Source organism: Paraburkholderia sp. GAS334, assembly GCF_050436625.1.
Classification (GTDB): Bacteria; Pseudomonadota; Gammaproteobacteria; order Burkholderiales; family Burkholderiaceae; genus Paraburkholderia.
Window position 1 is genome coordinate 286,845 of sequence record NZ_JBNDMO010000002.1, and the last position, 458,291, is coordinate 745,135.

Genomic DNA, 458,291 nt, shown 5'->3' on the forward strand with positions numbered 1-458,291 from the left:
GCTGACGCCCTACTATCGCGAAGCGATCGCGCGTGGCCGTGCGAGCGGCGAACTGTACGAAGGGTTGTGGGAGAACGTCGGCACGCCGGCGCAGTTGCGGGCGCTCGATGAGCGGATTGCTGCGAGCCGCTAGTTGCTAACGCCCCGCGCGACAGGGCCGCGGCAAGCCGGAACCCGCCTTTGCCACGTCGCCGGACCGATGTCAGTCAATCCACAGCAATCGCGAGCCCGGGCCGATCGCTGCGCCCTTCATTTGCCGATGTGACCCGCTTCGACCACCGGCTCGACCGCTTCCTCAGCGTGCTCCGCACGCTGCTGCTGCAGCGCCCACATCTGCGCGAAAAGACCCTCCGCGCGCACCAGGTCCTCATGCGTGCCGCGTTCGACGATCCGTCCGCGATCCATCACGATGATCTGCTGCGCGTGCACCACCGTCGACAACCGGTGCGCGATGATGAGCGTCGTCCGCTCGCGGGCGATCTGGTCGAGTTCGTGCTGGATCGCGCGTTCGGAACGCGAATCGAGCGCTGACGTCGCCTCGTCGAAGATCAGAATCGGCGGATTTTTCAGGATCGTGCGCGCAATCGCGACGCGCTGCTTCTCGCCGCCCGACAACTTCAGTCCACGCTCACCCACCGGGGTCTCGTAACCCTTCGGCAGTCCTTCGATGAAGTCGTGAATATGCGCCGCACGCGCCGCCGCGATGACTTCGTCGCGGGTCGCCGTCGGGCGGCCGTAGGCGATGTTGTAGTAGATCGTGTCGTTGAAGAGCACGGTGTCCTGCGGCACGATCCCAATCGACGCGCGCAGCGAATCCTGCGTCACGTCGCGGATATCCTGACCATCGATCGTGATCGCGCCGCCTGTCGCGCGGTCGAGATCGTAGAAGCGGAACAGCAGGCGCGCGAGCGTCGATTTACCCGAGCCGCTGTGTCCGACAACGGCCGTCGTCGTGCCCGCCGGAATCGTGAAACTCACGTCATGCAGGATCTGCCGCGCGGGTTCGTACGAAAAATTCACGTGATCGAGCCGCACTTCCGCACCGCGTACGGCGAGCGCCGACGCATTCTCTACGTCAGGCACTTCCTGCGCCGCCCCAAGCAGCGTGAACATGCGGTCCATATCGGTGAGGCTCTGCTTCAGCTCGCGATACACCACGCCGAGAAAATTCAGCGGAATGTACAGCTGCAGCATGAACGTGTTGATCAGCACGAGATCGCCGAGCGTCAGCTTTCCGGCCATGACGCCCTGCGTCGCGCGCCACAGGATGAACACGAGCCCCGTGCCGATAATCGCCTGCTGCCCGAAATTCAGCGCCGACAGCGAGTTTTGCGACTTGATCGCCGCCGTGCGATAGCGCTTCAGGTTTTCGTCGTAACGCTTCGCTTCCCACTCTTCGTTGCCGAAATACTTGACGGTCTCGTAGTTGAGCAGCGAATCGATCGCCCGCGAATTGGCGCGTGAATCGAGATCGTTCATCGTGCGGCGAAAGTGCGTGCGCCACTCGGTCACCTTCACCGTGAACGTGATGTACGCAGCGAGCGCGATAAACGTGACGATCGCGTAATACGCCTCGTACTTCACGACAAAAAAGCCGAGCACGAGGCCGACTTCGACGAGCGTCGGCAGGATGCTGTAGAGCGAATAGGAAATCAGCTGCGTGATGCCGCGCGTGCCGCGTTCGATATCGCGCGACATGCCGCCCGTCTGCCGGTCCAGGTGAAAGCGCAGCGATAGCGCGTGCAGATGCCGGAACACCTTCAGCGCGAGTTGCCGCACCGCGCTTTCGGTCACCTTCGAAAACAGGATCTCGCGCAGTTCGGTGAACAGCGACGTCGAGAGTCGAACGACGGCATACGCGACCACCAGCAGCCCGACGCCGCCGAGCAGCACGATGCCCGGCGCGTTATCCGCACGACCGAGCGCCGTCAGTTGCTGCACTGAAGCCAGACTGTCGACGATCCGCTTCATCACGACCGGCACGCCGAGGTTCGCGACCTTCGCGCCGATCAGGCAGCTGAGCGCGAAAATCACGCGCCATTTGTAGGTCGCGAGATACGGCAGCAGCGAAAGGATCGTCTGCCAGTCGTTGCGAGGCTGGGTCGAGATCGGTGAAGGCTCGGACGAGGCGGAATAACGGCGCATGAAGGTCGGCTGTGGGGATGGGGAGTGTCGGATGTATCGGAGCGCGCCTGCCTGCAAGCTTCCGGTTTGCGCGCTTTCCCGTACAATTCCTGATCTTTCCTATTGTCGCAGAAGCCGGCTGGCGCCGCTTTCGCCGCTCTCGTCGTGCTGGCCCGACCGCGGTCATGTCGATGGCGTAGAAACCGCGTCCGTACGCGAAGCCAACCCGACGCGAAGCCAACCCGTTTCCATGGATGTCACGATGACCGAAAACCTCCCGCTCCCGCAAAAAGCACCGGCACTGCGCGTGATGCCGCAGCCTTCGGATGCGAACATCCACGGCGACGTATTCGGGGGCTGGATCATGGCGCAGGTCGACATCGCCGGTTCGATTCCCGCAAGCCGCCGCGCGAATGGCCGTGTCGCGACGATCGCCGTGAATTCGTTCCTCTTCAAGCAGCCGGTGTTCGTCGGCGATCTGCTGAGTTTTTACGCGGATATCGTGAAGACCGGCAATACGTCGGTGACGGTGTCGGTCGAGGTGTACGCGCAGCGCATGAGCCTCACCGAAAAGGTCGTGAAGGTCACCGAAGCGACGCTCACCTACGTCGCAACCGACAGCGACCGCCGTCCGCGCGCGCTGCCTGCGCTGGATTGAAAGTTTTCAGCTGGTCAGACGTACGGGCACATCAGCCCGCATCATGGAGAGGAAGGCCGCTGCAACGCGGCCTTTACGCCCTTTTCACTTTTCACGCCTCGACCGGCAAGACCGCCGCGCCGTGCCTCAACAACGCCGGAATCGACTCGTGCGGCATCGGCTTCGCAAAATAGAACCCCTGCATTTCGTCGCACGCGCGCTCCCGCAGGAAGTCGAGCTGCGCCGAGGTCTCCACGCCTTCCGCCAGCACCTGCAAATCCAGCGAATGCGCGAGCGCGATGATCGCTGACGTGATCGTTTCATCGTCGCTCGATGCGCCGATATCCGACACGAACGAGCGATCGATCTTCAGACGATCGACCGGGAAGCGCTTCAGATAGCTCAGGCTCGAATAGCCCGTGCCGAAGTCGTCGATGGCGAGACCAATACCGAGCGCGTGCAGTTCGTTGAGCATCGTCACGGCTTGTTCGGCATTGCGCATGATCGTGCTTTCGGTGAGTTCGAGTTCCAGATACTGCGGCTCGAGGCCGGTCTGCGCGAGCACCTGTTTGACGAGCACGGCGATGTCGCGCTGCTCGAACTGCCGCGCCGACAGGTTCACGGACACGCGCGCAGGCGGCAATCCCTCGTCCTGCCACGCCTTGTTCTGCCGGCACGCTTCGTACAGCACCCATTCCGACAGCGGCCCGATCAGTCCGCTTTCTTCGGCCACCGGAATGAACGACGTCGGCGACACCAGCCCGACTTCCGGATCGCGCCAGCGTACAAGCGCTTCCATGCCGACGATCCGCCCGCTGACGATATCCACCTGCGGCTGGTAGTGCAGCAGGAACTCCCTGTCGCGCAGTGCGCGGCGCAGGCGCCGTTCGAGATTCATCCGCGCGCTCGCGCTCGCGTTCATCTCCGGCTGGAAAAACTGGAACGTGTTGCGGCCCATGTCCTTCGCGCGATACATCGCGAGGTCGGCCTTTTTCATCAGCGTTTCGGCGTCGTGTCCGTCCTGCGGGAAGAGGCTCGCGCCCATGCTGCAGCCTACGTACAGTTCGGTACCGTCGAGCCAGACCGGCTCGGAGATCGACGCGCGCACGCGCTCCATCCACGCGATCAGCGACTGTTCGTCGACGGTATCGGTCATCACGATCACGAACTCGTCGCCGCCGTGACGCGCGACCGTATCGCTCGCCCGCGCGCAGCGCGCGAGCCGTTCCGCGACCACGCCAAGCAGCCGGTCGCCGACACTGTGCCCAAGGCTGTCGTTGACGTTCTTGAAGCCGTCGAGGTCGATGAACACCACGGCCACGCCGTGCTCGCGACGCTGCGCGGCAATCAGCGCGTGCTGCAGACGGTCGCGCAGCAGGTTACGGTTCGGCAGGCGCGTGAGGCTATCGTAATTCGCCTGATATTCGAGCTGTTCCTGATAGCGGATCAAATCGGTCACGTCGTTGATGATGCCGATGTGATGGGTCGTCAGCCCGTCGGCGTTCGGCACCGGCGCGATGAAGAGCTGGTTCCAGAACAGCGCGCCGTCCTTCCGGTAGTTGCGCAGCACCGCGCTGACCTCGCGATTCGCCGCGAGCCCCTGACGGATCGCAGCGATGCCTTCCTGATCGCGGTCGTCGCGTTGCAGCAGACGGCAATCCTGACCCAGCACCTCCGACGGATCGTAGCCGGTAATACGCTTGAACGCGGGATTCACATATTCGATCAGATTGCCGGTTTCCGCCGGACCGGTGATCAGGATCGCGTTGACGCTCGCGTCGAGCGCGCGGCTTTGCAGACGCAACGCGAGGTCGGAACGTTTGCGCTCCGTGATATCCGTGTAGGAACCGAGCACGCCGATCACGCTGCCATCGCTGTCGGTGAACGGCAACTTGCTCGTGACCGTCGTGCGGTGCACGCCGTCGAGCAGCATGTCGAACTCGAAGTTCATCTTCGGCACGCCCGATTCGATCGCCTCCTGGTCGTCCTTGCGCATGCGCGGAGCGAATTCGCGCCACGGCATATCAAAGTCCGTCTTGCCGACCACCTGCTCGGGATACGCGAGCCCGGCGTCGCGCGCGAAGGCCATATTGCAACCGAGGTAGCGCGATTCGCGGTCCTTCCAGAAGATGCGCTGCGGAATGTTGTCGATGACGGTTTCCAGCATCTGGTTCGAACGCTGCGCCTCGGCCTCGGCGTTGATCTGTTCGGTGACGTCGTCGGCGAGCACGAAGAGTGCCGGGCGGCCGGAGAAATTGAGCGCGTGATACGAAATGTCCGCGCTGATCAACGAACCGTCCTTGCGACGGTGATGCCAGACGCCCGCCATCGTCCGGCCGCCACGCGGCACGACATCGCTGCGCTGCAGATGCGATTCCAGTCGTGCGACCTCCGTGACCGGACGGATCGCGCGGATCGTCATCGCCAGAAACTCGGCTTCGGAATAGCCATACTGCTGCATGGCCGCGCCGTTGACGGCAAGAAAACGCAACGTCTCGCGATCGAAGATGTACATCGGCACGGGGTGCGCGTCGAACAGCCCACGAAAGCGTTCGTCATTGCTGCGCAGCGCGCGCACGACGCGGATCTTTTCGCGCGCAGCCGTTTCGCGCACGCCGAACGTGTAGATCAGGAGACCGCCGCCGGCGAGCGTCGTGACCAGCAGGAACAGCATCGCGACCTGGTTGGCCTTCGTCGATTCGTTGAGCGCGGCTTCGAGGGCCCGGTCCTCCTCCTGACGCATGCCTGTCAGGCCCGATTCGAAGACATTGAGCTGGACGTCGAGACGCGTGTACTCCGACGCGGCCCACGCCCGCGACGTATCCAGCCCCCGTTGTGCGGAGCGCGCGAGCGCCGTGTCCACACCGCGCTGCAACGCACGCGCCGTCGGAATCAGCCGGTCGAGGCCGGCCGTCATGAGCGGCTCACCGCTGAACTGGGCGCGTAACGACGTCTCCAGCCTGCTGAGTTCGGTGGCCCGCCGCGTGGCTGCATCGAGCGGCTCGATGACGCCGGACGCCTCGAAGCGGCCGAGCGCACCCATCCCGCCTTCAAGCGTTTCCCGCCAGGCGTCGAGGTCCTGCTTGACGCTCATCGAGCGTAACGTCCGCGCGTCCGCGGCACGCTGACCACAGATCTGCGTATACGCGACGAAAGCGTTCGCGCCGACGGCCGCGGCGGCGACTGCCAGATTAATCAGCAGCCGCTTCGAAAAAAAAGAGGTCATGGGTTCCGAACGTCGGGTCGTTCTGCGGGCGGGACGCCCGGGCTAGCCGGCTTTTCGTCGTTCTGTGCGGCAACACGAATGCGGGTCTTTTACGCGCTAACCTCTGGATAACGGCCGATTTCGGAGGAGATTGAGGGCGGAGAGGGAAAATTTCTGTGCGGGCGGGTGATGAGCGGAGGCGAAGCGATGCTGCCAGGGTAGCGACGGGCGAAGCAGCCGTGACAGCCGGGCCGTCACAGCAGGGAAAAACGACCGCAGCGAAAATTCAGCTGAATTCGTGCCCGGAGGCCGCGATGCCGAATTCGGTCATCGCCGGCACGAAATCGTGGTTGCCTTCCGGCTTGCGCGACAGCTTGGCGAGCACGTAGCGCTGGAACGGGTCAAGCTTCGCCCACTGCTCTCGGGTCGGCGCGCGCAGCCGGGCGACGAGGGACTGATGCACCACGCCATCCGGCACGGCCTCGGTGTTGCGCCAGGCGGGCGCTTCGTCGGGCGTGAACCATTCCGGCTCGACATTTGCATGCGTACGCAGCATTTCGAAGAGCGCGTGATCGAAATTCGGTTCGATGGCAGCGTCTTCGTCAACCGGAAAGCGCGCCAGCAGCGCGCGGTCTTCGTGCGGCAGCATCTGCCACTGGGCGAGCGAGATGCGCAGGCCGAAGCGGTCGAGATTGAAGCGCACAGCCATCGGCATGAACGTGAGATTCTCCGATGAAGCGACTTCGAAGTTAAAGAGGAGCGGCGCTTCGTTGAGTCCCATGACAGTGTCCTCGTTGGTGGCGGGCAACGCGCGATGCCAGCTTGAGGTATTTTAGAACCTTATTCGCGGGTCGCGAGGCGTATCGGCAGCGCGCCGACGGCGCCATGCCCGCGCGGCAATTGAAGGAGTGGACGCTTGAACGAACTGGAAACCGCCGGCCAGCCCGGCGCCGTCGAGCAGACGGTGCGCCGGCATCGCGGCGAATCGGTCGAAACGCTCGCCGATCATGTCGGCCAGGAATGGCCGGTCGCGCTCGTCTTCAATGGCATTTCGCATGCGGTCATGATGTGCACGCCACGCGATCTGGAGGCATTTGCCGTCGGCTTCGCGATTTCCGAGGGCATTGTCGAGCGCAGCAGCGATATTCAGGACATCGAGGTGGCGTTCTTCGACGGCGAGATGCCGTACGCCGAAGCGCAGTTGACGGTCGTGCAGCAGGCGTTTGTCGCGCTGAAGGAGAAGCGCCGCGCGCTGGCTGGTCGCACAGGCTGCGGCGTCTGCGGGATCGAAAGTATCGATCTGCTCGACCTGCAGCCGGAATTGGTGCCGGATACCGGCTTTCTCTTGCGGCTCGCGCCTGACGCGATTGCCCACGCCGCACGCGAATTGCCCGCGCATCAGGCGCTAACGCGTCTGACGGGCGGGCTGCACGCCGCCGCATGGTGCGATGCGCAAGGCGCGATCCGCTATGCGTTCGAAGACGTCGGCCGTCACAACGCGCTCGACAAGCTGATCGGCCGGCTGGTGCTCGACCGGGTCGATACGAAAGAGGGCTTCGTGTTCCTGTCGAGCCGTGCGAGCTATGAACTGGTGCGCAAGGCGGCACGCGTCGGCATCCCGATGCTCGCGACGATTTCCGCGCCCTCTTCGCTGGCCATTGCGATTGCGAAAAAAGCGCAGCTTCGGCTGGTGAGCTTTTGCCGCGAATCGGGTTACGTCGATTACGGCACGCGATGACTGTGCGATGACAGGCGCTTCTGCAATCTTTGAATCTTGCAGTGCAGAAACCCCCTGTCTCCGCCGTTCACGCGGATCGGCGGCAATTGACGCCGATCCGCGCTGATCAGTCGAACTGCCGGAAATCCGGCTTGCGCTTTTCGAAGAACGCCTTGAACGCCTCGCGTGCTTCCGGCGCAAGCAGCATCTTGCCGAAGTGCACGGCTTCTTCGACGATCTGCGTCTGGATCTCGTGCTGTGCGGCGCGCTTCATCAGCGCTTTTGTCACCCGCAGCGACGAAGCCGGCAGCACAGCCAGTTTCTTCGCCTGAGCCCACGCAAACGCATCGACTTCCGCAGCCGGCAGCAGACGGTTCACGAAGCCCATGCGGTGTGCTTCTTTCGCGTCGAACGCTTCGCCGAGCAGCAGTTTTTCCGCCGCGCCCTGATAGCCCGCCACGCGTTGCAGCAGCAGTGACGAAGCCGCTTCCGGACACAGCCCAAGCTGCGTGAACGGCAGCGAGAACGAGGCGGAATCCGCTGCGTACACCAGATCGCAGTGCAGCAGCAGCGTCGTGCCGATCCCGACCGCCGGCCCCGCGACCGATGCAACCACAGGCTTTTCCGCCGAACTGATTGCGCGCAGGAACTGGAACACCGGCGAGTTTTCACCGCCTGATGGCGACTTCATAAAGTCTTCCAGATCGTTGCCCGCGCTGAAAATGCCCACGCTGCCGCGGATCAGGATTGCGCGCACTGAAGCGTCGCCATGCGCTTCGACGAGCGCATCGGCCATCGTCTGGTACATCGCGGCCGTAATTGCGTTTTTCCTGTCCGGCCGGTTGAAGGCAATCGTCAGCACGCCGTCTGCGCGCTCGACCAGAATATCCATCGCCATCTCCTCGTTTTCTCTTCGACTTCCTGAATGGAAAAAACGGTTCGCAAGCCTTGAGACCTGCGAACCGTTCGTCTTACATGTGCTGTGTGCGGCTCAAGCTTACAGACGCTCGATGATGCCAGCCGCGCCCATACCCGTGCCGACGCACATCGTCACCATGCCATACCTGAAGTTCCGGCGACGCAGCCCGTGCACCACCGTCGATGCGCGGATCGCACCCGTCGCGCCGAGCGGGTGACCCAGCGCGATCGCGCCGCCAAGCGGATTGATCTTCGACGGATCGAGACCGAGGTCCTGGATCACCGCCAGCGATTGTGCAGCGAACGCTTCGTTCAGCTCGATCCAGTCCATGTCTTCGATCTTCAGACCGGCGGCCTTCAGCGCAGCAGGAATCGCCTCCTTCGGACCGATGCCCATGATTTCCGGCGGCACGCCGCGCACAGCGAAGCTGACGAAACGGGCGAGCGGCGTCAGGTTGAATTCCTTCAGCATCTTTTCCGACACGACGATCAGCGCGCCCGCGCCGTCCGACGTCTGCGAACTGTTGCCGGCCGTGACCGAGCCCTTGTTCGCGAACACCGCGCGCAGCTTCGCGAGACCTTCCATCGACGTGTCCGCACGTGGACCTTCGTCGAGCGCGATCTCGCGCGTCTTCACCTTCACCTCACCGGTGGCGAGATCGGGGAAGCGCTCGGTGATCGTGTAGGCGGCGATCTCGTCGTTGAACTCACCGGCCTGTTGCGCGGCGATCGCGCGGCGGTGCGATTCGACCGAGAACTGGTCTTGCGCTTCGCGGCTGATCTTCCAGCGCTCGGCGACCTTCTCGGCCGTCAGACCCATACCGTAGGCGATGCCAAAGTCTTCGCTGCGATCGAAGATGTGCGGCGACATCGACGGCTTGTTGCCCATCATGGGCACCATGCTCATCGACTCGCAGCCGCCTGCGATCATCGCGTCCGATTCGCCGACGCGAATGCGGTCGGCCGCCATCGCCAACGCCGTCAGGCCCGACGCGCAGAAGCGGTTCACCGTCACGCCGCCCACCGAATTCGGCAGGCCGGCGAGCAGCGCGCCCATCCGCGCGACGTTGAGACCCTGCTCCGCTTCCGGAATCGCGCAGCCGACGATCGCGTCTTCGATCACCTTCGTGTCGAGGCCCGGCACCTGTGCCACGGCCGATCGGATCGCGTGCACCAGTAGTTCGTCCGGGCGCGTGTTCCTGAACATGCCGCGCGGCGCCTTGCCGATCGGCGTGCGGCTCGCGGCGACGATGTATGCGTCCTGCAATTGCTTTGCCATTTGAAACTCCTTTGTCGTCGCGCGTTAGTTACGCACCGGCTTGCCGGTCTGCAACATGCCCATGATCCGTTCCTGCGTCTTCTGCGTGCCGAGCAGATCGACGAACGCCCGACGCTCGAGTTGCAGCAGCCATTCTTCATCGACAAGGCTGCCGGCTTCGACGTCGCCACCGCATACCGCTTCCGCGATGCGGCTCGCGATCACGTAGTCGTGCTCGCTGATGAAACGGCCATCGCGCATGTTGACGAGCGATGCCTTGATCGTCGCAATCGCCGAACGTCCCGCGACGGGCACCTGGGTCACACGCAGCGGCGGACGGTAGCCCGCAGCGGCCAGTGCGCGTGCTTCCTTCTTCGCGGTGTCGAGCAGTTCGAAGACGTTGAAGACGATCGTGTCGGACGGCTTCAGATAGCCCATCGCGCGGGCGTCGAGCGCGGAGGCCGAGACCTTCGCCATCGCGGCGTTTTCGAACGCCTTCTGCACGAACTTCAACAGATCGCTGGTCGCGCCCACTTGCGTCGCGGCTTCGGCGGCACGCAGCGCGGCTTCCTTCAGACCGCCGCCGGCCGGCACGAGGCCGACGCCCACTTCGACGAGACCGATATAGCTTTCGATGTGCGCAACGCGCTTCGCGCTATGCAGCACCAGCTCGCACCCGCCGCCGAGCGCGATGCCCGACACAGCCGCGACGACCGGCACGCTCGCGTACTTCACGCGCAGCATGCCCTGCTGGAACTTCTTCACGAACGGCTCGATGCCCTTCGCGCCGCCCATCATGAAAGCGGGCATCGCTTCTTCGAGATTCGCGCCTGCGGAGAACGCGCCGCCCGGCGTGCCGAGTTTCAGCGATGTCGGCTGCCACACGACCACGCCCTTGTATTCCTTCTCGGCGAGGTCGATCGCCTGCACGAGGCCGTCGATCACCGACGGTCCAATCGTGTTCATCTTGCTCTTGAACGACACGATCAGGACGTCGTTCTCGCCGGCGCGATCGTCGACCCACGCACGTACTGCGTCGGTTTCGAACAGTGTCTTGCCGTACGTCTTCGGGTCGGTTGCCGTCTCGCCGGCCAGCGGCGCACGGAACACCTGCTTCTCGTAGACGGAAAGCGACGAGCGCGGCACGAACGACTTCGACGCCGGCGACCACGAACCGTCATTCGTATGCACGCCGCCTTTCTCTGCGACCGGCCCTTCGAGCACCCACGAAGGCAGCGGTGCGTTCGACAGCGCCTTGCCTGCCGCGATGTCTTCCTGCACCCACTCGGCGACCTGCTTCCAGCCGGCCGTCTGCCAGCCTTCGAACGGCCCCTCGTTCCAGCCGAAGCCCCAGCGGATCGCGAGGTCGACATCGCGCGCGTTGTCCGCGATCGATTCGAGATGGACGCCGATGTAATGGAACACGTCGCGGAAGATCGACCACAGGAACTGCGCCTGTGGGTGTTCCGATTCGCGCAGCAGCTTCAGACGTTCCGCCGGCGGACGCTTCAGGATGCGGCCGACCAGTTCGTCGGCTTTCGCGCCGCTGTCGACGTACCCGCCCGTCTTCGGGTCGAGCACCTTGATCGCCTTGCCTTCTTTCCTGTAGAAACCGCCGCCGGTCTTCTGACCGAGCGCGCCCTGCTTCACCAGTTCGGCGAGCACAGCAGGCGTCTCGTAGACCGGGAAGAACGGATCGTCGGCGAGCGTGTCCTGCATCGTCTTGATGACGTGCGCCATCGTGTCGAGACCGACCACGTCCGCGGTACGGAACGTCGCCGACTTCGCGCGACCGAGACGGCTGCCCGTCAGATCGTCGACTTCATCGAAACGCAGACCGAACTTCTGCGCTTCCGTCATCACCGCGAGAATCGAGAAAATGCCGACACGGTTCGCGATGAAGTTCGGCGTATCTTTCGCCCGCACGACGCCCTTGCCGACGACACTCGTCAGGAACGATTCGAGCTGGTCGAGGATTTCCGGACGCGTCGTCGCGGTCGGAATCAGTTCGACGAGGTGCATGTAGCGTGGCGGATTGAAGAAGTGCACGCCGCAGAAGCGCGACTTCAGTTCATCCGAAAAGCCCTTCGACAGTTCGGTGATCGACAGACCCGAGGTGTTCGTCGCGAAGATCGCATTCGGCGCGATGTGCGGCGAGACTTTCCTGTACAGGTCGTGCTTCCAGTCCATCCGTTCAGCGATCGCTTCGATCACGAGATCGCATTCTTCGAGCTTTGCAATGTCGTCATCGTAGTTGGCGGGCTGGATGTACTGCGCGTCGTCCTTCACGCCGAACGGCGCCGGCGACAGCTTTTTCAGGTTTTCGATCGCTTTCAGTGCGATGGCATTCTTCGGACCTTCCTTTGCGGGCAGGTCGAACAGCAGCACAGGCACCTTGGCGTTGATCAGGTGCGCAGCGATCTGCGCGCCCATCACGCCGGCGCCGAGCACGGCTACCTTGCGAATGATCAGATTGCTCACGTCGTTCCTCCGGGGAGTTATGCGGTGTCGCTAGTGGTGCGAATGCGGGACGGGGCGAATGCGCCGCGCGTTCAGTGCCAAACGCGCGGCGCATGCCTGAGATGCTTTAGAACAGCGCTTCGTCGACTTCCATCAGCGACTTCGATCCAGCGCGTGCCTGACGGATGGTCATCGCCGTTTCCGGCAGCAGCTTCGCGAAGTAGAAGCGTGCGGTGGCGAGCTTCGCCTTGTAGAACGGATCGCCCGATGCCTCGTTATCCAGCGCGATACGTGCCATGCGCGCCCAGAAATACGAGAACACGAGGTGGCCGACGGTGCGCAGATACGGCACGGCAGCCGCGCCGACTTCATCCGGGTTCTGCATCGCCTTCATGCCGATTTCCATCGTCAGCTTCTGCACCTTTTCACCAATGTCGGCGAGCGGGTTGATGAACTCCTGCATCTCCGGCTTGATGCCTTCGGCTTCGACGAGGTCGGCGACCAGCTTGCCGAACTTCTTCATCTTCGCGCCCATGTCGCCGAGCACCTTGCGGCCCAGAAGGTCGAGCGATTGAACCGCGTTCGTGCCTTCGTAGATCATGTTGATGCGAGCGTCGCGCACGTACTGCTCCATGCCCCACTCAGCGATGAAGCCGTGGCCGCCGTAGATCTGCATCGCGTGGTTCGTGCCTTCGAACGCGTTGTCCGACAGGAACGCCTTCAGGATCGGCGTGAGCAGCGCGATGAGATCGGCAGCGTCCCTGCGCGCGGATTCATCCGCGTGCGACAGTTCCTTGTCGATCTGCAGCGCGCACCAGTACGTGAATGCCCGCGCGCCTTCTGCATACGCTTTCTGCGTGAGCAGCATGCGACGCACGTCCGGATGCACGATGATCGGATCGGCGGCTTTTTCCGGCGCCTTCGGGCCGGTCAGCGAACGCATCTGCAGACGCTCCTTCGCGTACACCAGCGAGTTCTGATACGCGACTTCGGTCAGGCCGAGGCTCTGCATGCCGACGCCCAGACGGGCAGCGTTCATCATCACGAACATCGCGTTCAAGCCCTTGTTCGGCTCACCGACGAGCCAGCCCTTCGCGTTGTCGAGATTGATCACGCACGTCGCGTTGCCGTGAATGCCCATCTTGTGTTCGATCGAGCCGCACTTCACGCCGTTGCGCTCACCCGGCTCGCCCGCTTCGTTCGGAACGAACTTCGGCACGATGAAGAGCGAGATACCCTTGGTGCCCTTCGGGGCATCCGGCAGACGTGCCAGCACGAGGTGGACGATGTTCGCGGCCATGTCGTGTTCGCCGCTCGAGATGAAGATCTTCGTGCCGCTGATGGCGTACGAGCCGTCGCTGTTCGGCTCCGCCTTCGTGCGCAGGATGCCGAGGTCAGTGCCGCAATGCGGTTCGGTCAGGCACATCGTGCCGGTCCACGTGCCGGACACCAGCTTCGGCAGGTAAAGTTGCTGCAGTTCCGGCGTGCCGTGCGCGTGCAGACATTCGTACGCGCCGTGCGACAGACCGGGATACATCGTCCACGCCTGATTCGCCGAGTTGAGCATTTCGTACAGCGCGTTGTTGACGAACGCGGGCAGGCCCTGGCCGCCGTACCCGGGATCGCAGCCGAGCGCCGGCCAGCCAGCCTCGACGTACTGTTGATAGGCTTCCTTGAAGCCTTTCGGCGTGGTCACGACGCCGTCACCGACGTACGTGCAACCTTCCTCGTCGCCGCTCTGGTTCAGCGGAAACAGCACCTCGGAGCAGAACTTGCCGGCTTCTTCGAGCACCTGGTTGATCGTATCGGCGTCGAGATCCGCGTGCCTCGGCATCTGCCTGATCTCGGCTTCGACGTTAAGCAGCTCGTGCAACACGAATTGCATGTCGCGCAGCGGCGCGGCGTACTGTCCCATGACTCTTCTCCACTCCAAAGGTGTTGGCTTAAAGCCCGGCCACCAGCCAGGGTCCGTAATGTGGACCTTTTCCGCCAACGAACCCGATGGATCCGGAGGCGCGGCTAGCGGCTTTCGCTTTGATACGAAACGATCAATTTATCCAGCGAGGCCCACGTCAGGCGCACTGCATCCGGCAGGTGCAGGAAGCGCGCATCGTGATGCAGACCCAGCGTGAGGCTGTACAGTTCGAAGAGCATCAGTTGCGGATCAGCGTCCTTCCTCAGATGCCCCTCTTCCATCGCCTGCGAAATGGCTCGCGTGAGCGCGGCGCGCCAGATGCTCACGCTCGACACCAGTTGCTCGCGCACCGGGTTGTCCGCGCGGTCGTCGTACTCGACCGCTCCGCTGATATAGATGCACCCAGTTGTGACTTCCTGAATGCGCTTCTCTATCCAGCGCGAGATCATCGCCCGCAGACGTGGCAGACCGCGCGGTTCATGCAGACTCGGAAAAAACACCTCCTCTTCAAAACGGCGGTGATATTCCCTGACCACTTCAACCTGCAGATCTTCGCGCGACCCAAAATGCGCAAACACGCCGCTTTTACTCATCTGCATGCGCTCGGCCAGGAGACCAATCGTCAGACCTTCGAGTCCGTCGCGGCTGGCCAGGTCGAGTGCTGCGTCGAGAATTGCGGCTCGCGTCTGTTCGCCTTTTCGCATAGCTTTTATACCGTTCTGATTTGACCGAAAGAAAATCGAACGGCCGTACTATTGTTGAGTACGACCGCCCGCGAAACAAGGACTTTATTAGAAACCGGTTTCTAACCGGCCTCCAATTTTGCGGCATCCGTCAATCGGACGACGCGTAATTTTAGGGATTGTTCGTCCGTCACGCCTAATGGGGTTTTACCGGCTCACCGCGCTTGTGTATCCAGGTGAATTACCCGGATTGCGCTGGGACGCCGGAGAGGATGGGCTGTGGTTGTTGTATTGCCTTGTTGTATTGCCTGTTCAGCGGATGGTTCGACGGCTGGTCTGCAAGCGCTGCCCCGGACGCGGGTTCCGTGCCCGGAGACGGAAAGCTAGTCGTAGCCACCGACCGTCAGCACCTTCATCACCGCCCGGTATGTGTTGTACGCGAGCCAGTTAAGAATGCGCTCGCCGCGCGGACGGGCCTCGTAGCGCGCCAGATCGATCCGGCGCGACTCGTCGAACGCGGTCAGGATCGCGGCGCGCAGGTCGTGGATCGCGCGATCCGCCACCAGCACGACGTTCGCCTCGTTGTTGACCAGCAGGCTGAGCGCATCAAGATTCGACGAGCCCACTGTCCCCCAGCTCGAATCGACCACCGCGACCTTGCCGTGCAGCAGCGTCTTCTCGTATTCGGCGATCTTGACGCCCGCTCGCAGCAGCGCGCGATACAGGAACGGCACCGCGTAATCGAGCGCGGCAAACTCCTTGCGCCCGATGATCAGCCGCACCTCGACGCCACGCCGCGCAGCGTGCGTGAGCGCACGACGGAGCTTGCGGCCTGGCATGAAATACGGATTGGCGAGCAGCACTTCGGTGCGCGCCTGGCCGATCGCGGTCAGATACGCCTTTTCGATCGCGCGACGGTTGACGAGGTTGTCTCGCGCGACAAACGCGACGCACGGCAGGCCGGAATCACGCAGATCGCCGCGCGCGCGCCGGCGCAACCGCAGGCGCGCAGCGCGGCCGGGATCGGGCGGCGCATCGCCGACTTCCGCGGTTGGCGATTCGATGGGCTTGTATCCGATGCGAATGCGGCGCCATTGCACTTCGAACGCGTCGCGGATGTCGGTGACGACCGGCCCATGCAGCTCGACCGCGAAATCCCACCGCGGGTGCGGCAGACGCGCGCCGTTGTTGTCGAAATCGTCGACGACGTTGATGCCGCCGCAATACGCGTACTCGTGATCGACCACCGCGAGCTTGCGGTGTGTGCGCGAAAAGCCGAAGCGGCCAAAGATATGCGGGTTATAGACGCGATGTTCGACGCCGTTCGGCAGCCAGTCATCAAACAGAGCGAGATTCCCGGTGCCGACGCCGTCGGTGATCACGCGTATCCGCACGCCACGCGCGGCGGCTCGCAGCAACGCAGCGGACAATTTCCGTCCCGCGTCGTCGTCGCAGAAGATGTACGTTTCGAGCGCGACATCGCGCGTCGCGGCGTCGACGCGTTCAATGAGCGCGTCGAAATATTCATCGCCGGAACGGAAGAGCCGGACATCGTTGCCGGTGGTGAAGCGGTATCGCTGCCAGTAACGCCGGCCGCGAAGGCTCTGACGGAGCCGCGCAAAGCGTCGCGTGGTGAGGCTCGTCATCGCGGGCGCGCCGTGAGGCGCGTCGGCAGTTGCAGGATGGCCTCGCGGTTCGACCACGAAAAGCAGCGCGCCGCCGCTTCCTCATAGGGTAACCACGCAAACGCCGTGTGCTCGCGCGGCGACAGCGTCACTTCAACGCGATGCGGCACCTGCAGGCTGAACCAGTGCTCGACATTGCGCGTGACACCGTCAGCGTACCGATGACGCCACACCGGATAAATCTCATATTCGATCTGATGCTGCCACTCATGCAGCGCATCGAGCGGCACCGCCGGCGTGCCGACGACAATGCCTGTTTCCTCGCCCACTTCGCGGATGGCTGTTTCGATGACGGGCTCGTCGATGTGGTCCTTCGATCCCGTCACGGATTGCCAGAAGCCCGGCCGGTCAGCCCGTTCGATAATCAGCACGTCGAGTTGCGGCGTATGGATGACGACAAGGACAGACTCCGGAATCTTCGGCGGTTTCGGCATGGTGATCGATGATCAGGCGAGGCACAGCGCACGCGCAGGTTACGCGCGCCGCATGTCAGTCAGTTGATAGATTTCGCTTCGACTGTAACGCAAAAAACGAAAAAGGCGCGTGACGCGCCTTTTTCTTCCGATGCTATTGAAGCTGCCGAAGTTGCTTCGGACGTTCGGGCAACGATTACTGAACCTTCGGCTCCGGCTGACGCAGACGGATGTGGAGTTCGCGCAACTGGCGCTCGTCCACTTCGCTCGGCGCCTGTGTGAGCAGGTCTTGCGCGCGTTGCGTCTTCGGGAACGCGATCACGTCGCGGATCGAATCGGCGCGCGCCATCATCGTCACGATACGGTCGAGGCCGAACGCGATACCGCCGTGCGGCGGCGCGCCATACTGCAGCGCGTCGAGCAGGAAGCCGAACTTCGCACGTGCTTCTTCCGCACCGATCTTGAGGGCGCGGAACACCTTGCTCTGCACGTCTTCCTGATAGATACGAACCGAGCCGCCGCCGATTTCCCAGCCGTTCAGCACCATGTCGTACGCCTTCGCGAGGCAGCGGCCCGGGTCCGTTTCCAGATATTCCAGGTGCTCGTCCTTCGGGCTCGTGAACGGATGGTGAGCGGCCACGTGACGTGCCTCTTCCTCGTCGTATTCGAACATTGGGAAGTCGATCACCCACAGCGGCTTCCAGCCGTCTTCGACGAGGCTGTTCGCCTTGCCGAATTCCGAATGGCCGATCTTCAGACGCAGCGCGCCGAGGCTGTCGTTCACCACCTTCGCGCGATCTGCCGCGAAGAAAATGATGTCACCGTCCTGCGCGCCGGTGCGCTCGAGGATCGCCGCGATCGACGCGTCGTGCAGGTTCTTGACGATCGGGCTTTGCAGACCGTCACGACCCTTCGCGACTTCGTTGACCTTGACCCACGCGAGACCCTTCGCCCCGTAGATGCGCACGAATTCCGTGTAGCTGTCGATGTCGCCACGCGACAACTCGCCACCCTTCGGCACGCGCAGCGCTGCAACGCGGCCGTCCTTCGTGTTGGCCGGCGTGCTGAACACCTTGAAATCGACGTCTTTCATCGCGTCGGTCAGGTCGGTGAATTCGAGTTTCACGCGCAGGTCGGGTTTGTCCGAACCGAAGCGGCGCATGGCTTCCGAATACAGCATGACCGGGAACTTCTCGTCGAGCTGAACGCCAATCGTTTCCTTGAACACGTGACGGATCATCGCCTCGAACAGATCGCGGATTTCCTGTTCGGTAAGGAACGAGGTTTCGCAGTCGATCTGCGTGAATTCGGGCTGACGGTCGGCGCGCAGGTCTTCATCGCGGAAGCACTTGACGATCTGGTAGTAACGATCGAAGTTCGCCACCATCAGCAGCTGCTTGAACAGCTGCGGCGACTGTGGCAGCGCGAAGAACTGACCCGGGTTGGTACGCGAAGGCACCAGGTAATCGCGCGCGCCTTCCGGTGTGCTCTTCGTGAGCATCGGCGTTTCGATGTCGATGAAGCCTTGCGCGTCGAGATACTTGCGCACTTCCATCGCGACGCGATAACGCAGGCGCAGGTTGTGCTGCATCTGCGGACGGCGCAGGTCGAGCACGCGATGCGTGAGGCGCGTGGTTTCCGACAGGTTGTCGTCGTCGAGCGGGAACGGCGGGGTGACCGATGCGTTCAGCACCGTCAGGTCGTGACACAGCACTTCGATCTTGCCGCTCTTCAGGCTGGCGTTCGCCGTGCCTTCCGGACGGTTGCGGACCACACCCTGAACGCGCACGCAGAACTCGTTGCGCACGCCTTCGGCGATCTTGAACATCTCCGCGCGATCCGGATCGCAGACGACCTGAACGAGGCCTTCGCGGTCGCGCAGGTCGATGAAGATGACGCCGCCGTGGTCGCGACGACGGCTCACCCAGCCGCACAGCGACACGGTTTGGCCCAGCAGGTGTTCGGTCACCAGACCGCAGTATTCAGATCTCATCGACATGATGTTTGTCTTTCGTTTTGCATTGATCGAACGGTGCGCGCCGACAGGGGACGCGCTCCGGCATTACAGCGGAGGCTCGATGGTGGTCGCGCGACGCACCGGCGCCGCGTTCACGGGCGCGGACGGCGCCACGACACCCATCGAGACGATGTACTTGAGCGCGGCGTCGACCGACATATCGAGTTCGACGACTTCACTCTTCGGCACCATCAGGAAGAAGCCGGACGTCGGATTCGGCGTCGTCGGCACGTACACGCTCACGTGATCTCCCTTCAGGTGGTTGACCACGTCGCCGCCGGGAATGCCCGTCAGAAACGCGATCGTGTAGGAACCCCTGCGCGGATACTCGATCAGCAACGCCTTGCGGAACGCGTTGCCGCTGCTCGACAGCAGCGTGTCCGACACCTGCTTGACGCTGGTATAGATCGGACCGACCACCGGAATATGACGCACGACGACTTCCCACCACTTGACGAGCGTCTGCCCGATGAAGTTCTGCGTCAATAGTCCGACGATAAAAATAAACGCGATGGTCAATACGGCGCCCAGACCCGGCAGACGGAAGCCAAGCGCGCGCTCCGGCTGCCACGATTCCGGCAGCAGCAGAAGCGTCTGGTCCATCGTACCGATGATCAGGCCAAGCACCCACAAGGTAATGGCGAGCGGTACCAGCACCAGCAGGCCAGTCAGGAACACCGATTTGAGCGTCGTCTTTTTCGTCGTCATGTGTACCGCCAGTGAACCGCGCCGGCGCATGCCGCCGCGGTGTGCTTGTCGCCCTTGCGGGCTGCGATGCTGCTACGCGCCGTCTGCGCCCGAATTCGATGCGGGCGCTGCGGCAGCAGGAGCGGCCGGTGCGGCTTTCGCGCTATCGGCGCCAGCGGACGACGAACCGGCATCGGTTTTGCCGCTATCGGTCTGGCCACTATCGGCTACAGCGCCTTCACCAGCCGCGGGCTTCGCGGCCGCAGCCGCACCGCCCGCCCCACCACGGAAGTCGGTGACGTACCAGCCCGAGCCCTTCAGCTGGAAGCCGGCGGCCGTAACCTGTTTGCGGAACGCGTCTTTGCCGCATTCCGGGCATTGCGTCAGCGGGGCGTCGCTCATCTTCTGAAGCACGTCCTTCCCGAAGCCGCATGATTCACAACGATAAGCGTAGATCGGCATGATCTTTATTCCCTGCGAAAATCCTGTAAACGCCTGCAAAGCCTTGAATTATAGCCGCAAACGGTTTGCCGCCCCGGAATTCGGGGCGTGCGGCGGGATAGACCCGCCGCGTTGTCAAATGGGGGCGTTGCGGCCTGGATCAAGCTACCGCGGCACCGCGACGACGCCATGTCATCCAGCGCTCACGCCCGGCGAACACCGGTACCGAATCTGCGACGGCCTCATCTTCGATCAGTTCGAAATGCGGCAGCAGCAACGCCTCCAGCTCCGGACGCTCGATGCCGAACGGCGGCCCTTTCGGCGTAGCGCCGAGAAAGTAGAAGCCGGCCAGCAGCGCACCTGCCGGCAACAAGGTAGCCATCCGCTGCGCATAGTCGCCCCAGCGTGCTTTCGGCAGGGCGCAGAGAAACGCGCGCTCGTAAATCCACGCTGGCGTAAACGGCGGCTCGTACGAGAAGAAATCCGCCTGTTCGACGACCGCACCGTGTGCCCCCAGTTGCTCGCGCGCGGTCGCGACCGCGTTCGGTGAGAAGTCGATCGCGCGAACCTGACGCCCTTCCTGCGCGAGCACCAGCGCTTCCCAGGCGCTTCCGCAGCCGGGAATCAAAACGGATTCGCCCGCGTGCCGCGCGGCAAACGCCGTGAACGCCGATGGCACGCCCGCTTGATCCCACGGCATGAAGCCGGATTTGAAACGCTCGTCCCAGAAGGCCGGCGAGTTCGGATCTCGCGTCGCGAATTCCGGAACGGTCTGACCAGCGCCGACACCTGACTGTGGTGGAGGACGGTTTGAATCAACGCTCATGGATCTCTCCCTGCCAGCCCAATGAGTCAGCCGCCATACAGCATGGCCAGCCAGACGCGCGCAAGCACCGCGCCGACGCCCGCTGCAATGCCGAACATCAAAAGGCCTTGCAGCAGTCTGTTAGTCCGCTTTTGCTCGAGCAGGATGAGTCGCATGGCGTCGTCGTGCGGCTCGCCGTGCTGCGCATCGTGGCGCGACGCCAGCACGTGATGGATCAGACGCGGCAGTTGCGGCAGCGTCTTGCTCCATTGCGGCGCCTCGATCTTGAGCCGTTCGTACCAGCCGGACAGCCCGATCTGCTCGTTCATCCAGCGTTCGAGATACGGCTTGGCGGTCTTCCACAGATCGAGTTCGGGATCGAGCGAGCGGCCAAGGCCTTCGACGTTCAGCATCGTCTTCTGCAGCAGCACCAGTTGCGGCTGGATCTCGACATTGAAGCGGCGCGATGTCGAGAAGAGACGCAGCAACACCTGACCGAGCGAGATATCCTTCAGCGCACGATCGAAGTACGGCTCGCACACGGCGCGAATCGCGCTTTCGAGCTCCTCGACGCGGGTTGTCTTCGGCACCCAGCCCGACTCCAGATGCAGCGTGGCGACGCGGTGATAGTCGCGCTTGAAGAACGCCAGGAAGTTCTGCGCGAGATAGTTTTTGTCGAAGTCCGACAACGCGCCGATGATGCCAAAATCGAGCGCAATATAGCGCCCGAAATGCCGTGGGTCGAGGCTCACCTGGATGTTGCCCGGGTGCATGTCGGCGTGGAAAAAGCCGTCGCGGAACACCTGCGTGAAGAAGATCTCGACGCCTTCGCGCGCCAGCTTCGGAATGTCGACGCCCGCCGCGCGCAGCGTCTCGACCTGGCTGATCGGCACACCGATCATGCGCTCCATCACGAGCACCGTGGGCGTGCAGAATTCCCAATACATCTCCGGCACGAGCAGCAGATCAAGGCCGGCGAAGTTGCGGCGCAGCTGGCTGCCATTGGCCGCCTCGCGCATCAGATCGAGCTCGTCGTGCAGATACTTGTCGAATTCGCCGACCACTTCGCGCGGCTTCAGGCGCTTGCCGTCCGCCCACAGGCGCTCGGCCCACACAGCGAGATCGCGCATCAGCGCGAGATCGGAGTCGATCACAGGCAGCATGTTCGGCCGTAGCACCTTCACCGCGACCGCCTTGCCGGCGTGCTGCCCGGCCTTCACCTTCGCGAAGTGCACCTGCGCAATCGACGCGCTCGCCACCGGCACCCGCTCAAAATCATCGAACAGCACGCCGACCGGCGCACCCAGCGATTTCTCTACGATCGCGATCGCGACGTCGGAATCGAACGGGGGCACCTGGTCCTGAAGCTTCGCGAGTTCGTTCGCGATATCGACGGGCAGCAGGTCGCGCCGCGTCGACAGCACCTGGCCGAACTTCACGAAGATCGGCCCGAGGCTTTCGAGCGCGAGGCGCAGACGCACGCCTGGCGGCTGGTCGAAGCGACGCCCGATCGTGGTGACACGAAGCAGCAACCTTACGCGCCGGTCATTGACGCGGCTCAACATCATCTCGTCGAGACCGAAGCGGATGACGGTAAAGAATATTTTTAGAAAACGCAGAAAACGCATCGTAGAGCCCGGTGACTAGCGCGTGCCGCGCGGCGTGGCGGCTCCGCCCGACGCGTCGGCGTCACGGGCTTCAACCTTGTGTTCAAGACGTTCGACGCGCTTTTCGACGCGCGCCAGCGCATCGCGCGCACGGGCGAGTTCAGCGTTGAAATCTTCCAGCGCCGTGCGCCGCACCAGTTGCGGCTTTTCATCGAGCAGATATTCCGCGACCGAACCCAGCAGATTGCGACCCGTGCGAAGCGTCTGCGCATGCATCGAGCGCGCCAGCGAAGCAACGCGCAAAGCGGGGGCATCGCCGATCAACCTGGCGAGATCTTCTTCGGGTTCCCAGCGCAGATGCTCGGCGAGCTTCGCGATCACCGTAGCGAACTCCGCGTCGCCTTCGATTTTCACGTGCTTCATTGCGGCGGCCTGACCGCCCTGCACGAAGGCCGGCAACGCATCCGGCGGCACGGACACCACGACGTCGAACTGCTGCGCTTCGGTTTCGTCGACCGCGGACAGATAGCCATCCGGCCCGACGAGCAGTATCAGCGTGACAGGTGAACAGGTGAGCCGGGCAGTCTTGCCGGCGTAGGGAGCGAGGCGCTCGCGTGCCCACGATTCGCGGGCGAGCAGATGGTTGACGGCAGCAGCGAAGGGCTTGGCGGCGAGGGTCATCGGAAGTGGAAAGAAAAAACCCGCGCCGGCGATCTGCCAGCGCGGGTTCCTATTGTAACGTCCGTTGGCTTGCGGACTGTCTATGCCGAACGGCCAGTCAGGTGGCCCGATGCGCGGTTAACCTGACGTTCACACGCGCCCCGGCCTGCAGGCCAGTCAATGCTGCGCAACCTGCTGGATGCCCGCGAGCAGCCAGCCTTCGCCGGTGCGTGTCGACTTCGACAGGTTCCAGATTTCCACGAACGGCTCGGCCGCCGCACCTGCGGTCTCGCGGATCAGCCCCGAGAAACGCACGCTCGCGAAATATTCCGTGCCGCGATCTTCGACGCCCAGCAGCTCTGCGTTCAGCTGGACCACGTCCGTCTGGTTCGTGCCCGTGCCGCGTGAAGAAAGGTCGACCTTCACCTCGGCGTACATTTCCGGCGTGGTGAATTCGCGGATGTCGTCCATATTGCCGACGTCCCACGCGGCCTGCAGACGAATGAAGTAAACCTTCGCGTTGCGCAGGAACGCTTCCGTGTCGAAGTTCGCCGGCACCGACGGCGCGGTCCCGACTTCAGGCGTGTTCAGCGGATTGCCATGCGGCGCGAGATACGAACCGGACGGCGGCGCCGTATAGCTCGGCTCCTGCGGCGAATAGCCCGTGGCACCTGCGTTCAGCGTCGGCGAACCGGCGCCGCTTGCGTAAGCCGGCGTGCCGGCGTCACGTTTGCGGCCCATGAACTTGCGGATCAGCCAGATGGCCACCATCGCGATCAGCGCGATGATGATGAAGTTAGCCATTGCACCGGCGAACGCTTCGCCCAGACCAAAGTGCGAGAGCAGCGCGGCGATACCCAGACCTGCGGCCAGACCCGCGATCGGCCCGAGCCAGCGTGAGCGGTTCGGCGCGGGTGTGGCGGCCGGCGCCGGCTGCGCGCGTTGCGCCTGGGCGGCCTGCGCCGATTGCTGAGTGGGTTGAGCGGGTTGGGCCGGCGGCGGCGTGGTGGAACGCTGCATCGTATTCGACTGGCGGCCGATGCTGCCACCACCGCCGAGGCGCCGCGCTTCGGCGTCAAGCGAAACGAGCGATCCGGCCGTGATCAGACCGACCATGGCCACCACTCCGATTCGCCTCGCCCACGAACCCGATTTCTTACGGGAAGATAACAAACGCGAATCAGACATTTTTCACATTCCTTAAAAAACAATGATTTAGGACGTTAGTACTTCGTCCCCACGTGTAAAGCTACCACACCAGCTGACAAATTGTAATATTTGACGGCGTCGAGGCCTGCTTGTTCCATCATTGTTTTTAAAGTTTCCTGATCCGGATGCATGCGGATCGATTCGGCGAGATACCGATAGCTTTCGGCGTCCTTCGCGAAACGATCGCCAAGCCAGGGCAGAACCTTGAACGAGTAAACATCGTAGACCTTCTTCAGCGGATCCCATACCTTCGAGAACTCCAGCACGAGCAGACGTCCGGCGGGTTTCAGCACACGACGCATTTCTGCCAGCGCCACGTCCTTATGCGTCATATTGCGCAACCCGAAAGCGACGGTGACCACGTCGAAGTAATTGTCCGGAAAGGGAATTTTTTCCGCGTCGCACAACAGCGCCGGTGCGATGACGCCCTTGTCGAGCAGACGGTCGCGGCCCACCCGCAACATCGATTCGTTGATGTCCGTGTGCCAGACTTCGCCGCTCGGTCCGGCCTGCTTCGCGAACGCTTTCGACAGATCGCCCGTTCCGCCTGCGATGTCGAGCACCTTGAAGCCCGGCCGCACCTTCGCCTGAGCGATCGTGAACATCTTCCACGCGCGGTGCAACCCGCCCGACATCAGGTCGTTCATCAGGTCGTAGTTGGTGGCGACCGAGTGAAACACCCCCGCCACCTTCTTCGCTTTTTCCTGTTCGTCGACTGTCTGAAAGCCGAAGTGGGTCTTGTTCATCGCGCTTGTCCTTTCGCGTATTCTGGAATGTTGCGCCGCAATACCTGGCGCGCAGGCCGCATCGTACCAGCGGATGACACAATTAGTGGCAATGTCCGTGCCCGTGGCCGTGCGCAGCACCGGCAGCGGCCATCGGTGCGTCGCGGTCGACGCCCGCCGCTGCGAGTTTGCCGAAGTACTCGCGCCACAGTTCGTCCTGACGGATCGCGATGTCGTACAGCAGGTCCCACGAATAGAGCCCGGTCGAGTGCCCGTCCGAGAACGTGGGCTGCAACGCGTAATTACCGACGCCTTCGATCGATACGATCGACACGTCGCGCTTGCCGGTCTGCAGCGTCTCCTGGCCCGGGCCGTGGCCACGCACTTCCGCCGACGGCGAAAACACTCGCAGGAGTTCGAACGGTACGCGGTAGCTCTTGCCGTCGCCGTACTGGAGTTCGAGCACGCGCGATTTCGCGTGAACGACGACGCCGGTCGGAACCGGTGTATCGGGAGTCAGTCCGCTCATGATGACCTCAGGCGAGAGCTTGTTCGATTTCGTTGCGCACCGCTTCGCGCAGCAGCGTGGCCTGTGCGCGGCGCGACGACAGCAGCGCCTCCGACACCGTACGCTGGCGCGGCGCCCAGATCGGCAGCGGAAAATGCGCGTCGTTTGAAAAACGCGGAATCACATGCCAGTGCACGTGCGGCACCTGGTTGCCGAGACTCGCGAGATTCACCTTCACGGGTTGCATCACACGTCTCATCGCGCGCTCGACAGCGTAAACAGCCCGCATCACGCGATCGCGCTCATCGTCAGACAGATCGGAAAACTCGGCGATATGCGCGTTCCAGATCACCCGGCAAAAGCCCGGGTAATCGTGTTCGTCGGCGAGAACGACACGCAGCGTATCGTTCTGCCACAGCACATCGCCGCCTTCCTCACGGCAAAATACACACTCCATCATCTTCCCCGAACGGATATGTCAGCCGTGTCATTAGACCAGCACGCGCTCGATTCCGCCATTGTTCGCACGTTGCACGTAATCAGCCATCCAGTTTTCGCCCAGCACGTGACGCGCCATTTCGACGACGATGTAATCCGCTTCAGTGCCCGAGTCTTCGTTGTAGCGCGACAGGCCCTGCAGGCATGACGGGCAGCTCGTCAGGATCTTGATGTCGGGCACGTTGCCCGGCTGCGGGCCGTTGCCTGCCTTCAGCACTGAACCTTCAGCCGCACCCGCGGCGCCCGCCGACGCATTCGCCGGATTGATCGCGTTCGCGCCCGCTTCACCAACCAGCGGAATGCCGCGCAGCTTCGCCGCGCCCTTGCGCATTTCCTCTTCCTTGCGGAAGCGGACCTGCGTCGAGATATCCGGACGCGTCACCGCGAGCGTGCCCGATTCACCGCAGCAACGATCGTTCTTCTCGATCGTGTAGCCGTCGTGTTCAGAACCCATCAACTCGTTCACGAGCTTCACCGGGTCCATCGTCTTGATCGGCGTGTGACACGGGTCGTGATACATGTAGCGCGTGCCGGTCACGCCTTCCAGCTTGATGCCCTTTTCGAGCAGGAATTCGTGAATGTCGATGATCCGGCAGCCCGGGAAAATCTTCTCGAATTCATAGCCGGCCAGCTGGTCGTAACACGTGCCGCACGACACCACGACCGTCTTGATGTCGAGGTAGTTCAGCGTGTTCGCGACGCGGTGGAACAGCACGCGGTTATCCGTGACGATCTTCTCGGCCTTGTCGTACTGACCCGAGCCGCGCTGCGGATAGCCGCAACACAGATAACCCGGCGGCAGCACCGTCTGCACGCCCGCTTCCCACAGCATCGCCTGCGTGGCCAGGCCGACCTGCGAGAACAGCCGCTCCGAGCCACAGCCCGGGAAGTAGAACACCGCTTCCGAATCGGCCGTAGTCGTCTTCGGATTACGGATGATCGGCACGATCTTGTTGTCTTCGATGTCGAGCAGCGCGCGCGCCGTTTTCTTCGGCAGATTGCCCGGCATCTTCTTGTTCATGAAGTGGATCACCTGCTGCGTGACCGGCGGCTTGCCGACCGTCGCCGGCGGATGCGCCGTCTGCTTCTTCGCGAACTTCTTCAGCACGTCGTTGCCGAGGCGCTGCGCCTTGTAACCGATGCCCATCATCGCGGTACGCGCGAGGTTGATGGTCTGCGGATTCGTCGCGTTGAGGAAGAACATGCCGGCTGCGTTGCCCGGATTGAACTTCTTCTTGCCCATCTTGCGCAGCAGGTTGCGCATGTTCATCGTCACGTCGCCGAAGTCGATCTTCACCGGACACGGCGTCACGCACTTGTGACACACCGTGCAGTGATCGGCGACGTCGTTGAACTCGTCCCAGTGCTTGATCGACACGCCGCGGCGGGTCTGCTCTTCGTACAGGAACGCCTCGACCAGCAAGGAAGTGGCGAGAATCTTGTTGCGCGGGCTGTACAGCAGATTCGCGCGCGGCACGTGCGTCGCGCACACCGGCTTGCACTTGCCGCAGCGCAGGCAGTCCTTGATCGAATCGGCGATCGCGCCAATATCGGACTGCTGCATGATCAGCGATTCGTAGCCCATCAGGCCAAAGCTCGGCGTGTATGCGTTGCGCAGATCGGCGCCCGGCAGCAGCTTGCCCGCGTTGAAGCGGCCATGCGGGTCGACGCGCTGCTTATACGCGCGGAATTCACCGATTTCGTCTTCGGTCAGGAATTCGAGCTTCGTAATGCCAATGCCGTGCTCGCCGGAAATCACGCCATCAAGCGAACGCGCGAGCTTCATGATGCGCGCGACCGCCGTGTGGGCGTCCTGCAGCATCTCGTAGTTATCCGAGTTGACCGGGATGTTCGTGTGAACATTGCCGTCGCCCGCGTGCATGTGGAGCGCGACGAACACGCGGCCGCGCAGCACCTGCTTGTGGATTGCCTGCGCTTCGTCGAGGATCGGCTTGAACTCACCGCCCGCGAAGATCTGGCGCAGTTCAGCGCGAATCTCCGCCTTCCACGACACGCGTACCGTGCGGTCCTGCGTTACGTGGAAAACGGTGGCTTCCGGTTGCGCGTCGACGCGGTCCGCGAATTTCTCCGCGAGACCTTCGTAGCCGAGCTGCACCAGATAGTGCTGCGCCTCACGCAGCGACAGATCCAGCTTGTCGCGCAGGAATTCCCAGCGCGTGCGCACGTGCTTCAGCAGATCCAGCGCCTGTTGCACGCGGTCTTCGAGCAGTTCGGCGCTCGGGATTTCGTTCGCGTCATCGCTCTTGCCGAGCGGCAGCTTGCCGGCCTTGAAGAACGCTTCGAGCGCATCGACCAGTTGCAGCTTGTTCTTGATCGACAGCTCGATGTTGATGCGCTCGATGCCGTCCGTGTACTCGCCCATGCGATTGAGCGGAATCACGACGTCTTCGTTGATCTTGAACGCGTTCGTGTGTCTCGCGATCGCAGCGGTGCGGCTGCGGTCGAGCCAGAAGCGCTTGCGCGCCTCGGCGCTGACCGCGACGAAGCCTTCACCGCTCTTGCCGTTCGCCATCCGCACGACTTCCGACGTGGCGTGCGCGACGGCATCCGCATCGTCACCGACGATGTCGCCGATCAGCACCATCTTCGGAAACGCATTGCGCTTCGACTTGGTCGCATAACCGACGGCGCGCAGATAGCGCTCGTCGAGATGTTCCAGGCCCGCGAGAATCGCGCCGCCCTTCTTCGACGTTTCGAACAGGTAATCCTTGATCTCGACGATGCTCGGAATCGCCTCGCGCGCCTGGCCGAAGAATTCAAGGCAGACGGTGCGCGTATTCGCGGGCATCTTGTGCAGCACCCAGCGCGCCGACGTGATCAGACCGTCACAGCCTTCCTTCTGGATGCCGGGCAGGCCCGCGAGGAATTTATCGGTGACGTCCTTGCCGAGGCCTTCCTTGCGGAAGCGCTTGCCTTCAATGTTGAGCGATTCCGTGCGCAGCAGCTTTTCGCCCGGCGCGTACTCACCGTCGAACCACTTCAGTTCGAAGCGCGCTACCGCGATGTCATGGATCTTGCCCATGTTGTGGTCGAGGCGCGTGACTTCGAGCCAGTTCCCTTCCGGGTCGACCATGCGCCACCAGGCGAGGTTATCGAGCGCGGTGCCCCACAGCACGGCCTTCTTGCCGCCCGCGTTCATCGCGACGTTGCCGCCGATGCACGATGCGTCGAGCGACGTCGGATCGACCGCGAACACAAAGCCGGCCTGCTCGGCCGCTTCGGTTACACGACGCGTAACGACGCCCGCGCCCGAGAAGATAGTCGCGACCCGGCGATCGAGACCCGGCAGTTCGGTCATCTCGACCGCGCCGAGTTCTTCGAGCTTTTCAGTGTTAATGACGGCCGAGAACGGTGTGAGCGGCACCGCGCCGCCCGTGTAGCCCGTGCCGCCTCCGCGCGGGATCACGGTCAGTCCGAGTTCGAAGCACGCCTTGATCAGGCCGGCGATTTCGGCTTCGGTATCCGGCGTCAGGACGACGAAGGGGTATTCGACGCGCCAGTCGGTTGCGTCAGTGACGTGCGAGACGCGTGACAGGCCGTCGAAGCGGATGTTGTCCTTCTGCGTCTGACGACCGAGGACTTTGGTCGCGCGTTTGCGCAGGTCGGCGGTTTTCTCGAACTCGCTCGCGAAATCGGCGACGGCACGGCGCGCGGCGCCGACCAGCGTTTCGACGCGCGCGGCGCGGTCGACGCCTGCTTCGTCGCTGTGCTCGATCAGGTCGGCTCTACGACGCTTCTCGATCTCGGTAAGACGGTGGTTCAGCGCCTCGATCAGCAGCGCGCGGCGCTTCGGGTTGTCGAGCAGGTCGTCCTGCAGATACGGATTGCGGCGCACGACCCAGATATCGCCGAGCACTTCGTACAGCATCCGCGCCGAGCGGCCGGTACGGCGTTCGGCGCGCAGTTCGGCGAGCGCGGCCCACGCATCGTCGCCGAGCAGCCGGATGACGATTTCGCGATCAGAAAACGACGTGTAGTTATAGGGAATTTCGCGCAGGCGCGGTTCGAGGTCGACGGCTACCGCGGCAGCGGCGCCGTGCGGATCGAAAACTTGAGGTGCGTTCATATTCGGACGACTCGGTGGGTCAGCAACGCCCGCTCCAGATGAAGGGGCAAGCTGACAGTGCGCGTGGGGCGCAATTCTGGAAATCTTTTCTGTGGAGCGAAGCCCGCCGATGGCGACTCACATCGGCGTCTTCATGCGCCTAGCAGCTACACGATCGTGCATGCCGGACGTGCCGCTGCGCCGCGGGACGGGACTCACGCGGTGCGGGCATCAAATGGTCGATCCGGGGCTGCCAGTGCATCTTCCGATCCTTGTTCCAAAATGGGATTCTAACGCATGATCGGGGTGCGCGCCGGAGGTGGGAGAAGGCTGCGAAGGGGCAGCCGAATGGCTGATGCTGGGGTGCGTGTGGCCAGCCGGAGGGCGGTTGGCGCTATTATTGACCCTTTCCCGTCCCGTAAAGCGCATCGCGCGCCACCCGCATGGCTTCCCACGACTATCTGAAGAAAACCCTGACCGCGCGCGTCTACGACGTCGCCCGCGAGACCGAGCTCGAACGTGCGCCGAATCTGTCGGCACGGCTGCGCAACCCGATTTATCTGAAGCGTGAGGATAACCAGCCGGTTTTCTCGTTCAAGCTGCGCGGCGCGTACAACAAGATGGTGAACCTGCCGGCGGACGCGCTGGAACGTGGCGTGATTACCGCGTCGGCGGGTAATCATGCGCAGGGCGTGGCGCTGTCGGCGGCGCGGCTTGGCGTGAAGGCGATCATCGTGGTGCCCGTTACGACGCCGCAGGTCAAGGTCGATGCGGTGCGCGCCCACGGCGGCCCGACAGTCGAAGTCGTGCAGTTCGGTGAATCGTTTAGCGACGCCTACGGGCACGCCACCAGACTGCAGGAAGAGCGCGGCCTGACGTTCGTTCATCCGTTCGACGATCCTTACGTGATCGCCGGCCAGGGTACGGTCGCGATGGAAATTCTGCGTCAGCATCAGGGCCCGATTCACGCGATCTTCGTGCCGATCGGCGGGGGCGGATTTGCGGCGGGCGTCGCGGCGTACGTCAAGGCCGTGAGGCCGGAGATCAAGGTCATCGGCGTGCAGACCGAAGATTCGTGCGCGATGGCGCAGTCGCTGAAGGCGGGCGAGCGTGTCACGCTGAACGAGGTCGGTCTGTTTTCGGACGGCACGGCCGTCAAGCTGGTCGGCGAGGAAACCTTCCGCCTGTGCAAGGAATATCTCGACGACGTCCTCGTCGTGAACACCGACGCGCTGTGCGCGGCGATCAAGGACGTCTTCCAGGATACGCGCAGCGTGCTCGAACCAGCGGGCGCGCTCGCCGTGGCGGGCGCGAAGCAGTACACGGAACGCGAAGGCATCGAGAACCAGACGCTGATCGCAGTCACGTCCGGCGCGAACATGAACTTCGACCGGATGCGTTTTGTGGCGGAACGCGCCGAAGTGGGTGAAGCGCGTGAAGCGGTGTTCGCCGTGACGATTCCGGAAGAGCGTGGCAGCTTCAAACGCTTCTGCGAACTGGTGGGCACGCGTAGCGTCACCGAGTTCAACTACCGGATCGCCGACGCAAAATCGGCGCACATCTTCGTCGGCGTGCAGATCAAAAACCGCGGCGAATCGGCCGAGATCGCGAAGGCGTTCGAGGGACACAATTTCGCCACTGTCGACCTGACCAACGACGAATTGTCGAAGCAGCACATCCGCTATATGGTGGGCGGCCGCTCGCCGCTCGCGCACGACGAACGCCTGTTCCGCTTCGAGTTTCCGGAGCGGCCGGGCGCGTTGATGAAGTTTTTATCATCGATGGCACCGAACTGGAATATCAGCCTGTTCCATTACCGGAATCAGGGCGCCGATTACAGCTCGATTCTCGTCGGCATCCAGGTGCCGGGCGCGGAAGACGGCGAATTCGCGCGCTTCCTCGCGTCGCTGGGCTATCCGTACTGGGAAGAAAGCGCGAATCCGGTTTACAAGCTGTTCCTTTCCTGACGGCGGCGGACGTCGACGCATATGGCTTTTTCGCTCGAAGACAAGCTGGTCGTGGCGATTTCATCGCGGGCGCTGTTCGACTTCGAGGAAGAGAACCGTGTCTACGAGGCGGGCGACCTGCAGGCGTATGAAGCATTGCAGCGCGAACGCCTGAACGTGCCGGCGCGGCCCGGCGTCGCGTTTCCGCTGATTCGCAAGCTGCTGGCGCTGAACGCGGGCGCGCATCGTGTCGAAGTAGTGATCCTGTCGCGCAGCGATCCGATCAGCGGGCTACGTGCGTTCAGCTCATGCCGCGAGCATGGCCTGGCGATCGAGCGCGGCGTATTCACACGCGGGCGGGCGCCGTTCAGCTATCTGAAGCCGCTGAATGCATCGCTGTTTCTGTCGGCCAATCAGGACGACGTGCGCGACGCGCTGGCTGCCGGATTCCCGGCTGCACGCGTATTGCCAGAATCGGCGAAAATGGCGAGCAGGCATCCGGACGAGATTCGCATTGCTTTTGACGGCGACGCCGTGCTGTTTTCCGACGAAGCAGAGCGCGTGTTCCAGAAGGATGGGCTGGGCGCATTTGTCGGTCACGAGACCGACAAGAAAGATCTGCCGCTGGCGGACGGTCCGCTGAAGCCGCTGCTGGGCGCGCTGCACCGGTTGCAGAAACTGGCGGACGAAGCCGCGCCGACGCAGACCGCGCCGATGCGCATCCGCACGGCGCTGGTGACGGCGCGATCGGCGCCGGCGCATGAGCGCGCGATCCGGACGCTCATGCAGTGGAACATCGAAATCGACGAAGCGATGTTCCTCGGTGGGCTCGACAAAGGTGAATTCCTGCGCGAGTTCGAACCGGACTTTTTCTTCGACGACCAAATTCGCCACTGCGAATCGGCCCGTGTCGTTACGGCAACGGGGCACGTCGTGAGTGGCATCGTGAACGCATCATGACACCTGAACAATCGCCGCTTGGCAAACCTTCTTCCTATACGGAACAGTACGACGCGTCGCTGCTCTTTCCGATCGCACGCAGTGCTGCGCGCGAGGCGATCGGCATTGGCGCACGGTTGCCGTTCTTTGGCACGGACATCTGGAATGCGTACGAGCTTTCGTGGCTGAACGCGCGTGGCAAGCCGCAGATCGCGGTGGCGACGTTCTTTATTCCGGCGGATTCGCCGAATATTGTCGAGTCGAAGTCGTTCAAGCTGTATCTGGGGTCGTTTGCGCATACGACGTTTGAGTCGATCGATGTCGTGCGGGAGACGATCAAGCGGGATGTTTCAGCTGCAACTGGCGCTTCGGTTTCGTTGCACCTCGCGCCGCCCGCTGAGTTTGGCAAGCTCGCGCTTGAGGAGTTTGAGGGGTTGTCGCTGGATCGGCTCGATCTTGATACGTCTGTGTACCACCCTGAGCCTTCGTTTTTGACTGCTGCTTTAGACGAGGCTCCGGTAGAGGAGACCTTGTTCTCCAATCTGCTGAAGTCGAATTGCCCTGTGACCGGGCAGCCGGATTGGGGCAGCATCCAGATTCATTATGTTGGTCCGCAGATCGATCATGCAGGGTTGTTGCGATACATCATTTCGTATCGCAATCACACCGGGTTTCATGAGCAATGCGTTGAGCGGATCTTTATCGATGTACTTAGGGCCTGCCGGCCTGTGAAGCTCGCTGTTTATGCGCGGTATACCCGCCGCGGTGGGCTCGATATCAATCCGTTCCGGACTAACTTTAATCTGCCTATGCCGGATAATTTGCGCACCGCGCGGCAGTGAGGTTTTTTGGTTTTTTTGTTGTTCTGGATTTGTTGTTGTTCTGGTTTTCTTGTTGTTCTGGTTTTGTTGGCCTTTCCTTGTAGCCATGTCGGTCTATTGGCGTCGCCCCTGTGCGGGGCGGCACCTACTTGCCCACAGGCGCTTCTTGCGGCGCGTTTTGGGGTCTTTGTTGGCCTTCCCTTGTATTCAAGTCGGTCTATTGGCGTCGCCCCCTGTGCGGGGCGGCACCTACTTTTCTTTGTCCTTGCCAAAGAAAAGTAGGCAAAAGAAAGGCGCCGAAAACTCTTCGCTTCCTGGTGCGTCATCACCGGGGAATGGCACCCCATGAAGTGTCGCCCCGACATTTTACCCGGCATCGGCCCGCGCACGATCGGATCCCCCGCACAGCACACTTCGTGACAAAGGGCTCATCCACCCGGCTCCGCGTTGCGTCGCCGAATGGCATAACCGTCACATCACATCACCGACGGCATAGCTTCCGCGTGGGCGCTTGCGTACGTGCCGTCCTGACCGATTCCGCCGCCGACGGCTTGCGCCGTCATTGCTGCGCCGTGCTGCGCGCGTGCGGCGCAGTGAGCTAACGCAACCATGCCGCCGTCTGGCGAATCCGTCCGCGACGCACGCAGTGCGGAGTGGGGTGGATGAATGCCTTGTCACGGGCGGTGCTGTGCGGGAGACGTTCTCGTGCGCGGACCTATAGCGTTTCTGTGCGGGGGGTGACACTTCATGGGGTGCCATTCCCCGGCAGCGACACAACCCGGAACGGACGAGTTTTCGGCGCCTTTCTTTTGCCTACTTTTCTTTGGCAAGGACAAAGAAAAGTAGGTGCCGCCCCGCACAGGGGCGACGCCAATAGACCGACATGGCTACAAGGAAAGGCCAACAAAAACCCAAACGCATCGAAAGAAGCGCCCAAGGGAAAGCCCAACAAAAAACCGGCCCAACAAAAAACCCTAGCCGCCAGGCGCCTTATAAGCGACACAATCCACTTCAACCCGACAATCAATCACCATACTGGAAACGACACACGCCCGAGCCGGAGGATTCTCCCCAAAATACTCCCGAAACACCTTGTTGAACGAAGCAAAATCGCGCGGATCATCAAGCCATACACCGCAGCGAACAACGTGCTCGGCCCCATACCCAGCTTCTTTAAGAATGGCAAAAACGTTCTGAATCGCCTTGTGCGATTGCTCGACGATCCCGCCATTGATCACTTCGCCATTCTCCATCGGCGTCTGGCCGGACACGAACAGCCAGCCGTCCGCTTCGACCGCGCGAGCAAAAGGCATATGCTGCCCGCCGGTACCCTTTCCACCTTCCACGCCATAACGCTTCATCACACCACTCCTCAATCAAAAACCGGCGACGCCAGATAGAACAGGCACACCGCAAAAGTTAATAAACAACGCAAAAATCCAGATAATCAGAACGCGCCCTGCGCATCCCCTTTCGACGCTGCGCCGCGCGCAACAAAATGCCCTGCCCGCTCACCGGTCGGCTGCCCATCGCGATACGACAACACGCCGTTCACCCACACCGCATCGATGCCATCAGCAGCCTGTTGCGGCTTCTCAAATGTCGCCGCATCACGCACCCGCGCCGGGTCGAACAGCACGAGGTCAGCGTGATACCCCACATGCACCTCGCCACGCTGCGTCAAACCAAAGCGGCCCGCAGACAGGCTCGTCATCTTCCGCACCGCCTCTTCCAGCGGAATCAGACCGGTATCGCGCGCGTAATGTCCGAGCACACGCGGAAACGCGCCCCACAACCGCGGATGCGGCAGCGGATCGTTCGGCAAACCATCCGAGCCCACCATCGTCGCCGGATGCGACAGGATCCGCCGCACGTCGTCCTCCGACATGTTGTGATACACCGCGCCCGCCGGCCGCAGCCGTTTGCCCGCTTCCTGCTGCGTCACGCCCCACTCGGCCGCGATGTCCTTCACGAGCTTGCCCGCCATCTCCGGATGCGGCTCCGACCACGTGATCGTGATGTCGATATCGCCCGTCACCTGCTTCAGATCCAGCGTCGACGAGCTGCGGTTGTATGGATAGCAATCGCAGCCGATCGGCTGCAACCGGCGCGCGCCCTCCAGCGACTTCAGCACCTCCGTGCTGCGCCCCCAGTTCGACGGCCCCGCACACTTCAGATGCGAAATGATCACCGGCACCCGCGCATGGCGACCGACCTTATATGCCTCGTCCATCGCATCGAGGATCGCGTCGAACTCGGTGCGCATGTGCGTCGTGTACAACGCGCCCGCCGCGGCGAGTGGCTCGGCCAGCGCCATCACTTCTTCGGTCGGCGCGGAAAACGCCGAGCCATACGCAAGGCCGCTGCTCAACCCAAGCGCGCCGTGCGCCAGCGCCTCTTCCAGCTGCGCGACCATGCCTTCGATTTCCTGCGCCGTCGCCGCGCGATCCAGCCGGTCCATCTGGTTGTTACGCAACGCCGTATGGCCGATCAGCGCGCCCACGTTCACGGCCGGCCGCGCCGCGTTCACCGCCTCGACATACGCGGCGAACGTCGGGTATTTGAACGCTTCGCGCTCGCCGAGCAGATTCATCGGATCCGGCGGATCGCCCTTCAGCGCGACCGGCGAAGCACTGATCCCGCAATTGCCGACGATCACCGTCGTCACGCCCTGCGTGATCTTCGGCAGCATCTGCGGTGAGCGGATCACGTGCGTGTCGTCATGCGTGTGGACGTCGATGAAGCCCGGCGCGAGCGCGCGGCCGTTCGCCTCGATCAGTTCTTCGGCGAGCCAGTTCGACAGGTTGCCAATCGCGACAATCTTGCCGTCGCGCACCGCGACGTCGCGCTCGACCGGCGGCGCGCCCGTGCCGTCGTAAAGCTGCGCGCCGACAATCAGCGTATCGGCGGCTTCAGGATGCGAATGCATGGATTAATCTCCTAGCGGTTGTCGTTCGCCGCCGCCGCGATGGGCGTCGAGCGCGTGTTTCATGCGACGCAGCAACTCGCGACTCTCGTCGCCGAGGCTGACGGCCAGCTCGGTCACAAGCACGTCCAGCGCCATCATCATCGCGTAACGCGACGACGACGGCTTGTAGATGAAATCAGTTTCAAACGCGACGATCGGAATCACCCAGTCAGCCAGCTTCGCCAGCGGCGACGCAGGGGCGGTCAGCGCGATCAGCGTCGCGCCGTAATCGCGCGCGATCCGGCAGTTTTCGACCATCTCCGGCACGCGGCCCGTCGTCGACAGCGCGATCACCACGCAATCGCGCGAAACGGTGCTCGCCACCATGCGCTGCAGCAAACCGTCCTGATACGTCGCCACCGGACGACCCAGTCGCACGAGCCGGAAACGCATTTCGTCGGCGAGCGCTGTCGAGCCGCCGCCCATGCCGAACACGTAGATCATCCGCGCGCCGCGCAGCACGGCCGCGGCGTCCGCGAGCGGCGCCTGACGCAGCAACTGGTGGTTATGGGCAAGCGCGGTCTGTAATTCGTCGAAGACACGCGTAGCAAGCGGCTCGGGCGCATCAGCAGCCGAGTTCGCCTGCAGGAAGCGCTGTCCGACGGCGGCGGCCTGCGCGAGCCGCAGCTTCAGTTCGCGCACGTCGCGGCAACCGACGGCCTTTGCAAAACGCGTGACTGTCGCGATACTGACGCCCGCCTGCTGCGCGAGCGCGCCAATGCTCGCGCGCGCCGCGCCGGTCAGATCGTCGAGAATCAGCGCGGCGACCTTGCGCTCGGCCGGGCGCAACTCGGGCGCGCTCTCGGCGATGCGAGCGACAATGTCGAAAGTAAGCGGCTCAGCAGTCGAATTCATGGAAAACGGTGGGAACGCAGCACGGCAAGGGGTATCGTGCGACATAACATATTTGTCGCTCGCGAAACCGGCATGGTACTAAATAACATTTCTGGATCCATGCTACTTTCGTTAAGATATGGCTGTCAACTTTGGTTCAATTTAACCGGACGATGGAGCAGGAGTACATGAAAGTTACAAACTATCAGGGCGCGACGATTGATCCTTATAGCAAGGGCTTGGGCATGGTTCCGGGCACCAGTATCCAGCTGACGGACACCGCACGCCTTGAGTGGAATCTGCTGGACGAAGACGTCAGCCTGCCGGCTGCCGTGCTGTACGCGGATCGTATCGAGCACAACCTGAAGTGGATGCAGGCTTTTGTCGCGGAATATGGCGTCAAGCTCGCGCCGCACGGCAAGACGACGATGGCGCCGCAACTCTTCCGTCGCCAGCTGGAAACCGGCGCGTGGGGCATTACGCTCGCCACCGCGCATCAGGTGCGCGCCGCGTATCACGGCGGCGTACAGCGCGTGCTGATGGCGAACCAGCTGGTCGGCCGTCGCAACATGATGATGATCGCGGAACTGCTGAGCGATCCGGAATTCGAATTTTTCTGCATCGTCGATTCGGCGGACGGCGTCGACCAGCTCGGCAAGTTCTTCGGATCGGTGCGCAAGCAGTTGCAGGTGCTGCTCGAACTCGGCGTGCCGGGCGGACGCACTGGGGTGCGTAGCGTCGGGCAGCGCAATGCGGTCCTCGAAGCGATCGCACGCTATCCGGATTCGCTGAAGCTCGCCGGCGTCGAGCTGTATGAAGGCGTGTTGCAGGAAGAAGGTCAGGTCCGCGAGTTTCTGCGCAACGCGGTCGACATCACGCGCACGCTCTCGAGCGAAGGCCGTTTTGCACGCTCGCCGGCGATCCTGTCGGGCGCGGGTTCGGCCTGGTATGACGTGGTCGCGGAAGAATTCGCGAAAGCATCGGCCGAAGGGCAGATCGAAATCGTGCTGCGTCCAGGCTGCTATCTGACGCACGACGTCGGCATCTACAAGAAGGCGCAGAACGACATCTTCGCGCGCAATCCGGTCGCGAAGAAGATGGGCGAAGGCCTGCTGCCGGCGCTGCAACTGTGGGCGTACGTGCAGTCGATTCCCGAGCCGGATCGCGCGATCATCGGTCTCGGCAAGCGTGATTCCGCGTTCGACGCGGGCATGCCGGAGCCAGCAAAGCACTATCGTCCGGGCACCAAAGCGCCGCGCAATATCGCGAAAGATGAAAAGTGGGAAATCTTCGGTCTGATGGACCAGCACGCGTATCTGCGGATCCCCATGAACGCCGACATCAAGGTCGGCGACATGATCGCGTTCGACATCTCGCATCCGTGCCTGACGTTCGACAAGTGGCGTCAGTTGCTGGTCGTCGATCCGTCGTATCGCGTGACTGAAGTGATCGAGACGTTTTTCTGAGTCCCGCCTTTCGCTTGCTGCACAAGTAAAAACGCCGACATCACAGTCGGCGTTTTTACTTGCAGAGGACGGAAATCAGCAGCGCGTCAGACAGGCTCGACAGGCAACGTCGCGGCCACTTCACCGATGCGCGCTTCCAGCATCGTGAGCGCGCCCGACAGCGCCGCGAGCGCGTCATCCGGCAGCGCCGCCATCGTTTCGTGAAGAAACGTATTGCGGCGCGGCATGCTGGCTTCGATCGCCGCGCGCCCCACTTCGGTCAGCTTCACATTGGTCACGCGGTTATCGCGCGCGTCCATGCTGCGTGCGATCCAGCCCATGCCTTCGAGCGTCTTCAGCTGTCGCGTCAATGCGCCCGGATCGACCTGCAAACGCTCGACCAGCCGCTTCTGCGACGACTCGCCCGCCTGACTGTGCAACGCCAGCAGAATGCGCCAGCGCGGCATCGGATGGCCGACGTGCGCCTCGAACGCGGACATGAACGAACGGTACGTGCGTCCGAACTGCTGAACGATGGCGATGCGATCCTGTTCTTCCATGATTTATCGATAGAGCGGCTGACGGGAAGTCAGTCGGCGTGGATAACCGGCTCGACGTGACGTTGAAGCTTGATCGGCGGCACGCGACGACTCTGCCAGACCGAGGCGACAGCGATCACCGCAGCGACCGCGAGGCCGATGTGAATCGCGGAAACAAGCGCTTCACGCGCGGCTTCGAGCAGCAGCGCGCCATTGTGTCCGGTGTGGGCCAGCTGGCCCAGCAGCGTCGACTGCGCGTCGTGATTGATCAGGATCTGTGGATCGCTGAGATCGACGAACCACTGCGTCGCGTGATCGCTTTCCAGCGCATTGCGCACGCCGTTCGCATACATATGGGAGACGAGCGTGCCAGTCAGCGCCGTGCCAATCATCCCGCCGATCATCCGCAAAGACTGCAGCAGCGCGGTCGCGATACCGAGATGCTCACGGCCGGCTGTCTGCTGCGCGAAAATCGTCAGGTTCGGCATCACAAAGCCGAGACCCACGCCGCCGAAAATCATGAATGTCATCAGGATCGAGTGCGGCATCCCGCGCGTCGCGACGACCACGCCAAGACACGAAATCGCGAGCAGCGAAAAGCCGATGTACAGCATCAGGTTCGGATTGCGCATGCGCGACACGAGCCGGCCGTTCGCAATGCTGCCGATCGTGATGAACACGACGAGCGGTGTGATGACGAGCCCCGCTTCCTTCGGCGACAGCCCAAAGCCGCCCTGAAACAACAGCGGCGCATAGAACAGCAGCGAAAACATCGTGAAGCCGCCCATCACCGCGAGCGTGAACAGCGCGGCGAGGCTGCGGTTGCGGAACATGTCGACAGGAAGAATCGGCTGCGGGAAGCGCTTTTCCCACTGCCACAGCGCCCACGCGGACACGACACTGATCGCCAGCAACAGGGGCGCCGCACCGCCAATGCCGTGCTTCGGCAGCATTTCGACGAACAGTTGCAGGCAGCCGAGCGCGACAGCAATCAGCAATGCGCCAGGCCAGTCGAGTTGCATCCTGGTCTCGTGCTTGACGTGCCGCAGATGCGGCAGGAAGCGCCACACAAAAAACAGCGATAGCAGCCCCACCGGCAGATTGACGTAAAACACCGAACGCCAGCCGTAGTACTGCGTGAGAAAACCGCCCAGCGACGGCCCGACCGCGTTTGCGATGCCGAACGCCGAACTCATCAGCACCTGCCAGCGCAGCCGCACGACGGAGTCGGGAAAGAGATCGGGAATGCACGCGAACGCCGTGCCGACCAGCATGCCGCCGCCGATGCCCTGCAATCCGCGCGCGATGACGAGGAACAGCATGTTGTTAGCCATGCCGCAGAGCACCGAAGCCGCTGTGAATACGACGATCGACGCGATCACGAACGGCTTGCGCCCGTAATAGTCGCCGAGACGCCCGAAGATCGGCACCGTAATCACCGACGTCAGCAGATACGACGTCGCGACCCACGCGTACAGTTCGAAGCCTTTGAGTTCGGCGACGATGGTCGGCAGCGCGGTGCCGACTACGGTCTGATCGAGCGCGACCAGCATCGTGACAAAGGAGACACCGAGCATCGCCATCAGCGATTCCCGGAACGGCAGGACTTGCCCACTCGAATGGTGAGCAGCGGTGTGAACAGCCATTTTTTGATCGTGCAACGGTTGACGGGTCAACGAATATTGAATCATAGCACGTCCGCTGGCTCTAAACTGGCTGAACCGGCGCTTCTGTCGTCCAGAAACGCGCCGCTGGACTGATCGTCAGCACACTCAGGGAGAGTCATGGAATCCATTCCCCGCGCCGCACAGGAACTGTCGACCGAGGATCTGAACGCGCTGCGCCGCGCGAAACACGAGCTTGAAAGCCCGGCGCTCGCGATGAAGCTGGCGAGCATCGTAGGCGCGCCGCTGGAGAAGCTGATTGCGCGCATGCCGGGCATCGCCAGCGAGAAAGTGACGGAAGCCACCCAGGCCGCGCTGCGCAAGTGTCTGCAGATCGCCTTGCGCACGCTCGGACGCAATGGCGGCACCGGCCCATTCGCCGCGCCGGACAAACCCAGCAATCTGCTTCACAAGTTCGCTGTCGCCACGACAGGCGCCGCCGGCGGCGCCTTTGGCCTGTTTGCGCTACCGGTCGAACTGCCCGTGACGACGACGTTGATGTTCCGTTCGATCTGCGACGTCGCGCGCAGTGAAGGTGAGGACCTGTCGGACATCGACACGCAGTTGCAATGCCTGACCGTGCTCGGCATGGGCGGCACGTCAAAAGCCGACGACGACGCCGATCTCGGCTATTTCATCGTGCGCGGCGCGCTGGCGCAGTCGGTATCGAAGGCGACCTCGGAGATCGCCACGAAAGGCATGACGTCGCATGGCTCGGCGGCCTTGCTGCGGCTGCTCAACACGATCGCTTCCCGCTTTTCGGTGCAGGTCAGCGAACAGATCGCGGCAAAGTCGATCCCGGCGATCGGCGCAGTGCTGGGCGCGATGATCAACACCGTCTTCATCGATCATTTCCAGCAGGTCGCGCATGGCCATTTCACCGTGCGGCGGCTGGAACGTCAGTACGGACAGCCGCTCGTCGAGGCGACGTATCAGACGATCGACGTTTCGCTCGACGGCTGATTCGCACGCGTCGACGTTGCCTCGTTGACGAAGGCGGCCGCGTTGTCGAGCGCCTTGCACGCCTCCGGAATAAACGGCGCGAAGATCTGCCACGCGTGCGGCATCTCCGGCCAGATTTCGCATTCGACGCGAACGCCCGCCGCGCGCGCCTTTTCGGCGACGCGTCGTGTGTCGTCCAGCAACACTTCGGTGTCGCCAGCCTGCAGGAGGAGCGGCGGCAGACCGTGCAGGTCGGCGTACAACGGCGACGCGTACGGATGCATCGAGGACGTATCGCCCAGATAGAACTGCGCCGCGCGCGCGACGGCGGGGCCGCTGAACATCGGGTCGCGGCCATTATTGGTGCGGATCGTATCGCCGGTTGCTGCGAGATCGGTCCATGGTGAAAACAGGATGCCGCCGGCGGGCAGCGGATCGCCGGCGTCGCGCAGCGCCACGAGCGTCGCAAGCGCGAGGCCACCGCCCGCGGAATCTCCGGCAATCACAATCGATCCGGCTGACACGCCATCCACAAGCAGCCGACGGTAGGCCGCGAGGGCATCATCAAGCGCGGCGGGAAAGCGATGCTCGGGTGCCAGGCGGTACTCAAGCGAGAACGTCCGCGCATTGGCGCGCCTGGCAAGTTCGAATACGAGCGAGCGATGCGATCGCGGCGAGCAGAAGTAATAGCCACCACCGTGCAGATAGAGAATGGTGCGTTGCGCCGCCGCTTGAGAAGAAGCAGGCGGTTCGAGCCATTCGCCACGAAGCGGCGTGTCGTCCGGACGGTACTGCTCGCGCAGTGTCCAGCCGCGCGGCACGCGTGGCGACCAGACACGTTTCGCGGTTAGCGCCCGGGCATGTTCGACGCTGATCGTCGGTTGCAGGGTCTGCGGATGGAACCGCCTGCGCAGAAACCAGCACGCGAGCGCACTTTGCCAGCTCATCGGCGCAGCCTCCTCGAAAGGTAAGCGGTGATGGTACGTACGATCGCTCGAACCGCGCTGGACGACGGGTTCTGGATTCCAGGACAGCGCAAGGCCGCCTTTGGCGGCCCGGCTGTTCCTCGTCCGTCAGTTCGCCGGCAACACCTGACCGCGGATTTCACCACTCGGATTCTGCGCGGTATGAACGTTGAAGTACCACTGGCCGCCCATCAGATCCGTCACCTGCTGTTCGGTCAACGTGGCCGACCCCTTGATCGGATTCGCGAGTGCGCCCTTGTCGATCGGCACCTGCACCTTCGCGTTCTGGCCGACGGGCGCTGGGCCGTGAAAATGCGCCATCGTCACGGGACCTGACAGGTCGCCGTACGTGATTGTCCATTGCAGGGTTTTCGTCGACGTATCGAACGACGCACTCAGATCGCCGTGTCCGTGACTCACGCGCGGCGGTACTTCGCTGGAGGGTTGCAGATCGGCCTTCAGCTGGACCGTATCCGCGAATGCCACGCCCGATGCCAATGCCCACAATACGACAGCCAGATTCAGTCTGCGAATCGCGATCATCTAGTTCTCCTGGTCTTGTGTAGCGCCGGGTGCAAAGGATCGATCGCACGGGGCGCACCACATACTAGTGCAAATCGGCTGACGTCGTTCGTCGCGCTCAAGTCGGGAGACGAAAAAAAAGCACCGCGAACGGTGCTTTTTTAAGCTACGAGAGCGGCATCAAAGCGCGCTTTAGAAGCGGTGACGCAGACCCGTCGATACAACGGCCTGGTTACGTGACGAGGACGGCGCATTCGTACCGAAGACCTGTGTCGGAATCAACGCACCATTGCCACCGGCAGAGTAGACGCCTTCTGCATAGCTTCCCAGGGCCGGCAATCGTCCCCGGTGTTCCGGAAGAAACGCTGCTGCGCTATAACACAGGTGGCAGCGCCCTGATGACCGGAACATCACTGGTGCCCGCATGCGACGTCACCGGACGCCGCGTGGCGAGCCCGGTACATAGCATGGTCCGGGAATCGTCGGTGACATTGGCGAGCAGCGCGAGCTGCATCCCGTTTGAGAGATCGAGTCGATTCAGACGCTTCCCCCTGGTGCTGCCCTGAACCAACCAGCCAGGAGCAGGCCATGGCCATGCGCAAGCGGGAAGACGATGAGGTGTATCCGAACGCCGCCGGGATCGATGTGGGCGCGTCCAGCCACTGGGTGGCAGTCCCCCGGACAGCCGACGACCAGCCGGTGCGCGAGTTCGGCACGATGACCGGTGACCTGCACGCGATGGCCGACTGGCTGCTCGCGTGCGGCGTCGATACCGTGGCGCTGGAATCCACCGGAGTCTACTGGATACCGGTTTACGAGGTGCTCGAGCAGCGCGGGCTGACAGTCTGGCTCGTCGATGCGCGGCAGATGAAGTACGTGCCAGGGCGCAAGAGCGACGTGCAAGACTGTCAATGGCTGCAGAAGCTCATGAGTCTCGGACTGCTGCGCGCGGCCTGGCGCCCCGATGGCGAGGTCTGCGTGGTGCGCGCGGTGGTGCGGCAGCGCGAGCTGCTGCTCACCGAACAGGGTAGCTGGGTGCAGCGCATGCAGAAGGCGCTCCTGCAGATGAACCTCCAGCTCACCGAGGTACTCACTGACGTGATGGGTACGACCGGACAGGCGATCATCCGCGCGATCGTGGCCGGCGAACGCGACCCGAAGGTGCTCGCGCGTTTCCGCCACACGCTCGTCAAGGCCAGTACCGAAGACGTCATCAGGGCGCTGACCGGCAACTGGCGCGACGAGCACCTGTTCGTGCTCGCGCAGGCGCTCGCCATGTTCGACAGCCTCGCCGAGCGCATCCTCGAGTGCGATGCGAAGACCGAGGCGCTGCTGGTCCCCCTGGGGCGTCACGACGTCCAGCTGGCCGGGCCGGACAAGAAGCGCCAGAAGAACACCCCCCGGTTCGACGCGCGTACCGCGCTCGCGCGCTGGGCGGGCGTGGACCTGACGCGCATCAACGGCCTGTCCGTGGCAACCGTGATGACGATCCTCTCCGAGATCGGCCCGGACCTGAGCCGCTTTGCCAGCGTCAAGCACTTCTGTTCGTGGCTGCGCCTGTGCCCAGCCACGAAGATCAGTGGCGGCAAGACACTGTCTTCCGGCACCCGACCCTCCGCCAACCGCGCCCGGCAGGCACTGAAAATCGCAGCCATGAGCCTGTCGCGCAGCGACTCGGCGCTCGGCGCGTTCTACCGCCGGCTGTGCGCCCGCATGGACAAGCCGCGCGCCAATACCGCGGTGGCCCACAAGCTTGCCCGCATGGTGTACTTCATGCTCACGCGCGGCGAAGCCTTCGTCGACCAGGGGCAGCAGCGCTATGAGGAACAGCAGCGCCAGCGCAGCATCGCAGCCCTCCGGCGACGTGCTTCCGCCCTCGGATTCCAGCTCCAGCCAAACGCGCCGATTCCCTGAGAACCGATCTTTTCTGCCGGGTTTCTTGAGAGATATCAGTCCGCTTCGACAGCGCGTAGTCAGCCTGCAGGCCGAACTGGTTCCAGTGGCTCGACGTATTCGCGGCGTTAATCGTCGTTTCGACCGCCTGCGTGTACGTGTACGCTGCACCCAGCGCGAGCGCCGGTGTCAGGTTGTAGCGCGCATTGACTTCGTAGTTGTTGAAGCGGATTGAACCGTCGCCAAAGGCGAACTGGTAACGGCTTTGCGTGTACACCGCGCCGACCGACGCCGGACCGAATTCGTAGCTGCCGCCCACGCCCCACGTGCGCTGGGTCTGGCTGACGACTGCATTTCCGGCGAACGGACCGTCTTGCACTGCGCCGCTGCTATTCAGGTTCGAACCTTGAATCTGCAGGTATGCCGCGCCGAGTTTCAGGCCGCCAGCCTGGTAACCCGCGCCCACGCTGTACGCGCGGTTATCGGCGAAACCGCCCGCCTGATTCGAGAATGCGTACAGACCGCTAAACGACAGGCCCGCGTAGTTCGCGCTCTGGTACTTGACCGAGTTGTTCATGCGCACCGAGTTGTTCGCATTGTCGTTGTCGCCCGGGTGTGCAAAGTACGTGCCGCCCCAGCTGCCGGTCGCCGTCAGCGGACCGAGATAGTCGACCACGGAATCGTACTGGCGACCCATCGTCAGCGTGCCGTAGTCGCTCGACAGACCGACGAACGCCTGACGGTTGAACAGCTTGTTGTTCACGTCATTGTGGCCATTCATTACGTTGAAACCACTTTCCAGCGTAAAGATCACCTTCATGCCGCCGCCGAGATCTTCCGCACCGCGCATGCCCCAGCGGCTACCCTGGAGATTGCCGCTCGTCATACGGTAAGCGGGGCCGTGCGCATCCGGATCGCTCACGCTCGTGCGTTCGTTCTGGACGTACGTAAAGCCGGCGTCGATCACACCGTACAGCGTCACGCTGCTTTGCGCGCTCGCGGCAGTGGCGAAGGTTGCGGACACAGCCGCGAGAACCAGAGTTTTTTTCATGTAAAGCCCCTTGATACTGAGTCGTCTGACTCGATTGATTGCGTGGCGCAACTGCAGGCCTGGGCCGTATCGATTCGCACCGTCGGCCTGGACCGTTACCGGTTCTATCTGCATGTCAAAGTGTGGGGGCTGGGTTTTGCAGAGGCCACTCGCAAGCGCACAAAACAATTTTTGAATTATTCAAAAACCGCGCAACAGCACGCTTATTTGCCTTGACTCGCAAGGCATTTTTCTTGTCTCGATTTATATTTCGCCATGCTTATCTATTTAAAGCGTTGCCGTTCTGCCACACGCTTTCTTCAGCATTAAATCGAGACACGCAATTCATTGCGAATGATTCGGAAAAATCCCGTGTCAACGGTGATCACGCGCGCCTAATATTTGGCACTTTCGTGCGCGTCGCATGCTCCTTTCCATACAACGAACCGTCGATGAATCTGCTTCAGGCCATGCGCGTCTTTCTCCAGGTCGCGGAGAACAATTCGTTCGGGCGCGCCGCCGCGAGTCTCGGTCTGTCGAATGCCGTGGTAACACGCTATGTCGCGCTGCTCGAAACACACCTGGACACGCGCCTCGTTAACCGGACTACGCGCAGCCTGTCGCTGACCGAGGCCGGTCACACCTATGCTGAAGGTTGCCGTCAGGTGCTCGACCAGATCGAGACGGTGGAGTCGCACGTCGCGCGCAGCGGCAGTGAGCCGTCAGGCACGCTCAAGCTCGTTGCCGTCGCGTCGTTCTCGCTTTTTGGTCTGACGCCGCTGCTGCAGCACTATCACGCGCTGCATCCGAAGGTGAAGCTGTCGGTCACGCTGTTGCACCGGCCGGTGGATCTGATCGAAGAAGGTTTCGATGTCGGCATCGTCGTGCCCGGTCAGGTCAGCAGCGAAACGATGGTCCGACGGCCTCTATTCAAGGTGTGTCCGGTCGCCACGGCGTCCGCGCGTTATCTGGAAACGCACCCAGCGCCACAACAACCTGCGGACCTGGTCGCGCACACGTTCCTCGCGCCCTCGGCCGATATTCACAGCACGACATGGCATTTCGCGGCAGCGGACGGAAGCGCGCAGACGGTCAGTCTTGATCCCGCGTACATGGTCAACAACTCGGTGATGCTTCGGCAGGCGGTGCTGGCCGATATGGGCGTCACCATTCTTCCTGAGAATCACGTGGCGGCGGATCTGGCCGACGGCACGCTCGTGCAGGTTCTGCCCGGCTGGCGAATCCTCGATGCTGACAAGGAGCTTTCGCTCGTCTACCCGGGACGACGTCACGTGTCAGCCAAGACACGTTCTTTCGTCGATTTCACGGTGAATTACTTCCGCGCGGGCGTACTGCCCGCGCACACTTTCGCATACTCCAATAGTTAATTGCGCAATTGGGCCTCAATCTTTCGGCGCAAAGAGCGTACGCTTACATCTGCGAGAAGCGACTCCTTCATCGAAGGATGTCTCCAAACTTTAACGCGGCTTCGGCCGCGTTTTTTTTCGTCTGTACGAGAAGGTTGCCTCGCGCTTCGCGTCGCTATGCAAGCAATGCAACCTGTTCTTCAATGCCGTCCAGTATGGTCTGGCATTGCGTCACCAGCGAAAAACCCTCCGCGCGCAGCTGTGCGGACGGCCAATGCTGCATCCCGCGCCGATATTGCTCCAGCACGTCGAGCAGTGGCGGATACTGCAGCACGCCCGCGGCGCCCATCACGCGGTGATGCCACTCCCGCAATGGTTCGATGTCGCGCGCATCGATGGCCTGCGTCGCGTCGATGTTTTCCAGCAGCGTCGGCAATGCACGCAGATCGTCGCGAACCGCCGCGACAAACGCATCGAGCAGCGACTTGACGGTCGATTCGCTTCCCCACAACTGGGTCATATGAGCGAGGTCGACCGGGATGAATGCGCGCGTCATCCCGGGCGCGGGCGCGTGGGTTGCGGGTTTGTCATGCGGGCTCGCCGTTTTCGCATCGGTGGCCGGCACACGCGTGACTTCCGTGCCGAACCAGCGCGCGAGGTAGTCGCGCAAGGTCGCAAGACGCGTCGGCTTGACGAGGCAGTCGTCCATGCCGGCTTCGCGACATGCCCGCAGATCCTCGGGCGCCGTGTTGGCGGTGATGCCGAGAATCGGCAACCGCGTCGCGTCGTTGCGCGCTCGCTCGCGCGAGCGCACCTCACGCGCCAGTTCGTAGCCCGACAGGTTCGGCATATGACAGTCGGTGATCAGGAAGCCGTAGCGCGTCTGCTCGAGCGCGACGAGTGCTTCGGCGCCGTCGTCGACCACGTCGCAGGCAAAACCGAGCAACGCGAGTTGATGACGGATCAGCTCCTGATTCACCGGATGATCCTCCGCGACGAGCACGAGCCGCCCGCTTGCGATGGCGCGCTCGCGATCCGGCGCAGCGATGCCGGTCTCGATCGCGCCGACGTGCCGCGCCGGCACGGTCGCGAGGCCGCTCAATGCCGCCGCGCACGCCGCGCCGAGTCCGCGCCATGAAATCGGGTTGATGCTCAGCCGGACGTTATCGTCGACCACGCGATAACCTGTCGGCTTCGGCTTTTCCGTCAGGCAGATCACACGGGCGCGCGATGCGCCGTCCTTCGGTATATCCCGCCCTTCGGCAACGAAAATCAGATCGGCGGCGGTGAACGTAGCGGGCCTCATGCTTGCCGCGGAATCGGGCGAGACCACATCGAGTGCAATGCCGAGCGCCTCGCCGAAATGCACCATCGCCTGCGCAACGCGCGTGTCGGCCGTCACGATCACGCCACGTTTTCCGCGCAAACGGCCGGCGGTATGCGTTCGCGTTTCGATCGGCATCGCGAGCCGCAGCGTCATGCGCGTGCCTGTTCCGGGCGTGCTCTGCAGTTGCAGCGTGCCGCCCATCAGTTCGACCAGCTTGCGGCAGATCGTCAAGCCAAACCCGGTGCCGCCGAAACGACGCGTCGTCGACGATTCGGCCTGCACAAACGGCTCGAAGAGTTGCGCCTGGACGTCCGGCGCGATGCCGATGCCCGTGTCTTCGACGGTGATATCGATGGTCTGCACGGTGTCGGTCTGCGCGCTCAGCACCACGCACACGTCCACTTCGCCGGCGGGCGTGAATTTGATCGCGTTGCCGAGCAGATTGAAGAGAATCTGCCGCAGCCGCACGCTGTCGCCACGCAGGCTGGCCGCGACGCCCGGCTCGACGTCCACGCGTACTTTCAGGCCTTTCTCATGCGCACGTCCCGCAAGCAGCCCCACCGCGTTATCGACCAGTTCGCGCAAGTCGATCGGCTCCGATTCGATCGTGAGCCGCCCGGCTTCGATCTTCGAATAGTCCAGCAGATCGTCGAGAATCTGCAGCAGCGCGCCCGCCGACTCGTGAATCATGCCGAGCATCTCCCCCTGGTCGGCGTTGAGCGGCGTGCGTTCCAGCACTTCGACAAGGCCGAGGACGCCGTTCATCGGCGTGCGGATTTCATGGCTCATCATCGCGAGGAAGTCGTCTTTCGCACGCGACGCCGCCTCCGCGAAATCGCGCGCGCGGGCGAGTTCATCCGCGCGGGCGTGATCGATGCTCGCGTCCACGCCGTAGCCGCTCCACACGACGCTACCTGTCGCCTCGCGGCGCGGCACCAGCTCGGCGCGTACCCAGCGAAAACCCGACGCACCGTCGCCGAAGCGAAACTCGACGTGGATCGGCTGCACCGAGCGCGCCGAGCGCTCAAGTTCGACCATCAACGCGCGACGATCCTCCGCGCAGACACGCGCAAAATCGATGCTGCCCGGTTCGGCCAACGCCCGGCCGTCGTTACCGAGAAGGCCCTGCGTGTCGCCGCCGACATAGAGAAACGAGTACGCGCCCGCCGGATCACGGCGCAGCTGGAACACGACCGCCGGCAGCGAGCGCGTTACATCGAAGAGACGCCGCTCCGTCTCGTGCGCGAGCACTTCCGCGCGGCGGATATCGGTGATATCGACCACTGTCCCGAGCACGCATGACGGCATGCCATCGATGCCCGTACACATGCACGTCCAGAAAATCCCGTGACGGGCATCGCCCGCACGGCCGGCGAATTCCAGTTCGATCTGCTGCCATTCGCCGCTTTCGAGCGTGCGCCGCGTGATGCGATCGAGACTCAGGCTGTTCGACGCGCCCCACGCCTGCACATCGCGGCTCGTCCGGCCGATGACCGTCTCGCGCGCGAGGCCTGTCGATTCCTCGTACGCGCGATTGACAGCGATATAGCGCCCATCCAGATCTTTCGCGACGAGCGGATACGGCACCATCTCCATCATCGTCTGCTGGAAATTGAGCTGGGTGGCGAGTTCACGCTCGGTGCGCTTGCGCAGCCGCATCTCACGTTGCAGCAGCACATAGGCGCGCAATGTCACAACGAGAATCGCACCGATAGCGATCAGAAACGGCAGCAGGCGCACCGCGCTGACGGCTTCGATTCCGCGCTGCGGCGTCGGTGCGGTGATCCACCGGTTGCGAATACGCTGCCTGTCGTCCGGCGGCATCGCCGATAGCGCGCGATCGAGATCGTCGCGCAACGCAAGCTGCCGATGTGGCACGGCAAACCGGATTTCGCCGGTGCGCCCCGTATCGTCGAACGCGACGCCAAGGCCATGGAACGCGCCATCGGACAGCCGCGATCGCACCGAAGGCGCGAGGCCCAGATAGGCATCGGCCTCGCGACGCTCGACCGCGGCCAGCGCGGCGGCCGTGTCGGAGTACGTCAGAATTTGCGCGTGTGGGTAGCGCCCGGCGAGAAAGCCTTCGAGCGCGAAGCCCTTTTCGAGGGCGATGCGGGCACCCTGCAACTGGCCGCGCGTGAACGAAGCGCTGCGCTCGCGGCGCGTCACCACCGACATGGGCGCGCGAAAGTAAGGTGCGGTGAACGACAGACACCGGTCCCGCTCGGGCGTGCGCGCAACACTCATCAACACATCGACTTCCCCCGCGCACGCAGCCGCTAGCAGGTGGGGCATATCGGCGTACGCGCGGGTTTCGAACGTCACGCCTGGCCCGACGAGCGCGCGCAGATAGTCGACGCTCAAGCCGCCCAGATTGGCTCCGTCGACGATTTCGAACGGTTCCCAGCCGCCTGCGAGAATGCCGATTGTCAGTCTGGCGGGATACGCCGACACCAGTTCACCGGACGCGGATTCGAGCGGCACAGCCGCGAGCGCGGCGTGAGCGACGACCATCGCAGCCCACGCCACGCAAACGAGGAAGCAGTACATCGGACGCAGCAGCACGCCGCATCGTGCACGCGCAGGCTGGATGGTCATGATGAACATCGGAAAGCAGCGGAACGGATTCACGAGACCTCGGCCGGCTCACGTGCCGGTCCGGCAGGACCTTTATGCCGCGCGCCGCCTGGCCGCGGATAGAGCAGACCGGCAAGCACGCCGCCCCCGATCGGCGCGGCCCAGAAGAGCCAGAGTTGATCCAGCGCCCAGCCGCCCACAAAGAGTGCCGGCCCAGTGGAACGCGCGGGATTCACCGAGCCGTTCGTGATGGGAATAGCGATCAGATAGATCGCGGAAAGACAGGCGCCGGTCACGACCGGCGCAACCGCGCGCGACGCCCGTCGCGACATCTGCAGGTTGATCCATACGAAAGCGAATGACATCGCCAGTTCGAGTGCGAGCGCCGATTGCAGCTGGAAGTCGGCAGGCGAGTGGTCGCCATAGCCGTTTGCACCGAAGTCGCTGATCGCAAGATCGAACCCCGGACGGCCCATGGCGATGAAATCGAGCACGGCCGCGCCTGTCACCGCCCCGAAAATTTGCGCAGCAACATACGGCAGCAGATCACGCACACGAAAACGTTGTGCAACCACGAAGCCGATCGTCACAGCAGGATTGAAATGTGCGCCGGAGAAGCGGCCGGCAGCGTAGCTGGCCGTCGTGATCGCCAGCCCGAATGCAATGGGAGCCTCCAGGCCGGCACATCCCATCTGGGATAGCGCACCTTTCACGACGAGACTGCCGCACCCGATGAACACGATCCAGGCCGTGCCCGCTGCCTCTGCCATCAAGCGCCTGCTCAGACTGGACATGTTGCCTCCTTTCATTGCTCTATTCCGGGTTAGCGTTCACAACGCAAATGCCACTCGCGTTCTTCAAACTCCATCTGCATAACGAACGATCCAGGAACCTCGTCTGTCCGCGACGCGCGAGTATGGGGCGCGACCGGCAGACAACTAATCGGACTACTCCTAATTCGACCTCGCCTGCGGCCGGCTGGGACGTCAGATCAGGCCAATCTGTCGGGCGTAGTTCGCCAGATCGGCTTCGGACGCCAGCCCGAGCTTGCGCATCGCGCTGCGCTTCTGTGTGCTGATCGTTTTGGCGCTTCGATCAAGCTTCTGCGCGATCCGATGGATCGACATGCCGCGTGCATACATCTGGAAGACTTCCCACTCGCGTGCACTCAGCACGCCCACACGCGGTTGCGATGGCGCGTCGGCGGCAGCCAGCACGCGCCGGGCATGACCGGAAAGCCAGAAGGTACCCGCGAGAGCGGCATCGATCGCGGTAGTCAGCGAACTCGCGACGTCGCGTTTGTCAACAATAGCGTTGACGCCGATATGCACGAGACCCATCAGCGCGTGCGGGTGATGGATCATCGTGAGCACGACCACCGGCGGATGGGGAACCTCGCGCAGAACCCTGCGCAGCAGCGACACGGCATTACTCTCGCCACTGATTCCCGGCATGCCGACGTCGGAGACAATCACGTCGCAGCGGCAGTGATCGAGCAGTTCCGCCAGCGCCTGGGAATCGACCGCCTCGCCGACTACCGACAGATGCGGCGTAGCTGACAGCAGCGAGCGGACGCCGCTGCGCACGCAACTGTGATCGTCCGCCACGATGACGCGGATCGTCTCTTTCAACGCACGCTCTGCCTGGCGCCTTCAGCGACGACGCCGTGATCGACGGCGAATCTGAACAGCTCGACATCGGTATGCAGCGCGAGTTTTTTCATCGCTGTGCACTTCTGCGCGCTGATCGTCTTGACGCTGCGCCCAAGGCGCGTCGCGATCTCCGTGACGCCGAGACCGGCCGCATAGTGCGTGAACACTTCCATCTCGCGGCGCGACAGCAGCTGGCGCACGTGATCCAGCTGGCGTAACCGCGATGCATCGGACAGTTGCGCGCGCACGGCCGGTCCGAGATAACACTCGCGCGCGAGTGCGGTGACGATCGCCACGTTGATCAGGTCGATGCGATCGCGCTTGCTCACGACCGCATTCGCGCCGAGTGAGAGCGCCTGCTGCAAGGCGTCGGCTTCGGATTCCATCGTCAGCAGAACCAGCGCCACGTGCGGGTAGCATGCCCTGAGACGCGCGACGGTATCGAGGCCGTCGCTGTGGCCGACGACCGGCATGTGCAGATCCATCACCACCAGATCGCAGGGCGTCTGCTCCGCCTGCGCAAAGACTTCGCTGGAGTTCGACGCGCGGCCCACGATCTTCATGTTTGGAAAGCCCGACAACAGGTTCTCCATGGCAAGCAGAACAAGGGGATGATCGTCGGCGATGATGGTACGGATAGATGCAGTGCCGCTGGTGTCGCTGCTGTGAGGGTCGGTCATGAAGTTCGTCTCCGGCGCTGGTCTGCACGCTGATGCCCGCATCATGCGAGCGCTCGATCTGCCAGAGCGAGAATCAAATATTTGCTATTCGACCGACATAAGAAAGCTCTGAAATACCCCCGTCGGCCTGGGGGCGCTCTTCATTTGATTAGTTTTCGATCTATTTCATGCCATACCGTGTGCGCGAATAAAGGCAAAGAGACCCGGATCGTTGCTCACACCCAGCTTGACCATCGCGTCGCGCTTCTGACGACTGACAGTGCGCACGTTGCGATCGAGCCGACGCGCGATTTCGCTGATCGACAGCCCGCTCACGAACAGGCCGAGCACCTCGGTTTCGCGCGGCGACAAACGGGGCATCGCGGTCATTTCGCTCGCTTCGGAACCGGCCTCGGCGAGCGTGACCAGGATCGACTTGCTGACATACGGGCGCCCGTAACCGACTGTTCGCACCGCGGCGGCCAGCTCATCCATCGACCCGGTCTTGTTGAGCACGCCAGCGACGCCGTCGGTCATGATCGAGCGCAGGATCGCGGCGTTCGTGACGCCCGTCAGCACGATGATGCGGATCGCCGGCCATGTCTGGCGGATGCGGCGCATGAGACGCAGCCCGTCTTCCGCCGGCGTGCCGGCTTCCGGCATCGTCAGATCGGTGACAAGCACGTCGCAGGGCGTGGCTTCGAGCAGCCGGATGAGGGACTGTGGACCGTTCGCGTCGCCAACGACTTCGATGCCCTCATGCAACGCAAGCGATGCGCGCACGCCGATCACTACAAAAGGATGGTCATCGGCCACGATGACCCGGATTTTTGCCATGCTTTCTCTCCATATTGGTATAGGTGTTTGATGGTTATCAGGAGCGCGCCGGGGAAGCGCCGCTTGCGCCACCTGACGTTCGCCTGGAAGCGCCTAATCACATCACCACATGGAGGGAACAAAAATCAGAGTGATCCTAATCGTATGACAAATAGTCGAATGTCCAAACGGATGCTCGAACAGCGCGGGGCCCCGATCAGGCCCGTGCCGGCGCGACGCTACGGGGAACGGCGGCCCGCGGAAAGACCGGCAACGCGATCAACGCACAGAGACTTCCCATCGCCCAGACGGCCGGCCACGATCCGATCGACAACACCAGCGGAATGGCGAGCGGCGTCACGAACATCATCATGAACACGCAGGTGTTGCCGATCGCGAGCGCCGTACCCGCGCGGCTCGTGCCCGCAAGCGTCGCGAGTTCGGTGAACGCGACGCCGTGCCATGCCGAAGCCGACACGCCGCCCAGCACGATCATCGCGGCGAACACGATCGCCATGGCAGTGTGCAATGCGCCCACGCCGGCGGTCAGTAGCGCGAGCGGTGCGAACAGTAGCGCCGTAACCAGACTGCACGCACGCATATAGGCGCGACGGTTGCCACGACGATCGGTCCAGTGACCGCTCCAGACGCGCATGACCGCAGCACCTGTCTGCACAGCGGCCATCGTGACGCTGATCGTCAGCAGACCGGCGCGACTGAAGTCGTGCAGAAACACGGTCGCGAACGTCACCACCGTCAGTTGCGGGACGCACAGCACGCCCATGCCGAGCGCCGTGCGCCAGATCCGGACATCGCGCAGCGGCGAAACCGGACGCCGCGAAGGCTGCGACGCGACGGAAGGCGCGGCTTGCATGCCGCGCGCCGCACCTTCCGCGGCGGGCGGCTCATGCAGCCAGCGCCACGCGAATCCGGCGGTCACCGCGCACAGGACCGCCAGCACGCCGTAGACGCACGCAAATCCATGCCACGCAGCAAGCGCGGGAAGGACCAGTGCGCCGAGGCCGCCTCCTGCCGGCACGGCCGTCTGCCGGATGCTCATGGCGAGACCGCGCTCGCCTTCGCGAAACCACGCCATTACCGCGCGACCGCTCGAACCGTTGACGCTGCCGCCCAGCAGTCCGACCAGCAGCAGGCCCGCAGCGAGCATCCCTACGCCCGGGACCCAGGCGCCTTGTGGCGAAACAAACGCAGCCATCCCCGCCAGTGCCGCCGCCGTCAGGCCGAGCCCAAGCAGCAACACGCGCCGGTCGCCCCAGCGATCCGTCAACAATCCCCACGGCAGCTCGCTAACTGCGATGCCAAGGCCGAGCATCCCGAACAAAAGACCGAGCGCGTGATTGTCGACGTGATAGCCCGAGCGGATAAAGACCGCGGTCGTCGGAATGCCGGAAAACGCTGCCGAAAAGCTCGCGTTCGCCGCGAAGCCGACACCCAGCACTTTCCATCGATGACTGCGTCCGCACGGGCCGGATACGCCCTGTGAAAGATGCCTGCCCATGTGACCTCCCGAGGATTCGACGAAGTCATCCTACGGATAGACTATCCATCGGAAAAGCGGGAATATAAGATCATTCCCATCGGAGTTTCCGAATCATGAGCCAACGTGCGTTCGATCTCGCGCAGCTTCGAACCTTTGTTGCCGTGGTCGAGGCCGGCACGGTTTCGGGGGCGGCGGAGCGGGTGTTCCTGTCGCAGTCGTCGGTGAGCGAGCAGGTGAAGAAGCTCGAGGAGCGCGCCGGCCAGCCGCTTTTCGTGCGTAGCAAGCAGGGTGTCACCGCGACGCCGGCCGGCACGAAACTGCTCGACCATGCGCGCCGCATCCTCGCGATGAGCGAGGCGGCGTTCGAGGATATGCAGGGGCGCGCGCTCGACGGCGAGCTGCGGATCGCCATCACCGACTACTACCGGCCGCACGAGATCGCGGGCGTGCTGAAGGCCTTCTCGGAGCAGCATCCGCGTTTGCGTCTGCACGTGACGGTACTGCCGAGCGCGGTCATCGACAGCGCCGGGGACGATGCCACCTTCGATATTGGTCTGTCGCTGCGTCTCGTGACGCCCGAAAGTGGACGCGTGGCCGTCGGGAACGGCCACCGCAAGGGTGCGGTGATCCGGCGCGAGCGGCTCGTATGGGTGAGCTCGGCGGATGCCAACCCGCGGATCGCCACGCCCTATCCGCTCGTGCTCCTGCCATCCAGTTGCCAGCTACAGCGCTTCATCGTGAAGCTGCTCGATGAGCGTAACGTGCCGTATGTGATTTCGCATTCGGCGTCTGGCGTGGCCGGGCTGCAGCTGGCATTGAAGGCGGGTCTGGGGATCTCGTGTCTGAACGAGTCGTCGATTGGCGCCGGGCTGGCCGCGTGTCCGGCGTCGGTGCGGCTTCCTGCCCTGCCGGCGGTGGAGTTTCATCTGCTGCCGGGCCGCCTCGGCGAGGACGATCTCGTCACCAACGCGCGCGCCGCCTTGAAGCGGCTTTTTAGCTGACTGGCTGGGAAAAAGGCGACGCGCCGCGCGATCGCGGGCGTCGCTTATGTTCAGAAGCAGGGAGCGTCACGCAAATCCGAACCCGGAATCAGGACGTCACCGGCGCCGGCAACGCGGCCGCCGACACACCGGCCGGACGCTTCGTCAGGCGGGCGTTCAACGTGGCCGAACTTCCCGTGCCCGTATGGAACACCGCGACGGCGGCCGTCAGACGTCGCGCCTGGTCTTCGAGCGAACTCGCTGCTGCGGCAGCCTGCTCGACCAGCGCAGCATTCTGCTGCGTCACTTCGTCCATCTGCGCGACGGCGAGGTTCACCTGATCGATGCCCGTGCTCTGCTCCGACGCTGCTGCGGCGATCTCGCTCATGATGGCGCTCACGCGCGTGATGGCCTCGACGATTTCGGTCATCGTCGTGCCCGAGCGCTCGACCAGATCCGCGCCCGCTTCGACCCGCGCCGTCGATTCGCCGATCAAGCCCTTGATCTCCTTCGCCGCGCCGGCGCTACGTTGCGCCAGCGAGCGCACTTCGCTCGCGACGACTGCAAAGCCGCGACCCTGTTCGCCCGCGCGCGCCGCCTCGACGGCCGCGTTGAGCGCGAGAATGTTCGTCTGGAACGCGATGCCTTCGATCACGCCGATGATGTCGCCGATCTTGCGTGAATCGCTAACGATGTGGTTCATCGTCCCCACCACCTGCTGCGTCAGTTCGCCGCCCTGTGCTGCAAGGCCCGACGCGCCCTGCGCCAGCGAACTGGCCTGCTTCGCGTTCTCGGCGGTCTGCTTGACCGTCGACGTGAGCTGTTCGATGCTCGCCGCGGTTTCTTCGAGCGAAGCGGCCTGTTCCTCGGTGCGCTGCGACAGATCGGTGTTGCCCGACGCGATTTCGCTGACGCCCGTATCGATCGATTCCGTCCCGCTGCGCACCGTGTTGACAGTCGCGATCAGCGACTCCTGCATCTTCCGTAACGCGGCGGCCAGTTGCCCCATCTCGTTGTCGCCGGTTATCGCGACGCGGCCGGTCAGGTCGCCGTCCGCGATCCGCTGGAACTGCGCGATCGTCGCCCGCACCGGATGCACGATCGCGCGCACCATCGCCACACGGCCAAGCCACGCCAATAGCAGCGACACTACCATGCCGACCGCAACCGCCACGCTCACCACATTGAAGCGGTCCTGCGCGTCGCCGTAGCGCTGTTCGCCGTGATCGAGTTGCAGCTTCTCGAGCACAAGCATCGACTTCTCAAAATTGCTGTAGAGCGACGGCAGCTTGTGCGCCTGGAGTTGCTGGAACGCGGTTTTGTCGCCGGCCTTCAGCGCAGCCATGGCGGGCTCGACGCCGTCGTGCAGGAAGGCGTCGCGCTTGTCCTGCATGTCCTTGATGAGACGTTGCTCGTCCGCGTCCGTGCCCGCGTTGCCCACATAATGGGCGAGACGGTCATTCGACGATTTCAGGTACTGGTCGAAGCGCTTGAGCACCGCGTCCGCGCCTTCCTGGTCATTCAGGTCAACGAGGGATGCGTAGGTAGCGAGTGCGAGACGCAGGCGCAGCAGCTGCCCGGCACTGCCTTCGAGATCCGCGACTGCGGGCGTATCGACCGTGTACATCTGCTGCAGCGATTCGTTGCTGGCTCGCAGCGACAGCAGACCCGCCGCCGCGCCGACAAGCAGGACGATCCCAAAGAAGGCAACCATCAGGCTCAGGTACGCGCGAATCGATAAATTCTTCAACATACTTTCGTCTCCGTGATGCAGCCCCGGCGAGTCCGGCGCCTCGTGTGCGGCCGGACTTCTGCGTGTTCGCCCTATCCCGGCCGCCCCGCTCCATCCACCTTTCGTTAAGCGGACGCAACATATCTGGTTGTCGGCCTGATTCTCGAAAACTTGATGGCGCGCAGGACCTTCAGGTGCTTCGCGTTTGACGCAACGCAAGACTATGGGTGCTTTGCGGGCGATGAGGTAGCCGGCGCGGCGCCGCCGTCGCTTGCACCTTCCATCGTCGATGTGGCTGTTTCTGGCTCGATCTGGAGACGGCTGCGGCGAACGGGCCGGGATGTCGAGCATTGCCTGCAAGGATGCGTTAGCGGAAAGTAGCGAGGCACATTTGCGGGGAGCGTCGCGACATGACTGAAGTGGAGTCCGGACTGGTTGTGTTCATCGTGCTCCTCCTGTCAACGGGCTTTGGCGTGCTCGTGAGGCCTTTGCTGCCCGAAGAGCACAAGGCGCACGAGACGGTGCAGCTGATCCAGCTGGTCATCGGCATGCTGGTCACGTTCGCTGCGCTCGTGCTGGGTCTGATGACGGCGTCGGCCAAGAGCAGCTTCGACACGGTTGCCAACGATTTCCGCGCGTACGCCGCCGATCTGATCCAGCTCGACGTCAAACTTCGCGACTACGGGCCGGATACATCGGACGCACGCGCGCTGCTACGCGCCTATACCGCCGAGGCGATCGCGACGACATGGCCGCACGAACCGCCGCCGCCCGGCGACTATTACCAGAAGAACGTCCCACACAATCCCGAGCAGCTGGAAAGCCCCCGCCTCGGCCACCTGCTCGACCAGGCCGAAAGCGGGATCCGTCAACTCAACCCACCTGACGCGTTTCATCAGTCGCTCGTCGGCGACATCCTTGCCCAGTTCACCGTGGTGAGCAAAGCGCGCTGGAAACTGATCGAGGAAGCACACAGCTCGATTTCGGACCCGTTCTTCAAGACGCTCACGTTCTGGCTATCGGTGATCTTTCTGAGCTTCGGCCTGATCGCGCCGCGCAACGCGCTGGCGCTGGTGACGATCACGCTCGGCGCGCTGTCGATTGCGTCGGCGATTTATGGAATCGTGGATCTGGATACGCCGTTCACCGGGCCGATCGTCATTCCGAGCCAGCCGATGCGCGACGCGCTCGCGCATCTGGGCGGCTAGCAATGCGCCGCGTGGCTCACATTTCATCGGTATCCGGTGAGCGTCGAAAAATCGATATCCGTGAATTTCGGTCGACTGGAACAGAACATGCTTTTATCGAAGAACCCAAGTCCATCGACTCGAGAACAACATGCAGCCGTGCGGTTCAACGCCAAAAACCCGCAGTCAATCGCGAACGCATTGCGCTCGCAAGCGTACAGACTGCGATGCGCACCAGCGGCACATTGGAGGTGCGCAGTGCCGACACAGGTCGCGTGCGTTTTGAGTCAGTTGTTGCTATTTAGCCAAACATTAGCAGCAGCGGCCTTTTCGGTCCTATAGTTAAAGTGCTTTCTTAAGTTTGGTGTGCAGTGCGGGGAGGTGTGTGATGAAACGCAGAACAGCGCGTCAACTGGTTCGACTGCTTTCCGATTTCCGGCATTCGGCTGATTGCAGAATGCTCCGGGCAGCCGCGGCCAGCGAAGAACTGGAGCGCATCCTGAACGAAGAGGAGTCCGCGCCAGCCCGGCATGACGAAGATGTGGTGGATTCGCGGCAGGAAGTGTTTGCTGGAGCCCGACATGAAAAATTCCAGTGAACAGTCGCTGCGCGGCCAGATCGAGAAATGGCTGGCCCCTTCACCGTCGATTCCGCTGCACGTAACGCGCTTCAGCCGCGCGCAACGGAACGGCAAACGCTACGTGTGCGTTGAGACATCGTTACCAGCCGGCACCCGCGCATTGTTTTTCTTCAGACATCCCGATGGTTGCTGGTGCGTGTTCCCGCCGGTCGCCGATACGCCCAGGCTGCACTTCATCCCGGTCGTTCCGCCCACATCCGCCGAAACATCAGCAGGTCCAGCTCTGGCGCTTCACGGGTAAGGCCGGTAAGCATCGTGTGGACCTGCGCGCGGTATCGAGTGAAAAAGCACACCACGATTAGCGCGCGGTAATCACGCCCGCTCAACTGGCAAAACCCTCAAACCAGCCGAAGGTAAATCAGTTCGCGCTTGATATAGGCGTAAAAAATCGGCGCCGCGATCACACCCGGAATGCCGAACGCAGCCTCCATGACGAGCATCGCCACGAGCAGCTCCCACGCACGGGCCTCGATCTGCCCGCCGACGATCCGGGCATTGAGAAAATATTCGAGCTTGTGAATCAGGACGAGGAACACCAGCGACATCACCGCCGCCGAAAAGCTGACCGACAGCGCGATCGCAACAATCAACGTGTTGGAAATCAGATTGCCGATCACCGGCAACAGGCCGACGATAAATGTCACCATCACGAGCGTCTTCGACAGCGGCAGGCGGTCGTGGAACAGCGGCAGGATCACCAGAAGGAAAACGCCGGTGAATGTCGCGTTGATCGCGGAAATCTTGATCTGCGCGAATACGATGCGCCGGAAGGCATCGGCAAACCGCGCGACGCGCGTCACGAACGCCGTCGACAGCGGCAGGCGCTGCATATGCCGCTGCGCGCCCACGGCAATGATCGCGCCGATGATCATCCCGATCACAACATGCCCGAAGACCCGCGCCACACTCTTGCCGCCCTGCTGCAACGCATTGGAATGCTCATGCATCAGCAACATCGCCTTCAGCTTCATCTGCTCGGCATCGACCGGCAGATATTCGGCGATTGAAGGGGGAATGCGCGCGCGCGCCTGATCGACGAGCGGCATCATCTGTTCGAGCAGCTTCTGCACGCTTGGCACGTCCTGCTCGAAATGCTCGATGATGCCGATCGTAACGCCCGTTAGCGCGCCGACGATCGCCGCCGACAGCAACACCACCGATATCCATCGCGCCCACGGACCCGATACGCGCTTTTCGATCAGCGGCGCCATCGTGTGCACAAGCTGATAGACGAGCATGCCCGCGAGGAGTGCACCCAGCAGCTGCAGATGCAATACAGCCCACATTCCGATGAGCGCCACGATGTAGCTGCCGATCTCCACGGCGGACAGCTTCGGCAGACTCATATCGCTCGTCAGCCTCACCGGGCGAGGGCGCAGATCCTGCACGTGCGTGTCGTCAGGTGCCTGGTTTCGCTTCGTCATGACTCTCCCGTCCCCAACCTGGTGACGCAGTGTTATTTTTGGGTCGCCGGCTGGCGCTTCAACAACGGCGCCAGATACTTGCCGGTAAAACTTGCCTTCGACTTCGCCACCTGCTCCGGCGTGCCCTGGGCAATGATCTGCCCGCCGCCCGCGCCGCCTTCCGGCCCGAGATCGATCAGCCAGTCGGCTGTTTTGATCACGTCGAGATTATGCTCGATGATTACGACAGTATTACCTTGATCGCGTAACCGGTGAATCACTTCGAGTAGCAGCGCGATATCGTGGAAATGCAGACCGGTCGTGGGTTCGTCGAGGATATATAGCGTGCGCCCCGTGTCGCGCTTGCTCAGTTCCAGCGAAAGTTTCACGCGCTGCGCTTCGCCGCCCGATAACGTGGTGGCCGACTGGCCCAGACGGATGTAGCCGAGACCCACGTCGAGCAGCGTCTTCAGCTTGCGCGCGACCACCGGCACCGGCTTGAAGAATTCGTACGCGTTCTCGACGGTCATCTCCAGCACTTCGCTGATGTTCTTGCCCTTGTACTGAACGTCGAGCGTTTCGCGGTTGTAGCGCTTGCCGTGACACACGTCGCAGGGCACGTAGACGTCCGGCAGGAAGTGCATCTCGACCTTCAGCACACCGTCGCCCTGACACGATTCGCAGCGGCCGCCCTTCACGTTGAACGAGAAGCGGCCCGGATCGTAGCCACGCTCTTTCGCCGCTGGCACGCCAGAGAACAGTTCGCGGATCGGTGTGAAGACGCCGGTGTACGTCGCCGGATTCGAGCGCGGCGTGCGGCCGATCGGCGACTGGTCGACATTGATGACCTTGTCGAAATGCTCCAGGCCTTCGATCGCTTCGTACGGCGCGGGTTCGGTGGCCGAGCCGTACAGGTGATGCGCGACCGCGTGGTACAGCGTGTCGTTGATCAGCGTCGACTTGCCCGAACCCGATACGCCCGTCACGCAGGTCAGGAGGCCGACCGGCAGATCGAGCGTCACGTGCTTCAGGTTGTTGCCGTACGCCTCGACGATACGCAGATGCCGCTCGTCGGGCTGTTTACGATCGTCCGGATATTCGATGCGACGCGCGCCCGACATGTACTGGCCGGTTATCGAAGCCGGGTCGGTCTGCACCTGCTTCGGCGTGCCTTCGGCGATCACCATGCCGCCGTGCTCGCCGGCGCCCGGCCCCATGTCGACGACATAGTCGGCCATGCGGATCATGTCTTCATCATGCTCGACGACGATCACCGAGTTGCCGAGGTCGCGCAGATGCTTGAGCGTCGAGATCAGACGGTCGTTGTCGCGCTGATGCAGGCCGATCGACGGCTCGTCGAGCACGTACATCACGCCGGTCAGGCCCGAGCCGATCTGCGACGCGAGACGGATACGCTGCGCTTCACCACCTGAAAGCGTTTCCGCGCTGCGTTCCAGCGACAGATAATCGAGCCCGACGTTATTCAGGAACATCAGACGCGCGACGATTTCCTTCACCACCTTGTCGGCGATCTCGCCCTTTGCGCCTTCGAGACGCAGCGTCTGGAAATAGCCGAGTGTGTCGCGCAGCGGCATGCCGCTCACTTCGAAGATGCCGCGTGCGTCGCCGTCGCTGCCGATCCGCACGAACCGCGCTTCGCGGCGCAGACGCGTGCCTTCACAGGCCGGGCATGCCTGATTGTTCTGATACTTCGCGAGTTCTTCGCGCACCGCGACCGAATCGGTCTCGCGGTAGCGCCGCTCCAGATTCGGGATGATCCCTTCAAACACGTGCTCGCGGATCGACGTGCGGCCACGCTCGTTCATATACGAGAACGGAATGGTCTGCTTGCCCGAGCCGTACAGCAGGATCTTGCGGATCTTCTCCGGCAGGTCTTCGAACGCGGTATCGATATCGAATTCGTAAAACGCCGCGAGACTCTGCAGCATCTGGAAGTAGAACTGGTTGCGCCGGTCCCAGCCCTTCACCGCACCCGCCGCCAGCGACAGCGACGGATGCGCGACCACCCGCTTCGGATCGAAGAACGTGATCTGGCCGAGGCCGTCACATTCCGGACACGCGCCCATCGGATTGTTGAACGAGAAAAGCCGCGGCTCCAGTTCCTGCAGCGAGTACGAGCAGATCGGACACGCAAACTTCGAACTGAACAGATGCTCCTTTTCGGTCTCCATCTCGAGCGCGATCGCTCGACCATCAGCAAGACGCAGCGCCGTCTCGAACGATTCGGCGAGACGCTGCTTCATGTCGGCGCGCACCTTCAGACGGTCGACGACCACGTCGATCGTGTGCTTGTCGTTCTTCTTCAGCTTCGGCAGCGAGTCCACTTCGTAGATCTTCGCGACGCCTTCGTTCGCCGTGCCGCCGCCCGAGCTCACGCGGAAACGGATAAAACCCTGCGCCTGCATCTCCTCGAACAGCTCGACGTGCTCGCCCTTGCGGTTCGCCACGACCGGCGCAAGGATCATCAGCTTCGTGTCTTCCGGCAACGCGAGCGCGGCGTCCACCATCTGCGAAACGCTTTGCGACTCCAGCGGAATTTCGTGGTCCGGGCAATAAGGCGTGCCGACGCGCGCGTACAGGAGACGCAGGTAGTCGTGGATTTCGGTGACCGTGCCCACGGTGGAGCGCGGATTGTGCGAGGTCGCCTTCTGCTCGATCGAAATCGCCGGCGACAGCCCCTCGATCAGATCGACGTCCGGCTTTTCCATCAACTGAAGGAATTGCCGCGCATACGCGGACAGACTTTCCACGTAGCGACGCTGACCTTCCGCGTAGAGCGTATCGAAGGCGAGCGATGATTTGCCCGAGCCGGACAGGCCGGTAATCACGATCAGCTTGTGACGCGGCAAGTCAAGATTGACGTTCTTCAGGTTGTGGGTGCGGGCCCCACGGATACGGATTTGTTCCACGCGTTATTCCATGACCTGGCGGAAAGAGGAGGAGGCTAAACCTGCTACTATAACGACTTTTCCAGACCGTCGTTACGGCTTCCTGACAACGCCCGCAAGGCGCGAAGCAGGTTTGTCATGCCACGGTCAGGCGCCGCGGCGAACGGGTTTCAGGCCCTTCAGATGGGGACGTTGTCCGCGACCGCAAGCCAGCAGCGAGCCACCGGCCGAATCACCGTGCCGCATGCTACCCGTTGCGCCCGGTACACCCGCGGTACACCACCAGGCAGCAAGCCGCCCCGCGGATGGCCTCCCGAATCACTCGAATATCGCTTCCGATGTCCAATCCATCCGCAACATCTTCACGCATGAGCGCGCCTGAACTGCGCGCGACCGTGTCGCTCGCTGCGATCTTCGCGCTGCGCATGCTCGGCCTCTTCATGATCATGCCGGTGTTTTCGATCTACGCGAAAACGATTCCGGGCGGCGACAACGTGCTGCTCGTCGGTATTGCGCTTGGCGCGTACGGCGTCACGCAGTCCCTGCTCTACATCTTCTATGGCTGGATTTCCGACAAGATCGGCCGCAAGCCGGTGATCGCCACCGGTCTTCTGATCTTCGCGCTCGGCAGTTTTGTCGCGGCTTTCGCGCACGACATGACGTGGATCATCGTCGGACGGGTGATTCAGGGGATGGGTGCGGTGTCGTCGGCGGTGATCGCGTTTATCGCGGACCTGACTGCCGAAGAGCATCGCACGAAGGCAATGGCGATGGTCGGCGGCAGCATTGGCGTGTCGTTCGCGGTGGCGATCGTCGGCGCGCCGATCGTGTTCCAGTGGGTTGGCATGAGCGGCCTCTTCGCGCTGGTCGGCGTGTTCTCGATTCTCGCGATCGGCGTCGTGCTGTGGGTCGTGCCCGATGCACCGAAACCGGTCCACGTGCGTGCGCCGTTCGCTGAAGTACTGCATAACGTCGAACTGCTACGCCTGAACTTCGGCGTGCTCGTGCTGCACGCGACGCAGACCGCATTGTTCCTCGTGGTGCCGCGTATTCTGGAAGCAGGCGGCCTGCCGGTCGCGTCGCACTGGAAGGTGTATCTGCCGGTGATGGGTCTGGCGTTCGTCATGATGGTGCCGGCGATCATCGCCGCTGAAAAGCGCGGCAGGATGAAAGCAGTGCTGCTCGGTGCGATTGCGCTTATCCTGATTGGCCAGTTGTTGCTTGGCCTCGCACCTCATACCATTCTGACTGTGGCGGCGATTCTTTTCGTCTACTTCCTCGGCTTTAACGTGCTCGAGGCGTCGCAGCCTTCGCTGGTGTCGAAACTTGCACCAGGAACGCGCAAGGGCGCGGCCGCCGGCGTGTACAACACCACGCAATCGATCGGGTTGGCGATGGGCGGTGTGATCGGCGGATGGCTGCTGGAAGTGGACGGTCAAAGCGCCGTGTTTTTTACCTGCTCGGGGCTCGTGTTTTGCTGGCTTATAATCGCCGCAAACATGAAGCAGCCGCCGCGCAGGGCGTAACAGAATTTATCGGCGGACGGCTGCGGCGCGGCTTCGATCTCTGGCCCCAAGGGTCGCAAGACGAAACCGCGCATTGCCGACCGCCCGCAACGGAATCAACAGGAGAAACGCATGGCATCCGTGAACAAGGTCATTCTCGTCGGCAATCTCGGAGCCGATCCCGAGGTCCGTTATCTGCCGAGCGGCGACGCCGTGGCGAACATCCGCCTCGCAACGACCGATCGCTACAAGGACAAAACGTCGGGCGAAATGAAGGAAGCGACCGAATGGCACCGCGTGTCGTTCTTCGGCCGCCTCGCTGAAATCGTCAATGAATACCTGAAGAAAGGCTCGTCGGTGTATATCGAAGGCCGTATTCGCACGCGCAAGTGGCAGGCGCAGGACGGCACCGATCGTTACTCGACCGAAATCGTCGCTGAACAGATGCAGATGCTGGGTGGCCGTGGCGGCTCGATGGGCGGCGGCGGTGGCGATGACGGCGGCTATAGCCGTGAACCGTCGGAACGTAGCGGCGGTGGTGGCGGTCGCGCTCCGGCAAGCGCACCGCGTGGTGGCGCAGCAGGTGGCGGCGGTGCCAGCCGTCCGGGCGCACCGGCCGGCGGTGGGTTCGATGAGATGGATGACGATATTCCGTTCTGATTGCCCATAGCAGACATCTGAACGTTGAAACAGAAAGGCCCGCGGCAGTGATGCCGCGGGCCTTCAGTTTTCTGCCCTGTTCTGCCCTGCTCCGCGCTACCCTGCCCGCGGAAATAAACCACTCCGCCTTTAACGGAAAACCACCGTCTTACTCCCGTTCAGCACAACCCGATGCTCGACGTGCCACTTCACTGCACGCGCAAGCGTCACGCACTCGACATCGCGGCCGATGCCCGTCAGCTGCTCGGGCGTCATGCTGTGATCCACGCGTTCGACTTCCTGCTCGATGATCGGGCCTTCGTCCAGATCGGTCGTCACATAGTGCGCCGTCGCGCCAATCAGCTTCACGCCGCGATCGAAGGCCTGATAATAAGGCTTGGCGCCCTTGAAGCTCGGCAAAAACGAATGGTGAATATTGATCGCCCGTCCAGCCAGCCGGTCGCACAGTTGCGGCGACAGAATCTGCATATACCGCGCGAGCACAACCAGATCCACCTGATGCTCATCGATCACTTCCAGCACGCGCGCTTCCTGCGCGGCCTTCGCGTCGGCGGTCGAGCCCGTCAGCGGAAAGTGATGGAACGGAATGTCATAGCTCGCGGCGAGCTGATAAAACTCCTTGTGATTCGAAATGATCGCGGGAATCTCGATGCCAAGCTGACCGGTGCGATAGCGGAACAGCAGGTCGTTCAGGCAATGCCCGATCTTCGACACCATGATCACGACACGCGGCCTCACCGACGCATCATGCAGTTCCCACTTCATGCCGAACTGCTCAGCCAGCGGCGCGAACGACCCGCGCAGGACGTCCAGCCCCGGATCGCCGCCGACCTGCTGAAAATGCACGCGCATGAAGAACTCGCCGGTGTGGCTGTCCCCAAACTGGGCCGAGTCGAGAATGTTGCTGCCGCGCTCGAACAGAAAGCCGGACACCGCATGCACGATGCCGGGCCGGTCGGCGCACGACAGTTTGAGAATAAAGCTGTGTTCGGTCGACATGACCTGGGTGACTCCCTTCTTCAATCCGTATTTCGTTCAGTATGACAACGCGCGACGGGGTTCAGATAACCGCCGGCACGAACACCGCGGCAATGCCCGCGCACGCATCTTCGTCGATCCAGCGGCGCCGTAGCAGGCAGTCGAGCGTCGCGAGACTCGCATCGACCGTCATGGTGCCTTCCTCGATCCAGCGCGCGACTTCGTCGATGCGCGCGAGGCGATGTTCGCCCACTTCGCCGTCCTGATTGCGTGGCGCAAAATCCGCCGGCAATGCCAGGTCGTAGATAAAAACCTGCTCGGCCTGCGTGCCTTCCGGCAGCGACTGCAGCACATGCGCCGTCCGTCCCGCGACCGCGCGCACGGCAATCTCTTCCGGAATGCCCGCTTCTTCCCAGCACTCCTTGACGATCGTCGCTTCGATTCCGAATCCCCAACCGATGCCGCCCGCGACGACGTTATCCAGCATCCCAGGATCGGTCGCCTTCGTATCGCTACGCCGCGCGATCCACAATTGCGGCGCGCGATCGCCATATTCTACGACGCCGTTCAGATGCACCGCGTACGTCATCGTTCCGAAGAAGCGCGACGCCGCGCGCTCGATGTACGCGAGCGGTGACGCATCGAACGCATTGCGGATGGCGTATGTCTCATCGCGCCAGCCCGGAATGCGGCCCTCCGCGGCGAGCGCGCCGATCACTGCACCCAGCGCGGCGCTACGCAGTTCCAGCGTGTCGAAACGCGAAGATAGCGTGACGCGTGCATCATCGAAATCGAACACGTCCGGCCAGCGCGTGAGCGACGGCACGTCGCTTTTGCGAATCCAGCCGACCTGTTCTTCCCCGATCCAGAACGGCGTGTGAGCACGCGCGTCGAAACGGCGTGCGGCGATGATGCAGGGCAAAGTCATAGGCGGCGTTCCCCAAACTCAGTCGCGCAACGCGACACGAATGCCGATCGCGATGAACGTAGCGCCCGCGAGCCGGTCGAGCCACACGCCCACGCTCGGCCGGCGACGCAGCCAGCCACCAATCATGCCCGCGCACACGCCGAACAGCGAAAACACGACTACCGTCTGCAGCATGAACAACGCGCCCAGTTCGAGCATCTGCAGCGTCACGTTCTGCGCGCCATGCGGATCGACGAACTGCGGCAGAAACACGATGAAGAACAGCGTGACCTTCGGGTTCATGATGTTGCCGAGCACGCTTTGCCGGAACACCGACAAGAGCGGCTGCGGCGGCCGTTCATGCGCCGTCGCGAGCCCCTGGCTGCGCAGCGCCTTGATGCCGATCCAGATCAGATACGCCGCGCCGGCCAGCTTGATCGCCTGAAACGCAACCGGCGACGACCGCAGCACAGCCGCGACGCCGAGTGCCGCGAGCGTCGTATGAAACGTGATGCCGGCCGCAAAACCGAGCGCGGCGACAAGGCCGGCGGCGCGCCCCTGTGAAATGCCGCGCGCCAGTACCTGCAGATTGTCAGGGCCGGGCGCCATGGTAATGGCGATCGACGTCGCGAGAAACAGGAGGAAATTGGGCATCTTTAAATATCCCTGTGCGGTGTGCAAATGCGCGAGGTGCGATTAGTGGCCGCCGAATCCGGTCACCGTGTAGAGCGGCAGGCCTGCTTCGCGCAGAAGCTTTGAGCCACCCAGATCCGGCAGATCGATGATCGCCGCGCCCTCCACCACCTGCGCGCCAAGCCGTTCGAGCAGCTTCTTGCCGGCCATCATCGTGCCGCCGGTCGCAATCAGATCGTCGATGATCACGACGCGGTCGCCGGGGCCACACGCATCTTCGTGAATCTCGACCGTCGCTGTGCCGTATTCGAGGTGATACGACTCCGAAACCGTTTTGTACGGCAGCTTGCCGACCTTGCGGATCGGGATGAAGCCGAGGTTCAACTCGTACGCAACAATCGGCCCGATGATGAATCCGCGCGCGTCGAGGCCTGCAATGTAGTCGAGCTTCGCATCGATGTAACGCAGCACGAACAGGTCGATCAGCACGCGCAGCGCTTTCGGGTGCTGCAACAACGGCGTGATGTCGCGAAACTGCACGCCAGGTTGCGGCCAGTCGGGCACCGTGCGGATCTGGCTCTTCACGAACTCAGCCGCGTTCAGTGGCGCGTCGGCAGGCGCCGGCAAAGGTGCGTTGGACATGATGTCTCCAATATCCCGATAGATTGCTTCAGTGTGGGCCGCATAAGGTGCCGCGTAGCGGGTCGCGCAAGGCGCCGCTCAATACGGCCACCCGGCGCGGGACACACGGCCCGTAGAACAGGTTCAGATCATTTCAGGCCACGGCGGCGCCCGCGCGTCGATGTTTCGACAGACGCTCTTCCGCTTCCGCCAGCGCTTCAGGCAAACCGCGCAGCACGACGATATCGAGCGCGCGCAGACGCGTTTCCGGGCCCGGCTCGACGCCACGAATGCCGTGCCGCCGGATCGCCGTCACTTCGACGCCAAGCTCGTGCAGTCCAAGCTCCGCCAGCGTGCGACCCACCGCGTCGGCCTTTTCGTCGACCGGGACCGATTGTAGCCGCACCTGTTCGTGGCCGTCCTCGTCGTTCTGGTCGTCGGCGCCGTGGAAATAGCCGCGCAAGAGGCTGTAACGCTCGTCGCGCATTTCCTCGACGCGCCGCACGACCCGCCGCATCGGTACGCCCATCAGCACGAGCGTATGCGACGCCAGCATCAGGCTACCTTCGACGATCTCCGGAATCACTTCCGTCGCGCCCGCTGCGAGCAGCTTTTCCAGATCGGCATCGTCGACGGTCCGCACGATCACGGGCAACGTCGGTTCGAGTTCGTGGATGTTGTGCAGCACGCGCAGCGCGGAGGGCGTGTTCGCATACGTGATCGCAACCGTCGCACAACGATGGATACCCGCCGCGAGCAGCGACTCGCGTCGCCCCGCATCGCCGAACACAACCGATTCGCCCGCCGCTGCAGCAGCGGCCACGCGATCGGGGTCAAGGTCGAGCGCGACGTACGACAGCCCTTCGTGTTCGAGCATGCGCGCCAGATTCTGCCCCGCACGGCCGTAACCGCAGATGATCACGTGTCCACTCTGCTTCAGGCTCTGCGTCGCGATGCGCGTCATCTGCAGCGATTGCATCATCCATTCCGTCGACGACAGCCGCAGTACGATCCGGTCTGCGTTCTGGATCAGGAATGGCGCGGCCAGCATCGACAGCAGCATGGCGGCAAGAATCACCTGCAGCAACGTGGCATCGACGAGATGCTTGTCGAGAATCAGGTTCAGCAGCACGAAGCCGAATTCGCCCGCCTGCGCGAGACCGATACCCGTGCGCATCGCCACGCCCGGCGAGGCGCCAAAGAGCCGCGACAGCCCTGTGACCATCACCGCTTTCAACAGGATCGGCCCGACGAGAAAGGCGAGCACGATGAACGGATGCTCCCAGATCACGCGCGGATTCAGCAGCATGCCGGTCGTCACGAAGAAGAGCCCGAGCAGCACGTCGCGAAACGGCTTGATGTCTTCTTCAACCTGATGCCGGTAAGGCGTCTCTGCGATCAGCATGCCCGCGATGAACGCGCCGAGTGCAAGCGACAACCCAAATTTATCGGTAATGAACGCAGCGCCAAGCGTGACCAGCAGCAGGTTCAGGATGAACAGTTCCTGCGAGCGACGCCGCGCGACCACGTTGAACCAGCGCGTCATGAAACGCTGTCCGACGATCAGCAGCACCGACAGTGCGATCACGATCTTCACCGCCGCGAGACCGAGCGCCTCGACCAAATGCGTCGAATCGCTGCCGAACGCGGCAATGATAATGAGGAGCGGCACTACGGCCAGATCCTGGAACAGCAGCACGCCGAAAATGTTGCGGCCGTGCTCCGTTTCGATTTCGAGCCGTTCGGCGAGCATCTTGCTGACGATCGCCGTGGACGACATGGCAAGCGCGCCGCCCAGCGCCACGCTCGCTTCCCACGTAATGTGCACCCACCGCTGCAGTACGAAGCCGAGCGCAAGCGCGACCCCGATCGTCCCGAGCACCTGCAGCAGCCCGAGCCCGAACACGAGCCGTCGCATCGAACGCAACTTCGCGAGCGAAAACTCCAGCCCGATCGAGAACATCAGGAACACGACGCCGAACGCGGCGAGATTCTGCGCGCCGACCGAATCCGGCACGATCCCGAGCGCATGCGGACCCACGACGATGCCCACCGTCAGATAGCCGAGCATCGGCGGCAGGTTCAGATAGCGGAACACGACGACGCCCGCCACTGAAGCCAGCAGCAGGAACAGCGTCATTTCGAGCGGGGAGATCATGGGAAAACGCGCATCGGGAAAAGCGTCCTCGTTCGTCAGGAACCGTCGCACGCAAACGGCCGTGCGACAAGGTTATGGGGCCCGTGAAGGCAGCGGCCGGGCACGTCCCGCCCGGCGCGGCGAACAAACGCCTTTGCTATACTCCGCGAATGATAGCGAAAATCAATGGCGATCGGGCACTTGCGCTCGCTCGCGACGTGCTCGACATCGAAGCGGACGCCGTGCGCGCGCTTCGCGATCAACTCGACGACGGTTTTGTCGAGGCGATCGACTTTATCCTCAGTTGCCGCGGACGCGTCGTCGTTTCCGGCATCGGCAAATCCGGTCATGTGGCCCGCAAGCTGGCGGCGACGCTTGCAAGCACCGGCTCGCCCGCGTTCTTCGTGCATCCCGCCGAAGCGAGCCACGGCGATCTCGGCATGGTCACCGCCGAAGACGTCTTCATCGCGATGTCCAATTCCGGCGAATCCGAAGAACTCGTCTCGATCCTGCCGCTCATCAAGCGTCTCGGCGCGAAGCTGATTGCCATAACCGGCAAGCCGGCTTCGACGCTCGCGAAGCTCGCGGACGTGCATCTGAACGCCGGCGTATCGAAAGAAGCCTGCCCGATGAATCTCGCGCCGACGGCCAGCACCACGGCCGCGCTCGCGCTCGGCGATGCGCTGGCGGTGGCCGTGCTCGACGCACGCGGCTTCGGTGCCGACGACTTCGCGCGCTCGCATCCCGGCGGCGCACTCGGCCGGCGTCTGCTCACCTACGTGCGCGACGTCATGCGCACCGGCGACGAAATCCCGAAGGTCGGCCACGAAGCCACGCTGCGCGACGCGCTGATGCAACTCACCGCGAAACGCATGGGCATGACGGCGATCGTCGATACGAACGATCACGTCGAAGGCATTTTCACCGATGGCGACCTGCGCCGTGTACTCGAACGTGCCGGTGACTTCCGTGAACTGCCGATCGCCGACGTGATGACAAAAAGCCCGCGTACGATCGGTCCGGACCACCTGGCCGTCGAAGCTGTGGAGCTGATGGAACGGTATCGCATCAACCAGATGCTGGTTGTCGATGAAACAGGCAAGCTCATCGGCGCACTCAACATGCACGACCTGTTCTCGAAGAAGGTGATCTGATGGCCGTCGCCCCGCTTACCGCCACTGAACGCGCGAGCCGCGTGAAGCTGATGATTTTCGACGTCGACGGCGTGCTGACCGACGGTGGTCTGATGTTTACCGCCGAAGGCGACACGATGAAGGCATTCCATTCGATGGACGGCCACGGCGCGAAGCTGCTTCGCCAGGCCGGCATCGATACGGCGATCATCACGGGCCGCAAATCGGGCATCGTCGCCGTGCGCGCGAAGGAACTGAATATCACACATCTGTATCAGGGCATCGAGAACAAGCCCGAGGCCTTCGCCGAGCTGCTGAAAGAGACCGGCCTGAAAGCCGAAGAATGCGGCTACATGGGCGACGACTGGGTCGACCTCGCCGTCATGCTGAAGGTCGGCTTCGCGGCCGCGCCGGCGAATTCGCATCCAGAAGTGATCGCGCGTGCGCACTGGGTGTCCGAGGCACGCGGCGGCCACGGCGCCGTGCGCGAAGTGTGCGACACGCTGCTGCGCGCCCAGCACAAATACGATGCACTGCTTGCCGCAGCATGTGGTGGCGGCGACCAGCAGGGTCTCGTCGGATGAACCGGTTCCGCCTGACTTCGCTGATTCCGCTCGTCGCGATGGCGGCGCTTGCCGGCATTACATGGTGGCTGCTGCAGGCCACGCTGCCGCCACCGAACGAAGGTGCGCCCCACAAGAAGGCGCACACGCCCGACTACTTCGCCGACAACTTTTCCGTGTCCGAACTCGACCAGTCCGGCTCGACGCAATATCGTCTGACCGCCGCGCGCATGGTGCACTACGAAGACGACGAAGATAGCGATCTGACCCAGCCCGCGATCCGCGCGTTCCAGCCGGGTAAGCCGATCATCACGGCAACCGGTGATCGTGGCAAGGTGAACGGCGATGCATCGATCGTCAACCTGTACGACAATGCGCGAATCCTGCGTGCCGCGGGCATGGGCGATCCGGCCATGCAGGCCGATTCCGAGCATTTCCGCGTGCTGGTCAACGACGATGTGATCGAGACCGAAAAGCCGGTTAAACTTCAACGCGGCCAGTCTGTCATGACGGCCAGCGGCATGAACTACAACAACGTCACCCGGGTTATGCAGCTGTTCGGCAACGTGCGTGGCGCCATCGCCGCGTCCGATAGCGCCGGCGGCTCCCTCAAGCAACCCGGGTAATCCACTCCAGGCGTGACTGCATGAACGAATCGTTCCCTCGTCCAGATACCGGCCGCGCGCATGCGTGGTCCGCGTACCGCGCCGCGCTGGCCGCGCTGCTGGCCGCGTTGCCGCTTGCCGGCTTCGCGCCGCCTGCACACGCCGAGCGCGCCGACAAGGACAAGCCGCTGAATATCGAAGCGGACAACATGACTTACGACGACCTGAAGCAGGTCAACATCTTCACTGGCCACGTCGTGGCCACCAAAGGCACGATCGTCATCAAGGCCGATCGCGTCGAAGTGCATCAGGATCCGCAGGGCTACCAGTATGCGACGGGCACGTCGACCGGCAAGAACCTCGCGTACTTTCGCCAGAAGCGCGAAGGCGTCGACGAATATGTCGAAGGCGATGCGGAGCGCATCGACTACGACGGCAAGCAGGACCTGACCACGCTCACGACACGCGCGACGGTGCGCCGTCTGCAGGGCCTGTCGACGCTGATGGACGAAGTGCATGGCAGCGTAATCACGTACGACGGCCAGAACGATTTCTATACGGCGAAGTCCGGCAAGGACGTCGCGGGCCCGGGCAATCCGACCGGCCGCGTGCGCGCGATGCTCGCGCCGCGTAATGGCGGCCCCGCGCCGCTCAATGGCGCATCGGCCACGCTGACACCGTCCACTCAATTCCCGACGCAAGGCCAGGGAGTGACGAAGCCGTGAACGCACCTGCCCTGCCCAATCGCAAGCCGGCCGGCACCAGCAGTTCGCTTGCCGTTCGCAATCTGAAGAAGCGCTACGGTTCGCGCACGGTCGTGAAGGATGTGTCGCTCGATGTGAAGAGCGGCGAAGTCGTGGGTCTGCTCGGTCCGAACGGCGCCGGCAAGACGACGTCGTTCTACATGATCGTGGGTCTCGTGCCGCTCGACGCAGGCGAAATTGATCTCGACGGCAAGTCGATCAGCCTGCTGCCGATTCATAAACGCGCTTCGCTGGGGCTATCGTATCTGCCGCAGGAAGCGTCTGTGTTCCGCAAACTCACCGTCGAGGAAAACATTCGCGCGGTGCTGGAACTGCAGCACGAAGACGACGGCAAACGGCTCACGAAAGACGCGATTACCGCGCGCACCGAAGCATTGCTCGACGAGCTGCAGATTGCTCACCTGCGCGAAAATCCGGCGCTGTCCCTTTCGGGTGGCGAACGTCGGCGCGTTGAAATTGCGCGCGCGCTGGCGACCAATCCGAGCTTCATTCTGCTCGATGAACCGTTCGCCGGCGTGGACCCGATCGCCGTGCTGGAAATCCAGAAGATCGTGAAGTTCCTCAAGCAGCGCAACATCGGCGTGCTGATCACCGATCACAATGTGCGAGAAACGCTCGGCATCTGTGACCATGCATACATTATCAGCGACGGCAGCGTGCTAGCGGCCGGCGCACCCAGTGAAATCATTGAAAACGAGAACGTGCGGCGCGTCTATCTAGGCGAGCATTTCCGCATGTAACCGGACACGCGTGTAACAGGCAGCGAAAACGGCGGTTCCGGCATCCTGCTGGCCGCCGGCCCTGTGTTTCCTCGCTCCCGGACATCCCGGACACTCCGGCGGGCCGCTTCATACGCGCCCGCCAACACCGAAACCGCACAACAGACGTTTTTGCGACTGTTGCAAGGTATCGCGCTCGTGGCAAACTCTCTACAATGAATCTCAACCTGCCATGAAAGCCAGCCTCCAACTTCGCCTGTCGCAGCATCTCGCGCTGACCCCGCAACTACAGCAGTCCATCCGACTGCTGCAGTTGTCTACGCTTGAGTTGCAGCAGGAGGTCTCGATGGCGATCGCCCAGAATCCGCTCCTCGAAAACGAGGACGAGTGGATCGCGAGCCCGCTGCGCGTCGCCGCGGATGGCTCGCTGATCGCGCAATCGCCGGGCAGCGCGCCCGTGCAGGAGCAGATGGGCAGCACGAGTTCGTCTTCGCCCACAACCAGCGAGCGCGCCGAGAATGGCGAGCCGCAGGGCGTCGACGAATACAACGGCCTTGCCTCCGACAGCAATGGCGAGGCGAGCCAGTGGAATCTCGACGATTACGGCCGTTCGGGCACCGCCTCCGATGACGACGATCTGCCGCCCTTGCAGATCCACGAATCGAGCACGAGCCTGCGCGACCATCTGACGGCGCAACTGCGCGTCACGCAGGCGGGTCAACGTGACCGCGCGCTCATCATCTTCCTGATCGAATCGCTCGACGACGACGGCTATCTCACCGCCACGCTCGAAGAAGTGCTGGCCGACCTGCCGGAAGAACTCGAAGTCGATCTCGACGAACTGAACGCGGCGCTCGCGCTGCTGCACAGCTTCGATCCTGCGGGCGTGGGCGCACGCTCTGCATCCGAATGTCTGAAGCTGCAACTTCTACGTCTTGAATCGTCGCCGACGCGCACGCTCGCGCTCGACATCGTGGCCCACCATCTGGAACTGCTTGCGGCTCGCGATTTCACGCGGCTGCGCAAGCACCTGAAGGCAAACGACGACGAACTGCGCGACGCGCACGCGCTGATCCGCTCGCTCGAACCGTTCCCGGGCGCTGCGTACGGCAAGGCAGAAGCGGACTACGTCGTGCCGGACATCATGGTGAAGCGCACGGCACAAGGTTGGACTGCTGAACTGAATCCGGAAGTGGTCCCTAAACTGCGCATTAATCACCTTTATGCGAACATCCTTCGCAATAGCAGAGGCGATCCGGGCAGCGGTTCGTTGCGCCAGCAACTCCAGGAAGCGCGCTGGCTGATCAAGAATATCCAGCAAAGGTTCGAGACGATCCTGCGGGTTGCGCAGGCCATTGTCGAGCGTCAAAAGAGCTTTTTTGTGCACGGCGAAATTGCCATGCGCCCCTTGGTTTTGCGGGAAATTGCTGATACGCTGGGTTTACACGAGTCAACTGTCTCGCGTGTGACAACGGGCAAGTACATGCTCACGCCCTTCGGGACGCTTGAATTTAAGTACTTCTTTGGATCACACGTTTCGACGGATACGGGTGGCGCAGCCTCTTCAACGGCTATTCGCGCACTGATCAAGCAACTGATAGGAGCAGAAGAGCCGAAATCTCCTCTTTCAGACAGCCGCATAGCCGAACTGCTGGCGGAACAGGGCTTTGTCGTGGCGCGACGAACCGTCGCGAAGTACCGTGAAGCGCTGAAAATCCCGGCAGTCAACCTGCGCAAGTCTCTGTAGCCGGTCGCATAGTGTGGCCGGCATTTACCGGCCGCGGCGCGATTGGCGACAAGGCTGGCCGATGCGACCCGTCAATAGCCAGTCATCGGGGACGACTGGGAGACGAGCCGACCGTTCGACCGGCGCTTGCTGGGCCATGCACGCCAAGGCGGCCACTCGCATGGAGAAGCACTATGAATCTGAAGATCAGTGGACACCATCTCGAAGTAACGCCTGCGTTGCGCGAATACGTGATCACCAAACTAGACAAGGTGCTAAGACATTTCGATCAGGTAATCGATGGCAGTGTGGTCCTCTCGGTCGACAACCACAAGGAAAAGGAAAAGCGTCAAAAGGTTGAAATCAACCTGCATATGAAGGGCAAGGACTTATTTGTCGAGAGCGCGGATGGCGACCTGTACGCCGCAATCGACCTGATGATCGACAAGCTGGACAGGCAAGTCATTCGTCACAAGGATCGCCTCCAGGGCCATCAGCACGAAGCGATCAAGTACCAGCCGCTGGCACCGCAAATCGAAGTGCCGCCGCAATAAGGGACCATTCGAAGGATTCCTTCTGGCCTTTCCCGCCAGACCGCCCAAACCGCCCGCTTACGGGCGGTTTTTCGTTGGGCGTAGAGGCCGCCGCCGCAGCGTGTCGCGCGCCGCCAGATCCCTCGCAGCAAACCCCGCAGGAAACCTCTCCTTTCATCGATGGCGCGCCGCACCATCCGTGTTCACCCTGTTCTATAATGTTCCGGTTACTATCGGGGTCAATCAGCGGTAGTCCTGCGCTTTCGGTCTCCACCGTCTATCGCCATATCGCCGTGAGCACCTGTTGAACATGGAACGCCACTCAAACGCTACGGCGAGGAGAATCCAGGCCACGTTTCCGCCTGCCAACATGAATCGTCTAGCCAAATATCTTCCCCTCGAGAATGTCGTCGTCGGTCTTGCCGTTACCAGCAAAAAGCGTGTCTTTGAACAGGCCGGCCTGATCTTCGAGAACCAGAACGGCATCGCCCGCAGTACGGTCACTGACAATCTGTTTGCGCGCGAGCGCCTCGGGTCGACGGGGCTCGGCGAAGGCGTCGCGATTCCTCACGGCCGGATCAAGGGCCTGAAGCATCCGCTCGCAGCCTTTGTGCGTCTCTCCGATCCGATTCCTTTCGAATCGCCCGACGGCCAGCCGGTGTCGCTGCTGATCTTCCTGCTCGTGCCGGAACAGGCCACCCAGCAGCACCTGGAAATCCTGTCGGAAATCGCGCAACTGCTGTCCGATCGTGAAGCGCGCGAGCGGCTGCACACGGAAGCAGACCGCGAGGCGTTGCATCGCCTGCTCACTCAGTGGCAACCTTGATGTATTGACGGCGGCGCTCGCCACATACAAGCCCAGCGGCAGCACCAGAACCCTTACCGGCTCGCGCCGGCCGGACCCGCCGCCAACACGGGCCCCAACAGGCTCAGACAGGCCAGGCGCGCGGGCCAGCGGCCCACAACGGAGTCACGGACTCATGGATACGTCCAGCATCAACGCCCAGAGCATTTTCGACGACAACGCCGCCGCGCTGAAACTCAGCTGGCTGACCGGGCATGAAGGCTGGGAGCGCGGGTTTTCGGCGGAAACGGTTGCGTATGCGACCTCGAGTGCGGACCTCGTCGGTCACCTGAACCTGATCCACCCGAACCGGATCCAGGTGCTCGGCGATGCCGAAGTCGAGTATTACCAGCGCCAGGCCGAAGAAAGCCGCTCGCGGCACATGGCCGAGCTGATTGCGCTCGAACCGCCGTTTCTCGTCGTTGCGGGCGGTGTCGCCGCACCGCCTGAGCTGGTGTTGCGCTGTACGCGTTCGTCCACGCCGCTGTTCACGACGCCGATGTCGGCGGCGGCCGTCATCGACAGCCTGCGGCTTTACATGTCGCGCATCCTCGCGCCGCGCGCCACGCTGCACGGCGTGTTCCTCGACATCCTCGGGATGGGCGTGCTGCTCACCGGCGATTCCGGCCTAGGCAAGAGCGAACTCGGGCTGGAACTGATCAGCCGCGGCCACGGCCTCGTGGCTGACGATGCGGTGGATTTCGTGCGCCTCGGCCCGGATTTCGTCGAGGGACGCTGCCCGCCTCTGCTGCAGAACCTGCTCGAAGTGCGCGGCCTGGGTCTGCTCGACATCAAGACGATTTTCGGTGAAACGGCCGTGCGCCGGAAAATGAAGCTGAAGCTGATCGTTCAGCTGGTGCGCCGGCCGGATGGCGAATTCCAGCGCCTGCCGCTCGAAAGCCAGACCGTCGACGTGTTAGGCCTGCCGATCAGCAAGGTCACCATTCAGGTGGCGGCCGGCCGCAACCTCGCGGTGCTGGTCGAAGCCGCCGTCCGGAACACGATCCTGCAACTGCGCGGCATCGACACGCTGCGCGATTTCATGGACCGCCAGCGTCTCGCGATGCAGGACCCGGACAGCCAGTTCCCCGGCAAGCTGATCTGAGCCGGGCCGTGCCGACGTGATTCCCGCGCGTCTCGCGACATAACGGCATCGCGCCACAGGCACGCAGGGTGGATGCTATGATGAAACGAACGGATTTCACGACCTCATGCGCATTATCCTGATCACCGGCATTTCCGGCTCCGGCAAGTCTGTCGCACTGAACGCGGTCGAAGACGCGGGCTACTACTGCGTCGACAATCTGCCCCCGCGCTTCCTGCCGCCGCTCGCCGCCTATCTCAACGAGCACGGACACGAACGCCTCGCCGTCGCCATCGACGCGCGCTCCAGCGCCTCGCTCGACGAAATGCCCGAGATGATCCGCGACCTCGCGCGCGAACATGATGTGCGCGTGCTGTTTCTGAACGCGAGCACGCAATCCCTGATCCAGCGCTTTTCCGAAACACGCCGGCGTCATCCGCTGTCGGGTTCGCCGTCGCACGATGCCGATGTCGGCGTGCTGCGCTCGCTCGAAGAAGCCATCGAGAACGAACGCGAACTCGTTGCCAATCTCGCCGAATTCGGCCATCAGATCGACACCAGCAATCTCCGCGCGAACGTGCTGCGCGCATGGGTCAAGCGTTTCATCGAGCAGGAGCGTGCGGGCCTCACGCTGATGTTCGAATCGTTCGGTTTCAAACGCGGCGTGCCGCTCGACGCCGATTTTGTCTTCGACGTGCGCACGCTGCCGAATCCATACTACGACCGCGAACTGCGTCCGCTCACGGGTCTCGATAAACCCGTGATCGACTTTCTCAGCGCGCTGCCGGTCGTGACGCAGATGATCGACGACATCCACGCGTTTATCGCGAAGTGGCTGCCGCATTTTCGCGACGACAACCGCAGTTATCTGACCGTCGCGATCGGCTGCACGGGTGGTCAGCACCGCTCAGTGTTTATCGCCGAGACGCTTGCCGCGCGTCTCTCGGGCGAATCGGATGTAATCGTGCGGCACCGCGATGCGCCGCTCGACGTCGGCGAATCTTCGAAGCTGGTGGCTTAACCGGCCGCGTCGCGCGGCCGTAACCTTCAAGCGTTGCGCCATGTCCACTACTCCTGCCGTGATTGCCGATCTGCCGCTCTTCCCGCTGCATACGGTGCTGTTTCCGGACGGCCTGCTGCCGCTGAAAATATTCGAGGCGCGCTATCTGGACATGGCAAGCGAGTGCCTTCGCGAGAAGACGCCGTTCGGCGTGTGCCTGCTGAAAAGCGGCGGCGAAGTCGCGAAGCCCGATGAGCCTTCGGTGCCTGAAACCATCGGCTGCATGGCGGAAATCGAGGAATGTGATGTGGAAGCGTTCGGCATGCTGCTGATCCGCGCGCGCGGCACGCAGCGCTTCCGGTTGCTGTCGCACCGCGCGCAGCCGGATGGACTGCTGGTCGGCATGGCCGAGCCGATTGGTGACGACATACCGCTCGAAGGCACCGTACATGTCGAGCGATTCGGCGCGTGTGCGGAAGTGCTGGAGCGGATCATCGCGACCATCCGCGAGCGCGACCCCGATAGCCTGCCGTTCGCGGAGCCCTTCAAGCTCGACGATCCTTCGTGGGTATCGAACCGTCTGTCAGAAGTGCTGCCGATCGCATTGCGCGCACGACAGAAGCTGATGGAGCTTCAGGACGCCGGCGCGCGTATCGACGTCGTGCATCACTACATGCAGCAGCATCAACTGCTGTAATGCCGGCGTTCTAAAGCAACGATCCCTGTAATGCATCGAGCAGCTTGCGCACCGGCGCAGGCACGCCGTACGCATCGAGCTCGTGCAGCGCGACCCATACCGTTTCATCGTCACCGACACCTGCGAGCGTCCTGTCGAGTTCGACCACGCGCGGCTCGATATCCAGCCTGAAATGCGTGAACGTGTGCGTCAGCGTAGCGAGCGGCATCACGCTGCCCGAGGCGCCGTATGCCTGCGCACGGTCGGCCAGCACAGCTTCACCGGATGCTTCCGGCAGACTCCACAAGCCGCCCCAGATGCCCGACGGCGGGCGTTTTTCCAGCATCACCGCATCGCCGTCACGCAGAACCAGCATCCACGTGCGACGCGTCGGAATCGTCTTTTTCGGACGCGCAACCGGTAGTTCGCGCTGACGTCCCGTCGCGTTCGCGACGCAATCGGCGGCAAAGGGACACCGCGCGCAATCCGGCTTGCCGCGCACGCATAACGTTGCACCGAGATCCATCAGACCTTGCGTGTAGGCGCTCACGTCATCGTCGCCTGCGTGCGACACTTTCGAAGGCAATAGCGATTCAGCCAGCGTCCACATCGCGTTCTCGACACGCTTTTCGCCCGGAAATCCTTCGACACCGAACACGCGCGCCAGCACACGCTTCACGTTGCCATCGAGAATCGTCGCGCGCGCGCCGAATGCGAACGACGCGATCGCGGCCGCCGTCGAGCGTCCGATGCCGGGCAGTTCGGCGAGTGCTTCGACCGACGAAGGAAACGCGCCGCCATGTGTTCCGACAACCGCCTGCGCGCAGCGATGCAGATTGCGCGCACGCGAGTAGTAACCGAGGCCTGCCCATAGCGCCATCACGTCATCGAGCGGCGCGGCGGCGAGCGCGGCGACATCCGGGAAGCGCCCGAGAAAACGCTCGTAGTACGGAATGACCGTCGACACCTGCGTCTGCTGCAACATGATCTCGGACAGCCAGATGCGATAGGGATCGCGCGTGTTCTGCCACGGCAGGTCGTGGCGACCGTGCTCGCGCTGCCACGCGATCAGCCGCGCGGAAAAGCCGGACAGGGACGAGGGTACGGTAAGGGATAGAGTGGACATCAGCGCTGGCAGGTCGGGCAGAAGTAAGTGGAACGCTGTCCTTGCACGATCTGTCTGATCGGCGTGCCGCAGACGCGGCATGGCAGCCCGGCGCGATCATAGACGAAATAGTCGAGCTGGAAATATCCGCTGTTGCCATCGCTGCCCACGAAATCGCGCAGCGTGCTGCCGCCCTTCTCGATCGCGGCGGCGAGCGTCAGACGAACAGCATCCGCGAGCAGATCATAGCGAACCAGCGAGACACGTCCAGCCGCGGTCGTTGGACGGATGCCCGCGCGAAAGAGGCTCTCGGAAGCGTAGATATTCCCTACGCCAACCACTATCTCGCCCGCGAGCAACGCCTGCTTCACCGACACCTTCCGGCCGCGTGTTTTCCGGTGCATCAACGCACCGGAGAAGGCCGCCGTAAAAGGCTCAGCGCCGAGACCGGCGAGCAGCGGATGATCGAGCACATCGCCCGCTTCGCGCGGATGCCACAGCACGGCGCCGAAGCGCCGCGGATCGCGATAGCGCAGGATGAATTCGTCGAAGATCCAGTCGATGTGATCGTGCTTCGCCGCGGCCGGCGGATGAGACACATTGCGCAGCACGCGCAGCGTGCCGGTCATGCCAAGATGCACAATGAACCACCCTTCGTCGATTTCGAAGAGCAGGTATTTGCCGCGCCGCTCGACCTTGCGGATCACGCGACCGTGCAATGTTTTTGCAAGGTCGGCCGGGATCGGCCAGCGCAGCGCGGGCGTGCGGACATCGACACGTTCGACGCGTCGTCCTGCTACATACGGCTCGATTCCCCGTCGCGTAACCTCAACTTCTGGCAACTCTGGCATGTCTAACTGGTCTGCAACTTGCGTGGGTGGTTGTGCGCTTATTGTAGCGAGCGCGTTACAATCGTCCGAAACATTGATCGGATTTCCATGAACTTGTCCTTCGTGAAACTGTTTTACCGGTTCCCCGCCTCTGTGTCTCGCGTGCCGCGTGCTGTCTCCGTCCAGCGGATGCTCGGAGCGGCGGTCGTCGCCGCGTGGGCGCTTGTCGCGCTGCCCGCGCACGCGCAGGATCCATCGCCGGATTCCGACGATAGTTCGCTCTCCGTGCAGGATGCGCTCGGCCAGCCGAGTCCCGACGAGCAGAAAAATCTGCCGGCTATTTCGCTTTCCAGCCAGATCGTCTTTCAGGTGCTCGCCGCTGAAGTCGCGTTGCAGCGAAACCAGCCGGCGCCCGCGTACCAGACGTACCTCGCCCTTGCGCGCGACACGCACGACCCGCGCATGGCGCAGCGTGCGACTGAAATCGCGCTCGGCGCGCAAAGCCCGGCCGACGCGCTGGCCGCCGCGCAACTGTGGCAGCAGTATGCGCCGGGTTCGGAACGCGCGGCGCAACTCGACGCGTCGCTGCTCGTGCTGTCCGGCAAGCCTGACGAAGCCGCGCCGCTCCTCGCGAAGGAACTGGCGAAAGTGCCCGCCGACAATCGCGGCAACGCGGTCCTCGCGCTGCAACTGCTGCTTTCGCACGGCCCGAATCGCATTGGCGGCCTGCACGTGCTGCAGGATCTGCTGAAGGGAGACCTGAACCGTCCGGAAGCACAGCTTGCGATTGCCCGACAGCAGCTCGTCTGCGACGACGCGCCGGGCGCGAAAAAATCGCTCGAACAGGCGCTGGCGATCAAGCCCGACTATCTGCCGGCCGCGCTGACGCTGTCGCAGATGGGTCCGGAAGAGCGCAAGGAAGGCATCGCGTCGCTCGAAAAATATCTGCAGCAGAATCCAAAGTCGCATGACGCACGGCTCGCGCTCGCGCAGATGTATCTCGCCAGCGACCGTCTGGACGACGCGCAGAAGCAGTTCGAGATCATGCGTCACGACAACTCGAACGACCTGACGCCGTTGATGGCGCTCGCGTTGATCAAGATCCAGCAGAAGAATTTCACAGAAGCCCAGACGTACCTCACGCAATACGCAAAGCAGGCAGAGAAGACGCCGGGTGCCGACGCGGGACAGGCGTACATCTACCTCGCGCAGCTGTCGCTCGAGCAGAAAAACGAAGCCGCCGCGAGCGACTGGCTGAACCACATCCGGCCCTCGAGCCAGCAGTACATTCCTGCGCAGATCACGCGTGCGCAACTGCTCGAAAAGCAGGGCAAACCTGACGACGCGCGCAAACTGCTGGCGAGTCTCCAAGCGCCGGATCCGCGCGACCAGTCGCTGATCGTGCGCACCGACGCAGCGATCCTGTTCGATGCGAAACGTTATCCGGAAGCAGAAGCGCGCCTCGCGCAGGCGAGCGCCAATTCCCCGGACGATCCCGATCTCGCCTACGACTACGCGATGGCCGCCGAAAAGACCGGCCACTACGACGTGATGGAAGCGCAGTTGCGCAGGCTGATCCAGTCGCAGCCGGACAATCCGCAGGCGTACAACGCGCTCGGCTACTCGCTCGCGGACCGCAACCAGCGCCTCCAGGAAGCCGACAAGCTGATCCAGAAAGCTTCGTCGCTTGCACCGGATGACGCGTTCATCATGGACAGCGTCGGCTGGGTGAAGTATCGCCTCGGCAATAACTCGGACGCGATCAAGGTGCTGCGCAAAGCCTACGACCTGCAACCGAACGCCGAAATCGGCGCACACCTCGGCGAAGTGCTGTGGAAAACCGGCGACCAGGCTCAGGCGCGCGATGCGTGGCGGCAGGCTCGCAAGCTCGAACCCGACAACGAGACGCTGGTCAAAACGCTTCAACGGTTTCAGGTGAACGATCTCTGATGCGTATTTCCCGCTTTATCCGTCCGGTGACGGCGCCGCGTGGTGCCGTGCTGGGTCTCGCGGCCGCCGCCTGCGTGGCGCTGGCCGGTTGTGCTTCCGTTACGCCGCAAGGGCCGTCCACGTCGAACGCCGCGACGGCCGTCACCGCACAGACCACGCGTGCGTATCACGGCCGCTTCGCAGTGCAATACGTCGACCAGAACGGTCAGCAGCGCAATGCGTACGGCAACTTCCAGTGGCAGGAAACCGGCGACATCGTGAGCCTCCAGCTGCGTAATCCCCTCGGCCAGACGCTCGCGATCATTACGTCGTCGCCGGCTGCGGCCACGCTCGAACTGCCGAACCGCCAGCCGCTCACCGCCGACAACGTCTCGACGCTCATGCAGAATGCGCTCGGTTTTGCGTTGCCGGTCGAAGGGCTTCGCTACTGGCTGCAGCCGTCGGCAGCGCCTACATCGCGCGCGAAGACGGTACCCGATCCACAGCAGGAAACGCGTCTGAAGCAGATCCAGCAGGACGGCTGGACAATCGACTACCTTGCCTACGCTGATGCGCCCGCCACCGGCGTGAAGCGCGTCAATCTGAGCCGCGAGGCTCCGCCTCTCGACATCAAGCTCGTGCTGGACCAGTAAGCCCGTATTCCACCACTCATGATCGAAACAAACAACGCGCTGCGCGAGTGCCTCGCACCCGCGAAGCTCAACCTCTTCCTGCACATCAACGGACGTCGTCCGGATGGCTATCACGCACTGCAGACGGTATTCCAGCTGCTCGACTGGGGCGACACGCTGCACTTCACCCTGCGCCATGACGGCCGCATCACGCGCAAGACGGACATCGCAGACGTGCCGGCAGAACACGACCTGACCGTGCGCGCCGCGACGCTCCTGAAGGCTCACACAGGCACGGGAGCCGGTGTCGACATCGAGATCGACAAGCGTCTGCCAATGGGCGCAGGACTCGGCGGCGGCAGCTCCGATGCCGCGACCACGCTGCTCGCGCTCAACCGTCTCTGGAAGCTCGAACTGCCGCGCATCGAACTGCAGGCGCTCGCATTGAAACTCGGCGCCGACGTGCCATTTTTTGTCTTCGGAAAAAATGCGTTCGCAGAGGGTGTCGGAGAAGCGCTTCAGGTTGTACAATTGCCGCCGCGTTATTTCCTCGTTGTGACGCCAAAGGTTCACGTCCCAACTGCAGCGATTTTTTCAGATAAATCGTTGACAAGAGATACAGAACCCCGCACAATTACGGACTTTCTTGCACAGCAAAGTTGCAGCGCAGAATGGCCTGACAGCTTCGGCCGGAATGACATGCAGCCAGTTGTCGTGGGAAAATACGCGGAAGTTGCGCGGGTGCTGAGATGGTTTGATAACATCGCACCGGCGCGGATGACCGGATCGGGCGCGAGTGTTTTTGCGGCGTTTCGTAGTCTCGGTGAAGCAGAAGCGGCGCAAGCCAGACTGCCAGCCGAATGGAACAGCGCAGTAACTGCAAGCCTCGATACGCATCCACTCTTTGCTTTCGCGGCATAAGGTTTTGCATCGCTGAATGGTCCTACACATCCAGCGGAGCTCAAAGTTAGTGTAGGGGAGTCGCCAAGTTGGTTAAGGCACCGGATTTTGATTCCGGCATTCGAGGGTTCGAGTCCTTCCTCCCCTGCCAAAAATTCTCGCATTCTCTCGCCCCCCAGCCTGAAGCAGGTGCACGATGAGCAGCCATGACGGCCTGATGGTTTTTACTGGCAACGCGAATCCCGCGCTTGCACAGGAAGTCGTCAAAATCCTCGGTATTCCCCTCGGCAAGGCTATGGCCAGCCGGTTCTCGGACGGTGAAATCCAGGTCGAGATTCAGGAAAACGTGCGCGGCAAGGATGTCTTCGTCCTGCAGTCCACGTGCGCACCGACGAACGACAACCTGATGGAACTGATGATCATGGTCGATGCGCTCAAGCGTGCATCCGCTGGTCGGATCACCGCAGCCATCCCCTACTTCGGCTATGCCCGTCAGGATCGACGCCCGCGTTCGGCGCGCGTCGCCATCTCGGCGAAGGTCGTGGCGAACATGCTGGAAATCGCCGGCGTCGATCGCATCATCACGATGGATCTGCACGCCGACCAGATTCAAGGCTTCTTCGACATTCCCGTCGACAACATCTACGCGACGCCTGTGCTGCTCGGCGATCTGCGCAAGCAGAACTACGAGAATCTGCTGATCGTGTCGCCGGACGTTGGCGGTGTGGTGCGCGCACGTGCACTCGCGAAGCAGCTGAACTGCGATCTCGCGATCATCGACAAGCGTCGTCCGAAGGCAAATGTTGCCGAAGTGATGAACATCATCGGTGAAGTCGAAGGCCGCACCTGCGTGATCATGGACGACATGGTCGATACCGCCGGCACGCTCTGCAAGGCAGCGCAGGTGCTGAAGGAACGCGGCGCGAAGCAGGTTTTTGCCTACGCGACGCACCCGGTGCTATCGGGTGGCGCGGGCGAGCGTATCGCCAACTCGGCGCTCGACGAGCTCGTCGTGACCGATACGATTCCGCTGGGCGAAGAAGCGCGTTCATGCCCGAAGATCCGTTCGCTGACGAGCGCTGGTCTGCTCGCCGAAACGTTCTCGCGTATCCGTCGCGGCGACTCGGTGATGTCGCTGTTTGCGGAAAGTTAAGAATTTGCGAAGGCGCAGCGCATGCTGCGCTTTTGCACAATCGGCATGAACGGACGAAGGTTCGTGCCGTCGCTTCTGGGGCCTGCGCTCGTTGCGTGAAGGCCCCGTTTTTACTGCCTGGTCGCGGGCAGTGCATTGGAGAATCAAGATGAAAGTAGTCGCTTTCGAGCGTAGTCTGCAAGGTACGGGTGCGAGCCGCCGCCTGCGTATTACCGGCAAGACGCCGGGAATCGTATATGGCGCTGATGCTCAACCGCAACTGATCGAACTCGATCACAACGCGCTGTGGCACGCGCTGAAGAAAGAAGTTTTCCACTCGTCGATCCTCGATCTGGAAGTGGCAGGCAAGTCGCAACAGGTTCTGCTGCGCGACGTGCAATACCACCCGTTCCGTCAGCTCGTGCTGCACGTGGACTTCCAGCGCGTCGACGCGAAGAAGAAGCTGCACACCAGGGTGCCGCTGCACTTCATGAACCAGGAAACCAACCCGGCAGTGAAGCTGTCGAGCGCGGTGATCTCGCACGTTCTGAACGAAATCGAAATCGAGTGCCTGCCGTCGGCACTGCCTGAATTCCTCGAAGTCGATCTGGCGAAGATCGAAGCGGGTCAGACGATGCACGCGAAGGACATCGTGCTGCCGAAGGGCGTCGCTCTGGTTGCACACGTTGAAGCAGAAAACCCGGTCATCGCTTCGGCGACGATCCCGGCTGGCGCCGTCGCTGACGAAGCCGCTACGGGTGCTGCCGAAGGTGAAGGCGACAAGCCGGCTGCCTGATCGCACGGGAAGCGAACAAATCCTCTCGATCCGTTTCATTGAAACGGTCGACGTGACCCGCCGCGGTTCGCCCCGGCGGGTTTTTTTTCGGCTTTTTTTCGTCCGCCCGTAACGGGACAATCATCGAATCATGATCAAGCTGATCGTTGGGCTCGGCAATCCGGGCGCCGAATACACCGCGACGCGCCACAACGCCGGCTCCTGGCTGGTCGATCAACTCGCGCGCGAGGCAGGCACTACGATGCGCGACGAGCGGCGCTTCCACGGCTTCTATGGCAAGGCGCGTCTCCATGGCGAGGAAGTGCATCTGCTCGAACCGCAGACGTATATGAACCGCTCGGGGCAGTCGGTCGTCGCGGTGGCGCAGTTCTTCAAGATTCTGCCCGACGAAATTCTCGTCGCGCACGACGAACTCGATCTGCCGCCCGGCGCTGTGAAGCTGAAGCTTGGCGGCGGCAGCGGCGGTCATAACGGGCTGAAGGACATCACCGCGCATCTGTCGTCGCAGCAGTACTGGCGGATGCGGATCGGCATCGGTCATCCGCGCGATCTGATTCCCGAAGGCGCGCGCGCCGGCGCGAAGCCCGACGTCGCGAACTTCGTGCTGAAGCCGCCGCGTCGCGAGGAACAGGACGTCATCGACGCGTCGATTGAACGCGCGCTGGCGGTGATGCCGGTGATCGTCAAAGGTGAACTCGAACGCGCGATGATGCAGCTGCATCGGAACTCGCAACCTTAGTCCGACACGCCCACGCCCTCACCCATGCGAAGAACACTCGAAGGAGCCGCGTTTTGAGCCGTTACTGGAGCGACATCGTTCACCGGTTGAAGCCGTATGTGCCGGGCGAGCAGCCCGCGCTCGCGAATCCGGTGAAACTGAACACCAACGAGAATCCGTATCCGCCATCGCCGCGCGTGCTCGAGGCGATCCGTCACGAGCTCGGTGAAACCGCCGATACGCTGCGTCGCTACCCGGACCCGACGGCCCTTCGGCTGCGCGAAACGGTTGCAAGGCATCATGGCCTTCGCAGAGAGCAGGTGTTCGTCGGCAATGGTTCGGACGAAGTGCTCGCTCACGTGTTTCAGGCGCTGCTAAAGCACGAGCATCCGATACTTTTTCCGGACATCACGTACAGCTTTTATCCGACGTACGCGCGTCTTTATGAAGTCGGGTACCGCACTGTCGCGCTCGATGATCAGTTCGCGATCCGTCCCGACGACTACACCGCGCCCAACGGCGGCGTGCTGTTCCCGAATCCCAATGCGCCGACCGGCCGCGCACTGCCGCTTGCCGATATCGAACGGCTGCTCGAGCGGAATACGGAATCTGTCGTGGTTGTCGACGAAGCCTATGTGGACTTCGGCGCTGAATCGGCGATCGGCCTGATCAACCGGTATCCGAATCTGCTGGTCGTGCACACGGTGTCGAAGGCGCGTTCGCTGGCCGGTATGCGCGTGGGCTTCGCATTCGGCGACGCGGCGTTGATCGATGCGCTAAATCGCGTGAAAGACAGCTTCAACTCGTATCCGCTCGACCGGCTCGCGCAAGCCGCGGCCATCGCCGCCTATGAGGACGATGCCTGGTTCCGCGACAGTTGCAGCAAGGTCATCGCGAGCCGCGAGCGACTTTCGGCTGGACTGACCGCGCTGGGCTTCGAGGTGCTGCCATCGGCGGCGAACTTCGTGTTCGCGCGGCATGAAGGCTATGAGGCTGCGGCGCTGGCCGCGCGCCTGCGCGGGAAAGAGATTTTCGTGCGTCACTTCAACGCCCCGCGCATCGACCAGCACCTGCGCATTTCCATCGGCACCGATGCCGAGTGCGACGCGTTGCTCAACGCGTTACGCGACATCATTGGTGGTTACATCGGTTAACGCACGCATCGTGGCATGGCGCGTCGCAGAAACAAAAAACCGGGCTCGACCGCCCGGTTTTTTTACCTCATCGCACAACAATGCCGCGAAATAGATGTCATTCGGCCTTCGCGGCCATCAGTGCGTGATACTTGGCCATTAATCCATCCGGTGTTTCGGCATGCTGCGGATCGCGCGGGATGCACTCCACCGGACACACCTGCACACACTGTGGCTCGTCGAAATGACCGACGCATTCGGTGCATTTCTTCGGATCGATCACATAGATTTCCGGGCCCATCGAAATCGCGTCGTTCGGGCATTCGGGCTCGCATACGTCGCAATTGATGCACTCGTCGGTAATCATCAAGGCCATGCTGCCACCAACTTTCCTAGAAAAAACAATACATTATAGCTTTTCAGCCTTCCGCACGGTCGTGCAAAATTCCCCGAAATTCATGTTTGCGTGTTGCGGCTGAGTTGCACAGGTGTTGCAAATTGTGCAGCGCGCAAAGTCCAGATAGCATGCCAAGCCATGAGTCGCAAGACGTTTTAACACAGTTGCGACGTATGCGAGCCAGAGTGCCCGAACGACTCGATTTCGATGGGCCCGGAAATCAACGTGATCGATCCGACCTCCGTTGACCTGAGATTGAAATCCAGCCTCAGGCAACGAGCAGCGAACGTCGTTTCAGCGCAGTTTGTCGGTTGACCGACATATCTGGGTCTCGAAAATTCAAAGTGGGGAGGCTCTCCCCATTCGAATAGCCGAAACCGACCCCAAGCGGCCGATAGGACTCACGACAGCGCAACGTCCGCTTTCAAAATGCTAGCGTCATTCGCTCTACAAGCGCGGCCTATTGGTCCCGCCGTCGCAACTGGCCGATGACAAGAAGGCGCGCCCGCTGGCAACCGAGAGACTGCGGTCGCGGCGAGCGTCCTCTTCACATGCGCTCGCCGGCGACGGTGAAAAACTTCGCCATCGAACCACTCAGTCCCCCATGTTCGCGCCGGCCGCCTTGATCGCCGACGTATCGATACCCTGCGACGTCGCATAGGTCACGAGCTGGCTCGTCGTGCTGCCGAACGCCGACATGAGCGTCGGCGCTTGCTTGGCAACGTACAGCAGGCTGCTGAGCTTGAAGAGGATGGTCGGGTCCATTGTGTGCGCGAGCGACTGGCCCGCGTCCGCGGCCTTCTTGCCGGCGTTCACCAGTCCTGCGGTTCCCAGGCCGTACGGCACGAGCGACTTCGCGAACGTCGCCTTGCTCGCGTCGCTCAGGGTGCCGGCCTTGGCGATATCCTGCTTCGCGTAGTCATTGAGTTCGAGGCTGCTTTCGAGAGCCTTCTTCATGCCGTCCTTGCCGGTCAGCGTGCCGCCGCCGAGTGAGTCGACCGTGAGTTGCGCGGCCTTGGCGCGTTCATCGTCGCCGAGCGCCGTGAACATCATCGCCTGCGCCTTCGACAGATTGAGCAGCGACAGAGCCATCGATTTCAGCAGGTCGGTTTGCTGCGTCGTGAGCGCATCGACGTTGACGCTCGCCGCGGAGTTGCCGCCGCCGATGCCGGGAATCGACGGCAAACCGAACGCCATCGAAGGCGATGCATAAACAGCGGAAACAACCAGTGCGATAGCGGGAAGGGTACGGAGTTTCATGGCTTCTTATTCCTTTTGTTGTCGGATGGACTGCTAGTGGATTTGTTTGGCGTTCAACTGATCGACCAACGTTTTGGCGGCGTTGCGGCTCGCCAGATTCAATGCATTGCGCGTCGCTACACTTTCATCGGGTCCGAGTCCCGCGAACTGCACCGGACCGACCGACGCGACCTTTCTTGGCAAGGCTTGCCGGATGTCCCACACCTGACCGCGCACCGAGACGAAGACGCGCTTGTTGCCAGTCACGGGATCGGTGTCCTGCACGCCCACGTCGATGGTTCCGGTCGCGAACAGCGACGCGCCGCACTGACGCGATGCGCCGATCATCGAGCGGCGTGTCTGCATGGTCATGTCATCGCTCGCGCCGAATTCCTTCATGACGATGGTCCGGTCGACACCGCCGCAGTTCGCCACGACATCGTCGTAACCCGCGATCTCGAAGCCCGACGTACTGAGCACGTCGCTCATGGCGGCGGTGACATCCTCGGGACTCGTCACGTCGTAGACGGTCTGCGCGCGCTTGCGCTCGACCGAACCGCCGTAAGTCACTTCCTTCATGCCGGAGCTGCGGCTGCCGGTGGCTTCGACGTCATCCGAATCGACGGCTTTTTCCATCGACGTGCTGGATGAGTCGGTCTTCTCGACTTTCGACACCCGCGCATCGAAGGACTTTGACTTGATCACTTCGCGGGCGAGGAACACGAACACCAGCGTGCTGCCGTTTCCCGTGCCCTGATGCGATGCCACCGAGGTCGCATCGAGAATCGAATCGACGGCGGTCTCATTGATGTTGGCCCGCACGGCGACGCGCAAGGTGTGCGACGTGGCATCGGTCTGCTGATCGACGATCGTCAGATCCTTGACATATTCATCGATGTTACCCGTGAAGCGGTCCTTGTTCGCGAGATAGGTTTTCATCTTCGCGTCGTTGAAGCGCGACGTGTAAAGGTCCCATGCCGCTAGCTTCGCCGCGCCGAACGCGGCCTTGTTGGATGCCGCATCCGGCGCGCTGGAAAAGAGTCCCGTCGAGTACGGCACGGTCACGGTGCCGCGCACCTGCACCACATCCGCCGATGCGAACAACGGCGTCATCAGCGTCAACGCGATCAACGCGCGTCGTGCGTTCCTGATCACATGCATTTGTCGACCACTCCCTTGAATGCAGTCATTTGCTTGTCGATGTCCGGCGCCTTGGTCATCTCGGCGAGCGTTTTCGAATCGCGCTTCGTGATCTGTTGCGTGAGCACGGTGAAGAGGCGGCGCAGGCTGGTCTGATACGCATCCCAATCGTTCGGCGTGAAGCCTTCCGAACGGTCGAGCACGACGTAATTGAGGTTTTTGAAGTCGGCGCTGACGTATTTCGTCTGCAGCTGCGGCTGCTCGACATCCAGCGTGATGAACGAGCCGAACACGTACTGTTCGGTCGCGTTGGTCTGCATTTGCGCACGTCGGAAAGCCCGCACGCGGATATCGATGACGAAGTCCGGCTCCGGCAAATTGAGCGTGTAGCTGTCGCCGTTGGCGAAGCGCGCGACCATGCTCTGACCGATCGCCTGACCCTTCGTGTAAGGCACGAGGCCCACGTTCTGCGCAGACGCCAAGCTGTATTCGAAGGCTTGTGCCACTTCGGTCTGATAGGCGTCGTTCTTCTTCAGGATATCCGGAATCACGGCTTCTGCCTCCGGCGCGATGGTCACGTTCCGCACGCCGATGTATGACGTATAGGTTTTGCCGACCGGCGCGTCCTTGAGGCGTCGCACCCATTCCGCGAAGATGTTGGCGCCGAACGACTTGTCGAGATACATGTTCCGGAAGACCCTCCTGTGTTCGTCCGACGTGCGGCCCGGCGCGCCGACATCCTGATACTGCGCCATGGCGGGAATGTCGAGCAGCAGGGTTTTCGTCTGCATGTCGAAGACGAGCACGTCCCCGATCACGCGATACACGTACACGTCCTTGTCGCCGCGCTTCACGTCCTCGACGCTTTCCTGCTGCAATGCGAACGCGAGTGCGTTGGCATTGCCGGAGTGGGTATCGCCCAGGCCGTACTTCAGTGTGATGTCGCTTCGATCGAGCGTGGCGAGCTGATCTTTGAGGGCAGCATCGAGCACGTTCATGCCATTCGTCGCTTTTTCTTCCTTGAGCGCTTCGGCGTATTGATAGCGCTGCGAGTTCTGCGAGAAATCGCCCGCGAAGGAAAAGCCAGCGAAATAGAGGTCCTTCGCGCTCGCCGCATTCATCGCGATGCAAGACGTAACGCAAAGAATCAGTTTGAGTAGCAGGTGTCGCATGTCAGTGAAGGAGTTCTGCAGCCTGTTAATCGTCATGCCTGATCAGTCGATCACGCCGTTCTGTTTGAGAAAGGCTCTGACCGGCGGCATCAATGCATCCGGATCGAACTGTCCTGTGGTCCAGCTCAAACCGGTCCACGGAACCTTGAAATCGAAGACTTCGTTGCCGCGACACGACGCGGCCACGCTCTGCATATCGCGGATATCGAGCGCCGCGTGTGCATCGGGCCGGGGCTCCACGCGATCGAGCTCGACGAACAGCGCGTTTCTCGCGGCCTGCGCCGCCACTTGCGGCAGCGCGCGGCCGGGGCCGTATCGTTCGAGCAGCCATTCGCGCGTCGTGCGGAATTCGATCCAGTCTTCGCCCGTTTCGCTCCACTTGCGGATCTTCCCGTCGCGGACTGGGCGAAAACCGTCGTCATCGCAGACATCACGTGCCCACGATGCCGACGCATGCGCCACCATCTGCACGAGCAAACACGCGAGCGCGAGCCGCTTAGAATTCATCGGCGTGCGGCACCGTCTGCTTGAAGCTCGACAACTGTCCCGGCGGCGTGCGGTATTCCTCCGCACGCGGCGCGACAGACTGACCATTTGCGCCCGTATTCGGCGCATAGGCGGAACGCGTCGAGCCCGCCTGCGATTGCGCGGCCGCCGCCTGGCTCTTGCAGCTCACGCCGACCTTGACCGTCACCGTCTGCTGTTTCATATCGACTTCGCGCGACACCACTTGCACGCCCGACAGAATCGATTCCGCGCTCGTGCTGCTGACCGACGCGATCAGGCGCTTGGCCGACGATGCCGTTGCCTTGCCGCCATCCGAGGTGCTGCGCTGCGCGTCTTCGCGAATGGTCGAAAGGGATTGCTCGGCCTTCTGCTTGCTGCTGTAGAATTTCGCCAGTTCGTTGCGCGCTTCGATCGATCCCTCCTGCGTCGCCGCCTGCAGATCCGTGCCGGTGCTGCCGTACAACGTGCCGACGCCGGTGCACAGAATGCGCGCATCGCATGAATCCTTGGGCGGCGCGACGAAACAGCCAGGGAATCCGCCGAGCGGGATATCGCCGCCGTCTCCGGATGCCGGGCCTTGCTGCGCGAAGACGTGCGACACGACAACGAAACCGAAGAGACAGGTGACTGCTTTTTTGATGTTCATGATGTGATGTCTAGGTTGTTGGAGGCGTTTAGATTGATTAGTAATCCGATTCGATTGGGTGACTCTCCGCGTGCGCATGTCCTGTGTCAGGATGCCCGCTCATGTCGGCCGACATCGAATTGAAGATGTCGCTCGCCGATGACGCGACTCGCCACGCCTGATACTTCCGCGCCGCGACCTTGCCCGCGTCGAGCGGTTGCGGGTTATCGAGCGTCGCCTGCGAAACGCGCGCATCGCTATAGGTGATGGTCGCGGTGCCGACTTCGCTGCTCTTGTAGCCGAGGAATTCCTTCGTGTAAGGGTCCTTCAGCGTGCTTTCGATGAGACGCACGGAGCACTTGTCGCCCACCTTGAAATAGCTCGAACCTTCGGCAATGGTCAGCGTGCCGTTGTCATTGCCGACGACCAACGGCGGATAAATGGACTGAAGCAGATCGCGCGACAGCGTGTGCGCCACGCCGAGCAGGCGCTTGTTGGTCGGGAACCGGTCGCCGGCCTTGACGTTGATCGACTTCTGTTCGGCGAACTTGATCTGCCGGCTCGAATAATCGATGACCTGGATCTGCGCGCGAATCTGCGTCGCGCCATCGCCCGATCCCGCGCTTGTCCCCGTCGTGACGATGGTGAGAAAATCCGGCGCGACGCCCGAGGACAGCCGCGCGAAATCCTCGATCTGCGTGCCCGCGCGAATCTGAGACATCTGCGCTTCGATCGCTTCCTTCTGCTGCCGGTCGAGAATGGCGAACTTGCGGCTTTCGACGAGATCAGTCGTGATGCCATCGACGATTGCTGCGGTGTTGGCGTCGGCCTGACCGTGCGACGGAACAACCGCGATCTTGATGCGCTTCATCTGCTCCGACTGCCTGAGCACGACCACACCGACCTGCACCGTCGCCTGGTAGCCGCCATTGGAAGGCTGCGTTGACAATGCGCGCCACGACTTGACGACGCCGTTGGTGGTGCGGCGGATGTCGTCATCGATGGTCCGTGAACTTTGCGCCTCCACGCCCGTGGATGAGGTCGAAGACTTTCTGACGCGCTCCGTCGATTCGATCCGCTCGCCGTTCACCGAGGCGACACCATTGCGCACGGCATCAACCGTGGCGGATGCGGCGCTTGAACCGAAGCCCGTCGCGGTCACGGAAACAATGTCGAGCTGTCCCGCACGAAGCTCGGGTGCGCCCGCCAAAAGACAGGCGCCGAAGGCGGCAAGCAGGGCCGCATGGATCAATTCTCTTGCCGGCTTCGTAAAGTGCATGGGTGAATTAACTTTCAACTTCGTTATAGTTGTTATATCAATCAGGACGTAGGTCCCACCTAAAACTGGATATCGGCGCGGCGTGGGAAGACTTTAGGGGACCAACGAAAAATCTATGTCACGCGATCCGTTGCCCGCAAAGCGTTGGCATCCAGCTTTGTCTTCGTTTTCTGCAGTTGGCACGATAGAGGTTGGATGACGCTCGCGGACACCGATGATCCGCGACGCAAACAGATCGAGCTATCGCAGGCCGCCCCTCGCGCATTTTTACAAACTATCGGAGTGTTTTCTTAAGGCAGCCGAAAGGGGCCGATAGGCGCGACATCACCGCGAAGCCCTGATTCAAGCCAGGCTTGGCATCCCGGCGAACTTAAGAAAAGTTTCCAGCGAGCAGCAGGCTCACTATCTCAAGCTCCATCTGGACAGGTTCGCATCGCATAAGGTCCGTTGACTGGGCGGAGCCGACTTTCGAATGTCCAACCGCGAGTGTGGGCCAACGACCGCAGGTGGCCGCCAGCTGACCCACAGCTTTTTGGCATGAGTGCCTTACGCTGACGTATCGGCGCAATTGCCGTACTGGCAACGCATAGCCTTTGTTGTGCCAGTTTGCGGCGTAGTGCGGCATAATGTGGCTCTCTCAGGTTCTGGCACGACCCTCGGAATGGCCAGAATCCTTAGCCGACCTTAACCCGGTCGGCTTTTTTTCGACCGGACGTAACGCATCGACAATTACGAGCGTTCGCCTGCCAGTAGCGCTGCTGCACAGATCCCTCGAAATACTCAAGCCCGCTACGTCAGCCCACAAACGGGCGAGATGAACATCAGCTTGATCCGTCGCGGCCCAAGTTCAGGTAGCGCAGTGCGACCGCGACAACACCACAAGTCGATTAAATCGACAACTGCCTGTCACGTAAAATGCGTGCAGGCTTGCCAGAAGAGCCGCCAAGCGCCTGGCTGCTTAGTTTCATAGCCGAGCACGTTCAAGCCAGCAAACGCGCCAAAACGCCATTCCCACAAGCTGCGCTTCGAGCGACCGAACGCAAGTGCAGACGTGCGCCAGTCGCAGCAAGACCAAGCCGTGCGTTGCTGATTGCCCGCAACTGTCGGTGTGACCGACAATATGTCCTCACGCTTGCCAGCAGAGCCGCCATGCGTTTGGCTGCGCTGAATCACAGCGGAGCAAGTGCAAGCCTGCCAATGCGCCAAAACGCCATTTGCCAAGGTCGGGGACATGTCACGAAACATAGCTGGAAGGAAGGGTAGGCAAAGAAATTTTCGTTACATGAGGGCTATTCCAGCATGGACTGCCGCCCGCCCGTTTGTCGTAGCATTGACAGCTTGTTCCGCAACGCTGTAAAAAGAGAAAAATGTCCGAATGCTACGACGAATCGATCGAATCGATGTACCGAGATGTTCTCGACCGGTCATCCGCCATCTATTACCTGCATCTCCGCAAAGGAGAGGACGACTTTAGAGACCAGCTCATAAATCCGATGCTGGCTGATACGACGCTCGACCCACGTTCAGTACAAGCGGCGTTCGTTTCTTCGCCAGTAACGAAGACTGCTCCCATCGAGTCGATGCGCGTGTCTTGTGCCTATGCAACCACCGCCCTTCGAGCTTACAAAGCAGGCAACGAACTCATGGCATGGGTATGCATGAGCCACGCTCAATATTGGTTGGGCATCTCAACGGGAGTTGCTGTGATGCCTGACGCCGTGGACCAATTTGTCTCTGGGCGAGCACAAGCAGGCGCAACCAAGCGCGATGCGAAATTCGCGCCGTTACGAACCCTTGCGAGAGAGCTAGCCGCAAACAAGAATTACCCGAGCAAGCGCAACGCTGCCTTGTCCATCAAACCGGAGATTCTGGCGGCGGCGAAAGCGCAGAACATCAATCTTTCCGAGATGCAGGCTGAACGCACAATCACAGGTTGGCTGGACGGTATGCCGTTTGGTAGCAAACAGTGAACGACTTGCCTGCAAACGGTATCCACTTGCAGGCAACAAGCTGACGTCATGTAGCAGGCGGTCTATTTCGTATTACTGCTCCTATTTAAAGTTCGTTTTGTCGATTAACTGATCGGCATTAACCAACTTTAACAGGAGCCGAATATGAGCAATACAGCGCAAGTATCCACCACCAACAAGCAATGCCAATCGGCACGTAATCCGTTTAGCTTTGATTTCGAGCCAAAATATTCGTTCCCCGCGACGAGGACTGGCCCAGAGATCATCAACTTCCAAGACGCTGCTCGACAGGCACGCGCTCTGAATGGTGAATTGTCGGTTGCCCCGACATCTGCTCACGAGGCGCCGCAAAACGAGCCTGTGACACAGCAATCGGCGCCATCAGCACAATCCCGCGCTGAACCGCAAAGGCAGGAAAGCACTAACCGCAAGCGCTTCGACAAAGACGAAGTCCTGAAAAGCTTCGACAACGAACTCACAGAAATCTTCACTCTTGGATTTCGCCTCCGGCAAGAAGAAAATACGCATCAAGGTAAGGTCCAGACTAACGCCATTGCTGCCTTGGCAAAGATTCTGGGGGTCCGCCGCAGGTACTTCGATGCAGCGACACCAGAGGCGGTTGTGGCACTGATGAATGAGCTGCATGAAAAATGCAAGACGTCTTGTGGGCTGAAACAGCGTAATTCTAATACCACGGAATTCCACCTTCTTTCTCGCATTTTCCGTGGATCGGACCGCAAGCAAGCATCCGCAGACGCGAAAATCCTGATCCGCGCTCACGACGAAGGGCAGACGGAGCAGACGTTCGCTGCATGGGTAGCCGAAAATAAGAACCTTACGAACATCTTGAAAGGAATCACCGATCAAGAGAATGCGGAAAAGGCCAAAAAGCGCGAGGAAAGCAAAAACGATAAGGCTAAGTGTGCCGAACGCGCCGCAGCGGCAATGCGTGACGCTATGAACGCTGGAGCATTGCCGTATCTTACAGGGTATGCCATTGAAGATCTGCCTGAGTTTGCCGAAAAACTTCCAATGGACGGAGCAAGTAGACTGGTTGTAGTCCATAGGAATAGTCAGGGTTTGCATTTCTACATCGTCGATAGCTCAGATAACGCAGGAACAAGTAATCAAACGACTGAGATGCCGGATGCAGGCGACGAAGAAAAGTCCGATCACTCGAGAGATCACAACGCCGCCGTCGAGCATGCGAACGATGAGAAGGACTCTTGCGAGGATGCGGAAGCCGCTCAGCCGGAAGTCGCCTCATAACTCCGTGTTGGATTGTCGGTCGACCGACAAACTGCGCGAGAAAATGGGCCAGAACAATGCGGCAGATCCTATCTTTCAGGACGAAACCTCGACGCAACAGTCCGCCTGGTTGCTTCAGTCGCCCCTACTGAATGTCGGCGCGACCGACATTCTTTCCACGCCCCACAGCACACTGCCTGTCCGAGCAGATCCGGTATCCGGACAGGCGTGTCCTCAACGTCAGTCTTTTCTTGATGGTCCAGCAACCGCTCGCTACCCTCCTTATATAAACAGCCGTAGCTCGGGGTTAAATGTTCGCGATCACACGCTTTCACAATTTCATGTCGCTTTATCACGGCCGGTACGCAACCGCCCTCGCGAAAACGCTTAATACATCGGTGTTCGCAGCGAAGGCGCTCGACATCGGGCTGTCAACCGGAGAAATCTCGCTCGACAAACTTCACCTGCTGCTCGGTTGCAGTCGCGGTCAGGCAATCGGAGCTGCGTTCGATTTGCAAGACCACGGCCTTGTCGAGGACATCGAGTCCACGAAGAACCAGCGCGGCGAATATTTCCTCGTTCCCATCGACAAACGATGCGAAGCAGCCCGCCTGTATCGCGCGAAACTGGAACAACTGAGCCGAGATATGGGCTTGTACCATGCCCTGGAAAGAACGCTGCCATCATTGCAGGCGATTTTCATGGAAGCGCTATCTGCAATGGAAGCAAAGCAGATCAAGCGTTGACGGATGCGCCCCTTGCTCGGGCGCATGTTTTGCTCTGCTCGACCGGTACCGAGAAACCGCCGCGACCATAACTCCCCCTAACATCCAAGCGCTTCAACGCAGACGCAGCAGCACCCCTCGCTCGTAACGGCGGCTGCGCACCACGCCGACGTGGACAAAAAATTTTTGCGGCTGCCCTAAAGTTCGTCCTAACGTGGCCGAAAACCAGGTGTTGACGTTACGATGCGCGCCGAGCATTGCGTGCTCTCACCCAAACCGATATAGTTTTTATAACGATGAACCTGAGAGAAAACATAAAAACGGAACGAGTCTCACGGACCGACCGGTTGACCGAAGCGCGTCGCCCGGTCGGTCGCGTTCCCAGCGCATGGCTCGCTTGCTATCCGATCTTTCAAGATGCGCTGCGCAGCGGCGAAACAACATTTCGGGCGCTGCCAGACTACGCCAAAGCAGTGGCGCTCCGGCGCAGCGGCATCGACATGGCGGAACACGCGGTTGCATCTACAACTTTTGACGAGGTCCCTGTATCTTTCATCGAGCTCTGTACGCAATTCTTAAGCGAGGCTGTCGAGGATTACCTCGGGAGTGCCGGCAACGGGGCAAAGGGGTCAGTCGTTGGTTCCGCCATGTCGCCGCAAAGCCGCTCCGAACCGATTGCGCCCGTCAGTTATCCCCTGATTGCGAGACCTCCGTGCTTGCTTCGCCCGGGGCGTCATATCTTTATAGATAGCTGGATGCGATTTTTCGCATACCAGTCGCGCGGCGATCTCACGATTCCGTTGCTCGCGATCGACTGGCTGGACTTCCATGGCCGTCTGGAAGGTCTACTGTTCGTACCAGGATCTTGCAGGCACTAAGCGGCATAACTTGCGCGGCTCCACGCGCCCATTTGAGTATAGTTTTTATAACGATTTGAGCCTGTCTCGCGTCGACAGGTATTGGAGGATTTAATGGTTGCCTTGATTGGTTTCTTCGGTCTCTTTGCTGTAATGGCCATATGCCGCCAGCCGAACGTAAAGTTCTTCAGCGTCATTACGCTATGGAATCGCAAGCAAAAGCTCACGCCGTTGGGCTCGAAGCTCCATCTGCTCTTCTCCGTCGTTCTGCTTGCGGGTATCGCGCTGAATTTCGCGTACCGCACAATGGGTAACGCGTCCAGCGCCACACAACGATCCGCCATGACGCAGCAAGCGGTCGACGCAAGTGAGAACGATGCAACCGACGACTCCTCCAGCGACACCGCGAAGTCCGACAATACGCCTGCCCCACCGCTCCAATACTCGGAAGTCATGGCAAACGTCCTCTCCTATGATTATCAGCAAAACGAAGTGGCTGCCGACATGAAATACAAGGGGAAGCCTCTTCACGTGATCGGCCAGATTCAGAGCGTCAACAAGGACGCGTTTGACGATGTGTGGGTCGGCATCGCAACCGATAACGAATTTATGCCAATTCATGCGACGTTGGCCAAGAACTCAGAAAACCAGGCGGCGACCCTGCAAAAAGGGCTTCCTGTCGCGGTTGACTGCATCGGCGCTGGGATGGAGGTTGGCTCGCCCATGCTTGACCGCTGTGCAATCGCGGATCAATAGCTTCACTTTTTCAAAAAGCTCGAAGGAGACTCATTGAGATTACTAATCGTTCACAACCACGTCGTTCGCTGGGACAAATCAGCTACGACGTCAATGCTCTCTTTAATGAAATTAACAACCGTGTCGGGGAATAGCAAATGAACAAAGCAGGCGGAATTATCGGAATCATCGCAGGGATCTTTGGCGTGTTCGCGGCACTCACCACGCTGTTTGTCGGCGGCGTCGGCGCCGCGTTTCAGGCCGATGGTGCCTCCACCGTGGTTGGACTGGGCTGGGGAGGCGTTTTCTTCTCGTTTATCACCATCGTGTGCGGCGCGATGGCTTTCTCCAAACCCAAAGGTGCGGGCATCGCGCTTGTCGTGGCCTCGATTCTCGGATCGGTTCTCGGAGGTACGATGGTCGCGATTTGCATGGTCCTTTCGTTGATCGGCGGAATTCTCGCGATCATCGGCGCGAAAAGCAGCACTCGAGCACAAGCGCCCGTCGCCCAATAGCGCAAATCCATCATCCGGCCGGCTAGGTCCGTTCGGGGCGAGACGGCTGGCCGTCCGGCAGCAGCGTCGGAATGCCCTTCATCACCTACAGCGTGATCGGCGCACCTGCGAAATCGCCCGCGCACATCATGAAGAAGCTTTCGACAAGGTTGTGCGTGCTAGCGCATTCCAGATGATCAGACCTTGAAGCACTGCTCAGTTCTATAAAGCAGTTACAAGTGGCGTAAGGCGCGTCAGGAACTCCGCCTGAAATTGAACTCGAAATTTTTTGTATCGGCCGCACTTTCGCAGGATAAAAATAATGGACGTGAAGAAGAGCATGCTTCGAAAACTGGTTATCGCTATGACCTTGGGGGCAGTTGCCGTATTGGGGGCATGCGGGAAGAAAGGCGATGAATATGTCGGATCGTGGCACGAGCCAGGCGACCGCAGAACCTACACTATCGCCCGTATTAGCGGTGACACGTTTGAAGTCACTGACAGCGGAGTCAAGAATGGAAACCTCCCTGGGCACTACCAGAACGGCGTGCTCAACGTAGCGACCGCCCTGGGCAACATGGAGCTCAGCTACGACAAGCAGAACGACTCACTCAAAGTCAATATTCTGGGGCAGTCCCTAGGTGCGATGACGCGAATGGGGAGCGAGGATTCCAGCCGGAACAATGGCCAAAGCAGTGCAACTGCGTACACCCCGGAACAAGCCAGCGCAGGTAGTAACGACGCCCGCGTGTCAACTGCAGCGGCGGACGCACAAGCTGCGGCAGATAGCGCCGCGGAACTAGCTGCTCAAGCAGCTGGCTCCGCCGCACAGACGGAAACCAGCTCAGCCATTGTCGCCACGCAGGTCAGTAATTCAGTTGCCAGACCTGTCACCGCAGTAATTCCGCCAGCTCCGACCGCCGCCGCAGCAATTGCGCCGCCCCCCGCTGCCTCCGCAGTACTCCCGCCAGCTCCCAATGCCTCCACCGAGTCGGCTGGCCTTACGGGAAACTGCACAACCGCAGTCGATTGCGCCAAATCCATGCTCGTGTTTGCAAAATCAGAGAATCTCGCAGGCGCAATGCAGGCAGCAAGCATTATCGACTCTCTATCCAAACCTCATCGCGGTGATAGGGTAACCGCACGAAAGCTCAATTCAGACGGCCTGAATGCGCTAAACGCTTCAAAACCTGACGACGCAGTCAAATTGTTTGCCGAGGCAAATCAGTCCGATCCCGGTGACGTGGAGATCATAAGCAACCTGTCCTATGCCTATGCAGCAGACAGTCAGCTCACGAAATCCGAGGATACCGCCGTATTGGCACTCGCCATAAACCCGCGTCGGACGAGCGTTTGGGCGCCTTTGGCCGAGACCATTGCGAAGGAGGACCGGCCAGATCAAGCCGTAGAAGCCATGTGGCTGGCGTATCAGTTCTCGGGTGACAAGCAGAAAACCCTCGATTTCATTTCATCGAGAATGTCGAACGAGAGGGATCCAAAGGTGCTGAACATGTACGCGGCAAGCAAGGCGTGGTTCGTCGAAAATAAGCGACCCGATTTCCACTAAGACTTGGCCGGAAAATCGTCATGGCCCAGCTCATCCTGATCGTGTTGATCTCGATGTTCTGTCGGCGACTCATCTGGTTACTGGTCGCTTTTGCCGTCCTTGCAATTATTGGCATCGCGGCTGATGCGCACGCTGAAAGGAGAAGCGCAGTCAAATCTGCGTATCCGACGGACCTCACATCGCGCGTCGGGCTGCATCCTCCCAATACGCGTCTTTGAAATGCACGTTCCTCCTTGGGGACCGTGCATTTATCCAAGAAACCACCAATTTGCCCGGGCGCTTAAACGAAGCGCTTTTTTTGCAAGCACTGCGCGACAACACTTGCCAACCCGCCGTCTTATCGTTATAGTTTTCATAACAATGGACCTTAGAGAAATGGAGCACCTGATCCGCGCCGTCGCGGTCGACTCACTTGTCAAAGTGTCTCGCCCCGTCGGTCGCGTTTCAGCCTCGTGGCTAGCGTGCTATCCGACGTTTCATGATGCTTTGCAACATGGCGAGACAAACTTTCGAGCGCTGCCTCATTACGCCAAACTTCCGGTACTAAAGCGGGCAGCCACGAGTACAGAGGCACGAGCTGTTACATCGGCGATTCTCAACGAAGTGCGCGCTTCGTACGTTGAACTCAGCGCGACTTGTGTGATGGAAGCGGTAGAGGGTTACCTTTCAGCCGGAGCTCACATCGACAGGTCGCACGGCCTTCGTTCGACCAGCGTGCTTGACGCCATCGCCGCACAATTTCCACCAACGAGCGTGCCTCTCATTGCGAGGCAACCGTGCTTGCTGAGCCCTGGGAAAAGCATCTTCCTCGACGGCTGGGTACGATTCTTCGCATATTGGTCGCGCAACGACAAGACGATACCGCTGCTCGCAGTCGATTGGTCCACCCTGTATGAGCGTCTGTCGCAAAGCAGCGCGTTTCCGGACCGCAATCAAGTAACACCGAAACGCGAAAAGGCAGGAGCAACTGGAGCAGCGAGTGGTGAAGCCGCGTAATAAAGATGTAGCGAGCCCGAGTCCGTACACGCTCAAAAACGTCGACGCCGCAATCACTCATCTTGAGCGGGTCCTAAGCTCGGAAGGTGCGGATTCGTTATTCGCTCAAACCTACTGGCGCGGTCGAGTTCTGCAGGTAGTTGTGACGCCAGGCCTAATGCGAACGCAACAGGAACGACTGCAACGATTGCTTGATCGCATTGCCGTCTCTTAGCTGAACCGTATCCGCTCCAAGGCATCCCCGCACTATCGCAGTTGATTGTTGTAGGCGCTGTCTAGCGCCACCCGAACCCTGAACATGCCATCCATGCGAGCACGGCCCGGTTGTGCCGGCAGGAAAGCCAGAATGCCCTTCATTGTGTACAACATGATTAGCGCGCCGGTCAGGTCGCCTACGAACATGCTGAATAAGCTTTCGAACCATTTCTCCGTCGTACCGGTCAGCGCGAACCAGATGTGGTGCAGCAGCGGATTCGCCACCGAGTACGCAACGGCCAGTACGAGCAGTCGCTTCGGCGTGAGATTTGTCAGCGACGCCTTCAGGTCGTAGCGCTCCAGTGCAAGCCTGTAAACCAAATAGGGCGCCAGCGAACCCAGAATGGCTCCCGCGATTGCGCGAACCGGGTCGTGCGGAAACCAATAGAAAAAGTCCATCAGCAGACCGCCAACCAGCAGGCCAACGAACCCGTCGAACCCAACCAGCAACGTACTGAGAAGCCGAACACCGGACGGCAGGAAAATCCAGTTTATGCCTCGAACGAAAGACGTGTGAGTGAACACCTCCTGGTTGATCCACAGCGAGACCAAAAACGCGATCAGAGTCACAGTGATCGACCAGAAATGCAAACGTAAGCTAGACATTGCGGTAAACTGCCCTTCCATGTTTATTATCGAGCGAATCATAACGCGCCTGCATGTCGTCCCGCGAGCGCCTATCTTCAACAGCCCATCCTCAACAGTGCGTAAGCAATGACACGTCCTGCTGATATCTACCTGCGATTCCTGCAACTGACAGAGGCATTGCGCGGTCTGCCTACGCTTGCCGCGCTCGATCCGCTCGAAGAGCGGATACTTGAGTTTATTGCTCGCGCAACACAGACCAAGAACAGGCTGTCGGTACGGGACATGATGGCGCAAAGCGAGCTGGGGTCGCCTGCCACATTACACGCCCGAATCACATCGATGCGAGAAAAGGGCTGGATCATGCTCAGTGACACGGAGGATGCGCGGCGCAAACAAATCGAGCTGACGCAAGCCGCGCTGCGTCATTTCGACAAGCTCGGCGAAGCCTTTACGAAGGCCGCGAAGGGAACCTGACATTTCCATCTGTCGGTTTAACCGACACTATCAGGTCAGAAGAAACTCCGCATCCCTATCGCAACCCCCGTCTGATTACTCCGCCCCGGCAATTCCACGCCTGCGGCACCTGTTACCTTGTTGAAATCCACCGTGCCATAAATCTCGGTGCGCTTCGACAGCTCATACTCAGCCAGTTCAACCACGGTATATCGGCTTCCGCTGCCCAACATTCCACTAGCCGTCGCCGCGTTCCGCATGTGATCGTAGTAGAACGCGGTGGACAACAGCAACGGTGCAGCGATCCGCCACGCAAACCCGGCAAATGGCCCGTCATCGATCCGGTTCGTGTTTTTCAACTGACTGATATCTGGGATCGGCTGTTCGGCAAGCAAGGTATCAACAAGGCCCGTGTTGTCTTGTGAATGCAGCCAGCCGGCATAAAGCTTTACCCGGCGCAGTTCGTACATGAAATCGACGTTGAAGACCGTTTGCCGGTTATCCGAGTTGTCGCGTACCTGCTGAACGCCTGCCGCGACATTGAGCGGCCCATCTGAATACGACACCAGCAGGTTCGCAAGACTCCCCGCCGCGAAGCGGCCGGGGACCTGGCCCGAGAATCCATCCGCACCGCCTATCTCGTAGTTACTTCCGAAGGAATACATCGCACCGACATACAGGCTGCCGAACTGGCCCGTGTATCTGATCGAATTGTCGGCTGCGAGTCCCGCTTCGAGCGCCCACGGCAACCATGAGTTTTCCGGGTAGTTCGCATAGGTCAGCGGGTCGTATGTCGTGACCAGCTTGTCAAATAGCGGCGTGTCCTGACGGCCTAGCGTCACTGTTCCGCACCCGCCTGATAGGCCGACGTTCGCCGTGCTTCCGAGAAACCGTCCACCGTCGCTCAGCGCGCCATCCTGTGGATCGAAATTGCTCTCGATCTGGAATACAGTCTTCAGGCCGTTGCCCAGATCCTCCTCGCCACGCAACCCGACATGACTGTTGATGATCGCTCCATTCGTCATGAACAAACGACTGTCGTTCTGAGCGTTATCGTTGGTCAAATAACGCATCGTGATTTCAGTCATGCCGTACAGCGTGACCGAACTCTGGGCCGATGCGTGCTGGCAAGCCAACGCCGACGCAATGCCGCCCACCACAGCGGCAATCCGCGTATTTCTCAAGTGGTATCCCCGCGATTTCTAGTCAAGCCGCAGGCTGATGCTGCGACTATTGTGCAGCGTCCAAAACAGGCCACGCGGCGCGCGAGATAATAACCGAAGCAGGCCATCGAGAAGCAACAGGACGGATTCATCCGTGTCGCGGTGAACGCTTTAGCTCGCAGAAGCACGCAATCATGGGTCGAAAAAGCGCTTGCAGTCCGACGCTGGCGTCGCAACATGTCGATTAAATCGACATGTCTTCGTATGCGCGGCTCCAACTACCGGTTACACAAGGTCAACTGCCGCCCGTTGCATCTCGTCATTGACGTCGATGTAAACCTGCGTGGTCGAAATGTTGCGGTGTCCGGCAAGCGACATGAGCACGCGAACGCCTACGCCCTTGTTCGCCAGATTCGTGATGAACGTGCGCCGACCGGAATGACTGCTCGCCCCGTCTATGCCGACCTGCTTGTACAGCCAGTGGAAGTACTGACACAACGTGTTCCCTGTGAATCCTTCCCGCTTCTGCGTATAGAACAGCGGTTTGTCGGTCAACCGACACTTGATCGTCGCGATGTACGACGCCAGTTCCTTGCGAAGTCGCTGGCCAATAAACACAGTTCGCGCATGGCGTCCCTTCGTCTGTTCGGCAAGTAGACGGATTTCCGATTTAATCGAACCGTCCGCATTTAGCACGTCACCAATGCGCAGCGCTGCGACCTCGCCCACACGCATACCTGCCCAATGCGTCATGAGCAGCATGGCCCTGTTGCGTGCTGCATGCCGGTGCAGCGACACGTAGGTCAGCACCTGCTTGAGTTCTTTTTCGGTCAAGGTCTTTGCCTGCGCCACGTCCTGATCTCCGAATGCAATGAATTTCCTGCACCGGAGGATGTGTTCTTTGGTTATGGAAATCAACAACCGCGTGACTTGCGTGCGGGGTCAGAAGAAACAAGCACTTACGCGAAAAGCAAAGCTTTTTGCTATTTGCTTTGGTTTCACACCATTGAAGTTCGACAACACTCCGTCGAAGCTACAGACCGCCAAAACTCAACTTGCATGTCGCCTCAGGCGGTGATTTTGACTTCGCCGAACTGTACCAGCGGCGCGCTGTCATCGAACGCAGCGTAGGTTTCGTCTGCATCACCTCACCGTTTGCCTCTATGCGTCCTCTTGAGTTTTGCAAAGCAATCGCGTGTGCTTCGATCTCAGATTCCTTCGAATTCTTCCTGGAATGACCACGCGTCCTTCGTGTCCTCGAACAGCAATCTGGCTTTCTGCGACTGGGACCAAAGAAGTACTTCGACGCGAATATCCTTCTTACGCAGCCATTGCGATATAGCCGTCCGGTACGCCATAAATGCTTCCGCAGTCGTTGTGAGATACATCTTCGGCATGTTGCTTCCCAACACAACTCCGACTGCTCTCGTCACGTCGTTTTCGACGTTGATATCTATTTGTTCTATCGTGTCTATCATCACGTTTTCCTTTATCAGCGAGATCACCGGTTTAGATATTTATATCGACACGTGCCGCGATACCACCCGAGAAACTCATATTGGCATCCAACGTGCCTATTGAGGGGTTTCACCGCCTAACTCCAAAAATCCCTTCGCGGATCTCGAAATCCAACGTAACTCAATGGTATACAATAGGGTGTAGATGTGGCGATGGTAATCTTTAATCATCAAACCAGCCACATCCTCACGAAACAATCAACGAGTTGTTCCCTAAGAATTTCAGAAGTATCCCAGACATACTCCGGTGAAGTATTCCTCGGACAGAGCTCGAGCGGCGTCTACGAAAACCACTATAATGATATCTGGTGGATACCAGCCTAATCGCTTCCCAAGATGTTGGATTGCCCTAATTCGCGCAGCACCTTAGATAAATAAGATAGCGGTACGCGCAACGCGTATTCGCTCAATTGTTGCTGTTCTGTTTTGCGTAGGTTCTTTGGGGAAACTGTGGTGGTTTCCCCGTTTCCCTGGAACACCTCGGAATCGCGCTATTCAATGTGATCTGGGCGAGTTTTATAAATAACCAGAAGAACGCGACCTAACCAGCCGCACACAATAACAAGAACAACAATGACAACAGCATCCTTTTCAGGTACATACGTACCCAATCTTGATAATCCCAAGTACAAAGAGCGCACACTGAAGCGCATCAAGCAGGCAGTCGGCTGGGCTATGGCCGTACTCGGTGACGAGCCACGCGAGCTAGCTAAAAACTGGATCGACGAAAACCTAGGACAACAGCAAAAGCCCTTGTCCCAATGGCTTCGCGCCAAGCTGCTGCTGTGCGCAGACAGTCACTATGCTTTTGGCTCAGACAGCGCGTCGTGCAAAAAATATACACTTAATATCGCGGGTGTTAAAGAAGTACGATCAGTCTTGCAGGGAGCAGAACCGATACCGGCTGAATCGCTTCTCGCAAAACCAACAGCAGATACAGACGAAGCCTATGATTTGAAGCTCGTTCAGTACTGGGTCATGCATGCGTATGGTGCAGAGATGCAAACGCTAGAATTTAACTACCAAGAGAAAGAGAGCGCGAGACTTTGGCATCCGCTGCAAAATCTTCGTAAAGCGGCCAAGGAGCAAGTTTGGAACGCGGTCGGTCTCAAATACAACTACGATATCAAGGCGTGTGCCCCGACCCTGATTCTGCAACACGCACAAGAACTTGGTATGGACGAGTGGCTTCGAGGCATTGACGACTATCTGAAGAACACTGCGGATTTCCGCAAGCACATCGCAGACATCACAGATATACCGTTGAAAGACGCGAAGGCACTAGTAAATGCGCTGTTTTGCGGCGCTAAACTCGGCGCAAGCGAAAAATTCGCTTTGTTCGAACTTGTCGGTTTTGATCGCGAGAAGATCACGACCCTTCAAAACGACGCACGCCTGACCAATCTACGCGAAGATATTAGAGTTTGCTGGAAAGCAATTGAGCCAACTATGCCAATAGCACGCACCGATACAGGACGCAAACTTCCCCTTACCTCACGTCGAAAATGGAACCGTTACTTCGAGCTAGAACGCCGAGTGCTGAATGTCATCCGTGCAGAATTGAAGAATGCGGGAGTTAAGTGCTTTCTGGAACACGACGGCTGGCGTTCTGATACAGCTATTGACTTAAATCACATGGAAGACTTAGTGATTCGGGAAACTGGTTATCGAATTACACTAGTTGCGGAGACCGAGACTCCATGATTGTGCGCGAACGGGTTTGATTCTTTTCTTGATCTCTTCGCAACCGGAACGCATCCTCTCCTGCATATACACAACACAGGAGAGTTATATGAGCCTCAACAATCTGAAGCTGGTAGCAACGAAACGTCCCGGTGCTTTGCCGCAAATCGTGCAGCGCCGTAACCGCCTGATCGCGAAAATCTGGGAGCAAACGGAACTTGCGAAAGCGCAACAGGAAGGAAAGCCTTTCCAGCCAACACGCTTCCGCTCAGTAAAAGATGCAGAAACCGGCGAACGTCGCAATGTCGAAGGCCTCAAGCGTGTTCGTGCATGGTGGTTCACTGCCGAAAACGGCAAGCTCTGTATGTCTGTCCGCTATGGTGCCAAGACGCTCGAACTGGCGAAGGGCAAATCGGCCATCGAGGTTGGCACAATCAATGAGTTGATCCCGACACTTGATGCGCTGAAGGCTGCCGTTGCAGCCGGCGAACTGGATACGCAGCTCGAAGCCGTTAGTGCAACGATGCGCTCCGGCTTCGCAGCAAAATGACCGGCAACGCTACTTCCTCGCGTTCATAAATATCGGCGAGGAGGTAGCAATCATGCGATACATCGAAATCATCGGAGAAGTCGATCTGCAGAAACAGCAGGTCGACGCACAAAAGAAAGCGGCCAAGCGTGCAACGCGAGCCGCAAAGACTGCAGACCTGCGTCTGAAACTGCAGAAGACGCAACAGCAACTCGCAAAGCTCAACTCTAAGCCAATTTGAGACGTTGAACGGCCCACATCGCTCTTTGATTTGCCGACGACGCATTCAAAGGGCGAGTCTCAAAGACAACAACTTTTCCCCGCGTTTCCGTGTTTACGCTGTACACGACTTTGTAGAGCGAACAGCAGACAGATCCTTTTCGTTCTCAGCCGAGCTTTTGAGCTAGCTCGCTTGCAGACACATGGTAATACCGCTTCAGCATTTGCACGTTGGAATGTCCTGTTACCGATGCGAGTTCGATCACGTTCGGCAATTTCTTCGCAAGCTTCGTCGTTGCCATGTGTCGCAGATCGTGAAAGTGAAAATCTTCGATACCAGCACGTTTGCATGCCCGCGGCCATGCACACAACACGACGTTCTGGCTGATCGGGATAACACGCTCGTCAACACGCTCCAGACTTTCCAGAATCGCGATGGCTGCGCTACTGAGCGGCACATATCGGTCTTTCCCGTTTTTTGTCGTCGGTAGATAGGCAGTGCGCTCTTCGAAATCAACGCGTTTCCATTCGAGCGAGAGCAACTCGCCCTGCCGCATCGCCGTTTCAAGCGCAAGCTTCGCGAGCGGCACAAGCCACTTGCTCCGCAACTCGTGGCGCTCTGCATTCAGTTCATGCAACAGCCGTTCAAGCTCCACAGGTTTCAGTATGCGGCTTCTACCAGGAGGCAATCGCGGCTTCTTCACAAGCTTTGCCGGATTGTTGATGCTAAGACCCCATTCACGCTGCGCGTGCGTGATAACGGCGCTGATCGTCGCCAGTTCGCGGCAGACACACGCGTTAGACGCGTCTTTGAGACGGTGATCGCGGTAATCGGCCAGCACGCTCGTCGTGAGATTCCGGATGCTGTACGCAGCAATCTTGTGGCGCATCATTTTGCCGATCCGGTATTCCTCACTCCGCCTGCTTCGCTTTGTCTGGGTGACCGACATTTTGTAACGCTCCAGCAGATTACGAAATGTAATGTCGGTTGTGCCTGCTGGATCGACCCACGTTCCATCGTCCATCGCAGCTTCGATTGCACGGGCCCAAACCTGCCCTTCGCCTTTTGTCGAAAACGACTTATATTGCGCCGGAAATCCTTTTCGGCAAATTTTTACTTGCCAACGGCCGTTGCATTTGAGTTGCAAGAGGGTAATTTCTGGCAATTGGAAAAGCTAGAAGCCTTAATGGACGGTTGGCACAAAAATTGCTTAGGACAACCAATTGATGCACTCGTCGGTAATCATCAAGGCCATGCTTCTTCTCACTTCGCGCCGGCAACGGGCCGACTGTCATTCCGCAAGCCGCTAGTTTACGCCGCTTACGGTTGGGCTGCCTGGTCCGGCTCGAGTCCGAGCGCCGCGACCTTTTCCTGCAGCCATTTTTCGACCGACGGGAACACGAACTTGCTCACATCACCGCCCAGCTGCGCAATCTCGCGGACGATCGTGCCCGAAATGAACTGGTACTGGTCGGACGGCGTCATGAACATCGTTTCGACGTCCGGCAGCAGATAGCGGTTCATGCCGGCCATCTGAAACTCATACTCGAAGTCCGACACGGCGCGCAGGCCGCGCACGATCACGCGCGCGTTGTTCGTCCGGACAAAGTCCTTCAGCAGCCCCTTGAAACTCATCACCTGCACGTTCGGATAGTGGCCTAGCACTTCGTGCGCGATATCGAGGCGTTCTTCGAGCGTGAAGAAGGGTTTCTTGTTACGGCTGTCGGCGACACCGACCACCAGCGTATCGAAAATGCTCGACGCGCGCCGAACGAGGTCTTCGTGACCGCGCGTCAGCGGGTCGAATGTGCCCGGGTACACGGCGACTACCATGAGACTTCTCCTCTCTGTTCACTGGGACGGGCAGTTCAGCGCCCGTGAGATGCTTCTGCCAGGGGTCGCGCGCGTGACGGCAGCCGTCCGGCGCTTGTTATGGAAGGCGCATTATTCCTCATTTTCGCGCTGCAGCAAATGATAGTGAACCGCGCCCGCCTTGCCCTGGCGGACGATGGTCCAGCCTGCCAGCGCCTCTGTCTGTGCGATGTCGAGCGCTTCGCCCGCTTCGACGTACAGGAAGCCTTCGGCGCTCACGAGCGGCACGGCGAGCGTCAACGCGCGCTCGAGCAGGTCGGCATCGAACGGCGGATCGAGGAACACGACGTCGAACGAGCCGGGCGCCAGGCTCGCCGCGAGGCGCAGCGCGTCGGCTTCGGCGATTTCGATGGCGCGCGCAGCCAGTTTGGCCTGATTCGCGCGCAACTGGCCGGCGGCGCGCCCACTGCGCTCGACCATCAGCACACGCGCCGCGCCGCGGGACGCCGCTTCGAAACCGAGCGCGCCGCTGCCGGCAAAGAGATCAAGGCAGCGCAGGCCGTCGAGGCGCTGGCCGAGCCAGTTGAAGAGCGTTTCGCGCACGCGGTCGGGCGTCGGACGCAGGCCGTCGAGATCGAGCACCGGCAGCGGCGTGCGCTTCCAGTCGCCGCCGATGATGCGGATTGCGTGCGGCGCCTTGCTGCGGCCTGAGGATGCGCCATGCGCGCGGGAAGGAGAGGATCGGGGCATGCGGAAATCGTCTTGCGTGGAGAGCGCCCGCGTCTGCGACGGCGGGCCGGAGCGCCAACGTTACCACAGGCCCGCGCTGCCCCGCCGCTGCCACGGTCGCGGCTTTGGCACGACGTCCGGCGACGGGCCCGGGCGCGCCTGATAAAATGTCCGGCTTCCAGCGCCTTGCATCCCGCATTGCCACGCTGCCTGCCGCTGTCGCCTGGTCCCGCGTCGCGGGAATCGGCGCGCGCTCTCACCACGCCAGATCATGTTCAGCTTTTTCAAACGATTCAAGGGCTCGAAAACGTCCGACACCGTGCCGCAGGAAGCGCCTGCGGAGCAGGAGCAGGAACAGGTTGCGGCTGAAGTGGCGCCGGCTCCGGTTCCAGCGCCTGCCCCTGTCGTCGCGCCGGCAGCGCCTGCTGCCGCGCCGGTAACCCCTACCGCATCGACACCTGTGGCGCCTGCTGCGCCGTCTTCCGCGCCCGTTACGCCTGCGGCTCCCGTCGACCGCGCTGTGTCGCAAGCGCAGACAGCGCCGGCCCCGGCACCCGCTGCCGAACAGTCCAGGCCCGCTACGGCATTTACCGCGCCCACCGCCCAACAGTCACCGCAACCCGTAGCACGGTCCGCGCCGTCCGTATCCGCAACGCTGGCCGCAGAACCTGAAGCCGACGAAGAAACCGTCGAAATCGTCCCGCCGCCCGCGCCGGAGCCGGCCGCAAAGAGATCCTGGCTGACGCGCCTCAAAACCGGCCTGTCGAAGACGAGTTCGAGCCTGACAGGCATCTTCGTCGGCGCGAAGATCGATGAGGACCTGTACGAGGAACTCGAAACCGCGCTGCTGATGTCCGACGCGGGCGTCGACGCCACCGAATTCCTGCTTGAGTCGTTGCGCGAAAAGGTCCGCGCCGAGCGCCTGACCGATCCGCAACAGGTGAAGACCGCGCTCCGCTCGCTTTTGATCGACCTGCTGAAGCCGCTCGAAAAGTCGCTGATGCTAGGCCGCGCGCAGCCACTCGTGATGATGATCGCGGGCGTCAATGGCGCCGGCAAGACCACCAGCATCGGCAAGCTGGCGAAGCATCTGCAGCGCTTCGATCAGTCAGTGCTGCTCGCCGCCGGCGACACGTTCCGCGCCGCCGCGCGCGAGCAGCTGGCGATCTGGGGCGAGCGCAACAACGTGACCGTCGTCGCGCAGGAAAGCGGCGATCCGGCCGCAGTGATCTTCGATGCCGTCGGCGCCGCGCGTGCGCGCAAGATCGACGTGTTGATGGCCGACACTGCAGGCCGTCTGCCGACGCAATTGCATCTGATGGAAGAACTGCGCAAGGTGAAACGCGTGGTCGGCAAGGCGCTGGATGGCGCGCCGCACGAAGTCCTGCTCGTCATCGACGCGAACACCGGACAGAACGCACTCGCCCAGGTCAAGGCCTTCGACGACGCGCTCGGCCTGACCGGCCTCATCGTCACCAAGCTCGACGGCACCGCGAAGGGCGGCATTCTGGCGGCGATCGCACGGCAGCGTCCCGTACCGGTGTACTTCATCGGCATTGGCGAGAAGGTCGAGGATCTGCAGCCGTTCAGCGCCGAAGAATTCTCCGACGCGTTGCTCGATTTCTGACACCGTCCGTTCGATCCGCAAAAAAAGGGCGTCCAGTGCACGAGCCGCACTGGACGCCCTTTCTACATCACCCGCGCATTGAAACGCACACCGCGCACCCACGCGGAAGTCACTCCGCGTCCGGCTGCTCGCCCGGCGCCGCACGCTGAAACGCGTCGATCTGCATCGCGTGTTCGTAGATCCGGTGAATCGTCGGAAACGGCGCGGTATCAATCTTGAAGCGGTGCGCGTTGAATACCTGCGGCACGAGGCACGCATCCGCGAGCGTCGGCGCGTCGCCGAAACACAGCTTGCCGGTACGCGCGTCGCTGGCGAGATGCGTCTCCAGCGTCGCGAAGCCCGATTCGACCCAGTGCCGATACCACGCGTCTTTCGCCTCATCGTTCACGCCCAGCGTGTGCTTCAGGTACCTGAGCACGCGCAGGTTGTCGAGCGGATGAATCTCGCACGCGATCTGCAGCGCGACCGAACGGACATACGCGCGGTCACGCGGCGTCGCGGGCAGCAGCGGCGGCTCGGGATACGTCTCGTCGAGCCACTCCATGATCGCGAGCGACTGCGTGTACACATCGTCGCCATCGACGAGCGTCGGCAGGATCGCGTCCGCATTCAGCCGGCGATATTCAGGCTTCAACTGCTCGCCACCGTTACGCAACAGATGAACCGGCACGTAGTCGCACGGCAGGTTCTTCAGGTTCAGCGCGATCCGAACGCGATACGACGCCGAGCTACGAAAATAGCTGTAGAGCTTCATGCGCTGTGTCTCCTCCCGTGACTCCGGCGCCATCAGACGACGCGCACGCTGAAGTCGCCAAGCCCGTCGACGCCGCCCTTCATCACTTCGCCCTTGACCACCGGGCCGACACCTTCCGGTGTGCCCGTGAAAATCAGGTCGCCCGGTTGCAGCTCGAAGAGCGTCGACAGATACGCGACGGTTTCCGGAATCGACCAGATCAGGTCCGACACGTCCGAACGCTGTTTTTCCTCACCATTGACGGTGAGCCAGATCGCGCCGTTGTCGATGTGACCGACTTTCGAGGCCGGATGAATCGGGCCGAGCGGCGCTGAATGATCGAAACCCTTCGCGGTATCCCACGGGCGGCCGAGTTTTTTCGCCTCGGCCTGCAGGTCGCGGCGTGTCATGTCGAGCCCGAGCGCATAGCCATAGACATGCTCGAGCGCGCGCCCAGCGGGAATATCCTTGCCCGCCTTGCCGATTGCAGCGACGAGTTCCATCTCGAAGTGCACGTTCTTCGACTGCGACGGATACGGGAAGCTGCCGGTTTCGCCCGGCGCGACGTACACGACGGCGTCGGCCGGCTTGCAGAAGAAGAACGGCGGCTCGCGGTCGGGATCGTGCCCCATCTCGCGCGCATGCGCCGCGTAGTTGCGACCCACGCAATAAATCCGGCGCACCGCAAACTGCTCGCTGACTCCGACAACAGGCACCGCGACAACCGGCGCCGGCGCAAACACGTAACTCATCCTGTTCTCCGTTTTTTGTGGGATGCCGCGCAGGCGGCGACTAAACGATAAGTGTAACGCGCATGCACAATCTTGCTGGATCGCGACAGATGCGATACTGGAGGCCTTTACCGTCCCGTCGGCCCACCGCGAGCGCGCGTTTGTCCGTTTGTGTGTCCGCCCGCGCCGCCGAAACTTCCGCACCACGCCCTATCCGATGATCGAATCTCCCGACACCACGACCGCCGTCCTCCCGTGCGCCCGTTTCATCAAGGAAATCGGCCGCGGGCCGAACGGCGCCCGCGCGCTCTCCGCCGAAGATACGCACACGCTGTATAGCGCGATGCTCGACGGCCGCGTCTCCGACCTCGAGCTTGGCGCAGTGCTGCTCGCGTACCGCGTGAAAGGCGAAAGCGCTGACGAACTGGCGGCGATGCTGTCGGCGGCGCACACGTCGTTCGAGCCGGTTCGCGTGACGCACGATGCGTATCAGGCAGTGTCGATCCCGAGCTACAACGGCGCGCGCAAACAGGCAAACCTGGTGCCGTTGCTGGCGCTGCTGCTGGCCCGCGAAGGCGTGCCGGTGCTGGTGCATGGTGTGACTGAAGACCCCGGCCGTGTGACGAGCGCCGAGATTTTCGCGCATCTGGGCGTCGATCACGCGCCGACCCACGCGGCCATCGAAGATGCGCTGGCCGCCCGCCGCCTTGCGTTTTCGCCGATCGCGACACTCGCGCCCAAGCTCGCGCGGCTGCTGGCGCTGCGCCGGCGGATGGGTGTGCGTAATTCGACGCACACGCTCGTCAAGATCCTGCAGCCGTTCGAGCCGTACGGGCTGCGTCTCGTGAACTACACGCATCCGCCGTATCGCGAGAGCCTTACGCAACTGTTCGCTGCGCATCCCGACGCGGCCGTCGGCGGCGCGCTGCTCGCGCGCGGCACGGAAGGCGAGGCCGTCGCGGACACGCGGCGTCAGGTGCAGATCGACTGGTTGCACGACGGCGCGTGCGAAACAGTCGTCGCCGCTGAGCGCTCATCGCCGGATGCGCCCGAAGTGCCGCTGCCGGAAGCCCGCGACGCGGCGACCACAGCGGCATGGATCGAAGCTGTGATGCGTGGCGAAGTGCCCGTTCCGCTGGCAATTTCCCGTCAGGTCGAGCTGATCACCGAAATCGCGAAACGAGCCGCCTGACAGGGGCTGGCGCGGGTTTGAGAGACGCTTCCTGTACTCCTGAACCTGCGAATCCGAACATCGCCGGTTGACAGGGTCCCGCACCCTGACATACAGTCACCGGATGCGTTCCCTTCCGAACACCCTCCGAATTACCCTCAGCCGCCTACCGCGGCTTCTATCGCTACGTCTAGCGTAAGTCAGGCGTAGCACCGCGCATCCAGTTTCACAGCGCGGTCCTCCAGCAGTTCCGCAGTTTCAGCTTCACCCCAGATCCGCCGTACCTCTTACAACCTGTCGTCAGTGTTCGTCCGTTTATCCTTCGGATGAATCGCGAGGTCAAAATGCACGTTGCATGGGCACAAGCCATCGCCGTCAACAGCGTCATCATTGCGATGACCTTCTTCGTTCGCGCCCGTTCGTTGCTACCGCCAGCCACCGGCTGGCGGACCGTGCCCCTAAGGGAAGCGCGCCGCTAGTGCAGCTCGCCGCCGCTACATCCCTTTACACGCAGACACACACGAACACGACACAACGAACGAGGTTCACCATGTTGCGCAACCCTGCTGAGAAGTACCGCCCTTTTCCCGCCGTCCGCCTGACCGGCCGTAAATGGCCGAGCCGCACGATCGAGCGTGCGCCGGTCTGGATGAGCACCGATCTGCGCGATGGCAACCAGTCGCTGATCGAGCCGATGAGCATCGCGCAGAAGCTCGAATTCTTCGAGACGCTGGTGGCCATTGGCTTCAAGGAAATCGAAGTCGGCTTTCCGTCGGCTTCGCAGACCGACTTCGATTTCGTTCGCAAGCTCATCGACGAAAACCGCATTCCCGACGATGTGACCATCGAAGTGCTCGTGCAGTCGCGCGAAGAACTGATCGCGCGCACGTTCGAGGCGCTCGAAGGCACGCCGCGCGCGATCGTGCATCTTTACAACGCGATCGCGCCGTCGTTCCGCAAGATCGTGTTCAACCAGTCGAAGGACGAGGTGAAGGCGCTGGCAGTGGAAGGCACGCGGATCATCCGCCAGTACGCCGACGCGCGCCCGCAGACCCACTGGATCTACCAGTATTCGCCGGAAACGTTCAGCATGACCGAGCTTACCTTCGCGCGCGAAGTGTGCGACGCGGTCGCGCAGACGTGGCGTCCGACGCGCGATCACAAGATGATCGTCAACCTCCCCGCGACGGTCGAAGCGGCCACGCCGAACGTGTTCGCCGACCAGATCGAATGGATGGACCGCAACCTCGGCTATCGCGACAGCATCGTGCTCTCGGTGCATCCGCATAACGACCGCGGCACGGCTGTCGCCGCCGCAGAACTTGCGTTGATGGCGGGTGCCGATCGCGTCGAAGGCTGTCTTTTCGGCAACGGCGAGCGCACCGGCAACGTCGATATCGTCACGCTCGCGATGAACCTGTACACGCAGGGCGTCGATCCGGGCCTCGATTTCTCCGATATCGACGCGGTGCGTCGCGTCGTTGAACGCTGCAACCAGATTCCGGTACATCCGCGCCATCCGTACGCGGGCGATCTCGTGTTCACGGCGTTCTCCGGCTCGCATCAGGACGCGATCCGCAAGGGTTTCGCCCAGCAGGCGCCCGACGCCGTCTGGGAAGTGCCGTATCTGCCGATCGATCCGGCCGATCTCGGCCGCAGCTACGACGCGGTCATCCGCGTAAACAGCCAGTCCGGCAAGGGCGGCTCGACGTATCTGCTGGAGCGCGGTATGGGCTTCACGCCGCCGCGTCGCGTGCAGATCGAGTTCAGCCACGCCGTGCAGACGGTCGCGGATCAATCCGGCGTCGAAGTCACCGGCGACGCGATCTGTGCGCTCTTCGCACGGGAATACTTCGATACGGACGGCCCGGCGGCGCGCGTCACCGCGTCGACCGTACGCTGGGAGAACCGCGACGTGAACGTCGTCGGATCGGCTGATGCACGCGCCGAAAGCGGCGGCGAATCGCACGCGCAGTCTGTGGCACGGGCGATGACGACGGCCGCGGGTCAGTCGATCGAAATCACGTCGTATGAAAGCCTGCGGACGACGGACGGCCGCGTCGCGGCGTTTGTCGGCTGCCGCGTCGACGAGCAGCCGGTACGGTACGGCGTTGGCGTGAGCGAGGACGATGCGACTGCGGTCGTCGATGCGGTCGTCAGCGGTGTCAACCGCGCGGTATGGGCGCCGGTCGACCGGCGGGTCGCAGCGTAGGCGTAGAGGTTAGCGTCAGAAAAAACGGCTGACACGCGACACACCCAGTGCCGAAGCGTCGAAACATGACGCAACGTCACGCGTAACGCGCCCAGGCGGCTCACAAGGCGGCCTGGCGATGGAACCTACCGGGTTCACTCGATCGCGCAGCGCGTCGCCTGCCAGGCGATCAGACGCCAGCGGCCCGCTTCCTGCGTCTGGATCGCCGTGTACGCGATCGGAAAGAGCAGCGCGCCATTGTTCGCTTCCATCTCGATCAGCGCGCGGCCCGTGACAACGCAGGTCTCATTGCCCACCGCGATCACGTCCTGCGACTGGATCTCGATCTGACGGTAACGACGGCGGCCGGCCGTGATGGCGTCGATGAACTGCTGCTTCGACTCGCGCTTGCCGTTCGTATGGACGTAGATCACGTTGTCCGACAGCAGCGTGTCGAGCAGTTCACCGTTGCCGTCGACCATCGCGCGAAAGCGGTCCCGCTCCAGCCCGCGAATCGCCTCGATCACTTTTGCCGCCATCGCTCAGCCCCCTTGCATCGAAGGGCGCCGCGCGCGGCAACGCCGATCGTCAGAAGTTGTATTGCAGATATAGCTGGGTGAAATTTATACCAGGATTCGGCTCTTTGATACCGGCGTTCGACATATGCTGGAAACGAAATCCCGCCGCGTACTGCTGACGGTCGCCAAACTGGGCGCCGACGCCCGCCATATCCGCGAACTGAAACGCCGTCGATAGCGTGTACGAGCGGGAAATCGTCGGACTGGTCAGCACACGCACGCCGACGCCCGCCTCGATAAACGGCCGGAACCAGCCTGAACCCTTGATGAAGCGGATCACCGGCGTGACGCCGAGTTCGCCGGTGTTTTTGTGGACGTCGCCCTCACTGCTGTGCCACCACGCGACGTGCGCCTCGCCGATCAGCGAAAAATGCCACCCGCCGATCTCCCACCACGTCAGATCCGGATCCCAGACAACGCCGAGATCAAGCTTGTTGACGTGATGATCGGCCATCCCGCCCGCAACCTGAACCCCGAACTGATCCGCGGCGGCCAGCCCCGAAAAGGTCAGGAGCCCCAGAACGAACGCGCATCGAAGCGCCGGGCCGAGACTTGAGTTTTTCTTTTTCATTGAACACCCTCTGCCCAATCTTCAGGGTCGCCGCGAGGCGGTTGCCAACGTTTTCGAGATAAGCCGGTTAAAAAAGAACCTTATCCAAGAGAAGGGATTGACGCAAATAGTTCCTTTAGATATGACGAAAACCGGTCGTTCTATCGCGTTCTCTGCCGCGACGGGTAAATTGTACGGGCCAAGCAAAGTTTTTGCAGTTGGCGTATCATGCTATTGAACATGAAGTTTCGATAGGATTTACGGAACTCTCAAGTCCCTACGGCCTCTAAGTATTAGCACTCCTGTTACCAGAGTGCTAACATCCACGGGAGTCGTTTTCTGACTGAGCTTTTGGTTGATTCCATAGGAGTTTCTTACGTGAGCAATGCACTGACCCTTCCGAGTACTCTGAGCCCGTCGTCGGCTAAGGCCGCTCCGGCAGGTGCACTGGCGCTCGCGCATTCTTCATTGCTGCCCGGCCAGCTGGGCAATATCGACGCCTACATCCAGGCCGTTAACCGGATTCCGATGCTGACGCCGGCGGAAGAACGCCAGTTCGCCACCGAATTTCGCGAGCAGAACGATCTTGGTTCCGCCCGCCGTCTGGTACTGTCGCACCTGCGCCTTGTCGTGTCGATCGCGCGTAACTACCTGGGCTATGGCCTGCCGCATGCAGACCTGATCCAGGAAGGCAACATCGGCCTGATGAAGGCCGTGAAGCGCTTCGATCCGTCGCAGAACGTGCGTCTGGTTTCGTACGCGATGCACTGGATCAAGGCCGAGATCCACGAATACATCCTGCGCAACTGGCGCATGGTGAAGGTTGCCACCACCAAGGCGCAGCGCAAGCTGTTCTTCAACCTGCGCAGCCACAAGCAGGGTTTCCAGGCGTTCACGCCGGAGGAAATCGAAGGCCTCGCGACTGAACTGAACGTGAAGCGCGAAGAAGTGGCCGAGATGGAAACGCGTCTGTCCGGTGGCGATATCGCGCTGGAAGGTCAGGTCGAGGACGGTGAAGAAGCGTATTCGCCGATCGCGTGGCTCGCCGATTCGCACAACGAGCCGACGGCCGTACTCGCCGCACGTCAGCGCGACAAGCTGCACAGCGACGGCATCGCCAGTGCGCTCGAAGCGCTCGACGCCCGCAGCCGCCGCATCATCGAGGCACGCTGGCTGAAGGTCGAAGACGACGGTTCGGGTGGGTCGACGCTGCACGAACTCGCTGATGAGTTCGGCGTGTCGGCGGAACGTATCCGTCAGATCGAGGCGAGCGCGATGAAGAAAATGCGCGGCGCTTTGAGCGAATACGCGTAACGCGCCAGCCGGTTTGTTCGGCACATGTAGTACACCAGGCCCTGCCTTCGAAAGATGGCGGGGCTTTTTCTTGTCTGCCTCTCAATTCCCGAGCCATTTCCGGGACAGTCGCGCCCTTTTAGTTGACGCAACGCAAAGAGCGCGGTGATACTGGTTTCGCGGGTTCGCCTTCGCGACCGTATGCCGCAGCGTGGAACGCCCGCGTCGACTGGCCCGCTCCTAGAATTCCGTTATGCATTGCCTGGCCGCGCCATGCGGCCCGACCGGCATTCCTCTCATGGAGCCGTCATCGACCGATCATGACCATAACGCTGAATCACAGGACCCCCGCTGCTCACCGAAGCCTGCGCGCGCGTTGCACCGCATGGGCGCGCGGCCCGACCTTCGCACGCGACATCGTCATCGTGCTCGCGATCAAGTTCGCGCTGCTGATGATCCTCAAATACGCATTCTTCAATCATCCGCAGGCGGAGCACATGTCGCTGCCGCCCGCGGTCGTCGCGCAGGCGCTACTCGCCATTCCCGCATCGCATCCGTCTCAAGGTGATACTCATGCCCGCTAGCGAAGTCGTCGATCTTTCGCGCTTACAGTTCGCCGTTACGGCGCTCTACCATTTCCTGTTCGTACCGCTGACGCTCGGCCTTTCGTGGCTGCTCGTCATCATGGAGTCGGTCTACGTGATGACCGGCAAGCAGATCTACAAGGACATGACCCAGTTCTGGGGCAAGCTCTTTGGGATCAACTTCGCGATGGGTGTCACGACCGGGCTCACGCTCGAGTTCCAGTTCGGCACGAACTGGTCGTACTACTCGCATTACGTCGGCGATATTTTCGGCGTGCCGCTGGCCGTCGAAGGGCTGATGGCGTTCTTTCTGGAGTCGACCTTTGTCGGCCTGTTTTTCTTCGGCTGGAACCGGTTGTCCAGAGTGCAGCATCTGACCGTCACGTTCCTCGTCGCGCTCGGGTCGAACCTGTCGGCGCTGTGGATTCTGGTCGCGAACGGCTGGATGAACAATCCGGTCGGCGCCCACTTCAACTACGAAACGATGCGGATGGAACTGTCGAGCATCTTCGACGTGCTGTTCAATCCGGTCGCGCAGGTGAAGTTCGTCCACACGGTGTCGGCGGGTTATGTGACAGCGTCGATGTTCGTGCTCGGTGTGTCGTCGTGGTATCTGCTGAAGCGTCGCGATACAGAATTTGCACTGCGTTCGTTTGCGATCGCGGCAGGCTTTGGTCTCGCGTCGACGATATGCGTGATCGTGCTCGGCGACGAATCCGGCTATCGTACGGGTGAAGTTCAGCAGGTCAAACTTGCTGCCATTGAATCAGAATGGGAAACGGCGCCCGCGCCTGCACCGTTCACGATCTTCGGTATTCCGAACCAGCAGGAAGAGCGAACCGACTATGCGATCCGGGTACCGTACGCACTCGGCATCATCGCGACCCGTTCGCTCGATGAACCGGTGCTTGGCCTGAAAGACCTGATGGCGCATAGCGAAACGCGCATCAGGAATGGCATGCTCGCGTACGGCGCGTTGCAGCAGCTAAAAAGCGGCGACGACACCGACGAAGCCCGCGCGACGTTCGACGCGCACAAGGCCGACCTCGGCTACGGCCTGATGCTCAAGCAGTTCACGACCAACGTCACTGACGCCACGCCTGATCAGATCAGGCAGGCCGCTAAGAAGACGATCCCGCCCGTCGCGCCGGTGTTCTTCTCGTTCCGCCTGATGGTCGGCCTCGGCATCCTGTTCCTCGCGACGTTCGTGCTCGCGTTCTGGTTCTGCGCGCAACGCTCGCTGCTGCTCGACAAACGCCGCTGGTTCCTGCGCTGGGCCGTGTGGGCGATCCCATTGCCGTGGCTTGCGGCCGAGTTCGGCTGGATCGTCGCTGAAGTGGGCCGTCAACCGTGGACCATCGCGGGCATTCTACCGACGTCGCTGTCCGCTTCGAGCCTGCAGCCCAGCGATCTGTATCTGAGCCTCGCCGGTTTCGTGGTGTTCTACACGGCGCTCTTCATCATCGAGATCATGCTGATGTTCAAGTACGCGCGTCTGGGTCCGTCGTCGCTGCACACGGGCCGCTATCACCACGAGCAGGACACGCTGGCGCCGGCACTGGCTGGCAAGCCCACTGCGTAATTCACCACCAATCTGTTCAACGGGAAAATTCATCATGGATTACGCAACCCTCAAACTGGTCTGGTGGGTGCTGATCGGCGTGCTACTGATCGGCTTCGCGCTCACTGACGGCTTCGACATGGGCGCGGCGATCCTGCTGCCCTTCATCGGCAAGACCGACGGCGAGCGACGCATCGTTGTGAACACGGTCGGCGCCACGTGGGAAGGCAATCAGGTCTGGCTCATCACGGCAGGCGGCGCGATGTTCGCGGCCTGGCCGCTGGTGTACGCGGCATCGTTCTCCGGTTTCTATTTCGCGATGCTGCTTGTCCTGTTCGCGCTGTTCTTCCGGCCGGTCGGCTTCGACTATCGCAACAAGCGCGAGGATCCGCGCTGGCGCACGGCGTGGGACTGGGCTCTGTTCGTCGGTGGCTTCGTGCCGGCACTCGTGTTCGGCGTCGCGTTCGGCAACCTGCTGCAAGGCGTGCCCTTCGAGTTCGATACCGATCTGCGCGTGACGTATCACGGCGGCTTCTTCGCGCTGCTCAATCCGTTCGCGCTGGTGTGCGGGCTTGTCAGCGTGTCGATGCTCGCGGCGCACGGCGCGGCGTTCGTCAAGATGAAATCGGATGGCATCGTGGCGCGACGCGCGTCGGTGGCGCTGCGCATTACGTCGCTGGCAGCCGTTGCGCTGTTCCTGATCGCCGGCCTGCTGATCGCGACCTTGATCGGCGGCTATCAGATCGTCGATGCCGCACCGCTCGATACCGTCGCCAATCCGCTCCTGAAGAGCGTGATCGGCGCACCTGGACTGTGGCTGACCAACTACTCGACGTATCCATGGATGATCGCGGCGCCGGTCGTCGGCATTGTCGGCGGCGTGCTCGCGCTGGCGCTGGCCAGTTCGCGCTTCGAGAAGACCGCGTTTGTCTCGACCGGGTTGATGATCATTGGTGTGATCCTGACGGCGGGTTTCTCGATGTTTCCCTTCATCATGCCTTCGTCGCTCGACAATCGCAGCAGCCTCACCGTCTGGGATTCGACGTCGAGCCAGATGACGCTTCAGATCATGCTGATTGCCGTCATTATTTTCCTGCCGCTGATCCTGATCTACACGAGCTGGGTGTATCGCGTGATGCGCGGCAAGGTGACAGCGAAAGCGATCGAAGAAAACACCCATTCGTTGTATTGAACATCAACGCGGCGCTCGCGTCGAAACGGGCGTCGTCCGGAACGGATTCGAAGGAGCTTGTGATGTGGTATTTCAGCTGGATTCTCGGCATCGGTGTGGCACTCGCGTTCGGCATCATTAACGTGATGTGGTTTGAAGCGCGGCGTCCTGTGACGGCAGCAGTGGCGGCTGCAACGAAGCACGGTCAGGACTCGCATACGTCTTCGCGAGCGGATTGAACGCGAGTTTGTTGTCCGCGTCCGCATCGCAGGCCCGGATGCGGAAACCGGAACTCGACAACGCGGAAAAACCGAACCGTAAACGAAAGAGCGGCGCCCACAAAAAAGGCGCCGCTCTTTTCATTTCATCAGCTTAAAGCTTAACGCTTAAACCTTAGGCAGGCTCTACCGCTGCTCCGCCCGTTGCCGGCAGACGCGTCGCCAGTTGCTGCGCGTAGCGCGCTGCAGCCTGGCCGACGACGATGTGGAACGTATCGTCCGTCACCCATGCAACGTCCAGCGCGTTCAGACGCTGACCATCCACCGCCAATGCATCGCGCACCACGACACGCAGACGTGTCGCTGCGACGGCGTCGATCGAGACGACATTGCCCGCGCCACCAAACACAGCCAGCCAGCGCGCCGGATCCGGATCCAGCGGACCGCCTTCCGCCGCAACGCCGCCCGAAGCGGCTACAACCGGTGCAGCCACGGCAGCCGGCTTCACTTCCAGAGCACCACCCTGATCGATCGTCGTGCGGATTTCGTCGGCGATCATGTCCGCTTCCGGTCCGATGATGACCTGCACGTTGGTCGCGCCGCGCTTCAGCACGCCGCGCGCGCCGACAGTCTTCAAATCCGCTTCCGATACCTGGTTCGAATCCACCACCGACAGACGCAGACGCGTCGTGCATGCATCGACGAGCGTCAGGTTCGACGCGCCACCCAGAGCGGCGATGTAACGTTGCGCGCGCGTCGCGGCAACACCCGCTGCGGGAGCCGCAAGACCGCCCGACGACGTTTCCACTTCACCGTCCGCATCGGCCGTAACGGGTTCGCGACCCGGTGTCGCCATGTTGAACTTGCGGATGAAGAAGCGGAACAGGCCGTAGTACACCACCGAGTACACGATGCCGATCGGAATCGCCATCCAGCCCTTCGTCGACAGACCGTAGTTCAGCACGTAGTCGATCGCGCCCGCCGAGAACGTGAAGCCGAGGTGAATGCCGAGCGCCGAGCAGATCGCGAGCGCGAGGCCCGTCAGCAGCGCGTGGATCACATACAGCACCGGCGCGAGGAACATGAAGCTGAATTCGATCGGCTCCGTCACGCCCGTCAGGAACGAGGTGAGCGCCATCGAGAACAGCAGGCCGCCCACCAGCGCGCGGCGTTCCTTCGGTGCTTCATGGAACATCGCGAGACACGCAGCCGGCAGACCGAACATCATGACCGGGAAGAAGCCCGTCATGAACGTTCCGGCCGTCGGATCGCCTGCGAAGAAGCGATGCAGGTCGCCCGTCACCGCCGCGCCGCCCGGCGGCGTGAACGAGCCGAATACGAACCACGTCAGCGAATTCAGGATGTGGTGCAGACCGGTGACCAGCAGCAGACGGTTCAGCACGCCGAATACGAACGCGCCGATTGCGCCTGCGGTTGTCAGCCAGTGGCCGGCCAGGTCGATGACGGCCTGAACCGGCGCCCACGCATAGCCGAACACGATGCCTATCGCCAGACAGACAACCCCGGTGACAATCGGCACGAAGCGTTTCCCTCCGAAGAACGCGAGGTAGTCGGGCAGCTTGATGTCCTTGTACCGGTTGTACAGCAGCCCCGCGACGATACCCGCCACGATCCCCGACAGCACGCCCATGTTGAGCTTGTCGTTGATGTCCTTCATCACGGCGATCTCGATGAGATAGCCGATTGCACCTGCCAGCGCCGCGACGCCGTTGTTGTCCTTCGCGAAACCGACTGCCACGCCGATTGCAAACAGCAGCGGCAGGTTGTCGAAAATCGCGCCGCCAGCGTCGGCAATCATCTTGATGTTGAACACATCGGGCTGGCCGAGGCGCAGCAGCAGGCCGGCAACCGGCAGCACTGCAATCGGCAGCATCAGCGCGCGACCGAGGCGCTGAATCTTCAGAAACGGATTCCCATCCATTGATATCTCCAATTCCCTTCGTTGAGTCGAGGTCGTAGTTATTGCCTACGTCATTGCATTACGTCTTTTGCGTCTTCGTGTTGCGAAGGCTGTCGCGGACTGTATGGGGTTCAGTCCTGTGGCCAGACTTCGCGGCTCACTGCCCTTACCGCCTGCGCCGAATCGAGCGCCAGGGCATCCTGGGCGCGCTGACGGCACAGCTGATAATCGAGGTTGCGCACCCGCGCCTTGATGCCCGGCACCGACACCGGATCCACGGAAAGCTCAGTCACGCCAAGGCCGACGAGGAGCGGCACTGCCAGCGGATCGCCCGCCAGGGCACCGCACACGCCGACCCACTTGCCGTGCTTTTCCGCGCCCTTCACGGTGGCGTCGATCAGACGCAGCACCGCCGGATGCAGACCGTCCGCCTGCGCGGCGAGGTCCGGCTGGCAGCGGTCCATCGCGAGCGTGTATTGGGTGAGGTCGTTGGTGCCGATCGACAGGAAGTCCGCGTGCTGCGAAAGCTGGTCCGCGAGCAGCGCCGCCGACGGCACTTCGATCATCACGCCGACTTCGATCGCATCCGTGCGACCGGCTTCGCGCGCCAGTTCGTCGATGCGTTTGCGCAGGCGAACAAGTTCGCCCGAATCGGTGACCATCGGCAGCAGGATGCGCACGGCGCCGAGCGGCTGCACGGCAAGCAGGCCGCGCAGCTGGTCGTCAAGCAGATCCGGGCGCACCTGGGCGAGACGGATACCGCGCAGGCCCAGCGCCGGGTTCGTTTCCGGCGGCAGGGTCAGGTAGTCGACTTCCTTGTCCGCGCCGACGTCGAGCGTGCGGATGATCGCCGTGCGGCCGTTCAGCGCGTCGACGATCGTCTGATAGCTCTGTCGATGTTCATCGACATTCGGCGCAGCCTGGCGATGGATGAAGAGCAGTTCGGTGCGCAGCAGGCCGACGGCGTCGGCGCCGTTGTCGACCGCGGTCTTCGCGTCGTCGAGCGTCGCGATGTTTGCAGCGACTTCGATCGCGCGGCCGTCGCTGGTGACCGCCGCCTGTTGCGACGTGCGACGGTTCGCTTCACGCACGCCAGCCAGACGCTGTCGCTCGGTGCGCGCACGTTCGACGTCGAGCGCCGTCGGTGCATGTTCGAGACGGCCAGCGCTCGCATCGACCACGACCTGCGTGCCTTCGGGTACGGCAAAGAGCGCGTCGCCGACAGCGACGAGCGCCGGAATGCCAATCTGGCGCGCGATGATCGCCGCGTGCGACGTCGCGCCGCCACGTGCCATCACGAGCGCCGTGACGCGGGTCCGATCCAGCGACGACAGATCCGACGGCGTGAACTCTTCCGCAGCGAGCACGGCTTCGTCGGGCAGCACACGCGCTGCGCTATTCGAATACCCGAGCGCGCGCAACACGCGCTTTTCGATGTCGCGCAGATCGGCGGCACGTTCGGCGAGGAGTGCGTCGTCGATATTCGCGAGCACGGCGATCTGCGCACGGATCGCCGAGCGCCACGCGAAGCCGGCGCTCTTGCCGAGGCTGATCAGATCGCGCGCGGCGTCGAGCAGCGTCGGGTCTTCGAGCAGCACGCGATGCACCGCGAAAATGCCCGCTTCGCCGACAGCGCCGCGTTGCGATGCTTCGCGCACGGTCGTGTTCAGTTCTGCATCGATTGCGGCGAGCGCCTTGTCGAGCAGACGGCTTTCCGCCGCCGACGTACCGCTTGCGACTTCAGGCGGATCGAGATCGGCGTCGTCCCAACGCACGATCTTGCCAACCGCAATACCGGGCGCTGCACACACGCCTGCGAGCGTGTTCGGCGCGAGCGTTTCGCCCGCCGCACGCGCGACCTGAACCGGCGCAGGCGAGCTTTGACGTGCCGGTTTTTCTTCGACTTCGCCATGCGCTTCGCGCAACAACTCATGCGCGACCGCTTCGACTGCGGCCGCAGCTTGCGGACCTACGCCGAGGATCTCGATCGTCGCGCCTTCACCGGCGCCGAGGCCGAGCAAACCCACGACACTCTCAATCGCCGACTTGCGTCCTTCGAAGCGGATCTCGACACGCGCATCGAGACCACGCGCTGCTTCGCGAGCGCGCGCCGCAGGCCGCGCATGCAGGCCGCCAGCGTGCGCGAGCGTGATCTGCTGACGCGATTCCTCGGTCACGTTCGTCGCCTGACGCGATGCTTCGGCAGCTGCTCCGCCACGCGCGCGCAGCGTGAAGAGCGGACTTTCACCGGCCTTCAGCATGCCCGCAACCGGACGCTCGACGATTTCGAACGCATCCGAATTCGCGATCGCGATCACCGAAACGAGACTTGGCGCCGTCGATGCAACATAGTCCAGGTCGAATTCGATCAGTACATCTCCGGTACGCACCGTCGCGCCTTGCGGCACCTTCGCCGTGAAGCCCTTTCCGGCCAGCTCGACCGTGTCGATGCCGATATGCAGCAGGATTTCAGCGCCTTCAGCCGTTGCCAGCGTGAGTGCGTGGCCGGTGCGCGCGAGATGCGTGACGACGCCGTCGCACGGCGCAACCAGCCGGCCGACGAGCGGATCGACACCAATGCCGTCGCCAAACATGCCGCCCGAAAACACCGGGTCGGGTACATCTGCCAGCGGTACGACCGGGCCGGTCAGCGGCGCGAGCAAAACAATAGGGCCTTTGGAATGGCTCATCAAACGGGACTCCTCGACACGTCGCATCTGCTATCTCGATCAGTGAGTTTCGGTGACTTTATTCAGATGGCGCGGCGCATCGGGATTGCGTCCACGTGCGGCGGCAAGGCCGTCAGCCATCACATAAAAGGAAAGAATCGCAGCGATCGGATCGAGCGCCGGATGATCGGTGGAGACAAGCGGCAACGTCGCTTCCGGCACGTCGGCCGGCGCGGCGAGCAGCACGCGTGCGCCGCGTGCCTGCATGTCGCGCGCGAGCTGGATCAGGCCCGCCTGTTCGGGTCCGCGCGGTGCGAACACCAGCAGCGGATAGTCCTGGTCGATCAGTTCCATCGGACCATGACGCACTTCCGCGCTCGAAAACGCTTCCGCCTGAATGCCCGACGTTTCCTTCAGCTTCAGCGCCGCTTCCTGTGCGATCGCGAGACCGAGACCACGGCCGATCACGATCATGCGTTCGATGCCGCGCAGTTCTTCGACGGCCTTCGTCCAGTCGAGCGCGCCGGCTTTGCGCAACGCATCGGGCAACGTGTTCAGTGCTTTCAGCAAGGCTTCGTCGCGTTGCCAGTGTGCGACCAGCAGCGCGGACATTGACAGCATCGCGATATAGCTTTTCGTTGCGGCGACGCTCAGTTCGGGACCGGCCAGCAGCGGCAGATGAAATTCGCACGCATCAGCCAGCGGCGACGACGGCGCATTCACCGCGGCAATCGTCAGCGCACCAGCGTCGCGCAATGCGACCATCGTACCGACCAGATCCGGGCTTTTGCCCGACTGCGAGAACGCGAGCGCGAGCTGGTCGCGCACCTGAAGCGGCGCCTGCTGCAACGTCGCAACCGACATCGGCAGCGATGCGACCGGCACGCCGAGGCGGCTCATCGTCAGACTTGCGAAGTAACTTGCTGCGTGATCTGAACTGCCGCGCGCGACCGTCAGCGCGACGTGACGCGGCAATTCAGCGAGTTTGCGCGCGAGGGCTTCGACACGCGACGTATCCGCGAGCTGCGCGGCGACCACGTCGGCGGATGCCAACGCTTCATCAAGCATATTCGACAATCGATTCTCCTTCGACGTAAGTCGCGGTCAACGCCAGTTCACGATCGAACACGACGACATCGGCCCAGGCGCCGCGCGCGATACGGCCGCGGTCTTCGATGCCAAGGTAGTCGGCGGCGTAGCGCGACAGACGGTTTGAAACATCGGCCATCGGCAGGCCGAGCGAAACGAGGTTGCGCAGCGCCTGATCCATCGTCAGGGTGCTGCCGGCGAGCGTGCCGTCGGCGAGACGCACGCCGCCGAGGCACTTCGTGACGTGCTGGCTGCCAAGGCGATATTCGCCGTCCGGCATGCCGGTCGCAGACGTGCTGTCGGTGACCACATACAGACGCGGAATCGCGCGCATCGCGGCGCGGATCGCGCCCGGATGCACATGCAGCAGGTCAGGAATGATTTCGGCGAATTCGGCATGCGCGAGCGCGGCGCCGACAATGCCAGGATTGCGGTGATGCAGCGGCGACATCGCGTTGAACAGGTGCGTGAAGCCGCACGCGCCGTGTTTCAGCGCGGCGACGGCGTCGTCGTACGTGCCGAGCGAATGGCCGAGCTGCACGCGTACGCCGCGCGCCGCCATCTCGCTGATGATGTCCATATGACCGGAGATTTCCGGCGCCAGCGTGACGACACGGATCGGCGCGATCGACAGATACTTCAGCACTTCGTCGAGCACGGCGGAGACTGCAGCGTCAGGCTGTGCGCCGAGTTTGCCGGGGTTGATGTACGGCCCTTCCAGATGCACGCCGAGCACGCGCGCGCCGCCTGGCGTGCGCATACGCGTCACATCGCCGAGGTTCGCGACGACGTTCATCAGTTCGGCGCGCGGCGCGGTCATCGTGGTGGCGAGCAGGCTCGTCGTGCCGAAGCGCGCGTGCGTGCGGGTGATCGTTTCGATCGCGTTGCCGGCTTCCATGACGTCGGAGCCGCCGCCGCCGTGCACGTGCAGATCGATGAAGCCCGGCAGGATGTACGGATCGTCGTTCGTAGCAGGATCGGTGCGGTCGCCTTTCAGCGACGTGATGCGGCCGTTTTCGAATTCGACCGTGCCGTTGATCCAGCCGTCAGTGGTGAGTATGTTTCCGGTCAGCATGTGTCTCTCTGATGATGCGTCGTGCATTTCCATGACTGAGTCTGCTTGATTCCAGGTCCCGCGCTACTGCCGCAATTCAGCGACGAAGTCGTAGTAGTCGTCGCGGCAATAGGTGTCGGTGAGTTCGATCGCGCGCTGGTCGGCGCTGTAGCCGATGCGCGTGATCACGAGCAGCGCGGTACGCGGCTCGATGTCCATCAGGCCGGCGATCTCGCTTGTCGCGTTGACTGCGCGGAAGTGTTGCAACGCGCGGACCACGGCCATGCCGCGCTGCTCCAGATAGCTGTAGAGCGAAAGGCCGATGGCCTGCGGATCCGGCACGATCGAAGCCGGAAGCGCCGAGTGCTCGACCGCCATCACGATGCCGTCGGCACGGCGCAGTCGCCGCAGGCTCGCGACAGGCGCACCGGGCGAGAGGCCAAGATGCACGACTTCCTCGCGGTTTGCTGCGCGGATTTCGCGCTCCAGCCACACTGAATCGGGCCGGAAGCCGCGCTGCTCCATCTTCTTCGTGAAGCCCGTCAGACGGGAGAGCGGATCTTCGACGCGCGGCGTGATGAAACTGCCCGCGCCGCGCGCCCGACGGATCAAACCCTGCTCGACGAGCAGTTCGATCGCCTTGCGCGCGGTGATGCGCGATACGCCGATTGCATCGGACAACGTGCGCTCCGACGGCAAAGCCTCGCCGGCCGACCAGACGCCGCAATGGATCGCTGTCGCGAGGTTGCGTGCGAGCTGCAGGTAGAGCGGCGTGACGTTGCGAACGTCAGGCATCAGGGCGGACCAGCGAGTTTCCATGGGGCTCCGGCGGTCGGGAAACGAGAGCGCGGCTTCTTGAAAGTGGAGCCCATTATATAACCAACATAATACCAGTCAAACCATGCCGGATTGCGGCAGCCTGATCCCGCCAAATCGTTGATACAAAAGGGTTTTAGACTGATTTAGTGGCCCATTCCGGCGGGTGCGCAGGATCGGGATTTACCCGTATGGACGCATTTTTGAGGTACAAAACCGCCAACTGGTCTGCATCGAAAGAGCCCACTCGCAGCCAGGCAGATACCTTTTTAGTACCAGCGCGAGCATTGTAGTTGTGACGCGGGTTTTTATAAGGGACGGGATCACATATAGTGATGCCTGACCAACAAAAAGATCTTCAGGGGAGCCCACGTTGACCGATCCCGCGGTGCTGCAGCGCGCTCAGGCCGTGCGCCGTTTCAATCGCTTCTATACGCAACACATCGGCGCGTTGCACGAGCGTCTGCAAAAGAGCCCGTTTTCGCTGACCGAAGTGCGCGTGCTGCACGAGCTGTCACGCGGTCAAGCCGATACGGCCGCCGCGCTCGCCCGCAATCTCGGCCTCGATAGCGGCTACCTGAGCCGCCTGCTCACCAGCTTCGAGCGCCGTAACCTGATTTCCCGACGCCCATCCGACGCCGACGCCCGCCAGTCGCTTCTCGCGCTCACCGACGCAGGCCGCGCCGCGTACGAACCGCTCGATGTCGCCGCGATCGAAGAAGTGTCCGCACAGTTGATGCGACTCGAGCCGGCGGCGCAGGAGCAACTCGTCGCGGCAATGCAGTTGATCGAACAGCTGCTTGGCCGCGACATCCATCGCGGCGAAATTTGATCGACGAGCACGTGCAAGCCGCGGACTTTCGCCTCTCCGCCCATACGCGCAAGCAATAAAAAAGCGCCATGGTTTCCCATGGCGCCTGTGCTTCGACGCTGAGGCTTTCCGCGAACGGAAGAATCAGAACGACGGCACCACCGAGCCCTTGAACTCCGACTTGATGAACTGTCGCACATCGTCCGACTGATACGCCGCCACGAGCTTCTTCACCCACGGCTTGTCCTTGTCCTGCGTGCGAACCGCGATCAGGTTCGCGTACGGGCTATGGACGTCTTCTAGCGCGATCGCATCCTTCGTCGGTTGCAGGCCGGCGGCCAGCGCGAAGTTCGTGTTGATCGCCGCGGCGTCGACATCCGCGAGCGAGCGCGGCAGTTGCGCCGCATCCAGTTCGACCAGCTTCACCTTCTTCGGATTGTCAGCGACGTCGAGTGGCGTTGCGTTGTTGCCGTTCGTACCTGCGCCGGCCTTCAGCTTGATCACGCCCTGCGATTGCAGCAACAGCAGTGCGCGGTTCTCATTCGACGGATCGTTCGGCACCGCGACCTTCGCTCCTTGCGGCAGATCCTTCACCGATTTCAGCTTCTTCGAATAGATGCCGAGCGGCGAGATGTACGTGAGGCCAGCAGTCACGATCTTGTAGCCACGCTGTTTGACCTGGCTGTCGAGATACGGCTGGTGTTGAAAGCTGTTGGCATCGAGATCGCCTGCGTCGAGCGCGGCGTTCGGCTGCACGTAGTCGTTGAATTCGATGACCTTCACGTTCAGCCCTTCGCGCTTCGCGACTTTCTGGACGACTGCCCAGATCTGCGCGTCGGGGCCGCTGATGGTGCCGACCTTGATGACCTTGTCGTCGGCGTGCGCGGCGAAGCTCGTCGCGAAAGCGGCGGTGGCGAGGACCGCGGAGAGGGCTTTGAGGATAGTTCTACGCTGCATGGATTTCCGATTGTGTTGCGTTGATTCAGGTTCAATAGTTCGCGAGAGGCACGCCGGGACTGTCTTTTGCCTTCGCAGTCCGCTGGACCGCGAATGGTCTCATACGCCTCGCGCAAAGGGAAATATCGCGATCGCATATGAATATGCGGGCGGTTTGCACTGGGTGAAGAGGAAGTGCGGGGAAACGCGGGGAATCGGGCAACGACCAGCGAGGAGAGATCGCGCGGCAAAAGCCTGCGGCGAGATGCGCGATCCAGTCGCGTTGCGGGCCGCCAGCCCGAATGCCGGCGGCCTGCTTCAACTATGCGTGAATCAGAACGTGGTCCACTCGTCGCTGGACGCTGCAGCTTTGGTGACAATCGCGTTCGCCGAAGGTGTCTCAGCTTTCGCCGTCGCACGGGCCGATGGGGACGTGTCAGTGTCAGCGTCGCCTTGCGTCGATGCCTCGCTGACAACCGCGCGAACCGCAGGCTTCGGCATTGCCTTCGCGCGTCCCGACGCACGGGTCGTCGTCGAAAGCAGCGTCCTTGCGGCGGTCCGCGCGGATGGCTCGACACGGCTCGCCTGTTCGTCGACACGGAACGCGGCCACCGTCTCGCGCAGACGCGCCGCCTGGTCCTGCAGCGAAGCCGCACCAGCGGCCGCCTGTTCCACGAGCGCAGCGTTCTGCTGCGTGACTTCGTCCATCTGCGTAACGGCGCGACCGACCTGCGAAATGCCGCTGCTCTGTTCTTCGGACGCCGCGGCGATTTCACCCATGATGTCCGTCACGCGACGCACGGCCTGCAGGATTTCGCCCATCGTCGTACCGGCCTGACCGACGAGCGCCGAGCCGTTGTCCACGCGTTCCACAGAATCGCCAATCAGCTGCTTGATCTCCTTCGCCGCCGTCGCCGAACGTTGCGCGAGGCTTCGCACTTCACCCGCCACGACTGCGAAGCCGCGACCCTGCTCGCCCGCACGCGCCGCTTCTACCGCTGCGTTCAGCGCGAGAATGTTGGTCTGGAATGCGATGCCTTCGATCACGCCGATGATGTCGGATATCTTGTGCGAGCTTTCGTTGATCTCGGTCATCGTGCCGATCACACGGCTGACGACGTCGTTGCCGCGCGTCGCGATATCCGACGCGTTGTGCGCGAGCCCACTGGCCTGACGCGCGTTGTCGGCGTTCTGCTTCACCGTTGCCGTCAGCTCTTCCATGCTCGCGGCCGTTTCCTGCAGCGACGCGGCCTGCTGCTCGGTGCGTTGCGACAGGTCGCTGTTGCCGGCGGCGATCTGCTGCGTCGCCGATGCAATCGATTCAGCCGAATGGCGAATCTCGCCGATCGTGCGTTGCAGACGCGCCTGCATATGGTTCATCGCGGCCATCATGCTGGTCGAGTCGTTCGAACGCAGCACGACCGTCTGCGTCAGATCGCCCTGCGCGATACTCGCCGCGAGACGCGCCGCCTGTTCAGGCTCGCCGCCAAGACTGCCGCGCACGTTGCGGATGATCAGCACCATCGCCAGCGAAATCACCGCGCCGACCACGAGCACCACGATCAGGTGGCCGAGCAGCGTTTCGTAGTAAGTCGTATCGATGTCGCGGATAAAAACACCGCTCGTGATGTTCCAGTCCCACGGTGCAAAACGCACGACGTAGCTGATCTTCGGCACCGCGGTTTCGCTGTGCGGCAGCCGTCCGCGATATTCCGCGAAACCGCGGCCGCTCGCCTTCGCTGCATCGACGAGCGCTACGTACAGCAGTTTGCCGTCCGGATCCTTGAAATCGCCGACGGGTTTGCCGTTCATTTGCGGCAGCGTCGGGTGCATCAGCACGACCGGCTTCGAATCCATCACGAAGAGGTAACCGGATTCGCCGTAGCGCATCGTCGCGAGACGGGCGAGCGCTTCGCGCTGCGCGTCGGCTTCGCTGAGCTTGCCGCTCTGCGCCAGCGTGTAATAGCCGTTGACGACGCCCTGCGCTGCCTCGACGAGATTCACCATGCCGGCCTTGCGCTCGGCGAGCATGGTGCCGCGGGTTTCGACCGCGCTCCACAGCCCAACGCCCAGCAACCCCAGCCATACGAGCGCAAGCGACAGCCACAGCTTGCGATTCAGACTCATCCTGCTCATCGTGTCGGTCTCTTTCGTGTGGGTTCTTCCAGTTCGCGCGCGTGCGCCTGATCGGCGCAAACGATTGCTCGCTGTATAACGGCTAAAAGGTTGCCCAACTTGAGACAAAAAGGGGACATAGCTGGGCAGGCCGCCCCAAAGAGCGGCGACCGGCTGGCTAGTGGCTCGCCCGGCGGCGCTGGATCACGCCGGTTCTGGCGCTGAACGCAGCAACTGGCGACTTACCCGGTCGAGGAATTCAAGGTCACGCGACCGGCGCCGGGGCTCAATCTACCGGTGTTGTCCTGACGCTGGGGCGATAAAAAAGCGGCCGGTGGCCGCTTCGCGTTTCGTTTTCTTCGTCGCTCAGTCGAGCATGAGTTTGATGTCGTGGACCCATGGCGCCGCGCCCTGCCCGTCGCGGGCGAAGAGTCTCAGCTTGCCGTCCGGATCGAACACGTAGCTCGCAGCGGTGTGGTCCATCGTGTAGCTGTCGGGCGTCTTGCCGGGCACCTTCGCGTAGTACACGCGGAAGTCCTTCGTCACCTTGACGAGTTGTGCCTCGTCCGCCGGCCGCAATCCGATAAACGTCGGGTTGAACGCCGGCACATACTGCGCCATCAATGCGGGCGTATCGCGCTCCGGATCGACGGTCACAAACAGCACCTGCACGCGTTTTGCATCCTTCGGCCCGAGTTGCTCCAGCGCCTGCGAAAGTTCGGCCATCGTCGTCGGGCAGACGTCCGGGCAGTGCGTATAGCCGAAGAACAACACGACCACCTTGCCCTTGAAGTCAGCGAGCGTGCGCGTCTTACCGCTCGCATCCGGCAGCGAGAAATCGGAGCCGAACTGCGTGTTGCCGGTGATATCGAGGTTCTGGAATGCGGGCGCCTTGTTGCAGCCGGTCATGAAGAGCGCGCCGCCAAGCGCGCAGGCGACCGCTGCGACGCGCGCCGCGCGCGCAAGCCTGAGTGTGAGCATGGTGTTACGCGCCGATCAGGACGCGTGCGTAATGGTCGACCAGCAACGCCGCGAACAGCAGCGACAGATAAACGATCGAGTAACGAAAGGTTTTACGCGCGAGCGCGTCGGAATATTCCCGGTATATTTTCCATGCATACGCGAGGAAAACCGCGCCGAGCAGCACCGCCGAAGCGAGATACACGACACCGCTCATGCCGGAAACGAACGGCATCAACGCCACGGCGAACAGGATCACCGTGTACAGCAGGATATGCAGCCGCGTGTACTGCTCGCCGTGCGTGTTGGGCAACATCGGCAGACCGGCGTTTTCGTAATCCTTGCGGCGGTAGAGCGCGAGCGCCCAGAAATGCGGCGGCGTCCAGACGAAGATGATCAGCACGAGAATCCATGCATCGCCCGGCACATGACCGGTGACAGCGGCCCAGCCGAGCGCCGGCGGCATCGCGCCCGAAGCGCCGCCGATCACGATGTTCTGCGGCGTCGCAGGTTTCAGCAGCAGCGTGTAGATAACCGCATAGCCGACGAACGTAGCGACGGTGAGCCACATCGTCAGCGCATTGGCGAAGACGTAGAGCGTCCACATGCCGAGGCCGCCGAGCACAGCGGAGAACAGCAGGATCTGCGTCGTGGTGATTTCGCCGCGCGCGGACGGACGCCATGCCGTGCGACGCATCCTGGCGTCGATCTTCTGTTCGACGAGGCAGTTGATCGCGAATGCGCCTGCCGCCAGCAACCAGATGCCGACTGTGCCGCCGAGCAGCGGTTTCCACGGCACCATGCCGGGCGTCGACAGGAACATGCCGATCACCGCGCAGAACACCGCGAGCTGCGTCACACGCGGCTTCGTCAGCGAAATGTACTGGGCGATCCGGCTACCGGGATGCTGGGAGAGAGTTGTGCTGTCCATGTGGGTCACGCTGGCGCGGCATCACGCGCGGGCAACACGGCGCGGCCGGGACGGCTATAAGCGATTCGAAAGTTTAGCATAACGAGCAGGAGCAGCAGGATCGCGGCGCCTCCGTTATGGGCGACTGCAATGGGCAACGGCCATTGCAGGACAATGTTCGACAGACCAGTCATGAACTGGATCACGACGACGAGCAGCACGCCGTTCGCCGGCCGCCGCAACGACTCGAAGCGACGCATTTTCAGCGCGAACCACGCAAGATACGCGACAACGACGAGCGCGAACGTCCGATGCGTCCAGTGAATTGCGACGAGCGCGTCCTGCGTGATGACATCGCCGTCGCCGGTCATGCCGAGCGCGCGCCACAGGTGAAAGCCGTGCTCGAAGTTCATCGCCGGTATCCACTGGCCGTTGCAGGTCGGGAAATCAGCGCAGGCGAGCACCGCGTAATTCGTGCTGACCCAGCCGCCCAGCGCGATCTGCACAATCAGCAGGATCAGGCCGGCCACTGCGGCTGTGCGCCAGCGGGCGGCTTCGGGTTCGTACGCGGGCAGCGGCGTCTGGCGCGCGGCCAGCCAGCCCAGGGTGCCGAGCAATGCGAGGCCGAGCAACAGGTGAATCGTCACGATCACGGGTTGCAGCTTCATCGTCACGGTCCACGCGCCGAACGCGCCCTGCACCAGAATCAGCAGCAGCAGCGAGGTCGGCCACCACGGCGACACATGCAACGGCCGGCGACGCAGCCGCGCCACCCACGCGATCACCGTCTGGGCGACGATCAGCACGCCGATCGCCATCGCGAAGTAGCGGTGAATCATCTCGATCCACGCCTTCGACATGCTCACCGGTCCGGTCGGCATCGCCTGATAAGCGGCGCTGATCGCGGCATGCGCGATAAACGGCGACGAAGTGCCGTAGCAGCCCGGCCAGTCCGGGCAACCGAGACCCGAATCGGTCAGACGCGTAAAGCCGCCGAACATCACGAGGTCAAGCGTCAGGAACGTCGTAACCCAGACGAGCTTGCGAAACTTGTTGTCGTCGGCCTTGACCCACACGTACGACAGCGGCAACAGCGCGATGCACAGACCAATCAGGCCGAGTTGCAAAACGAACATCTCTCTACCCTTCTCGCGAAAACCGGTATCCGCCCTCAGCAGGGCGCCGCATCATCAGCCGATGCTCGACCACTTGAGCAGCTTCGTCACGTCGCTCTTGATCTTGCTCGGGTTCGGATCCTTCGGGAATCGCATCATCAGATTGCCGTTCGGATCGACCATGTAGATGTGATCGGTCACCTTCGTGCCGTTGTCCACCGGCAGCCATGCGGCCACCGCGGACGGATCGGCGATCAGCATGTCGGTGTCGTCGTAGGCGTGTTTGACGACGTCGGGTACATCCGATGGATCGGTGCGCAGCCACACGTTGACGACGCGCTCGCGCTCGCCACCCTGCGTCGCGCGGACCTGGCGCATGAAATACAGCTTTGTGACGCAGGCCTTGTCGCACGCGCTGCCGTCGACGGAAATCATCAGCCAGCGGCCGCGCAGCGACGCGAGCTTCATCGGCTTGCCATCCTCGCCGGTGACGACGAGCGAGTCGGGAATCGGACGCTGCGGTTCAACGAGCGTGCCGTAACTCGTCGAGCCGCCCTTCGGCTTGACGATGTAGTACGTGACGTACGAAGCAACCACCGGCGCCGCACAGATGATCGCGATCAGCAACATCATCCAGCGGCCGCGCTGCCACGAGCCTTGCCTGCCGGACGGCGCGCCGTTCGACGCGCCTTTCGAGGCCGGCTGGCCACGCTGCGCCGTCGGGCGCGCGGTCTTGCCGGATTGCGGAGAACGGGGAGATTGCGTCGACACTACAGGACCTCTTTCGATGATTGCGCGATGACGGTCGACATCGACCGGTCATCGCGCGCGATGCATTTACACGCTGGGAGCGTGCTCTTTCTTCGCGGCGCGACGGGCCGCGTACAGCCCGAACCCGATGGCCGCGGCCGCCATGCCCCACCACTGGAACATGTAGCCATAATTCGTTTCGACGCCGGTCGCCGGCACGGGCCAGTCGCGCACCAGCGTGTCGCCGTCGTTGCTCAACTGCTGGATCACGAACGGTTGCAGCGGCAATCCCGTTTCGGTTGCGTAGGCATTGACGTCGAGATTCTGGCGGATCTGCTGGTGTGCCGCCGACCCGCCTTGCCCCAGTTCGTACGCCTTGCTCGCATCAGCGCGCGCGATGCCTTCGATTTCGATCTCGCCCTTCGGCGTCTCATACGGCCTCATCGCCGTGCGATCGTTCATGTTGCGCGGCAACCAGCCACGATTGACGAGCACATAACCGCCGTCATGCAGTTTAAAGGGCATCACGACGTAAAAGCCCGGCTGGTCGTTATACGGCCGATTGTCCAGGTAGACGACCTTCTCCGGCACAAAACTGCCGGTCGCGCGCACGCGATGAAACTCGATGTCCTTCAGCGCGACGGGCGTGGCCGTGACGTTTTGCGCCGGCGCATTTTCGAACTGCGTGATGTGCGCCTGCAGCGCCTCCTTCTGATGCGCACGATCACGCTGCCAGAAGCCAAGCCTCACCGTCACGGCGACGACGATCAGGATCAGCACCACGGGGACGAGTCGAAACTTCATTTCACACCGCCCGCAGGCACACGCCTTGCAATACACGGTGAGATAATGAACGTCTTACGTTCGCGTTCCTGACAGTCAACCGGTTCCATGCATATCCTCGTTCCCATCGCCTTCGTCCTCATCATCGCCAGCATGGCTTCGGCGCTGTATTTCATGATGCACGACCGGGGCCAGTCGAAGCGGATGGTCTGGTCGCTCGCGACACGCGTCGGCCTCTCGATCTCGCTTTTTCTGTTCATCCTGTTCGCACACTGGATGGGCTGGATCCAGTCCACCGGCATTCCGGTCGGCCGCTGATGTTTCGCCAGCGGCTGCTGACTGGCGATAACGTCGGTTGACGTGCGCCGGACCTGAAGCTGGCCAATGGACAGGCCCATGCGCAGGTCACGACAAGCCATTCAGAACTTCGCCCGATCCATCAAGCAAAACGCCGCCCTGACAGGGTCGAGGGCGGCGCTGCGTGGTTTCTGCATACTGCTTGTGCATCCCTTCTTCCGCGCTTCGTTCGGCTGCTTTCGAACCACCTGAAGCGCAACAGCCCGCATTCGCCGGATAACCGCCGATGCGGGCCAGACCGCCTTACAGCCAGTACACGACGACGTACAGCCCGAGCCACACGACGTCCACAAAGTGCCAGTACCAGGCGGCGCCTTCGAACGCGAAGTGGTGATCGGCCGTGAAGTGGCCGCGGATCATCCGCGCCAGCACCACTGCCAGCATCGTGCCGCCAAGGAACACGTGGAAACCGTGGAAGCCGGTCAGCAGGAAGAACGTCGAACCATACACACCCGACGCCAGCGTCAGGTTCAGTTCGTTGTACGCGTGGAAATATTCGAAGCCCTGCAGGAACAGGAAGCAGACGCCGAGCACGAGCGTCGCGGCCAGCCAGGCGATCGCCTTGCGACGATGGTTCTCACGCAGCGCATGGTGCGACACGGTCAACGTCGCGCCCGACGACAGCAGCAGCGCCGTGTTGATCGTCGGCACCGGCCACGGCTGCATCGACTTGAAGTGCGAGACCAGCGCGGCGGGACCGTTGTTCGGCCACACGGCCGAGAAGTCCGGCCAGATCAGCTTGTAGTCGAGGCTGCCGAGCTGATGCATTGCGATCTGGCGTGCATAGAACAGTGCCCCGAAGAACGCGCCGAAGAACATCACTTCGGAGAAGATGAACCAGCTCATGCTCCAGCGATACGACGCATCGACGCGCTTGCCGTACATGCCGCCTTCCGATTCGGAGATCGCGTCGCCGAACCAGTGCCACAACGTGAAGAGCAGCCACAACAGGCCGGCCAGCACGCCGAGGGGCGCCCAGCTTTCGCCGTTGATCCACTGCGCAAGCGATCCGAGCATGACCAGCAGCCCGACGGCCGCGCTGATCGGATGCCGCGACGGATGCGGTACGAAATAGTACGGGCTCTCGTTTTGACCGCTCATTCTTGATTCTCCACTTCAGTCCAGTTGTTCCGCTTGGTCCGGTTGGTTCCGGCTTTATCTTCGACGGCGCGTCGATACCGCACCGCTTCACTCTATTCCTGGGCCTTCATCGACCCGCGCTGCCCGTTTCATCCGGTGCAGCTTTTATCCGACCACGAGGCGCACCACGAAGATCAGCACGCCAATCAGGATCGCCGCGCAGATGAGGGCTGCGGCGACCACATGCAGCGGATTGAGCTGGGTCGCGTCCGCCTCGAGATCGCGCCGCTTGCGCACTCCCAGAAATGACCACAACACAGCCTTCATCGACTGCCCGAAACTGCTTTTGCGCCCGCCGTTGTCGCTCATTCGCGTCGTCTTCCTTTGCCTGCGGCACGCGCCGTCAGGCAGGGTTCGCCGCTTTGCCAGATGCGCTCACCGCCGGTTTACCGGTGGTGTCGGCCGCCTGATTCGCGGTGCCCTTCGTCGTCGGCGCCGGCGTGTTCAGTTCGAAGAACGTGTACGACAGCGTGATCGTCTTCACATCTTTCGGCAATTTCGGATCGACCACAAATACCACCGGCAGCCGTTTCGTCTCGCTTGCCGCCAACGTCTGCTGCGTAAAACAGAAACACTCGATCTTCTTGAAGTACTCGGTCGCCTCGCGCGGCGCGTAGCTCGGAATCGCCTGCGCCTGAATCGTGCGCGCCTGTTCGTTGCTGACCTGGTACATCACCGTTGTTACTTCGCCCGGATGCACGTCCATGCTGTGCTGCTCCGGCTTGAAACCGAGCGGGCCGCGCGCGTTCGCATCGAATTCGATCGAAATCGTGCGGCTCATGTCGACCTGCGTATTCTTCGCCTCGCGCACCGTTGCATCGCGCTGAACGAGATTGTTGATGCCCGTAATCTGACAGATTGCGCGATACATCGGCACCAGCGCGAACCCGAAGCCGAACATCATCAACGCGACGACGAACAGCTTGATCAGCATCGAACGGTTAAAAGAGCGGTCGGCCTCGGCCGGCGGGTGCTTCGACATCGTACTTCCTCAATCAGGCTGCCAGGGCAGGTTCAACCAGCACTGTCAGCTAAACCAGACCTGCTTGATCACGGCACCCGTAAAGAAAACGATCACCACGACGAGCAGGATCAAACCCAGCCGCTTGTTGCCCGCGCGAACCTGCTCGGGAGTACGTCTTTGCTGTGAATTCCGGGTCATGCTCAATGTCTGGATACTCTTCTGACCGGGCGGCTGGACTGCCGCCGCCCGTCTGGCTTCCCGGTTCAACCTTCTGCCGCCTGAACCGGGACGCGTTGACCGAAACGTCTTATTCGACGATCGGCGGGTTTTCGAACGTGTGGAACGGAGCCGGGCTCGGCACGGTCCATTCGAGGCCCGTTGCGCCGTCCCACGGCTTGTCCGACGCCTTTTCCAGCTCGCCGCCACCACGATACGCCGGCAGTGCGACTGCGAACAGGAAGTACACCTGCGCGAGACCGAAGCCGAATGCGCCGATCGTCACGACCTGGTTCCAGTCGGTGAACTGCGCCGGGTAGTCGGCGTAACGACGCGGCATGCCTGCGAGGCCCACGAAGTGCATCGGCAGGAACGCGAGGTTGAAGAAAATCATCGACGCCCAGAAGTGGATCTTGCCGCGTGTCTCGTTGTACATCCAGCCGGTCCACTTCGGCGACCAGTAATACCAGCCGGAGAAGAGCCCGAAGAGCGACCCTGCCACCAGCACGTAGTGGAAGTGGGCGACCACGAAATAGGTACCGTGATACTGGATGTCGAGCGGCGCCATCGCGAGCATCAGGCCCGTCAGACCACCGAACGTAAACACAAACAGGAAGCCGACGGCGAACAGCATCGGCGTTTCGAACGACAGTGAACCGCGCCACATCGTCGCGACCCAGTTGAACACCTTCACGCCCGTCGGCACGGCGATCAGCATCGTCGCATACATGAAGAACAGCTGGCCCGTCACCGGCATGCCGGTTGCAAACATGTGGTGCGCCCAGACCATGAACGACAGGATCGCGATCGATGCCGTTGCGTACACCATCGAGCTATAGCCGAACAGCGGTTTGCGCGAGAACGCCGGGATCACCTGCGACACGATCCCGAACGCCGGCAAGATCATGATGTAGACCTCGGGGTGACCGAAGAACCAGAAGATGTGCTGATACATCACCGGGTCGCCGCCGCCAGCCGCGCTGAAGAACGACGTGCCGAAGTGGCGGTCGAAAAGCACCATCGTGATCGCGCCAGCCAGAACCGGCATCACGGCGATCAGCAGGTAGGCGGTGATGAGCCACGTCCATGCGAACATCGGCATCTTCATCAGCGTCATGCCCGGCGCGCGCATGTTCAGGATCGTCACGACGATGTTGATACCGCCCATGATCGACGAAGCACCCATCAAGTGGACCGCGAAAATCGCGAAGTCCATGCCCGGGCCCATCTGCGTCGACAGCGGTGCATACAGCGTCCAGCCCGCGGCGGTCGCGCCGCCCGGTGCGAAGAACGAGCTGATCAGCAGCACGGCAGCCACCGGCAGCAGCCAGAAGCTGAAGTTGTTCATCCGCGCGAAGGCCATATCCGATGCGCCGACCTGCAGCGGCACCATCCAGTTCGCGAAACCGACGAACGCCGGCATGATCGCGCCGAACACCATGATCAGGCCGTGCATGGTGGTCAACTGGTTGAAGAACTCGGGACGCATGATCTGCAGACCCGGCTCGAACAGCTCGGCGCGGATCGCCAGCGCCATCACGCCCCCGGACAGGAACATGACGAACGAGAAGATCAGGTACAGCGTACCGATATCCTTGTGGTTGGTCGCGTACAGCCAGCGGCGCCAGCCATGCGGCGTCTCGTGGGCATGGTCGCCGTGCACGTGCTCGTGACCAGCGGCTACATCGTGTCCGATGCTAGACATGAAAATCTCCTAAAACGAATTCTGCTCTGCTGACCGTGACACGTCAGGCCGCTGCGCTGATCTCGACACGCCGGGCTTCTTTCGCGTCAGCCCCGCCCGTGATCGTTTCCGGCTTCTTCAAAATGATGTGGTCTTCGGCGATGCCCGCTGCCTTCAGCGCGTCGCGCACTGCTTCAGCGCGACGCTTCGCGAGTTTTGCATTGGCGTCGGCCGAACCCGTCTTGTCGGTGAAACCTGACAGCGTGAACTTCGCGTCAGGATGCGCCTTTGCGTAGGCGGCGGCTGCGTCGACCGCTGCTTTCGCGTCGGCCGGGAGTGCGCTCTTGCCGGTCTCGAAGTAGACGCTTGCCGGCAGGCCCGCTTGCGGTGCCGAAGTTGCGCTGTCCGAGCCCGCTACACCAGCCGATGCCGGCGCCGCGCCCGAAGCGGCTTCCGCGCCGCTTGCCGCTGCCGCATCGCTTGCTCCCGCTGCTGCGCCTGCGTCGGCCAGATGGTTGCCGCCTTCCGGCAGCTTGCCGTTACGTGCATCGGCGACCTGCTTCGGCTGGAGGATGTCGCCCGTGTGGTTGCCCCACGCATTACGTTCGTACGTGACGACCGAAGCGATTTCGACGTCGTTCAGCGTCGGCGCCCACGGAGGCATCGCGTTCTTGCCTTTCAGCACGAGGCTCACGTGTTCGGCGATCGGGCCGTTGGCGATCTTGCTGCCGTCGAGCGCCGGGAATGCGCCTGCGCCCTTGCCGGTCGGCTGGTGGCACACCGCGCAGTTCGCTGCGTAGACCTTGCCGCCACGTTCTGTCAGCTCGGCCAGCGTGTACGTCTTGTTGGGATCGTCGGCGCCGGCGGCCATTTTCTTCTTCTCGCCGTCGACCCAGGCTGCGTAGTCTTCAGCAGACAGCACCCGCACGACGACCGGCATGAACGCGTGTTCCTTGCCGCAGAGCTCGGTACAGAAGCCGCGGAACGTGCCCGTCTTGTCGGCCTTGAACCACGTGTCGCGCACGAAGCCCGGAATCGCATCCTGCTTCACGCCGAAAGCCGGCACGTACCAGGAGTGAACGACGTCGTTCGCGGTGGTGATGATGCGGATCTTCTTGTCGACGGGAACGACGAGCGGGTTGTCGACTTCCTGCAGATAGGTATCGGAGATCGGCTGACGGCCGTCCGTTTCGGCACGCGGCGTAGCCAGCGTGGAAAGGAAGCTGATGCCCTCGCCCGGACCCTTCACGTAGTCGTAGCCCCACTTCCACTGGTAGCCCGTGACCTTGACGGTGACGTCGGCGTTGGTCGTGTCCTTCATCGCAACGACGGTCTTGGTGGCGGGCAGCGCCATCAGCACGACGATGATGAACGGGACGATCGTCCAGATGATTTCGACGGTGGTGCTTTCGTGGAAATTGGCGGCCTTGTGGCCCTTCGACTTGCGGTGAGCAAAGATCGAATAGAACATCACGCCGAACACGCCGATGAAAATCACCGTGCAGAGAATCAGCATGAACGTGTGGAGGCTGTAGAGCTCCTCAGCGATTTTTGTCGCAGGCGGCTGGAGATTGATCTCGTTGACGGCTGGGCCGCCCGGACTATCGCCGACTGCCATGGCCGCACCGGCGAAGAACAGCCCGCTAAACGCCAGCACGCCCATGAGGGCTCGCTTGATTGTTTTCATAGCTTCCTTACCCAAAATTTCCATTCAAACCCTCGACCCCGCTGGAAGGCTTTCCGCGCTTTTTTCACGCTTTCCGGAACGGCGTTCGGCTCAGCGCTTCTAATCGCAACGCCTGAGCCATGCTCGCAATTCGCCCGCAAACTGCGCACGCTGGTACTGCGCGAGATGCTGCCCGATCATCACCGCCTGACCACGCGACACGAGCGCGATCCGGTCGCACGGCGTTGCTCCGGTTTCTACCCGCACCCAGCGCGGATTGAATTCAATCTGCGTGATCTGCTCTGCGCTCACCTGCTCGATCACCAGCCGGTTCGGATAGAGCCGGATGCGTTCGTAATCCACAGCGTGGCGCGCATAGATGACAAACGCGACACCTACCGCCAGCAGCTCGATACCCGTGAACGGCAACACCAGCCACGCGCCGTACAGCAAAAGCACGAAGGCGATCGCCAACGAGACCAGCGCAAGCGACACATAGAAGCCAACGAACTGTCGTGGCGAAGCCGAACAGTTTCGTTTCATGGTCCAGTCTTTCAGGACCGGTTCTGAATCCGCCAGCAGATCAGTCGCTTCCATCGCTGCCTCCCTGCATCCGGCACCGCGCCTGACACCGTCACCTTCGGCGCTTTCGGCCAGTTTTCCGTCTTGGCCCGCCCCGGCCTGTCGCCCCAAATGTGGGAACCCCGAGCGACAAACTGACGCATTATAGGCGCGTTCAATGGCATCCACAAGCAACGCTCTATCGGCTTGCAAGCCAGTCGCGACAAGCCTCTGCGCCGTTTTGACGCACCTCGTTGACGCCTTTCGAAGCGGTAATTTCAGACATAACAGATGTCCTCTTTACCGCATCAACGATTCTTCGACGAACCTCTGCCGATGTCTTCAATACGCACGATGCCGTGACCTTCGGCCGTGGTCCGCGGCACGGCTTTCCAGGCGTGCCCGTAGATGACTTCGAACGTGAGCGGAATCGTGCCGTCCGCGCGCCGGCGCGCCTCGAGGGCCGTCAGCAGCGCCTTGTGCAGACGCCTTGCCGTGCCCGGCGAGGCCGCTTCGCGCTCGAACGGGTAAGCGCCCCAGCGACGCACATCCGCAAGCAGCGACTCGGGCGACCTGTAGGTGATGGTGAGCGTTTCCTGGTCCATGACTGGAATCTCGAATCCGCTTTCGACGAGCATATCGCCGAGATCATGCATGTCGACAAAGTCAATCACGTGAGCGCGCGAGCTTACGCCGTGGGTCGCCTCGACCTCGGCCCACGCGCCGCGCAGCTCCTTGAGCGTATCGGGGCCGAGCGTGCTGAACATCAGCAGGCCGTTCACCTTCAGCACACGCTGCCATTCCGGAAAGACGAGATCGGGCCGCGAGTGCCAGTGCAGCGCCAGGTTGGACCAGACGAATTCGAACGCGCCGTGGGCGAACGGCAGTGCGGAGAAATCGGCCTGCGCGAAACGCGGACCGCGTGCGCCGAGCGCCTTGCCGATCGAAGCCGGCAGAAAGCGTCGCCAGCTCGTGTCGCCAGCATCGTGATGCAGCGCGCGGCGAAGCATTGCGTGCGACAGGTCGGTGCCAAAAACCGGCGCTTCGGGGAAGCGCTCGCGCAGGACGGGAAGATCGTCGCCCGCGCCGCAACCTGCATCGAGCACGCTGGCCGGACTCATCTTGATGAAGTCGAGGCGCTCGCGCATGCGTTGCGCGATTTCGCGCGGCAGAAAGGCGACGTCATCGAAAGTCGCGGCGCGGCGGTCGAAAATCCGTCGCAAACGCCGCGAATCGTAGGCCGGACGGCTGGTTTTTGCGGGAGTTGGGGGCATGGCGGTCGTACGGACGAAGAGTGCGAAGTATACTCGCTCGCTCCCTTTGCTTCAGTGCAGGAGGCCTTCGCGGGCACATTCAGCCATGCCGGTCACGTCCGTTTCTCCATCCTCTCGCAACCGGTTTGCGATCGTCTCGCGTCTCGTTTGTTCGCGCGTTTGTCTGATATGGCAGCAGGTTGCTGCGTTCGCGTTGCCCAATCTCTGCGGACTGTGCGGCAATTTGTCGCAGCAAACACTGTGCGAGGGCTGCGATGCGGCCTGCTGGAATGAAACGCGCCTGCGCTGCGCGGTTTGCGCGATTCCATTGGCGGCATCTTTGCGGCAGTCCGGTCGGGATCGCGGTCGCGGTCGATACCAATGTGGAGATTGCGTCTCGGCTCCGCCGTCGTTCGACGCGACCTTCACGCTCGCCGATTACCGCGCGCCGCTCGATACACTGGCGCTGGGGCTGAAGTTCCGCGCGCGGCTCATGCTGGCGCGCGAATTCGGCGAACGTCTCGCCCGCCTCGCGGATGACGCGCTGGAAACCGCCGCATGCCCGGACGTGATTGCGCCGGTGCCACTGGCGCGCCGCCGGCTGATCGAGCGCGGCTACAACCAGGCGTGGGAAATCGCGAAGCCGCTCGCCGACGCGCTGCACATACGACGTGACGCGACGCTGATCCGGCGCATCATCGATACCGCACCGCAGTCGCGGCTCGATCTCGACGCGCGGCGCGACAACGTCGGCCGCGCGTTTGCTGTGGCAAAGCCGGTGAAGGGTCTGCACGTCGCGATCGTCGACGATGTGATGACCTCGGGCGCCACACTCGAAGCTGTCGCGCGTACGCTCAAGCTGGCCGGCGCGCGACGCGTGACCTGCTTCACAGCGCTGCGCACACCGAAAAACTAGTCTTCAACCCGTTCAAATCATGTTCAACGTCGTTCTCGTCGAGCCCGAAATTCCGCCGAATACCGGCAACGTGATCCGCCTGTGCGCCAATACCGGCGCGCGGCTGCATCTGATCGAACCGCTCGGCTTTCCCCTCGACGACGCCAGGATGCGTCGCGCCGGTCTCGACTATCACGAGTACGCGCAGATGCATGTGCATGCCAGTTGGGACGCGTTTGTCGCCGCCGAATCGCCGGACGCAGCGCGCATGTTTGCGTTCACCACGCGCGGCTCGGGACGTTTTCACGATCACGCGTTTCAGCCCGGCGACTGGTTCGTATTCGGTGCCGAAACGCGCGGGCTGCCCGATACCGTACTGTCGACCTTTACCCACGAACAGCGCGTCCGGCTACCGATGCGACCGGGTAACCGCAGCCTGAATCTGTCGAATACGGTTGCGGTGGTGGTGTTTGAAGCGTGGCGTCAGGCGGGTTTCGACGGCGGCGCCTGACGATCGGCCAGTTCGCTTTCATACAGCCGGAACATTGCATCGTCGAAGCACGCAAAGATCACGTGATTTATTGAAGCGGCTTGCGGCAAGGTCTCGATGACCGTGCCAACGGCAATTTGCACCGCCTGCTGCGCGGGAAAGCGGTAAACACCGCAGCTAATCGCCGGAAACGCGATGCTCGAGCAATGCTCGTCTTGCGCGAGCTCGAGCGAACGTCGATAGCAGGACGCAAGCAGTTCCGACTCGCCGCGCTGGCCGCCGCCCCATACCGGGCCCACGGCGTGGATCACGTGCTTCGCAGGAAGTTTGTAGCCTGCGGTGATTTTCGCGTCGCCGGTGGCGCACCCGCCGAGCGTCTCGCATTCGTGCAGCAGATCGCATCCCGCCGCCCGGTGGATCGCGCCATCGACGCCGCCTCCGCCCAGCAACGACGTATTCGCCGCGTTGACGATTGCATCGACGGCGAGCGTCGTGATGTCGACGACACGCGCTTCGAGCCTGCATTGACCGATAGTGAGCATGGGAACCTCCGCGTCCGGACGCCTTTATCAGGTGGACAGCGGAGTGACGCCGCGGTTCAGAATCAACCGCGACGCAAGAGAGAAAGTAAACAGCGGTCCGACGCCGAACGGACGCCGCCGGACGCCGACGTTATTCCGCCTTTGAATCGCGACGCAGAAGTGCGCTGACCGCATCGCGCGGCGCGACACCGTCGAACAGCACAGCACACACTGCCTGCGTGATCGGCACCTCGATTGCATGCGCACGCGCGATGGCCAGCACCGCCTGCGCACAACGCACGCCTTCGGCCACATGGCCAAGGCCACCGAGAATATCGTCGAGCGTGCGGCCCGACGCGAGTTGCACACCAACCGTTCGATTACGCGACAGATCGCCCGTCGCGGTGAGAATCAGGTCGCCGAGGCCGGTCAAACCCGTGAACGTTTCAGCCCGACCGCCAAGCGTCACGCCAAGCCGTGACATTTCCGCGAGCCCACGCGTGATCAGCGCAGCACGTGCATTCAGGCCAAGACCAAGGCCATCCGAAATGCCCGTCGCAATCGCCAGCACGTTCTTGACCGCGCCGCCCACTTCGACGCCGACGAGGTCGTCGCCGGTGTAGATGCGCATCGCGCCGTGATGGAATGCCGCAACGGTGCGCTCGCGGCACGCCGCTGCGCCGCTTGCGACCGTCAGCGCCACCGGCAGACCTTGCCCGACCTCGCGGGCGAAACTCGGCCCGGATAGCACGCCGTTGCTCGCGTGTCCCGCCAGTTCCGCGGCGACAACCTGATGCGGCAACAACTGCGTATCCGATTCGAAGCCCTTGCACAGCCACACGACATGCGTCGGCACACTGCCCGCATCGCGCATGGCACGAAACAGACCACGCAGGCCAGCGACAGGTGTCGCGACGACGCACAATGCGTCAGCGGCGGCGCAATGCGCGAGCGCCGCCGCCAGATCCGTTTCGTAACGAAGCGCAGGCGGCAGCGAAACGCCCGCCAGATAGCGGGCGTTTTCGTGCGTCGTGGAGAGGTCGGAAACGAGCGCGCTGTCGCGCGCCCAGAGCACCGCATCGTGCCGCGCGGCCAAATGGCCCGCGAGAGCGGTGCCCCATGCACCAGCGCCGAGAACGGCGACCTTCATACGCGGCACCGGGCGCAACCCTTAGTGGGTCGCGTTGCCGTTCGGCACGCCGTCCGCGCCACCGAGCTGCGCGAGGCGTTGCTCGTACAGCGCCTGGAAGTTGATTTCGGCGAGGTGGATCGGCGGGAAGCCTGCGCGCGTGATCGCGTCGGCGATGTTCGAGCGCAGATACGGGAACAGGATCGTCGGGCATGCAATGCCGACGAGCGGATCGATCTGTTCAGCCGGGATGTTGCGAATGTCGAAAATGCCAGCCTGCTTGGCTTCGATCAGGAACGCGACCTTGTCGTTGACCTTGGCGGTGACCGTGCCGGTCACGAGGATTTCGAACACGGTGTCGGCGAGGCGCTCAGCCTTCACGTCGACTTCGACTTCGACCGACGGCATGTCCTGTTCCAGGAAGATGGCCGGCGAGTTCGGCTGCTCGAGCGACATGTCCTTCAGGTAAATGCGCTGGATGTTGAAGAACGGCTGGTTATTCTCGTCAGACATGATTGAATGGGTCCCTGGATAAATTCATAACGGCGGGCCATCGCCGATGGTCCGCCGGATCTTTGTGACTCGTCGCGCCGGCACTGGCGCGACTCGTCTGGCGAAGCGATGCGAACCTGTCAGTTACGCGGCCGCTTCGAGCAGCGACATCAGACCGCCCGCGCGATCGAGCGCGGAGAGATCGTCATAACCGCCAACGTGCCTCTCGCCGATGTACACCTGCGGCACTGTCCGGCGGCCTGTCCGCGTCATCATTTCTTCGCGACGGGCCGGGTCTTTGTCGATGAGCACTTTTTCAACGTGCTCGACGCCGCGCGACTTTAAAAGACGTTCGGCCATCTGGCAATACGGACACACCTGCGTGCTGTACATGATCACTTTGTTCACTTCGCAGCTCCTTGTTTCACGACCGGCATACCGGCCTGCTGCCAGGCGTTGAGACCGCCTTGCAGCACGTGGACCTCGGCATAGCCCGCATCCTGTACGACGCGCGCGGCCTTGTGCGACTGCTGGCCGGTCTGGCACACCAGCAGCACCGGATTGCTCTTGTTCTTCACAAGCTGACCGACTTTCGCCTGCAACTCTGCGAACTCGATGTGGCGTGCCGACGGAAGATGACCTTTGGCGAAATCCTCGGTGGGACGAAGGTCGATGACCACGGCATTGCGCCGGTTGATCAGCTGGGTGGCTTCGGCAGCGGAAAGGCCGCCGCGGCCACGCCGGATGATCGCCGGCCACAGGAGCAACGCCCCGGAGATGAGGGCAATCGCGATGAGTACAAGGTTTGTGTAATCAGTGAAAAACTTCACGGAAAATCCGCCGAAAAAGAGAGAAATCGGAAAGGGCAATCTTCCCATTATAAAATAACCGTCTGACGCGATGGCGGCGGCCCATCAGGCCCCATGCGGAACACCCGCCAGCGTGCTTTACCGCTTCCTTACTACCGACCGGCACAATGTACAAACTCGTTCTCATCCGCCACGGCGAATCGACGTGGAACAAGGAAAACCGATTCACCGGCTGGGTTGATGTCGACCTCACCGAACAGGGTAACCGCGAAGCGCAGCAGGCGGGCCTACTCCTGAAGGAATCCGGCTACACGTTCGACATCGCCTACACGTCGGTGTTAAAGCGCGCGATCCGCACGCTGTGGCACGTGCAGGACCAGATGGACCTGATGTATCTGCCGGTCGTCCATTCGTGGCGCCTGAACGAGCGCCATTACGGTGCGCTGTCGGGCCTCAACAAGGCCGAAACCGCTGCGAAGTACGGCGACGAGCAGGTGCTGGTCTGGCGCCGCAGCTACGACACGCCGCCGCCCGCACTCGATCCGTCCGACGACCGCACCGCCTATAACGACCCGCGTTACGCGAAGGTGCCGCGCGAACAGCTGCCGCTGACCGAGTGCCTGAAAGACACGGTCGCGCGCGTGCTGCCGATATGGAACGAATCGATCGCGCCCGCGATCAAGTCGGGCCGCAAGGTGCTGATCGCCGCTCACGGCAACTCGATCCGCGCACTTGTGAAGTACCTGGACGGCATCTCGGATTCGGACATTGTCGGCCTGAACATTCCGAACGGCGTGCCGCTCGTGTATGAACTCGACGAGAACCTGAAGCCGCTCAGGCACTACTACCTCGGTGATGCCGATGCGATTGCAGCAGCCCAGGCCGCCGTTGCAAAGCAGGGCAAGGCGGGCTGAAAACGGCCTGCCGACTGACAGCGAAGGCAGGACAAAGACGGCGCGCGCACCGGAAAGAACTACCGGTGCGCGCGCCGTCCCGCCATCCAGGCTCGCCATCCGACTGTTACCGCACATTACTTGTGCGTCGGGGCGCCGCCAGCCCGAACCTGCCGCGCCAGCGGCTGTCGAAACCCGATTACCCGCCCAATACACTCGCAGCACTTGCTGCACGGGTGTGCAGTTATACTTGTCCGTCCAATCTCTTTGACGCTGCCACGCGCATCCGACCGCACCAGACTCTATGCGAAAGAACCTGAAAAATATCGGCCTGATCGCCGCGGGCCTTGCTACTGGCGTTTTTGCCACCCTGCAGCTTTCCGCTTCGGCCCAGCAAACCGCGACCACGCCTCTACCACTTGACCAGCTTCGGCTCTTCGCCGAGGTCTTCGGGCAGATCAAGCATGAGTACGTCGAACCGGTCGACGACAAGAAACTGCTCACTGCCGCCATCAAGGGCATGGTGTCGAGCCTCGACCCGCACTCGTCGTATCTCGACAAGACCGACTACGAAGAACTCCAGGAACAGACCAAGGGTCGTTTCGCAGGTCTGGGTATCGAAATTTCGTCGGAAGATGGTCTGATCAAGGTGATCTCGCCGATCGAAGACACGCCCGCGTTCCGCGCCGGCATTCGTCCGGGCGACCTGATCACGCGCATCAACGACAAGCCGGTGCGCGGCATGACGCTCGATAACGCCGTCAAGCAGATGCGCGGCGAGCCGGGCACGAAGGTCACGCTCACGATCTTCCGCAAGACCGACGACCGCACCTTCCCGCTCACGGTGACGCGCGCCGTGATCCGCGTCCAGAGCGTGAAGATGAAGATCCTCGCGCCGGGCTACGCGTACATCCGCATCACGAGCTTCCAGGAACGCACCACGCCCGACCTCGCAGCCAAGCTGCAGGATATCGCGCGTCAGCAGCCGAACCTGAAGGGCCTCGTCGTCGATCTGCGTAACAACGGCGGTGGTCTGCTGCAGAGCGCGGTCGGTGTGGCGGGCGCGTTCCTGCCGCCGGATTCGGTGGTGGTATCCACCAACGGTCAGATTCCGGATTCGAAACAGGTCTATCGCGATACCTACGATAACTACCGCCTGCCTTCGTTCGATGGCGATCCGCTGAAGGGCCTGCCGCCGATCTTCAAGACCGTGCCGATGATCGTGCTGACGAACGCCTATTCGGCGTCGGCGTCGGAAATTGTCGCGGGTGCGCTGCAGGACCAGCGTCGCGCGCTGATCGTCGGCAAGACGACGTTCGGCAAGGGCTCGGTGCAGACGGTGCGTCCGATGACCTCTGATACCGCGCTGCGTCTGACGACGGCGTACTACTACACCCCGAGCGGCCGTTCGATCCAGAACAAGGGCATTCGCCCGGACGTCGCGGTGGATCAATACGCGGAAGGCGATCCGGACGACGCGCTCGTGACGCGTGAAGTCGATTACTCGAATCACCTCGCGAACACGCAGGATCCGAACGAGAAAAAGGAACAGGAACAGCGCGAAAACGAGCGCATGGACCAGCTGCGTCTGCTCGAAGAGCAGAACGACAAGAAGACGCCGGAACAGCGTCAGAAGGATCGTGATCGCAAGCCGGTCGAGTTCGGTTCCGCCGACGACTTCATGCTTCAACAGGGCCTGAACAAGCTCGAAAGCAAGCCGGTCCAGGAGTCGAAGTCGATCACCGAGCGTCGCCTCGCGCAGAACAAGCCGCCGCAATCGGCTTCGGCGCCCGTCGTCGTGAAACCGGCTCAAGCTGTCACGCCGGGCGCGTCCGGCCCGGCGCCGGCTTCCGCACCAGCGCCCGCTTCGCAGAGCAACTAACGTTTCACGCTTCACCCGCCTTCGCAGCTTCGGCTGCGAAGGCGTCCAGCCTCTTCAAAGCGCCCGCGCGATTAAAATAACGATAACTACGACGCGCACCGCCATGAACGACGACCAGCTCCTCCGCTATTCCCGCCACATTCTTGTCGACGAACTCGGCATCGAAGCGCAGCAGTGCTTTCTCGATGCGCATGCGATCGTCGTCGGCGCGGGCGGCCTCGGCTCGCCAGCTGCGATGTATCTGGCGGCCGCCGGCGTCGGTACGCTGACGCTCGTCGACGCCGATACGGTCGATCTCACGAACCTGCAACGGCAGATCCTGCACGTCACGGCATCGGTGGGACGCAAGAAGGTCGAGTCGGGACGCGACGCCATCGCGCAACTGAACCCCGACGTGAAGGTGAACGCCATCGCTGAACGCGTCGACGACGCATGGCTCGACGCAAATGTGCCGCACGCGGCGGTCGTGCTCGACTGCACCGATAACTTCGCGACCCGTCACGCGATCAACCGCGCGTGCGTCAAGCATCGCGTGCCGCTGGTGTCGGGCGCGGCGTTGCGCTTCGACGGTCAGATCAGCACGTTCGATTTCGGCGACGAAGCGTCGCCCTGCTACGCGTGCGTGTTCCCGGAAGACCAGCCGTTCGAGGAAGTCGCGTGTTCGACGATGGGCGTTTTTTCGCCGACGGTCGGCATCATCGGCGCGATGCAGGCAGCCGAAGCGCTACGTGTGATCGCGGGCATTGGAACGCCGCTCGTCGGGCGTCTGATGATGCTGGATTCACTGCGGATGGAATGGAACACGATGCGCATCGCGCGTCAGCCGGATTGTCCGGTCTGCGGCGACACGCATCGTCAATAGAATCGCGCACGCGGCCCGATCAGGCCGCGGCGACGCGCTTGAGCGCAGCCTGCACTTCCTCCGGCTCAAACGAAGCCAGCACATCAGCCACCGGTTTTTCAAGCGTCTTCAGACTCGAACGCAGGATCTCCTGCTTCACGACGAGCAACTGACTCGGATGCATCGAGAACTCGGTGAGCCCCATGCCGAGCAAGAGACGCGTCAACGTCGGGTCGCCCGCCATTTCACCGCACACCGAAACCGGCACACCGGCGCGCTTCGCCTCGCGCAGCGTGAGCGCGATCAGATACAACACGGCCGGATGCAGCGGGTCGTACAGATGCGCCACTGAGTTATCCGCGCGATCGATGGCGAGCGTGTACTGGATCAGATCGTTCGTCCCGATCGACAGAAAATCGAGGCGCTTCAGAAACAGCGGCAACGCGATCGCGGCGGCCGGGATCTCGATCATCGCACCGACGCGCACGTTCGGATCGTAGATGAGACCGGCATCGTCGAGCTGACGTTTGGCCTCGCTGATCAGATCCAGCGTCTGGTCGATTTCCTGCGCGTGCGCGAGCATCGGAATCAGGATCTTCACCTGACCGAATGCCGACGCGCGGAGGATCGCGCGCAACTGTGTGAGGAACATCTGCGGCTCGGACAGGCTCCAGCGGATCGCACGCAGCCCCAGGGCGGGGTTCGCGGCAGTTTCGTAGCTGTCGCCACCGCCCATTGAATCGAGCGGCTTGTCGGCGCCGACGTCGATTGTGCGGATCGTCACCGGCAGGCCGTTCATCCCCTCTACCGCGCGACGGTAAGCATCGAACTGCTCTTCTTCCTGCGGCAGTTCGTCCTTGTGGTTCATGAACAGGAACTCGGTGCGGAACAGACCCACACCCGTCGCGCCCGCTTCGAGCGCGGCGCGTGCGTCGTCGGGCAGTTCGATGTTCGCGCAGAGTTCGATTTTCGTGCCGCACAGCGTTTGCGTCGGCGAGAACTTCAGGCGTTGCAGCTTGCGCTGTTCAAGCGCCTTTTCGCTCTGACGATATGAATATTCTTCGAGCACGATCGGCGCCGGATCGACGATCACGATGCCATGATCGCCATCGACGATGATCAGATCGTCCTGACGGATCAGTGCACTCGCCTGCTGCACGCCGACGGTCGCCGGAATGCCAAGACTGCGCGCAACGATCGCCGTATGCGACGTGCGGCCGCCGAGGTCCGTGACAAAACCCTGGAAGGTCTGCGTCTTGAACTGCAGCATGTCGGCGGGCGCGATGTCGTGCGCGACGACGATCATTTCGCTGCACGCGCCGTGCACCGCTTCGACGAGACCCACGGTCGACGCACCCGCGAGCGCCTTCAGCACGCGCTCGACCACCTGCTCGATGTCGGCCTTACGCTCGCGCAGGTATTCGTCTTCGATATCGTCGAAATGGCGCGACAGACGCTCGAGTTGCTCGGTAAGTGCCCACTCCACGTTGTAGCGGCGCGTGCGGATCAGGTCGATCGTTTCCTGCACGAGCATCGCGTCGTTCAGGATCATCGAGTGGACGTTGATAAAGGCGCCCATTTCGCTGGGCGCATCGGCGGCAAGGTCGGCGCGCAATACGTCGAGCTCGATGTGCACGCGTTGCTGGGCCGTGCGAAAGCGCTCGATCTCGCCCTCGATCTGGGCGTGTTCGATCAGATAGTGGTCGACGTCGAGTGCAGCCGGGGCGATCAGATAGGCCCGCCCGATGGCAATACCGCGTGACACGGGAATTCCATGCAGCGTGAACGACACGCGCACCTCCTCTAGTTGTGTGATGCCGCGGCAAACCGCTGCAATGCTCTCAGACCCCGACAACCATTATAAATTCCGCGCCCTCGTGTGACTGCGTGCAGTGCAACATACTGAATCTTCGTAAACGATCCGATGTGCGTGATTCTCAAAGCCCCCGAGGCAGGCCGATCGAGCCACGCCTCCCCGAATCCGTAATGTCACGAAGCAATCATTCATTGTGGCGCAATAAAAAAAATGCCGCGTCGAACGCGGCATTTTCTGGCTGTCTCTGGCCGTGCGTGAACCACGCAGCGCTCACTGACCTTCGCCGAATTTATCCGCGATCAGTTTCAGCAGCGCATCCATCGCTTCGGTTTCGTCCGAACCCTCGGTTTCGATCGTCACCGTACTGCCGATGCCTGCTGCCAGCATCATCACGCCCATGATGCTCTTCGCGTTGATCCGGCGGCCGTTACGGCTCATCCAGATTTCCGCCTGAAAATTACCCGCGAGTTGCGTCAGTTTGGCCGACGCGCGCGCGTGCAGCCCAAGCTTGTTCACGATTGTCGTTTCTTTTTGCAGCATCTGGTCTTCCGAAGCGCGGGTTGAATGGTGAAGTGAAACAGTTAAACGGCGCTCGCCCCGGGCGGCTGCGCGGGCAGACACGCCGTAGGATCGACGGCCGCCCCAGCCGGCACGGGCGCACCCGGGACGATTGTATGGATGCCTTTCGTCGCGCCGGCGAGCGCCTTGTCGACGAGCGTGTCGAGCGGCGTCGCGCGATAGCAGACGGCGCGCACCAGCATCGGCAGGTTGACGCCCGACAGCACCCGCACGTCCGGCAGCGTCGCGAGGCGCGCGGCGATGTTCGCCGGCGTTGCGCCGAAGACATCGGTCAGCACGAGCGCGCCGTTCTCTTCCCTCAGCCGCTCGATTTCGGAGAACGCGAATGCGATGACTTCGGGAGGATCACAGTCCGGCATGACGTCGATGACGCCAATGCGGGCGGGGAAGCCGCCGTAAATGTGAGCGATACACTCCCGCAGCGCGGTGGCGAGCGGGGCGTGCGCAATAATCAGAATGCCTGCCATGTCAGTGTTACAGCAAAAAACGGCTGGAAAGCGGTGGACCGGGCATTGTAACAGCACCATTTTCCCGCTTTCGGCGTGTCCGTGCAGACGTCGCACAGGCCCTGGTGCTGGCCTCACGCGCGGACTTCGCTGACCCGTCCCGCGCGCCGTTCAGCCGGCGGCGCGCTCCAGCGCATCGATGAACATGCCTGCGACATCGAAGCCTGTCTGTTCCATGATCTCCCGGAAGCACGTCGGGCTCGTGACGTTCACTTCAGTGAGCCAGTCGCCGATCGCATCGAGCCCGACCAGCAGCAACCCGCGCGCAGCGAGCACCGGCCCAAGCGTGTCGGCGATTTCGCGGTCGCGCGCCGTCAGCGGCTGCGCGACGCCCAGTCCGCCCGCCGCGAGATTGCCGCGCACTTCATTGCCCTGTGGAATCCGAGCGAGCGAATACGGCACCGGCTGACCGCCGATCAGCAGAATGCGCTTGTCGCCGGTCTTGATTTCAGGGATGAACTTCTGCGCCATCACCGAGCGCGCGCCGTCGTGGCTCAGCATTTCGACGATCGAGCCGAGGTTCATGCCATCCGCCTTCACGCGGAACACGCCCATGCCGCCCATGCCGTCGAGCGGCTTCAGGATGACGTCGCCGTGCGCTTCGTGAAACGCGCGCAGGCGCGCCGGATCACGCGTGACGAGCGTCGGCGCGACGAATTGCGGGAACTCGCCGATCGCGAGCTTTTCCGAATGGTCACGAATCGCCCGTGGCTTGTTGAAGATGCGCGCGCCGCCGCGTTCGGCCAGTTCCAGGAGCCACGTCGACGTCACGTATTCCATGTCGAACGGCGGATCCTTGCGCATGATCACCGCGTCGAAGCGCTTCAGCGAACGGGTAGCGGCCGGGTCGGCCGCGTACCACGTTTTACGCTTCAGGTCCGTCCCTTCGCCTGTAATCGCAAAGCGCCGCGCATTCGCCTCGACATCGCCACCCGTCCACGCCAGATGCTGTGGCTCGCACGCGTACAGCGTGTGCCCGCGCCGCGCGGCTTCGGCCATCATCGCGTAGGTCGAATCCTTGTAGATCTTGAAGCGGTCGAGCGGATCGGCGATAAAGAGAATGTCCATGAAGGTCCTGGTGCGCCCGTGCGGGCCTTGCGTTGATCAGGTCGATCAAGTTGATCGTTGAAACGGCGCGCGGACGGCTTTCGCCTGCCCGCGCGCCGGTGTGTATGAAGCCTAGACCTGGATTGCTTCCGGATCCGTCTTTTCCAGTTCGACCGATGCCGCCAGCAGCCCGAGCCGCGCGACCACGCCGTACATATAAAAGCGGTTCGGCGGCGCCGCACCCGGCTTCGCGTGCGCATCGGGCAGCGCCGTGTGTTCGAAACCGAGCGGCACGAAGTGCATACCCGGTGCGTTCAGGTTCTGGTCACGTTCACGGCTGCCGTGGACGCGGTAGAAACCGCCGACCACGTACCGGTCGATCATGTACACGACAGGTTCCGCGACTTCGTCACCGATGCGCTCGAACGTATACACGCCTTCCTGAACGATGACGTCATGCACTTCGAGGCCATCCTTCGTGACGGCCATCTTCGTGCGTTCGCGCCTGGTGAGTGCGGCGACTTCCGAAGCGTCGTGCACCGTCATCACACCCATGCCGTACGTGCCGGCATCCGACTTGATCACGACATACGGCCGCTCGGTGATTCCGTACTCGCGGTACTTCTTTGCGATCTTCTTGAGCACGCCGTCGATCGCGTCGGCCAGTGCTTCCTCACCCGTGCGCTCCTGGAAATCGACCCCTTCGACGTGCGCAAAGTACGGGTTGATCATCCACGGATCGATCTCGACCAGCTTCGCGAATTTCTTCGCAACGTCGTCATAACACGAGAAATGCGTCGATTTGCGACGTACGGCCCACGCGGCGTGCAGCGGCGGCAGCAGGTATTGCTCGTGGAGGTTTTCCAGCACAGGCGGAATGCCACCCGATAGATCGTTGTTCAGCAGAATCGAACACGGATCGAAATTCTTCAGGCCAAGGCGACGTTGCGAGCGTTCGAGCGGCTCGAGAACGAGCTTCTGCCCGTCGGACAAGGCGATTGTCACGGGCCCGGCGACGTTCTCATCGAGCGTACCGAAGCGGACGTTCAGCCCGGCCTGACGCATGATCGTCGCCAGACGCGCCACATTCTCCAGATAAAACGCATTACGCGTATGACGCTCGGGAATCACGAGCAGGTTTTTCGCGTCCGGGCAGATCTTTTCGATCGATGCCATCGCGGCCTGCACGGCGAGCGGCAGCGTTTCCTGCGGCAGGTTGTTGAACGCGCCGGGAAACAGATTGGTATCGACTGGCGCGAGCTTGAAACCCGCGTTACGCAGATCGACCGAGCAATAGAACGGCGGCGTGTGTTCCTGCCATTCAAGCCGGAACCAGCGTTCGATGGAGGGCGTCGCGTCGAGGATCTTCCGCTCGAGGTCGAGCAGCGGGCCGTTTAACGCCGTAACTAGGTGCGGAACCATTGATCACTCGCAGACTGGAGAAAAAAGATTGTAGAGCAAATGCCCAGCCCATTTGGGGGTGGTTTCTCCAATCGCAAGTTTCACTGCAGATGCATTCCTGCTATCGGCCCGATAGCCGGCAATCCGTGCTGTTTTCAGGATAGTGCAGGGAAGGCCGCACAAAGAAAAAGGCCCGCCGTGAGGCGGGCCAAAGTCGCTGTCGCTCTTACCTTACAAAACCAGGTGTTGCGGAATACCGCTCGCGTTATTCCACGTGCTCGCCGTGCAGCACCACGTCGAGGCCTTCGCGTTCTTCTTCTTCCGTCACACGCAGACCCATCACCATATCGATGATCTTCAGCAGGATGTAGCTCACCACGCCGCTGTAGACCAGCGTCGTCAGAACGCCCTTGGCCTGCAGGATGATGCTGCCATCCGCGCCGCCGATGTCCTTGACTGCGAACACACCGGTCAGCAGCGCGCCTACGATACCGCCGACGCAGTGCACGCCGAAGCAGTCGAGCGAATCGTCGTAGCCCATCTTGCCCTTGAGCCACGTCGCCGACCAGAAGCAGATCACACCGGCAACCAGGCCGATCACGAGCGCACCGCCCACACCGACGAAGCCCGATGCCGGCGTAATCGCCACCAGACCGGCCACTGCACCCGACGCGATGCCCAGCGCCGACGGCTTACCCTTCGCAATCCATTCGGCGAACATCCAGCCGAGCGCCGCCATCGCGGTCGCGATCTGGGTCGTCAGCATGGCGAAACCGGCACGGCCGTCAGCGGCCACAGCGGAACCCGCATTGAAACCGAACCAGCCCACCCACAGCATTGCAGCACCCATCAACGTGAGCGTCAGGTTGTGCGGCGCCATCGCTTCCTTGCCGTAGCCGACACGCTTGCCGAGCACGAGACAGCACACCAGACCCGCGACACCGGCGTTGATGTGAACCACCGTGCCGCCTGCGAAGTCGAGGATGCCCGCGCTAGCCAGCCAGCCGCTCGGTTCCCAGACCATGTGAGCGATCGGCGAGTAGACGATGATCGACCACAGCGTCATGAACACGAGCATCGACGAGAACTTCATACGGTCGGCGAATGCACCCGTGATCAGGGCCGGCGTGATGATCGCGAACGTCATCTGGTAGACGAAGTAAACCGTTTCCGGGATCGTCGGTGCGAGGTGGCTGACGGTCAGCGTCGTGGCCTTGTCACCCTTGATGTAGTTCATGCCCGCGAGGAACACCCGCGAGAAGCCACCGAGGAACGAGCCGCCCGGCGTGAACGCGAGGCTGTAGCCGACGACCGTCCAGATGATCGTCACGACGCAGGTGATCGCGAAGCTTTGCATCAGCGTCGCGAGCACGTTCTTCTTGCGGACCATGCCGCCGTAGAACAGCGCCAGACCCGGGATCGTCATGAACAGCACGAGCGCGGTGGAAGTCAGCATCCAGGCGGTGTCGCCCGAGTTGATCTTCGACGAGTCGACCGAGAACGGCGCGGTCGGGGCTGCCGGTGCAGCCTCAGAAGCGGCTGCCGGTGCCGATGCGTCGGCGGCCGGTGCGGAGGCTGTTGCTGCAGCCGGTGCGGAGGCTGCTGCTGCAGCCGGTGCGGCCGAGGCGTCTGCAGCCGGTGCAGCCGAAGCTTCCGGTGCCGGAGCGCTTGCAGCGGCGGCCGAAGCTGCCGCAGGCGCGGACGCGTCGTCCGCAAGGGCGGCGCCGATGCCACCCGCCATCAGCGAGCCGGCCATCAACAAGGACATCAATAAATTGCGCATCTCTATTTCCTCTTGTCGCTGTTTTTCTGTTACAGGGCGTCCGCGCCGGTCTCCCCGGTGCGAATCCGGATCACTTGTTCGATCGGCGTGACAAAAATCTTGCCGTCACCAATCTTGCCGGTGCGCGCGGCACGTTCGAGGGCCTCGATCGCCTGGTCCACGATGTCGTCCGAGACGGCTGCCTCGATCTTCACCTTCGGCAGGAAATCGACGACATACTCAGCGCCGCGGTACAGCTCGGTATGACCTTTCTGACGCCCAAAGCCTTTCACTTCTGTCACCGTGATGCCTGAGACGCCGATGGCCGACAAGGCTTCGCGCGCCTCATCGAGCTTGAACGGCTTGATGATTGCGGTAATGAGTTTCATGAAATCCTCGCTGTGGTTGCTAAACCTTGTGTGCGTGTGCCTCTGCGTCGACTAGCGGGTACTCCCGAAACCGCGTCGATGCGCCACCGGCAAAATCTGCCCGGCAGAGCGCGCGGGGCAGTAAGAGCAACTCGCATGCCATGTCGCGATACGAGGGGTAGCGCGGCAGCACGCAAAACGTTTGCGCGCCCGGGCCCTGGCCAGACAGCTAACGTTGGGGGACCACGGTGGCGCGTCGCGTGGATCGTTGCTAGAGTGTCCGCAGGCTCTACGGACCGGATCGCACCAAAGGTGCTCATCGGGTCAGGAGGCGGGACTGCGCATGCACCACATTCGATCATCAGTCATCGCGGAGCACAGACGTAACGACTCATGCACATTTTTTGTGCATCCAAGGGGAACACATATGAAACAACCGAACGACGTCTTCAATGATTTTCAGGCGCGAATGAGCGACCTGTTGAAGAACTCGCCGGCAAAAGATGTCGAGCGCAACGTGAAGGCGATGCTGTCGCAAGGCTTTTCGAAGCTGGATCTCGTCACGCGCGAGGAATTCGATACGCAAACCCAGGTGCTGGTGCGCACACGCGCACGTCTGGAAGAACTGGAGCGCCGCGTCGCCGAGCTCGAACAGAAGCTGCCGGTCACCCAAACACCTTGAACATATGAATTGAACTGAACTGGATTGAGCATCACCGGCAGGCGAGCCGCGTCGTCTCACCAGCATTAACGTTTTAGCGTTTCAGAAGGCGTGTGCGCGCAAGGCGCGCCGCCTGACGGGGAGAAAACATGTCGCTTGCCGTGGTGCGCAGTCGCGCGCCGGCCTCTGGCCGCGCGCCCGAAGTAACGGTCGAGGTTCACCTCGCCAACGGATTGCCCTCTTTCTCGATCGTCGGCCTGCCGGATCTCGAAGTCCGCGAAAGTCGCGAACGCGTGCGCGCCGCGCTGCAGAACTGCAGCTTCGACTTTCCGGTCAGGAGCATCATAGACAATCTCGCTCCAGCCGACCTCCCCAAGGAGTCCGGCCGCTTCGACCTTCCGATTGCGCTCGGCATTCTCGCGGCGAGCGGACAGATTCCTGCCGAATCCCTTAACCAGCGAGAATTTGCGGGCGAACTTTCGCTGACCGGCGCGTTACGGCCGATGCGCGGCGCGTTCGCCATGGCGTGCGGCACGGCGCGCGCCGGCGTGCACTCCGGACGCACGCCCGAGCTCTATCTGCCGGCGGGCAGCGCGAAGGAAGCGGCGCTCGTGCCGGGCGTCGATGTCTTCGGCGCGGACGATCTGCCGTCGCTCTGCGCACATCTTGCCTGCGAGCCGGATCACCGGTTGTCGCCGGTAGGTCCACCCGAGGTGAAGCTCGACGAGGCCGTCGCGCGGCCGGATATGGCCGAGGTGATCGGCCAGCGCGGCGCCCGCAGGGCACTCGAAGTCGCGGCCGCGGGCGGGCATCATGTGTTGATGGTCGGACCGCCGGGCGCGGGTAAATCGATGCTGGCCGCGCGTTTGCCCGGTCTGTTGCCCCCCATGACCGATGACGAAGCGCTGACCTCCGCCGCGTTGCTGTCGGCAAGCGCTTCCGGATTTTCGCCATCGCAATGGCGCCAGCGTCCATATCGCGCACCGCATCATTCGTCGAGCGCGGCCGCACTTGTCGGCGGACGTAATCCGCCGCAGCCCGGCGAAATCACGCTGTCGCATCTCGGCGTGCTGTTCCTCGATGAAACTCACGAGTTCGATCGACACGTTCTGGAAACGCTGCGCGAACCGCTCGAGGCCGGGCGCATCACCATTTCACGCGCCGCATTGCAGGCGGATTTCCCGGCAGCCTGCCAGCTGGTCGCCGCGATGAACCCCTGCCCGTGCGGCTGGCGGGGCGATCCAAACGGCCGTTGCCGCTGCACGCCCGAGATCGCCGCGCGCTACCTGCGCAAACTGTCGGGGCCGCTGCTCGACCGGATCGATATTCAGATCGAGATACCCGCGCTGACACCCGCCGAGTTGTCCGGCCGTGCCGCGGAGCCCGGCGAGCCGAGCGCGGCGATCGCTGAACGGGTGAGCGCGGCGCGCGACCGGCAACTGCGTCGGCAGGGCAAGACCAATCGCGAACTGAGCGGTCGTGAAGCCGATCAGGTCTGTCGCCCCGGCGCTGCGGGCGAAGCCCTGCTGCGCGAGGCCGGCGAGCGGTTTGGCTGGTCGGCGCGCGCTTATTACCGCGTTCTGAAGGTCGCCCGTACGATCGCCGACCTTGCGGGCACGGAAACACCGGATGCGGGCCAGATCGCTGAAGCCATCCAGTACCGGCGCGTCTTCTCACTCGTATGAAGTAAAAAAACGGCTGTCAAGACTTGACTTATGCACACACTCCCATCTCAGACACCTTTTGATACATCTGAAAGGTGCATGAGAGCGACAACTGGAAACGCCTTGATTTAACTGGATTTTTTCATTTGCCAAGATCGCGGGCAAACTAACAGCAGGCCCACAGGGCGGGCCTGTGCGCGACACCGCACAGAGTTTTCAACAATGTTATCCACAGGTCCTGTGGGTAACAAAAAAAGCTCCATGAAATCCAGTGATTAGCGTCATCTTCTGCGAAGGAACTTTCACTGCAATCTGCGCTCAACGAGGTCCGTGAGAGGCAATTCCTTCCGGTTCAATAAAGTTTGAAGGATTGAAAAAACTGGTCGAGCTGCTCTGCCGGCAATTCGCGATCGGCGATGACAGCGGCCTGATACACATGCCGCCCCCGCGCAACGAGGCGAGCGTGCATCGTCCGCATTTCCTGTTTCGGACCGGCTTTGCCGCTAAAGGCCATTTCGATGCCGAGCACCTGGCCGCCGGCCGCGAGCGGAATCTGCGTCGCGTGAGAATCCGGCGTTGCGCCGAGATTACGGGCGAGCCCGGTGCGCAGGAATTCGAGCGCTGCGCGCTGTACCTGCGGGTCGTCGCTCGGCAGCATGACCGTGCCGACCGCAAACACCGCGTCGTCGGCCTCAGCCGTCTGCATGCTCATTTTCATCGGCGTGCCGCCAATATCGATCGGGCGCTCGTCAGCGGTGGGCTTCGCCGGCAGGTCGACGGTGTAGCCGTTGTCGTTGTTCATGATCGTGCGCCAATCGTACGTCGGCGAGCACGCCGCCAGGACTGCGCCTGCAACGAGCGCGCAGGCGCAGACGCGGAGCGTGTCCGGCAGGAACGACGCGGCGCGCGCAAGGAGAGAGGAGGCGGAACGGCAGGAAAGCTGCGGCAGGCTGAATACTGATCGGTGCATGAGTACGGAAGATGGTCGAGCTGCTGAAAGGAAAGCGTCATTATCCGCTGTCGGGCAGCGTCCTGCCGCCGGTCAGGATTGACGCTACAATACAGAGGCTGTTGATCACCTGAAGTTCGCGCCTGTTTGCGTTTTTTGCGCCCCTTGCGCCCTTTAAGCGCTCCCCGAGGTCCATTTATGAGCCCCACCCCCGTGAGCCCCGCCCCCGTTTCCCGTCGCGCGAGCCCGATCCGCTATATCGCGATCGCGGTTGTTGCTGGTGCGATTGCGATCGCCGGTTACTTTGCGTTCGGCAGCCAGCAACATGTGCCGGATGCCACGTTCACGCTGCTGTCCGGCCAGAAAGTGTCGACCGCCGATCTGAAAGGCAAAGTCTATCTGGTCAACTTCTGGGCGACGAGCTGCGACACCTGCATGAAAGAAATGCCGCAGATGATCAACACGTATAACCGCTACAAGGGCAAAGGCCTCGAGTTCGTCGCGGTGGCAATGAATTACGACGCGCCGATGTACGTGACCAACTACACGCAAACGCGCCAGTTGCCGTTCAAGGTGGCGATGGACGACGGCTCGGCCGCGAAGCAGTTCGGCAATGTCCAGCTGACGCCCACCACGTTTCTCGTCGATCGTAATGGCAAGATCCTGAAGCGCTATGTCGGCGAGCCGGAGTTCGGTGAGCTCGACCAGTTGCTGGACAAGGCGCTGGCGACCTGATCTGGCGATCGGCCGCCTTGTGTTTGAGTCCCTCTGCACACGCGGCGACAAAGAAGCCCCACGTCGCCGCGCTTCAATCGCTTCAATCCCTTCGCTTCACCCCTACTCCGCCGCTGGTTTGACAGCGCGTCTCACGCGCCTTTCACCGTTCGTTTTCGCCACGCGCGGTCAGGCCGTATCGTTTGATCTTCTCGTAGAGCGTCGCCTTTCCCAATTGCAGCCGGTCGGCAGCCACCGACACCGCGCCGCCCGCCTGCTCCAGCGCCTCCGCGATCACGGCCCGCTCGAACTGCTCCACGCGCTCCTTGAGCGACTGCGTCGCGGCATCGCCCGATGACGACGCAACTGTATCGTCGGCGACGCCGAGCACGAAGCGGTCGGCGGCATTGCGCAGTTCGCGAACATTACCCGGCCACTCGCGCTGCATCAGGCTCGTGCGCTGACGGTCGGTGAGAATGGGTGCGGGCCGCTGATAGCGCACCGCAGCGCCGAGCAGGAAATGTTCGAAGAGCGGCAGGATATCTTCACGACGCTCGGACAGCGGCGGCAGCGCGATCGTCACCACGTTCAGCCGGTACAGCAGGTCGCGCCGGAAGGTACCCGCCGCGACGTGCTCGGTCATCTCGCCCTTCGCCGCCGCCACCACGCGGCAATTCACGCGCACCGGCTGGTTCGAGCCGAGCCGTTCCAGCACGCCGTCCTGCAGCACGCGCAGGAGCTTCACCTGTAATGCGAGCGGCATGCTTTCGACTTCATCGAGAAAGAGCGTGCCGCCCGACGCATGTTCAAGCTTGCCGATCCTGCGTTTTGCCGCGCCGGTGAATGCGCCGGGCTCGTAGCCGAACATCTCCGATTCGAACATCGGCTCGGGCAACGCGCCGCAATTGACCGCGATAAACGGCTTGTCACGCCGCGGCGACAGATCGTGCAGACTGCGCGCGATGAGTTCCTTGCCGGCCCCCGTGTCGCCGTTGATCAACACCGATGCATCCGTCGGCGCGACGTTCGCGATCAGGCGCCGGATCTGCTCGATCGCGGGACTGCGTCCGATAATGCCCGGCGCCACGGTGTCCTGGCCGGCGAGTTCGCGCCGCAGCGCCAGATTCTCCAGAACCAGCTTGCGCCGCTCGAGCGCCCGCCGCACAGTTTCGATCAGACGCTCCGAGGCGAACGGCTTTTCGATGAAGTCATACGCGCCGTCGCGCATCGCCTGCACCGCCATCGAGATGTCGCCGTGGCCGGTGACAAGAATCACCGGCACGTCGGGTGCGCGCTCCTGGCATTGCGCCAGCAGATCGAGTCCACTTGCGCCCGGCAGGCGAATGTCGCTGACGATCACGCCCGGGAAATCCGCACGGATCGCGCGCGCCGCGGATTCGACCGACGCGTGCCCGGCGACGTCAAAGCCGGCCAGTTGCAGACTCTGCACGCTCGCCCGTCGCACAAGCTCGTCGTCTTCGATGTAGACCACCTGCAAACCACTGTTGCTCATAGCATTGCCACCTGAATTCAGGAACCTGACGCGACGGCGGACGTCGCGTGCACCTGCGCGCGACGCAGCGTCAGCACGAACATCGCGCCGCCTTCCGGCGCGTTACGCGCGACGAGCGAGCCCCCGCAGTCGCGCGCGATCGACGATGAAATCGCCAGACCCAGACCGAGCCCCTGGCCCATTTCCTTCGTCGTGAAAAACGGTTCGAAGAGATGCGGCAACACATCGTCGGGGATGCCAGGGCCATTGTCATGCACGGTGATCAGAAGCACCGCTTCGGAAACCTCAATATCGATCGCGATTTGCGGCGACGGCAAGCCGGCGACGACATCGAGCGCGTTCGCCAGCAGATTGATCAGCACCTGTTCGAGCCGCAGATCATCGCAGTTCGCAACCAGCGCCGGATATTCGCCCGCGACATCGAAGCGCCCAGTCCGGCCCGAATCGGTGTCGGTCAGCGACAGTTGCACAGTCACGTCCTGCAGGCGTTTCTGCAGCAACGTGAGCACGTTACGTAATGCGCGCGCGATCGGCGCGCGCGCGCTGCGCGGTCGCGCCCGGCCAACGAACAGCTTCAGCTGGTTGGTGATCTTGCCCATGCGCTCGGTCAGGGACGCGATCGCTTCGAGATTTTCGCGCGCCGACACCTGATCGCCGCGCTCGAGCAGCACGCGTGTGTTGTCCGAAAAGCTGCGCAGCGCAGCGAGCGGCTGGTTGAGCTCGTGCGTGATGCCCGCAGCCATCTGGCCAAGCGCGGCAAGCTTGCTCGTCTGGATCAGTTCTTCGTGCGCCGCGCGCAGTTCCTGCTCGGCGCGCGTCCGTTCAGCGACTTCTTTCTGAAGCTGCTCGTTGGCCTGCGACAGGTCCGCCGTGCGCTCCGCAACACGCTGGTTCAGCTCCGCGTACGCCTTTTGCAGCAGCGCGCGGCTGCGCATCACTTCGCGCACGCGGGCGCGGCGCATGCGCCAGTAGAAGCCGAACAGGCACAGCGACACGTAACAGAGGCCGGTCACGATCGAGGCGTTGCGCGCGTCGGCGTTGACAGGGTCGATGGGCGCCATCGTGATCAGATGCCAGTCCGGCTCACCGATTGCACGGCGCGTTGCCAGAAAGCGCTGCGCACCGCGCCCGCCGCCGACACGCACAATCTGCGCGCCGCCTTCCAGCGTGCGCTCGATCGTGACGGGCAGCGGTGCGATCGGCTGCTGTGCATACTGGCGCGTCTGCCAGATCGCATCCGCGACCGCGCCCGACAGCGGTCGCACCGTGTGGTATTTCCAGGCAGGAACGGACGACAGAAAGATCACGCCATGATCGTCGGTGACAACAAGCGGCTCGGAGGCGTCCGCGCCCTGCAGCCATTCGAGACTCAGCTTGACGACCGCCACGCCGACGATGCGTCCGTCGCGCAGCACCGGTTGGGAGATGTAATAGCCCGGATCGTGCGACGTCGTGCCGATGCCGAAAAAGCGCCCGACGCCGCCCTTCATTGCATCGACGAAATACGGCCGGAACAGATATTCGGCGCCGACAAAGCTGTCCGCGCCGCCGCGCCAGTTGCTCGCCGCGATGCAGATACCGTCCGCGCGGACGATGTACGTCGCGGTTGCCCGCGCACGTTGATTGAGGTCTTCGAGATAACGGTTCGCGCGCTCGACGAGGGCCGGGACTGGGGCCGGCGTGTCGAGCACTTCCTGCACGAACGGATGGCCCGCCAGCAGATACGGCAGCGATTCGTAACGATCGAGCGTACTTTTCAGCGTGCCGGTCGTCCGATCGACGCGTACCGCAGCGCTGCGCCGCAGGGTGTCGATGCCGTGCTGCCAGGTGATCGTCCACGTCAGTCCGCACGCCGCGATCAGCCCGGCGGCGAGCGCAACGAGGATCAGCAGGCGGCGCGTCACGGTAGCGATGTCCAGTCCGGTGTGCGGAGAATTGGAATCGACTATTGTGGCATACCGTGACGCTTCGCTCGCCTGCCGGGCGGACGGCAGCGCAGCGCGCGCCGCCGTCTTCATGACATCAGGCTCCGGCCGCTTCGCGCTCGGTGACGGGCGTCTCGCCGCGGATCACCGAATTCAGCCTCGCGCGGTCCAGCTCCCTTTCCCAGGCAGCCACGACGACCGTCGCCACACCATTGCCGACAATGTTCGTCAGCGCGCGGCACTCGCTCATGAAGCGGTCGATGCCGAGGATCAGCACCATGCCCGACAGCGGAATCGTAGGCACCACAGCCAGCGTTGCGGCCAGCGTGATGAAGCCCGCGCCCGTCACACCGCTCGCGCCCTTCGACGTCAGCATCGTGACGGCGAGCAGCGTGAGTTGCTGCCCCCAGCTCAGGTCGGTGTTCGTCGCCTGCGCGATGAACAGCACGGCCATCGTCATATAGATGTTGGTGCCATCCAGATTGAACGAATAGCCGGTCGGCACGACGAGGCCGACCACCGAACGCGAGCAGCCGAGCTTTTCAAGCTTCAGCATCAGTTGCGGGAGCGCCGCTTCCGACGAGCTCGTGCCCAGCACGATCAGCAGTTCTTCCTTGATGTACGCGACGAAGCGGAAGATGTTGAAGCCCACCAGGCGCGCGATGAGGCCGAGCACGACGATCACGAACACGACCGACGTCAGATAGAACGTGCCGATCAGCTTCAGCATCGGAATCAGCGAACCGATGCCGTATTTGCCGATCGTGAACGCCATCGCGCCGAATGCGCCGATCGGCGCCAGCTTCGTGATGATGCGTACGATGCCAAACAGCACATGCGAGAAGCCGTCGATCAGGTTGGTGACGACCTTGCCCTTTTCGCCCGCCGTTGCCAGCACGGCGCCGAACAGCAGCGCGACCAGCAGGATCTGCAGGATTTCACCCTGCGCGAACGCCGACGAGATCGTGTCCGGGATGATGTGCATCAGGAAATCGACCGTCGTCTGGCCGTGTGCCTTGGCGGCATACGATGCGACCGACGAGCCGTCGAGCGTCTTCGGATCGATGTTGAAGCCGGCGCCCGGCTTCAACACGTGCGTCGCGACGAGGCCCAGCACGAGCGCGAATGAAGACACGACCTCGAAGTAGAGCAGCGCCTTGCCGCCGACGCGGCCGACCTTCTTCATGTCCTCCATGCCCGCGATGCCGGTCACGACGGTACAGAAGATGATGGGGCCAATCACCATCTTGATCAGTTTGATGAAGCCATCGCCGAGCGGTTTCATATCGACGGCGAGCGTCGGCCAGTAGTGGCCGAGCACGATACCGATGAGAATCGCGACGATCACCTGGACGTACAGCACTTTGTAGATGGGTTTCTTCACGACAGTGTCTCCTTGCTCTAGTTTGCCGGGCCGTTGCGGCCGCAGCTTCTATTTTGCAAGGTCAGTGCCAGTCTGAGACTGCTTATTTACCCTTGATTTATATGGGATTTTTTAAGCAGCACGCTGATGCGAGTCCGGGTTTCCGGAAATCCGGAATCGGCGCGTCGGAGAATCCGGACGGAAGACTGGCGAAAGCCAGATAAAAGCGACGAGTCAGAGGGTGAAAGCGCCCAGGGGTTCGCAGACGCCTGGCCGTCCGGCCTGTTGCTGCTCTCAGGCGCGAGGCGCGATCATGAGGGATTGATTTATTTTGCTTCGCCGCGACCGACGCGGCAAAGGCTCTCCAGAAACCTCCAGAGTGATGACAGATTTTTTCAGTTTCCTCGGCTGGCTGTTTGTGAACGTGGGTGTGCCCGTGCTTGCACCGGTTACGCTGCTTCCGCTGCTCAGATTCAACAGGATCTACGGGAGTTTTCGCCACAACTACGTATCGCTGGCAGTGCAGGACGGTCAGCTATTCTGGACGGTGATCGCCATGTGCGCAGGGGCCTGCTATGAACTCGGCGGCGAGTTGAACGAGCCGGTGTCTGTAGCCAGGCGCGGGTATGCGTGGTTCTGGCTCATCTGGCATGTCTTTCTTATTGCGATCTCAGCAGTGCTCGTGCTGAACGGGACGATCGATTCGTTGCACCGGTCAACTGACGACCCGGACGATGAATCGCCCAATCGCGGCCTTGTCCGCGCATCAGTCTTGACCACGATCATCACGTCCGTGAGCTTTAGCCTGGTACATTACTGGTTGACCTGAGTAACACACATCAGGTCCTGCATCTTTGGCTTTTCAGGGAGGTTCGACATGCCAAATCTAATCGACGCATACATCGAAAACGTCGCGCTACGGCGGAAATTCGTCACCGGAGTCGAGCGCTTCGTCGTCGTGGGCGGCATCGTGGCTATCGCTGTGACGATCATCGGAATGAAGTACTTCCAGTAGCGTCACCGAGGTTCTGTCGCCTCAACCCGCACCATAAAAAAGCCCCGCATCTGCGGGGCTTTTTAACAGCTGGAAGCGCATACCGCTCAGACCACACCGGCCCCGTGCGCCTGCAGGTCCGCGTGATAGCTCGACCGCACCATCGCGCCAACCGCCGCGTGCGTGAAGCCCATCTTGTACGCTTCTTCTTCGTACATCCTGAACGTATCGGGATGCACGTACGAGCGCACCGGCAGGTGATGTTCAGACGGCTGCAGATACTGGCCGATCGTCAGCATGTCGACGTCGTGCGCGCGCAGGTCGCGCATCACCTGAAGAATTTCCTCTTCCGTCTCACCCAGACCCACCATCAAGCCGGACTTCGTCGCGACGTTGGGATGCAGCGCCTTGAAGTCCTTCAGCAGCTTCAGCGAGTGCGCGTAGTCCGAACCCGGACGCGCTTCCTTGTACAAACGCGGCACCGTTTCGAGGTTGTGATTCATCACGTCGGGCGGCGCGGCGTTGAGGATACCGATTGCGCGATCCAGACGGCCACGGAAATCCGGCGTCAGGATTTCAATGCGCGTCTCCGGCGACAACTCGCGCGTCTGACGGATACATTCGACGAAATGCGCCGCGCCGCCGTCGCGCAGATCGTCACGGTCGACGCTGGTGATCACCACGTACTTCAGCTTCAGCGCGGCAATCGTGCGCGCCAGGTTGCCAGGTTCTTCTGTGTCGAGCGGATCAGGACGGCCGTGGCCGACGTCGCAGAACGGGCAGCGGCGGGTGCACTTGTCACCCATGATCATGAACGTCGCGGTGCCCTTGCCAAAGCATTCGCCGATATTCGGGCAGCTCGCCTCTTCGCACACGGTGTGCAGGTTGTGCTCGCGCAGAATCTGCTTGATCTCGTAGAAGCGCGAATTGCCGGTGGCCGCTTTCACGCGAATCCAGTCCGGCTTCTTCAGCTTTTCGATCGGAACGATCTTGATCGGAATGCGCGCGGTCTTGGCCTGCGCCTTCTGCTTCGCGGTTGCATCGTAGGCTGCGGGCGCCGGGACGGCGTCAGTGGCGGGAGTGCCGGCGAGGTTCGCGGTAACGTCAGTCATTCGTTCGATCCAGTCAGGCGGTAAGCACACCGGCCTGCGGTTGGGCGACGGCCGCGGGTGTGCCGTCGATGTTTGCGGTGAGGCGTGCTGCGAGCGTCCGGGCCACGTCGTCCCAGCCGGCGGCGATGCCAAGCGTCGCCATGTCGACTGTTTCGAGTCCTGCGTAGCCGCATGGATTGATCGCCAGAAACGGCTGCAGATCCATATTCACGTTCAGACTGACGCCGTGATAGCTGCAGCCGTTGCGGATTTTCAGGCCGAGCGCGGCAATCTTGGCGCCGGCATGCAGACCTGCATCCGGACCAGGCGCCACGTAAATACCAGGCGCGCCCGCCTTGCGTTCTCCGGCGAGATTATACGCCGCGAGCGTTTCGATCACGGCCTGCTCGATCCGAGTGACCAGTTCGCGCACCATCAACTTGCGTCGACGCAAATCGAACAGCAGATACGCGACCACCTGCCCGGGCCCGTGATACGTGATCTGCCCCCCGCGATCGACCTTGACGAGCGGAATACCGCTGTCGGCGGCCAGCAGATGGGCGGGATCGCCGGCTTGACCTAGCGTGAAGACCGGGGGATGTTCGACCAGCCAGACTTCGTCGACCGTGTCGGCGGTGCGCGCGTCAGTGAAGGCGCGCATTGCGTCGAAGCTGGTTTCGTACGACTCGACGCCGCGCCAGCGCAACGTTACAGGCCGCGCGGCGGGCGCGGCGCTGACGCCACTGTCAGCCGGAGCAGCCAGATCGGACGGAGTTGAACCGGGGAACAACGTAGACGGGAAAACCGGCGTGGCGCACATGATTTCGTCAGTTTACCGAAATCCTGCGCGTCCCGCCGGACAGCGCCCGGTTTCACTACCGGCCCCAGGCGCGAATAGACACGCGCTCAAACGGTGCGCCAGCCTTGCCGCACCCAGCAGCCCAGCCTGTCGGTCACACGCGCGAACCAGTTCATCGCCCGTTCGTTGGCGCGCGTCGGCACTGCAAACGCAAGGCGCGCGGATTGGCTGCCTTCGACGCTCAGCCACAGCCGCTCGCCACGACGTAGCCGCAGCGTGTGGCCGGGCTCCAGCCAGTAATCCTCGACGTCGTCGCTGCGCGTGACCCACACTGAGCCGCCGCTCACCTTCAAACGCGTGCTGCGCATCACCATCATCGGAACCGTTTCACCGGCCCGAATTTCAAAGGTTATGCTAGAGGAAATTTCTCGCATGTTCCACTCCGCCAAAGTCATTCTGATGACTACAATCCTAGGCGTAGCAAGGGATTGAGCAAAACGATCAATTTTCACGTCTATGTGAGAAAAATTGCGATGGACCTTCGACAACTCCCCGCCCTGAACGCCATCAAATCGTTCGAAGCCGCCGCCCGGCACGAGAGCTTTTCGCGGGCCGCCGACGAACTCTTCGTCACGCATGGCGCCGTCAGCCACCAGATCCGCGCGCTCGAGGCCGAACTAGGCGTCGCGCTTTTCGCCCGCGACGGCAAGCGCGTGCGGCTCACCGAAGTCGGCGGCCGCTATGCGACGCAGGTGCGCGCCGCGCTCATGGCGCTCGCCGACGCCACGCGCCAGATCCGCGCCGGCGATCGTGAGCGGCGGCTGGTCGTGTCGATGTTGTCGTCGTTTGCGGCGCGCTGGGTGACGCCGCGCATCGGCAGCTTTATCGAGGCCAATCCGCAGTGGGACCTCGAACTGCTGTCCACCAACGTACTTGCCGACTTCGCGCGCGACGACATCGACGCCGCGATCCGTTTCGGCTTCGGCAGCTATCCGGGATTGCACTCGGAATTGCTGCTCGATGAGATTTTCTTCCCGGCCTGCTCGCCGAACTTCAACGGTGGCGACCTCCCGAAAACGCCGGCCGATCTGGCGAACGTGCCGCTGCTGCGCTCCGATGACGAGCTGTGGCGTCCGTGGTTCGACGCCGCCGGGCTCACCGACCGGCCGGAGCCAAAACGCGGCGTGCTGTATCAGGATTCGTCGAATCTGCTGCAGGCGGCCATCGACGGCCAGGGCGTCGCGCTCACGCGGCGTTCACTCGCGATGCACGAGATCGCAGCGGGGCGCCTCGTGCGCCTGTTCGACATTGACGGCCCGAGCCCGTGGCAGTACTACTTCATCTGCCCGCCGCAAATGCTTCAGGCGCCGCGAGTCAAAGCCTTCAGGGACTGGGTATTCGCGGAGGTGGCGCGTTTCAGACAGCTTTTCGATCGCGCCTGCGCCGAAGGATCTTGCGCGAGAAAAACACCGGACGCATTGCACGTCCAGTCTTGAACACAACCGCGAAGCCCACGCGCGAGGCTCCGCGGACGAAAAACCATCAAAGCACGACTTTCACCATCGGATGCCCGGTGAGCGCGCGATAGATATCGTCGAGATGCTCGCGGCTGACGGCGCGCACCGTCACCGTCAGGCCTGTGTAGTTACCGCCGCTCGACGGACGGATTTCAACACGCGTGGCGTCGAATTCATTGTCGAACTGCCGGATCACCGTCACGATCGTGTCGTGGAAGTCCGGATGCGATTTACCCATCACCTTGATCGGAAAATCGCAGGGAAACTCAATCAGTGATTCTTTCGCCGGTTCCATCATTCACTCCTTCCAGCGCCACGTCCTTCAGCCCTCGCGCGCGCCGTCATATCTGCTTTCGATGCGGCGCGCGTGCTGCGGCAAACACCACCGCCACGCGCCGCATCGACCTTCGCAACCTTACTTCTTCTTGTTGAACATCAGCATCATCGAATCCCACACGCGACCGACGATGCCTGCCTGCGGCACCGTCTGCAGCGCAACGACCGGGAACTCCGCCAGTGTCTTGCCATCGGCGACGATCTTCGCCGTGCCGACCTGCTGGCCGTCCGCGATCGGGGCGATCAACGGATCCGTGCGCTCGACCTGCGGCTTCGCCTTGTCGCCCACGCCCTTCGGCACTGTGATGAACTGGTCGTTCTTCACGCCGATCTTCACGGAATCAGCCGCACCCTTGTAGATGTGCGGCGTCTCGATCACCTGACCCGCCTTGTACAGACGCACCGTGTCATACGCGGTGTAGCCGTAGCTCAGCATCTTCAGGCTGTCCTGCACGCGGTCATGTTCCTTCGGTTCGCCCATCATCACCGTGACAAGACGGCGCGTCGCGTCGGGCGTTCCCGCCAGCGGACGCTTCGCCGTCGCGATCAGGCAGTAGCCGGCGGCCTGCGTGTGACCGGTCTTCAGGCCGTCGACGGTCGAATCGAGCCACAGCAGACGGTTGCGGTTCGGCTGCTTGATCTTGTTGTACGTGAAGTCGCGGACCGAGAAAATGTTGTAGTAGTCCGGGAAATCGCGGATCAGGCGCGTCGAGAGAATCGCGAGGTCGCCAGCCGTAGTGTAGTGCTGCGGATCGGGCATGCCGTTCACGTCGGCGTAGTGCGTGTTCTTCATGCCGAGGCGCTGCGCTTCGGCGTTCATCAGCGGCACGAACTGCGACTCGCTGCCGCCGACCAGTTCGGCCAGCGCAATCGCCGCGTCGTTACCGGACTGCACGATCATGCCGTACACGAGATCGTGCACCGTGACGGGCTTGTTTGCCTCGATGAACATGCGCGATTCGTCGGTGCGCACGCGGCGCACGGCTTCGCTCGGCATGATCGTCTGATCCATCGTGATCTTCTTCTTTTGCAGCGCGTCGAAGACGAGATACGCGGTCATCAGCTTCGTGAGCGACGCCGGTTCGACGCGCTCGTCAGGATTGCCCGATGCGAGCACCTGATTGCTGGTGGCGTCGACGAGCACCCACGAGCGCGCATTCACGCCCGGGGGCGCGACCTGCGCGAACGCAGTGCTCGCGACGAGCGCTGCGGGCAGCAACACGCCGAGCGCAACAGTGCGACGGATCGAAGAAGGAGCGAGGGACGCGAGAGACGTCAGGGACGAAAAGCCGGAGGAGGAAAAGCGCATAGGATCGGTTCGGGCAGAAATATGCTTCGCGCGCGGGGGCACGCAGATGGGAAGAGCCGGTCGGCGGGCGCTCGCCGCCTGCATATGCAGTTCGGCGGTGCGGCGCCCGTTGGACTCCCGGCCACGCGATCGGTTCGCGCAGCGCTATCTGCCATCCAGCGATGCGAGCGGGCATCCAGCCGGACAGATGGACGGCGCTGCGCCCAAAAAAGAGCGCTCATTATACGCGCCGCAATCCGACAATCCGCCGACGGGACCGCCGATTCATTCACATTTTGTGCATACCTGTACCCCGGAATCGCGCGCGGCGTGGTTGCCGGGCGGCCCGCGGGTGACGTTAACGCCAGGCGTCGACGATGATCCGTTTCAGGATATGCAACTTGCGGTGCAGGAAATGCTCGGCGCCCGGAATCACCACAATGGGTAGTTCCTGCGGCGCTGCCCAGTCGTAGACCGACTGGATGGGCACCGTTTCGTCAATTTCGCCGTGAATCAGGAGCGTGTTTTCCGGCACCGGCGCCACATCCCAGTTGCTCGCCGCCGTGCCGACAAACACGATGCGCTCGATGGCGCGGCCTTCTTCCTTCAGCCGCGCGGCGACATGCGACAGCACGAACGTGCCGAACGAAAAGCCCGCCAGCACGAGCGGCAGATCGGCCTGCCCCTCCTGTGCGCGCATGAAATCGATCACGGCGCGCAGATCGTCGCGCTCACCGACGCCCTTGTCGTGCTCGCCCTGCGTTTCGCCGACACCGCGGAAATTCGAGCGATACGTCACGTAGTTCAGCTGCACGAGCGTGCGCGCGAGCGTCTGCGCGACCTTGTTGTCCATCGTGCCGCCGAAGAGCGGATGCGGATGCGCAACGAGCGCAATGCCGCGCGGAGAAGCGCCGCCGTCGCGCGCTTCGTCGGGCATATCGACGGCGACTTCAATCTTGCCGACCGGGCCGTCGATCAGGAATTTTTTCGTATGAACGTTCATGGGCGGATCAGATTTTCAGGCGTTCGACGACCTTGCCATTCACGAGATGCGAATCGACGATTTCGTCGATATCGGTTTCGTCGATGTAGGTGTACCAGGTCCCTTCGGGATAGACGACGATCGTCGGGCCCTCCTCGCAGCGTTCGAGGCAGCCCGCCTTGTTGATGCGGACCTGGCCCGGCCCGGCGAGACCCAGCTGCTTCACGCGTTTCTTGGCGTATTCCTGCATCGCCTGCGCGTTGCAGTTCGCGCAGCTGGGCCGATCCGCGCCGGGCTCGCGCTGGTTAAGACAGAAAAACACGTGGTACTTGTAGAAGGAGTCCATGGTGTCCGGCGAGAAAGGGCTGAAAAGTGGTGGGTCGCGTGACGCGGATCGCACGTACGGGATCCGCTATATGAAGTCTGCAGGTCCGGTCGATTATAGCGAGCGGGACCGTCAGCCGCTGACGCGGCCCCGCGAGACCCATGCCCGCTCGGCCGAGAACGCAAGCCAGACGAGCGCCGCGTACGGCCACATCCACGCGAGCCAGTGCGCGAGCCCGTTGAAATGCAGGTAGCGGCCCTGACGCCAGTCGGCGAGCACGACATCGAAATACGGATTCACCGGCAGCACATTACCGAACACGAGCATCAGGACGAGCGCGAGCGCCGCAAGCGCCGCGCGCCACGCCGACGGCAGCGCCAGTGCGAGCAGCGCCGCAACCATGCCGCAGAGCAGACCCACGAGCGCGCCGGGCGTCGCCCAGTTGAAGGCGAGGCCCGTCTGCGATTGAAGAAACGTCGCGCCGACTTTCACGAAAAGCGTCATCGCGACAAAGGTCAGCAGCAGCCGGATCCGCGGTGCCCGCTCACGCACCGGCAGCGACGCCAGCGCGCACGCGGCGAACAGGCTGAACGCCGTGATCACGGCTTCCCACGCATCGTCGGGCAGCCATGCGGCAACGTACGCGGGCCACGACGGCACGTGCCATTGTTCCGGCGTCCACGCGAGCAGCGCATCCTGCATCGTCGAATCGAAACGCAGCCACAGTTCACGCGGCCAGTCGCCAATGCCGAAGAGGCGCGGCGCCGGGTACATGGTCGCGAACGGCCAGAGAAGCGCGAGCCCCAGCAATGCCGCCGCGTCGCGATGGAACCACAGGAAACGCACCCGCCGCAGCGCGCCACGATCGAGCAGCGGCCCCGTCGCCGGCGACATCAACGCCGCGCCGAGGAGCGCGCCCAGCGCATTGGCGGCGAGATCGAGATTCGACGCGACGCGCGTCGGCAGGTACGTCTGGATGGCTTCCATCGAGCCCGACAGCAGCGCGCCCAGCACGAACGCGACGCCAACAGCCAGCGCGCCGCGGCAGCGCGGATACGCCGCCAGCACAACCAGCGCGCCGAACGGCATATAGCCGAGCACATTGGTGACGACATCGAAAGCGGTGAGGTACTGCGGAAGCGGCTCGAACAGATAATCGAACGGCCCGAGGCCGAGCGAGCGCCAGCCGGTGAACGGATACAGCGAGCCGTAGACGATCAGTGCCGCGTACACCGCCAGCGCCTGTCTTGCGAACGCCGACGGGCGGCGCTGCCAGGATTTCACAGTCATGCAGCGCTCCGGAGCGTGCGCCGCGAATCCGTCATTGCGCGGCGAAGAGCGGCTGTACGCCGACCCATGCACTGATCTGCGACACGATCTCGTCGCTGGCGGCGGCGAGCGCGCGCGCGCCGCCCGCCGCATCGGGCGAAGTCGACGGCGCACGCGAGACGAAGCTGCGCTGGCCGACCACCTTGCCATCCTGGAACAGCGTCGCACGCGCCGTGACGGCGCCATGGCTTTCGGTCTGGCCGTCGAACACCTGTTCGAACTCCTGCAACTCGACCTTCAGCACCGGCGCGCGCACGCCGTCGGCGCCGGTCAGCACCGCGCCGCGCGAACTGAGCGCCGTGCGCAGACGTTGCGTCAGGAGTTGCGCGGGCGGCATCGTCCAGTGGCTGTTCGCGTACGCGGCGAGTTGCTGCGCGTCGCTGTAGCTCAACCGGTAGGTCAGTTTGTCGGAGCCGAGCGTTTCGGGCGCGTCGACTTCCAGCACCTTGATTGCCGGCATCGGACCCACCGAGGCGCTCGGCACAGGCGGCCCGAAGTCGTAGCGGATATCGGAGATCGCCGCCGGATTGCCGGCGCATCCCGACAGCACGCCGAGAGCGAGCAGGACGGCCAGCGCGGCACCGGGCGAGAAGAAGCGATGAAGGCGGTTAAGCGGGCGTGGCATTGCGATGTTCCTTTTTACTCATTTCGTGGCACGGGCCACGGGCCAGGCGAAGCCTGGCTCGCCGGGACCCGGCGCGGCCGGCGCAGCGCCGAACAGCACGCTGCGCGGGTTGTTGCTGAACGTGTCGGCGGCACGGTCGACCGAGCGCGCGGCACTGCGCACGTCGTCGGCGAGGGTATTCACGTGCGGCAGCGTGTCGTAGCCGACGCGGGCCGACATTTCCTGCACTGTCTCATTGATCGACGTCAGCGCGACGCCGGCCTGCTGCGCCGCCGTACCGACCTTGTTCAGGTTGGCTTCGAATGGGCCATCCGGCCGGTTCAGGCTGGTGATCAGCTGGTTCGTCGAGACCAGCGTCCGATCCAGCTGGCTCAACGTCGACGGCAGTTTACTGACTGCGGGCGCCATCTGCTGCGTGAGCGTCGAAACGCCGTCCGCTGCGTGCTGCAAACTCGCGGTGGTCGCCAGCAACTGCGCGCGCATCTCCGGCGACAGCAGTTCGTCGACGTCACCGGCTACTTTTTCCAGCTTGCGCAGCAGGATGTCGCCGCGCTGCTGCAACTGGTCGAGCAGACCCGGATGCATCGGAATCTGCGCAATCTGCTTCGGCGTCGACGCTAACGGCGACGGGTCCTTGCCCGTGTCGTCGAGCTGGATGAACGCGATGCCGGTCACGCCCTGGAAGCCGAGGCTGCCGTAAGTGGAATGCGTGATCGGCGCGTTCCTGTCGACCATGATGCGGATCACGATCTGCCCCGGATGAGTGCGATCGAACTTGATCGACTGCACCTTGCCGACATCGAGCCCGCGATAGCGCACGGCCGCATCGGTAAAGAGCCCCGTCACGTTCGTGCGCGCGATCAGGTCATACGGCTGGCGCACCGACCGGTCGACGTTGAACAGGAACGCCGCGATCCCGATCGCGACGACCATCACGACGGTGAAGAGCCCGGCCCAGAAGGCGTGTGATTTGTTTTCCATGGTCAGGTTCCCGGATTCACAACTGGACTTCGGCCGACGCCGGTTCGAGCGCCGCCGGCGGCAGCTTCGCGCGACGTTCCGGCGGCAGCGCCTGCAACGCGCGGCGGCCGCGCAGGCCGAGGAAAAACTCGCGAATAAACGGATGATCGACGCCCGCGGCTTCCTCGACGGGCGCGGCGACCAGCACCTTGCGGTCAGCCAGCACGGCGACTCGTGTGGAGAGCGCGACCATCGTGTCGAGGTCGTGCGTCACCATCACCACCGTGAGCCCGAGCGCGCGGTGCAGCGTGCTGATCAGCTCGACGAACTCTTCCGACGCCTGCGGATCGAGACCGGCGGTCGGTTCATCCAGGAACAGCAGTTCCGGCTCGAGCGCGATGGCCCGCGCGATGCCGACGCGCTTGATCATGCCGCCCGACAGTGCCGCCGGCATTTTCGACGCATGCTTGCACGGCAACCCGACCATTTCGAGCTTCAGCATCACGATGTCGCGCAGCAGGTCTTCGGGGATTTCGCCGAGTTCACGCAGCGGCTGTGCGATGTTGTCGAACACCGATAGCGACGAAAACAGCGCGCCCTGCTGGAACAGCATGCCGTAGCGGCTGCGCATGAGCCGCGCTTCCTCCGGGTCGATCTTCGACGTGTCTTCGCCGAACACCTTGATCGTGCCCGACGACGGCCGTTCGAGGCCGAGAATTTGCCGCACGAGCGTCGTCTTGCCCGAACCCGAGCCGCCGACAATCGACACGATCTCGCCGCGCCGCACCTCGAAGTCGAGATGCTGGTGGACGATGTTGCGTCCGTAGCGTTTGCTCAGATTGCGGACCTCGATGACCGGTTCGGCAATCTCCGGCAACGGCTGGTCACGGACGGCAGTGGCGAGCGGTGCGGTCATCCGAGCCCCACGTTCTGGAAGAGAATCGCGAACACGGCGTCCGCGAGAATCACGATCGTGATCGACGTTACCACTGACGTGGTCGTGCCTTCACCGAGACTCTGCGAATTCGCCTTGATGCGAAACCCGAAGTGACAGCCGACGATCGCGATCAGCATGCCGAACGCCACGCCCTTGCCTAGTCCGATCCACAGGTTCGCGACCGGGACGACGCCTGGCAGCGCCCGCGCAAAGTAGCTCATGTCGATGCCGAGCACGATCTTCGCCGCGAGCGCGCCGCCTGTCAGCGCGATGATGTCGGTCCACATCACGAGCAGCGGCATCGCGATGCCGAGCGCCAGCACGCGCGGCAGGATCAGCCGCAGGCCGTGCGGAATGCCCATCACGCGCATCGCGTCGAGTTCTTCGGTCACGCGCATCACGCCGATCTGCGCGGTAATCGCCGACCCGGAGCGCCCCGCGACCAGAATCGCCGACAGCACCGGCCCGAGTTCGCGGATCACCGAAAGCCCGAGAATATTGACGATGAACTGGTTCGCGCCGAAGAGCCGCAACTGCTGCGCCGACAGGTAACTCAGCACGATGCCGATCAGGAACGCGACGAGCGCGGTAATCGCCAGCGCCTTCGTGCCGGCGTTGAAGACGTTGGCTGAAATCTCGGTCCACGGGATCAGCTTCGGATTGCGCACGATCGCAAGCAGATCGAGCACGACGCGCCCGAACATCGCGATGCCGCCGTACAGATGCTCGAAGAACGAGAAAATCCCAAGCCCAAGCCGCGTGAACGGATCGAAGCGCTGAACCGCCTCGGGATTTTCGCGGGCCGCGTCGAGCAGCGCGATACGGTGGAAGATCTCGCGCTGCGTGTCGCTCAGCTCGACCAGATCGGCCGGCATCCGGTGGCCCCACACGCGCCACAGCGCCTGGCCGCCAACGTGATCCATCCGGTCGACATGCGACAGGTCCCACTGGCCGATCTTCTCAGTCGCGAGCGCGCGCAGCTTCAGCACGGCGCCGCTGCGATGGCGGTCACGCGCGAGCGCGAGCGCCGTCCACTGGCCGGATAGCCGGACGATCTTTCCCTGGCTGCCGGCCGCGACTTCAAGGCCGGGCGGAGTATCGTAGTTCAAGGATCGCGGATTCGCTTGATGGATTCAGCGGCCATTGTAACGAAGGCGCTGCGTTTGGGCGGTCTGGAAGCGCTCACTCCTGTCCGCTTGTGGCGGCGGACAACTACAATACGCTTCATGAATCCTCCGACCACCTCCCCCGACGCCACGCCAGCCGGCGACTGGCGTATCGACCGGGCGCGCGCCGTCACGCTGTTCGGACCCTCGGCGCACGACTGGCCGATCGACATCGTCGAAGAAACCGGCTCGACCAACGCCGACCTGATGGCGCATCTGAAGTCGCTGCCGCGCGAACGCGGTGCGCTGACGCGACCGATGGTCCGCGTGGCCTATCTGCAGACCGCCGGTCGCGGTCGGCGCGGACGCCCCTGGTACGCCGAGCCCGGCAACGCGCTGCTGTTCTCGGTGGCCTGCGTGCTGCCGCGCCCGCTGGAAGGGCTGGCCGGGTTAAGCCTTGCGGTCGGTGTGGCACTGGTCGACGGATTGCGGTCGCTGCCGCTCGCGGCGCCGGGCCAGATCTCGCTGAAGTGGCCGAACGACGTGCTTTTTGAAGGCGACAAGCTCGCCGGCATCCTGATCGAGACGGCCTGGAGCACGGCGGATGCAAGCGCTGTCGTGATCGGTATCGGCACGAACGTGAAGGGCGCCGAGGAACTGGCGGCGAAGGTTGACGCGCTAAACAAGGGTGCGTCCGCGCAGGCACGCGGCGCGACGCCGACGGCGCTCTCGCGCGCGCTGCCCAACGCGAATCTCACCGATACGCTCGCCGCTGAGCTGAACGCGCTCGAGCCCGCGTTGCAGCGCTTCGCGGCCGAGGGCTTTGCGCCGTTCCGCCAGCGCTGGAACGCCTGCCATGGTTATGCAGGGCGCGAAGTCGTGCTCGTCGAACAGGGCGTCGAGGTGGCGCGCGGGGTAGCGGCTGGCGTCGATGATAGCGGCCAGTTGCTGCTCGACACCGCGTCCGGCCGCGAAGCCATCTCGACCGGCGACGTATCGCTGCGCCTCGCCGACGGGGTCGCATGAGCGGCAAGCCCTTTTTGCTGATCGACGCGGGCAACAGCCGGATCAAGTGGGCGCTGGTGCAACGCGACGGCATGCCAGCGCGGACCGGCGCGTTTACGCACGGTTCGGCGTCCACGGAGGTGGCCGTTCCCGCAGAGACTTCTTGCGCTGACGATCCTGACTGGTCGACGTTGCCCGTGCCAGTCAGCGTGTGGATTTCGAACGTCGCGGGCGAAACGGTCGCGCGGCGTATCGGACGGCTGCTCGATGCTTGCTGGCCCACAGTGCCACGTACGACGATCCGTGCGGTCGCGCAGCAATGCGGCGTCACGAACGGCTACACGACGCCGTCATCGCTGGGCAGCGACCGGTGGGCCGGGCTGATCGGCGCGCATGCGGCGTTTCCCGGCGAGCCGTTGCTCATCGCCACGTTCGGCACCGCGACCACGCTCGAAGCATTACGGGCCGACGGCACGTTTGTCGGTGGCCTGATCGCGCCTGGCTGGTCGTTGATGATGCGCTCGCTTGGCGAACACACCGCACAACTGCCGACGCTCGACACCGCCTCGGCCCGCGGTCTGCTGGCTGACGGCACGCGCCGCGGGCCGTCGTTTGCGACCGATACGCCGCGCTCGCTGTCGGCCGGATGTGCACTCGCGCAGGCGGGATTGATCGAGCGCATGTGGAACGATCTGGGCGACGCGTGGCAGGTGCCGGTGCGCCTTGTCACCAGCGGCGGTGCAGCAGATGAGGTGACAGCGGCGCTGAAGGTGCCGCATACTCGCCACGATTCGCTGGTGCTGTCCGGCCTTGCATTGATTGCCGCCGAAGGTAGCGGCGTTGAACAGGGCTGATGTGCGGTCCGCGCGGCGCGGTGCCGCCGTGGCGCAGACCTGCGTGTGCGCCGGGCGACGCAGTATCGAACTGCTCGCCTGGCCCTAACCCAATGACACTGGCCAAACTATCTATTTGACGGAGAACCCGACGATGCTGCGCTGGCTGATCGCCATCCTGTTTCTCGCCAACATGCTCGCGTTTGTCGCGGTACGCGGCGTCTTCGGTCCGCTGCCGGCCGCCGGGCTACGCGAGCCGAACCACGTGAGTCGCCAGATTCACGCCGATTCGCTGCAGGTGCGGCCAATGACAGCCGCCGAAGCCGCCGATCAGGCCGTTGTTGGCGAACCGGCGCCCGCTGCGCCCATTGCTGCGTCTTCGTTGACGCAGTAATGGCTGGCCGCTTCAGGCGCTGCGTCGGCATCACCCCTGCGTGCGCACCTTCTTGAGCAGCGCCGTCGTCGAGCGATCGTGCTCGAACGGGATCGCGAGTGCGCGGCCACCCCAGCTGCGCACCCGCGCGGACTCGGGCAGCACGTCCATGTCGTAGTCGCCGCCCTTCACCAGGATATCCGGACGCAGCGCTTCGATCAGCGCGACCGGCGTCTGTTCTTCGAAGCGCACCACCCAGTCGACGCTCTCCAGCGCGGCAAGCAACGCCATGCGGTCGGACTCATTGTTGATCGGACGATCGTCGCCCTTGCCGAGCATGCGTACCGACGCGTCGCTGTTCACCCCGACAATCAGGGAGGCGCCGAGCGCCTTTGCGTCCGCAAGATACGTGACGTGTCCGCGGTGCAGGATATCGAACACGCCGTTCGTGAACACCACCGGGCCCACCAGCGAAGGACGAAGCTGCGCGAGTGCCTCGCGGGTCATGATCTTGCGTTCGAAAATGGCGGACATGGCGAGAAAAGTAGAAAGATGAACCGGGCACGATTGCGATCGCGGTTTGCGTTTCGCTTGTGCAGCGGGTTCGGTGAAAAGAGTGAATACCGCGCACGCTGAAAGCGAAGCCGCAACTCAAGCCGCGGTTAAAGCAACGGCCCGGGAAGCTTGCGCCTGCCGGGCCGTTTCGATTCCATGCCGCACCTGCTGCGTTCGTAACGAAAAGAACGCGTCGAGCCGGCGCGGCGCGCGTCAGGCCGGTTGCTGCTGCGGCGCGGCGCCCTGCTCTGCCTGCAGACGCGTGACCACTTCCTTGCGATAGCGGTTCAGTTCCTGCGCCGTGGTGAACGTGCGCTCGAACAGGATCGACAGGTTGTGCAGAATGCGCTCGACGACCTTCTTTTCCCAGCCGTCATCGAAGCGGATCTGTTCGTCGAGCCAGCGTTCGAGCCATTCCGGATCAGGCAGACGCGATTGAATCGTGTCGCGCGGGAAAAGCGCCTGGTTCACGTGCAGATTCGTCGGATGCAGCGGCTTTTCCGTGCGACGCGCCGACGCCATCAGCACGCCGATCTTGGCGAATGCCGCGCGTGCAATATCGCCCGTTTGCGCCATCGCCTTTTTCATGTAGCGCAGATACGCGCCGCCATGACGCGCTTCGTCGCGCGAAATGGTTTCGTAGATGTGCTTGATCACCGGCTCGGTATGCCATTCAGCCGCGCGGCGATACCAGTGGTTCAGGCGGATTTCGCCGCAGAAGTGCAGCATCAGCGTTTCGAGCGGCGGCGCCGGATCGAATTCGAAGCGCACGGCGTGCAGTTCTTCTTCGGTCGGGCACATTTCCGGCTTGAAGCGACGCAGGTATTCCATCAGCACGAGCGAGTGCTTCTGTTCCTCGAAGAACCAGACACTCATGAATGCCGAAAAATCGCTGTCGTGATGGTTGTCGCGCAGGAACATTTCCGTGGCGGGCAACGCGGACCACTCGGTGATCGCGTTCATCTTGATCGTTTCGGCCTGCTCATCGGTGAGCAGCGATGCGTCGAAGTTGGCCCAGGGAATGTCTTTTTCCATGTCCCATCGAACGGATTCGAGCGATTTGTAAAGTTCCGGGTAAAGCATGGTGTTCATAGTCCCACCCCTGTTCTGCGCATTGCGACGTCTGTTTGTATCTGTTTGCTGCGAGCGAGCCAGAGCCCGCCTTCGCGGCCTGAAAATCATTCAATTTTACGCGGTAATCGGGCGTCCAGATGCACCGCCTGGCAAAGAAGCCTGCGGCAAAATGTGCACTTGCGAAAACCGGAGTTCTTGAATCGGCCGACCGTGGGTGAAGAAAAACCGTGCCTGGGTCGAACCGGCCCGCGCCGGCTGCACCGTCGAACCTCCTGCTGGCCCAGCCAGCGGCGGTTCGAGCTGCTCGAGTCATTGTTTTCAGTGCGCGCAAACGGGCCCAAAAGCTTACGGGATGATAGCACGGCGATGTGACAGTTCCGGGTGTCCGGCTGGCAGGATAGGGCGGCGCCCCGCTTCGCACGAGCGCCGTTCCGGTCGTCAGCGCCCGATCAGGCCCCTGAAGGCGGTGGTTTCTTCGCGCCGCGGCTGCTTGCAGCGCTTTTCGTCGACGACGGCCGCTTCGCAGCCGGACGCTTCACCGCCGCAGATTCCTTCGACGCGGCGTCGCGGGTTGCTTCAGCGGTACCCACCGTGTCCGGCGCGTTCGGCGCACCCGAAGCTTCGGCAGCTTCGGCCATGTCCTCCGCGGTCGCGGTCGCGCCAGGTGCGGCAGCGGGCTGCGCCATCGCGAATTGCGCCAGCTGGTTGAACTGCGATTGCAGCAGGCTCCACCACGCCGACGGGTCGAATGGCGGCGACTGCTCCGCGTCGCCGGCTTCGTCGGACTCGCTCGACTTCGATTCGGCAGCTACCGGCTTTTCCGGCTCCGACGTCGCCGGATGCGACATCCACGACGGCATGGAAGTCGAAGACGAAGGCGACGACGTCGACGCAGAAGCCGCCGGCTTCATCGACGACTGCGCGAACGCGCCGAACGCACGCAAGGTGGCGAGCGTCGCGCGCTGCACTTCGAGCGCCTGGATCGCCGACTGCAGCATGTTCAGGTTCAGCTTCAGCCATTGCTCGACGGCGCGCATGTCGGTAATGCGTTTGTCGAGTTCCTCGACGTTGGTGAGCGGCGCCATCATGTCGGACATCATCGACAGCGACGGCCCCAGCCCCTGCGTCGCGCCGGCTTGCGGGCCAGGAAACGCGGAGCCGAACGGCGTCATCCGCATCATGTCCCACATCCGGTCGAGCATTTCAGCCGGCGGAAAACCTGGGAAGCCAGGAAAGGGCGGCGTGGCGCCGGTTGTATCGGTCATGGTTTTCTCCTCGCACCTGGAAATGGCGGGACGTTGCGTCCAAAGCGCTGCGTCCGATTCATCCGATCATACCGCGCGCCTGATGGCATCAGGCAACTCATGTGGCGTGCGCGTTCCTGCCGCAGATGACGCGCAACCGGCCGCGCCTCGTCACCGCGCTCAGAACGAACTGCCGCCCTTGAAATCGGGCGCGCGACGCTCGCGAAATGAGCTTACGCCTTCGCGCACGTCGGGACCGGCAAAGCCCATGAATTCGAGCGCAAGCGACGCATCGAAGGTCGGCCCCGCCGAGCGCAGCCAGTTGTTCAACGCGTACTTGGTCCAGCGGATCGCCGTCTGGGAGCCGCTCGCGAGTTTCTGCGCGACTTCGAAGGCCTTCGGCAGCAGGTCGTTTTCGTCGACCGCCAGCGAAACGAGCCCGATGCGCTCCGCCTCTTCGCCGCTCACCGGCTCGCACAGCATCAGGTAGTACTTCGCCTTCGCCATGCCGCACAGGAGCGGCCACACGATCGCCGCGTGGTCGCCTGCGGCGACGCCGAGGCGCGTATGACCGTCGATGATGCGCGCGCTCTTCGCCGCGATCGAAATATCGGCGAGCAGGCCGGCGACGAGCCCCGCGCCGACCGCCGGCCCGTGCATCGCCGAGACGACCGGCTTGCTGCAGTTGATCACGTTGTAGACGAGATCGCGTGCTTCGCGCCATACACGCGTGCGCACGTCGAAATCGGTGGCCATCTGTTCGACGAGACCCAGATCGCCACCGGCCGAGAAGCCTTTTCCTTCGCCGCGGATCACTGCGACGCGCGTATGCGGATCGTGGTCGACATCGCGCCAGATATCCGCGAGTTCGCGATGCATGTGCGCGTCGGCGGTCGCAAGGCCGCTTTTGTTCGCACCTTCGCCGCTCATCACGATTTCGAGGATGCCGTGCGGGTGACGCCGCAGTCGCAACGCATGATAGCCAGCGTAGACGTCAGGATTGGGAGTGCTTTGGCCAGGCGATTCGTGAGACATGGCGATCAATCCAGTAGAACGGTTCGTTTCGAAAATCCGCGACGCGATGCGATGCGGACCGGCTCGCGAACGTCAGCGCGCCTGATACACCCATTTGCCGTCGAGAATCTCCACCATGACACGCGCGCGCTGATCGAGCCCGAGGTGGTCGGTCGTGCTCATGTTGACAATACCATTCGAGTCCGCGAAACCGCGGGTGGACTCAAGCGCATCGCGCAGCGCCTGACGGAACTCGGGGGTACCCGGCGCGGCCGTCTTCAGCGCGACCGGCACGGCGTCGCCCAGCAGCAGGCCCGCGTCCCACGCGTACGAGCCGAATGCCGACACGCTACCCGCGCCGTGCTGCGCCTCGAAGCGCGCGATGTAATCGAGCGCGAGCCGCCTGGCAGGATGATCGACCGGCAGTTGCGCAGCGACGAGCACCGGGCTCGCTGGCAGGAACGTGCCGTTGCAATCCGCGCCGCACACGCGCAGGAAGTCGTTACTGCCCACGCCGTGGTTGTGATAGATCACGCCTTTGTAACCGCGCGACCTCAGCGTCTTCGGTGGCAGCGCGGCCGGCGTGCCCGCCGCGCCGACAACAACCGCATCGGGATTCGCCGCCATGATCTTGAGAATCTGCCCGGTCACACCCGGATCGGTGCGATTGAAGCGCTCGTTAGCGACGATGTTGATCTTGCGCAGTTGCGCGAACTTCGCGACTTCGGCGTAAAAGCTTTCGCCGAGCGCGTCGGCCTGGCCGATGTACGCAATCGTCTTCACGCCGTGTTCGCTGGCGTGTTCCGCGATCGCCGACGCCATCATCGCGTCGGTCTGGGGCGTTTTGAACATCCAGTGACGCTTTACATCGACCGGCTCGATGATCTTCGCCGATGAAGCCAGCGAGATCGTTGGCGTCTGCCCTTCTGCGATTACATCGATCATCGCGAGCGTATTCGGCGTGGTCGACGAACCGATGATCGCATCGACGTGTTCCTCGGAGATCAGCTTCTTCGTGTTCTGGACGGCCTGGGTGGTGTCGGACGCGTCATCGAACACCAGGTACTCGACCTTCTGGCCGGCCAGTTCTTTCGGAAACAGCGCGACCGTATCGCGCGCCGGAATGCCCAGCGACGCCGCCGGCCCCGTCAGTGACAGCACCAGTCCGATCTTCACCTGAGCCTGCGTAACGCCTGGCAGCGCCGCGCTGAACGCGATGGCCAGCCATAGTGCGAGCCGGCGCGGGATGAGTTTCAGGGCGGCCAGCGGCCAGAATGGCGAGCGCGTCCGGGGACGCCCGAATCGGGGAATGAACGACCGGCTTCGCATGCAAGTCTCCTCACCGTGGCAACGTGTTTTTGTCCTGCCATCCCCTTTTTCGGCGGGGATTTTTGCGCCTCGTACGCAACCTGCACAGGGGGTGCGGGTTGCGCGTGAGTCAGTGTAGCGATGCCTGCATGCGGCGTAATCGGGCGAAACCCTCCTGAAAGGTCGCCCCGAACGTGAATCACGTACAAACCGGGGATTTCCTCGCGGATCAATGCGCGCCGTCTATGGGCGCGACCGCCTGATCGATCGAGCCAAAAATCGACTTGCCGGCTTCGTCGAACATCTCGATCCTGACCGTGTCGCCGTACTTCATGAATTCCGTCTGCGGCGCGCCGTGCTCGATCGTTTCGAGGCAACGCTTTTCGGCGATGCAGCAGTAGCCGCGCTTCGCGTCCTTGTTCGAGACCGTCCCTGAACCGACGATGGCGCCTGCGCCCAGGTTGCGCGTCTTCGCCGCGTGCGCAATCAGCTGACCGAAGTGAAACACCATATCGGTGCCGGCGTCCGGCTGACCGACCTTCCTGCCGTTCCAGTGAACGATCATCGGACGATGCACGCGGCCTTCGCGCCAGTGCTCACCGAGTTCGTCCGGCGTGACGGCGACGGGTGCGAACGATGTCGCCGGCTTGCTCTGGAAAAAGCCAAAACCCTTCGCCAGTTCGGCGGGAATCAGGTTGCGCAGCGAGACGTCGTTCACAAGCGTCACGAGGCGCACACTTTTGAGCGCCTGCTCGGGCGTTGCGCCCATGCGCACGTCGCCCGTGATGACCGCCACTTCGGCTTCGAAGTCGATGCCGGATTCTTCCGATGCGCAGACGATGTCCTCTTTCGGGCCGATGAAGTCGTCGCTGCCGCCCTGATACATCAGCGGGTCGGTCCAGAATTCCGGCGGCATTTCAGCGCCGCGCGCGCGGCGCACCAGTTCGACATGATTCACATACGACGACCCGTCCGCCCACTGGAACGCGCGCGGCAGCGGCGCCATGCATGCCTTGGCATCGAACGAAAACGTATTGCGGGCGCGGCCCTGGTTGAGCGAGTCGTACAGATCAATGAGTTGCGGCGCGTAGAAGGTCCAGTCGTCGAGGACGCGCTGGAGCGTCGGCGCGATCGCGTCCGCGATCGCCGCGGTGTGCAGGTCGCGGGACACGACGATCAGTTGACCGTCGCGCGTGCCGTCCTTCAGCGTGGCAAGTTTCATAGGCGATTTAAGCAGTGTGGATGACGATAGAGGGAATCTATTCTACGATGGTGAATCGTCGCAGCCCAAACGCGTGTTTTTCGGTCGGTGTTTTCGTATGCGCGATTTATGCACGCTTCGTGCACGCCTCACACCCGATCACGCATCGGGCTGCAGTCTCGCGCATCCGGCAGGTGGTTGCTCACGCCGGTTGCTATTGTTCACGCTTCACCATTCGCGCGCCACGCGCATTGTCCATGCCTTCACTTGCCCGTCCAGGCACTAACCGCCCCGACATCACCGCTGATGCGCCCGAACCCGCCGACCTCGATCCCGGCGACGACGACGCGGCCGAAGCGCACGAAGGCGGCGAAGAAAAGCTGCGTTCGGGCATCCAGTCGATCGAGGTCGGGTTTCGCCTGCTGGAAGTGCTGACCAGCGAGCCGCGCGCGATGATGCTGCGCGATCTCGCGCAACGCGCGAGCATGAGCCCGGCGAAGGCGCATCGCTATCTGGTGAGCTTTCTGCGTCTCGGCGTCGTCGCGCAGGATCCGCTCTCCGGACGCTATGAACTCGGCGGCTTTGCGCTGCAGCTTGGCCTCGCGCGGCTGGCGCGCGTCGACGGCGTGAAGCTCGCGCGCATCGCGCTTGCTGAACTGCGTGACCAGCTCGATCTCACCGTCGGCATCGCGGTGTGGGGCAATCAGGGGCCGACGGTCGTGCACTGGATGGAATCGAGCCACCCGGCGAAAGCGTCGCTGAAGCTCGGCGATGTGATGCCGCTGCTCGGTTCAGCGACCGGGTTGCTGTTCGCCGCGTATCTGCCGCGCAGCAAGACGGGCGCGATGATCGAACGTGAGCTTGCCGACTCGCGACGTTCATCGTATGCGCACACACTGCGCACGCTCGATGACGTTGAAGCCGCACTTGCAACTGTGCGCGAACATGAAGCGGCACGTGTCGAAGGTATGTTGCTGCCGACCATCCACGCGTTCTGCATGCCGGTGTTCGATTCGACGGGCGATCTCGCGCTGGGTCTGATCGCGCTGGGACACGAAGGCGCGTTCGATATCCGCTGGAACGGTACGGTCGATACGGCGATGCGCGAGTGCGCGCGCAAGCTCTCATACGAACTCGGGTACAGCGCGGCAGCGCGCTGATCAGCCGACCGAAGAACCACCGGACCAACGCGTATCGATGTTGTCTCACTCTGCCGCTTCCCGCCCCGATCGCTCGCCGCGTAATGCAGCGTCTGCACCGCCTGCACCGCCTGCACGCCGGCGCGTACGCGCGATGCGCTGGGGTTGCGTCCTCATTGTCGTCGTCGTACTGCACTGGATCGCGGCGCAGTGGCTCGAGCGTCATCGCGATGCATCCCAACCCGTCGACGCTGCGCACGCGCCGGTGCAGGTCGCCCTCCTCAAGCCTGAGCGCGTCGAACAGGCGCCTGCAAGCGTGGCGCCGACGCGTGCCGCAACACCCGCTCGCCCCAGCCATGCGCAGAAGCAGAGCGAGCGCGTGCTGACCATCGCGCGTCCCGAAGCCACGCATACGACGCCAGCAGATGGCGCATCGGCAGCATCCGCTTCATCTGAAACGACATCGGCTGAATCAGGTTCCGGTGCCAGCGCAGCGGCTGGCAGTGCGACGTCGAATACCGGCGCCGCACAGTCATCGCCCGGCGTGAAGTTCGCCGTGCCGCCTTCGAGCGATCTTAAGTACGACACGTTCTACAACGGCGTGCGCAACCAGCCGGGCACGATCCACTGGACCACCGACGGACGCACATACGAAATGGTCGTCTCCGTGCCGTTACCGTTCGTCGGCACGTTCAGCTATTCGAGTCACGGTCATGTAGACGCATTCGGCATCGCGCCCGACCAGTACATCGAAAAGCGCGGCCGTCGTCCCGAAGACATGACGATCTTCAACCGCGAAGCGAAACAGATCGCGTTCACGCGCACACCCACGACGCTCGCGCTGCCCGACGGCGCGCAGGATCGTTTCAGCATGGTCATGCAACTGGCGAGCCTCGTGCGCGGCGATCCCGCGGCGTACACACCCGGCGTCACGCGCGAGTTCTACGTTGCCGACAGCGACAGCGGCGAAATCTGGCCCATCGAGACAATCGGTGACGAAGGCGTGCGCATACCGGGCGGCTTCGTCGAAGCACGCCACTTCATGCGCCTGCCACGACGCGAAGGCGATCGCCGGCGCATCGACGTATGGCTTGCGCCATCGCTCGGATGGTTACCGGCGCGACTCGTGCAGACCGAACCGAACGGCACGCAGATCGAACTCGTCTGGCGCGGCAAGCTCGCAGCGCCTGATTCAAACAGCGACACTTCGCCCGCCAGCAGCAACGACGGCACGAGCTATTCGCCCGAGCCTTCTGCCGACCCCGGCGGCGCCATCGAAAAGCCCTGACGCCGGCGAAGTGTTCGATGCGCCGCATACGCATCGCGTCGGCATGTCGAACAGATCAACGAAGTGTTGTTGCGCACACACACTGAGGGATACGCGCTCGCGTGCGAAGCCTTGCGCAATTTCGATGTGCGCGCCGCCGGTAAAACGCATCGACAAACCGGCGCTGACCGTTGCTGGGCGCTACGCTACGGGCACACCACCGGCTGCGACGCAGGCCACCCGCAAATGCTATTCCCGGTTGCCGTTTTGAGCTGCAGGAGGCCGCCCATCTTGCGCCGGTCGAACAATCGCACCGATTTGCGGCGTTACTTGAAACGTTTCTGGCAACCCGGGTCTAAACTGTAGATCCGGACCTTTCACGCGCGTTACTCCGGGTCCACCCCTTGAATTCCACACCATATGCTCCATTTACAGCGCAGGAACGGCCTGGAGCCAACGGAAATATAAGGAGTGTCGCCATGCAGATGATCTACAACAGCCCCAACTATTGTGTTGTCGAGTTCCCGCCGGAAGACGGCCATCTCGCCATGCGTTCAGGTGGCTACGAGATTGTTGACAAGACGATGCAGCGCGAAATCTACATTGATGGTGCAATGGCGGCACGCTTTCGTGAACACGTACAGAAACTGATCGAAGAAGAACCGTCGCTCGACGAAGTGGACGAATTCCTCGGCCAGTTCGACAGCCTGATGCATCAGCCGGTGATCCTGCACTGAAACGTCGCTCGGGCGACATCCTCTTAAAACCCCGTCCGGCATGCCGGACGGGGTTTTTCTTTTCCCGGCGCGAAATCACCCGTCAAGCCACGCGGCCCAAGTCCCTCACGGGCGAAGCCGTGCCGCTCCGGCTACAATGATTCGTTTACCGCAAATTCAGGCGCAAGCCTCGCCCGTCATGAACCAGCCTGCTCAAACCGTCGCTCCAGAACGCACCGCCGTTGCCTATACGCGCGGCACCGCGCTGCCCGATCTCCTGAAGTCCCGCATCCTGATCCTGGACGGCGCGATGGGCACGATGATCCAGCGCTACAAACTCGATGAAGCGGGTTATCGCGGTGAGCGCTTCAAGGACTACGGTCGCGACATCAAGGGCAACAACGAGTTGCTGTCGATCACGCAGCCGCAGGTCATCAGCGAGATTCACGAGCAGTACCTCGCGGCGGGCGCGGACATTCTGGAAACCAACACATTCGGCGCGACCGGTGTTGCGCAGGCCGACTACGGCATGGAGAGCCTTGCCGTCGAGATGAATCTCGAATCGGCGAAGCTCGCGCGCGCAGCCTGCGATAAATATTCGACACCCGACAAGCCGCGCTTCGTCGCCGGCGCTATTGGACCGACGCCGAAGACCGCCAGTATTTCTCCAGACGTAAACGACCCAGGTGCGCGCAACGTCACGTTCGACGAGTTGCGCACCGCGTATTACGATCAGGCGAAAGCGCTGCTGGACGGTGGCGTCGACCTGTTCCTCGTCGAGACGATCTTTGATACGCTGAATGCAAAGGCGGCGCTCTTCGCACTCGACGAACTGTTCGAGAACACCGGCGAACGCCTGCCGATCATGATTTCCGGCACGGTGACCGATGCCTCGGGCCGGATTCTGTCGGGTCAGACGGTCGAGGCGTTCTGGAATTCGCTGCGTCACGCGAAGCCGCTCACGTTTGGCCTGAACTGCGCACTCGGCGCGGCGCTGATGCGTCCGTACATCGCGGAGCTGTCGAGGCTCTGCGATACGTATGTGTCGTGCTATCCGAACGCCGGTTTGCCGAATCCGATGAGCGACACCGGCTTCGACGAACTGCCCGCCGATACGTCGGGCCTGCTGAAGGAATTTGCCCAGGCCGGGCTCGTGAACATCGCGGGTGGCTGCTGCGGCACGACGCCGGATCACATCGCCGCGATCGCGAAGGCGCTGGCCGACATCAAGCCGCGCAAGTGGCCAACGCAATACCGCGACGCGGCCTGAACGGCCGCGCCCGCCGTTCCTCTTCAATACAGCATCAGCGGCACGCATCTGATGCAGGCAACCGCAGCACGCAACCGAATCAGGCACAAGACATGACCGATCACACCATGCGCCTCTCCGGCCTCGAGCCGTTCAACGTCACTTCTGGCTCGCTCTTCATCAACGTCGGCGAACGGGCCAACGTGACGGGCTCGAAGGCGTTTGCCCGCATGATTCTCAACGGCCAGTTCGACGAAGCGCTCGCCGTTGCGCGGCACCAGGTCGAGAACGGCGCGCAGGTCATCGACGTCAACATGGACGAAGCGATGCTCGATTCGAAAGCGGCGATGGTCCGCTTCATGAATCTGATCGCATCCGAGCCGGACATCGCGCGCGTGCCGATCATGATCGACTCGTCGAAGTGGGAAGTGATCGAAGCCGGCCTGAAGTGCGTGCAGGGCAAGGCGATCGTCAACTCGATCTCGCTGAAGGAAGGCGAAGAAGCGTTCCGCCATCACGCGAACCTGATTCGCCGTTATGGCGCGGCGGCTGTCGTGATGGCGTTCGACGAGCAGGGTCAGGCCGATACGTTCGAGCGCAAGACACAGATCTGCAAGCGCTCGTACGACTTCCTCGTGAACGAAGTCGGCTTCCCGCCGGAAGACATCATCTTCGATCCGAACATCTTCGCGATCGCGACCGGCATCGAAGAGCACAACAACTACGCGGTCGACTTCATCAACGCGACGCGCTGGATCAAGGAAAACCTGCCGTTTGCGAAGGTGAGCGGCGGCGTGTCGAACGTGTCGTTCTCGTTCCGCGGCAACGATCCGGTGCGCGAGGCGATTCACACCGTGTTCCTGTATTACGCGATTCAGGCGGGCATGGACATGGGCATCGTCAACGCCGGCCAGCTCGGCGTGTACGCCGACCTCGATCCGGAACTGCGTGAGCGCGTCGAAGACGTCGTGCTGAATCGTCGCGAAGATGGCACCGACCGTCTGCTCGAAATCGCCGACCGGTTCAAAACCGGCGCCGCGAAGAAGGAAGAGAACCTCGAATGGCGTAACCAGCCGGTCGAGAAACGTCTGGCTCACGCGCTCGTGCTTGGCATCACGAACTTCATCGTCGACGACACCGAAGAAGCGCGCGCGAAGATCGCCGCCGAAGGTGGCCGTCCGATCAACGTGATCGAAGGCCCGTTGATGGACGGTATGAACATCGTCGGCGACCTGTTCGGTCAGGGCAAGATGTTCCTGCCGCAGGTCGTGAAATCGGCGCGCGTGATGAAGCAGGCCGTTGCGCATCTGATCCCGTTCATCGAAGAAGAAAAGAAGCTGCTCGCCGAAGCCGGCGCCGACGTGCGCGCGAAGGGCAAGATCGTCATCGCGACCGTGAAGGGCGACGTGCACGATATCGGCAAGAACATCGTGTCGGTGGTGCTTCAGTGCAATAACTTCGAAGTGGTCAACATGGGCGTGATGGTGTCGTGCAACGACATCCTCGCAAAAGCGAAGGTCGAGGGCGCGGACATCATCGGTTTGTCGGGCCTCATTACGCCGAGCCTCGAAGAGATGGCCTACGTCGCGTCTGAAATGCAGCGCGACGACTACTTCCGCGTGAAGAAGATTCCGCTCCTGATTGGCGGCGCGACGACTTCGCGCGTACACACGGCCGTGAAGATCGCACCGCATTACGAAGGGCCGGTCGTTTATGTGCCCGATGCTTCGCGTTCGGTATCGGTGGCGTCGAGCCTGCTGTCGGATCAGGGCGCGGCCAGATACCTCGAAGAGCTCAAGACCGACTACGACCGCATCCGCGACCAGCACGCCAACAGGAAGGCGCTGCCGATGGTCACGCTCGCCGAAGCGCGCGCGAACAAGACGAAGATCGACTGGAGCGGCTATCAGCCCGTGAAGCCGAAGTTCATTGGCCGGCGCGTCTTCAAGAACTTCGATCTGAACGATCTGGCGAACTACATCGACTGGGGCCCGTTCTTCCAGACATGGGATCTCGCCGGTCCGTATCCCGCGATCCTGAATGACGAGATCGTCGGTGAATCGGCGCGCAAGGTGTTCTCGGACGGCAAGTCGATGCTCGCGCGCCTGATCCAGGGCCGCTGGTTGCAGGCCAACGGCGTCATCGCGTTGCTGCCGGCCAACACGGTAAACGACGACGACATCGAGATCTACACCGATGATTCGCGCTCGGAAGTCGCGTTGACCTGGCGCAATCTGCGCCAGCAGAGCGTGCGTCCGGTCGTCGACGGCGTGATGCGGCCGAACCGGTCGCTGGCCGACTTCATCGCGCCGAAGGATTCGGGCGTCGCCGACTACATCGGCATGTTCGCGGTCACGGCCGGTATTGGCGTCGACGTGAAGGAAAAGCAGTTCGAGAAGGATCTCGACGACTACAGCGCGATCATGCTGAAGGCGCTGGCCGACCGCTTCGCGGAAGCGTTCGCCGAAGCGATGCACGCCCGCGTGCGTCGCGACCTGTGGGGCTACGCGGCGAGTGAAACCCTGTCGAACGAAGACCTGATCGGTGAAAAGTACAAGGGCATCCGTCCGGCGCCAGGCTATCCGGCCTGCCCGGATCACCTGGTGAAGCGCGACATGTTCAACTACCTGCAAGCCGGCGACGTGGGCATGAGCGTGACCGAATCGCTCGCGATGCTGCCGGCGGCGAGCGTGTCGGGCTTCTATCTGGCGCACCCGGACAGCACGTATTTCTCGGTCGGCAAGATTGGCGAAGACCAGCTGGAGGACTACGCCCGGCGCGCCAGCCTGTCGAAGGCGGACGCCCAGCGGGCGCTGGCGCCGCAACTGTGAGGACGTTGACGTGACGGCGGACTATATCGATGCGCATATAAACTGAATATTTCAGGCACCTTATTTTTCGTCTTTGTAGACTGCGGTAGCTTGACCTCTACCAGACGCGGCCAAAAAACGCGTCGGTTCAATGACTTGCAACCGTCACGGAGAAAAATCGTATGAAGAAGTTGACGCTGATGTTGACTGGACTTTCACTTGCCTGCGGCGCCTCGGTGGCGCTGGCGCAACAGCCGGCGGCCCCGGCGCAGTCGAGCGCGGTCAGTTCGTACTCGCCGCCGACGGAAAAGCACGTGAAGAAGCCGAAGAAGGCCAAGGTGAAGAAGGGTGCTTCGGCGCCCGCGGCCGCACCGGCAGACGCCGCCAGCCAGTAAGCGTGCCGGCCATCCGGCAGCAGGAAGAGAAAGAGCCCGTAGCGGGCTCTTTTTTTATCTGCGGACGGGGGTTGATCTGCGCGAGCTGGCGAGCCGCCGCACGCAGGCTGAAATACGCCCGTCTGGCGCTTACGCTGACGCAGCCGCGCCCCGACACTCAGGTCAGAGGCCCCAGAGGACGTCCGTGTTTTCCTTCTGCGCTGCGCGCAGCATGTCGAGGAACGGGAACGCGCGTTGCGCGAGGCCGATCGGAATCTCGTGGTGCTCGTGGCCTTCTTCCCCTTCGTGGAAGTGGCCGTCGTGCTCGGCACGCTCTTTCTTGTCGACGTGAATGGCGGCTTCGAGTTTCGTGATCGCGGTGGCGAGTTCATCGTGCGTAATGACACCGCGTTCACCCAACCGCTTGCCGACGATACCGACGAGATACTGGGCGAGATTCTCCAGCATCACCACGTCCGGGCAGGCGTGGCATTTGAACGTAATCAACATGACAGTTCCCTTTTCGTTATGTTGGATCCGCGCGCGCGGCGCCGGTCAGGACGCTTCCGCGCTGGTCCCACCGGCGCTTTCGCGCGTGCCGGCGGCCCCGGCTCAAGCCGGGTAACTCATTGGACATATTAGCACCTGCTAAAATCCGTCTGAACGGAAAAGCGCCGGCGGGTGCGCCGGACAGGCCATTGCCAGAACGACGGGTGTCGCCCGACGAAGCGCTGCGGCCGGCATCACAACGCAATGCGATGTCCGGTGACGCCGATGCGGCCGTCCCTGCGCAGACGCGGCGCCCGCTTTCCACCTCATTCGACGGACCGGCCGCACGCGTCACGCAAGGCCGGCGCCGCGCCCGAACACACGGACTGTCTCACTGGACTCGCAACAAGCATGCTGCCTGCACATAAACAAACTCTCGAAACCCTGTTCGCCGATGCCGTGAAGCAGGTCACCCAGACGACCCAGGGCGCGCCCGAAGCCGCCTTCGTCGAGCCGGTGATCACGCTCGAACGACCCAAGGTCGCGGCGCACGGCGACGTCGCGTGCAATGTCGCCATGCAGCTTGCCAAGCCGCTGCGCGCGAATCCGCGCCAGCTCGCGCAGCAGATCGTCGATGTCGTGCTCGCGCATCCGCAAGCGCAAGGGCTCGTCGAAGGTGCGGAAGTGGCTGGCCCGGGATTCATCAACCTGCGTCTCGCCGCGACGTCGAAGCAGGCTGCGGTTGCTGCCGTGTTCGCCGAAAAAGACGCGTTCGGCCGCTCGACACGCGAAGCGGGCAAGCGCGTGCTGGTCGAATTCGTGTCGGCGAATCCGACGGGTCCGCTGCACGTCGGCCACGGCCGTCAGGCGGCGCTCGGCGATGCGTTGTCGAACGTGCTGGCCTCGCAGGGCTATGCGGTCCATCGCGAGTTCTACTACAACGACGCCGGCGTGCAGATCCAGACGCTCGCGCTGTCGACCCAGGCGCGCGCCCGCGGCGTCAAGCCCGGCGACGCCGGCTGGCCGGAATCCGCGTACAACGGCGAGTACATCGCCGATATCGCGCGCGATTATCTGGCGGGCGAAACCGTCGCCGCCAAAGATGGCGAGCCGGTCAAGGGCGAAGGCGACGTCGAGAATCTCGACGCGATCCGCCGCTTCGCGGTGGCGTATCTGCGCCACGAGCAGGACATGGACCTGCAGGCGTTCGGTGTGAAGTTCGACCAGTACTATCTGGAATCGTCGCTGTACAAGGAAGGCCGCGTCGAGAAGACCGTGGCAGCGCTCGTCGCTGCCGGCAAGACGTACGATCAGGAAGGCGCGCTGTGGCTGCGCACGACCGACGACGGCGACGACAAGGACCGCGTGATGCGCAAGACCGACGGCACGTACACGTACTTCGTGCCGGACGTTGCCTATCACGTCGCGAAGTGGGAACGCGGCTTCACGAAGGTCATCAACGTTCAGGGCTCGGACCACCACGGCACGATCGCGCGGGTGCGCGCCGGCCTGCAGGGGCTCGGCATCGGCATTCCGAAGGGCTATCCCGACTACATCCTGCACAAGATGGTCACCGTGATGCGTGACGGCGCCGAGGTGAAGATCTCGAAGCGCGCGGGCAGCTATGTGACGGTGCGCGACCTGATCGAATGGTCGGGCGGCGCGACGCCGGGCACGGAAGTGTCGCCGGAACTGCTCGATGAAGAGACGATCCGCCGCGGCCGCGACGCCGTGCGCTTCTTCCTGATCTCGCGCAAGGCCGACACGGAATTCGTGTTCGACGTCGACCTCGCGCTGAAGCAGAGCGACGAAAACCCCGTGTACTACGTACAGTACGCGCATGCGCGGATCTGCTCGGTGCTGAACGAATGGAAGTCGCGCTACAACGCCGACGAAGCCGTCCTGCCAACGGCCGATCTCTCGCCGCTCGTCACGGAGCGCTCGCTCGCGCTGCTGCAAAAGATCGCCGAGTACCCGGACATGCTCGAACACGCCGCCAATGAACTCGCGCCGCACGCGGTCGCGTTCTATCTGCGCGACCTCGCCGGGGAATTTCACTCGTTCTACAATGACCGCGCTGAGCGTGTGCTGGTCGATGATCAAGCGGCCCGCAATGCGCGCGCGGCGCTCCTCGCGGCGACCCGTCAGGTGCTGGCGAACGGTCTCGCGACGATCGGCGTTTCGGCTCCCGAAAAGATGTAATTCCCGCGGTGCGACTTGCGTGCGGCCGTCGTTATAATCGACGGTCGTTCCAGACTCTTATTAACTGGCAGGTGATTCAGACGATGGCAAAACCACGCCGCACAACGAAGCAGTCAAAACAGTCCGGGGGCACTTTTCTCGGTATCGTGCTGGGCCTCATCGTAGGTCTCGCGATCGCGGTGGTGGTGGCGCTCTATATCACGCGTGCGCCTACGCCATTTGTCTCGAAAGTCGCGCCGCCCGCCGCGTCGGATGCCGGCGCAAGCCAGCCGCAATACGATCCAAACCGTCCGTTGCAAGGCAAGACGCCGGGTCAGCCCGTGCCGCAGGCTGCGCAACCCGCGCCGCCGAACACTGCGCCGGGTCAGACGACCAGTCAGACGCAATCGTCGGGCATGCTCGAAGAGCCGCAGATCGTCGAAGTGCCGCCGTCGAACGCGAACGGTGTCGCCGTGCCGCCGAAGGCCGCTACCGATAACGGCAGCAGCGCCACGCCCGAGAAGAAGCCGCAGCCTTCCAGCGCAACCGCGAGCAATGCGACGTCGGCGCCGAAACCGGCACTTGAAGCGAACGCGAGGCCGGGCTCCGTGCCTGCGCCCGCCGCGCCTCCCGCCGCGGATGCCAACACGGGCTACTTCCTGCAGGTCGGCGCCTACAAGACCGCCGCCGATGCCGAACAGCAACGGGCGCGTCTGGGCTTCCAGGGCTTCGAATCGAAGGTCACGCAGCGCGACGCGGGCGGTGTCACGTACTATCGCGTGCGCATCGGGCCTTTCTCGAAATTCGAGGATATGAACACAACGCGCCAGCGGCTGTCTGATGCAGGAGTGGACACCGCCGTGATCCGCTTCACCAAACAGTAACCACAGGCCAACGTTTTTCCGCCTAAACAGGTCAACAGAACATGAAAAAGCTGCTAAGCATTCTTTTCCTCTCGCTCGGTCTCGTCGCAGGCGCGGCGCAGGCAACGCCCACCGCACCGGTCTCGGGTAAGGACTACACCGTCCTCGCGTCGGCGCAGCCGGTTGAAGTGCCGGCCGGCAAGATCGAAGTCACTGAATTCTTCTGGTATGGCTGCCCGCACTGCAATGAATTCGACCCGTTCCTCGAAGCATGGGTCAAGAAGCAGGGCCCGGACGTCGTCTTCAAGCGCGTGCCGGTCGCCTTCCGCGACGACTTCATCCCGCATTCGAAGCTGTATCACGCCGTTGATGCACTCGGCCTCGCGCAGCAACTCACGCCGAAGATCTTCAACGAAATTCACGTCAACAAGAACTACCTGCTGACGCCGGAAGATCAGGCCAAATTCCTCGCGAAGAACGGCGTCGATCCGAAGAAGTTCATGGACGCGTACAACTCGTTCTCGACGCAAAGCGAACTGCAACGTGACAAGAAGCTGCTCGACGCGTACAAGATCGAAGGCGTGCCGACGCTCGCCGTGCAGGGCAAGTATGAAACCGGCCCCGCCGCGACCGACAGCCTGCCGGGCACGATCCAGGTGCTGGATTACCTCGTCGCACAGGTCCGCGCGAAGAAGATGTAACGCCTGGGCGCCGGTATGAATTCACCGTTGAAGGTTTTCATTACCGGCGCATCGAGCGGTATTGGTCAGGCACTCGCCGCCGAATACGCGCGGCGCGGTGCGATTCTCGGGCTCGTCGCCCGGCGTGGCGAAGCACTCGCCGCGTTCGCGCAAGCCCATCCGCAGCACCCCATCTCCATTTATCCCGTCGACGTTCGCGATGCCGACGCGCTTGCGTCCGCCGCCGAAGCGTTCATCGCGCAGTATGGCTGTCCCGATGTCGTGATCGCGAATGCGGGCATCAGCCGCGGCGCGGTGACCGGGCACGGCGATCTGCGCGCCTTTCGCGACGTGATGGACGTGAACTACTTCGGCATGGTCGCGACGTTCGAGCCGTTCGCGCGCGCGATGATCGCTGCCCGCACAGGCACGCTGGTCGGCGTGGCGAGCGTCGCTGGCGTGCGCGGGCTGCCGGGTTCCGGCGCGTATAGCGCGTCGAAGTCGGCGGCGCAGAAGTATCTCGAAGCGCTGCGCGTCGAGATGCGGCCGCTGGGCGTCTCCGTCGTGACGATTGCGCCCGGCTATATCCGCACGCCAATGACCGAGCGCAATCCGTATCCGATGCCGTTCCTGATGGATGCGGACCGCTTCGCTGTGAAGGTTGCGAATGCGATTGCGCGAAAGACAGCATTCGCTACTTTTCCATGGCAGATGCGTGTCGCGGGCGCCATGCTGCACGTGCTGCCACGCTGGCTGTACGACTTCGCCTTCGAGAAGGCGCCGCGCAAACCCCGCTCGTCCGAGTAGCCGATGAACACGCGTGCGGTCGATGCAGCAGGTGTCGTGCACGAACGGGCCTCGCCCGATGCCCGGATTGTCTCGCTCGTGCCGAGCATCACCGAAACGCTGTTTGCCCTGGGGCTTGACCGGCAGATCGTCGGGCGTACCGGCTTTTGCGTGCATCCGCGCGAACGCGTGCGCAATGTGCCGAAAGTCGGCGGCACAAAGGCCGTCAATATCGATGCGATACGCGCGCTGCAACCCACCCATCTGATCGTCAATATCGACGAAAACGAAGCCGGTACGGTTGATCTGCTGCGCACGTTCGTGCCGCATGTCGTCGTGACGCATCCTTTGACACCGCGCGATAACCTCACGCTTTACGCGCTGCTCGGCGCGGTGTTCGATCGCGAAGAGGAAGCGCAGCGACTGTCACAGGCGTTCGAAACGCAGCTACGGGATATCGAACAGCGCACGTGGCCGGCGCAGCGCGTGCTCTATGTGATCTGGCGTGGTCCGTGGATGACGGTCGCGCGCGACACTTACATTTCGGCGATGCTCGATACGGTCAACTGGCAGACACTGCCAGCCATGAAAGGCGGAAACGCTGGCGCAGACCGGTACCCGACGTTTGACCTGACAGCGCCGTGGATCGCCGATGTCGACCGCGTGCTGCTTTCCAGCGAACCTTATCGTTTCACCGAAGCGCATCGGCGTGCACTTGAAAGTGACCCGGCTCTGGCGGGTAAACGCATCGAGCTGATCGATGGTGAGCTCGTGTCGTGGTACGGCGCTCGTGCGATTGACGGCATCGTGTATCTGGCGACGCTCGCATCTGCGCCGCCGGGGCGTTAGACATCGAGCATCGGGCGTCAAGCGCGGGGCGGCCTCATATCGGTATGCCGATTAAGTTGTTGTCGGCACAACCACCCAACGTTTAAGCTTTCTCCCAGGCGGGCACGCCTCGTCGCACCCAGTCGCACCACGCGCCCGCAGCGAAAAAGATTCACAATAAAGCGACCTGCATCAGCTGCCATCTACTTCATCGCAGCGCCATTGCAACGAATCAGACGCACTGCCTGACCACGTTTGTTATCGGAGATCCTATGCGCTTCAAACTGCTCGCCGCCGCCCTGCTCGCTACAGCGCCCGCGCTCGTCCTCGCGAAGCCGCTGACCGTCTGCACGGAATCGAGCCCGGACGGCTTCGACGTCGTCCAGTTCAACTCGCTCGTGACGACCAACGCGTCGGCCGATGTGATCTTCAACACGCTCGTGTCGTACGACGAAGCCGCGAAGAAAATCGTGCCCGCGCTCGCCGACAGGTGGGATGTGAGCGCCGACGGCCTCACCTATACGTTCCATCTGCGCCCGAACGTCCAGTTCCAGACCACCGACTACTTCAAGCCGTCGCACGCACTGAACGCCGACGACGTCGTCTTCACGTTCGGGCGCATGCTCGACGACAACAATCCGTGGCACAAGGTGACGGGCGCGAGCGGCTTCCCGCACGCGCAGTCGATGGGCCTCGTGAAGCTGGTGAAAGCCGTCACGAAGGTCGATGACAACACAGTCAAGTTCGAGCTCAGCGAACCGAACGCGACGTTCGTGCCGATTCTCTCGATGGGTTTCGCGTCGATCTATTCCGCCGAATACGCCGACCAGCTGCTGAAGTCCGACAAGCAGGTCGAACTGAACGCGAAGCCGATCGGCACGGGCCCGTTCGTGCTGAAGAGCTACACGAAAGACGCCGTGATCCGCTATGACGTGAACCCGTCGTACTGGGGCGCGAAACCGAAAGTCGATCGCCTGATCTACGCGATCACGCCGGACGCCTCCGTGCGTGCACAGAAGATCAAGGCGGGCGAATGCCAGATCGCGCTGTCGCCGAAGCCGCAGGACGTCGCCGATGCGAAGACCGACAAGTCGTTGAAGGTCGTGCAGACGCCCGCCTTCATGACGGCGTTCGTCGCGCTGAACACGCAGAAGAAGCCGCTCGACAATCCGAAGGTGCGTCAGGCGCTGAACATGGCGTTCGATCGCGCGACGTATCTGAAGACTGTGTTCGACAACACGGCATTGCCCGCCGTGAATCCGTATCCGCCGAACACGTGGAGCTACGACAGGGCGATCCAGCCCTATCCGTACGACGTCGCGAAAGCGAAGAAGCTGCTCGCCGATGCAGGTGTCGCGAACGGCTTCGAGACAACAATCTGGGTGCGCCCGAACGGCAGCGTGCTGAACCCGAATCCGAAGGCGGGGGCGGAACTGTTGCAGGCCGACTTCGCGAAGATCGGCGTGAAGGCGGACGTGAAGGTGATCGAATGGGGCGAGCTGATCAAGCAGGCGAAGCAGGGCCAGCACGATACGCTCTTCATGGGCTGGGCCGGCGACAACGGCGACCCGGACAATTACCTGTCGCCGCTCTTCAGCTGCAACGCGGTGAAATCGGGGATCAACTTCGCGCGCTATTGCGATCCGCAACTCGACAAGCTGATCGAGGAAGGCAAAGCGACGCCAGATCAGGTGAAGCGCGCGAAGGCGTATGAAGCCGCGCAGAAGATCATCCACGATCAGGCGCTGTGGATTCCGCTCGGGTATCCAACCGCAGCTGCACTGACGCGCACGAACGTGAGCGGTTATAGCGTGAGTCCGTTTGGCCGGCAGAACTTTGCGACGGTCGTCGTGCAGTAATCCTGCAAGAACGCTTTAGCAAGGCGCAAAAAAACCAGGCCCGTCGTTGGGCCTGGTTTTTTATGTGCAGCTACTTGTCATGACGTCATGGCGTCATGGCGTTAAGCTGAAAAGCGGATCACACCATCCTGATCGTGCTGTCGCTTCAGTTCACCCGCAAGCCACAGCAAATGCAGATGCGCGAGCGCCTCGCCCATCGCGAACGTGAGCTGATGGATGTCGAGTTGACGCCTGAACATCAACGGCACGATATCCGCCGCGCTGTGCGGCTTTTCTGCGCAGGCGGCGCGCACTTCGGCAAGCCGCGCGTCGTGATGGTCACGCAGCTGTCCAATCCGCGTGTGCACGCCGCGAAACGGCTTGCCGTGCGACGGCAGCACGAGCGTATCGGGCGCCATCGTCTCATAGCGGCCGAGCGATTCCAGATACAGCGCAAGCGGATTGCCTTCCGGCTCGATGTCGAACACCGACACGTTCGTCGAAATACGCGGCAATACCATGTCGCCGGAAATCAGCGCGCCGGTTTCCTCGCAATGCAGCGCGCAATGTTCCGGCGAATGACCAAAACCCGTCACGATGCGCCACGTCCGGCCACCGATCGCCAGCGCATCGCCTTCGCGCATCCGCCGATATTGCGCCGGCATGGAAGGCACCAGATTCGAGTAATAACTCGTGCGATTGCGCAACTGGTCGATCGACGCTTCGTCCGTCAGACCGTGGCGCGCGAAATGCGCAGCCGCGCGCTCGCCACCGGCGTTCGAGCCGTCGCCGGCCGCCATCACACGGCCGAGCATGTATTCGCCGAGCGAGATCCACAGCCGCACGTCCCAGCGTTTCTGGTCGCCGCCTGTGCAGATCCAGTCGGCAAGCCCAAGGTGATCCGGATGGCAATGCGTGACGATCACGCGGAGCACGGGCAGGCCTTCCAGCGCTGTGTCGAACACCTTTTCCCAGTTCGCCTTGATCGTCTCGCTGGCGACGCCGCAATCGACGACCGTCCAGCCCTCACGACCGTCGATTTCATCGCGCAGCAGCCACAGATTGATGTGGTCGAGCGCGAACGGCAGTGGCATGCGCAACCAGCGCACGCCAGGCGCGACGTCAAGGGCGTGGCCAGGTTCGGGAAGCGTGTCGCGGAAGGGATAGTCGAGCTGGTGTTCGAGAGCGTTCATCGTGGGTATCTGTCCTGGGGCTTTCCTGGGTGTCGTACGTGATGGCGCGCTCGCCGTTCGCGGCGGTGTTGCGCTTTGTCGAGGTTGACGATAACGTAAACGTCTAGCTTACGTCCAATCCGCTTTTCGCTTTAGGCCGGTCACTCACGGAACAGCCACGATGAACACGCAATACACCATCACTGAACTGGCGCGCGAATTCGACGTCACACCGCGCGCGATCCGCTTCTACGAAGACCAGGGTTTACTCTCGCCGAGCCGTGAAGGTTCGGGCGGCCTGCGCCGTGTCTATTCCGGACGCGACCGCACGCGTCTGAAGCTCACGTTGCGCGGCAAGCGGCTCGGCTTCACGCTGTCGGAAATCCGCGCCCTGCTCGATCTGTACGAATCGCCGACCGATACCGTGCCGCAACTGAACGCGTTTCTCGCGACGGTGACAAGCCATCGCGAAGTGCTCGAACGCCAGCTGGAAGACCTGAACGCGACGCTCGAAGATCTCGCGCAGTACGAAGCGCAGGCGCGCGCGCTGCTGGAAGGCGGCGCACGTCCGGTTGCCCGGGAAGCGGACACCGCCGGGTATCCGGCGGCCCGGCAATCCGGCGAGAAAGCGGCGCACTAGCTTCGGCGACGCTGCCCGAACGATACAATCACGGGTGTCTCCACGACATTAAAACGCACGCACAGTCGGTATGAATCAATTTCCCAAACTGCTTTCGTCGCAGATCGGCTTCGATGTCGCGCAGACCATGCTCGAGGGATTTGATCGTCATTACCGGATCTTTCGCGAGGCGGCCATCCACGCAAAAACGCTGTTCGAGGCCGGCGACTGGCTCGGGCTGCAAAAGCTCGCCCGCGAGCGCATCACGTCGTATGACGAACGCGTCGAGGAATGCGTCGTCCTGCTCGAAGACGAATACGACGCCGAAAACATCGACGATGAAGTCTGGCAGCAGATCAAACTGCATTTCATCGGCCTGTTGACGCGGCATCGTCAACCCGAGTGCGCGGAGACGTTCTTCAATTCCGTGTGCTGCAAGATCCTGCATCGCTCGTATTTCAACAACGATTTCATCTTCGTGCGGCCGGCCATCTCGACCGAATATCTCGAGAACGACGAACCCGCCGCAAAGCCGACGTATCGCGCGTATTACCCGGGCAAGGATGGCCTCCACGCGACGCTCGAACGCATCGTCACGAACTTCCAGCTGGAGCCGCCGTTCGAGGATCTGACACGCGACGTCGGCTGCGTGATGCAGGCCATTCGCGACGCGTTCGGCAACTTCGAAGAAGCGGCCAACTTCCAGATTCATGTGCTGTCGTCGCTGTTTTTCCGTAACAAGGCGGCGTATATCGTGGGGCGCATCATCAACGGCGAGGCGGTGCTACCGTTCGCGTTGCCGATACGTCATACACAGCCAGGCGTGCTGGCGCTCGACACAGTCCTGCTCAAGCGCGACCAGCTGCTGATCATCTTCAGCTTTTCGCACTCGTACTTTCTCGTCGATATGGAAGTGCCGTCGGCGTACGTGGCCTTTCTGCGCACGATCATGCAAGGCAAGCCGAAAGCCGAAATCTATACGTCGGTCGGATTGCAGAAGCAGGGCAAGAACCTGTTCTATCGCGATCTGCTGCATCACCTGAAGCATTCGAGCGACCGGTTCATCATCGCGCCCGGTATCAAGGGGCTCGTGATGCTGGTGTTCACGCTGCAGTCGTTTCCCTACGTGTTCAAGCTGATCAAGGACAATTTTCCGCCGCCCAAGGAAACCACGCGCGAGAAGATCCAGCAGAAGTATCAGCTCGTCAAACGACACGACCGGGTGGGTCGCATGGCCGACACGCTCGAATATTCGAGCGTCGCACTGCCGCTGTCGCGTCTCGACGACGCGCTGATCCGTGAGCTCGAGAAGGAAGTGCCGTCGATGCTCGAATACGAAGACGACAATCTCGTCATCAAGCATCTGTATATCGAGCGCCGGATGGTGCCGCTAAACCTTTACCTGCAGAACGGCACGGATGCCGACGTCGATCACGGCATCAAGGAATACGGCAACGCGGTGAAGGAACTGATGCAGGCGAACATCTTCCCTGGCGATATGCTGTACAAGAACTTCGGCGTGACGCGCCACGGGCGCGTCGTGTTTTACGACTACGATGAAATCGAATATCTGACGGACTGCAACGTGCGCGCCGTGCCGGCGCCGCGCAACGAGGAAGACGAACTGTCGGCCGAGCCGTGGTACTCCGTCGGCCCGCACGACATTTTCCCGGAGACGTACGGCACGTTCCTGCTCGGCGATCTGCGCGTGCGCGAGAGCTTCATGAAGCACCACGCCGATTTCTTCGACCCTGCGCTATGGCAAACCCACAAGGAGCATCTGCTCGCGGGCGAACTGCCCGACTTCTTCCCTTATGACCCGAGCATGCGATTCTGCAACCGCTATCCGGACCGCTTCTGCGTCCCGGACACAAAGCTGCAGAACGCTGACGGCGAGCGAGTCGCGCGTGTCGCATGAACCTCACGCGCAATCCGCTTCGCCCGTCCATGCTGTTATGACACCGGGCGCCTGAGCTGCCCTGAACCTGACCCGACGCATATGAATACGACCGTACAACCTCCTGCCAACCCGCTCTCGCATCTGTTCGACAACAACGAGGTGTGGGTTGCACGCAAGCTCTCCGAGGATCCGGAATATTTCTCGCGACTCGCGCATCAGCAGACGCCTGAATACCTGTGGATCGGCTGCTCCGATTCGCGCGTGCCGGCGAACCAGATCATCGGCCTGCCGCCGGGCGAAGTGTTCGTGCATCGGAATATTGCGAACGTCGTCGTGCATACGGACCTGAACTGTCTGTCGGTGATCCAGTTTGCCGTCGATCTGCTGAAGGTCAAGCACATCATGGTCGTCGGTCACTACGGATGCTCGGGCGTCGGCGCGGCACTGCACGGACGACGCATCGGCCTCGCCGACAACTGGCTGCATCACGTGCAGGACGTGCGTGCCAAACACGCGGCGCTGCTCGAGGAATGGCCGATGGGTGAAGCGCGTCACCGGCGCCTCGTCGAACTGAACACCATCGAGCAGGTCGTCAACGTATGCCGCACGACGATCGTCAACGACGCGTGGGCGCGCGGTCAGGAACTCACCGTACACGGCTGGGCGTACGGCGTGCACGATGGTCGCGTGCGCAATCTCGGCATGACGACCAGCGCGCCGGAAACGCTCGCTGCAACGTACGAACATTGCGTGGCCGCTGTATCGGCGAGCCGCGCGCACGAAGCCGACAACGACGTCGTCGCCGCCGATGCTGCGAAGCTCGGCGACGTGCCGGCGATCGTCGAAGGCGTGATCAAGGAGCTGAAGCATGAGTGAGACACAACGCGATCCGGTCGTGATCGTTTCGGTGGCGCGTACGCCGATGGCCGCATTTCAGGGCGATTTCGCCGCGTTGACGGCGCCGCAGCTCGGCGCGGTCGCGATCAGGGCCGCCGTCGAACGCGCCGGATTGAAGCCCGGGCAGGTCGAGGAAGTGGTGATGGGCTGCGTGCTGCCCGCGGGCCAGGGTCAGGCGCCGGCGCGGCAGGCCGCGCTCGGCGCGGGCCTGCCACTCGCCACCGGCAGCACGACCGTCAACAAGATGTGCGGTTCCGGCATGCGCGCGGCAATGTTCGCGCATGACATGCTGGCGGCAGGTTCGGTCGACGTCATCGTCGCGGGCGGCATGGAGAGCATGACGAACGCGCCGTATCTGCTACCGAAGGCGCGCGGCGGCATGCGCATGGGCCACGGTCAGGTGCTCGATCACATGTTCCTCGACGGCCTCGAAGACGCCTACGAAAAGGGCCGTCTGATGGGCACCTTCGCCGAGGAATGCGCGGGCTCGTTCGACTTTTCGCGTGAGAAGCAGGACGCGTTCGCGATCGAATCGCTGCAACGCGCGAAGCGTGCGAATGAAGACGGCTCGTTCGCATGGGAAATCGCGCCGGTCAAGGTGGAAAGCCGCAAAGGCGACGTGACAATCGGGCGCGACGAGCAGCCATTCAAGGCCAACCTCGACAAGATTCCGACGCTCAAGCCCGCGTTCAGCAAAACCGGCACGGTGACGGCGGCGAATTCATCGTCGATCTCGGACGGCGCGGCGGCGCTCGTGATGATGCGCGAATCGACCGCGAAACAGCTGGGCGTGACGCCGCTTGCGCGCGTCGTCGGTCATACGACGTTTGCGCAGGAGCCGGCTAAGTTCACGACGGCGCCCGTCGGCGCGATCCGCAAACTGTTCGAGAAGAACGGCTGGCGCGCGGACGACGTCGATCTGTACGAGATCAACGAAGCGTTCGCGGTCGTCACGATGGCCGCGATGAAGGAACACAACCTGCCGCACGACAAGGTCAACGTGAACGGCGGGGCGTGCGCGCTGGGTCATCCGATCGGCGCGTCGGGCGCACGCATTCTCGTCACGCTGATCGGCGCGCTGAAGCAGCGCGGGCTGAAGCGCGGCGTCGCGAGCCTGTGCATCGGCGGTGGCGAAGCGACAGCGATGGGCGTCGAACTGGTGTAAGGGTCGTTGCGCGTGCAACGTGATGGCGACGTCGGCACGGACCCGCGTAGGACTGAAACTGGAAACGCAAACGCGAAAGAGGTCTGCAGATGAAAACAGCGTTGATCGTGGGTGCGTCGCGCGGCATCGGTCGCGAGTTCGCCCGGCAGTACAAACGTGCGGGCTGGCGCGTGCTGGCCACCGCACGCGACGATGCCGCGCTCGACGCGCTGGCCGGCCTGGGCGCACAGACCTTCCCGCTCGACATCACCGAGCCTGAAGAGATCGCCGCACTCGGCTGGAAGCTCGATGGCGAACCGCTCAACGCGGCGGTGATCGTTGCGGGCGTGTACGGTCCGCGTACGGAAGGCGTCGAAACGTTCACTGCCGAAGATTTCAATCACGTGATGACCACCAACGTGCGCGGACCGATGCAGCTGATCCCCATCCTGCTGCCGCTCGTGGAGAATGCGGGCGGCGTGCTCGCGGTGTTGTCGAGCAAGATGGGCAGCATCAGCGACGCGAGCGGCACGACGGGCTGGCTGTATCGCGCGAGCAAGGCGGCACTTAACGACGCGCTCAAGATCGCCTCGCTCGAAACCACCCGCGCCACGTGTCTGGCGCTGCATCCTGGCTGGGTGCGCACCGACATGGGCGGCGCGCAGGCGGCGATCGATCCGGAACGCAGCGTCGCCGGCATGCGCGACGTGCTGGCGCAGGCCGCCGGCGCACGCGCCGCGTTCAATGGCCGCTTCTACCAGTACGACGGTACGCCACTCGAGTGGTGAGGAGACGAAACAACCATGGTGCTTGATCAGGACCATCAGATGATCCGCGACGCGGTTCGCACCTTCGTGCGCGAAGCCGTGACACCGCACGCCGCGCAATGGGATCGCGACCGCACGTTTCCGAAGGACGTGCATCGCCAGCTCGCGGGGCTGGGCGCGTACGGCGTGCTCGTGCCGGAGGAATACGGTGGCGCGGGGCTCGACGCACTCGCGCTCGCGGTGATCCTCGAAGAGATCGCGGCGGGCGACGGGGGCACATCGACGGCGATCTCGGTCAACAACTGCCCGGTCTGCAGCATCCTGCTCACGTACGGCAACGACGCGCAGAAACGTGACTGGCTCACGCCGCTCGCGCGCGGCGAGATGCTCGGCGCGTTCTGCCTGACGGAGCCGCAGGCCGGCTCGGATGCTTCGGCACTGCGCACCACGGCCACGCGCGACGGCGACGCGTACGTGCTGAACGGCGTCAAACAGTTCATTACGAGCGGGAAGCATGGCGACGTCGCGATCGTGATGGCCGTCACCGATAAAAACGCGGGCAAGCGCGGCATCAGCGCGTTTATCGTGCCGACATCGACGCCGGGCTACGTGGTTGCGCGCATCGAGGAGAAGCTCGGGCAACACTCGTCGGACACTGCGCAGATCATCTTCGAGAACTGCCGCGTGCCGGCCGCGAACCTTATCGGCGCCGAAGGTGAAGGCTACCGGATCGCGCTATCGGGCCTCGAAGGCGGACGCATCGGCATCGCTGCGCAAAGCGTCGGCATGGCACGCGCGGCGTTCGAAGCGGCGCTCGCGTATGCGAAGGAGCGCGAGAGCTTCGGCCAGCCGCTCTTTTCGCACCAGGCGGTGCAGTTTCGCCTCGCCGACATGGCGACGCAACTCGAAGCCGCGCGGCAACTGATCTGGCACGCGGCCGCGTTGAAGGACGCCGGCCAGCCGTGCCTCACCGAAGCGGCGATGGCGAAGCTGTTCGCTTCGGAAGCCGCGGAGCGCATCTGTTCCGCCGCGCTGCAGATTCATGGCGGCTACGGTTACCTGAGCGACTTCCCTGTCGAGCGGATCTATCGTGACGTACGCGTGTGCCAGATCTACGAAGGCACGAGCGATATCCAGAAGATCCTGATCGCACGCGGGCTGACCTGATCCTTCGATGACGCTCCGTGCCTCGACGACTGAAAGACCGTCAGATTGCCCTTGCGGCGGCGCCGCACCCAATGCGCGCAGCGACGCGAAGCCGCCGCGCTTTAACCAGTGTTGCGGCCGTTTCATCGACGGCGGCGAAACCGCGCCGACCGCGCTCGAACTGATGCGCTCGCGCTATAGCGCGTACGTGCTCGGCGAAACGGCGTATCTGCGCGCGACGTGGGCACCGCAAACCTGCCCCGCGGACCTCGACGCCAACCCCGACACCGCCGATGCGCCCCGCTGGCTCGGACTGCAGATCAAACGTTTCTTGCCCATCGACGCCGATCACGCGGAAGTCGAATTTGTCGCGCGTTACAAGGTTGGCGGAAGGGCGCACCGGTTGCACGAACTCAGCCGCTTTCTGCGCGGCGACGATGGCCGGTGGCGCTATGTCGACGGCGATGTAAGCGAACGCTGATTTCGGTCAGCTTACGGATATTTCTGGCGAGGTTGGCGCATTCCTTCATGGCCCTCAAATTCGCCGATATTTCCTGTTGGCCCCGCACCACATCATCTGGCGGGGCCAGAGCGGCTGCGGGCCGCGCCCCTCCTCGTTTTCCGCATTTGCGTGACCTGCCTGGGCGGATGTACCACCCTGATCCGGGGGTTCTCCTGCATTGCACAAAGATAATTTGTCGTGCCAGGATGCCCCTGTGGATCTTGCAGCGTCGGCTTTTCGCTGGCGCTTGAATAACGGCGTGAGCGGTCTGCGCGCCGGCCGGCTTTCGGTTCATCCCGTACGAAATCAAACCGTGTGCGAGCGCCTTTGCGCCACATACGTGAGACTCTTTTGCGCTCAAAAGGGCGTTGAAATGGATTCGTCAGGTCGGGCCGCAAGCGTGGCAGTTCTCAGGTGGCGTCTAAGGCAGGTGGGCAGAGCGGATGGTGTTCAGGAACATTTTGACCGGATGGATCGTCATGGCGTGTGCGACGCTTGCCGCATCGCCGGTCTGCGCCGATCCGCTTCACGACACCCCGGCTGGACCGCTTGCAAGCGCTCACGTGCCGCGCATTGCCCTCGATGACGCATACCTTCCCACGGTTCCCGCCAGTCTGAATGAGCAGATCATCAGCATTCCAGCGGATGCATCGGGCTCGATCACACTCGAAACGACGATCTACAAGCCGGACGGCGCGGGCCCGTTCCCGATGATCGTCTTCAACCACGGCAAGATCCACGGCGATCCGCGCACCCAGGAGCGCAGCGATCCGCTGCCGCTCGCCCGCGAATTCGTGCGACGCGGCTATGTCGTCGTGGCGCCGAACCGCCGCGGTTTTGCCGGATCGGGCGGCACCTACGAGCAGGACGGCTGCGACGTCGCACGCAATGGGCTCGGTCAGGCAGCCGACGTCGCGGCGACCGTGAGCTTCATGTCGAAGATGCCGTACGTCGACGCGACGCATATTGCGGTGTCCGGCACATCGCACGGCGGGCTGGCGACGATTGCATACGGGCCGGAAGCGGCTTCCGGTGTGCGGGCGCTGATCAATTTTTCGGGCGGATTGCGGCAGGATTCGTGCACCGACTGGCAGGGCAACCTCACGCAGGCGTTCGGCGACTACGCGGAGAAGACGCGTGTGCCTTCGCTGTGGCTGTATGGCGACAACGATTCGATCTGGCCGTCGGCGCTGGTTGGGAAGATGTACACCGCGTACGTGGAGCATGGCGCGAGCGCGAAGATGATCGATTTCGGCGCGTACAAGAATGACGCGCACCGACTGGTGGGCGATCGCGACGGCGTGCGGGTGTGGTGGCCGGCGGTCGAGGCGTTCCTTGCACGGGTCGGGATGCCGACGGGCATCCAGTATCGGGTTGCCGATCCAGCGCCGCCGAAGCCGACGGGTTTTGCTGCTATCGATGCAGTGGACGCTGTGCCGTTTCTCGATGAAGCGGGACGGACTGGGTATCGGAACTTTTTGCACCAGTATCCAAGCCGGGCGTTTGCTGTTTCGGATTCCGGATCGTGGTCGTGGGCCGAGGGTGGCGATGATCCTATGTCGGTGGCAGTCGCTAACTGTCAGAAGCATAGTGCCGATGCTTGCCGGCTTTATGCTGTGAATGATGCCGTTGTCTGGAAGGACCCTGCCGGGTCGCAGACGGCTTCTGGGTCTTCTGATTCTGACGAGAAGGGGGCGCTCGCTAGTCGCGAGTGAGGGTTGGTTTTTTTTGCCTTTTCTTGTTGGGCTTTCTCTTTGGCCTTTCTCGTTGGCCTTTCTCTTTGGCCTTTCCTTGTATTCATGTCGGTCTATTGGCGTTGCCCCTGTGCGGGGCAGCACCTACTTTTCTTTGTCCTTGCCAAAGAAAAGTAGGCAAAAGAAAGGCGCCGAAAACTCGTCCGTTCCGGAGTGTGTCGCCACCGGGGAATGGCACCCCATGAAGTGTCGCCCCCGCGCTTCACACGGCATGGGTCCGCACACGATCTGATCCCCCGCGCAGCACCGCTCGTGACACAGGGCTCATTCATCCGACTCCGCACTTCGTGCGTCGCCGCCAGGTGCGCCCACATCTGCATGCTGCCTCGCATCGCCGAAGTCAACTAACCCGCGTAGTTTTCGTGTCTGGCCGCAACTCACGCGCCGCAGACAACGATCAGCTTTCCATCCAGATCACCCCAACGAGACTTGCACCGCGTGGCGCCCTAAATATCGACCGGCGGTCAGCGGTCAGCGGTCAGCGGCCAGCGGTCAGGACTGTTGTCCCAGGCAAATCTGTCCGCGACGCACGCAGTGTGGAGTGGGGTGGATGAGCCCTATGTCACAAGCGGTACTGCGCTGGGGATGGTCTCGTGCGCGGACCCATGCCGCGTGAAGGGTGAGGGCGACACTTCATGGGGTGCCATTCCCCGGTAGCGACACACTCCGGAACGGACGACATTTCGGCGCCTTTCTTTTGCCTACTTTTCTTTGGCAAGGACAAAGAAAAGTAGGTGCCGCCCCGCACAGGGGCGACGCAAATAGACCGACGTGAATACAAGGAAAGGCCAACAAAAGGCTCAAGACGCACAGGAAGAAGCGCCCGAGTGCAAGGACGCCCCGAAGAAAGTCCCCTTGGGGAAGAAAGAAAAGCAGGTGCCGCCCCGCACAGGGGCAACACCAATAGACCGACATGAATGCAAGGAAAGGCCAACAAAACCAGAACAGACCAAAACCCAAAACCAAAACAAGCAAAGACCAAAAAGCAAAAGCACAGGCAAGGACCGAAAAAACCAGCCCGCCCGCCGCCCAAGGCGCAAAACAACCGACATCGCGCAAAGATTTCCCCCGACCCACCCCTTCACTTTGCCGTCGTCAACTCCGCCCATTTCCCTCCTTCTAAAACGAACAGACCCGACCTGCGAACAACATCGCAAAACCCCAACCCGCGCAGCGAAAAGCGGCAAATTTCCCCTAATGCAAACAACAAAATAAACCGCTAATCTCGGTCCCGCCGCGGCCGGAAAAGGCCGCCCCCACCCCGTCGCGACAAAAAAACATCCGACGAATAGACAGAAACCGCATGAGCATGCGCACCAACGAAGACTGGATCACCCGCAGCCTGCGTGCCGTCTGGCACCCCTGCACCCAGATGAAGCACCATGAGAGCCTGCCGCTCATCGCCGTCGCGCGTGGTGCCGGCCCGTGGCTCTATGACCGCGAAGGCCGTCGCTATCTCGACGCCATCAGCTCCTGGTGGGTCAACCTCTTCGGCCACGCCAATCCGCGCATCAACGCCGCGCTCAAAACGCAACTCGACACGCTCGAGCACGCAATGCTCGCCGGTTGCACGCACGAGCCCGCCATCGAACTCGCCGAACGTCTGCACGCGCTCACTCACTGCACACTAGGTCACGCATTCTTCGCGTCGGATGGCGCGTCCGCAGTTGAGATCGCGCTCAAGATGAGCTTCCATACATGGCGCAATCGCGGCCACGATGAGAAACGCGAATTCGTCTGCGTCGCGAACAGCTATCACGGTGAAACGATCGGCGCACTCGGCGTCACCGACGTCGCCCTCTTCAAGGACGCCTACGATCCACTGATCCGCAACGCGCATGTCGTCGCGTCGCCGGATGCGAGGCTCGCCCGCAAAGGCGAAACAGCCGCAGACGTCGCACAACGCGCGCTCGATAATGTGCGCGCCCTCTTCGACTCGCGCGCCAGACACATCGCCGCGCTGATCGTCGAGCCGCTCGTGCAATGTGCAGCCGGCATGGCAATGCACGACGCGTCATACATCGCCGGCTTGCGCGCGCTGTGCGATCAGTACGGCATCCATCTGATTGCCGATGAAATCGCCGTCGGCTGCGGTCGCACCGGTACCTTCTTCGCGTGCGAGCAGGCAGGCGTATGGCCCGATTTCCTGTGCCTGTCGAAAGGGATCAGCGGCGGCTATCTGCCGCTGTCGATCGTGCTCTCGCGCGACGAAATCTTCGAAGCCTTCTACGACGACGATACCGCCCGCGGCTTTCTGCATTCGCATTCGTACACGGGCAATCCACTCGCGTGCCGCGCCGCGCTCGCCACACTTGACCTCTTCGAGAGCGATAACGTCCTCGCCGCCAACGCGAAAAAATCCGCAACGTTGCGCGCAGCACTCGAACCGCTCGCAACGCATCCGCATGTACGAAACCTTCGCCAGTGCGGGACGATCTTCGCATTCGATGCCGTCATCGAAGACGCGACCCAGGCAAAAACCTTCTCGCGCCGCTTCTTCGAAAACGCGTTGCAGCGCGAACTCCTGCTGCGTCCGATCGGCACGACCGTGTATCTGATGCCGCCCTACATCCTCGACGACGCAGAACTCGCGTTGCTCGCATCACGCACGCGCGAAACGTTCGACGCCACACTCACGGGAACCTGCTAATGCAATTGCTGGACACACTCACACAAGGCCTGAACGATATCGACACACGCGGTCTGCGACGTCGTCGTCGCACGATCGACACGCCGTGCGCCGCCCACATGACCGTCGACGGTCGCGAGATCATCGGCTTTGCCAGCAATGACTATCTGGGTCTCGCCGCGCACCCGCAACTCGTCGCGGCCATCGTCGAGGGCGCGCAACGCTACGGCGCGGGCAGCGGCGGCTCGCATCTGCTCGGCGGCCATTCGCGCGCGCACGCACAGCTCGAAGACGATCTCGCCGCGTTTGCCGGTGGCTTCGTCGACGCGCCGCGCGCGCTGTATTTCAGCACCGGCTATATGGCGAATCTCGCAACGCTGACCGCGCTCGCCGGCCGCGGCACGACGCTCTTCTCCGATTCGCTGAACCACGCGTCGCTAATCGACGGCGCGCGCCTCTCGCGCGCCGATGTGCAGATCTATCCGCACGGGGACGCTGACGCACTCACAGCGATGCTCGAAGCATCGGATGCCGCTGTGAAGATGATCGTCACCGATACGGTCTTCAGCATGGACGGCGACATCGCGCCGCTCACCGCACTCGTCGCGCTGGCGGAAAAGCATGGCGCGTGGCTCGTCGTCGACGATGCGCACGGCTTTGGCGTACTCGGCCCGCAGGGACGTGGCGCGATCGCGCATGAAGCGCTGCGTTCGCCACACCTCGTGATGGTCGGCACGCTCGGAAAAGCAGCGGGCGTGTCGGGCGCATTCGTGGTTGCGCATGAGACGGTGATCGAATGGCTCGTGCAGCGCGCGCGTCCGTACATCTTCACGACGGCTTCCGCGCCTGCCGTTGCACATGCGGTATCGGCGAGCCTGCGCATCATCGGTGGCGACGAGGGCGATACGCGTCGCGCGCATCTGCAGACGCTGATCGAACGCACGCGCGCGATGCTGAAGACAACCTGCTGGCTGCCGGTTGATTCGCATACCGCCGTGCAGCCGCTCATCATCGGCGCGAACGAAGCGACCCTCGACGTCGCCGCCGGACTCGATCGCGCCGGCCTGTGGGTGCCGGCGATCCGGCCGCCGACGGTGCCTGCGGGCACTTCACGTCTGCGCATTTCGCTGTCCGCCGCGCATTCGCATGAAGATCTCGACCGGCTCGACGCGGCATTGAAAACGTTGAGCGGGTGCGTTGCATGAACGCGCCGTTGTCCGTATTCGTCACCGGTACCGATACCGAGATCGGCAAGACGCTGGTCGCGGCGGCGTTGCTGCGCGGCTTCGCACGCAAAGGCCTGCGCGCAGCCGCGATGAAACCGGTCGCCGCGGGCGCGTTCGAGCGCGATGGCGTATTGCACAACGAGGACGCCGATCAGCTCGACGCGGCGGCGAACGTTTTGCTTCCGCCCGGGATGCGCACACCGTTTCTGCTTCGCGAGCCTGCTGCACCGCATATCGCGGCCGCGCTGGAAAACGTGTCGCTCGATATCGCGCATATCGCGAATTGCCACGCGCAGGCGATGAAGCTGGCGGACGTGGTCGTCGTAGAAGGCGTCGGCGGTTTTCGTGTGCCGCTCACCGATGCGCACGATACGGCCGACCTCGCGCTCGCCCTGAACCTGCCGGTGGTACTCGTCGTCGGCATGCGGCTCGGCTGCATCAGCCACGCATTGCTCACCGCAGAAGCGATCGCCGCACGCGGGTTGACACTGGCGGGCTGGGTCGCGAACCGCGTCGATCCATCAATGAATTTCGCAGACGAGAACATCGCCACGATCCGCGACTGGCTGGACCGGCATTACGACGCGCCGCTGCTTGGCACCGTGCCGCATATGAGCCCCGCTTCGCCCGACGCCGCCGCGAATCATCTCGACATCGCCACCTTATTGCACGCGCTGCGCGAAGCGACGGGCAGCGCTGAACCCACATCGAACTCCGTCTACAAGGATTGACGCCATGACCGAACTCCATACCGAAGCCACGCCAGGCGAACCGTCGGCGCAGAATGCGGCGAACATTGCGAATGCTGCGAACGCGACGTCATCGCCCGCTCGCTGGCGCGTCGCCGACATCGTCGCTTTGTACGAACTGCCGTTCAACGATCTGCTGTTCCGCGCGCAGCAGGTGCACCGCGAGCATTTCGATGCGAACAGCGTGCAGTTGTCCACGCTGCTGTCGATCAAGACGGGCGGCTGCGAGGAAGACTGCGCGTACTGTCCGCAGTCGGTGCATCACGACACGGGCCTGAAAGCCGACAAGCTGATGCCGGTCGATGACGTGCTCGCCGCTGCACGCGTCGCGAAGGAAAACGGCGCGACACGCTTCTGCATGGGCGCGGCCTGGCGCAATCCAAAGGACCGCCACCTGGAGCCGATCAAGGAGATGATCCGCGGCGTGAAGGCAATGGGTCTTGAGACCTGCGTCACGCTCGGCATGCTCGAACCGCATCAGGCGCATGGCCTGCGCGAAGCGGGCCTCGATTACTACAACCACAACCTGGATACGTCGCCGGAGTTCTACGGTCAGATCATCTCGACGCGCACCTATCAGGACCGACTCGACACGCTCGAACGCGTGCGCGACGCAGGCATCAACGTGTGCTGCGGCGGGATCGTCGGACTTGGCGAATCGCGTCGCGAGCGTGCCGGCCTGATCACGCAGCTGGCCAACATGGAGCCGTATCCGGAATCGGTGCCGATCAACAACCTGGTGCAGGTCGAAGGCACGCCACTCACCGGAACTGAACCCCTCGATCCGTTCGAATTCGTGCGCACCATCGCAGTTGCGCGCATCACGATGCCGAAGGCGATGGTCCGCCTGTCAGCCGGACGCGAACAGATGGACGAGGCCCTGCAGGCGATGTGCTTCCTTGCGGGCGCGAACTCGATCTTCTACGGCGACCAGTTGCTGACTACCAGCAATCCGCAGGCCGAAGCCGACCGCAAACTGCTGGAGCGACTCGGCATCCGTGCCGAAGCGTCGCAGCAAATGCCACTCGATCAAAGCGGCTGCGAGCATGGCTGCGACCGGCACTGAGTCTCCCGGTTCGGCGCTGCCATTGCGCAGCGCCGCTGCCTGAGTGCGAAAAGGCCGCCTGAGCGATTGCTCAGGCGGCCTCCTTGTTTGTGCTGCTGCAGACGCCGGCGCGCGGTCAGCCCATCATTTCCGGTCGACGATGATCTGATCGAACGTACCGCCATCCGAGAAATGCGTCTGCTGCGCCTTCTGCCAGCTGCCGAATTCCTGTTCGACGGTGAACGTCTTGAGCGGCTTGAATTCGCTTGCATGCTTCGCGAGCACACTCGCTTCGCGCGGACGCAGATGATGCTGCGCGATGATTTCCTGCGCGGCCGGCGAGTACAGAAACTCCAGATACGCCTGCGCTTCCTTGCGTGTGCCGCGCCTGTCGACTACCTTGTCGACGATCGTCACCGGCGGCTCAGCCAGCAAACTGATCGACGGATAGACCGCTTCGAAATTGCCCGCGCCCACACCCGTGTCGATCAGCGACACCTCGTTCTCAAACGTCACCAGCACATCGCCGATATCGCGCTGCGTGAACGTCGTCGTCGCGCCGCGACCGCCCGCGTCGAGCACCGGCACATTCCTGAAGATGGCCTTTTCGAAGTCGAGCGCCTGCGCGTCGGTGCCGCCGTGCTGCTTGCGATAGCCCCAAGCCGCCAGATACGTGTAGCGGCCATTGCCCGACGTCTTCGGATTGGCGATCACGACCTGCACGCCGGGCTTCGCGAGGTCGTCCCAGTCCTTGATGTGCTTCGGATTGCCCTTGCGCACGAGGAACACCATCGTCGTCGTGTACGGCGCGCTGCCGTTCGGCAGACGCTCGCGCCAGTTCGCGGGCACAAGCTGGCCGCGCTCGGCGAGCAGATCGATGTCATTCGGCTGGTTCATCGTGACGACGTCCGCCTGCAGACCCTGCGTTACCGAGAGCGCCTGCGCGCTCGACGCGCCGTGCGACTGACGGATCGACACCGTTTCGCCCGTCTTCTGTCTGTATGCGACAACGAAGCTCGCGTTGATGTCCTTGTAAAGCTCGCGCGTCACGTCATAGGACACGTTCAGCAACGACGTATCCGCCCACGCGCTGCTCACGCCGCCTGTCGACAGCGTCAGCGCTGTCATGCCCGCTGCCAGCCAGCGCGCTTTCCCCGAATTGCCTGCCATTGCGTCTCCGCTCGTTGATGATGAATGCGTGCGCCGCCTGCGACCGATCCGCGGCTCAAAGCGCGATTTTATCGGATCACCTGAAGGGCTGCCGCTACGGCGTGAGGTTTGTCCTACACCGTTTGATCGAGTGCCCGATATCGTCTGGATTCCGTACGATAGGCTCGTTGCCCTTATCTCGCAGCCTTACGGGGTCGTTCGCTTGAGACTTGCGAATGAATCTGTCAATTTTGTTCGCGGGATGGTTCGCCACACAATGAAAGCCCTATACGATGATTCTCCAAAGTTGATCGATGCGAGCGGGCAGGAGAGGCCGCATCCAGCATTTCGCCGAAGTCAGGGGAGTGATATGGCCATTTACATCAGCAGGCTCGACGCCGCCATCCGGCAGATCAAAGAGGATGTCAAAGGTTTGCGGCAGGACATTCGTGACCTTCGCGATGTGATGTTCAACAACCTCCGCGAACTCCGCTCTGAGTTTCGGGCCGATCACAGTGCGCTTAGGGATGAGGGGCGCGCTGACACTGGTGCCGTGCGGACTGAGGTCCATACTGATATCAGCGAACTTCGAACCGGGATGGGCCAGTTCCGAACCGGGGTTCACGCTGACATCGGCGCACTCCGGACTGAGGTTCGCGCCGATATCAGCGAGTTCCGGACTGAGGTTCGCGCCGACATCGGCGAACTTCGAACCGAGATGAGCCAGTTCCAAACCGGAGTTCACGCTGACATCGGCGCACTCCGGACTGAGGTTCACGCCGACATCGGCGAGCTCCGGACTGAGGTTCGCGCCGATATCGGCGAGCTCCGGACTGAGGTTCGCACCGATATCAGCGAGCTCCGGACCGAGGTTCGCACCGATATCAGCGAACTTCGAACCGAGATGGGCCAGTTCCGGACCGAGGTCAGTGCCGATATCAGCGAACTCCGCACAGAGACGGGCGACCTCCGAACCGAAGTCCGCGCCGATTTCCGCGAACTCCGCGTGGAAATCCGTCTCATGTGGGCCGGGTTCTTCGCGCTAGGAGGCGTCATGGCGAAAGGATTTCACTGGTTCTGACCGGCACGGCATCGCCAACGCGTAGCCACTCCCTGTTTCATCAAACAAACGCCTGCGCCGCCAGTTCGACCGCCTCCTCGCGAAATCGCAGCGGCGCCGCGCAATGCACCAGCGTATCGACGAAGTACTTCGCTCGCGGCCAGGGGCCAAACCCTGCCGCAGTATTGATGTGTCCCGCATCACCCAGATTGACGAACGCGCTGCCGAGACGCTGCGCGAGTTCCCGGCGCCGGCGAGCGGCATCCACGGGTCGGTTTCGCTGCCGATCAGGATTGACGGCACGCCAAGGCGTCGCGCTTCGAATGCGCCGGCGAACGCGAACTTCTCGGGACTCGCTGGTGCGACGAACAGCACGCCAGCGACATCGGCCGCGTGCGTAGCCTGCTGCAACGCATGGGCCGTCGCGAGGCAACCGAAGCTATGCGCGGCGAGTACGAGCGGACCGCGCTCGCGCGCGATCAGGTCGCGAACCGACTGTGCCCAGCCGTTGAGGTCAGGCGCGTCCCAGTCGGCCTGCTCGACGCGCAGCGAGCGGGCGAACTGTCGTTCGAGCCAGGTTTGCCAGTGCGCGCCCTCGCTGCCATGCAGGCCGGGCACGGTGACAAGGCGCGGCGGCCATGTCGATTTACTGCACGAAGACATGATTCTTCTCACGGGCGTGATCCGGGAGGTCATTGTGGCGTGCAAGGCCGTACCGTCGAACTAATTTTTCGTGCTTTGTTTATCGTACGATCAGCGAGGCGGCTCCGCGGTTCAGCATCCTTCGTACAAGCTACCGCCATCCGGCTCGCGCGCGTTGCCTCCCGAAAAAGTAGAATGAAGCCTGTCCATAAAAGGAGAACGCCTCATGTCGTCAACACCGTCCGGACAGCCGCGCCCGCTGCAACCATTTCACCTCGCATTTCCGGTGACCAGCCTGGAAAATGCCCGCGCATTCTACGGCGACCTGCTCGGTTGCCCTGAGGGCCGCAGTTCGCCGGAATGGGTCGACTTCGATTTCTTCGGCCACCAGCTGGTCGCGCATCTCGCGCCGAACGAAGTGAGCCGCGCGGGCGTCAATGCGGTCGACGGCGACGACGTGCCGGTCCGTCATTTCGGCGTCGTGCTGACGATGGATGACTGGCACGCCCTCGCGGAGCGTCTGAAGGCCGCCGGCACGCGCTTCATCATTGAGCCGCACATCCGCTTCAAGGGCGAGGTCGGCGAGCAGGCGACGATGTTCTTCCTCGATCCGTGCGGTAATGCGCTCGAATTCAAGGCATTCAGGGATATCGGGCGACTCTTCGCCAAATGACACGCACCGGACGCCAAAAATCGACGAGCGTATGAGAATACTTTTCTACATGCCGCATTCGGACGCGGGTGCGTGGCTTCACGACTTCGCCCGCGCGCTGCCCGACGCCGCCCTGCGCGAATGGCAACCAGGCGATCACGCACCGGCCGATTTTGCCGTGGTCTGGCGGCCGCCGCGCGAGATGTTTGCGGGCCGCGACGACCTGCGCGCCGTGTTCAATCTGGGCGCGGGTGTCGACGCGATTCTCGCGCTTGAACACTCGCATCCCGGCACATTGCCACGCAGCGCACAGATCGTGCGTCTCGAAGACTCGGGCATGGCGCCGCAAATGGCCGAATACGTTACCCACGCGGTGCTGCGCTACATGCGTCGTTTCGACGAATACGAACGCCAGCAAGCCGAACGCAGCTGGAAAGAGCTCGACCCGCATCCGCGCGCCACATTCACCGTCGGCGTACTCGGGCTAGGCGTGCTTGGCGCGCATGTCGCGAAGACGCTGGCGTCGTTCGGTCTGCCGGTGCGCGGCTACAGCCGCAGCGCCAAACAGATCGACGGCGTGTCGACCTACGCAGGCGATGCGCATTTCGATGCGTTTCTCGACGGCGTCAAGGTACTGGTCAATCTGCTGCCCCATACGCTGGACACTCGCAATGTGCTGAACACCGGCACTTTCGCGAAGCTCGCGCACGGCGCGTATCTCATCAACGTGGCGCGCGGTGGGCACCTCGTCGAACCGGATCTGCTCGACGCGCTCGCGCGCGGCCAGCTCGCTGGCGCTACGCTCGACGTTTTCCGCGAAGAGCCCTTGCCGCCCGATCACCCATTCTGGCAGGAGCCCCGCATCACGATCACGCCGCATATTTCAGCAGTGACGTTGCGCGAAGACAGCGTCGTGCAGGTCGCGCGCAAAATCGAAGCGGTGATGCGCGGCGAAACGGTCACCGGTGTAGTCGATCTCGCGCGCGGATACTGAACACAATCAACAGGCCGCCTCGATGCGGCAGGAGACAGTCATGGCGTTGCCTCAGGCAGTGAAAATCGTCGAAGTCGGTCCGCGCGACGGGCTTCAGAACGAAAAGGAGTTCGTGCCCACGAACATCAAGATCGACCTCATCAACCGGCTGTCGGCCGCGGGATTTCGCAATGTCGAGTCTGCGTCGTTTGTGTCGCCGAAATGGGTGCCGCAGATGGCTGACGGCGCTGAAGTCATGGCCGGCATCGAGCGCCGCCCGGGCACACTCTATTCGGTGCTCACGCCGAACCTGCGCGGCTTCGAGGGCGCGCTCGCCGCGAAAGCCGACGAAATCGTGATCTTCGGCGCAGCGAGCGAAGCGTTCTCGCAGAAGAACATCAATTGCAGCATCGCGGAAAGCATCGCGCGCTTCGAGCCGGTCGCGCAAGCCGCGAAGGACGCCGGGCTGCGCATTCGCGGCAGCGTGTCGTGCTCGCTGGGCTGCCCGTATCAGGGCGAGGTGCCGGTGGCGTCGGTGGTCGATGTGGTCCATCGCTTTGCGGCGCTGGGCTGCGATGAGATCGATATCGCCGATACGATCGGCGTCGGTACACCGAAGCGCACGCGCGAAGTCTTCGAAGCGGTGACAAAAGTATTCCCACGCCAGCACCTGTCGGGCCACTTCCACGATACGTACGGCCAGGCGCTCGCCAACATTTACGCCGCGCTACAGGAAGGTATCGAGATCTACCACGCGTCGGTGGCGGGGCTCGGTGGCTGTCCGTATGCGAAAGGTGCGACGGGCAACGTCGCGACCGAAGACGTCCTGTACCTGATGAACGGCCTCGGCATCGCGACCGGCATCGATCTCGCGCAGGTTGTCGCGATCGGCGATTTCATCTCGACGTCGATCGGAAAGCCGAACGTTTCGCGCGCCGGCAAGGCGCTGCTCGCAAAGGCGCGCAGCGAGCAGGCGTCGTGCATTTGACGCGATGCGAACACCCGCAAGCCACAGGCAATACGGAAAGACAGACATGACGGAAAGTAACGCCACGATCTCCCAGGAAACCGAAAACCTCGAGGCACTCCCCGATTCCGCACGGCGCGTCGCGCTGCTGCTGCGCGAGCGCGGTCACGCAAAACCGGTTGTCATGCTGCCGGAAACTGGCAAGACGTCGGCGGAAGCGGCGGCTGGACTGGGCTGTTCGGTCGCGCAGATCGCGAAGTCGATCCTGTTCCGCCGTCGTGACGACGATGCGCCCGTGCTCGTGATCGCGAGCGGCGTGAACCGCGTCGACGAAAAGAAGGTCGCGGCACAGGTCGGCGAGATCGGACGCGCGGACGCGAAATTTGTCCGGGAGAAAACGGGCTATGCGATCGGCGGCGTATGCCCGATCGGGCACGCTACGGCGCCCGTCACGCTGATCGATGCCGACCTGCTCGCGCTCGACAGCCTGTGGGCAGCGGCCGGCCATCCGCACGCGGTGTTCAATCTGTCGCCGCAGGAACTGGTCGCGCTCACGGGCGCGCCGATCGCCGACGTCGCGCTTCGCGAACCGGCATGAGCATGAGCAACGACGGCGGCAGCGGCACGAGCGGCAGCAACAGCAGCAGCATCGCCGGAACGGAGCACACCGCGCCGGTGCCGTCGCCGTGCATCGACGTGTGCCGCATGAATCGGGACACAGGCTGGTGCGACGGATGCCTGCGCACGATCGATGAAATCGCCGGCTGGTCGTCGTTCGACGATCGGCAAAAGCGCGCGGTGTGGGACACCATCGATCTGCGTCACAAGCAACTCGTCGCTGACAGGAAGCCGTCGACATGAACGCGCCGCCACGGGTCGTCACGATCGGCGAGACGTTTAGCAGCACGCTGGCGCTGTCGGCGGATTCGGTGAAATCGTTCGCATCGCTGGTGAGCGATCTGAACCCGCTGCATCACGACGACGCCTACGCGGCCGCGAGCGGCTTTGGCGGATTGATCGCGTCGGGCACGCAGCCGTCGGCGCATTTCATGGCCCTGCTCGCGACGCATTTCTCGACGTACGCGCAACCGCTCGGCCTTGAATTCGACATCAAGCTGAAGAAGGCGGTCTACGCCAGCGACACGCTCACCATTACGTGGCGGGTGCGCCACGCATGGTGGAAACCGAGCCTCAACGGCGACCTCACGCAACTCGACGGCGAGGTCGTGAACCAGCGCAGCGAAATAGTGCTGCTCGGCACGTCGACGATTCTTGTCATGCCGAAGCCGGAGGCCGCCGCTCAATGATCGCGCTGCCTGAGTCGATCCGCGTCTTCGAACGAGGCTGGCTGTCGTCCAACAACGTGTTGCTGGTCGACGATGTGTGTGCCGCGCTCGTCGATACAGGCTATGCCGCGCATGCGGAGCAGACAGTCGCGCTCGTCCGGCAGGCGCTCGGCGCGCGGCCGCTTGATCTGATCGTCAACACGCATCTGCATTCGGACCATTGCGGCGGCAACGCGCTGCTGCAGGCAGCCTGGCCGTGCCGCACGGCGATTCCAGCGTCGGAGGCGGACGCCGTGCACAACTGGGACGAGACGCGTCTGACCTTCCACGCTACCGGGCAAACGTGCGAGCGCTTCACCTTCACCGAAACGATCGAACCCGGCGCGACGCTCACGCTCGGTGCGCTGCAATGGGACGTGCTCGGCGCGCCCGGCCACGATCCGCATTCGCTCATGCTGTACTGCGCGGCGGAACGCCTGCTGATCAGTGCCGACGCGCTGTGGGAAAACGGTTTTGGCGTGATCTTCCCGGAACTGGAAGGTGAAAGCGGTTTCGTGGAAGAACAGGCGGTGCTGGAGATGATCGCGCAGCTTGACGTGCGGGTAGTGATCCCTGGGCACGGCGCGCCGTTCACCGACGTGCAGCCGGCGCTCGAAAAGGCGTTCTCACGCCTCGCGTGGCTGCGCGCCGACCCCGCGCGCAATGCGAAGAATGCGCTGAAAGTGCTAATCGTGTTCAAGCTGCTGGAGGTACGCGCGATGACGTTCGACACGCTGCTGACGATGCTTGACGAAGCGTCCGCGATGCGTGCCGCCGCGCGGATGCTGGCATCGCGGGAGAACTGGCCGGCGCTGCTGAAAGACCTGATCGAAGGTCTCGCGAAGAACGGCGCGCTGACCGTCGATGGCGCGCGCATTCTTGCGCCTGCTGCGTGACCCTGCAAACCGTCCCGCCGGACAATCTGGCCACACAGACAACCGGCCGCACAAAAAAGAAAGCCGCTCACCAGCGATGGCGAACGGCGCAATTTTTGACGACGTGATCAACGTCGAAAAGGATGATACCGGGCGGACCTTTCGAACGCATCGGTGATTTCCCTACAGAACCATGACGATCGTTGTAAACCCGCATACAGGCGGGCGTTGCACGGCGCGCACGTAAGCGTCTGCAACATTCACCGACGTCACAATGCCGAATCGATCGCTATAACGATTACGGCAACACCGGCGCTCACGACTCCGAATACCGCCGCTGCCGCTGCGGCACAATGCGCCAGCCGAGATTCACGCCCGCGGCGGCCAGCAGGATCAGCACCGCGCCCGCTACCTGCACCCACGCCAGTTTCTGCCCGAACGCTACGCGATCCACGATGATGGCGACGACCGGATAGATGAACGAGAGCGCGCCGGTCATCGCCGTCGGCAGCTTCTGGATCGCGCCGTACAGCAACACGTACATCACCCCCGTGTTGACGATGCCAAGCGTCACCAGCTTGAGCCATTGCGTGCCGCTCGCGGGCAGCGCGTCGAAATGGACGAACGGCGCGAGCATCACAACCCCGAGCCCTACCTGAATCAGCGCGATCAGATGCGGCGGCGTACCCTTCAGATGCTTCGTGATAATCGACGACACCGCGTACAGAAATGCCGCGCCGACCGCAAATGCGACACCTTCGAGATATTCGCCGGGTACCGCGAGTACCGCCGGTTCGACCTTGACGACCAGCACAAGCCCGACAAACGCGATGAACAACCACGCCACCACCGACGCCGTAATGCGCTCGCGAAACACGATCGCACCGAGCGCGACCAGCATGAACGGCTGCGTGTTATAGACCGCGGTCGCCATCGAGATCGACGCCCGCGAGTACGCCGCGAACAGCAGGATCCAGTTGGCGACGATCGCCACGCTGCCGAGCGCGGTGAGCCCGAGCATGCGCCACGAGAAGAGATCACGCCGGAACAGTCCAAGCGCGGCGCAGACAATCGCGAGCGTCGCCGAACCGAACACGCAGCGGAAAAACACCACATTCTCCGATGACTGTTGCGACGACACGACGAGCCAGCCAATCGAGCCCGACATCAGCATTGCAACAGTCATTTCGGCGGCGCCGCGCCGGATTTCGTTTGAAGCCATGATTCGATCCTTCTGCCGGTTTCTTACCTGAAAGCAGTGTAATTAATCCGGCCGCCCGAATACATGGATAAACTTAAGCAGCTGACAAAAATCACCTTTTGAACGAAGGCTGACATGACAAAACGCCTTTTCTCCGACGTCGTACCCGTCGCGCTCGACGACATCGATCGCGCCCTCATCGCCGCGCTCGCCGAAGATGCGCGCATTGCCACCAGCGAACTCGCGCGCCGGGTCGGCCTGTCGGCGCCCAGTACCGCCGACCGTTTGCGGCGGCTCGACGCGCAGGGCGTGATCGAGCGCTTCACCGTGCAGCTCGACCCGCGCGCCCTCGGCTACACGCTGCAGGCGATCGTGCGCGTGAAGCCGTTGCCCGGCCAGTTGCATCTCGTGGAAGACGTGATCCGGCGGATTCCGGAGTTCGTGGAATGCGACAAGGTGACCGGCGACGACTGCTTCATCTGCCGGCTGTATCTGCGCTCGATCGACCAGCTCGACGCGATCCTGTCGAAGGTGACCGAGCGCGCCGAGACGAGCACGGCAATCGTCAAGTCGACGCCGATTGCGCGCCGTCTGCCGCCACTGACGTTCGCGGAATAACGAACAACAACGAAGGACGCGCCGTTACTGCTCGACGGCTTCGAAAAACGCGAGCATCTCTGTCACCAGCGCGTCCGGTGCCTCTTCCGGAATGTAATGCCCGCACGGCAGCGCACGCCCGCTGACATCGCGCGCGACGTGCCGCCATTCATCGAGCGGCTTGAAGCATTTCTCGATCACGCCCTCTTCGCCCCATAGCACGCGCAACGGGCAACCGATCTTGTGACCACGCTCGATATCCGCGCGGTCGTGCTCCAGATCGATCGTCGCGGACGCGCGGTAGTCTTCGCACATCGCGTGCACCGCGCCCGGCTGACGCAATGCATCGCGATACGCCGCAAGCGCTTCGGGCGCAAACGGTGCAAGCCCTGCGTGACGGCTGCCCATCACGCGATCGACGTAGACGTCCGGGTGCGAGCCGATCAGCGTCTCCGGCAGCGGCTCGGGCTGGATCAGGAAGAACCAGTGGAAATAAAGCGTGGCGAACGTGCGGTCGGTAGCTTCGTACATCGCTAGCGTCGGCGCGATATCGAGCAGCATCAGACGTTCCACCGCATCGGGATAATCCAGCGCCATCCGGTGCGCGACACGCGCGCCGCGATCGTGCGCGCACACCAGAAAGCGGTCGAAGCCGAAGTGTTTCATCACCGCGACCTGGTCGGCGGCCATCGCACGCTTCGAATAGGGGATGTGTGCCGCGTCGCTCGGCGGTTTCGCCGACGCACCGTAGCCGCGCAGGTCTGTCGCGATCACGGTGAAATGTTCGGCCAGCCGCGCGGCGCAGCGATGCCAGATCAGGTGCGTCTGCGGGTGGCCATGCAGCAGCAGGAGCGGCGGCCCGGAGCCGCCCTTGACGCCGAAAATATCGACATCGCCAGCAGCGACGTGAAACGGCGTGAATTCCTCGAAGGACATGGCGGGCCTCTTGTCATTTTGTACGTCCTGGCATTGTAGAAGCCGGATGTGTCTCAGCGAGGTGTCCCAGACCACCAATCCATGGAAACCGAACACTCCTTCAAACTCGCTCCGCCAGCACGTTCGTGCAATTCCCCCTATAATCGAACGATCGTTCTTAAATTTGGCAATGAAGCAGCGATAACGGAAAGCGTTCACAGCGCTCACTTCGTCGGTCGCCTTCAGCCGCTACACTCACAGGACCGGGCGCGCATATGCACCACCGCGCACACCGTTCCACCTACAAGGAGACTTGCGCCATGGCATTGCCCGCCGTCCTGCAGAATCTTGCGTTGCCCGTCGTCGCTTCGCCGATGTTCATCGTCAGCTACCCCGAACTCGTGCTTGCGCAATGCAAGGCCGGCATCGTCGGTTCCTTTCCCGCCTTGAACGCGCGCCCCGCCGAACTGCTCGACGAATGGCTCACGCAGATCCAGGCTTCTCTGGCGGAGCACAAGGCGGCGAACCCGGACGCGGTTATCGGACCGATCGCGGTCAACCAGATCGTCCACCAGTCGAATACGCGACTCGAGCACGACGTTCGCGTCTGTGTCGATCACAAGATTCCGATCTTCATCACCAGTCTGCGGGCGCCGTCGAAAGAGATGGTCGACGCCGTGCACAGCTACGGCGGCATCGTGCTGCACGACGTGATCAACCTGCGGCATGCAGCGAAAGCGCTGGAAGCGGGCGTCGACGGCCTGATTCTCGTTGCGGCTGGCGCCGGCGGACACGCGGGCACAACTTCGCCGTTCGCGCTGGTCGGCGAAGTGCGGAAGATCTTCGACGGTCCGATCGTGCTGTCCGGCGCCATCGCCAACGGCGGCTCGATCCTGGCCGCTCAGGCGATGGGCGCGGATCTCGCCTACATGGGCACGCGCTTCATCGCGACGCAGGAAGCGCACGCGGTTGAAAGCTACAAGCATGCAATCGTCAATTCCAGCGCGTCAGACATCATCTACACGAACCTCTTCACGGGTGTGCACGGTAACTACATCCGCGAGAGCATCGTGAACGCCGGCCTGGACCCGGAAGCGCTGCCGGAATCCGACAAGACGAAGATGAACTTCGGCAGCGACAAGGCCAAGGCGTGGAAAGACATCTGGGGCGCAGGTCAGGGCGTCGGTCTGATGGACGACGTGCCGTCGGTGGGCGAACTGGTCATGCGCCTGAAGGAGGAATACGAAGAGGCGAAGTCGCGTCTGCGAATCTGATTCTGCGTAACAACGCCCGGCGACCGGCGGCCGGCTGGATGACAAGCCGGTCACCGGGCATCACATATTCCTTCGATACTGCCCGCCAACTTCGAACAGCGCGTGCGATATCTGCCCCAGTGAGCAGACGCGCACGACATCCATCAGTACCTCGAACACGTTCGCGTCGTCGATCACGGCGCGTTTCAGGCGAAGAAGGGCGGCCGGCGCTTCGTCGCGATGTCGCGCCTGAAAGTCGCGCAGACGCGTGAGTTGTCCCTGCTTTTCTTCCTCCGTCGAGCGCGCGAGCGCTATCGCCTGCGGCGCATCGTGTGGATGCGCGCTCAGGAACGTGTTCACCCCGACAATCGGATACGACCCGTCATGCTTGCGATGCTCGTACAGCATCGATTCGTCCTGGATGCGGCCGCGCTGATAGCCCGTTTCCATCGCGCCGAGCACGCCGCCACGCTCCGTCAGCCGGTCGAATTCCGCGAGCACCGCAGCTTCGACCAGATCCGTCAGTTCCTCGACGATAAAGCTGCCCTGATTCGGATTCTGGTTCTTCGCGAGGCCCCACTCGCGGTTGATGATCAACTGGATCGCAATCGCGCGCCGCACGGAGTCTTCGGTGGGCGTCGTGATCGCTTCGTCGAACGCGTTGGTGTGCAGCGAATTGCAGTTGTCATAGATCGCGATCAGCGCCTGCAAGGTCGTGCGGATATCGTTGAAATCGATTTCCTGTGCGTGCAGGCTGCGTCCGGATGTCTGGACGTGATACTTCAGCTTCTGGCTGCGCTCGTTCGCGCCGTAGCGGTCGCGCATCGCAATCGCCCAGATGCGGCGCGCGACGCGTCCGAGCACCGTGTATTCCGGGTCCATCCCGTTCGAGAAGAAGAACGACAGGTTCGGCGCGAAATCGTCGACCGACATGCCACGGGCCAGATACGCCTCGACATACGTGAAGCCGTTCGCGAGCGTGTACGCGAGCTGCGAGATTGGGTTCGCGCCCGCTTCGGCGATGTGATAACCGGAAATCGACACCGAGTAGAAGTTGCGCACACCGTGTTCGACAAAGTACGCCTGAATGTCGCCCATCACTTTCAGGCTGAATTCCGTCGAGAAAATGCAGGTGTTTTGTCCCTGATCTTCTTTAAGGATGTCGGCCTGTACCGTGCCGCGGACGTTCTGCAGCGCGTACATGCGCGCTTCGGCGAGTTCGGCTTCGGTGGGCGCGCGGTTTTCCTGTTTCGCGCGAGCTAGCACCTGGTCCAGTTGCTGATCGATCGCGGCGTTGAAGAACATCGCGAGGATCGTCGGCGCGGGACCGTTGATCGTCATCGAAACCGAGGTCTCCGGTGCGCAGAGGTCGAAGCCGTCGTAGAGCGCTTTCAGGTCGTCGAGCGTCGCCACCGAGACGCCGGAGTTGCCGACCTTGCCGTAGATGTCCGGCCGCTCGTCCGGCTCTTCGCCGTAGAGCGTGACCGAATCGAACGCGGTCGAAAGGCGCTTCGCCGGCATGCCTTCGGATAGCAGTTTGAAACGACGGTTGGTGCGAAACGGATCGCCTTCGCCCGCGAACATGCGCGTCGGGTCTTCGTTTTCGCGCTTGAACGGGAACACACCCGCCGTGAACGGAAAATAGCCGGGCAGGTTTTCGAGCATCAGCCAGCGCAGGATTTCGCCCGGATCGACGAAGGCTGGTAACGCAACCTTGCGGATCGTCGTGCCGGAAAGCGTCGACACGGTGAGCGCGGTGCGGATTTCGCGGTCGCGGATGCGCACGACGTGCTCGTCGCCGGAATAGCCGGCGACGGTTTTCGCCCAGCCGGCGAGCAATGCGTTTTCGCGGTCGCCGAGTTCGGCGGTTCTGCTTTCGATCAGCGCGTTTAAGGCTGTGTGTGTAGCGCCTTCGTTCGGCACGTGTGCCTGCTCATCAAGCATCCGGCGCGCTTCGCTCAATTGCCAGCGTTCGCGTGCAATGCGCGATTGATGCGCCGTCCGCTCCCGATACGCTACGACGGTCTGCGCGACGTCGGCGAGATAGCGCACGCGCGCGGGCGGCACGATCGCGTTGCGGTCCGATGAATGGCGCACGCCTTCGAGCTTCGGCAGATGGGTGTCGCCCTCGCGCAAACCATGCGCGCGCAGTGCCTTCGACAGTTGCTGATAAAGCGCGGTCACACCATCGTCGTTGAAGCGGGATGCGATGGTGCCGAACACCGGCATGGCGTCCGGCGACGCTGAAAAGTTGCCGCTATTGCGCTGCACCTGTTTCGCCACGTCGCGCAATGCATCGGCGGCGCCCTTGCGGTCGAACTTGTTGATCGCGACGAAATCCGCGAAATCGAGCATGTCGATTTTTTCGAGCTGGCTCGCGGCGCCGAACTCCGGCGTCATCACATACAGCGACTGGTCCACCAGCGGCACAATCGCCGCGTCGCCCTGACCGATGCCCGACGTTTCCACCACGATCAGGTCGAAGCCCGCCGCCCTGCATGCGGCGATCGCGTCAGGCAGCGTGTCGGAGAGTTCGCTCGACGCTTCGCGCGTCGCCATCGAACGCATGAAGACGCGCGGACCGTTGCCCCAGTCGCCGATCGCGTTCATGCGGATGCGGTCGCCCAGCAACGCGCCGCCCGACTTGCGGCGCGACGGATCGATGGCGAGCACCGCGATGTTGAGCGCGTCGCCATAGTCGAGGCGAAAGCGGCGGATCAGTTCGTCAGTCAGCGACGACTTGCCCGCGCCGCCCGTGCCCGTAACGCCCAGCACCGGAGTCTGTGTGGTTTGATCGCGGCCGATGGGCGTTTCTGTTGACGACGATGTACCACCTGTACCACCACCTGCCCGCTGACCGGCTTCAAGCGCCGTGATGCGCTGGGCGAGCTGGCGGAACGCGCGCTCCGGGTGGCAAGCGATATCAGCATCGAGCGCCGTTTCGCTGACTGCCGTTTCCGTCGAAGTCGTCGCGCACCGCGCCATCATGTCGTCGATCATGCCTTGCAGGCCGAGCCGCTGGCCGTCCTGCGGCGAATAGATCCGCTCGACGCCATAGCGTTCGAGTTCGGCGATTTCATCGGGGACGATCACGCCGCCTCCGCCGCCGAATACCTTGATCCGCGCACCGCCGCGTTCACGCAGCAGGTCGACGAGATAGCGGAAGTATTCGACGTGGCCGCCCTGGTAGCTCGATACGGCGACGCCGTCGGCGTCCTCGTGCAGTGCGGCGGTCGCGACTTCGTCGACGGAGCGGTTGTGGCCGAGATGGATCACCTCGACGCCGCTCGCCTGCAGGATGCGCCGCATGATGTTGATCGACGCGTCGTGGCCGTCGAAGAGCGCGGCGGCCGTCACGAAGCGCAGGCGCCGCGCGGGCCGCTGCGGCTTGCGAGGCTCAGGAGCGCTCGGGGCGCCCGGTTCACTCACGGACTGCGGCGTGGAAAGATCAGTCATGTCTCCCCCGGATCGTCGAACGTATCGGGCTTTCTCTTTCAGCTTCAGTATAGCCAGATGACGTCGGCGCCTGACGCACACGTCCGGCGGCTGCGATGCTCAGCGCACGGCGGCGGCCCGGATCTGCTCGAGCGTCGGCCAGAGCGCCTCGCTCGCGAACCGCTCTGCCAGAAAGTCGACGAAAGAACGCACCTTCGCCGACAGATGCCGGCGGCTCGCATAGACGACGTGAATCGGCAACTCACGCGGCGGCAGCGCATCGACAAGTAGCGGCACGAGACGCCCGGTCGCCAGATCGTCGCCGATCACTTCGGTGCCGAGCATCGCAATGCCCGCGCCCTGCAGCACGACGACGCGCTGTGCCTCCAGATGGTTGACGATCATGTTGCCGGCAAGTCGCAGACGCGCGCCGCCCGCATCGACGCCCTGCGTCAGTTCCTGCGCCGACACGCCCGTGTACTGGATGAAGTTGTGCTTTTCGAGGTCCGCGAGCGTCTTCGGCGTGCCGTGGCGGCGCAGATAGTCCGGCGACGCGCACAGCACGATATGCGCCGTCGCGATCTGCCGCGCAATCAGCGACGACGACTTCAGCCCCGTCGGCGACGCCCGGATCGCCACATCGAACCCTTCGTCGATCAGCTCGACGACACGATCCGACAACGTGATTTCGACGGTGACCTGCGGGAACTGCGCGGCGTAATCGGCGAGCGCACTCATCACGTGACTCAGCCCGAACGCCGTCAGCGACGACACCCGCAGCTTCCCTTGCGGCACCACGCTCGCCGCACCAACGGCCTGCTCGGCTTCGTCCAGCTCGGTCAGCACCTGTGAGAGGCGCTCGTAATATTCGCGGCCCGCTTCAGTGGGCGCGACGCGTCGCGTCGTGCGGTTGAGCAGACGCGCGCCCAGTTGCTGCTCGAGATGCATCACGTGTTTGCTGGCCATCGCAGCGGAAATGTCCATCCGCTCCGCCGCGCCAACGAAGCTACCCGCTTCGACGACGTGGCGAAACACTTTCATGCTGACGAGGGTATCCATGACTAATCGCTCACAACAGGAATGAATCGGGGCTGTTGCGCAGACTTTATCAAGGAACAGTGAGCAAAGCGTGGGGAGCTGGCGTGATGCGTAGACAAAAAAGCCTCACGTTCGGGAGAACGTGAGGCTTTTTCTGAATCTTGGCGACGTCACAACGGTAACTCGCGGCGCCTCTCGCAAAGACGAGGCTGGCGAGCCGCCCCGTGACCTAGAACTTCGCACGGATACCGACGCCGAACGTGTCACCCGACGTCTGGGAGCTGATCTTGTCGTACAGATAGGCCGCGTAGACGTCCGTGCGCTTCGACAACGGGTAGTCGTAGCCGAGTGCCGCGGTCTGACGCGTCTGGTCGAGGCCGCCACCGTCACGCGAGTACGCGTACGAAGCCATGACCGTGCCGGGACCCGCCGGCACGCTCACGCCGCCCTGGGCCGTATTGACGTGCCAGCTGCCAAGCGCGCCCTGATCGTTCTTCGTGTACATGTACTGGCCGAAGAACTTCACGTACTTCAGGTCGTAAGAGGCGCCGACCTGACCCACGCCCTGGCTCTTCAGACCGAGGACGCCGGACGCACCCGGATTGGTCAGGTCGCCCGGGCTGTTGTTGAAGTTCACGTACTGATACACGGCGGTCGCGGCGAACGGGCCGTGGAAGTACAGCACCTGCCCGCTCCACTTCTTCGCGCCGTTCTGCGTCGTGTTGCCGAGCGCGTACATCGCGGTCGCGGAAAGGCCGTTGAAGTTCGGCGACTGGTACTGCACCGCGTTGTTCCAGCCCGAATCACCGGTCACGCCCTGATCCGTGTTGTACGTCGGGAACGTGCCGAGGCCGAGGTACACGTGGTAGACCATCGGCGAGAACACGTACGAATCGATGAACGGGTTGAACAGGATCGTCGACACGAACAGCGGTGTCGTCAGACGGCCGGCGGTCATCGTGCCCCACGGCGCTTCGATGCCGACGTACGCGTTACGCGAGAACATCGTGTCGCCGGTGAAGCGGCCGTACTGGCCGTTCTGCGCGCGGAAGAAGCCTTCCAGGGTGAAGATCGCCTTGTAGCCGTTGCCGAGGTCTTCCGCGCCCTTCATGCCCCAGTACGAAGTCGACATCCCGCCGCCCGACACAACCCACGAGCGCTCGTTACCCGGGAATTTCTGCGAGCCAACCCATTCATCGACCTGTCCATAGAGCTGGACGCTCGACTGCGCGAATGCGGTCGATGCGCCTGCCAGCAGGCCGGCGATCACAGTTGCCTTGAGAGTGGTCTTCAGCGTGCGGCTGACGTTTGTTTTCATGAATTCTCCTGTCTTTGTCAAAAGGTAAGCGTGGCTGGCGCGGCGGGTTACTCGCGCAAACGGTTGTTGTTGTCCGTCAGGTCGTCGAGCTGATCTGGATCAGTGGGCGGAGACCATCTTTGCGGACCATTTTTATGAAAAAAAATATGTCTGGTTATTGCCGGTATATGAGCCCGCTTAGTTTCTTCGAATAACGGCCTGTTAAAGCACGGTCGTACCCAGGTCTGACCGCAGTGCGACATGCGCGCCGATGTTCGCCGGGCGTGGCGGGCATTGCCTTGCCGGGATGCGTAGCGCCGGAATTGGGTCTACGTGATGCGCTGCCGCAACCGGACAACCAACGGAGGCCGAATCGTGCCCTGAAGATGACGTTTTTCAAAGAAGTGTGGCGCGCACGCGTCATATCTCCCGGCGTGCGGGACGCGGCCCGACGCGCTGGACGGGCAGCGGACAGCTGAAGGCGGCTTACATCTGTTAGAAGCAGGGAATGGGTGCGGGAAAAACAGGCGGTTGTCAGCGGGGACGAGGCTGGAAACCCGGCGAGAAATCACCGGCGGCGGGGCGCAGCGCGCCCGCGACGCAACCCGTCGCCCGGTCAGTTGCGGTACGGCGAAAGGTCAGTTGCGATAAGGCGAAGGCGGCGGAGGACGGGGAACGTCGTCCGGCGGATGGGGAATGGAACGCACGGCACCGCGCTCTTCGTTATAGCGGGCGACATCGGCGCGGATCGAACCGGCGCGTACGGGCGCGTTGACGGGCGGACGCGGCGCCGAACGACCCTCGGTGCTGACCGGCGTGATCGCGCCTGCATAGCGGACCGGCTCGCCGTCCACGCGGAACGGGCGACCCTGCGCAGCCATCTGCGGCAACCCGCCGTAGGCCGGCGCCGGCGCGCGTGCCATGCTGAGATTGCGTTCAGCCTGGCCGACACGCGTACCCGGCTGCAAACCGTACCAGCGACCGCCGCCCGGTGCATTCTGCTGGACCGGCCGGAAGAATCCCCCACCGTGTATTGCGCCACGCGACATGTCGACATGTGCAGGCGGTAACGGTTTCGCACAGGCGAACGACGCCAGGAGCGCGATCAGCGCGCCCAGCAGCCAGTGCAACCTTTTCGAATACCCTGCGTTCACGATCCTTCACCTGCTCGACGACCCGCCGCAGATTCGCCTTTCGAGCAATGGCAAAACCTGTTTTGAGAGACGGGCGCGCTGCCGTCGCCACGCCGCGCGTGCCGACTTCCCAATGGCTTGTGAGCAGTAATTTATGGGCGCCCATCCAGCGTGTCGAGGCAAAAAATGTTATGCCACCGGAAGGGTTGTAACACCATGTTACGGCAGGCTTTTTTCGCGAAAAGCGCATGTAGCAAGGCTCTCCGGGCAGACCACAGCACGCGGCCCACGTGCCGGTTGAGGCACTCCGAAAACGGCCAGTAAATCCGACCGAATGGATGGCGCCTGTCGAAATCGCGCCTATAAACATAGAGGTGTCGCGAGCCTGCAACATGCGCAAAGTGCATTAATCGATTCTTCAAATGAATTTGCATATTCAATCGGAAACGCCGGACAATAGGCGTTTCCATTGATTGCATCCAGTGACCGGCGCCCTCATTCGCGCGCCCGCGTTTTTCGCGTCACACTGCGCCTATTGCTTCGAGATTCCCGAGATGGCTCGCCCCAAACTGCTCCCCGACAACTTCACGCTGTGCCTCGTTGGCACCGTTATTCTGGCGAGCCTGCTGCCCGTCCACGGCCAGGCGGCCGCGGCGTTCAACTCGCTGACGAATATTGCCGTCGGGCTGCTGTTTTTCCTGCACGGCGCGAAGCTGTCGCGCGAGGCGATCATCGCGGGTGCAACGCACTGGCGGCTGCATCTGGTCGTCCTGCTAAGCACGTTCGCGCTCTTTCCGCTGCTCGGCCTCGCGCTTAAACCGCTCCTTTCGCCGCTCGTCACGCCGTCGCTCTACGCGGGAATTCTCTTCCTCTGCACGCTGCCATCGACCGTCCAGTCCTCCATCGCGTTCACCTCGATTGCGAAAGGCAACGTGCCCGCCGCGGTATGTAGTGCGTCGGCGTCGAGTCTTCTTGGGATCTTCATCACGCCCGCGCTCGTAAGCGTCGTCATCACGAACCAGGCTGCCGGCGGCACTTCCGCCTGGCATACCGTGTGGAGCATCGTGCTCCAGCTGCTCGTGCCGTTCGTGGCCGGACAACTGCTGCGCCCGGTGATTGGCCGGTGGATCGAGCGTAACCGCGGCGTACTGAAGTTCGTCGACCAGGGCTCGATTCTGCTCGTGGTGTACGCCGCTTTCAGCGAGGCGGTGAACGAAGGCCTGTGGCACCATATTCCGCTGACCGCGCTGGCCGGCCTGTTCGTGGTGTGCGCCGTGCTGCTCGCCATTGCGCTCGCGCTCACGATGTTCATCAGCAGGCGGCTGGGCTTTAATCGCGCGGACCAGATCACGATCATCTTCTGCGGTTCGAAGAAAAGTCTGGCGGCCGGCGTGCCGATGGCCAAGGTGATTTTCGCGTCGCATGCGGTGGGCGCGGTGGTGCTGCCGCTGATGCTGTTCCATCAGATCCAGCTGATGGTGTGCGCCGCGCTTGCGCAGCGCTGGGGCGCCCGTGATATCAGCGCCGAAAAACGCGCCGTCGGCAAGGAGGCCGCGCCAGCGGCCGTCGCGCGCCGCTGAGGGATTGGATGCGTCGAACAGATAATCCATGAGATGTCCTGAGCGAGAGTAAGTCATATCAAGCAGTAGCGAAAAGTGAAAAGCCGCCTCATGCGGCTTTTTCGTTATTTCACGCGACGCAGCGCCAGCCGTCACCTCGACCAGATGGCGTAGGCGCAGGCACGAAAGCACCAACGCGGTGCGATGGTTCATCAAAGATTCACTTAACTGCTACGCATATCGGCCGTTAAGTCGATAACCCCATCGTTTCGGCAGCTCGCTCATGCCTGTTCGCTCGCCCCTCGGCCGGCCTTCGCCGGGCATTGAAGATCTGATCGCCCGTCGCGAGCTGTCCGCGGTGTTTCAGCCGATTGTCGATTTCGAGGATGGCGCCATCCTCGGCTACGAAGGTCTTATTCGCGGTCCATCCGGCACGCCGCTGGAAGCGCCGTATGCACTCTTCGCGCAGGCAGCCGCGGAAGGCTGTGCAATCGCACTTGAACGCGCCGCGGCGCGCACCTGTATCGAGGCTTTCGCGCGTCTCAAATGCGAAGGCAAGCTGTTCCTCAACTTCAGCGCGGACGCCATCCACGATCTCGCCGCCATGCCCGACAGCACGCTTGCCCTGTTACGTCAGACGGGCCTCGACCCCGCCCGCATCGTGATCGAACTGACCGAGCAGAGCGCAATTCCGGACATCGGCAACTTCCTGTCGATCATCGATGCGCTGCGCACGTTCGGCGCGCAGTTCGCGCTCGACGACTACGGCACAGCGAACGCGAGCATGAACCTGTGGGTACGCCTGCAACCGGACGTCGTGAAGATCGACCGCTTCTTTATCCACGACATCGCGAGCGACCCGCTCAAGTTCGAGGCCGTCAAGGCGATGCAGCATTTCGCGAACGCGAGCGGCGCGAGGCTGGTGGCGGAGGGCATCGAAAATGAAGCGGACCTGATCGTCGTGCGCGATATGGGCATCGGTTGCGGGCAGGGCTTTTTCTTCGGAAGGCCGCACGCGCAGCCTCCACGATTCGTCACCGACGACGCCCGCGAAGCAATCCGCGCGCATCACATCGCGGTGTTCCCGGAAACGACGCGCACCGTGGGCGCGTCGCCGTCGGGCGGCATGGCATCGGACAAGATGCTCGTGCATGCGCCCGCGCTGCCACGCGAGGCGACGAATAACGACGTGCTCGACCTCTTCAACCGTTTGCCGGATCTGCACGCGGTTGCTGTTGTGGAAAACGACGAGCCGGTCGCGCTGATCAACCGCCGCGCGTTCATGGATCGCTACGCGCTGCCGTATCACCGCGAACTGTTCGGCAAGCGTCCGTGCCTGCTGTTCGCCAACGCGTCGCCGGTCGTCATCGAAAAATCGATGACGGTCGAGCAGATGGCGAAACTCCTCGCGAGCGACGACCAGCGCTATCTCGCTGACGGCTTCGTCATCACCGACAACGGCAAATACGTCGGCCTCGGCACCGGCGAAAAGCTGGTGCGCGCGGTCACTGAAGTGCGCATCGAAGCGGCGCGCTACGCGAATCCGCTGACGTTCCTGCCGGGCAACATCCCGATCAGCTCGCACATCGCGCGGCTTGTCAGCAACGACGCCGCGTTCTACGCGTGCTACGTCGACCTGAACCATTTCAAGCCGTTCAACGACGAGTACGGCTACTGGCAGGGCGACGAAGTGCTGAAGTTCGCAGCAGCGGTGCTCGCCGACGTGTGCGACCCGACGCGGGATTTTCTTGGCCACGTCGGCGGCGACGACTTCCTGATCCTCTTCCAGAGCGACGACTGGCGCGAACGCGCACTGCGCGCGATCCACGCGTTCAACGAAGGCGCACAGCGCTTTTATGCGCCGGCCGACCGGCTGGCGGGTGGGATCCACGGCGAGGACCGGCGCGGCAATCCGACGTTCTTCGGCTTCGTGACGATGGCGATCGGCGGCGTGCGCGTGCAGCCCGACAGTGACGTGGCGCTCTACACAAGCGAGGAAATCGCCTCGGTTGCAGCGCTGGCGAAGCGCCGCGCGAAACAGGAACCGTCGGGCTTCGTGCTGATCGACAGCGACGAAAGCGAGGCGCTGCTGCGTGGCCGCATCGATTCGCCGGGCCAGGCCGACGGTTGATTCCCGGTTGCGCACTTCGCAACCACGCCCGTCAGCGGCAACGGCAGGCGCAACGGCGGCACTGACGCCAATCCCCACGAATTACATCAGACTGACACGACAAACCTGCATCGTGGGAATCCGGCCGTCTGCTCACGACCGCTAACATCGTGCCATCACATCTCGTTTAGTTGATTTTACTAAACACATAAAAACACGCGTGCAGCCACTGGATACAGCCACTTACACGGGTTAACCCCCTGCGTCACGGGTTTCTGCAAGTCTGTTTTACTATACAATCTCCGGACTCGAAACCAGCGGCCCTCACGGCCGGCCATCAGTACATGGCGACAACCATCCGTGACGTCGCGCGTGCTGCCAGCGTGTCGATCGGCACTGTCTCACGCGCGCTGAAAAACCAGCCCGGTCTCTCCGATGCCACGCGTCTGCGTGTCGTCGAGGCCGCGCGCCAGCTCGGCTACGACGCGGCACAGTTGCGTCCGCGTATCCGCCGGCTCACGTTTCTTCTGCATCGCCAGCACAACAACTTCACCGTCAGCCCGTTTTTCTCGCACGTGCTGCACGGCGTCGAAGACGCGTGCCGCGAACGCGGCATCGTGCCGTCGCTGCTGACGGCCGGTCCGACCGAGGACGTCATCCGGCAGATGCGCGTCCATTCGCCGGACGCCGTCGCGATCGCCGGCTTCGTCGAGCCGGAGACGCTCGCCACGCTCGTCGCGATGCAGCGTCCGCTCGTGCTGATCGATCTGTGGGCGCCCGGCCTGCGCTCGGTGAATCTCGACAACGCCGAAGGCGCCACGCTCGCAATGCGGCATCTGTTCGCGCAAAAGCGCACGCGCATTGCGTTTATCGGCGGCTCGCTCGCGCATTTCAGCATTGCGCAGCGCGCGCTCGGTTACCGTCGCGCGTTCTTCGAAGCCGGGCTGCTGTTCGATCCGTCGCTGGAAGTGGCGATGGACGCCGGCCTCGATCCCGACGCCGGCGCCGCGCTCGCGATGGAGCGTCTGCTCGACGCGCCGGGTGAACGCGTCGACGCGGTTTTTGCCTACAACGACGCCGCCGCGCTCGCCGCGATGCGCGTCTGCCTTGCGCGCGGCCTGCGCGTGCCGGAAGACATTGCCATCATCGGTTTCGACGATATTCCCGCAGCAGCGCATGCCTCGCCGCCTCTGTCGACGATCGGCGTCGACAAGGAAGCGCTCGGCCGGCGCGGCGTCGAGCTGCTGCTCGAAGATGCGCCAGCCGAAACGGAAGTCCGCCTGCCTGTCCAACTCATAGCCCGTGCCAGCACTTCGGTGAAAAAGCCATGACGCAACCCGACCTGAATCACGCCAACCTGCAAGCTAGCCCGCACGCTGATGCCGCGCTGCCTGTACCGCCCGTCGCCAGCTTCCGCGAACCGGAATTCCTGCTCTCGCATATCCAGGACACGCTCGGCTTTTACGCGCCGAACGTGCTGGACCCGAGCGGCGGGTTCTTCCACTTCTTCCGCGACGACGGCTCGATCTACGACCGCACGACGCGCCATCTGGTAAGCAGCTGCCGCTACGTGTTCAACTACGCGATGGCGTACCGTCAGTTCGGCGACCCGAAGCATCTTGAGTACGCGCGCCACGGCGTGCGCTTCCTGCGCGACGCGCACTGGGACGCGCAGCACGAAGGCTACGACTGGGAACTCGAATGGCGCGACGGCCACAAACGCGCGCTCGATTCGACGCGTCACTGCTACGGCCTGGCTTTCGTGCTGCTTGCTTACTCGCACGCGGCGATGGCGGGCATCGAGGAAGCGAAGCCGATGATCGGCGCGACCTTCGATCTGATGGAACACCGCTTCTGGGACGCCGCCGCCGGCCTCTACGCCGACGAAGCAACCGCCGACTGGCGCGTGTCCAGCTATCGCGGCCAGAACGCGAACATGCACACCACCGAGGCGCTCCTCACCGCCTACGAAGCAACCGGCCACCTCGTGTATCTGGACCGCGCGGAACGCGTCGCGTCGAACATCACACTGCGCCAGGCGAAGCTGTCGCAGGGTCTCGTCTGGGAACACTTCCACGCGGACTGGTCAGTCGACTGGCATTACAACGAGGAAGACAGCTCGAACATCTTCCGTCCGTGGGGTTTCCAGCCTGGCCACCAGACCGAATGGGCGAAGCTGCTGCTAATTCTCGAACGCCATCGTCCGCTGCCGTGGCTGCTGCCGCGCGCAATCGAACTCTTTGACGCCGCCATGACGCACGCATGGGACGAAGATCACGGCGGCCTGTACTACGGCTTCGGCCCGGACCGCACCGTCTGTGACCACGACAAATACTTCTGGGTGCAGGCCGAAACCTTCGCGACCGCCGCGCTGCTCGGCAAACGCACGGGCAATGAACGCTTCTGGGACTGGTACGACGAGATCTGGCGTTATAGCTGGGTGCATTTCGTCGATCATCGCTATGGCGCGTGGTATCGCATCCTCACGTGCGACAACCGCAAGTACAGCGACGAGAAAAGCCCGGCCGGCAAGACCGACTATCACACGATGGGCGCGTGCTACGAAGTGCTGACGCACGCACTCGCAGGCGCTGCCGAAACATCAACTGAATCCACACGGTGACCATCATGACAACGAGCACCGAATTTCCCCTCTTCGTTTCTCCCGGCGACATCCTCACCGACATGGTCCGCACCGACGATTCGCACTGGCTGTCCGTGCCAGGCGGCGCCGGCTGGAACGTCGCACGCGCCGTCGCGCGGCTTGGGCTGCGCACGGCCTCTGTCGGCTCGCTCGGCAACGATTATTTTTCGGACGCGATCTGGAACGCCAGCGTCGCCGCCGACCTCGACATGCGCTTCATGCAGCGCGTCGACCGCGCGCCGCTGCTGGCGATCGTCCACGAGACGCATCCGCCGACCTACTTCTTCATGGGCGACAACAGCGCCGATCTCGCCCTCGATCCGTCGCTGTTGCCGCAAGGCTGGATGGAGCAGGTGAAGTGGGCGCACTTCGGCGGCATCAGCCTCGTGCGCCAGCCGCTCGGCGACACGCTCGCAAAGCTCGCCGCCGACCTGCGCGCGCGCGGCGTAAAGATCAGCTACGACCCGAACTACCGCAACCTGATGGAGCACGGCTACGCGCCGATCCTGCGCAAGATGGCCGCACTCGCCGACCTCATCAAGGTTTCAGACGAAGACCTGCGCCGGCTCTTCAAGACCGACGATGAAGCTGGCGCGCTCGAGCAACTGCGCGCGCTGAATCCGTCGGCGACGGTGCTTGTCACGCGCGGACCGGAGACGTCGACGCTCTTCGTCGGCAACGCGGTGTACGAAGGCCGGCCGCCTCGCGTCGAAGTGGCCGATACGGTCGGCGCCGGCGATGCGTCGATCGGCGGCCTGATGTTCAGCCTGATGACCGCGCCGCAACGCACGTGGCCCGAGCATCTCGCGTTTTCGCTGGCGGCGGGCGCAGCGGCGTGCCGGCATTCGGGTGCGCATTCGCCGACGCTCGACGAAGTCGTCGCGCTGCTGGAAGACTAGACGGGGAATGAATCGAGACGCGCCACGCGACCTGCATACCGCGCGGCGCGTTAGCGTGCGTGCATGCGCCGTGAGTGCCGTGTGTGTCGTACACGCGCCCGGATGGTCACGCACCGGTAAGGCTTCAATCTGCGTGCTACGATGGAATCTCCACCTTGTCGGAGTTGCATCATGGTCGACGTCACCTACACCAAAGGTATCTACACGGCGATCGCAACCGTGCGCGACGTAGAAGGCGACGAGTACAAGGGCGTCGTCTCGCTGTCGCGCGACGACGGCGACGAGCAGGAGAACACTGTCTACGAAGTCGAAGCCACGTCGGCGACGCCTGAGGAAGCGCTTGAAGAAGCAAAGGCGCTCGCGCATCGCATCCTCGGCGAAATCGAACTCTAGGCGCGGCTCCTGGTCCCAGAGTCTATGTAGAACCGGCGCCGCGGCCATACCGCCGTTCGGCGCCATTTCCGGATAAACCGGCTGGAGGCGAAGATGGCTGAACAGCTCTTCCTCTACGGTGTGTACGCGATCCATGTGCGTCCGCTGGAACTGCAGGGTGCGCGCTGGGATGCGGAGTACGAAATCCGTCATCGCGACAAGCCGGTGCAGGTGTGGACCACGGTGGGCGGCGACGCCGGCTTCGACGAACTCGCCGAAGCGGTCGAATCCGCGCATCGTCAGGCCGTTGCCGATATTGAGCACGGCGCGGGTATTCCGAAACCGCGTTCGTTTCCCTAAGCGTTTTTTTAGAGGCCGCGCGTATGCGTCGGCGTGCGCCGGCGCATACGCGCGTCGCCGGCGAGCGCGGGACTTCAGCCGCACGGGCGCCTCCTTATGCCCTGACGCGCGCACAACCACCGCGCGGCACAACGCCCTTGCGTGCTACGCTTTGCGCGTTTCCACACCCGCCGCAACGCGATGCCCCACGACCCGTCAGACCGCGCTTCATCCGCCGATTCGAAGGCGGGAACGACGCCGCCCGAGCGCGATTTCCCCGGCCGCCGCGGCCGCAAGATACGCGTCACCTCGCGCACGGTCATTGCGCATGGGTTGCCGCTGCCGGTCTGGCAGGATCTTTATCACCGTGCGTTGATGGTCAGCTGGCCGATATTCTTCGCGTCGCTCGCGGTGCTGTTCCTGTTGCTCAATACCACGTTCGCCGCGCTTTATATGCTCGGCCACGCGTCGATCGCCAATCAGGCGCCGCCGGGATTCGCCGGCGCGTTCTTCTTCAGCGTCGAAACACTCGCGACCGTAGGATACGGCGACATGCATCCGCAGACGGTCTACGCGCACGGCATCGCCACGCTGGAGATCTTTGTCGGGATGTCGGGCATCGCCCTCGCCACCGGCCTGATCTTCGCGCGCTTCTCGCGGCCTCGCGCGAAGATCATGTTCGCCCGTTACGCGGTCGTTTTCCCTGTTGACGGTCATCCAACGTTGATGGTGCGCGCCGCGAACGCACGTCAGAACGTGATCTCGGAAGCCCGTGCGAGGCTGCGGCTGATGCGCCGCGAAACGACGTCCGAAGGCTTCACGTTGCGCAAGATTCACGATATGAAGCTCGTGCGCGAGCAGCACCCGATGTTTCTGCTCGGCTGGAACATGATGCATGTCATCGACGAAAACAGTCCGCTCTTCGGTGAAACGCCGGCGACGCTGGCCGCGCGCGAAGTGTCGCTGCTGATCACCATCGAAGGCTCGGACGAAACGACGTCACAGACAATGATGGCGCGCCACTCATGGGCGCACGAGGACATTCGCTGGCGGCATCGCTATGTGGACGTACTCGTGGAGAAGGACGGCGTGACGCATATCGACTACTCGCACTTCCACGAGGTCATTTCGCTCGACGAATACGAGGCGCAGAAGGCGCAGCAAGCGCAGGCCGCGCGCGACATGCCGGCACCACAGGCGCAGGCCCACGAGCAGGAGAAGTGAGCACCCGGTGAGCGCTCCGGTAGAACTCACTCAAAAGGGCGAAATTTCGCCCAATGGCTCGCTCGAATAGCGGCCCACCCGCCCCACTTAGCAATAAATCACTCCAATCGGCGAGAAAAAATAGAGTCTCTTTCGTTGCGACGACGTTGCACTGCCCGTCCGTTCCCGCGAAGCCATAACAAGGAGACTTCCCCGATGACCGCACGACTGCCTGTCGACGGTGCGCCTGACCTCGCCGAATACCGTCTTTCCGACAATCTCACCGCCATGCGCGGCCGCATTTTCCTGACCGGCACGCAGGCGCTCGTGCGCCTTCCGCTGATGCAGCGCGCAATAGACAGGGCCCATGGCCTGAACACGGCCGGTTTCGTCAGCGGCTATCGCGGCTCGCCGCTCGGGATGGTTGACCAGCAGTTGTGGAAGGCGAAAAAACTGCTCACTGAGAACGATATCCGCTTCCTGCCCGCGATCAACGAAGAACTCGGCGGCACCGCCGTGCTCGGCACGCAGCGCGTGGAATCCGACCCGGAGCGCACGGTCGAAGGCGTGTTCGCGTTCTGGTACGGCAAGGGCCCGGGCGTCGATCGTGCCGGCGATGCGCTGAAGCACGGCAACGCGTATGGCTCGTCGCCACATGGCGGCGTGCTGGTCGTCGCGGGTGACGACCACGGTTGCGTGTCGTCGTCGATGCCGCATCAGAGCGACTTCACGATGATGTCGTGGCACATGCCGGTGGTGAATCCGTCGAACATCGCGGACATGCTCGAGTTCGGCCTGTACGGCTGGGCGCTGTCGCGCTTCTCCGGGGCGTGGGTCGGCTACAAGGCGATTTCGGAAACGGTCGAATCCGGCTCGACGGTCGACCTCGACGCGCTACAAACGGAATGGACCGTGCCGACGGATTTCGTCGCGCCCGCGGATGGCCTGCACAACCGCTGGCCCGATCTGCCGAGTCTGTCGATCGAGGCGCGGCTCGAGGCCAAGCTGAACGCGGTGCGCCACTTTGCGCGCACCAACAGCATCGACAAATGGATCGCGCCGAGCCCGCACGCGAACGTCGGCATCATCACGTGCGGCAAGGCGCATCTGGACTTGATGGAAGCGCTGCGCCGGCTCGATCTCACCGTCGCCGATCTTGAAGCGGCCGGCGTGCGGATCTACAAGGTCGGGCTATCGTTTCCGCTGGAAATGGGCCGCATCGATACCTTCGTCGAAGGGCTGTCGGGCGTGCTGGTGATCGAGGAAAAAGGCCCGGTCATCGAGCAGCAGATCAAGGACTATCTGTACAACCGCCGCGAGGGCGCGCGCCCGGTGATCCTCGGCAAATACGCCGAAGACGGTTCGATGCTGCTGTCCGCGCTCGGCGAGCTGCGTCCGTCGCGGATTCTGCCCGTGTTCGCGAACTGGCTCGCGCGCCACAAGCCCGCGCTCGACCGGCGCGAACGCGTGGTCGATCTCGTCGCGCCGCAGATTCTTTCGAACGCCGCCGATGCGGTAAAGCGCACGCCGTACTTCTGCTCGGGCTGTCCGCACAACACATCGACGAAAGTGCCCGACGGCTCGATCGCGCAGGCCGGTATCGGCTGCCACTTCATGGCTTCGTGGATGGAGCGCGATACGACCGGCCTGATCCAGATGGGCGGCGAAGGCGTCGACTGGGCATCGCATTCGATGTTCACGAAAACGCGCCACGTGTTCCAGAACCTTGGCGACGGCACGTACTTTCACTCGGGCATTCTGGCGATCCGTCAGGCAGTCGCGGCGAATACCAACATCACGTACAAGATTCTCTACAACGATGCGGTCGCGATGACGGGCGGCCAGCCGGTCGACGGCAGCATCTCGGTGCCGCAGATCGCGCGTCAGGTGGAAGCGGAAGGCGTGTCGCGCTTCGTCGTGGTCAGCGACGAGCCGGAAAAGTACCACGGCCATCACAACCTCTTTCCGACCGGCACCACGTTCCATCACCGCGACGAACTCGATGCGGTGCAGCGCGAGTTGCGCGACATCGACGGCGTCACCGTGCTGATCTATGACCAGACGTGCGCGGCGGAGAAGCGTCGTCGCAGGAAGAAAGGTGAGTTTCCCGATCCGGACAAGCGTCTCTTCATCAACGAAGCCGTGTGCGAAGGCTGCGGCGATTGCGGCGTGCAGTCGAACTGTCTTTCCGTTGAGCCGCTGGAAACGACGCTGGGCCGCAAGCGCCGTATCGACCAGTCGTCGTGCAACAAGGATTACTCGTGCGTGAACGGCTTCTGTCCGAGCTTCGTCACAGTCGAAGGCGGCAAGCTGAAAAAGGCCGCCGGCAAGGCATTCGATCCGGCGGCGCTCGCGAAACGTGTCGACGCACTGCCGACACCCGCTACGCATCTCGACGCAGCGCCGTACGACATTCTGGTGACGGGCGTCGGCGGCACGGGCGTCGTGACGGTCGGCGCGCTGATCAGCATGGCCGCGCATCTGGAAGGCAAGAGCGCGTCGGTGCTCGACTTCATGGGCTTCGCACAGAAGGGCGGCTCGGTGCTGTCGTTCGTGCGCTTCGCCGCGCGTGACGAGTGGCTGAACCAGGTCCGTATCGACACGCAGCAGGCCGACCTGCTGCTCGCGTGCGACATGGTGGTCGGTGCGAGTAGCGACGCGTTGCAGACGGTGCGTCACGGCCGCACGCGCATCGTCGTGAACACGCATGCGATTCCGAACGCGACGTTCGTGCAGAACCCGGATGCGAACCTGCACACCGATGCGCTGATCGACAAGATGCGTCACGCCGCGGACGCGGAGCGTCTCTCTACGTGCGATGCGCAGGCACTTGCCAGCCGTTTCCTTGGCGACACGATTGGCGCGAACATCCTGATGCTCGGCTTCGCATGGCAACTCGGTCTGGTGCCGGTGTCGTTCGCGGCGCTAATGCGCGCGATCGAACTGAACAACGTCGCAATCGAGGCGAACAAGCTGGCGTTCGCGATCGGCCGCGTGGCTGCGGAGGATCCGGCTTCGCTCGACGCTTTGCTGCAAACGCGTGCCGATGCGGTCGCATTGCCTTTCGCAGTGGCCAACGACAAAGCATTCGACGTCGACGCCGTCATCGCCGATCGCGAAACGCGTCTGTCGGCGTATGGTGATGCGTCGTATGTGAAGCGTTTCCGCTCGCTCGTCGACAGGGCGCGTATGGCTGAGCGGCAACTTGCACGCGCCGGCAGCGGGAGCGAGCCGCTCACACGCGCTGTCGCCACGACGTTCTACAAGCTGCTCGCGGTGAAGGACGAATACGAAGTCGCGCGCCTCTACGCCGACGACTCATTCCGCAAGGCCATCGAAGCGCAGTTCGAAGGCACTGCGGGCCGCGATTTCCGGATCGGTTTCAACATGGCGCCGCCGACGGTCACGCGCGCCGCACACGGCGCACGGCCGAAGAAGGTGAAGTTTGGCCAGTGGATGTGGCCCGTGCTCGGCGGTCTCGCGAAGATTCGCGCGCTGCGCGGCACGGCGCTCGATCCGTTCGGCCGCTCACTGGAGCGCCGGATGGAACGCGCACTGGCAACCGACTACGAAGCGACGATCGACACACTGCTTCGCTCGCTCACGCCCGCGACGCGGCAAAACGCAATCGAATTCGCGCAGGTCATGCAGCGCGTGCGCGGCTATGGTCCGGTGAAGCTGAACAGCCTCGTCGCGGCGAAGGCGCAGGAGCGTTCACTCGCACGCGCGTTGAACATCGAGCCCGTGACGTCCGCCGTCGTGCAGGAAGCCCTTGCGCAGATGCGCGGCAGCGGCGCGTTGAGCGGCATTCCAGTGGTGGTGGCGAAATGAGCGTGCCGGGGCGCGCCGCCACGATCTAGATCATCGCGTGCGGGGAGCTGACCTCCTCGCCCTCGTGATGCCAGTCTATATCGCCGCACAGCACGGCCATCCGTTCACCAACGCGCGTGGCGATCGAAAGCGTCACGCACAGCGTTGCCTCGTTGATCGACAGATACGGCCGCGTCACCTGCACGCGTTGCGGCTCGCGGATCGCCGCGCGGAAATACGGCCGGCGTAGCCAGCTCGCACCTTTCGCATCCGAGAGCGGCAGGAAGCGCGACATCTGCACCGCGCGATCGGCGCGCAGCACCACGTTGCGCTCCGACTGACGGCCATTGTCGTCAAGCAGGAAGCAGCGCGCCGCATGATCGAGTGACAGGAAATTCCAGCAGACCTCATCGAGTGGCTCACCGGCGGCGAGCCGCTCGGCCGCGCGCTCGAATGCACGCACATACGGCGCGAGCCGCGACGCGTCGCGCTTCTCGCGCATCTCTGTCAGCGTGCGGTTGCGCTCCGTCAAACCACTGATCACCGCGGACGTCGCGCACGCATCGGCGAGCAGCGCGCTCGGCCGGCCGAAGTAAAAGCCTTGTACGAAGTCGGCATCGCAGGCGAGCGCCATCAGCGCTTCGCTTTCCGTCTCGATGCCCTCGACCAGCACCAGCTTGCCCGCCTCATGCAGCAGCGAGACAAGACCCGGCAGTATCGACGAACCTTGCGGCCGGATCGCGCCGGGCGCGAGCAGCGAACGGTCGAGCTTGACGATGTCTGGATTCAGTTGCCAGACCCGCTCGACGTTCGAATGCCCCGCGCCGAAATCATCGAGCGCGATCAGGAAGCCACGCTCGCGGAACTGGCGCACGGCGTCCGCGAGACGTTCCAGATCGTCGGCGCGCTGCTCGAGCACTTCGAGCACGATGCGGCGCGGCGGCAGATCAAGTCGCTTCAGGTTCGCGAGCAGGGCGGCCGCGTGATACGGATCCGTCAGCGCGCCCGGATGCACGTTCAGAAACAGCCATTCGCGCTCGGCGCCGAGCGCCTTGAAGTTCTCGAGATGCAGCGACTGCGCAAGCCGGTCGACCTGCAGCACGTCGCCGATACGGGCCGCCTGGCCAAAGACGTCGAGCGGCGAAACCGGCCGGTCGAGCGAATCGTGCGCGCGCAGAAGCCCCTCGTAGCCGACCGCACGCATGTGCGAAAGACTGAAAATTGGCTGGAACACGCTCGTGAGCTCCAGATCCCCATGGCGCGTCGAAAACCGCTCCAGCCCCGAAGTGAAACTGACCTCGAAGCCGTGCGGTGCGACCGCTGTCGTGTCCTGCTGCGCAATGCTCATGCAATCCTCTCACGCGCGAGTGGAACGATCCTGTCGAGGAACGACCGGGCTGGCTCCATTCTCAAAATGTGCGTCATGATCACCTGATAAGCAAGCTCCGTGCGCACGCTGGCACACGTATCGCGTTAGTTCGCGCGCCACCTTGCAGCGACTGTAAGGTCCGTGCGTCGAGCAGGGGCGTGGACCGCACCGTAACGGTGCATCGGGCCAGGCGGCGCAGCAGGCAAAGTGTGCGCCGGACGACAGTTTAGTAAGCGCCGGGCTACACTCCGGGCTTGTGTGCCCGTAGCAGGCAGAGCCTGTCGCCGTGCACGGGAAACGCCCTCCTTTATGTCGCTTTAGCCCCCGCTTTAACCCATTTATCCGCCTCGCTCGAATCCGATGGAAATCGTTTTTACCGTTCTGATTTTGCTCCTTTCGGTGGCAGTCTCGGGTCTTCTGCTCCGGCTGCTGCCGTTCAAGTTGCCGCTTCCGCTGATCCAGATCGCGATAGGCGCGCTGCTCGCCTGGCCGAAGTTCGGCCTGCATGTCACGTTCGATCCCGACATCTTCATGGTGCTGTTCATTCCGCCGCTGTTATTCGCGGATGGCTGGCGGATTCCGAAGCGCGAGTTCTTCATGCTGCGGCGCGCGATCCTGATGCTAGCGCTTGGGCTCGTGTTCATGACAGTGCTCGTGGTCGGCTACTTCGTGCACGCGCTCGTGCCCGTGATCCCGTTGCCGGTCGCGTTTGCGCTGGCCGCCGTGCTGTCGCCGACCGACGCCGTCGCGCTGACCGCCATCGTCGGCAGAGGGCGGATTGCGCCGCAGCTGATGCATATCCTCGAAGGCGAAGCGCTGATGAATGACGCGTCGGGCCTCGTCGCGCTGAAGTTCGCCATCGCGGCGGCGCTCACCGGTGTGTTTTCGCTGCGCGATGCGTCGATCAGCTTCGTGATCATCGCTGCCGGCGGACTCGCCACGGGCGCGGCAGTCGGCTGGCTGTTCAGCTTCGTCTCGTCGCGTTATCTGAACGTCACCGAAGAAGGCGATCCCGCGCCGGGCGTCGTGATGACGCTGCTGATTCCGTTCGCGTCCTATCTGTTCGCAGAGCACTTCGGGTGGTCGGGCATTCTTGCGGCCGTCGCCGCCGGGATGATGATGAATTACACCAGCATCATGCACGTCGGGCCGGTCTCCTCGCGTATACGCGCCGCGAGCACGTGGACGATGATCGAGTTCGTCTTCAACGGTATGGTGTTCATTCTGCTCGGGCTGCAGTTCCCGCATATCCTCGGCGAGGCGTTGCTCGACGCACATCACACCAGCGACGCACAGATGTTGCTGCTGATCGGCTACGTGGCCGCGGTGCTGCTCATGCTGTACGTGCTGCGCTACGCGTGGGTCTGGCTGTTGCGCCTGTATGCGAGCCGAAGCGCCGCGCGCAAAGGCGTGACGAACGCGGTGCCGGGCGTGCGGATGGTCGCGATAACGACGGTCGCCGGCGTGCGCGGCGCCGTCACACTGGCCGGCGTGCTATCGCTGCCGGTCACGTTGCCGGGACGCGACGTCGCGATCTTCATCGCATCGGGCGTGATTCTGGCGTCGCTGCTGGTCGCTGTGGTCTTGTTGCCGCTCATCACGCACGGCGGCCGGCGCGATCCTCACGCCGCCGAAGAAAAGCTCGCGCGCACACATGCGGCGCAGGCCGCGATCCGCGCCGTCGACGACCTGCACGAAACGGTCAATGCCGGTCTCGATGAATCGGAGTCGGCGTATGCCGCGGACGTGACCGCACGTGTGATGGATATTTACCGTCGTCGGCTCGCCACGCTGGGCGAGGAAGGCGAGCGTTCGGCGCTCGCCCGCGAGGCAGAAGCGCTGGAGTTGCGGATGCGCGTCGCCGCGATTCGCGCCGAGCGCGCGGCCCTGGTCGCGCTGCGTGGGGAGCAGAAGATCAACGACGAAACGCTGACGCGGCTGATGCGCGAAGTGGATCTGTCCGAGACGGCGTTGACCACCCGCGGCCGGGCGCGCGGGTGATTCCAGGCTGACGCAATGCGCATGCCGCCGGATCTGGCGACGCGCGCCCCGCCCCGATCACACGCTCGCCTAAACCACCGGCTGCTGCGCCGGCTTGCGACGCAACAACGCGTACAGGATGATTGCGCCGAACGTGGCCGTACCGATTCCGCCCAGCCCGAACCCGCCGAGTTTCAGCGTGAAATCGCCCGCGCCCAGCACGAGCGTGACGGCCGCGACGATCAGGTTACGGTTATCGGAAAAGTCGACCTTGTTGACGACCCAGATGCGCGCGCCCGTTACCGCGATCAATCCGAACACGACGATCGACACACCACCCAGCACCGGACCCGGAATCGTATGGATGACCGCACCGAACTTCGGCGAGAAGCCGAGCACGAGCGCAATCAACGCCGCGATCACAAAGACGAGCGTCGAATAGATTTTGGTGACCGCCATGACGCCGATGTTTTCCGCGTACGTCGTGACACCCGTGCCGCCAGCGAAACCCGACACGATGGTCGCGAGGCCGTCGCCGATAAACGCGCGGCCGACGTAGCCGTCGAGGTTCTGCCCGGTCATCGCGCTGACGGCCTTGATGTGGCCGAGGTTTTCCGCGACGAGGATCACCGCGACTGGCGCGATCAGCGTCATCGCCGGCAGGTCGAACACGGGCGCCGTGAAGTGCGGCATGCCGAACCACGCGGCATTCGCGACCATGGCGAAGTCGATTGGCTTGCCCATGCCGAGCCCGTTCGTGACGATCGCGTAGATCACGTACGCGATCAGCAGGCCGACGAGAATCAGCAGGCGCTGCAGCATGCCGCGCGCAAACACCGCGACGGCGCCGACACACAGCACGGTCACGAGCGCCATCCACGCATCGAACGCGTTCGCGCTCACGCCCTTCACGGCGATCGGCGCGAGATTCAAGCCGATCACCGCGACAATCGCGCCGGTGACGACGGGCGGCATCAGCGTCTCGATCCACTTCGTGCCGATCGCCGACACGATGAAGCCGATGATCGCGTACACGATGCCGCACGCGATGATCCCGCCGAGCGCCACCGGAATGTTCAGGTTCGGACCTTGTCCGCCGTAGCCGGTCACCGCGATGACGAGGCCAATAAACGCGAAGCTCGAACCGAGATAGCTCGGCACGCGTCCGCCGACGAGCACGAAAAACAGCAGCGTGCCGATGCCCGACATGAAGATGCAGAGATTTGGATCGAAGCCCATCAGGAGCGGCGCGAGCACCGTCGCGCCGAACATCGCGACCACGTGCTGGATGCCCATCGCGAACATCTGCGGCCACGCGAGCCGTTCGTCGGTTCCGACGACGAGGCCCTCGATGGCTTGCGGCTGGACGCGCCAGCGGGGAAAGTACGAATCGGCCATGGCGGGAGGTCTCCTTGAGTCGCTGTAAAAGTGAATATGCGCCGCGCGGGCGGCGCTGTTCTGGAATTACGCGCGAGTGTACGGAGCGGGCTTGCCGATGACAAGCCGTGAGGTTGCTTCTAAAGCCGATCGGTTCGTCGCGACGCCAGTCATGGCGCCGGTCACTTTCCCTTGCGACGGGGTTTCGCCGGTTCGATATCCAGTCCAGCCGCGGTCCCGCAGATCAGCGCCACGCCAGCGGCGGCCGTCGCGCGCAGCGACGCTCGCGTGTCGCCCGCACGCGAGCGCAATGCGAGGCTGTGCATGATCGCGGAAGCCACTCGCGCCAGCACGGCGGCGTCGGCATTCGGGTCGAGTTCTCCCTGCGCCTGCGCGCGTACCAGCCGCGTTTCGAGCGCGCCATCGAAGGTCCGCAGGCCCTCGGCGAGCTTCGCGCGCACCTCGGCATCGACCTTCGATTCCACAACCGCCGTGCCGATCAGAAAGCATCCGCGCGGCTCGCCGCCGCTCGGCAGATAGATCGCGAGCGCCGCGTCGTAGACGCGCTGTAAAGCCTGCGTCAACGGCAGATCGCCGCCGAGCGCGGCTTCCATTGCTTTAAGTCCCGCGTCGATGTAGCTGTCGAGCGTAGTCAGATAGAGCGCGTGCTTGTCGCCAAATGCGCCGTACAGGCTCGGGCGGTTCATGCCCGTCGCGACGCTCAGATCATCGAGCGACGTGCCCGAATAGCCACCTTGCCAGAATGCATGGGTTGCGCTGGCGATCGCTTCGTCCGGGTCATAGGCGCGTGGCCTTCCCCGTGAACGTCTATCTGTTTTTGTACCGTTATGCATAAAATATATGGCGCCGATTAATTTTGTTCACTATAGTACAAAACTCAAACCCGTGACTGGAGACGCCAGATGGATCTGTATTTTTCCCCACTCGCCTGTTCGCTCGCTACCCGGATTGCGCTGTACGAGGCGGGTGCCGACGCCAGCTATATTCAGGTCGACACGAAGAAGAAGCGCGTCAGCGACGGGTCCGATTTCTATGCGGTCAGCCCGCTTGGGCAGGTGCCTGTGTTGCGCACCGACGAGGGCTGGTTGCTGACCGAAAACACGGCAATCCTGCCGTATGTCGCGGACCAGTTTCCCGACGCGCAACTCGCGCCAGCGCCCGGCACGGGTGAGCGCGCGAAGTTGCAGCAGTGGCTTGGCTTCGTCAGCACGGAGTTGCATAAGGCGGTGTTCGTGCCGCTGCTCGATCCGACGGCGCCGGAAGATGTCGTGAACTACGCACGCAAGCGGGTGCCGTTGCGGCTTGGCGTGCTGGACGCGCATCTCGGTTCGCGTGAGTTTGTGCTGGACCGGTTCACGGTGGCGGATGCGTATCTCGTCCCTGTGCTGAACTGGGCGCAGTACTCGGGCGTGAGTCTGGCGCAATGGCCGTCGGTGGATGCGTATTACCAGCGGATCGCGCAGCGTCCTGCGGCCGCGAAAGCCCTGGCTGAAGAGATGGCGTTGTATCTCGAAGAGCTTGCCCGCGAGAAGGCCGAAGCTTAGGAAGCCTGTGCCTGCGTCGGTGCTTTGGGTGGCGAAGCATGTACGCTTCGCCACCTGCGTGAGTCATGGGTTCAGACGGTTTTGACAGTCCGGTCAGACTGCACGCGCCTTCACGGTGAACACCGAAACGGCCGATTTCAACTGCTGCGCCTGATCGGCCATCGAACCCGCCGCAGCTGCGGCCTGTTCGACCAGCGCCGCATTTTGCTGCGTCACTTCATCCATCTGCGCGACCGCGCGGTTCACCTGTTCGATGCCGGTGCTCTGCTCGCTCGACGCCGCCGAAATCTCACCCATGATATCGGTCACGCGTTTTACGGCGTGCGTGACTTCGGCCATCGTCTGGCCGGCGCGCTCGGCGAGTTCGGCGCCGCTGCCCACCCGCGTCGTCGAGTTCTCGATCAGCTCCTTGATCTCCTTCGCCGACAGCGCGCTGCGCTGCGCAAGCGAGCGCACTTCGCCCGCGACGACGGCGAAGCCGCGTCCCTGCTCGCCGGCGCGCGCCGCTTCGACGGCCGCGTTCAGCGCCAGGATGTTGGTCTGGAATGCGATGCCTTCAATGACCGCGATGATGTCCGTCATCCGCTTCGAGCCTGCAGCCAGTTCGCGCATCGTCTCGACCACATCGCCGACGAGACTGCTGCCCCGCGCGGCCACTTCCGATGCGCCGTGCGCGACGCCGCTCGCCTGCTGCGCGTTGTCCGCGTTCTGGCGCACGGTGGCGGTGAGCTGCTCCATGCTGGAGGCCGTTTCTTCCAGCGATGCCGCCTGCTCTTCAGTGCGCTGCGACAGGTCGGCGTTGCCCTGCGCGATTTCGCCCGACGCAATCAGGATCGACTCGCTCGATACGCTGATGCCACCGACGATGCCCGCCAGCCGCTCACGCATGTGTCCGAGCGCGAAGAGCAGACTGTTGGTATCGCCCGCGCGGGTATCGACGCGCACCGCAAGATCGCCGCTGGCGATGCGGTTCGCGATTTCCATCGCGTAGTCCGGCTCGCCACCGAGCTGCCGCGACAGACGGCGCGCGATCAGCCACGCGAGCCACATGCCCGTGATCATCGAAGCGAGCACCAGCGCCGTCATGACGAGGCGCATGCGCTCGTAGCGCGTGGTGGCTTCAGCCTGCGCGTCGATTGCGCGCTGGCGGCGATATTCGATGACGACCGTGATGCGCTCGCGCATCGCGACACTCGCCGCAATCGCGCGGCGCACGAGTTCCGCGTTGTCGACACCTGCGGGTATCGGATCGAGCCCGATCTGCTGACGCACGATGCCTTCCCAGACGGTATTCGCTTTCAGCACGTCATCGAGCAGAACCTGGCCCTTGCCGGTCGTGATGGTCGCTGTATAGCGATCGAAGGCCGAATGCATCTCCTTCAACGAAACGACGATCTCATCTTTCAGACGCTGACGGCCGGCATCGTCGGCGGCGTAGCCGAGATTCGCGGCGGCGAGGTCCGTGTCGACCTTATGGCGGTTCGCCTCTTCCATCCAGTAGAGGCCGTCCATGTAACGGCCGCCGATCGCGTCGGTGAGTTCGTGCAGCGCCGAGAGCGCCGTGATGCCAGCGACACCCGTCACGACACCGAAACCCGTGACGAGCGCAAACGCCAGCAACAGCTTTCTCAACACAGTCATACGATCAAACCACTTCATTTCACCCGCCTTTTTGCACATCTGGAATTGGGGAGATGTCTCGCCCTGCATGACATGGACATCCGGTTCGCACCACTCGTTTACGGCCTCAAATCCGGCCGCTTGATGCTCAAATATCCGGAATTAACAGCTACAGATGAACAATGAAAGGGGAACGAAAGCGGCGCTCGTGTCGGGCGACAGCGCGGGCCAATGATTGGGATTCCTCTGATGTTTATGATGCGGGCGCGTGACTACACTGCAAACGCTGCGTGACCCCATGAGTAGCGCAAGCATCGTTGTACTCTCCGACTTGCCGTTCACGTCTCCCCGGCGTGAACGGTTTTTTTTCGTCCGTCGCTTCCGGGTTTGATTTGATGAAACACTATCCGTCCGGCTGCTCCGCAACCGCACGCTCCTCCACCCGCGCGCCGACCGGCCACGCGCTGACACGATTCCGGCCCGTATCTTTTGCCTCGTACAGCGCCGTATCGGCGGCGTTGATCATTGCGCGGCAGGTGCCGAAGCGCTGCTTCTCCGTGCTGGCGATGCCGATACTGATCGTCAGCACGTGATGCGCGCCCGCGACATGGCGCATCTGCAACGCCTGCACCGCCGCACGAATGCTCTCGGCGATGCGCGCCGCACCCGCTTCACCTGTATTCGGCAACAGCACGATGAACTCCTCGCCGCCATAGCGCACCGCGCTGTCGCCCGGACGCCGCGCCTTGCCGGCGATGCAGCGCGCCACGGCGACGAGCGCGTCGTCGCCGGCGGAATGGCCGTACAGGTCGTTGAAGCCCTTGAAGTTGTCGACGTCGAGCATCAGCATCGACAGCGGCCGCCCGGTGCGCTGCGCGCGCCGCCATTCCGTCTCGACGATCTCTTCGAACGCGCGACGGTTGTGCAGACCGGTGAGGCCGTCGGTGCGCGCCAGCATGCGCAACTCTTCTTCCGCCTCCATACGCCGTCGCAACTGCTGCGAGAACAGCACCGCAAGCGTAACCAGCGCGACATCGACCGCAGCCATCAGCGAGCCAAGGATCCATGCGCGATGGCGCCACTCGGCGTAGATGTCGCGCGTCGCAATCGCGACGTCGAGAATCATCGGAAATCCCGCGATGTGGCGGAATGCGTACCAGCGCGGCACGCCGTCGATCGCGGCGGTGCCGAAGAAATCGCCGCTTGGCGATTGCGTAAAGCGCGTGTAGTTCGCCGTGCCCTGCAGGTTGCGACCGATGATCTTTTCGTCGAAAGGACGCCGCATCAGCATCGTGCCGTCAGCGAGCATCAGCGCCATCGAACCGCCTTCGCCCAGATTCATCCCTTCGAACAGGCGCCGGAAATAGCTGAGGCGCATCGTGCCCGCCACGACGCCCGCGAAACTGCCGTCGGGATTCGAGAGCCGGCGGCTCAGCGCGATGCTGGCGGACTCGCCGGAAAAGGGCGGGACGAACGGCTTGCTGATGTACAGGCCGACATTCGCCGAGTCGCGATGCACACGGAAATAGTCGCGCCCGGAGATGTTCAGGCCACGCGGCGGCACCGCCTGCGAATCGATGATTACGTTGCCGGCAGCATTGATCACGAGCAGCGAGCCCAGATCCTTCGCGGTCGCCGAGCGGTCGAAGAGCACCATCTGGCGGATAGCCGGCGGCAGTTCCATCACACCCGGCTGCTGAAGCCCTTCGATGACAGCCTGCAGCGACAGGTCGTAAACCTCCAGATTGCGCGCCGTATCGCGCTCGACCAGCAACGACACGTTGAATGCCGACTCCTGCGCGCGACGCAGCGCGTCCTTGCGCATCTCGAGCAGCACCCAGAGCGAGATCGCGAAGATGACGCCTGCCAGCGCGAGGCTGATGGCAATCACGGTGTTCGGTCGTCGCGTCACCATGTTCATAGGGGCTCGATCAGGCGCGAAACGCCGGACGCGTTGAAAGGGCGTCGATCACGGCCGCGACCCGTGGCCGCGGCATCCGGTGAGAAAAGTCCGGAGACGACGCGTTTAATGCTGCGATTCGAGAGCATATCGGCGACCGGAAGGCGCCGATCCGTCGGAAAGGGGGGGTTTTTTACGGCAACTCAGCGCTTAGAGATTGGCCTGAGGAATCGCTTTTCGTGCGTTCTCGCACGGGCCAGCCGTTTTCCGGTATCGCGCCGATGCGCGTCAGACGCTCCACCATGAACGCTCGCAGCACGCGCACTGTTGCGGATAGACAGAATTGAAGGGATAGACAGATAAGGAAGGCGGCCCTTTCATGGACCGCCTTTCGCTTCTAGCCGAAGCGCGTTTCGCCTGTTGCGCACAGGGTCCGGGCGCCAACCAGCAATCCGGCGTCGTACGCGGCTTCGAGTGCGAGCGAGAGATTCTCGATGCTGACCACGCGAAAATCCGCAGTTGGCTTGCCCGTCGGTTGCAGCGAACTGATCCCCAACGTTTCGTGGGCGATCGATTGCAGGAGTTCGAGACGTTCGTCGTTCACGGTGTTCATCGCGCCTCCCTCCAGTTTTGGGTTAGCCAGCCGGCTGTGTGCCGGAATGTTGCGATCTTGCTGGGCCTGCGCTGGATCGCATCGCGCAGTTGCACGCAGGTGCGGTCGAACGTCGCAGGCGTGACGCGCTCGAATGCATGGACGTGGCCTGGGTTCGCGATCAGATGCGACGAATGCACTGCGCCATGCGGCACAGCGAGGGCGACGGGTGCCTGTTTCCGACAGGCCAGACGGGATTGCAGACGGGTTCTCATGATGTTTCTCTCACTAGGAGAGATGCGATTTCCTCTCTTTATCTGATTGATGTCATTGCGTTTTTAAGAATAGAAGCCAGGAGAGGACGCAGTACGTGGTGCGCTGACGCAGTTTGAGGCTCTACTCCAAATTCAACTGTGCGCGAATGTCGCAGGGGAAAGGATTGTCGCCGCCGGAAATGAAAAAACCCCGACAGCCTGTGGCTATCGGGGTTCTTCGTGACGACTTGATTGTTCCTGGTGGGCGGAGGAGGATCGAACTCCCGACCTTCGCATTGCGAATGTAAAAACATCTCCATACAGGATAATACCTCTAGTCCGATCCTTGCTTATTTGCCACAATATTGCCACACCCGCAAAAAATAGTAGCGACATCAATGGCAACTTTTCGCAAACGTGGCCCCTATCAGTGGGAAGCGCAAATACGCCGGCGTGGCTATCCCGCGCAGAGCAAAACGTTCGAAACCAAAGCCGAGGCCGAAGCGTGGGCCAACATGATCGAGTCCGAAATGTCGCGCGGCGTATGGGTCAGTCGTGGCGAAGCCGAGGCGACGACACTGTATGAAGCCTTGACTCGATACGAGGCCGAAGTGGTGCCCGCCAAGAAGGGAGCTGCGCAGGAGCAATCGGTATTGCGCGCCTGCAAGTCAGAAGAGATAGCCAAGCGACCGCTCGCTGCGATCCGCAGCGCCGATGTGGCGAGACTACGAGATCAGTGGCTGAAGAACTATAAGCCGGCGACTGTGCTGCGGCGCCTAGCGGTTCTATCTCACGTATTTAGCATAGCTCGCAAGGAATGGGGCATGGAAAGCCTCTCGAATCCCGTAGAGCTGGTGCGCAAGCCCCAGCCCAATAACGCGCGGACGCGGCGGATTGCCGCCGGCGATCTCGCCTCAGAAGTGTCGGGCGCGGACGATGTCGAGACGGATCGTGGAGCGCAGGACGGTGAACTTGAGCGCCTTGTGGCGGCCAGCGGCTCTGCGCTGTTGCCGCCGATCATCTGGCTGGCAGTCGAAACAGCAATGCGTCGGGGCGAGATTGTGGCGATGCGGTGGGAGCACATCGATCTCAAGCGTCGGGTAGCTCATCTTCCGGCCACAAAGAATGGCAGCGCACGCGACATACCCCTGTCGTCGCGCGCCGTGGCCTTGTTGCAATCGCTGAAAGACGCCGTTGTTCACGTCAAGGAGAAATCCCATGACGACGAGGGGTCAGACATTGGACGGGTGTTCGAGATACGCAGTGACGCCATCACCAGAGCCTTCGAACGAGCCGTAACGCGTGCCCGCAACCTGTACGTCGAGGAGTGCAAGACGGCCAAGCAACGACCGGACGGTAAGTTCCTGACGGACCTCCGCTTTCATGACTTGCGGCACGAGGCCACTTCACGCCTGGCTTCGATCTTCCCTATGCACGAACTGACGAAAATTACTGGGCACAAAGACCCACGCATGCTCATGCGCTACTACCATCCCCGAGCGGAAGACCTAGCGAAACGTCTTGAATAAGTCGACAGGGTGGTTGGTGCTCAAACACGCATCCGTGACGCCCGAGCGAATCGGGATGCCCTCCGCTAGCAAATGCGTGAGTTTTAATTGGCGACAATCTTCAGGCGAGATCCGCTGACGCCGATATACAGTACTAAGCCACTCCTATGGGACAACACGTGTTGGAAAAACCGATCAGTAGGATTTGGTGGGAAAAAAACTGTCGAGTATGTGTACGTTTCCAGGGAACTGGCTCGTTACACGTTCGCCGCGCCGTTGGCAGGTAATCATGAGGCCGCGGGCGACGCGATCCTGCGCAGTCTCAATGCGCGCTGGACGCTAGTCGAGTTCAAACGTGCGGAAATCGATATTCGTTCCGAGCTTGAGAAGTATGATCACGGCAGCGCCGACTTCAAGTCACGAGTTGCGCTCATCTTTGGAAATAAGGCCCAACCCCACTTTTTGGTGTTCGGTTCTTGTGACGAGAATGGGATTTTAGATCTGCGCGCGCGTCACTATTGGGGACGATGGACCGGCTCGGAACTCACACGGGATAGAGATGTTGCCGTTAAATCGATTCCCGAATATGGACTCGAGTATGATGGCTTCGTGCAATATCTTTCGAGATTGCTTCATCTGAAGTCACGAGCCGGTTCCGGTTCAATTCGCACTCCACAGTTCGATACCGTTGTGGGTGTTGCTCACAACAACGTTACTACGGTGACGCTGAGTGATTTCGTTGGAATGAGCCCTGTGCTTGCGCCAGGGATGGGGATGGAGCCGCTGTCCCCCAATGCGTCCGCCCCGGCGCCGGATTCTTATTCGAATCCGGCGCCATGACTCTCACGAGCGCGCCTCCCAGATTGGCGATATTTCTTATTGGCGACCCGCCGCGTGGGATGTACGTTCAACGCCCCACGCGCCGCTCGCGCGCATCGCGACGGCATTGATAGACGTACTGTTGATCCATTGTCCGGCTCCAGCACTACCACCAGCTACTGTACTGGTCTCGATGAAGCGACCGGAAAACGCAGCGCCGGAAGAAACGGAACCCACCGCGATTGGCGCAAGATAGCCCACGTCATTCAACACACCGCCGACGGCGAACGTCTGGCCCGTAACGGCCGATCGCGCTTTACCAGTCAACGTTCCATCCGTCGCATCGTCGCATCAACCTCAGCGACGACTACACCGTGATCGAGGTCCCCGGAGTACGATCCCTCGCAATGACCGGCGATCGCGCAAGAGGGCGACGCAACAGCGATTGTGGATTGGCCGAGGACCGCGACTAGCAGGGCAGTTGTAAATGCGATTCTTTTCATTCTCGATTCCATTCGACGTTAGATACTTTCGCTGGAGGACCAGCAATTGGTATATCGGTGGATATCGGTGGGAATTCAGTGTGCGTCGAAAAATAATTTTCCTTGCTCACGCCAGTAGCCTGCTGGAAGCACGGTCACCCCGCGCATCCTGCCCAGCGTCGAGCGCGTCCGATGCATGGACGTCGCAACGAAATCCGGCACTGACCTTTGATGTGCACGAGGTAACTTTGGGACCGTCCCCAGCGTCCAACTTCGCGTCCGACCTGTGCTATGTTTTCGCCCAGGGCCCGAGCCAAATGCCCGCTCCTACAACAAACCAAGACGGGGTTTTCAATGAAATTGAAGTCGGCGCGAGTGACGGATTTCCGGTCTGTGGAGGACAGTGGCGAGTTCAAGGTTGGTGACTTGACCTGCCTCGTAGGAAAGAATGAAGCGGGCAAAACGGCGATTCTGTCGGCGCTCTATGGACTCAATCCCTATGCTGCTTTCACCTACGACAAGACCCGGGACTATCCTCGCAGGTTCGTGAACAAGTTCGAAGAGCGCAGCAAGGGCACCACGTCGAAGGTGATTGATACTTTGTGGAGCCTCGACGAGGCTGACGTGAAGGCGGTGTCGGAGGTGTTTGGCGAACGAGCGTTGGGGTCTCGGGAAGTGCGGGTCCAGCGCGGCATTGGCTACGAGACCCAGACGTGGATCGTTAGTGTAAGTGCCGGTGAGTGTTTGGCGTTCTTGGTGAGAAAGCATACAACAGACGACACCGAGCGGAACGTCCTCAAAGACTGCGCAAATGCCGCGCAGGCAATCGCTGCGATCGAAGCGGTTGCCCAGCGATCGTCCGGGCTGGACGCGCTGTACGCCGATCTGAAGAAGTGTCGGGGCGACGATTTTCAACTGGCAGTCTTGGACGTCCTCGCGCCTAGAATGCCCAAGTTCTTCCTCACATCTCACTTCGAACGCATGTCGGGCGAAGTGTCAATTAACGCCCTCAATCAAGCACGGGCCAACAACTCGCTTACTTCATCAGACCGCATCTTCCTCGATTTCCTCGAATACGCGGGAACCTCGATCGAAGAGTTACAAGCATCGACGAAGCTGGAAGAGCTAAAAGCGAAATGCGAAGGGGCGTCGAACGAAATCACTGACGAAATTTTCGAGTTTTGGACCCAGAACGATGCTCTCCAGGTCGCGATCGACATCGCGGAGGGCAGGCCGGCTGATCCGCCGCCTTTCAACAGCGGCACTGTGGTCACGGCCCGGATTCACAACAGCAATCATCGTGTGACCGTCCCGCTTTCTGAGCGCAGCGCTGGATTCATATGGTTCTTTTCGTTCTTGGCTCAGTTCAAGCAGCTGCGCAAGGTCGCGGGCAATGCGATCATGCTTCTCGATGAGCCTGGGTTAACGTTGCACGGGAAGGCCCAGGCCGATCTTTTGCGCTACATAGAAAGGCGGCTCTTACCGACGCACCAGGTTATTTACTCGACGCACTCGCCGTTCATGGTGCCGAGCGATCGACTGTCCGACGTGTTGATCGTCGAAGATGTCGTCAAACGCGACGAGCGAAGCCGCCCTATCGTCGAGGGAACAAAGGTGCGCGATGATGTGCTGTCGGTGGACAAGGACACGCTGTTTCCACTGCAAGGTGCGTTGGGGTACGACATGACCCAAAGCCTTTTCGTGGGCAAGAATACGTTGCTGGTCGAAGGGCCCTCCGACATCCTCTACCTACAAGCTCTGTCGGCAGCGCTGCAACAACGCAAGCGCGTTGGCCTCGATCCTCGATGGACAATGTGCCCGTCCGGTGGTATCGACAAGATCGCGCCGTTCTCGTCGTTGTTCGGGGCTAACCGGCTGAACATCGCGGCGCTGTGCGACGTGGCCAATGGCGACAAAGCCAAGATTGACCGCCTGCGAAAGAGCCAGATCCTCGAGGCAGGCCATGTGCTGACCATCGGTGATTTCACGGGACAGGACGAAAGCGACGTGGAAGACCTCTTTTCGCCGGCCAAATATGCCGAGCTCTTGAACGCAACCTATGGGTTGACCGGTGAGAACGTAATAACGGTCAACCGATTGCGTGAAGCAGCGCCCAAGACCCAACGCGTGGTCAAACAGGCGGAGGCGGCGTTCCGCGTTCTCCCCGCCGAAATCGCCGAGTTTGATCATTTCACACCATCGTCTTGGCTCATCCGAAACTCAAACTTCCTTGATGGGAGTGACGAGGCCACGCTCGCGCTGTTGGAGCGAGCGGAGCGGGCGTTCACGACGATAAATGGTTTGCTGCCCAAGAGTTAGCGCGGGCGAGAGCAAGAAGGGGCGTGTGACCGTGCGGGAAGTGCTCGTCACCCGCCGACGCGACCGTCGCGATATAGCGTGCCATCACCTCGACTTAGGCTTTGCAACCGGGCTAAAATCTTGGGGCTTAGTACCCGTAAGGTCCCCAAGGTCCGCTGTACCTCGCTGTCCCCGACAAGCACGAACGGTAGCCTTTAACTGCTCGCCATCCCCGCGCGCGTTAGGACGCTTGCAGGAAGCGTAGTCGCCCAATCGAGCGAGGCTCGATCGCCGCCAGTGTCCCCCCGCAGCCTCTCCAAGTAGGGTCAGTTCGCGGAACTCGCTGAATACATCCTGAAGGTGAATGACGCTGTACGGGCTGATCAACAAGAAGGTAACTCGACAATGAACACTTTCCCAGAGAAGCCGGTGCGGCATGATTCCGACTTATGGCCGGTGGCGCTCCTTCCCAGGATTTGCAAGTGACGCTCGTGCGCTCCATCGATCCCGACGACACGCCAGCTCTTCGCAAGGAGCGAGGCGCCTTCTTCACGCCCGGCGAGATCACCCGGTTTGTGGCCAACTGGGCCATTCGCACGCCCGGCGACCTAGTGTTGGAACCGTCCGCAGGCGATGCTGCTTTCCTTGTCGCCGCCATTGGCCGCCTTCGCGAGCTGACACCGGACATGGATGCGCGTCCGACCGTCGACGGTGTCGAGATTCATGCCCACAGCGCACGCGTCGCCAACCAACGCGTACGAGAAGCTGGTGGTAAAGCCAAAATCCGGCATAGTGACTTTTTTACGGTCGAACCCGAACCGGTCTACGACACTGTTATTGGCAACCCGCCCTACATCCGCTATCAGGACTTTTCGGGCGAGTCCCGCGCCCGATCCCGCGAGGCCGCCCTCCGAGGTGGCGTATCGCTGACCGGCCTCGCCTCCAGTTGGGCCGCATTCACCATCCACTCCGCGATGTTCTTGAAGCAGGGTGGGCGGCTCGGGCTTGTTCTTCCAGCCGAATTGCTTTCGGTGAACTATGCGGCTCCCGTGCGCCGATTTCTTTTCAACCGCTTCCGCGACGTGCAGCTCGTGCTCTTTGACGAGCAGGTGTTCCCCGAAGCCGAGGCCGACATTGTTCTGCTACTAGCCGACGGTTATCTTGAAGGCCCCGCGCATCACGCGACCATCCGGCAATCGAAGAACGCCGCTGACCTTGCGTCGCTTGGTGCAGGACTGATTTGGACGCCGACTGACCCGGCGGCCAAGTGGACCAGCAGCCTTATCGACCCGAAAGCTATCGAGCCGCTGCACGCGCTACTGCAGCGAGGACTGTTTACGAGCTTGGAGACGTGGGGGGACACCACCCTCGGCATCGTCACGGGCAACAACAAATACTTCACGCTCTCGCCTCAGCGTGTGAAGGAACTCGGCCTGCGCCGCAATGAGCTGCTGCGCCTCTCGCCGCCTGGAAGTTCCCACCTGCGTGGTCTCTCGCTCTCCAACGCCATGCTTAGCAAACTGGGTCGAGAAGGTCACGCTACCTACCTCTTTTTTCCGAGCGATCCACCCTCGGCTGAAGCAGTGGCATACATCGAAGACGGCCACCGGACCGGTGTCGATACTGCATACAAGTGCCGCGTCCGCAAGACCTGGTACCAAGTGCCGCTCGTCCCCGCTGCGGACCTGTTATTGACCTGCATGAACGCAGACACGCCCCGACTCACAGCAAATGACGCTGGGGCCCGCCACCTCAACTCGGTGCATGGCGTCTACCTCGATGAAAAATACCGTGAACTCGGCCGCGAACTTTTGCCGCTTGCGAGCCTGAACTCGGTCACGCTGCTGCACGCAGAGATGGTCGGTCGCGCCTATGGTGGGGGGATTTTGAAGATCGAGCCGAAGGAAGCGGATGTCTGGGCTATGCCCTCGCCCGCGTTGATCTTGGCCCGTGCTGACGCGCTTCGCACAGTCAAGCAACAAGTCGCTGAGCTTCTAGGCGACGGCAGGCTGCTCGACGCCGTAAATATCGTCGATAAAGTCGTCCTTGCGGGCTGCGGTGACTTGACGGCCAAACAGATCAAGCAAATCCGGCAGGCGCGAGCAGAACTCGCCGACCGCCGCACAGTGAGGGCAGCCAGTGGCCGCTAAACAATCCGCGAAAGCAGAAGCTTGGGTCCTTTTCGACCGAATCGTCGCCCTCGCCGCCCCTGACGATGTGCACAGCAATCCTTGGATCAAGAACCCCGACGGACAGTTGAGCTTCGAGCCGGACTACAACACGCTTGTCAAACTGCTGGGCGTTCCTCTTTACCTAAAGGCCGGGACCCAATCCGGAGTCCCGGCGTTAGCCCTCGATGTATGGCTGAGCTATGAGTTGCGACGGGCGGGCTTCGAGTCAGATCAGGCTTGGCCGCGACCAGTCCACCCGCGCATCCTGCCCGCGGCTGTCGCATACTTGCTGAAGGCACTGCCCCGCAAGATCCGAGATGCTGTGGCGGATCGCGTGAACAACCAAGCTTCGATTTCTGGCGTTACGTCCTCCAGCGCATCCATCCTTGGTAAGAACTACCTCAAGCAGGTTGACGTCATCATCACGGACTGGGCCACCGGGCCCGAGTTGCTGATTTCGACAAAGCGCATGGACTCCTCCTACGGCAAAAACGCACCGAATCGAATCGAGGAGTCATACGGTGACGCTAAGAACCTGCGATTGAGGCACCCCCTCGCTGCTCTCGGCTTCGTGTTTGGGCTTCGCTCCGACATCCTTCAAAAGGAGCCTAAAACTGCCGATTGGTTGTTTGACCTGCTCGCCAAGCTCGGGCGTGAGGACGACGCATACCACGCCACCTGCCTCGTCTTGATGGAATACTCAGACGATGCCGCAATACCCGACACTGGCGAAGAAAGGCCCGCTGAAGGCGTGCCGGAACCTGGGCCCGAATTGGTCGAAGAAGAGGATGCGCCGGCACCCGCCCTCGAGTCGGAAGTTGATCGTGAGATTGCCGAGCTTCCTAAAGTGGCGATCCTCGAAGAAAGAATTCCAGAGGATCTCGCACCTGGCCGCTTCCTCGCGGCGATGGTCACGCGTGTCCTTGGCGCTACGCCGGTCAACATGCACGAGGAAGCGCGGCGACGTCGTGCTTCGCCGGAGCTACGATAACGACTGTCGCTGTAGGGCTATGTCGCGTTGAGTCGCCTTGGGTAGCGAATGACGGCTCAGTCCGATGCTTCATCGGCGAGCTCGATTGTGCGAGTGGTTGGTGCGGTGCAGAAGCAGCCGTTGCGGTGGTACCGCCTCGAATGTCCTTTCAGGGTCGGGTACGAAACTTCGGCATTCGGCCGCCGCCACTGGTGTTGGAACCGACAGCGTACTTCCGGGTTCGGCCACAGACAGTTGTCCTGCGCGTCGCTGGGCCGACCAAATGGCCGCTATCCATGAGCGCGCGGCCACAGACACCAAGCGCGCCGTAGCGTAGCGCGCTTTGTCAAGTTGGCGGGAGGCCACCTGCTACAGGTGTCGCCCACGCCCGAAAATGGCCCCGGCGACCATGCAGGGATCGAGCTGACCCCAACGCACTGAACATTCCCACTCAATAGTAAATTGCAAACATTTTTATATTAGATTCAAATATTTATAGAACACATTGCCGCCAATGCCATGAAAAATGCCATGCCAAAATCGACCACGATGCTGATCTTGACGCCGGCCATTCCCGCGTGGCGAGCGGCAACCGATCGGGATGACCGAGCATGGGACATTTGCGCCAGTCCGCTTCGGAGGAGACAAATGACTAAAGCTGCCTTTGATCAGCAATTTTTTGGAGTTTTTTCTGTGCGGTCAAACCGTCCCGGCTCGCGGCGGGATCGAATAGTAAAATTCGTAGCCCGTGGTTGAGCGAACGAGCGACGCCTTCATCGTTCCGTCGAGCTGTTCGGTCAGCTCGAGGCGAAGATGGCGTCGATCGGCGCGCGCCTCGTCGGTTACCTGTCACCGACTTCACCGACGCGCCGTCGGACGCGGTCTGGCCGGAGGTCGGGCTCGCTTACCGGAAGGACGGACTTTCTGACAAGGATGAAAAACGAAGGCTGGCCGGCCGTGCTAGGACGACACGATGACACTCCAGGATATATTGGCGCGGATCGCCGCAGTCGCGGGCCAGCCTCCCTATGCGAGCGATGGCCGCAGCTTGCTCCATGCCTACAGCGCCTGCCTGACCTTCGACGATATCTGCGCCGCCATCCCTCTATCTCTGGGCGAGCCGGCCGATGTTCGTCTCGCGCTACGCGGCCGTCTGATGCGCTTGTTGGGCGATGATCCCACGGCCGGCCAACGGGATAAACTGGTGACGCTCTTTGAAGAGACATGCGTGCTGTCGGATGGCGACAAGGGCCTGCGGCAGACGGTCGATGCGCTGCACAGCTCCTTGCTCCGCCATCTGCCAATGCCCACGCAGCATCATTTACTCGAGCGTTGGGTCGATCGCGGTACGCGCGGAGCCATGGCTCGGTGGCTAAAGGCAACGCGTGATACGCCTGCCCTGTTCGATCCGTCGGTCGCACTGTCCTATTGGCGCGCCACGCGGGACTATCGGGCCGCTAAAAGCCTCGCCTATCAGGCGTCTCCGGAGGCACTGGGTCTGATCGTGGGCGAATTGATCGCTCACTGCGAGGAAGGCTGGATCATCTCCAAGGCGATCATCCGCAGCGGCTGCTACGACGATGCGGCGTGGGATCTCGTTCGGTCCAATCACCCTGCCACCTATCTCTATCTCTGCGCACAGTTGCGGCGCGAGATCTCGGATGACGAAGCGTTCGAGCTGGTCTGGGGCTGCCCGGGCATCGCCATACACGGCGACCGCGGGCTGGCGATCTGGTCGATCGGGCAAATGGGCAAGGTGGCGGTGCTCGATCGCATCCGCGATTCCGCCAACGCTCTGTTCGAAAAGGACACCGCCGAGATGCGGGCGCGCTATCCGGAGATGCCAATAGCCGACGAGAGCGATGTCGCGTATTTTTGGTATCGCTGACGGCAGCTGACTACACCCGATTTCAAGCACAACCGGAAGGGGGGTGGCTCGCTGTGCGACGCTTGGGCGCCCTAGCCCGTACGACATGCGCAATCGTTGCGAGGAACGCGGCAAGCGATCCCATCTCGGCCTCGACCTCATAGAGTGGACAGCTGGCTTCGCCTATGAGGTCGAACCCCACCCGGCATGGTTCGGTCGTTCGTTCGAGCCGGTGATAGGCGCCCTTGTCGGTTTTCGGCGGGATGCCGCGTGTCCCGAACCGCGACCAGTAGCTGTCGAGCGGGTCACGGTCCTCCCAATGTTTGAGACTGTCGTCCCGGGAGAACCGGCCGCAGTCGCTCGTGCAGACAAGCTGCAAATCGGTCCGCAGGCTGTCTAGGATCGGCATGATGAAAAATGCGACGGCCTCTTGCGGCATCGGCTGGTCGCTTTCCGTCCTTAGCGTGATCGCGAATGTCTCGAGAATCCGATCCGGATGATGGTCGCGCACCGTCGAGAGCAGAAGATAGGCCAGCGCCTTAACGATTGGCCCCTCATCGACCCCGGTCTTCATGATCCGGGCATAGAGGTAGACGAGATTAAACATGCCGTACTGGAAGGTCTGCAGCACCTCTTCGGATGGAACTGCGCCTGCCCAGGGTCGTTTGTCGATGCTCCCATGCGCAAATTCATTGGCGATCAGCGCGAAGCGCTCCATCACCCCGAGCTCAAGCGTGCCTCGCTCGGTCCAGATGCGCTTGATGCGTTCGATCGAGCTATATTCGAGCAGGTTCCAGAAGCGATCACGGATCGCGCGGAGATAGCCCGCCGAGCTGAGGCCACCTTCGAACAGGCGCAGAACGGTGGCCGGTTGCTGCGCGAACATCCTTTCCAGCGAAGCCCGGTCCCACAACAGGATCTGCGGCCTGGGAAATCGCGCTTGCCATTTCTCCACCCAGTCCCGCGTCGGGTTAGTGAAGGTCGTGTTCGTCGCAATCACTAGGCAATCGACGCCCTGATCGGCGAGCACATTGTTGCACGCGATTTTGACCGCGTCGGTTTCGAGCGTGCCGGCGCGTCCCTTGCACTCCACCCACCATTGGCGCGCGACGATCTGGCCATCGTGATCGGGGACATAGAAGCGGGCCTCGAGGTCGCGGCCGCCATCGGCAGTGCCGACGCCGATGCCACCCACGCGCCACGCAATATCCCGCGCGCCCATACCGTCGAGCAGCCAGAACAGGCATTCCTCGAGCGCATGCCCCTTCAGTTCGTCGAACGGTATCTCGCTTGCCAGAAGCCAGCTCTTCTCATCCTCTTCGTCTGCCATGCTCCGTCTCCGGCCTAGGCGACCGCCGAGACAAGCCCGGCGTCGCCGCGCGGCATCAGTTCGTGAACTTCGAACGGAATGCCTGCGCTGCGGCACTTCCGCGCGAGGAATTCCGCTTCCGAGCTGTCATGCGTCGACAGGATGACCTGATAGCCCAGCTCGCGAACCATCTGCCTGAGCAGGTCCATGAAGGCGCTCGCGTGGATGATGTCATTATGCTGCAACGGATCGTCAAGCAGCAGGCCGCGCCAGCGCGACCAGGAGAAGGTCGTGCTCGCCGCCAGCAGCGCGCTGACGCTGAGCGCGGAAAGCTGGCCCTCGGAGAAGAAATAGTTCGGATTGATCTCGAGCTGGCTGGTGATGCCGTCCGTGCCGGTGTGAATGATCGCCGGGCGCAGTTCCGAGCGCGTTGCATGATGCTCCGCGCGGTAGGTGATCGACGAATCCGACCAGGTCATGAGTGTGCGCGAGAAGCGCTGTATCGTGTCGTTGAGCGGCTTCAGCACGTCATCGGCAAATTCCTCGGCGCGGGTCTGCATCTTGGCGCCGACCTCTTCCATCCGGTCGCGCGCGCGCTGGGCAATCTCGAGCTGCGCTCCGGCCGCCGCCACATCGGCCTGCAGCTTTTCCGTCGCCTCGGCTTCGGTTGCGACTCCCTTTTCGCGGATTGTCGCCGCGATCGCGCCCTCGCGCACCTGCAACTGCTGGTCGTTTTGCCAGATGCGAAGCCCGTTGATTAGATCGGCCTGGGTGGAGGCGATCGGTTCGGCGCGCGCCGTCCGCTCGGCCACCTGCGACCGCAGCTGCGCGACGCGGGCAGGGTCGGGGTCGCCGGTCTGGCCAAGCTCGCTCCACCGACGGACAAGATCCCTGCGTGTCTCGGCCAGCTTGTCCAGGTCAGCATTGGTTGTCGCAAGGCTCGCATCCTCGCGATTGATCGCCGCCGCGAGGCTGTCGCGCTCGCCGCGGGCCGCGTCGCGCGCCTCCTGGTCGGTCTGAAGCTGTTCTCCGATCGCACGCGCCTCGGTCTGCGCGGCGGCTTCCTCCTGTGCGAGTGGCACGAGCAAACCGCCGCCCGGCGTCCAGAGTTCGGGATGCTGGGTCAACAACGAACGCGCTGCCTCCATATCCGACGACGCATTCGCCAGCACCCGTTCGAGGCTGACCCGCTTGACCCGTTCGGCCTCGATCGCAGCCTGAGCATCCGCCAGGCCCGCATCGAGAACATCCTGCGACAGCCCATCCGATATCTGGCGATCGACCGCATCGAGGTCGGCGCGAAGCGCGATCAGGGAGCTGTCGTCATAATGGGCGTCGGCGGCGCCACCGGCCTCGACAAGTTGTTGCACGAGATTTGCCTCACGCGCTTGCTCGGTCGTCAGGGCCGTCACGAGCTGGGCATGCTCCGCGAGGCCGCGATCGACCTCTGCGAGCTGGCGGTTGAGGTCTCCCCGGCGCACCTTCGCCGCCGCGAGCGCGTTGCCGAGTTCGGCAGCTGGCGCCGTATCGACGGACGCATTGGCCAGCGCGAGCGCTTTCAGCTGACCGATCTCGAACGGCGTGGCGCAGACCGGACAATTGGTGTCGTCGTGCGACAGCTGATGCGCGATCCGCGATACGGCCTCCGCCAGCGTCTGGGCGCGCTCGTCATGGCTTTGCAATTGCCGCGTCAGGCGCGCGATCTCGTCAGCGATCGCCGTGACGTCCCCGGTCAGTGCCGCGCGCCTGCCGCGAAGCGCGGGTTCGTCGAGCGCGTCGGCGAGCGGCTTCAGGCGCTGGATCTCGGTGCGCACAGTTCGCAACGAAGCGGAGAATTGCGCCCGCAGTCTCGCGGCATCGATCCGGCCGGAGATTTTGTTTCGTTCAGCGCGAAGCGCTGTCGCGGCCTCGATAGCCGTTCGGCTTGTCGTCAGGCGCGCCTCTGCTCGCTCGGCATCGGTCCTCGACGTGTCGAGCTGGCGCTCGGCATCAGCCATCTGCGCGGTGCTGCGGTCCAGCTGCTCCATCGCGCGTGACACACGGGCGAGTGACGCCGCCCGCGCCTGGTTTTGCGCCGCGCGCTGTTCGGTGCGCGAACGAGCCGTCGTGGCGGCAGCGAGACTGACCTCGGCCCGCATCAGCTCCTCGACGAGCTTGGTGCGCCGGTTAGTGATCTCCTGTGCCATCTTCGACTTCTGGACGCTCTGATCGCCGGCGCCGGCATAGTCGACGCACAGGCGCTCGAGCTCGGCGGCGCGGCTCGCGGCCGCTTCATTCGCCGCTCTGCCATCGGCCAGCAACGCCGCAAGCTCGTTCAGGGCGCTTTCGGCTTCGGTGCCTGCGGTCACCGGCATCCAGCGACCTGCTGGTACAAGCGGCAGGAATTGCTGCGCGAGGCGCTCAACAGCTTCCAGGACCTGTTTGGGTGAGAAGGACCGTTCGGAGCTCGAAAGACGCGCAAGGCGATTACGATCGTCGATCAGCATCCGCCACGTGTCGAGCAGTGCCGAAGCGGTTTCGAGGCGCTGGCCGCGATCGCGAATGGCACGGGTGAACGCCTGGCGCGCGCCTTGGCCGCTGACGCGCTCGCGCAGCAGGTTGATGCGGTCGACCCCCGCGGGACCCTTCAACGCCTCCCACTGGCTTTTGGGTTCGCGCAGCGAGAACCGGCGGGTCGACGCCTGTCCGAGAAAATGCGTGATCGACAGATAGCCGTGCAGATTGCCTATCTCGGGCCAGTCGGGCCGCGTGAGTAGCCGCTCAATCGAGCCGTGGGGCGGAAGAAAACCCGCACCCCGGTCGATGGGCGCCCCTTCCGAAAAGGCGAGGCTCACCCGGTGACTGTTCTCGGTCGCGCCGACCCGGGTCAGGGGATCGCGTCCCTTGCGCCGGGCGTCATTGGGAATGTCGGCGAAGCGCCCAACCTGGCTGGTCAGTGCCCATTCCACCGCATCGAAGAAGGTCGTCTTGCCCAGGCCATTGGCGCCGGTGATCAGGGTGACCCCGGGCCCTTCGTGAAATTCGAATGCGTAGCTTTCGCCATAGATACGAAAGTTCGAAAGCTCGACGCTGCGCAGGAAGATGTCGCTCATATCTTCGCTTCCAGTTCGATCAATGCCTCGACAAGCCCGTCGAAATCGAGGTCCTTGTCGTCGACGGCCTCTTCCCACCCGTCGGGCAGGGCATAGCTTGCAACTGTATCGAGCAGCACCTGCTGCTGCTGCGTCGGCCAGGGGCGCGCGACGAAGGTCCGGGTCAGAAACGTCTCGGCGTCGTCCACCGTCGGCGCCTGATCGAACAGCCAGACCAATTTTCGGCACGTCCGGTCATCAGCCTCGATCTCCGAAGCCAGCTGACGCCAGTCCGAGCGGCTGAAGGCTCCCTGCGGTCCGATCAGAAACAGCTGAAGATTGGGCGCTTCGGCGGCCAGCCAAGAGCGGGCGATGATGGCCTGATTACGATACCGCCGCAGCTGCGGTTCGATGCTCGCCCGCAGCGCCGTTCCTGACAATTCACCGATCAGTACGGGGATATCATCGATTCGCGCCGCGCGAACCGCCCTGGGAAGGTCATTGTCGTGCCGCTTGATCGACGAGACGGCTTCGCTTAGGACTTCGGAATTGAAGCGGCTGCCAACCAGCTCGACCGCGCCATCCGCGACGCGCGCTCCGATGCGTTCGGCCGCCTGCAGCAGCAAATCCGCGAATGCTGGCGCTTCAGCCATGTGCTTCCTCCTCAAGGCCGGCCTGGGCCGCTTCCGATCGCCATCTGAAAATCGATTGAAAATAATCCTGAACGCTCTGTTCCCCGGCCTCGAGAGCGGTCACGAACACATCGTCGGCCCCAATCACTAGCGGCCCCTCGCCCAGCGAGGTCATCCCCACCCTTGGCGGATCGCCCGCAGCACGGTCGAAGCGCAGCTCGCCCTCGATTAGCCGGAAGGCATCCTTGAGCTGGGCAAGGAGGACGATGCCGGTCGACCAGCTCTGGCGCATCGCACAGGATGCACCGAGCTCCCTCCCTCCGATCCACCCAACGCCGCACGCGTGGCCCGTGATGCCATGGGTCGCGACATTGCCCGGCGGGCCGTCGGCCGGGGCCAAAGCATGCCCCGAACAGACGGCGAATGTGAGGCCGAACAGCGCGGGCTTGGTCAGGAACGGCTTGAGGATCTTCGGGCCGACCCGCACGAGCATCCCGTCGCGCAGATCCGCATGATCCTGTTCGGTCGCGAGCAGGAGCAGGAAGCGCTGCCGCGTCACCGCGTTGGCAAGCAGCGCTCCATGCCAGATCTCCCATTGCGCCCAGAGCCGCGCCTTCAATGCCGGCTCGATCGGCCAGCCCATCTCGACCGCCGCGGGTCCGAGAATCTGATGGAGGGCGCCGCGCAACTGCCGCAGCATTTCATCGTCGAGTGCAGCATGGACCGTTTCGGCCAGCAGTGCCGGTCCGACCGAGGCCTGTATGTCGAGTGGGGGCGGAGCGACCCAGTCATGGACAACGTACGGTGCCGCAAGACCCGGCCCGGGCAATTCGCGCGCCGCGCACAGCTTGTTCATTGCCGCCCGCCAGCCATGGACGTCGCGGGTATGAATGACGAAGCCCGGAACATGGGCGCCGATCCGCGCGATCGCCGCAACCAGCGGACCGGCGTCGGCCGCCGATATATCCGCATGGACCGCAAATGCGCGGCCACCGACCCAATAACGTTCCGCTTCGCCGGGCGTCACCGGGCTGAGCCATTCGATGTCTGCGCCATTTGCGCGAAGGAGGAGATGGTCACTTTCACCTGCAACCGCGGCGGCAGCAACAAGCGGAGGCGGTGCGGCGCCCGGCGCGGCGGCGGCGGCTTCGAACCGGGCGCGCGCCGTCGCTGTCAGTTGCGGCGATTCCGGCCGTGTCGCCGACGCCCGGACGCGGCTGGGAAAGGTCGAGAGCGTCGCCTCGAACGGCTTGAGGTTCGGACGCGAATCCGGGCCAAGCCGCAGGAACCGGCGATAGGGCGTGAACGGCGCGCCCCCCTCAAGCGTGATGGCGCCGGTGACAGGCACCGCGCCGTCAAAGGCGACATCCGTGGTGATTTGAACGCGGTTGTTCCCGCTTATCCGGTCGGCCTCGATCACGAGGAAGACAGCGAGCCGGTTATGGAGCGCGGTCGTGCGGCGAAGCAGCCGCGGCTCGTTGGTGTGAAAATGGATACGCGCCTGTGGACGCAGCTGCGCGATGATCGATTGCCAGACGGCCTGTGGCACGAGGTCAAGGACCCGATCGCGATATAGCGCGAGCAGATCGAGACCGGCACCGCCCGCTGCCCAGGCTTCCTGTTCGATCAGCTCCAGCGCAGCGATGGCGGGGCCGAGATCGAGCCCAAGGATGAACTCGCAAATAGCGCGATGCTCCATCGCGTTGAAGGCGGACATCAGGAAATCGACCAGCCCACCATCTCCATTGCCCGAGATGAAGATAAGCGGTTCCGCCTGATGGGTCAGAAGCGCGGCCGACATTTGTGAGGGCAGCCAATATGACGGCGTCTCGCCATCGAGGAATGCCTCGAGCCCGAACCCGATCGCCAGGATGACGACGTCATAGATCTTGCCCAGCGGGGACGCGCCGGGGACAAGGACGCGTACCGTACTGATCGTGCTGGGATTGAGGCCGGTAACTCCCAGATCCGGCTGGAACGACAGAATCGACGACCGACGAGCATCGTCAAACTGCGCTCGCAAGGTCGCGGCAACCTCGCCCGCGGAGCCGGCCGTCCAGTTCATCAAGGGCAGGTCGGCGTTGGGATTGTCCGAACCGGCATTGGGCCAGTCGTAGAAATGGGGATGAAGGTAGCGGCTGCTATTGTGCTGCAGCTCCAGCACGTTCGATCGGCTTTCGAAGAGATCGAGGGCCTTGAGGTTTGGCGCGGCGCGGGCGAGCGCGACGGCGGCGGTAATGCCCGCAGCGCCGCCGCCCACGATGGCGACGCTGCCCGTGTCCTGTAGCAAGCCGCGCGATAGGATCGCATCGACAAGGTTCAGCGCCCGGACCTGCTGGGCGAAAACGGTCACGCGCTGCTCGAAGCTACCCAAGACGAACACGCTGTGCGTATCCGGAATGAGCGCTTCTGCGATGATCTCGTCTGCGGTCATGAACGCCTGCGCTCAGTTGAGGGCGAAAGACATGGACAGTTTGTTTTGGCCGCAACGGTGACCCGATTCTTCTCTCATACCTTACCGCGTCCCCCTGCGCGCCATGACGATATCGGAATGATTGGCAATCGCGACCTCAATTTGTTCCCAAGTTCCCACGATGCTGTTGACCCCATTGCGATGAAAGCACGGCAACGATCATGGGAGGCGCGGGGCGATGACGCCGACATGCTTGTAAAGCGTGGTTCTGGACACTCCGTAGCGCCGCGCCACGTCCGCCACCTGGATATCTGGGTCGCGCAGCAGCGCTTTGATTTCGCGCACCTGCTTCTCCCCTAGCTTGGGCTTGCGGCCTCCTGAGCGGCCTCTGGCACGCGCTGCTACGAGCCCGGCATGGGTGCGCTCACGGATCAGGCTGCGTTCGAACTCCGCAAGGGCTGCGAAAACGTGGAAGACCAGCTTGCCCGCCGCGCTGTTTGTTTCGATCTTCTCGGTCAAACTCTCGAAACCGACCCCCGAGCGTTCCAACTCGGCCACGATCTGCACGAGGTCAGGCAGGCTGCGGCCGAGCCGATCGAGCCGCCACACCACCAGCGTATCGCCGCTGCGCAAAGCTTTGCGGCATTGCTCAAGTTCCGGGCGCGCGGCGCTCTTGCCGCTCGCCGCTTCCTCATAGATGACGCCGCAACCTCCCTGCTGAAGCGCATCACGCTGCAAGTCCAAGTGCTGGTCCTCCATGGAGACCCGCGCGTAGCCGATCCGCTGATTCATTGACACAACCAGGACGTTGAAAACTTGACGGGAATGTTAACCCGTCAAATGAGGTTCGGCTAGTCCGCGATAGGCATTTTTGACGTGTCTAGAAAACCACCGTTTTCTTGACTAGCACTCGACACATTTGTGCGAAAGCACCCCAAGCTCGTCACCCGTTCCAAGCAGCCGCCATTCCCTCGAAAAAATTCAATGTTACTCACACGATGATTTTGCCCCACATAACGAGGACTCGACTAACACGCGGCGTGAGCGTCGCAACGGGAAAGAAAGCCGCGTCCGACGCCGACAAGCAACTGCGCGATCCGAAATCGACCAAGCGGGAGAAGGAGGTCGGCGCCTTGAAGCTCGGGCAGCGTAAGGGGGCGCGACGTCAAGCAAACCGAAGAAGAAGTAGATTCGTAGAGGCATGGCGCACGCGTTCTTCGGTGCCGCGCGCCTCGCTTTCTCGCTGCAAGAGCTATTGATAAAACAGGGTGTGGCTGATGCCCGCGCCTATGCGGGCCTCGACGGGCCGGTTTCTAGCCGCGTTTTCGGGAGTGCCGGTGATGACCAACGGGAAATAGACAAACTCAAGGGCTTGCAGGCGTACGTGTGTCCAATTCGTCCGGACCTGCCGGCGTGCGCTCACCAGCTTGCTGCGCTTTGCGTATCTTGCGATCCAGCCGCCGGGCCTCCTTCTCCAAGGCGTCAATCTGCCGGAGGAACGGGCGCATCTCATCCAGCAGCTGGGCCTCCCGCTCCTGGAGTCGCGGGACCACGTGCGTGTAATCCCACTCGTATCGTTTCAGGGCGAGCCGCGTATCGGACCACGCGCGATCAATCGGGCGCAGCTTGGCCCTCAGCTCGCGCAGCTCCTGCCAGATGGCTTTCTGCCGTCGCTGGTCGGCCTTGATAAGGGCCATCCGTCGCAGCTCCTCAGCCAGTTCGGGGCTTATGGTCATGAACCGTGTTTGGTGGAGGGAAGGACGGTCGGACTCCCAACCTCGGCGTTGCGAACGCCGCGCTAGCCCATCTGAGCTATTGACCTGCCCCCCATCGGGCGCAGCGATTGTCATTGTAATCGACCCCGTGTCCAATTTAGGAGTTGCAGTTTTTTGCCTACAGCACCCGAAGAGGCTTATGCAGCACGGATGTGTACGAGTTCAAGTCCCGCACCACACTCGTCTAGTACCCATACTTTGCGGCTTGCGCTGCCAAGCTCGCATAGCCGGCTCTGCTCATTCGACAACTTCCCTTCTCGTGGAATTTTGTCGAACGAGCAAAACCGAAGCTTTATATCGCTGAATGTCGGTCGACCATCAGTTCGCCATTCGCCTGCGCTTCGAGGTTCGCGACAGTGGACGGGCGGAGCTCCAGCCCCTCACCATGCGTGCGCGTTACCTCCTAGCTGCGACGATGAGCGCAATCAACATGCCGATGTACTGAACGAATTCCGGTACTTGTGCGTGCATGGTCATCTCCTTTTGTTCGGTTCCGCACCGTGTGACTGAGGCTGATCGATATGCCTCCCGTGTATCTAATTATTCGGGTTTCTTCAGAACCCGACTGGCTTTGCGTGCTGCCTGCTGAAGCCAGTAAGCCATATAGCCAGGCCGGTTTAAACACCCCGCGCGTCCCAAAATGTCCCAACACGTCCCAACTTGGGACCGCTATGTTCGTGACGACATGGCATGAGCCCGCAGGATCGCGCGTGTGTAACACCACTGTCCAATCCGGCAAATCGCAGGAAAACGCCGAGATTCGCGAGAACGCGGCGTGTGGATTTTTCACTTTTAGGAATGGTGACACCCGGCATATTCCCGCCGGCTCCTCGTCGCGGTGACCGCGGCGAGGATCTTCGGATCGCTAGCGTACGTTTCGTCTGCACCGTAAATAGACTTCGTGGGCAGCAGGGTAGTGCGGTCCCAGGTTGGGACGTGTTGGGATGTTCTGGGACACGAAAGCGTTGTTGTCGCGACACGGAGTACTGTACAAAAAAACAGTACTTAGTTATAATGCCGTTGTGGGGCAGAATTGCGCCCCGAGCAGCTGGTCAGAATGCCGATAGCGCCGTGCGCGCAGGCTCGGTTCCCGACAGGGAAATCAGGGCGTTGGCAGAGTACACGTAGTAACCAGATTCACCAGAGCCCCGGGAAAGCGGCTCACCCCACCTTAGTGGAAGCGCTCGTCCGGACAAAACCCGCATCGCGAAAGCCTGCGGGTTTTTGCGTTAACGCACTGTGCTTTTATTGAAGCCCAACTCGGTCAGAAGCCGACGGGCTTTTTTTTCGCCCGGAATTTTGATTAGGAAGCCGACATGAAAAAAGAAGCGACTGGCATCATCAACGCGTGCAGCAACCTGGTGGCGCAGCTGGACGCCCACCCGACAGGTGGCGCCATCTTTGTCTGCTGCCTCGCCATGGTGATGCTCGTTGTCGTGGTCGTCCGTCTGTCGGGGCCACGTCACGCAAAATCGCCGTGACCAGGGCGCGGCGTCAACCGGGTCGGAGAGCGCAGGCATTCGCTATACGTGGATCCGCTCCACCTCGTCGAGGCTGATGTCGTCACGGCGCCGGTCATACGGCTGCGTGGTACGCGTTGACGCGTGATTGGCCATCGCCGCCGCGTTCTCGAGCGTGCCGCCGTTCTTCAGGTACGCGGTGATGCCGGTCGCGCGGAACGTGTGGTTGCCGATCTTTGTATCAATGCCGGCGGCGAGCGCGCGGCGCCGGACCATCGCGTACGCGTTCGCCTGAGGCAGCGGCGTCGTGCTGAGCTGACCGGTGCCACGCGCGATCGTGCGAAAGAGCGGTCCCTTCGGCTCGGCACTGATACCGGTCCCGTCGAGGTACGCATGCAGGTACGCCTCGAGCGTGTGATGACAGGGCATCTCGTGCCGTTTGCCGCCTTTTTCACGCAGGCGCACCCACAGGCGCCGCTGCTGCACATAGACATCCTCGACCCGCATCGCGAGCGCCGCACCCACCCGCGCGAACGAAAACACCATTAACGCAATGAGCGCGCGGTCGCGCAGGCCGATCGGCGTCGTCACATCGATGGCATCCAGGAGCTGCCGCGCTTCGGCCGCATCAAGCACCGGTGTCCTGCCGTTTTTCGTTGAATGGCCTGGGCCGCGCACCGACGCGGCCGGGTTGTGCGGCACGATCTGGCCGGTCACGAGCCAGTCGAAGAGATGCCGGATCGCCGCGAGCCGCTGCTTGACGGTTGGCGCGGCATGGGTCTGCGTCTGCAGCTCGATCCACGCGGCGACATGCAGCGGCTGCACCGTCCCGATCGATGCCACGCCGGCGCCAGCGCACCACGCGAGGAAGTCGCCCGCGGCGCGCGCATACGCGCGCCGCGTGTGCGGATTGCGGATCGCCGACGCGAAGAACTCCAGGAAGCGCACACTGGCCCGGTCGCCAGCGGACGAGACCAGCGCGGGTACTGTGGCGTCGGAGGGAAGCGTCAGGTCCGTGCTAGCCACCGATCAGCCCCTTGATCTTGTTTTCCAGGTAGCCTTTCGCAGCAAACACGAGCAGATCCACCGTGAAGCCCCCGGCAGCGCTCGCCGCTTGCTTCGTCCGATCCCAGACGTCAGGGCTGCGCACAGAATCGAGGAAGTCATGTCCGGCCCAGGTCAGGCTGCGAAACCCCATACCGGGTCCGAACTGCATCCCGAAGTCCAGTCCCCCGGCATGGATGAAGCGAGCCTGTTCCAGCAGCGACAGGTGGTAGTCAATCTGTTCGATGGTGTAGCCGTCGACCTGCAGTGCGACGTCGCTGGAGTCAATCACCCTTGATCCGGCTGGCGGAACGGGCAGCGCCTCGAGCTTGAGCATCAGTTCGCGGATCAGGTCCATCTCACGCTTCATCGTCCTGGCCCTTCCAGCGGAAAATTCAACTCGGTCAAGATCGTGCGCCCTGGCGGTAGCCATTTGCGGCGGTTCAGGTCATGCCGCATCGCCGCTATGAATGCCCGATAGAGGGCTTCGTATTCGCCAGAACGGCCGATTCTGATCGCTTCTGAAAGCCTGTTTCCCGCCAACACCACCTCATCGGACCCAACCAGCCAAGTTTTGCGCACAGCCTGCAGATATTCGGCGCGGTATGCCGGTGTACTCGTAGTGAGAAACAGGCTGTCGATCAACTTGATCACTTCCAAGTAGACGTCACGTCGCTGTTCGTAAGCCGTCCACGCGCGCTGCGCAAGCAGCTGCCCCGCCCAAACGATGGCGCCCAGCACGACGGGTACGGCGATCTTTGCGACTTCAAGCGTCCAGTTTGGACTGATGACAGCCGGATCAGCCACAGGTGGCTCCCTTATATGTGATAAAGGACATTATCACATATAGTGACTCGCGAGAACCTCACGACAGGTCAGTGGCCAAAAAAATCACCGACCCGTCACGGACTGCAGGGTGACGGAGAGAACGATCGGGATTGGCGCTTAGTGAAGGAGGTGCTGGATCTGGGTCACCGTGATCGCCTCATGCGCATGAATCGCGGTAACCGTGATTACCTTGAACGCATGGATGAGGGCGACGATGATCAGGGTCCAATTGACCTTTTTCATTTTGCTTTTGCCAATAAAAAACCCGCCTCGAGGGGCGGGTCAGAAATGCAAAAGGCCGCACGAGGCGGCCTTTTGCGAAAAGCGGGGCGCACGAAGGCCCCACGTGAGAATCCTACATGAAAAACAGCACCGCCGAACAATCCGTAACGATCGTCAGCGTCCAGGAATCACAATCCTAGACTCTAGGCATCTAGTGTTAGCTATGCCGTTCCAGATTGCGGATTAACTGGCGACAAATTCGTTGACGCAGCCCGCTCGTTCAGCCCACCGATCATACTTTTTTCAGGGCGAGCGCCGGTTATGCGGCTCGTGAGTTTGGGCGCCATACAGGCCGCAGCATCCTGCAACGCCAGCTGTCGACGGACGATGTCGCAACGCGTCGCGCTGCCAGGACCTCGGATCTTCTTCCGCCGGCCAAGCGGGCAGGCGCTCGCGCACGACGGCGCGACTCAAATCAGGGGCATCTTCCCTGTCCGACGATCAACGGCAGCGGCTGCTTCTTTCGCGAGCGTGACCAAAGTTCGGGGCGCGTTATTTTTGTCGAGGGCACTCGCTGGTTGTCCGGGGATTGCCGTTTGTCTACGGTAGCGCCTACCGGGCCGGGCGAAATGCTATTGGAATCGCTTGGGTGCAGTTACCGCACCATAACGCCAAAATCATACCATGCCGCCACGAAAGCGCCGTTACTCCCAGAATTTTTTGCGGCCATTCAGCGAAGTCGATGGTTTCTTTTTTTGCTCCAGCACTTTTAGAGCACGCGCCATCCGCAAAGTCTGATAACACGAGAGACAATATCTTCCCCGAATTCCTGCCAAACTGAGCCGCTTACTCGCGTCCGAAAACACCCAGTTCAAACAGTGCTCGCACTGCAGCTGACGCCGGGTTCGAGGTAAGCCCTTTCCGGTCTTGGTTTCCTTCTTAATCCCCCAAGCTTGGCAGGCCTTTGTGAAGTCCTCCCACTCATATGCATGCGGTTGCGGCAACACATCCGCCAAGGTCGGAAAGGCACGCGTCCGGGGACAGCGGCAACTCGTCGCAACGCGCCATTGAAAGCCGTGTTTGAGCCACCATCCGTCCCGGCTCCAAAGGCGCTCATAGGTAAGCAACATACCGCGCCAGGGGAACGTGCCCAGCAACAGCAACTGCCTTTTTCGCTCAGTCGTCAGTGTTCCATCAGCATCGTGGTGATCCGGCGCGGGCGCGCCAATCAATTCGATCAGGTCCGGAAAAAAATGGCGTTGACGTAACTGCTGGAACGCCATCTGATGCGCGTCAAGTCCAACGATCTGTCGATAGCCGGACTGAGCGTGCCACACGGCCTCCACGAACGCGGCGATCCGTTCGGCTTCGGTCTCGGGATCCCCCGCCGGCTCTGCTGCCCATGACAGGAATCTGTTCACCCGCTGCTGCCGTGCGAGGAGCTCGCTCGCCCGGTCAGTGGTTGGCATGCAGTCGAGAATCAGATGGGTCGACCATTTTTGCCCGATCGATCTTCCTCGCTCAATTTGCCATTGCGAGAGGTTGTCGCCCGGCCACCTCCCTTTCCGCCAGGCGTCCTGGACCTTGCGATCCTCGTACTCGTCGAGTAACCCGCGATGGGTATGCTTCCGGCTGCTCTTTCTCAGTTGGTCGCGTTTGTCGTCGGATAGCGAATCGAGATAGGAAAAAATCCGCTTTTCGAGCGTTTCCAGTAAGGCATCTTCCTGGCTCCCTTCAAGTTTTCCATCAAAATGAACGAGGTCCAAGAGGGCCATGTTTGTCGGTTCCTCATCGGTGCGCGAACGCCTCTGCCGACGAACCCTATATAGCCGATCGAGCATCTCGATTGTGCGGAAATAGCCGGTCGCAGATTTGATTGGCGCCCGAGGTACGTTGTTCATCATCCGCCGATACCCTCATCTGTCAGTGAAGAAATTGCCCATAACATTGACATAAAACCTGGTGTCATTCTCCCACCGCGGTACCCCGCTACACTGGCTGAACTGGAACCCATCTGGAGGTCCGCATGACACGCAAGAAGCCCAAGCTGGCCGACCTGCTCACGCAATGCGATCCGACCGCGCCCTATCCCGGCGAAGTGTGGACTGAAACGCATCCTGTCGGCCGGGAATTCGGCGCGCCCGTGGACGATGCCGCGACGCCGCTGGAGCAGCTACGGAACACGGTCCAGCGTTACGACAACCCGATGGATCCTGTCTGGCCGCTTAATGACAAAGCGTGATGAAGGACTGGCGATGAATCGCATCGAGACGAAACTACTCCGCGCGGCAGTCGCCGTAGGTGCCAGCCTGTGGCTCGCACGCGTGGTGTTTTCATCTAAGGCACGCAAAGAGGTCGTTGCGGCGACGCAAGCGATCGACGAAGCCACCGCCACCTCCGACCGCCCCCCGAGACGCTTCGGCGGGTTGGCCGGTCGCATCCGTGTAGCCGACGCCTTCGATGCCCCACTCTATCTGGACGACCCGGTTACGCCGCCAAAGCGCCACTACCACCCGAGGGCGCCAGGCAGCTGGCTGGATGCGCTGAAGAACTCCCGCACTCCGCCGTTCGGGTTTCAAAGGGGCATCCCTTTGGCACGTGTATCTTTCGAAGCGCGTCGCGCCTTGTACGCATGCCCGTCGTGCCTCTGGCTACGCTCGGTTTTGCGGCCCCAGGAGAATCTCGGGTGAATCGTAGTTTTAACGATGGACAAATCTCAGCGAATGTTGGCGAATTATCGTCGACCCGTGGTGAATGCTGGCGAAACCCGGCGAATGCTGGTTAAATTTCCCGATTATTTCTTCACTGGAATCTCTCATGAGTACGGTGACTCTAGGGGTGGATTCCCACGCAGCTTTTTCGGGCCGTTCGATTGCTGCGATGAAGGGCAAGGCCCAGGGTGCGTACATCACTTTCGCATCCGCTGATATCTTGTTCCAGACGCTCACCCAACGCAGATGGAATGTCCTGCGGATCATGACAGGCGCCGGTCCGTTGTCTCTTCGCGAGCTCGCACGACGTGCCGGGTGTGATGCACGGACCGCCCAACGTGATGTGGAAGTGTTGCTGAACGCTGGGGTACTGGAACGCAATGCTGAGGGTACCGTACAGTTTCCTTATGACGCCGTGCACGTCGACTTCATGCTAACCGCGAACTGATTCCCTTCGCCAGCGACCGAGATAGCTGAAGAAGTTTCGTGTTCACGAATTCTCAGGCCGGGACGCGTGACGAACAGGGAATATGACGCGACGCGACACGACACGATCGGAAGTCAGGCTTTTCGCTGTCCTTCCACGCGAGTCACCCAAAGCGATAATTTTCGACGTCACCTTGGATTGGTTGCACTATCCCCGAGCAGAACCGGGTGAACACATACGCCGCCGTCATCGCAGAGATCACGAAAACGCACGATAGGGCAATGAACCCTCGCTGGGTTGCACACGTGAAGCAGCTCGATGGCACCCACCTCCGCGTCAAATCTCAAAACCCCGCGAAAGTTCATATGTCCGCCGCGTTGGCGCAAGGTCATTGAGGACGCTTTGCGGAGGTTCGGTTGGTCGTTGGACGAAGATACACTGAGTCTTGAGGGCATCCTTTGTAGGTCATCTGTCACGATCAGGGGAAACTTGAGTCGTCTGTCGTGCTGAAACGCCTGTTGGTCCGTCGGCTGCGCGCGAAAATCCGGGGAACCGTGACAGATGACCTACGGCGCGTTCCGCGTGCGCGCGCACCGAACGCGCAAGATTTCGTCCTGTTCGCCTGCGACGCGGTACACGACGATGTACTTGGTCCGCACGACCACCTCGCGCGTGCCGGCGATCCGCTTCTACAGCGCTCGGACAAGAATGTGTTTCGCCGCCCCCCCTTTTTGAAGGTCCAATGGCCAACTATCTGCAGCGCCTGTCGTTCTTCACGAATACGCTCGGCCAGTTGTCGACGAGTTCGCAGCTTGCGATTACTTGCTCGGGCAGCGTCTGTCGTTTGGCGCAAACTTACCGCCAGCGCATCGAAACCCGCTTTCTCCGTCGCTTCCTCTATCGTGCTCTGGCACATATCGCGGCGGAAAAATTTAGCGGCTAAATTTTCCCCGTCGCGGCTCCCTCATGTTTAGCCGCTAAATTTTCGGCCTCCGCTCGGTCACGAGCTTCAGCATTGCACCCTGCATCGTAACGATCCGGTCTAGAACGCCATGAATGAGACGACGCATGTGGTCCGGATCCTGGCTTCTCAGCTTCTCGCTGTTCGTCAGCCACAGCTTCAACAGGCCGCCTAGTCGTCCCTGAATCCCCGTTGATCTTCGCGAGCTGCAGAACGAGCCTGGCGTCAATCACGACCTCAATCTTGTAGCCGATACCGACGTTTCGCCAATATCGCGACACGCTCATACCAGCATCGCGAGCGCTCGCCTCAATCAGCTCCTTTTCTGCCGGCAGGCACCAGACTCGAATCGGTTGGTGCTTTCTACGTGGTACGTCGTCCATCTTGGCGTCCAATTTTGGTTGTTATCGGCGGTAGCCGGTTGGCCTCGCAGAGTAAGACCCACGTTTGAGCGCGAAGCGCGAATAAGGGAAAGTGAACTGAGACCGCCCGCTTGCGAGTGGGCCCAGTTCACCTGTCTTGCCCTGCGTTTGTGCAAGAAATCTTCAAGATTGCTAACAAGAAGCAACTAAGACAAGAGCGAACAAGCGACATTGAAGGACATGTTGATCGATTCTTGACCGCCTCCATATTGCTCCGACGGCGCTTCATCCATTTTTGACCGGCTTCGCAGTGGGTTTGTCTTGAACTGCCACTTCTATTCGTTCATTGCACACGACCAGAGCCCTCACATACCGCCGGAACGCCTGATAACCGAACGAAACGGCGCCTTCATCACGCAGCGCTTTATAAATCGCCAAAACAGACCAACCATCGTCGATTGCCCGTTGCACGTCGTCTCGAACGCTAAGAAAGGCAGCGCGATTGGCCGGCCCAGGTGAGCGCCCAGGCGCAGCGATTGCCCTCGCCGCAATCCTTTGCGACAAACTCATTTCTTCCATCGCACATCTCCTCTGTTCGCGCCTTCGACGGAAAGCAGATGTCTCAATCTTGAGGTTATCGAATGTACAATCCCCGGTAAAAGAATGATCTTTCTTTGACACATGTCGATCAATCCATGAACACACGTTTCGCGGGCGGTACCCGCCCCACTGAACTGCTGCGAAGAAGTTGCGTCCGCACGATTGCGTTAATGCATGAATTGATGTCGAGGACAAAGTCAGCTAACGCGAATCAATTTGGCAAGTGGTTCGATTCGTCGACAAGGCACTGGTCTCGCGTCCAAAGCAAGCACAACGCCGACTCGATAGAGGCACAGCGAGCGGGAACACAAGATTCAAAGAAGTGGTATCGAATAGTTCGAGGTGAACAAGCCCTGTCGGAACGGGGACTTCAAGATCTTCAAAGTTTGTTTCCTGACGCGGTTCGCTATTTCGATGAAGGCCCGGATAGACTTTGGGAGGCCATGTGGGGCGATGTCGACAGTCTGTGGAGTATTTGCGGCGCGCTCGTACACGCGTACGAATTTCCTGACCCTGCTCGAAAAATCGACAAATCGACTCTCAGCGATCCTTCACTACTCGAATTGGTAACTGGACCCGAGCTGTCGTTCGAAGAATCGCTTAACAACTTCGAGGGTTCGCTGCTGTCGTACCGGCAGTTTGGCCATGAGATTTCGCTTCGCGACCTGTCTGAGTCAATCGCATTTTATCGGCTACATGCAGCGGTCAACCGCCTGTGCAAAACGGACGGAGTAGGAGCCTACCGCTGCGTTCGTTTATGCCTTGACGATGAAGGCGTTTCGTTGACACTAAAAGCTCTCGGGGAACATAGCTCTTGTATCGACATCTACGAAACCGTATCGAAGGAGTTGGCAGATACCGAAATTCGCCGCTTGCAGGAAGAGCCGTCCTACCGAGAATCCGTCGGCGTAACCGACTTCGTCGGATATGCCTGCAATCCTGCCGCGTTTTGCTCAAACGAAGCGCGCATGGAGGCGCTCCAGATAGGATGAACTGCGGTGATACGCTCCGTATCTGCAACACCGATATTCACAGCTGCCCACCCTCTTGTGCGTTAAAGATTTTAATAGTTAACAAACCGCGCGCGCGCGTTACACCTCACCGGCGGCCGGCACAAGCCGCGCCCCGCTTGACGCCATGGAATGTGCCGGTGGGTGAAATCACGATGACACTGGTGGGTAAAAACACGAGCCCGTCCACAGCTAGCGGTGGGTGATAACACGTGCCCGTACAGATGCAGAATCGACTCGGTGGGTGAAAACACGATACCACTAGCTCGTATCGACCCAGAGACTCGCCTGCTCAGACAGGCTGCGAACGAGCCGCGTCGAATCTTTCGTGTACAGAGTCACTTTGTCTTCGTGGTCCAGTAAAACGCGATATTCCGGTAAATTGTCGGCCACCATGATTTCCCGGACCATCCGGCGAAATTCCTTGCGGCTCGCTCTACTGCCGGCCTTCTGCCGCAATAAATCCAAGCCAATTTTCATCATCGCTTGGCGACCGCAATGCTTCCGCGCAAGTTCATATAGTCGCCTCTCCAGCGGTTTGCGAAGTTTGAAATAGTCTCTGTGGAGCGTGAGCACCTCAAATGCATGCACTGCGTTATGAAGCCAAGCAGACAGCGTCACCTCAACAGCGTCCATTCGAGAAGGACATTCCTTGCTTGCTACGACTCTCCACTTGTCGATAAGACCAAAGCCTTCATCGATTTGAAACCCACCCGTCGAAATATTGGTGGTCAGAGTGGTGCCGCGCAGTCGGGCAAGCGACTCCTTCAGGTTCGCATAGTCCCTGCCACTGACACCACGATTCGTAGCCAGAAGATAGTCATACGCCGTGAATCGAATTGCCCGATTCGCTGCGTCCGGAAGGGAGCGGTCCACGCCCGCGGTGAGCTGAGAAATGGCGTAGATCAGCACATCCTTATCATGCTGAGTTGCGCGCCCGAGCACGCTTGGGGTAACAGTGATCCATCGTTTGCTATCCTGACTTTCCCATTTCCATATGGAGAGATCCGGTTTTGTGGATAGAGAGAAAAGCGGCACCTCCATGCTGGTCATATCGCCCTTTAACGCGTAACCAAAGAGATCCGCCAAGAAGAATTCTTGCCCGCGCCGATGCTGACCGGACAGCTCGCGATTCTCGATCTCCCGGCGCTTACTTATGACCAAAGCTACGCCTCGACCGCGCGTGCTTTCGCGGGGCCGACGACATCGGCGCCGCCGCGCCTTTTGGCTAGCTGTTCCGCCTTCGTAGGTCGGCCGCGCCTTCTCGGCAGAATCGGGGGAGCATCAGATGAGCAAACTGCTTCTGATGCAACATGAGCGGACAACCATCGCTCGACATCCTCGACGCGCCAAAGCAGGCGCTTCGTGCCGGGTAGCCGGCAAATTGGAGGTAACGCCTGCGGATTGCGCGTTGCATCGCTTCGGATGCTAGCGACCGACTTTCGCAGGTAATTGGACAACTGATCGACGGTGAGTAGCGCTTGCATGGCTTGTGGACCTGATTGCGCCATGCACTTTTATGCACATAGCGGCGTTGGTTCGCTGATGCATGCAAGCTTCGCCGGAGCGGCGCCGCCGTTCACGGTAATTTCGGTGAGCCTTTTTTACACCCACAGGCGCTGCCCACAAGGCGGCCCGCTCCCGCCACAAATCTGCCACACCCGATGTGCAAAAACGTGCGCCCGAATGCAAAACAACGCACTACATCGCAAGACGTAGTGCGTTGTTTCTAAAGAAAAACTTGGTGGAGCGGAGGAGGATCGAACTCCCGACCTTCGCATTGCGAACGCGACGCTCTCCCAGCTGAGCTACCGCCCCAACGACGCGTCGATTCTAGCACAAGGTTTTTTCGTTTTGCGATGCCCGGAAACGCTACCAAAGCGCGTCCAGAGCGCCTTCGCGCTGACTCCGTATCACGGCACCTCACTTCACTTCGACGTCTGCGCCCCGGCCAGCACCCAGTCGACCACCGCACGGATGTCCGCGTCGCTCATCGACGGATGCGCCGGCATCGGAATCGCGCCCCAGACACCAGAGCCGCCGTCCTTCACCTTCTTCACGAGTTTCGCGTTCGCCTGCGGATCGCCCTTGTATTTGCCGGCGATCTGCTGGAACGACGGCCCGACGAGCTTGCGGTCGACGGCATGACATCCCATGCACGCGTTACCCTGGGCGACAGTCAGCCCGCGCGGCGCGTCGGCGGCCAATGCAGGCGTCGATACAAGCGTCGATGCCAACGCGAGCATGCCAATGCCGACGCCCGCGGCGGCGCCGCGCATCACGCGACCTGCCACCATCACGGCGTCGTCGCCTTCGGATTACCCGGATGTACGGAGTTCGAGTTCGTCACGGGTGCCGGCGCCTGCGTATCGAGCGGACGCGAACTGACCGAAGAATCCGGCACCGCGCCGACGGTCGGATCGTTCGCCGGCGCCTGCGCCGCGCCCGAACCGCTCGCTGCAGTCGCCGCCGCGGCGGTGGCCGCTGCCGCTTCCTGCGGCTGGATGTACTGGAACACCTTCACCACCTGCGTGACGCCCGACACGCGACTGGCGACATCCGCGCCGTGATTGCCTTCGTCGACGGTCACGAGGCCCATCAGATAGATATTGCCCCGCTCGCAGACCACCTTGTAGTTGTTCGCCGAAATGTCCTTCTCGGCGATCAGCGCGGTCTTTACGCGGCCTTCCAGATACGTGTCGTTCGTGCGCGACGTGTACGAGCTTGCCGGCGCGACCGCCAGTTCGTTGATGATCGCGTTCACGTTGTTGATCGTGCGCACGACGGCTTCGGCCTTCTGCTTCGATGCATCATCCGGCACTTCGCCCGTGATCAGAACGCGGCGATTGAAAACGGTCACGTTGATGTGCGACGAGTCCGGCACGTTGTTATTGATCTGCGACAGCGCCTTCACCTGAATCTCGCGATCCTCGGTCTGCGCGCCAAGCGTGCGCCGATCGGTGGCAACCAGCGCGCCGCCGCCCGCCGCGCCCGCCACGGCCAGGAAACAGCCCTGCAAGGTCGCGGACAGCCCCGCTGCAAAACCGATTACCAGGACGGTTCTCACCAGTGTTTTCTTGACGCGGAATGCGCTCATCAACCCGTTCCCCTTAAATTAGTCTTCGCCCAGCAACATGGCATCGATGCCGTCGCACAGACAATGGATGGTCAGCAAATGCACTTCCTGAATGCGCGCCGTTCGATCGGACGGCACGCAGATGTGAATGTCGGTATCCGAAAGCATTTCGTCCATGCGCCCGCCGCCTTTGCCGGTCAGCGCCACGACGATCATTTCACGCTCGTGCGCGTCATCGATTGCGGCGAGCACGTTCGCCGAATTGCCCGACGTCGTGATCGCGAGCAGGATATCGCCGGGCTGACCCAGCGCGCGGACCTGCTTCGAGAAGATCTGGTCGAACGAATAGTCGTTGGCGATAGCGGTGAGAACAGACGAATCGGTACTCAGCGCAATCGCGGGCAAGCCGGGCCGTTCGCGCTCGAAGCGGCCGATGAGCTCCGCGGCGAAATGCTGCGCGTCAGCCGCCGAGCCGCCGTTGCCACACGCGAGAATGCGATTGCCGTTGGCGAGAGCGGTGAACATCGTATCGACCGCCGCAGCGATCGGCATCGACAGGGTTTCGAGTGCTTCGAGTGTGACCGCCGCGCTATCACGGAAGTGTTGTTGAATGCGTTCGACTGACATCGAGTCTCTATCTTGTACTGCAAATTTAGGCTGCATCGAGGCACGCATGAATGCGCGCGGCGCGAGTTTCCGGCGACCTGTGAAGCGCGTGCAACGCGGACAACCGCCATGAGAACAGCATCGCGAAAGCCGGCGCCGGTCCGCACGCGTCCGCAAGTTTAGCGTACTCAAGCGAGCGCATATTACGTCGACTCACACTTCGTCCGCACGAAACGCATCGCGCAGCCACACAAGCCGGCCTGCTTCAAACGCAATCACATCGAAGCGGCACGCCGCTGTGCCCGATGTGCGCGTCATCAGATAGTGCTGCGCGGCATGCACGATACGTCGCTTCTTCTGCCAGCCGATGCTCGCCGCCGCGCCGCCGTACTGCCTCTGGCTACGCGCACGAACCTCGACAAACACCAGCGTGCCATCGCAATCGCGCATCACGAGGTCGATCTCGCCACCACGACACAACACGTTGCGCGCGACGAAGCGCAAACGCTGGCGTTGCAGGAAACCAAGCGCATGCGCCTCGAATGCTGCTCCGACGACATTGGACCGCCTGTATCCCGAAAAGTTGTCCGCGACACCAGGCGCACTCGCAACGTGCCGAACGCGCGCCGGAGCACGTGGCTGTGCGTGGCACAATGTCGGCCTTGCTTCGTCTGTCTGTGTCTTCTGCCTCATGACTCCTCTCACTGAACTTGCGCAAGGGCAGCAATATCCTGCCGCCGCGCTGTATGTGGTCGCGACACCGATCGGCAATGTGGCCGACATCACGGTGCGCGCGCTGCATGTGCTTGGACTCGTGGACCGCATTGCCGCCGAAGACACGCGCAACACCGGCCAGCTGCTCGCGCGCTACGGCATCTCGAAGCCGCTCATCGCCGTGCATCAGCACAACGAAAGCACGGCTGCGCACCGCGTAATCGAACATCTGCAGGCCGGCGAGCGGGTGGCCTACGTATCCGACGCCGGCACGCCCGGCATTTCGGACCCCGGTGCAAAGCTCGTCGACGCCGTGCGCGACGCTGGCTATCCCGTCATCCCCCTGCCCGGTGCAAGCGCGCTTGCAACCGCACTCAGTGCGGCCGGCGACTGGGTTGCTACGTTTTCGTTTATCGGCTTTCTGCCGCCCAAGGCAAAACAACGCGCGACCGCGCTCGCCGAACTCGCCGCACACCCGCGCGCGTTGGTGTTCTACGAAGCGCCGCATCGCATCCTGGAAACCGTCCAGGCGCTCGCCGACGCACTGGGCGGCGAGCGGCGACTGCTCATTGCACGCGAGTTGACGAAGTTACATGAGTCGCTACATCGCTGCACCCTGGCCGAAGGGCGAACGTGGCTCGCGGCCGATCCGAATCGCCAGCGCGGCGAGTTCGTCGTGGTGGTAGAGGGCGCGCCGCCTGAAACATCGGGCGAGGCCGATCACGATGCGCTACTCGGCATCCTGATGGAAGAGATGTCAGTGAGCAGCGCGGCAAAAGTCGCTGCTGCCATCACCGGCACATCACGCAACGCGCTGTACGCGCGCGCGCTCACGCTCAAAAAAGACTAAGGGCCGCACAGAGGCGGCCCTTCGTTGAAGCACTCACCGGCTGACGTCCGTTCAGCCAGTAAACACGGCTTTCAGATTACTTTTCCGAGCTCGAAGCGTTCATAGCCAGCGTTTCGTCGCTGAGCGCCGCGCGCGCTTGCTGCGGCGACAACCCTTCGATCCTCACGCGCGCAGTGCCGACGTGCTGCATGTCGAGCGCCGAAGCGGCCGCGTACGAAAGGTCGATCACCCGGCTACGCACGAACGGACCGCGGTCGTTGATGCGGACGACAACCGAGCGGGACGTCGCCGGGTTCGTCACGCGAACGTATGATCCGAGCGGCAGCGTCTTGTGGGCCGCCGTCAGCGCATGCATGTCGTAGCGCTCACCGTTGGCGGTCTTGCGACCGTGGAAAAAGCGACCGTACCAGGAAGCACGCCCGGTCTGACGAAAGTCCGAAACGTCGGGGCCCTTGTCGCCGAGCGCCTGGGCGTCAGCAAGCGACTTGCCGGCGTCCGCGGACCGATCGCCGAAGGTGGTCGTCGTGCCGGACGACTGCGGCGTGCCGGCGCTGGCCGTACGCGCATCCTTCGTGCCCAGCGGTGCGCCGCTGGTCTGATTGGCCGGGCCGGGCGGCATCGCGCACCCGGTCATGACCAGAAAAGCAAAAAGACTCCCGATACGTCGAGGTAATCGAGCATTCATAAGACGTGTTTTCACAATGTCGAGCCGCATCTCGCAAAAGTCTTGCGGGTTGCATGCGACTCCGGCGGCAAGGACAAAGCAAAACGCTGCGCTATTTTGCGCAGAGCTTCGGAAGCCCGGATGCGACAAACTCTGCCGCTACCGCACGGTTAGTTTTCACGTCTGGCGCAACCTGTCCCCGGCAGCCTGACCAGACCCCACAAGCCGCCATCGAACGTGGCAATCACGTTCTTGCGCGCAAAAACAGCGCGCAGGAACGGCGGCGTAGGCCCCATCCAGCGGCACGGCAGCGAGGCCGTTGCAGACGCGTTGCGTCTGGCTGGACAAGACGTGCGCATCGACCTCAGTCGATGCTTGATTTGCCGTCAAAACAGCACGGCACAAACTTGACGGCGACTAAAACACCCGCTCAATAAAGGGTGACACATCGCCAATTGGCAGCACGGTTTCGTGCACTATCAACCCATTATACCCAAAACATATCTTCCGCGCCCCGGACCACCTCAATCCGTCATTCATTTTCACTATGGATGCAAAAATGGACATTGTCGATATGCCATCTGGCCGGGCGGCGGCGCTTCCCGGTGGCCGGTACAATCGTGCTTTTGCAGCGGCCCGGCGTCCTTATGAAAGTCACCCTCATTCCAGTTACCCCATTCCAGCAGAACAGCTCGCTGCTCGTTTGCGAGGCGACCGGGCGCGCGGTCGTCGTCGACCCGGGCGGCGACCTCGACGTCATCCAGCAGGAAGTCGAACGCCAGAACGTCACGGTCGAAAAGGTGCTGCTCACGCACGGCCACATCGACCACTGCGCTGGCGCGAAAGCCCTGGCTGACCATTACGGCGTGCAGATCGAAGGCCCGCACGAAGAGGAACGCTTCTGGATCGACCAGTTGCCCGCGCAAAGTGCGCGCTTCGGCTTTCCCGCAGCTCAGGCGTTCGTGCCCGACCGCTGGCTGCAGGACGGCGAGACGGTGGGCTTTGGAAATGAAACGCTCGAGGTCTATCACTGTCCGGGCCACACGCCAGGTCACGTGATTTTCTTCAGCCGCACGCATCGGCTCGCGATGGTCGGCGATGTGCTGTTCGCCGGCTCGATTGGTCGCACCGATTTTCCGCGCGGCAATCACGGCGACCTGATCCGTGCGATCCGCGAAAAACTCTGGCCGCTCGGCGACGACGTGACGTTTGTCCCCGGCCACGGACCGACGTCGACGTTCGGCGCCGAGCGTCGCACGAATCCGTACGTCGCGGACGGAGTCAACGCATGACCGCTGAAATCTACGTAAGCACCGATGTGGAAGCGGACGGCCCGATTCCCGGGCCACATTCAATGCTGAGTTTCGCCTCGGCGGCATACACCGCGGACAAAAAGCTCGTCGCTACCTTCTCCGCGAATCTGGAGTTGCTGGATGGCGCAGCGCCGCACCCGGTCCAGGCCGCGTGGTGGCAGACGCAGCCTGACGCGTGGGCGGCATGTCGCAAGGATCTGCAGAAGCCCAACGCAGCGCTGAATGCCTACGTCGAGTGGGTCGAAGCGCTGCCTGGCAAGCCGGTTTTCGTCGCGATGCCGGCGGGCTTCGACTTCACCTTCATGTTCTGGTACATGATGCGTTTCACGGGGCGCTGCCCGTTCTCGTGGTCCGCGCTCGACATCAAGACGCTCGCGTTCGCGATGACCGGCCTGCCGTACCGCAAGTGCATCAAGCCGCGCCTCCCGAAGCACTGGTTCGACGATCATCCGCACACGCACGTCGCGCTCGACGACGCCATCGAACAGGGCGCACTTTTCTGCAACATGCTGGCGGAATTGCGCGCCACGCAACAATTGGCGGCACAAGCGGCTGATAAGGACGCATCAGGACAAAACGTCGCCGACGCACCAGCAAATTAGGGAATCTCCCTCGTCAACCGCGTTTTACATTGCGTTTCGTTTTCGCGACCTCTACCATTCAGATTCAGGGACATGGCGTCGTAAAAACGGAGGCGCAGTTGACACTCGATACGTTCTCTCAAAAAATCCTGCGCCTTTTGCAGCTCGACGCACGCCGTTCCGTGCAGGAAATCTCAGATCAAGTCGGGCTCTCCAGCACACCGTGCTGGCGCCGCATCAAGGATATGGAGCAATCGGGCGTGATTCAGCGCTACACGGCGCTGCTCGATCGCGAGAAACTCGGTCTGCATGTTTGCGCGCTCGCCCATATTCATCTCACGCGGCATACCGAAGGCGGCGTCGAACAGTTCGAGCGGGAAATCGCGACCTGCCCTGAAGTGACCGAGTGCTACAGCACGACCGGCGAATCCGATTACATCCTGAAAATCGTCGCGCCGGATATCAAGGCCTACGATACGTTCCTGCACGACCGGATCTTCAAGATTCCGGCGGTCGCGCAGGTGCGCACGAGTGTCGTCCTGCGCGAAATCAAATTCGATACGCAATTGCCGCTTTAAAGAGCCCGAATCCATGCAAATCCTTGCATGGCGCGCGCGGTGTGCGCGCGGTGTGGTGAAAGCGCGCGCAGTCGCAACGCAGGCGCGTTCAATCCGCGTCGTGACGCTCATGCTCGAAGGGTTGCGCCACCGGCGTGGGCCGGTCAGCCGGCGCGGCCGCCACACCTGATCCCGCCGAACCTTCCACCGCAGCCAACGCCCGGGCGACACTCACCCTGCGCGCGCCCAGCTTGCGCTTCAACGCCGTCAGATCGAATCCCGCAAGAAGGTGCGCATCGCCGGTTGCGCAATCGTCGCTTGCGGCCGCCGGCAGCGTCACTTCGACGTCCAGTCCCGTGCTGAGATAGTGAAGGTTGATCGCCTGCGGTTTCAAGTGATGCGCCGCGAATGCCGCTTCAACCTCCACGACGACGCGAGCGCGCGGCGGCAGATTGACGGCCGGCCGCGCCACCGCATCATTTTCAGGGTCGACGTGAATCAGCGCGTCGAGCACGCGATGATCGGTCAGCACCTTGATGCGCGCCGATTCCGCGATGTAATGGCCTTCCGAAACGGAAATACCCGGATCGACCAGGATATGCGCGTCGACGATCGCGAAGTCGCCCATCTTGCGCGTGCGCAATTCGTGCACGTCGCGCACGCCGGGGGTCGCCATCAGCAGGGCGCGGACGTCATCGGCGGAGGCTTCGTCGAGCGCGCGGTCTGACAGATCCTGAAGCGCGTCCCAACCGAACATCCAGCCCATGCGCGCGACCATGAAACCGACGATCGCGGCCGCGATCGGGTCGAGCAGGCGCACACCTGCAAGGCTGCCGAGAATGCCAAGCGCCACCACCAGTGACGATGCCGCATCCGAACGTGCATGCCACGCGTTGGCGATCAGCATGGCCGAGCGCACGCGCTGCGCTTCGCGCAGCATGTAGCGAAAGAGGCCTTCCTTCGAAACGAGCACCAGCACAGCCACGACGAGCGCACTCATATGGACGGCGGGAATATCGTCGAGACTGGCGAGACGGGTTCCCGCGCGCCACAACATGCCGACCCCGACTGCAATCAGCAGTGCGCCAAGAAATAACGACGCGACGGTTTCATACCGGCTGTGGCCGTAGTTGTGATCGGCGTCGGGTTTCGCGCCGCTATGCCGGTTCGCCAGCAGGACGACAAAATCGGAAACCAGATCGGCAAGCGAATGGACACCATCAGCAACGAGCGCCTGTGAGTGTGCGATCACACCAATCACAATCTGGAGCGACATCAGCACGGCATTCAGCACGATACTGACGAACGTGCTCCGGCGCGCAACTTGATGCTTTTCCGCGGAAGGGTCGACGGCGGCGAGCGACATACGAAAGAAAAAGAATATTGGACGGTTTCATTTTACCGGCATTGCGTGGAACGCGAGGTTAATTCCGAAAATTTCCCTTTCAAATCAGCCGGTTATAAAAACGCGAAGCATTCGTATTCCGCTCACGATGGAAATAGGGCGAACTGGATCTGCCGGCGCGCCAAACGCACGTCAAAGCGCACGTCAAACTTCAGGCGATAAAAAACCGCGCTCCCTGCGGTGGCGCGGTTCCCTTGCAGCAGCGGTAATCGTTCAGTGTCTCGTTCAGCGTTTTGTTCAGTGCTTCGGACCCTGCACGGCTGCTGCTTGAATCCGGATGTTCTTATCGTGCGATAAGAAACTTTTCGCGATCCTTGCCGGCGATCCAGCGCGGCGGCTTGCCACGGCCGGACCAGGTGCTGCCGCTGTCCGGATCACGGTATTTCGGCGCCACGCCCGCGCGCGGACGGCCAACCTTGGCAGCCTTTCCACGACCGCCGCCGAGTTCGGCCAGCGTAATACCGTAGTCGGCCATTTTCTGCTTGATTTCGTTCAGCACTTCCGCATATTCACGCGACTTCGCTTCTTCGATCTGCTTTTCCAGCTTCTCTCGCTGGGCCAGTAGTTCCTTGTAGGACGACATAGATTCCCTTGTGGTTTGGTTAATTCGCGGCCGGTCTTATGCCTGCTCGCGCAATGAAGGTGTTCATGCCTCGGAATTTTGCTGGCGAGATTAACACAAAATAGAAACCGGAGAAAAGCCACTCAAGAAAATTATTATTGTCCGTTTCAAAATGCTTCACGCGCTGCCTTCACGTTCACAAATCTGGCATTGGGCGACAATTCATATTCCGCTGAAGAAGATCTCGAGTCATCTCAAGAATATCCGTTAAATTCCCAAATCATGAAAATAAATCGGGATACTTAACTTGAACATTTCATTTCATGAGAGCTTTGCCGGATCCGGTGGAAAAATAACGGTCTGCAGGTCACACGCGATTAGGCGTTTTCCCGGAATGGGCGTTAATCGGCGTGCCGTTCGATGCAATCCGCCAGCGCAGCATGCAAGGTCGTCGAATCCATTTTCGGTGCATCGAACATGAAACGGGTTCGATGTCCGCCGATTTTCAGATCGGCGCCATAACGGTCGATGCCCGCGAGATCCAGTTCGCCCCCACGGCGCGGATGATGATCGAAAAATTCCGTCAACGCGGCTTCTTCTTCGAACGAAAGCGGCTCAAGCGGATCGAGATCTCCCGCATCCAGCCAGCCCATCGCACCAAAGCCGCCGATATAGCGTATCCGTTCCAGCGACATCAACCAGAACGTGAAATCGCCAAGCGTCAGATATCGCTCGGCATCCGGGTGATAGCGCAGATAGCGCCGCACGATTTCCGGCTCCGGTTCGACCGCCTCAAACGAGCCGAGCAGCGTGACGCGCGGACTGTTCAGGACATCGCCTTCGGGTGCGTGGACCACAAGGAAGCCCGCGCGGGAATCGGCATGCAGGTTCCGCGTATGCTCCGCGAGCTGGCTGACGAGGATCAGCGGCCGGTGGCGCGCGTCCGGCGCAAAGGGCAGCACGGTCGGATACGGGTAGCCTTGCGGCTGACGCGCGTGCGTGGCCAGCGTCCCGACGGCGACCTGGTGCAGCAGATGCAGCGGAGCGTGAGCGGGAATATTCAAGCGATCGACCTCAGGACGGGTGCGTGAAAACCCGGGAGCGCAGTACATTTTGCGCAGCGCGGGCAGGTTTACGTAGAAGTAGATATTAGTTCAGGGCCTTCACACGTGGGCCCGATCGCTTCGATAGAATCGTCATTTCGCTTTCAGCGCGCTTTCTTTTCAAACGGGAATTCCGTGTCCGACCGCCCTTCCGCTTTCGCCACACCGCCGGCCGCCCACAGCAGCCTGCCGGATACCGCGCGCCAGCGCGCCCGCTACGCGACGATGGCGCTCTTTTTCGTCGCCGGGATGATGTACGGCTCGTGGGGCGTTCACGTGCCCACCGTGCGCGACCGCTTTCACCTGAATCCGGCGATGCTGTCGATCGCGTTGCTGGCCGTCGCGGTCGGGTCGATCGTGGCCATGGCCACCAACGCGAAGTGGATCGCGCGCGTCGGTACGCGGCGCGCGTGTCTGACGGGCGGCCTCGCGATGTCGTTTGCCGGTATGCTCATTCTCGTGGTGCCGGCGTACTGGATGCTGCTCGTCGTGCTGGCCGTATTCGGCGCATCGATGGCGACGCTCGATGTGGCGATGAACGCCGAGGCCAGCGCGGTCGAAGAAGCGCTGGCGCGGCCGATCATGTCGTCGCTGCACGGGGTGTTTAGCGTCGGCGGCATGGCGGGCGCGATCGTGGGCGGTGCGGTGCTGTCATGGGGCATGGCGCCGGCTGTGCATCTGCTGCTCACGGGCGCACTGTGCGCGCTGGTGCTGGTGATCGCGTGCCCATCCGTGTTGCCGCACGTGCCGCATCACGAACGCGCCGACGCGGGCGCGCCGCGCGTGAACCGCTGGCGCTCGCCCGCGCTGTGGGCGCTCGGCGGCATTGCGCTGATTGCGCTGGTCGCCGAAGGTGCGATGTACGACTGGGCGACCGTTTATATGCGCGACGTCGTGCTATCGACGCCGGCCGTCTCGAGCGCGGCCTACGCGGCGTTTTCGGGCGGCATGGCGGCCGCGCGTTTTGCCGGTGACGCCGTGCGTGCCCGCTTCGGCGCGCCGCAACTGATCATGGCGAGCGCAACGCTCGCATGCGCGGGGATGATCGGCGCGCTGCTGCTGCCTTATCCGGTTGCCGCGTTGACCGGATTCACGCTGATGGGCCTGGGGCTCGCGAACATGATGCCTGTGCTGTTCGCGGCGGCCGCGCGCGTCGAAGGCGTCCATGCGGCCGAGGGGCTCGCGCACGTGGCCGGCCTGGCGTACTTCGGGCTATTGCTCGGACCGGTGGTCATCGGTGGTGTCACGCAGGTGACGAATCTGTCGCTCGGGCTGTCGGTTGTTGCGTTGTGCGCGGCGCTCGTGGCGATCACCGGGCCCAGGGTATTGCGCTGGCTGAAAATCTGACCGCTGGCGGCGGTTCTTCTCGAAGCGTGTTGCGCTCCGATGCGATCCGCAGCCGTCTGAGGTCGCGTTACGTTACGCGCCTCTTCAGCCGCGACACGATGCGGATCATCTTTCCTGCGTCTCAACAAAAAAAGCACGCGAAGCTTGCGCCTCGCGTGCCTTTCATGACTTCGCGTGAGACCAGGCGAGCCTGGTCCGCATCGAAAGCCGGTATTACATCTTCACCACGTCGAGCAGCGTCTTCTTGCCCGACTTGTAGTTGTACAGCGAGATCACGCCGTGCTTCAGGTCGCCCTTGGAGTCGAACGTGGTTTCACCGATCACACCCTTGTAGTCGGTGTTCGGCATTGCTGCCAGGATCTTCGCCGGATCCGTCGAGCTAGCACGCTTCATCGCGTCAACGACGATGTACACAGCGTCATACGTGAACGGAGCGTAGATCTGGATCGGCTGGCCGAAACGCTTTTGATACTTGGCGAGGAACGCCGGGCCTTCAGCCATCTTCTCGAGCGCCATACCGGCTTCCGAGCAGACGATGTTGTCCGTAGCGTCGCCAGCGAGGTCCGACAGCTTGTCGGTACACACGCCGTCACCCGCCAGCACCTTCGCACGCAGGCCAAGCTGCTTGGCTTGCTTCGCGAACGGGCCGCCGGTGGCGTCCATGCCGCCGTACATGATCGCGTCCGGGTTTTCGCCCTTGATCTTCGTCAGAATTGCGCGGAAGTCGACAGCCTTGTCGTTCGTTGCGTCATGCGACATCACGTTCAGGCCGAGCGACTTGGCGGTCTTCTCGAATTCGTTTGCGAGACCCTGGCCGTAAGCGGTCGAGTCGTCGACGATCGCGACGCTCTTCACTTTCAGGCCCTTCGCAGCGTAGTTCGCGAGTGCCGGACCTTGCTGTGCATCGGTTGCCACAACGCGGTACGTCGTCTTGAAGCCCTGTTGCGTGTAAGCCGGGTTCGTTGCCGACGGCGAGATCTGCACGATGCCTGCATCGCTATAGATCTTCGATGCCGGGATCGACGTGCCCGAATTCAGGTGGCCCACCACTGCCACGACCTTGTCATCGACCAGCTTCTGGGCGACTTGAGTGGCCGTACGCGGGTCAGCTGCGTCGTCTTGCGGATCCAGTTGCAGCGTGATCTTCTCGCCACCGATCGTCAGGCCCTTTGCGTTGATTTCCTCAACTGCCAGGCGCGCGCCGTTTTCGTTGTCCTTACCCAGGTGGGCGATACCGCCCGTCAGCGGTGCAACGTGACCGATCTTGACGACCGTGTCGGCTGCAGCCGAAGTTGCCAACGTTGCGAACAGCATCGCCGCAGCGCTGATCGGCAACAACTTTTGAATCTTGATGTTCATGTAAGTCTCCAGTTTCGGTCCCAAAAACAACGTAATCGCCCTGTGTTCCCCGCTTCCTGCACGTGTCTTCATCCCGTGGACGATCACGCCGGTTGCATCGTTCATGCACTTGGCCAGCACGTCAGCCGGTCTGTTTTTGACAGGCGGCTACCCGTACTTGCGCGCAAGTGTAGGCCATCAAATTAATTTGGGGGAATTTTTTGAGAAAGTGGGATCACTACTAATAGCGTTTATCCCACAAGCCCTGAACAGGAACTTCACGGCTCCGCGCAAAAGCACAGCCCATGCGGGTTTGCGCGATATAAGGGTTTTGCTCTATAAGCGCCGCGCTAAAGGTTTGCGCGACGATTACCGTTAATGTTTCGAATAAAGTCGCATCGCTTCGATCGCTCCGCAAAAGCGGCGAATTTCGTCGTCAGGGCGCGCGCTTTGCCGCGCCAGCGTCTTTGCCGCGCGCGGTTGCCGGGCGGGTTGCCGGGGCTCGTCCGGGCGCGCCTGCAACGACCCGCGTTTGGTGGCACACTGACCGCCCGCTTTTGACGCAATGCCTTTCATTCGTTCAAGGAGATCGACGTGAGCGTGACTTCCCAATGGATCGACATCGACGCTGGCAATGACAGCTTTCAGGGCTATCTGGCGCTGCCGAAGCGCGGATCCGGTCCAGCCGTCATCATCATTCAGGAAATCTTCGGCGTGAACAGCCACATTCGCGCCGTGGCCGATCAATATGCGCAGGATGGCTACGTGGCGCTCGCCCCGGACATCTTCTGGCGCACACAGCCGCGCGTCGAACTGACCTACGCAGGCGCCGACCGCGACAAGGGCATCGAGATCCTGCAGAAGACAGACGTGAACCTCGCCGTCGCCGACATCGGCGCGAGCGCCGCCGCACTGCGGGCGCGGCCGGAGGTGAAGGGCAAGGTCGCCGCCATTGGTTATTGTTTCGGCGGCCGGCTTGCGTACCTCACTGCGGCGCAGGGCACGGTCGATGCGGCCGTCGCCTATTACGGCGGCGGCATCCAGAACCGGCTCGAAGAAGCATCAAAGATCAAGGTACCGATGCAGTTTCACTACGCCGAACTCGACCACGGCATTCCGATCGATGCAGTGGGCCAGGTGAAGGAGCGCTTTGTCGGCCATGACAACGCCGAATTTCATCTGTATCCAAACGCCGATCACGGCTTCAACTGCACGGACCGCGACTCGTACAATCAGCGCGCCGCCGCGCTGGCGCACGGTCACACACTGATTTTCCTCAGCAAACATCTGTAAGCTGCTGTCACCGCGTGGCGCGCGCAACGCGCGCCGCGCGGGAACCGTCAGCGGCGCGTTTCGTCACACCGGTGACGGTTCTGGTTTAAACGCTCCGGCTGGTGTTCATCCGGCTGTCATATCGACGTTACATTGACGTCATACACATCACCACTCACCTGCGGGGGGCGCCCGGTCGTGCAATCCGATTACCTGTCTCATGACGCCATCGGTCTCGCCGAACTCGTGCGCAAGCGCGAAGTCACAGCGCGTGAGCTGCTGGACACCGCGATCGCCCGCGCCGAAGCCGTCAACCCCGCGATCAATGCGCTCGTGCTGAAAGACTATGACGCTGCGCGTCAGCGCGCTTCCGCCTCTGTTCATGGCGTGAACGGCGCGAATGGTTCTGCCGATGCCACCGGCGCGCTTGCCGGCGTGCCCTATCTGATCAAGGATCTGGGCGCGCCTGTCGCCGGCCTGCGGATGTCGATGGGAAGCCGCCATTACCGCTATTTCGTTCCCACCGAAGACGCGCCCATCGTCACGCTGACCCGCGCCGCCGGCCTCAATATTTTCGGCAAGACGAGCACGTCCGAAATCGGCCAGATGCCGTACACGGAGCCCGAACTGTTCGGCCCGTGCCGCAATCCGTGGAGCCTCGATCACACGCCCGGCGGTTCGAGCGGCGGCGCCGCTGCCGCAGTCGCCGCGGGCATCGTGCCGATGGCGCATGCGTCCGATGGCGGCGGCTCGATTCGCATTCCCGCGTCGTGCTGTGGCCTGTTCGGCTTCAAGCCGTCACGCGGCAGGCAACCACCCGCCGCAGTGCAGATGCCGGGCGAACTGGGCGTCGATCACGCCGTGTCGCGCAGCGTGCGCGACAGCGCGTTGCTGCTCGATCTCACCAGCGGCAACGCGGCGCTGCCGCACGGCGCGCCCGGTACATTTCTTGGCGCAACGGGCGAGCCTTGCAAGCCGCTGCACATCGCGTACGTCGCCGAACCGATGCTCGCGCCGACACTTTCCGCCGATGCGCGCGCCGCGCTCGAAGACGCTGCGCGACTCGCCACGTCGCTCGGCCATCATGTCGAGCCGGTTTCGCTCGGCATCGATTTCGAAGCGGTCCGCCATGCGTTTTTGACGATCTGGTCGGTGATCGCGGAGGAAGTCGTGCTGAATGCCGATCGTACGACAGGACGCAAACCCCAACGCAGCGAATTCGAAATCGCGACCTGGGCGATGGCGCACATCGGCCGCAAGCTCGGCGAGCGCGCATTGCCTGCAGCACTCGAAGAGCAGCGCCGCATCACCGTGAAAATGGCCGACCTGTTGACGCGTTACGACGTGATCGTGTGCGCGACGCTCGCGGCCGCGCCGATCAAGATCGGCGAAATGCTGCCGACGCAGGTCGAACGAATGCAGATGCACGCGGTCACCACGATGCCCATCGAAGCGCTGATGAAGAAGATGCTGACGGAAGCGTCGAACAAGGCGTTCGCATGGGCGGGCTGCACCGAGCTTTTCAATCTGACTGGCCAGCCGGCGATGTCGGTGCCGCTTTACTGGAATGCGCGCGGCCTGCCGGTCGGCGTGCAGTTCGCAACGCGTGATGGCGGCGAAGCAACGCTCTTTCGTCTCGCTGCACAACTCGAGGCGGCGCGGCCGTGGTTCAACCGTCGTCCGCCGTTGATGCAGGCGCGCGACTAGCCGCACCCACCTGATACGTCAGGCCGGCTTGCGTCGCGCGTCGAGATCCGCGTGACGCATTGCCGGAATGCGCTGGCCGCATTGCGCGACCAGCGCCTGCTGATCCTGCAGAACCGGTTTGCGGGTGGCGTTCCGCTATCTTTTCTGCCAGATGCAGCAGCAGTGCGACCTGCGAGACGATCAGGCCTTCTTGTTATACGCGCTGCACCAGCCGGTCGCGGCGACCTGCTTGCCCGCGAACATCGGACAGCCGGCATAGGGGTCGCTCGCCTTGCCCTGATAGAGACTGCAGTTGCCGCAGTCCTGGCCGGCTGCGTATTTGGGGAACTTCGCCTTGTCGACCTTGCTGGCGTTCGTCTTGTAGCCGAGCGCCTGTGCGGTCGGATCGGATTCGGAGACTTTCGGCGCGTCGGCGAAAGCCTGGCGGGAAAGCGCGAGCGACGACGCAACGCCAAGGCTCGTGATCAGAAACGTACGACGGGATGACTTCATGGGGGACTCACTCCATGTTATTGAACTGAACGCCGTTCTAACGACAGCGGTTTCCAAGAATAACAATGAAGCGGCCGCGCGGGTCGACCCAAATGCCAGGGATAAGCAAATTCGTAGCGCATGCGCGGCGCCGGAGGCGCGATGTCGCGCATCAAGGTGCGTTGCGCCGCGTCGTGATGTGATCCGTCGTGACGTGAAGTGACATTGACACAGCCAGAACACGCGGCGAAACGCCTTTGCCTCAGGCGCGTCCGGCCAGTTCGCAGACGCGCTGCGCAATCGCCAGCGATGCCGTCAATCCCGGCGACTCGATGCCGAACAGATTGACGAGCCCGCGCACGCCATGCGCCGCCGGCCCCTGGATCAGGAAATCGGCAGCAGGCTCGCCGGGCCCGGAAAGCTTCGGACGAATACCCGCATAGGCCGGCTGCAGCGCGCCATCCGGCAGCTTCGGCCAGTACGCGCGGATCGCGGCATAAAACGCTTCCGCGCGATGCGGATCGACGTCGTAGTTGATGGTATCGACCCATTCGACATCCGGCCCGAAACGCGCCTGTCCGCCGAGATCAATCGTCAGATGGACGCCCAGTCCCGCTTCGTTTGGCATCGGATAGATCAACCGGCTAAATGGCGCTCGCCCGGAGATGCCGAAGTAGTTGCCGCGCGCGAGATAGAGCGGCGGCACGTGACGCGCGTCGAGCCCGCGGATGCTGCACGCCAGCCGGTTCGCCTGCAGGCCGGCGCTGTTGATCACGCAGGCCGCGCTGATCGTCGTCGGCGCAGCGCCGCCGACCTTGATGACGAAGCGTCCGTTGTTCGCCTCGATTGCGTCGACAGGTGCGTGGAACGCGAACATCGCGCCGCTACGCCCGGCGTCGCCTTGTAGTGCGAGCATGAACTGGTGGCTGTCGACGATGCCCGTCTGCGGCGAAAACACCGCCTCGACGCATTCGAGCGCCGGTTCGAGCGCGCGCGCTTCGTCGCCGCTGATGCGCATCAGGTCGAGCACGCCGTTTTCCTTGCCGCGCGCGAGAATGCTTTCCAGTTGCGGCACCTGGTTGCGCGCTGTCGCGACAAGCAGCTTGCCGCACCGCTGGTGCGGTATGCCGTGCGTCGTGCAGTAGTCATAGAGCATTTCGCGGCCACGCACGCACAGTGAAGCTTTGAGCGAGCCGCGCGGGTAATAAAGGCCTGCGTGAATCACTTCGCTGTTGCGCGAACTGGTGCCGACGCCGATCGCTTCCGCGGCTTCGAGCACGATCACTTCACAGCCGCGCGCGGCCAGCGCACGCGCCACGGCGAGGCCAATCACGCCCGCGCCGATCACCACACATTCGATTTGATCCATGTCCCTCGACGCGACTTTTGCCCGCGCTGCCTGATCGACCGATGAATTCTGAAAACAGGATGCGGCCGTTCCGCGCTTCATACCGCGCGTTGTCGAACGTATCTCCTGTACTGATCAAAATTGTACGACGGCCGTCAGAACGCAGAATGCCCGCACGCTCGTGGAATGCGGGCATTCGTTTTAATCGGGCGCGCCTTGTGAGCGCGTCGGCGCTGCGCTCAGCTACGGGCGGTGGTCTGGCTGGTCGCGCTGTCGCGCTGCGCATCGGCGGTGCCGGATGGACTGGCCGGTGCGCCCAGCACCGTGTAGCTGGCGGCGGAGGCAGGCGCAACAACGGGTGCAGCGACCGTGGCAGAAAACAGCAGGGCGAAAGAACTGGTTCTCATGATGGATTCCTGAAGTCGTTGAAGTGGGATCGTCGATGCGAAAATGCACAGGCACTTCGGTCAGAGGAGTGTAGCCGCGGACTATCAAAAATCCATGCCGATTAAATGAATTGACTGTTTCCGGTTCGAGAACAATCTTCGATACGATCGGCGGAAAAGGGCGTCGGAGCGAAATTTCACGCGACAAAAAAAACCGCCCGAAGGCGGTCTTTTGCACAACGCAGCTAATCGAGACCGAAAATCCGTCAAAACCCGATCGGTTTCCGCCGCGCGCCGTTATCGAGCCGGATATGAGTCGCGCCGATCTCATCGCGACTGTCGATACGCGCCGCACCGAATCCGTTGAGAATCGCGCGACGCATTTCGCGCGGCGAAGCCTGCGCGAGCGCGTCGAGCGCGGCCTCGCCCAACTCGGCCGGAAACCGCAGACCCCAGCTGTGTGCCGAACGGATCTCGTGATAGATCGCCTGCGCGATGCGGCGTGCGCCGTCGCGATCGGGTGGCGGAATTTCGTATACGTTCATCCGGTTCAGGATCGGTTCCGGGATGCCGCGCGCACTATTGGCCGTCGCGATCCAGATCACGTGGCCGGCGTTGATCGGCACTTCGGCGAATTCGTCGATGAAGGTCTGCGCGGTGTCATGTTCGAGCAGCGCGTAGAGCGCGCCAAGCGGGTCGTATTGCGAGTCGCCGGTGGCCTTGTCGATCTCGTCGACGGCGATCACGGGGTTCGCGTAGCTGCCATGTACGAGCGCGTCGAACACCTTGCCGGGCTTGGCGTTCTTCCATTGTGACGATGCGCCCGACAAAATCCATCCGGCCGTCAGCGAACTCATCGCGACGTAGTGATACGACGTGCCGAGCAGCCGCGACAGCTGCTTCGCGAAGTGCGTCTTGCCGATACCCGGATCGCCGAGCAACAGGATCGGCATCAGTTCCAGCCGGTCTTCGGTTTCAAGGCACAGCGCGACCTGGCGGCGCACGTCGTCGAGCGGTTCGGCGAAGTTGGGCAGCGCGCCGATCAGGTCGTCGATCGACGGCATCCGGTTCGGCTTCACGCAAAAGCGCAGGTTGCCGACCTTCAGCATTTTTTCGTAGGTGGTGCGCAACGCGTCGTTCGCGCCTTCGCTGAGTTCGTTCAACGCTGTCTCGACCCGATCGAGGTCGTAGACCTGGCTGAACGACGCCACCGCGATTTCCTGTCTGACCATGGCTGTCGTCATCGCTCACCCCGCTTTTGTGCGTATGTGCCTGGCTTTACCGCTGCGGCGACACTGGCAAGACGTCGCCTGTTTTTCAGTGTATCGATGCAAAATTCGCTGGCAAGCGAGCAGCCGTGAAGGTGTGCTGCTAACAGTGGGATGGCGCACGGATGGCCGCAGAACGCTGCTGCCACGACACCGGTGCGTCCGCGTGATCGCCAGACAATCAGGTGCCTGAACGGTTGAACTCACGCGCCTGCGTCATCATCTGAAACAGACTGTTGCTGAACCCGGCCGTGAATGCAGGGTCAGAAATTGATTCCCCGATCAAGCGTAAGATGGGCGCCTGCCCATCCCGCCGGGAGCAGTCGCCCGGAGACCTTTCATGTGGAAAACCAGCGTCGTTGCCGTGATGTTCGGCACCTCGTCCTTATTGGCTCAGACCCCGGCTCAGGCCCAGCAGCGCCCCGCGCAGCAGGCCGTGCAGTGGCAACTGCAGGTCGTCAGCGACGGCCAGCAGGTCGATGCGTTCGATGGCACGACGACCGTCGGCCAGGCGCGAACGGATACGCATCATCGCGTGGTGTCACACAACGTTGGATGCAAGGACGTACCGGCCGGCAGCATCGATCTCTCCCGCACGTTGACGGTCTCGCCGTTGCAGGCGTCGGCGACGGAAACCACACTCGCCATCGAAGCGCAGGAAACCATCGAGGACCCCGGCGCGCGCCAGACCGATACGGGCTGCAAGCTGCCCCCGCAGCCGCGTCAGGTTGCGGCGAGCCATCCGGGGTTGACGGTGCCGGCTGGCCAGTGGGTCACATGGACCATCGTCGACAGGAACCCGACACTCGTCTACCGTGTGCGTGCGAGCATCGCGACCACCCCCTGACACTGACGACAGAAGAAGCGGACAACGCGGCATGCGAAACCCCGAAGAACTGATACGCGATAGCGCGCATCCCAAGGATTTCATCGCGGTGAGCTGGAACCTTCACAAAGGTCGCTCGCCGCTCGGCCTTCAGGCCTGGCAGGCCATGCAACGCTGGGTCCAGTCGACCCACGCGGACGCCTATTTCCTGCAGGAAGCGATGGCGCGACGGATGCCGTCGCCGGTGTTGTCGTCGAATTTCGGCGCGCCGCTGGCCGACCCCGTCGACGATATCTGGCATTGCCAGGCTACCGAAATCGCGAGTTCGCTGCAACTGCAGATCGCGCTCGGCACCAATGTGTTCAAGCCTTCGTGGCGGCATGGCAATGCGATCCTGTCGCCACATCCGCTCGATCTCGGCGGACGCTGGGACATTTCCGCTCACCGCTTCGAGCGGCGCGGTCTGCTGGTTGCCCGCGCAACGTTTGCCGGTCACTCGGTCACGCTGCTGTGCGCGCACCTTGCGCTCACGCGCTCGGCCCGCTTGCGTCAGATGAACTGGATCGCGCACTGGATCGCGAAGGAAGCGCCCACGGGTCCGCTCGTGCTCGCCGGCGATTTCAACGACTGGCGCAACGATTCCGTGCCGCTGTTTGCCGAGCATGGATTGCACGAAGTGGCGACGCTGCTCGGCGAACCCGCGCGTACGTTCCCGGCGTTTTCACCGGCGCTCGCGCTCGACAAGATGTTCGTGCGCGACATGAAGCCGATCGAGTGGATCCAGCCGACGCAGGAAACTGCGTGGCTGTCGGATCATCTGCCGTATATAGCGCGATTGCAGGTGGGTTGAGCGCTGTTTTTTCAGCGCGTGACCGGGAAGTGACCGTGACAGACGCGAGTGCTTCAGCGGATGGTCAAAGCCTGGCGGGCGTCCAGGTCAACACGCCCGTGATCTCTTCGCCCGGCATCAGCACGCAGCCACCAACGCTGTCCCGCGCAGCGGCCGGCGCGTTAAAGCAGTCGGTCGTATTCGACACCGGCTCGACGCACAGCAGCGCCTCGCTCGCGGGCGCAAACACCACCAACTGACCGAACACAGCGTCGGCGTTCAGCGTCAGTTGCCGACGCTCGTCCGGCCACGCGACCACCGCCTCGCGCTGCCAGCCCGTGAAGTTGTTGTCGAGATCGAACGCGTCCGCGGACATCCCGTTTCGTAGCGCATCGACGGCCGGATGCGCGCCGAGATGGGTCGGCAATACGTCGGCGTCGGCGTGCCACATCGCTTCGACGGAAGCGGTCATCACCGTGTTCGCGGTTCGCGGGTAATACGGATGATGACCCATGCCAAACGGCATCGGACGATCGCCCAGATTGCGCGCCGTCAGCGTGACGCGCAGCGCGTCGCCGATCAGTTCGATCGTCTGCTGCGCGCGATAAGGAAACGGCCAGTCGCCGTGAATCGAAGGATTGGGCGTGTGCTCCAGATGCAGCTCAACCGACGTTTCCGTGCGTGCGCCGACGCACCACGCGCGCCGCCATGCGGTGCCGTGCAGCGCATGCGCGAACGTGTTGCCGTCGCCGGAAAGGTCGATCGAACGGCCATCGAAGTCGAAGCGCGCGTCGCGGATGCGGTTGCAGTACGGGAAAAGTGGAAAGCTCGCCATCTGCAGCGGATTGCGCGCAGCAAGCGCGGCGCCGGTCGCAGGGCGCATCCAGTGAACCGGACCCGCATGGGTCGCCTCGAAGTACGCCGCGATCGATCCGCCAACGAGCGGCGCCACGCGCAGTTCCGTGCTGCCGCTGCAGAGCGCGATGAGCGACGGATCGTCGAGCGCCGCCTGGCCTGATGCGCCGAAGGGAAAGGGATTCAGGGAAACATTGCGCATTGTTGATCTCGAGAGACGGCAGACACCTTTCGTTGTCTCTGGTCCCATGCAAGAGGGATGCTGTTACGTGCCGGGCGACAGGCACGGCCGGCGCGCCTCGGAGGCCCGCGCGACCGAGAATCGCACGCGACAGCGCCTTTCGTCAATATTATTAGTAATAATATTGACGCGTCATGAGCGCCACCAGAGACGTTCGCCGTCTCGCGCAGGCGGGTTAGCGCGCGTTGCCCGACGGATATTATTAGTGGTACCGTCAGACCGCCGACGCCTCCGGCGTCACCTGTTTTTGTCGCTTTAGCCAGGCGGCCCGCTCAATGAAAAAATCGACCCAACGACGTCCAACGATGACCGACATCGCCAAGCTCACTGGGGTGTCGCAGTCGACTGTTTCGCTTGTTCTCAATAACGCCACCGGCGCCAAATTCTCCGAAAACACGCGCGACAAGGTGCTGAAAGCCGCGACCGAACTCGGCTACCGTCTCTCGACGCGCGACGTGGTGCAGCCCTCGAAGGACGAACGCAGCCTGATCGTGTACATCGCCGACGAAATCTCGACGAGCCCGCACCCGGTTGTGAACATCGACGGCGCGCGCGATGCCGCGTACGCACACGGCAAGATGCTCGCTGTCTACTCGACGCACGGCAACGCCGATATCGAGCAGCAGGTGCTCGACGCGGCGCTCGCGAGCCCGAACGTTTTTGGCGTGATCTACGCCACGGTTTACACGCGCAAAGTGAGCCCGCCGGCCGCGCTGTTGCAGGTTCCTACCGTTCTGCTCAACTGCTACACGAGTGAAGGCGGCTTCTCGTCGGTCGTGCCGGCGGAAGTGGCAGGCGGGCATGTCGCGACCGAATATCTGCTGCGCGCGGGCCATCGGCGCATCGGCTATATCAACGGCGAGCACTGGCAGGACGCAGCCAAAGATCGCCTCAAAGGCTATCGCACCGCACTCGCCACCGCCGATCTGCCGTTCGCGCAGGAACTGGTTCGCGACGGCGACTGGAGCTCCGGCACCGGCTTCGAACACACGCTCTCGCTGATGCGCGAGCCCAATCCGCCAACCGCGATTTTCTGCGCAAACGACCTGATGGCGCTCGGCGCAATCGAGGCGCTAAAGCAGCTCGGTCACCGCGTGCCGGAAGACGTTTCCGTGCTCGGTTACGACGATCAGGAAATCGCCCGCCATACGCATCCGCCGCTCTCGACGGTCGTGCTGCCGAACTATGAACTGGGACGCTGGGCCGTCGAAACGCTGCTTCAGGATGAGCACAATCGCGCCGCCGGCGCGCCGGTTCGACACCGTATGGTGAAGCTCGATGGACCCCTCATCGAACGCGGGTCGGTCAGGGTAATTACTGAAGCAAAATCGCCGGTAGCTAATATTATTAGTGATTGACTAATAATAATTCGCGATGAAATAATCGACTACACCCGGACGAGGTGCAAACCCGTGGCAAACCGTCGTCACGAACGGTGCAGGGCAAAGTAAAAAGCAACTAAACCAAAGCACTGGAGGAAGACATGGCGTCGCTCAAGCAAAAGCGTCCGCAGCGGGTTCGTCCGCTCGTCGGATCAGTTCTGGCGCTGGCAATCGGCTGCGGCATCTCGACGGCACACGCCGACGACGCCCTGCCCAAACTGGCTACCAAAACTCCGTTGAAGGTCGGCTTCGCGCAGACCGAAAGCAACAACCCGTGGCGTCTCGCGGAAACGAGGAGTTTCAAGGAAGTCGCTTCGAAATGCGGCTGGCAGATCGTCATGACGGATGCCAACGGCTCTCCCGCGAAACAGGTTTCGGACATTCAAAGCATGATCGCGCAGCACGTCGATCTGCTCGTGTTCCCGCCGCGTGAAGAAAAGCCGCTCGCACCCGTCGTGCTGCAGGCGAAAAAGGCCGGCATTCCCGTGATTCTGGTCGACCGTAACGTCGATCAATCGGTTGCCAAGGCGGGCCGCGACTACATCACGTTTATCGGCTCGGACTTCATCGATCAGGGCCACCGCGCCGCGGACTGGCTCGTCAAGGCGACGGGCGGCAAGGCGAAGATCATCGAACTCGAAGGCTCGACCGGCGCGTCCGCCGCGAACGATCGCAAAAAGGGCTTCGACGAAATCATCGCGAAGAACCCGGGCATGACGATCATCGCTTCGCAAAGCGGCGACTTCGCGCGCGACAAGGGCCGTCAGGTGATGGAAACGCTGCTGCAGGCGCATCCTGAAGTGACCGCTGTCTACGCGCATAACGACGAAATGGCACTGGGCGCGATCGCCGCGATCAAGGCCGCCGGCAAGCAGCCGGGCAAGGACATCCTGCTCGTGACGATCGACGGCACGAAGGGCGGCATGGACGCCATCGCAGCCGGCGAACTCGGCGCCAGCGTGCAGTCGAGCCCGTTCTTTGGCCCGCTCGCCTGCGACGTCGCGCAACGCTACGCGAAGGGCGAAACGATCCCGACGTGGGTGAAAGTGTCCGACCGCTTCTACGACAGGAACAACGTCAAGGAAAGCATGCAGTACGGTTACTGAGCGGGTACCAGAGCGGATCAGGAAACGAAGGGCAGGTGAAGGTGAACCGGAGACTGTCCGTTCCGGGCTGACCTGTAACCGGACGCTGCCGGGTCCCACTGACCGGAGGGTTCGAAGCGACGTGCCCGTGCAATCGCGGACCGTCGCTTCGCTTTGTCCTGGCGTCTGCTCACGGCGACTGACAGACGCCGTTTAGCGCCGAAGACCGGTTTTTGCGGTTCGCGCCGTAACGCTGTTTTGCGCCCGCCCGCGACTCGCGCAATACTGGCGACACGCCAGTCCGGTCGCCGCCCGCCGCATCCCGACCCATGCAAGAGGATCGCCGCGCGCCGCGCTGCCGGCACGCACGCATTGACGATCCCCGACGCATTGCATCTGCGCACACCTGTTGCGGGCAACTCGCCCGCGATGCAGGGACACGCATCAGGAGACACACGTGACGCACACCGGTACCGGTATCCCGACCGCCGCGCCCCGGCCAGGCCAGCCGCCCTTGCTGGAGATGCAGGACATCCAGATCAGCTTCGGCGGCGTGCCCGCGTTGCGCAGCGCGCAGTTGAGCGTCGCCGCCGGCGAAGTGCATGCGTTGATCGGCCAGAACGGCGCCGGCAAGTCGACCATGATCAAGATCCTCACGGGCGCGTATCGCCGCTCGGGTGGCGTCGTCCGCTTCGAAGGTCGCGAGATCGATTTCCGCACGCCGAAAGAAGCGCGTGAAGCGGGTATCAGCACGATCTATCAGGAAATCAACCTGGTGCCGTTCCGCTCAGTTGCCGAGAACATCTTTCTCGGACGGGAGCCGCGCCGCTTTGCCCTGATCGACTGGCGCGCAGTGCAGCAACGCGCAGCCGCGCTGCTCGAATCGTTCGGCTTGCTGATCGATGTGAAGAAACCCGTCGGCAGCTATTCGACGGCGATCCAGCAGATGGTCGCGCTGGCTCGCGCGGTGTCGTCCGACGCAAAGATGGTGATCATGGACGAATCCACGTCGTCGCTCGACGAGCGCGAAGTGGAACTGCTCTTTAACGTCGTGCGCAAACTGCGCGATGACGGCCGCGCGGTGATTTATGTATCGCACCGGCTCGACGAACTGTATGCGCTGTGCGATCGCGTCACGGTGATGCGCGACGGCCAGACGGTCGCGCAAAGTGCGATGGCCGACATGGGCAAGCTGCAACTCGTCACGACGATGCTTGGCCGCACGCTCGCCGCCGTCGTGCAGGACGACACGGCCGCGCGCGAAGCGAATCTCGCACGACGCGGCGCGCAAACCATTTCTGCGAAACATCTCGCTGCACATCCGAAGGTGAACGACGTTTCGCTCGATGTACACGCGGGCGAAGCGGTCGGGCTGGCTGGCTTGCTCGGCTCGGGCCGCACGGAAACGATGCGTCTGCTGTTCGGCGCCGATCCGGCTGCGCAGGGCACGCTCGAAATCGATGGCAAGACGGTTGCGCTGAAGTCGCCGCAGGACGCCATCGCGCGCGGCCTCGCGTATCTCACCGAAGACCGCAAGCTCGAAGGCATCGTCCCCGAACTCCCGGTGCGCGACAACCTCACGCTCGTGTGCCTGCGCACGCTGTCGAAGCACGGCATCGTCGACGTGAAACAGCAGCAGGAGATCGTGGATCGATTCATTGCGTCGCTCGGCATCAAGCTGCGCTCACCGGATCAACCGATCCGCGAACTGTCGGGCGGCAACCAGCAGAAAGTGCTGCTCGCCCGCTGGCTCGCGACGCAGCCCAAAGTGCTGCTACTCGACGAACCGATGCGCGGCATCGACGTGGGCGCGAAAGCCGACGTCGCCAGAATCGTGCGTGAATTGCGCGACTCCGGGCTGGCGGTATTGATGTCGGCCTCGGAACTGGAAGAACTGACCGCCGTGGCGGACCGCGCCGTCGTGATTCGCGACGGCCGTACGGTCGCCGAACTGAACGGCGGCGAAATGAGTGAGGCATCGATCATGGACGCCATTGCGTACGGCAGTGAAGGCCCGTCGCAACTGGCGGAAGCCGTCAGCGCGGCGCACGTAGCGGACGCACTGGAGGGCAATCGCCATGGCTCATGAGTCGTTGCGTAACGAGACCGCGCCGCCCTTGTCTGCGACGCCGGTCACGGCCGCTACGGTGCCGGCTTCCGACGTCAGGACAAAAGCGCGTCGCCGTATTCCGATCCAGCGCGAAATCATCGTGCTGCTCGCGATGCTCGTCTTCAACCTGATCTTCACGCCGCACTTCTGGTCGCTGCAGACGTTCAACGTCAACCTGACACAGGTCGTGACGATCGTGATCGTCGGCATCGGCATGACGCTGGTGGTGGCGACGGGCGGGATCGATCTCTCGGTGGGCGCATCGATGGCGATCTCGGGCGCGCTGGCGCCGATGCTCTTCATGAACGTCGACGGCCCGCCCGGCATCGTGCTTGCGTTCACGCTCCCAGTGATCGCCGCTGCGCTGTGCGGCGTGTTCAACGGCCTGCTCGTTACGCGACTGGCGGTGCAGCCGATCGTGGCGACGCTCGTGCTGTTCATCGCCGGACGTGGTATCGCGCAGGTTGTCACCGACGGCGGCCTGCAGGCGTTCAACAATCCCGCATTCCAGTGGATTGCGCTCGGCAAGGTGGGCGGCGTGCCGTTTCAGGTGCTGCTGATGCTCGCGCTGGTCTGTCTCTTTACGTGGATCGTGCGCAAGACGCTGTTCGGCCAGTACCTGCTCGTCACCGGCGGCAACGAGAAAGCCGCGTATCTGTGCGGCGTGCCGACCGCCCGCGTGAAGCTGATCGCGTACACGGTGTGCGCAGCGCTCGCGGGTCTCGCCGGGCTGATTTCGATTTCGGTGAATTCGTCGTCGGATGCGAACGTGGTCGGGCTCGGCAGCGAACTCGATGCGATCGCGGCGGTGGCGGTCGGCGGCACGGCGTTGACGGGCGGCAAGGCGTACATCGGCGGGACGCTGATCGGTGCGCTGATCATCCAGTTGCTGCGCTATACGCTGCTCGCGCACGGCATTCCTGACGCAGCCGCGCTTGTGGTGAAGGCCGGCATCATCATTGCCGCCGTGTACGTGCAGCGGCGTTCACGATAACGCTCGCGCTTGACGGGATTCGAAAGCGATGAAAAAGAACCTTCCGATTTTGCTGGCGCTCGTGTTGCTGCTCGTGCTCGGGCTCGTGCGCTATGAACACTTTGCGTCGGCGTACAACATCACGTCGTTCTGGCGGTACAACTCGATGTTCGCGCTGATTTCCGTCGGCATGGCGTTCGTGATCATCACGGGCGGCATCGATCTGTCGGTCGGCACGGTCGCGGCGCTTTCGAGCGTCGTCGCTGCGCTGGCGAGTCCTTACGGCGGATGGGTCGCGGTGCTCGCGGGCGCCTTCGCGGGGCTCGCGGTCGGCGTGCTGAACGGCATCGTCATCACGCGCCTCAAGATCCTGCCGTTCATCACGACGCTCGCGACGAGCCTCGGCGCGCACGGCGTCGCGCTGCTGCTCGGACGCAACGATGCGGTGTCGATTTCGGCGGAGTCGAATTTCGCCAGCTTCGGCCAGGGCGATCTGTTCGGCCTGCCGGTTCCGGGACTCGTCGCGCTGGCGGCGGCCGTCATCGGCTGGCTTGCGCTGCGCAGCACGCGGTTTGGACGGCATTCGCTCGCGATCGGCGGCAGCGAAGAAGCGGCGCGCCTCATGGGGCTGAACGTCGACCGCACGCTGATCGCCGCGTACGCCGCGAGCGGGTTGCTCGCTGGACTGGCGGGCGTGATCCTCGCCGCGCAGTTCGGCGCGGGTCAGCCGAACGAAGGCGTCGGCTGGGAGCTGTTCGCGATTTCGGCGGTCGTTCTCGGCGGCACGCTGCTGACCGGTGGCGAAGGCTCGATCGCGATGACGATTGCCGGCGTTCTGCTGCTCGGTCTCGTGTTCAATCTGTTGAACTTCGAGAACGGGCTTGGATTGATCAGCCTGTCGGCGTACTGGCAGTCGGTGATTCGCGGCGTGTTCCTGCTGCTCGTGATCGTGCTGCAGGCGCGCGTGCTGAAGCAACGGGGCGGAAAACGGAGCGCCGCGGCCGGTTGAGCGCGAACGGTTTGCGCGGATTCGGGAGCAGATCGCAGTAGAATCGCGCTTCCTCTTCCCGCGTGCCGGACCGCCTGTCATCCGGCGCACGTTTTGCGAACCGACATGCACGTCCACTATCTTCCGATCCTGCTTCAGATCGCCGTCGTGTACCTGATCGCGGCGATCAGCCCTGGTCCGAACTTCTTCATGATCACGCAGCTGTCGCTGGCTGGCCGACGCCGGCTGGGCGCGGCATCGGCGCTGGGCGTCGGCACGGCGTCGACGATCTGGGCGGCGCTCGCGATGCTCGGTCTCGCCACGGTTCTACAAAAAATCGACTGGCTGTACAACGGCATTCGCATCGCCGGTGCGCTGTATCTGATTTACTTCGGCTTCAAGCTGCTGCGCGCGGCCATGAAGCGCGGCGAAGCGGCCGTTGTTGTCGATACCACGCCGCCCGCCGCCGATGCCGCTGCGCACTTTCGCGCATGGCGCTCGGGCCTCGTCACCTGCCTCACGAACCCGAAATCGTGCGCGTTCTGGACCAGCGTCTTCGCGACGATGTTCCCGCAGCATGCGCCGTTGTGGTTCTACGGCGTGGTGCTGGCGATGATCGCGACATTGTCGGCGGGCTGGTATGGCAGCGTCGCACTGATGTTCGCGACGGAGCGCACGCAGCGTGGTTATCGCCGGCTGCGTCGGCCGATCGACGGATTCTGTGGTGCAGCGCTCGTCGGCCTGGGCGCGAAGCTGGCCGCCGAGAGCTGATTCTGTTGCGACGCCGGATCTGATGCGGAAAGCGCCGGTTTCAGGTTTGTCGCGGGCCGGAAAACCTCGCTGAAACCGCGAAAAAGCGTCGTTTCCCGGCCGCGTTGGCCTTCCGGCAGCAGGGTTTATGCTGCGACGCATCGCCGGATTCGGTATCATCACCCGCGTCGTTGTCCGAACGAGTGCTCACCCGCGCTCGCTCCGGACGCCGGATGGCGACCGCCAGTGCGCGGTTTGCACATCGCCCGCACCACCCTGGCTACACCTTCGTTGTATTTTCGTTCTACCCTGCCGTTTCCGGTGCCGGCGACGCGTTCGATACCCGCCTGATCCCGCGTACAGGCTGCGCCGCCACCCTCCGGGAGCAGGCGCGGTAAAATAGCGGATTGCGCATCGTTCCCCAAAGCGGGTTCGTGCTGCATCGTCCTTGCCGTGCCGGCCGGCGTGTTCGTCTGGCAGCCCCTGTTTTCGCACTATTCCAGAAGCCATGAGCAACCTGAATCCACAAACCGTCCTGAGCGTCCACCACTGGACCGATACGCTTTTCAGCTTCACCTGCACGCGCGATGCGTCGTTCCGTTTCGAAAATGGCCAGTTCACGATGGTGGGCCTCGAAGTCGACGGCAAGCCGCTGATCCGTGCGTACAGCATGGCGAGCGCGAACTACGAAGATAACCTTGAATTCCTCAGCATCAAGGTGCAGGACGGCCCGCTGACGTCGCGTCTGCAGCATCTGAAGGTGGGCGACCAGGTTCTGATCGGCAAGAAGCCGACGGGCACGCTGATGGCCGACAACCTGCTGCCGGGCAAGACGCTGTGGCTGCTTTCCACCGGCACGGGCCTCGCACCGTTCATGTCGATCATCAAGGATCCGGATGTGTATGACCGTTACGAGAAGGTCGTCCTGACGCACACCTGCCGTTTTGTCGATGAACTCGCGTACAAGGAATACATCACGGACCACCTGCCGGCGCACGAGCATCTGGGTGAGCTGATCCAGGAGAAGCTGGTGTATTACCCGACGGTCACGCGCGAAGCGTTCCACAACCGCGGCCGCATCACCGAACTGATCGAAACGAAGAAGCTGTTCGACGACGTCGATCTTCCGCATTTCTCGCTCGAAAACGACCGCGTGATGCTTTGCGGCAGCCCGCATATGCTGCGCGACACGCGCGAACTGCTGGACAGCATGGGCTTCCAGGAAGGTAGCAACAACAAGCCTGGGCACTATGTGATCGAAAAGGCGTTTGTGGGCTAAGCCTGCTTAGCCTGCCGTGTGTGGCCTTTCGGCCACACACCTTCGCCTGCAGCAAACAAAAACCGGAGCCCTGTGCTCCGGTTTTTGTTTGCGCGCGCGGTTTTGTGGCGCGCTCGCTTCAGACGAAGGCGTTTTGAGCTCATTTAAAGGGCGTCAGGACCGCCGCGTCTGCCCTTTCCAGACATCGGTTTTCACCATTCGCCATATGCGCGTTTTCCCTCGTTTCCCGTTACAAATTCACACGTAATACTTACCTCGCTTGTCAGTATTATTCCTACAAATGGGTGTACGCGGCTTGTCGATCCTTGCATCGCAGGCAATGCTGAAGCCTTATTCGGCCTACATCCATCCCTATTTTGAGATATTATTGCGGCGCAGCACCGGTCGCCGATGACCGCAGTAGAAAGGACCGGGTCGATGTTACTGAATGTAAATTTCGTTACATAAAGACGTGGTAGTTTTCTGTCGTTGGTATTGCATCGTTGCGCGCGTTTAACGGGCGATCCAGCGTTTATTAGCGGCCGCCCGGCGCGATACGCGTCTGTCACCGAAGCTGCTTCCTGAATGGGAGAGTCATGGATACGTCGATTGTGATTCCGATGAGCGCGAATACGCTGGCTCCCGCGGCCCGGGAAGCCTGCAGCGCGACCATTTTCGACCTGTCTTCCGACGCTTTCGCCGCTGCAGCTCACACCCCTTCCGCCAGTTTCCCGTCAAATGCCGCATCCCCTGCGATCGAGCGCGAACTCACGCAGTTGCGTGCGCGCGTCCGGGAGCTGGCGGCTGAACTGGTCTCCGCGCAGGAGCGCGCGCGCGGCCAGCTTGCCCGCGAACTACACGATGGCGTCGGCGCCGAACTGACCGCCACGCGCTTTGCCCTTGCGAACGTCGATACCTGGTTGCCCGCCGACGCGCCGCCGCAATGCGCGGCCGCGCTCGCCGTTGTGAAGCGCTCGCTCGACGCGGTGTGCGAAGCCACATTCCGCACGGTCGCCGACCTGCACGGGCCACAGCAGGACACGGGTATCGTCGGTGCGCTGTCGCAGTGGGTGAGCGAGTTCGCCGCCCGCACCGGCCTGCGCACCAGTTTCGTGTGCGCAGCCGACGTGCGCCTGACGCAACTCCCTCCTGCCGCCACGCTCGCCGTCTTCCGGGTCGCGCAGGAAGCGCTCAACAACGTGGCGAAGCACGCGCGGGCTTCGGGCGCGGACGTCCGGCTGGAAACCTCGCGCCGGCATCTCACGCTCACTGTTACCGATGACGGCATCGGTGTGTCACGCCGCGCCATGACGCCGCGCCACGATGAACAGGGTGGCGGCTTCGGCCTCGCCGGCATGCGCGCGCGCTGCCACGCGTTTGACGGCAAACTTCGTGTCACCGTCGGCAGGGGCGAGCGCCCGGGCCCGCGCGAAGACGAAACGCACGCTCACCCGAAGCAGGCTCGCGGCACGACCATACGCGCCCGTTTCGCGCTGGAAGCGATGCTCGAAGCGCCCGGATCGGCCAGCGCGCGCCGGGCGCTTTCCTGCTGAGCGACCGATGAAAAGCCTGCGCATCCTTCTCGTTGACGACCACGCCGTGGTTCGTCAGGGCGTGCGCCAGTTGCTGCTCGACCGCGGCATTGCGAGCGAAGTGGCCGAGGCTGAAACCGGCGGCGAAGCGCTCGCGGTCGTGTCGAAGCACGCGTTCGATATCATCCTGCTCGACATTTCGCTGTCGGACATGAACGGCGTCGAGGTGTTGAAGCGCATCAAGCGCAAGGTGCCACGCGTGCCGGTGATGATGTTTTCGATGTATCGCGAGGACCAGTACGCCGTGCGGGCGCTGAAAGCGGGCGCCTCGGGCTATCTGTCGAAGGCCGTCGATGCCGCGCAGATGATCGCCGCGATCCAGCAGGTCGCCGCCGGCCGCAAATACGTGAGCCCGGCGATGGCCGAGGCGCTCGCCGACTACGTCTCGTTCGACGGCGAGCAGATGCCGCACGAAAAGCTCTCCGACCGCGAATACCAGACGCTGTGCATGCTCGCCTCAGGCAAGCGGCTGACGGACATTGCCAACGCGCTGTCGCTGTCGGTGAAAACGGTCAGCGTGTACCGCACGCGGCTGCTCGAAAAAATGAAGCTGAACAACAACGCCGAGCTCACGTTCTACGTGATGAGCAACCGCCTCGTCGACCTCAATCCGGCGATGACTGGCTGACCGGCTGACCGGCTCACCGGCTCACCGGCCAACGTGTGGCCGACGGTTTGACTGACCAACCGCCCGCGGCCGTGCGACTGGCCGCAGGGTTGACCAGCCGGCGCCGCGCAATGTCCACGTCCCGCGTAGCCGGTCACGCGCATTCAGATGACTTCCTGCCGATCACCTCCGAATAGCGAGCGGAAACTCGTCCGGCGGCTGCCTGTCGCGAAAATGCATGCCCCAGATCCGGGCAATCTCACCGGTTTCCCTTCTCGCAACTGGCTTCCCGGATTGCACCGCCGCGAGGCATCTGACAGCGCGTCCGCTAGAATTCCGGGTTTTCCCGACATCGGCGCGCAAGACGCGTGCTTTCCTGGAGACCCTCGCCAATGTCCCTCTTCCGCAAGAAAAACGTCGAACACATGCTGGCCGGTGCGCAAAACGCCGGGCTGAAGAAGGCGCTCGGTGCGCTGGATCTGACCTTCCTTGGCGTCGGTGCCATCATCGGCACGGGGATTTTCGTGCTGACCGGCACGGGCGCGGTCCAGGCCGGGCCTGCGCTGATGATTTCCTTCCTGGTCGCCGCAGTCGCCTGCGGCTTCGCGGCGCTCGCGTATGCCGAGTTCGCGTCGACGATTCCGGTCGCCGGCTCCATCTATACGTATTCGTACGCGACGCTCGGCGAACTGGCTGCATGGATCATCGGCTGGGATCTGATGCTTGAATACGGGCTCGCGACGTCGGCCGTCTCGGTTGGCTGGTCGGGTTATCTGCAGTCGTTGCTGGCCGGATTCGGCATCTCGCTGCCGGTCGCGCTGACGGCAGCGCCGGGCGCCGTGCCTGGCGTGGCGACGCTTTTCAACCTGCCTGCGTTCCTCGTGATGATGGCGATCACCACGCTGCTGTCGATCGGCGTGCGTGAGTCGACGCGCATCAACAACGTCATGGTCGCGATCAAGGTGATCGTGGTGCTGCTGGTGATCGCGGTGGGTGTATTCCACGTGACGCCGGCGAACTGGCATCCGTTTATGCCGAACGGCTGGAATGGGGTGTTTGGCGCTGCGGCGGTGATGTTCTTTGCGTTTATCGGCTTCGATTCGGTGTCGTCGGCGGCGGAAGAGGTGAAGGATCCGAAGCGCGATCTGCCGATCGGGATCATCGCGTCGCTTGGCGTGTGCGCGGTGCTGTACGTGGCTGTCGCGGCGGTCGTGACGGGCATTGTGCCGTCGGCGCAGTTCGCCAACGTTTCGCATCCGGTTTCGTATGCGTTGCAGGTGGCCGGGCAAAAGTGGGTGGCGGGCTTCATCGATCTGGGCGCGGTGCTGGGCATGCTGACCGTGATTCTGGTGATGGGCTACGGGCAGACGCGGGTGATCTTCGCGATGTCGCGGGACGGGTTGTTGCCGGCGGCGCTGTCGCGGGTGCATCCGAAGTTCGCGACGCCGTTTCTGACGACGTGGATCGTCGGGATTTTCTTTGGTTTGATCGGCGCGCTGGTGCCGTTGAATGTGCTCGCCGAGCTGATCAATATCGGCACGCTGGCGGCGTTTTCGATGGTTTCGGTGGCTGTGCTGGTTTTGCGCAAGACGCATCCTGAGTTGCCGCGGGCTTTTCGATGCCCTGGCGTGCCGGTTGTGCCTGTGCTTGCTGTTGCTTCCTGTCTTTTTCTTATGATTAACCTTCAGGCGATTACCTGGATTGCTTTTGTTGTCTGGCTCGTTATCGGGATGGTTGTTTATTTTGGGTATTCAAGGAAGCGGTCGAAGTTGAGGTGAAGGGTTTTTTTGTCTCCCGACGGGTGGGGGGTGCTTGTCGTTTGTTTTTGGTTTTTGTTGGCCTTTCCTTCTATTCGTTTGTTGGCCTTTCCTTGCGTTCGTTTGTTGGCCTTTCCTTGTATTCACGTCGGTCTATTAGCGTCGCCCCTGTGCGGGGCGGCACCTACTTTTCTTTGTCCTTGCCAAAGAAAAGTAGGCAAAAGAAAGGCGCCGAAAAGCCTGCGCTTCCGGGTTGTGTGACACGCCGGGATTGGCACCCCATGAAGTGTCGCCCCCGTTCTTCACACGGCATGGGTCCGCGCACGAGACCGTCCCTCGCACAGCACACTTCGTGACAAAGGACTCATCCACCCGGCTCCGCGTTGCGTCGCCGAGCGGCATAACCTTCACGTCACGTCACGTTACATCACGTCACGTCACGTCACCGACGGCATAGCTCCCACGTAGCCGCTTGCGTACGTGCGGTCCTGACCGACTCCGCCGCCGACGACTTGCGCCGTCATCGCTGCGCCGCGCTGCGCGCGTGCGGCGCAGTGAGCTAACGCAACCATGCCGCCTTCCGGCGAACCCAGCCGCGACGCACGCAGTGCGGAGTGGGGTGGATGAGTGCCTTGTCACGGGCGGTACTGTGCGGGAGACGTTCTCGTGCGCGGACCTATATCGTTTCTGTGCGGGGGTGACACTTCATGGGGTGCCATTCCCCGGTGGCGACACACCCCGGAACGGACGAGTTTTCGGCGCCTTTCTTTTGCCTACTTTTCTTTGGCAAGGACGCCCCGAAGGAAGTCCCCTTGGGGGACAAAGAAAAGTAGGTGCCGCCCCGCACAGGGGCAACGCCAATAGACCGACATGAACACAAGGAAAGGCCAAAAAAACCTGAACAGACCAAAACCAAAACAAGCAAACACAAAAAAGCAAAACCAAAGGCAAGGAAACGGCCAAAAAACCCTGATACCCCCCACCCCCAATTTGTGCTCTACTTTTCGCTGCAAGCATAAAAAACCAGCCCAAACCGCACGAACCTCACAGCAGGCAGTCGGAACAGGTAGTGGAAATGTGAGCTTCGTACCGGTCTCTATCCCCCAAGGAGACAGTCGATGGCAATCAGCATCAGCCTGACGGTAAACGGCCTGCCCGTGACCGCCGAAGTCGAACCCCACATCCTGCTTGTCCAGTTCCTGCGCGACCAGCTTCGCCTCACCGGCACGCACATCGGCTGCGATACCGCCCAGTGCGGCGCGTGCACAGTCCACCTCAACGGACGCGCAATCAAATCGTGCAACATGCTCGCCGTTCAGGCCGAGGGGGCAACGATCACCACCATCGAAGGCCTCGCCGCCCACGGCGATCTTCATCCGATGCAGGAAGCCTTCCGCAATTGCCACGGCCTCCAGTGCGGCTTCTGTACGCCCGGCATGGTCATGAGCGCCACCGCCCTCGTCCAGAGCTACCCCGACGCCAGTGAAGCCGATGTACGTCAGCAGCTCGACGGCAACCTGTGCCGCTGTACGGGCTATCACAACATCGTCAAGGCCGTCCTCGAAGGCGCCGCCGGCATGAAATCCGCCAGCAGCAACGCAGCAGCAGGCGCCGGTGCAACCGCATCCGCCAAAGCCACCGCCTGAGGAGCCGACGATGAACGCACCCGACAACCATCGCCTCATCGGCGCATCGGTCAAGCGCAAGGAAGACTATCGCTTCCTGACCGGCAACGGTCAGTACACCGATGACATCGTCCTGCCGCAGCAGACGTACGCGATCTTCCTGCGCTCGCCGTACGCGCACGCACGCATCAAAAGCATCGACACCGCAACCGCCAAAGCGTCGCCGGGCGTCGTCGCGATCTTTACCGGCGCCGACATGGCGGCCGATAGCGTCGGCGGCCTGCCGTGCGGCTGGCTGATCCACAGCATCGACGGCAAACCGATGAACGAGCCGCCGCATCCCGTCATCGCGCATACGAAGGCGCGTCACGTCGGCGACCAGGTCGCGCTCGTGATCGCCGATTCGATCAAGGCCGCGAAAGACGCCGCCGAACTGATCGACATCGACTACGACGTGCTGCCCGCCATCGTCGATACCGGGCATGCCGCCGATCCAGGGCAGCCCGCCGTCCACGACGAAATACCCGACAACACCTGCTACACGTGGGGCCACGGCGACAAGGCCGCCACCGATGCCGCCTTCGCCAGGGCCGCGCACGTGACCACGCTCGACATCGTCAACCAGCGCCTGATCCCGAACGCGATCGAACCGCGCGCAGTCAACGCGAGCTGGTCGCCGCAGGACGACAGCTACACGGTCTACGTGTCGAACCAGAATCCGCACGTCGAGCGCCTGCTGATGGCCGCGTTCGTGCTTGCGCTACCCGAGTCGAAACTGCGCATCATCGCGCCGGATGTCGGCGGCGGCTTCGGTTCGAAGATTTACCTGTACGCGGAAGATGTCGCGCTGACGTGGGCGTCGAAGAAGATCCGTCGCCCGGTCAAGTGGACAGCGGAACGCTCGGAAGCCTTCATCTCCGACGCCCACGGCCGCGACCATGTGACGAAAGCTGAACTTGCGATGGACGCGGACGGCAAATTCCTCGCGATGCGCATCCACACGATCGCCAACATGGGCGCGTACCTGTCGACGTTTTCCACCGCCATACCGACGATCCTCTACGCGACGCTCCTCGCCGGCCAGTACGCGACGCCCGCCATCTATGCCGAAGTGAAGGCGGTCTTCACGAACACGGTGCCGGTCGACGCCTATCGCGGCGCCGGCCGCCCGGAAGCGACGTATGTGGTTGAACGCCTGGTCGAGACGGCCGCGCGCGAAATGAAGCTCGATCCGGCCGAAATCCGCCGACGCAATTTCATCCATGAGTTTCCTTATGCAACGCCGGTCGGTCTCACCTACGACACCGGCGATTACGAAACCATCCTCGCCCGCGCGATCGAACTCGCGGACGTCAAAGGCTTCGCGGCGCGCAAACAGGAATCGGAAAAGAACGGCAAGCGGCGCGGCCTCGGCTACTCGTGCTACATCGAGGCGTGCGGTCTCGCGCCGTCGAACATCGCAGGCGCATTGGGCGCGCGGGCCGGGCTGTTCGAAGTCGGCCAGATCCGCGTGCATCCGACCGGCTCGGTCACCGTGTTCACCGGCTCGCACAGCCACGGGCAGGGGCATGAAACAACCTTCGCGCAGGTTGTCGCTGACCGCCTCGGGATCGCGCTCGAAAGCGTCGAAGTCGTGCACGGCGACACCGGACGCATTCCGTTCGGCATGGGCACATATGGCTCGCGGTCGATCTCGGTGGGCGGCGCGGCGATCATGAAGGCGCTGGACAAGATCGAGTCGAAAGCCAAAAAGATCGCCGCACATCTGCTCGAAGCGGCCGCCGAAGACATCGAGTTCAAGGACGGCGTCTTCCGCGTCGCGGGCACCGACCGCACGAAGGCATTCGCCGATATCTCGCTCGCCGCGTACGTGCCGCACAACTATCCGCTCGACAAGCTCGAACCGGGCCTCGACGAAAGCGCGTTCTACGATCCGACCAACTTCACCTATCCATCCGGCGCGTACATCTGCGAAGTCGAAGTCGATCCAGATACAGGCGAATCCCGCATCCAGAAGTTCACCGCAGTGGACGATTTCGGCAACGTGATCAATCCGATGATCGTCGAAGGTCAGGTGCACGGCGGCATCGGCCAGGGCGTCGGTCAGGCGATGCTGGAACGCTGCGTGTACGACAACGAGAGCGGCCAGCTGCTTTCCGGCTCATACATGGATTACGCAATGCCGCGTGCATCCGACCTGCCGAGCTTCACTGTCGAAACCGCGAAGGGCACGCCGTGCACGCACAATCCGCTCGGCGTAAAGGGCTGCGGTGAGGCGGGCGCGATCGGCTCGCCGCCGGCGGTGATCAACGCGATCATCGACGCGCTCGCACCGCTCGGCGTGACCGACCTGCAAATGCCTGCGACACCGCATCGCGTGTGGTCCGCGATCCACGCTGCACAAAACCCGACGACGTAAGCGGAGAAGCCGACATGTATGCATTCGACTATCAACGCGCATCCGACGCGAAAGCCGCCGTCGCGGCCCTGAACGCGGACAGCGAAGCGAAATACCTCGCAGGCGGACAAAGCCTGCTGCCGACGATGCGTCTGCGACTCGCGCAGCCATCGAAGCTGATCGACGTCACGCGCATCGCCGCGCTGAAGGAGATCAAGGTCGACGCGAAAACCGTGACGATCGGCGCCGCCGTCTGTCACGCGGACGTGGCTGGCAACGCCGATATTCAACGCGTGTTGCCCGGCCTCGCCGGGCTCGCCGCGAACATCGGCGACCGGCAGGTGCGCGCGCTCGGCACGATCGGCGGATCGCTCGCCAATAACGATCCGGCCGCATGCTATCCGGCCGCGGTGCTCGGCCTTGACGCAACCGTCGTCACGGACCGGCGGCGCATCACCGCCGACGATTTCTTCGTCGGCATGTACGAGACCGCGCTCGAACCCGATGAGCTGATCACCGCCGTCGAATTCCCGGTGCCCGAGCGCAGCGCGTACGAGAAGTTCAACAACCCGGCGTCGCACTTTGCGCTGGTCGGCGTGTTCGTCGCCAGAACCGCGGACGGCGTGCGTGTGGCGGTGACGGGCGCGGCATCTTCCGTGTTCCGCGCGACGGCGCTCGAACAGGCGCTCGCCGCGAATTTCACGCCGGCGGCCGCACGCGCCGTGACGATCGACGCCAGCAACCTCAACACCGACATGCACGCGAGCGCCGACTATCGCGCGCATCTGATTCCGGTGCTGACGGCGCGGGCAGTTGGCGCTACCAGCGCTGGCGGGGGTTGAAGTCGCACGAGCGCGAGGCGTGACCGGCGGCGCCGGCTCAGGATGTCGGGCCGGCGCCGGGCAACAGGACGCATCGGCGACCTGCGTCGTGCCGTCCGACGCCCGCGCCGTACCGCCTCACCGCCGTGCCTTGAGATTGCCCATGACCCCATAACCCCATGACAATCACGCAGCCCGATTCAATCGACGCCACCCTGGAACAGCTCACCGCTCAGGGCTACTTCGCGAGCCGCGAACTCGCGACCGCGCTCTATCTCGCGCTGCGCATGGAGCGGCCCTTGTTTGTCGAAGGCGAGCCGGGCGTCGGCAAAACCGAACTCGCCAAGGCCGCCGCCGGCCTGCTTGGCACAACGATGCTGCGTCTGCAATGCTACGAAGGCCTCGACACGGCAAGCGCGCTGTACGAATGGGACTACCCGCGCCAGATCATGGCGCTGCGGCTCGCCGAAGCATCCGGCGAACGGCCAGGCAACGACACGCTCTATCGCAGCGAATTCCTGCTGAAGCGCCCGCTTTTGCAGGCGCTGATGCCCGACGAACATCACCCGGGCGCGCGGCGCGTGCTGCTGATCGACGAAATCGACCGCGCCGATGAGCCGTTCGAAGCATTCCTGCTTGAACTGCTGTCCGATTTCCAGGTATCGATTCCCGAATACGGCACCGTGCGCGCGGAGCAACCGCCGCTCGTCGTGATGACGTCGAACCGCACGCGCGAAGTGCACGATGCGTTGAAGCGTCGTTGCCTGTACCAGTGGATCGGTTATCCCGATCGCGACCGCGAACTGGCGATTGTTGCGGCGCGTGCGCCGGAAACCTCGGCGGAACTGCAGCGGCGCGCCGTCGATTTCGTGCACCGGCTGCGCGGCATGGACCTGTTCAAGGCGCCGGGCATCGCCGAAACGATCGACTGGTGCCGCGCGCTTTCTGCGCTCTGCGTGACCGAACTCGATCCGCAGTCGGTGCAGAACACGCTCGGCGTGCTGCTCAAGTATCAGGACGATCTCGCGCGAATCGACGCGGAGCAGATCGCGCAATGTCTCGCCGTGCCGGAGTGACGACGGTGCCGCGAACACCTTCCCCCGTCACACCCACTCATGGCGGGCCTGCGCGCGGCCTGGCCGCTGCTTCGCTCAACGCATCGCCGGAAGGAACCCACACACTGGCGCACAACGTCGTGCATTTCGTGCGGGTACTGCGCGGCGCGGGGCTGCCGATGTCGCCCGCGCAGGCCGTCGACGCTCTGGCGGCGCTGCACTGGATCGACCCTGGTCGCCGCGATGATGTACGCGCTGCGCTCGCCGCGCTGCTCGTCTCCGCGCCCGATGAGCGCGATCTGTTCAATGCCGCCTTCGACCTTTTCTGGCGCGACCCCGACTGGGAAGGCAAGCTGCGCACGCTCCTGCTTCCGAAAGTGAAGGGCGGCCTGCCACCGCCGCGCCGCAACAACCGCCTCGCGGACGCGCTCGCCATCCGGCCACCGCCATCGAAACCCGGTCATAGCCCGCAGGAAACCGCGCAGCACGAACTGCACGCGCATGTGACCTTCAGCGCCGAAGAGCGCCTGCGCCACCGCGACTTCGACACGCTCACCGCCGACGAATGGCGCACGCTGCGTCACCTGATTCGCGGCCAGCGCCTGCCGCTCGCGATGGAGCCCACGCGACGGCTCAAGGCTTCGTCACGCGGCACGCACGCGGACCTGCGCGCGAGCGCGCGCCACGCGGTACGTGCGGGCGGCGACTGGACCGTGTGGAAATACCGCGCGGTCGTGGAGCGCAAGCCGCCGCTCGTGCTGCTGCTCGACATCTCCGGTTCGATGAGCAGCTATTCGCGCGCCGTGCTGTACTTCTGCCATGCGCTCCTCCAATCGCGCGAACGCCTGCAGGTGTTCCTCTTCGGCACGCGCCTCACCAATGCCACCCGCGCGCTACGCGAGCGCGACCCGGACGTAGCGATTGCGGCAATCGCGGAACAGGTTGTCGACTGGTCCGGCGGCACGCGTATCGGCGCTGCACTCGCCGAATTCAACCGCCGCTGGGCCCGACGCGTGCTGACCGGCAGAGCCACCGTACTGCTCGTGACCGACGGCCTCGATCACGATGCGATCGATGTGCTCGACACCGAAATGGCGCGCCTGCATCGCTTCGCGCATCGCCTTGTCTGGCTCAATCCGCTGCTGCGTTACAGCGACTTCGCGCCGAAAGCCCGCGGCGTGCAGGCGATGCTGCCGCATGTCGACGCACACCGCCCGGTTCATAATCTGGACAGCCTGGCCGCTTTTGGCCGCGATCTCGCGCAGCTCACGCGCGCGCCCCGCGCCACGCGTGCAGCCACGATAACAGGAGGAGCATCCGCATGGAACTGACCGAAAGTTATACGCTGCCGGTCCGGCAGCAACGCGCATGGGAAGCGCTGAACGACACCGCGATCCTGCGCGCATCGATTCCAGGCTGCGACAGCATCGAGCCGGATGGCGAGAATGCCTATGCCGTAGCGATGAGCGCATCGGTCGGGCCCGTGAAGGCGCGCTTCAAGGGCCGCATGCTGCTCACCGATATCGACGCGCCCCACACGTACACAATTGTCTTCGAAGGCCAGGGCGGCGCGGCCGGCTTCGGCAAAGGCAACGCGCACGTCACGCTCGAACCCGACGGCGACGAATCGACAAAGCTGTCGTACACGGCGAGCGCGCAGGTCGGCGGCAAGCTTGCGCAGATCGGCTCGCGGCTCGTCGATGGCGCGGCGCGCAAGATCGCCGGTGAGTTTTTCAAGCGCTTCAGCGCGCAGGTGACGGGCGAAGGCGCTGACGGCGAGGACAACGTGGCCGCGGCGGAACCGATAGAATCGGGTGAAGAGCCGGAATCGCCACAGGCGACAGAGGCGGCGCCCGGTAAAGACGCACCAAAGAGGAAGAAATCATGGACAGCGTGGATCTCGAAGTCCTGAAATCCAGCGCCCGCTGGCTGGAGCAGAGGCATCGCGTTCTGCTGGTGACGGTGGTGAAAACGTGGGGATCTTCGCCGCGCCCGGAAGGCGCGATGCTCGCCGTGCGCGACGATGGCCTCGTCGTCGGCTCGGTGTCGGGCGGCTGTATCGAAGACGACCTGATCGATCGTGTGCGTCAGCACGGCATCGAGCAGACCAGGCCCGAAGCCGTCAAATACGGCATCACCGCTGAGGAAGCGCACCGCTTCGGCCTGCCGTGCGGCGGCACCATCCAGCTCGTGCTCGAACCGTTGACGATGCAAAGCGGCATCGCCGGGCTGTGCGACTCGGTGGAGCGCGGCGAACTGGTCGCCCGCACGGTCGACATGTCGACAGGCGCTGTGAGCCTCACCCCGGCGCAGGCAACCGATGGCGTCGATTTCGACGAAAAGCGTCTCCTGACGATCCACGGTCCGCGCTACCGGATGCTCGTGATCGGCGCGGGGCAGCTATCGCGCTATCTCTGCAACATCGCGGTCGGACTCGACTATCAGGTCACCGTCTGCGATCCGCGCGAAGAGTACACCGACGAGTGGGATATTCCGGGCACAAAGATCGTCCGCACGATGCCAGACGATACGGTACTCGACATGAAGCTCGACGAGCGCTGTGCCGTCATCGCGCTCACGCACGATCCGAAGCTCGACGACCTCGCGCTGATGGAAGCGCTGAAAACGCCTGCGTTCTACGTCGGTGCGCTGGGCTCGCGGCGCAACAACGCGGCGCGGCGCGAACGGCTGAAGGAGTTCGATCTCAACGAAACGGAACTCGCGCGTCTGCATGGGCCGGTCGGCATCTACATCGGCAGCCGCACGCCGCCGGAGATTGCCGTGTCGATTCTCGCGGAGGTGACGGCGGCGAAGAACGGTGTCTCGCTGCCGACCTTGCTCCAGGTGGAAGGCGCGAAGGCCGCGCGCGAAGTAGCGGCCAGCGGAGACGCAACCTGCAGCGTGTGACGAAAGCAACGTCCGTCGCATGACATCGCGCCTTCAATTTCAGATGCAGGCCGCGGCGCGGAAGCGGACAACGCGCGGCGGCGCTCTGATCGTCAGGTCCGCGCGCTAGATCAGCCCGGTCATGACCGCAGCAGCAATCGACCCCAGCACGAGCACAACACCCACCGTGCGACGCCTGTTCAACTCAGTCCACAGCAGCACGCCGGTTAGCGACAGCAGCAGAATCCCGCCTGCGAACGTGTCGATGAAGAGCACCCAGCCGATGCTCAACCCGACACCGCGGTGCAGGTTGTTCAGCTCACCGAGAAACGAGTTCTGCGTGCGCTTGACTGAGACGTAGTCGTTGCCAACCCAGTACTCCGCCTGCAGGTTCTCTTTCGTGCCGGCGAAGCCGACCTGCCAGAACTCCGGCTGCACGACGCTATGGTCGCCCCACGCCACCGGGTGCGACGGCTCGCGACGCGCCCTGCCCGGATTGCCTTCGATCTTCAGTTCGCCCTTGAGCCAGTGCGCCATGTCCATCGGCGACCTGAACCTGCTGCCCTCCGGCAACGCGATCTGCAACTGCTCGACCTGCGGCTCGCCGGACGACACCTTCAACGGCCCCGCGCGGTGATTCAGCAGAAAACCGGTCACGCCAAACAGCAGACCGATCGCCGCGCCCCACAGGCCAACCCAGCCGTGTACCTTGCGCAGCCACTTGATGAACGTCGCGCGCCGCGAACGCTGTTTGCGCGCGGCCCGCTCGGCATCGTCCATCAGATGATGGTCCGGTTCGGTAGCGTGCTGCCGGTAGCGCGTCGTACTGGCGGGCGCAACGGGTTGTACTTCGATCGATTCAGGCGCGTTCACTTCGGGCTCCAGGCGCAGGGGCAAAGGCACACGGCCAGCGCGCGGCGATGCCTTTGCAGGGCGCGCCGCTGGCGTGAAATCAGGTGGATTGCATCGGATGGGTGAGACTGGACACAGCAACCGCATCCGGCAAGAGGCGCGGCTGGCTGGCCATCACAGAGGAGACATGTGACAGTGGCTGGCGATACCTTTCAAATGAGAATGGATATCATTACACAGACAGGAAAATTTCTCAATTGGGTGTGCCGCAGCGGACCGTTACGGCGTATGACAGATCGCGCGACGTGCGCCTCACGCGCTGGCTGGAACGACCGTCCGCACTATGTGGGGTGGCCGCTTGACTTTGGCTTCGGCAGACCTTTAAGTACGTGAACCCGCAATATAACGATCATCGCAGTTCGTCTGGATGCCTGAACACACCATGCGCTTCCTTCCGCCTGCCTGCATCCTGTTACTCGTCTGGTCGACGCTCGCCTGCGCCGCGAACACCAGCGCTTCGGCCCAGCCGGTCGAGCCCTACACCAATGAAGGCGAAACGCAGACCTTCACGGTCAACGAGGACGGCTCGTTCACCAAGCTCGATTCGATGACGCTGCTCGTGAACAACGAGGCGGGCGTCGCGCGGGTCGCGCAGCAGTACATCTGGTTCAACCGCAACATGGCGGACGTCGAGATCATCGAGGCGTATACGGCCGGCGTGGATGGCGTACGTCACGATGTCAGGCCGGAGCAGATCCGCGACGTGCAGGAAGCCCGCTCGTTCGACGCGCCGATGTTTCAGGACATCCAGGAAAAGGTGATCGTCTTTCCTGCGGTCGAAACCGGCGCGCGCGTGCATCTGACGTACCGGAAAACGCAGAAAGTGCCGATCGTGCCGGGCCATTTCAGCGACTTCACACCGCCCGACCTCGCGCCGACGCACAACTTCAGGCTCATCTACGATCTGCCCGCCGGCAAACCGCTGTATGCCGACGCGCGCGGCTTCACGGCGATCGCGCCGGTGACGAAAGATGGCCGCACGCGCTACGAATTCCGCTACGACAAGGCGCATTTCGGGCGGCTCGAATACGGCTCGGTGGCCTACGTGTCGTATGGCGACCGGCTGATGGTGTCGACGTTCCCGGACTACGCGTCGTTTGCGGCGACGTATCGCGCGTCGTCGGTCGATGCGAGCGCGGCGGATCCTGCCGTCGTCGCGCTCGCCCACTCGCTCACCGCGAACGACTCCACGCCGCGCGCAAAAGCGAAAACGCTCTACGACTGGGTGCGCAAGAACGTGCGCTACGTCGCGATCAACGTGGGACGCGGCGCCGTCATCCCGCATCGGGCGAGCGAGATCCTCGCGTACCGCTACGGCGACTGCAAGGACCACGTGGCGCTGTACGGCGCGCTGCTCGACGCGGTCGGCATCCGCAGCGAGCCGGCGCTGATCAGCAGCGGCACGATCTATTCGCTGCCCACGGTGCCGGGCTACGGCGTCATCAACCATGTGATTTCGTGGCTGCCCGATCTACGGCTCTATGCCGATTCGACCGCGACGAACGTCGAGTTCGGCTTCCTGCCGTCGACCGACATGAACCGCCCGGCGCTGCCCGTCGACGAAGGCGTGCTCGCGGGCACGCAGGCGACGGCGGCCATGTCACGGCGTTCGGATCTGTCGATCGTGGTGACGCCCGACGGCTCGGCCACCTTCGTCTACACACTCGAAGCGACCGGCTGGGCCGCCGAGCAGGGTCGCACGATGCTGCGGATGCAGACACCCGCACAGCGCGAGGAATCGCTGCAGGGCGAATTGCGTAACGCGAACCTGCGTGGCGCGGCGACGCTCGCGACCAGCAACCTCGCCGCCACCGACGGCCCGCTCGTGCTCACCATGCGCGGCACGCTGGAGAGTCTTGTCGTCCCGGGCGCGGCGGCGTCGATTCCAACGCTCACCAGCCTCGCGGGCGGCTTCGAATCGGATACGCGCTACTGGCTCGGCGAACGTCAACGCACACAGCCGTTTGTGTGCCGCAATGTCGAGCTGCATGAGCGCACGCAGATCACGCTGCCGGCGAATTTCCGCGTGCTCGACATGCCCGAGCCGGCGCAGGCGCAGGACCGTTTCCTCGATTTCCGCTCACAGTACACGTTCGATCCGGCAAGCAACGTCATCGAAGTCACGCGCGATGGCAGCACGCATTTCGCGAGCGACGTCTGCTCGCCGGATGAATTCGCGCAGATGCGTCCGGCGATAGAAACCGTCGGACGGGATGTGCGGGCGCAGGTGATCGTGAAGTCGACACTGGATGGCACGCGCGTCGCGACGACCTTGCCGTGAGCGCCGGCGTTCGAGGAAAGCCGCGAACGCGGGCCGCCACAAGCACAAAGATCAAACAGGCCAGAGCGGCCCTTCCTGCATCGCGCCGATCTGCTCGCGCAGTTCGAGAATGCGGTCTTCCCAATAGCGTTGCGTGTTGAACCACGGAAACGCGGCGGGAAACGCCGGATCGTCCCAGCGTCGCGCGAGCCACGCCGAGTAGTGGATCAGCCGCAGCGTGCGCAACGCCTCGACCAGATACAGCTCGCGTGGCTCGAATTCGCAGAAGTCTTCATAGCCGGCGAGCAGATCCGTCAGCGCGCGCGACGCTTCCGCGCGCTCGCCCGGTAGCAGCAGCCACAAATCCTGGATAGCGGGAGCCATGCGGCTGTCGTCGAAGTCGACGAAATGCGGGCCGGCGTCGGTCCATAGCACGTTGCTCGGGTGACAGTCGCCGTGAACGCGCAGCGGGCGGATCTCGCCGGCACGCTCGAACGCGCGCTCCACGCCCTCCAGCGACAGATTCACCACCGTTTCCCAGGCGGTCCGAACGTCATCGGGGACAAAACGCTGTGATAGTAGAAAGTCGCGCGGCTCGTAGCCGAAGGTCTGGATATCGAGCGTCGGGCGCGCCGAGTATGGCTGTAGTTGACCCACGGCGTGAATGCGGCCGATAAAACGCCCGAGCCATTCGCGCGTGTCGCTGTGATCGAGATCGGGCGCGCGCCCGCCCCGACGCTCGAAAATCGCGAGACGAAAACCATCGAACGTGTGAAGCGAGCGGCCTTCGAACACACGCGCCGGCACCGCCGGGATTTCGCGCGCGTAGAGGTCGGCGACGAAAGCGTGCTCTTCCAGAATGGCTTCGTCGGTCCAGCGCTCGGGACGATAGAACTTCGCGACGACCGGTGGCCCGTCTTCGACGCCCACCTGGAAGACGCGGTTTTCGTAGCTGTTGAGTGCGAGCATGCGGCCATCGGTGCGCTGGCCGGCGGTGCTCAAGACGCTGTCGATGGCGTCGAGCACGCATTCCGGCGTCAGCCGGGCGAAAGGAACGGCGCTGGAAGCACCGTGCGGCAGATCAGAAGTGTCGTCGTTCATGCCCGCATTGTGCGCCGCGCCGCACTCGATGACGAGCGTCAAACGTGATGTGAGCGACGTACGTGGCGCACGTGGCGATCGCGACGGGCACGCGAGGCGCCGGCTCCCGCCTGCGCCTCATGCGGCCCTCAGCCATCCTGCACACGCGCGCGATGCGCCGCGCGCGAACCGCGTTCAGTGCATCTGCGCGCTGGCCGGGCGTACCTGCTCGCCTGTATCGATCAGATCTTCGAGGAAGAAAGGTTCTGTATTCAGCTGGATCGACGTGCCGGGTTCACCGGCGTACCACGCCACCATGGCCATGTCGCCAAGGATGCGCATGACGATACCGCGTGCGCCCTGAGGCACGGCGATATGCACGGAGCGGACGATAGAACCGACTTGCATGATGTTTCCCCGTTCTCTTTGCCGGCTCGAATGAAGCGCCGGTCGTGTGGCGATAAAAGCGCCGCGTCGCCAGAAACGTTGCGTGCGCACCTAACCTGCATCGCGTGGAACGCGGAGAAGGCCTTCAAACCCATTGTTCACGTTTTGTACGGCTTGGGAAAGCAAAAAATAAGGGCTTATCACCCCTTGTTTCGGCGAATTCCACTTACGAAAAGCCGACGTGTAATGCCTCGTAACAGGTCCATCATAAACCTTGGGGCACCCGTATCCCAAAATCACGCATGAGGACTACGATACGCGTTATATTCCGGTCGCGCAGGCTGGGCGCAGCTTTCGTTCGCGCAACGCAGGCGGTCCACGCCGCGCAGCCAGCCCGGCTTTCAACCGACCAGCCCAGACTCGCGCCGTTCCATGTGGATCGTTCGACTCGCGCTCCGGCGCCCGTACACGTTTATCGTGCTTGCCCTGCTGCTGCTGATCGTCGGTCCGTTGACGATCATGCGCACGCCGACGGATATTTTTCCGAACATCGACATTCCCGTGCTGTCGGTCATCTGGTCGTACAACGGCCTGCCCGCCGACGAGATAGAAAAGCGCATCGTGCTCAACTACGAGCGCGGGCTCTCGGTGGCGGTGAACGATATCGAGCACGTCGAATCGACCTCGCTCAACGGCATCGCCGTCGTCAAGATCTTCTTCCAGCCACACGCGAATATCGACGAGGCGCTCGCGGAAGTCACCGCACTGTCGCAGTCTCAACTGCGTTCGCTGCCGCCGGGCATCACGCCGCCGTTTATCCTTCGCTACAACGCATCGACAGTGCCGATCCTGCGGCTGTCGCTGTCGTCGCTTTCGTTGACCGAGCAGGAACTGTACGACTTCGGCAATAACTTCCTGAAGACGCAGCTCGCCACCGTGCCGGGTGCGTCGGCGCCGCTGCCGTATGGCGGCAAGCAGCGCCAGATCATGATCGACATCGATTCGCGCAGGTTGCAGGAACGCAATCTGTCGCCGATGGATGTGGTGAATGCGGTCACCGCGCAGAACCTGATCCTGCCGTCGGGCACCGCGAAAATCGGTTCGACTGAATATTCGGTGCAGATGAACGCGAGCCCCGATTCGCTCGCGGGCCTGAACAACATCCCGATCAAATCCACCGCGAACGGCACCGCCTATATCCGCGACGTCGCGCATGTACGCGACGGTTACCAGCCGCAGACCAACATCGTGCGCGTGAACGGCCAGCGCGCGTCGCTGCTGACCATCAACAAGAGCGGCAACACGTCGACCCTGGAAATCGTCGACCGCATCAAGAACATGATGCCGACGCTGCGCAATCTCGTGCCCGAATCGCTGAACATCGATCCGGTCGCGGACCAGTCGCTGTTCGTGCGCGCTTCGGTGCAGGGCGTGCTGCGTGAAGCGCTGATCGCCGCCGGCCTCACCGGGCTGATGATCCTGCTCTTCCTCGGCAACTGGCGTGCGACGCTGATCATCGCGGTGTCGATTCCGCTGTCGATGATCACATCGGTCATCGCGCTTTCCGCGCTTGGCGAAACGATCAACATCATGACGCTGGGTGGGCTCGCGCTCGCAGTAGGCATACTGGTGGACGACGCGACGGTCGCGATCGAAAACATCAGCCATCAGCTGGAGCAGGGCAAAAACCTCGAACAGGCGATTCTCGACGGCGCGCATCAGATCGCGATTCCGACGCTGGTGTCGACGCTATCGATCTGTATCGTGTTCGTGCCGATGTTCCTGCTGACGGGCGTCGCGCACTATCTGTTCATTCCGCTCGCTGAAGCGGTCGTGTTTGCAATGCTCGCGTCGTACTTCTTTTCGCGGACGCTCGTGCCGACGCTCGCGAAATACCTGCTGCGCTATCACCATCGCAAGGAAGACCTGCACGCGAGCGAGACGACCCGCAATCCGTTCATGCGCGTGCATCTGGCATTCGAACGCGGGTTCGCGCGCGTGCGCGACCGCTATCGCGCGTTTCTGGTGGCGCGCGTCGAGAAGCCCGGCGTGTTCGTGATGGTGTTTCTGGCGTGCTGCGGCGCCTCGATGCTGCTGATGCCATTTCTTGGCCGCGACTTCTTTCCGCAGGTCGATGCCGGCACGATCGCGCTGCATCTGCGCGCGAAAACCGGCATGCGCGTCGAGGAAACCGCGGTGGTGACGGACCGCGTCGATACGCGGATTCGTCAGCTGATTCCGCCGGCGGAACTGCATTCCCTGATCGACAACATCGGCCTGCCGGTGTCGGGTATCAACCTGTCGTACAGCAACACGGGCACGATCGGCACGTCAGACGCGGATGTACTGATCACGCTGAACGCCGATCATCATCCGACGGCTGAATACGTCCGCACGTTGCGCCGCACGCTCGCCGACGAATTCCCAGGCGTGCAGTTCGCATTCCTGCCCGCCGACATCGTCAGCCAGACGCTCAACTTCGGCATGCCGTCGCCGATCGATATCCAGGTCGTCGGGCGCGATGTGGAAGGCAATCGCGCGTTCGCCGCGCGTCTGCTCAACCGTTTGCGCAGCGTGCCCGGTCTCGCCGATGCACGCATCCAGCAACCGTCCGACCTGCCGCGTATCTTCATCGATGTCGACCGCACGCGCGCGCAGCAGGCCGGCTTCACGCAGAAAGACGTGGCGAGCAATCTGCTGATCACGCTATCGGGTAGCCAGCAGACGACCCCGACGTTCTGGCTGAATCCGAAGAACGGCGTCAGCTACAACGTGATCACGGAAGCGCCGCAATACACGATCGATTCGCTGCAGGCGCTCGCGAATATTCCGCTGAACGCGAACGGCAAGAGCAACATCCTCGGCTCGCTCGCGACGATGCGTCGCGAAGCGGGCAACGCGGTCATCAATCACTACAACGCGCAAACGACGATCGACATCTACGGTACCCCCGACGGCCGCGACCTGGGCGCCATCTCCGACGACATTTCGAAGATCATCGCAGATGCGAAATCCGAACTGCCGAGGGGTTCGACCATCGAACTGCGCGGCCAGGTGCAGACCATGAACGATTCGTTCTCCGGTCTCTTCGCCGGTCTCGTGTTCGCGATCGTGCTGGTGTATCTGCTGATCGTCGTGAACTTCCAGTCGTGGCTCGATCCGTTCATCATCATTACCGCGCTGCCGGGCGCGCTCGCGGGTATCGTCTGGATGCTGTTCCTGACGCATACCACCTTGTCGATTCCGGCGCTCACCGGCGCGATCATGTGTATCGGCATCGCGACGGCAAACTCGATTCTCGTGATCAGCTTCGCGCGCGAGCAGCTGCTCGAACACGGCGACGCGACACGTGCGGCCATCGATGCGGGCTTCACGCGATTCCGTCCGGTGCTGATGACCGCGCTCGCGATGGTGATCGGCATGGTGCCGATGGCAATCGGCCTTGGCGAAGGCGGCGAACAGAACGCGCCGCTCGGTCGTGCGGTGATCGGCGGCCTGACGATCGGCACGCTCGCAACGCTGATTTTCGTGCCAGTGGTCTTCTCGCTGATCTATAAGCGGCTCGCGGCACGGCGGTTGCGCGCGTCGGAAAGCGTGGTTCAAAAACATCCTGATGTGGGGCATTGATGGAAGGCAAAGGTCTTGAGCGTCACGACGACAACGCGCACGCAACGGCAATGCCGAAGCGTGCGCGCTGGGGCGTCGTGGTGGCGGTCATCGTCGTGCTGGCGCTCGCGGCGCAAGGCATCTGGTCGCGGCACAGCGCGCACGCCGCACTCGAGCGCGACGCCGCGCATGCGGGCCAGACGAGCGTCGAAGTCGTGCATCCGCAGAAGTCGGATGCATCGCTCGATCTCGTGCTGCCGGGCAACGTGCAGGCGTTTCTCGACACGCCGATCTACGCGCGCACGAACGGCTATCTGCGCAAGTGGTACGCCGATATCGGCGCGCACGTGAAGGCCGGCCAGCTGCTCGCCGAAATCGATACGCCGGAAGTCGACGATCAGTTGCGCGCCGCGCGTGCCGACCTTGCGAACGCGCAGGCCAATTACGCGCTCTCCAGAACCACAGCCGACCGCTGGACCGACATGCTGAAAAGCAACTCGGTCTCGAAGCAGGAAACCGATGAGAAGGTCGGCGACATGCTCGCGAAGAAAGCGACGCTCGATTCGTCGCGTTTCAATGTCGCGCGGCTTGAAAAGACGCAGTCGTTCCAGAAGGTCTTCGCGCCGTTCGACGGCATCGTGACCGCGCGTAACGTCGATGTCGGCGCGTTGATCGATGCCGGCAGTTCCGGTGGCCCGGCGAAGGAGCTGTTCCATGTTGCTCAGGCCGACCGGTTGCGCGTGTACGTCAGCGTGCCGCAGGCGTATGCGCAGCAGGTTCAGGCACAGCAGACCGCGTATCTCACGCTGACTGAAGCGCCGGCGAAACACTATCCGGGCAAGGTGGCGCGCACGGCCGCTTCCGTCGATCCGACGCAACGCACGATGCTCGTCGAAGTGGACGTCGATAACCGCAACGGCGATCTGCTGCCGGGTGCTTACGCACAGGTGCACTTCGCGCTCGGCGCGGGCTCGGCGCCGTTCACTTTGCCCGGCAACGCGTTCCTGTTCCGGCCGGACGGCGTGAAGGTCGCCACCGTCACGCCCGACAATCACGTGAAGCTCGTGGCCGTTTCGCTGGGGACGGACTTCGGCACGCGCGTCGCGGTCGCGTCCGGTTTGCAGGGCGACGAGAGGGTGATCCTCAATCCGCAGGATTCGATCGTCAACGGCGCACCCGTTCGCGTCGTTCCACCGAAGAAGGACAACGCAGGCGGTGGCGCTGCGAGCGGCACGGCTGCAACGGCGAATGCGAACGCCGACGGCGCGTCGTCAGGGAAGGCTGGACAGTGAGCATGCGACTTCACCGTTCACATCGTCGGCGCGGGCTGCGTCTTTCGCTTTCAGCGATCGCCGCCGCGTGCATGCTCGCGGGCTGCGCGGTGGGTCCGGACTATGTCAAACCCACCGCGACGACCGCCGCCGCGTATAAGGAACTCGAAGGCACCGGCTGGAAACCCGCGCAACCGGCCGATCTCGGCCCGCGCGGCGCGTGGTGGGAAGTCTATGGCGACAGCGAACTGAACGCGCTCGAAGCGCGCGTCGCGACCGAAAACCAGGACGTGCAGGCCGCGCAGGCGCGCTTCCGCGCGGCCCGCGCGACCGTCGCGCAGTTCCGCTCCAGTTTCTTCCCGACGGTGAGCGCCTCGGGCGATTATTCGCGGGCGCGTTCGTCAGCGAATGTGCTGCACAAGTCGACCGCCGGTCTCACGCTCAACGACTACGTCGTGCAGGCTGACGCGTCGTGGGAACCCGATCTGTGGGGTCGCATTTCGCGCAGCGTCGAAGGCGCAAAAGCGGGTGCGCAGGCAAGCGCCGCCGACGCGCAGTCTGCGTTGCTGTCGATAGAGGCGGAACTCGCCACCGATTACTTCGAGCTGCGCGGCATCGATCAGGAACATCAGCTGCTCGACAACACGATCAAGGCGTATCGCGACGCGCTCGATCTGACGCAGCATCGGCGGGCGGGCGGTATTGCCACCGACGCCGATGTCGCGCAGGCGCAAACCCAGTTGCGCACGACCGAAGCGCAGGCAATCGATCTCGACGTGCAACGCGCGCAGCTTGAACACGCGATTGCGATTCTCGCGGGCCAGAGTCCGTCGACGTTCTCGCTGCCGGTCGAGCCGCTTGTCGCCGTGCCGGTCGTGGCGCCGACCGGCGTGCCTTCGACGCTGCTCGAACGTCGGCCCGATATCGCATCGGCGGAACGCCAGATGGCGCAGACGAACGCGCAGATCGGCGTCGCGACTGCGGCGTTCTTCCCGAATCTGGTTTTGTCGGTGACGGGCGGTCTTGAAGCGACAAACTACAGTTCATGGCTGATGGCACCGGCGCGCTTCTGGTCGCTTGGGCCGACGATCGCGGGCACGCTGCTCGATTTCGGCGGGCGCGCTGCGGTGAAGGAACAGGCACAGGCGCACTACGACGAAAGCGTCGCGCACTACCGTCAGACGGTGCTGGGCGCATTCGGCGACGTCGAAGACAATCTCGCCGCTCTGCGTGTGCTCGAACAGGAAGCGCACGCGCAGGACGATGCGGTGACGGCCGCGGAACGCGCGCTTGCCGTGATCTCGAACCGCTACAAGAACGGCGCGATCACCTATCTCGACGTCGTCGTCGCACAGACGACGGCGCTCTCGAACGAACGTCAGGCGGTCGCGATCGCGCGTCGCCGGATGGCCGCGAGCGTCGCGCTGATCAAGGCACTCGGCGGCGGCTGGGACGCATCGCGGTTGCCCACCGACGAGCAGATCGTGCATCCCGACGCGCCGTCCGGTGCACCTTCGGGCGCGACTTCCGGCCAGGCTGCTACGCGCGGTTAGCGCCGCCACGACACGCGTCAGACATTGCCCGGCTCGACCACGCCCCCAGCGCGATCGGGGTATCGTTGAGGCCTTTGCTTTTCGGGAGACCGCTTCGTGACCGCCTCACCGGAATCCGACCGGATGCCTGATCCGGCTGTTCCTTCACCGGCCCTGTCTCCGTCTTCATCGCCTTCGCCGGACAGTTCGCCCGAAAACGCTTCCGGCATCCCTTATCTGGAGCGCGGCACGCGCACCTACTGGCGCGCGAGTCTCGCGCTGCTGTTTGCCGGCTACGCCACGTTTTCGTTGCTCTACTGCGTGCAGCCGTTGCTCCCGGCGTTCTCGACGACCTTCGGCGTCAGCCCCGCGCAAAGCAGCTTTTCGCTCTCGCTGACGACGATCGCGCTCGCGTTCGCGATCTTCGTCGCGGGATTCGTGTCGGAAGGCTGGAGCCGGCATCGGTTGATGACCGCTTCGCTCACTGCATCGTCCGTGCTCACGCTGGCGGTTGCGTTCGCGCCGCAGTGGCATCAGCTGCTGGTGTTGCGCGCCCTCGAGGGGCTCGCGCTCGGCGGCGTGCCCGCCGTCGCGATGGCTTACCTCGCTGAAGAAGTGCACCCGGACGGGCTCGGTCTCGCGAAGGGTTTGTATGTCGGCGGCACGGCGATTGGCGGCATGGCCGGGCGCGTGATTACCGGCATCGTCGCGAATCTGTTCGGCTGGCGCGTGTCGATCGCGACGATCGGCGTGCTCGGCCTTCTGTCGATGCTCGCGTTTCGAACGCTGTTGCCGCCGTCGCGCCATTTCGTGCCGCGTCGCGGGCTGGGCTTTTCGCATCATCGCGCGGCGCTGGCGAGGCATTTCGCCACCTCCGGTCTGCCCGTGCTGTTCCTCATGGCTTTCGTGCTGATGGGCTGCTTCGTCACGCTGTACAACTACATCGGCTACCGGCTGCTCGCGCCGCCTTATCAACTGAGCCAGGCGGAGATCGGTGCGATCTTCGTCGTGTATCTGACGGGCGTGGTCGCATCGCCGTGGTCCGGACGCATGGCCGACACGTTTGGTCGCGGGCGAGTGCTGATCGCGAGCCTCGTGCTCATGCTGGTCGGTGTCGGGCTGACATTGCTGCATCCGGTTGCAGCGATCGCCGGCGGCATCGCGTGTCTGACCTTCGGGTTTTTCGCGGGACACGCGGTGGCGAGCGGCTGGGTCGGCCGGCTCGCGAAAGCGGCCAAAGGCCAGGCCGCCGCGCTGTATCTGCTCGCGTATTACCTGGGGTCGAGCGTCGTCGGTTCGTACGGCGGACATGTCTGGGCGACGCAAGGCTGGAACGGCGTTGTCACACTCGTCGCGCTGCTGTTGCTGTGCGGCATCGCAGCGGCTTACTGGCTTCGCACGCGTGAACGGAGCAGCCTCGCGTGAGCCGGGTTCGCGCTGGAAACCGGCAAACTTTCAGGCGCGGTCAACGCGGCTGAATGCTGCGTCACGGCCTCTGGTAAACCACAACCGCGCTGGGGCTCCGAAAGATCCCTGTAAGTCGCCACTACGCCTTTCCGGCCCCGCTTTCAAACACTGGCTAATCACGCCGGGGCCCGCCGGTCGGGGCTCCGGCCATGCGCAACGCAACGCTGCAGCGCCGCATTCCGCCGCTACGCCGGTCAAACCGTCGCCTATACTCAAATCACGCGGCCGCGCCGCTTTCATCACAACTACAACGGCCTCTCGTGCGAGCAGCATATAAGGAGACAAGCATGACGACCTACTTCACGATCGGTGATTTCATTCTGGTTATTCCGATGGCGCTAGCCGGCGCGCTCTTCCTTGGCGCGTGCCCGTGTGCAACCGAGTTCAGGCATAACGTCCTGCGCGTGCTGGGCGCGCTACTCGGGGTGGTCGTCGCCGTTCTGCTGGTCGAAGGTCTGCCTGCGCTGGTGTAGCGATCGGGACGCCCGGATAGCGCCTGAATCGCGCGGGATAGCCGGATCGATCGAGGCAGGAACGCTTGCAACGCTTGTGAAAAAGCCGCCTCACGGCGGCTTTTCGTACCAGCTTGCCTGCCCGATCGTGACGTCGATCAGATGTGCTGATCGGTCGACGGCTTTTCCCACAGGTTGACGCCGCCTTCGGTCGCAAAGCGATCGATCTCGGCCAGTTCTTCGTTCGAAAACTCGAGGTTTTTCAGTGCGCCGGCATTCTCGCGCACCTGCTCCGGCTTGCTCGCGCCGATCAGCGCCGACGTCACGCGACCACCGCGCAGCGTCCACGCAAGCGCCATTTGCGCGAGGCTCTGTCCGCGACGTTGCGCGATGTCGTTCAGCTTGCGCACGTGATCGATGTTCTGCGCGCTCAGATGCTCCTGCTTCAGCGAATCGCCACCCGCCTTGTTGACGCGCGCGTCCTGCGGCACGCCGTTCAGATACTTGCTGGTCAAGAGGCCCTGGGCGAGCGGCGTAAACGCGATGCTGCCTGCGCCGATGCCGTCGAGCGTATCGAGCAGTTCATGCTCGACCCAGCGGTTCAGCATGTTATACGCCGGCTGGTGAATCAGCAGCGGCACCTTGTATTCGCTCAGCAGCTTCGCCATTTCACGTGTCTTCGCCGGTGAATACGACGAAATGCCAATGTATAGCGCCTTGCCCTGCTGCACTGCCGTCGCGAGCGCGCTGGCGGTTTCTTCGAGCGGCGTGTCGGCGTCGAAACGATGCGAATAGAAAATATCGACGTAATCGAGGCCCATGCGCTGCAGGCTCTGATCGAGACTCGCGAGCACATACTTGCGCGAGCCGCCGCCCTGACCATACGGACCCGGCCACATGTCCCAGCCCGCCTTCGACGAGATCAGCAGTTCATCGCGATACGGCTTGAAGTCGTCCTTGAAATGGCGGCCGAAATTCGTTTCCGCGCTGCCGTACGGCGGCCCGTAGTTATTCGCCAGATCGAAGTGGGTAATGCCCAGATCGAACGCCGTGCGCAGGATATCGCGCTGCGTCGAGAACGGCGTGGTATCGCCGAAGTTGTGCCACAGGCCGAGCGACAACGCCGGCAGCTTGAGCCCCGACTTGCCGCAAACGCGGTATTGCATGTCCGAATAGCGCTCTGATGCTGCTTCATAGGCCATTGCTTGAATTCCCTGATAGAGACTGAAAAGGCGCGCGCTTTGACACGCGAGGCGCGGAACTATGTATGGTAGCCAATCGGTGCGTCGCTTGCATCGCCCCAGACTGCGGGACGAAGGATGGACGCCGCCGCGCCGCTCCCCTACACTGCGGCGACCATGTTTAACGATGAGGGATTTTCATGACCAGAGCGATCTCGTTCGCGTTGATCGTCGGCGGCGTGGTGCTGCTGTATTTCGGCGGCCAGTCGTTCAACTCGTTCAGCAACGACGTCTCACGCGTCTTCACCGGCGCACCGACCAACAAGACTATCTTCCTGATCGCCGGCGGCGTGGCCGCGACACTCGCCGGGCTCACCGGTCTCATCGTGTCGGGCAAACGCTAGGCGTGCAAACGATGGGCGGCTCGCAAACCGCCGCTCATCGTCATTGTGCTCAGAACGCGACTTCCGGCATCGACGCCGACCGCGATCCCGGCAAAGGCACATTGCTCGCGCCGTGGTACGTGAATACGAGTGAAAACTTCACGTCGTCGCTGATGTTCTTGCCCGCTGAATGCAGCGTGTTGCAGTGGAAGAACACAACGTCGCCGGTCTGCAATTCCGGTGAAATGGCCGTCTGGATCAGCGCCTGATTCTCGGGCAGATCGGAGCGGAAAAATTTCGCCTGATCGAAACGGTCTGACGTGAACGGCACAGTATGCGACAGCGGTACGAACCACAGCGCGCCGTTATCCACCGTCTCCGGTCCGAGCGCGGCCCACACCGACACCAGATCGTCCCGCTCGAACGACCAGTACCGCGAATCGCGATGCCAGCCCGTCAGGCTGCCGTACGCCGGGTGCTTCGTCATCATGCAGTTGTGATGCGCGCGCGACAGGTGCGGCTCCTCGCCGAAATACAGCTCCATCCAGCCCCGGATCTCGGGCGCGGTCGCCCATTCGCGAAAGAGCGGATCGCGCTGGTACGCATCGAGCAGACGCCGCACGGTGTGGCCGCCCGGCGCGTGTTTCGACTCGGGGGCGCCCGGATAGCGCAGATCGGCCTCGAACTCCAGCGGCGAGGTAGCCTCCTGCAACTGCCGCTCTGCAACCTGCTTCATCTGCCCGCAGCGCTCTGGGGTGAGCAGTCCGGGCACGACGACGAAGCCGCGGTCGCGCAACTCCTGGACCTGCTCCTTTTTCGAATGAGGCAACTGATGCGACTGATGCGACTGAACTGACATGGAGACATTCCGGGTCGGCTGGCTAATACCGGATTGTAAAACGTACCCGATCCGCCTGGGCGGCTCACCACGCGCTCCCCCTTGCAGACGATGCAGTGACGCGGTGCATCGCACGCCATCGGGGCAGCGTCTGCACGAAAATCGACCGCCAGCGCGCGATCGCGGCTCATATCTGGCGTTTGAAACGACCCTTTTTCCAGGGGTAATCAAGGGTAAAAACCCGACTTCCTGGCGTCATGAATCGCGTGTAGCCTGCACGCATGTTGATCGCCAACCCCGCCTCCGCGGTGCGCGCGCGGCCTGCGATGGCTGCTGTCGCATCGATCCGCGCGCTTTCCGGTTTCTCCATCGACCCTGCTGGCATATTTGGTGCTGCTCTTAGCGCGCCTGCCACCGCCTGTTCGATGCTCCATTCATCTCGCTGAAACCATGCACACTTTATTGAGCACCGGTCTTACCCGCGCCGCGTTGAAAGCGGCGCGTCCCGCGCGCCGTCATGTCATGCGAGCGCTGCGCCATCATTCCGCGCGCACCCGCGCGCTCGCCGAACAATGGCGTGAAGCGAAGCCCGTCGACGGCATCCGTATGTGGTTTCATTCTTTCTTCGCCGCACTGCGCGTGAGTAGTGGCTCGCATCGTTTCTCGCTGCGTACGCTGCTGCGCAAGCCGACGACGCTGCGCACGCTGAATGCGCGCCCGGCGGCTGTGGTTCGAAGCACGAGCCGTCGTCCGCGTCGCGTGTCGGTCACGAGCACGGGCTGGTTTGCGTTTGCGACGCGGTGAATCAGGCCGTGTGAGGCGTGAACCACACGAGGGCACGCCAGACGGCCACGCGCCGTAAAGCGTCGGCCTCGCTTTTCGTGCCCTTTGCGTCGCCCGGCGTCTCTAACCACAGGCCGCCGCCGCGCATTCGCGACGCACAATAAAAAAACCCCGCACGGCGCTAGCCGGCGGGGTTTTTTGCATGAAGCGCGAACTTCGTGCGCGACCGGAATCAGGCCAGCGCGGCAACCGGTTCGGTGCCGGCCGCTTCCGCGAGCGCGAGCGCCTTGTCGGTGGATTCCCACGAGAACTCCGGCTCTTCGCGGCCGAAGTGGCCGTAAGCAGCGGTCTTTTCGTAGATCGGACGCAGCAGGTCAAGCATCTGGACGATGCCTTTCGGACGCAGATCGAAGTGTTCCTGAACCAGACGCGTGATCATTGCGTCCGACACGCGGCCCGTGCCGAATGTGTTGACCATCACCGAAGTGGGCTTCGCAACGCCGATTGCGTACGACACCTGGATCAGGCAGCGCGACGCGAGGCCGGCAGCAACGATGTTCTTCGCGACGTAACGGCCGGCATAAGCTGCCGAACGGTCGACTTTAGACGGATCCTTGCCCGAAAACGCGCCGCCGCCGTGCGGTGCTGCGCCGCCGTACGTATCGACGATGATCTTGCGACCCGTCAGACCGCAGTCGCCTTGCGGGCCGCCGATCACGAACCGGCCGGTCGGGTTCACGAGGAACTTGATGTCGCCCTTGATCAGTTCAGCCGGCAGCGTCGGCTTGATGACTTCTTCGATCACGGCTTCGCGCAGCGTCGCGAGTTCGATGTCCGGCGCGTGCTGCGTGGACAGGACGACCGTATCGATCGAATGCGGCTTGCCGTCGACGTAACGCACGGTGACCTGCGACTTTGCGTCCGGACGCAGCCACGGCAGACGGCCGTCGCGGCGCAGATTGGCCTGGCGCTCGACGAGGCGGTGCGACAGGTGGATCGGCAGCGGCATCAGTTCCGGCGTTTCGTCGCATGCGTAACCGAACATCAGGCCCTGGTCACCGGCGCCCTGATCGAGGTTGTTGTCGTGCGCGCGGTCCACGCCCTGCGCGATGTCCGGCGACTGCTTGTCATACGCGACGAGCACCGCGCAGCCGCGGTAGTCGATGCCGTAATCCGTGTTGTCGTAGCCGATGCGCTTGATCGTTTCGCGCGCGACCTGGATGTAGTCGACGTTGGCCGTCGTGGTGATTTCGCCAGCCAGCACGACGAGACCGGTGTTGCACAGCGTTTCCGCTGCAACACGCGAGTATTTGTCCTGCTTCAGGATGGCGTCGAGAATCGCGTCCGAGATCTGGTCGGCGACCTTGTCCGGATGGCCTTCGGAAACCGATTCGGAGGTAAAAAAGTAATCGTTTGCCACGTTGCAGACTCCTGTTATGTGGTTACGGTTTGAGTTTCACGTAGCCAGCTCCGGGAGCCTGAAGCGGCGACGCTTTAGCGGATTTACAGACCGTCAGGCGCTCAAACATTGAGTTGGCGCCCGCCAGCTTCGCCCCGCAAGTTGTCTATTAACTCGGCGAAGCCCTTATTATAGCGACTTCTTTCAAATGTCACAGAGTACCCTCGCGTGATGTATTACGTCCTTTTTACTGATTTCCTGAAGGCCCTTCCGTGCTACGCCCCACACGGGGAAGCCGCATGCTGAGTCGCTATGGCACAAAGCTCGCCATCGGCCTGCTGAAATTATTCGCGCTGCTGCCGTACGGGTTCATCGCACGTCTTGGAGACGGCCTCGGCTGGCTGCTTTACCAGATCCCGAGCCGGCGCAAGCGTATCGTCCACACCAACCTCAAGCTGTGCTTCCCCGAATGGAGCGAGGCGCGTCGTGAAGATGTCGCACAGAAGCACTTCCGCCACGCAATCCGCAGCTATCTCGAACGCAGCGTTCAGTGGTTCGCCTCGGCGAAGAAGCTCGAGAAACTGGTGCAGGTCGACAGCGAGGTTGACCTCACCGACCCCGACATGCCGCCGACGCTGCTTCTGGGCTTTCACTTCGTCGGCATCGAGGCCGGCTCGATTTTCATCAACTACGCGCTGCAAAGGACCTGCGGTTCGCTCTATCAGCCGATGTCGAATCCGGAACTCGAAGCCGTCGCGAAAGCGGCGCGAGGCCGTTTCGGCGCCGAACTGGCGAGCCGCGCGGACAGCGCGCGCATCGTGCTGCGCTGGCTGCGCGACCTCAAACCGGTGATGCTCGGCGCCGACATGGACTATGGCATGCGCAATTCGACGTTCGTGCCCTTCTTTGGCGTGCCGGCGTGTACGCTCACCGCGGTCGGCCGGCTGGCCAAGGTCGGCCACGCGCAGGTGCTGCCGTTCATCGGCGAGGTGCTGCCGAACTACAAGGGATATCGTCTGAAGGTATTCAAGCCGTGGGAAAACTACCCCACCGGCGACGACGATCTCGACGCGCGCCGCATGAACGCCTTCCTCGAAGAGCTGATTCCGAAGATGCCCGAACAGTATTACTGGTTGCACAAGCGCTTCAAGACGCGTCCGCCTGGTGAGCCGGGCGTTTATTGAATCCTGCCAGCGGCATGACGTGTCGCGCACCTGGCCGGATGGCTAACGCAGCAATTGCCATCGACGCGCGCGCACGCGCGTCCCTTACAATAGTGGGATGAAACTCAAATTCACCAAAATGCACGGCGCGGGCAATGACTTCGTCGTGCTCGACGGCTACACGCAACCTGTCACGCTGACAGAGGCGCAGGTGCGCGCGCTCGCCGACCGTCATTTCGGCATCGGCGCGGATCAACTGCTGCTCGTTGAACGGCCCACGGTGGAAGGCGTCGATTTCCGTTATCGGATCTTCAATTGCGATGGCGGCGAAGTCGAGCATTGCGGCAATGGCGCGCGCTGCTTCGTGAAATTCGTGCGCGACGCGCACCTCACGGAAAAGCGCACGGTGCGCGTAGAGGTGCAGAACGGCCTCGCCACGTTGACGATGCAGGACAACGGCGAGGTATCCGCCGATATGGGCAGCCCGGTGTTCGAGCCGTCGCGCGTGCCATTCGATGCCACTGGCCTCGAAGGCCGTCGCGAAGGCAACGACACGCTCTGGCCGCTCGACGTGAACGGCACGACGCGTGAGATTTCGGTGGTGTCGATGGGCAACCCGCACGCGGTGCAGATCGTCGATGACGTCGAAGCCTTTGCCGTCGGCGTCGATGGTCCGGTGATCGAAAAACATCCACGTTTTCCGCAGAAGGTGAACGCCGGCTTCATGCAGATCGTCGCGCGCAACGAGATCAAACTGCGCGTCTACGAGCGCGGCGCGGGCGAAACGCTCGCGTGCGGCACGGGCGCGTGCGCGGCCGTTGCGGCTGGCATTCGTCGTGGGCTGCTCGATTCGCCCGTCACGGTGCACACGCATGGCGGCGTGCTGACCATCACATGGAACGGCGCCCGGGATGAGCGCGCGCCGCTCCTGATGGCCGGACCGGCCACGACCGTGTTCGAAGGCGAGATCGAACTGGCCGACTAGCTGCAAACAGAATCCATAATCAACAACACCACGCCCCGCGCATCTCTTAAGCCGAAACCATGAACGATCGCGAAGTCGCCGAATACCTGCTTGCCAACCCTGATTTTTTCGCCGAACACGCGGAAATGCTCGCGACCATCCGCCTGGCGAATCCGCACGGGAAAGCGGCTGTGTCGCTGCAGGAACGGCAGATGGAAATGCTGCGCGACAAGAATAAACACCTCGAACGGCGTCTCGCTGAACTGCTGCGTTATGGTCACGAAAACGACAGCATCGCCGCGAAATTCAGCCGCTGGACAACGCGCGTGATGTCCGAACGCGATCCGCACGCGCTGCCGCGCACGATCTCGAACGGCCTGCGCGACATTTTCGACGTACCGCAGGCGGCACTGCGCGTGTGGGATGTCGCCGAGCCGTACGCGCACGCGGAATTCGCGCGGCATGTCGGCGAGGAAGTGCGCATTTTCGCCAACAGTCTCGCCACGCCGTATTGCGGCGCAAATACGGGTTTCGAGGCGGCGCAGTGGCTCGCACCTGCGGTCGCGGCAGTGCCGGATGAGGGCGTATCAGGTGAAGAACCCGCCGCCGCAACCACCGGCTCGATCGCGCTGCTCGCGCTGCGCGACCCGGAAGCGGCCGTGGACGCCAGCGCATTCGGTCTGCTCGTGATGGGCTCACCGGACGCGCGACGCTTTCACGACGGCATGGCCACCGACTTCCTCACGCAGATCGGCGCGCTCGCCAGTGCGGCGCTGAGCCGTCTGCTGCCGCGCTAACACCAGCCAGCCAGCCACGTGAACCTCGCCGATCCCGTCGCCGCGTATCTCTCAAGCCTCGAGCATGAGCGACGGCTGTCGGCGCACACGCTGCGCGGCTACACGCACGAACTCGACGAACTGAAGAAGCTCGCGAACGGCCGTCCGTTCGAACAGCTCACCGCAACCGATATCCGCGGCGCAGTCGCAAGGGCGCACGCAGGCGGGTTGTCGGCGCGATCGATCGGGCATCGGCTTTCGTCGTGGCGGGCGTTTTATCGCTGGCTCGCCGGGCGCATCGATCTGCCGGTGAATCCGGTCGCGACCGTGCGTGCGCCGAAGCAGGCGAAAACGCTGCCAAAGGCGCTTTCCGTCGACGACGCCCACACGCTGATGGAAGCGCCCACCGCCGGCACCGCCGAAGGCCTGCGCGATCACGCGATGCTGGAACTGTTCTACTCGTCGGGGTTGCGGCTGTCGGAACTGGTCGGGCTGGACGTCGCGTTCGCCGACGTCAACGGCTATCGATCGGCAGGCTGGTTCAAACTCGACGCGACCGAAGTCGAGGTGCTCGGCAAGGGTAACCGGCGTCGCGTCGTGCCGGTCGGCGCGAAGGCGCTAGACGCACTGCGCGCCTGGATCGCGGTGCGCGGCGAGTTCGTCAAGCACGATCCGCATCCGCTGTTTCTCTCCGCGCGTGGCAACCGGATGTCGCCGAACGTCGTGCGCGACCGCGTGAAGCGCGCCGCGATGCTGGCTGGCATTCCGGCGAATGTGCATCCGCACGTGTTGCGTCACTCGTTCGCCACGCACGTGCTGCAATCGAGCGGCGACCTGCGTGCCGTGCAGGAACTGCTGGGTCACGCGAGCATCACCGCGACCCAGGTGTACACGGCGCTCGATTTCCAGCATCTGGCGCGGGTCTACGATCAGGCGCATCCGCGCGCGAAAAAGCGCGACTAGGACCCTCTCTCTCCGGCGCCTGCACTGCGGCGCGCAGGCCGCGCCACACATCTTCCTGCGCCGCCCCGGGCAGCCCGATGCGCGCGCAATTGTCCGCACATGGCATCCCTTCGCAAAGTCAAACCATGATTACCGTTACGCTGAAATCGTCTAAAGAGAAGTCGCTGCTGCGCCGCCATCCGTGGGTCTACGCGAACGCGATCGATCGCGTTGACGGTGAGCCTGCTTCGGGCGCGACCGTGATCGTCCGCGCGCACGACGGGCGGTTTCTCGCGCGCGCGGCGTACAGCGCGCACTCGCAGATCCGCGCGCGCGTGTGGAGCTTCGACGAGGCCGAACCCATCGATCACGCATTCTTCAAGCGCCGCGTGCAGCGCGCGCTCGCGCATCGTCAGAAGATGGTGCAGAACACCGGCGCCGTGCGGCTGATTTTCGGCGAAGCGGACGGCCTGCCCGGCCTGATCGTCGACTACTACATCGCCGACGACAACACGAAGCGCGGCCAGATCGTCTGCCAGTTCATGGCCGCGGGCGTCGAGGCGTGGAAAGAAGCGATCGTCGCAGCGCTGACGGGCGCGACGGGCTGCCCGAACGTCTACGAGCGCTCCGACGTGTCGATCCGCGAGAAGGAAGGCCTCGAGCAGACGACCGGCGTGCTCGCCGGCGACGCGCCGCCGGCCACGCTGATCTCAGCCGAAAACGGCGTGCGGTATCACGTCGACGTGCGCAACGGCCACAAGACGGGCTTCTACGTCGACCAGCGCGACAATCGCGCGCTCGTGCAGCAGTTTGCGCAGGACCGCGACGTGCTGAACTGCTTCTGCTACACCGGCGGCTTTTCGCTGGCGGCGCTCAAGGGCGGCGCGAAACGGGTGGTGTCGATCGATTCGTCCGGCGAGGCGCTCGCGCTTGCGCAGCAAAACGTCGAGGCCAACGGTTTCGATGCGGCGCGCGCCGTCTGGCTCGACGCCGACGCGTTCAAGACGTTGCGCCGCCTCTACGACGAAGGGGAACGTTTCGACCTGATCGTGCTCGATCCGCCGAAATTCGCACCGTCGCGCGAACATGTGGACCGCGCGGCCCGTGCGTACAAGGACATCAATCTGACCGGCCTGAAGCTGCTGCGTCCGGGCGGCCTCCTGTTCACGTATTCGTGTTCGGGCGCGATCGACGCCGAGCTGTTCCAGAAGATCGTCTCCAGCGCGGCGTCGGACGCGCGGGTCGACGCGCGCATCCTGAAGCGCCTCGGCGCGGGCGTCGATCACCCCCTGCTGACTGCGTTCCCGGAAGGCGAATATCTGAAAGGCCTATTGTTGCAAATTGCCTGATCGCCCATAGTTTCGGGATATTTCCCGCCCGGCGAACGTTCGGCGAAAACCCGGTTTTAAGGCTGCCGCCAGCGGCGCCTTGACAGATATGTTTCAATTACTGACCGATCGAGTGGCCGCCCGCGCGCGGCCCCGCACCTGATTCACGCATTTAACAGGCAGACAACATGATCCCCGTTACCATCCTCACCGGCTTTCTCGGCAGCGGCAAAACCACGCTGCTCAAGCGCATCCTGAACGAAAAGCACGGCATGAAGATCGCCGTGATCGAGAACGAGTTCGGCGAAGAAAACATCGACAACGAAATCCTCGTGCAGGACGCCAACGAACAGATCATCCAGATGAGCAATGGCTGCATCTGCTGCACGATCCGCGGCGACCTCGCGCGTGTGCTCGGCGATCTGGCCGCGAAAAAGCAGGCCGGCGAACTGGATTTCGACCGCGTCGTGATCGAAACCACGGGCCTTGCCAATCCGGGCCCGGTGGCGCAAACGTTCTTCATGGATAACCAGATTGCCGACGAATTCCTGCTCGACGCGATCATCACGCTCGTCGACGCGAAGCACGCCGATCTCCAGCTCGACGAGCATGAAGTCGTGCAGCGTCAGGTGGGTTTTGCGGATCGTCTGTTCATCACGAAGGCGGATCTGGTCGACGAAGAGGCGATTGGCGATCTGCGCCATCGTCTGCTGCACATGAATCCGAAAGCGGCGATCAGGGTCGTCAATTTCGGCGCAGCCGACATCAAGGAAATTTTCGATCTGCGCGGTTTCAACCTGAACGCGAAGCTCGAAATCGATCCGGATTTCCTCGCCGAAGATGAGCACGACCATGCGCATCACGACCATGACCATGATCATGCGGATTGCGACCACGATCACGGCCAGTGCGACCACGAAGATCACGATCACGGCCACGCCAGGCACCACCACGCGCACCACGACGACAAGATCAAATCGTTCGTCTACCGCAGCGAGCGCCCGTTCGATCCGAACCGGCTGGAAGACTTCCTCGGCGGAATCTTGCAGATTTACGGCGAACGCCTGCTGCGCTACAAGGGCGTGCTGTACATGAAGGGTGTCGATCGCAAGGTTGTGTTCCAGGGCGTGCACCAGATGATGGGCAGCGATCTGGCGTCGAAATGGCAACCGATCGAAAAGAAAAACAGCAAGATGGTTTTCATCGGCATTGAATTGCCGCGAGACCTGATTACCGACGGCCTCGACGCCTGTCTGGCCTGAGACTGAGGCTGCAACGCCGCGCCAAAGAAAAAAGCGGCCCGAAACTGGCTGAATCTGGTCACGCCAGTCCCATCGGGCCGCTCAAAATGCGGTATATGTGAAAGGCGCGTGAAAACCCTGTTGCGTAAAACCGTGCACGACCATCGCTTTTTGGTCATTAGCGCGTTATATTTTCACGATATCGACAGTGGCAGCAGGGATTTCCCCCGCTTGTCGTCCCGGATTGTGATTCAGTTACAATACGTGCCCACTGGAGAATGACAACGAAATGCCCGGGACATCGCAGCCCGTACCGGGTGCACACGGCGGGGCGCATACGGCGCCGGAAAATCTCATCCGGAAATCACGCCGACATGCAGGCCGGCACGCCGGTTTCGGGGAGCGCGCTGCCGGTAGAAGTAATGCCTCAGGAGCATCTGTAGACCGGTTTCCAGAGGAGTTCGGCCCCGCATCGGCGCCTTTGGCGTCACGACAGCCCACCGTCCGTGTTCGCCAGCGCTCGACTGAGCGCGATTAAAGGCGTCTTTGCGGGCAACACGAAAGAGCGGGCAATACGTATGAGTTTTGCCTCACATTGAAGAAGCAAGCCAGATGACGACGAAACGACTCTTGACCGAAGCCGAAATCCTGAAGATGAGCGACAAGGATTACATGAATGAGGATCAGCTCGCTTTCTTCAAGAACAAGCTCGAACAGCTGCAGGCGGAAATTCTCCGCAATGCTGGCCAGACGACCGAAAACCTGCGTGAAACAGTGATCGTGCCGGACCCGGCCGATCGCGCGACGATCGAGGAAGAGCATGCGCTGGAACTGCGCACGCGCGACCGCGAACGCAAGCTGCTGAAGAAAGTTCAGCAATCGCTCGCACGCATCGATTCGGGCGACTATGGCTGGTGCGAAGAAACCGGTGAACCGATTGGTGTTCCGCGCCTGCTCGCGCGGCCCACGGCAACCCTGTCGCTCGAAGCGCAGGAACGCCGCGAACTGCGCCAGAAGCTGTTCGGCGACTGACCGCCGCGGCGCGGCTTCGGCCCGCGCCCCAACACGCTGCTTCGTCGAGAGGCGCACGGTGTTCCGTGCGCCTTTTTTCTTTTGCAATGCGTGCTCTCGCGCCTGCGCGCATGGTTGTTTCGGCCCCATCTTCTCCCGCGCTTTTCCGTCTTTTTCCACCGTTAGCCATTCGGCTGACTCTTGATATGCTGCCGCACGCCCTAAAATAAATCGGACATGCGTTGCACGAGCGCGCGCGCTTTCGGCTGGTTGTCTGCGTTGCGCGCCGTCCGCTTACCTGGATTCAAGTAGTGGCGCAGAGCGCTGCTGCGTCCTTCCCGTTTTGCAAAAGGAACGCATATGGAGCAATTTCACGGCACGACGATCGTTTCCGTGCGGCGCGGCGACCAGGTCGCGCTCGGCGGCGACGGCCAGGTGACGCTGGGCAATATCGTCATGAAAGGCGGCGCGAAAAAGGTTCGGCGCATCTACGGCGGCAAGGTGCTGGTCGGTTTCGCCGGCGGCACAGCCGACGCCTTTTCGCTGCTCGACCGCTTCGAAGCCAAGCTCGAAAAACACCAGGGCAACCTCACGCGTGCCGCCGTCGAACTCGCCAAAGACTGGCGCACCGACCGCATGCTGCGCCGTCTCGAAGCAATGCTGATTACCGCCGACGCACACACCACGCTCGTCATTACCGGTAACGGCGATGTGCTCGATCCCGAAGGCGGCATCTGCGCAATCGGCTCCGGCGGTGCGTACGCCCAGGCGGCGGCCACGGCACTTGCCGGCAACACGGAGCTGTCACCGCGCGAGATCGTCGAGAAGTCGCTGGAGATTGCTGGCGACATGTGTATCTACACGAACCATAACCGCGTCATCGAGACGATCGAGTAAGGACCCACGATGAGCACCATGACTCCTGCCGAGATCGTCTCGGAACTTGATAAACACATCATTGGTCAGGACCGCGCGAAGAAAGCGGTCGCCGTCGCGCTGCGCAACCGCTGGCGTCGTCAGCAGGTCGAAGAACCGCTGCGCCAGGAAATCACGCCGAAGAACATCCTGATGATCGGACCAACGGGCGTCGGCAAAACCGAAATCGCGCGTCGTCTCGCCAAGCTGGCGGATGCGCCGTTCATCAAGATCGAAGCGACCAAGTTCACCGAGGTCGGTTACGTCGGCCGCGACGTGGACAGCATCATGCGCGACCTGATGGAAATCTCCATCAAGCAGACGCGTGAAACCGAAATGCGCAAGGTCCGCACGAAGGCTGAAGATCAGGCCGAAGACCGCATTCTCGACATCCTGTTGCCCACGGCACGTCCGGTCGGTTTTGGCGCGAGCTCGAGCGCCGCGGACACGATGGACGAAAGCAGCACCACGCGTCAGACCTTCCGCAAACGTCTGCGTGAAGGTCTTCTCGACGACAAGGAAATCGAACTCGACGTCGAGCAGCCGCAAGTCGGCATGGACATCATGGGGCCGCCGGGCATGGAAGACATGACCGAGCAGATCCGTTCGATGTTTGCGAACATCGGCGGCGGCAAGAAAACGCGTCGCAAGCTGAAGGTCAAGGAAGCGCTGAAACTTCTCACTGACGAAGAAGCCGGCAAGATGCTCAACGACGAAGAAGTGAAGGCGATGGCCGTGCGCAACGTCGAGCAGAACGGCATCGTGTTCCTCGACGAAATCGACAAGATCGCGTCACGTAACGAAGCGGGCGGAGGGGAAGTGTCGCGTCAGGGCGTGCAACGCGATCTGTTGCCGCTCGTCGAAGGCACTACCATCAGCACGAAGTACGGGATGGTGAAGTCCGATCACGTGCTGTTCATCGCGAGCGGCGCGTTCCATCTGGCGAAGCCGAGTGATCTGATTCCTGAGCTGCAGGGTCGTTTCCCGATTCGCGTCGAACTGGATTCGCTGTCGGTGGAAGACTTCGAGTCGATTCTTGTCGCGACTGACGCCAGTCTCGTCAAACAGTATCAGGCGCTCCTCGCGACTGAAGACGTGCATCTCGATTTCGCGGACGACGGCATCCGTCGACTGGCGGAAATCGCGTTCTCAGTGAATGAGAAGACGGAGAACATCGGCGCGCGGCGTCTGTATACGGTGATCGAAAAGCTGCTTGAAGACGTGTCGTTTTCCGCCGGCAATCATGCGGGCACGAACGTCACGATTGATGCAGCGTATGTCGATCGCGCGCTGAACGAAGTCGCCGACGACGAGGACCTGTCGCGCTACGTTCTGTGATGTGGCGAGGCGAGGCCCGGTGATGTGTTGATCGATCCGCATCACGCCGGAACAAAACGGGCGGCCATGCCAGGCCGCCCGTTTTGCCATCAGCGCCACGCTTCAACAGTCAGACATCACTGCCGCACAGGCCGCTTTGCCAGCTTGCGCTGCAGCGTGCGGCGGTGCATGTTCAGCGCGCGCGCCGTCGCCGAGATATTGTTGCCGTTTTCCGCCAGCACGCGCTGGATGTGTTCCCATTCGAGCCGTGCGACGGATAGCGGCGCCGGGTGCTCCAGCGCCTCTTCGGCCTGCAACGCGCTCGCTTCGCTTTGAAGCGCCGAAAGAATCGACTCGACGTTGGCCGGCTTCGCCAGATAGTTGTCGGCGCCGTCCTTGACGGCCTGCACGGCCGTGGCGATGCTCGCGTAACCCGTCAGCACGAGCATGCGTGCGTCTGGCTGCAGTTCGCGAAGTGGCGCGACCAGGTTCAGGCCGGAATCGTCGCCCAGATGCAGGTCCACCGTGATCTGCCCGAACTTCTGCTGGTTCGCGAGTTTGATCGCTTCGTCGGCGTTGTGCGCCTCGGCGACCGTGAAGCCGCGCCGCGTCAGACCGCGCGCGAGGATGCCGGAGAACACTTCGTCATCGTCGATGACCAGAAAATTCATGTCGCTCATGCCTGTTTCTCCGTATTGGTAGGTGCCGAACCGTTGCGGTTCGCGCCGGCCTGGCCAGCCGCCGTCTGCGCCGCGCCGGGAAGCCCCGCGGTGCCGCCCACCGGCAGCCGCAGCACAGCGCGCGTCCCGCGCGGCCTTGTGTCGTTGATATCGCTTAATTCGATCGACCCGCGCAACCGCGTCGCGGCCGAAAACGCCAGATAAAGTCCGACGCCATGGCCGCCCTGCGTGCTGTCGACGGGCATCGAGCCCAGCGAATGGCGCAGCGTCGGCGGAATGCCGGGGCCCGCATCGCACACTTCGAATTCGATCATGTCGCCGCGCGCCGTCAGTCTGGCAGTCAGCGTCACGTGATCGCGGCTCGCGCGCGCTGCATTATCGAGCAGGATCGTGAGAATCTGGCCGACCGCGACCGTATCGTCAAGACTGACGTGGTCGGGCGGCGAACCCGGACGCTCGAAATTGACATGCGGATGCCGCAGCCGCCACTGCTCGGCGAACGACGTCAGCCACTCACCGACCGTCAGACGGCTACCCGTCGACGATGCACGGCTGCGCAGCCGCGCAAGCGCCGACGTGCACAGCGCCATCTGCTGTTCGAGCAGCGCGATATCCGCCGAATACGGCGCGAGACCCTTGTCGGTGCGCGCCGCGTCGCGCAGTTCTTCGGCGAGCATCGCGATCGTCGACAGCGGCGTGCCGATCTCGTGCGCGACGGTGGCGGCCTGCACACCCAGCGCCACGGCGCGTTCATCCCGCAGCAGCCGCTGCTGGGCGTCGCCCAGCGCGGTATCGCGCAGCCGCAAGGCGCGCGACATCCGCGCGACGAACCACGCGATCAGCCCGACGCTCACCATGAAGTTGACCCACATGCCCGCGCGGTAGTACTCGAACAGGTTCGCCGGATTGTCGAGATTGAGCGGCACGGAATCAAAGCCGAGCACGGCATAGCACGCCGCCGCGAATGCCGCGAGCCACGCCATCAGATACCACGGCAGCACGGCGGCCGCGATCGCGAGCGAAGGCAGATAAAGCGACACGAACGGATTGGTCGTGCCGCCCGACAGAAACAGCAGCGCCGACAAAGCGCCGAGATCCACCCAGATCTGGCCGAAGAGTTCGAGGTTGGATTCAGGCTTCTCGCGCGCCACGCGAATCCACGTCAGCCCGTTGAACAGCACTTCGAGCGCGATCACGAGCAGCATCGCGGGTAACGGCAGATGGACGCCGAAAAGAAACTGGACGACCGCGATCGTGCCAAGCTGGCCGATGATGGCGAAGCTTCGCAGCCAGAAAAGGTGTCCGAGGTTGACCCGGCCGGTGTTGGTTATGCGGTGCATGCCGCCAGTTTACCCGTCAGTCAGCCGCTGGCGGCACCGGGCGTGCCGCCACGCTGAACGCTCGCGATTTCGTCGGCGAGACATTCCGGGCACAGACACCCGCTGCCAGGTTCGAGCCGCTCTCTGGGCAAGGCTGGCATCGCACGGCACCAGCACGCGACGGTTTTCGCCTGCGCGCCGCAGTCGAACGACACGCCGCAGCGTGGACAGCGGACGCTGACCACGTCTTTCGAAGAAGTACCGGACGCAGAACCAGACGGGTTCATGGCAAAAGGATGAAGCTGTCAGGGAGTCACAGGAATAATGCCACGTCTCGTGGGTGGCCAGTGATCGGCCGTTCGGCCAGTTTCCAGGCATCGGCCGGCCCTCCAGGAACGTCGCGGAAAAATGCATGCCACGCCGCGTCGGGCAGGCACGCCAGTGCGCAAGGCCGAGCGCCCGTTGCGCACTGCACGACACTCATCCGGCGCGCCGCCACGGCGCTCGTCGAAAACCCTGTTGCAGCGCGCCAGTCCTGTACAATTCGGCCTTGTTTCAACTGCCCTGCCTGATTCTGCCGCCATGTCCGAGCTCCCAGACCTTTCGCAGATTGCGCCCACCCTGAAGGCCGAAATTCTGGCCGAGGCGCTCCCTTACATCCGCCAGTATCACGGCAAGACCGTGGTCATCAAATACGGCGGTAACGCCATGACCGAAGAGCGCCTGAAGCAGGGCTTCGCGCGCGATGTCATTCTGCTGAAGCTGGTCGGCATCAACCCGGTGATCGTGCACGGCGGCGGCCCGCAGATCGACCAGGCGCTCAAGAAGATCGGCAAGCAGGGCACGTTCATCCAGGGCATGCGCGTGACCGACGAAGAGACGATGGAAGTCGTCGAATGGGTACTCGGCGGCGAAGTGCAGCAGGACATCGTCACGCTGATCAATCATTTCGGCGGCCATGCGGTCGGTCTGACGGGCAAGGACGGCGGCCTCATCCACGCACGCAAGATGCTGATGCCGGATCGCGACAATCCCGGCCAGTATGTCGACATCGGTCAGGTCGGCGAAGTCGAGGCGATCAATCCGGCGGTGGTCAAGGCGCTTCAGGACGACGCGTTCATTCCGGTCATCTCGCCGATCGGCTTCGGCGAAGACGGCCTCTCGTACAACATCAACGCGGATCTGGTCGCGGGCAAGCTGGCTGTCGTGCTGAACGCAGAAAAGCTCGTGATGATGACCAACATCCCCGGTGTGATGGACAAGGCAGGCAACCTGCTGACCGATCTGTCGGCGCGCGAAATCGATTCGCTGTTCGCGGATGGCACGATCTCGGGCGGCATGCTGCCGAAGATCTCGTCGGCGCTCGACGCGGCGAAGAGCGGCGTGCGCTCGGTGCATATCATCGACGGCCGCATCGAGCACTCGGTGCTGCTCGAAATCCTGACCGAACAGCCGTTCGGCACGATGATCCGCTCGCATTGAGCGCATCATGAAGCACGGTGCGCGCAGCCGTGCGCGTACCGTGCCGCGCAGGGTGTCGCCAGCGGGCGACGGCAGCGCGCTTATCCACCGGCCCGCGATCTGGTCTGCACAGCGGCCTTCAAAACGGCCCCCAAGCACGGCCTTCCGCGAGCCCTCCACGGCTTCATCTGCCAGCATGATGCGTCCTTCCCGTCCCAAACGCCGTCGGCCGCATATCGCCGGCGGCACGCCGGTGTGGCTCTTCGACCTCGACAATACGTTGCATCACGCATCGCACGCGATCTTCCCGGCGATCAATCAGGCGATGACGCAGTACATCATCGATGCCCTGCAGGTCGAGCGTGACGAAGCAAACCGTCTGCGCACCGGCTACACGCAGCGCTACGGCGCCGCGCTGCTGGGCCTGACACGCCATCATCCGGTGGATCCACACGATTTCCTCAAGGTGGTGCACACCTTCCCCGATCTGCCGGCGATGCTGCGCGCCGAGCGCGGTCTCGCGCGTCTCATCAAGGCGCTGCCGGGACGCAAGATCGTGCTGACCAACGCGCCGGAAACCTATGCGCGCGCGGTGCTCGAAGAACTGCGCATCGGGCGGCTGTTCGAGCGCGTGATCGCGATCGAGCATATGCGCGACCGTCGCGGCTGGCGCGCGAAGCCCGATTCGGCGATGCTGCGCCGGGCCATGCGCGACGCGCACGTCAAGTTCGCCGACGCAATACTCGTGGAAGACACGCGCAGCCATCTGAAAAATTACCGGCAACTCGGCATCCGCACGGTGTGGATCACGGGCCATCTGCCGACGCAAAGCCGTCCGGAAGGCGTACCGACGCGCCGGCCGGGCACGGGCCGACCGCATTATGTCGACTGGTCGATTCGTTCGTTAAAATCACTGCGATCGGGCACCCGCTCGGGGCGACTGAAAAGGCGACAGACATGCAGCCGACTGACAGAGATGACCCGCCAGTAGACGACGCGCATCACAGCACCGGCAGCACCCGCGCGCCGCGACTGAAGCCGGGCGAGCGGCGCGTCCATATCCTCCAGACGCTCGCGGCGATGCTGGAGACGCCCAAGGGCGAAAAGATCACCACCGCCGCGCTGGCTGCGCGCCTCGGTGTGTCGGAAGCCGCGCTTTACCGGCATTTCGCCAGCAAGGCGCAGATGTTCGAAGGCCTGATCGAATTCATCGAACAATCGATCTTCGGGCTCATCAACCAGATCGTGTCGAAGGAGCCGAACGGCGTGCTCCAGGCGCGCTCGATCGCGCTCATGCTGCTCAACTTCGCCGCAAAGAATCCCGGCATGACACGTGTGCTGACGGGCGAAGCGCTCGTCGGCGAACATGAGCGGCTCGCGGAACGCGTGAGCCAGATGCTGGAGCGCGTCGAAGCCTCGCTGAAACAATGCCTGCGACTCGGGCTGATGGATGCGAACACGCAGGCCGACAGCGCCTCTGTTCCGCTGCCCGCGGACTACGATCCCGCTGTTCGCGCCAGTCTGCTGGTCAGCTACATCATCGGGCGCTGGCACCGCTTCGCCCGCAGCGGCTTCTCGCGCGCGCCCGGCGAACACGCCGAAGCACAGCTGCTGTTGATCCTTCAGTAACGCGCCAAACCCTCCCGGTTTTTGAGATCGACGCTTCGTGCCCTGTGCAACGATGCGTGGCGGCCTCTCGCGCCGCGTTCAAAAAACCTGGGAGAACATAATGATGAATCGTCCTGTCCTGTCTGCGTTGCCGCCCGGCCTTTCCGCGCTTTCGGCTCACTGGGGATGGCTCCTGCTACGTGGCATCGTCGCGGTCATTTTCGGCGTGCTCGCTTTCCTCTGGCCCGACCTGACGTTAGCTTCGCTCGTGATCGTGTGGGGCGCCTACGCCGTCGTTGATGGCGCATTTGCGCTGGTGTACGGCGCAGGTGGCACCGGTAGCCGTCGATGGATGTACGTGCTGGTCGGACTGACTGGCATTCTGGCAGGCCTCGCCGCGCTCTTCTGGCCTGGCGCTGCGGTCATCGTTCTGGTGATGATCATCGGCTACTGGGCGTTTATCGTCGGCGTCTTCGAGATCATTTACGCCATCCAGTATCGTCGCGCGCAGGCGCACCCCTGGCTGATCGGCCTGTCGGGATGCCTGTCGGTCGTTGTCGGCCTGCTCATCGTGATGTGCGTCTATCCGGTGGGCGTGCTGTCGGTGGTGTGGCTGATCGGCAGCTATGCGATCGTGTACGGCATCCTGATGGCGTTCGCGGCCATCCAGTTGCGACGTTTCCAGCGGCGGCTGACGGCCTGAGCGCCGAAACTCATCGAACCAGGTGCGATCCGGGCGCCCGGATCGCACCGCCACGGGACAGCGCGCACCGCTGTTCCGAAAACTTTCCGCTATAATTTGTGCCTGATTGCGGTATTCGACGTTGTAGCCGCAGTCACTCGCTGGATGAATGACGCGCCGATTTGCTGACTCGATTGCGGGCGCGCGAACCTGCCGGGAATGTTCCCGCGGTTCACTATAAATGCGGCTAAAGAGGTCGTCAGCCGCGCATATCTTCGTCTTTCCGCGCATCGCCGACACCATCTAGCCGCCCAGAGTCGTTAAAAGGCGGAATGAATGGAATCGATCGGCATCGTCGCTCCCCAAAAGATGCATTTCACTGAGCCGCTGCTCATGCAGAACGGCAGCTCGCTCGCCGGTTACGACCTGATGGTCGAAACCTACGGCACGCTCAATGCCGCGCGCAGCAACGCGGTGCTTGTCTGTCACGCGCTCAACGCGTCGCATCACGTCGCGGGCGTCTATGTGGACGATCCGAAGGACATCGGCTGGTGGGACAACATGGTCGGCCCCGGCAAGCCGCTCGATACGAACCGCTTCTTCGTGATCGGCGTGAACAATCTCGGCTCGTGCTTCGGCTCGACGGGCCCGATGAGCATCAATCCGTCGACGCAGCAGCCGTACGGCGCGAGCTTTCCGGTCGTGACGGTCGAAGATTGGGTGAATGCGCAGGCACGTGTCGCCGATGAATTCGGCATCGAGCGTTTCGCAGCGGTGATGGGCGGCAGCCTCGGCGGCATGCAGGCGCTGGCGTGGAGCATGATGTATCCGGAGCGCGTCGCGCACTGCATCGTCGTTGCGTCGACACCGAAGCTCTCCGCGCAGAACATCGCCTTCAACGAAGTGGCGCGCTCGGCGATCCTGTCGGATCCGGACTTCCACGGCGGTAATTACTACGCGCACGGCGTGAAGCCGAAACGCGGTTTGCGCGTCGCGCGTATGATCGGCCACATCACCTATCTGTCCGACGACGACATGGCCGCCAAATTCGGCCGCGCGTTACGCCGCGCGGAAGGCGCGCTCGATGCATACAACTTCAACTTCGACGTCGAATTCGAAGTGGAATCGTATCTGCGCTATCAGGGCGACAAGTTCGCCGACTACTTCGACGCCAACACGTACCTGCTGATCACCCGCGCGCTCGACTACTTCGATCCGGCGAAAGCGTTCGACGGCGACCTGACCGCCTCGCTCGCGCACACGACGGCGAAATACCTGATCGCGAGCTTCTCCACTGACTGGCGTTTCGCGCCCGCGAGATCGCGCGAACTGGTGAAGGCGCTGCTCGACCACAAACGCACGGTGACGTACGCCGAAATCGATGCGCCGCACGGCCACGATGCCTTCCTGCTCGACGACGCCCGCTATCACAACCTGATGCGCGCCTATTACGAACGCATTGCCAACGAGGTGAACGCATGAACCAGCGCGCTCTCGATTATCTTGCGACGCGGCCTGACTTCCGCGCGATCGCCCGCTGGGTTGAGCCGCGCTCGACGGTGCTCGATCTCGGCTGCGGCGACGGCTCGCTGCTGTCGCTGCTGACAGAAGAACTCGAAGTCTCCGGTTACGGCATCGAGATCAACGACGCCGGCGTGCTGGCGTCGACGAAAAACGGCGTCAACGTGATCCAGCAGAATCTGGAAGACGGCCTGCGCCTGTTCGAAGACGGCAGTTTCGACTTCGCGATCCTGTCGCAGACCTTGCAGACGATCCACCAGACCGCCGCGATCCTGCGCGAGACGGTGCGCGTCGGCCGCGAATGCATCGTGTCGTTTCCGAATTTTGGTTACTGGTCGCACCGTCTTTCGGTGTTGCAGGGTCGGATGCCGGTATCGAAATCGCTGCCGTTCCAGTGGCACAACACACCGAACGTGCGGGTGCTGACGATCAAGGATTTCGAGGCGCTGGCGCCGGAAGTCGGCATCGAAATCCTCGATCGCGTGGTGCTGCACGGCGGCCAGGCCGTCCGTTGGGGCGAGAACTGGCGTGGTAGTCTTGCGGTCTATCGGGTCAAGAAAAGCTAACGCAAACTATCCACATGTCGAACCCGCCACACGAGGCGCCCGCACTTTCCGCTCACGAAGATCACCCTGGCTGGCGTGCGTTTTTTAACAAACACATGCTGATTTGCGTCTTCCTCGGCTTCACGTCGGGGTTGCCGCTTTTCACGCTCGTCTATCTGGTCCAGGCCTGGTTGCGCTCCGAAGGCGTCAATCTGAAGGAAATCGGCCTTTTTGCGCTGATCCAGTTCCCGTACACATGGAAATTCATCTGGGCGCCGCTGATGGACCGCTATCTGCCGCGTCTGCCGGCCTGGCGTCCGGGGCGGCGACGTGGCTGGATGCTCGTCACGCAGATTCTCGTCGCAGGCGCGATCGCGGCGCTCGGTTTTGTCTCGCCGCGTGATGCGATCTGGACGGTCGCCGCGCTGACGGCGCTAGTCGCGTTCTTCGGCGCGAGTCAGGACATCGTGATCGACGCTTACCGGCGCGAACTGCTCACCGATACGCAGCAGGGTCTCGGCAACGCCGTGCACGTGAATGCGTACAAGATCGCCGCGCTCGTGCCGGGCTCGCTCGCGCTGATCCTGTCTGATCACCTGCCGTGGACCACCGTCTTTGTCGTCACGGCCGTGTTCATGCTGCCGGGGATGATCATGACCTTGCTGGTCAGCGAACCCGAAGTGCACGGCGCGCCGCCGAAAAACCTGCGCGACGCCATCGTGCTGCCGTTCCGCGAATTCCTCCTGCGCGACGGCTGGAAGGGTGCGCTCTTCGTGCTCGGCTTCATCTTCCTTTACAAGCTCGGCGACGTGATGGCGACTACGCTGTCCACGTCGTTCTTCCTCGATATTGGCTTCTCGCGCACGCAGATCGGCGTGATCGCGAAGACCACCGCGTTCGGCGCGAGTCTCGCAGGTGGGATCATCGGCGGAGTCTGGCTGATGAAGATTGGCATCGGTCGCGGGTTGTGGATTTTCGGCCTCCTGCAGATGGTGTCGACGCTCGGCTTCGCGTGGCTCGCGCATCTCGGGCCGGATTCGCCTGCTCTCGCTGCCATCTACGATTTCGCCGTGGTGACGAGCCAGGGGACGACGGAACTGTTGTCCTGGGTCGGCATCGACTGGACGGTGCAGCTCGATCCGCGGTCGGTCGCGCTGGCGCTCGTGTACGGGTTCGAGACTTTTGCGACCGGTCTTACGATGGCGGCCTTCACCGCCTACATCGCCAGTACCACCGATCCGCGCTACACGGCCACCCAGTTCGCGCTCTTCACGAGCCTCGCTTCGGTGCCGCGCACGCTGGCTTCGGCGGCGAGCGGCTATGTCGTCGCGGAGATCGGCTGGTTCACGTACTTTCTGGTGTGTACGGCGCTCGCGGTGCCCGGCATGTTACTTTTGTTCCGGATCGCACCCTGGAGAACGCAGTCGTGACCGCGTCCGCCCCGCTGCGCGCGGTGGGTTCGAGCGAGCCGCGCGCGAATCCATCCCTGCTGCACGCGGTGCTTCGAGGCACTGCTGACGCGGCGCGCACGTTCGCGTTTGTCGGCGCGTGCCTGGTTGGTTCGCAGATGCTGTCGCACGCTGTGTTTGCCGCCGATGCGCCTGCCAATGCCACCGTCAGCGCACCCGAAACGGCGAGCGCGCCGGCCGCGCGCGCGGCAACCGCCGCACCGCCGGTTTCCGCGGCCTCAGGCGCTTCCGGCGCTTCGGCTACCTCGACCTCAACGCCAGTCGCCACGACGCCACCGGCTACACAGACCGCGTACGGCCCGAGCCAGTCGATCCGCTACGGTAATCCGGCCGTATTCCGCAACCTGATTCCGTCGCCGATGCTCGAATCGCAGGCGGCTGGCGAATTCGACGAAATCGCGCGCGGCGCGGGTCATGCCGGCCGCCTCTATCCCGCCACCGACGCGCACGCCAAACGCATCCGGACAATCATCGACCAGCTGGTTCCCTTCTCGCTGAAGTGGAACGAGCGCGCGAAGACCTGGAAGTGGGACGTTGCCGTCGTGAAGTCGCCGGATATCCGGATGTACTGCCTGCCGGGCGGGAAGGTCGTCGTGTATGGCGGCCTGCTCGACCGCGTGCGCCTGAACGACAACGAACTCGGCATGCTGCTCGGCCATGAAATCGCGCACGCGTTGCGCGAGCATGCGCGCGAGCGTCTTGGCGAACAGCAGGCCGCGCAACTCGGTTCGGGGCCGATTCCGCAGCTTTTCGGCCTCGCCGATCTTGGCGCGGCGCCACTTGGTATCGGCACGCAGCTGCTCGAAATGAAATACGAGAGCACCGACGAAACCGAAGCCGATGTGATCGGCAGCGATATCGCGTCACGCGCGGGTTTCGACCCGCGCGCGGCGATCACGCTGTGGGACAAGCTGGCGGTGTCGACGCGCGCCAACCGTGGGCAGGGTTTCATCTACGTGCATCCGTACACGCCGGCGCGCCGCGCGGACATCATGAAACGCCTGCCAGACATGCTGCCGCTCTATGCGAAGGCGATCGGCAAAACCGTCGATGCGTTGCCGGACTACGCTGGCATCGGCCGCCCGAAGCGCAAATTCGCGGCAGACTGAAAAACCGCGCTTCGCGGCAAACCGGCGTGGGCTTCAGGCCGGATGATCGTAGTCGACCGTTAGCGGCGCATGATCGCTGAACTTGATCTCGCGAAATACGTCAGTGCGCTTTGCCTTGCCGGCGATGCCCGGCGTCGCGATCTGGTAATCGATCCGCCACCCGACGTTCTTCGCATACGCCTGACCGCGGTTGCTCCACCACGTGTACTGCTCGGGACGTTGATCCAGCGTGCGGAACACGTCGACGTAGCCAACATCATCGAACAGTTTCGTCAGCCACGCGCGCTCTTCCGGCAGGCAGCCTGAGTTCTTCTGGTTGCCCTTCCAGTTCTTGATGTCGATTTCCTTGTGGACGATGTTCACGTCGCCACACACTATCACTTCGCGTTCCTTGCGGAGTGCGTCGAGGTGCGGCATGAACACGTCCATGAAGCGGTATTTCGCCTGCTGCCGCTCCTCGCCGCTCGACCCCGACGGCACATACACCGACACCACCGACAGATTGCCAAAGCGCACTTCCACGTAACGCCCTTCAGCATCGAATTCGTCGCTACCGAAGCCGATCACAACTTCGTCCGGTTCGACGCGCGTGTAGACGCCCGCGCCGCTGTAGCCCTTCTTCACGGCGTGCTGGAAGTAGCCTGTGTAACCGTGCGGTGCGAGGAATTCGGGCGTCATGTCGTCCTGCGAGCACTTGATTTCCTGCACGCACAGTACGTCCGCGTTTTGATCGCGGAACCAGTCGAAGAAGCCTTTTTTGGCGGCCGAACGGATGCCGTTGAGGTTGGCGGTAATCACACGCAGCATGTCGTTTCCTTGTTGTTTGATGGTTTGCAGCAAGCCGTCGGAAGCGGCGTCATTCGATTTTCAGGCCCTTCAGCGAATCTTTTGCGGGCGGATATTCCAGCTTCAACCCTTCGAACGCGCGCAGCAGCAGTTCGCCGACCATCACGTTGCGATGCGTCTTCGAATCGGCCGGAATCACGTACCACGGCGCGTAATCGGTCGATGTCGCCGCGAGCGCGTCCTGATAGGCGCCCTGATATCTATCCCACAACTTGCGCGCGTCGAGATCGGCGACGTCGAACTTCCAGTGCTTCGTTGGATCGTCGATGCGTGCCTGCAGGCGCCGGCGCTGCTCGTCCTTCGAAATGTGCAGCATGCATTTGATGATGGTCGTGCCGCTGTCCACGAGCAGCGCTTCGAACTCGCGGATCTGACGATAGCGTCGCGCGCATTCGTCGGCGTCGATTTCGCGGAGCACGCGCGGCACGAGCACGTCTTCGTAATGGCTGCGGTTGAAAATCGTCAGTTCGCCGGCAGCCGGCGCCTGCGCGTGGACGCGCCACAGAAAATCGTGCGCAGCCTCGATCACCGAAGGCGCCTTGAACGGCACGATGTGCAAACCGAGCGGATCGACGTCACGGAACACCGCGCGGATCGTGCCGTCCTTGCCGCTCGTGTCCATGCCCTGCAGCACCAGCAGCACGCGTCGCACACGTTGCGCGTGCAACCGTTCCTGCAGGTTGTTCAGCTGCGCGCCGATTGCAGCAAGACGGTCGCGGTCGCCGTCTTTCGAGCCAGTCGAAAAAGGCTTCACGCCGGGGTCGAAATCGCTGAGTGCGAATTTCGCGGCCTTCTTGCCTTCATCGATATAAGGGACGCGGAAATCGTCGAGTTCGGGATTCTTTGCCATGCAGATTCTCTTTGTAGACGACGTCAATCGGTGGTCGACAAAAGGAAACGGGCCGCTGCCTTAACCTTCGTCCGGCAACAGCCCGTCATGACCGGAGACGCTGCTACACACGCTCAAAACGCTCCGGCTACCCCTTCACTTCAACTCAGCCCAGCTTGCCCGGCCCTCGTCAGCCAAGCTTCTTCTTCAGCAGTTCGTTGACCTGCTGCGGATTCGCCTTGCCCTTCGTCGCCTTCATGGCCTGGCCGATCAGCGCGTTGAACGCCTTCTCCTTGCCCGCACGGAATTCTTCGACCGACTTCGCGTTCGCGGCGAGCACTTCGTCGATGATCGCTTCGAGCGCACCGGTATCCGAAATCTGCTTCAGGCCCTTCGCTTCGATGATGCGATCGGCAGCGGCTTCATCGGTGGCTTTTTCTTCCCAGATTGTGAGGAAAATTTCCTTTGCGATCTTGTTGGAAATCGTGCCGTCGACAATACGTTGCAGCAGCAGCGCAAGTTGTGCGGACGAAACCGGGCTTTCCGCGATATCGAGGCCTTCGCGATTCAGTTGCGACGATACCTCGCCGTTCAGCCAGTTTGCCGCGACCTTGGCCTGTGCGGCGCCAAGTTTCAGCACCAGCGCTTCGTAGTAAGCGGCCGTTGCCTTGCTCGACGTCAGCACGCCCGCGTCGTACGGCGTGAGACCGTACTGCTCGACGAAGCGCGTCTGGATCGCTTCCGGCAGTTCCGGCATCTCGCCCTTCACGCGCTCGATCCACGCTGCGTCGATCATCAGCGGCATCAGGTCGGGATCGGGGAAATACCGGTAATCGTGCGCGTCTTCCTTGCTGCGCATCGAACGCGTTTCGCGTTTATCCGGATCGTAGAGACGTGTTTCCTGCACTACCGTGCCGCCATCTTCGATCAGTTCGATCTGACGGCGCACTTCGTACTGGATCGCTTCTTCGAGGAAGCGGAACGAGTTCAGGTTCTTGATCTCGGCACGCGTGCCGAATTTCTCCTGACCAACAGGACGCACCGACACGTTCGCATCGCAACGGAACGAGCCTTCCTGCATGTTGCCATCGCAGATGCCGAGCCACACGACGAGCGTATGCAACGTCTTCGCGTACGCGACGGCTTCGGCGGCGCTGCGCATCTCCGGCTCGGTGACGATTTCGAGCAACGGCGTGCCGGCGCGATTCAGGTCGATGCCAGTCATGCCCGCGAAGTCTTCGTGCAGCGACTTGCCCGCATCTTCTTCGAGGTGGGCGCGCGTCAGGTTGACCGTCTTCTCGTACGCTTCCTTGCCGGTTTTCTCGTTGGCAGGCACCTGAATCGTGACCTGTCCGCCCTGCACGACCGGAATCTCGTACTGGCTGATCTGATAGCCCTTCGGCAGATCCGGATAGAAATAATTCTTGCGCGCGAAGATGCTGCGCGGCGCAACCGTCGCGCCGATCGCGAGACCGAAGCGGATCGCACGTTCGACAGCGCCGCGGTTCATCACGGGCAGTGTGCCCGGCAGCGCGAGATCCACAGGCGCGGCTTGCGTGTTGGGCGCGGCGCCGAACTGCGTCGACGCGGCGGAAAAAATCTTGGAGACGGTCGACAGCTGCGCGTGCGTCTCAAGACCGATAACGACTTCCCATTGCGTGGTCATGGATTCACACTCCTGCCGGTGATTTGCGATGCCAGTCGGTCGCGCGCTGGAACGCATCGGCGACCTGCAACATACGGGCTTCGTTGAAATAGTTGCCGATGATCTGCAGCCCCACCGGACGCTGCGCATTCGCGCCCGCGCCGAAGCCGCACGGCACGCTCATGCCCGGCAAACCAGCGAGGCTCACCGACAGCGTGTAGATGTCCGCAAGGTACATCTGCACAGGATCATCGCCCTTCGCGCCGAGATCCCACGCGACCGACGGCGACACCGGTCCCATGATGACGTCACACTGTCTGAACGCTTCCTGGAAGTCCTGCGCGATGATGCGGCGGATCTTCTGCGCCTGCAGGTAGTACGCGTCGTAATAGCCATGCGACAGCACGTACGTACCGACCAGAATGCGTCGCTTCACTTCCGGGCCAAACCCTTCCGCGCGCGACTTCTTGTACATGTCGAGCAGATCGCGATATTCCGCTGCGCGGTGGCCGTAACGCACGCCATCGAAACGCGACAGGTTCGACGACGCTTCCGCCGGCGCGATCACGTAGTAGACGGGAATCGACAGTTCGGTTTTCGGCAGCGAGACTTCGACGAGCGTCGCGCCGAGCGCTTCGTATTGCTTGAGCGCAGCATCGATCGAAGCGCGCACATCATCGGCGAGACCGGCGCCGAAGTATTCCTTCGGCAAACCGATGCGCAGACCGGCGAGCGGCTTGCCTGCGCTTGCGTCGGCGGACCACGTCTTGCCGAGATAGCGCGTGTAGTCTTCGTCGTCGCGCGTGAGGCTGGTGGAATCGCGCTCGTCGAAACCGCCCATCGCATTGAGCAGCGTCGCGCAATCGGCGGCGGTCTTCGCGAACGGGCCGCCCTGATCGAGCGACGAAGCAAACGCGATCATGCCGTAGCGCGACACGCGGCCGTACGTCGGCTTGATGCCGGTAATGCCCGTGAACGACGCCGGCTGACGGATCGAGCCGCCGGTGTCCGTGCCGGTCGCAGCGGGCGCGAGACGCGCCGCCACGGCCGCAGCCGAACCACCCGACGAACCACCCGGCACCGCCTTGCGGTCCCACGGGTTCTGCACCGGGCCGAAGTACGAATTCTCGTTCGACGAACCCATCGCGAATTCGTCCATGTTCGTCTTGCCGACGCACACCATTCCCGCGCGCCCCAGCCGGTCGACGACGGTCGCGTCGAACGGGCTTTCGTAGTTCTCGAGCATCTTCGAGCCGGCGGTCGAGCGCCAGCCGCGCGTGACGAACACGTCCTTGTGCGCGACCGGCAGGCCCGTCAGCGGGCCCGCGTTGCCTTCGGCGAGACGGACGTCGGCGGCTTTCGCCTGCGTGAGCGTGAGTTCGGGATCGACCTGGATGAACGCATTCAGGCTTTTCGCCGCTTCGATGCGCTGCAGATACATCTCTGCGAGTTCGACGGCGGAGCACTCCTTCGCATCGAGCGCGGCGCGCAGTTCGATCAAACTTTTTTCATGCATTGCGTTTTTCCTGGAAAGCGCGACAGCACGCGATGCGCTGTCGTGGAGGCGTCCGGCTGCCCGCCGGCGTGCCGTGCCATGGATGCCCGTCGAATGGAGACTCGCGACGGGCGCGCGGCAAACGCCTATTCGATGACCTTCGGCACCAGATACAGGCCTTCCTGCACCGCCGGCGCCGGGCGCTGGAATTCCTCACGGCGCACGACTTCGGTGGCGACGTCGTCACGCAGGCGCAGCGCGACGTCTTCGATCTGCTCGATCGGGTGCGCAAGCGGCGCAATGCCGGTGGTATCGACTGCCTGCATCTGCTCGACGAGGCCGAAAAAATCGTTGAGCTGGGCAAGCGTGTGCTCCGCGTCGGCGTCGGGCAATTCGAGCCGCGCGAGGTGTGCGATGCGTTTCACATCGGTCAGGGTCAGAGCCATGCAGTCACCGGAAGAAGACGTGGACTGGCGCAGCGCGGAAAAAGAGTGCTGCGACAGAGAGTTACGAGATTGGAGCGCGACCTCCAAAAGGGGCCGGCGACGGGAAAAAGTACCGTCCGTTTCCTCCAAAACATCCAAAATTATAAGGTATCATTACGCGTTCGACCCAAACCCGGTCCGACTTACCAAGGCCTTTCTGGACATTTTCCAGAGTGAACCGAGCGGCCTTGCTCCAGTCTCCGGTAGATTCCCTCGCAGTTTCAGGCTCCTGTGGCATGTTCCTGCCCGACCTGAAGCTGTTATTTTTTCCGCTGCCGTCCTGCGCGTACGATGCGAGGCCCGGCCCCAAGCGAGACAGGATTTTTGAATGTTCGGTTTTTTGCGCAGCTACTTCTCCAACGATCTGGCCATTGACCTCGGCACTGCCAATACGCTCATCTACATGCGCGGCAAAGGCATCGTTCTCGATGAACCCTCCGTAGTGTCTATCCGCCAGGAAGGCGGTCCCAACGGCAAAAAGACAATTCAGGCCGTCGGCAAGGAAGCCAAGCAGATGCTCGGCAAGGTGCCGGGCAACATCGAGGCGATCCGCCCGATGAAAGACGGCGTGATCGCCGACTTCACCGTCACCGAGCAGATGATCAAGCAGTTCATCAAGACCGCTCACGAATCGCGCATGTTCTCGCCGTCGCCGCGCATCATCATCTGCGTGCCGTGCGGTTCGACCCAGGTCGAACGCCGTGCGATCAAGGAAGCCGCGCACGGCGCGGGCGCCTCGCAGGTCTACCTGATCGAAGAACCGATGGCCGCTGCAATCGGCGCGGGCCTGCCGGTGTCGGAAGCCACGGGCTCGATGGTCGTCGATATCGGCGGCGGCACGACGGAAGTCGGCGTGATCTCGCTCGGCGGCATCGTGTACAAGGGTTCGGTGCGCGTCGGCGGTGACAAGTTCGACGAAGCCATCGTCAACTACATCCGCCGCAACTACGGCATGCTGATCGGCGAGCAAACCGCCGAAGCCATCAAGAAGGAAATCGGCTCCGCCTTCCCGGGTTCCGAAGTCAAGGAAATGGAAGTGAAGGGCCGCAACCTGTCGGAAGGCATCCCGCGCAGCTTCACGATTTCCAGCAACGAGATCCTGGAAGCGCTCACCGATCCGCTGAACCAGATCGTGTCGTCGGTGAAGATCGCGCTCGAACAGACGCCGCCGGAACTCGGTGCCGACATCGCCGAACGCGGCATGATGCTGACGGGCGGCGGCGCGCTGCTGCGCGACCTCGACCGTCTGCTCGCGGAAGAAACCGGCCTGCCGGTGCTCGTCGCCGAAGACCCGCTGACGTGCGTCGTGCGCGGCTCGGGCATGGCGCTCGAGCGCATGGACAAGCTCGGCAGCATCTTCTCGTACGAGTAAGCGAGTCTAATAGATGAAGGCGGCACGGACCTACCGGCTGGCCATGCCAGCCGCCGTCGCCGCCCGCCAGGCGCTTATCTGACGCGCCGCAGTCTCACCCACCACGCTCACGCCCCCGGCGCCGACCATGGAATACAGTCCGCCGCCCCTGTTCAGGCAAGGCCCGTCGGCACTCGCACGACTGATCTTCTTCGTCGTGCTGGCGCTGGCCCTGCTGATCTCCGACGCACGGTTCCGAACCCTCGAGATCGTTCGCGGCGTCCTCGGCGCGGGCCTCTATCCGTTGCAACGCGCGGCGCTCGTGCCACGCGACCTGTTCATGGGCGCGGCCGATCTCGCCGTGAGCAGCACGACGCTGCGTAGCGAGAACGACAAGCTGCGCGCGAAAAACCTCCAGTTGTCGCAGCAGGCTAATCAGGTCGCCGAACTCGGCGCCGAGAACGGTCATCTGCGCGCGTTGCTCGATCTGTCGCAGCGCAGCACCACGCAATCCACGCCCGCCGAAATCCAGTACGACACGCGCGATCCGTTCACGCAGAAAGTCGTGATCGGGCGCGGCTCGCAGCAGGGCGTGAAGGACGGCTCGCCGGTCGTCAACGAAGATGGCGTGATCGGCCAGGTCACGCGTGTGTTCCCGTTGCAGTCGGAAGTCACGCTGCTCACCGACAAGGATCAGGCCGTGCCGGTGCAGATCGTCCGTACGGGTTTGCGCAGCGTGATCTACGGCACGCCGAAGGGCGACTCGCTCGATCTGCGCTTCGTGCCGATCAGCGCCGATGTGCTGGCCGGCGACGAACTCGTCACCAGCGGTCTCGACGGCGTGTATCCGCCGGGTCTGCCGGTCGCGAAGGTGGCGCGGGTCGACAAGCAGGCCGACACCGCGTTCGCCCGCGTGATCTGCGTGCCGATCGCGCAGGTGCGCGGCGCGCGCCAGTTGCTCGTGCTGCACTATCTGAACGACGTGCCGCCGCGGCCGGCCGAGCCCGATCCCGTCGCCGCTGCGAAGGATGCCAAGGCGAAGCGAAACGCCAAGCCGGTCGACAAGGGCGCCGCGAAAGCACCGGAAAAAACCGCGGACAAGGCTGGTGAAAAGCCGGCGGACAAGTCCGCCACCCACGCCACGGAAAAGAACGCGAAACCCGCCCAGCCTGCCTCGGCAACGGCCGGTACAAAGAAAAGCGAGAAAAGCGAGAAGAGCACGCAGGGGACGAAGCCATGAACCGCCCGCAATACATCCTGCAGCCGGTCAACCCGTACTTCATCGCGTTCAGCCTCGCCGCCGCCTTCCTGCTCAACCTGATGCCGTGGGGCCGGTTGATCGCCGTGCCCGACTTCGTCGCGCTGGTGCTGCTGTTCTGGAACGTTCACCAGCCGCGCAAGGTCGGCATGGGCATCGCGTTTTTCCTCGGCCTGCTGATGGACGTGCACAACGCGAGCCTGCTCGGCGAACACGCGCTTGCCTATACGCTGCTGTCATACGGCGCGATCACGATTCACAGGCGCGTGCTGTGGATGTCGATCGGCATTCAGACGTTTGCGGTCATGCCGCTGCTGGTCGGCGCGCAGATCGTGCCGTTCGTGATCCGTCTTTTGACGGGCGCATCGTTTCCAGGTTGGGGCTATCTGATCGACGGTTTCGTCGAAGCTGCACTTTGGCCCATCGCAAGCGTATTGTTGTTGATGCCGCAGCGCCGCCCCGCCGATCCGGACGATACCCGGCCCATCTAGGCCGCACCACGCGTCGGGAGCTCGATTGAACACGTATCTATCCCGCCGGCCCGACGCGCCACGTTTAGGTTTTCCGCCCGCCATCGCACGCGGGCACGTCTTACCTGACGGCCGCCCGCCGGCCCATTGCATACACGCATGACCGAATTCAAGGACACACAACAGCAGCTTTCGAAGTTCCGCCTGCGGGTCGCCGCGGCGGGCCTGTTCGTGTTCGTCTGCTTCGGGCTGATCGGTTTCCGCTTCCTGTTCCTGCAGGTGTGGCACTACAGCAAATACTCGCTGCAGGCCGACGAAAACCGCATTTCCGTCGCGCCGATCGTGCCGAACCGCGGGATCATCACCGACCGCAACGGCGTCGTGCTCGCGAAGAATTATTCGGCCTACACGCTGGAAATCACACCGTCGAAGCTGAACGACTCGCTGGAAAACGTGATCGACAGTCTCGCGACCGTTGTCAATGTCGACGCCCGCGACCGCCGTCGTTTCAAGAAGCTGCAGGAAGACTCGAAGAACTTCGAGAGCCTGCCGATCCGCACGCGTCTCACCGACGACGAAGTCGCGCGTTTCACTGCGCAGCGCTTCCGCTTTCCGGGCGTCGAAGTGCGCGCGCGTCTGTTCCGCCAGTATCCGCTTGGGCCAACGGCGGCGCACGTGATCGGCTATATCGGGCGGATTTCGCAGCGCGACCAGGAACGCATCGACGACGCCAGCGACCAGAACGACAGCGATTCGGATCACTACGATCCGCGCCTCGACGCGAACAATTACAAGGGCACGGATTACATCGGCAAGATCGGTGTCGAGCAGAGCTATGAAACCGAACTGCACGGCCTGACGGGCTTCGAGGAAGTCGAAGTGACGGCCGGCGGCCGTCCGGTGCGCACGATGTCGCGCACGCAGGCGACGCCAGGCAACAACCTCGTGCTGTCGCTGGATATCGGGCTGCAGCAGGTCGCGGAGCAGGCGTTCGCCGGCCGGCGCGGTGCACTCGTCGCGATCGAACCGGCAACGGGCGACGTGCTCGCGTTCGTGTCGGCGCCGAGCTTCGATCCGAATTCGTTCGTCGACGGCATCGACCAGCAGACCTGGGACGATCTCAACAATTCGCCGGATCACCCGCTGCTGAACCGCCCGCTGCACGGCACGTATCCGCCGGGCTCGACGTACAAGCCGTTCATGGCGCTCGCCGCGCTCACGCTGCACAAGCGCACGCCGAGCTGGGGCTTCCAGGATCCGGGCTCGTACACGTTCGCCGGCCACACGTTCCGCAACGACGTGCCGCAGGGTCAGGGCTGGATCGACATGAACCGCGCGATCATGGTGTCGAACGACACGTATTTCTACATGCTCGCGCACGATCTCGGCGTCAACGCGATCGCCGGTTTCATGAAGCCGTGGGGCTTCGGCCAGATCACCGGCATCGATATTTCCGGCGAAGCGCGCGGCATCCTGCCTTCGACGGAATGGAAGCGCAAGGCGTACCGCAAGCCGGAACAGCAGCGCTGGTACGAGGGCGAAACGATCAGTCTCGGCATCGGCCAGGGCTACAACTCGTACACGATCCTGCAACTCGCGCACGCCACCGCGACGCTCGCCAACAACGGCGTGCTGATGAAGCCTCACCTCGTGAAAGAGGTCGAAAACCCGATCACGCGCGATACACACCTGACCGTGCCGAAGGACGATGGCCGCATCAACGTGGCGCAGGCGGATATCGACGTCATCAAGCGCGGCATGGAAAACGTGACGACGAATCCGTCAGGCACGGCATACCAGGTGTTCCGCAATGCGGCGTATGCGTCGGCGGGCAAGACCGGGACGGCGCAGGTCTTCTCGCTGCAGGGCGCGAAGTACCACGGCCACGCGCTCGCCGAGCATCTGCGTGACCACGCGCTCTTCATCGCATTCGCGCCGGCGGATCATCCGACAATCGCGGTCGCGCTGATCGTCGAAAACGGCGGCTGGGGCGCGCAGGCAGCCGGGCCGATTGCGCGTCGCGTGCTCGACTATTACCTCGTCGACCGGACGAAGCCGGGCGCGGAAGCGGCGGCGATCGAAGCCGCGGCGTCGGCGACCGAAGATGCCTCGGCGCCGGTCATCGGAGACGCGCCGGCGCAGCCGCAGGTGGCGACGCCGACGAAGGTCGCGGCGGGTTACACGCCGCTGCCGCCGCCTCCGGGCGCGCCGGTGAAGCCGAAGCCTGACGCGGCGGCGTCAGGAGCGGATGGCGCGCTGGGCGCGTCGGCAGCAACGGGCGCGTCGGCGACTTCACCCGCATCGGGGGTTGGCGCAGCGAAACCGCTAGCCGCATCGACATCAAAAGCGGCACGCGCCGCTGCGAAGAGCGCTTCGGCAGCCGACGCCGTATCCGCTTCCGACGCAGTCAAAGCACCCCGCAAGTCCCCGCGCCCATCACGGCCGGCCAGCGACACACCCACGACGGCGGCCGCGCCCTCGCGCGATACCGGCATGGCGCCGGCGTCGCCGAATCAGCCGGCCACCGGCGGCATGGACGAATAAAGGAGAAAGGCATGCAATTCGACAAGCGCGCCTGGCTCGACCGCATCAAGCGCATGTTTCTGGGCTTCGACAAGCCGCTGGCACTGATCGTCTTTCTGCTGCTGTGCGTCGGCATCGTGACGCTGTACAGCGCGACGCTCGACATGCCCGGTAAGGTCGAGGACCAGTTGCGCAACATCATGCTGACGTTCGCGCTGATGTGGGCGCTCGCCACCGTCCCGCAGACCACACTGATGCGCTTCGCATTGCCGCTCTATACATTCGGCGTCGCGCTGCTGGTCGCTGTGGCGATGTTCGGACTGACGCGCAAGGGCGCGAAGCGCTGGATCAACGTCGGCGTGGTGATCCAGCCGTCCGAGATCATGAAGATCGCGACGCCGCTGATGCTCGCGTGGTACTACCAGAAGCGCGAAGGCGTGATGCGCTGGTTCGACTACGTGGTCGGCCTGCTGATTCTCGCGGTGCCGGTTGGGCTGATCGCGAAACAGCCTGACCTTGGCACTGCCGTGCTGGTGTTCGCGGCGGGTCTGTTCGTCATCTACTTCGCGGGTTTGAGTTTCAAGCTGATCGTGCCTGTATTGATTGCATGCGTGATCGCAGTGGGTTCGATCGCGGCGTTCCAGGACAAGATCTGCCAGCCGGAAGTCACGTGGCCGCTGATGCACGATTACCAGAAGCACCGTATCTGCACGCTGCTTGATCCGACGTCCGATCCGCTCGGCAAGGGTTTTCACACGATCCAGGCCGTGATCGCGATCGGCTCAGGCGGGCCGATCGGCAAGGGCTGGATGAAGGGCACGCAGGCCCACCTCGAGTTCATCCCTGAAAAGCACACCGACTTCATTTTCGCGGTGTTCTCGGAGGAGTTCGGGCTCGCAGGCGGTATCGTGCTGCTGACGCTTTACATGCTGCTGATCGCGCGTGGGCTCTACATCGCGGCGAACGGCGCGACGCTGTTCGGCCGGCTGCTCGCGGGCTCGCTGACGATGGCGTTTTTCACCTACGCGTTCGTGAACATCGGGATGGTGAGCGGCATTCTGCCGGTGGTCGGCGTGCCGTTGCCGTTCATGAGCTACGGCGGGACCGCGCTGATTACGCTCGGCGTGGCGACCGGCCTGATCATGAGCGTCTCGCGACAGAAGCGGTTGATGCAGAGTTGATCTGCTGTTTCAGATGTCCGTCAGATGACCCACTCGCGGCGGCCGCGTGAACGTCGGCCGCCGCGATCATGCTTACTGCGGCTTCGTCTCGCGTTCCTGCTGAAGCTGCGAAGTGAGTTGCTGGTACTTCAGGCGCGCCGCCGGATCACCCTGCGCCGCCGCCGCCGCGTAGTAGGCCCGCGCGACGTTCAGATTGCGGTCGACGCCATCGCCGCCCCGTTCATAGAACGAGCCGGTCACATACTGCGCCGTCATGTCGCCGCCTTCGGCCGCTTTCTTGTACCAGAAGAACGCCTGCTGGTTGTCGCGCGCCGTGCCGCGGCCATCCAGAAACTGGTTGGCGAGCGCCAGTTCAGCCTGCACGTGTCCCTGCTTCGCCGCCTTCAGAAACCACGCGTGCGCTTCGGCCGGATCACGGCCGACGAACTCGCCGTCGTCGTACATCTTGCCGTACACGTACTGCGCATGCGACATGTTTGCGTCGGCGGCCTTGCGCAACCATTTCTTGCCTTCTTCGACGTCGGGCGCGGTGCCTTCGCCGTTCAGCAGCATCATCGCGTAGTTGAACTCGGCGAGCCGGCTGCCGTGCTGCGCCGCCTTGCGGAATTCGGCGAGCGCCGGGCCAAAGTTGCCCGCGTTGTAATCCGCGACGGCCGTCTGCGTTTCGGCATCCGCCGCCTTGGGCGACACGACCGTCTGCGCGCTGGCCTGCATCGGCGTCGCAATGCCCGCGACGAGCGCGACAAGTGCCCCGCAGCCCGCCGCACGCGCCAGCCACCACGACAATGGAGCACGAATCATGAGCGCACCTCCTGCAGCGCCTGACGCGTCGCGCGCAGCATCCACATGACGTCCGCCGCGAGTGCGATAAAGCGGAAGCCTTCGGTGCGATATTGCCGCGCGCTCAAGACGTCCATTGCGAAGATGCCGGTCGCCACTTTTGCACGACGCGCGACGTCCGCGACATGCGCAATGGCTGCCAGGACCTCCGGATGCTTCGAGTCGCCGAGATGGCCGAGGCTCGCGGCCAGATCGGCCGGCCCGATGAACAGACAGTCGATGCCCTGGGTCGCTGCGATCTGCTCGACGTTGTCGACGGCGCGCGCCGATTCGATCTGTACGATCGTCGCGATCTGCGCATTCGCGTTCTGCACGTAGTCACGCCGCATGCCGTACGCCGCGGCGCGCACGGCGCCCGCAACGCCGCGCAGGCCGTCGTTACCGCCGATGCCGGGATATTGCGTCAGACGCACGGCTTGCGCCGCTTCTTCAGCCGATTCGATATTCGGGAACATCAACGTGCGCGCACCCGCATCGAGCACGCGCTTGACGATCCACGGCTCGCTCGCCGGCAGCCGCACGACCGGCTCGGTCGGCAGATGCGCCGCAGCAATCGCGCGCAACTGGCCGGTGACGTCGATACTGTCGTTCGGCGAGTGCTCCATGTCGATCAGCAGCCAGTCGAAACCGGCGTGCGCGAGCGCCTCGGCGGCCGTGTCGCTGCCGAGTGAGAGCCACAATCCGAACAGCGGATCAGGATCTTTCAGACGTTGCTTGAGGGGATTGGTGAACGTGCTCATCACTGTGCTCCCTGGCGGCGCGGCGCGCGGCCTGAAGCACATGAAAGGACGTTGGTGACGCTGGTGACGTCTTCGCGGCGGGCGTTGCGCCCGCTTCGCGGTGTAGTGAACGGCATGTCTCGCTCCGGCTGGGTTACGAAGCGATCATACCGTGACAATAACGCGCCCGTTCAGTCGCGAACGACGTCAGCCCAGCAGTTCGGCGTTTCGTACAGACGAACCTTGTGCAAACGCAGATTCACGCCGTAATGCGCATCGTAGACGTTCGCGAGGATATCGAACGCGACAGCCGCGAGATTTTCGACGGTCGGAATGCGGTCGAGCACGACCGTCTTGTGGCCGGCCATCGTTTCGAGGAAACCGCGCACCTGCGTATCGCCTTCGTAGACGAGAAACGCATGGTCCCACAGGTTCACGAGATGCTCGTTCGCAAGCGACTTTACGTCGGCGAAATCCATCACCATGCCGCGATCCGGCGCGCCTTCCGTTTCGACGAGATCGCCTTGCAGCGTGATTTCGAGCACATAGCGATGGCCGTGCAGGTTACGGCACTGGCTGCGGTGATCGGGGATGCGGTGGCCCGCGTCGAACTCAAGTTTTCGGGTAATCGTCAGCACGGTGGATCAGGGAATGTTCAGATACTTGTGGGTCTGCATCGACAGGCGCCATTGCGGATGGCGTTTGCACCAGTCGATCGCGAGCTTCGTGTTGATATCGCGCGACGGGCCGTCCATCGGCTGCACGAGGAAATATTCAAAGTCGAGCTTCGCGTAGTCGGCGAGGCGCTGGTTGTCCTGCGGCACGACAACCTTCAGCTCGTTGCCTTTCGTCACGACGAGCGGCGCGTCGGCCTTCGGGCTCACGCAGATCCAGTCGATGGTTTCCAGCACCGGCAGCGAGCCGTTGGTTTCGATCGCGATCTCAAAGCCAGCGGCATGCAGGGCATCGACGAACGGCGGGTCGATCTGCAACATCGGTTCGCCGCCGGTGCACACGACAAAGCGCGCGCCTTCGCCTTCCGGCCACAGCGACGCGATCTTCGCGACGAGTTCTTCTGCGGTGCGGAATTTGCCGCCGTTCTCGCCATCGGTGCCGACAAAATCGGTGTCGCAGAAGCGGCACACAGCGTCCGCGCGATCTTCCTCACGGCCCGACCACAGATTGCAGCCGGCGAAGCGGCAAAACACGGCCGGGCGCCCGGCATTCGCGCCTTCGCCCTGCAATGTGTAGAAGATTTCCTTGACCGCGTACGTCATGCTGCCTTCTGCCTGAGTTTCCTGAACGTGTTGATTACCGGCGCCGTGCTGCCGCACCGTGTTGCCGCTATACGGGCTCCGTCACTTTCTCGCCGGCGAGATACGCTTCGTAGCCGCGCTTGCGGAGCTTGCATGCCGGACATTCGCCGCAGCCGAAACCCCACTTGTGCAGCTCTGCGCGTTCGCCGAGATAGCACGTATGCGTTTCGACGCGAATCAGCTCGACCAGCGCTTCGCCGCCCAGCTCCTGCGCGAGTCGCCACGTGTCGGCCTTGTCGAGCCACATCAGCGGCGTTTCGAGCAGGAAGCGGCTGTCCATGCCGAGATTCAGCGTGACTTGCAGCGCTTTCATCGTGTCGTCGCGGCAATCGGGGTAGCCGGAGAAGTCCGTCTCGCACATTCCGCCGACCAGCACCTGCAGTCCGCGCCGGTAGGCGATCGCCGCGGCGATCGTCATGAACATCAGATTGCGGCCGGGCACGAACGTGTTCGGCAATCCGCTCGCGGCGGCTTCGATCTGGATCTCGCGCGTCATCGCGGTATCGCTGATCGCGCCGAGCACACCGAGGTCGATCATGTGATCGTCGCCGAGGCGTTCGCCCCACGCGGGGAATTCACGCGCAATCGCGCTGCGAAAGCCCTCGCGGCATTCCAGCTCGACGCGATGCCGTTGACCGTAGTCGAAGCCGAGTGTCTCGACCGTTTCGTATCGTTCGAGCGCCCACGCGAGGCAGGTGGCCGAGTCCTGACCACCGGAGAAGAGCACAAGGGCGCTACGTTTAGCGTCTGTCCGGGTCACCGTGAAACTCCGTGATTGATGAGTGCCCGCGTCGCGTTGCGCGGTGTGTCCTGCAGCAGCGCGGCGCCTCTTGAGCCGATGTTCGGCCCACGTTGAACCGGCGCAGTCGGGCCGGTCTCAGGCAGTATAGGCCGCGCCTTTCGCACGCAGCGTCGCTGGCGCTTATACCGCTCATCGCTTGCAGGTGGCTATTGCGTGACGCGCGAGCCGGACATCCGAAGCGCTGTCTCGCCCACTGCCACAATGCACTCTCGCGCATTCACGGACACCGTCAGCCTGAAACGAAAAGGACATGTGCCGAACGCGGCAAGTCCTTGAACTGGCGCGATTTTATCACGCGGCGCAACATGCCGCTGACGGCCCCACTCGCGACGGATCCGCATAGCGAACGGCGCCACGCACTGCAACATGAGCTGCTCCACGAGTGGCCGCACAAGTGTCCCGATTGAGGCACCACAAAAGCAGAAAGCCCCAGGAATCTTGCGATTTTCCTGGGGCTAAATTCTGGTGGCCTGGGTCGGAATCGAACCAACGACACGCGGATTTTCAATCCGCTGCTCTACCAACTGAGCTACCGGGCCAACGAAGAAGCGAAAGTATATCAAAGTGGGCCGACTGCCTCAAGCCCCTTGGTGAAATTTATCGGGATGGCCCGCAACCAGCCTTATTCACTCTTGTTCTTGCCGAGGTCGACGCCGAGCTGCTTCAGCTTGCGATACAGGTGGGTCCGTTCGAGCCCGGTCTTCTCCGCGACCCGCGTCATGCTGCCGTTCTCACGTGCGAGGTGATACTCGAAGTAAGCGCGCTCGAACGCGTCGCGCGCGTCGCGCAGCGGAATGTCGAAGGAAATCGACGCTGTTTGAGCGGGCAACGCGCCGCCGATCATGCTGTCGGCCGAAAGCATAGGCAGCGCGGCCGCTGACGCAACCGCCGACACGCCCACCGGCAACGCAGGCTTCGCCGCCACGCCGCCAACGGGCGGTACCGCGTTGCCACGCGCGAGACCCTGCTCGACCGCCTTCAGCAGCTTCTGCAAAGCGATCGGCTTCTCAAGAAAATTGAGCGCGCCTATCCGCGTTGCCTCGACGGCCGTGTCGATCGTCGCGTGACCGGACATCATGATCACCGGCATCGTCAGTTGCCCTTGCGCGGCCCACTCTTTCAACAACGTGACGCCATCGGTATCCGGCATCCAGATGTCGAGCAGCACGAGATCCGGCGCCTGACGCAAGCGAAAATCGCGCGCTTCCTGCGCGTTTTCCGCGGCCTCCACAACGTGCCCTTCGTCGCTCAGGATCTCCGAGAGCAATTCCCGGATGCCCATTTCATCATCTACCACCAGGATGGTTGCCATTTACGCTGCCCTTGTCTGCACTGTTGCTTTTGTCGTTCCCTGCAAAGCGTCGCCGTGCGTGCCTTGCGGCCCCGCTCCGGGCGCCGCCGCGTCGTCTGCCATTTGAAGGAAGAGAATCGAGATCTGCGCGCCTTCGATCACATCGCCCGCTCTCATACGGTTGCGAATGTCGATGCGCGCGCCGTGTTCGTCGACGATCTTCTTCACCATAGCAAGACCAAGACCTGTCCCTTTGGCCTTGGTCGTCACGTAAGGCTCGAAGGCGCGCGTCAGGATGCGGGCGGGGAAACCCGCTCCGTTATCCGATACGGTCAGACGCACCGCGATGCGCGTTTTGCCTTCAGCGTCGGGATCGCCATATTCTACTGTCCGCGTCTCGAGCACCACACGAGGATGTTCGACGTCCGCGACTGCATCCTGCGCGTTCTGCAGCAGGTTGTGAATCACCTGGCGCAACTGCGTCGCGTCACCGCGAATCACCGGCAGGTGCGCCGCGAGTTCCACCGCGATCGCACTCTTGCCTTCTTCGATGCCGTACAGCGTGAGCACCTCGCTCACCAGTTCGTTGAGCTGCAGGTTCGCGAGCACCGCCGGCGGCGTGCGTGCATAGTCGCGGAAACTGTCGACCATCTGCTTCATCGCCGCGACCTGGTTCACAATTGTGGTCGCGCCGCGCTTGAGCACTTCAGCGTCGGATGGCGTGAGCTTGTCGGCGAGCTTCATCTGCAGACGCTCCGCCGACAGCTGGATCGGCGTCAGCGGATTCTTGATTTCGTGCGCAAGCCGTCGCGCGACTTCGCCCCACGCGATCGAGCGCTGCGCCGAGATCACGTCCGAAATATCGTCGAACACGACGACGTAGCCGGATGTCTGTGCGTCTTCCGCATCGCCGTCGGTGGCCGCGACGAGTCGCGCGCCGCGCACGAGCAGTGTCAACGGCTCCCCCTCACCCGGCATCTGCAGCGAAACCTGCTGTTGCCAGTGGCCACGATCGTCGTGACCGTCGCCGCTCGCCGCTTCGCGATCGGCGAACGCCTTGCGCACCATCGCGCCGAATTCGTCGAGCACGCCGATGCGATCGAGCGACGCGCCGAGCATCTGCTGGAACGGCTGACGGAAGATGCGTTCCGCGCCGCGATTCGCCGTGGTCAGCCGGAAGCGCCGGTCGAACACGAAGACGCCCGCAGTCAGGTTCGCAAGAATGCTTTCCAGATACGCCTTCGAATGCTCGAGTGCGATACGGTTGTTCTCGACCGCCGCGCGTGCTTCGGAAAGCTGGCGCGTCATCGCGTTGAACGACTGCGTCAGGAAGCCGAGTTCATCGCGCGACTTGATTTCGCGCTTCGGCGTGTAGTCGCCCTCGGTCACTTCCTTCGTGCCCTGTGCGAGCAGGAACAGCGGCCGCGCGAGCTGGTTGCCGAGCGCGAGCGCGAGCATCATCGCGATGAAGGTGGCGAGGAACAGCGCGAGCGTCAGCGTGCCAATGTACATCTTGCGCAGACCGGTACGCCCAAGCGCCTTTTCCTGATACTCGCGGTAGGCGCGCTGCACGGCGTCGGCGTTACGCGCGAGCGACGGCGAAACTGGAACCGTGAGTTGCAGGAAGCGTTCGGCGGGCTGCAGCAACGAGGCGTTCGAATCCGGAATGCGCTGCACGATGCGCAGACGCAGCGCGCCCTTCGCGCCGCGCAGATGCGGGTCGCCGTCCACTTCGCCCTCGATCGCGGCATAGCCACGACCGCGTGCCTGGTCGATCATGAGCGGCGTGGGCAGATCGTTCGGCACAAGCGACGCGTAGTTGCCCGATGCCTGCGCGACGACATGCATGTCCGGCGTCGCGCCCGACATGCTGCGCACCGGCTCGACGATGGTCGCTTCCTGCACGCCGAACTGGTCACGCAGACGCAACAGCGAAAGCGTCGTGCTACCGGGTTCCGCGCTCGCGAGCTGCTCGGACATCAGACGGCCCTTCGTCTGCAGATCGGAGAGCGATGCGTCCAGCATGCCGCGGCCGAGATTCAGTCCGGACGTAAGCGCGGTTTCAACGTTGACGTCGAACCACGATTCGATGCTGCGCGACACGAACTGATACGACACGACGTAGATGATCCCGCCCGGCACGACGCCCACGAGCGCGAAGAAAAATGCGAGCTTCGCGAGCAGCCGCGTGCCGAATTTGCCCTTTCGCAATCGCGAGATAATGACGACGACGAGCACCGCCACGATCAGCATGAAGATCAGCGCGACGGCGACGTTGGCTGCGTAGAGCCACTGATAGTAGCGATCGAAGAACTCGGTGTTCGCGCTCGCAGCCGCGAGCAGCACGAGCAGCAGGACGGCCGTGACGGCGACCGTCGACACCATCACGCGGACGATGAGGCCCGTGACACTGGCGGGGGTGGCGCGGCGCACTTTATTTAGCACGTTCGGTCACCGTGAAGGTAAAGCGCTTCCAGTCCGAAGAGAGGTTCCAGTCGCGGTTGTTGACCGCGTCGATCTGGAACGGCTTCGGCATCAGCGCGACGTCGAGCTGCATGCGGACCGACGCGTTATACGTCTCACCCACATGGACCTGATTGCGTTCGATCACATGCCACGACGTGACATGCTTGATCACCGAGAGCGCATCTTTTAGCGTACTGAAGCCGAGCTGAAGACCACCGCTCGACACGCGGTATTCGCGCGTAAGCGGCTGGAATGAAAGACGGATGCTTTGCGAGACGCTCACTGGTTGCTCGTCGAACCAGTACCACCGTGGGCGGTTGAGTTCGAAGTCGGTCGTGAAGTAAAGCGGGATGCCCTTGTTGACGGCGTCTTCGAGATTGCCGTTCAGATCGAAGTCGAAACGCGCGTCGAGATTCCAGCCATTGCCGTCAGCCTGCAATGACGCACGCTGCACGGCGATCGAATCGGCGCGCGCGGGTTCGGCTGTACCCAGCCAAACGGCCAGCGCAATCCAGAGCACGGCCGCGAGCCGAAGCGGGAAGAAGCGTTTTATGGTCACCGTTTCTGAAAGCGCGCGTAGAAAAATCCGTCGTGGTCTGAATTCGAGTCGGTGTCCTGCCCGGCACGCGGCACGCCCGATCCATCGGCCGGCGCGCGGGCGACCTTGGGCAACAGCTGCCCCGGCGCGTCCAATCGTACCGCATCTTGATGGATGCCTCCAAACCACTGGGCCTGCAACTCGCCCTCTTCAGGAAAGATCGAGCACGTCACGTAAAGCAGTTCGCCGCCCGGTTTCACGAGCGGCCAGAGCGCATCGAGAATGCGCCGCTGCTCGGCAACCAGCGCAGGAATATCGCTCGCGCGACGCAGCCAGCGAATGTCCGGATGACGCCGCACGATGCCCGACGCGGAACACGGGACGTCAGCGAGGATGCGGTCGAAGGGCTGGCCGTCATGCCACTTTGTGGGGTCACCCGCATCGCCAATGCGCACTTCGGCTTCGAGATTGAGGCGCTGCAGGTTCTCACCGATGCGCCGCGCGCGCGACGCATCGCTTTCAAGCGCGATCAGTTCGATGTCGGCGAGTTCGAGCAGATGGCCCGTCTTGCCGCCGGGCGCGGCGCACGCGTCGAGCACGCGCATGCCCGGTTGTAAGTCGATGTTTTGCGCGGCGAGTTGCGCGCCGGCGTCCTGCACCGAAACGACGCCTTCGTCGAAGCCGGGAATGCGATCGACCGGCATCGGTGTGTCGAGGCGCACGGCGTGCTCGCCAGCCTGGCTCGCTGCGATGTGATGCTCGCCCAGCACCTTCAGATAATCAGCAACGGTCGAGCGACGTGCGTTCACGCGCAGCGTCAGCGGCCCTTGCTCCTTGCCAGACGCGAGGATGGCCTGCCAGTTGTCCGGCCATGCATTCCTGACGGCATCGATCCACCACTGCGGGTAGTTCCAGTGCGCAACGTCGTCCGTCTGCACGGTGGCAAGCAGGCCTTCGCGCTCGCGCAGGAAGCGGCGCAATACGGCGTTGACCAGTCCCTTGGCAAACGCGAATTCGCGGCGCGCGCCGATCGCATTCACCGCCTGATCGACAACCGTGAACGGCGTGTACGCGGCCGACTCCTCCTGGTCGATGAGCAATGCAAGCGCGCACGCCAGCACATGGCCGACGTGTGGCGGCGGCGCCTTGCGCACGAGCTGCGTGATGAGCGCCTCGGCGGTGGCGAGACGACGCATCGTCCGGTACGCGATGTCCTGTACGGCGCCGCGCGCTGCGGCCGCTGCGCCTTCAGGTGCGGAGACGAACACGCTCTGCAGCGCGGCAGGCAACGCCGCACCGAGGCGCACGGCGCCGACGGCCTGCGCCGCGCAATCGAGCGCAAAGCCCAGCGACTCGGGCGCGAGATGCAGCGTCGACAGACGCGACTCGCGCGCACGCGGGGATTTCGAAACGGGACGCTCGGAAGGCTTGGAAGTCATGGATCAGGCAAAGGCGAGCCACGCAGGCGGCGTGGCGCAAAAGAGACATTGTAGCTTGGCGCGCCGCCGGGCCGGGCTGAGGCGCGCGGCATCGGTGTGGCCTGAGCCCGCGGTTGGCCGCGTTGGCCGCGTTTTCAGCGATTGACCGCGCTGAAACAAAAAGGGCGGGCCTGCCGGCTCGCCCTTCGGGTTATGGAACCCGGACGCCCGTGAGCGTCCTCGCCGCCGAATTCACTGCATTCGAAACGGCCCGTTCGCGTCACCTCATTCGAAGCGCCCCGTGCGCGCCATCTCCATCAGACGGGCAATGCGCTCCTCGGTGGCCGGGTGCGTGGAAAACAGGTTCGCGATGCCGCCGCCTGCGAGCGGATTCATGATCATCATCTGAGCCGTTGCCGGGTGCGCCTCGGCGGTCGCGAACGGAATGCCGCTCGCGTAGCGATGAATCTTGTCGAGCGCCGACGCAAGCGCCTGCGGGTCGCCCGAAATCTGCGCGCCGCCGCGATCCGCCTCGAACTCGCGGGCACGGGAAATCGCCATCTGGATCAGCGCGCCCGCGATCGGCGCCAGAATCGCCACCGCGATACTCGCGATCGGATTCGACGCCCGGCCATTCTCATCGCGGCCACCGAAGAACATCGCGAAATTGGCCAGCGCGGAAATTGCGCCCGCCATCGTCGCCGACACCGTCGAAATCAGGATGTCACGGTGCTTCACGTGGGCCAGTTCGTGCGCCATCACGCCGCGCATTTCCCGCTCGGACAGCACCCTGAGGATGCCCGTGGTAGCCGCGACAGCCGCGTGCTCCGGGTTACGGCCGGTGGCGAAGGCATTCGGCGCGTCTTCGTTGATCAGATAGACCTTGGGCATCGGCAGGCCCGCCCGCGTCGAGAGTTCGCGAACCATCCGGTAGAACTGCGGCGCGCTCGTCTCGTCGACTTCCTGCGCGTTGTACATGCGCAAGACCATCTTGTCCGAGAACCAGTACGAAAAGAAATTCATCCCGACGGCGATCAGAAACGCGAGCATCATGCCCCGCGAACCGCCGATCATGCCGCCGATCACGATGAAAAGGGCCGTAATCGCGGCCATCAGCATCGCGGTTTTCACCCAGTTAAACATGTCCTGTACTCCTTGCCCGAATGCGGGTTCACTTTGAAGCCGCCTGCTTGCGGCGACCGATTGTAAGCGATTTGTTAGATAAGGGCGCGCAAGGAAAATTCAATCAGCGTGATGCGGTGGCGAGTTTGATGCCGAGACCGACGAAAGCGCTGCCCACACCCCGGTCGAGCCATTTCTTCACGCCCGGCTTGCCAGAGAAGCGCTGGGTAACACTGCCCGCGATCCACGCAACGAAGCTGTTCCACACCAGGCTCATGACGACGAACACCACGCCGAGCGCGAGGAAGGCGAGCGTTTTATGCTCGCTATCGGCGGTGACGAACTGCGGGAAAAACGACACGAAGAACAGCACGACCTTCGGGTTCAGCACATTGGTCCAGAAACCTTGCAGGAAAAGCTGGCGCAGCGATTTCGGCGCGCCGGCCGCGCGCGGCGAGGCTTGTGCCGCAGCGGGCGTCTCTGCCGACTGCTTTGCGAAGATCAGGCGTGCGCCGAGATAGATCAGATAGATCGCGCCGACGAACTTGATGACGGAAAACGCCGTGGCCGACGCGGCAAGCAGCGCGGTCAGGCCGAACGCGCAGGCAAGTGAATGCACGCAACAGCCAGCGGAAATGCCAAGCACCGACACTAACCCCGCGCCGCGGCCCTGCGCGACGCTCCGCCCGACGATGTAGGCCGTGTCGGGTCCGGGCGTCACGTTCAGAAGGAAAACCGCGACGATAAAAAAAGCAAAATGGGTGATGCCAAACATGAGAAGCCTCGGGCGCGTGGGCAGTGCAAAAACGATTCTAACGCGCGGCGAGGACGCGGCGCGACCTGACCGAACGGCATATGGCGCCGCGGCGCTCGCGGCTCTACGATTTTGCTTTAGCGACGAGGACGTGCCGGCGCCGCGGCCCGGATGGCGCAGCGTTTACTGCGATTCAGGCAGTTTGAAATGCTGCCCGGCGGCGAGTGTCGCGCCGGCCAGGAATTCGCGCGCAGGCAGGCGCTTGCCGCCGGGCTTCTGCAGTTGCGTGAGACGCAACGCGCCGCCGCCGCTCGCTACGACCACGCCTTCCGGCGAGACCTCGACGATCATACCAGGCGCGGCTTCACGTGCTGGATCAACTGCTTCGGCAGCCCAGATTTTCAGTGCGGTGCCGTCTTCAAGTGTCGCGACGCCGCCGGGGAACGGGTCGAACGCGCGAACCTGACGGGCCAGCTCGGCGGCGGGCCGCCGCCAGTCGAGCGCCGCCTCGTGCTTAGCGATCTTTTCGGCATACGTCGCACCGTCGGTGGGTTGCGGTGTGGAGGACAGCTTGCCGGAACGCTCCAGTTCGACGAGCGCGTCGACGATCAGCGTGGCGCCAGCTTTCGCCAGACGGTCGTGCAGCGTGGCGGTGGTGTCGTCGGGATAGATCGGCGTCCTGGCTTCGGAAATCATCGCGCCGGTATCGAGGCCGACGTCCATCTGCATCAGCGTGATGCCCGTCTCGACGTCACCGGCCTCGAGCGCGCGATGAATCGGCGCGGCGCCGCGCCAGCGCGGCAGCAGCGACGCGTGAATGTTGATGCAGCCGTGCGGCGGAATATCGAGCACTTCCTGCGGCAGCAACAGCCCGTAGGCGGCAACGACCATGACATCGTGTGGTGTCGCACGCAACTGGTCGATCGCGGCGATCGCTTCAGCCGGATATTTGCCGTTTCTACGCAGCGACGGCGGTTGCGCAACAGTGAGGTCGTGTTCCTGCGCGAAGCGTTTGACCGGGCTCGCCTGCAGTTTCATGCCGCGGCCGGCAGGGCGGTCGGGCTGTGTGAGGACGAGTGGCACCGGAAATCCGGCTGCGTGAATCGCAGCCAGCGCCTCGGCGGCGAACTCCGGCGTACCAGCAAAAATGACGCGCAGCGAATGGCTCATGAATGGGGAATGTGCAGGATGGAAACGCGTTACATCGCGTGCGCGAGCTTCTTCATCTTGCCCTTGATGCGCGTCTGCTTGAGCGGTGACAGGTATTCGACGAACACGTGGCCCATCAGGTGATCCATCTCGTGCTGGACACACACGGCGAGCAGGCCCTCGCAGTCCAGCTCGAAGGTTTCGCCCTTCTCGTTGAGCGCCCGCACGCGCACTTTTTCGGCGCGCTCGACGTTGTCGTAGATGCCCGGCACGGACAGGCAGCCTTCCTCGGAAAGCTTCCTCTCGTTGCTCGACCAGATGATTTCCGGATTGATGAACGCCTGCAGTTCATCGTGCGTTTCCGACACGTCGATCACGACCACGCGTTCGTGCACGTCCACCTGCGTTGCCGCGAGGCCGACGCCCGGCGCCGCGTACATCGTTTCGGCCATATCGGCGACGAGCCGGCGAATGCGATCGTTGACCTCTTCGACGGGTTTCGCGACCTTGTGCAACCGCTTGTCGGGATAGTTGAGGATGTTCAGTAAAGCCATGATTTTGAAGTGAATGAGTGAGCGCCGCGCGTCGCTGCCGCTTCCAGTCTGATACCGGTCCGGGCCGCATGGCCATCTGGCCAGCTTGTGAGCCCATCGGGTTATACGGAGGATATGCGGTCGAACCGGTTCGATTCAACGTATCGCCGGACGCACGACTGAAGAGCACGCGCGGGCGGGCGCGGCACTGCTTTTATTTCGGATGATGAAAATTTTAGCATGGTGACCGCCCGGCCGCTGACTGCAAAGGACTGACCCGCAATGCGCACCCTGCCGATGACCGATACCGAACTCGCCGCGTGGCTGCGGCTTGCGATGGCGCGCGGACTCAAACCCGCCGCGCTTCGCACGCTTCTCGATGTATTCGGGCTGCCTGAAGCGCTGCTCGGCGAGCCCTTCGCCACACTGGCGGCCGCAAGCGACGAAGCAACGGCGCGTGCTGTGCTCACGCCGCCCGGCGCGGGTTTCGACGGGCAACTCGCTGCTGTCCTCGCGTGGCGCGACGAGCCGGGCAACCAGGTGCTGACATTGGGCGATCCGGCCTACCCGCCATCCCTGCTGACGATGCCCGACCCGCCGCCGCTGCTATATGTAAAGGGACGGCTCGACCTGCTCCACGCACGAAGCGTGGCCGTGGTCGGCAGTCGCAGCGCGACGCCGCAAGGCGTCGAAGATGCGGGCCGGTTTGCGCGGGCGTTGTCGGATGCCGGCCTCGCCGTCGTCTCCGGGCTCGCGCTCGGCATTGACGCGGCCGCGCATCGCAGCGCGCTCCACGGGCCCGGCAGCACCATTGCGGTCATCGGAACGGGCGCGGATGTCGTGTATCCGTCGGCGAACCATCAGCTTGCGCATCAGATCGCGGCGGCGGGCGCCATCGTGTCGGAATGGCCGCTCGGCACGCCCGCCCGCTCCGCGCACTTTCCCCAGCGCAACCGGCTGATCGCAGGGCTATCGAGCGGCGTGCTCATCGTCGAGGCCGCGATGCGTTCCGGATCGCTGATCACCGCGCGGCTCGCGAATGAAATGGGGCGGGATGTGTTCGCGATTCCCGGCTCGATCCACGCGCCGCTCGCGCGAGGTTGTCACCGGATGATCAAGCAGGGCGCGAAACTGGTCGAGACACCGGAGGACGTGCTTGAAGAGCTCGGGTTTGAGATTCCAGTCGTCGCGCCAGCACTTCGGGAAACCGCGAGTGCACGCCATTCCCTCGCCCCGGAGGCCCGGCAGTTGCTGGACGCGCTCGGCCATTCGCCCGCCACGCTTGAAATCCTCGCTGCGCGCACCGAAATGGGAGAGGCGACGCTGCAGGCCACGCTTCTGCAGCTGGAACTGGGCGGCCATCTCAGCGTATTGCCTGGCGGCCGCTTCGTTCGGGCCAGCCACAGCTGACGGCGCGCCATGCTACATTCGCGCCAAAGCACCTGACATAAATACGCAAGGAATCGACATGCCCGCGTTGAATCTCGACACCGATCAGGACCGGATCGCTGGGCGCATCAACGACCGTGACACGCTGTTCGTCGCCTGTCTGTGCGCGGAATGGTGTGGAACGTGCCGCGAGTATCGCGAAGCCTTCGACCGCCTGGCGGACCGGTATCCCGACATCTGCTTTGCCTGGATCGACATCGAGACCCACGCGGACCGTTTCGACGATCTCGACGTGGAAAATTTTCCGACGATCCTGATCGAAGACGCTCACACCACGCGATTCTTCGGCACCGTGCTGCCGCAAGCCGGCATCGTCGAGCGCATGCTTGCAGAATCCGCCGCGCTGCCGGGTGTGACCGGTGCGCCGAAACTGCGACCGGCGCTGGCTGTTGCCTGAAAGCATCGTCGAACGGGGGGTTTGATCAACCCCCGGCAAGCGTCGCCGGGAAGCACGAAAAAAGCACCGCGGAGCGCTGCCAGCAAGGCTGCATGGGCCTCGACGGCTGAAGGAACCACGCTTGCCGGATAAGCGAGCGCCCAATTATGATGAGCCGCTTTTTTTAGCCACAGGAATCGCCGTTTCAGCGGCGTGTGCTATAAAGCGGTCGTCAAAGGGCCATAAAACCCGATCCACATACTCACATCCCAGTCATGTCCAAAGCACTGATCATCGCCGAAAAGCCTTCCGTCGCGAACGACATCGCGCGGGCTCTGGGCGGCTTTACCAAGCATGACGAATACTTCGAGAGCGATGACTATGTCCTTTCGTCGGCGGTCGGGCATCTGCTCGAGATCGCGGCGCCCGAGGAATACGAAGTCAAGCGCGGAAAATGGAGTTTCGCCCATCTGCCGGTCATCCCGCCGCATTTCGACCTCAACCCGATCGCAAAAAGCGAGTCGCGTCTGAAGCTGCTGACGAAGCTGCTAAAGCGCAAGGACATCGACCGGCTCGTGAACGCATGCGACGCGGGGCGCGAAGGCGAGCTGATTTTCCGTCTGATCGCGCAGCACGCGAAGGCGAAGCAGCCGGTGCAACGTCTGTGGCTGCAGTCGATGACGCCGGCCGCGATCCGCGACGGCTTCGCCCGTCTGCGTAGCGACGAGGAAATGCAGCCGCTCGCCGATGCCGCGCGTTGCCGCTCGGAAGCAGACTGGCTGGTCGGCATCAACGGCACGCGGGCGATGACCGCGTTCAACAGCAAGGGCGGCGGCTTCTTCCTGACGACCGTCGGGCGCGTGCAGACGCCGACGCTGTCAATCGTCGTCGAGCGCGAAGAAAAGATTCGTCGTTTCGTGCCGCGTGACTATTGGGAAGTGAAAGCGGAGTTCGTCTGTTCGGCAGGCTTCTACGAAGGCCGATGGTACGACCCGAAGTTCAAGCGCGACGAGTTCGATCCGGAGAAGCGCGATTCGCGTTTGTGGGCGCTGCCTGCCGCTGAGACGATCGTCGCTGCATGTCGCGGCCAGATCGGCACCGTCACCGAAGAATCAAAGCCGTCGACGCAGCTTTCGCCCGCACTTTTCGACCTGACGAGCCTGCAGCGCGAAGCCAACGGCCGCTTCGGCTTTTCGGCCAAGAACACGCTCGGTCTCGCACAGGCGCTGTACGAAAAGCACAAGGTGCTGACGTATCCGCGAACCGACGCGCGCGCGCTGCCGGAAGACTATATCGAGACGGTGAAGAGCACGCTCGATATGCTGAAGGAGAGCAACAACTATCTGCCGTTCGCGAAGCAGGTGCTCGACAAGGGCTGGGTGAAGCCTAACAAGCGCATCTTCGACAACTCGAAGATCAGCGACCACTTCGCAATCATCCCCACCTTGCAGGCGCCGAAGATACTTTCCGAGCCGGAGCAGAAGCTGTACGACCTCGTCGTGAAGCGCTTCCTCGCGGTGTTCTTCCCGGCGGCCGAGTTCAAGGTGACGACGCGCATCACGGAAGTCGTCGGCCATCACTTCAAGACTGAAGGCAAGGTGCTGGTCGAGCCGGGCTGGCTGCAGATCTACGGTCGCGAAATCGGCGGCGAAGATGCGAACCTCGTGCCGGTGCAGAAGGACGAGAAGGTCAAGACAGACAGGATCGCGGCCCACCAGCTCGTGACGAAACCGCCCGCACGCTATAACGAAGCCACGCTGCTGTCGGCGATGGAAGGCGCGGGCAAGCTCGTCGAAGACGACGAACTGCGCGAAGCGATGGCGGCCAAGGGTCTCGGCACGCCGGCGACGCGCGCTGCCATCATCGAAGGTCTGCTCGGCGAGAAGTATCTGATCCGCGAAGGCCGCGATCTGATTCCGACCGCGAAGGCGTTCCAACTGACCACCCTGTTGCGCGGTCTTGGCGTCGAGGAACTGACCGCACCGGAACTCACCGGCGAGTGGGAGCACAAACTCGCGCAGATGGAGCGCGGCAAACTCAAGCGCGACGAGTTCATGCAGGAAATCGCCCGCATGACGCAGACCATCGTCAAGCGCGCGAAGGAATACGACTCCGACACGATTCCCGGCGATTACGCGACGCTCGAAACGCCGTGCCCGAATTGCGGCGGCCAGGTCAAAGAGAACTACCGCCGCTTCGCGTGTACGAAGTGCGAGTTCTCGATTTCGAAGATTCCGGGCAGTCGTCAGTTCGAGATCCCGGAAGTCGAAGAATTGCTGCAAAACAAGACGATCGGTCCGCTGTCGGGTTTCCGCAGCAAGATGGGTCGTCCGTTCTCGGCGATCCTCAAGCTCTCGCTCGACGACGAAACGAAGAACTACAAGCTCGAGTTCGACTTCGGTCAGGATTCGGGCGGCGAAGATGGCGAAGCGCCGGATTTCTCGGAGCAGCAGTCAGTCGGCGCGTGTCCAAAGTGCAAGGGACGTGTGTTCGAGCACGGCATGAGCTTCGTCTGCGAGAACTCGGTCGCGAATCCGAAGACCTGTGACTTCCGCTCGGGCAAGGTGATTCTGCAGCAGGAAATCAGTCGGGAGCAGATGTCGAAACTGCTCGAAGAAGGGCGCACCGATCTGCTGACTAACTTCAAGTCGTCGCGTACCGGGCGCAACTTCAAGGCATTCCTCGTCAAGCAGAGCGACGGCAAGATCGGCTTCGAGTTTGAGAAGAAGGAACCGTCAGCGAAGACAGCTGCAAAGACGGCAGCGAAGAAGGCCGCAAACACGGAAGCCGAAACGGAAGAGGTCGGCGCAACCGCAAAGGCCGCGCCGGCGAGGAAAACCGCGGCGAAAACGACTGCGACCAAAGCGGCTGCAACTAAAACCGCGGCCGCCAAGAAGGCGCCGGCGAAGAAGGCCGTCGCACGCAAGACGGGTTCGTAAGCTCTTGCGCGAGGGCCGGTTTCGCACGGCCCGTAGCGATAAAAAAAGCGCAGCCCGCGGGCTGCGCTTTTTTACTTTTCAATCACTTAAAGCGGCGACAACGCAGTCGGCCGTGTCCGCGTGGTGGTCTTCATCGGTTTGGCCGCCGGCAGTTCGCTGTCGAGCAGGCTCGACAGCGGCTCTGCGCCGTCGAACGCCTCCGGTGGCATCCGGTCCGACGAGGGCGCCATCGCAGGCGTGGACGGGCGTACAAGGCCGTCCTTGATCCATTGCTCACCGAGCAGACTGTTCGGCGTCTGGTTGAAATGCTCGACCAGATGATCGATGAACGTGCGCACCTTCGCCGGCAGATGTCGACGGCTCGGGTAAGCGATATTGATCTCGACCTGCGGCAGACGGTAGTCGCTCAGCAGGCGAACCAGCTTGCCGCGCGTCGTATCGCGACCGATCAGGTAGCTTGGCAGGATCGCGATGCCCATCCCGAGCGCCGCGAACTGACGCAGCATCTCCGTGTTGTTCGCGACGATCACGTTCGTGGGACGCACGCGCACTTCGCCATCCGGGCCCGTAAAGACACGCTCGTCGCCCCAGTATTCGGACGGCAGGCTCAGACACGGATGCTCGGCCAGATGCTCGGGACGCGTCGGCGTACCGTGCTTCTCCAGATACGCCGGCGTCGCGCACACCGTCATGCAACCCGTGGTCAAACGCCGCGTGACGATGCTGGCGCTGCGCATATGCCGCGCGATCACCACGCCCACATCGAATCCTTCCTCGACGAGATCGACCTGCCGGTCAACCAGCGTGACGTCGGGAATGACTTTCGGATAGCGCTCGGCGTAGGTCTGTAGCACCGGCGCGAGGTTATGCAAACCGAACACCACCGGCGCGACAATGCGCAGCGTGCCGACGGGCTCATGATTGCGCGCCACCACCATCTGTTCGACGTCTTCCAGCTCGTCCAGAATCTGGCGCGCACGTTCGAGATAAACCTGACCTGATTCGGTCAGCGAAAGGCTGCGGGTTGTCCGGTTGAGGAGCCGCGTGCCAAGCCGCCCTTCGAGGTCGGCGACATGTCGGGTAACAACTGCGTTAGAGATATCCATCGCGCTGGCTGCGCGGGCAAAGCTACCGAGATCCGCCACCCTGACGAAAACCCGCATCGACTGCAAATGATCCATAAGACAACTCCTGCGTGTTACAGCTTCTTTCTTCCCAGGAAGGCGAAGCGAACTGCGAATTCTCCTCCGACTCTGGAAATCCTGCAGAAGTTGCCTGGAAACTCGGCTATTACATAAAAATTTGTGCGATTGTGCCCTTTAACGCGATGTCGGATCGTCGATTGTTCCTATGTTAGAAACAATGCACGAAGCGTCGGCGTGGATTATTCGTTTCGCAACAGGTCGAAAGGCATTGCGTAACTGTCGAAAGTGGCACGAAAGCGGCAAGAATGTTCTCTCTGTGAGCCCGTGAAAAAAGACCGCCCGAAGGCGGTCTGGCAAATCGAAGCGTGTACTCACATTGCTACACAGCGAGGCGATTCTCCAATGCCGTTCGTGTTTCCTGAAGCGCAGGCGGAAGGCCGCGTTCGAGCGTGTTGAACAGTTCCGCGTGCAGATCGAGCTCCGCACGCCAGGCGGCATCGTCGACTGAGATTACTTCGTCGTACTGCGCGCGAGTGAAGTCCAGACCGCTCCAGTCGATGTCGTCGTATCCCGGCGAGACGCCGAACGCGTGTTCCGCGCCCTGCGCCTTGCCTTCGACGCGGCCCACCATCCAGCGCAGCACGCGCATGTTTTCGCCGAAACCCGGCCACACGAACTTGCCGTCGGCACCTTTGCGGAACCAGTTCACGCAGAAGATTTTCGGCATCTGCACGTTCAGACGCGCGAGGCGCTCGCCGGTTTTCAGCCAGTGACCGAAATAGTCGCTCATGTTGTAGCCGCAGAACGGCAGCATCGCGAACGGATCGCGGCGCACGACGCCCTGCTGGCCCGCCGCGGCCGCTGTCGTCTCGGAACCCATCGTCGCGGCCATGTAGACGCCTTCAACCCAGTTGCGGGCTTCGGTCACGAGCGGCACCGTGGTCGAACGGCGACCGCCGAAGATGAACGCGTCGATCGGTACACCGGCCGGGTTCTCCCAGTCGGCGTCGATCGAAGGACATTGCGACGCCGGCGCCGTAAAGCGCGCGTTCGGGTGCGCCGCCCTGCGGCCGCTTTCCTTCGCGATCGCGGGCGTCCAGTCCTTGCCCTGCCAGTCGATGAGATGCGCGGGCGGCTTGTCGGTCATGCCTTCCCACCAGACGTCGCCGTCGTCCGTCAGCGCGACGTTCGTGAAGATGACGTTTTCCTTCAGCGTCGCCATCGCGTTGAAGTTGGTCTTTTCGCTCGTGCCCGGCGCAACGCCGAAGTAGCCCGCTTCCGGATTGATCGCGTAGAGACGCCCGTCGTTGCCCGGCTTGATCCACGCGATATCGTCGCCGATGGTCGAAATCTGCCAGCCATTCATGCCTTCCGGCGGGATCAGCATCGCGAAGTTGGTCTTGCCGCATGCCGACGGAAACGCCGCCGCGACGTGATACTTGCGCCCTTCCGGCGAAGTCACGCCAAGAATCAGCATGTGTTCGGCGAGCCAGCCTTCATCGCGGCCCATCGTCGACGCAATCCGCAGCGCGAAGCACTTCTTGCCGAGCAGCGCGTTGCCGCCATAGCCCGAGCCGTAGCTCCAGATTTCGCGCGTTTCGGGGAAATGGACGATGTATTTGGTGTCGCTGCACGGCCACGGCACGTCTTTCGCACCCGCAGCCAGCGGCGCGCCGACCGAATGCACGCATGGCACGAACGCGCCGTTCTCGCCGAGCACGTCGTACACCTTGCGTCCCATGCGCGTCATGATGCGCATGTTCGTCACGACGTAAGGGCTGTCGCTCAACTCCACGCCGATGTGCGCGATCGGCGAACCCAGCGGCCCCATCGAAAACGGCACGACGTACATCGTGCGGCCGCGCATCGCGCCATCGAAGAGACCATCGAGCGTCGAGCGCATCTCGGCCGGCGCGATCCAGTTGTTGGTCGGGCCGGCGTCCTCTTCGCGTTGGGAGCAGATGAACGTGCGATCTTCGACGCGCGCCACATCGGACGGATCGGAGCACGCGAGGTACGAATTCGGCCGCTTCGCCGGATTCAACTGCGTGAGCGTGCCGGCTGCAACCATCTGCTTGCAGAGGCGGTCGTATTCCTCCTGCGAGCCGTCGCACCAGACGACGCGTTCCGGCTTCGTCAACGCGGCGACGCGCTGAACCCAGTCGATCAGCTTTCGGTGTTTGATCCAGGCCGGCGCCTCGACGGCGGGCTGACCATTGAATGCGGGATGATTCATCGAGCTGTCTCCGTTCTGTTATTGAGAGAAAAACGGTAACCAGCCCAGCGACGCTGCCTGCGAGAGGCGTCCAATCCTTGCTGCGCCCATGTTCCGGCGCGCATGATTGCGCATGTCGTCGTGGGCCAAACCAGCCTGTTGTTCGAAACCGTCTGTAAAGCGGCTTGCATCGATTGGCAACAAACTGTTAAAAACGGTGGTAAACCTTGCCTGCAGAACCGGCGCCGTGTTGTGGCCCCGTTCGACAGGGCTTTAATCCGCAGTACCAACGTGACGCGAATCACATGTTGGGACATTCAGCTTATCACTCCGTTCCGCGCCCTCTCGGTGCGCAGCAAAACACAACACCATGAAGATTGCCATCCTCGACGATTACCAGGACGCCGTTCGCAAGCTCAACTGCTTCCAGTTGCTCGCCGACCATGAAGTCAAAGTTTTTAACAACACCGTCCGCGGACTGGGCCAGCTCGCAAGCCGTCTCGCCGAAACCGACGCACTGGTGCTGATTCGCGAACGCACCCGCATCTCCTCGCAACTCCTTGATAAGTTGCCGCATTTGCGCATGATCAGTCAGACGGGCAAGGCTTCGGTCCACATCGATATGGCGGCTTGTACCGAGCGTGGCATCGCCGTGCTGGAAGGCACTGGCTCACCGATCGCGCCCGCCGAACTGACGTGGGCACTCATCATGGCCGCCCAGCGACGGATTCCGCAATACGTAGCAAACCTTAAGCAAGGTGCCTGGCAACAGTCGGGGTTGAAGACGTCGGCGCTGCCGCCGAACTTCGGACTGGGCACGGTTTTGCGCGGTCAGACGCTCGGTATCTGGGGCTACGGCAAGATCGGCCAGCTGCTCGCCGGGTACGGCAAGGCGTTTGGCATGAAGGTGCTGATCTGGGGCCGCGAGCACTCGCGCGAGGCCGCGCAGAGAGATGGCTACGATGTCGCCGAAAGCCGTGAGGCTCTGTTCGAACAGAGCGACGTGCTGTCGCTACATCTGCGTCTGCATGACGACACGCGCGGCATCGTCAGGCAGGAAGACCTGATGCGCATGAAGCCGACTGCGCTTTTCGTGAACACGAGCCGTGCCGAACTGCTGGAAGAAAACGCGCTGATGGGCGCGCTGTCGCACAACCGGCCGGGCATGGTGGCGATCGACGTGTACGAAAGCGAGCCGATTCTGCAAGGCTACAGCCTGCTGCGAATGGAAAACGTGATCTGCACGCCGCACATCGGCTATGTCGAACGGGATAGCTATGAGCTTTACTTCAGCGCGGCGTTCAGGAACATCCTCGCGTTCGACGCGGGCGATACATCGAGCGTGGCGAATCCGGAAGCGTTGCAGGGCGGACGGCGGCGGTAGGTCGCTTCCGGCTGGCTGGCGGCGTTAGCGTTCCGTTGCAGGCGAGCGCAAGCGCCGCCGCGCCTGCCCGGCGACAGCAAGGCGCTCAGCTCAATCGTGCGCAGCCGCGTCCATGAGTTCCGGCACACGTCGCAGGAACTGCTCGCCGTCGACGCGCCCAAGGTTGTACGCGTGTTGCATCTGCGACGGGCTGGTGTAATCCCAGCTCGAAATCGGCACCTTGCGCGACGGCTGAACATACAGACGCTGCTGTGTGCCGTGCGGCACAACAAACATCTGCGGACGCGGATACAGCCGCGTCACCATCACGAGGACCGTGCCGGGCGTTTCATCGAGCGCGCCGACCGGCACGTTGTCGACCATCCCGCCATCCAGAACCGGCCGGCCGTTGCGCCGCAGAACCGGCGTAAACGGCGGTGTGCTCGACGATTGCAGGATCAGATCGGCGAGATCTTCAACCGTCGCGCAATCCTGCGCGCGCACAAACTCCGGATGAAAACCGAGCGTCTGACCAAGCGTCGGGTGCAACGTCTTGCGCACGTACTTTTCGATGTTGTACGCGATCAGCCCAGCCGCGACGGCACTGCGTGCGCCGAGCCAGCGCGGCAGATGCGACACGCCGATGCGGATTTCCGGCGCCTTCGCGAGCGACGCGAAGCGCTCGCCATAGATGTCGAGCAGCGCCTGACGATAGATCCGGTAGTGCGGAAACACCGACTCTCCGCGCAGCAGGTTGCCCCAGTACGCGTTTTTCGTGTTTTCGCGTAGCGCGTGCTCGTAATAGCGCATCACCCAGCTGGATTCATTCGTGTACAGCATGCACGCGGTCGCCGCGCCCGCCGAAATACCGCAGATGACGCGTGGCTTGATGTTCAGTTCTGGCTGGACGACATCCCAGAAGCCCGCCTGCCACCAGCAGCGATTGCCGCCGCCTGCGAATACGACCTGATCGAACATCGTTGCTGCTTTCCTTGAGTGCGGCGCGGTGTGCGCGGCGCGATGATGATATTGCGCGCCCGGGTTTAGTCGAGCAGCGCATAGGTGGTGGTGGCGTGGACGGCCATACGGCCGTCTTCGTCGAACAATTCGACTTCGCCAAACACAAGATTGCGGCCGAGGCGCAGTACGCGCGCGGTGATCAGCACGTCGCCCTTGCGGACGGCCCGCATGAAGCTGATGTTCAGCGAGACGGTGGTCATCGGTTTAAAGCCTTGGAGCGCGGCCGAGATGGCGACGACCATCGCCGTGTCCGCGGCTGCCATGAAGACCTGGCCGCAGATCACGCCGCCCGAATGGCGCAGTTCGCCGGAGAACGGGAGGCGTAGCGTGGCGCCTTCTTCGTCGACCTTGACCGGTGTGAGCGCAAGCGAGCGCACCCACGGCGCGAGTACGCGGTCTAGCAGTTCGCGGATTGCGTTGTCGTCCATCGTGTGTCCCCGGTTGGAGCCGCGCGATGGGTTGTGCGGCGTGTTGTCGCGACATCATACCGGGCGCGGCTCTCAAGCGCCTTTCGGCGGGTCTGGTCTGCGTGGGACGCGTTGCCGATCACTGAACGCTTGCAGGATCTATCCGATAGATTTTTTTAGGAAATCTGCGAAAGGGGCTAGGCAAGCATAACGAACTCGTGCATAATTCGCAGTCTGTTGGGGGCGTTAGCTCAGTTGGTAGAGCAGCGGACTCTTAATCCGTAGGTCGAGTGTTCGAGTCACTCACGCCCCACCAAAGAATTCAAAGGGTTACATGCTTCGGCGTGTAACCCTTTTTGTTTTTCTTTGCCCATGTAACCAGCCTGTAACCGCAATCACTCCGTCGTTTGGCTGCGAAGACGGCGACGCTATGCGCCGTAAACATTGTTTTCCACGCGTGCCTTGGGTAACATCGACGGCGTCGGATTCTGGGCATGATTCAGCTTGCTTTTCTGCAAAATGCCCTCAAATCCCAGAGACCTCGCTAAGTTGCAGGCGATGCCAGACTAGAAAAAGAACCTATGTCGCTAGATGCGTTGCACCCGGTTGCGGGAAATCACGCCATACAAACAGCCGCGTTCGTGGTTGAGTGGGGAACGCCCCTCGACACTCAAGTTCTGAGGGCCGTTCGCGGCTTGGCTGAAAAGCTCCGCGCCTCATTCCCGATTGTTCAAGAGCAGCAAATCGCGACGGTTCAAATTGATTTGCGCAAACCTAATCGCGGGCCGACCAGAGGCCCAACGAAAGGGAAGGCGGGCGGGCAAACCGGCACTCATCAATCGGCGGAATTGGGTGGCGTGCTATTCGCTGGCGCAGCGACGCACGCTTCTGGGCAAGCCGGACGAACCCTCCAAGTCAACCGCGACAATTGTGTGGTCGTTGTAAACGACTACACACGATGGGATGAGGTTTGGCCGAAAGTAATTGCATGGCTCGACGTGGTCCTTCCGACGGTGCTGCTCGGACGCCCTCTCAAGGCATTCACGCTTCAGTTTCACGACGTATTCAACTGGCGTGAAGACCCCGCTACGTTGGACCTCCGCGAAGTCTTTGCGCCGAACTGCCCCTATTTGCCGCCGAATTGCTATGATTTGAAGACGTTGTGGCATTCGCATCATGGTTTCATGGAGGAAGTCACCGAGCCTGCGCAAGCGGTCGTCCTAGACAACATCAATATCAATGTCCAGGACATAGCAGGCCCACAGCGGCAAATTAGCGCGCTGTTGACCCATCGAATCGGCTATTCGAACATGCTTTGGGGAGCAGCAGCGATTCCGGCTATCCGCGCCGCCGCACCGTTTTTGCATACCAGAAATAAAATGAGGCTCAACCTTCTGTTAAGCGAAGCCGTTAGACAGATGATTGGGTTGAATGGCACCCCGGGAGAGCAGCAATGAAGCTGAGCACTATTACCGTTATCGCGGCCTGGTTTGCCCTTGCCGCACAGCCGACCATCGCGAAGGACTGGGCGACGTCGACCGACGGCGCAATTTCCTCCGCCTACGTGGCGCAGCAGTCGGGCTCGATTGCCCCGTCTTATATCAACGCTGATACCGAAGGCAGCGCGACGGAGATTGCTCAGCTTGGCATTCAGCAGCAGCCCATTGACCGAACCGAGGCAATTCGAATGGAGCTTCACTCCTACGGCGGATATGCAGAGGACTGGGATGGCGAAGGAGCAGTCGCGCCACACAAAGGGCATGTGGATAACGCGATTGCGATGCTCGAAAGGATTCCGAGCGGTTTTCCTCTACCGAAGCCAATGCTCTCCAGCAGCGGCACGGTAGGCCTGTACTGGGACCATCCAAACCTGTTTGCCGACATTGCATTCGAAGACAACGGCTTTTCCCTCTTTACGCGTGACAAGCGCACTAAGGAGGAGACGTACGCCGAGGGTGTTTCTGTGAATGACTTGAATGCAGCCTGGTTTGCAGCGCGACTTCAAAAACTTCGGGAAGCGTAGATTTTGGATATGGAGGTGAATCCGTGTCGGGAATTCTTTCAGTCAGCGAACTCGCAGCAGAAGGTAAAGGAGCTGCAAAAAGTTGGAAATGAGGAGGCGGTGCGCTGGGAGTCTCTAAGCGCGTCGCAGCACTCATCCGGACCGGTACAGCCGGGCGAGGTGGTCTGCCGCCAAGTGACCCATCCGACCTTTTTCGACGAAGAAACCGGCAAACTGAAGCCGACGGCATTTGACGACGTCAGTAACAAAGGCCTCTCAGTTGACCGTCTGAGCGTTGCAACGGAAAAGGAAATCGCCGAGCGCGCGGAGGCCCGCAATGCCGAATGGAACGCCAAGTTTCCGGAGAAGCCTAGTCGAACGCTGCACTCCCTTGGGCACATAGACGTGAACGAACTGCGAGTGCTGTTCGTCGAGAAGGACCGTGCTTTCGGTGTTTACGATACTGCTTTGGAATCTAATCGTTCACACGCCGATGTTTGTCAGCTCGTTTCCGGCGGCGCACAACAGGCGCGAAGCATTCGAGCGTCCTTGTTTGAGATGACTCGTTGCATTCCCCTGGCGGCGCAAGCATGATTTGCAACTGGTTTCACTCCGTTCTCATCGGAACCGCCGCATCGGACGCGCATTAGCGTTCTGCGGCGGCGATCATCCTTTGCAACCGGTTGCAAAGGACCGCTGTCTTCTAGCTGGGTGTAGCCTGTTCGAGTCGCGAACGCAGACGCATAAGGGTCTGGCGACTCGTGTTTAGTTCGCGGGCGATTGCCGACAGGGAATGCCCCTGCGCGAGCCGGTTCCGCGCCTGTGCTTCCTGCTTGTCGCTGAGCGCGCGTGGCCGAGACCCAGCACCTTGCCGGCGTCCCGCGCGCGGGCGATCCCAGCGGCTGTGCGCTCTATCAACAAGTCACGCTCGAATTCGGCCACCGCTGAGAGCACCGACATCGTCATTTTTCCTGCGGCACTCGTCAGGTCCGCGCCGCCGAGCGCGAGGCAATGCACGCGGATGCCCGCTTGCTCCAAGTCCTCACCCGCCCCCGAGTCGGAAGTTGATCGTGAGATTGCGGAGCTTCCTAAAGTGACGATCCTCGAAGAAAAGATTCCAGAGGATCTCGCACCTAGCCGCTTCCTCGCAGCGATGGTCACGCGTGTCCTTGGCGCCACGCCGGTCAACATGCACGAGGAAGCGCGGCAACGTCGTGCTTCGCCGGAGCGCCGATAACGACTGTCGCTGTAGGGCTATGTCGCGTTGAGTCGCCTTGGGTATCCGGCACCTCCCTTGTGTGCGTTGGAACAGGTGCTCCGCGACGCGCTCGCCGTTACCCCGGGGTAATTGTCCTTGCCGGCGCCGGCGCCAAGCGAGACTGACTCATGCGTCACTCACCCCGGCCGCCGATGCTTAAACCTGCGGCGTCCTGCCCCCTCCCACTATCGACGATCCTGCGACGTTGCCTGCGATTGCGGCCTCTGCTGCACAGCAGATCGCGGAGATCGACCGCGCGCTTACGATGCTGGACAACCTGCTCAATATGTTGCCGTCACCAAGGCTGCGGCATCAAGGGGAGGCGAACCAGAACGAAATTTTGCGTGACCCACTCACCCCAAACATCTGAAGTTTTCACACAATCGTCCGTTAACCAGTGGAAACGGGTTGCCTGCGCATCTGGTCAGGCAGCCCATCCCATCAACATTGGAGAGACATGTGGAAGAGCGGACTTTTCTAGATGAAGGCGGCGTCAAGGTCACGAATGCACGCGTTTTGGTTGGCTCCCAAACCTACGCTATGAGCGGAGTCACGTCGGTCAAACATGCAGTGGAACCCGCGAGCCGCACGGTTCCAGTCGTTTGCTTTCTCGTCGCAGTGGCGACGCTTTACTTTGACCATCAGGACACTAACCCGATCCTGTTTGCGATAGCAGTAGCCGTCGTCGGCATCCTTCTTTGGGTGCTCGTCAAGGATAAGCATTTTGTCATCCTGCACAGCTCGTCTGGCGAATCCAGAGCCGTCACGCACACGGATCGGGGTTTCATTCACCGCGTCATCCAGGCGATCAATAACTCGATTATTTCACGAGGATAGTACGAGACGACACTGACTTCGATTCGGCGGGCACCTTCGGGTAAGGCCACTAGCCAGTTTGCCGCTTGCCGGGGCTACCGCCGGAGGTAACTGAACCGCGGTGCCGCCGACTTTGGGGCCCGCCTGACGCACGCGCACCTACCGCCTGCCCCACGATTCCGCCGCCAGTGGTAACTCGTTCAATTCCTCTCGCGCTTCCCGCCACGTCGGGAAGTGCTGGTCCAACAGCGCCACAAAGCGGTCGCTATGCGTTGGCTCGACGAGGTGCAGCATCTCATGCACAACAACGTACTCCAGCAAGTCCTTCGGCTTCTTGACCAGCTCTGTGTTGAAGCGGATGTTTCCTGCTCGGTGGTTGCAGCTCCCCCATTTCGTCTTCATGGGCTGAAGGTAGTAGCCCGTAACCTTCACGCCTAGCTTTGCCTCCCACTTTCTGATCAGTTCAGGCACTACTTCATGCAGTAAGGCGCGATGCCAGCAACGGCAAATGCCCACTATCGAGCGCAATCGGCGCCAGACTGGCCCCGGCCACCAAAAGACGGTCGTACGGAGTCGACGGATGGCACTTCATTGGTCAGAGCCGACCGCTCCTAAACTCCGATTTGACTCAGGGTGATATCCGCGAAGTGGCCCCAACCGCTAATCTCACGCGCCGGGTCATCGAGCGCCTGTCTGGCATCGTTGATCATGGCCTTGGCGGCTTCGCGCTCGGCATAATCATCAGCGATCGTCACCACGGCATTGGCCACCAGACCGTGGCGGTTGTCGCTCAAGGTATGGCCCATGTAGCGCAATTCACTGGCCGTGCCGCCTTTGCGATAGAGTCGTGCATCAGCATCGGTCTTCGACTCATGGGTGTCGGCGCCGCGCATCATTTCTCTGGGTAGTGGCTTCCTCAGCATAACGTTTCGACCGACTCATCCGCTGACTTGCTGTCGTCGGTATTTCCGCAGCCTGCTAAGCGTGGACGTTAAAAGGCGCGCTGCTGAAGACCAAAACCACTTGAGAAATATATTGAACAAGTTCAATATCATCTGAAAGCTGCTCCGCCTCATGAGTAAATGGCAACAGCAACTCGACGTTGTCGTCTCGGTAGTCAGTTTTCGTGTGAACAATTTTGCAGCGAATATCGTAAATTCGGTCAGCCACATCATTTCTTAGATCGGCAGTCTTATTTGCCAACGGCACTTTATGATATGGAAGAGATTTTGATTTTGTCAAAAAGAAGTTTTTTCTGGACTCGTCTTCTTCCAAATAAGCTCGCAATGCCTCAGCGTCAACGCACTCATTTAAAGTCGCGCGAAGCTGCGATCTTTCATCGCCGAATGCTCCGCTCCGACTCACATGTATTGCGGCCAGAAGCTTCGCGACGTCGGCGTCGCGATCATTGCGAAAAGTCGGGTCCTTAAGCAGGCTTTTCAACCTGCGTTGCGCCTCGGACTGCGAATAAATTGGAAAATAAAATTCGATTACTTGATAAAACGCCAGAAACTGGAGCAAAGGCATACCGCTAGCACTTCGACCGTACCAGTAAAGTGATAGTGGAGCGCTATCGAATTGAGTATTTGGATACCGCAAATCCGCAGGGCCCGGAGACAATCTTTTTGCTCTTCGTCCGAATGGTGTCCTTTTTCGCTCTCGCTCCAAGACCAACGCAGCATTCGCAAGCAAATCAAGTTGGAATAGAACCGATCCAGCGGCCTTATTTAAAAGAGCAAGAGCGGCATCGTGTGTTGCCACGTGGCATCCCGTAAGCCTTAGAGTCAATCTGAAGCGATTGGGTGTCCGGGACAGCTGTAAGAAAACATCAGACGCGCGACCTATTTCAATATCGGGAAGACCCGCGTGGGCGGCAGTCAGTGCAATTTTGGCCGACTCAATTTCAGGCTCTTCACCAAACATACCGAGCCCAAATATCCGTCTAAACACTTGTGATAGAGGAGCAATGCCAGTTCCGGCTGGTCTAAGCCCGGCTTCTAAAGTTCCGTCCGTATATGAGCAAATTGCTTCAAGACCCGATAAAAAGATGTAGTTTTCGAAAGGGACGGAAAGAAAATTCTCAACACTTTGACTAGCCAGAAACAACGGGCGTACATCACGTCCGCATTTCATATCTACTTTGAGCCTCGTTTCACCCGGGGCAATTTCGACCTGTTCGAATGCCATTCCCGCAGCTTTGCATCGGCGTGCTAGCTCATTTTGGGATGCGGCGATGTCTTCGGGCGAGCCGTCCAGATCGATTTGTTCGTCTTCGAATTCCCCGTCAGCGCCAGCCATGTTATTGTTCCTGTGAGATTGTTAGGGGCTAAGGATAAGTTAACGACAACGCAAAGGACATCTTGATGATGGGCTGCGAACGATTTGATAGATATCGCAGTGGCTGATCCTGGTCGATAATCCAACAGCCGCTGCTGTCAGATGTAGGACCGTACCCGTCTGGAGTGATCGTTCGAATCTCTCAAAACGCGACGTCTTGGACATTTTGACGTTCGCGGTCTCCGTCCGTCATCGTTGACCTCGGCTAGTCCAGATTAGTATAGCGCGCGTCGTCGCGCGCGCCAGCTACCCACCGGACTAGAGGTCACCTCGCCGACGAGTTTCAGGTAGTGGCTTTAAGGTGGTCGCGCCAGCAAATCCGGCAGCTCAAAGGGCGTGCCGGCAAGCCGCTTCGAGCGTCTCTTTCGTAACAGGCAGTGGCGACGAGACTGAGCGACCTGCCCGCCTGCCCAAGGATAGCCACGTATTTGACCATTCAAATTTCCTCCAGCCCTTCTGTCCCTGTCTGGACCCACGCGAATGATGGGACCCATTTCGGAAACCGAAAGCGGGTGTGCCGGCGGGTCGAAATTCATCGCCGTACCAGTGGTTTCTGCAGCAGGAAATCCGAACCGTGTCTCACCGCGACGGATGACGATGACCGACGCCATGACTGACAGGCAGCACCTCCACCCAGACCACGACGACGACACGCCCCAACCCGGTCGTACGTGAACCGCGCCCGGCGACGGCTGCGCGGCGCTGACCGATACTTGTGCGCTGGCCGGAAAGAAGGGACCGCACAGCGTGCGGCGCTCGGATCAATTCGCCTCGCCTCACCCGCCAATGCAGGGCACGAGAGAGACGACGCACGGGCTATCCGGGTTACGTGGCGGTTACATGGTGGCAGCCAGGTGCGGCGACACCGTCTGGATGTACCTGCAAACCCGCGCCGGACAGGCGTTCCGCCCATCGCGCGAACGTAGCAACCACGGATGGCCAGTCCGGCTGTGCAGCGGACCGGCATTTTGATGATCCTGGGGCCACTCACACGATTCGTCGACCGAAGCGACCTCGAATACAAACGGACGAAGAACCCAGCCTGCTCGGTGCGATGGCGCGCCCATACCATGAAAGCATTCATCGGAAGCGGAGAGACATGTTATCAAGGCTTCTTGGAATGGGTACATCCGGTGGCGGGGATCGTGTCCTGGGTTGATCACCAGTTGATGAACCCTCGCTGCCTTCTCTCTGCGTTGATCCGATCCAGTTCACCCTGCCAGTGCTTCTCCAGGTCGGCGTCATTGGCGTTCATCGCGCGTAGCACGTTGTTCACCGCTTCTTGATTGGCTCGCGCCAGCTTCGCCTTAATTTGAAGCGTCTCAAGATCGCCATAGTCCACGGGCTTGTAGACTCCACCCAGTACCGAGTGAGCATAAATTCTGTACATCTCGTGGGCGATGATGGCTGCCTGATCCGGATCCATACCTTCGCCTTCCAACGCGAGTGCAAATTTCAGCGTGTCCATTGCGCCTCCTTATCGTCATAGGGCTTGCCACTGGTGGGTGGCCTTGATGACAGCGTTGATCATTGCCGGTGCGACCGTGTAGAGCAGCAGGAGAAACATCAGGCCCATCAGAGCGCACATCGGCCAGGCGAACCAGCGAATGAACAGGTCCGTTCGTCTTTCAGCCTCTTTGTGCCTGCGATCTTCTTCCTCGCGCTGGCGCTCCCACCGCTCACGATCCTCGCGCATCTCGCGCGCAAAGTCTGACTCGCCCATGTTTCTCCCGATGTTTGAGCGGCAGCCAACTGGAACGGCGGCCCACTCGGTAGTCGGCCTTGGCCCGCTGTCGCAAATCATCCACTTGGGCAGGTGACAGCCAATATAGATTACACCCATGTCGCGGAGCGTGAGGCAGCCATTTCGACACCCGGCCGAAGGGAACAAGTGTCTTTTGCAGGGCGCAGATCATGCGACGGCGAGAGGATGTTGGAGGCGGTCAATGTGTCGCCGGCGTGTCCGGTATGCATCCTCCATCGCGTGTTCCGTGGGTAGAAGATGACATGGCGGGTATGCCGCAGGTACACCTGCAAGGTGCGCATGTGCCGCGCTTCGGTTACATGGCGGTTACACGTCTGCAGCGCGCGTCTCGGACGCCGCATCAGCACACCTGTGCGTCGCATGGGACGGACGTCGACGTCAAAAAGTTAGTTGCGCAATCACGGATGTCCGATCCGTCGGTCATCAGCGGTCCTTGCTCAACCCGATTTTTTGACTATGCTTCGTTGCAACCGACCCGTTAGCGGCGTCCGAAAATGCCGATTAAGCACTGCGAAGTTTGTGGACAGACATTCATGGCTCGACTGGCCGTATACCGGGCATGTGGACAGGTGTGCGGCCAAAAGCTGGCTGCGTCGGTGAGGCGGCAACGGAACACCGTTTCCCTTGTCTGCCCGATATGCGGCAAAGAATTCGTGAATACCGGAATGCAGAAGTTCCGCCAGACATGCTCCCGGAAGTGCTCCTACGTTTTGATGGCGCAAAAGCAGAAGCGCAGATCAGAGAGAATATGTCAGACCTGTGGCGTCAAGTTCGAAGCGGTGGTAAGCGCCGTGGGCAACTTCTGCTCGAAAGCCTGCGCGCATGCGCGCAACAACACGACGCGGAGCTGTGAAGTCTGTGGCAAGCCGTTCCGGTCACCGCCAAGCCAGATGCACGTTCGCACGTGCTCGCGCGCGTGCGGCTACAAGTTGAAGCATCGCAACGACCAGCGGGTTCAAATACAGTGCAAGCACTGCGGTAAACCTTTTCTCGAATCGCCCAGCCGCGCTGGTCGACGCGTGTACTGCTCGGATAGTTGCATGTTCGCTGATCCGATTGCCCACAAAGAAAGGTCGAGAAAAATCGCCGGCGCTCTCAATCCGGCCTGGAATGGCGGAACCACGCTCTATTCGGTGTCAGCCTCCGGAAAGCGCTATGCGCGCAGCGCACGTGATAAGGAGAATGAGAAGTGCGCACGCAGACGGGCTGCTAAGCGGCACGCTTCAGTCGCGTGGGCCGACAAGGAAAAGATCGCGCAATTCTATGCCGAAGCGCAACGGCTCACCACGCTGACCGGCACGGTGTATCACGTCGACCACATCGTGCCGCTCATCAGTCACATAGTGTGTGGCTTGCACAACGAGTACAACTTGCAGGCCGTGCCAGGCGCCGAAAATCTGCGGAAACACAATCGCTTCTGGCCGGATATGCCCTAAAACCTTCGGCAGATGGCTCGGTACCCGCAGGGTTTGAGGAATTGCCGATATACCTGGCAAGCTCAAGATGCCGGTCTTACTGCGACGCCTTGGCGCCTCGGAATAAGCGGTCGCCCCACGACGTTCGCGAGAATGGTCGCTTTCATGCACATGCGCCTTGACGCAGACGACCCCTGCCGCACTCCGAGACTTACTCTTAACTCCACTGGAAACGTCGAGCATCGCGAACGTTTCGTCTTGCCTCCGCAGACTCACGCGCGCGCGCGATAGCTGTATGCGTTCGCGACCTGCAGCACCTCCGCTGGAGGAATAGGGATAGTCAACGCTTGAGGTGCGTGCAGCATTCGGTGCGCGTTCGGACTGCCCAACTACGCTCCATAGGTCATCGCCTGCCCGGACACACTTGACAGCAGTCCATCTGTTAGTAGCCCACATATTGACAGCCCGATGCACCATTGCCCCGCCTCGTCACGGGTTCGGCTGTGATGCGACCGCCGGCCTCCCATGGGGCGCTCGTCGGAGTTGCCCCAATCGCTCGGCTACCTTCAGCTCGATTCCACCAACACCGCCCGCGTGTATAGGTACGAGCCTAGAGCCAACAACAACTAAGGACACAAACACCCCCTTTCCTAAGGGGGTGTGTCTTTTGTGTCTTATGTCCTGCGAAAAAAAATACAAAAAATGGGCTCTTTTTGTCTTTATTGTCAGGATCAGGCGCGGTAAAGGCGGCCATCAACCACGCGGAAAATGTCCTTTTCATGCAAAGCATGGATGACTGTGCTTGCCATCGTCTTCTTGCGTCGTGGCTCGCACGACAGGGTCCCTCCGGCAACTTCAACAGCCACGTTCATGTCGACATACTGATTGCCGTCGGAGTCGACTTCCGTTCTGAAGCCATCTGCAAACAAGGCAGTGATGGCGTCATACACCTTCATCTGGTTCTTGCCGCGGGGAGCCTCGCCGCAAGTTCGCGCCGCAGCGCCACTGCGTTCGACCACACAGCTGGTGATCGCATCGCCTTCATCCTCCTGGCCCAGATCGACGACCGTCAGGCCGAACGGATGACAAAGTCCGCTGACGTCATCCTTCGATTTGGCTACGCGCCACTCACGCTTGGTACTGGTCGCGCAGACTTCGATCGCCGCGTCCAGCGCCGCGTGCAGGCTCGAATGGCCACGCAGGCCCTTGCTGGCGTCCTTACCAGTGTGATGCACCAGCATGACCACTCCGCCCAGTACATCCTGCAGGGTGTTCGCAGCGGCGACGATGTTACTCATGTCGACCGAGGAGTTTTCGTCAGCGCCCGGTACAGCGCGGCTCAACGTGTCCAAGATCACGAGGCCGCCGTGGCCGCCCGCATCCTGGATCGCCCGAGCGAGTTCCATGATTTCCTGTTGACCCGCCAGCAAATTGAACGGCTGGGTCACGAACTTGAGTTCCTTGGGCACCGGCTTTCTGGTGTGCTGTTTCCAGGCAGCGAGGCGCTTCCCAATTCCCCCCTCGCCCTCCAGCACGCAGTAGATCACGGCGCTTTGTTGCTTGACCGAGTAGTCGAACCAGTTTGGCTCGCCGCTTGCGACGGCGCAGGCGAGGTCCAGCACGAGAAAGGACTTGCCGGAGCCCGATGCGCCGAATACCGACACGAGCCCATTGCGCGGCACAACACCGCGGATCAGCCACGGCAATGGCGGCGCATTCAGCAGTTCGTCCGCCGAGCGGATCACAAAGCGGGAACCAGCTGGCCGGGCCACGGGCTGAGCCTTTTTTTGCGCATCCCGCACCCACTTGATGAGCGTCCCGATGGTCGCCGCATTCTTCCGGTTACCGTTGAAGGTCTCCCACAACTGCTCGCACAGGCCGGGCTGATACATCGGGACACCGTCGCCATCCACCCGTTGATCGCGCGACGACCAGGCGTCCCACAGTTCGAGCCACTCGTCGCCACCATCACCCTGATGATGCAGAATCATCCCGAGGATCAGCCAGCGCGAACGGTCCCATACCTCGTCGCTGGGGTCGAAGTGCGCCAGCAGTTCACGCTCAACGCGCTCCTTCGTCCACCAGGCGTCCGGGTACTTCAACTCAAGCGGGTCGATCAACGCGCTGCCTGCGCGGGACAGCGACGAAGTGCGAGGAGGCATATCTGCGCCCTCGGGAGCAGGACACTTCGCAAGCCAGTGGTCTGGATTCAGGTAGCCCGACCCGTCGTGAACGAAAGGCACGTATTCCGGCGCTTCTGCGTTGACCACCGGCAGGTACATGATGCGTTCGGCCTGACGGGAGCCCTGATCGAGCTTCGCATTGAACAGCGGCGCGATCAGGCCGACGAGGACGGCGTGCTCTTCCCGCGTCACATCGCGCGAGAGCGGGATGTACACCCGCAGGCGCGGATTCTCCGCAGTATGAGAACGGGTCGGATGTGCAACGTAGTCAAAGTCACCGAGTTCGACCGCGCAATCGAGATCGGACATCAGCGCGTGCGCGTTGGCGTCGAAATCGAGGGCCAGTGCAGAACGGCGGAGAAGCGCGTTCCCGGAACGCACATTGCCAGCAAATGCCGCAAAGCAGACGAACGGATCCTTCGCCTTGTCGGCCTGACGCTTGTCGCTGGACAACGCCAGGAAGTCGCTATGGAGAATCGGGCGGCGCACCACTGTGCGGACCAGGTCTTTTACCCCGGTCCAGTCGAGCATCTTCGTCGCGCTCACCTTGCCACGGTCTCCTTGCCCAATGGAAGCCATGATCGGGCGGCGTGCCCCAGTGGCAGGATGCGCCAAGCAAGTGGGTTCAGTTGCCTGCATTCAGCACCTCCCCACGGACGCGATGCGCCGCAGTATGCACGGCCAGCAGACGGCGCATGCAGACGGCGGGGACTTGCGCGACAACGTCGAGGTCCGGCATAGACACGCGGCGCGCGCGGGCACGCTGGATGGCAGCCATCAGTGAGGTGACCGCCTCACCAATGTCAGCGTTGCGGCCGTCGAGACATGGCGCGTCCGTGGCGAGAATCTTCCCGGACGTGTGAAACTCGGTCGCGCGGCTGGTGTTTGCTGCGCCCGGGCCGTTGGGGCAATTGAACTTAATAGACGGCATTAGCACAAGCCTCCGTTCAGCAGCGCCTGCAGATCGGCGATACGCCAGGCAAGACGGCCATTGATGCGGATCGGGCGGATCGGACCGTTTTCAAGGCTGGCCCATTTCCGCAGCGTTTGAGGCTTGCGGTTGAGAACCGCCGCGGCGGCGTCCGTTGGAAGCACGCCCGGCAGGACTTCGCGCGTCGTGTTGATTGGAGAAGATTTCATGGGATCGACCTTTCCTGCCGTTCGGCAGTGTTGATAACGACCCCATCCCGAACTACGGTGGTGCCCCGCTGCTTTACGGCCGTATATGGCGTCCAATCGCGGCGCAGGTCTGCGGCCGCGTCGCCGTATATGAACCGTAAGACGTCACCGTAAGTACTCGCTCTTATTGATCCACTCACCGCGCCATTGCTGCAGACTTTTCTGCTCGAACACCGAGTCCAGCGCCCGCAGCGACGCCCCCTTATCGAACAGCTCGAGGGCGATCCTCACCGGATCCCACGTCGCACTGCCCGTCGGAGTTCGGCGGCCAGGAGTCCTGCGCGCCTTGAGCAGCCATTTCGGAGGATCTCCCAGGTTACGAGCCCATCCTTTGCAATCCCATTCGTTCAAACCTGTAAACGCGGCCGCAATCACGGGCGACGGAAGGGGCACTGGGCCATTCTCGGTTGGGCGTTCCGGTTGCCGCTGCTCGACGTCATCCTCCTTGGCCATGAGCCACTGGTCCATCCAGGGGTCATAGCTCCATCCTGCTTTGCGGGCTATATCGAGCCAGTCGGCAAGCGTTCGCGGAACTGGCTCGCTCTCGTCCAGGGCCGTGAATTCATGCAGGAGGACGCGATAGGCGTCCGGGTCCGCCGGCCCAGAAATAGAACCTGAGTGTGGGTCGATCCGCCAGAGCACCTTGGCCGCGTCCTCGGGCTTGACGCGCCTGCTCTTCCACCAGACAGATGCATGCATGACTTCATCCCACCACGCGACAACGTAGGGGTCCGGGAAGCCGCCTCTGGCGTTTACGGAAACGGGAGTGACAGATGCGCCGCAGTGGGAGCAGACCGCGCCGGTTGGTCCGGCCGGTCCGTTCTCCACCGCTACTTCATCAAAGTTCCAGCATGCATTACAACGATAGGCGTATCGGGTTACCTGTTCCATCTGTGCGCGGCGGGAATTGGATATGTTGGCGTGTGGGCTGGACTGCCGCCCCTATAGGACGGGAGCAGCATCCGCCGCGAAGCGCCTGGCGGTTGCCACCAGACTCGACGATTCTATCCCGGGCACGCTAGCGTCGGCCGCCCGGGCTCACCGGGTTGCTGTCGCAAGAGGTGCAATGAAGATAGACGTTTGCGCCAATTCGTACTGGACAACGAACTTGAATAGCATGGCGAGTCCGTTACGCCCGGCGACAGCCGCGCGCGATGCGCCATTCAATTCACGACGCGCAGGCTGGCCCCGCCGTCCAGCGAAGAGGTGATAGCCGCCTGTTCGAGCATCCAGGCTTCGATCATGTCGTGCCACTTGCGCAGCAGGTCCAGTGGACGCCGGACATAGTGCTTCTCGGCGATCGCACTGGGCTTGTGCCCCTGGATCTGCGCAACCACACCGGTGGGACATTCCACCCACTCACTGAGCGTCGCAAAGCTGCGGCGCAGGCCGTGCAGGCTGACGTGGGGCAACCCGGCGGCCGAAAGAGCATGGGTATGGGCAATGCGCGGCTCGGCCAGCTTGCCATCGGCGGATGTCCTGCTCGCGAATACCCACGGCGACGGCTCCCACGCTGTATTGCCCCGGGTATGCGCGACAACCGGCGGCATCGCGTTGAGGCGCTGCAGCTCGCGCAGTAGTGAGTGCAGATACGGGGGAAGCGGGATCACGCGGCCGCCCGCCTCCACCTTGTCGGCGATCCTCAGGCTGCGCCACTGGAAGTCCACATTTGCCCACCGCAGGGCCGCCATCTCTTCGCGCCGTGCCCCCGTCAGCAGCAGGGCCTGAAGGTAGACCGAGATGACCGGATTCCGGATCTGCCGCACCGCGCTGAACCACGCGGCTAACTGCTCGCGTTGCAGCACGTCGCCCTCCTTCGCTTTGACCCGTGGCACGAGTTCTTTCACGCTGCGCGTCCGGTAGGCGTCCGCCGGAACCACGCCGCGATAGGCGGGCATGTCGGACGTCCAGCGGATGAAGCCGCGCAGCAGGCGGAACGACAGCGCGACCATCGTTGGCCGCGCAACCGATTCGGTTGCGAGCCACTGCGCGACGTGCTCGCCGGTCAGACTCCCCAGCTTCAGTGGACGCAGGCTGGCCAGCGGACCGGGCACAGTGCGACCGGTACCGCGCTTTTTCGGCTGGCCACCCGCGTCGGCATGCTGCAGATGGTCGCGGTAGTGTCGCTCGCTCCAGCGCGGCTGGCGGGCTTGGACGTACGCGTCCCACGCCTCGCCAAAGGTCACATCGCGGCGCCGCGCCTCGGCCCGCCGCACCTCATCAGCGGCGCGCTGCTCCGCCCGTTCCTCGCGCGGATCCTTGCCAGCATCCAGAAGGATCTGCAGGCGGTGTGCCTCCGCCCGCGCCTTGTCGATGGACCAGTTGCGCGGGTCGCCAATGGTCACCCGGACTGTTCTGCCGTGGAGCTTGCCCTGGACGATGTACGACTTCGTCCCGGCCGCCGTTGCCCGCAGCCCGAGACCGGGCGCCCGGCTGTCCCACAAGAAAGACTGAGAACTGCCCGGCAGGCACTGGTGTGCATCGACACGTGCCGCCGTGAAACTGACCTTCGCCACATTCACCTCGCCGGGAGTGGGTTACACCATTCCATGTAACCGCCATGTAACCCGATTATGGGCAAATTGGTCAACTCGGGTCAATACAACATTTTTGGCAAATACCCCTTAACACCTGATTTACAACGATTTTTTTAGCTGAGATGCGTAGCAATCGACAGCAATCAACACCGACTTTTGCGGACTCTTAATCCGTAGGTCGAGTGTTCGAGTCACTCACGCCCCACCACCGAATTTAGCAGTAGAGAATCAAGCACTTGCGAGCAATCGCGGTGCTTTTTTTTCGTCTGTCGCTAGCGTGTCGCGGCGTCACAAACTGGCCTTTGCCGGAAATCTGTCGTCGACACGAAGCAGCCGCCGTGACACCGGGCGGCAACCTCTACGCACGTCACTTGATCGCGCATCCCTCCGTCGCTGGGCCGTCGCGCATCGTCGCTCCTCATGCACGCCGGTCACAGCATCGGATGGGTGATGGTGGATTTACCAGCGAAGGGCGTTGCCGACTGCCGCAACGTCACTTCACTTGCACCCACCAGCCTGGACGCACGACAGATACTGGTTCTGCGCATCCGCCCTGCAAAGCTGACCGCGCCTGTCCTCGTAGCTTCCGCACTTCGCCATGCCGGCGTTGTAGGTCTCGACGCAATCCTTCTTGATATCGTCGCAGTTCGGGGCGGCGAGCGCCGCAAGTGGCAGCAGCCCAAAAACAATCAGGCCGCCGATCAAGCTGTCTTTCATGATTGACCTCCTCCGGGTTCCCTACGCGATCACGATGCGGAAAAGAAATTGTCGAAGACGGAAACCAGCATTGGATTGTATCAACGCGAACGAGTGCTTCTGCCACCGTGGCGCGTAAGCCGAAACAACAGCGACCCACGCGCGCCCGCTGCCTGGGGTCCTGTCATCTCGCACCGAATGACCGACGTCAGTTCTCTACTGCCAACTGCACGTAATTTGCGGTAACGCCCCGGTAAACGTCCGGAAAGGAGCGGTCGTTATGCTGCTCGTTTAAGGGGACAGGTGCAGGCCCAGCAAAGGCGATCTCCCGTTCACGGACGCATTGCTGGTCAGTGCGCCTTTTGGTCCCACCACCTTAGCCAGCACGTCGAACTCCTGCTCGCAACACCATGCGGAGCGTGACCCGAACACCGTCTTGCAAAGAAACATGACACCGAATTCACTGAACTTTTCTGGCGGCCCTGGCGCGTTGCCGCAAGCTGTCCTCGCGCAGACTCGCGAGGGATCGCCGCCCTTCCTGAGACCGGCCTGTCGGTGCTTGGAATGAGTCACCGGTCCGACTGGTTTTACTCGATCCTGCACGAAGCCGAATCGAATCTGCGTCATCTGCTCGGCATTTCCGACGACTACGCCATCACCTTTCTTCAGGGCGGCAGCAGTCTGCAGTTCGCGATGATTCCGATGAACTTTGCAGCAGGGGCCGGTGCGCCGCCCGAATACGTGAGCTCCGGTTACTGGAGCGCGAGGGCGGCGGCGGAAGCAGCCAGAGTGCGCACAATAAGGATCGCATGGGACGGTCGTCCCGGCGGTTACCGGCAATTGCCGGACCTGTACGCGCTGGACGTGGCCCGCCCGTCCGCGTACCTGCATTACGTCTCGAATGAAACAGTGGAAGGCCTGCAGTTCCCGGCCTGCGAAGAAGCGTTCGCCGTACCGCTTGTCGCGGACATGTCATCGGACTTTCTGTCTAAGCCCATCCGGCCGGGGGTGTTTTCGATGATCTACGCGCATGCGCAGAAAAACCTCGGTCCGGCCGGCGTCACTGTCGCGATCATCGACCGGTCCCTTCTCGAGCGGATCCCGAACGGCCTGCCATCCATCCTCGACTTTCGCACCCATATTTCGCACGGCTCGAACTACAACACGCCACCGGTATTCGCTATCTATGTCCTGACGTTGATTACCCGCTGGCTGCGCTTCGATATCGGGAGTCTGACGGCCATGCAGGACATCAACGAAAGAAAGGCGCGGCGCCTCTATGGCGCGCTCGATGCGCTGGGCGATTGCGTCACCGTTCACGCAGATCGTCGCTGGCGTTCGCAGATGAACGTCGCCTTCACATTCGGCGATGCGCGGCTCGACGATACGTTTCTCGTCTCCGCGCGGGAACAGGGCATGGTGGGGCTGGAAGGACACCGGTCGATTGGCGGCCTGCGGGCCTCGCTGTACAACGCCGTCACCCCTCAGGCCGTCGGGACGCTTGCCGACGTATTGACGGCGTTCTCTGTCCATTGCATTTGAACCCTGCCATGGCGACTCCCACCCGAGACCGGTGACGATAAAACGGAACCTCATGACGACGCATCCGGCGCCATGCAACCGGCTGTATCCAGCAACACTGCGCCCGTTTCCCAGACTGTCGACGACCTGGCGCGCCTGCTGGATGCCGACCCGCTAAACGTCGGGCTGCATCGTGCGATGTCTGAAGCGATGCGCGACGCCGGCAACGAAACTGGCTTTCTCGCGCACGGCATCGGGGTTGAGACATTCGAGATGACGAAGACATGGGCGCAGGCTACGGCCATACCGCTGTTTAACGTCGCGACCGTCTACTACATGCATGGCGACCACGGTCCTGCAAAGCGGTGGTACGAGATCGCATTGCGCGTCGATCCGGATCTCGCGATGGCGCATCAAAATCTCGCCGCCGTTTATGACTCGACGGGCGAAGCCGCGAAAGCGCAGGCGCATCGGGCGATCGCCTATCGGCTGCAGCGGATCTATATCGAGCCCGCCGACAATGCGCCGCGCAGGGTGTTGATCCTGTGCACCGGCAACGCCGCGGGCAATGTCCCGTTCGACACCCTGCTTCCGTTCACCACGAGTTACCGCATCAAGTATGCGATCGACTACGCCGCCGACGCGGAAGACGACCAGTTGCCGCCGTTCGATCTGGTCTTCAACGCAATCGGCGAACCGGACATCGCGGAGCCGCTCGCGCCCCGTCTCGAACGTTTCGCGCAGCGATGCGGACGCCCGCTACTCAACCCGCCACAAGCGATAGCACGCACACGGCGGAATCGCCTGCCCGAACTTCTCGCGAACCTGGACGACGTGGTAGTCGCGCGATGCATCCTGCTCGATCAGATGCCGGGGTCGATCGACATACTGGCAAGCCGGCTCGTCAGCGAAGGCATCGACTTTCCCGTTCTGACGCGTCCGCTTGCGAAACATGGCGGTGAGGGGTTGACGCTGCATACGTCGATCGACGCGCTGTGGTCCGCGCTCGAAGAGCTCGACGCGCCCCAGTACGTGACGACGTTCCACGACTTCCGCAGCGCGGACGGCTACTTTCGCAAGTACCGAACCGTGTTTGTCGACAGGGCGCCGTTCCCCTACCATCTCGCGATTTCATCGCACTGGATCGTGCATTATTTTTCTGCGGAGATGATCACGGCGGGCTGGAAGATCGACGAGGAACGCCGCTTCCTGGAAGACAGCGGCAGCGCGCTGGGAAAACGGGCGATGAACGCGATTGCCGCAATCGGTCGGCGTCTCGACCTCGACTACGGCGGCATTGACTTTACGCTGCTGCCCGACGGCCGCGTGTTCGTATTCGAAGCCAACGCGACCATGCTGGTTCATCGTGAGGCAGACGACGGTCCGCTGGCCCACAAGAACAGGTTCGTGGAGCGCATCGTCGACGCGTTTGAACAGTTACAGGCGCGGCGAACCGTTGCACATGTCAACAGCCGCCGCTGACCCGATCAAGCCCTCACTTCGGCGATACGTCGATATTGCCGAAATACTTCTGCGCCAGCGTCTTCACCGTACCATCGGCCTGCACCTTCGCAATCGCCGCATCGAGCTGCTTCTTCAGCGCCTCGTCACCCTTGCGGATGCCGAACGCAATCCCACTGCCAAGAATCTTGTCATCACGCACAGGTTGGCCGACGAACGAGAAGTCCTTGCCATCCGGACGCGACAGGAAGCCCGTCTGACCCGCCGGCGCGAGCACCAGCGTCGCATCCAGACGACCCGACTGCAGATCCGCATAGACCTGATTCTGGTCCTGATACGGCACGACGTTCACGCCCGCCGCTTCCCAATGCGCCTTTGCGTACGTCTCCTGAATCGAAGCCTGCAACACGCCGACACGTTTGCCCTTCAGCGATTCCGGCGTCGGCAGCAGGCCGCTGCCGTTGTGCGCGATCAGTTGCGTCGGCACACGGTAGATGATGTTCGTGAAATCGATCGCCTGACGACGCTTCTCCGTCGCGTTCATCGCCGAGTTGATCGCGTCGAACTTGCGGCCCTGCAGCGCGGGAATCAAACCATCGAACGATGTCTCGACCCACGAGCACTTCAGATGTGCGGTCGCGCAGACTGCGTTGCCAACGTCGATATCGAAGCCCTGTAGTTCACCATTCGCACCCTTCGATTCGAACGGCGGATATTGTGCTTCCAGACCGTAGCGCAACGTCGTCGCATCGGCCGCGATAGCCGACACCGATGCGAACGCACACGCGATCGCCAGCAGGTTCCTGAGCAACTTCATGGTTGATCTCCTTTCCTTTTATTGGGTTAATGTGGTGAGACATCAGACGGCGTCGCGATGCGCTTGTGTGTCAGAACCGGCAGACGCTCGCGCACGGCATCGAGCACCGACGATCCAAGCGTCGCAATCGCGAAGCCAGGCTCGTCATCGTGTCTTGCGAGCACCTCGCCCCATGGTCCGATGATCATACTGTGACCAAAAGTCCGCCATCCATTCGGATGCGTGCCGCACTGGCCGGAAGCGAGCACGTAGGCCTGATTCTCGACGGCACGTGTGCGCAGCAGCAGTTCCCAATGCGCGAGTCCCGTCGTATGCGTGAACGCGGCAGGCACAGCGATGACGTCCGCAGCGGGTCCTGCACGATACAACTCGGGAAAGCGCAGGTCGTAGCAGACCGAAAGCCGCAGATTGCCGAATGGCCCTTGCGCCGTGCCGACGCTGTCGCCACCGACCATCGTGTCGCCTTCGGCGTGCTGTTCGGCGCCCTGACTGAAGCTGAACAGATGGATCTTGTCGTAACGCGAACGGCACTCGCCCGTCGGATCAAACAGCAGCGACGTGTTGTACGCATGCGTACCCGCCTGCGGACCGCTCTCGGGACGGATCGGCACCGTGCCGCCGATCAGCCACGTACCCGTTTCGCGCGCGAGTTGTGCGAGCGCGTGCTGGATCGGGCCATCGCCGAAGGGCTCGGCGAGCGCGACACGTTGCGCTTCGCCGTTACCAATCCAGCAGAAGTATTCCGGCAGACACACGAGCGTCGCGCCCGCGCGCGCCGCCTCGGTCACCCAGTGATGCGCCTGCTCCAGGTTGTACGCGACATCGTCGGTGCTGCTCATCTGCACGACGGCGGCGGTCAACGTCTTTTCCATCTCGCTCATCGCACGCTCCTCAGATCGAACAGAGACGGCGTGCGCCTTCGCGCAGCGTCCCGTCATCCTTCGCGAAGCTCAGGCGGATCAGGCCGGAATCGGTGCCGTCGGTGTAGAACGCGGACAGCGGAATCGTCGCGACCTGCGCATCGCGAATCAGGCGCAGTACGAAGTCGTTATCGCTTTCGTCGGAGAACCCGCGGAAGCGTGCGAGCATGAAGAAGCTCCCTTCGCTCGGCAGCAATTCGAAGCGCGATTCGCTCAACGCTTTCTTCAGAAGATCACGTTTCTGCTGATAGAACGCCGACAGCCCGAGATAGCTTTCCTTGTGCGCCAGCGCTTCGGCGAACGCGTATTGCATCGGCGTATCGGCGGAGAACACCATGAACTGGTGCACCTTGCGGATCTCGTCCATCAGCGCAGCGGGCGCGAGGCAGTAGCCGACGCGCCAGCCTGTCACGTGATACGACTTGCCGAACGACGATACGATCACGCTACGTTCAGCGAGATCCTGATAGCACGCCATGCTGTGATGCTTCGCGCCATCGAACACGACGTGTTCGTACACTTCATCGGAGAGGATCACGATATCCGTGTTGCGCGTAACGGCTCGCAGGCGCTCGATGTCGGCTGCGCTGAAAACGGTCGCGGTCGGATTGTGCGGCGTGTTGGTGATGATCATGCGCGTCTTCGGCGTGATCGCGGCGGCGACTTCGTCCCAGTCCACGCGGAAGTGTTCAAGCGACAGCTTGATCGGTACCGGCGTTGCGCCTTGCAGCCGCACGATCGGCGCGTAGCTGTCGAACGACGGCTCGAAGTAGATCACCTCGTCGCCGGGATGCACGAGCGCGCTGATCGCCGAATAGAGGCCTTCGCTGGCACTTGCAAGGACGGTGACTTCGCTCAACGGGTCGTAGTGCACGCCGTACAGCTGCTCGACCTTGTTCGACAGCGCTTCGCGCAGCGCGCCGATGCCCGCCATCGGCGCGTACTGGTTATGACCGGCGCGCATGGCTTCTGCGACGCCTTCGACGAGCTTCGGGTCAGGGGCGAAATTCGGTGCGCCCTGCGACAGGTTCAGCGCGTTGTGTTCGGCGGCCAGCTGGCCGATGACGGTAAAGATCGTCGTGCCCACGTCGGGCAATTTCGAGCGGGCTTGAAAGGCGCTCTGCATGAGGGTTTTCTCCATCGGACAGCATATCGACGGGTCGCGCTTCGCACGGCGATCCCATCTTGTTGTTGCCGATTAAGCATCAACCAATACACCGCCACAATCGAAAGTTTGTCATGCACGCCATGCGTTTACCTCATGGCGGGGCCGAGCGCCATGATGGGCTTACTCTTCGTCCATCATCCGCACTTTGACCTTCTTGCCCTTCACCTTGCCGGCGTTGAGCTTGCGGAGCGCATCCTTCGCGACGCCGCGCTCGATCGCCACATAGGTAGAAAATTCCGTTACGTTGATCTTGCCGATCTGCGAGCCGGCGAAGCCCGCATCGCCGGTCAGCGCGCCGAGCACGTCGCCCGGACGGATCTTTTCCTTGCGGCCGCCCAGAATCTGCAGCGTTTCCATCGGCGGCAGAAGCGGCTCGTTGCTCGCAGATTTCAGTTCCGACACCTGATGCCACTCAACCTCGCGGCCCTTCGCCTGCTCGATGCTGCCGACGCGTCCCATCTCGTTCATGCTCGCGAGACTGAGCGCCCAGCCTTCCTGATCAACACGCCCCGTGCGGCCGATGCGGTGCACGTGCACTTCCGGATCCGGCGTGACATCGACGTTGATCACCGCTTCAAGCTGCGCGATATCGAGGCCGCGCGCCGCCACATCGGTTGCGACCAGCACCGAACAGCTGCGGTTCGCGAACTGGATCAGCACCTGATCGCGTTCGCGCTGGTCGAGTTCTCCGTGCAGCGCGAGCGCGTGAAAACCCTGCGCGCGCAGCACGTCGAGCAGATCGCGGCATTGCTGCTTCGTGTTGCAGAACGCGATCGTGCTGACCGGCCGGTAGTGGTTCAGCAGCAGGCCGACGGTATGCAGCCGGTCGTTCTCGGTCACTTCGTAGAAGCGCTGGCGAATCTTGCTGTCGTCATGACGCTCTTCGAGCTTCACGTCCTTCGGGTTACGCAGGAATTGCTGGCTCAGCTTGCCGATCCCTTCCGGATAGGTCGCGGAAAACAGCAGCGTCTGACGCTCTTTCGGGCACTGACGGGCAACCGTCGCGATGTCGTCGAAGAAACCCATGTCGAGCATGCGGTCCGCTTCATCGAGCACGAGCGTGTTCAGCGCCTTCAGATCGAGGCTGCCGCGTTCCAGGTGATCCATGATCCGTCCCGGCGTGCCGACGACGATATGCGCGCCGTGTTCGAGGCTCGCCGTTTGCGGACGCATCGGCGTGCCGCCGCACAGCGTCAGCACCTTGATGTTTTCTTCGGCGCGCGCGAGGCGGCGGATTTCCTGCGTGACCTGGTCGGCGAGTTCGCGCGTCGGGCAAAGCACCATCGACTGCACGGCGAAGTTGCGCACGTCGAGGCGCGCGAGCAGCGCGAGCGAGAAGGCGGCTGTCTTGCCGCTGCCGGTCTTCGCCTGCGCGATCAGATCCTGGCCGGCGAGCGCGATCGGCAGGCTGGCGGCCTGGATCGGCGTCATCTCCAGATAGCCGAGCTGCGTGAGGTTGGCCAGCATCGCGGGCGGCAGCGGTAGCTGGCTGAAAGGGGCGGGAGTGGGCTTGTTCATGTGTCTGGTCAGTGAAGGGGCGATGAGCGTGCGCTGGCTTACGAGAGCGGACGGCCTTCGATCTGCTCGTAGACGATCGTCCCGTCGTCGGCGTCGAAGCGCTCGACGTAATTGCGCGCGCCGCACATCGGGCAGCGGAACAAGAGCCCTTGCCCTTCATTCTTGATCAGAACATCGGACAGTTCCCACTGGGCGCCGCATGACTGGTTTCTGCACGTAAACATCGTTGATTCTCCCGCCTGATCCGGCTGTCTGTTGAGGCTTGCCACGTGTGCGAAGCCTGGAGCAGCGCGGATTTCGTGGTGCGTTATATCGAAAGCCCGGCAGTGTCGCACGAAACGCTTTCCGTCCGACCGGTTTCGCCCGCCGCGACGCCGCGTTCTCCGTAATAGACCACAAATAGACCACATTTCGCCGGAAGAATCGCGTTTCGGCCAATACAGGACACCTTGACATGTGACCATATGGTCACCTATTGTACGAAACATGGATGACGTATTTAGAGCACTGGCCGACCCGACGCGTCGCAGCCTGCTCGACGAACTGTTCAAGGAAGACGGGCAGACGTTGAGCGCACTCGAAGCGCGGCTGCCGATGACGCGTTTTGGCGTCATGAAACACCTGAAGCTGCTGGAAGAGGCAGGGCTTGTCGTCGCCCGTCGTCAGGGGCGCGAGAAGCGGCACTTTCTGAACGTCGTCCCGATCCAGCTCATTTACGACCGCTGGGTGAGCAAGTACGCCGCGCCGTGGGCCTCGACCCTGAGCGAGCTGAAACACCAACTGGAGGACAGGACGATGGAAAAAGTGTTTGAGATTTACATCAAGACGACGCCGGAACGCCTGTGGGAAGCGATCACTAACAAGGAGATGCGGGCGAAGTACACGTTTGGCCTGCTCGTCAGTTCGGACTGGACGCCCGGTTCGCGCTACGAAGGCGTGAGCGGCGGCCAGCCGACAGTGGGCTTCCCGGCTCACAGTGCAATTCTTGAAGGCGAGAACCTGGAGGTCGATCCGCCGAAGCGTCTTGTGCAGAGCTTCCGCGCGCTGTGGAGCGACGACGTGAAAAGCGAGGGCACGTCGCGTGTGACGTGGGAGATCCAGCAGATCGCTGATTCGTGCCGGCTGACGGTTACGCACGATCAGTTGCGTGATGAGGCCAACCCCGAGTTGTACGGTGGATGGCCAATGATTCTCTCCGGGCTCAAGACGCTGCTTGAGACGGGCGAGACGCTGACAACGCCTGGGTCGTTGCAGTACGCGCCGGATCCTGCGTCTGGAGCGTGAGAGCGGGCTACACCCGCAATTCACTGGCGATGAACGGGCGCGCTGTGGCGCGTTTCCGTTCGTTCGCTTCGGTTCAATGCGTTGCTGTTGCCTCCCGGCTGGCATTCAACGCATCGGCTTCGCTACGGCCCAAAGCCGCCTCCTTCAACGTATCCGACGGACGCTTGCCGAAGAGCTTCCGATAGTCCGTCGCGAACTGGCTCAGATGCCAGAAGCCCCACGCGGCGGCCACATCCTGCACCGAACGCGATGCACGCGCCGCCTCGCATAGCTCACGCCGTGCGCCGTTGAGGCGGATCGTCCGCAGATACGTGGCCGGCGCCATGCCGAGCACGTCCTGAAAGCAGTACTGCAGCGTCCTGCGGCTCACGTGCAGCTGGTCGCACAACTCCGGCACGCCGACCGGACGTTCGCGATTCGCCAGCACATACTCACGCGCTTCGGAGACGATCCACTGCCGACGCGGCTTCGTCGGAATGGCGCCCGGTTCGACATGCGGTTGCGCGCAGAGATCGAACAACGAAGCCAGCACCGACGATTCCAGCGCATTGCGCGCGAAACCCGTGAGCGGCGTGGCGCAACTCGCGCCATCCGCGAGAATGTGGCGCAGGGACGCGCACAGCCGCGCTTTATGCGCCTCGCCGATTGCTACGACTTCCGTCTCCGGCAGATGATCGATAAGCCGAAGGTGCTCGACTTCGGCCGCATAACGCCGCAGTACCTCACGCTTCACCACCACGCCGAAAATCTCGTAGCCCGCGGGCGTGATCAACTCGAATTCGATGCCGCCCGGACGAAACGCCATCGCATCGTCAGCGATAACGTTGGCATCGATGCGTCCCGTCACATCGCGCTGCACGGGAATCCCAAACCAGTACGCGTCAGACGGCACTTCGCACGTTTGCCGCAGCGTGTGACTCGTCGTCTCACAGAACACATGCATGTGATCGAGCGACAGCTCCGTCAGCGTGCCGATGAAGCTACCCCCTGTAAGCTGATCGTAGGTCTGCGTCCAGCCATGGAGATTGCGCGCCTGCTCGTCGGCATCGTGCGCAATGCAGGTGTGCACGCGAAGGGTTTCATCGAGTGTGAGGGCTGCGCCTGAGTCGTCTTCCAGACCGGCGGGTGAGAGATGACGCGTCATATCGGATCTGCCGCGAATGGGGAATCGCAATTAGAACGCAAATCCCGTGCCGTTTGTGCTGCCAGGCATGTGCCACGAGACGAACACACGCGTTGTTCAAGTCCTGAACAGGTGTCCCGGCGTCTGTTCAGAACTGGCGCGGCGATTTTGCTCGCAATGTGCGTGGCAGGTCGGATGTACCGTCGCAGTCCCCTTGCACACGCATGAATCACGTCGATCGTCTCACTGGCACGCTTCTGGCGTATTCGACTCGCGGCCAGCAATCCAGCGCACCGACGATAAACCATCACACACATGTGAGGAGCACACAGATGAACCATGCAGAGATGCAGTTCCTGACCACCGAATTCCCGTACAAGAAGCAGTATGCAAACTTCATCGGCGGCGAGTGGGTGAAGCCCGTTGGCGGCGAGTACTTCGACAACATCTCGCCGATCACGGGCGAGCCGTTCACATCGATTCCCCGCTCACGCGAAGCCGATATCGAACTCGCGCTCGACGCCGCACATCGTGCGAAAACCGCGTGGGGCAAAACGTCGACGACCGAACGCGCGAACATCCTCAACCGTATCGCCGATCGCATGGAGGCGAACCTGCAACGCATCGCCGTCGCCGAGACGATCGACAACGGCAAGCCGCTACGCGAAACGATGGCCGCCGACATTCCGCTCGCCATTGATCACTTCCGCTATTTCGCGGGCTGCGCGCGTGCGCAGGAAGGCTCGATTTCCCAGATCGACGAAGACACCGTTGCGTATCACTTTCATGAGCCGCTAGGCGTCGTCGGTCAGATCATTCCGTGGAATTTCCCGATCCTGATGGCGGTATGGAAGCTTGCGCCCGCACTCGCGGCGGGCAACTGCGTGGTGCTCAAGCCGGCCGAGCAGACACCCGCCTCGATTCTCGTACTGGTCGAACTGATTCAGGATCTGCTGCCGCCCGGCGTGTTGAATGTTGTGAACGGCTTTGGTCTCGAAGCGGGCAAGCCGCTGGCTTCGAACAAGCGCATCGCGAAGATTGCGTTCACAGGTGAAACCACAACTGGCCGTCTCATCATGCAGTACGCGAGCCAGAACATCATCCCGGTGACGCTTGAACTCGGTGGCAAGAGCCCGAACATTTTCTTCGCCGATGTGATGGATCACGACGACAGCTATTTCGACAAGGCGCTCGAAGGCTTCGCGATGTTCGCGCTGAATCAGGGCGAAGTGTGTACGTGTCCGTCGCGCGTGCTGGTCGATGAAAAGATCTATGACCGCTTCATGGAACGTGCGCTCAAGCGTGTCGCTGCGATCACGCAGGGCCATCCGCTCGATACGAAGACGATGATCGGTGCGCAGGCTTCACAGGAACAGCTGGAAAAGATCCTGTCGTATGTCGATCTCGGCAAGCAGGAGGGCGCCCAGTGTTTGATCGGAGGCGAACGTAACTCGCTCAGCGGCGAATTGAGCAAAGGCTATTACGTGAAGCCGACGGTGTTCAAAGGCCACAACAAGATGCGCATCTTCCAGGAAGAAATCTTCGGACCTGTGGTTTCAGTCACCACGTTCAAGAACGAAGACGAAGCCCTGGAAATCGCCAACGACACGCTTTACGGGCTCGGCGCAGGTGTCTGGACACGCGATGGCACGCGCGCGTATCGCTTCGGCCGGCAGATTCAGGCCGGACGTGTGTGGACTAACTGCTATCACGCGTATCCGGCGCACGCAGCATTCGGCGGCTACAAGCAGTCGGGCATCGGTCGCGAGAATCACAAGATGATGCTGGACCACTATCAGCAAACCAAGAATCTCCTCGTCAGCTACAGCGAGAAGCCGCTGGGCTTCTTCTGAGCTCGACGCTCCTGCGGGCGAGCCGCATGGTTGCGGTTCGCCCTTTTTTCACTGGAGAAACGTCATGGTTGAGGATGGTGTAGCACGCGTGATCGCAACACCCGCGGCAGAAGCGTTGATTCAACAGCTCGGTGCAGAACATGGCCCGATCCTCTTTCATCAATCAGGCGGTTGTTGCGACGGCAGTGCGCCGATGTGCTTTCCTGCTTCCGAGTTTGTGGTCGGCGGATCGGATGTGCGGCTCGGTTTGATTGCCGGCGTGCCGTTCTATATGAGCGAATCGCAGTTCGAGTACTGGCAGCACACGCAGCTGATCATCGACGTCGTGCCCGGAAATGGCGGTATGTTCTCGCTCGAACGGCCGACGGGGATGCGTTTTCTGACGCGGTCGCGTCTGTTTGAAGATGCAGAGAATGCGTGGCTCGAAAGGCATCCGGTTGATCGCGCGGATGCCTGATTCTGTTTAACTCAGGTGGATGGCGGCGCTGGAACGGCCGCCGTCGCCGCCGCTTGTTCGAGCAATGCGTCGCTGTCGTCTTTGAGACCGACGCCCGTCAGACCCAAGCGACGCGCATGCGTCAGCAGATAGTGCAGCTTGTGCGCGGCGGCTTCGTACGGCAGCCCTTCGGGACGCACGTTTGAGATGCAGTTGCGTTGCGCATCGCTGCAACCCACTTTCGGTGCGTAGGTTAGATAGATGCCGAGACTGTCGGGCGAACTGAGCCCGGGTCGCTCGCCGATCAGCATCACCACCAGCTTTGCTTTCAACAGCTCACCGATTTCGTCGCCGAGTGCGACTCTTCCCTGACGTGCGACCACTACGGGGCCGATTTTCCAGTCCGTGAGTCGCGAACATACCGCCTGCAACAAAGGTAGCGACTGCCGCGACGCAGCGAATGCCGACAAACCATCCGCGATCACGAACACCACTTCAGGTGGCTCGATCGTCACCTTCGCTAAAGCCTCACGACTGTCATCGGCCAAACGTCGCCCAAGATCGGGCCGCCGCAGATAATGCTCGCGATCCGGCGCGGCGCTATGTACATCGAGCGACGTAAAGCCATGCGCGCGCAACTGTTCATGCAGCACGTCGACGTCGAGCGGATGATGCACGGCGTCGCGCGCCTGTGCGTGCGAAAGGTTGAATGCAAGCAGCGGCGCCGTCGGCAGGCTGTTTCCGGCGCGACCCAGCGCAATGCGTGCGTTGGTGAATTCGCGCAACGCATTCCACGGATTTTTTTCGAGGAAGTCACTCATGTGATGTCGGCTCCCATCCAGTCCTTCGCGCCTTGCAGCAGCGGCTGACGTAAGGATGCGCTCAGCAACGCGCCTCGCGTGTCGGCGATCTGCATCGACTCAAGCCATTCTTCGAATTCCGGTGCGCGTCGCAGGCCCAGGACATCGCGTACGTATAAGGCGTCATGGAACGACGTGCTCTGATAGTTGAGCATCACATCGTCCGCGCCCGGCACGCCCATGATGAAGTTGATGCCTGCAACGCCTAGCAGCGTCAGCAGGTTATCCATGTCGTCCTGATCGGCTTCGGCGTGGTTCGTGTAACAGATATCGCAGCCCATCGGCACACCCAGCAGCTTGCCGCAGAAATGATCTTCGAGACCCGCGCGCGTAATCTGCTTGCCGTCGTACAGATACTCGGGCCCGATAAACCCAACCACGGTATTGACGAGAAACGGATTGAACTTGCGCGCCACCGCATACGCGCGCACTTCGCACGTCTGCTGATCGACGTCGTGATTTGCATTCGCCGACAGCGCGCTACCCTGCCCGGTTTCGAAATACATCAGGTTATTACCAACGGTTCCGCGCTTAAGCGACAAACCCGCTTCGTACCCTTCCTGCAGCAAGGCGAGCGTAATGCCAAAACCCGAGTTCGCTTTCTCCGTACCCGCAATCGACTGGAACACGAGATCGACCGGCGCACCCTTCTCTATCGCGGCAATCGTGTTGGTGACGTGTGTGAGTACGCATGACTGCGTCGGCACCTGATAGCGCTGACGAAAATCGTCGACCATGCGCAGCAGCATCGTGATCGCAGCGAGGCTGTCGGTGGCGGGATTGATGCCAATCATCGCGTCGCCGCAGCCGTACATCAGGCCGTCGAGCATCGAGGCTGCAATGCCCTTGACGTTGTCGGTCGCATGATTGGGTTGCAGGCGCACCGACATGTGCCCCGGCAAACCAACCGTGTTGCGAAAGCGCGTAATCACCGGACGCTTGCGCGCCGCCGCGATCAGGTCCTGATTGCGCATCAGCTTCGAAACCGCCGCAACCATCTCCGGCGTAAGTCCCGCGGTGATCCGCGTAAGCGCTGCGGTATCCGTCGTGCTCGACAGCAACCAGTTGCGGAAATCGCCCACGGTCAGGTGCGCGATTTCGGCGAAGGCTTCGGGCGAGTGATCGTCGATAATTAAACGCGTGACTTCATCGCTCTCATACGGAATCACCACTTCGTTCAGAAACGTGCGCAACGGCACCGCGGCGAGCGCGATTTTCGCGGCGACGCGTTCCTCTTCGCTCGCCGCCGCGATGCCGGCGAGCTGGTCGCCGGAACGCAGCGGGCTCGCCTTCGCCATCAGGGTTTTCAGATCGGCGAACCGGTAAGTGCGGCTGCCGATAGTCTCCGTATAGCTCATCTGCGTTGCTCCTGCGCCGCTGCGTAAGCAGCGGCTTTGCCTGTCGCGTCAGTCTTCGAGCAGAACATCCGCCGGTGCGATTTCGCGCTGACGACGCGTCGACAGAAAGTACAGGTAGCCGAGCACGAGGAAGATCGCGAACACGACTGCCACGAGAAAGTTGAAATACACCATCGTCCCCAGCGAAATCACTGCGGCCACCAGCGCGAACGCCGGGAAGAACGGGAACATCGGCGCGCGGAACGGCCGCTCCATGTCCGGCGCCGTGCGTCGCAGTTTGAACAGCGACAGCATGCTGATGATGTACATCACAATAGCGCCAAATACGGACATCGTCACGATGTTCGCCGTCAGCGTCTGGCCGCCGAACTGGATCAGCTCGTCGCTGTAGATCGCTGCGATGCCGACCACGCCGCCCGCCAGAATCGCGCGATGCGGTGTCTTGAAGCGCGGATGCACCTTCGAAAGCCACTCAGGCAGATAACCCGCACGCGCCAGCGCGAAGATCTGCCGTGAATAGCCAAGAATGATGCCGTGGAACGACGCGACAAGCCCAAACAGGCCGAGCCACACGAGCATATGCATCCAGCCGCTGTTCGCCCCGACGATGAATTTCATCGCCTGCGGCAGCGGGTCGTTGATGTTGGCGAGTTTGGTCCAGTCGCCTGCGGCGCCCGCGAACACCATCACGCCGACTGCGAGCGCAACGAGCGTCAGGATGCCCGCGATGTACGCGATCGGGATCGAGCGCTTCGGGTCTTTCGCTTCCTCGGCAGCCATTGCGACGCCTTCAATCGCGAGGAAGAACCAGATCGCGAACGGAATCGCCGCGAACATGCCGGTGAACGAGCCGAGGCTGAAGTGATCCGCGCCGGACCAGCCGCCCTTCGCGAAGTTGGCCCACTCGAAACCCGGTGACACGACGCCCATGAACACCAGCAGCTCGAAAATCGCGAGCAGCGTCACGCACAGTTCGAACGCCGCTGCGATCTGCACACCGACGATATTCAGTGCCATGAAGACGAGATACGCACCCATGGCCGCGTGTTTCGGTTCGAGACCGGGAAACTGCACGTGCAGATACGCGCCGATCGCGAGGGCAATGGCGGGCGGTGCAAACACGAATTCGACCAATGTTGCTGCACCCGCGATATAACCGCCTGTCGGGCCGAATGCGTGGCGCGCGTAGGCAAACGGGCCGCCTGCGTGCGGAATCGACGTCGTGAGTTCAGTGAAGCTGAAGATGAACGTCGTGTACATCGCAGCGATGAAAAGCGCCGTGATGACGAAGCCAAGCGTGCCCGCGCTGGCCCAGCCGTAGCTCCAGCCGAAATATTCGCCGGAAATCACGAGGCCGACTGCAATGCCCCACAGTTGCCACGTACCGAGCGTCTGATTCAACTCGTGATGCGTGACCTTGCCCACATGCTGGCCTTTCGATTCTGTTTTCATCGGGATCTCCTGGTTTGACCGCTCGCGTGGACCGCCCATGCGGACCACGAGCAGACAGGCATCGGCCGATAGTAGGAAGCCAATAATCGAGGTGTTATCGAAAATCGGCAAAGATCGGCAGGTTTATTGGCATTAAGTGCCTACCGTATAAAGCGATTTGCACTGCGCGCGGGCGTTTGCGAGGTCCGCAGGATTTGGTAAACCGGTCCGTGCTAATTTTCGGTGCGTGGCCTTTTCGTCTCTATTCATATGACCCTGAACGATCCCGGCAGCCGCCAGCGCTACGAAACACGGCTTAATCGTGTGCTCGATCATATTTACGATCACCTCGACGAACCGCTCGATATCGACAGGCTGGCGGCGATTGCGTGTCTGTCGCCGTATCACTGGCATCGCATCTATCAGGCGATGTACGGCGAAACCGTAGCGACGACCGTGCGGCGGCTGCGGCTGCATCGTGCCGCCGGTTATCTGGCGAATGGGTCGATGCCGATTGCCGAGATCGCGGAGCGGTCGGGATATAGCAGCTTGCAGTCGTTCACGCGGACGTTCAGCGCGGTGTTTGGCATGCCGCCCGCGCAGTTTCGCAAGGCGGGCACTCATCGCCGGTTCAGGCCGGCTGGATCAGGAGGCGATCAAATGGTGATGCGAGACGTAGTGATTCGCGAGGTGCCGGCGATGGAGGTGGTTTCCGTCGAACATACCGGCTCGTACATGCAGATCGGCAAGGCGTTCGATACGTTGGTCGGATGGATCGCTGCGCGCGGGCTTTTCTCACCGGAGATGCGGATGGTCGGCATCTTCTATGACGATCCCGGGGTTGTGCCAGAAGCGGAGTTGCGATCGCGTGCCGGCGTGGTGTTGCCGCGTCGGGTTGAGATTTCAGCGCCAGTGAGCATGACGTCGATACCGGCCGGTGAATACGCGGTGCTGCGCCACAAAGGGCCGTACGGTGACATGCAGGCCGCTTATCAATGGCTTTATGGCGTGTGGCTCGTGCAGTCAGGCCGCGAAGCCGCCGACGCGCCGTGCTTCGAGGAGTATCTGAACAATCCGAAGGACACGCCGCCTTCTGAACTGCTTACGGATATCTGTCTGCCCTTGCGTTGATTGATGCGGTGCCTTCGCTCTGGCGTCAAAGCGCCTTTAGCGAAGGCACATTGCGTTCAAAACGGTTTGGTCGGCAGATACTTGAATAAGCCCGTCGCGTTTCGCGTGGGCTTCAAAAAATACGGTCAGGCTCGATTTCCTGACCGCCACTTGCGCACATCACGAAAGCGCTGCTTCGCGACGAAGCAGCGCGTCGAGACGGCCGTTCTCGTTCAGCTCCGACAGATCATCGAATCCACCGACATGTGTTGCGCCGATGTAGATCTGCGGAACGGTGCGTCGTCCGGTTTTCTTTGCCAGCGCGACGGCCGCGTCACGGTCGCCTTCGATGCTGATTTCGTTGAACGCCACCCCTTTGCTGCGCAGTAGCTCCTTCGCAGCAAGACAGTACGGGCACGTCGGTGTTGAGTAGATCGTGACTGAAGACATGATGTTTAACTCCTTCGATTACAGATAGCGTTCGGGCAGCACCCGAGGTTCAGACCGCGACCGGTGGAAAATCGACATCCGTTTCCGCGGTTGGGCTTATTGACCGCGGTAGACATCGTCGAGCGATGCGTCGTGCGTTGCGACCAAGTGCGTGCGCAGCGAGCGGAAACCCGATGCGGAGCTGCCGTGGGTCGAAGGGCCATACGATTCGTCTTGCGACTTGCGTGCAACCGGGCGGTTCAGTGCGAGGTCCGGATAATGCGCGTCGCTCATCGGATACGTGCCGGCCTGTTCTGCTGCGACCAGTTGAGCGCGAACCTGTGCGCGGGTGACGGTCGATTCGGCGTGGCTGGCGAGCGGCAGGGCAAGAGCGGCTGCGAGGACAAGAGCTTGGTGAATGCGTTTCATGATGTTGCTACCTTTAAAAAAGTTGCCGTCGGCGACGGGGTGACTGAACTATAAGAGTCGGCCCCCCGATCGTTAATAGCGTGACGGCTCATCAAAATGCTCATTCGGCTCATTGCCGTTTCGTGTGATTGATAAGACGAGAAGACGCGATATGACAGACGTGCGCGCGCGAAGGCGCGGCGTGTGTCGGTCAGGGGAAGGGGAAAGGTGAACGACGACGGCCCGCGCAGGGCCGTCGTTTATTCCGCGCGGATGTTGCCGCCGGAGGCGCGCCAGCGCGCCGGCGTCACGCCGATGTGGCGTTTGAAAACGCGCTGGAAAGCGGCTTCCGATTGATAGCCCACTATCTCGCCGATCTCGGCGACGGGCGTTGTGGTTTGCAGCAGCGTGCGGCCGGCGATCGTCATGCGCACTTCGGTGAGCACGTCCGTGGCGGAGCGGCCGATGGCTTCCTGGAACTGCCGGACGAACGTGGCGCGCGACATGTTGCAGAGCGACGCGAGTTGATCGAGCGTCCACGGCTCGCCGGGCGTCTCGAACATCGCCGAGACCGCCGCCTGCAGACGCGGCCGGCCAGCGAGCGCGAGCAGACCGTGCGGTGGTGCGGAAAGCTCGCTCGCGAAACGCAAGGTCAGCGCGAACAACGCCGCCGAGAGATGGCTCACGAGCGTCTCGCTGCCGGGGCCGTCGTCGGTGGCTTCTTCTCGCATCAGCTCGATCAGGCGCGTGAGACGCGAGGCCGCCGTGGACGACCCACCTTCGCTGTTATCGCCGCTGCCCTTACCGTTGCCCGGGCCCGCACTGCGGACGATCAGGCGTCCGGGCAAATGGTCGCGCAGCAGCCGGTCGGGGACGGCGCCGAGCAGAAAGCGGCCGCAGAGGACGTCGGCGGAGGCACCGGCGCCGCCGTTCTCGAGGACCATCGACGAGAGCCCCTGGCGCGGCGCCATGGGGCTCGGCGTCTCGCCGCTGCCATCGTGGATGCGGTGGGCGTCGCCGGCCGGAAACACGATGATGTCGCCGGGCACGAGCCGCTCGGGCGGACCGACGCCGTCTTCGACGATGGCGTTGCCCGACAGCAGCACGTGATACGGGATCTCGCGGACGCCCGACTTCTCCTTGACGATCGCCCACGGCGCGCCGAAGTGGCAGCGCACGTCGAGGCGTCCGGTGACGGGCATCAGGGAAAGGAGTCGACTTAACAGATCCATATGAGCCGCTTGAGCATGTTTATGCGTCGTTTGAGGATTAGCGCCGGGAGCGCGCCGACATACAGTGAGCCCATGCAATGCCAACCGATTCTACTTGAGGCGAGCGTGGGCCGTCGTTGCCGGCGGCGAGGCCTTGTGGGTCGGACCCGTGGCCGGTTTTCGGCCCGCTGCGCTACCCAATTGAGGATGTCATGAAAACAGTTCAAACCGATGTTGCGATTATTGGCGCCGGCAGTGCCGGCCTGCCGGCGTACCGCGCGGCGAAGGCGGCGGGCGCGTCCGCGATTCTCATCGAAGGCGGCCCGTACGGCACGACCTGCGCCCGCGTGGGATGTATGCCGTCGAAGCTGCTCATCGCGGCGGCGGAAGCGGCGCATTCGGCTTCGCGGACGGCGCCGTTTGGCGTGCATGTCGATGGGACGATCCGTATCGATGGTCGCGAGGTGATGGCGCGTGTGAAGGGTGAGCGCGACCGGTTCGTGGGTTTTGTGGTCGAGAGCACGGAGGCGATTCCTGAAGCGGATCGGCTCATCGGTTATGCGCGGTTTATCGATGACGGGTTGTTGCAGGTCGGTGATCACACGCGGGTGCGTGCGCGCAGTGTGGTGATCGCGACCGGGTCGTCGCCGTTTGTGCCGGAGATGTATCGCGCGCTGGGTGATCGGGCGATTGTGAATGACGATGTTTTTGCGTGGGAGGATTTGCCGCGGAAGGTGGCTGTGGTTGGGGCTGGGGTGATTGGGCTTGAACTGGGGCAAGCGCTTTCGCGGTTGGGGGTGGATGTGACGGTTGTTGGGGCGCGGGGGCGGGTTGGGCCTTTGAGTGATCCTGCTGTTAAGGACTATGCCGGGAAGGTGTTTGCGAGTGAGTTTCGGTTTGAGGCTCGGGCTGAGGTCCAGGCTGTTTCGCGTGAAGGTGACAGCGTGACGATGCGGTATCGGATTGGGGCTGGTTCGGGTTCTGGTTCTGAGCAGGTGGTTGAGGATACGTTTGACTATGTGCTGGTTACGGCTGGTCGGCGGGCTAATGTTTCTGGTTTGGCGCTGGAGAATACGACGCTGGTCCTCGATAAGGACGGCGTGCCTGTTTATGATCCGCTGACTTTGCAGGCTGGTACGCATCCTGTGTTTATTGCTGGGGATGTGAATGGCGTGCTGCCGTTGCTGCATGAGGCTGCTGATGAAGGTAGGTCGGCTGGGACGAATGCTGCGAAGTTTCCGGATGTTGTGCCGTTGGTGCGGCGCGCTCCGATTTCGGTGGTGTTTTCGGATCCGGGTGTGGCGATGGTTGGGTCACGGTTTGCTGACCTGGTGCCTGATTCGTTTGTGGTCGGTGAGGTTAGTTTTGAAGACCAGGGACGTAGCCGGATCATGTTGCGCAATCGCGGGTTGATGCATGTCTATGTCGACAAGGTCACGAGGCAGTTTGTCGGCGCGGAGTGGATCGGGCCGGATGCTGAACATATCGCGCACCTGCTGGCGTGGGCGCTGCAGATGAAGCTCACCGTCGATGCGATGCTGGAGATGCCTTTCTATCACCCGGTGGTTGAGGAAGGGTTGAGGACGGCGTTGCGGGGGGCGGTGGCGGGGTTGCGGGTGAGTGGGGAGTGAGTGGGGTTTCGGGTCTCTCCGTCAAGGGCGGTTTGACCCAACGCAAAAAGGCGGGCTGATTTCGTTACCTGATGGCCATTCGGCATATTGTTTGCGGATTTTCACTACGTGAAAATATATTGGATGACTTAGTAAGTGTCATCGGTCGCGTCGAGAAGTTCAGCGACTGAGAACATCAGGAAGGAAAAGAAGCGCGGGCAGTATGGGCGGCAACCCATACTGCCCGCTGACCACAACCAACTCACGTGGGAGTTGATCATGGCTGACGCCAATCATAAGACAGTTGCACCTGTTTCCGAACGCTTCGTGACGATTTCGTCACAAAGACGGCCGAGACCGATCCGAAGTGTTCACGACTTCTATCGGCCACGTAATGATTTGCCGCCCGCGCCGTGGATTCGTCTGGCGGGACGATGGCTTGAGAAGGCAGGTTTTGAAATCAACAGCCGCATTCGTGTCGAGGTTCAGCGCGGAAAGCTTGTTATCACGCTTGCGGGCTGAACCTCGGTGTGATCAACGAACCCGGCGGCGCCGGGTTCACGTTGCGAGGTAGGCGTCAATTAATCAACTCGTACGCCGTACTTCGGCCACTGGCGGCGGATTTACGCAATGCGCCAAGCCCGACAAGTTCGCCGATATCACGCAAGGCAGTATCGGGCGAGCACTTCGCAATCGCGGCCCATTTACTGCTTGTCAGCTTTCCTTCGAAGCCATCCAACAGCCGATTAAGCAGTTTCACCTGTCGCTCGTTCAAAGGCGTCCCCGCCCAGCGCTGCCAGAAGCGCGTCTTAGCGAGCACTGCGTCGACTGTTTGCTGCGCGTTTCCCACTGCCCGATTTAGGATCTCCAAAAACCAAAGCAGCCACTCAGTGATATCGAGCGAGCCTTTCTGCGTGCGTTCGAGAACGTCATAGTAGGCGCTGCGCTCTCGCTGGATTTGCGCGGAGAGGCTGTAGAAACGTTGCGGACTGCCATCAGCGCGGGCGAGCAGCAAGTCTCCGATCGCTCGCGCGATGCGGCCATTGCCATCGTCGAACGGATGCAGCGTCACAAACCAGAGGTGAGCGAGTCCTGCCTTGATTAGCGCAGGCTGATCTGAATCGTCATTGATCCACTCGAGGAAGCGCGCCATCTCCTCGTTTAGACAACTGGCAGGCGGGGCCTCGAAATGAACGCGTTGCCGGCCGATTGGCCCTGACACGACCTGCATGGGGCCGTTGGCGTCGCCGCGCCATGTGCCGACCTCGATCCGAGACATACCGCTGAAACCGGTCGGAAACAACGCCGCGTGCCACGCGAACAGCCGCTCAGCAGTCACCGGACCGGCGCAGCTGATCGTGGCGTCCAGCACCATTTCGACCACGCCTTCGACGTGACGATCGACGGGCGCAAGCGCCCCTATATCCACCCCGAGGCGACGCGCGATCGAAGATCGTACCGATTGCGCGTTGAGCCGTTCACCCTCGATCTCACTCGTTTTCAGTACGTCTTCGGTGAGCGCAGCAAGGCTGGCCTGGTCGCGCAGGGCCACGCCGACATCGGCCAAACGGCCTAGCAGCACGCCCTGCGCCTGTGACACGTCCGTCAGTGCAGAGGCGAGCCGCGGCAAGTCGTACCGCCATTCCGGCCAATCAGGGTCCTGCCAGATATAGGTCCAATCTCCGCTTTTCATGCGGAGATTATGCGGCGCAATCTCCGTATCCGCAAGTTATTCTCCGCAGAATTTGCGGTGAATCTAAGGGTTATTCGCCGCAGCGATTTTCGGACCGGCGCGTTGCCGTTTGCCAGCCCTCGAGCCGATCAACCATTTTCCGACATCGGCAAAATGGTTGATCAGCCTTAACTTGAGGTTCTGCACAGGGAATGCGCACACGTGTCCTGACGCATATAACAACCGCGTCAATCGGCTCGCCACAATCCAGGAGCACTACATGATCCGGCGCGTTGTTGAGCGCGGGGTCTCGCCGGAGCGACTGGCGAAGGCCCTCGGTGTCGACGTGTCCCAGATTCTGAAGAAAATGTCGTTGCTCGACGGCGTATGCCCCGAGGCTGCTGAGCTTTTGAAGGATCGGCAGTTTTCGGCCGAACTGGCCCGAGCAGTCCGAAAAATGAAGCCGACGCGACAGGTCGAATGTGTGGAGCTCATGATCGCGGCCAACAATGTGACCGTGTCCTATGCCGAAGCGCTACTCGTGGCGACGCCCGCAGCTCGCCTCGTCGATGGCAAGAAGCCGCCGAAGCTGACCGGCGTCAGTCCGGAACAGATGGCGAAGATGGAACGGGAGATGAGCAACCTGCAAGCGCAGTACAAACTTGTCGAGCAGACGTACGGGCAAGACGTGCTCAATCTCGTTCTCGCAAAGGGCTATTTAGCCAAGATGCTTGAAAATGATTCAGCCCGACAGTACCTGCGGCAGCGACAACCCGACCTTACGGTCGAGTTCGAGGCAATCGTTGAGACGGTGTCGCTAGACCAGCAACCATTCAACGTGGCCACATAGTCACTGGTTCAGTCGATCTAAGTCGCAAGTCAGATTCGATATATGAATAATCTCGACCGACAAAGCGGGGTAGCGTCAATTCCGGCCGGTCAAGACGAACGTGAGTGCATACTGGCCGGTGCTTAGCCAGCCACCGGTGAGACTGGCTGCGGCATCGGAGACAACGCGAGGCGGGGCGAACGCAGTGGAGAGTGTTGTCGCCGTGTCGGGGATCGGTGGATGGAGGGCGGGCAGGCCGTTTTCGATGTTGTCCCTTGCGTCGTCATCGTTGCCGATCATACGTCCGACGCCAGCGGCGTTCACTTGACTTACCGATCTGTCCAGTCGGCACAGAGCAACTGCCTCGGTGGGACGGAATGAATCCCGTAAAGCAGGGGCATCCGGAGTTACCACGTTCCCGTCATTGCCAGTCTTACTTGCCTGCGGAGAGCTTGCCGGGTAGCTTTCAAAATTCGCTCCGGAACCAGACCGTTGAGTGCCGGAGCTCTCGATGTTCGGATCGGCTATTGCGTTCCCGCTGAGGGCAAGTGCCATAAACATAGCGGCCGCCTGTAGAGGCTTGCGCATGAAGTTCTCCCGTCGCTCGAATGTCCTGTGTTCAATGGTGGGATCTGAGGTGAAGGATAGGACGTCCCGCGTCAGACGCAACCTGCGCCCCATGTCACTGCGAGTGTGACAGACCATCTAGCCGCGCAGATCGCATCGTTAAAGCCACTTTCGTAGCCCTGCACGATGACGCTCGCCGACGCCGGCAGCGCGCGCAGAATCTCGATAAGTTCGGCGACAGTCACGAATGTCCTCCCGACAGATGTGCATGGTTCCGGCAAAGGGTGACACCGAATCGGGTCAACCGTGCGGCAGGCGCCCGTGCAGCCAGTCGGACCAGTCCCACTCAAAAGCGCATTCGCCCTCGCCGTCGATCGCGGGACAACACGAGCCGCGCAGCGCAGCGCGAAACGCGTCCTGCCACGGCGCGGGAATCTCGGACAGGCGCACGTAATACCGGCGGCCGTTGTGTACATGCACCGGAACTTTTCGCAAGGCGGCCAGATCCGCCATGCGATACGCATCGTATGCCGCTTTCACCTCAGGTCTGCTGAGCGGGCGGGTCGTATCGGCTAGCGTATGCCCTACCGGGCTGAATTTACCGATATCGCTCTGATCTTCGTCGGTCATCACCGGCGCTCCGAGCTGGCGGCCGACCGGTGCACGTCAACCATTTTCCGCCCGCTTAGGGCGCGGACGGATCGCATTGCGCGAGCAGGTCGGCCAGCTCGAGATTCTTGCACGTCATGGCTTGTCCTCATCACAGATCCGCGCCCACCGCTCGGCGTGGACTTGCGTGTGCAGGCCAAGCTGTTCGGCTGTCGCGACAGGCAGGCGAATCGTCACGACAGCGCCGCCCTTTTCCAGCGTCGACAACTCCACGCTGACGCCACGCAGCTCCAGATAGACCACGCCCGCTTCGAACACTTCCTCGTAGAAATGCCAGGAGGGTTCGCGGGCCGTACTGACGTGGTGCGATAGGGTAGCTTTTGTGCTCATGGAAACTCCGTCAGCGGCGTTGGTCGTACAAGCCAGTGTAGCGGGCCGTCGCCGGAAAGGGTGACACATCAGATTTTCTGTCAAATACCGTGATTGACGAAAACATCGCGGTCGCCCGGAGACGATGCGTCTTAGGGGCGAGACTCGATGGCCGGCAAGGGCCGCGCATGCGCAGCGCGCCGAGGCCGGCCATCAACAAGGCATCCTTCGTCTAGTCGGCGTGGAAGAATGAATGTGGCCGGCACATATCAACGTCTGCCATTTGCACAATGTCCGTACCAGCCCAAACCCGAAGGCAACTCGACTGGTAGGCCGGGAAATAAACGTAAGTCGAGACAGTAAGCATTGCCGCGAGGATGGCTGTCGCACCGCTCTTTGATGAGCAATTGCTGACGGTTGGACGTGCGAGCGCTCGTCTCGGTTCCACCGCAGCCGTTTGGCAGTTCCTTGCTCAAGATCTGCTGACCTGCGATCTGCGTCAGCCGTTGAGTGAATCGACTGCCTTGTCCATTCAAACCCGCGAGCCGAACGATGAAGAACTATATTTTTAAAGTCGGGGTGTCCATCGAAGTGGATGACCAAGATCATAGGATCGTG

Annotated in this window: 421 protein-coding genes, 5 tRNA genes and 11 pseudogenes (1 of these 437 only partly in view); 211 read left to right on the forward strand and 226 right to left on the reverse strand. The window is 62.3% G+C overall.

The features are described from left to right. Positions 1-133, forward strand: partial view of an N-acetylmuramate alpha-1-phosphate uridylyltransferase MurU gene (gene murU, locus P3T21_RS04675; protein ID WP_429255163.1) — the end only. 560 nt of this gene lie to the left of the window's left edge; the window shows 133 of its 693 coding nt (coding positions 561-693); the start codon falls outside the window, past its left edge; its stop codon occupies positions 131-133. 116 nt (positions 134-249) lie between these two features. On the opposite strand, the gene P3T21_RS04680 is transcribed toward murU, so the two are convergent. Next, positions 250-2,145, reverse strand: coding sequence for an ABCB family ABC transporter ATP-binding protein/permease (locus P3T21_RS04680; RefSeq protein WP_429254760.1), 1,896 nt, complete (start codon positions 2,143-2,145; stop codon positions 250-252). Positions 2,146-2,386: 241 nt separating this feature from the next. Between P3T21_RS04680 and P3T21_RS04685 the strand changes: the two genes are divergently transcribed. Beyond that, positions 2,387-2,782, forward strand: a complete 396-nt coding sequence (locus tag P3T21_RS04685) for an acyl-CoA thioesterase (RefSeq protein ID WP_429254761.1) — start codon at positions 2,387-2,389, stop codon at positions 2,780-2,782. A 91-nt stretch (positions 2,783-2,873) separates the two neighbouring features. On the opposite strand, the gene P3T21_RS04690 is transcribed toward P3T21_RS04685, so the two are convergent. Both P3T21_RS04690 and P3T21_RS04695 read right to left on the reverse strand, forming a co-directional pair. After that, positions 2,874-5,987 (reverse strand): sensor domain-containing protein, encoded by a 3,114-nt coding sequence (locus P3T21_RS04690; RefSeq protein WP_429254762.1) that lies wholly within the window; start codon positions 5,985-5,987, stop codon positions 2,874-2,876. A 265-nt stretch (positions 5,988-6,252) separates the two neighbouring features. Then, entirely contained in the window at positions 6,253-6,747 is a 495-nt protein-coding gene (locus P3T21_RS04695; protein WP_429254763.1) for a nitrate reductase associated protein, read from the reverse strand. Positions 6,748-6,882: 135 nt separating this feature from the next. Here P3T21_RS04695 and fdhD point away from each other — a divergent pair, with 135 nt between their 5' ends. Next, positions 6,883-7,704: a formate dehydrogenase accessory sulfurtransferase FdhD gene (gene fdhD / locus P3T21_RS04700; RefSeq protein ID WP_429254764.1), complete on the forward strand. Its 822-nt coding sequence runs from the start codon at positions 6,883-6,885 to the stop codon at positions 7,702-7,704. 106 nt (positions 7,705-7,810) lie between these two features. On the opposite strand, the gene P3T21_RS04705 is transcribed toward fdhD, so the two are convergent. The 18 genes from P3T21_RS04705 to P3T21_RS04790 form a co-directional block, all read right to left on the reverse strand. Next, a complete protein-coding gene (locus P3T21_RS04705) occupies positions 7,811-8,581 on the reverse strand; it encodes an enoyl-CoA hydratase (RefSeq protein WP_429254765.1) in 771 nt (256 codons plus the stop codon). Positions 8,582-8,680: 99 nt separating this feature from the next. Continuing rightward, positions 8,681-9,880 carry an acetyl-CoA C-acyltransferase gene (locus P3T21_RS04710; protein WP_429254766.1) on the reverse strand — a complete coding sequence of 400 codons (1,200 nt, stop codon included), beginning with the start codon at positions 9,878-9,880 and terminating at the stop codon, positions 8,681-8,683. A 24-nt stretch (positions 9,881-9,904) separates the two neighbouring features. Continuing rightward, positions 9,905-12,340: a 3-hydroxyacyl-CoA dehydrogenase/enoyl-CoA hydratase family protein gene (locus P3T21_RS04715; protein ID WP_429254767.1), complete on the reverse strand. Its 2,436-nt coding sequence runs from the start codon at positions 12,338-12,340 to the stop codon at positions 9,905-9,907. Positions 12,341-12,446: 106 nt separating this feature from the next. Then, positions 12,447-14,234, reverse strand: a complete 1,788-nt coding sequence (locus P3T21_RS04720) for an acyl-CoA dehydrogenase C-terminal domain-containing protein (protein ID WP_429254768.1) — start codon at positions 14,232-14,234, stop codon at positions 12,447-12,449. A gap of 104 nt (positions 14,235-14,338) precedes the next feature. Beyond that, positions 14,339-14,938, reverse strand: coding sequence for a TetR/AcrR family transcriptional regulator (locus P3T21_RS04725; protein WP_429254769.1), 600 nt, complete (start codon positions 14,936-14,938; stop codon positions 14,339-14,341). Between the two features lie 362 nt (positions 14,939-15,300). After that, entirely contained in the window at positions 15,301-16,563 is a 1,263-nt protein-coding gene (gene clsB, locus P3T21_RS04730; RefSeq protein ID WP_429254770.1) for a cardiolipin synthase ClsB, read from the reverse strand. After that, positions 16,560-17,036 carry a dihydroneopterin triphosphate diphosphatase gene (nudB, locus tag P3T21_RS04735; RefSeq protein WP_429254771.1) on the reverse strand — a complete coding sequence of 159 codons (477 nt, stop codon included), beginning with the start codon at positions 17,034-17,036 and terminating at the stop codon, positions 16,560-16,562. The genes clsB and nudB overlap by 4 nt, the downstream gene beginning before the upstream one ends. 175 nt (positions 17,037-17,211) lie before the next feature. Beyond that, on the reverse strand, positions 17,212-19,014 hold the full coding sequence (gene aspS / locus P3T21_RS04740) for an aspartate--tRNA ligase (RefSeq protein ID WP_429254772.1): 1,803 nt from the start codon (positions 19,012-19,014) through the stop codon (positions 17,212-17,214). 63 nt (positions 19,015-19,077) lie between these two features. Further along, positions 19,078-19,740, reverse strand: a complete 663-nt coding sequence (locus P3T21_RS04745) for a DUF502 domain-containing protein (RefSeq protein ID WP_429254773.1) — start codon at positions 19,738-19,740, stop codon at positions 19,078-19,080. Between the two features lie 72 nt (positions 19,741-19,812). Beyond that, positions 19,813-20,181, reverse strand: coding sequence for an FmdB family zinc ribbon protein (locus P3T21_RS04750; RefSeq protein WP_429254774.1), 369 nt, complete (start codon positions 20,179-20,181; stop codon positions 19,813-19,815). A 139-nt stretch (positions 20,182-20,320) separates the two neighbouring features. Then, on the reverse strand, positions 20,321-20,986 hold the full coding sequence (locus P3T21_RS04755) for a methyltransferase domain-containing protein (protein ID WP_429254775.1): 666 nt from the start codon (positions 20,984-20,986) through the stop codon (positions 20,321-20,323). Between the two features lie 26 nt (positions 20,987-21,012). Then, positions 21,013-22,593: a ubiquinone biosynthesis regulatory protein kinase UbiB gene (ubiB, locus tag P3T21_RS04760; protein ID WP_429254776.1), complete on the reverse strand. Its 1,581-nt coding sequence runs from the start codon at positions 22,591-22,593 to the stop codon at positions 21,013-21,015. 15 nt (positions 22,594-22,608) lie between these two features. Beyond that, positions 22,609-23,253, reverse strand: coding sequence for a ubiquinone biosynthesis accessory factor UbiJ (locus P3T21_RS04765; RefSeq protein ID WP_429254777.1), 645 nt, complete (start codon positions 23,251-23,253; stop codon positions 22,609-22,611). A gap of 156 nt (positions 23,254-23,409) precedes the next feature. After that, positions 23,410-24,420, reverse strand: coding sequence for a Tim44 domain-containing protein (locus P3T21_RS04770; RefSeq protein ID WP_429254778.1), 1,011 nt, complete (start codon positions 24,418-24,420; stop codon positions 23,410-23,412). Positions 24,421-24,455: 35 nt separating this feature from the next. Then, positions 24,456-25,187, reverse strand: a complete 732-nt coding sequence (gene ubiE, locus P3T21_RS04775) for a bifunctional demethylmenaquinone methyltransferase/2-methoxy-6-polyprenyl-1,4-benzoquinol methylase UbiE (protein WP_429254779.1) — start codon at positions 25,185-25,187, stop codon at positions 24,456-24,458. Between the two features lie 82 nt (positions 25,188-25,269). After that, the gene (locus tag P3T21_RS04780; protein WP_429254780.1) at positions 25,270-25,695 is read right to left on the reverse strand and encodes a gamma-butyrobetaine hydroxylase-like domain-containing protein; all 426 of its coding nucleotides are present in this window, start codon (positions 25,693-25,695) and stop codon (positions 25,270-25,272) included. A gap of 7 nt (positions 25,696-25,702) precedes the next feature. After that, positions 25,703-26,131, reverse strand: coding sequence for an HIT family protein (locus tag P3T21_RS04785; protein ID WP_429254781.1), 429 nt, complete (start codon positions 26,129-26,131; stop codon positions 25,703-25,705). Between the two features lie 33 nt (positions 26,132-26,164). After that, positions 26,165-30,259, reverse strand: a complete 4,095-nt coding sequence (locus P3T21_RS04790) for a DUF3683 domain-containing protein (protein ID WP_429254782.1) — start codon at positions 30,257-30,259, stop codon at positions 26,165-26,167. Positions 30,260-30,681: 422 nt separating this feature from the next. Between P3T21_RS04790 and ilvA the strand changes: the two genes are divergently transcribed. Genes ilvA through queF form a run of 3 tightly spaced genes read left to right on the forward strand, consistent with a single transcriptional unit; the run spans position 30,682 to position 33,965 of the window. Beyond that, positions 30,682-32,205: a threonine ammonia-lyase, biosynthetic gene (ilvA, locus tag P3T21_RS04795; protein ID WP_429254783.1), complete on the forward strand. Its 1,524-nt coding sequence runs from the start codon at positions 30,682-30,684 to the stop codon at positions 32,203-32,205. Between the two features lie 21 nt (positions 32,206-32,226). Beyond that, the gene (locus tag P3T21_RS04800; protein ID WP_429254784.1) at positions 32,227-33,144 is read left to right on the forward strand and encodes a 5'-nucleotidase; all 918 of its coding nucleotides are present in this window, start codon (positions 32,227-32,229) and stop codon (positions 33,142-33,144) included. Continuing rightward, the gene (gene queF / locus P3T21_RS04805; RefSeq protein WP_429254785.1) at positions 33,141-33,965 is read left to right on the forward strand and encodes an NADPH-dependent 7-cyano-7-deazaguanine reductase QueF; all 825 of its coding nucleotides are present in this window, start codon (positions 33,141-33,143) and stop codon (positions 33,963-33,965) included. The genes P3T21_RS04800 and queF overlap by 4 nt, the downstream gene beginning before the upstream one ends. Positions 33,966-34,918: 953 nt before the next feature. Here queF and P3T21_RS04810 read toward each other — a convergent pair. The 3 genes from P3T21_RS04810 to P3T21_RS04820 form a co-directional block, all read right to left on the reverse strand. Next, positions 34,919-35,305 (reverse strand): RidA family protein, encoded by a 387-nt coding sequence (locus tag P3T21_RS04810; protein ID WP_090527857.1) that lies wholly within the window; start codon positions 35,303-35,305, stop codon positions 34,919-34,921. 86 nt (positions 35,306-35,391) lie between these two features. After that, complete coding sequence (locus P3T21_RS04815; protein WP_429254786.1) at positions 35,392-36,873, reverse strand: N-acyl-D-amino-acid deacylase family protein; 1,482 nt, start codon at positions 36,871-36,873, stop codon at positions 35,392-35,394. 3 nt (positions 36,874-36,876) lie between these two features. Then, on the reverse strand, positions 36,877-37,767 hold the full coding sequence (locus tag P3T21_RS04820) for a MurR/RpiR family transcriptional regulator (RefSeq protein ID WP_429254787.1): 891 nt from the start codon (positions 37,765-37,767) through the stop codon (positions 36,877-36,879). A gap of 167 nt (positions 37,768-37,934) precedes the next feature. On the opposite strand from P3T21_RS04820, the gene P3T21_RS04825 reads away from it, so the two are divergent. Continuing rightward, on the forward strand, positions 37,935-39,212 hold the full coding sequence (locus P3T21_RS04825) for an amino acid deaminase (RefSeq protein WP_429254788.1): 1,278 nt from the start codon (positions 37,935-37,937) through the stop codon (positions 39,210-39,212). An 86-nt stretch (positions 39,213-39,298) separates the two neighbouring features. On the opposite strand, the gene P3T21_RS04830 is transcribed toward P3T21_RS04825, so the two are convergent. Both P3T21_RS04830 and P3T21_RS04835 read right to left on the reverse strand, forming a co-directional pair. Continuing rightward, positions 39,299-39,751: a MarR family transcriptional regulator gene (locus tag P3T21_RS04830; protein WP_429254789.1), complete on the reverse strand. Its 453-nt coding sequence runs from the start codon at positions 39,749-39,751 to the stop codon at positions 39,299-39,301. 29 nt (positions 39,752-39,780) lie between these two features. Next, positions 39,781-41,376, reverse strand: a complete 1,596-nt coding sequence (locus tag P3T21_RS04835) for an MDR family MFS transporter (protein ID WP_429254790.1) — start codon at positions 41,374-41,376, stop codon at positions 39,781-39,783. 138 nt (positions 41,377-41,514) lie between these two features. Between P3T21_RS04835 and P3T21_RS04840 the strand changes: the two genes are divergently transcribed. Further along, positions 41,515-42,357: an EcsC family protein gene (locus P3T21_RS04840; protein WP_429254791.1), complete on the forward strand. Its 843-nt coding sequence runs from the start codon at positions 41,515-41,517 to the stop codon at positions 42,355-42,357. Here the strand turns inward: P3T21_RS04840 and P3T21_RS04845 are convergent. Further along, on the reverse strand, positions 42,327-43,283 hold the full coding sequence (locus P3T21_RS04845; protein ID WP_429254792.1) for an alpha/beta hydrolase: 957 nt from the start codon (positions 43,281-43,283) through the stop codon (positions 42,327-42,329). The two genes, P3T21_RS04840 and P3T21_RS04845, sit on opposite strands and share 31 nt — an antisense overlap. 126 nt (positions 43,284-43,409) lie before the next feature. Beyond that, positions 43,410-43,844 carry a CHRD domain-containing protein gene (locus P3T21_RS04850; protein WP_429254793.1) on the reverse strand — a complete coding sequence of 145 codons (435 nt, stop codon included), beginning with the start codon at positions 43,842-43,844 and terminating at the stop codon, positions 43,410-43,412. Positions 43,845-44,411: 567 nt separating this feature from the next. Between P3T21_RS04850 and P3T21_RS04855 the strand changes: the two genes are divergently transcribed. Beyond that, on the forward strand, positions 44,412-45,737 hold the full coding sequence (locus tag P3T21_RS04855; protein ID WP_429254794.1) for an IS110 family transposase: 1,326 nt from the start codon (positions 44,412-44,414) through the stop codon (positions 45,735-45,737). On the opposite strand, the pseudogene P3T21_RS04860 reads toward P3T21_RS04855, so the two are convergent. Further along, a pseudogene (locus tag P3T21_RS04860) lies at positions 45,619-46,767 on the reverse strand (porin); the annotation flags it as partial. The gene P3T21_RS04855 and the pseudogene P3T21_RS04860 overlap by 119 nt on opposite strands. A 42-nt stretch (positions 46,768-46,809) precedes the next feature. Between P3T21_RS04860 and P3T21_RS04865 the strand changes: the two are divergent. Together P3T21_RS04865 and P3T21_RS04870 are read left to right on the forward strand one after the other, a co-directional pair. Then, the gene (locus tag P3T21_RS04865; RefSeq protein WP_429254795.1) at positions 46,810-46,983 is read left to right on the forward strand and encodes a hypothetical protein; all 174 of its coding nucleotides are present in this window, start codon (positions 46,810-46,812) and stop codon (positions 46,981-46,983) included. Between the two features lie 215 nt (positions 46,984-47,198). Further along, complete coding sequence (locus P3T21_RS04870; RefSeq protein ID WP_429254796.1) at positions 47,199-48,134, forward strand: LysR family transcriptional regulator; 936 nt, start codon at positions 47,199-47,201, stop codon at positions 48,132-48,134. Positions 48,135-48,288: 154 nt separating this feature from the next. Here the strand turns inward: P3T21_RS04870 and P3T21_RS04875 are convergent, their stop codons facing one another. The 6 genes from P3T21_RS04875 to P3T21_RS04900 form a co-directional block, all read right to left on the reverse strand. Beyond that, on the reverse strand, positions 48,289-52,038 hold the full coding sequence (locus P3T21_RS04875; RefSeq protein ID WP_429254797.1) for an ATP-binding protein: 3,750 nt from the start codon (positions 52,036-52,038) through the stop codon (positions 48,289-48,291). Between the two features lie 29 nt (positions 52,039-52,067). After that, positions 52,068-52,811 (reverse strand): aquaporin Z, encoded by a 744-nt coding sequence (gene aqpZ / locus P3T21_RS04880; protein WP_429254798.1) that lies wholly within the window; start codon positions 52,809-52,811, stop codon positions 52,068-52,070. 192 nt (positions 52,812-53,003) lie between these two features. Further along, positions 53,004-53,648, reverse strand: coding sequence for a response regulator (locus P3T21_RS04885; protein WP_429254799.1), 645 nt, complete (start codon positions 53,646-53,648; stop codon positions 53,004-53,006). Continuing rightward, positions 53,645-54,349, reverse strand: coding sequence for a response regulator (locus P3T21_RS04890; protein ID WP_429254800.1), 705 nt, complete (start codon positions 54,347-54,349; stop codon positions 53,645-53,647). Before P3T21_RS04890 ends, P3T21_RS04885 begins: the two co-directional genes overlap by 4 nt. A 165-nt stretch (positions 54,350-54,514) precedes the next feature. Then, complete coding sequence (locus P3T21_RS04895) at positions 54,515-55,165, reverse strand: response regulator (RefSeq protein WP_429254801.1); 651 nt, start codon at positions 55,163-55,165, stop codon at positions 54,515-54,517. A 196-nt stretch (positions 55,166-55,361) separates the two neighbouring features. Then, entirely contained in the window at positions 55,362-56,663 is a 1,302-nt protein-coding gene (locus P3T21_RS04900; protein ID WP_429254802.1) for an MFS transporter, read from the reverse strand. 95 nt (positions 56,664-56,758) lie between these two features. Between P3T21_RS04900 and P3T21_RS04905 the strand changes: the two genes are divergently transcribed. Beyond that, positions 56,759-57,646, forward strand: a complete 888-nt coding sequence (locus tag P3T21_RS04905) for a LysR family transcriptional regulator (RefSeq protein WP_429254803.1) — start codon at positions 56,759-56,761, stop codon at positions 57,644-57,646. Between the two features lie 88 nt (positions 57,647-57,734). On the opposite strand, the gene P3T21_RS04910 is transcribed toward P3T21_RS04905, so the two are convergent. Further along, positions 57,735-59,378 carry a methyl-accepting chemotaxis protein gene (locus tag P3T21_RS04910; protein ID WP_429254804.1) on the reverse strand — a complete coding sequence of 548 codons (1,644 nt, stop codon included), beginning with the start codon at positions 59,376-59,378 and terminating at the stop codon, positions 57,735-57,737. A gap of 389 nt (positions 59,379-59,767) precedes the next feature. Here P3T21_RS04910 and P3T21_RS04915 point away from each other — a divergent pair, with 389 nt between their 5' ends. Both P3T21_RS04915 and P3T21_RS04920 read left to right on the forward strand, forming a co-directional pair. Beyond that, the gene (locus P3T21_RS04915) at positions 59,768-60,565 is read left to right on the forward strand and encodes a hypothetical protein (protein WP_429254805.1); all 798 of its coding nucleotides are present in this window, start codon (positions 59,768-59,770) and stop codon (positions 60,563-60,565) included. Between the two features lie 560 nt (positions 60,566-61,125). After that, on the forward strand, positions 61,126-61,425 hold the full coding sequence (locus P3T21_RS04920) for a hypothetical protein (RefSeq protein ID WP_429255164.1): 300 nt from the start codon (positions 61,126-61,128) through the stop codon (positions 61,423-61,425). Between the two features lie 97 nt (positions 61,426-61,522). Here the strand turns inward: P3T21_RS04920 and P3T21_RS04925 are convergent, their stop codons facing one another. Beyond that, entirely contained in the window at positions 61,523-62,608 is a 1,086-nt protein-coding gene (locus P3T21_RS04925; RefSeq protein WP_429254806.1) for an AI-2E family transporter, read from the reverse strand. Between the two features lie 32 nt (positions 62,609-62,640). Further along, positions 62,641-65,517 (reverse strand): excinuclease ABC subunit UvrA, encoded by a 2,877-nt coding sequence (gene uvrA / locus P3T21_RS04930; RefSeq protein ID WP_429254807.1) that lies wholly within the window; start codon positions 65,515-65,517, stop codon positions 62,641-62,643. A 317-nt stretch (positions 65,518-65,834) separates the two neighbouring features. On the opposite strand from uvrA, the gene P3T21_RS04935 reads away from it, so the two are divergent. Both P3T21_RS04935 and P3T21_RS04940 read left to right on the forward strand, forming a co-directional pair. Further along, positions 65,835-67,022, forward strand: coding sequence for an MFS transporter (locus P3T21_RS04935; protein ID WP_429254808.1), 1,188 nt, complete (start codon positions 65,835-65,837; stop codon positions 67,020-67,022). A 111-nt stretch (positions 67,023-67,133) separates the two neighbouring features. Then, a complete protein-coding gene (locus P3T21_RS04940) occupies positions 67,134-67,661 on the forward strand; it encodes a single-stranded DNA-binding protein (RefSeq protein WP_429254809.1) in 528 nt (175 codons plus the stop codon). Between the two features lie 129 nt (positions 67,662-67,790). Here P3T21_RS04940 and purU read toward each other — a convergent pair whose 3' ends face one another. The 5 genes from purU to P3T21_RS04965 form a co-directional block, all read right to left on the reverse strand. Next, the gene (gene purU / locus P3T21_RS04945; RefSeq protein WP_429254810.1) at positions 67,791-68,660 is read right to left on the reverse strand and encodes a formyltetrahydrofolate deformylase; all 870 of its coding nucleotides are present in this window, start codon (positions 68,658-68,660) and stop codon (positions 67,791-67,793) included. A gap of 61 nt (positions 68,661-68,721) precedes the next feature. Beyond that, positions 68,722-69,567 carry a DUF4743 domain-containing protein gene (locus P3T21_RS04950; protein WP_429254811.1) on the reverse strand — a complete coding sequence of 282 codons (846 nt, stop codon included), beginning with the start codon at positions 69,565-69,567 and terminating at the stop codon, positions 68,722-68,724. Between the two features lie 18 nt (positions 69,568-69,585). Then, complete coding sequence (locus P3T21_RS04955) at positions 69,586-70,200, reverse strand: LysE family translocator (RefSeq protein ID WP_429254812.1); 615 nt, start codon at positions 70,198-70,200, stop codon at positions 69,586-69,588. Between the two features lie 42 nt (positions 70,201-70,242). Then, on the reverse strand, positions 70,243-70,821 hold the full coding sequence (locus P3T21_RS04960; protein WP_429254813.1) for an adenine phosphoribosyltransferase: 579 nt from the start codon (positions 70,819-70,821) through the stop codon (positions 70,243-70,245). Between the two features lie 133 nt (positions 70,822-70,954). Continuing rightward, on the reverse strand, positions 70,955-72,958 hold the full coding sequence (locus tag P3T21_RS04965; RefSeq protein WP_429254814.1) for a cation:proton antiporter: 2,004 nt from the start codon (positions 72,956-72,958) through the stop codon (positions 70,955-70,957). A 149-nt stretch (positions 72,959-73,107) separates the two neighbouring features. Here P3T21_RS04965 and kdsD point away from each other — a divergent pair, with 149 nt between their 5' ends. The 11 genes from kdsD to P3T21_RS05020 all read left to right on the forward strand — a co-directional run bounded on the left by kdsD (position 73,108) and on the right by P3T21_RS05020 (position 82,605). Further along, complete coding sequence (kdsD, locus tag P3T21_RS04970) at positions 73,108-74,091, forward strand: arabinose 5-phosphate isomerase KdsD (RefSeq protein WP_429254815.1); 984 nt, start codon at positions 73,108-73,110, stop codon at positions 74,089-74,091. Continuing rightward, positions 74,091-74,654 (forward strand): KdsC family phosphatase, encoded by a 564-nt coding sequence (locus P3T21_RS04975; protein WP_429254816.1) that lies wholly within the window; start codon positions 74,091-74,093, stop codon positions 74,652-74,654. The genes kdsD and P3T21_RS04975 overlap by 1 nt, the downstream gene beginning before the upstream one ends. Continuing rightward, positions 74,651-75,259 carry an LPS export ABC transporter periplasmic protein LptC gene (gene lptC, locus P3T21_RS04980; protein ID WP_429254817.1) on the forward strand — a complete coding sequence of 203 codons (609 nt, stop codon included), beginning with the start codon at positions 74,651-74,653 and terminating at the stop codon, positions 75,257-75,259. The genes P3T21_RS04975 and lptC overlap by 4 nt, the downstream gene beginning before the upstream one ends. Positions 75,260-75,279: 20 nt before the next feature. Beyond that, a complete protein-coding gene (gene lptA, locus P3T21_RS04985) occupies positions 75,280-75,963 on the forward strand; it encodes a lipopolysaccharide transport periplasmic protein LptA (RefSeq protein WP_429254818.1) in 684 nt (227 codons plus the stop codon). Beyond that, positions 75,960-76,742 (forward strand): LPS export ABC transporter ATP-binding protein, encoded by a 783-nt coding sequence (gene lptB, locus P3T21_RS04990; protein WP_429254819.1) that lies wholly within the window; start codon positions 75,960-75,962, stop codon positions 76,740-76,742. Before lptA ends, lptB begins: the two co-directional genes overlap by 4 nt. A 211-nt stretch (positions 76,743-76,953) precedes the next feature. Next, the gene (locus tag P3T21_RS04995; protein WP_429254820.1) at positions 76,954-78,468 is read left to right on the forward strand and encodes an RNA polymerase factor sigma-54; all 1,515 of its coding nucleotides are present in this window, start codon (positions 76,954-76,956) and stop codon (positions 78,466-78,468) included. Between the two features lie 173 nt (positions 78,469-78,641). Then, the gene (hpf, locus tag P3T21_RS05000) at positions 78,642-79,001 is read left to right on the forward strand and encodes a ribosome hibernation-promoting factor, HPF/YfiA family (protein WP_429254821.1); all 360 of its coding nucleotides are present in this window, start codon (positions 78,642-78,644) and stop codon (positions 78,999-79,001) included. Between the two features lie 289 nt (positions 79,002-79,290). Next, positions 79,291-79,806 (forward strand): PTS sugar transporter subunit IIA, encoded by a 516-nt coding sequence (locus P3T21_RS05005; protein WP_429254822.1) that lies wholly within the window; start codon positions 79,291-79,293, stop codon positions 79,804-79,806. A gap of 154 nt (positions 79,807-79,960) precedes the next feature. Beyond that, positions 79,961-80,929 carry an HPr(Ser) kinase/phosphatase gene (gene hprK, locus P3T21_RS05010; protein ID WP_429254823.1) on the forward strand — a complete coding sequence of 323 codons (969 nt, stop codon included), beginning with the start codon at positions 79,961-79,963 and terminating at the stop codon, positions 80,927-80,929. Between the two features lie 106 nt (positions 80,930-81,035). Then, positions 81,036-81,929, forward strand: a complete 894-nt coding sequence (gene rapZ, locus P3T21_RS05015; RefSeq protein ID WP_429254824.1) for an RNase adapter RapZ — start codon at positions 81,036-81,038, stop codon at positions 81,927-81,929. Between the two features lie 40 nt (positions 81,930-81,969). Further along, a complete protein-coding gene (locus P3T21_RS05020) occupies positions 81,970-82,605 on the forward strand; it encodes an LON peptidase substrate-binding domain-containing protein (protein ID WP_429254825.1) in 636 nt (211 codons plus the stop codon). Between the two features lie 10 nt (positions 82,606-82,615). Here P3T21_RS05020 and mutY read toward each other — a convergent pair whose 3' ends face one another. Both mutY and mutM read right to left on the reverse strand, forming a co-directional pair. Next, positions 82,616-83,710, reverse strand: coding sequence for an A/G-specific adenine glycosylase (mutY, locus tag P3T21_RS05025; protein ID WP_429254826.1), 1,095 nt, complete (start codon positions 83,708-83,710; stop codon positions 82,616-82,618). Beyond that, positions 83,710-84,540: a bifunctional DNA-formamidopyrimidine glycosylase/DNA-(apurinic or apyrimidinic site) lyase gene (gene mutM / locus P3T21_RS05030; protein WP_429254827.1), complete on the reverse strand. Its 831-nt coding sequence runs from the start codon at positions 84,538-84,540 to the stop codon at positions 83,710-83,712. Before mutM ends, mutY begins: the two co-directional genes overlap by 1 nt. 87 nt (positions 84,541-84,627) lie before the next feature. Here mutM and P3T21_RS05035 point away from each other — a divergent pair, with 87 nt between their 5' ends. The 8 genes from P3T21_RS05035 (at position 84,628) to hisC (ending at position 91,780) form a co-directional block, all read left to right on the forward strand. After that, positions 84,628-86,469, forward strand: coding sequence for a tetratricopeptide repeat protein (locus P3T21_RS05035; protein WP_429254828.1), 1,842 nt, complete (start codon positions 84,628-84,630; stop codon positions 86,467-86,469). Further along, complete coding sequence (lolB, locus tag P3T21_RS05040) at positions 86,469-87,101, forward strand: lipoprotein insertase outer membrane protein LolB (RefSeq protein ID WP_429254829.1); 633 nt, start codon at positions 86,469-86,471, stop codon at positions 87,099-87,101. Before P3T21_RS05035 ends, lolB begins: the two co-directional genes overlap by 1 nt. Positions 87,102-87,119: 18 nt before the next feature. After that, positions 87,120-88,001, forward strand: coding sequence for a 4-(cytidine 5'-diphospho)-2-C-methyl-D-erythritol kinase (ispE, locus tag P3T21_RS05045; RefSeq protein WP_429254830.1), 882 nt, complete (start codon positions 87,120-87,122; stop codon positions 87,999-88,001). 53 nt (positions 88,002-88,054) lie between these two features. After that, a tRNA-Gln gene (locus P3T21_RS05050) sits at positions 88,055-88,131 on the forward strand. Positions 88,132-88,176: 45 nt separating this feature from the next. Continuing rightward, complete coding sequence (locus P3T21_RS05055; protein ID WP_429254831.1) at positions 88,177-89,133, forward strand: ribose-phosphate pyrophosphokinase; 957 nt, start codon at positions 88,177-88,179, stop codon at positions 89,131-89,133. Between the two features lie 148 nt (positions 89,134-89,281). Continuing rightward, positions 89,282-89,908 (forward strand): 50S ribosomal protein L25/general stress protein Ctc, encoded by a 627-nt coding sequence (locus P3T21_RS05060; RefSeq protein WP_429254832.1) that lies wholly within the window; start codon positions 89,282-89,284, stop codon positions 89,906-89,908. 130 nt (positions 89,909-90,038) lie between these two features. Beyond that, the gene (gene pth, locus P3T21_RS05065) at positions 90,039-90,647 is read left to right on the forward strand and encodes an aminoacyl-tRNA hydrolase (RefSeq protein WP_429254833.1); all 609 of its coding nucleotides are present in this window, start codon (positions 90,039-90,041) and stop codon (positions 90,645-90,647) included. Between the two features lie 53 nt (positions 90,648-90,700). Continuing rightward, positions 90,701-91,780, forward strand: a complete 1,080-nt coding sequence (hisC, locus tag P3T21_RS05070) for a histidinol-phosphate transaminase (RefSeq protein WP_429254834.1) — start codon at positions 90,701-90,703, stop codon at positions 91,778-91,780. A 97-nt stretch (positions 91,781-91,877) separates the two neighbouring features. On the opposite strand, the gene P3T21_RS05075 is transcribed toward hisC, so the two are convergent. After that, positions 91,878-92,135 (reverse strand): YfhL family 4Fe-4S dicluster ferredoxin, encoded by a 258-nt coding sequence (locus P3T21_RS05075; RefSeq protein WP_429254835.1) that lies wholly within the window; start codon positions 92,133-92,135, stop codon positions 91,878-91,880. A gap of 183 nt (positions 92,136-92,318) precedes the next feature. On the opposite strand from P3T21_RS05075, the pseudogene P3T21_RS05080 reads away from it, so the two are divergent. After that, positions 92,319-92,393, forward strand: a pseudogene (locus tag P3T21_RS05080) (YfhL family 4Fe-4S dicluster ferredoxin); the annotation flags it as partial. A gap of 357 nt (positions 92,394-92,750) precedes the next feature. Here the strand turns inward: P3T21_RS05080 and P3T21_RS05085 are convergent. The 6 genes from P3T21_RS05085 to P3T21_RS05110 are packed head-to-tail and all read right to left on the reverse strand — an operon-like array spanning position 92,751 to position 98,118. Next, positions 92,751-93,416, reverse strand: coding sequence for a hypothetical protein (locus tag P3T21_RS05085; RefSeq protein ID WP_429254836.1), 666 nt, complete (start codon positions 93,414-93,416; stop codon positions 92,751-92,753). A gap of 33 nt (positions 93,417-93,449) precedes the next feature. Continuing rightward, entirely contained in the window at positions 93,450-94,556 is a 1,107-nt protein-coding gene (locus P3T21_RS05090; protein ID WP_429254837.1) for a hypothetical protein, read from the reverse strand. Further along, on the reverse strand, positions 94,547-95,743 hold the full coding sequence (locus tag P3T21_RS05095) for a hypothetical protein (RefSeq protein WP_429254838.1): 1,197 nt from the start codon (positions 95,741-95,743) through the stop codon (positions 94,547-94,549). Before P3T21_RS05095 ends, P3T21_RS05090 begins: the two co-directional genes overlap by 10 nt. Before the next feature lie 6 nt (positions 95,744-95,749). Beyond that, a complete protein-coding gene (locus P3T21_RS05100) occupies positions 95,750-96,214 on the reverse strand; it encodes a hypothetical protein (RefSeq protein ID WP_429254839.1) in 465 nt (154 codons plus the stop codon). After that, complete coding sequence (locus P3T21_RS05105) at positions 96,204-96,860, reverse strand: hypothetical protein (protein ID WP_429254840.1); 657 nt, start codon at positions 96,858-96,860, stop codon at positions 96,204-96,206. The genes P3T21_RS05100 and P3T21_RS05105 overlap by 11 nt, the downstream gene beginning before the upstream one ends. A gap of 37 nt (positions 96,861-96,897) precedes the next feature. Then, complete coding sequence (locus P3T21_RS05110) at positions 96,898-98,118, reverse strand: hypothetical protein (protein WP_429254841.1); 1,221 nt, start codon at positions 98,116-98,118, stop codon at positions 96,898-96,900. 1,367 nt (positions 98,119-99,485) lie between these two features. Between P3T21_RS05110 and P3T21_RS05115 the strand changes: the two genes are divergently transcribed. From P3T21_RS05115 to P3T21_RS05155, 9 genes are all read left to right on the forward strand, one after another. Then, entirely contained in the window at positions 99,486-100,088 is a 603-nt protein-coding gene (locus P3T21_RS05115; RefSeq protein ID WP_429254842.1) for a hypothetical protein, read from the forward strand. Between the two features lie 144 nt (positions 100,089-100,232). After that, positions 100,233-101,357, forward strand: coding sequence for a hypothetical protein (locus tag P3T21_RS05120; RefSeq protein ID WP_429254843.1), 1,125 nt, complete (start codon positions 100,233-100,235; stop codon positions 101,355-101,357). A 377-nt stretch (positions 101,358-101,734) separates the two neighbouring features. Further along, positions 101,735-102,082: a hypothetical protein gene (locus tag P3T21_RS05125; protein ID WP_429254844.1), complete on the forward strand. Its 348-nt coding sequence runs from the start codon at positions 101,735-101,737 to the stop codon at positions 102,080-102,082. Between the two features lie 275 nt (positions 102,083-102,357). Continuing rightward, a complete protein-coding gene (locus P3T21_RS05130) occupies positions 102,358-102,939 on the forward strand; it encodes a hypothetical protein (RefSeq protein ID WP_429254845.1) in 582 nt (193 codons plus the stop codon). Between the two features lie 93 nt (positions 102,940-103,032). After that, on the forward strand, positions 103,033-103,674 hold the full coding sequence (locus P3T21_RS05135) for an OB-fold protein (protein ID WP_429254846.1): 642 nt from the start codon (positions 103,033-103,035) through the stop codon (positions 103,672-103,674). A 137-nt stretch (positions 103,675-103,811) separates the two neighbouring features. Next, entirely contained in the window at positions 103,812-104,168 is a 357-nt protein-coding gene (locus tag P3T21_RS05140) for a hypothetical protein (RefSeq protein WP_429254847.1), read from the forward strand. A 301-nt stretch (positions 104,169-104,469) separates the two neighbouring features. After that, complete coding sequence (locus P3T21_RS05145; protein ID WP_429254848.1) at positions 104,470-105,714, forward strand: tetratricopeptide repeat protein; 1,245 nt, start codon at positions 104,470-104,472, stop codon at positions 105,712-105,714. A gap of 20 nt (positions 105,715-105,734) precedes the next feature. Next, the gene (locus tag P3T21_RS05150) at positions 105,735-105,932 is read left to right on the forward strand and encodes a hypothetical protein (protein ID WP_429254849.1); all 198 of its coding nucleotides are present in this window, start codon (positions 105,735-105,737) and stop codon (positions 105,930-105,932) included. Between the two features lie 157 nt (positions 105,933-106,089). Further along, positions 106,090-106,710: a hypothetical protein gene (locus tag P3T21_RS05155; RefSeq protein WP_429254850.1), complete on the forward strand. Its 621-nt coding sequence runs from the start codon at positions 106,090-106,092 to the stop codon at positions 106,708-106,710. A 246-nt stretch (positions 106,711-106,956) separates the two neighbouring features. On the opposite strand, the gene P3T21_RS05160 is transcribed toward P3T21_RS05155, so the two are convergent. Next, positions 106,957-107,571, reverse strand: a complete 615-nt coding sequence (locus tag P3T21_RS05160; RefSeq protein ID WP_429255165.1) for a hypothetical protein — start codon at positions 107,569-107,571, stop codon at positions 106,957-106,959. A gap of 108 nt (positions 107,572-107,679) precedes the next feature. Here P3T21_RS05160 and P3T21_RS05165 point away from each other — a divergent pair, with 108 nt between their 5' ends. After that, positions 107,680-108,027 carry a winged helix-turn-helix domain-containing protein gene (locus tag P3T21_RS05165; RefSeq protein ID WP_429254851.1) on the forward strand — a complete coding sequence of 116 codons (348 nt, stop codon included), beginning with the start codon at positions 107,680-107,682 and terminating at the stop codon, positions 108,025-108,027. A 35-nt stretch (positions 108,028-108,062) separates the two neighbouring features. On the opposite strand, the gene P3T21_RS05170 is transcribed toward P3T21_RS05165, so the two are convergent. The 3 genes from P3T21_RS05170 to P3T21_RS05180 all read right to left on the reverse strand — a co-directional run bounded on the left by P3T21_RS05170 (position 108,063) and on the right by P3T21_RS05180 (position 110,647). Beyond that, a complete protein-coding gene (locus P3T21_RS05170; protein ID WP_429254852.1) occupies positions 108,063-109,190 on the reverse strand; it encodes a porin in 1,128 nt (375 codons plus the stop codon). 264 nt (positions 109,191-109,454) lie between these two features. Beyond that, on the reverse strand, positions 109,455-110,021 hold the full coding sequence (locus P3T21_RS05175) for a tyrosine-type recombinase/integrase (protein WP_429254853.1): 567 nt from the start codon (positions 110,019-110,021) through the stop codon (positions 109,455-109,457). Positions 110,022-110,377: 356 nt separating this feature from the next. Next, a complete protein-coding gene (locus P3T21_RS05180) occupies positions 110,378-110,647 on the reverse strand; it encodes a hypothetical protein (protein ID WP_429254854.1) in 270 nt (89 codons plus the stop codon). 612 nt (positions 110,648-111,259) lie between these two features. Here P3T21_RS05180 and P3T21_RS05185 point away from each other — a divergent pair. From P3T21_RS05185 to P3T21_RS05195, 3 genes are all read left to right on the forward strand, one after another. Beyond that, positions 111,260-112,390: a hypothetical protein gene (locus tag P3T21_RS05185; protein ID WP_429254855.1), complete on the forward strand. Its 1,131-nt coding sequence runs from the start codon at positions 111,260-111,262 to the stop codon at positions 112,388-112,390. An 88-nt stretch (positions 112,391-112,478) separates the two neighbouring features. Next, a complete protein-coding gene (locus P3T21_RS05190; protein WP_429254856.1) occupies positions 112,479-112,919 on the forward strand; it encodes a DUF6641 family protein in 441 nt (146 codons plus the stop codon). A gap of 52 nt (positions 112,920-112,971) precedes the next feature. Next, the gene (locus tag P3T21_RS05195) at positions 112,972-113,139 is read left to right on the forward strand and encodes a hypothetical protein (protein ID WP_020067003.1); all 168 of its coding nucleotides are present in this window, start codon (positions 112,972-112,974) and stop codon (positions 113,137-113,139) included. A 145-nt stretch (positions 113,140-113,284) separates the two neighbouring features. On the opposite strand, the gene P3T21_RS05200 is transcribed toward P3T21_RS05195, so the two are convergent. The 3 genes from P3T21_RS05200 to rsmD all read right to left on the reverse strand — a co-directional run bounded on the left by P3T21_RS05200 (position 113,285) and on the right by rsmD (position 115,680). Continuing rightward, positions 113,285-114,265, reverse strand: a complete 981-nt coding sequence (locus tag P3T21_RS05200; protein ID WP_429254857.1) for a site-specific integrase — start codon at positions 114,263-114,265, stop codon at positions 113,285-113,287. A gap of 173 nt (positions 114,266-114,438) precedes the next feature. Then, positions 114,439-114,951 (reverse strand): pantetheine-phosphate adenylyltransferase, encoded by a 513-nt coding sequence (gene coaD, locus P3T21_RS05205; RefSeq protein ID WP_429254858.1) that lies wholly within the window; start codon positions 114,949-114,951, stop codon positions 114,439-114,441. Positions 114,952-115,062: 111 nt separating this feature from the next. Continuing rightward, positions 115,063-115,680 carry a 16S rRNA (guanine(966)-N(2))-methyltransferase RsmD gene (gene rsmD, locus P3T21_RS05210; RefSeq protein ID WP_429254859.1) on the reverse strand — a complete coding sequence of 206 codons (618 nt, stop codon included), beginning with the start codon at positions 115,678-115,680 and terminating at the stop codon, positions 115,063-115,065. Between the two features lie 250 nt (positions 115,681-115,930). On the opposite strand from rsmD, the gene ftsY reads away from it, so the two are divergent. Then, complete coding sequence (ftsY, locus tag P3T21_RS05215) at positions 115,931-117,286, forward strand: signal recognition particle-docking protein FtsY (RefSeq protein ID WP_429254860.1); 1,356 nt, start codon at positions 115,931-115,933, stop codon at positions 117,284-117,286. A 109-nt stretch (positions 117,287-117,395) separates the two neighbouring features. Here the strand turns inward: ftsY and maiA are convergent, their stop codons facing one another. After that, on the reverse strand, positions 117,396-118,040 hold the full coding sequence (maiA, locus tag P3T21_RS05220) for a maleylacetoacetate isomerase (protein ID WP_429254861.1): 645 nt from the start codon (positions 118,038-118,040) through the stop codon (positions 117,396-117,398). 32 nt (positions 118,041-118,072) lie between these two features. Further along, the gene (locus P3T21_RS05225) at positions 118,073-118,771 is read right to left on the reverse strand and encodes a fumarylacetoacetate hydrolase family protein (RefSeq protein ID WP_429254862.1); all 699 of its coding nucleotides are present in this window, start codon (positions 118,769-118,771) and stop codon (positions 118,073-118,075) included. 196 nt (positions 118,772-118,967) lie between these two features. On the opposite strand from P3T21_RS05225, the gene ybiB reads away from it, so the two are divergent. Both ybiB and leuA read left to right on the forward strand, forming a co-directional pair. Continuing rightward, positions 118,968-119,942 carry a DNA-binding protein YbiB gene (ybiB, locus tag P3T21_RS05230; RefSeq protein WP_429254863.1) on the forward strand — a complete coding sequence of 325 codons (975 nt, stop codon included), beginning with the start codon at positions 118,968-118,970 and terminating at the stop codon, positions 119,940-119,942. A gap of 529 nt (positions 119,943-120,471) precedes the next feature. Further along, positions 120,472-122,133 carry a 2-isopropylmalate synthase gene (leuA, locus tag P3T21_RS05235; RefSeq protein ID WP_429254864.1) on the forward strand — a complete coding sequence of 554 codons (1,662 nt, stop codon included), beginning with the start codon at positions 120,472-120,474 and terminating at the stop codon, positions 122,131-122,133. Between the two features lie 134 nt (positions 122,134-122,267). Here the strand turns inward: leuA and P3T21_RS05240 are convergent, their stop codons facing one another. Both P3T21_RS05240 and P3T21_RS05245 read right to left on the reverse strand, forming a co-directional pair. Next, complete coding sequence (locus P3T21_RS05240) at positions 122,268-122,651, reverse strand: nuclear transport factor 2 family protein (RefSeq protein ID WP_429254865.1); 384 nt, start codon at positions 122,649-122,651, stop codon at positions 122,268-122,270. A 49-nt stretch (positions 122,652-122,700) separates the two neighbouring features. After that, a complete protein-coding gene (locus tag P3T21_RS05245; RefSeq protein WP_429254866.1) occupies positions 122,701-123,261 on the reverse strand; it encodes an acyloxyacyl hydrolase in 561 nt (186 codons plus the stop codon). A 357-nt stretch (positions 123,262-123,618) separates the two neighbouring features. Between P3T21_RS05245 and rpoH the strand changes: the two genes are divergently transcribed. The 5 genes and pseudogenes from rpoH to cydX all read left to right on the forward strand — a co-directional run. Beyond that, complete coding sequence (rpoH, locus tag P3T21_RS05250; protein WP_429254867.1) at positions 123,619-124,554, forward strand: RNA polymerase sigma factor RpoH; 936 nt, start codon at positions 123,619-123,621, stop codon at positions 124,552-124,554. Positions 124,555-124,853: 299 nt separating this feature from the next. Beyond that, entirely contained in the window at positions 124,854-125,117 is a 264-nt protein-coding gene (gene cydP, locus P3T21_RS05255) for a cytochrome oxidase putative small subunit CydP (RefSeq protein ID WP_429254868.1), read from the forward strand. Continuing rightward, complete coding sequence (locus P3T21_RS05260) at positions 125,107-126,699, forward strand: cytochrome ubiquinol oxidase subunit I (RefSeq protein WP_429254869.1); 1,593 nt, start codon at positions 125,107-125,109, stop codon at positions 126,697-126,699. Before cydP ends, P3T21_RS05260 begins: the two co-directional genes overlap by 11 nt. Before the next feature lie 34 nt (positions 126,700-126,733). Beyond that, positions 126,734-127,870, forward strand: a complete 1,137-nt coding sequence (gene cydB, locus P3T21_RS05265) for a cytochrome d ubiquinol oxidase subunit II (RefSeq protein ID WP_429254870.1) — start codon at positions 126,734-126,736, stop codon at positions 127,868-127,870. A 62-nt stretch (positions 127,871-127,932) separates the two neighbouring features. Then, positions 127,933-128,016 (forward strand): annotated as a pseudogene (cydX, locus tag P3T21_RS05270) (cytochrome bd-I oxidase subunit CydX); the annotation flags it as partial. Between the two features lie 226 nt (positions 128,017-128,242). Here cydX and nagE read toward each other — a convergent pair. The 5 genes from nagE to P3T21_RS05295 all read right to left on the reverse strand — a co-directional run bounded on the left by nagE (position 128,243) and on the right by P3T21_RS05295 (position 135,619). Then, positions 128,243-130,009 (reverse strand): N-acetylglucosamine-specific PTS transporter subunit IIBC, encoded by a 1,767-nt coding sequence (gene nagE / locus P3T21_RS05275; RefSeq protein WP_429254871.1) that lies wholly within the window; start codon positions 130,007-130,009, stop codon positions 128,243-128,245. Positions 130,010-130,119: 110 nt separating this feature from the next. Further along, on the reverse strand, positions 130,120-132,678 hold the full coding sequence (gene ptsP, locus P3T21_RS05280; RefSeq protein ID WP_429254872.1) for a phosphoenolpyruvate--protein phosphotransferase: 2,559 nt from the start codon (positions 132,676-132,678) through the stop codon (positions 130,120-130,122). A 39-nt stretch (positions 132,679-132,717) separates the two neighbouring features. Beyond that, complete coding sequence (locus P3T21_RS05285) at positions 132,718-133,725, reverse strand: SIS domain-containing protein (protein ID WP_429255166.1); 1,008 nt, start codon at positions 133,723-133,725, stop codon at positions 132,718-132,720. Continuing rightward, positions 133,718-134,821 (reverse strand): N-acetylglucosamine-6-phosphate deacetylase, encoded by a 1,104-nt coding sequence (nagA, locus tag P3T21_RS05290; RefSeq protein ID WP_429254873.1) that lies wholly within the window; start codon positions 134,819-134,821, stop codon positions 133,718-133,720. Before nagA ends, P3T21_RS05285 begins: the two co-directional genes overlap by 8 nt. A 63-nt stretch (positions 134,822-134,884) precedes the next feature. Beyond that, complete coding sequence (locus P3T21_RS05295) at positions 134,885-135,619, reverse strand: GntR family transcriptional regulator (RefSeq protein WP_429254874.1); 735 nt, start codon at positions 135,617-135,619, stop codon at positions 134,885-134,887. A 370-nt stretch (positions 135,620-135,989) separates the two neighbouring features. Here P3T21_RS05295 and P3T21_RS05300 point away from each other — a divergent pair. After that, positions 135,990-136,421 (forward strand): annotated as a pseudogene (locus tag P3T21_RS05300) (MarR family winged helix-turn-helix transcriptional regulator); the annotation flags it as partial. 150 nt (positions 136,422-136,571) lie between these two features. On the opposite strand, the gene P3T21_RS05305 reads toward P3T21_RS05300, so the two are convergent. From P3T21_RS05305 to P3T21_RS05335, 7 genes are all read right to left on the reverse strand, one after another. Then, the gene (locus tag P3T21_RS05305) at positions 136,572-137,384 is read right to left on the reverse strand and encodes a MetQ/NlpA family ABC transporter substrate-binding protein (RefSeq protein ID WP_429254875.1); all 813 of its coding nucleotides are present in this window, start codon (positions 137,382-137,384) and stop codon (positions 136,572-136,574) included. 312 nt (positions 137,385-137,696) lie between these two features. Further along, positions 137,697-139,499, reverse strand: a complete 1,803-nt coding sequence (locus P3T21_RS05310; protein WP_429254876.1) for a methyl-accepting chemotaxis protein — start codon at positions 139,497-139,499, stop codon at positions 137,697-137,699. 345 nt (positions 139,500-139,844) lie between these two features. Next, positions 139,845-140,459 (reverse strand): SCO family protein, encoded by a 615-nt coding sequence (locus tag P3T21_RS05315; RefSeq protein ID WP_429254877.1) that lies wholly within the window; start codon positions 140,457-140,459, stop codon positions 139,845-139,847. Between the two features lie 4 nt (positions 140,460-140,463). Then, positions 140,464-141,369: a heme o synthase gene (cyoE, locus tag P3T21_RS05320; RefSeq protein WP_429254878.1), complete on the reverse strand. Its 906-nt coding sequence runs from the start codon at positions 141,367-141,369 to the stop codon at positions 140,464-140,466. A gap of 5 nt (positions 141,370-141,374) precedes the next feature. Beyond that, complete coding sequence (locus P3T21_RS05325; protein WP_429254879.1) at positions 141,375-142,484, reverse strand: COX15/CtaA family protein; 1,110 nt, start codon at positions 142,482-142,484, stop codon at positions 141,375-141,377. 54 nt (positions 142,485-142,538) lie between these two features. Next, complete coding sequence (locus P3T21_RS05330) at positions 142,539-143,234, reverse strand: SCO family protein (protein WP_429254880.1); 696 nt, start codon at positions 143,232-143,234, stop codon at positions 142,539-142,541. Between the two features lie 66 nt (positions 143,235-143,300). Next, positions 143,301-144,017, reverse strand: coding sequence for an SURF1 family protein (locus P3T21_RS05335; RefSeq protein ID WP_429254881.1), 717 nt, complete (start codon positions 144,015-144,017; stop codon positions 143,301-143,303). Between the two features lie 87 nt (positions 144,018-144,104). Here P3T21_RS05335 and P3T21_RS05340 point away from each other — a divergent pair, with 87 nt between their 5' ends. Continuing rightward, complete coding sequence (locus tag P3T21_RS05340) at positions 144,105-144,314, forward strand: twin transmembrane helix small protein (protein ID WP_429254882.1); 210 nt, start codon at positions 144,105-144,107, stop codon at positions 144,312-144,314. 282 nt (positions 144,315-144,596) lie between these two features. On the opposite strand, the gene P3T21_RS05345 is transcribed toward P3T21_RS05340, so the two are convergent. From P3T21_RS05345 to P3T21_RS05380, 8 genes are all read right to left on the reverse strand, one after another. Beyond that, positions 144,597-145,454: a cytochrome c oxidase subunit 3 gene (locus tag P3T21_RS05345; RefSeq protein ID WP_429254883.1), complete on the reverse strand. Its 858-nt coding sequence runs from the start codon at positions 145,452-145,454 to the stop codon at positions 144,597-144,599. Positions 145,455-145,598: 144 nt separating this feature from the next. Beyond that, a complete protein-coding gene (locus tag P3T21_RS05350) occupies positions 145,599-145,802 on the reverse strand; it encodes a DUF2970 domain-containing protein (protein ID WP_429254884.1) in 204 nt (67 codons plus the stop codon). A gap of 34 nt (positions 145,803-145,836) precedes the next feature. Continuing rightward, complete coding sequence (locus P3T21_RS05355) at positions 145,837-146,475, reverse strand: cytochrome c oxidase assembly protein (RefSeq protein WP_429254885.1); 639 nt, start codon at positions 146,473-146,475, stop codon at positions 145,837-145,839. Positions 146,476-146,520: 45 nt separating this feature from the next. Beyond that, positions 146,521-146,655 (reverse strand): cytochrome oxidase small assembly protein, encoded by a 135-nt coding sequence (locus tag P3T21_RS05360; RefSeq protein WP_429254886.1) that lies wholly within the window; start codon positions 146,653-146,655, stop codon positions 146,521-146,523. A gap of 109 nt (positions 146,656-146,764) precedes the next feature. Continuing rightward, complete coding sequence (gene ctaD, locus P3T21_RS05365; RefSeq protein WP_429254887.1) at positions 146,765-148,378, reverse strand: cytochrome c oxidase subunit I; 1,614 nt, start codon at positions 148,376-148,378, stop codon at positions 146,765-146,767. 43 nt (positions 148,379-148,421) lie between these two features. Continuing rightward, the gene (coxB, locus tag P3T21_RS05370) at positions 148,422-150,068 is read right to left on the reverse strand and encodes a cytochrome c oxidase subunit II (protein WP_429254888.1); all 1,647 of its coding nucleotides are present in this window, start codon (positions 150,066-150,068) and stop codon (positions 148,422-148,424) included. 75 nt (positions 150,069-150,143) lie between these two features. Beyond that, positions 150,144-150,620: a DUF2244 domain-containing protein gene (locus P3T21_RS05375; RefSeq protein ID WP_429254889.1), complete on the reverse strand. Its 477-nt coding sequence runs from the start codon at positions 150,618-150,620 to the stop codon at positions 150,144-150,146. Positions 150,621-150,892: 272 nt separating this feature from the next. Next, a complete protein-coding gene (locus P3T21_RS05380; RefSeq protein WP_429254890.1) occupies positions 150,893-151,858 on the reverse strand; it encodes a methyltransferase domain-containing protein in 966 nt (321 codons plus the stop codon). 85 nt (positions 151,859-151,943) lie between these two features. On the opposite strand from P3T21_RS05380, the gene P3T21_RS05385 reads away from it, so the two are divergent. Both P3T21_RS05385 and trmL read left to right on the forward strand, forming a co-directional pair. After that, on the forward strand, positions 151,944-152,753 hold the full coding sequence (locus P3T21_RS05385; RefSeq protein WP_429254891.1) for a ComF family protein: 810 nt from the start codon (positions 151,944-151,946) through the stop codon (positions 152,751-152,753). A 19-nt stretch (positions 152,754-152,772) separates the two neighbouring features. Further along, positions 152,773-153,243: a tRNA (uridine(34)/cytosine(34)/5-carboxymethylaminomethyluridine(34)-2'-O)-methyltransferase TrmL gene (gene trmL, locus P3T21_RS05390; RefSeq protein ID WP_429254892.1), complete on the forward strand. Its 471-nt coding sequence runs from the start codon at positions 152,773-152,775 to the stop codon at positions 153,241-153,243. Here the strand turns inward: trmL and P3T21_RS05395 are convergent. From P3T21_RS05395 to P3T21_RS05415, 5 genes are all read right to left on the reverse strand, one after another. Beyond that, positions 153,216-153,764: an O-acetyl-ADP-ribose deacetylase gene (locus P3T21_RS05395; protein WP_429254893.1), complete on the reverse strand. Its 549-nt coding sequence runs from the start codon at positions 153,762-153,764 to the stop codon at positions 153,216-153,218. The genes trmL and P3T21_RS05395 overlap by 28 nt on opposite strands. A gap of 130 nt (positions 153,765-153,894) precedes the next feature. After that, on the reverse strand, positions 153,895-154,893 hold the full coding sequence (locus P3T21_RS05400) for an NAD(P)H-dependent glycerol-3-phosphate dehydrogenase (protein WP_429254894.1): 999 nt from the start codon (positions 154,891-154,893) through the stop codon (positions 153,895-153,897). A 21-nt stretch (positions 154,894-154,914) separates the two neighbouring features. After that, complete coding sequence (gene secB / locus P3T21_RS05405; protein WP_429254895.1) at positions 154,915-155,385, reverse strand: protein-export chaperone SecB; 471 nt, start codon at positions 155,383-155,385, stop codon at positions 154,915-154,917. A 123-nt stretch (positions 155,386-155,508) separates the two neighbouring features. Continuing rightward, complete coding sequence (grxC, locus tag P3T21_RS05410; RefSeq protein ID WP_429254896.1) at positions 155,509-155,772, reverse strand: glutaredoxin 3; 264 nt, start codon at positions 155,770-155,772, stop codon at positions 155,509-155,511. Further along, positions 155,769-156,194: a rhodanese-like domain-containing protein gene (locus tag P3T21_RS05415; RefSeq protein WP_429254897.1), complete on the reverse strand. Its 426-nt coding sequence runs from the start codon at positions 156,192-156,194 to the stop codon at positions 155,769-155,771. Before P3T21_RS05415 ends, grxC (P3T21_RS05410) begins: the two co-directional genes overlap by 4 nt. A 146-nt stretch (positions 156,195-156,340) precedes the next feature. Between P3T21_RS05415 and gpmA the strand changes: the two genes are divergently transcribed. The 3 genes from gpmA (at position 156,341) to P3T21_RS05430 (ending at position 159,810) form a co-directional block, all read left to right on the forward strand. After that, positions 156,341-157,087 carry a 2,3-diphosphoglycerate-dependent phosphoglycerate mutase gene (gene gpmA / locus P3T21_RS05420; RefSeq protein WP_429254898.1) on the forward strand — a complete coding sequence of 249 codons (747 nt, stop codon included), beginning with the start codon at positions 156,341-156,343 and terminating at the stop codon, positions 157,085-157,087. Between the two features lie 283 nt (positions 157,088-157,370). Then, entirely contained in the window at positions 157,371-158,948 is a 1,578-nt protein-coding gene (locus tag P3T21_RS05425; RefSeq protein WP_429254899.1) for a S41 family peptidase, read from the forward strand. A 103-nt stretch (positions 158,949-159,051) separates the two neighbouring features. After that, positions 159,052-159,810 carry a HesA/MoeB/ThiF family protein gene (locus tag P3T21_RS05430; protein ID WP_429254900.1) on the forward strand — a complete coding sequence of 253 codons (759 nt, stop codon included), beginning with the start codon at positions 159,052-159,054 and terminating at the stop codon, positions 159,808-159,810. Positions 159,811-159,829: 19 nt separating this feature from the next. On the opposite strand, the gene ptsP (P3T21_RS05435) is transcribed toward P3T21_RS05430, so the two are convergent. From ptsP (P3T21_RS05435) to P3T21_RS05465, 7 genes are all read right to left on the reverse strand, one after another. Continuing rightward, positions 159,830-161,581 carry a phosphoenolpyruvate--protein phosphotransferase gene (ptsP, locus tag P3T21_RS05435; protein ID WP_429254901.1) on the reverse strand — a complete coding sequence of 584 codons (1,752 nt, stop codon included), beginning with the start codon at positions 161,579-161,581 and terminating at the stop codon, positions 159,830-159,832. Between the two features lie 294 nt (positions 161,582-161,875). Then, on the reverse strand, positions 161,876-162,145 hold the full coding sequence (locus P3T21_RS05440; protein WP_228977339.1) for an HPr family phosphocarrier protein: 270 nt from the start codon (positions 162,143-162,145) through the stop codon (positions 161,876-161,878). A 41-nt stretch (positions 162,146-162,186) separates the two neighbouring features. Further along, the gene (locus tag P3T21_RS05445; RefSeq protein WP_429254902.1) at positions 162,187-162,651 is read right to left on the reverse strand and encodes a PTS sugar transporter subunit IIA; all 465 of its coding nucleotides are present in this window, start codon (positions 162,649-162,651) and stop codon (positions 162,187-162,189) included. Between the two features lie 150 nt (positions 162,652-162,801). Further along, positions 162,802-163,758 (reverse strand): glutathione synthase, encoded by a 957-nt coding sequence (gene gshB, locus P3T21_RS05450; RefSeq protein ID WP_429254903.1) that lies wholly within the window; start codon positions 163,756-163,758, stop codon positions 162,802-162,804. A gap of 111 nt (positions 163,759-163,869) precedes the next feature. Then, positions 163,870-165,159, reverse strand: coding sequence for a glutamate--cysteine ligase (gshA, locus tag P3T21_RS05455; protein WP_429254904.1), 1,290 nt, complete (start codon positions 165,157-165,159; stop codon positions 163,870-163,872). Between the two features lie 244 nt (positions 165,160-165,403). Then, positions 165,404-166,921: an ammonium transporter gene (locus P3T21_RS05460; protein ID WP_429254905.1), complete on the reverse strand. Its 1,518-nt coding sequence runs from the start codon at positions 166,919-166,921 to the stop codon at positions 165,404-165,406. A gap of 29 nt (positions 166,922-166,950) precedes the next feature. After that, complete coding sequence (locus tag P3T21_RS05465) at positions 166,951-167,289, reverse strand: P-II family nitrogen regulator (protein WP_006048089.1); 339 nt, start codon at positions 167,287-167,289, stop codon at positions 166,951-166,953. A gap of 406 nt (positions 167,290-167,695) precedes the next feature. On the opposite strand from P3T21_RS05465, the gene P3T21_RS05470 reads away from it, so the two are divergent. Both P3T21_RS05470 and P3T21_RS05475 read left to right on the forward strand, forming a co-directional pair. Then, positions 167,696-167,950 (forward strand): accessory factor UbiK family protein, encoded by a 255-nt coding sequence (locus tag P3T21_RS05470; protein WP_064267170.1) that lies wholly within the window; start codon positions 167,696-167,698, stop codon positions 167,948-167,950. Positions 167,951-168,078: 128 nt separating this feature from the next. Beyond that, positions 168,079-169,614, forward strand: coding sequence for a YifB family Mg chelatase-like AAA ATPase (locus P3T21_RS05475; protein ID WP_429254906.1), 1,536 nt, complete (start codon positions 168,079-168,081; stop codon positions 169,612-169,614). Between the two features lie 331 nt (positions 169,615-169,945). On the opposite strand, the gene P3T21_RS05480 is transcribed toward P3T21_RS05475, so the two are convergent. Continuing rightward, positions 169,946-170,563 carry a hypothetical protein gene (locus P3T21_RS05480; RefSeq protein ID WP_429254907.1) on the reverse strand — a complete coding sequence of 206 codons (618 nt, stop codon included), beginning with the start codon at positions 170,561-170,563 and terminating at the stop codon, positions 169,946-169,948. Between the two features lie 177 nt (positions 170,564-170,740). Between P3T21_RS05480 and P3T21_RS05485 the strand changes: the two genes are divergently transcribed. Then, positions 170,741-171,277 (forward strand): TlpA disulfide reductase family protein, encoded by a 537-nt coding sequence (locus tag P3T21_RS05485; RefSeq protein ID WP_429254908.1) that lies wholly within the window; start codon positions 170,741-170,743, stop codon positions 171,275-171,277. 142 nt (positions 171,278-171,419) lie between these two features. Here P3T21_RS05485 and P3T21_RS05490 read toward each other — a convergent pair whose 3' ends face one another. The 3 genes from P3T21_RS05490 to P3T21_RS05500 are packed head-to-tail and all read right to left on the reverse strand — an operon-like array spanning position 171,420 to position 176,078. Further along, on the reverse strand, positions 171,420-172,769 hold the full coding sequence (locus tag P3T21_RS05490) for a sigma-54-dependent transcriptional regulator (protein ID WP_429254909.1): 1,350 nt from the start codon (positions 172,767-172,769) through the stop codon (positions 171,420-171,422). 17 nt (positions 172,770-172,786) lie between these two features. After that, positions 172,787-174,787, reverse strand: a complete 2,001-nt coding sequence (locus tag P3T21_RS05495) for a sensor histidine kinase (RefSeq protein ID WP_429254910.1) — start codon at positions 174,785-174,787, stop codon at positions 172,787-172,789. Positions 174,788-174,791: 4 nt separating this feature from the next. Further along, positions 174,792-176,078, reverse strand: coding sequence for a dicarboxylate/amino acid:cation symporter (locus tag P3T21_RS05500; protein ID WP_429254911.1), 1,287 nt, complete (start codon positions 176,076-176,078; stop codon positions 174,792-174,794). A gap of 358 nt (positions 176,079-176,436) precedes the next feature. On the opposite strand from P3T21_RS05500, the gene P3T21_RS05505 reads away from it, so the two are divergent. Together P3T21_RS05505 and P3T21_RS05510 are read left to right on the forward strand one after the other, a co-directional pair. Next, the gene (locus P3T21_RS05505; protein WP_429254912.1) at positions 176,437-176,886 is read left to right on the forward strand and encodes a hypothetical protein; all 450 of its coding nucleotides are present in this window, start codon (positions 176,437-176,439) and stop codon (positions 176,884-176,886) included. Positions 176,887-176,934: 48 nt separating this feature from the next. Next, positions 176,935-177,072 carry a hypothetical protein gene (locus P3T21_RS05510; protein ID WP_429254913.1) on the forward strand — a complete coding sequence of 46 codons (138 nt, stop codon included), beginning with the start codon at positions 176,935-176,937 and terminating at the stop codon, positions 177,070-177,072. A gap of 86 nt (positions 177,073-177,158) precedes the next feature. Here P3T21_RS05510 and lipA read toward each other — a convergent pair whose 3' ends face one another. The 3 genes from lipA to P3T21_RS05525 all read right to left on the reverse strand — a co-directional run bounded on the left by lipA (position 177,159) and on the right by P3T21_RS05525 (position 179,375). Beyond that, entirely contained in the window at positions 177,159-178,163 is a 1,005-nt protein-coding gene (gene lipA / locus P3T21_RS05515; protein WP_429254914.1) for a lipoyl synthase, read from the reverse strand. A 13-nt stretch (positions 178,164-178,176) separates the two neighbouring features. After that, complete coding sequence (lipB, locus tag P3T21_RS05520) at positions 178,177-178,962, reverse strand: lipoyl(octanoyl) transferase LipB (protein ID WP_429254915.1); 786 nt, start codon at positions 178,960-178,962, stop codon at positions 178,177-178,179. Positions 178,963-179,048: 86 nt separating this feature from the next. Continuing rightward, positions 179,049-179,375, reverse strand: coding sequence for a DUF2917 domain-containing protein (locus P3T21_RS05525; RefSeq protein ID WP_429255167.1), 327 nt, complete (start codon positions 179,373-179,375; stop codon positions 179,049-179,051). 99 nt (positions 179,376-179,474) lie between these two features. Here P3T21_RS05525 and P3T21_RS05530 point away from each other — a divergent pair, with 99 nt between their 5' ends. Continuing rightward, positions 179,475-180,437, forward strand: coding sequence for a transcriptional regulator GcvA (locus tag P3T21_RS05530; protein ID WP_429254916.1), 963 nt, complete (start codon positions 179,475-179,477; stop codon positions 180,435-180,437). A gap of 46 nt (positions 180,438-180,483) precedes the next feature. On the opposite strand, the gene P3T21_RS05535 is transcribed toward P3T21_RS05530, so the two are convergent. The 9 genes from P3T21_RS05535 to P3T21_RS05575 form a co-directional block, all read right to left on the reverse strand. Then, a complete protein-coding gene (locus P3T21_RS05535) occupies positions 180,484-180,753 on the reverse strand; it encodes a DUF493 family protein (protein ID WP_429254917.1) in 270 nt (89 codons plus the stop codon). Positions 180,754-180,873: 120 nt separating this feature from the next. Further along, positions 180,874-182,103 carry a D-alanyl-D-alanine carboxypeptidase family protein gene (locus P3T21_RS05540; RefSeq protein WP_429254918.1) on the reverse strand — a complete coding sequence of 410 codons (1,230 nt, stop codon included), beginning with the start codon at positions 182,101-182,103 and terminating at the stop codon, positions 180,874-180,876. Between the two features lie 337 nt (positions 182,104-182,440). Next, the gene (locus P3T21_RS05545; protein ID WP_429254919.1) at positions 182,441-183,085 is read right to left on the reverse strand and encodes an alpha/beta hydrolase; all 645 of its coding nucleotides are present in this window, start codon (positions 183,083-183,085) and stop codon (positions 182,441-182,443) included. A 7-nt stretch (positions 183,086-183,092) separates the two neighbouring features. Then, the gene (locus P3T21_RS05550; RefSeq protein ID WP_429254920.1) at positions 183,093-183,410 is read right to left on the reverse strand and encodes a (2Fe-2S) ferredoxin domain-containing protein; all 318 of its coding nucleotides are present in this window, start codon (positions 183,408-183,410) and stop codon (positions 183,093-183,095) included. Between the two features lie 111 nt (positions 183,411-183,521). Then, positions 183,522-184,679 (reverse strand): VanZ family protein, encoded by a 1,158-nt coding sequence (locus tag P3T21_RS05555; protein WP_429254921.1) that lies wholly within the window; start codon positions 184,677-184,679, stop codon positions 183,522-183,524. Positions 184,680-184,710: 31 nt separating this feature from the next. Then, positions 184,711-185,343, reverse strand: a complete 633-nt coding sequence (locus P3T21_RS05560) for an ABC-type transport auxiliary lipoprotein family protein (RefSeq protein WP_429254922.1) — start codon at positions 185,341-185,343, stop codon at positions 184,711-184,713. A gap of 18 nt (positions 185,344-185,361) precedes the next feature. Continuing rightward, entirely contained in the window at positions 185,362-186,324 is a 963-nt protein-coding gene (locus P3T21_RS05565) for an MlaD family protein (protein ID WP_429254923.1), read from the reverse strand. Positions 186,325-186,340: 16 nt separating this feature from the next. Continuing rightward, positions 186,341-187,219 (reverse strand): ABC transporter ATP-binding protein, encoded by an 879-nt coding sequence (locus P3T21_RS05570; protein ID WP_429254924.1) that lies wholly within the window; start codon positions 187,217-187,219, stop codon positions 186,341-186,343. Continuing rightward, positions 187,216-188,349: an MlaE family ABC transporter permease gene (locus tag P3T21_RS05575; RefSeq protein ID WP_429254925.1), complete on the reverse strand. Its 1,134-nt coding sequence runs from the start codon at positions 188,347-188,349 to the stop codon at positions 187,216-187,218. Before P3T21_RS05575 ends, P3T21_RS05570 begins: the two co-directional genes overlap by 4 nt. A 117-nt stretch (positions 188,350-188,466) precedes the next feature. Between P3T21_RS05575 and P3T21_RS05580 the strand changes: the two genes are divergently transcribed. The 3 genes from P3T21_RS05580 to P3T21_RS05590 all read left to right on the forward strand — a co-directional run bounded on the left by P3T21_RS05580 (position 188,467) and on the right by P3T21_RS05590 (position 190,578). After that, positions 188,467-189,372, forward strand: coding sequence for a biotin--[acetyl-CoA-carboxylase] ligase (locus tag P3T21_RS05580; RefSeq protein WP_429254926.1), 906 nt, complete (start codon positions 188,467-188,469; stop codon positions 189,370-189,372). Next, positions 189,369-190,205, forward strand: coding sequence for a type III pantothenate kinase (locus P3T21_RS05585; RefSeq protein ID WP_429254927.1), 837 nt, complete (start codon positions 189,369-189,371; stop codon positions 190,203-190,205). The genes P3T21_RS05580 and P3T21_RS05585 overlap by 4 nt, the downstream gene beginning before the upstream one ends. A 133-nt stretch (positions 190,206-190,338) precedes the next feature. Then, positions 190,339-190,578 carry a hypothetical protein gene (locus tag P3T21_RS05590; RefSeq protein ID WP_429254928.1) on the forward strand — a complete coding sequence of 80 codons (240 nt, stop codon included), beginning with the start codon at positions 190,339-190,341 and terminating at the stop codon, positions 190,576-190,578. 30 nt (positions 190,579-190,608) lie between these two features. Here the strand turns inward: P3T21_RS05590 and rfaE2 are convergent, their stop codons facing one another. From rfaE2 to P3T21_RS05620, 6 genes are all read right to left on the reverse strand, one after another. Beyond that, on the reverse strand, positions 190,609-191,091 hold the full coding sequence (rfaE2, locus tag P3T21_RS05595) for a D-glycero-beta-D-manno-heptose 1-phosphate adenylyltransferase (RefSeq protein WP_429254929.1): 483 nt from the start codon (positions 191,089-191,091) through the stop codon (positions 190,609-190,611). Between the two features lie 234 nt (positions 191,092-191,325). Continuing rightward, on the reverse strand, positions 191,326-192,204 hold the full coding sequence (locus P3T21_RS05600; RefSeq protein WP_429254930.1) for a ferritin-like domain-containing protein: 879 nt from the start codon (positions 192,202-192,204) through the stop codon (positions 191,326-191,328). A 431-nt stretch (positions 192,205-192,635) separates the two neighbouring features. Then, entirely contained in the window at positions 192,636-193,451 is an 816-nt protein-coding gene (locus P3T21_RS05605; protein WP_429254931.1) for a PhaM family polyhydroxyalkanoate granule multifunctional regulatory protein, read from the reverse strand. Positions 193,452-193,610: 159 nt separating this feature from the next. Next, complete coding sequence (locus tag P3T21_RS05610) at positions 193,611-194,465, reverse strand: enoyl-CoA hydratase/isomerase family protein (RefSeq protein WP_429254932.1); 855 nt, start codon at positions 194,463-194,465, stop codon at positions 193,611-193,613. 72 nt (positions 194,466-194,537) lie between these two features. Further along, complete coding sequence (locus P3T21_RS05615) at positions 194,538-195,773, reverse strand: ABC transporter substrate-binding protein (protein ID WP_429254933.1); 1,236 nt, start codon at positions 195,771-195,773, stop codon at positions 194,538-194,540. 208 nt (positions 195,774-195,981) lie between these two features. Beyond that, positions 195,982-196,974, reverse strand: a complete 993-nt coding sequence (locus P3T21_RS05620; RefSeq protein ID WP_429254934.1) for a fumarylacetoacetate hydrolase family protein — start codon at positions 196,972-196,974, stop codon at positions 195,982-195,984. A 236-nt stretch (positions 196,975-197,210) separates the two neighbouring features. Between P3T21_RS05620 and P3T21_RS05625 the strand changes: the two genes are divergently transcribed. From P3T21_RS05625 to P3T21_RS05655, 7 genes and pseudogenes are all read left to right on the forward strand, one after another. Further along, positions 197,211-198,113 carry an IclR family transcriptional regulator gene (locus P3T21_RS05625; protein WP_429254935.1) on the forward strand — a complete coding sequence of 301 codons (903 nt, stop codon included), beginning with the start codon at positions 197,211-197,213 and terminating at the stop codon, positions 198,111-198,113. 37 nt (positions 198,114-198,150) lie between these two features. Next, on the forward strand, positions 198,151-199,380 hold the full coding sequence (locus tag P3T21_RS05630) for a DUF3108 domain-containing protein (RefSeq protein ID WP_429254936.1): 1,230 nt from the start codon (positions 198,151-198,153) through the stop codon (positions 199,378-199,380). Between the two features lie 45 nt (positions 199,381-199,425). Beyond that, a pseudogene (locus tag P3T21_RS05635) lies at positions 199,426-199,718 on the forward strand (3-oxoadipate enol-lactonase); the annotation flags it as partial. Positions 199,719-199,838: 120 nt separating this feature from the next. Next, a complete protein-coding gene (locus tag P3T21_RS05640; RefSeq protein ID WP_228875410.1) occupies positions 199,839-200,096 on the forward strand; it encodes a BTH_I0359 family protein in 258 nt (85 codons plus the stop codon). Between the two features lie 178 nt (positions 200,097-200,274). Then, the gene (locus tag P3T21_RS05645) at positions 200,275-201,345 is read left to right on the forward strand and encodes a homocysteine S-methyltransferase family protein (RefSeq protein WP_429254937.1); all 1,071 of its coding nucleotides are present in this window, start codon (positions 200,275-200,277) and stop codon (positions 201,343-201,345) included. A 26-nt stretch (positions 201,346-201,371) separates the two neighbouring features. Further along, positions 201,372-204,155, forward strand: coding sequence for a methionine synthase (metH, locus tag P3T21_RS05650; RefSeq protein WP_429255168.1), 2,784 nt, complete (start codon positions 201,372-201,374; stop codon positions 204,153-204,155). Positions 204,156-204,316: 161 nt separating this feature from the next. Further along, a complete protein-coding gene (locus tag P3T21_RS05655) occupies positions 204,317-204,529 on the forward strand; it encodes an acid-shock protein (protein WP_429254938.1) in 213 nt (70 codons plus the stop codon). A 162-nt stretch (positions 204,530-204,691) separates the two neighbouring features. On the opposite strand, the gene P3T21_RS05660 is transcribed toward P3T21_RS05655, so the two are convergent. Then, complete coding sequence (locus P3T21_RS05660) at positions 204,692-205,018, reverse strand: DUF1840 domain-containing protein (RefSeq protein ID WP_429254939.1); 327 nt, start codon at positions 205,016-205,018, stop codon at positions 204,692-204,694. Between the two features lie 390 nt (positions 205,019-205,408). Between P3T21_RS05660 and argS the strand changes: the two genes are divergently transcribed. The 6 genes from argS (at position 205,409) to P3T21_RS05690 (ending at position 212,194) form a co-directional block, all read left to right on the forward strand. Then, on the forward strand, positions 205,409-207,199 hold the full coding sequence (argS, locus tag P3T21_RS05665) for an arginine--tRNA ligase (protein WP_429254940.1): 1,791 nt from the start codon (positions 205,409-205,411) through the stop codon (positions 207,197-207,199). An 83-nt stretch (positions 207,200-207,282) separates the two neighbouring features. Continuing rightward, on the forward strand, positions 207,283-208,062 hold the full coding sequence (locus tag P3T21_RS05670) for an SPOR domain-containing protein (protein ID WP_429254941.1): 780 nt from the start codon (positions 207,283-207,285) through the stop codon (positions 208,060-208,062). 41 nt (positions 208,063-208,103) lie between these two features. Further along, positions 208,104-208,742, forward strand: coding sequence for a thiol:disulfide interchange protein DsbA/DsbL (locus P3T21_RS05675; RefSeq protein WP_429254942.1), 639 nt, complete (start codon positions 208,104-208,106; stop codon positions 208,740-208,742). Positions 208,743-208,757: 15 nt separating this feature from the next. Next, entirely contained in the window at positions 208,758-209,528 is a 771-nt protein-coding gene (locus tag P3T21_RS05680; RefSeq protein WP_429254943.1) for an SDR family oxidoreductase, read from the forward strand. 3 nt (positions 209,529-209,531) lie between these two features. Beyond that, positions 209,532-210,356, forward strand: a complete 825-nt coding sequence (locus P3T21_RS05685) for a helical backbone metal receptor (protein ID WP_429254944.1) — start codon at positions 209,532-209,534, stop codon at positions 210,354-210,356. A gap of 251 nt (positions 210,357-210,607) precedes the next feature. Continuing rightward, positions 210,608-212,194, forward strand: a complete 1,587-nt coding sequence (locus P3T21_RS05690; RefSeq protein ID WP_429254945.1) for an ABC transporter substrate-binding protein — start codon at positions 210,608-210,610, stop codon at positions 212,192-212,194. Between the two features lie 101 nt (positions 212,195-212,295). Here P3T21_RS05690 and P3T21_RS05695 read toward each other — a convergent pair whose 3' ends face one another. Then, positions 212,296-213,366 (reverse strand): MBL fold metallo-hydrolase, encoded by a 1,071-nt coding sequence (locus P3T21_RS05695; RefSeq protein WP_429254946.1) that lies wholly within the window; start codon positions 213,364-213,366, stop codon positions 212,296-212,298. Positions 213,367-213,526: 160 nt separating this feature from the next. On the opposite strand from P3T21_RS05695, the gene P3T21_RS05700 reads away from it, so the two are divergent. From P3T21_RS05700 to bioB, 12 genes are all read left to right on the forward strand, one after another. Next, a complete protein-coding gene (locus P3T21_RS05700) occupies positions 213,527-213,985 on the forward strand; it encodes a MerR family transcriptional regulator (protein ID WP_429254947.1) in 459 nt (152 codons plus the stop codon). A 70-nt stretch (positions 213,986-214,055) separates the two neighbouring features. After that, positions 214,056-215,882, forward strand: coding sequence for a bifunctional isocitrate dehydrogenase kinase/phosphatase (gene aceK, locus P3T21_RS05705; RefSeq protein WP_429254948.1), 1,827 nt, complete (start codon positions 214,056-214,058; stop codon positions 215,880-215,882). Between the two features lie 81 nt (positions 215,883-215,963). Beyond that, the gene (gene can, locus P3T21_RS05710) at positions 215,964-216,740 is read left to right on the forward strand and encodes a carbonate dehydratase (RefSeq protein WP_429254949.1); all 777 of its coding nucleotides are present in this window, start codon (positions 215,964-215,966) and stop codon (positions 216,738-216,740) included. Beyond that, positions 216,733-217,926: an acetyl-CoA C-acetyltransferase gene (locus P3T21_RS05715; protein WP_429254950.1), complete on the forward strand. Its 1,194-nt coding sequence runs from the start codon at positions 216,733-216,735 to the stop codon at positions 217,924-217,926. Before can ends, P3T21_RS05715 begins: the two co-directional genes overlap by 8 nt. 89 nt (positions 217,927-218,015) lie before the next feature. After that, entirely contained in the window at positions 218,016-218,693 is a 678-nt protein-coding gene (locus P3T21_RS05720) for an SDR family oxidoreductase (RefSeq protein ID WP_429254951.1), read from the forward strand. Between the two features lie 15 nt (positions 218,694-218,708). Next, on the forward strand, positions 218,709-219,839 hold the full coding sequence (locus P3T21_RS05725) for an acyl-CoA dehydrogenase family protein (RefSeq protein WP_429254952.1): 1,131 nt from the start codon (positions 218,709-218,711) through the stop codon (positions 219,837-219,839). 7 nt (positions 219,840-219,846) lie between these two features. Beyond that, positions 219,847-220,299: a YchJ family protein gene (locus P3T21_RS05730; protein ID WP_429254953.1), complete on the forward strand. Its 453-nt coding sequence runs from the start codon at positions 219,847-219,849 to the stop codon at positions 220,297-220,299. A gap of 464 nt (positions 220,300-220,763) precedes the next feature. After that, complete coding sequence (locus tag P3T21_RS05735; RefSeq protein WP_429254954.1) at positions 220,764-222,035, forward strand: dienelactone hydrolase family protein; 1,272 nt, start codon at positions 220,764-220,766, stop codon at positions 222,033-222,035. A gap of 1,342 nt (positions 222,036-223,377) precedes the next feature. Further along, positions 223,378-224,724 carry an adenosylmethionine--8-amino-7-oxononanoate transaminase gene (gene bioA, locus P3T21_RS05740; protein ID WP_429254955.1) on the forward strand — a complete coding sequence of 449 codons (1,347 nt, stop codon included), beginning with the start codon at positions 223,378-223,380 and terminating at the stop codon, positions 224,722-224,724. Beyond that, positions 224,724-225,908, forward strand: coding sequence for an 8-amino-7-oxononanoate synthase (gene bioF / locus P3T21_RS05745; RefSeq protein ID WP_429254956.1), 1,185 nt, complete (start codon positions 224,724-224,726; stop codon positions 225,906-225,908). The genes bioA and bioF overlap by 1 nt, the downstream gene beginning before the upstream one ends. Further along, entirely contained in the window at positions 225,905-226,660 is a 756-nt protein-coding gene (gene bioD, locus P3T21_RS05750) for a dethiobiotin synthase (protein WP_429254957.1), read from the forward strand. Before bioF ends, bioD begins: the two co-directional genes overlap by 4 nt. A gap of 4 nt (positions 226,661-226,664) precedes the next feature. Then, on the forward strand, positions 226,665-227,744 hold the full coding sequence (bioB, locus tag P3T21_RS05755; RefSeq protein WP_429254958.1) for a biotin synthase BioB: 1,080 nt from the start codon (positions 226,665-226,667) through the stop codon (positions 227,742-227,744). A gap of 123 nt (positions 227,745-227,867) precedes the next feature. Here bioB and P3T21_RS05760 read toward each other — a convergent pair whose 3' ends face one another. After that, a complete protein-coding gene (locus P3T21_RS05760; protein ID WP_429254959.1) occupies positions 227,868-228,893 on the reverse strand; it encodes a sulfate ABC transporter substrate-binding protein in 1,026 nt (341 codons plus the stop codon). Between the two features lie 349 nt (positions 228,894-229,242). On the opposite strand from P3T21_RS05760, the gene P3T21_RS05765 reads away from it, so the two are divergent. Further along, positions 229,243-229,953, forward strand: coding sequence for a coiled-coil domain-containing protein (locus P3T21_RS05765; protein WP_429254960.1), 711 nt, complete (start codon positions 229,243-229,245; stop codon positions 229,951-229,953). A 40-nt stretch (positions 229,954-229,993) separates the two neighbouring features. Here the strand turns inward: P3T21_RS05765 and P3T21_RS05770 are convergent. Then, positions 229,994-230,595, reverse strand: a pseudogene (locus P3T21_RS05770) (RBBP9/YdeN family alpha/beta hydrolase). A gap of 205 nt (positions 230,596-230,800) precedes the next feature. Between P3T21_RS05770 and P3T21_RS05775 the strand changes: the two are divergent. From P3T21_RS05775 to P3T21_RS05805, 7 genes are read left to right on the forward strand one after another with little or no spacing between them, the layout of a single operon-like run. Further along, positions 230,801-231,247 (forward strand): VOC family protein, encoded by a 447-nt coding sequence (locus P3T21_RS05775; RefSeq protein WP_429254961.1) that lies wholly within the window; start codon positions 230,801-230,803, stop codon positions 231,245-231,247. A gap of 31 nt (positions 231,248-231,278) precedes the next feature. Further along, positions 231,279-232,220, forward strand: coding sequence for a 2-hydroxyacid dehydrogenase (locus P3T21_RS05780; protein ID WP_429254962.1), 942 nt, complete (start codon positions 231,279-231,281; stop codon positions 232,218-232,220). Positions 232,221-232,260: 40 nt separating this feature from the next. Continuing rightward, complete coding sequence (locus P3T21_RS05785; protein ID WP_429254963.1) at positions 232,261-233,187, forward strand: hydroxymethylglutaryl-CoA lyase; 927 nt, start codon at positions 232,261-232,263, stop codon at positions 233,185-233,187. A 46-nt stretch (positions 233,188-233,233) separates the two neighbouring features. Beyond that, positions 233,234-233,764 carry a YbaK/EbsC family protein gene (locus P3T21_RS05790; protein ID WP_429254964.1) on the forward strand — a complete coding sequence of 177 codons (531 nt, stop codon included), beginning with the start codon at positions 233,234-233,236 and terminating at the stop codon, positions 233,762-233,764. Positions 233,765-233,766: 2 nt separating this feature from the next. Beyond that, entirely contained in the window at positions 233,767-234,027 is a 261-nt protein-coding gene (locus P3T21_RS05795; RefSeq protein WP_429255169.1) for a DUF1289 domain-containing protein, read from the forward strand. Next, positions 234,024-234,473 carry a MaoC family dehydratase gene (locus tag P3T21_RS05800; RefSeq protein ID WP_429254965.1) on the forward strand — a complete coding sequence of 150 codons (450 nt, stop codon included), beginning with the start codon at positions 234,024-234,026 and terminating at the stop codon, positions 234,471-234,473. Before P3T21_RS05795 ends, P3T21_RS05800 begins: the two co-directional genes overlap by 4 nt. Beyond that, positions 234,470-235,387: an MBL fold metallo-hydrolase gene (locus tag P3T21_RS05805; protein ID WP_429254966.1), complete on the forward strand. Its 918-nt coding sequence runs from the start codon at positions 234,470-234,472 to the stop codon at positions 235,385-235,387. The genes P3T21_RS05800 and P3T21_RS05805 overlap by 4 nt, the downstream gene beginning before the upstream one ends. A gap of 295 nt (positions 235,388-235,682) precedes the next feature. Here P3T21_RS05805 and P3T21_RS05810 read toward each other — a convergent pair whose 3' ends face one another. After that, positions 235,683-236,588: a DMT family transporter gene (locus P3T21_RS05810; RefSeq protein WP_429254967.1), complete on the reverse strand. Its 906-nt coding sequence runs from the start codon at positions 236,586-236,588 to the stop codon at positions 235,683-235,685. A gap of 114 nt (positions 236,589-236,702) precedes the next feature. Here P3T21_RS05810 and P3T21_RS05815 point away from each other — a divergent pair, with 114 nt between their 5' ends. After that, complete coding sequence (locus P3T21_RS05815; protein WP_429254968.1) at positions 236,703-237,185, forward strand: Lrp/AsnC family transcriptional regulator; 483 nt, start codon at positions 236,703-236,705, stop codon at positions 237,183-237,185. 24 nt (positions 237,186-237,209) lie between these two features. On the opposite strand, the gene P3T21_RS05820 is transcribed toward P3T21_RS05815, so the two are convergent. Then, entirely contained in the window at positions 237,210-238,100 is an 891-nt protein-coding gene (locus P3T21_RS05820; RefSeq protein WP_429254969.1) for an alpha/beta fold hydrolase, read from the reverse strand. A gap of 299 nt (positions 238,101-238,399) precedes the next feature. Here P3T21_RS05820 and P3T21_RS05825 point away from each other — a divergent pair, with 299 nt between their 5' ends. Continuing rightward, on the forward strand, positions 238,400-239,353 hold the full coding sequence (locus P3T21_RS05825; protein WP_429254970.1) for an NAD(P)H-dependent flavin oxidoreductase: 954 nt from the start codon (positions 238,400-238,402) through the stop codon (positions 239,351-239,353). Between the two features lie 60 nt (positions 239,354-239,413). Here the strand turns inward: P3T21_RS05825 and icmF are convergent, their stop codons facing one another. The 4 genes from icmF to P3T21_RS05845 form a co-directional block, all read right to left on the reverse strand. After that, positions 239,414-242,788 carry a fused isobutyryl-CoA mutase/GTPase IcmF gene (icmF, locus tag P3T21_RS05830; protein ID WP_429254971.1) on the reverse strand — a complete coding sequence of 1,125 codons (3,375 nt, stop codon included), beginning with the start codon at positions 242,786-242,788 and terminating at the stop codon, positions 239,414-239,416. 99 nt (positions 242,789-242,887) lie between these two features. Continuing rightward, positions 242,888-243,826, reverse strand: a complete 939-nt coding sequence (locus P3T21_RS05835) for a LysR family transcriptional regulator (RefSeq protein ID WP_429254972.1) — start codon at positions 243,824-243,826, stop codon at positions 242,888-242,890. 208 nt (positions 243,827-244,034) lie between these two features. Further along, the gene (locus tag P3T21_RS05840; protein ID WP_429254973.1) at positions 244,035-245,123 is read right to left on the reverse strand and encodes a porin; all 1,089 of its coding nucleotides are present in this window, start codon (positions 245,121-245,123) and stop codon (positions 244,035-244,037) included. 617 nt (positions 245,124-245,740) lie between these two features. After that, complete coding sequence (locus P3T21_RS05845) at positions 245,741-246,256, reverse strand: hypothetical protein (RefSeq protein WP_429254974.1); 516 nt, start codon at positions 246,254-246,256, stop codon at positions 245,741-245,743. A 533-nt stretch (positions 246,257-246,789) separates the two neighbouring features. Between P3T21_RS05845 and P3T21_RS05850 the strand changes: the two genes are divergently transcribed. The 9 genes from P3T21_RS05850 to P3T21_RS05890 all read left to right on the forward strand — a co-directional run bounded on the left by P3T21_RS05850 (position 246,790) and on the right by P3T21_RS05890 (position 259,192). Beyond that, positions 246,790-247,815, forward strand: a complete 1,026-nt coding sequence (locus tag P3T21_RS05850; protein WP_429254975.1) for a bile acid:sodium symporter family protein — start codon at positions 246,790-246,792, stop codon at positions 247,813-247,815. A gap of 262 nt (positions 247,816-248,077) precedes the next feature. Continuing rightward, positions 248,078-249,925, forward strand: coding sequence for an EAL domain-containing protein (locus P3T21_RS05855; protein WP_429254976.1), 1,848 nt, complete (start codon positions 248,078-248,080; stop codon positions 249,923-249,925). 323 nt (positions 249,926-250,248) lie between these two features. Further along, the gene (locus P3T21_RS05860; protein ID WP_429254977.1) at positions 250,249-251,235 is read left to right on the forward strand and encodes a LacI family DNA-binding transcriptional regulator; all 987 of its coding nucleotides are present in this window, start codon (positions 250,249-250,251) and stop codon (positions 251,233-251,235) included. Beyond that, entirely contained in the window at positions 251,232-252,527 is a 1,296-nt protein-coding gene (locus P3T21_RS05865; RefSeq protein WP_429254978.1) for an AGE family epimerase/isomerase, read from the forward strand. The genes P3T21_RS05860 and P3T21_RS05865 overlap by 4 nt, the downstream gene beginning before the upstream one ends. Positions 252,528-252,532: 5 nt before the next feature. Further along, positions 252,533-253,447 (forward strand): carbohydrate kinase family protein, encoded by a 915-nt coding sequence (locus P3T21_RS05870; RefSeq protein ID WP_429254979.1) that lies wholly within the window; start codon positions 252,533-252,535, stop codon positions 253,445-253,447. Positions 253,448-253,618: 171 nt separating this feature from the next. Beyond that, entirely contained in the window at positions 253,619-253,840 is a 222-nt protein-coding gene (locus tag P3T21_RS05875; protein ID WP_429254980.1) for a hypothetical protein, read from the forward strand. Between the two features lie 93 nt (positions 253,841-253,933). Further along, positions 253,934-254,179, forward strand: a complete 246-nt coding sequence (locus P3T21_RS05880) for a hypothetical protein (protein ID WP_429254981.1) — start codon at positions 253,934-253,936, stop codon at positions 254,177-254,179. Between the two features lie 180 nt (positions 254,180-254,359). Further along, positions 254,360-255,382 carry an ion channel gene (locus P3T21_RS05885; RefSeq protein WP_429254982.1) on the forward strand — a complete coding sequence of 341 codons (1,023 nt, stop codon included), beginning with the start codon at positions 254,360-254,362 and terminating at the stop codon, positions 255,380-255,382. Between the two features lie 195 nt (positions 255,383-255,577). After that, positions 255,578-259,192, forward strand: coding sequence for an indolepyruvate ferredoxin oxidoreductase family protein (locus P3T21_RS05890; RefSeq protein ID WP_429254983.1), 3,615 nt, complete (start codon positions 255,578-255,580; stop codon positions 259,190-259,192). Between the two features lie 25 nt (positions 259,193-259,217). Here P3T21_RS05890 and P3T21_RS05895 read toward each other — a convergent pair whose 3' ends face one another. Then, positions 259,218-260,519 carry an EAL domain-containing protein gene (locus P3T21_RS05895; RefSeq protein WP_429254984.1) on the reverse strand — a complete coding sequence of 434 codons (1,302 nt, stop codon included), beginning with the start codon at positions 260,517-260,519 and terminating at the stop codon, positions 259,218-259,220. 381 nt (positions 260,520-260,900) lie between these two features. Here P3T21_RS05895 and P3T21_RS05900 point away from each other — a divergent pair, with 381 nt between their 5' ends. After that, on the forward strand, positions 260,901-262,541 hold the full coding sequence (locus P3T21_RS05900; protein ID WP_429254985.1) for a Na+/H+ antiporter: 1,641 nt from the start codon (positions 260,901-260,903) through the stop codon (positions 262,539-262,541). Positions 262,542-262,610: 69 nt separating this feature from the next. On the opposite strand, the gene P3T21_RS05905 is transcribed toward P3T21_RS05900, so the two are convergent. Then, on the reverse strand, positions 262,611-263,918 hold the full coding sequence (locus tag P3T21_RS05905) for a solute carrier family 23 protein (RefSeq protein ID WP_429254986.1): 1,308 nt from the start codon (positions 263,916-263,918) through the stop codon (positions 262,611-262,613). A 161-nt stretch (positions 263,919-264,079) separates the two neighbouring features. Further along, on the reverse strand, positions 264,080-264,751 hold the full coding sequence (locus P3T21_RS05910) for a TetR/AcrR family transcriptional regulator (protein ID WP_429254987.1): 672 nt from the start codon (positions 264,749-264,751) through the stop codon (positions 264,080-264,082). Positions 264,752-264,820: 69 nt separating this feature from the next. Here P3T21_RS05910 and P3T21_RS05915 point away from each other — a divergent pair, with 69 nt between their 5' ends. Next, positions 264,821-265,462, forward strand: a complete 642-nt coding sequence (locus P3T21_RS05915; protein ID WP_429254988.1) for a glutathione binding-like protein — start codon at positions 264,821-264,823, stop codon at positions 265,460-265,462. A gap of 93 nt (positions 265,463-265,555) precedes the next feature. Here P3T21_RS05915 and P3T21_RS05920 read toward each other — a convergent pair whose 3' ends face one another. The 4 genes from P3T21_RS05920 to P3T21_RS05935 form a co-directional block, all read right to left on the reverse strand. Continuing rightward, positions 265,556-267,121, reverse strand: a complete 1,566-nt coding sequence (locus tag P3T21_RS05920; protein WP_429254989.1) for a methyl-accepting chemotaxis protein — start codon at positions 267,119-267,121, stop codon at positions 265,556-265,558. Positions 267,122-267,485: 364 nt separating this feature from the next. Further along, complete coding sequence (locus P3T21_RS05925; protein WP_429255170.1) at positions 267,486-268,997, reverse strand: sensor domain-containing diguanylate cyclase; 1,512 nt, start codon at positions 268,995-268,997, stop codon at positions 267,486-267,488. Positions 268,998-269,379: 382 nt separating this feature from the next. Further along, positions 269,380-269,595 carry a DUF6900 domain-containing protein gene (locus tag P3T21_RS05930; protein WP_429254990.1) on the reverse strand — a complete coding sequence of 72 codons (216 nt, stop codon included), beginning with the start codon at positions 269,593-269,595 and terminating at the stop codon, positions 269,380-269,382. Next, entirely contained in the window at positions 269,592-269,849 is a 258-nt protein-coding gene (locus P3T21_RS05935) for a hypothetical protein (RefSeq protein WP_429254991.1), read from the reverse strand. The genes P3T21_RS05930 and P3T21_RS05935 overlap by 4 nt, the downstream gene beginning before the upstream one ends. Positions 269,850-270,226: 377 nt before the next feature. On the opposite strand from P3T21_RS05935, the gene P3T21_RS05940 reads away from it, so the two are divergent. The 6 genes from P3T21_RS05940 (at position 270,227) to P3T21_RS05965 (ending at position 279,964) form a co-directional block, all read left to right on the forward strand. After that, positions 270,227-271,357, forward strand: coding sequence for an integrase (locus tag P3T21_RS05940; protein WP_429254992.1), 1,131 nt, complete (start codon positions 270,227-270,229; stop codon positions 271,355-271,357). An 87-nt stretch (positions 271,358-271,444) separates the two neighbouring features. Next, the gene (locus P3T21_RS05945) at positions 271,445-272,176 is read left to right on the forward strand and encodes a hypothetical protein (RefSeq protein WP_429254993.1); all 732 of its coding nucleotides are present in this window, start codon (positions 271,445-271,447) and stop codon (positions 272,174-272,176) included. 815 nt (positions 272,177-272,991) lie between these two features. Next, the gene (locus P3T21_RS05950) at positions 272,992-274,956 is read left to right on the forward strand and encodes an AAA family ATPase (RefSeq protein ID WP_429254994.1); all 1,965 of its coding nucleotides are present in this window, start codon (positions 272,992-272,994) and stop codon (positions 274,954-274,956) included. 461 nt (positions 274,957-275,417) lie between these two features. Next, positions 275,418-277,085: an N-6 DNA methylase gene (locus P3T21_RS05955; protein ID WP_429254995.1), complete on the forward strand. Its 1,668-nt coding sequence runs from the start codon at positions 275,418-275,420 to the stop codon at positions 277,083-277,085. Beyond that, the gene (locus P3T21_RS05960) at positions 277,075-278,097 is read left to right on the forward strand and encodes a hypothetical protein (protein WP_429254996.1); all 1,023 of its coding nucleotides are present in this window, start codon (positions 277,075-277,077) and stop codon (positions 278,095-278,097) included. The genes P3T21_RS05955 and P3T21_RS05960 overlap by 11 nt, the downstream gene beginning before the upstream one ends. Before the next feature lie 952 nt (positions 278,098-279,049). Further along, on the forward strand, positions 279,050-279,964 hold the full coding sequence (locus P3T21_RS05965) for a hypothetical protein (protein WP_429254997.1): 915 nt from the start codon (positions 279,050-279,052) through the stop codon (positions 279,962-279,964). A gap of 22 nt (positions 279,965-279,986) precedes the next feature. Here the strand turns inward: P3T21_RS05965 and P3T21_RS05970 are convergent, their stop codons facing one another. The 5 genes from P3T21_RS05970 to P3T21_RS05990 all read right to left on the reverse strand — a co-directional run bounded on the left by P3T21_RS05970 (position 279,987) and on the right by P3T21_RS05990 (position 288,160). Then, the gene (locus P3T21_RS05970; protein ID WP_429254998.1) at positions 279,987-281,273 is read right to left on the reverse strand and encodes a restriction endonuclease; all 1,287 of its coding nucleotides are present in this window, start codon (positions 281,271-281,273) and stop codon (positions 279,987-279,989) included. Positions 281,274-281,287: 14 nt separating this feature from the next. Then, entirely contained in the window at positions 281,288-284,344 is a 3,057-nt protein-coding gene (locus tag P3T21_RS05975) for an AAA family ATPase (protein ID WP_429254999.1), read from the reverse strand. After that, positions 284,341-284,976 (reverse strand): ABC-three component system middle component 1, encoded by a 636-nt coding sequence (locus P3T21_RS05980; protein WP_429255000.1) that lies wholly within the window; start codon positions 284,974-284,976, stop codon positions 284,341-284,343. The genes P3T21_RS05975 and P3T21_RS05980 overlap by 4 nt, the downstream gene beginning before the upstream one ends. Beyond that, entirely contained in the window at positions 284,969-287,389 is a 2,421-nt protein-coding gene (locus P3T21_RS05985) for an ABC-three component system protein (protein WP_429255001.1), read from the reverse strand. Before P3T21_RS05985 ends, P3T21_RS05980 begins: the two co-directional genes overlap by 8 nt. Positions 287,390-287,587: 198 nt before the next feature. Next, positions 287,588-288,160 (reverse strand): recombinase family protein, encoded by a 573-nt coding sequence (locus P3T21_RS05990; protein ID WP_429255002.1) that lies wholly within the window; start codon positions 288,158-288,160, stop codon positions 287,588-287,590. A gap of 475 nt (positions 288,161-288,635) precedes the next feature. On the opposite strand from P3T21_RS05990, the pseudogene P3T21_RS05995 reads away from it, so the two are divergent. After that, positions 288,636-288,785 (forward strand): annotated as a pseudogene (locus tag P3T21_RS05995) (lysis system i-spanin subunit Rz); the annotation flags it as partial. Here P3T21_RS05995 and P3T21_RS06000 read toward each other — a convergent pair. Then, positions 288,733-289,065, reverse strand: coding sequence for a hypothetical protein (locus P3T21_RS06000; protein WP_429255178.1), 333 nt, complete (start codon positions 289,063-289,065; stop codon positions 288,733-288,735). The pseudogene P3T21_RS05995 and the gene P3T21_RS06000 sit on opposite strands and share 53 nt — an antisense overlap. 1,394 nt (positions 289,066-290,459) lie before the next feature. On the opposite strand from P3T21_RS06000, the gene P3T21_RS06005 reads away from it, so the two are divergent. Next, the gene (locus tag P3T21_RS06005; protein ID WP_429255003.1) at positions 290,460-290,624 is read left to right on the forward strand and encodes a hypothetical protein; all 165 of its coding nucleotides are present in this window, start codon (positions 290,460-290,462) and stop codon (positions 290,622-290,624) included. 42 nt (positions 290,625-290,666) lie between these two features. On the opposite strand, the gene P3T21_RS06010 is transcribed toward P3T21_RS06005, so the two are convergent. From P3T21_RS06010 to P3T21_RS06030, 5 genes are all read right to left on the reverse strand, one after another. Further along, positions 290,667-291,629, reverse strand: coding sequence for a tyrosine-type recombinase/integrase (locus tag P3T21_RS06010; protein WP_429255004.1), 963 nt, complete (start codon positions 291,627-291,629; stop codon positions 290,667-290,669). Next, positions 291,622-292,005, reverse strand: a complete 384-nt coding sequence (locus tag P3T21_RS06015; protein ID WP_429255005.1) for a DUF2513 domain-containing protein — start codon at positions 292,003-292,005, stop codon at positions 291,622-291,624. Before P3T21_RS06015 ends, P3T21_RS06010 begins: the two co-directional genes overlap by 8 nt. A gap of 8 nt (positions 292,006-292,013) precedes the next feature. Further along, positions 292,014-292,454, reverse strand: a complete 441-nt coding sequence (locus P3T21_RS06020) for a hypothetical protein (protein ID WP_429255006.1) — start codon at positions 292,452-292,454, stop codon at positions 292,014-292,016. 138 nt (positions 292,455-292,592) lie between these two features. Then, positions 292,593-292,718 (reverse strand): hypothetical protein, encoded by a 126-nt coding sequence (locus P3T21_RS06025; protein ID WP_275094577.1) that lies wholly within the window; start codon positions 292,716-292,718, stop codon positions 292,593-292,595. Positions 292,719-293,401: 683 nt separating this feature from the next. Then, entirely contained in the window at positions 293,402-294,601 is a 1,200-nt protein-coding gene (locus P3T21_RS06030; protein ID WP_429255007.1) for a hypothetical protein, read from the reverse strand. 122 nt (positions 294,602-294,723) lie between these two features. On the opposite strand from P3T21_RS06030, the gene P3T21_RS06035 reads away from it, so the two are divergent. The 4 genes from P3T21_RS06035 (at position 294,724) to P3T21_RS06050 (ending at position 296,778) form a co-directional block, all read left to right on the forward strand. Beyond that, a complete protein-coding gene (locus P3T21_RS06035) occupies positions 294,724-294,939 on the forward strand; it encodes a hypothetical protein (protein WP_429255008.1) in 216 nt (71 codons plus the stop codon). Between the two features lie 13 nt (positions 294,940-294,952). Beyond that, the gene (locus P3T21_RS06040; protein WP_429255009.1) at positions 294,953-295,387 is read left to right on the forward strand and encodes a hypothetical protein; all 435 of its coding nucleotides are present in this window, start codon (positions 294,953-294,955) and stop codon (positions 295,385-295,387) included. Between the two features lie 127 nt (positions 295,388-295,514). After that, positions 295,515-295,856 (forward strand): transcriptional regulator, encoded by a 342-nt coding sequence (locus P3T21_RS06045; protein WP_429255010.1) that lies wholly within the window; start codon positions 295,515-295,517, stop codon positions 295,854-295,856. Positions 295,857-296,577: 721 nt separating this feature from the next. Further along, positions 296,578-296,778: a hypothetical protein gene (locus tag P3T21_RS06050; RefSeq protein ID WP_429255011.1), complete on the forward strand. Its 201-nt coding sequence runs from the start codon at positions 296,578-296,580 to the stop codon at positions 296,776-296,778. Here the strand turns inward: P3T21_RS06050 and P3T21_RS06055 are convergent. After that, positions 296,775-297,179: a plasmid mobilization protein gene (locus P3T21_RS06055; RefSeq protein ID WP_429255012.1), complete on the reverse strand. Its 405-nt coding sequence runs from the start codon at positions 297,177-297,179 to the stop codon at positions 296,775-296,777. The genes P3T21_RS06050 and P3T21_RS06055 overlap by 4 nt on opposite strands. 264 nt (positions 297,180-297,443) lie before the next feature. Then, positions 297,444-297,737, reverse strand: coding sequence for a TraK family protein (locus P3T21_RS06060; RefSeq protein WP_429255013.1), 294 nt, complete (start codon positions 297,735-297,737; stop codon positions 297,444-297,446). Positions 297,738-297,853: 116 nt separating this feature from the next. Here P3T21_RS06060 and P3T21_RS06065 point away from each other — a divergent pair, with 116 nt between their 5' ends. Next, a complete protein-coding gene (locus P3T21_RS06065; protein ID WP_429255014.1) occupies positions 297,854-298,750 on the forward strand; it encodes a hypothetical protein in 897 nt (298 codons plus the stop codon). Between the two features lie 279 nt (positions 298,751-299,029). On the opposite strand, the gene P3T21_RS06070 is transcribed toward P3T21_RS06065, so the two are convergent. The 6 genes from P3T21_RS06070 to P3T21_RS06095 form a co-directional block, all read right to left on the reverse strand. Then, positions 299,030-299,932: a replication initiator protein A gene (locus tag P3T21_RS06070; protein ID WP_429255015.1), complete on the reverse strand. Its 903-nt coding sequence runs from the start codon at positions 299,930-299,932 to the stop codon at positions 299,030-299,032. Positions 299,933-300,510: 578 nt separating this feature from the next. Further along, positions 300,511-300,586, reverse strand: a tRNA-Ala gene (locus P3T21_RS06075). Positions 300,587-300,696: 110 nt separating this feature from the next. Continuing rightward, positions 300,697-301,068: a c-type cytochrome gene (locus P3T21_RS06080; RefSeq protein WP_429255016.1), complete on the reverse strand. Its 372-nt coding sequence runs from the start codon at positions 301,066-301,068 to the stop codon at positions 300,697-300,699. Further along, positions 301,065-301,865, reverse strand: coding sequence for a BON domain-containing protein (locus P3T21_RS06085; RefSeq protein WP_429255017.1), 801 nt, complete (start codon positions 301,863-301,865; stop codon positions 301,065-301,067). Before P3T21_RS06085 ends, P3T21_RS06080 begins: the two co-directional genes overlap by 4 nt. A gap of 18 nt (positions 301,866-301,883) precedes the next feature. Further along, positions 301,884-302,471 carry a phosphoheptose isomerase gene (locus P3T21_RS06090; protein ID WP_429255018.1) on the reverse strand — a complete coding sequence of 196 codons (588 nt, stop codon included), beginning with the start codon at positions 302,469-302,471 and terminating at the stop codon, positions 301,884-301,886. 192 nt (positions 302,472-302,663) lie between these two features. Continuing rightward, a complete protein-coding gene (locus P3T21_RS06095; protein ID WP_429255171.1) occupies positions 302,664-303,104 on the reverse strand; it encodes a YraN family protein in 441 nt (146 codons plus the stop codon). Between the two features lie 37 nt (positions 303,105-303,141). Between P3T21_RS06095 and rsmI the strand changes: the two genes are divergently transcribed. Continuing rightward, the gene (rsmI, locus tag P3T21_RS06100) at positions 303,142-304,014 is read left to right on the forward strand and encodes a 16S rRNA (cytidine(1402)-2'-O)-methyltransferase (protein ID WP_429255019.1); all 873 of its coding nucleotides are present in this window, start codon (positions 303,142-303,144) and stop codon (positions 304,012-304,014) included. 76 nt (positions 304,015-304,090) lie between these two features. Here the strand turns inward: rsmI and P3T21_RS06105 are convergent, their stop codons facing one another. Continuing rightward, positions 304,091-304,699, reverse strand: coding sequence for a septal ring lytic transglycosylase RlpA family protein (locus P3T21_RS06105; protein WP_429255020.1), 609 nt, complete (start codon positions 304,697-304,699; stop codon positions 304,091-304,093). Positions 304,700-305,325: 626 nt separating this feature from the next. On the opposite strand from P3T21_RS06105, the gene P3T21_RS06110 reads away from it, so the two are divergent. The 3 genes from P3T21_RS06110 (at position 305,326) to P3T21_RS06120 (ending at position 307,150) form a co-directional block, all read left to right on the forward strand. Further along, positions 305,326-305,970, forward strand: coding sequence for an MBL fold metallo-hydrolase (locus P3T21_RS06110; RefSeq protein WP_429255021.1), 645 nt, complete (start codon positions 305,326-305,328; stop codon positions 305,968-305,970). Further along, positions 305,967-306,593: an exonuclease gene (locus P3T21_RS06115; RefSeq protein ID WP_429255022.1), complete on the forward strand. Its 627-nt coding sequence runs from the start codon at positions 305,967-305,969 to the stop codon at positions 306,591-306,593. The genes P3T21_RS06110 and P3T21_RS06115 overlap by 4 nt, the downstream gene beginning before the upstream one ends. 98 nt (positions 306,594-306,691) lie before the next feature. After that, positions 306,692-307,150: an Lrp/AsnC family transcriptional regulator gene (locus P3T21_RS06120; protein ID WP_429255023.1), complete on the forward strand. Its 459-nt coding sequence runs from the start codon at positions 306,692-306,694 to the stop codon at positions 307,148-307,150. A gap of 88 nt (positions 307,151-307,238) precedes the next feature. Here P3T21_RS06120 and P3T21_RS06125 read toward each other — a convergent pair whose 3' ends face one another. The 3 genes from P3T21_RS06125 to P3T21_RS06135 all read right to left on the reverse strand — a co-directional run bounded on the left by P3T21_RS06125 (position 307,239) and on the right by P3T21_RS06135 (position 310,160). After that, positions 307,239-308,495, reverse strand: a complete 1,257-nt coding sequence (locus P3T21_RS06125; protein ID WP_429255024.1) for a cation diffusion facilitator family transporter — start codon at positions 308,493-308,495, stop codon at positions 307,239-307,241. A 322-nt stretch (positions 308,496-308,817) separates the two neighbouring features. Beyond that, positions 308,818-309,117 (reverse strand): H-NS family nucleoid-associated regulatory protein, encoded by a 300-nt coding sequence (locus P3T21_RS06130; protein WP_090527228.1) that lies wholly within the window; start codon positions 309,115-309,117, stop codon positions 308,818-308,820. 380 nt (positions 309,118-309,497) lie between these two features. Further along, complete coding sequence (locus tag P3T21_RS06135) at positions 309,498-310,160, reverse strand: HugZ family protein (protein WP_429255025.1); 663 nt, start codon at positions 310,158-310,160, stop codon at positions 309,498-309,500. Positions 310,161-310,334: 174 nt separating this feature from the next. On the opposite strand from P3T21_RS06135, the gene P3T21_RS06140 reads away from it, so the two are divergent. Continuing rightward, complete coding sequence (locus tag P3T21_RS06140) at positions 310,335-311,546, forward strand: MFS transporter (RefSeq protein WP_429255026.1); 1,212 nt, start codon at positions 310,335-310,337, stop codon at positions 311,544-311,546. 213 nt (positions 311,547-311,759) lie between these two features. On the opposite strand, the gene P3T21_RS06145 is transcribed toward P3T21_RS06140, so the two are convergent. Further along, positions 311,760-312,905 carry a branched-chain amino acid ABC transporter substrate-binding protein gene (locus tag P3T21_RS06145; RefSeq protein WP_429255027.1) on the reverse strand — a complete coding sequence of 382 codons (1,146 nt, stop codon included), beginning with the start codon at positions 312,903-312,905 and terminating at the stop codon, positions 311,760-311,762. Between the two features lie 579 nt (positions 312,906-313,484). On the opposite strand from P3T21_RS06145, the gene P3T21_RS06150 reads away from it, so the two are divergent. Both P3T21_RS06150 and P3T21_RS06155 read left to right on the forward strand, forming a co-directional pair. Continuing rightward, positions 313,485-314,177 (forward strand): dienelactone hydrolase family protein, encoded by a 693-nt coding sequence (locus tag P3T21_RS06150; protein WP_429255172.1) that lies wholly within the window; start codon positions 313,485-313,487, stop codon positions 314,175-314,177. 177 nt (positions 314,178-314,354) lie between these two features. Continuing rightward, the gene (locus P3T21_RS06155; RefSeq protein ID WP_429255028.1) at positions 314,355-315,863 is read left to right on the forward strand and encodes an amidase; all 1,509 of its coding nucleotides are present in this window, start codon (positions 314,355-314,357) and stop codon (positions 315,861-315,863) included. A gap of 180 nt (positions 315,864-316,043) precedes the next feature. Here P3T21_RS06155 and P3T21_RS06160 read toward each other — a convergent pair whose 3' ends face one another. From P3T21_RS06160 to P3T21_RS06175, 4 genes are all read right to left on the reverse strand, one after another. Next, the gene (locus tag P3T21_RS06160) at positions 316,044-316,355 is read right to left on the reverse strand and encodes a high-potential iron-sulfur protein (protein WP_429255029.1); all 312 of its coding nucleotides are present in this window, start codon (positions 316,353-316,355) and stop codon (positions 316,044-316,046) included. A 241-nt stretch (positions 316,356-316,596) separates the two neighbouring features. Beyond that, the gene (locus P3T21_RS06165) at positions 316,597-317,703 is read right to left on the reverse strand and encodes an NAD(P)/FAD-dependent oxidoreductase (RefSeq protein WP_429255030.1); all 1,107 of its coding nucleotides are present in this window, start codon (positions 317,701-317,703) and stop codon (positions 316,597-316,599) included. Between the two features lie 218 nt (positions 317,704-317,921). Then, complete coding sequence (locus P3T21_RS06170) at positions 317,922-318,089, reverse strand: hypothetical protein (RefSeq protein ID WP_429255031.1); 168 nt, start codon at positions 318,087-318,089, stop codon at positions 317,922-317,924. A gap of 245 nt (positions 318,090-318,334) precedes the next feature. Next, positions 318,335-319,312, reverse strand: coding sequence for an AAA family ATPase (locus P3T21_RS06175; RefSeq protein ID WP_429255032.1), 978 nt, complete (start codon positions 319,310-319,312; stop codon positions 318,335-318,337). A 364-nt stretch (positions 319,313-319,676) separates the two neighbouring features. Here P3T21_RS06175 and P3T21_RS06180 point away from each other — a divergent pair, with 364 nt between their 5' ends. Further along, on the forward strand, positions 319,677-320,183 hold the full coding sequence (locus P3T21_RS06180; protein ID WP_429255033.1) for a hypothetical protein: 507 nt from the start codon (positions 319,677-319,679) through the stop codon (positions 320,181-320,183). 31 nt (positions 320,184-320,214) lie between these two features. Then, entirely contained in the window at positions 320,215-321,012 is a 798-nt protein-coding gene (locus P3T21_RS06185; RefSeq protein ID WP_429255034.1) for an endonuclease/exonuclease/phosphatase family protein, read from the forward strand. Between the two features lie 64 nt (positions 321,013-321,076). On the opposite strand, the gene P3T21_RS06190 is transcribed toward P3T21_RS06185, so the two are convergent. After that, entirely contained in the window at positions 321,077-322,048 is a 972-nt protein-coding gene (locus tag P3T21_RS06190) for an aldose 1-epimerase (RefSeq protein ID WP_429255035.1), read from the reverse strand. Between the two features lie 344 nt (positions 322,049-322,392). On the opposite strand from P3T21_RS06190, the gene P3T21_RS06195 reads away from it, so the two are divergent. The 10 genes from P3T21_RS06195 to P3T21_RS06240 all read left to right on the forward strand — a co-directional run bounded on the left by P3T21_RS06195 (position 322,393) and on the right by P3T21_RS06240 (position 334,610). Beyond that, positions 322,393-323,445, forward strand: coding sequence for a LacI family DNA-binding transcriptional regulator (locus P3T21_RS06195; RefSeq protein ID WP_429255036.1), 1,053 nt, complete (start codon positions 322,393-322,395; stop codon positions 323,443-323,445). A 125-nt stretch (positions 323,446-323,570) separates the two neighbouring features. After that, a complete protein-coding gene (locus tag P3T21_RS06200) occupies positions 323,571-324,575 on the forward strand; it encodes an ABC transporter substrate-binding protein (RefSeq protein ID WP_429255037.1) in 1,005 nt (334 codons plus the stop codon). 502 nt (positions 324,576-325,077) lie between these two features. Next, a complete protein-coding gene (locus P3T21_RS06205; RefSeq protein WP_429255173.1) occupies positions 325,078-326,643 on the forward strand; it encodes a sugar ABC transporter ATP-binding protein in 1,566 nt (521 codons plus the stop codon). Beyond that, positions 326,633-327,658 carry an ABC transporter permease gene (locus P3T21_RS06210; protein WP_429255038.1) on the forward strand — a complete coding sequence of 342 codons (1,026 nt, stop codon included), beginning with the start codon at positions 326,633-326,635 and terminating at the stop codon, positions 327,656-327,658. The genes P3T21_RS06205 and P3T21_RS06210 overlap by 11 nt, the downstream gene beginning before the upstream one ends. Positions 327,659-327,686: 28 nt before the next feature. Then, on the forward strand, positions 327,687-328,646 hold the full coding sequence (locus P3T21_RS06215; RefSeq protein WP_429255039.1) for an ABC transporter permease: 960 nt from the start codon (positions 327,687-327,689) through the stop codon (positions 328,644-328,646). Positions 328,647-328,751: 105 nt separating this feature from the next. Next, positions 328,752-329,396, forward strand: a complete 645-nt coding sequence (locus P3T21_RS06220) for a LysE family translocator (protein ID WP_429255040.1) — start codon at positions 328,752-328,754, stop codon at positions 329,394-329,396. A gap of 487 nt (positions 329,397-329,883) precedes the next feature. Continuing rightward, on the forward strand, positions 329,884-330,654 hold the full coding sequence (locus tag P3T21_RS06225; protein ID WP_429255041.1) for a ferredoxin--NADP reductase: 771 nt from the start codon (positions 329,884-329,886) through the stop codon (positions 330,652-330,654). Between the two features lie 575 nt (positions 330,655-331,229). Next, entirely contained in the window at positions 331,230-332,186 is a 957-nt protein-coding gene (locus P3T21_RS06230) for a sensor histidine kinase (RefSeq protein WP_429255042.1), read from the forward strand. Between the two features lie 7 nt (positions 332,187-332,193). Then, positions 332,194-332,853 carry a response regulator transcription factor RqpR gene (gene rqpR / locus P3T21_RS06235; protein WP_429255043.1) on the forward strand — a complete coding sequence of 220 codons (660 nt, stop codon included), beginning with the start codon at positions 332,194-332,196 and terminating at the stop codon, positions 332,851-332,853. A 371-nt stretch (positions 332,854-333,224) separates the two neighbouring features. Continuing rightward, entirely contained in the window at positions 333,225-334,610 is a 1,386-nt protein-coding gene (locus P3T21_RS06240; protein WP_429255044.1) for an amino acid permease, read from the forward strand. A gap of 416 nt (positions 334,611-335,026) precedes the next feature. Here P3T21_RS06240 and P3T21_RS06245 read toward each other — a convergent pair whose 3' ends face one another. Continuing rightward, positions 335,027-335,161: a hypothetical protein gene (locus P3T21_RS06245; RefSeq protein ID WP_429255045.1), complete on the reverse strand. Its 135-nt coding sequence runs from the start codon at positions 335,159-335,161 to the stop codon at positions 335,027-335,029. 546 nt (positions 335,162-335,707) lie between these two features. On the opposite strand from P3T21_RS06245, the gene P3T21_RS06250 reads away from it, so the two are divergent. The 7 genes from P3T21_RS06250 to P3T21_RS06280 all read left to right on the forward strand — a co-directional run bounded on the left by P3T21_RS06250 (position 335,708) and on the right by P3T21_RS06280 (position 343,395). After that, positions 335,708-336,235 carry a (2Fe-2S)-binding protein gene (locus tag P3T21_RS06250; RefSeq protein ID WP_429255046.1) on the forward strand — a complete coding sequence of 176 codons (528 nt, stop codon included), beginning with the start codon at positions 335,708-335,710 and terminating at the stop codon, positions 336,233-336,235. Between the two features lie 10 nt (positions 336,236-336,245). Beyond that, the gene (locus P3T21_RS06255; RefSeq protein WP_429255047.1) at positions 336,246-338,633 is read left to right on the forward strand and encodes a xanthine dehydrogenase family protein molybdopterin-binding subunit; all 2,388 of its coding nucleotides are present in this window, start codon (positions 336,246-336,248) and stop codon (positions 338,631-338,633) included. Positions 338,634-338,647: 14 nt separating this feature from the next. Next, positions 338,648-339,454: an FAD binding domain-containing protein gene (locus P3T21_RS06260; protein WP_429255048.1), complete on the forward strand. Its 807-nt coding sequence runs from the start codon at positions 338,648-338,650 to the stop codon at positions 339,452-339,454. Positions 339,455-339,612: 158 nt separating this feature from the next. Next, positions 339,613-340,509 carry an AAA family ATPase gene (locus P3T21_RS06265; protein WP_429255049.1) on the forward strand — a complete coding sequence of 299 codons (897 nt, stop codon included), beginning with the start codon at positions 339,613-339,615 and terminating at the stop codon, positions 340,507-340,509. Next, complete coding sequence (locus P3T21_RS06270; RefSeq protein WP_429255050.1) at positions 340,488-341,819, forward strand: vWA domain-containing protein; 1,332 nt, start codon at positions 340,488-340,490, stop codon at positions 341,817-341,819. Before P3T21_RS06265 ends, P3T21_RS06270 begins: the two co-directional genes overlap by 22 nt. Then, positions 341,810-342,400: a CoxG family protein gene (locus P3T21_RS06275; RefSeq protein ID WP_429255051.1), complete on the forward strand. Its 591-nt coding sequence runs from the start codon at positions 341,810-341,812 to the stop codon at positions 342,398-342,400. The genes P3T21_RS06270 and P3T21_RS06275 overlap by 10 nt, the downstream gene beginning before the upstream one ends. Further along, complete coding sequence (locus P3T21_RS06280) at positions 342,373-343,395, forward strand: XdhC family protein (RefSeq protein WP_429255052.1); 1,023 nt, start codon at positions 342,373-342,375, stop codon at positions 343,393-343,395. The genes P3T21_RS06275 and P3T21_RS06280 overlap by 28 nt, the downstream gene beginning before the upstream one ends. Before the next feature lie 105 nt (positions 343,396-343,500). Here the strand turns inward: P3T21_RS06280 and P3T21_RS06285 are convergent, their stop codons facing one another. Further along, on the reverse strand, positions 343,501-344,247 hold the full coding sequence (locus P3T21_RS06285) for a PepSY-associated TM helix domain-containing protein (protein WP_429255053.1): 747 nt from the start codon (positions 344,245-344,247) through the stop codon (positions 343,501-343,503). A 406-nt stretch (positions 344,248-344,653) separates the two neighbouring features. On the opposite strand from P3T21_RS06285, the gene P3T21_RS06290 reads away from it, so the two are divergent. After that, a complete protein-coding gene (locus P3T21_RS06290) occupies positions 344,654-346,567 on the forward strand; it encodes a DUF3857 domain-containing transglutaminase family protein (RefSeq protein WP_429255054.1) in 1,914 nt (637 codons plus the stop codon). Between the two features lie 51 nt (positions 346,568-346,618). On the opposite strand, the gene P3T21_RS06295 is transcribed toward P3T21_RS06290, so the two are convergent. Both P3T21_RS06295 and P3T21_RS06300 read right to left on the reverse strand, forming a co-directional pair. Next, positions 346,619-347,647 (reverse strand): serine/threonine protein kinase, encoded by a 1,029-nt coding sequence (locus P3T21_RS06295; protein ID WP_429255055.1) that lies wholly within the window; start codon positions 347,645-347,647, stop codon positions 346,619-346,621. 174 nt (positions 347,648-347,821) lie between these two features. Then, the gene (locus tag P3T21_RS06300) at positions 347,822-348,034 is read right to left on the reverse strand and encodes a hypothetical protein (protein WP_090534767.1); all 213 of its coding nucleotides are present in this window, start codon (positions 348,032-348,034) and stop codon (positions 347,822-347,824) included. A 411-nt stretch (positions 348,035-348,445) separates the two neighbouring features. Between P3T21_RS06300 and P3T21_RS06305 the strand changes: the two genes are divergently transcribed. From P3T21_RS06305 to P3T21_RS06325, 5 genes are all read left to right on the forward strand, one after another. Next, a complete protein-coding gene (locus tag P3T21_RS06305) occupies positions 348,446-351,640 on the forward strand; it encodes an efflux RND transporter permease subunit (protein ID WP_429255056.1) in 3,195 nt (1,064 codons plus the stop codon). Then, positions 351,640-352,911: an efflux RND transporter periplasmic adaptor subunit gene (locus P3T21_RS06310; RefSeq protein ID WP_429255057.1), complete on the forward strand. Its 1,272-nt coding sequence runs from the start codon at positions 351,640-351,642 to the stop codon at positions 352,909-352,911. Before P3T21_RS06305 ends, P3T21_RS06310 begins: the two co-directional genes overlap by 1 nt. Positions 352,912-352,913: 2 nt before the next feature. Continuing rightward, complete coding sequence (locus P3T21_RS06315; protein ID WP_429255058.1) at positions 352,914-354,443, forward strand: efflux transporter outer membrane subunit; 1,530 nt, start codon at positions 352,914-352,916, stop codon at positions 354,441-354,443. A gap of 123 nt (positions 354,444-354,566) precedes the next feature. Next, entirely contained in the window at positions 354,567-355,847 is a 1,281-nt protein-coding gene (locus tag P3T21_RS06320) for an MFS transporter (protein ID WP_429255174.1), read from the forward strand. 329 nt (positions 355,848-356,176) lie between these two features. After that, positions 356,177-356,362 (forward strand): hypothetical protein, encoded by a 186-nt coding sequence (locus P3T21_RS06325; protein ID WP_090534779.1) that lies wholly within the window; start codon positions 356,177-356,179, stop codon positions 356,360-356,362. 137 nt (positions 356,363-356,499) lie between these two features. On the opposite strand, the gene mgrA is transcribed toward P3T21_RS06325, so the two are convergent. Then, positions 356,500-357,543, reverse strand: a complete 1,044-nt coding sequence (gene mgrA, locus P3T21_RS06330) for an L-glyceraldehyde 3-phosphate reductase (protein WP_429255059.1) — start codon at positions 357,541-357,543, stop codon at positions 356,500-356,502. 179 nt (positions 357,544-357,722) lie between these two features. Between mgrA and P3T21_RS06335 the strand changes: the two genes are divergently transcribed. Further along, a complete protein-coding gene (locus tag P3T21_RS06335) occupies positions 357,723-357,926 on the forward strand; it encodes a DUF3185 family protein (RefSeq protein WP_429255060.1) in 204 nt (67 codons plus the stop codon). A gap of 49 nt (positions 357,927-357,975) precedes the next feature. Here P3T21_RS06335 and P3T21_RS06340 read toward each other — a convergent pair whose 3' ends face one another. Both P3T21_RS06340 and P3T21_RS06345 read right to left on the reverse strand, forming a co-directional pair. Further along, a complete protein-coding gene (locus tag P3T21_RS06340) occupies positions 357,976-358,764 on the reverse strand; it encodes a phytanoyl-CoA dioxygenase family protein (protein WP_429255061.1) in 789 nt (262 codons plus the stop codon). A 166-nt stretch (positions 358,765-358,930) separates the two neighbouring features. Further along, positions 358,931-359,113 carry a hypothetical protein gene (locus P3T21_RS06345; protein WP_429255062.1) on the reverse strand — a complete coding sequence of 61 codons (183 nt, stop codon included), beginning with the start codon at positions 359,111-359,113 and terminating at the stop codon, positions 358,931-358,933. 80 nt (positions 359,114-359,193) lie between these two features. Here P3T21_RS06345 and P3T21_RS06350 point away from each other — a divergent pair, with 80 nt between their 5' ends. Then, positions 359,194-359,547 (forward strand): hypothetical protein, encoded by a 354-nt coding sequence (locus P3T21_RS06350; protein WP_429255063.1) that lies wholly within the window; start codon positions 359,194-359,196, stop codon positions 359,545-359,547. 211 nt (positions 359,548-359,758) lie between these two features. Here the strand turns inward: P3T21_RS06350 and metK are convergent, their stop codons facing one another. Beyond that, a complete protein-coding gene (metK, locus tag P3T21_RS06355; RefSeq protein ID WP_429255064.1) occupies positions 359,759-360,946 on the reverse strand; it encodes a methionine adenosyltransferase in 1,188 nt (395 codons plus the stop codon). A 278-nt stretch (positions 360,947-361,224) separates the two neighbouring features. Between metK and P3T21_RS06360 the strand changes: the two genes are divergently transcribed. From P3T21_RS06360 to hslU, 9 genes are all read left to right on the forward strand, one after another. Beyond that, positions 361,225-362,109 carry a lipid A biosynthesis lauroyl acyltransferase gene (locus P3T21_RS06360; protein ID WP_429255065.1) on the forward strand — a complete coding sequence of 295 codons (885 nt, stop codon included), beginning with the start codon at positions 361,225-361,227 and terminating at the stop codon, positions 362,107-362,109. A 97-nt stretch (positions 362,110-362,206) separates the two neighbouring features. Continuing rightward, a complete protein-coding gene (dapF, locus tag P3T21_RS06365) occupies positions 362,207-363,073 on the forward strand; it encodes a diaminopimelate epimerase (RefSeq protein WP_429255066.1) in 867 nt (288 codons plus the stop codon). Between the two features lie 59 nt (positions 363,074-363,132). Further along, positions 363,133-363,849, forward strand: coding sequence for a DUF484 family protein (locus tag P3T21_RS06370; protein ID WP_429255067.1), 717 nt, complete (start codon positions 363,133-363,135; stop codon positions 363,847-363,849). Positions 363,850-363,867: 18 nt separating this feature from the next. Next, positions 363,868-364,791, forward strand: coding sequence for a tyrosine recombinase XerC (gene xerC, locus P3T21_RS06375; protein ID WP_429255068.1), 924 nt, complete (start codon positions 363,868-363,870; stop codon positions 364,789-364,791). 125 nt (positions 364,792-364,916) lie between these two features. Beyond that, complete coding sequence (locus tag P3T21_RS06380; protein WP_429255069.1) at positions 364,917-366,119, forward strand: class I SAM-dependent rRNA methyltransferase; 1,203 nt, start codon at positions 364,917-364,919, stop codon at positions 366,117-366,119. A 167-nt stretch (positions 366,120-366,286) separates the two neighbouring features. Then, a complete protein-coding gene (locus P3T21_RS06385) occupies positions 366,287-367,360 on the forward strand; it encodes a CobW family GTP-binding protein (RefSeq protein ID WP_429255070.1) in 1,074 nt (357 codons plus the stop codon). Between the two features lie 591 nt (positions 367,361-367,951). Then, positions 367,952-368,371, forward strand: coding sequence for an RNA polymerase-binding protein DksA (dksA, locus tag P3T21_RS06390; RefSeq protein WP_228875512.1), 420 nt, complete (start codon positions 367,952-367,954; stop codon positions 368,369-368,371). Positions 368,372-368,710: 339 nt separating this feature from the next. Then, entirely contained in the window at positions 368,711-369,247 is a 537-nt protein-coding gene (gene hslV / locus P3T21_RS06395; RefSeq protein WP_429255071.1) for an ATP-dependent protease subunit HslV, read from the forward strand. Positions 369,248-369,256: 9 nt separating this feature from the next. Further along, positions 369,257-370,603, forward strand: coding sequence for an ATP-dependent protease ATPase subunit HslU (hslU, locus tag P3T21_RS06400; RefSeq protein ID WP_429255072.1), 1,347 nt, complete (start codon positions 369,257-369,259; stop codon positions 370,601-370,603). Between the two features lie 116 nt (positions 370,604-370,719). Here hslU and P3T21_RS06405 read toward each other — a convergent pair whose 3' ends face one another. The 3 genes from P3T21_RS06405 to P3T21_RS06415 are packed head-to-tail and all read right to left on the reverse strand — an operon-like array spanning position 370,720 to position 372,868. After that, positions 370,720-371,262, reverse strand: coding sequence for a response regulator transcription factor (locus P3T21_RS06405; protein WP_429255073.1), 543 nt, complete (start codon positions 371,260-371,262; stop codon positions 370,720-370,722). Further along, the gene (locus P3T21_RS06410; RefSeq protein WP_429255074.1) at positions 371,259-372,602 is read right to left on the reverse strand and encodes an ATP-binding protein; all 1,344 of its coding nucleotides are present in this window, start codon (positions 372,600-372,602) and stop codon (positions 371,259-371,261) included. Before P3T21_RS06410 ends, P3T21_RS06405 begins: the two co-directional genes overlap by 4 nt. A 20-nt stretch (positions 372,603-372,622) precedes the next feature. Continuing rightward, positions 372,623-372,868 (reverse strand): cysteine-rich CWC family protein, encoded by a 246-nt coding sequence (locus tag P3T21_RS06415; protein ID WP_429255075.1) that lies wholly within the window; start codon positions 372,866-372,868, stop codon positions 372,623-372,625. A 295-nt stretch (positions 372,869-373,163) separates the two neighbouring features. Here P3T21_RS06415 and argB point away from each other — a divergent pair, with 295 nt between their 5' ends. The 8 genes from argB to P3T21_RS06455 all read left to right on the forward strand — a co-directional run bounded on the left by argB (position 373,164) and on the right by P3T21_RS06455 (position 380,976). After that, a complete protein-coding gene (gene argB / locus P3T21_RS06420) occupies positions 373,164-374,063 on the forward strand; it encodes an acetylglutamate kinase (protein ID WP_133661492.1) in 900 nt (299 codons plus the stop codon). Positions 374,064-374,241: 178 nt separating this feature from the next. Beyond that, complete coding sequence (locus tag P3T21_RS06425; protein WP_429255175.1) at positions 374,242-375,033, forward strand: pyrimidine 5'-nucleotidase; 792 nt, start codon at positions 374,242-374,244, stop codon at positions 375,031-375,033. Continuing rightward, on the forward strand, positions 375,000-375,671 hold the full coding sequence (slmA, locus tag P3T21_RS06430) for a nucleoid occlusion factor SlmA (RefSeq protein ID WP_429255076.1): 672 nt from the start codon (positions 375,000-375,002) through the stop codon (positions 375,669-375,671). Before P3T21_RS06425 ends, slmA begins: the two co-directional genes overlap by 34 nt. A 100-nt stretch (positions 375,672-375,771) precedes the next feature. Beyond that, positions 375,772-376,353, forward strand: coding sequence for an HdeD family acid-resistance protein (locus tag P3T21_RS06435; protein WP_429255077.1), 582 nt, complete (start codon positions 375,772-375,774; stop codon positions 376,351-376,353). Positions 376,354-376,668: 315 nt separating this feature from the next. Next, a complete protein-coding gene (gene metX, locus P3T21_RS06440) occupies positions 376,669-377,814 on the forward strand; it encodes a homoserine O-succinyltransferase MetX (RefSeq protein ID WP_429255078.1) in 1,146 nt (381 codons plus the stop codon). Further along, on the forward strand, positions 377,811-378,419 hold the full coding sequence (metW, locus tag P3T21_RS06445) for a methionine biosynthesis protein MetW (RefSeq protein WP_429255079.1): 609 nt from the start codon (positions 377,811-377,813) through the stop codon (positions 378,417-378,419). Before metX ends, metW begins: the two co-directional genes overlap by 4 nt. A gap of 14 nt (positions 378,420-378,433) precedes the next feature. After that, on the forward strand, positions 378,434-379,828 hold the full coding sequence (locus P3T21_RS06450) for an AmpG family muropeptide MFS transporter (RefSeq protein ID WP_429255080.1): 1,395 nt from the start codon (positions 378,434-378,436) through the stop codon (positions 379,826-379,828). Then, the gene (locus P3T21_RS06455) at positions 379,825-380,976 is read left to right on the forward strand and encodes a M48 family metallopeptidase (protein WP_429255081.1); all 1,152 of its coding nucleotides are present in this window, start codon (positions 379,825-379,827) and stop codon (positions 380,974-380,976) included. Before P3T21_RS06450 ends, P3T21_RS06455 begins: the two co-directional genes overlap by 4 nt. Before the next feature lie 33 nt (positions 380,977-381,009). Here P3T21_RS06455 and P3T21_RS06460 read toward each other — a convergent pair whose 3' ends face one another. From P3T21_RS06460 to gatC, 5 genes are all read right to left on the reverse strand, one after another. Then, complete coding sequence (locus P3T21_RS06460) at positions 381,010-381,783, reverse strand: exodeoxyribonuclease III (RefSeq protein ID WP_429255082.1); 774 nt, start codon at positions 381,781-381,783, stop codon at positions 381,010-381,012. A gap of 49 nt (positions 381,784-381,832) precedes the next feature. Further along, a complete protein-coding gene (locus P3T21_RS06465; protein ID WP_429255083.1) occupies positions 381,833-382,672 on the reverse strand; it encodes a PPK2 family polyphosphate kinase in 840 nt (279 codons plus the stop codon). Positions 382,673-382,841: 169 nt separating this feature from the next. Continuing rightward, complete coding sequence (gatB, locus tag P3T21_RS06470; RefSeq protein ID WP_429255084.1) at positions 382,842-384,317, reverse strand: Asp-tRNA(Asn)/Glu-tRNA(Gln) amidotransferase subunit GatB; 1,476 nt, start codon at positions 384,315-384,317, stop codon at positions 382,842-382,844. A 4-nt stretch (positions 384,318-384,321) separates the two neighbouring features. Beyond that, positions 384,322-385,812 (reverse strand): Asp-tRNA(Asn)/Glu-tRNA(Gln) amidotransferase subunit GatA, encoded by a 1,491-nt coding sequence (gene gatA / locus P3T21_RS06475; protein ID WP_429255085.1) that lies wholly within the window; start codon positions 385,810-385,812, stop codon positions 384,322-384,324. Positions 385,813-385,937: 125 nt separating this feature from the next. After that, on the reverse strand, positions 385,938-386,237 hold the full coding sequence (gene gatC, locus P3T21_RS06480; protein ID WP_429255086.1) for an Asp-tRNA(Asn)/Glu-tRNA(Gln) amidotransferase subunit GatC: 300 nt from the start codon (positions 386,235-386,237) through the stop codon (positions 385,938-385,940). A gap of 367 nt (positions 386,238-386,604) precedes the next feature. Between gatC and P3T21_RS06485 the strand changes: the two genes are divergently transcribed. From P3T21_RS06485 to rodA, 5 genes are all read left to right on the forward strand, one after another. Further along, positions 386,605-387,648 (forward strand): rod shape-determining protein, encoded by a 1,044-nt coding sequence (locus P3T21_RS06485; RefSeq protein ID WP_004189550.1) that lies wholly within the window; start codon positions 386,605-386,607, stop codon positions 387,646-387,648. A gap of 127 nt (positions 387,649-387,775) precedes the next feature. After that, complete coding sequence (gene mreC, locus P3T21_RS06490; protein ID WP_429255087.1) at positions 387,776-388,867, forward strand: rod shape-determining protein MreC; 1,092 nt, start codon at positions 387,776-387,778, stop codon at positions 388,865-388,867. Beyond that, positions 388,864-389,376, forward strand: a complete 513-nt coding sequence (gene mreD, locus P3T21_RS06495; RefSeq protein WP_429255088.1) for a rod shape-determining protein MreD — start codon at positions 388,864-388,866, stop codon at positions 389,374-389,376. The genes mreC and mreD overlap by 4 nt, the downstream gene beginning before the upstream one ends. Positions 389,377-389,514: 138 nt before the next feature. After that, positions 389,515-391,899 (forward strand): penicillin-binding protein 2, encoded by a 2,385-nt coding sequence (gene mrdA / locus P3T21_RS06500; RefSeq protein WP_429255089.1) that lies wholly within the window; start codon positions 389,515-389,517, stop codon positions 391,897-391,899. Between the two features lie 11 nt (positions 391,900-391,910). Continuing rightward, positions 391,911-393,059 carry a rod shape-determining protein RodA gene (rodA, locus tag P3T21_RS06505; RefSeq protein ID WP_429255090.1) on the forward strand — a complete coding sequence of 383 codons (1,149 nt, stop codon included), beginning with the start codon at positions 391,911-391,913 and terminating at the stop codon, positions 393,057-393,059. 72 nt (positions 393,060-393,131) lie between these two features. Here the strand turns inward: rodA and P3T21_RS06510 are convergent, their stop codons facing one another. From P3T21_RS06510 to def, 14 genes are all read right to left on the reverse strand, one after another. Continuing rightward, entirely contained in the window at positions 393,132-393,860 is a 729-nt protein-coding gene (locus P3T21_RS06510) for a tetratricopeptide repeat protein (protein ID WP_429255091.1), read from the reverse strand. Beyond that, positions 393,857-394,639, reverse strand: a complete 783-nt coding sequence (locus tag P3T21_RS06515; protein WP_429255092.1) for an HpcH/HpaI aldolase family protein — start codon at positions 394,637-394,639, stop codon at positions 393,857-393,859. Before P3T21_RS06515 ends, P3T21_RS06510 begins: the two co-directional genes overlap by 4 nt. Before the next feature lie 170 nt (positions 394,640-394,809). Beyond that, positions 394,810-395,253, reverse strand: coding sequence for a 6-carboxytetrahydropterin synthase QueD (gene queD, locus P3T21_RS06520; protein WP_429255176.1), 444 nt, complete (start codon positions 395,251-395,253; stop codon positions 394,810-394,812). A 9-nt stretch (positions 395,254-395,262) separates the two neighbouring features. After that, a complete protein-coding gene (gene queE, locus P3T21_RS06525) occupies positions 395,263-395,895 on the reverse strand; it encodes a 7-carboxy-7-deazaguanine synthase (protein ID WP_429255093.1) in 633 nt (210 codons plus the stop codon). Positions 395,896-395,962: 67 nt separating this feature from the next. After that, positions 395,963-396,694 (reverse strand): 7-cyano-7-deazaguanine synthase QueC, encoded by a 732-nt coding sequence (gene queC, locus P3T21_RS06530; protein WP_429255094.1) that lies wholly within the window; start codon positions 396,692-396,694, stop codon positions 395,963-395,965. Positions 396,695-397,199: 505 nt separating this feature from the next. After that, positions 397,200-397,275: transfer RNA gene (locus tag P3T21_RS06535), tRNA-Phe, on the reverse strand. An 83-nt stretch (positions 397,276-397,358) separates the two neighbouring features. Further along, positions 397,359-398,048: a response regulator transcription factor EsaR gene (esaR, locus tag P3T21_RS06540; protein ID WP_429255095.1), complete on the reverse strand. Its 690-nt coding sequence runs from the start codon at positions 398,046-398,048 to the stop codon at positions 397,359-397,361. Then, positions 398,049-400,472, reverse strand: coding sequence for an ATP-binding protein (locus P3T21_RS06545; RefSeq protein WP_429255096.1), 2,424 nt, complete (start codon positions 400,470-400,472; stop codon positions 398,049-398,051). Continuing rightward, positions 400,462-401,052 (reverse strand): DUF4390 domain-containing protein, encoded by a 591-nt coding sequence (locus P3T21_RS06550; RefSeq protein WP_429255097.1) that lies wholly within the window; start codon positions 401,050-401,052, stop codon positions 400,462-400,464. Before P3T21_RS06550 ends, P3T21_RS06545 begins: the two co-directional genes overlap by 11 nt. Beyond that, entirely contained in the window at positions 401,049-402,470 is a 1,422-nt protein-coding gene (rsmB, locus tag P3T21_RS06555; RefSeq protein ID WP_429255098.1) for a 16S rRNA (cytosine(967)-C(5))-methyltransferase RsmB, read from the reverse strand. The genes P3T21_RS06550 and rsmB overlap by 4 nt, the downstream gene beginning before the upstream one ends. A gap of 264 nt (positions 402,471-402,734) precedes the next feature. Next, positions 402,735-403,592, reverse strand: a complete 858-nt coding sequence (gene htpX / locus P3T21_RS06560; protein WP_429255099.1) for a zinc metalloprotease HtpX — start codon at positions 403,590-403,592, stop codon at positions 402,735-402,737. Positions 403,593-403,695: 103 nt separating this feature from the next. Next, entirely contained in the window at positions 403,696-404,346 is a 651-nt protein-coding gene (locus P3T21_RS06565) for a LysE family translocator (RefSeq protein ID WP_429255100.1), read from the reverse strand. Positions 404,347-404,508: 162 nt separating this feature from the next. Further along, positions 404,509-405,495, reverse strand: coding sequence for a methionyl-tRNA formyltransferase (gene fmt / locus P3T21_RS06570; RefSeq protein WP_429255101.1), 987 nt, complete (start codon positions 405,493-405,495; stop codon positions 404,509-404,511). A gap of 29 nt (positions 405,496-405,524) precedes the next feature. Then, a complete protein-coding gene (gene def, locus P3T21_RS06575; protein ID WP_429255102.1) occupies positions 405,525-406,028 on the reverse strand; it encodes a peptide deformylase in 504 nt (167 codons plus the stop codon). Positions 406,029-406,289: 261 nt separating this feature from the next. Between def and dprA the strand changes: the two genes are divergently transcribed. From dprA to P3T21_RS06590, 3 genes are all read left to right on the forward strand, one after another. Beyond that, the gene (gene dprA, locus P3T21_RS06580; RefSeq protein ID WP_429255103.1) at positions 406,290-407,417 is read left to right on the forward strand and encodes a DNA-processing protein DprA; all 1,128 of its coding nucleotides are present in this window, start codon (positions 406,290-406,292) and stop codon (positions 407,415-407,417) included. Between the two features lie 58 nt (positions 407,418-407,475). Then, a complete protein-coding gene (locus P3T21_RS06585) occupies positions 407,476-407,853 on the forward strand; it encodes a thioredoxin family protein (RefSeq protein WP_429255104.1) in 378 nt (125 codons plus the stop codon). Positions 407,854-408,107: 254 nt separating this feature from the next. Continuing rightward, a complete protein-coding gene (locus P3T21_RS06590; protein WP_429255105.1) occupies positions 408,108-410,771 on the forward strand; it encodes a DNA topoisomerase III in 2,664 nt (887 codons plus the stop codon). Positions 410,772-410,857: 86 nt separating this feature from the next. On the opposite strand, the gene P3T21_RS06595 is transcribed toward P3T21_RS06590, so the two are convergent. Both P3T21_RS06595 and P3T21_RS06600 read right to left on the reverse strand, forming a co-directional pair. After that, positions 410,858-411,952 carry a LysR family transcriptional regulator gene (locus P3T21_RS06595; protein WP_429255106.1) on the reverse strand — a complete coding sequence of 365 codons (1,095 nt, stop codon included), beginning with the start codon at positions 411,950-411,952 and terminating at the stop codon, positions 410,858-410,860. A gap of 343 nt (positions 411,953-412,295) precedes the next feature. Next, positions 412,296-414,152, reverse strand: a complete 1,857-nt coding sequence (locus P3T21_RS06600; RefSeq protein WP_429255107.1) for a phosphoenolpyruvate carboxykinase (GTP) — start codon at positions 414,150-414,152, stop codon at positions 412,296-412,298. 349 nt (positions 414,153-414,501) lie between these two features. Between P3T21_RS06600 and P3T21_RS06605 the strand changes: the two genes are divergently transcribed. Continuing rightward, positions 414,502-415,515, forward strand: a complete 1,014-nt coding sequence (locus P3T21_RS06605; protein ID WP_429255108.1) for a D-2-hydroxyacid dehydrogenase family protein — start codon at positions 414,502-414,504, stop codon at positions 415,513-415,515. A gap of 90 nt (positions 415,516-415,605) precedes the next feature. Here the strand turns inward: P3T21_RS06605 and P3T21_RS06610 are convergent, their stop codons facing one another. After that, entirely contained in the window at positions 415,606-416,472 is an 867-nt protein-coding gene (locus P3T21_RS06610; RefSeq protein ID WP_429255109.1) for a patatin-like phospholipase family protein, read from the reverse strand. 65 nt (positions 416,473-416,537) lie between these two features. Further along, positions 416,538-416,942 (reverse strand): PaaI family thioesterase, encoded by a 405-nt coding sequence (locus P3T21_RS06615; protein WP_429255110.1) that lies wholly within the window; start codon positions 416,940-416,942, stop codon positions 416,538-416,540. Positions 416,943-417,161: 219 nt separating this feature from the next. On the opposite strand from P3T21_RS06615, the gene P3T21_RS06620 reads away from it, so the two are divergent. The 4 genes from P3T21_RS06620 (at position 417,162) to P3T21_RS06635 (ending at position 419,517) form a co-directional block, all read left to right on the forward strand. Continuing rightward, positions 417,162-417,237: transfer RNA gene (locus P3T21_RS06620), tRNA-Lys, on the forward strand. Positions 417,238-417,502: 265 nt separating this feature from the next. Next, positions 417,503-418,378, forward strand: a complete 876-nt coding sequence (locus P3T21_RS06625) for a hypothetical protein (RefSeq protein WP_429255111.1) — start codon at positions 417,503-417,505, stop codon at positions 418,376-418,378. Next, positions 418,375-418,944, forward strand: coding sequence for a hypothetical protein (locus P3T21_RS06630; protein ID WP_429255112.1), 570 nt, complete (start codon positions 418,375-418,377; stop codon positions 418,942-418,944). The genes P3T21_RS06625 and P3T21_RS06630 overlap by 4 nt, the downstream gene beginning before the upstream one ends. A 9-nt stretch (positions 418,945-418,953) precedes the next feature. Further along, positions 418,954-419,517, forward strand: a complete 564-nt coding sequence (locus tag P3T21_RS06635; RefSeq protein WP_429255113.1) for a hypothetical protein — start codon at positions 418,954-418,956, stop codon at positions 419,515-419,517. A 109-nt stretch (positions 419,518-419,626) separates the two neighbouring features. Here P3T21_RS06635 and P3T21_RS06640 read toward each other — a convergent pair. Then, positions 419,627-419,967 (reverse strand): annotated as a pseudogene (locus P3T21_RS06640) (recombinase family protein); the annotation flags it as partial. Positions 419,968-420,016: 49 nt separating this feature from the next. Here P3T21_RS06640 and P3T21_RS06645 point away from each other — a divergent pair. Continuing rightward, positions 420,017-420,160 carry a hypothetical protein gene (locus tag P3T21_RS06645; protein ID WP_429255179.1) on the forward strand — a complete coding sequence of 48 codons (144 nt, stop codon included), beginning with the start codon at positions 420,017-420,019 and terminating at the stop codon, positions 420,158-420,160. A 480-nt stretch (positions 420,161-420,640) separates the two neighbouring features. Continuing rightward, complete coding sequence (locus tag P3T21_RS06650) at positions 420,641-421,018, forward strand: DUF6232 family protein (protein ID WP_429255114.1); 378 nt, start codon at positions 420,641-420,643, stop codon at positions 421,016-421,018. A gap of 138 nt (positions 421,019-421,156) precedes the next feature. Here P3T21_RS06650 and P3T21_RS06655 read toward each other — a convergent pair whose 3' ends face one another. The 5 genes and pseudogenes from P3T21_RS06655 to P3T21_RS06675 all read right to left on the reverse strand — a co-directional run bounded on the left by P3T21_RS06655 (position 421,157) and on the right by P3T21_RS06675 (position 425,057). Continuing rightward, positions 421,157-421,513: a M48 family metallopeptidase gene (locus tag P3T21_RS06655; protein ID WP_429255177.1), complete on the reverse strand. Its 357-nt coding sequence runs from the start codon at positions 421,511-421,513 to the stop codon at positions 421,157-421,159. Positions 421,514-421,656: 143 nt separating this feature from the next. Continuing rightward, positions 421,657-421,887, reverse strand: a pseudogene (locus tag P3T21_RS06660) (IS5/IS1182 family transposase); the annotation flags it as partial. 88 nt (positions 421,888-421,975) lie between these two features. Beyond that, positions 421,976-423,295: a hypothetical protein gene (locus P3T21_RS06665; RefSeq protein ID WP_429255115.1), complete on the reverse strand. Its 1,320-nt coding sequence runs from the start codon at positions 423,293-423,295 to the stop codon at positions 421,976-421,978. A 1,198-nt stretch (positions 423,296-424,493) separates the two neighbouring features. Further along, a complete protein-coding gene (locus P3T21_RS06670) occupies positions 424,494-424,802 on the reverse strand; it encodes a hypothetical protein (protein ID WP_429255116.1) in 309 nt (102 codons plus the stop codon). Positions 424,803-424,817: 15 nt separating this feature from the next. Further along, positions 424,818-425,057 carry a hypothetical protein gene (locus tag P3T21_RS06675; protein ID WP_429255117.1) on the reverse strand — a complete coding sequence of 80 codons (240 nt, stop codon included), beginning with the start codon at positions 425,055-425,057 and terminating at the stop codon, positions 424,818-424,820. A 601-nt stretch (positions 425,058-425,658) separates the two neighbouring features. Between P3T21_RS06675 and P3T21_RS06680 the strand changes: the two genes are divergently transcribed. Both P3T21_RS06680 and P3T21_RS06685 read left to right on the forward strand, forming a co-directional pair. Further along, on the forward strand, positions 425,659-425,952 hold the full coding sequence (locus P3T21_RS06680) for a hypothetical protein (RefSeq protein WP_429255118.1): 294 nt from the start codon (positions 425,659-425,661) through the stop codon (positions 425,950-425,952). A 187-nt stretch (positions 425,953-426,139) separates the two neighbouring features. Beyond that, positions 426,140-426,535, forward strand: coding sequence for a hypothetical protein (locus tag P3T21_RS06685; protein WP_429255119.1), 396 nt, complete (start codon positions 426,140-426,142; stop codon positions 426,533-426,535). A 710-nt stretch (positions 426,536-427,245) separates the two neighbouring features. On the opposite strand, the gene P3T21_RS06690 is transcribed toward P3T21_RS06685, so the two are convergent. The 5 genes from P3T21_RS06690 to P3T21_RS06710 form a co-directional block, all read right to left on the reverse strand. Then, the gene (locus P3T21_RS06690; RefSeq protein ID WP_429255120.1) at positions 427,246-429,243 is read right to left on the reverse strand and encodes an AAA family ATPase; all 1,998 of its coding nucleotides are present in this window, start codon (positions 429,241-429,243) and stop codon (positions 427,246-427,248) included. Between the two features lie 79 nt (positions 429,244-429,322). Then, positions 429,323-429,628, reverse strand: a complete 306-nt coding sequence (locus P3T21_RS06695) for a hypothetical protein (RefSeq protein ID WP_429255121.1) — start codon at positions 429,626-429,628, stop codon at positions 429,323-429,325. After that, positions 429,628-429,837 carry a DNA-binding protein gene (locus P3T21_RS06700; protein ID WP_429255122.1) on the reverse strand — a complete coding sequence of 70 codons (210 nt, stop codon included), beginning with the start codon at positions 429,835-429,837 and terminating at the stop codon, positions 429,628-429,630. Before P3T21_RS06700 ends, P3T21_RS06695 begins: the two co-directional genes overlap by 1 nt. Positions 429,838-429,981: 144 nt before the next feature. After that, positions 429,982-430,767, reverse strand: coding sequence for a hypothetical protein (locus tag P3T21_RS06705; RefSeq protein WP_429255123.1), 786 nt, complete (start codon positions 430,765-430,767; stop codon positions 429,982-429,984). Positions 430,768-431,039: 272 nt separating this feature from the next. Beyond that, entirely contained in the window at positions 431,040-432,392 is a 1,353-nt protein-coding gene (locus P3T21_RS06710; protein WP_429255124.1) for a tyrosine-type recombinase/integrase, read from the reverse strand. 59 nt (positions 432,393-432,451) lie between these two features. On the opposite strand from P3T21_RS06710, the gene P3T21_RS06715 reads away from it, so the two are divergent. Then, positions 432,452-432,621: transfer RNA gene (locus tag P3T21_RS06715), tRNA-Ser, on the forward strand. Between the two features lie 290 nt (positions 432,622-432,911). On the opposite strand, the gene P3T21_RS06720 is transcribed toward P3T21_RS06715, so the two are convergent. Continuing rightward, positions 432,912-433,130 (reverse strand): hypothetical protein, encoded by a 219-nt coding sequence (locus P3T21_RS06720; RefSeq protein ID WP_429255125.1) that lies wholly within the window; start codon positions 433,128-433,130, stop codon positions 432,912-432,914. 427 nt (positions 433,131-433,557) lie between these two features. Here P3T21_RS06720 and serC point away from each other — a divergent pair. After that, positions 433,558-434,651: pseudogene (gene serC / locus P3T21_RS06725) on the forward strand (3-phosphoserine/phosphohydroxythreonine transaminase). 72 nt (positions 434,652-434,723) lie between these two features. Then, on the forward strand, positions 434,724-436,112 hold the full coding sequence (locus P3T21_RS06730; RefSeq protein WP_429255126.1) for a hypothetical protein: 1,389 nt from the start codon (positions 434,724-434,726) through the stop codon (positions 436,110-436,112). A 13-nt stretch (positions 436,113-436,125) separates the two neighbouring features. On the opposite strand, the gene P3T21_RS06735 is transcribed toward P3T21_RS06730, so the two are convergent. The 5 genes from P3T21_RS06735 to P3T21_RS06755 form a co-directional block, all read right to left on the reverse strand. Next, positions 436,126-436,908 (reverse strand): ABC transporter substrate-binding protein, encoded by a 783-nt coding sequence (locus P3T21_RS06735; RefSeq protein WP_429255127.1) that lies wholly within the window; start codon positions 436,906-436,908, stop codon positions 436,126-436,128. Between the two features lie 26 nt (positions 436,909-436,934). After that, positions 436,935-437,789: a carbon-nitrogen hydrolase family protein gene (locus tag P3T21_RS06740; RefSeq protein ID WP_429255128.1), complete on the reverse strand. Its 855-nt coding sequence runs from the start codon at positions 437,787-437,789 to the stop codon at positions 436,935-436,937. A 10-nt stretch (positions 437,790-437,799) separates the two neighbouring features. Then, complete coding sequence (locus tag P3T21_RS06745) at positions 437,800-438,954, reverse strand: pyridoxal phosphate-dependent aminotransferase (protein ID WP_429255129.1); 1,155 nt, start codon at positions 438,952-438,954, stop codon at positions 437,800-437,802. A 162-nt stretch (positions 438,955-439,116) separates the two neighbouring features. Beyond that, positions 439,117-440,514, reverse strand: a complete 1,398-nt coding sequence (gene dbpA, locus P3T21_RS06750; protein ID WP_429255130.1) for an ATP-dependent RNA helicase DbpA — start codon at positions 440,512-440,514, stop codon at positions 439,117-439,119. 38 nt (positions 440,515-440,552) lie between these two features. After that, entirely contained in the window at positions 440,553-440,738 is a 186-nt protein-coding gene (locus P3T21_RS06755; protein WP_429255131.1) for a hypothetical protein, read from the reverse strand. A 262-nt stretch (positions 440,739-441,000) separates the two neighbouring features. Between P3T21_RS06755 and P3T21_RS06760 the strand changes: the two genes are divergently transcribed. Further along, on the forward strand, positions 441,001-441,798 hold the full coding sequence (locus P3T21_RS06760) for an ArsR/SmtB family transcription factor (RefSeq protein ID WP_429255132.1): 798 nt from the start codon (positions 441,001-441,003) through the stop codon (positions 441,796-441,798). A 73-nt stretch (positions 441,799-441,871) separates the two neighbouring features. Here P3T21_RS06760 and P3T21_RS06765 read toward each other — a convergent pair whose 3' ends face one another. Then, a complete protein-coding gene (locus P3T21_RS06765; protein ID WP_429255133.1) occupies positions 441,872-442,942 on the reverse strand; it encodes a helix-turn-helix domain-containing protein in 1,071 nt (356 codons plus the stop codon). A 311-nt stretch (positions 442,943-443,253) separates the two neighbouring features. On the opposite strand from P3T21_RS06765, the gene adh reads away from it, so the two are divergent. Further along, a complete protein-coding gene (adh, locus tag P3T21_RS06770) occupies positions 443,254-444,774 on the forward strand; it encodes an aldehyde dehydrogenase (protein WP_429255134.1) in 1,521 nt (506 codons plus the stop codon). Positions 444,775-444,838: 64 nt separating this feature from the next. Then, a complete protein-coding gene (locus P3T21_RS06775; RefSeq protein WP_429255135.1) occupies positions 444,839-445,231 on the forward strand; it encodes a DUF779 domain-containing protein in 393 nt (130 codons plus the stop codon). 11 nt (positions 445,232-445,242) lie between these two features. Here the strand turns inward: P3T21_RS06775 and eutC are convergent, their stop codons facing one another. The 3 genes from eutC to eat are packed head-to-tail and all read right to left on the reverse strand — an operon-like array spanning position 445,243 to position 448,880. Beyond that, complete coding sequence (eutC, locus tag P3T21_RS06780) at positions 445,243-446,031, reverse strand: ethanolamine ammonia-lyase subunit EutC (protein ID WP_429255136.1); 789 nt, start codon at positions 446,029-446,031, stop codon at positions 445,243-445,245. Continuing rightward, positions 446,028-447,428: an ethanolamine ammonia-lyase subunit EutB gene (locus P3T21_RS06785; protein WP_429255137.1), complete on the reverse strand. Its 1,401-nt coding sequence runs from the start codon at positions 447,426-447,428 to the stop codon at positions 446,028-446,030. Before P3T21_RS06785 ends, eutC begins: the two co-directional genes overlap by 4 nt. Positions 447,429-447,476: 48 nt before the next feature. Beyond that, a complete protein-coding gene (gene eat, locus P3T21_RS06790; protein WP_429255138.1) occupies positions 447,477-448,880 on the reverse strand; it encodes an ethanolamine permease in 1,404 nt (467 codons plus the stop codon). 249 nt (positions 448,881-449,129) lie between these two features. Here eat and P3T21_RS06795 point away from each other — a divergent pair, with 249 nt between their 5' ends. Continuing rightward, positions 449,130-449,990, forward strand: coding sequence for an AraC family transcriptional regulator (locus P3T21_RS06795; protein WP_429255139.1), 861 nt, complete (start codon positions 449,130-449,132; stop codon positions 449,988-449,990). Between the two features lie 159 nt (positions 449,991-450,149). On the opposite strand, the gene grxC (P3T21_RS06800) is transcribed toward P3T21_RS06795, so the two are convergent. From grxC (P3T21_RS06800) to P3T21_RS06810, 3 genes are all read right to left on the reverse strand, one after another. Continuing rightward, positions 450,150-450,419: a glutaredoxin 3 gene (grxC, locus tag P3T21_RS06800; RefSeq protein WP_429255140.1), complete on the reverse strand. Its 270-nt coding sequence runs from the start codon at positions 450,417-450,419 to the stop codon at positions 450,150-450,152. 96 nt (positions 450,420-450,515) lie between these two features. Beyond that, positions 450,516-450,827 (reverse strand): DUF4148 domain-containing protein, encoded by a 312-nt coding sequence (locus tag P3T21_RS06805; RefSeq protein ID WP_429255141.1) that lies wholly within the window; start codon positions 450,825-450,827, stop codon positions 450,516-450,518. A gap of 239 nt (positions 450,828-451,066) precedes the next feature. Then, complete coding sequence (locus tag P3T21_RS06810; RefSeq protein WP_429255142.1) at positions 451,067-452,038, reverse strand: AraC family transcriptional regulator; 972 nt, start codon at positions 452,036-452,038, stop codon at positions 451,067-451,069. 191 nt (positions 452,039-452,229) lie between these two features. On the opposite strand from P3T21_RS06810, the gene P3T21_RS06815 reads away from it, so the two are divergent. Both P3T21_RS06815 and P3T21_RS06820 read left to right on the forward strand, forming a co-directional pair. Continuing rightward, a complete protein-coding gene (locus P3T21_RS06815; protein WP_429255143.1) occupies positions 452,230-453,648 on the forward strand; it encodes a dihydrolipoyl dehydrogenase in 1,419 nt (472 codons plus the stop codon). A gap of 258 nt (positions 453,649-453,906) precedes the next feature. Then, a complete protein-coding gene (locus tag P3T21_RS06820) occupies positions 453,907-454,149 on the forward strand; it encodes a SymE family type I addiction module toxin (protein ID WP_429255144.1) in 243 nt (80 codons plus the stop codon). 55 nt (positions 454,150-454,204) lie between these two features. Here P3T21_RS06820 and P3T21_RS06825 read toward each other — a convergent pair whose 3' ends face one another. After that, positions 454,205-455,320, reverse strand: coding sequence for a Fic family protein (locus P3T21_RS06825; RefSeq protein WP_429255145.1), 1,116 nt, complete (start codon positions 455,318-455,320; stop codon positions 454,205-454,207). Positions 455,321-455,534: 214 nt separating this feature from the next. Between P3T21_RS06825 and P3T21_RS06830 the strand changes: the two are divergent. After that, positions 455,535-456,149: pseudogene (locus P3T21_RS06830) on the forward strand (plasmid partitioning protein RepB C-terminal domain-containing protein); the annotation flags it as partial. Positions 456,150-456,224: 75 nt separating this feature from the next. On the opposite strand, the gene P3T21_RS06835 reads toward P3T21_RS06830, so the two are convergent. The 4 genes from P3T21_RS06835 to P3T21_RS06850 form a co-directional block, all read right to left on the reverse strand. Beyond that, positions 456,225-456,428, reverse strand: coding sequence for a hypothetical protein (locus P3T21_RS06835; protein ID WP_429255146.1), 204 nt, complete (start codon positions 456,426-456,428; stop codon positions 456,225-456,227). Positions 456,429-456,787: 359 nt separating this feature from the next. Next, positions 456,788-456,940, reverse strand: a complete 153-nt coding sequence (locus tag P3T21_RS06840) for a hypothetical protein (protein WP_429255147.1) — start codon at positions 456,938-456,940, stop codon at positions 456,788-456,790. A gap of 55 nt (positions 456,941-456,995) precedes the next feature. Continuing rightward, positions 456,996-457,325: a hypothetical protein gene (locus P3T21_RS06845; RefSeq protein ID WP_429255148.1), complete on the reverse strand. Its 330-nt coding sequence runs from the start codon at positions 457,323-457,325 to the stop codon at positions 456,996-456,998. A gap of 114 nt (positions 457,326-457,439) precedes the next feature. Next, positions 457,440-457,694: a hypothetical protein gene (locus P3T21_RS06850; protein ID WP_429255149.1), complete on the reverse strand. Its 255-nt coding sequence runs from the start codon at positions 457,692-457,694 to the stop codon at positions 457,440-457,442. 356 nt (positions 457,695-458,050) lie between these two features. Here P3T21_RS06850 and P3T21_RS06855 point away from each other — a divergent pair, with 356 nt between their 5' ends. After that, positions 458,051-458,245 carry a hypothetical protein gene (locus P3T21_RS06855; protein ID WP_429255150.1) on the forward strand — a complete coding sequence of 65 codons (195 nt, stop codon included), beginning with the start codon at positions 458,051-458,053 and terminating at the stop codon, positions 458,243-458,245. Positions 458,246-458,291 lie beyond the last annotated feature (46 nt).

Bases quoted from the DNA above. Each gene is read 5' to 3' on its own strand.
- P3T21_RS05400 (WP_429254894.1), bottom strand. From the start codon at position 154,893: ATGAAGGTCGCCGTTCTCGGCGCTGGTGCATGGGGCACCGCTCTCGCG.
- P3T21_RS05510 (WP_429254913.1), top strand. From the start codon at position 176,935: ATGCCAAATCTAATCGACGCATACATCGAAAACGTCGCGCTACGGCGG.
- P3T21_RS05185 (WP_429254855.1), top strand. From the start codon at position 111,260: ATGACAACAGCATCCTTTTCAGGTACATACGTACCCAATCTTGATAAT.
- P3T21_RS05990 (WP_429255002.1), bottom strand. From the start codon at position 288,160: ATGAATCAGCGGATCGGCTACGCGCGGGTCTCCATGGAGGACCAGCAC.
- htpX (WP_429255099.1), bottom strand. From the start codon at position 403,592: ATGTTTAACTGGGTGAAAACCGCGATGCTGATGGCCGCGATTACGGCC.
- P3T21_RS04950 (WP_429254811.1), bottom strand. From the start codon at position 69,567: ATGACTTTGCCCTGCATCATCGCCGCACGCCGTTTCGACGCGCGTGCT.
- P3T21_RS05660 (WP_429254939.1), bottom strand. From the start codon at position 205,018: ATGTTGATTACGTTCAAATGCCACGCCTGCCCGGACGTGGTGATGCTG.
- coxB (WP_429254888.1), bottom strand. From the start codon at position 150,068: ATGGAAATTTTGGGTAAGGAAGCTATGAAAACAATCAAGCGAGCCCTC.
- P3T21_RS05920 (WP_429254989.1), bottom strand. From the start codon at position 267,121: ATGAAGTGGTTTGATCGTATGACTGTGTTGAGAAAGCTGTTGCTGGCG.
- P3T21_RS05440 (WP_228977339.1), bottom strand. From the start codon at position 162,145: ATGCTGCAAAAAGAAACGACAATCGTGAACAAGCTTGGGCTGCACGCG.
- P3T21_RS06385 (WP_429255070.1), top strand. From the start codon at position 366,287: ATGATCCCCGTTACCATCCTCACCGGCTTTCTCGGCAGCGGCAAAACC.
- ybiB (WP_429254863.1), top strand. From the start codon at position 118,968: ATGATCGAATCTCCCGACACCACGACCGCCGTCCTCCCGTGCGCCCGT.
- P3T21_RS06145 (WP_429255027.1), bottom strand. From the start codon at position 312,905: ATGAACATCAAGATTCAAAAGTTGTTGCCGATCAGCGCTGCGGCGATG.
- P3T21_RS05490 (WP_429254909.1), bottom strand. From the start codon at position 172,769: ATGAGCAACAGTGGTTTGCAGGTGGTCTACATCGAAGACGACGAGCTT.
- P3T21_RS05145 (WP_429254848.1), top strand. From the start codon at position 104,470: ATGGACGTGAAGAAGAGCATGCTTCGAAAACTGGTTATCGCTATGACC.
- P3T21_RS05875 (WP_429254980.1), top strand. From the start codon at position 253,619: ATGGTCGACGTCACCTACACCAAAGGTATCTACACGGCGATCGCAACC.
- P3T21_RS05375 (WP_429254889.1), bottom strand. From the start codon at position 150,620: ATGGAAGCGACTGATCTGCTGGCGGATTCAGAACCGGTCCTGAAAGAC.
- P3T21_RS04965 (WP_429254814.1), bottom strand. From the start codon at position 72,958: ATGATCTCCCCGCTCGAAATGACGCTGTTCCTGCTGCTGGCTTCAGTG.
- P3T21_RS06630 (WP_429255112.1), top strand. From the start codon at position 418,375: ATGAAGCTGAGCACTATTACCGTTATCGCGGCCTGGTTTGCCCTTGCC.
- P3T21_RS05350 (WP_429254884.1), bottom strand. From the start codon at position 145,802: ATGAGCGACAACGGCGGGCGCAAAAGCAGTTTCGGGCAGTCGATGAAG.
- P3T21_RS06820 (WP_429255144.1), top strand. From the start codon at position 453,907: ATGGCTGACGCCAATCATAAGACAGTTGCACCTGTTTCCGAACGCTTC.
- P3T21_RS06175 (WP_429255032.1), bottom strand. From the start codon at position 319,312: ATGACGACAGCCATGGTCAGACAGGAAATCGCGGTGGCGTCGTTCAGC.
- P3T21_RS04975 (WP_429254816.1), top strand. From the start codon at position 74,091: ATGGCCGTCGCCCCGCTTACCGCCACTGAACGCGCGAGCCGCGTGAAG.
- P3T21_RS05485 (WP_429254908.1), top strand. From the start codon at position 170,741: ATGAGCCCCACCCCCGTGAGCCCCGCCCCCGTTTCCCGTCGCGCGAGC.
- P3T21_RS06130 (WP_090527228.1), bottom strand. From the start codon at position 309,117: ATGTCGTCCTACAAGGAACTACTGGCCCAGCGAGAGAAGCTGGAAAAG.
- P3T21_RS05120 (WP_429254843.1), top strand. From the start codon at position 100,233: ATGAGCAATACAGCGCAAGTATCCACCACCAACAAGCAATGCCAATCG.
- P3T21_RS05445 (WP_429254902.1), bottom strand. From the start codon at position 162,651: ATGGCAGGCATTCTGATTATTGCGCACGCCCCGCTCGCCACCGCGCTG.
- mrdA (WP_429255089.1), top strand. From the start codon at position 389,515: ATGACCGAATTCAAGGACACACAACAGCAGCTTTCGAAGTTCCGCCTG.
- queF (WP_429254785.1), top strand. From the start codon at position 33,141: ATGACACCTGAACAATCGCCGCTTGGCAAACCTTCTTCCTATACGGAA.
- P3T21_RS04910 (WP_429254804.1), bottom strand. From the start codon at position 59,378: ATGTTGAAGAATTTATCGATTCGCGCGTACCTGAGCCTGATGGTTGCC.
- nagE (WP_429254871.1), bottom strand. From the start codon at position 130,009: ATGGATGGGAATCCGTTTCTGAAGATTCAGCGCCTCGGTCGCGCGCTG.
- P3T21_RS05800 (WP_429254965.1), top strand. From the start codon at position 234,024: ATGAACGCGCCGCCACGGGTCGTCACGATCGGCGAGACGTTTAGCAGC.
- P3T21_RS05540 (WP_429254918.1), bottom strand. From the start codon at position 182,103: ATGCGCTTTTCCTCCTCCGGCTTTTCGTCCCTGACGTCTCTCGCGTCC.
- lolB (WP_429254829.1), top strand. From the start codon at position 86,469: ATGCGTATTTCCCGCTTTATCCGTCCGGTGACGGCGCCGCGTGGTGCC.
- P3T21_RS05475 (WP_429254906.1), top strand. From the start codon at position 168,079: ATGTCGCTTGCCGTGGTGCGCAGTCGCGCGCCGGCCTCTGGCCGCGCG.
- lipA (WP_429254914.1), bottom strand. From the start codon at position 178,163: ATGACTGACGTTACCGCGAACCTCGCCGGCACTCCCGCCACTGACGCC.
- P3T21_RS05535 (WP_429254917.1), bottom strand. From the start codon at position 180,753: ATGGAACCGGCGAAAGAATCACTGATTGAGTTTCCCTGCGATTTTCCG.
- P3T21_RS05090 (WP_429254837.1), bottom strand. From the start codon at position 94,556: ATGCATGTGATCAGGAACGCACGACGCGCGTTGATCGCGTTGACGCTG.
- P3T21_RS06610 (WP_429255109.1), bottom strand. From the start codon at position 416,472: ATGTTCGATCAGGTCGTATTCGCAGGCGGCGGCAATCGCTGCTGGTGG.
- P3T21_RS05225 (WP_429254862.1), bottom strand. From the start codon at position 118,771: ATGAGTTACGTGTTTGCGCCGGCGCCGGTTGTCGCGGTGCCTGTTGTC.
- hpf (WP_429254821.1), top strand. From the start codon at position 78,642: ATGAATCTGAAGATCAGTGGACACCATCTCGAAGTAACGCCTGCGTTG.
- P3T21_RS04745 (WP_429254773.1), bottom strand. From the start codon at position 19,740: ATGACGACGAAAAAGACGACGCTCAAATCGGTGTTCCTGACTGGCCTG.
- P3T21_RS05310 (WP_429254876.1), bottom strand. From the start codon at position 139,499: ATGAGCAGGATGAGTCTGAATCGCAAGCTGTGGCTGTCGCTTGCGCTC.
- P3T21_RS06600 (WP_429255107.1), bottom strand. From the start codon at position 414,152: ATGAATCATCCCGCATTCAATGGTCAGCCCGCCGTCGAGGCGCCGGCC.
- bioA (WP_429254955.1), top strand. From the start codon at position 223,378: ATGAGCATGCGCACCAACGAAGACTGGATCACCCGCAGCCTGCGTGCC.
- P3T21_RS05985 (WP_429255001.1), bottom strand. From the start codon at position 287,389: ATGACCGCAGACGAGATCATCGCAGAAGCGCTCATTCCGGATACGCAC.
- gshB (WP_429254903.1), bottom strand. From the start codon at position 163,758: ATGGACATTCTCTTTATCGCCGATCCGCTCGACCGCTTCAAGATCTAC.
- eat (WP_429255138.1), bottom strand. From the start codon at position 448,880: ATGAAAACAGAATCGAAAGGCCAGCATGTGGGCAAGGTCACGCATCAC.
- P3T21_RS05560 (WP_429254922.1), bottom strand. From the start codon at position 185,343: ATGCCACGCCCGCTTAACCGCCTTCATCGCTTCTTCTCGCCCGGTGCC.
- P3T21_RS06595 (WP_429255106.1), bottom strand. From the start codon at position 411,952: ATGGATCATTTGCAGTCGATGCGGGTTTTCGTCAGGGTGGCGGATCTC.
- P3T21_RS05150 (WP_429254849.1), top strand. From the start codon at position 105,735: ATGGCCCAGCTCATCCTGATCGTGTTGATCTCGATGTTCTGTCGGCGA.
- P3T21_RS05590 (WP_429254928.1), top strand. From the start codon at position 190,339: ATGCTGCGCTGGCTGATCGCCATCCTGTTTCTCGCCAACATGCTCGCG.
- rapZ (WP_429254824.1), top strand. From the start codon at position 81,036: ATGCGCATTATCCTGATCACCGGCATTTCCGGCTCCGGCAAGTCTGTC.
- P3T21_RS06730 (WP_429255126.1), top strand. From the start codon at position 434,724: ATGCAACCGGCTGTATCCAGCAACACTGCGCCCGTTTCCCAGACTGTC.
- mutY (WP_429254826.1), bottom strand. From the start codon at position 83,710: ATGTCCACTCTATCCCTTACCGTACCCTCGTCCCTGTCCGGCTTTTCC.
- P3T21_RS05775 (WP_429254961.1), top strand. From the start codon at position 230,801: ATGTCGTCAACACCGTCCGGACAGCCGCGCCCGCTGCAACCATTTCAC.
- P3T21_RS05115 (WP_429254842.1), top strand. From the start codon at position 99,486: ATGTCCGAATGCTACGACGAATCGATCGAATCGATGTACCGAGATGTT.
- P3T21_RS05585 (WP_429254927.1), top strand. From the start codon at position 189,369: ATGAGCGGCAAGCCCTTTTTGCTGATCGACGCGGGCAACAGCCGGATC.
- P3T21_RS06200 (WP_429255037.1), top strand. From the start codon at position 323,571: ATGGCGTCGCTCAAGCAAAAGCGTCCGCAGCGGGTTCGTCCGCTCGTC.
- P3T21_RS05765 (WP_429254960.1), top strand. From the start codon at position 229,243: ATGGCCATTTACATCAGCAGGCTCGACGCCGCCATCCGGCAGATCAAA.
- P3T21_RS06350 (WP_429255063.1), top strand. From the start codon at position 359,194: ATGCACACTTTATTGAGCACCGGTCTTACCCGCGCCGCGTTGAAAGCG.
- P3T21_RS05605 (WP_429254931.1), bottom strand. From the start codon at position 193,451: ATGACCGATACAACCGGCGCCACGCCGCCCTTTCCTGGCTTCCCAGGT.
- P3T21_RS05525 (WP_429255167.1), bottom strand. From the start codon at position 179,375: ATGCGAGAAATTTCCTCTAGCATAACCTTTGAAATTCGGGCCGGTGAA.
- dbpA (WP_429255130.1), bottom strand. From the start codon at position 440,514: ATGAACAAGCCCACTCCCGCCCCTTTCAGCCAGCTACCGCTGCCGCCC.
- ilvA (WP_429254783.1), top strand. From the start codon at position 30,682: ATGGCTTCCCACGACTATCTGAAGAAAACCCTGACCGCGCGCGTCTAC.
- P3T21_RS04920 (WP_429255164.1), top strand. From the start codon at position 61,126: ATGAAAAATTCCAGTGAACAGTCGCTGCGCGGCCAGATCGAGAAATGG.
- P3T21_RS06590 (WP_429255105.1), top strand. From the start codon at position 408,108: ATGTCCAAAGCACTGATCATCGCCGAAAAGCCTTCCGTCGCGAACGAC.
- P3T21_RS06230 (WP_429255042.1), top strand. From the start codon at position 331,230: ATGGATACGTCGATTGTGATTCCGATGAGCGCGAATACGCTGGCTCCC.
- aqpZ (WP_429254798.1), bottom strand. From the start codon at position 52,811: ATGTCCAGTCTGAGCAGGCGCTTGATGGCAGAGGCAGCGGGCACGGCC.
- P3T21_RS05805 (WP_429254966.1), top strand. From the start codon at position 234,470: ATGATCGCGCTGCCTGAGTCGATCCGCGTCTTCGAACGAGGCTGGCTG.
- P3T21_RS06695 (WP_429255121.1), bottom strand. From the start codon at position 429,628: ATGCCGTCTATTAAGTTCAATTGCCCCAACGGCCCGGGCGCAGCAAAC.
- P3T21_RS06185 (WP_429255034.1), top strand. From the start codon at position 320,215: ATGCGAAACCCCGAAGAACTGATACGCGATAGCGCGCATCCCAAGGAT.
- P3T21_RS05315 (WP_429254877.1), bottom strand. From the start codon at position 140,459: ATGCTCACACTCAGGCTTGCGCGCGCGGCGCGCGTCGCAGCGGTCGCC.
- adh (WP_429255134.1), top strand. From the start codon at position 443,254: ATGAACCATGCAGAGATGCAGTTCCTGACCACCGAATTCCCGTACAAG.
- lipB (WP_429254915.1), bottom strand. From the start codon at position 178,962: ATGTGCGCCACGCCGGTTTTCCCGTCTACGTTGTTCCCCGGTTCAACT.
- esaR (WP_429255095.1), bottom strand. From the start codon at position 398,048: ATGGCAACCATCCTGGTGGTAGATGATGAAATGGGCATCCGGGAATTG.
- P3T21_RS05690 (WP_429254945.1), top strand. From the start codon at position 210,608: ATGCGCTTCAAACTGCTCGCCGCCGCCCTGCTCGCTACAGCGCCCGCG.
- P3T21_RS06065 (WP_429255014.1), top strand. From the start codon at position 297,854: ATGAACACACGTTTCGCGGGCGGTACCCGCCCCACTGAACTGCTGCGA.
- rsmD (WP_429254859.1), bottom strand. From the start codon at position 115,680: ATGCCCCGATCCTCTCCTTCCCGCGCGCATGGCGCATCCTCAGGCCGC.
- P3T21_RS06450 (WP_429255080.1), top strand. From the start codon at position 378,434: ATGTCGAACCCGCCACACGAGGCGCCCGCACTTTCCGCTCACGAAGAT.
- P3T21_RS05730 (WP_429254953.1), top strand. From the start codon at position 219,847: ATGACGCTCCGTGCCTCGACGACTGAAAGACCGTCAGATTGCCCTTGC.
- P3T21_RS04960 (WP_429254813.1), bottom strand. From the start codon at position 70,821: ATGTCCAACGCACCTTTGCCGGCGCCTGCCGACGCGCCACTGAACGCG.
- rfaE2 (WP_429254929.1), bottom strand. From the start codon at position 191,091: ATGTCCGCCATTTTCGAACGCAAGATCATGACCCGCGAGGCACTCGCG.
- P3T21_RS06415 (WP_429255075.1), bottom strand. From the start codon at position 372,868: ATGAACCCGTCTGGTTCTGCGTCCGGTACTTCTTCGAAAGACGTGGTC.
- P3T21_RS06255 (WP_429255047.1), top strand. From the start codon at position 336,246: ATGAACGCACCCGACAACCATCGCCTCATCGGCGCATCGGTCAAGCGC.
- P3T21_RS04815 (WP_429254786.1), bottom strand. From the start codon at position 36,873: ATGCATTCGCATCCTGAAGCCGCCGATACGCTGATTGTCGGCGCGCAG.
- P3T21_RS06115 (WP_429255022.1), top strand. From the start codon at position 305,967: ATGACCGCTGAAATCTACGTAAGCACCGATGTGGAAGCGGACGGCCCG.
- aspS (WP_429254772.1), bottom strand. From the start codon at position 19,014: ATGTCGATGAGATCTGAATACTGCGGTCTGGTGACCGAACACCTGCTG.
- P3T21_RS05620 (WP_429254934.1), bottom strand. From the start codon at position 196,974: ATGAAACTTGCCACGCTGAAGGACGGCACGCGCGACGGTCAACTGATC.
- P3T21_RS05680 (WP_429254943.1), top strand. From the start codon at position 208,758: ATGAATTCACCGTTGAAGGTTTTCATTACCGGCGCATCGAGCGGTATT.
- P3T21_RS04845 (WP_429254792.1), bottom strand. From the start codon at position 43,283: ATGAGCTGGCAAAGTGCGCTCGCGTGCTGGTTTCTGCGCAGGCGGTTC.
- bioD (WP_429254957.1), top strand. From the start codon at position 225,905: ATGAACGCGCCGTTGTCCGTATTCGTCACCGGTACCGATACCGAGATC.
- P3T21_RS05155 (WP_429254850.1), top strand. From the start codon at position 106,090: ATGGAGCACCTGATCCGCGCCGTCGCGGTCGACTCACTTGTCAAAGTG.
- P3T21_RS06755 (WP_429255131.1), bottom strand. From the start codon at position 440,738: ATGTTTACGTGCAGAAACCAGTCATGCGGCGCCCAGTGGGAACTGTCC.
- cydP (WP_429254868.1), top strand. From the start codon at position 124,854: ATGACCATAACGCTGAATCACAGGACCCCCGCTGCTCACCGAAGCCTG.
- P3T21_RS04835 (WP_429254790.1), bottom strand. From the start codon at position 41,376: ATGGCTGTTCACACCGCTGCTCACCATTCGAGTGGGCAAGTCCTGCCG.
- P3T21_RS06240 (WP_429255044.1), top strand. From the start codon at position 333,225: ATGTCCCTCTTCCGCAAGAAAAACGTCGAACACATGCTGGCCGGTGCG.
- clsB (WP_429254770.1), bottom strand. From the start codon at position 16,563: ATGACGAGCCTCACCACGCGACGCTTTGCGCGGCTCCGTCAGAGCCTT.
- P3T21_RS06805 (WP_429255141.1), bottom strand. From the start codon at position 450,827: ATGAAACGCATTCACCAAGCTCTTGTCCTCGCAGCCGCTCTTGCCCTG.
- P3T21_RS06785 (WP_429255137.1), bottom strand. From the start codon at position 447,428: ATGAGCTATACGGAGACTATCGGCAGCCGCACTTACCGGTTCGCCGAT.
- P3T21_RS06810 (WP_429255142.1), bottom strand. From the start codon at position 452,038: ATGGATCTGTTAAGTCGACTCCTTTCCCTGATGCCCGTCACCGGACGC.
- P3T21_RS05630 (WP_429254936.1), top strand. From the start codon at position 198,151: ATGTTGTCTCACTCTGCCGCTTCCCGCCCCGATCGCTCGCCGCGTAAT.
- P3T21_RS06735 (WP_429255127.1), bottom strand. From the start codon at position 436,908: ATGAAGTTGCTCAGGAACCTGCTGGCGATCGCGTGTGCGTTCGCATCG.
- dksA (WP_228875512.1), top strand. From the start codon at position 367,952: ATGACGACGAAACGACTCTTGACCGAAGCCGAAATCCTGAAGATGAGC.
- hslV (WP_429255071.1), top strand. From the start codon at position 368,711: ATGGAGCAATTTCACGGCACGACGATCGTTTCCGTGCGGCGCGGCGAC.
- P3T21_RS05355 (WP_429254885.1), bottom strand. From the start codon at position 146,475: ATGTCGAAGCACCCGCCGGCCGAGGCCGACCGCTCTTTTAACCGTTCG.
- P3T21_RS05465 (WP_006048089.1), bottom strand. From the start codon at position 167,289: ATGAAACTCATTACCGCAATCATCAAGCCGTTCAAGCTCGATGAGGCG.
- P3T21_RS06280 (WP_429255052.1), top strand. From the start codon at position 342,373: ATGGACAGCGTGGATCTCGAAGTCCTGAAATCCAGCGCCCGCTGGCTG.
- P3T21_RS05245 (WP_429254866.1), bottom strand. From the start codon at position 123,261: ATGAAAAAGAAAAACTCAAGTCTCGGCCCGGCGCTTCGATGCGCGTTC.
- P3T21_RS06675 (WP_429255117.1), bottom strand. From the start codon at position 425,057: ATGGGCGAGTCAGACTTTGCGCGCGAGATGCGCGAGGATCGTGAGCGG.
- P3T21_RS05480 (WP_429254907.1), bottom strand. From the start codon at position 170,563: ATGCACCGATCAGTATTCAGCCTGCCGCAGCTTTCCTGCCGTTCCGCC.
- cyoE (WP_429254878.1), bottom strand. From the start codon at position 141,369: ATGGACAGCACAACTCTCTCCCAGCATCCCGGTAGCCGGATCGCCCAG.
- P3T21_RS05975 (WP_429254999.1), bottom strand. From the start codon at position 284,344: ATGAGCGACATCTTCCTGCGCAGCGTCGAGCTTTCGAACTTTCGTATC.
- cydB (WP_429254870.1), top strand. From the start codon at position 126,734: ATGGATTACGCAACCCTCAAACTGGTCTGGTGGGTGCTGATCGGCGTG.
- P3T21_RS06635 (WP_429255113.1), top strand. From the start codon at position 418,954: ATGGAGGTGAATCCGTGTCGGGAATTCTTTCAGTCAGCGAACTCGCAG.
- P3T21_RS05550 (WP_429254920.1), bottom strand. From the start codon at position 183,410: ATGGACTCCTTCTACAAGTACCACGTGTTTTTCTGTCTTAACCAGCGC.
- mreD (WP_429255088.1), top strand. From the start codon at position 388,864: ATGAACCGCCCGCAATACATCCTGCAGCCGGTCAACCCGTACTTCATC.
- P3T21_RS06435 (WP_429255077.1), top strand. From the start codon at position 375,772: ATGATGAATCGTCCTGTCCTGTCTGCGTTGCCGCCCGGCCTTTCCGCG.
- P3T21_RS04955 (WP_429254812.1), bottom strand. From the start codon at position 70,200: ATGCCCAATTTCCTCCTGTTTCTCGCGACGTCGATCGCCATTACCATG.
- P3T21_RS05715 (WP_429254950.1), top strand. From the start codon at position 216,733: ATGAGTGAGACACAACGCGATCCGGTCGTGATCGTTTCGGTGGCGCGT.
- P3T21_RS05295 (WP_429254874.1), bottom strand. From the start codon at position 135,619: ATGGAAACTCGCTGGTCCGCCCTGATGCCTGACGTTCGCAACGTCACG.
- P3T21_RS05195 (WP_020067003.1), top strand. From the start codon at position 112,972: ATGCGATACATCGAAATCATCGGAGAAGTCGATCTGCAGAAACAGCAG.
- P3T21_RS06125 (WP_429255024.1), bottom strand. From the start codon at position 308,495: ATGTCGCTCGCCGCCGTCGACCCTTCCGCGGAAAAGCATCAAGTTGCG.
- P3T21_RS04935 (WP_429254808.1), top strand. From the start codon at position 65,835: ATGTCCAATCCATCCGCAACATCTTCACGCATGAGCGCGCCTGAACTG.
- P3T21_RS04940 (WP_429254809.1), top strand. From the start codon at position 67,134: ATGGCATCCGTGAACAAGGTCATTCTCGTCGGCAATCTCGGAGCCGAT.
- P3T21_RS06055 (WP_429255012.1), bottom strand. From the start codon at position 297,179: ATGGACGACGTACCACGTAGAAAGCACCAACCGATTCGAGTCTGGTGC.
- P3T21_RS05100 (WP_429254839.1), bottom strand. From the start codon at position 96,214: ATGAATTCTAAGCGGCTCGCGCTCGCGTGTTTGCTCGTGCAGATGGTG.
- P3T21_RS06040 (WP_429255009.1), top strand. From the start codon at position 294,953: ATGAATCGCATCGAGACGAAACTACTCCGCGCGGCAGTCGCCGTAGGT.
- P3T21_RS05340 (WP_429254882.1), top strand. From the start codon at position 144,105: ATGCATATCCTCGTTCCCATCGCCTTCGTCCTCATCATCGCCAGCATG.
- P3T21_RS06815 (WP_429255143.1), top strand. From the start codon at position 452,230: ATGAAAACAGTTCAAACCGATGTTGCGATTATTGGCGCCGGCAGTGCC.
- P3T21_RS06700 (WP_429255122.1), bottom strand. From the start codon at position 429,837: ATGAAATCTTCTCCAATCAACACGACGCGCGAAGTCCTGCCGGGCGTG.
- P3T21_RS06705 (WP_429255123.1), bottom strand. From the start codon at position 430,767: ATGGAACAGGTAACCCGATACGCCTATCGTTGTAATGCATGCTGGAAC.
- metW (WP_429255079.1), top strand. From the start codon at position 377,811: ATGAACCAGCGCGCTCTCGATTATCTTGCGACGCGGCCTGACTTCCGC.
- rsmB (WP_429255098.1), bottom strand. From the start codon at position 402,470: ATGACTTCCAAGCCTTCCGAGCGTCCCGTTTCGAAATCCCCGCGTGCG.
- P3T21_RS05790 (WP_429254964.1), top strand. From the start codon at position 233,234: ATGACGGAAAGTAACGCCACGATCTCCCAGGAAACCGAAAACCTCGAG.
- ptsP (WP_429254872.1), bottom strand. From the start codon at position 132,678: ATGAGCCATTCCAAAGGCCCTATTGTTTTGCTCGCGCCGCTGACCGGC.
- P3T21_RS06215 (WP_429255039.1), top strand. From the start codon at position 327,687: ATGAAAAAGAACCTTCCGATTTTGCTGGCGCTCGTGTTGCTGCTCGTG.
- P3T21_RS06190 (WP_429255035.1), bottom strand. From the start codon at position 322,048: ATGCGCAATGTTTCCCTGAATCCCTTTCCCTTCGGCGCATCAGGCCAG.
- P3T21_RS06360 (WP_429255065.1), top strand. From the start codon at position 361,225: ATGCTGAGTCGCTATGGCACAAAGCTCGCCATCGGCCTGCTGAAATTA.
- P3T21_RS06045 (WP_429255010.1), top strand. From the start codon at position 295,515: ATGAGTACGGTGACTCTAGGGGTGGATTCCCACGCAGCTTTTTCGGGC.
- P3T21_RS06180 (WP_429255033.1), top strand. From the start codon at position 319,677: ATGTGGAAAACCAGCGTCGTTGCCGTGATGTTCGGCACCTCGTCCTTA.
- P3T21_RS04900 (WP_429254802.1), bottom strand. From the start codon at position 56,663: ATGGGCAGGCATCTTTCACAGGGCGTATCCGGCCCGTGCGGACGCAGT.
- P3T21_RS04725 (WP_429254769.1), bottom strand. From the start codon at position 14,938: ATGCGAAAAGGCGAACAGACGCGAGCCGCAATTCTCGACGCAGCACTC.
- P3T21_RS06565 (WP_429255100.1), bottom strand. From the start codon at position 404,346: ATGTTTGGCATCACCCATTTTGCTTTTTTTATCGTCGCGGTTTTCCTT.
- P3T21_RS04895 (WP_429254801.1), bottom strand. From the start codon at position 55,165: ATGGCAAAAATCCGGGTCATCGTGGCCGATGACCATCCTTTTGTAGTG.
- P3T21_RS04680 (WP_429254760.1), bottom strand. From the start codon at position 2,145: ATGCGCCGTTATTCCGCCTCGTCCGAGCCTTCACCGATCTCGACCCAG.
- eutC (WP_429255136.1), bottom strand. From the start codon at position 446,031: ATGAGTGACTTCCTCGAAAAAAATCCGTGGAATGCGTTGCGCGAATTC.
- P3T21_RS06325 (WP_090534779.1), top strand. From the start codon at position 356,177: ATGACGACCTACTTCACGATCGGTGATTTCATTCTGGTTATTCCGATG.
- P3T21_RS05850 (WP_429254975.1), top strand. From the start codon at position 246,790: ATGGCTCGCCCCAAACTGCTCCCCGACAACTTCACGCTGTGCCTCGTT.
- rqpR (WP_429255043.1), top strand. From the start codon at position 332,194: ATGAAAAGCCTGCGCATCCTTCTCGTTGACGACCACGCCGTGGTTCGT.
- P3T21_RS06850 (WP_429255149.1), bottom strand. From the start codon at position 457,694: ATGAGCACAAAAGCTACCCTATCGCACCACGTCAGTACGGCCCGCGAA.
- P3T21_RS06380 (WP_429255069.1), top strand. From the start codon at position 364,917: ATGATTACCGTTACGCTGAAATCGTCTAAAGAGAAGTCGCTGCTGCGC.
- P3T21_RS05580 (WP_429254926.1), top strand. From the start codon at position 188,467: ATGAATCCTCCGACCACCTCCCCCGACGCCACGCCAGCCGGCGACTGG.
- mgrA (WP_429255059.1), bottom strand. From the start codon at position 357,543: ATGGCCTATGAAGCAGCATCAGAGCGCTATTCGGACATGCAATACCGC.
- P3T21_RS06335 (WP_429255060.1), top strand. From the start codon at position 357,723: ATGACCAGAGCGATCTCGTTCGCGTTGATCGTCGGCGGCGTGGTGCTG.
- P3T21_RS04780 (WP_429254780.1), bottom strand. From the start codon at position 25,695: ATGAGCGGACTGACTCCCGATACACCGGTTCCGACCGGCGTCGTCGTT.
- P3T21_RS04855 (WP_429254794.1), top strand. From the start codon at position 44,412: ATGGCCATGCGCAAGCGGGAAGACGATGAGGTGTATCCGAACGCCGCC.
- mreC (WP_429255087.1), top strand. From the start codon at position 387,776: ATGGAATACAGTCCGCCGCCCCTGTTCAGGCAAGGCCCGTCGGCACTC.
- P3T21_RS05130 (WP_429254845.1), top strand. From the start codon at position 102,358: ATGAACCTGAGAGAAAACATAAAAACGGAACGAGTCTCACGGACCGAC.
- P3T21_RS05865 (WP_429254978.1), top strand. From the start codon at position 251,232: ATGACGCAACCCGACCTGAATCACGCCAACCTGCAAGCTAGCCCGCAC.
- P3T21_RS05460 (WP_429254905.1), bottom strand. From the start codon at position 166,921: ATGCGCAATTTATTGATGTCCTTGTTGATGGCCGGCTCGCTGATGGCG.
- P3T21_RS04995 (WP_429254820.1), top strand. From the start codon at position 76,954: ATGAAAGCCAGCCTCCAACTTCGCCTGTCGCAGCATCTCGCGCTGACC.
- P3T21_RS05725 (WP_429254952.1), top strand. From the start codon at position 218,709: ATGGTGCTTGATCAGGACCATCAGATGATCCGCGACGCGGTTCGCACC.
- P3T21_RS05640 (WP_228875410.1), top strand. From the start codon at position 199,839: ATGCAGATGATCTACAACAGCCCCAACTATTGTGTTGTCGAGTTCCCG.
- P3T21_RS06265 (WP_429255049.1), top strand. From the start codon at position 339,613: ATGACAATCACGCAGCCCGATTCAATCGACGCCACCCTGGAACAGCTC.
- P3T21_RS05950 (WP_429254994.1), top strand. From the start codon at position 272,992: ATGAAATTGAAGTCGGCGCGAGTGACGGATTTCCGGTCTGTGGAGGAC.
- P3T21_RS04690 (WP_429254762.1), bottom strand. From the start codon at position 5,987: ATGACCTCTTTTTTTTCGAAGCGGCTGCTGATTAATCTGGCAGTCGCC.
- P3T21_RS04820 (WP_429254787.1), bottom strand. From the start codon at position 37,767: ATGAATTCGACTGCTGAGCCGCTTACTTTCGACATTGTCGCTCGCATC.
- gatC (WP_429255086.1), bottom strand. From the start codon at position 386,237: ATGGCTCTGACCCTGACCGATGTGAAACGCATCGCACACCTCGCGCGG.
- P3T21_RS05360 (WP_429254886.1), bottom strand. From the start codon at position 146,655: ATGACCCGGAATTCACAGCAAAGACGTACTCCCGAGCAGGTTCGCGCG.
- P3T21_RS06015 (WP_429255005.1), bottom strand. From the start codon at position 292,005: ATGGACCTGATCCGCGAACTGATGCTCAAGCTCGAGGCGCTGCCCGTT.
- argB (WP_133661492.1), top strand. From the start codon at position 373,164: ATGTCCGAGCTCCCAGACCTTTCGCAGATTGCGCCCACCCTGAAGGCC.
- P3T21_RS05305 (WP_429254875.1), bottom strand. From the start codon at position 137,384: ATGCAGCGTAGAACTATCCTCAAAGCCCTCTCCGCGGTCCTCGCCACC.
- P3T21_RS05380 (WP_429254890.1), bottom strand. From the start codon at position 151,858: ATGCCCCCAACTCCCGCAAAAACCAGCCGTCCGGCCTACGATTCGCGG.
- P3T21_RS05325 (WP_429254879.1), bottom strand. From the start codon at position 142,484: ATGTTCGTTTTGCAACTCGGCCTGATTGGTCTGTGCATCGCGCTGTTG.
- P3T21_RS05675 (WP_429254942.1), top strand. From the start codon at position 208,104: ATGAAAAAGCTGCTAAGCATTCTTTTCCTCTCGCTCGGTCTCGTCGCA.
- P3T21_RS05785 (WP_429254963.1), top strand. From the start codon at position 232,261: ATGGCGTTGCCTCAGGCAGTGAAAATCGTCGAAGTCGGTCCGCGCGAC.
- P3T21_RS06745 (WP_429255129.1), bottom strand. From the start codon at position 438,954: ATGCAGAGCGCCTTTCAAGCCCGCTCGAAATTGCCCGACGTGGGCACG.
- gpmA (WP_429254898.1), top strand. From the start codon at position 156,341: ATGTACAAACTCGTTCTCATCCGCCACGGCGAATCGACGTGGAACAAG.
- P3T21_RS06510 (WP_429255091.1), bottom strand. From the start codon at position 393,860: ATGATTCGTGCTCCATTGTCGTGGTGGCTGGCGCGTGCGGCGGGCTGC.
- ctaD (WP_429254887.1), bottom strand. From the start codon at position 148,378: ATGTCTAGCATCGGACACGATGTAGCCGCTGGTCACGAGCACGTGCAC.
- P3T21_RS06305 (WP_429255056.1), top strand. From the start codon at position 348,446: ATGTGGATCGTTCGACTCGCGCTCCGGCGCCCGTACACGTTTATCGTG.
- rsmI (WP_429255019.1), top strand. From the start codon at position 303,142: ATGACTCCTCTCACTGAACTTGCGCAAGGGCAGCAATATCCTGCCGCC.
- P3T21_RS06300 (WP_090534767.1), bottom strand. From the start codon at position 348,034: ATGCAAGTCGGTTCTATCGTCCGCTCCGTGCATATCGCCGTGCCTCAG.
- P3T21_RS06090 (WP_429255018.1), bottom strand. From the start codon at position 302,471: ATGTCAGTCGAACGCATTCAACAACACTTCCGTGATAGCGCGGCGGTC.
- P3T21_RS06295 (WP_429255055.1), bottom strand. From the start codon at position 347,647: ATGAACGACGACACTTCTGATCTGCCGCACGGTGCTTCCAGCGCCGTT.
- P3T21_RS05160 (WP_429255165.1), bottom strand. From the start codon at position 107,571: ATGTCTAGCTTACGTTTGCATTTCTGGTCGATCACTGTGACTCTGATC.
- P3T21_RS06000 (WP_429255178.1), bottom strand. From the start codon at position 289,065: ATGGCCCTTATCAAGGCCGACCAGCGACGGCAGAAAGCCATCTGGCAG.
- can (WP_429254949.1), top strand. From the start codon at position 215,964: ATGAATACGACCGTACAACCTCCTGCCAACCCGCTCTCGCATCTGTTC.
- nudB (WP_429254771.1), bottom strand. From the start codon at position 17,036: ATGCCGAAACCGCCGAAGATTCCGGAGTCTGTCCTTGTCGTCATCCAT.
- P3T21_RS06105 (WP_429255020.1), bottom strand. From the start codon at position 304,699: ATGAATGCTCGATTACCTCGACGTATCGGGAGTCTTTTTGCTTTTCTG.
- P3T21_RS06275 (WP_429255051.1), top strand. From the start codon at position 341,810: ATGGAACTGACCGAAAGTTATACGCTGCCGGTCCGGCAGCAACGCGCA.
- P3T21_RS04750 (WP_429254774.1), bottom strand. From the start codon at position 20,181: ATGCCGATCTACGCTTATCGTTGTGAATCATGCGGCTTCGGGAAGGAC.
- P3T21_RS06370 (WP_429255067.1), top strand. From the start codon at position 363,133: ATGAACGATCGCGAAGTCGCCGAATACCTGCTTGCCAACCCTGATTTT.
- P3T21_RS06855 (WP_429255150.1), top strand. From the start codon at position 458,051: ATGGCTGTCGCACCGCTCTTTGATGAGCAATTGCTGACGGTTGGACGT.
- P3T21_RS06760 (WP_429255132.1), top strand. From the start codon at position 441,001: ATGGATGACGTATTTAGAGCACTGGCCGACCCGACGCGTCGCAGCCTG.
- P3T21_RS05720 (WP_429254951.1), top strand. From the start codon at position 218,016: ATGAAAACAGCGTTGATCGTGGGTGCGTCGCGCGGCATCGGTCGCGAG.
- P3T21_RS06310 (WP_429255057.1), top strand. From the start codon at position 351,640: ATGGAAGGCAAAGGTCTTGAGCGTCACGACGACAACGCGCACGCAACG.
- grxC (WP_429255140.1), bottom strand. From the start codon at position 450,419: ATGTCTTCAGTCACGATCTACTCAACACCGACGTGCCCGTACTGTCTT.
- P3T21_RS04870 (WP_429254796.1), top strand. From the start codon at position 47,199: ATGAATCTGCTTCAGGCCATGCGCGTCTTTCTCCAGGTCGCGGAGAAC.
- P3T21_RS06050 (WP_429255011.1), top strand. From the start codon at position 296,578: ATGGCCAACTATCTGCAGCGCCTGTCGTTCTTCACGAATACGCTCGGC.
- P3T21_RS04925 (WP_429254806.1), bottom strand. From the start codon at position 62,608: ATGACGAAGCGAAACCAGGCACCTGACGACACGCACGTGCAGGATCTG.
- P3T21_RS06220 (WP_429255040.1), top strand. From the start codon at position 328,752: ATGCACGTCCACTATCTTCCGATCCTGCTTCAGATCGCCGTCGTGTAC.
- P3T21_RS05825 (WP_429254970.1), top strand. From the start codon at position 238,400: ATGGCATTGCCCGCCGTCCTGCAGAATCTTGCGTTGCCCGTCGTCGCT.
- P3T21_RS06425 (WP_429255175.1), top strand. From the start codon at position 374,242: ATGCGTCCTTCCCGTCCCAAACGCCGTCGGCCGCATATCGCCGGCGGC.
- P3T21_RS04830 (WP_429254789.1), bottom strand. From the start codon at position 39,751: ATGGAAGAACAGGATCGCATCGCCATCGTTCAGCAGTTCGGACGCACG.
- P3T21_RS05925 (WP_429255170.1), bottom strand. From the start codon at position 268,997: ATGGTGACGCGACGACCGAACACCGTGATTGCCATCAGCCTCGCGCTG.
- P3T21_RS04755 (WP_429254775.1), bottom strand. From the start codon at position 20,986: ATGAGCGTTGATTCAAACCGTCCTCCACCACAGTCAGGTGTCGGCGCT.
- P3T21_RS06585 (WP_429255104.1), top strand. From the start codon at position 407,476: ATGCCCGCGTTGAATCTCGACACCGATCAGGACCGGATCGCTGGGCGC.
- P3T21_RS06085 (WP_429255017.1), bottom strand. From the start codon at position 301,865: ATGAGCGCATTCCGCGTCAAGAAAACACTGGTGAGAACCGTCCTGGTA.
- P3T21_RS06410 (WP_429255074.1), bottom strand. From the start codon at position 372,602: ATGCACCGCATAACCAACACCGGCCGGGTCAACCTCGGACACCTTTTC.
- P3T21_RS05935 (WP_429254991.1), bottom strand. From the start codon at position 269,849: ATGAGAACCCGTCTGCAATCCCGTCTGGCCTGTCGGAAACAGGCACCC.
- trmL (WP_429254892.1), top strand. From the start codon at position 152,773: ATGTTCAACGTCGTTCTCGTCGAGCCCGAAATTCCGCCGAATACCGGC.
- P3T21_RS05135 (WP_429254846.1), top strand. From the start codon at position 103,033: ATGGTTGCCTTGATTGGTTTCTTCGGTCTCTTTGCTGTAATGGCCATA.
- purU (WP_429254810.1), bottom strand. From the start codon at position 68,660: ATGTCGACCGAACACAGCTTTATTCTCAAACTGTCGTGCGCCGACCGG.
- P3T21_RS06465 (WP_429255083.1), bottom strand. From the start codon at position 382,672: ATGGCAAAGAATCCCGAACTCGACGATTTCCGCGTCCCTTATATCGAT.
- P3T21_RS05035 (WP_429254828.1), top strand. From the start codon at position 84,628: ATGAACTTGTCCTTCGTGAAACTGTTTTACCGGTTCCCCGCCTCTGTG.
- P3T21_RS05610 (WP_429254932.1), bottom strand. From the start codon at position 194,465: ATGTCTCACGAATCGCCTGGCCAAAGCACTCCCAATCCTGACGTCTAC.
- P3T21_RS06665 (WP_429255115.1), bottom strand. From the start codon at position 423,295: ATGGCTGGCGCTGACGGGGAATTCGAAGACGAACAAATCGATCTGGAC.
- P3T21_RS04765 (WP_429254777.1), bottom strand. From the start codon at position 23,253: ATGACCCTCGCCGCCAAGCCCTTCGCTGCTGCCGTCAACCATCTGCTC.
- P3T21_RS04905 (WP_429254803.1), top strand. From the start codon at position 56,759: ATGAGCCAACGTGCGTTCGATCTCGCGCAGCTTCGAACCTTTGTTGCC.
- P3T21_RS05890 (WP_429254983.1), top strand. From the start codon at position 255,578: ATGACCGCACGACTGCCTGTCGACGGTGCGCCTGACCTCGCCGAATAC.
- P3T21_RS05915 (WP_429254988.1), top strand. From the start codon at position 264,821: ATGGATCTGTATTTTTCCCCACTCGCCTGTTCGCTCGCTACCCGGATT.
- P3T21_RS06825 (WP_429255145.1), bottom strand. From the start codon at position 455,320: ATGAAAAGCGGAGATTGGACCTATATCTGGCAGGACCCTGATTGGCCG.
- P3T21_RS06680 (WP_429255118.1), top strand. From the start codon at position 425,659: ATGTGGACAGGTGTGCGGCCAAAAGCTGGCTGCGTCGGTGAGGCGGCA.
- P3T21_RS06345 (WP_429255062.1), bottom strand. From the start codon at position 359,113: ATGGAGAAACCGGAAAGCGCGCGGATCGATGCGACAGCAGCCATCGCA.
- P3T21_RS06205 (WP_429255173.1), top strand. From the start codon at position 325,078: ATGCAGGACATCCAGATCAGCTTCGGCGGCGTGCCCGCGTTGCGCAGC.
- P3T21_RS05780 (WP_429254962.1), top strand. From the start codon at position 231,279: ATGAGAATACTTTTCTACATGCCGCATTCGGACGCGGGTGCGTGGCTT.
- P3T21_RS05335 (WP_429254881.1), bottom strand. From the start codon at position 144,017: ATGAAGTTTCGACTCGTCCCCGTGGTGCTGATCCTGATCGTCGTCGCC.
- P3T21_RS05095 (WP_429254838.1), bottom strand. From the start codon at position 95,743: ATGACGATTAACAGGCTGCAGAACTCCTTCACTGACATGCGACACCTG.
- P3T21_RS05670 (WP_429254941.1), top strand. From the start codon at position 207,283: ATGGCAAAACCACGCCGCACAACGAAGCAGTCAAAACAGTCCGGGGGC.
- P3T21_RS05555 (WP_429254921.1), bottom strand. From the start codon at position 184,679: ATGACTGTGAAATCCTGGCAGCGCCGCCCGTCGGCGTTCGCAAGACAG.
- icmF (WP_429254971.1), bottom strand. From the start codon at position 242,788: ATGACTGATCTTTCCACGCCGCAGTCCGTGAGTGAACCGGGCGCCCCG.
- P3T21_RS04695 (WP_429254763.1), bottom strand. From the start codon at position 6,747: ATGGGACTCAACGAAGCGCCGCTCCTCTTTAACTTCGAAGTCGCTTCA.
- P3T21_RS05165 (WP_429254851.1), top strand. From the start codon at position 107,680: ATGACACGTCCTGCTGATATCTACCTGCGATTCCTGCAACTGACAGAG.
- P3T21_RS04785 (WP_429254781.1), bottom strand. From the start codon at position 26,131: ATGGAGTGTGTATTTTGCCGTGAGGAAGGCGGCGATGTGCTGTGGCAG.
- P3T21_RS05285 (WP_429255166.1), bottom strand. From the start codon at position 133,725: ATGCTTGATGAAGCGTTGGCATCCGCCGACGTGGTCGCCGCGCAGCTC.
- ubiB (WP_429254776.1), bottom strand. From the start codon at position 22,593: ATGCGTTTTCTGCGTTTTCTAAAAATATTCTTTACCGTCATCCGCTTC.
- P3T21_RS05060 (WP_429254832.1), top strand. From the start codon at position 89,282: ATGAAAGTAGTCGCTTTCGAGCGTAGTCTGCAAGGTACGGGTGCGAGC.
- P3T21_RS05240 (WP_429254865.1), bottom strand. From the start codon at position 122,651: ATGGCGGCAAAAGTGATCGAGGCGATTCGCGGGCTGGAGCGGGACCGC.
- P3T21_RS05565 (WP_429254923.1), bottom strand. From the start codon at position 186,324: ATGGAAAACAAATCACACGCCTTCTGGGCCGGGCTCTTCACCGTCGTG.
- lptA (WP_429254818.1), top strand. From the start codon at position 75,280: ATGAACGAATCGTTCCCTCGTCCAGATACCGGCCGCGCGCATGCGTGG.
- leuA (WP_429254864.1), top strand. From the start codon at position 120,472: ATGTTGCGCAACCCTGCTGAGAAGTACCGCCCTTTTCCCGCCGTCCGC.
- ubiE (WP_429254779.1), bottom strand. From the start codon at position 25,187: ATGAACAAGACCCACTTCGGCTTTCAGACAGTCGACGAACAGGAAAAA.
- P3T21_RS06835 (WP_429255146.1), bottom strand. From the start codon at position 456,428: ATGATCGGCAACGATGACGACGCAAGGGACAACATCGAAAACGGCCTG.
- P3T21_RS05655 (WP_429254938.1), top strand. From the start codon at position 204,317: ATGAAGAAGTTGACGCTGATGTTGACTGGACTTTCACTTGCCTGCGGC.
- P3T21_RS06035 (WP_429255008.1), top strand. From the start codon at position 294,724: ATGACACGCAAGAAGCCCAAGCTGGCCGACCTGCTCACGCAATGCGAT.
- P3T21_RS04840 (WP_429254791.1), top strand. From the start codon at position 41,515: ATGGAATCCATTCCCCGCGCCGCACAGGAACTGTCGACCGAGGATCTG.
- P3T21_RS04685 (WP_429254761.1), top strand. From the start codon at position 2,387: ATGACCGAAAACCTCCCGCTCCCGCAAAAAGCACCGGCACTGCGCGTG.
- P3T21_RS06250 (WP_429255046.1), top strand. From the start codon at position 335,708: ATGGCAATCAGCATCAGCCTGACGGTAAACGGCCTGCCCGTGACCGCC.
- P3T21_RS06795 (WP_429255139.1), top strand. From the start codon at position 449,130: ATGACCCTGAACGATCCCGGCAGCCGCCAGCGCTACGAAACACGGCTT.
- P3T21_RS05020 (WP_429254825.1), top strand. From the start codon at position 81,970: ATGTCCACTACTCCTGCCGTGATTGCCGATCTGCCGCTCTTCCCGCTG.
- P3T21_RS05940 (WP_429254992.1), top strand. From the start codon at position 270,227: ATGGCAACTTTTCGCAAACGTGGCCCCTATCAGTGGGAAGCGCAAATA.
- P3T21_RS06845 (WP_429255148.1), bottom strand. From the start codon at position 457,325: ATGACCGACGAAGATCAGAGCGATATCGGTAAATTCAGCCCGGTAGGG.
- P3T21_RS04705 (WP_429254765.1), bottom strand. From the start codon at position 8,581: ATGGCGATGGATATTCTGGTCGAGCGCGCAGACGGCGTGCTGACGATT.
- P3T21_RS04800 (WP_429254784.1), top strand. From the start codon at position 32,227: ATGGCTTTTTCGCTCGAAGACAAGCTGGTCGTGGCGATTTCATCGCGG.
- hprK (WP_429254823.1), top strand. From the start codon at position 79,961: ATGGATACGTCCAGCATCAACGCCCAGAGCATTTTCGACGACAACGCC.
- P3T21_RS05980 (WP_429255000.1), bottom strand. From the start codon at position 284,976: ATGGCTGAAGCGCCAGCATTCGCGGATTTGCTGCTGCAGGCGGCCGAA.
- slmA (WP_429255076.1), top strand. From the start codon at position 375,000: ATGCAGCCGACTGACAGAGATGACCCGCCAGTAGACGACGCGCATCAC.
- P3T21_RS04850 (WP_429254793.1), bottom strand. From the start codon at position 43,844: ATGATCGCGATTCGCAGACTGAATCTGGCTGTCGTATTGTGGGCATTG.
- P3T21_RS06460 (WP_429255082.1), bottom strand. From the start codon at position 381,783: ATGCTGCGTGTGATTACCGCCAACCTCAACGGCATCCGTTCGGCCGCC.
- P3T21_RS05700 (WP_429254947.1), top strand. From the start codon at position 213,527: ATGAACACGCAATACACCATCACTGAACTGGCGCGCGAATTCGACGTC.
- P3T21_RS06260 (WP_429255048.1), top strand. From the start codon at position 338,648: ATGTATGCATTCGACTATCAACGCGCATCCGACGCGAAAGCCGCCGTC.
- P3T21_RS06720 (WP_429255125.1), bottom strand. From the start codon at position 433,130: ATGAAAGACAGCTTGATCGGCGGCCTGATTGTTTTTGGGCTGCTGCCA.
- P3T21_RS05395 (WP_429254893.1), bottom strand. From the start codon at position 153,764: ATGCTCACTATCGGTCAATGCAGGCTCGAAGCGCGTGTCGTCGACATC.
- P3T21_RS04790 (WP_429254782.1), bottom strand. From the start codon at position 30,259: ATGAACGCACCTCAAGTTTTCGATCCGCACGGCGCCGCTGCCGCGGTA.
- P3T21_RS06165 (WP_429255030.1), bottom strand. From the start codon at position 317,703: ATGGATCAAATCGAATGTGTGGTGATCGGCGCGGGCGTGATTGGCCTC.
- nagA (WP_429254873.1), bottom strand. From the start codon at position 134,821: ATGCTGACCGGAAACATACTCACCACTGACGGCTGGATCAACGGCACG.
- P3T21_RS06210 (WP_429255038.1), top strand. From the start codon at position 326,633: ATGGCTCATGAGTCGTTGCGTAACGAGACCGCGCCGCCCTTGTCTGCG.
- P3T21_RS05695 (WP_429254946.1), bottom strand. From the start codon at position 213,366: ATGAACGCTCTCGAACACCAGCTCGACTATCCCTTCCGCGACACGCTT.
- hslU (WP_429255072.1), top strand. From the start codon at position 369,257: ATGAGCACCATGACTCCTGCCGAGATCGTCTCGGAACTTGATAAACAC.
- P3T21_RS06025 (WP_275094577.1), bottom strand. From the start codon at position 292,718: ATGAAAAAGGTCAATTGGACCCTGATCATCGTCGCCCTCATCCATGCG.
- P3T21_RS05005 (WP_429254822.1), top strand. From the start codon at position 79,291: ATGGAACGCCACTCAAACGCTACGGCGAGGAGAATCCAGGCCACGTTT.
- P3T21_RS05625 (WP_429254935.1), top strand. From the start codon at position 197,211: ATGCCTTCACTTGCCCGTCCAGGCACTAACCGCCCCGACATCACCGCT.
- P3T21_RS05055 (WP_429254831.1), top strand. From the start codon at position 88,177: ATGAGCAGCCATGACGGCCTGATGGTTTTTACTGGCAACGCGAATCCC.
- ftsY (WP_429254860.1), top strand. From the start codon at position 115,931: ATGTTCAGCTTTTTCAAACGATTCAAGGGCTCGAAAACGTCCGACACC.
- fmt (WP_429255101.1), bottom strand. From the start codon at position 405,495: ATGAGCCATTCGCTGCGCGTCATTTTTGCTGGTACGCCGGAGTTCGCC.
- P3T21_RS06110 (WP_429255021.1), top strand. From the start codon at position 305,326: ATGAAAGTCACCCTCATTCCAGTTACCCCATTCCAGCAGAACAGCTCG.
- maiA (WP_429254861.1), bottom strand. From the start codon at position 118,040: ATGAAGCTCTACAGCTATTTTCGTAGCTCGGCGTCGTATCGCGTTCGG.
- P3T21_RS05855 (WP_429254976.1), top strand. From the start codon at position 248,078: ATGCCTGTTCGCTCGCCCCTCGGCCGGCCTTCGCCGGGCATTGAAGAT.
- P3T21_RS05905 (WP_429254986.1), bottom strand. From the start codon at position 263,918: ATGGCCGATTCGTACTTTCCCCGCTGGCGCGTCCAGCCGCAAGCCATC.
- P3T21_RS06160 (WP_429255029.1), bottom strand. From the start codon at position 316,355: ATGAAGTCATCCCGTCGTACGTTTCTGATCACGAGCCTTGGCGTTGCG.
- P3T21_RS04890 (WP_429254800.1), bottom strand. From the start codon at position 54,349: ATGACCGACCCTCACAGCAGCGACACCAGCGGCACTGCATCTATCCGT.
- dapF (WP_429255066.1), top strand. From the start codon at position 362,207: ATGAAACTCAAATTCACCAAAATGCACGGCGCGGGCAATGACTTCGTC.
- P3T21_RS05685 (WP_429254944.1), top strand. From the start codon at position 209,532: ATGAACACGCGTGCGGTCGATGCAGCAGGTGTCGTGCACGAACGGGCC.
- P3T21_RS05190 (WP_429254856.1), top strand. From the start codon at position 112,479: ATGAGCCTCAACAATCTGAAGCTGGTAGCAACGAAACGTCCCGGTGCT.
- P3T21_RS06225 (WP_429255041.1), top strand. From the start codon at position 329,884: ATGAGCAACCTGAATCCACAAACCGTCCTGAGCGTCCACCACTGGACC.
- kdsD (WP_429254815.1), top strand. From the start codon at position 73,108: ATGATAGCGAAAATCAATGGCGATCGGGCACTTGCGCTCGCTCGCGAC.
- P3T21_RS05835 (WP_429254972.1), bottom strand. From the start codon at position 243,826: ATGGATACCCTCGTCAGCATGAAAGTGTTTCGCCACGTCGTCGAAGCG.
- lptC (WP_429254817.1), top strand. From the start codon at position 74,651: ATGAACCGGTTCCGCCTGACTTCGCTGATTCCGCTCGTCGCGATGGCG.
- P3T21_RS06485 (WP_004189550.1), top strand. From the start codon at position 386,605: ATGTTCGGTTTTTTGCGCAGCTACTTCTCCAACGATCTGGCCATTGAC.
- P3T21_RS06670 (WP_429255116.1), bottom strand. From the start codon at position 424,802: ATGGACACGCTGAAATTTGCACTCGCGTTGGAAGGCGAAGGTATGGAT.
- P3T21_RS05385 (WP_429254891.1), top strand. From the start codon at position 151,944: ATGCCGGTCACGTCCGTTTCTCCATCCTCTCGCAACCGGTTTGCGATC.
- P3T21_RS05530 (WP_429254916.1), top strand. From the start codon at position 179,475: ATGGACCTTCGACAACTCCCCGCCCTGAACGCCATCAAATCGTTCGAA.
- P3T21_RS05795 (WP_429255169.1), top strand. From the start codon at position 233,767: ATGAGCAACGACGGCGGCAGCGGCACGAGCGGCAGCAACAGCAGCAGC.
- P3T21_RS05105 (WP_429254840.1), bottom strand. From the start codon at position 96,860: ATGAACATCAAAAAAGCAGTCACCTGTCTCTTCGGTTTCGTTGTCGTG.
- P3T21_RS05760 (WP_429254959.1), bottom strand. From the start codon at position 228,893: ATGGCAGGCAATTCGGGGAAAGCGCGCTGGCTGGCAGCGGGCATGACA.
- P3T21_RS05965 (WP_429254997.1), top strand. From the start codon at position 279,050: ATGACACTCCAGGATATATTGGCGCGGATCGCCGCAGTCGCGGGCCAG.
- P3T21_RS05075 (WP_429254835.1), bottom strand. From the start codon at position 92,135: ATGGCCTTGATGATTACCGACGAGTGCATCAATTGCGACGTATGCGAG.
- P3T21_RS05895 (WP_429254984.1), bottom strand. From the start codon at position 260,519: ATGAGCATTGCGCAGCAGGACACGACAGCGGTCGCACCGCACGGCTTC.
- P3T21_RS05110 (WP_429254841.1), bottom strand. From the start codon at position 98,118: ATGCACTTTACGAAGCCGGCAAGAGAATTGATCCATGCGGCCCTGCTT.
- P3T21_RS05545 (WP_429254919.1), bottom strand. From the start codon at position 183,085: ATGAACGTTCATACGAAAAAATTCCTGATCGACGGCCCGGTCGGCAAG.
- P3T21_RS05495 (WP_429254910.1), bottom strand. From the start codon at position 174,787: ATGAAGACGGCGGCGCGCGCTGCGCTGCCGTCCGCCCGGCAGGCGAGC.
- P3T21_RS05345 (WP_429254883.1), bottom strand. From the start codon at position 145,454: ATGAGCGGTCAAAACGAGAGCCCGTACTATTTCGTACCGCATCCGTCG.
- P3T21_RS06340 (WP_429255061.1), bottom strand. From the start codon at position 358,764: ATGTCAGTTCAGTCGCATCAGTCGCATCAGTTGCCTCATTCGAAAAAG.
- secB (WP_429254895.1), bottom strand. From the start codon at position 155,385: ATGTCTGACGAGAATAACCAGCCGTTCTTCAACATCCAGCGCATTTAC.
- P3T21_RS04720 (WP_429254768.1), bottom strand. From the start codon at position 14,234: ATGGGACAGTACGCCGCGCCGCTGCGCGACATGCAATTCGTGTTGCAC.
- P3T21_RS05600 (WP_429254930.1), bottom strand. From the start codon at position 192,204: ATGAACACCATGCTTTACCCGGAACTTTACAAATCGCTCGAATCCGTT.
- P3T21_RS06625 (WP_429255111.1), top strand. From the start codon at position 417,503: ATGTCGCTAGATGCGTTGCACCCGGTTGCGGGAAATCACGCCATACAA.
- P3T21_RS06320 (WP_429255174.1), top strand. From the start codon at position 354,567: ATGCCTGATCCGGCTGTTCCTTCACCGGCCCTGTCTCCGTCTTCATCG.
- P3T21_RS05425 (WP_429254899.1), top strand. From the start codon at position 157,371: ATGCGAAAGAACCTGAAAAATATCGGCCTGATCGCCGCGGGCCTTGCT.
- P3T21_RS06195 (WP_429255036.1), top strand. From the start codon at position 322,393: ATGACCGACATCGCCAAGCTCACTGGGGTGTCGCAGTCGACTGTTTCG.
- P3T21_RS05810 (WP_429254967.1), bottom strand. From the start codon at position 236,588: ATGGCTTCAAACGAAATCCGGCGCGGCGCCGCCGAAATGACTGTTGCA.
- P3T21_RS06775 (WP_429255135.1), top strand. From the start codon at position 444,839: ATGGTTGAGGATGGTGTAGCACGCGTGATCGCAACACCCGCGGCAGAA.
- metX (WP_429255078.1), top strand. From the start codon at position 376,669: ATGGAATCGATCGGCATCGTCGCTCCCCAAAAGATGCATTTCACTGAG.
- gatB (WP_429255084.1), bottom strand. From the start codon at position 384,317: ATGACCACGCAATGGGAAGTCGTTATCGGTCTTGAGACGCACGCGCAG.
- P3T21_RS05840 (WP_429254973.1), bottom strand. From the start codon at position 245,123: ATGAAAACAAACGTCAGCCGCACGCTGAAGACCACTCTCAAGGCAACT.
- def (WP_429255102.1), bottom strand. From the start codon at position 406,028: ATGGCTTTACTGAACATCCTCAACTATCCCGACAAGCGGTTGCACAAG.
- P3T21_RS05970 (WP_429254998.1), bottom strand. From the start codon at position 281,273: ATGGCAGACGAAGAGGATGAGAAGAGCTGGCTTCTGGCAAGCGAGATA.
- P3T21_RS05820 (WP_429254969.1), bottom strand. From the start codon at position 238,100: ATGTCCTTCGAGGAATTCACGCCGTTTCACGTCGCTGCTGGCGATGTC.
- aceK (WP_429254948.1), top strand. From the start codon at position 214,056: ATGAATCAATTTCCCAAACTGCTTTCGTCGCAGATCGGCTTCGATGTC.
- rodA (WP_429255090.1), top strand. From the start codon at position 391,911: ATGCAATTCGACAAGCGCGCCTGGCTCGACCGCATCAAGCGCATGTTT.
- ispE (WP_429254830.1), top strand. From the start codon at position 87,120: ATGATCGAAACAAACAACGCGCTGCGCGAGTGCCTCGCACCCGCGAAG.
- P3T21_RS04875 (WP_429254797.1), bottom strand. From the start codon at position 52,038: ATGACCATCCAGCCTGCGCGTGCACGATGCGGCGTGCTGCTGCGTCCG.
- P3T21_RS04825 (WP_429254788.1), top strand. From the start codon at position 37,935: ATGAAAGTTACAAACTATCAGGGCGCGACGATTGATCCTTATAGCAAG.
- P3T21_RS05910 (WP_429254987.1), bottom strand. From the start codon at position 264,751: ATGCATAACGGTACAAAAACAGATAGACGTTCACGGGGAAGGCCACGC.
- bioB (WP_429254958.1), top strand. From the start codon at position 226,665: ATGACCGAACTCCATACCGAAGCCACGCCAGGCGAACCGTCGGCGCAG.
- P3T21_RS05860 (WP_429254977.1), top strand. From the start codon at position 250,249: ATGGCGACAACCATCCGTGACGTCGCGCGTGCTGCCAGCGTGTCGATC.
- P3T21_RS06685 (WP_429255119.1), top strand. From the start codon at position 426,140: ATGTTCGCTGATCCGATTGCCCACAAAGAAAGGTCGAGAAAAATCGCC.
- dprA (WP_429255103.1), top strand. From the start codon at position 406,290: ATGCGCACCCTGCCGATGACCGATACCGAACTCGCCGCGTGGCTGCGG.
- P3T21_RS06605 (WP_429255108.1), top strand. From the start codon at position 414,502: ATGAAGATTGCCATCCTCGACGATTACCAGGACGCCGTTCGCAAGCTC.
- P3T21_RS06615 (WP_429255110.1), bottom strand. From the start codon at position 416,942: ATGGACGACAACGCAATCCGCGAACTGCTAGACCGCGTACTCGCGCCG.
- P3T21_RS05140 (WP_429254847.1), top strand. From the start codon at position 103,812: ATGAACAAAGCAGGCGGAATTATCGGAATCATCGCAGGGATCTTTGGC.
- P3T21_RS05870 (WP_429254979.1), top strand. From the start codon at position 252,533: ATGACAACGAGCACCGAATTTCCCCTCTTCGTTTCTCCCGGCGACATC.
- P3T21_RS05430 (WP_429254900.1), top strand. From the start codon at position 159,052: ATGAACGACGACCAGCTCCTCCGCTATTCCCGCCACATTCTTGTCGAC.
- mutM (WP_429254827.1), bottom strand. From the start codon at position 84,540: ATGCCAGAGTTGCCAGAAGTTGAGGTTACGCGACGGGGAATCGAGCCG.
- P3T21_RS06005 (WP_429255003.1), top strand. From the start codon at position 290,460: ATGAAAAAAGAAGCGACTGGCATCATCAACGCGTGCAGCAACCTGGTG.
- argS (WP_429254940.1), top strand. From the start codon at position 205,409: ATGCTGCCTGCACATAAACAAACTCTCGAAACCCTGTTCGCCGATGCC.
- P3T21_RS04770 (WP_429254778.1), bottom strand. From the start codon at position 24,420: ATGTCTGATTCGCGTTTGTTATCTTCCCGTAAGAAATCGGGTTCGTGG.
- P3T21_RS05930 (WP_429254990.1), bottom strand. From the start codon at position 269,595: ATGAACACCGTGAACGACGAACGTCTCGAACTCCTGCAATCGATCGCC.
- P3T21_RS05885 (WP_429254982.1), top strand. From the start codon at position 254,360: ATGCCCCACGACCCGTCAGACCGCGCTTCATCCGCCGATTCGAAGGCG.
- P3T21_RS05470 (WP_064267170.1), top strand. From the start codon at position 167,696: ATGAAACAACCGAACGACGTCTTCAATGATTTTCAGGCGCGAATGAGC.
- P3T21_RS06030 (WP_429255007.1), bottom strand. From the start codon at position 294,601: ATGATGAACAACGTACCTCGGGCGCCAATCAAATCTGCGACCGGCTAT.
- pth (WP_429254833.1), top strand. From the start codon at position 90,039: ATGATCAAGCTGATCGTTGGGCTCGGCAATCCGGGCGCCGAATACACC.
- P3T21_RS06315 (WP_429255058.1), top strand. From the start codon at position 352,914: ATGCGACTTCACCGTTCACATCGTCGGCGCGGGCTGCGTCTTTCGCTT.
- gshA (WP_429254904.1), bottom strand. From the start codon at position 165,159: ATGGTTCCGCACCTAGTTACGGCGTTAAACGGCCCGCTGCTCGACCTC.
- P3T21_RS05735 (WP_429254954.1), top strand. From the start codon at position 220,764: ATGGTGTTCAGGAACATTTTGACCGGATGGATCGTCATGGCGTGTGCG.
- P3T21_RS05900 (WP_429254985.1), top strand. From the start codon at position 260,901: ATGGAAATCGTTTTTACCGTTCTGATTTTGCTCCTTTCGGTGGCAGTC.
- P3T21_RS06405 (WP_429255073.1), bottom strand. From the start codon at position 371,262: ATGAGCGACATGAATTTTCTGGTCATCGACGATGACGAAGTGTTCTCC.
- P3T21_RS05645 (WP_429254937.1), top strand. From the start codon at position 200,275: ATGAACCAGCCTGCTCAAACCGTCGCTCCAGAACGCACCGCCGTTGCC.
- P3T21_RS05085 (WP_429254836.1), bottom strand. From the start codon at position 93,416: ATGAAACTCCGTACCCTTCCCGCTATCGCACTGGTTGTTTCCGCTGTT.
- P3T21_RS05570 (WP_429254924.1), bottom strand. From the start codon at position 187,219: ATGACCGCACCGCTCGCCACTGCCGTCCGTGACCAGCCGTTGCCGGAG.
- P3T21_RS06765 (WP_429255133.1), bottom strand. From the start codon at position 442,942: ATGACGCGTCATCTCTCACCCGCCGGTCTGGAAGACGACTCAGGCGCA.
- P3T21_RS05880 (WP_429254981.1), top strand. From the start codon at position 253,934: ATGGCTGAACAGCTCTTCCTCTACGGTGTGTACGCGATCCATGTGCGT.
- coaD (WP_429254858.1), bottom strand. From the start codon at position 114,951: ATGGTAGTCGCCGTGTACCCGGGCACATTCGACCCGCTGACGCGCGGT.
- P3T21_RS05615 (WP_429254933.1), bottom strand. From the start codon at position 195,773: ATGCGAAGCCGGTCGTTCATTCCCCGATTCGGGCGTCCCCGGACGCGC.
- bioF (WP_429254956.1), top strand. From the start codon at position 224,724: ATGCAATTGCTGGACACACTCACACAAGGCCTGAACGATATCGACACA.
- P3T21_RS06060 (WP_429255013.1), bottom strand. From the start codon at position 297,737: ATGGAAGAAATGAGTTTGTCGCAAAGGATTGCGGCGAGGGCAATCGCT.
- P3T21_RS04810 (WP_090527857.1), bottom strand. From the start codon at position 35,305: ATGAAGCGTTATGGCGTGGAAGGTGGAAAGGGTACCGGCGGGCAGCAT.
- P3T21_RS05180 (WP_429254854.1), bottom strand. From the start codon at position 110,647: ATGATAGACACGATAGAACAAATAGATATCAACGTCGAAAACGACGTG.
- P3T21_RS06270 (WP_429255050.1), top strand. From the start codon at position 340,488: ATGTCTCGCCGTGCCGGAGTGACGACGGTGCCGCGAACACCTTCCCCC.
- P3T21_RS06290 (WP_429255054.1), top strand. From the start codon at position 344,654: ATGCCTGAACACACCATGCGCTTCCTTCCGCCTGCCTGCATCCTGTTA.
- queE (WP_429255093.1), bottom strand. From the start codon at position 395,895: ATGACGTACGCGGTCAAGGAAATCTTCTACACATTGCAGGGCGAAGGC.
- P3T21_RS05815 (WP_429254968.1), top strand. From the start codon at position 236,703: ATGACAAAACGCCTTTTCTCCGACGTCGTACCCGTCGCGCTCGACGAC.
- P3T21_RS06245 (WP_429255045.1), bottom strand. From the start codon at position 335,161: ATGGTTGCGTTAGCTCACTGCGCCGCACGCGCGCAGCGCGGCGCAGCG.
- P3T21_RS05260 (WP_429254869.1), top strand. From the start codon at position 125,107: ATGCCCGCTAGCGAAGTCGTCGATCTTTCGCGCTTACAGTTCGCCGTT.
- gatA (WP_429255085.1), bottom strand. From the start codon at position 385,812: ATGCATGAAAAAAGTTTGATCGAACTGCGCGCCGCGCTCGATGCGAAG.
- P3T21_RS04915 (WP_429254805.1), top strand. From the start codon at position 59,768: ATGACTGAAGTGGAGTCCGGACTGGTTGTGTTCATCGTGCTCCTCCTG.
- P3T21_RS06740 (WP_429255128.1), bottom strand. From the start codon at position 437,789: ATGAGCGAGATGGAAAAGACGTTGACCGCCGCCGTCGTGCAGATGAGC.
- P3T21_RS06170 (WP_429255031.1), bottom strand. From the start codon at position 318,089: ATGAGAACCAGTTCTTTCGCCCTGCTGTTTTCTGCCACGGTCGCTGCA.
- P3T21_RS04710 (WP_429254766.1), bottom strand. From the start codon at position 9,880: ATGGCAAAGCAATTGCAGGACGCATACATCGTCGCCGCGAGCCGCACG.
- P3T21_RS06515 (WP_429255092.1), bottom strand. From the start codon at position 394,639: ATGAGCACGTTCACCAATCCCCTCAAGCAACGTCTGAAAGATCCTGAT.